At 37.7% G+C, this 461,373-nt stretch carries 486 protein-coding genes, 1 tRNA gene, 1 other RNA gene, 8 pseudogenes, 3 riboswitches and 3 other annotated features (2 of these 502 only partly in view); of the genes and pseudogenes, 402 read left to right on the top strand and 94 right to left on the bottom strand.

The genetic code is table 11. The features are described 5' to 3' along the window. From lepA to deoC, 10 genes are all read left to right on the top strand, one after another. Positions 1–52, top strand: the final stretch of a protein-coding gene (gene lepA, locus MKX65_RS16945) for a translation elongation factor 4 (protein WP_160547455.1). It extends 1,784 nt beyond the left edge of the window; only the last 52 of its 1,836 coding nucleotides appear in the window; the start codon falls outside the window, past its left edge; the stop codon is at positions 50–52. A 98-nt stretch (positions 53–150) separates the two neighbouring features. Then, positions 151–1,290, top strand: a complete 1,140-nt coding sequence (gene hemW / locus MKX65_RS16940; RefSeq protein ID WP_340904686.1) for a radical SAM family heme chaperone HemW — start codon at positions 151–153, stop codon at positions 1,288–1,290. An 85-nt stretch (positions 1,291–1,375) separates the two neighbouring features. Continuing rightward, positions 1,376–2,407: a heat-inducible transcriptional repressor HrcA gene (gene hrcA, locus MKX65_RS16935; RefSeq protein ID WP_160547453.1), complete on the top strand. Its 1,032-nt coding sequence runs from the start codon at positions 1,376–1,378 to the stop codon at positions 2,405–2,407. Positions 2,408–2,493: 86 nt separating this feature from the next. Next, positions 2,494–3,078: a nucleotide exchange factor GrpE gene (grpE, locus tag MKX65_RS16930; RefSeq protein ID WP_340904683.1), complete on the top strand. Its 585-nt coding sequence runs from the start codon at positions 2,494–2,496 to the stop codon at positions 3,076–3,078. A 34-nt stretch (positions 3,079–3,112) separates the two neighbouring features. Then, complete coding sequence (dnaK, locus tag MKX65_RS16925; protein ID WP_160547451.1) at positions 3,113–4,939, top strand: molecular chaperone DnaK; 1,827 nt, start codon at positions 3,113–3,115, stop codon at positions 4,937–4,939. A gap of 126 nt (positions 4,940–5,065) precedes the next feature. Continuing rightward, complete coding sequence (gene dnaJ / locus MKX65_RS16920; RefSeq protein WP_160547450.1) at positions 5,066–6,187, top strand: molecular chaperone DnaJ; 1,122 nt, start codon at positions 5,066–5,068, stop codon at positions 6,185–6,187. 20 nt (positions 6,188–6,207) lie between these two features. After that, positions 6,208–7,146 carry a 50S ribosomal protein L11 methyltransferase gene (prmA, locus tag MKX65_RS16915; protein ID WP_160547449.1) on the top strand — a complete coding sequence of 313 codons (939 nt, stop codon included), beginning with the start codon at positions 6,208–6,210 and terminating at the stop codon, positions 7,144–7,146. A 50-nt stretch (positions 7,147–7,196) separates the two neighbouring features. After that, entirely contained in the window at positions 7,197–7,943 is a 747-nt protein-coding gene (locus MKX65_RS16910) for a 16S rRNA (uracil(1498)-N(3))-methyltransferase (RefSeq protein WP_340904681.1), read from the top strand. Positions 7,944–7,948: 5 nt separating this feature from the next. After that, positions 7,949–9,298 (top strand): tRNA (N(6)-L-threonylcarbamoyladenosine(37)-C(2))-methylthiotransferase MtaB, encoded by a 1,350-nt coding sequence (gene mtaB, locus MKX65_RS16905; protein WP_160547448.1) that lies wholly within the window; start codon positions 7,949–7,951, stop codon positions 9,296–9,298. A 19-nt stretch (positions 9,299–9,317) separates the two neighbouring features. Beyond that, entirely contained in the window at positions 9,318–9,989 is a 672-nt protein-coding gene (gene deoC, locus MKX65_RS16900; RefSeq protein WP_160547447.1) for a deoxyribose-phosphate aldolase, read from the top strand. Between the two features lie 28 nt (positions 9,990–10,017). Here deoC and MKX65_RS16895 read toward each other — a convergent pair whose 3' ends face one another. Further along, on the bottom strand, positions 10,018–10,941 hold the full coding sequence (locus MKX65_RS16895; RefSeq protein ID WP_160547446.1) for a Na/Pi symporter: 924 nt from the start codon (positions 10,939–10,941) through the stop codon (positions 10,018–10,020). Between the two features lie 215 nt (positions 10,942–11,156). Between MKX65_RS16895 and rpsU the strand changes: the two genes are divergently transcribed. From rpsU to MKX65_RS16755, 28 genes are all read left to right on the top strand, one after another. Next, a complete protein-coding gene (gene rpsU / locus MKX65_RS16890) occupies positions 11,157–11,330 on the top strand; it encodes a 30S ribosomal protein S21 (protein ID WP_019154564.1) in 174 nt (57 codons plus the stop codon). Positions 11,331–11,344: 14 nt separating this feature from the next. Continuing rightward, positions 11,345–11,788, top strand: a complete 444-nt coding sequence (locus MKX65_RS16885; RefSeq protein WP_160547445.1) for a GatB/YqeY domain-containing protein — start codon at positions 11,345–11,347, stop codon at positions 11,786–11,788. Positions 11,789–11,969: 181 nt separating this feature from the next. After that, a complete protein-coding gene (locus tag MKX65_RS16880) occupies positions 11,970–13,271 on the top strand; it encodes an NfeD family protein (RefSeq protein WP_340906297.1) in 1,302 nt (433 codons plus the stop codon). Further along, the gene (gene floA / locus MKX65_RS16875; protein WP_160547444.1) at positions 13,268–14,257 is read left to right on the top strand and encodes a flotillin-like protein FloA; all 990 of its coding nucleotides are present in this window, start codon (positions 13,268–13,270) and stop codon (positions 14,255–14,257) included. The genes MKX65_RS16880 and floA overlap by 4 nt, the downstream gene beginning before the upstream one ends. Positions 14,258–14,293: 36 nt before the next feature. Continuing rightward, complete coding sequence (locus MKX65_RS16870; RefSeq protein WP_160547443.1) at positions 14,294–14,788, top strand: hypothetical protein; 495 nt, start codon at positions 14,294–14,296, stop codon at positions 14,786–14,788. 80 nt (positions 14,789–14,868) lie between these two features. Then, positions 14,869–15,153, top strand: a complete 285-nt coding sequence (gene yqfC, locus MKX65_RS16865; RefSeq protein ID WP_160547442.1) for a sporulation protein YqfC — start codon at positions 14,869–14,871, stop codon at positions 15,151–15,153. A 41-nt stretch (positions 15,154–15,194) separates the two neighbouring features. Continuing rightward, the gene (yqfD, locus tag MKX65_RS16860) at positions 15,195–16,388 is read left to right on the top strand and encodes a sporulation protein YqfD (protein WP_160547441.1); all 1,194 of its coding nucleotides are present in this window, start codon (positions 15,195–15,197) and stop codon (positions 16,386–16,388) included. Then, a complete protein-coding gene (locus MKX65_RS16855) occupies positions 16,385–17,350 on the top strand; it encodes a PhoH family protein (protein ID WP_340904666.1) in 966 nt (321 codons plus the stop codon). Before yqfD ends, MKX65_RS16855 begins: the two co-directional genes overlap by 4 nt. Positions 17,351–17,447: 97 nt before the next feature. Beyond that, positions 17,448–18,752, top strand: a complete 1,305-nt coding sequence (locus tag MKX65_RS16850) for an IS91 family transposase (protein WP_083967595.1) — start codon at positions 17,448–17,450, stop codon at positions 18,750–18,752. Positions 18,753–19,053: 301 nt separating this feature from the next. Then, positions 19,054–21,234, top strand: a complete 2,181-nt coding sequence (locus tag MKX65_RS16845; protein WP_340904665.1) for an HD family phosphohydrolase — start codon at positions 19,054–19,056, stop codon at positions 21,232–21,234. Beyond that, complete coding sequence (gene ybeY / locus MKX65_RS16840; RefSeq protein ID WP_160547439.1) at positions 21,231–21,704, top strand: rRNA maturation RNase YbeY; 474 nt, start codon at positions 21,231–21,233, stop codon at positions 21,702–21,704. Before MKX65_RS16845 ends, ybeY begins: the two co-directional genes overlap by 4 nt. Continuing rightward, entirely contained in the window at positions 21,682–22,065 is a 384-nt protein-coding gene (locus MKX65_RS16835) for a diacylglycerol kinase family protein (protein WP_340904664.1), read from the top strand. The genes ybeY and MKX65_RS16835 overlap by 23 nt, the downstream gene beginning before the upstream one ends. 201 nt (positions 22,066–22,266) lie before the next feature. Further along, positions 22,267–22,668 (top strand): cytidine deaminase, encoded by a 402-nt coding sequence (locus tag MKX65_RS16830; RefSeq protein WP_160547437.1) that lies wholly within the window; start codon positions 22,267–22,269, stop codon positions 22,666–22,668. Continuing rightward, positions 22,661–23,578 carry a GTPase Era gene (gene era, locus MKX65_RS16825; protein ID WP_340904662.1) on the top strand — a complete coding sequence of 306 codons (918 nt, stop codon included), beginning with the start codon at positions 22,661–22,663 and terminating at the stop codon, positions 23,576–23,578. Before MKX65_RS16830 ends, era begins: the two co-directional genes overlap by 8 nt. 153 nt (positions 23,579–23,731) lie before the next feature. Continuing rightward, entirely contained in the window at positions 23,732–23,875 is a 144-nt protein-coding gene (locus MKX65_RS16820; RefSeq protein WP_119709169.1) for a YqzL family protein, read from the top strand. A gap of 29 nt (positions 23,876–23,904) precedes the next feature. Further along, a complete protein-coding gene (recO, locus tag MKX65_RS16815; RefSeq protein ID WP_160547435.1) occupies positions 23,905–24,666 on the top strand; it encodes a DNA repair protein RecO in 762 nt (253 codons plus the stop codon). Between the two features lie 39 nt (positions 24,667–24,705). Then, positions 24,706–24,884 (top strand) — a binding site (T-box leader). A gap of 81 nt (positions 24,885–24,965) precedes the next feature. Next, complete coding sequence (gene glyQ / locus MKX65_RS16810; RefSeq protein WP_119709167.1) at positions 24,966–25,856, top strand: glycine--tRNA ligase subunit alpha; 891 nt, start codon at positions 24,966–24,968, stop codon at positions 25,854–25,856. Continuing rightward, complete coding sequence (glyS, locus tag MKX65_RS16805; protein ID WP_340904660.1) at positions 25,849–27,924, top strand: glycine--tRNA ligase subunit beta; 2,076 nt, start codon at positions 25,849–25,851, stop codon at positions 27,922–27,924. The genes glyQ and glyS overlap by 8 nt, the downstream gene beginning before the upstream one ends. A 130-nt stretch (positions 27,925–28,054) precedes the next feature. Beyond that, positions 28,055–28,687 (top strand): helix-turn-helix transcriptional regulator, encoded by a 633-nt coding sequence (locus tag MKX65_RS16800; RefSeq protein ID WP_162927788.1) that lies wholly within the window; start codon positions 28,055–28,057, stop codon positions 28,685–28,687. A gap of 66 nt (positions 28,688–28,753) precedes the next feature. After that, a complete protein-coding gene (locus MKX65_RS16795; RefSeq protein WP_119709164.1) occupies positions 28,754–29,563 on the top strand; it encodes a pyruvate, water dikinase regulatory protein in 810 nt (269 codons plus the stop codon). Positions 29,564–29,826: 263 nt separating this feature from the next. Next, entirely contained in the window at positions 29,827–30,297 is a 471-nt protein-coding gene (locus MKX65_RS16790; RefSeq protein ID WP_340906293.1) for a YaiI/YqxD family protein, read from the top strand. Between the two features lie 39 nt (positions 30,298–30,336). Further along, a complete protein-coding gene (gene dnaG, locus MKX65_RS16785; protein ID WP_160547433.1) occupies positions 30,337–32,151 on the top strand; it encodes a DNA primase in 1,815 nt (604 codons plus the stop codon). Positions 32,152–32,184: 33 nt separating this feature from the next. Then, positions 32,185–33,309 (top strand): RNA polymerase sigma factor RpoD, encoded by a 1,125-nt coding sequence (rpoD, locus tag MKX65_RS16780; RefSeq protein WP_160547432.1) that lies wholly within the window; start codon positions 32,185–32,187, stop codon positions 33,307–33,309. A 79-nt stretch (positions 33,310–33,388) separates the two neighbouring features. Continuing rightward, entirely contained in the window at positions 33,389–33,916 is a 528-nt protein-coding gene (locus MKX65_RS16775) for a hypothetical protein (protein WP_160547431.1), read from the top strand. A gap of 102 nt (positions 33,917–34,018) precedes the next feature. After that, positions 34,019–35,158, top strand: coding sequence for an acyl-CoA dehydrogenase family protein (locus MKX65_RS16770; RefSeq protein ID WP_340904659.1), 1,140 nt, complete (start codon positions 34,019–34,021; stop codon positions 35,156–35,158). 180 nt (positions 35,159–35,338) lie between these two features. Continuing rightward, entirely contained in the window at positions 35,339–35,704 is a 366-nt protein-coding gene (cccA, locus tag MKX65_RS16765; RefSeq protein WP_160547430.1) for a cytochrome c550, read from the top strand. An 80-nt stretch (positions 35,705–35,784) separates the two neighbouring features. Further along, positions 35,785–36,483, top strand: coding sequence for a tRNA (adenine(22)-N(1))-methyltransferase (locus MKX65_RS16760; RefSeq protein WP_160547429.1), 699 nt, complete (start codon positions 35,785–35,787; stop codon positions 36,481–36,483). Then, complete coding sequence (locus MKX65_RS16755; RefSeq protein WP_340904657.1) at positions 36,480–37,595, top strand: Nif3-like dinuclear metal center hexameric protein; 1,116 nt, start codon at positions 36,480–36,482, stop codon at positions 37,593–37,595. Before MKX65_RS16760 ends, MKX65_RS16755 begins: the two co-directional genes overlap by 4 nt. 481 nt (positions 37,596–38,076) lie before the next feature. Here MKX65_RS16755 and MKX65_RS16750 read toward each other — a convergent pair whose 3' ends face one another. Both MKX65_RS16750 and vrrA read right to left on the bottom strand, forming a co-directional pair. Continuing rightward, entirely contained in the window at positions 38,077–39,015 is a 939-nt protein-coding gene (locus tag MKX65_RS16750) for a 4-hydroxy-3-methylbut-2-enyl diphosphate reductase (protein ID WP_160547428.1), read from the bottom strand. A 102-nt stretch (positions 39,016–39,117) separates the two neighbouring features. After that, positions 39,118–39,759, bottom strand: a complete 642-nt coding sequence (gene vrrA, locus MKX65_RS16745) for a VrrA/YqfQ family protein (RefSeq protein WP_340904655.1) — start codon at positions 39,757–39,759, stop codon at positions 39,118–39,120. Positions 39,760–39,980: 221 nt separating this feature from the next. Here vrrA and MKX65_RS16740 point away from each other — a divergent pair, with 221 nt between their 5' ends. Then, complete coding sequence (locus MKX65_RS16740) at positions 39,981–41,291, top strand: DEAD/DEAH box helicase (RefSeq protein WP_160547427.1); 1,311 nt, start codon at positions 39,981–39,983, stop codon at positions 41,289–41,291. A gap of 19 nt (positions 41,292–41,310) precedes the next feature. Then, complete coding sequence (locus tag MKX65_RS16735; RefSeq protein WP_160547426.1) at positions 41,311–42,207, top strand: deoxyribonuclease IV; 897 nt, start codon at positions 41,311–41,313, stop codon at positions 42,205–42,207. Between the two features lie 38 nt (positions 42,208–42,245). Here MKX65_RS16735 and MKX65_RS16730 read toward each other — a convergent pair whose 3' ends face one another. Then, on the bottom strand, positions 42,246–42,500 hold the full coding sequence (locus MKX65_RS16730) for a DUF2624 domain-containing protein (RefSeq protein ID WP_340904652.1): 255 nt from the start codon (positions 42,498–42,500) through the stop codon (positions 42,246–42,248). Between the two features lie 149 nt (positions 42,501–42,649). Here MKX65_RS16730 and MKX65_RS16725 point away from each other — a divergent pair, with 149 nt between their 5' ends. The 3 genes from MKX65_RS16725 to MKX65_RS16715 are packed head-to-tail and all read left to right on the top strand — an operon-like array spanning position 42,650 to position 44,699. Beyond that, a complete protein-coding gene (locus MKX65_RS16725; RefSeq protein WP_160547425.1) occupies positions 42,650–43,438 on the top strand; it encodes a metal ABC transporter ATP-binding protein in 789 nt (262 codons plus the stop codon). Further along, complete coding sequence (locus tag MKX65_RS16720) at positions 43,435–44,286, top strand: metal ABC transporter permease (protein WP_340904649.1); 852 nt, start codon at positions 43,435–43,437, stop codon at positions 44,284–44,286. Before MKX65_RS16725 ends, MKX65_RS16720 begins: the two co-directional genes overlap by 4 nt. Continuing rightward, entirely contained in the window at positions 44,283–44,699 is a 417-nt protein-coding gene (locus MKX65_RS16715) for a Fur family transcriptional regulator (RefSeq protein ID WP_160547424.1), read from the top strand. Before MKX65_RS16720 ends, MKX65_RS16715 begins: the two co-directional genes overlap by 4 nt. 4 nt (positions 44,700–44,703) lie before the next feature. On the opposite strand, the gene MKX65_RS16710 is transcribed toward MKX65_RS16715, so the two are convergent. Then, on the bottom strand, positions 44,704–45,273 hold the full coding sequence (locus MKX65_RS16710) for a hypothetical protein (RefSeq protein WP_160547423.1): 570 nt from the start codon (positions 45,271–45,273) through the stop codon (positions 44,704–44,706). A 120-nt stretch (positions 45,274–45,393) separates the two neighbouring features. On the opposite strand from MKX65_RS16710, the gene MKX65_RS16705 reads away from it, so the two are divergent. Continuing rightward, positions 45,394–45,771, top strand: a complete 378-nt coding sequence (locus MKX65_RS16705) for a DUF4190 domain-containing protein (protein WP_160547422.1) — start codon at positions 45,394–45,396, stop codon at positions 45,769–45,771. A 57-nt stretch (positions 45,772–45,828) separates the two neighbouring features. Here the strand turns inward: MKX65_RS16705 and ispG are convergent, their stop codons facing one another. The 3 genes from ispG to MKX65_RS16690 all read right to left on the bottom strand — a co-directional run bounded on the left by ispG (position 45,829) and on the right by MKX65_RS16690 (position 48,275). Further along, positions 45,829–46,926 carry a flavodoxin-dependent (E)-4-hydroxy-3-methylbut-2-enyl-diphosphate synthase gene (ispG, locus tag MKX65_RS16700; protein WP_340906290.1) on the bottom strand — a complete coding sequence of 366 codons (1,098 nt, stop codon included), beginning with the start codon at positions 46,924–46,926 and terminating at the stop codon, positions 45,829–45,831. A 132-nt stretch (positions 46,927–47,058) separates the two neighbouring features. After that, positions 47,059–47,403, bottom strand: a complete 345-nt coding sequence (locus MKX65_RS16695; protein WP_160547421.1) for a hypothetical protein — start codon at positions 47,401–47,403, stop codon at positions 47,059–47,061. A gap of 101 nt (positions 47,404–47,504) precedes the next feature. Further along, entirely contained in the window at positions 47,505–48,275 is a 771-nt protein-coding gene (locus MKX65_RS16690) for a DUF1189 family protein (protein WP_160547420.1), read from the bottom strand. Positions 48,276–48,541: 266 nt separating this feature from the next. Here MKX65_RS16690 and MKX65_RS16685 point away from each other — a divergent pair, with 266 nt between their 5' ends. Continuing rightward, positions 48,542–50,155 carry a Na/Pi cotransporter family protein gene (locus MKX65_RS16685; RefSeq protein WP_160547475.1) on the top strand — a complete coding sequence of 538 codons (1,614 nt, stop codon included), beginning with the start codon at positions 48,542–48,544 and terminating at the stop codon, positions 50,153–50,155. 44 nt (positions 50,156–50,199) lie between these two features. Further along, complete coding sequence (locus tag MKX65_RS16680; protein WP_160547419.1) at positions 50,200–50,682, top strand: DUF456 domain-containing protein; 483 nt, start codon at positions 50,200–50,202, stop codon at positions 50,680–50,682. Positions 50,683–50,713: 31 nt separating this feature from the next. On the opposite strand, the gene MKX65_RS16675 is transcribed toward MKX65_RS16680, so the two are convergent. Continuing rightward, positions 50,714–51,409, bottom strand: a complete 696-nt coding sequence (locus tag MKX65_RS16675; RefSeq protein ID WP_160547418.1) for a cyclic nucleotide-binding domain-containing protein — start codon at positions 51,407–51,409, stop codon at positions 50,714–50,716. Between the two features lie 376 nt (positions 51,410–51,785). On the opposite strand from MKX65_RS16675, the gene MKX65_RS16670 reads away from it, so the two are divergent. From MKX65_RS16670 to phoU, 8 genes are all read left to right on the top strand, one after another. Then, positions 51,786–52,394 (top strand): superoxide dismutase, encoded by a 609-nt coding sequence (locus tag MKX65_RS16670; RefSeq protein WP_340904643.1) that lies wholly within the window; start codon positions 51,786–51,788, stop codon positions 52,392–52,394. Between the two features lie 109 nt (positions 52,395–52,503). Then, complete coding sequence (locus MKX65_RS16665; RefSeq protein ID WP_160547416.1) at positions 52,504–53,715, top strand: MFS transporter; 1,212 nt, start codon at positions 52,504–52,506, stop codon at positions 53,713–53,715. Positions 53,716–53,767: 52 nt separating this feature from the next. Continuing rightward, positions 53,768–55,852: a peptidoglycan D,D-transpeptidase FtsI family protein gene (locus MKX65_RS16660; RefSeq protein ID WP_340904642.1), complete on the top strand. Its 2,085-nt coding sequence runs from the start codon at positions 53,768–53,770 to the stop codon at positions 55,850–55,852. 151 nt (positions 55,853–56,003) lie between these two features. After that, positions 56,004–56,978 carry a PstS family phosphate ABC transporter substrate-binding protein gene (locus MKX65_RS16655; RefSeq protein ID WP_340904641.1) on the top strand — a complete coding sequence of 325 codons (975 nt, stop codon included), beginning with the start codon at positions 56,004–56,006 and terminating at the stop codon, positions 56,976–56,978. Positions 56,979–57,170: 192 nt separating this feature from the next. Further along, positions 57,171–58,076, top strand: coding sequence for a phosphate ABC transporter permease subunit PstC (gene pstC, locus MKX65_RS16650; protein WP_445677955.1), 906 nt, complete (start codon positions 57,171–57,173; stop codon positions 58,074–58,076). A 1-nt stretch (position 58,077) separates the two neighbouring features. Then, positions 58,078–58,962 (top strand): phosphate ABC transporter permease PstA, encoded by an 885-nt coding sequence (pstA, locus tag MKX65_RS16645; protein WP_160547412.1) that lies wholly within the window; start codon positions 58,078–58,080, stop codon positions 58,960–58,962. Between the two features lie 74 nt (positions 58,963–59,036). Beyond that, on the top strand, positions 59,037–59,816 hold the full coding sequence (gene pstB / locus MKX65_RS16640; protein ID WP_340906288.1) for a phosphate ABC transporter ATP-binding protein PstB: 780 nt from the start codon (positions 59,037–59,039) through the stop codon (positions 59,814–59,816). A 62-nt stretch (positions 59,817–59,878) separates the two neighbouring features. Next, positions 59,879–60,538: a phosphate signaling complex protein PhoU gene (gene phoU, locus MKX65_RS16635; protein ID WP_160547410.1), complete on the top strand. Its 660-nt coding sequence runs from the start codon at positions 59,879–59,881 to the stop codon at positions 60,536–60,538. A gap of 27 nt (positions 60,539–60,565) precedes the next feature. On the opposite strand, the gene MKX65_RS16630 is transcribed toward phoU, so the two are convergent. Next, positions 60,566–61,075, bottom strand: coding sequence for an endolytic transglycosylase MltG (locus tag MKX65_RS16630; RefSeq protein WP_160547409.1), 510 nt, complete (start codon positions 61,073–61,075; stop codon positions 60,566–60,568). Further along, a complete protein-coding gene (locus MKX65_RS16625; protein ID WP_160547408.1) occupies positions 61,068–61,436 on the bottom strand; it encodes a hypothetical protein in 369 nt (122 codons plus the stop codon). The genes MKX65_RS16630 and MKX65_RS16625 overlap by 8 nt, the downstream gene beginning before the upstream one ends. Before the next feature lie 315 nt (positions 61,437–61,751). Between MKX65_RS16625 and MKX65_RS16620 the strand changes: the two genes are divergently transcribed. The 16 genes from MKX65_RS16620 to MKX65_RS16545 all read left to right on the top strand — a co-directional run bounded on the left by MKX65_RS16620 (position 61,752) and on the right by MKX65_RS16545 (position 77,658). Beyond that, complete coding sequence (locus MKX65_RS16620; protein WP_160547407.1) at positions 61,752–62,240, top strand: DUF4912 domain-containing protein; 489 nt, start codon at positions 61,752–61,754, stop codon at positions 62,238–62,240. Continuing rightward, a complete protein-coding gene (locus MKX65_RS16615) occupies positions 62,230–63,411 on the top strand; it encodes a glycosyltransferase family 4 protein (RefSeq protein WP_340904636.1) in 1,182 nt (393 codons plus the stop codon). Before MKX65_RS16620 ends, MKX65_RS16615 begins: the two co-directional genes overlap by 11 nt. 40 nt (positions 63,412–63,451) lie before the next feature. After that, positions 63,452–64,894 (top strand): sugar phosphate nucleotidyltransferase, encoded by a 1,443-nt coding sequence (locus MKX65_RS16610; protein WP_160547406.1) that lies wholly within the window; start codon positions 63,452–63,454, stop codon positions 64,892–64,894. Between the two features lies 1 nt (position 64,895). After that, positions 64,896–65,525: a hypothetical protein gene (locus MKX65_RS16605; protein WP_160547405.1), complete on the top strand. Its 630-nt coding sequence runs from the start codon at positions 64,896–64,898 to the stop codon at positions 65,523–65,525. 74 nt (positions 65,526–65,599) lie between these two features. Further along, positions 65,600–65,749, top strand: coding sequence for a 50S ribosomal protein L33 (gene rpmG / locus MKX65_RS16600; protein ID WP_066049658.1), 150 nt, complete (start codon positions 65,600–65,602; stop codon positions 65,747–65,749). A gap of 73 nt (positions 65,750–65,822) precedes the next feature. Next, positions 65,823–66,389, top strand: coding sequence for a 5-formyltetrahydrofolate cyclo-ligase (locus MKX65_RS16595; protein WP_160547404.1), 567 nt, complete (start codon positions 65,823–65,825; stop codon positions 66,387–66,389). Further along, positions 66,382–67,158, top strand: a complete 777-nt coding sequence (locus MKX65_RS16590; protein WP_160547403.1) for a DUF92 domain-containing protein — start codon at positions 66,382–66,384, stop codon at positions 67,156–67,158. The genes MKX65_RS16595 and MKX65_RS16590 overlap by 8 nt, the downstream gene beginning before the upstream one ends. Positions 67,159–67,214: 56 nt before the next feature. Continuing rightward, the gene (locus MKX65_RS16585; protein WP_160547402.1) at positions 67,215–68,171 is read left to right on the top strand and encodes an L-lactate dehydrogenase; all 957 of its coding nucleotides are present in this window, start codon (positions 67,215–67,217) and stop codon (positions 68,169–68,171) included. A 62-nt stretch (positions 68,172–68,233) separates the two neighbouring features. Continuing rightward, a complete protein-coding gene (locus MKX65_RS16580; protein ID WP_160547401.1) occupies positions 68,234–68,425 on the top strand; it encodes a hypothetical protein in 192 nt (63 codons plus the stop codon). A 143-nt stretch (positions 68,426–68,568) separates the two neighbouring features. Next, complete coding sequence (locus MKX65_RS16575; protein ID WP_160547400.1) at positions 68,569–70,089, top strand: rhomboid family intramembrane serine protease; 1,521 nt, start codon at positions 68,569–68,571, stop codon at positions 70,087–70,089. Between the two features lie 137 nt (positions 70,090–70,226). After that, entirely contained in the window at positions 70,227–71,684 is a 1,458-nt protein-coding gene (locus MKX65_RS16570; protein ID WP_340904631.1) for a spore germination protein, read from the top strand. A 124-nt stretch (positions 71,685–71,808) separates the two neighbouring features. After that, positions 71,809–72,003, top strand: a complete 195-nt coding sequence (locus MKX65_RS16565; protein ID WP_160547398.1) for a YqgQ family protein — start codon at positions 71,809–71,811, stop codon at positions 72,001–72,003. A gap of 18 nt (positions 72,004–72,021) precedes the next feature. After that, positions 72,022–72,999, top strand: a complete 978-nt coding sequence (locus MKX65_RS16560) for an ROK family glucokinase (protein ID WP_160547397.1) — start codon at positions 72,022–72,024, stop codon at positions 72,997–72,999. A 259-nt stretch (positions 73,000–73,258) separates the two neighbouring features. After that, positions 73,259–75,139 (top strand): LTA synthase family protein, encoded by a 1,881-nt coding sequence (locus tag MKX65_RS16555; protein ID WP_340904628.1) that lies wholly within the window; start codon positions 73,259–73,261, stop codon positions 75,137–75,139. 113 nt (positions 75,140–75,252) lie between these two features. Next, positions 75,253–76,440 (top strand): M14 family metallopeptidase, encoded by a 1,188-nt coding sequence (locus MKX65_RS16550; protein ID WP_340904627.1) that lies wholly within the window; start codon positions 75,253–75,255, stop codon positions 76,438–76,440. 72 nt (positions 76,441–76,512) lie between these two features. Continuing rightward, positions 76,513–77,658 carry a YqgU-like beta propeller domain-containing protein gene (locus tag MKX65_RS16545; RefSeq protein WP_160546589.1) on the top strand — a complete coding sequence of 382 codons (1,146 nt, stop codon included), beginning with the start codon at positions 76,513–76,515 and terminating at the stop codon, positions 77,656–77,658. A 52-nt stretch (positions 77,659–77,710) separates the two neighbouring features. On the opposite strand, the gene MKX65_RS16540 is transcribed toward MKX65_RS16545, so the two are convergent. After that, the gene (locus MKX65_RS16540) at positions 77,711–77,884 is read right to left on the bottom strand and encodes a DUF2759 domain-containing protein (protein ID WP_340904624.1); all 174 of its coding nucleotides are present in this window, start codon (positions 77,882–77,884) and stop codon (positions 77,711–77,713) included. Positions 77,885–78,119: 235 nt separating this feature from the next. Between MKX65_RS16540 and MKX65_RS16535 the strand changes: the two genes are divergently transcribed. Both MKX65_RS16535 and MKX65_RS16530 read left to right on the top strand, forming a co-directional pair. Next, complete coding sequence (locus MKX65_RS16535) at positions 78,120–78,752, top strand: MBL fold metallo-hydrolase (protein ID WP_340904623.1); 633 nt, start codon at positions 78,120–78,122, stop codon at positions 78,750–78,752. Between the two features lie 204 nt (positions 78,753–78,956). Then, positions 78,957–80,039 carry a class I SAM-dependent methyltransferase gene (locus MKX65_RS16530; protein WP_340904622.1) on the top strand — a complete coding sequence of 361 codons (1,083 nt, stop codon included), beginning with the start codon at positions 78,957–78,959 and terminating at the stop codon, positions 80,037–80,039. 59 nt (positions 80,040–80,098) lie between these two features. On the opposite strand, the gene MKX65_RS16525 is transcribed toward MKX65_RS16530, so the two are convergent. Together MKX65_RS16525 and MKX65_RS16520 are read right to left on the bottom strand one after the other, a co-directional pair. Beyond that, a complete protein-coding gene (locus tag MKX65_RS16525) occupies positions 80,099–80,344 on the bottom strand; it encodes a DUF2626 domain-containing protein (RefSeq protein WP_160546586.1) in 246 nt (81 codons plus the stop codon). 85 nt (positions 80,345–80,429) lie between these two features. Next, positions 80,430–81,128 (bottom strand): helix-turn-helix transcriptional regulator, encoded by a 699-nt coding sequence (locus MKX65_RS16520; RefSeq protein ID WP_340904619.1) that lies wholly within the window; start codon positions 81,126–81,128, stop codon positions 80,430–80,432. Between the two features lie 200 nt (positions 81,129–81,328). On the opposite strand from MKX65_RS16520, the gene MKX65_RS16515 reads away from it, so the two are divergent. Then, positions 81,329–81,709: a Spx/MgsR family RNA polymerase-binding regulatory protein gene (locus tag MKX65_RS16515; protein ID WP_340904617.1), complete on the top strand. Its 381-nt coding sequence runs from the start codon at positions 81,329–81,331 to the stop codon at positions 81,707–81,709. 158 nt (positions 81,710–81,867) lie between these two features. Here the strand turns inward: MKX65_RS16515 and MKX65_RS16510 are convergent. Further along, positions 81,868–81,939 (bottom strand) — tRNA-Gln (locus MKX65_RS16510). Between the two features lie 147 nt (positions 81,940–82,086). Here MKX65_RS16510 and comGA point away from each other — a divergent pair. The 8 genes from comGA to MKX65_RS16470 all read left to right on the top strand — a co-directional run bounded on the left by comGA (position 82,087) and on the right by MKX65_RS16470 (position 86,311). Next, positions 82,087–83,157 carry a competence type IV pilus ATPase ComGA gene (gene comGA / locus MKX65_RS16505; protein WP_340906286.1) on the top strand — a complete coding sequence of 357 codons (1,071 nt, stop codon included), beginning with the start codon at positions 82,087–82,089 and terminating at the stop codon, positions 83,155–83,157. Continuing rightward, positions 83,144–84,175, top strand: coding sequence for a competence type IV pilus assembly protein ComGB (comGB, locus tag MKX65_RS16500; RefSeq protein WP_160546584.1), 1,032 nt, complete (start codon positions 83,144–83,146; stop codon positions 84,173–84,175). Before comGA ends, comGB begins: the two co-directional genes overlap by 14 nt. A 17-nt stretch (positions 84,176–84,192) precedes the next feature. Further along, the gene (gene comGC / locus MKX65_RS16495; protein WP_160546583.1) at positions 84,193–84,513 is read left to right on the top strand and encodes a competence type IV pilus major pilin ComGC; all 321 of its coding nucleotides are present in this window, start codon (positions 84,193–84,195) and stop codon (positions 84,511–84,513) included. After that, positions 84,506–84,940 (top strand): competence type IV pilus minor pilin ComGD, encoded by a 435-nt coding sequence (gene comGD, locus MKX65_RS16490; protein ID WP_160546582.1) that lies wholly within the window; start codon positions 84,506–84,508, stop codon positions 84,938–84,940. The genes comGC and comGD overlap by 8 nt, the downstream gene beginning before the upstream one ends. Then, positions 84,924–85,244: a competence type IV pilus minor pilin ComGE gene (gene comGE / locus MKX65_RS16485; RefSeq protein WP_160546581.1), complete on the top strand. Its 321-nt coding sequence runs from the start codon at positions 84,924–84,926 to the stop codon at positions 85,242–85,244. The genes comGD and comGE overlap by 17 nt, the downstream gene beginning before the upstream one ends. Next, positions 85,231–85,671: a competence type IV pilus minor pilin ComGF gene (gene comGF, locus MKX65_RS16480; RefSeq protein ID WP_340904612.1), complete on the top strand. Its 441-nt coding sequence runs from the start codon at positions 85,231–85,233 to the stop codon at positions 85,669–85,671. Before comGE ends, comGF begins: the two co-directional genes overlap by 14 nt. Next, a complete protein-coding gene (locus MKX65_RS16475; RefSeq protein ID WP_340904610.1) occupies positions 85,668–86,039 on the top strand; it encodes a hypothetical protein in 372 nt (123 codons plus the stop codon). The genes comGF and MKX65_RS16475 overlap by 4 nt, the downstream gene beginning before the upstream one ends. A gap of 65 nt (positions 86,040–86,104) precedes the next feature. Then, positions 86,105–86,311 (top strand): YqzE family protein, encoded by a 207-nt coding sequence (locus MKX65_RS16470; protein ID WP_160546578.1) that lies wholly within the window; start codon positions 86,105–86,107, stop codon positions 86,309–86,311. A gap of 11 nt (positions 86,312–86,322) precedes the next feature. On the opposite strand, the gene MKX65_RS16465 is transcribed toward MKX65_RS16470, so the two are convergent. Together MKX65_RS16465 and MKX65_RS16460 are read right to left on the bottom strand one after the other, a co-directional pair. Beyond that, the gene (locus tag MKX65_RS16465; protein ID WP_340906284.1) at positions 86,323–87,117 is read right to left on the bottom strand and encodes a YqhG family protein; all 795 of its coding nucleotides are present in this window, start codon (positions 87,115–87,117) and stop codon (positions 86,323–86,325) included. Further along, positions 87,095–88,783, bottom strand: coding sequence for a DEAD/DEAH box helicase (locus tag MKX65_RS16460; RefSeq protein ID WP_160546576.1), 1,689 nt, complete (start codon positions 88,781–88,783; stop codon positions 87,095–87,097). The genes MKX65_RS16465 and MKX65_RS16460 overlap by 23 nt, the downstream gene beginning before the upstream one ends. A gap of 168 nt (positions 88,784–88,951) precedes the next feature. Next, a riboswitch (glycine riboswitch) is annotated at positions 88,952–89,043 on the top strand. Between the two features lie 138 nt (positions 89,044–89,181). Here MKX65_RS16460 and gcvT point away from each other — a divergent pair. The 3 genes from gcvT to gcvPB are packed head-to-tail and all read left to right on the top strand — an operon-like array spanning position 89,182 to position 93,107. Then, positions 89,182–90,294, top strand: coding sequence for a glycine cleavage system aminomethyltransferase GcvT (gcvT, locus tag MKX65_RS16455; protein WP_160546575.1), 1,113 nt, complete (start codon positions 89,182–89,184; stop codon positions 90,292–90,294). Between the two features lie 16 nt (positions 90,295–90,310). Then, complete coding sequence (gene gcvPA / locus MKX65_RS16450) at positions 90,311–91,657, top strand: aminomethyl-transferring glycine dehydrogenase subunit GcvPA (protein WP_340904606.1); 1,347 nt, start codon at positions 90,311–90,313, stop codon at positions 91,655–91,657. Beyond that, positions 91,650–93,107: an aminomethyl-transferring glycine dehydrogenase subunit GcvPB gene (gene gcvPB, locus MKX65_RS16445; RefSeq protein ID WP_160546573.1), complete on the top strand. Its 1,458-nt coding sequence runs from the start codon at positions 91,650–91,652 to the stop codon at positions 93,105–93,107. The genes gcvPA and gcvPB overlap by 8 nt, the downstream gene beginning before the upstream one ends. A 94-nt stretch (positions 93,108–93,201) precedes the next feature. On the opposite strand, the gene MKX65_RS16440 is transcribed toward gcvPB, so the two are convergent. Continuing rightward, positions 93,202–93,582: a rhodanese-like domain-containing protein gene (locus MKX65_RS16440; RefSeq protein ID WP_119709106.1), complete on the bottom strand. Its 381-nt coding sequence runs from the start codon at positions 93,580–93,582 to the stop codon at positions 93,202–93,204. 174 nt (positions 93,583–93,756) lie between these two features. On the opposite strand from MKX65_RS16440, the gene MKX65_RS16435 reads away from it, so the two are divergent. The 6 genes and pseudogenes from MKX65_RS16435 (at position 93,757) to MKX65_RS16410 (ending at position 100,785) form a co-directional block, all read left to right on the top strand. Continuing rightward, positions 93,757–94,593, top strand: a complete 837-nt coding sequence (locus MKX65_RS16435; protein WP_160546572.1) for a lipoate--protein ligase family protein — start codon at positions 93,757–93,759, stop codon at positions 94,591–94,593. 388 nt (positions 94,594–94,981) lie between these two features. Next, positions 94,982–95,800, top strand: a pseudogene (locus tag MKX65_RS16430) (ribonucleotide reductase N-terminal alpha domain-containing protein); the annotation flags it as partial. Positions 95,801–95,869: 69 nt separating this feature from the next. Beyond that, entirely contained in the window at positions 95,870–96,652 is a 783-nt protein-coding gene (locus tag MKX65_RS16425; RefSeq protein ID WP_160546571.1) for an HNH endonuclease, read from the top strand. Positions 96,653–96,928: 276 nt separating this feature from the next. Next, positions 96,929–98,662 (top strand): annotated as a pseudogene (locus MKX65_RS16420) (vitamin B12-dependent ribonucleotide reductase); the annotation flags it as partial. A 106-nt stretch (positions 98,663–98,768) separates the two neighbouring features. After that, the gene (gene splB, locus MKX65_RS16415) at positions 98,769–99,794 is read left to right on the top strand and encodes a spore photoproduct lyase (protein WP_340904601.1); all 1,026 of its coding nucleotides are present in this window, start codon (positions 98,769–98,771) and stop codon (positions 99,792–99,794) included. 106 nt (positions 99,795–99,900) lie between these two features. Beyond that, on the top strand, positions 99,901–100,785 hold the full coding sequence (locus MKX65_RS16410; RefSeq protein WP_340904599.1) for a patatin-like phospholipase family protein: 885 nt from the start codon (positions 99,901–99,903) through the stop codon (positions 100,783–100,785). Positions 100,786–100,996: 211 nt separating this feature from the next. On the opposite strand, the gene MKX65_RS16405 is transcribed toward MKX65_RS16410, so the two are convergent. Further along, positions 100,997–101,371: an SA1362 family protein gene (locus tag MKX65_RS16405; protein WP_160546567.1), complete on the bottom strand. Its 375-nt coding sequence runs from the start codon at positions 101,369–101,371 to the stop codon at positions 100,997–100,999. 364 nt (positions 101,372–101,735) lie between these two features. Here MKX65_RS16405 and MKX65_RS16400 point away from each other — a divergent pair, with 364 nt between their 5' ends. From MKX65_RS16400 to efp, 3 genes are all read left to right on the top strand, one after another. Continuing rightward, on the top strand, positions 101,736–102,260 hold the full coding sequence (locus MKX65_RS16400; RefSeq protein ID WP_160546566.1) for a YqhR family membrane protein: 525 nt from the start codon (positions 101,736–101,738) through the stop codon (positions 102,258–102,260). A gap of 86 nt (positions 102,261–102,346) precedes the next feature. Further along, positions 102,347–103,408, top strand: coding sequence for a M24 family metallopeptidase (locus MKX65_RS16395; RefSeq protein ID WP_160546607.1), 1,062 nt, complete (start codon positions 102,347–102,349; stop codon positions 103,406–103,408). A 25-nt stretch (positions 103,409–103,433) separates the two neighbouring features. After that, positions 103,434–103,991: an elongation factor P gene (gene efp / locus MKX65_RS16390; protein WP_160546565.1), complete on the top strand. Its 558-nt coding sequence runs from the start codon at positions 103,434–103,436 to the stop codon at positions 103,989–103,991. A gap of 55 nt (positions 103,992–104,046) precedes the next feature. Here efp and MKX65_RS16385 read toward each other — a convergent pair whose 3' ends face one another. After that, positions 104,047–104,724, bottom strand: a complete 678-nt coding sequence (locus tag MKX65_RS16385; protein WP_160546564.1) for an SIMPL domain-containing protein — start codon at positions 104,722–104,724, stop codon at positions 104,047–104,049. Positions 104,725–104,881: 157 nt separating this feature from the next. Between MKX65_RS16385 and spoIIIAA the strand changes: the two genes are divergently transcribed. From spoIIIAA to MKX65_RS16345, 8 genes are read left to right on the top strand one after another with little or no spacing between them, the layout of a single operon-like run. Next, a complete protein-coding gene (gene spoIIIAA, locus MKX65_RS16380) occupies positions 104,882–105,799 on the top strand; it encodes a stage III sporulation protein AA (RefSeq protein ID WP_340904593.1) in 918 nt (305 codons plus the stop codon). Next, a complete protein-coding gene (spoIIIAB, locus tag MKX65_RS16375) occupies positions 105,800–106,315 on the top strand; it encodes a stage III sporulation protein SpoIIIAB (protein WP_160546562.1) in 516 nt (171 codons plus the stop codon). A 32-nt stretch (positions 106,316–106,347) separates the two neighbouring features. Next, a complete protein-coding gene (gene spoIIIAC, locus MKX65_RS16370) occupies positions 106,348–106,554 on the top strand; it encodes a stage III sporulation protein AC (RefSeq protein ID WP_077213937.1) in 207 nt (68 codons plus the stop codon). Positions 106,555–106,562: 8 nt separating this feature from the next. Continuing rightward, the gene (spoIIIAD, locus tag MKX65_RS16365; RefSeq protein ID WP_066047148.1) at positions 106,563–106,958 is read left to right on the top strand and encodes a stage III sporulation protein AD; all 396 of its coding nucleotides are present in this window, start codon (positions 106,563–106,565) and stop codon (positions 106,956–106,958) included. Positions 106,959–106,984: 26 nt separating this feature from the next. After that, positions 106,985–108,202 (top strand): stage III sporulation protein AE, encoded by a 1,218-nt coding sequence (gene spoIIIAE, locus MKX65_RS16360; protein WP_445677922.1) that lies wholly within the window; start codon positions 106,985–106,987, stop codon positions 108,200–108,202. Between the two features lie 10 nt (positions 108,203–108,212). After that, positions 108,213–108,827, top strand: a complete 615-nt coding sequence (gene spoIIIAF / locus MKX65_RS16355; protein WP_160546560.1) for a stage III sporulation protein AF — start codon at positions 108,213–108,215, stop codon at positions 108,825–108,827. Then, positions 108,828–109,502 (top strand): stage III sporulation protein AG, encoded by a 675-nt coding sequence (gene spoIIIAG, locus MKX65_RS16350; RefSeq protein WP_340904590.1) that lies wholly within the window; start codon positions 108,828–108,830, stop codon positions 109,500–109,502. Positions 109,503–109,517: 15 nt separating this feature from the next. Next, entirely contained in the window at positions 109,518–110,063 is a 546-nt protein-coding gene (locus tag MKX65_RS16345; RefSeq protein ID WP_160546559.1) for a SpoIIIAH-like family protein, read from the top strand. 34 nt (positions 110,064–110,097) lie between these two features. On the opposite strand, the gene MKX65_RS16340 is transcribed toward MKX65_RS16345, so the two are convergent. From MKX65_RS16340 to MKX65_RS16320, 5 genes are read right to left on the bottom strand one after another with little or no spacing between them, the layout of a single operon-like run. Then, positions 110,098–110,739, bottom strand: coding sequence for a response regulator (locus MKX65_RS16340; protein WP_160546558.1), 642 nt, complete (start codon positions 110,737–110,739; stop codon positions 110,098–110,100). Between the two features lie 12 nt (positions 110,740–110,751). Then, entirely contained in the window at positions 110,752–111,867 is a 1,116-nt protein-coding gene (locus MKX65_RS16335) for a GAF domain-containing sensor histidine kinase (RefSeq protein WP_340904587.1), read from the bottom strand. 42 nt (positions 111,868–111,909) lie between these two features. Then, complete coding sequence (locus tag MKX65_RS16330) at positions 111,910–112,260, bottom strand: VOC family protein (protein ID WP_340904586.1); 351 nt, start codon at positions 112,258–112,260, stop codon at positions 111,910–111,912. 12 nt (positions 112,261–112,272) lie between these two features. Next, on the bottom strand, positions 112,273–113,301 hold the full coding sequence (locus MKX65_RS16325) for an S-adenosylmethionine:tRNA ribosyltransferase-isomerase (RefSeq protein ID WP_340904585.1): 1,029 nt from the start codon (positions 113,299–113,301) through the stop codon (positions 112,273–112,275). After that, positions 113,298–114,023 carry an SDR family NAD(P)-dependent oxidoreductase gene (locus tag MKX65_RS16320; protein WP_160546554.1) on the bottom strand — a complete coding sequence of 242 codons (726 nt, stop codon included), beginning with the start codon at positions 114,021–114,023 and terminating at the stop codon, positions 113,298–113,300. The genes MKX65_RS16325 and MKX65_RS16320 overlap by 4 nt, the downstream gene beginning before the upstream one ends. A 271-nt stretch (positions 114,024–114,294) precedes the next feature. Here MKX65_RS16320 and accB point away from each other — a divergent pair, with 271 nt between their 5' ends. The 15 genes from accB (at position 114,295) to MKX65_RS16245 (ending at position 130,022) form a co-directional block, all read left to right on the top strand. Then, positions 114,295–114,804 (top strand): acetyl-CoA carboxylase biotin carboxyl carrier protein, encoded by a 510-nt coding sequence (gene accB / locus MKX65_RS16315; protein ID WP_340904582.1) that lies wholly within the window; start codon positions 114,295–114,297, stop codon positions 114,802–114,804. A 13-nt stretch (positions 114,805–114,817) separates the two neighbouring features. Further along, complete coding sequence (accC, locus tag MKX65_RS16310; protein ID WP_160546553.1) at positions 114,818–116,176, top strand: acetyl-CoA carboxylase biotin carboxylase subunit; 1,359 nt, start codon at positions 114,818–114,820, stop codon at positions 116,174–116,176. A 17-nt stretch (positions 116,177–116,193) separates the two neighbouring features. Next, complete coding sequence (locus MKX65_RS16305) at positions 116,194–116,601, top strand: Asp23/Gls24 family envelope stress response protein (protein WP_160546552.1); 408 nt, start codon at positions 116,194–116,196, stop codon at positions 116,599–116,601. Positions 116,602–116,741: 140 nt separating this feature from the next. Then, a complete protein-coding gene (gene nusB, locus MKX65_RS16300; protein WP_160546551.1) occupies positions 116,742–117,140 on the top strand; it encodes a transcription antitermination factor NusB in 399 nt (132 codons plus the stop codon). A gap of 142 nt (positions 117,141–117,282) precedes the next feature. Further along, positions 117,283–118,641, top strand: a complete 1,359-nt coding sequence (gene xseA / locus MKX65_RS16295) for an exodeoxyribonuclease VII large subunit (protein WP_340904580.1) — start codon at positions 117,283–117,285, stop codon at positions 118,639–118,641. Next, positions 118,634–118,867, top strand: a complete 234-nt coding sequence (locus MKX65_RS16290) for an exodeoxyribonuclease VII small subunit (protein ID WP_160546549.1) — start codon at positions 118,634–118,636, stop codon at positions 118,865–118,867. Before xseA ends, MKX65_RS16290 begins: the two co-directional genes overlap by 8 nt. A 2-nt stretch (positions 118,868–118,869) precedes the next feature. After that, positions 118,870–119,763 carry a polyprenyl synthetase family protein gene (locus MKX65_RS16285; RefSeq protein ID WP_340904579.1) on the top strand — a complete coding sequence of 298 codons (894 nt, stop codon included), beginning with the start codon at positions 118,870–118,872 and terminating at the stop codon, positions 119,761–119,763. A gap of 113 nt (positions 119,764–119,876) precedes the next feature. Next, complete coding sequence (gene dxs / locus MKX65_RS16280) at positions 119,877–121,781, top strand: 1-deoxy-D-xylulose-5-phosphate synthase (protein WP_340904577.1); 1,905 nt, start codon at positions 119,877–119,879, stop codon at positions 121,779–121,781. Next, on the top strand, positions 121,778–122,620 hold the full coding sequence (locus tag MKX65_RS16275) for a TlyA family rRNA (cytidine-2'-O)-methyltransferase (RefSeq protein WP_160546548.1): 843 nt from the start codon (positions 121,778–121,780) through the stop codon (positions 122,618–122,620). Before dxs ends, MKX65_RS16275 begins: the two co-directional genes overlap by 4 nt. A gap of 145 nt (positions 122,621–122,765) precedes the next feature. Further along, positions 122,766–123,215 carry a transcriptional regulator AhrC/ArgR gene (ahrC, locus tag MKX65_RS16270; protein ID WP_160546547.1) on the top strand — a complete coding sequence of 150 codons (450 nt, stop codon included), beginning with the start codon at positions 122,766–122,768 and terminating at the stop codon, positions 123,213–123,215. A gap of 16 nt (positions 123,216–123,231) precedes the next feature. After that, on the top strand, positions 123,232–124,920 hold the full coding sequence (recN, locus tag MKX65_RS16265; protein WP_160546546.1) for a DNA repair protein RecN: 1,689 nt from the start codon (positions 123,232–123,234) through the stop codon (positions 124,918–124,920). A 130-nt stretch (positions 124,921–125,050) separates the two neighbouring features. Continuing rightward, on the top strand, positions 125,051–126,340 hold the full coding sequence (gene spoIVB, locus MKX65_RS16260; RefSeq protein ID WP_377057641.1) for a SpoIVB peptidase: 1,290 nt from the start codon (positions 125,051–125,053) through the stop codon (positions 126,338–126,340). Between the two features lie 231 nt (positions 126,341–126,571). Beyond that, on the top strand, positions 126,572–127,375 hold the full coding sequence (spo0A, locus tag MKX65_RS16255) for a sporulation transcription factor Spo0A (RefSeq protein WP_340904575.1): 804 nt from the start codon (positions 126,572–126,574) through the stop codon (positions 127,373–127,375). A gap of 315 nt (positions 127,376–127,690) precedes the next feature. After that, entirely contained in the window at positions 127,691–129,265 is a 1,575-nt protein-coding gene (locus tag MKX65_RS16250) for a DUF342 domain-containing protein (RefSeq protein WP_340904574.1), read from the top strand. A 16-nt stretch (positions 129,266–129,281) separates the two neighbouring features. Continuing rightward, complete coding sequence (locus MKX65_RS16245) at positions 129,282–130,022, top strand: glycerophosphodiester phosphodiesterase family protein (RefSeq protein WP_160546544.1); 741 nt, start codon at positions 129,282–129,284, stop codon at positions 130,020–130,022. A gap of 8 nt (positions 130,023–130,030) precedes the next feature. On the opposite strand, the gene MKX65_RS16240 is transcribed toward MKX65_RS16245, so the two are convergent. After that, positions 130,031–130,282 carry a DUF2627 domain-containing protein gene (locus MKX65_RS16240; protein WP_119710658.1) on the bottom strand — a complete coding sequence of 84 codons (252 nt, stop codon included), beginning with the start codon at positions 130,280–130,282 and terminating at the stop codon, positions 130,031–130,033. Between the two features lie 135 nt (positions 130,283–130,417). Here MKX65_RS16240 and MKX65_RS16235 point away from each other — a divergent pair, with 135 nt between their 5' ends. The 14 genes from MKX65_RS16235 (at position 130,418) to MKX65_RS16170 (ending at position 148,106) form a co-directional block, all read left to right on the top strand. Further along, positions 130,418–132,478, top strand: a complete 2,061-nt coding sequence (locus MKX65_RS16235; protein ID WP_340904573.1) for a sigma-54-dependent Fis family transcriptional regulator — start codon at positions 130,418–130,420, stop codon at positions 132,476–132,478. A 136-nt stretch (positions 132,479–132,614) separates the two neighbouring features. Then, complete coding sequence (gene yqiS / locus MKX65_RS16230) at positions 132,615–133,520, top strand: phosphate butyryltransferase (protein WP_160546542.1); 906 nt, start codon at positions 132,615–132,617, stop codon at positions 133,518–133,520. Positions 133,521–133,552: 32 nt separating this feature from the next. After that, positions 133,553–134,647: a branched-chain amino acid dehydrogenase gene (bcd, locus tag MKX65_RS16225; RefSeq protein WP_160546541.1), complete on the top strand. Its 1,095-nt coding sequence runs from the start codon at positions 133,553–133,555 to the stop codon at positions 134,645–134,647. Between the two features lie 68 nt (positions 134,648–134,715). Continuing rightward, the gene (gene buk, locus MKX65_RS16220) at positions 134,716–135,840 is read left to right on the top strand and encodes a butyrate kinase (protein ID WP_340904572.1); all 1,125 of its coding nucleotides are present in this window, start codon (positions 134,716–134,718) and stop codon (positions 135,838–135,840) included. A 16-nt stretch (positions 135,841–135,856) separates the two neighbouring features. Continuing rightward, positions 135,857–137,278: a dihydrolipoyl dehydrogenase gene (gene lpdA, locus MKX65_RS16215; protein WP_160546539.1), complete on the top strand. Its 1,422-nt coding sequence runs from the start codon at positions 135,857–135,859 to the stop codon at positions 137,276–137,278. Between the two features lie 71 nt (positions 137,279–137,349). After that, positions 137,350–138,345 carry a thiamine pyrophosphate-dependent dehydrogenase E1 component subunit alpha gene (locus tag MKX65_RS16210; RefSeq protein ID WP_340904570.1) on the top strand — a complete coding sequence of 332 codons (996 nt, stop codon included), beginning with the start codon at positions 137,350–137,352 and terminating at the stop codon, positions 138,343–138,345. A gap of 14 nt (positions 138,346–138,359) precedes the next feature. Then, entirely contained in the window at positions 138,360–139,343 is a 984-nt protein-coding gene (locus MKX65_RS16205; RefSeq protein ID WP_160546537.1) for an alpha-ketoacid dehydrogenase subunit beta, read from the top strand. A 32-nt stretch (positions 139,344–139,375) separates the two neighbouring features. Next, complete coding sequence (locus MKX65_RS16200; protein WP_160546536.1) at positions 139,376–140,638, top strand: 2-oxo acid dehydrogenase subunit E2; 1,263 nt, start codon at positions 139,376–139,378, stop codon at positions 140,636–140,638. Between the two features lie 152 nt (positions 140,639–140,790). Further along, positions 140,791–142,629 carry a methylmalonyl-CoA mutase family protein gene (locus MKX65_RS16195; protein WP_340904569.1) on the top strand — a complete coding sequence of 613 codons (1,839 nt, stop codon included), beginning with the start codon at positions 140,791–140,793 and terminating at the stop codon, positions 142,627–142,629. Continuing rightward, complete coding sequence (gene scpA / locus MKX65_RS16190) at positions 142,622–144,802, top strand: methylmalonyl-CoA mutase (protein ID WP_340904568.1); 2,181 nt, start codon at positions 142,622–142,624, stop codon at positions 144,800–144,802. Before MKX65_RS16195 ends, scpA begins: the two co-directional genes overlap by 8 nt. After that, the gene (meaB, locus tag MKX65_RS16185) at positions 144,802–145,848 is read left to right on the top strand and encodes a methylmalonyl Co-A mutase-associated GTPase MeaB (protein ID WP_340904567.1); all 1,047 of its coding nucleotides are present in this window, start codon (positions 144,802–144,804) and stop codon (positions 145,846–145,848) included. The genes scpA and meaB overlap by 1 nt, the downstream gene beginning before the upstream one ends. Before the next feature lie 168 nt (positions 145,849–146,016). After that, positions 146,017–146,454 carry a BrxA/BrxB family bacilliredoxin gene (locus MKX65_RS16180; protein ID WP_340904565.1) on the top strand — a complete coding sequence of 146 codons (438 nt, stop codon included), beginning with the start codon at positions 146,017–146,019 and terminating at the stop codon, positions 146,452–146,454. Positions 146,455–146,569: 115 nt separating this feature from the next. Further along, a complete protein-coding gene (locus MKX65_RS16175; protein WP_340904563.1) occupies positions 146,570–147,574 on the top strand; it encodes an aromatic acid exporter family protein in 1,005 nt (334 codons plus the stop codon). 16 nt (positions 147,575–147,590) lie between these two features. Next, positions 147,591–148,106: a L,D-transpeptidase gene (locus MKX65_RS16170; protein WP_160546531.1), complete on the top strand. Its 516-nt coding sequence runs from the start codon at positions 147,591–147,593 to the stop codon at positions 148,104–148,106. Positions 148,107–148,145: 39 nt separating this feature from the next. Here MKX65_RS16170 and prli42 read toward each other — a convergent pair whose 3' ends face one another. Continuing rightward, positions 148,146–148,241: a stressosome-associated protein Prli42 gene (gene prli42 / locus MKX65_RS16165; protein WP_160546530.1), complete on the bottom strand. Its 96-nt coding sequence runs from the start codon at positions 148,239–148,241 to the stop codon at positions 148,146–148,148. A gap of 135 nt (positions 148,242–148,376) precedes the next feature. Between prli42 and mce the strand changes: the two genes are divergently transcribed. From mce to gndA, 6 genes are all read left to right on the top strand, one after another. Next, complete coding sequence (gene mce / locus MKX65_RS16160; RefSeq protein ID WP_340904560.1) at positions 148,377–148,814, top strand: methylmalonyl-CoA epimerase; 438 nt, start codon at positions 148,377–148,379, stop codon at positions 148,812–148,814. Further along, entirely contained in the window at positions 148,798–150,348 is a 1,551-nt protein-coding gene (locus MKX65_RS16155) for a carboxyl transferase domain-containing protein (RefSeq protein WP_160546528.1), read from the top strand. The genes mce and MKX65_RS16155 overlap by 17 nt, the downstream gene beginning before the upstream one ends. Before the next feature lie 75 nt (positions 150,349–150,423). Further along, a complete protein-coding gene (locus tag MKX65_RS16150; RefSeq protein ID WP_160546527.1) occupies positions 150,424–151,542 on the top strand; it encodes a M20/M25/M40 family metallo-hydrolase in 1,119 nt (372 codons plus the stop codon). A 124-nt stretch (positions 151,543–151,666) separates the two neighbouring features. Beyond that, the gene (locus MKX65_RS16145) at positions 151,667–152,140 is read left to right on the top strand and encodes a chemotaxis protein CheW (RefSeq protein WP_340904557.1); all 474 of its coding nucleotides are present in this window, start codon (positions 151,667–151,669) and stop codon (positions 152,138–152,140) included. Between the two features lie 79 nt (positions 152,141–152,219). Beyond that, a complete protein-coding gene (locus MKX65_RS16140) occupies positions 152,220–153,494 on the top strand; it encodes a DNA polymerase IV (RefSeq protein WP_160546600.1) in 1,275 nt (424 codons plus the stop codon). Positions 153,495–153,635: 141 nt separating this feature from the next. After that, a complete protein-coding gene (gene gndA / locus MKX65_RS16135; protein WP_160546525.1) occupies positions 153,636–155,042 on the top strand; it encodes an NADP-dependent phosphogluconate dehydrogenase in 1,407 nt (468 codons plus the stop codon). Positions 155,043–155,624: 582 nt separating this feature from the next. Here gndA and zwf read toward each other — a convergent pair. Then, entirely contained in the window at positions 155,625–157,094 is a 1,470-nt protein-coding gene (gene zwf / locus MKX65_RS16130) for a glucose-6-phosphate dehydrogenase (RefSeq protein WP_340906280.1), read from the bottom strand. Positions 157,095–157,427: 333 nt separating this feature from the next. On the opposite strand from zwf, the gene MKX65_RS16125 reads away from it, so the two are divergent. From MKX65_RS16125 to rnz, 4 genes are all read left to right on the top strand, one after another. Next, on the top strand, positions 157,428–158,312 hold the full coding sequence (locus tag MKX65_RS16125) for an ABC transporter ATP-binding protein (protein WP_340904554.1): 885 nt from the start codon (positions 157,428–157,430) through the stop codon (positions 158,310–158,312). 3 nt (positions 158,313–158,315) lie between these two features. Beyond that, positions 158,316–159,113 (top strand): ABC transporter permease subunit, encoded by a 798-nt coding sequence (locus MKX65_RS16120; RefSeq protein ID WP_340904551.1) that lies wholly within the window; start codon positions 158,316–158,318, stop codon positions 159,111–159,113. 16 nt (positions 159,114–159,129) lie between these two features. After that, positions 159,130–159,930 carry an ABC transporter permease gene (locus tag MKX65_RS16115; protein ID WP_340904550.1) on the top strand — a complete coding sequence of 267 codons (801 nt, stop codon included), beginning with the start codon at positions 159,130–159,132 and terminating at the stop codon, positions 159,928–159,930. Between the two features lie 296 nt (positions 159,931–160,226). After that, positions 160,227–161,153 (top strand): ribonuclease Z, encoded by a 927-nt coding sequence (gene rnz / locus MKX65_RS16110; RefSeq protein WP_340904549.1) that lies wholly within the window; start codon positions 160,227–160,229, stop codon positions 161,151–161,153. A 37-nt stretch (positions 161,154–161,190) separates the two neighbouring features. Here the strand turns inward: rnz and MKX65_RS16105 are convergent, their stop codons facing one another. Next, positions 161,191–162,348, bottom strand: coding sequence for a glycosyltransferase (locus MKX65_RS16105; protein WP_340904547.1), 1,158 nt, complete (start codon positions 162,346–162,348; stop codon positions 161,191–161,193). A gap of 156 nt (positions 162,349–162,504) precedes the next feature. Further along, on the bottom strand, positions 162,505–162,690 hold the full coding sequence (locus tag MKX65_RS16100) for a hypothetical protein (protein ID WP_160546521.1): 186 nt from the start codon (positions 162,688–162,690) through the stop codon (positions 162,505–162,507). A 626-nt stretch (positions 162,691–163,316) separates the two neighbouring features. Between MKX65_RS16100 and MKX65_RS16095 the strand changes: the two genes are divergently transcribed. Beyond that, complete coding sequence (locus tag MKX65_RS16095; protein WP_160546520.1) at positions 163,317–163,787, top strand: peptide-methionine (S)-S-oxide reductase; 471 nt, start codon at positions 163,317–163,319, stop codon at positions 163,785–163,787. A gap of 196 nt (positions 163,788–163,983) precedes the next feature. On the opposite strand, the gene proC is transcribed toward MKX65_RS16095, so the two are convergent. Continuing rightward, positions 163,984–164,829 (bottom strand): pyrroline-5-carboxylate reductase, encoded by an 846-nt coding sequence (gene proC, locus MKX65_RS16090; RefSeq protein ID WP_340904546.1) that lies wholly within the window; start codon positions 164,827–164,829, stop codon positions 163,984–163,986. Positions 164,830–165,291: 462 nt separating this feature from the next. Between proC and MKX65_RS16085 the strand changes: the two genes are divergently transcribed. Then, positions 165,292–166,260 carry an MBL fold metallo-hydrolase gene (locus MKX65_RS16085; RefSeq protein ID WP_160546519.1) on the top strand — a complete coding sequence of 323 codons (969 nt, stop codon included), beginning with the start codon at positions 165,292–165,294 and terminating at the stop codon, positions 166,258–166,260. Between the two features lie 41 nt (positions 166,261–166,301). On the opposite strand, the gene MKX65_RS16080 is transcribed toward MKX65_RS16085, so the two are convergent. Next, positions 166,302–167,213, bottom strand: coding sequence for an EamA family transporter (locus MKX65_RS16080; RefSeq protein ID WP_160546518.1), 912 nt, complete (start codon positions 167,211–167,213; stop codon positions 166,302–166,304). Between the two features lie 115 nt (positions 167,214–167,328). Here MKX65_RS16080 and MKX65_RS16075 point away from each other — a divergent pair, with 115 nt between their 5' ends. Beyond that, positions 167,329–168,726, top strand: a complete 1,398-nt coding sequence (locus tag MKX65_RS16075) for an aminotransferase class I/II-fold pyridoxal phosphate-dependent enzyme (RefSeq protein WP_160546517.1) — start codon at positions 167,329–167,331, stop codon at positions 168,724–168,726. 70 nt (positions 168,727–168,796) lie between these two features. Further along, positions 168,797–169,588 (top strand): SDR family NAD(P)-dependent oxidoreductase, encoded by a 792-nt coding sequence (locus MKX65_RS16070; protein WP_445677921.1) that lies wholly within the window; start codon positions 168,797–168,799, stop codon positions 169,586–169,588. Between the two features lie 23 nt (positions 169,589–169,611). Here the strand turns inward: MKX65_RS16070 and MKX65_RS16065 are convergent, their stop codons facing one another. Next, positions 169,612–169,788: a YqzH family protein gene (locus MKX65_RS16065; protein ID WP_160546515.1), complete on the bottom strand. Its 177-nt coding sequence runs from the start codon at positions 169,786–169,788 to the stop codon at positions 169,612–169,614. A gap of 161 nt (positions 169,789–169,949) precedes the next feature. Here MKX65_RS16065 and MKX65_RS16060 point away from each other — a divergent pair, with 161 nt between their 5' ends. Continuing rightward, complete coding sequence (locus tag MKX65_RS16060) at positions 169,950–171,209, top strand: Y-family DNA polymerase (protein WP_160546514.1); 1,260 nt, start codon at positions 169,950–169,952, stop codon at positions 171,207–171,209. A gap of 12 nt (positions 171,210–171,221) precedes the next feature. After that, entirely contained in the window at positions 171,222–171,554 is a 333-nt protein-coding gene (locus MKX65_RS16055; protein ID WP_160546513.1) for a YolD-like family protein, read from the top strand. 35 nt (positions 171,555–171,589) lie between these two features. Here the strand turns inward: MKX65_RS16055 and MKX65_RS16050 are convergent, their stop codons facing one another. Continuing rightward, positions 171,590–171,799, bottom strand: coding sequence for a CDGSH iron-sulfur domain-containing protein (locus tag MKX65_RS16050; protein WP_160546512.1), 210 nt, complete (start codon positions 171,797–171,799; stop codon positions 171,590–171,592). A gap of 146 nt (positions 171,800–171,945) precedes the next feature. Here MKX65_RS16050 and MKX65_RS16045 point away from each other — a divergent pair, with 146 nt between their 5' ends. Beyond that, complete coding sequence (locus MKX65_RS16045) at positions 171,946–172,275, top strand: iron-sulfur cluster biosynthesis family protein (RefSeq protein WP_160546511.1); 330 nt, start codon at positions 171,946–171,948, stop codon at positions 172,273–172,275. Between the two features lie 109 nt (positions 172,276–172,384). After that, positions 172,385–172,915 (top strand): hypothetical protein, encoded by a 531-nt coding sequence (locus tag MKX65_RS16040; protein ID WP_160546510.1) that lies wholly within the window; start codon positions 172,385–172,387, stop codon positions 172,913–172,915. A gap of 542 nt (positions 172,916–173,457) precedes the next feature. On the opposite strand, the gene MKX65_RS16035 is transcribed toward MKX65_RS16040, so the two are convergent. Both MKX65_RS16035 and MKX65_RS16030 read right to left on the bottom strand, forming a co-directional pair. Further along, positions 173,458–174,381, bottom strand: coding sequence for an alpha/beta hydrolase (locus MKX65_RS16035; protein WP_340906279.1), 924 nt, complete (start codon positions 174,379–174,381; stop codon positions 173,458–173,460). An 85-nt stretch (positions 174,382–174,466) separates the two neighbouring features. Beyond that, positions 174,467–175,369 carry a hydroxymethylglutaryl-CoA lyase gene (locus MKX65_RS16030; protein ID WP_160546509.1) on the bottom strand — a complete coding sequence of 301 codons (903 nt, stop codon included), beginning with the start codon at positions 175,367–175,369 and terminating at the stop codon, positions 174,467–174,469. A 145-nt stretch (positions 175,370–175,514) separates the two neighbouring features. Here MKX65_RS16030 and MKX65_RS16025 point away from each other — a divergent pair, with 145 nt between their 5' ends. The 3 genes from MKX65_RS16025 (at position 175,515) to MKX65_RS16015 (ending at position 177,196) form a co-directional block, all read left to right on the top strand. After that, positions 175,515–176,204, top strand: coding sequence for a CoA transferase subunit A (locus MKX65_RS16025; RefSeq protein ID WP_340904542.1), 690 nt, complete (start codon positions 175,515–175,517; stop codon positions 176,202–176,204). A 15-nt stretch (positions 176,205–176,219) separates the two neighbouring features. Continuing rightward, positions 176,220–176,876: a 3-oxoacid CoA-transferase subunit B gene (locus tag MKX65_RS16020; RefSeq protein WP_160546508.1), complete on the top strand. Its 657-nt coding sequence runs from the start codon at positions 176,220–176,222 to the stop codon at positions 176,874–176,876. A 68-nt stretch (positions 176,877–176,944) separates the two neighbouring features. Then, a complete protein-coding gene (locus tag MKX65_RS16015) occupies positions 176,945–177,196 on the top strand; it encodes a YqkE family protein (RefSeq protein ID WP_160546507.1) in 252 nt (83 codons plus the stop codon). Positions 177,197–177,260: 64 nt separating this feature from the next. Here the strand turns inward: MKX65_RS16015 and MKX65_RS16010 are convergent, their stop codons facing one another. Beyond that, positions 177,261–178,169 (bottom strand): aldo/keto reductase, encoded by a 909-nt coding sequence (locus tag MKX65_RS16010; protein WP_160546506.1) that lies wholly within the window; start codon positions 178,167–178,169, stop codon positions 177,261–177,263. Positions 178,170–178,254: 85 nt separating this feature from the next. After that, positions 178,255–178,389: a Z-ring formation inhibitor MciZ gene (gene mciZ / locus MKX65_RS16005; protein WP_160546505.1), complete on the bottom strand. Its 135-nt coding sequence runs from the start codon at positions 178,387–178,389 to the stop codon at positions 178,255–178,257. Positions 178,390–178,462: 73 nt separating this feature from the next. Between mciZ and MKX65_RS16000 the strand changes: the two genes are divergently transcribed. Then, entirely contained in the window at positions 178,463–179,017 is a 555-nt protein-coding gene (locus tag MKX65_RS16000) for an NUDIX domain-containing protein (protein ID WP_160546504.1), read from the top strand. After that, a complete protein-coding gene (locus MKX65_RS15995; protein WP_160546503.1) occupies positions 179,014–180,177 on the top strand; it encodes an endonuclease Q family protein in 1,164 nt (387 codons plus the stop codon). Before MKX65_RS16000 ends, MKX65_RS15995 begins: the two co-directional genes overlap by 4 nt. 23 nt (positions 180,178–180,200) lie before the next feature. Here the strand turns inward: MKX65_RS15995 and MKX65_RS15990 are convergent, their stop codons facing one another. Beyond that, positions 180,201–180,764: a GNAT family N-acetyltransferase gene (locus MKX65_RS15990; RefSeq protein WP_160546502.1), complete on the bottom strand. Its 564-nt coding sequence runs from the start codon at positions 180,762–180,764 to the stop codon at positions 180,201–180,203. A 146-nt stretch (positions 180,765–180,910) separates the two neighbouring features. Between MKX65_RS15990 and spoIIM the strand changes: the two genes are divergently transcribed. The 17 genes from spoIIM (at position 180,911) to MKX65_RS15905 (ending at position 195,328) form a co-directional block, all read left to right on the top strand. Further along, positions 180,911–181,555, top strand: coding sequence for a stage II sporulation protein M (gene spoIIM / locus MKX65_RS15985; RefSeq protein WP_160546501.1), 645 nt, complete (start codon positions 180,911–180,913; stop codon positions 181,553–181,555). 117 nt (positions 181,556–181,672) lie between these two features. Beyond that, positions 181,673–182,128 (top strand): ferric iron uptake transcriptional regulator, encoded by a 456-nt coding sequence (fur, locus tag MKX65_RS15980; RefSeq protein WP_160546500.1) that lies wholly within the window; start codon positions 181,673–181,675, stop codon positions 182,126–182,128. A 163-nt stretch (positions 182,129–182,291) separates the two neighbouring features. Further along, on the top strand, positions 182,292–182,519 hold the full coding sequence (locus MKX65_RS15975; protein WP_119709010.1) for a YqzK family protein: 228 nt from the start codon (positions 182,292–182,294) through the stop codon (positions 182,517–182,519). Positions 182,520–182,525: 6 nt separating this feature from the next. Further along, positions 182,526–183,416, top strand: a complete 891-nt coding sequence (xerD, locus tag MKX65_RS15970; RefSeq protein WP_160546499.1) for a site-specific tyrosine recombinase XerD — start codon at positions 182,526–182,528, stop codon at positions 183,414–183,416. A gap of 194 nt (positions 183,417–183,610) precedes the next feature. After that, complete coding sequence (deoB, locus tag MKX65_RS15965) at positions 183,611–184,792, top strand: phosphopentomutase (RefSeq protein ID WP_340904534.1); 1,182 nt, start codon at positions 183,611–183,613, stop codon at positions 184,790–184,792. Between the two features lie 22 nt (positions 184,793–184,814). Further along, entirely contained in the window at positions 184,815–185,636 is an 822-nt protein-coding gene (locus MKX65_RS15960; RefSeq protein WP_340904532.1) for a purine-nucleoside phosphorylase, read from the top strand. A 35-nt stretch (positions 185,637–185,671) separates the two neighbouring features. Further along, positions 185,672–186,976 (top strand): pyrimidine-nucleoside phosphorylase, encoded by a 1,305-nt coding sequence (locus tag MKX65_RS15955; protein WP_160546496.1) that lies wholly within the window; start codon positions 185,672–185,674, stop codon positions 186,974–186,976. A gap of 122 nt (positions 186,977–187,098) precedes the next feature. Further along, complete coding sequence (locus MKX65_RS15950; RefSeq protein ID WP_160546495.1) at positions 187,099–188,268, top strand: D-alanyl-D-alanine carboxypeptidase family protein; 1,170 nt, start codon at positions 187,099–187,101, stop codon at positions 188,266–188,268. 125 nt (positions 188,269–188,393) lie between these two features. Continuing rightward, complete coding sequence (gene spoIIAA, locus MKX65_RS15945) at positions 188,394–188,744, top strand: anti-sigma F factor antagonist (RefSeq protein WP_340904530.1); 351 nt, start codon at positions 188,394–188,396, stop codon at positions 188,742–188,744. A 3-nt stretch (positions 188,745–188,747) separates the two neighbouring features. Beyond that, on the top strand, positions 188,748–189,188 hold the full coding sequence (spoIIAB, locus tag MKX65_RS15940) for an anti-sigma F factor (RefSeq protein ID WP_160546494.1): 441 nt from the start codon (positions 188,748–188,750) through the stop codon (positions 189,186–189,188). A 13-nt stretch (positions 189,189–189,201) separates the two neighbouring features. Further along, positions 189,202–189,960: an RNA polymerase sporulation sigma factor SigF gene (sigF, locus tag MKX65_RS15935; protein ID WP_119709002.1), complete on the top strand. Its 759-nt coding sequence runs from the start codon at positions 189,202–189,204 to the stop codon at positions 189,958–189,960. A 121-nt stretch (positions 189,961–190,081) separates the two neighbouring features. Continuing rightward, positions 190,082–190,705, top strand: coding sequence for a stage V sporulation protein AA (locus MKX65_RS15930; RefSeq protein WP_340904526.1), 624 nt, complete (start codon positions 190,082–190,084; stop codon positions 190,703–190,705). Beyond that, entirely contained in the window at positions 190,695–191,117 is a 423-nt protein-coding gene (locus tag MKX65_RS15925; protein WP_160546493.1) for a stage V sporulation protein AB, read from the top strand. The genes MKX65_RS15930 and MKX65_RS15925 overlap by 11 nt, the downstream gene beginning before the upstream one ends. 25 nt (positions 191,118–191,142) lie before the next feature. Beyond that, a complete protein-coding gene (locus MKX65_RS15920; protein WP_160546592.1) occupies positions 191,143–191,712 on the top strand; it encodes a stage V sporulation protein AE in 570 nt (189 codons plus the stop codon). After that, positions 191,705–193,186, top strand: coding sequence for a spore germination protein (locus MKX65_RS15915; RefSeq protein WP_160546492.1), 1,482 nt, complete (start codon positions 191,705–191,707; stop codon positions 193,184–193,186). Before MKX65_RS15920 ends, MKX65_RS15915 begins: the two co-directional genes overlap by 8 nt. A 120-nt stretch (positions 193,187–193,306) precedes the next feature. After that, positions 193,307–194,626 (top strand): diaminopimelate decarboxylase, encoded by a 1,320-nt coding sequence (lysA, locus tag MKX65_RS15910; RefSeq protein WP_340904524.1) that lies wholly within the window; start codon positions 193,307–193,309, stop codon positions 194,624–194,626. A gap of 348 nt (positions 194,627–194,974) precedes the next feature. Continuing rightward, positions 194,975–195,328 carry a GNAT family N-acetyltransferase gene (locus tag MKX65_RS15905; RefSeq protein ID WP_340904522.1) on the top strand — a complete coding sequence of 118 codons (354 nt, stop codon included), beginning with the start codon at positions 194,975–194,977 and terminating at the stop codon, positions 195,326–195,328. Positions 195,329–195,349: 21 nt separating this feature from the next. Here the strand turns inward: MKX65_RS15905 and MKX65_RS15900 are convergent, their stop codons facing one another. Beyond that, positions 195,350–195,874 carry a DUF309 domain-containing protein gene (locus tag MKX65_RS15900; protein WP_160546489.1) on the bottom strand — a complete coding sequence of 175 codons (525 nt, stop codon included), beginning with the start codon at positions 195,872–195,874 and terminating at the stop codon, positions 195,350–195,352. Positions 195,875–196,051: 177 nt separating this feature from the next. Between MKX65_RS15900 and MKX65_RS15895 the strand changes: the two genes are divergently transcribed. From MKX65_RS15895 to MKX65_RS15810, 18 genes are all read left to right on the top strand, one after another. Beyond that, positions 196,052–196,795, top strand: a complete 744-nt coding sequence (locus MKX65_RS15895) for a segregation/condensation protein A (protein ID WP_160546488.1) — start codon at positions 196,052–196,054, stop codon at positions 196,793–196,795. Positions 196,796–196,803: 8 nt separating this feature from the next. After that, on the top strand, positions 196,804–197,391 hold the full coding sequence (scpB, locus tag MKX65_RS15890; protein ID WP_160546591.1) for an SMC-Scp complex subunit ScpB: 588 nt from the start codon (positions 196,804–196,806) through the stop codon (positions 197,389–197,391). 124 nt (positions 197,392–197,515) lie between these two features. Beyond that, entirely contained in the window at positions 197,516–197,938 is a 423-nt protein-coding gene (locus MKX65_RS15885) for a hypothetical protein (protein WP_160546487.1), read from the top strand. A gap of 59 nt (positions 197,939–197,997) precedes the next feature. Beyond that, complete coding sequence (locus MKX65_RS15880; protein WP_340904520.1) at positions 197,998–198,486, top strand: YpuI family protein; 489 nt, start codon at positions 197,998–198,000, stop codon at positions 198,484–198,486. Positions 198,487–198,591: 105 nt separating this feature from the next. After that, on the top strand, positions 198,592–199,488 hold the full coding sequence (locus MKX65_RS15875) for a Fe-Mn family superoxide dismutase (protein ID WP_160546486.1): 897 nt from the start codon (positions 198,592–198,594) through the stop codon (positions 199,486–199,488). A 100-nt stretch (positions 199,489–199,588) separates the two neighbouring features. Beyond that, positions 199,589–200,722, top strand: a complete 1,134-nt coding sequence (locus MKX65_RS15870; protein WP_340904519.1) for a D-alanyl-D-alanine carboxypeptidase family protein — start codon at positions 199,589–199,591, stop codon at positions 200,720–200,722. Further along, positions 200,715–201,302: a nucleoside recognition domain-containing protein gene (locus MKX65_RS15865; RefSeq protein WP_160546484.1), complete on the top strand. Its 588-nt coding sequence runs from the start codon at positions 200,715–200,717 to the stop codon at positions 201,300–201,302. The genes MKX65_RS15870 and MKX65_RS15865 overlap by 8 nt, the downstream gene beginning before the upstream one ends. A gap of 8 nt (positions 201,303–201,310) precedes the next feature. Next, complete coding sequence (locus MKX65_RS15860) at positions 201,311–201,844, top strand: nucleoside recognition domain-containing protein (protein ID WP_160546483.1); 534 nt, start codon at positions 201,311–201,313, stop codon at positions 201,842–201,844. 147 nt (positions 201,845–201,991) lie between these two features. Beyond that, the gene (gene rluB, locus MKX65_RS15855; RefSeq protein ID WP_160546482.1) at positions 201,992–202,714 is read left to right on the top strand and encodes a 23S rRNA pseudouridine(2605) synthase RluB; all 723 of its coding nucleotides are present in this window, start codon (positions 201,992–201,994) and stop codon (positions 202,712–202,714) included. A gap of 115 nt (positions 202,715–202,829) precedes the next feature. Then, on the top strand, positions 202,830–203,357 hold the full coding sequence (resA, locus tag MKX65_RS15850) for a thiol-disulfide oxidoreductase ResA (protein WP_340904518.1): 528 nt from the start codon (positions 202,830–202,832) through the stop codon (positions 203,355–203,357). 19 nt (positions 203,358–203,376) lie between these two features. Next, positions 203,377–205,023 (top strand): cytochrome c biogenesis protein ResB, encoded by a 1,647-nt coding sequence (gene resB, locus MKX65_RS15845; RefSeq protein ID WP_340904517.1) that lies wholly within the window; start codon positions 203,377–203,379, stop codon positions 205,021–205,023. Next, the gene (gene ccsB, locus MKX65_RS15840; protein WP_340904516.1) at positions 205,020–206,207 is read left to right on the top strand and encodes a c-type cytochrome biogenesis protein CcsB; all 1,188 of its coding nucleotides are present in this window, start codon (positions 205,020–205,022) and stop codon (positions 206,205–206,207) included. The genes resB and ccsB overlap by 4 nt, the downstream gene beginning before the upstream one ends. Positions 206,208–206,289: 82 nt before the next feature. Next, positions 206,290–207,006, top strand: coding sequence for a response regulator transcription factor (locus tag MKX65_RS15835; RefSeq protein WP_160546478.1), 717 nt, complete (start codon positions 206,290–206,292; stop codon positions 207,004–207,006). Next, positions 207,003–208,778: an ATP-binding protein gene (locus tag MKX65_RS15830; protein WP_340906277.1), complete on the top strand. Its 1,776-nt coding sequence runs from the start codon at positions 207,003–207,005 to the stop codon at positions 208,776–208,778. The genes MKX65_RS15835 and MKX65_RS15830 overlap by 4 nt, the downstream gene beginning before the upstream one ends. 179 nt (positions 208,779–208,957) lie before the next feature. Continuing rightward, positions 208,958–209,485 carry an RNA polymerase sigma factor SigX gene (gene sigX / locus MKX65_RS15825; RefSeq protein ID WP_340904515.1) on the top strand — a complete coding sequence of 176 codons (528 nt, stop codon included), beginning with the start codon at positions 208,958–208,960 and terminating at the stop codon, positions 209,483–209,485. Continuing rightward, positions 209,482–210,678: a hypothetical protein gene (locus tag MKX65_RS15820; protein WP_340904514.1), complete on the top strand. Its 1,197-nt coding sequence runs from the start codon at positions 209,482–209,484 to the stop codon at positions 210,676–210,678. The genes sigX and MKX65_RS15820 overlap by 4 nt, the downstream gene beginning before the upstream one ends. Before the next feature lie 230 nt (positions 210,679–210,908). After that, positions 210,909–211,850 carry a peptidoglycan DD-metalloendopeptidase family protein gene (locus MKX65_RS15815; protein WP_340904513.1) on the top strand — a complete coding sequence of 314 codons (942 nt, stop codon included), beginning with the start codon at positions 210,909–210,911 and terminating at the stop codon, positions 211,848–211,850. Positions 211,851–211,921: 71 nt separating this feature from the next. Next, positions 211,922–212,734 carry a histidinol-phosphatase HisJ family protein gene (locus MKX65_RS15810; RefSeq protein WP_160547107.1) on the top strand — a complete coding sequence of 271 codons (813 nt, stop codon included), beginning with the start codon at positions 211,922–211,924 and terminating at the stop codon, positions 212,732–212,734. 37 nt (positions 212,735–212,771) lie between these two features. On the opposite strand, the gene serA is transcribed toward MKX65_RS15810, so the two are convergent. Together serA and MKX65_RS15800 are read right to left on the bottom strand one after the other, a co-directional pair. After that, positions 212,772–214,346 (bottom strand): phosphoglycerate dehydrogenase, encoded by a 1,575-nt coding sequence (serA, locus tag MKX65_RS15805; protein ID WP_160547108.1) that lies wholly within the window; start codon positions 214,344–214,346, stop codon positions 212,772–212,774. Between the two features lie 174 nt (positions 214,347–214,520). Then, positions 214,521–215,456: a manganese-dependent inorganic pyrophosphatase gene (locus MKX65_RS15800; RefSeq protein ID WP_160547109.1), complete on the bottom strand. Its 936-nt coding sequence runs from the start codon at positions 215,454–215,456 to the stop codon at positions 214,521–214,523. Between the two features lie 156 nt (positions 215,457–215,612). After that, a riboswitch (FMN riboswitch) is annotated at positions 215,613–215,748 on the top strand. Positions 215,749–215,908: 160 nt separating this feature from the next. On the opposite strand from MKX65_RS15800, the gene MKX65_RS15795 reads away from it, so the two are divergent. After that, entirely contained in the window at positions 215,909–216,493 is a 585-nt protein-coding gene (locus tag MKX65_RS15795; protein ID WP_160547110.1) for an ECF transporter S component, read from the top strand. A 46-nt stretch (positions 216,494–216,539) separates the two neighbouring features. Here the strand turns inward: MKX65_RS15795 and MKX65_RS15790 are convergent, their stop codons facing one another. Then, complete coding sequence (locus MKX65_RS15790; RefSeq protein WP_066047499.1) at positions 216,540–216,788, bottom strand: ferredoxin; 249 nt, start codon at positions 216,786–216,788, stop codon at positions 216,540–216,542. Positions 216,789–217,033: 245 nt separating this feature from the next. On the opposite strand from MKX65_RS15790, the gene MKX65_RS15785 reads away from it, so the two are divergent. The 12 genes from MKX65_RS15785 to MKX65_RS15730 all read left to right on the top strand — a co-directional run bounded on the left by MKX65_RS15785 (position 217,034) and on the right by MKX65_RS15730 (position 227,338). After that, positions 217,034–218,083 carry a helix-turn-helix domain-containing protein gene (locus MKX65_RS15785; RefSeq protein ID WP_160547111.1) on the top strand — a complete coding sequence of 350 codons (1,050 nt, stop codon included), beginning with the start codon at positions 217,034–217,036 and terminating at the stop codon, positions 218,081–218,083. Beyond that, entirely contained in the window at positions 218,080–219,582 is a 1,503-nt protein-coding gene (locus tag MKX65_RS15780; protein WP_160547112.1) for a RecQ family ATP-dependent DNA helicase, read from the top strand. The genes MKX65_RS15785 and MKX65_RS15780 overlap by 4 nt, the downstream gene beginning before the upstream one ends. Then, a complete protein-coding gene (locus MKX65_RS15775; RefSeq protein WP_160547113.1) occupies positions 219,572–220,174 on the top strand; it encodes a CPBP family glutamic-type intramembrane protease in 603 nt (200 codons plus the stop codon). Before MKX65_RS15780 ends, MKX65_RS15775 begins: the two co-directional genes overlap by 11 nt. Continuing rightward, positions 220,167–220,865: a LysM peptidoglycan-binding domain-containing protein gene (locus tag MKX65_RS15770; RefSeq protein ID WP_160547205.1), complete on the top strand. Its 699-nt coding sequence runs from the start codon at positions 220,167–220,169 to the stop codon at positions 220,863–220,865. The genes MKX65_RS15775 and MKX65_RS15770 overlap by 8 nt, the downstream gene beginning before the upstream one ends. 97 nt (positions 220,866–220,962) lie before the next feature. Then, positions 220,963–221,421 (top strand): YpbF family protein, encoded by a 459-nt coding sequence (locus tag MKX65_RS15765; RefSeq protein WP_160547114.1) that lies wholly within the window; start codon positions 220,963–220,965, stop codon positions 221,419–221,421. A 79-nt stretch (positions 221,422–221,500) separates the two neighbouring features. After that, positions 221,501–221,836, top strand: a complete 336-nt coding sequence (locus tag MKX65_RS15760) for a CBS domain-containing protein (protein WP_340904511.1) — start codon at positions 221,501–221,503, stop codon at positions 221,834–221,836. Between the two features lie 62 nt (positions 221,837–221,898). After that, a complete protein-coding gene (locus MKX65_RS15755) occupies positions 221,899–222,291 on the top strand; it encodes a hypothetical protein (protein WP_160547116.1) in 393 nt (130 codons plus the stop codon). A 17-nt stretch (positions 222,292–222,308) separates the two neighbouring features. Then, the gene (locus MKX65_RS15750; RefSeq protein WP_160547117.1) at positions 222,309–223,091 is read left to right on the top strand and encodes a metallophosphoesterase; all 783 of its coding nucleotides are present in this window, start codon (positions 222,309–222,311) and stop codon (positions 223,089–223,091) included. A gap of 82 nt (positions 223,092–223,173) precedes the next feature. After that, positions 223,174–224,082 carry a MerR family transcriptional regulator gene (locus tag MKX65_RS15745; RefSeq protein WP_340904508.1) on the top strand — a complete coding sequence of 303 codons (909 nt, stop codon included), beginning with the start codon at positions 223,174–223,176 and terminating at the stop codon, positions 224,080–224,082. An 84-nt stretch (positions 224,083–224,166) separates the two neighbouring features. Next, positions 224,167–224,745 (top strand): genetic competence negative regulator, encoded by a 579-nt coding sequence (locus MKX65_RS15740; protein ID WP_160547119.1) that lies wholly within the window; start codon positions 224,167–224,169, stop codon positions 224,743–224,745. 274 nt (positions 224,746–225,019) lie between these two features. Beyond that, positions 225,020–226,297 (top strand): Glu/Leu/Phe/Val family dehydrogenase, encoded by a 1,278-nt coding sequence (locus tag MKX65_RS15735; protein ID WP_340906275.1) that lies wholly within the window; start codon positions 225,020–225,022, stop codon positions 226,295–226,297. 75 nt (positions 226,298–226,372) lie between these two features. After that, the gene (locus MKX65_RS15730; RefSeq protein ID WP_340904506.1) at positions 226,373–227,338 is read left to right on the top strand and encodes a YpdA family putative bacillithiol disulfide reductase; all 966 of its coding nucleotides are present in this window, start codon (positions 226,373–226,375) and stop codon (positions 227,336–227,338) included. Positions 227,339–227,367: 29 nt separating this feature from the next. Here the strand turns inward: MKX65_RS15730 and MKX65_RS15725 are convergent, their stop codons facing one another. Beyond that, positions 227,368–228,336 carry an asparaginase domain-containing protein gene (locus MKX65_RS15725; protein WP_160547121.1) on the bottom strand — a complete coding sequence of 323 codons (969 nt, stop codon included), beginning with the start codon at positions 228,334–228,336 and terminating at the stop codon, positions 227,368–227,370. A gap of 141 nt (positions 228,337–228,477) precedes the next feature. Here MKX65_RS15725 and prsW point away from each other — a divergent pair, with 141 nt between their 5' ends. From prsW to fni, 9 genes are all read left to right on the top strand, one after another. Then, positions 228,478–229,170, top strand: coding sequence for a glutamic-type intramembrane protease PrsW (gene prsW, locus MKX65_RS15720; RefSeq protein ID WP_160547122.1), 693 nt, complete (start codon positions 228,478–228,480; stop codon positions 229,168–229,170). 131 nt (positions 229,171–229,301) lie between these two features. Further along, positions 229,302–230,348 carry a spore cortex-lytic enzyme gene (gene sleB / locus MKX65_RS15715; RefSeq protein ID WP_160547123.1) on the top strand — a complete coding sequence of 349 codons (1,047 nt, stop codon included), beginning with the start codon at positions 229,302–229,304 and terminating at the stop codon, positions 230,346–230,348. Positions 230,349–230,361: 13 nt separating this feature from the next. Next, positions 230,362–231,714 (top strand): germination protein YpeB, encoded by a 1,353-nt coding sequence (gene ypeB / locus MKX65_RS15710; protein WP_160547124.1) that lies wholly within the window; start codon positions 230,362–230,364, stop codon positions 231,712–231,714. Between the two features lie 103 nt (positions 231,715–231,817). Further along, positions 231,818–232,480 (top strand): flagellar brake domain-containing protein, encoded by a 663-nt coding sequence (locus MKX65_RS15705; RefSeq protein WP_160547125.1) that lies wholly within the window; start codon positions 231,818–231,820, stop codon positions 232,478–232,480. Positions 232,481–232,534: 54 nt separating this feature from the next. Then, positions 232,535–232,717, top strand: a complete 183-nt coding sequence (locus MKX65_RS15700) for a YpfB family protein (protein ID WP_160547126.1) — start codon at positions 232,535–232,537, stop codon at positions 232,715–232,717. 151 nt (positions 232,718–232,868) lie between these two features. Continuing rightward, complete coding sequence (cmk, locus tag MKX65_RS15695) at positions 232,869–233,546, top strand: (d)CMP kinase (RefSeq protein ID WP_160547127.1); 678 nt, start codon at positions 232,869–232,871, stop codon at positions 233,544–233,546. Further along, positions 233,543–234,124, top strand: coding sequence for a 1-acyl-sn-glycerol-3-phosphate acyltransferase (locus tag MKX65_RS15690; RefSeq protein ID WP_160547128.1), 582 nt, complete (start codon positions 233,543–233,545; stop codon positions 234,122–234,124). Before cmk ends, MKX65_RS15690 begins: the two co-directional genes overlap by 4 nt. A 161-nt stretch (positions 234,125–234,285) precedes the next feature. Further along, entirely contained in the window at positions 234,286–235,422 is a 1,137-nt protein-coding gene (rpsA, locus tag MKX65_RS15685) for a 30S ribosomal protein S1 (protein ID WP_160547129.1), read from the top strand. A gap of 12 nt (positions 235,423–235,434) precedes the next feature. Continuing rightward, positions 235,435–236,484: a type 2 isopentenyl-diphosphate Delta-isomerase gene (gene fni / locus MKX65_RS15680; protein ID WP_160547130.1), complete on the top strand. Its 1,050-nt coding sequence runs from the start codon at positions 235,435–235,437 to the stop codon at positions 236,482–236,484. A 28-nt stretch (positions 236,485–236,512) separates the two neighbouring features. Here fni and MKX65_RS15675 read toward each other — a convergent pair whose 3' ends face one another. Then, on the bottom strand, positions 236,513–236,656 hold the full coding sequence (locus tag MKX65_RS15675) for a YpzI family protein (RefSeq protein ID WP_160547131.1): 144 nt from the start codon (positions 236,654–236,656) through the stop codon (positions 236,513–236,515). A 105-nt stretch (positions 236,657–236,761) separates the two neighbouring features. Between MKX65_RS15675 and MKX65_RS15670 the strand changes: the two genes are divergently transcribed. The 34 genes and pseudogenes from MKX65_RS15670 to MKX65_RS15505 all read left to right on the top strand — a co-directional run bounded on the left by MKX65_RS15670 (position 236,762) and on the right by MKX65_RS15505 (position 266,769). Continuing rightward, positions 236,762–237,370 (top strand): YphA family membrane protein, encoded by a 609-nt coding sequence (locus MKX65_RS15670; protein ID WP_160547132.1) that lies wholly within the window; start codon positions 236,762–236,764, stop codon positions 237,368–237,370. Next, entirely contained in the window at positions 237,367–238,254 is an 888-nt protein-coding gene (locus MKX65_RS15665) for a YIEGIA family protein (protein ID WP_340904500.1), read from the top strand. Before MKX65_RS15670 ends, MKX65_RS15665 begins: the two co-directional genes overlap by 4 nt. Position 238,255: 1 nt before the next feature. Continuing rightward, complete coding sequence (locus MKX65_RS15660; protein ID WP_160547133.1) at positions 238,256–238,441, top strand: capping complex subunit for YIEGIA; 186 nt, start codon at positions 238,256–238,258, stop codon at positions 238,439–238,441. 226 nt (positions 238,442–238,667) lie between these two features. After that, positions 238,668–239,978, top strand: a complete 1,311-nt coding sequence (gene der / locus MKX65_RS15655) for a ribosome biogenesis GTPase Der (RefSeq protein ID WP_340904497.1) — start codon at positions 238,668–238,670, stop codon at positions 239,976–239,978. Positions 239,979–239,996: 18 nt separating this feature from the next. Then, positions 239,997–241,049 carry an NAD(P)H-dependent glycerol-3-phosphate dehydrogenase gene (locus MKX65_RS15650; RefSeq protein ID WP_340904496.1) on the top strand — a complete coding sequence of 351 codons (1,053 nt, stop codon included), beginning with the start codon at positions 239,997–239,999 and terminating at the stop codon, positions 241,047–241,049. A 225-nt stretch (positions 241,050–241,274) separates the two neighbouring features. Continuing rightward, a complete protein-coding gene (locus tag MKX65_RS15645) occupies positions 241,275–241,475 on the top strand; it encodes a DUF2768 family protein (RefSeq protein WP_160547136.1) in 201 nt (66 codons plus the stop codon). A 37-nt stretch (positions 241,476–241,512) separates the two neighbouring features. After that, positions 241,513–242,220 (top strand): hypothetical protein, encoded by a 708-nt coding sequence (locus MKX65_RS15640; protein ID WP_340904493.1) that lies wholly within the window; start codon positions 241,513–241,515, stop codon positions 242,218–242,220. 188 nt (positions 242,221–242,408) lie between these two features. Beyond that, the gene (gene spoIVA, locus MKX65_RS15635) at positions 242,409–243,887 is read left to right on the top strand and encodes a stage IV sporulation protein A (RefSeq protein ID WP_160547138.1); all 1,479 of its coding nucleotides are present in this window, start codon (positions 242,409–242,411) and stop codon (positions 243,885–243,887) included. A gap of 343 nt (positions 243,888–244,230) precedes the next feature. After that, positions 244,231–244,383 (top strand): annotated as a pseudogene (locus MKX65_RS15630) (HU family DNA-binding protein); the annotation flags it as partial. Positions 244,384–245,163: 780 nt separating this feature from the next. Further along, on the top strand, positions 245,164–247,059 hold the full coding sequence (gene ltrA, locus MKX65_RS15625; protein ID WP_340904492.1) for a group II intron reverse transcriptase/maturase: 1,896 nt from the start codon (positions 245,164–245,166) through the stop codon (positions 247,057–247,059). A gap of 181 nt (positions 247,060–247,240) precedes the next feature. Continuing rightward, positions 247,241–247,357, top strand: a pseudogene (locus tag MKX65_RS15620) (HU family DNA-binding protein); the annotation flags it as partial. 201 nt (positions 247,358–247,558) lie between these two features. Beyond that, positions 247,559–248,125: a GTP cyclohydrolase I FolE gene (gene folE / locus MKX65_RS15615; protein ID WP_160547139.1), complete on the top strand. Its 567-nt coding sequence runs from the start codon at positions 247,559–247,561 to the stop codon at positions 248,123–248,125. 62 nt (positions 248,126–248,187) lie between these two features. Next, positions 248,188–248,427, top strand: a complete 240-nt coding sequence (gene mtrB / locus MKX65_RS15610; protein ID WP_160547140.1) for a trp RNA-binding attenuation protein MtrB — start codon at positions 248,188–248,190, stop codon at positions 248,425–248,427. 143 nt (positions 248,428–248,570) lie between these two features. Next, positions 248,571–249,398, top strand: a complete 828-nt coding sequence (locus MKX65_RS15605) for a heptaprenyl diphosphate synthase component 1 (RefSeq protein ID WP_340904489.1) — start codon at positions 248,571–248,573, stop codon at positions 249,396–249,398. A gap of 5 nt (positions 249,399–249,403) precedes the next feature. Continuing rightward, on the top strand, positions 249,404–250,105 hold the full coding sequence (locus MKX65_RS15600; RefSeq protein ID WP_160547142.1) for a demethylmenaquinone methyltransferase: 702 nt from the start codon (positions 249,404–249,406) through the stop codon (positions 250,103–250,105). A gap of 39 nt (positions 250,106–250,144) precedes the next feature. Beyond that, positions 250,145–251,107: a heptaprenyl diphosphate synthase component II gene (gene hepT, locus MKX65_RS15595; protein ID WP_160547143.1), complete on the top strand. Its 963-nt coding sequence runs from the start codon at positions 250,145–250,147 to the stop codon at positions 251,105–251,107. 92 nt (positions 251,108–251,199) lie between these two features. Further along, positions 251,200–251,646, top strand: a complete 447-nt coding sequence (gene ndk / locus MKX65_RS15590) for a nucleoside-diphosphate kinase (protein ID WP_160547144.1) — start codon at positions 251,200–251,202, stop codon at positions 251,644–251,646. Between the two features lie 167 nt (positions 251,647–251,813). Next, a complete protein-coding gene (locus MKX65_RS15585; protein ID WP_340904486.1) occupies positions 251,814–252,590 on the top strand; it encodes a CheR family methyltransferase in 777 nt (258 codons plus the stop codon). A 114-nt stretch (positions 252,591–252,704) separates the two neighbouring features. After that, positions 252,705–253,868, top strand: coding sequence for a chorismate synthase (gene aroC / locus MKX65_RS15580; RefSeq protein WP_160547145.1), 1,164 nt, complete (start codon positions 252,705–252,707; stop codon positions 253,866–253,868). Then, positions 253,868–254,956 carry a 3-dehydroquinate synthase gene (gene aroB, locus MKX65_RS15575; RefSeq protein ID WP_160547146.1) on the top strand — a complete coding sequence of 363 codons (1,089 nt, stop codon included), beginning with the start codon at positions 253,868–253,870 and terminating at the stop codon, positions 254,954–254,956. Before aroC ends, aroB begins: the two co-directional genes overlap by 1 nt. Next, positions 254,953–255,315 (top strand): chorismate mutase, encoded by a 363-nt coding sequence (aroH, locus tag MKX65_RS15570; protein ID WP_160547147.1) that lies wholly within the window; start codon positions 254,953–254,955, stop codon positions 255,313–255,315. The genes aroB and aroH overlap by 4 nt, the downstream gene beginning before the upstream one ends. Positions 255,316–255,344: 29 nt before the next feature. Then, entirely contained in the window at positions 255,345–256,439 is a 1,095-nt protein-coding gene (hisC, locus tag MKX65_RS15565) for a histidinol-phosphate transaminase (RefSeq protein WP_160547207.1), read from the top strand. Positions 256,440–256,460: 21 nt separating this feature from the next. Further along, positions 256,461–257,567, top strand: a complete 1,107-nt coding sequence (locus MKX65_RS15560) for a prephenate dehydrogenase (protein WP_160547148.1) — start codon at positions 256,461–256,463, stop codon at positions 257,565–257,567. Between the two features lie 28 nt (positions 257,568–257,595). Next, the gene (aroA, locus tag MKX65_RS15555; RefSeq protein ID WP_160547149.1) at positions 257,596–258,882 is read left to right on the top strand and encodes a 3-phosphoshikimate 1-carboxyvinyltransferase; all 1,287 of its coding nucleotides are present in this window, start codon (positions 257,596–257,598) and stop codon (positions 258,880–258,882) included. A gap of 113 nt (positions 258,883–258,995) precedes the next feature. Next, the gene (locus MKX65_RS15550) at positions 258,996–259,895 is read left to right on the top strand and encodes a hypothetical protein (protein ID WP_160547150.1); all 900 of its coding nucleotides are present in this window, start codon (positions 258,996–258,998) and stop codon (positions 259,893–259,895) included. Positions 259,896–259,918: 23 nt separating this feature from the next. Beyond that, complete coding sequence (locus MKX65_RS15545) at positions 259,919–261,181, top strand: tetratricopeptide repeat protein (RefSeq protein WP_160547151.1); 1,263 nt, start codon at positions 259,919–259,921, stop codon at positions 261,179–261,181. 56 nt (positions 261,182–261,237) lie between these two features. Beyond that, positions 261,238–261,786, top strand: a complete 549-nt coding sequence (locus tag MKX65_RS15540; protein WP_160547152.1) for a ReoY family proteolytic degradation factor — start codon at positions 261,238–261,240, stop codon at positions 261,784–261,786. Positions 261,787–261,876: 90 nt separating this feature from the next. Then, positions 261,877–262,341, top strand: coding sequence for a YpiF family protein (locus MKX65_RS15535; RefSeq protein WP_340904482.1), 465 nt, complete (start codon positions 261,877–261,879; stop codon positions 262,339–262,341). 150 nt (positions 262,342–262,491) lie between these two features. After that, entirely contained in the window at positions 262,492–262,998 is a 507-nt protein-coding gene (locus tag MKX65_RS15530) for a QcrA and Rieske domain-containing protein (RefSeq protein WP_160547153.1), read from the top strand. 3 nt (positions 262,999–263,001) lie between these two features. Then, entirely contained in the window at positions 263,002–263,676 is a 675-nt protein-coding gene (gene qcrB, locus MKX65_RS15525; RefSeq protein ID WP_160547154.1) for a menaquinol-cytochrome c reductase cytochrome b subunit, read from the top strand. Between the two features lie 53 nt (positions 263,677–263,729). After that, the gene (locus MKX65_RS15520; protein ID WP_160547155.1) at positions 263,730–264,497 is read left to right on the top strand and encodes a menaquinol-cytochrome c reductase cytochrome b/c subunit; all 768 of its coding nucleotides are present in this window, start codon (positions 263,730–263,732) and stop codon (positions 264,495–264,497) included. A gap of 60 nt (positions 264,498–264,557) precedes the next feature. Next, positions 264,558–265,154, top strand: a complete 597-nt coding sequence (locus MKX65_RS15515) for a DUF1405 domain-containing protein (RefSeq protein WP_340904480.1) — start codon at positions 264,558–264,560, stop codon at positions 265,152–265,154. A 79-nt stretch (positions 265,155–265,233) separates the two neighbouring features. After that, positions 265,234–266,028: a sporulation protein YpjB gene (ypjB, locus tag MKX65_RS15510; protein ID WP_160547156.1), complete on the top strand. Its 795-nt coding sequence runs from the start codon at positions 265,234–265,236 to the stop codon at positions 266,026–266,028. Positions 266,029–266,088: 60 nt separating this feature from the next. Beyond that, on the top strand, positions 266,089–266,769 hold the full coding sequence (locus tag MKX65_RS15505; protein WP_160547157.1) for a zinc metallopeptidase: 681 nt from the start codon (positions 266,089–266,091) through the stop codon (positions 266,767–266,769). A gap of 28 nt (positions 266,770–266,797) precedes the next feature. Here MKX65_RS15505 and MKX65_RS15500 read toward each other — a convergent pair whose 3' ends face one another. Continuing rightward, complete coding sequence (locus MKX65_RS15500; protein WP_160547158.1) at positions 266,798–267,670, bottom strand: YitT family protein; 873 nt, start codon at positions 267,668–267,670, stop codon at positions 266,798–266,800. Positions 267,671–267,934: 264 nt separating this feature from the next. On the opposite strand from MKX65_RS15500, the gene MKX65_RS15495 reads away from it, so the two are divergent. The 19 genes and pseudogenes from MKX65_RS15495 to MKX65_RS15405 all read left to right on the top strand — a co-directional run bounded on the left by MKX65_RS15495 (position 267,935) and on the right by MKX65_RS15405 (position 285,625). Further along, entirely contained in the window at positions 267,935–268,258 is a 324-nt protein-coding gene (locus tag MKX65_RS15495; protein ID WP_160547210.1) for a MazG nucleotide pyrophosphohydrolase domain-containing protein, read from the top strand. A gap of 2 nt (positions 268,259–268,260) precedes the next feature. After that, positions 268,261–269,058, top strand: a complete 798-nt coding sequence (gene dapB, locus MKX65_RS15490; protein ID WP_160547159.1) for a 4-hydroxy-tetrahydrodipicolinate reductase — start codon at positions 268,261–268,263, stop codon at positions 269,056–269,058. Between the two features lie 16 nt (positions 269,059–269,074). Next, positions 269,075–269,497: a methylglyoxal synthase gene (gene mgsA, locus MKX65_RS15485; RefSeq protein ID WP_160547160.1), complete on the top strand. Its 423-nt coding sequence runs from the start codon at positions 269,075–269,077 to the stop codon at positions 269,495–269,497. Continuing rightward, positions 269,487–270,194, top strand: coding sequence for a bacillithiol biosynthesis deacetylase BshB1 (bshB1, locus tag MKX65_RS15480; protein ID WP_160547161.1), 708 nt, complete (start codon positions 269,487–269,489; stop codon positions 270,192–270,194). The genes mgsA and bshB1 overlap by 11 nt, the downstream gene beginning before the upstream one ends. A gap of 5 nt (positions 270,195–270,199) precedes the next feature. After that, complete coding sequence (gene bshA, locus MKX65_RS15475) at positions 270,200–271,360, top strand: N-acetyl-alpha-D-glucosaminyl L-malate synthase BshA (RefSeq protein ID WP_160547162.1); 1,161 nt, start codon at positions 270,200–270,202, stop codon at positions 271,358–271,360. After that, positions 271,344–272,543: a CCA tRNA nucleotidyltransferase gene (locus MKX65_RS15470; RefSeq protein ID WP_340904476.1), complete on the top strand. Its 1,200-nt coding sequence runs from the start codon at positions 271,344–271,346 to the stop codon at positions 272,541–272,543. The genes bshA and MKX65_RS15470 overlap by 17 nt, the downstream gene beginning before the upstream one ends. After that, on the top strand, positions 272,528–273,508 hold the full coding sequence (locus tag MKX65_RS15465; protein WP_160547211.1) for a biotin--[acetyl-CoA-carboxylase] ligase: 981 nt from the start codon (positions 272,528–272,530) through the stop codon (positions 273,506–273,508). Before MKX65_RS15470 ends, MKX65_RS15465 begins: the two co-directional genes overlap by 16 nt. Positions 273,509–273,751: 243 nt before the next feature. Next, entirely contained in the window at positions 273,752–274,588 is an 837-nt protein-coding gene (panB, locus tag MKX65_RS15460; protein WP_160547164.1) for a 3-methyl-2-oxobutanoate hydroxymethyltransferase, read from the top strand. Continuing rightward, a complete protein-coding gene (gene panC, locus MKX65_RS15455) occupies positions 274,585–275,430 on the top strand; it encodes a pantoate--beta-alanine ligase (RefSeq protein WP_160547165.1) in 846 nt (281 codons plus the stop codon). The genes panB and panC overlap by 4 nt, the downstream gene beginning before the upstream one ends. 30 nt (positions 275,431–275,460) lie before the next feature. Continuing rightward, entirely contained in the window at positions 275,461–275,844 is a 384-nt protein-coding gene (panD, locus tag MKX65_RS15450; protein WP_119708924.1) for an aspartate 1-decarboxylase, read from the top strand. A gap of 118 nt (positions 275,845–275,962) precedes the next feature. Further along, positions 275,963–278,761: an ATP-dependent DNA helicase DinG gene (gene dinG, locus MKX65_RS15445; RefSeq protein WP_160547166.1), complete on the top strand. Its 2,799-nt coding sequence runs from the start codon at positions 275,963–275,965 to the stop codon at positions 278,759–278,761. A gap of 342 nt (positions 278,762–279,103) precedes the next feature. Then, positions 279,104–279,274 (top strand): YpmA family protein, encoded by a 171-nt coding sequence (locus MKX65_RS15440; RefSeq protein WP_340904474.1) that lies wholly within the window; start codon positions 279,104–279,106, stop codon positions 279,272–279,274. 15 nt (positions 279,275–279,289) lie between these two features. Then, positions 279,290–279,763 carry a cell wall elongation regulator TseB-like domain-containing protein gene (locus MKX65_RS15435; protein WP_340904472.1) on the top strand — a complete coding sequence of 158 codons (474 nt, stop codon included), beginning with the start codon at positions 279,290–279,292 and terminating at the stop codon, positions 279,761–279,763. 19 nt (positions 279,764–279,782) lie between these two features. Next, complete coding sequence (locus tag MKX65_RS15430; RefSeq protein WP_160547169.1) at positions 279,783–280,973, top strand: pyridoxal phosphate-dependent aminotransferase; 1,191 nt, start codon at positions 279,783–279,785, stop codon at positions 280,971–280,973. A 212-nt stretch (positions 280,974–281,185) separates the two neighbouring features. Further along, positions 281,186–282,481, top strand: a complete 1,296-nt coding sequence (asnS, locus tag MKX65_RS15425; protein ID WP_340904470.1) for an asparagine--tRNA ligase — start codon at positions 281,186–281,188, stop codon at positions 282,479–282,481. 120 nt (positions 282,482–282,601) lie between these two features. Beyond that, positions 282,602–283,309, top strand: a complete 708-nt coding sequence (locus MKX65_RS15420) for a DnaD domain-containing protein (protein ID WP_340904468.1) — start codon at positions 282,602–282,604, stop codon at positions 283,307–283,309. Between the two features lie 62 nt (positions 283,310–283,371). Beyond that, complete coding sequence (gene nth / locus MKX65_RS15415) at positions 283,372–284,040, top strand: endonuclease III (protein WP_160547172.1); 669 nt, start codon at positions 283,372–283,374, stop codon at positions 284,038–284,040. Continuing rightward, positions 284,027–284,365, top strand: a complete 339-nt coding sequence (locus tag MKX65_RS15410) for a YpoC family protein (RefSeq protein ID WP_340904466.1) — start codon at positions 284,027–284,029, stop codon at positions 284,363–284,365. The genes nth and MKX65_RS15410 overlap by 14 nt, the downstream gene beginning before the upstream one ends. Before the next feature lie 94 nt (positions 284,366–284,459). Next, positions 284,460–285,625, top strand: a pseudogene (locus MKX65_RS15405) (IS3 family transposase). Positions 285,626–285,907: 282 nt separating this feature from the next. Here the strand turns inward: MKX65_RS15405 and MKX65_RS15400 are convergent. Together MKX65_RS15400 and recU are read right to left on the bottom strand one after the other, a co-directional pair. Then, positions 285,908–288,238, bottom strand: a pseudogene (locus tag MKX65_RS15400) (PBP1A family penicillin-binding protein). A gap of 299 nt (positions 288,239–288,537) precedes the next feature. After that, on the bottom strand, positions 288,538–289,146 hold the full coding sequence (gene recU, locus MKX65_RS15395; protein WP_340904465.1) for a Holliday junction resolvase RecU: 609 nt from the start codon (positions 289,144–289,146) through the stop codon (positions 288,538–288,540). Between the two features lie 115 nt (positions 289,147–289,261). On the opposite strand from recU, the gene MKX65_RS15390 reads away from it, so the two are divergent. The 3 genes from MKX65_RS15390 (at position 289,262) to MKX65_RS15380 (ending at position 291,266) form a co-directional block, all read left to right on the top strand. Beyond that, positions 289,262–290,242, top strand: a complete 981-nt coding sequence (locus tag MKX65_RS15390; RefSeq protein ID WP_340906272.1) for a DUF2515 domain-containing protein — start codon at positions 289,262–289,264, stop codon at positions 290,240–290,242. A gap of 359 nt (positions 290,243–290,601) precedes the next feature. Next, positions 290,602–290,832 carry a hypothetical protein gene (locus MKX65_RS15385; protein WP_340904463.1) on the top strand — a complete coding sequence of 77 codons (231 nt, stop codon included), beginning with the start codon at positions 290,602–290,604 and terminating at the stop codon, positions 290,830–290,832. 62 nt (positions 290,833–290,894) lie between these two features. After that, complete coding sequence (locus MKX65_RS15380; protein ID WP_160547177.1) at positions 290,895–291,266, top strand: DUF1798 family protein; 372 nt, start codon at positions 290,895–290,897, stop codon at positions 291,264–291,266. Between the two features lie 60 nt (positions 291,267–291,326). Here the strand turns inward: MKX65_RS15380 and yppF are convergent, their stop codons facing one another. Beyond that, positions 291,327–291,518, bottom strand: coding sequence for a YppF family protein (gene yppF / locus MKX65_RS15375; RefSeq protein WP_340904462.1), 192 nt, complete (start codon positions 291,516–291,518; stop codon positions 291,327–291,329). A 203-nt stretch (positions 291,519–291,721) separates the two neighbouring features. Between yppF and MKX65_RS15370 the strand changes: the two genes are divergently transcribed. Continuing rightward, positions 291,722–292,321: a YppG family protein gene (locus tag MKX65_RS15370; RefSeq protein ID WP_340904461.1), complete on the top strand. Its 600-nt coding sequence runs from the start codon at positions 291,722–291,724 to the stop codon at positions 292,319–292,321. Between the two features lie 52 nt (positions 292,322–292,373). On the opposite strand, the gene MKX65_RS15365 is transcribed toward MKX65_RS15370, so the two are convergent. Together MKX65_RS15365 and MKX65_RS15360 are read right to left on the bottom strand one after the other, a co-directional pair. Continuing rightward, positions 292,374–292,844, bottom strand: coding sequence for an Hsp20 family protein (locus tag MKX65_RS15365; RefSeq protein ID WP_160547178.1), 471 nt, complete (start codon positions 292,842–292,844; stop codon positions 292,374–292,376). A gap of 130 nt (positions 292,845–292,974) precedes the next feature. Then, complete coding sequence (locus tag MKX65_RS15360) at positions 292,975–293,664, bottom strand: Crp/Fnr family transcriptional regulator (RefSeq protein ID WP_160547179.1); 690 nt, start codon at positions 293,662–293,664, stop codon at positions 292,975–292,977. A gap of 155 nt (positions 293,665–293,819) precedes the next feature. Here MKX65_RS15360 and MKX65_RS15355 point away from each other — a divergent pair, with 155 nt between their 5' ends. The 10 genes from MKX65_RS15355 to MKX65_RS15305 all read left to right on the top strand — a co-directional run bounded on the left by MKX65_RS15355 (position 293,820) and on the right by MKX65_RS15305 (position 305,422). Next, positions 293,820–296,111, top strand: coding sequence for a DEAD/DEAH box helicase (locus tag MKX65_RS15355; protein ID WP_160547180.1), 2,292 nt, complete (start codon positions 293,820–293,822; stop codon positions 296,109–296,111). Then, complete coding sequence (locus MKX65_RS15350; protein WP_160547181.1) at positions 296,108–297,370, top strand: ribonuclease H-like domain-containing protein; 1,263 nt, start codon at positions 296,108–296,110, stop codon at positions 297,368–297,370. Before MKX65_RS15355 ends, MKX65_RS15350 begins: the two co-directional genes overlap by 4 nt. Positions 297,371–297,694: 324 nt before the next feature. Continuing rightward, the gene (locus MKX65_RS15340) at positions 297,695–298,099 is read left to right on the top strand and encodes a CotD family spore coat protein (RefSeq protein ID WP_160547182.1); all 405 of its coding nucleotides are present in this window, start codon (positions 297,695–297,697) and stop codon (positions 298,097–298,099) included. 75 nt (positions 298,100–298,174) lie between these two features. Further along, the gene (locus MKX65_RS15335) at positions 298,175–298,738 is read left to right on the top strand and encodes a DUF1273 domain-containing protein (protein WP_340906271.1); all 564 of its coding nucleotides are present in this window, start codon (positions 298,175–298,177) and stop codon (positions 298,736–298,738) included. Between the two features lie 92 nt (positions 298,739–298,830). Next, positions 298,831–299,136, top strand: coding sequence for a cell division regulator GpsB (gene gpsB / locus MKX65_RS15330; RefSeq protein ID WP_160547184.1), 306 nt, complete (start codon positions 298,831–298,833; stop codon positions 299,134–299,136). A gap of 71 nt (positions 299,137–299,207) precedes the next feature. After that, positions 299,208–299,604, top strand: an RNA gene (rnpB, locus tag MKX65_RS15325) — RNase P RNA component class B. Between the two features lie 117 nt (positions 299,605–299,721). Beyond that, positions 299,722–300,864 (top strand): THUMP domain-containing class I SAM-dependent RNA methyltransferase, encoded by a 1,143-nt coding sequence (locus MKX65_RS15320; RefSeq protein ID WP_160547185.1) that lies wholly within the window; start codon positions 299,722–299,724, stop codon positions 300,862–300,864. Positions 300,865–300,935: 71 nt separating this feature from the next. Next, positions 300,936–302,846: an ATP-dependent DNA helicase gene (locus MKX65_RS15315; RefSeq protein ID WP_340904455.1), complete on the top strand. Its 1,911-nt coding sequence runs from the start codon at positions 300,936–300,938 to the stop codon at positions 302,844–302,846. Positions 302,847–302,943: 97 nt separating this feature from the next. Beyond that, the gene (locus MKX65_RS15310) at positions 302,944–304,467 is read left to right on the top strand and encodes a carboxypeptidase M32 (protein ID WP_340904453.1); all 1,524 of its coding nucleotides are present in this window, start codon (positions 302,944–302,946) and stop codon (positions 304,465–304,467) included. A 46-nt stretch (positions 304,468–304,513) separates the two neighbouring features. Next, on the top strand, positions 304,514–305,422 hold the full coding sequence (locus MKX65_RS15305; RefSeq protein WP_160547188.1) for a DMT family transporter: 909 nt from the start codon (positions 304,514–304,516) through the stop codon (positions 305,420–305,422). A gap of 16 nt (positions 305,423–305,438) precedes the next feature. Here MKX65_RS15305 and MKX65_RS15300 read toward each other — a convergent pair whose 3' ends face one another. From MKX65_RS15300 to MKX65_RS15285, 4 genes are all read right to left on the bottom strand, one after another. Continuing rightward, positions 305,439–307,088: a cbb3-type cytochrome c oxidase subunit I gene (locus tag MKX65_RS15300; protein ID WP_160547189.1), complete on the bottom strand. Its 1,650-nt coding sequence runs from the start codon at positions 307,086–307,088 to the stop codon at positions 305,439–305,441. Continuing rightward, a complete protein-coding gene (locus tag MKX65_RS15295) occupies positions 307,088–307,564 on the bottom strand; it encodes a cytochrome c oxidase subunit II (protein ID WP_160547190.1) in 477 nt (158 codons plus the stop codon). Before MKX65_RS15295 ends, MKX65_RS15300 begins: the two co-directional genes overlap by 1 nt. Positions 307,565–307,589: 25 nt before the next feature. Beyond that, on the bottom strand, positions 307,590–307,739 hold the full coding sequence (locus MKX65_RS15290; protein ID WP_119708897.1) for a cytochrome c oxidase subunit 2A: 150 nt from the start codon (positions 307,737–307,739) through the stop codon (positions 307,590–307,592). Positions 307,740–308,053: 314 nt separating this feature from the next. Next, on the bottom strand, positions 308,054–308,269 hold the full coding sequence (locus MKX65_RS15285; RefSeq protein WP_160547191.1) for a methionine aminopeptidase: 216 nt from the start codon (positions 308,267–308,269) through the stop codon (positions 308,054–308,056). A gap of 455 nt (positions 308,270–308,724) precedes the next feature. Between MKX65_RS15285 and MKX65_RS15280 the strand changes: the two genes are divergently transcribed. After that, entirely contained in the window at positions 308,725–309,498 is a 774-nt protein-coding gene (locus tag MKX65_RS15280; protein WP_340904450.1) for an SDR family NAD(P)-dependent oxidoreductase, read from the top strand. Between the two features lie 25 nt (positions 309,499–309,523). Here the strand turns inward: MKX65_RS15280 and MKX65_RS15275 are convergent, their stop codons facing one another. Beyond that, positions 309,524–309,979 (bottom strand): chemotaxis protein CheX, encoded by a 456-nt coding sequence (locus tag MKX65_RS15275; protein ID WP_251514798.1) that lies wholly within the window; start codon positions 309,977–309,979, stop codon positions 309,524–309,526. 301 nt (positions 309,980–310,280) lie between these two features. Between MKX65_RS15275 and MKX65_RS15270 the strand changes: the two genes are divergently transcribed. The 4 genes from MKX65_RS15270 to MKX65_RS15255 all read left to right on the top strand — a co-directional run bounded on the left by MKX65_RS15270 (position 310,281) and on the right by MKX65_RS15255 (position 317,062). Continuing rightward, on the top strand, positions 310,281–311,372 hold the full coding sequence (locus MKX65_RS15270) for a type III polyketide synthase (protein WP_340904442.1): 1,092 nt from the start codon (positions 310,281–310,283) through the stop codon (positions 311,370–311,372). Then, entirely contained in the window at positions 311,369–311,935 is a 567-nt protein-coding gene (locus MKX65_RS15265; protein WP_377059153.1) for an isoprenylcysteine carboxyl methyltransferase family protein, read from the top strand. Before MKX65_RS15270 ends, MKX65_RS15265 begins: the two co-directional genes overlap by 4 nt. A 300-nt stretch (positions 311,936–312,235) precedes the next feature. Continuing rightward, positions 312,236–315,889, top strand: a complete 3,654-nt coding sequence (locus MKX65_RS15260; protein ID WP_340904437.1) for a dynamin family protein — start codon at positions 312,236–312,238, stop codon at positions 315,887–315,889. 276 nt (positions 315,890–316,165) lie between these two features. Further along, positions 316,166–317,062, top strand: a complete 897-nt coding sequence (locus MKX65_RS15255; protein ID WP_340904434.1) for a 5'-3' exonuclease — start codon at positions 316,166–316,168, stop codon at positions 317,060–317,062. 46 nt (positions 317,063–317,108) lie between these two features. On the opposite strand, the gene sspL is transcribed toward MKX65_RS15255, so the two are convergent. Next, on the bottom strand, positions 317,109–317,258 hold the full coding sequence (gene sspL, locus MKX65_RS15250) for a small, acid-soluble spore protein L (protein WP_340904432.1): 150 nt from the start codon (positions 317,256–317,258) through the stop codon (positions 317,109–317,111). Between the two features lie 100 nt (positions 317,259–317,358). On the opposite strand from sspL, the gene MKX65_RS15245 reads away from it, so the two are divergent. Both MKX65_RS15245 and MKX65_RS15240 read left to right on the top strand, forming a co-directional pair. Then, positions 317,359–317,820, top strand: a complete 462-nt coding sequence (locus MKX65_RS15245) for a divergent PAP2 family protein (protein ID WP_340904428.1) — start codon at positions 317,359–317,361, stop codon at positions 317,818–317,820. Between the two features lie 65 nt (positions 317,821–317,885). Next, complete coding sequence (locus MKX65_RS15240) at positions 317,886–318,152, top strand: DUF6123 family protein (RefSeq protein WP_160547198.1); 267 nt, start codon at positions 317,886–317,888, stop codon at positions 318,150–318,152. Between the two features lie 29 nt (positions 318,153–318,181). Here MKX65_RS15240 and MKX65_RS15235 read toward each other — a convergent pair whose 3' ends face one another. Both MKX65_RS15235 and MKX65_RS15230 read right to left on the bottom strand, forming a co-directional pair. Further along, a complete protein-coding gene (locus MKX65_RS15235) occupies positions 318,182–319,102 on the bottom strand; it encodes a DMT family transporter (RefSeq protein ID WP_340904424.1) in 921 nt (306 codons plus the stop codon). Then, positions 319,099–319,512 carry a reverse transcriptase-like protein gene (locus MKX65_RS15230; RefSeq protein WP_340904422.1) on the bottom strand — a complete coding sequence of 138 codons (414 nt, stop codon included), beginning with the start codon at positions 319,510–319,512 and terminating at the stop codon, positions 319,099–319,101. The genes MKX65_RS15235 and MKX65_RS15230 overlap by 4 nt, the downstream gene beginning before the upstream one ends. Positions 319,513–319,699: 187 nt before the next feature. On the opposite strand from MKX65_RS15230, the gene MKX65_RS15225 reads away from it, so the two are divergent. Together MKX65_RS15225 and MKX65_RS15220 are read left to right on the top strand one after the other, a co-directional pair. After that, on the top strand, positions 319,700–320,359 hold the full coding sequence (locus MKX65_RS15225) for a reverse transcriptase-like protein (protein WP_340904420.1): 660 nt from the start codon (positions 319,700–319,702) through the stop codon (positions 320,357–320,359). Between the two features lie 15 nt (positions 320,360–320,374). Beyond that, entirely contained in the window at positions 320,375–320,554 is a 180-nt protein-coding gene (locus MKX65_RS15220; protein WP_377059135.1) for a zinc-finger domain-containing protein, read from the top strand. A gap of 238 nt (positions 320,555–320,792) precedes the next feature. On the opposite strand, the gene cspD is transcribed toward MKX65_RS15220, so the two are convergent. Next, the gene (gene cspD / locus MKX65_RS15215; protein ID WP_066047720.1) at positions 320,793–320,993 is read right to left on the bottom strand and encodes a cold-shock protein CspD; all 201 of its coding nucleotides are present in this window, start codon (positions 320,991–320,993) and stop codon (positions 320,793–320,795) included. 301 nt (positions 320,994–321,294) lie between these two features. Here cspD and MKX65_RS15210 point away from each other — a divergent pair, with 301 nt between their 5' ends. The 10 genes from MKX65_RS15210 to MKX65_RS15165 all read left to right on the top strand — a co-directional run bounded on the left by MKX65_RS15210 (position 321,295) and on the right by MKX65_RS15165 (position 330,115). Next, the gene (locus MKX65_RS15210; protein ID WP_340904416.1) at positions 321,295–322,248 is read left to right on the top strand and encodes an HD-GYP domain-containing protein; all 954 of its coding nucleotides are present in this window, start codon (positions 321,295–321,297) and stop codon (positions 322,246–322,248) included. A gap of 58 nt (positions 322,249–322,306) precedes the next feature. Then, positions 322,307–322,594 carry a hypothetical protein gene (locus MKX65_RS15205; RefSeq protein ID WP_119708881.1) on the top strand — a complete coding sequence of 96 codons (288 nt, stop codon included), beginning with the start codon at positions 322,307–322,309 and terminating at the stop codon, positions 322,592–322,594. 181 nt (positions 322,595–322,775) lie between these two features. After that, positions 322,776–323,960, top strand: coding sequence for an amidase (locus MKX65_RS15200; protein WP_340904413.1), 1,185 nt, complete (start codon positions 322,776–322,778; stop codon positions 323,958–323,960). Beyond that, complete coding sequence (gene ggt, locus MKX65_RS15195) at positions 323,960–325,615, top strand: gamma-glutamyltransferase (protein ID WP_340904412.1); 1,656 nt, start codon at positions 323,960–323,962, stop codon at positions 325,613–325,615. Before MKX65_RS15200 ends, ggt begins: the two co-directional genes overlap by 1 nt. A gap of 43 nt (positions 325,616–325,658) precedes the next feature. Next, positions 325,659–326,240, top strand: a complete 582-nt coding sequence (locus MKX65_RS15190; RefSeq protein WP_160548820.1) for a chromate transporter — start codon at positions 325,659–325,661, stop codon at positions 326,238–326,240. After that, a complete protein-coding gene (locus tag MKX65_RS15185; RefSeq protein ID WP_340904411.1) occupies positions 326,237–326,767 on the top strand; it encodes a chromate transporter in 531 nt (176 codons plus the stop codon). The genes MKX65_RS15190 and MKX65_RS15185 overlap by 4 nt, the downstream gene beginning before the upstream one ends. Positions 326,768–327,069: 302 nt before the next feature. Then, positions 327,070–327,852 (top strand): ABC transporter ATP-binding protein, encoded by a 783-nt coding sequence (locus tag MKX65_RS15180; RefSeq protein WP_340904410.1) that lies wholly within the window; start codon positions 327,070–327,072, stop codon positions 327,850–327,852. Between the two features lie 2 nt (positions 327,853–327,854). Next, complete coding sequence (locus tag MKX65_RS15175; RefSeq protein WP_340904408.1) at positions 327,855–328,715, top strand: ABC transporter permease; 861 nt, start codon at positions 327,855–327,857, stop codon at positions 328,713–328,715. Positions 328,716–328,742: 27 nt separating this feature from the next. Then, positions 328,743–329,753, top strand: coding sequence for an ABC transporter substrate-binding protein (locus MKX65_RS15170; protein WP_340904406.1), 1,011 nt, complete (start codon positions 328,743–328,745; stop codon positions 329,751–329,753). A 68-nt stretch (positions 329,754–329,821) separates the two neighbouring features. Continuing rightward, complete coding sequence (locus tag MKX65_RS15165) at positions 329,822–330,115, top strand: hypothetical protein (protein ID WP_340904404.1); 294 nt, start codon at positions 329,822–329,824, stop codon at positions 330,113–330,115. Positions 330,116–330,233: 118 nt separating this feature from the next. Here the strand turns inward: MKX65_RS15165 and uraH are convergent, their stop codons facing one another. The 4 genes from uraH to MKX65_RS15145 all read right to left on the bottom strand — a co-directional run bounded on the left by uraH (position 330,234) and on the right by MKX65_RS15145 (position 334,368). Next, complete coding sequence (gene uraH, locus MKX65_RS15160; RefSeq protein ID WP_340904401.1) at positions 330,234–330,593, bottom strand: hydroxyisourate hydrolase; 360 nt, start codon at positions 330,591–330,593, stop codon at positions 330,234–330,236. Beyond that, positions 330,590–332,056 carry an NAD(P)/FAD-dependent oxidoreductase gene (locus MKX65_RS15155; protein WP_340904399.1) on the bottom strand — a complete coding sequence of 489 codons (1,467 nt, stop codon included), beginning with the start codon at positions 332,054–332,056 and terminating at the stop codon, positions 330,590–330,592. The genes uraH and MKX65_RS15155 overlap by 4 nt, the downstream gene beginning before the upstream one ends. A gap of 14 nt (positions 332,057–332,070) precedes the next feature. Beyond that, positions 332,071–332,565: a 2-oxo-4-hydroxy-4-carboxy-5-ureidoimidazoline decarboxylase gene (uraD, locus tag MKX65_RS15150; protein ID WP_160548813.1), complete on the bottom strand. Its 495-nt coding sequence runs from the start codon at positions 332,563–332,565 to the stop codon at positions 332,071–332,073. Between the two features lie 192 nt (positions 332,566–332,757). After that, entirely contained in the window at positions 332,758–334,368 is a 1,611-nt protein-coding gene (locus tag MKX65_RS15145; RefSeq protein ID WP_445677920.1) for a PucR family transcriptional regulator, read from the bottom strand. Positions 334,369–334,561: 193 nt separating this feature from the next. Here MKX65_RS15145 and allC point away from each other — a divergent pair, with 193 nt between their 5' ends. From allC to mntR, 5 genes are all read left to right on the top strand, one after another. Beyond that, complete coding sequence (allC, locus tag MKX65_RS15140) at positions 334,562–335,809, top strand: allantoate deiminase (protein WP_340904394.1); 1,248 nt, start codon at positions 334,562–334,564, stop codon at positions 335,807–335,809. Between the two features lie 11 nt (positions 335,810–335,820). Next, positions 335,821–337,074, top strand: a complete 1,254-nt coding sequence (locus tag MKX65_RS15135) for a pyridoxal-phosphate-dependent aminotransferase family protein (RefSeq protein WP_340904392.1) — start codon at positions 335,821–335,823, stop codon at positions 337,072–337,074. Positions 337,075–337,090: 16 nt separating this feature from the next. Continuing rightward, positions 337,091–338,452, top strand: coding sequence for an allantoinase (locus MKX65_RS15130; protein ID WP_340904389.1), 1,362 nt, complete (start codon positions 337,091–337,093; stop codon positions 338,450–338,452). A 170-nt stretch (positions 338,453–338,622) separates the two neighbouring features. Continuing rightward, the gene (locus MKX65_RS15125; RefSeq protein WP_340904387.1) at positions 338,623–340,782 is read left to right on the top strand and encodes a type IA DNA topoisomerase; all 2,160 of its coding nucleotides are present in this window, start codon (positions 338,623–338,625) and stop codon (positions 340,780–340,782) included. 90 nt (positions 340,783–340,872) lie between these two features. After that, positions 340,873–341,295: a transcriptional regulator MntR gene (mntR, locus tag MKX65_RS15120; RefSeq protein ID WP_160548808.1), complete on the top strand. Its 423-nt coding sequence runs from the start codon at positions 340,873–340,875 to the stop codon at positions 341,293–341,295. A 26-nt stretch (positions 341,296–341,321) separates the two neighbouring features. Here the strand turns inward: mntR and metA are convergent, their stop codons facing one another. After that, entirely contained in the window at positions 341,322–342,230 is a 909-nt protein-coding gene (metA, locus tag MKX65_RS15115; RefSeq protein WP_160548807.1) for a homoserine O-acetyltransferase MetA, read from the bottom strand. A 163-nt stretch (positions 342,231–342,393) separates the two neighbouring features. Here metA and MKX65_RS15110 point away from each other — a divergent pair, with 163 nt between their 5' ends. The 10 genes from MKX65_RS15110 to MKX65_RS15065 all read left to right on the top strand — a co-directional run bounded on the left by MKX65_RS15110 (position 342,394) and on the right by MKX65_RS15065 (position 351,843). Then, positions 342,394–344,082 (top strand): formate--tetrahydrofolate ligase, encoded by a 1,689-nt coding sequence (locus tag MKX65_RS15110; protein ID WP_340904380.1) that lies wholly within the window; start codon positions 342,394–342,396, stop codon positions 344,080–344,082. A gap of 31 nt (positions 344,083–344,113) precedes the next feature. Then, on the top strand, positions 344,114–344,635 hold the full coding sequence (locus MKX65_RS15105) for a hypothetical protein (RefSeq protein ID WP_340904378.1): 522 nt from the start codon (positions 344,114–344,116) through the stop codon (positions 344,633–344,635). A gap of 13 nt (positions 344,636–344,648) precedes the next feature. Beyond that, a complete protein-coding gene (locus MKX65_RS15100) occupies positions 344,649–345,125 on the top strand; it encodes a glutathione peroxidase (protein ID WP_340904375.1) in 477 nt (158 codons plus the stop codon). 108 nt (positions 345,126–345,233) lie between these two features. Continuing rightward, a complete protein-coding gene (locus tag MKX65_RS15095) occupies positions 345,234–346,079 on the top strand; it encodes a DegV family protein (RefSeq protein ID WP_340904374.1) in 846 nt (281 codons plus the stop codon). Between the two features lie 88 nt (positions 346,080–346,167). After that, positions 346,168–346,815, top strand: a complete 648-nt coding sequence (locus MKX65_RS15090; protein ID WP_340904373.1) for an HD domain-containing protein — start codon at positions 346,168–346,170, stop codon at positions 346,813–346,815. Beyond that, complete coding sequence (locus MKX65_RS15085) at positions 346,812–348,686, top strand: ABC-F family ATP-binding cassette domain-containing protein (RefSeq protein ID WP_340904372.1); 1,875 nt, start codon at positions 346,812–346,814, stop codon at positions 348,684–348,686. The genes MKX65_RS15090 and MKX65_RS15085 overlap by 4 nt, the downstream gene beginning before the upstream one ends. 33 nt (positions 348,687–348,719) lie before the next feature. Then, the gene (locus tag MKX65_RS15080; RefSeq protein ID WP_340904370.1) at positions 348,720–349,847 is read left to right on the top strand and encodes a conserved virulence factor C family protein; all 1,128 of its coding nucleotides are present in this window, start codon (positions 348,720–348,722) and stop codon (positions 349,845–349,847) included. 65 nt (positions 349,848–349,912) lie between these two features. After that, complete coding sequence (locus tag MKX65_RS15075; protein WP_160548799.1) at positions 349,913–350,347, top strand: BrxA/BrxB family bacilliredoxin; 435 nt, start codon at positions 349,913–349,915, stop codon at positions 350,345–350,347. A 21-nt stretch (positions 350,348–350,368) separates the two neighbouring features. Beyond that, a complete protein-coding gene (locus MKX65_RS15070) occupies positions 350,369–351,142 on the top strand; it encodes a class I SAM-dependent methyltransferase (RefSeq protein ID WP_340904367.1) in 774 nt (257 codons plus the stop codon). Positions 351,143–351,252: 110 nt separating this feature from the next. Continuing rightward, positions 351,253–351,843 (top strand): YpjP family protein, encoded by a 591-nt coding sequence (locus tag MKX65_RS15065; RefSeq protein WP_340904365.1) that lies wholly within the window; start codon positions 351,253–351,255, stop codon positions 351,841–351,843. A 487-nt stretch (positions 351,844–352,330) separates the two neighbouring features. On the opposite strand, the gene MKX65_RS15060 is transcribed toward MKX65_RS15065, so the two are convergent. Continuing rightward, entirely contained in the window at positions 352,331–353,245 is a 915-nt protein-coding gene (locus MKX65_RS15060) for a nuclease-related domain-containing protein (RefSeq protein ID WP_340904363.1), read from the bottom strand. 169 nt (positions 353,246–353,414) lie between these two features. Here MKX65_RS15060 and MKX65_RS15055 point away from each other — a divergent pair, with 169 nt between their 5' ends. The 13 genes from MKX65_RS15055 (at position 353,415) to MKX65_RS15000 (ending at position 363,792) form a co-directional block, all read left to right on the top strand. Further along, positions 353,415–354,209, top strand: a complete 795-nt coding sequence (locus MKX65_RS15055; protein WP_340904361.1) for a thymidylate synthase — start codon at positions 353,415–353,417, stop codon at positions 354,207–354,209. Further along, positions 354,206–354,685, top strand: a complete 480-nt coding sequence (locus MKX65_RS15050; protein WP_340904359.1) for a dihydrofolate reductase — start codon at positions 354,206–354,208, stop codon at positions 354,683–354,685. Before MKX65_RS15055 ends, MKX65_RS15050 begins: the two co-directional genes overlap by 4 nt. A gap of 81 nt (positions 354,686–354,766) precedes the next feature. Continuing rightward, positions 354,767–355,498, top strand: a complete 732-nt coding sequence (locus MKX65_RS15045) for a lysophospholipid acyltransferase family protein (protein ID WP_340904357.1) — start codon at positions 354,767–354,769, stop codon at positions 355,496–355,498. 167 nt (positions 355,499–355,665) lie between these two features. After that, the gene (gene ilvA / locus MKX65_RS15040) at positions 355,666–356,934 is read left to right on the top strand and encodes a threonine ammonia-lyase IlvA (RefSeq protein ID WP_340904356.1); all 1,269 of its coding nucleotides are present in this window, start codon (positions 355,666–355,668) and stop codon (positions 356,932–356,934) included. A 143-nt stretch (positions 356,935–357,077) separates the two neighbouring features. Continuing rightward, positions 357,078–357,275 (top strand): twin-arginine translocase TatA/TatE family subunit, encoded by a 198-nt coding sequence (locus MKX65_RS15035; protein ID WP_119708849.1) that lies wholly within the window; start codon positions 357,078–357,080, stop codon positions 357,273–357,275. Positions 357,276–357,337: 62 nt separating this feature from the next. After that, entirely contained in the window at positions 357,338–358,093 is a 756-nt protein-coding gene (gene tatC, locus MKX65_RS15030; RefSeq protein WP_340904354.1) for a twin-arginine translocase subunit TatC, read from the top strand. Positions 358,094–358,201: 108 nt separating this feature from the next. Then, positions 358,202–358,540 carry a DUF5658 family protein gene (locus MKX65_RS27130; RefSeq protein WP_445677919.1) on the top strand — a complete coding sequence of 113 codons (339 nt, stop codon included), beginning with the start codon at positions 358,202–358,204 and terminating at the stop codon, positions 358,538–358,540. A 101-nt stretch (positions 358,541–358,641) separates the two neighbouring features. Further along, entirely contained in the window at positions 358,642–358,893 is a 252-nt protein-coding gene (locus MKX65_RS15025; protein WP_160548790.1) for a DUF2535 family protein, read from the top strand. A gap of 140 nt (positions 358,894–359,033) precedes the next feature. Next, complete coding sequence (locus tag MKX65_RS15020) at positions 359,034–359,876, top strand: DegV family protein (protein ID WP_340904351.1); 843 nt, start codon at positions 359,034–359,036, stop codon at positions 359,874–359,876. Positions 359,877–360,031: 155 nt separating this feature from the next. Further along, positions 360,032–361,645, top strand: coding sequence for a HAMP domain-containing sensor histidine kinase (locus tag MKX65_RS15015; RefSeq protein ID WP_340904348.1), 1,614 nt, complete (start codon positions 360,032–360,034; stop codon positions 361,643–361,645). 84 nt (positions 361,646–361,729) lie between these two features. Next, entirely contained in the window at positions 361,730–362,308 is a 579-nt protein-coding gene (locus tag MKX65_RS15010; protein ID WP_340904345.1) for an SCO family protein, read from the top strand. A gap of 82 nt (positions 362,309–362,390) precedes the next feature. Beyond that, entirely contained in the window at positions 362,391–363,224 is an 834-nt protein-coding gene (locus MKX65_RS15005) for an SGNH/GDSL hydrolase family protein (protein WP_340904342.1), read from the top strand. Continuing rightward, the gene (locus MKX65_RS15000; RefSeq protein WP_340904340.1) at positions 363,217–363,792 is read left to right on the top strand and encodes a YpmS family protein; all 576 of its coding nucleotides are present in this window, start codon (positions 363,217–363,219) and stop codon (positions 363,790–363,792) included. Before MKX65_RS15005 ends, MKX65_RS15000 begins: the two co-directional genes overlap by 8 nt. A 21-nt stretch (positions 363,793–363,813) precedes the next feature. Here MKX65_RS15000 and MKX65_RS14995 read toward each other — a convergent pair whose 3' ends face one another. Beyond that, positions 363,814–364,584: a DUF4397 domain-containing protein gene (locus tag MKX65_RS14995; RefSeq protein WP_340904339.1), complete on the bottom strand. Its 771-nt coding sequence runs from the start codon at positions 364,582–364,584 to the stop codon at positions 363,814–363,816. A gap of 296 nt (positions 364,585–364,880) precedes the next feature. On the opposite strand from MKX65_RS14995, the gene rsgA reads away from it, so the two are divergent. The 3 genes from rsgA (at position 364,881) to msrB (ending at position 367,008) form a co-directional block, all read left to right on the top strand. Continuing rightward, positions 364,881–365,936 carry a ribosome small subunit-dependent GTPase A gene (gene rsgA, locus MKX65_RS14990; RefSeq protein ID WP_340904336.1) on the top strand — a complete coding sequence of 352 codons (1,056 nt, stop codon included), beginning with the start codon at positions 364,881–364,883 and terminating at the stop codon, positions 365,934–365,936. 119 nt (positions 365,937–366,055) lie between these two features. Then, positions 366,056–366,583 (top strand): peptide-methionine (S)-S-oxide reductase MsrA, encoded by a 528-nt coding sequence (gene msrA, locus MKX65_RS14985; protein WP_340904335.1) that lies wholly within the window; start codon positions 366,056–366,058, stop codon positions 366,581–366,583. Next, positions 366,580–367,008 carry a peptide-methionine (R)-S-oxide reductase MsrB gene (gene msrB / locus MKX65_RS14980; protein WP_340904333.1) on the top strand — a complete coding sequence of 143 codons (429 nt, stop codon included), beginning with the start codon at positions 366,580–366,582 and terminating at the stop codon, positions 367,006–367,008. Before msrA ends, msrB begins: the two co-directional genes overlap by 4 nt. A 29-nt stretch (positions 367,009–367,037) precedes the next feature. Here msrB and MKX65_RS14975 read toward each other — a convergent pair whose 3' ends face one another. Continuing rightward, entirely contained in the window at positions 367,038–367,643 is a 606-nt protein-coding gene (locus MKX65_RS14975) for a DUF502 domain-containing protein (protein WP_340904332.1), read from the bottom strand. 179 nt (positions 367,644–367,822) lie between these two features. Between MKX65_RS14975 and MKX65_RS14970 the strand changes: the two genes are divergently transcribed. The 11 genes from MKX65_RS14970 (at position 367,823) to MKX65_RS14920 (ending at position 379,855) form a co-directional block, all read left to right on the top strand. Beyond that, positions 367,823–367,984 (top strand): YjcZ family sporulation protein, encoded by a 162-nt coding sequence (locus MKX65_RS14970; RefSeq protein ID WP_119708838.1) that lies wholly within the window; start codon positions 367,823–367,825, stop codon positions 367,982–367,984. 182 nt (positions 367,985–368,166) lie between these two features. Continuing rightward, the gene (locus tag MKX65_RS14965; RefSeq protein WP_340904328.1) at positions 368,167–369,633 is read left to right on the top strand and encodes an NAD(P)/FAD-dependent oxidoreductase; all 1,467 of its coding nucleotides are present in this window, start codon (positions 368,167–368,169) and stop codon (positions 369,631–369,633) included. A 72-nt stretch (positions 369,634–369,705) separates the two neighbouring features. Continuing rightward, complete coding sequence (locus MKX65_RS14960) at positions 369,706–370,683, top strand: S66 family peptidase (protein WP_340906270.1); 978 nt, start codon at positions 369,706–369,708, stop codon at positions 370,681–370,683. A 714-nt stretch (positions 370,684–371,397) separates the two neighbouring features. Continuing rightward, positions 371,398–372,750, top strand: a complete 1,353-nt coding sequence (locus MKX65_RS14955) for an aspartate aminotransferase family protein (protein WP_340904325.1) — start codon at positions 371,398–371,400, stop codon at positions 372,748–372,750. After that, positions 372,747–373,439 carry a CoA transferase subunit A gene (locus MKX65_RS14950; protein ID WP_340904322.1) on the top strand — a complete coding sequence of 231 codons (693 nt, stop codon included), beginning with the start codon at positions 372,747–372,749 and terminating at the stop codon, positions 373,437–373,439. Before MKX65_RS14955 ends, MKX65_RS14950 begins: the two co-directional genes overlap by 4 nt. Then, positions 373,424–374,065: a 3-oxoacid CoA-transferase subunit B gene (locus MKX65_RS14945; protein WP_340904319.1), complete on the top strand. Its 642-nt coding sequence runs from the start codon at positions 373,424–373,426 to the stop codon at positions 374,063–374,065. The genes MKX65_RS14950 and MKX65_RS14945 overlap by 16 nt, the downstream gene beginning before the upstream one ends. A 26-nt stretch (positions 374,066–374,091) precedes the next feature. Beyond that, positions 374,092–375,366 carry a peptidase gene (locus tag MKX65_RS14940; RefSeq protein ID WP_340904317.1) on the top strand — a complete coding sequence of 425 codons (1,275 nt, stop codon included), beginning with the start codon at positions 374,092–374,094 and terminating at the stop codon, positions 375,364–375,366. Between the two features lie 73 nt (positions 375,367–375,439). After that, a complete protein-coding gene (ablB, locus tag MKX65_RS14935; RefSeq protein ID WP_340904314.1) occupies positions 375,440–376,309 on the top strand; it encodes a putative beta-lysine N-acetyltransferase in 870 nt (289 codons plus the stop codon). Positions 376,310–376,367: 58 nt separating this feature from the next. Next, positions 376,368–377,768, top strand: a complete 1,401-nt coding sequence (locus MKX65_RS14930) for a sigma-54 interaction domain-containing protein (protein ID WP_340904312.1) — start codon at positions 376,368–376,370, stop codon at positions 377,766–377,768. Positions 377,769–378,137: 369 nt separating this feature from the next. After that, on the top strand, positions 378,138–379,565 hold the full coding sequence (ablA, locus tag MKX65_RS14925; protein ID WP_340904311.1) for a lysine 2,3-aminomutase: 1,428 nt from the start codon (positions 378,138–378,140) through the stop codon (positions 379,563–379,565). An 11-nt stretch (positions 379,566–379,576) separates the two neighbouring features. Next, positions 379,577–379,855 (top strand): YokU family protein, encoded by a 279-nt coding sequence (locus tag MKX65_RS14920; protein ID WP_445677918.1) that lies wholly within the window; start codon positions 379,577–379,579, stop codon positions 379,853–379,855. 305 nt (positions 379,856–380,160) lie between these two features. On the opposite strand, the gene MKX65_RS14915 is transcribed toward MKX65_RS14920, so the two are convergent. Continuing rightward, a complete protein-coding gene (locus MKX65_RS14915; RefSeq protein ID WP_340904310.1) occupies positions 380,161–382,494 on the bottom strand; it encodes a TOTE conflict system archaeo-eukaryotic primase domain-containing protein in 2,334 nt (777 codons plus the stop codon). A 178-nt stretch (positions 382,495–382,672) separates the two neighbouring features. Here MKX65_RS14915 and MKX65_RS14910 point away from each other — a divergent pair, with 178 nt between their 5' ends. The 4 genes from MKX65_RS14910 (at position 382,673) to MKX65_RS14895 (ending at position 384,357) form a co-directional block, all read left to right on the top strand. Then, a complete protein-coding gene (locus MKX65_RS14910; protein ID WP_340904309.1) occupies positions 382,673–382,924 on the top strand; it encodes a hypothetical protein in 252 nt (83 codons plus the stop codon). Then, positions 382,925–383,200 (top strand): type II toxin-antitoxin system RelE/ParE family toxin, encoded by a 276-nt coding sequence (locus MKX65_RS14905; RefSeq protein ID WP_340904308.1) that lies wholly within the window; start codon positions 382,925–382,927, stop codon positions 383,198–383,200. A gap of 122 nt (positions 383,201–383,322) precedes the next feature. After that, positions 383,323–383,538 carry a YozE family protein gene (locus tag MKX65_RS14900; RefSeq protein ID WP_160549051.1) on the top strand — a complete coding sequence of 72 codons (216 nt, stop codon included), beginning with the start codon at positions 383,323–383,325 and terminating at the stop codon, positions 383,536–383,538. Positions 383,539–383,661: 123 nt separating this feature from the next. Continuing rightward, positions 383,662–384,357, top strand: coding sequence for a hypothetical protein (locus MKX65_RS14895; RefSeq protein ID WP_340904305.1), 696 nt, complete (start codon positions 383,662–383,664; stop codon positions 384,355–384,357). On the opposite strand, the gene MKX65_RS14890 is transcribed toward MKX65_RS14895, so the two are convergent. Next, positions 384,358–384,522 (bottom strand): hypothetical protein, encoded by a 165-nt coding sequence (locus MKX65_RS14890; protein ID WP_340904303.1) that lies wholly within the window; start codon positions 384,520–384,522, stop codon positions 384,358–384,360. It abuts the gene before it with no gap. A gap of 170 nt (positions 384,523–384,692) precedes the next feature. Between MKX65_RS14890 and MKX65_RS14885 the strand changes: the two genes are divergently transcribed. Next, positions 384,693–384,866 (top strand): YozD family protein, encoded by a 174-nt coding sequence (locus MKX65_RS14885; RefSeq protein ID WP_084361903.1) that lies wholly within the window; start codon positions 384,693–384,695, stop codon positions 384,864–384,866. Between the two features lie 65 nt (positions 384,867–384,931). Here the strand turns inward: MKX65_RS14885 and MKX65_RS14880 are convergent. Then, a pseudogene (locus MKX65_RS14880) lies at positions 384,932–385,936 on the bottom strand (DUF2515 family protein). Positions 385,937–386,330: 394 nt separating this feature from the next. Between MKX65_RS14880 and MKX65_RS14875 the strand changes: the two are divergent. From MKX65_RS14875 to MKX65_RS14840, 8 genes are all read left to right on the top strand, one after another. Beyond that, on the top strand, positions 386,331–387,146 hold the full coding sequence (locus MKX65_RS14875; RefSeq protein ID WP_340904298.1) for a serine/threonine protein kinase: 816 nt from the start codon (positions 386,331–386,333) through the stop codon (positions 387,144–387,146). Next, complete coding sequence (locus MKX65_RS14870) at positions 387,133–387,903, top strand: sporulation protein (RefSeq protein ID WP_340904295.1); 771 nt, start codon at positions 387,133–387,135, stop codon at positions 387,901–387,903. The genes MKX65_RS14875 and MKX65_RS14870 overlap by 14 nt, the downstream gene beginning before the upstream one ends. 124 nt (positions 387,904–388,027) lie before the next feature. Continuing rightward, complete coding sequence (locus tag MKX65_RS14865) at positions 388,028–388,336, top strand: YodL domain-containing protein (protein WP_340904292.1); 309 nt, start codon at positions 388,028–388,030, stop codon at positions 388,334–388,336. Positions 388,337–388,443: 107 nt separating this feature from the next. After that, on the top strand, positions 388,444–389,145 hold the full coding sequence (deoD, locus tag MKX65_RS14860) for a purine-nucleoside phosphorylase (RefSeq protein ID WP_340904289.1): 702 nt from the start codon (positions 388,444–388,446) through the stop codon (positions 389,143–389,145). A 127-nt stretch (positions 389,146–389,272) separates the two neighbouring features. Beyond that, positions 389,273–390,142, top strand: coding sequence for a M15 family metallopeptidase (locus MKX65_RS14855; RefSeq protein ID WP_160549059.1), 870 nt, complete (start codon positions 389,273–389,275; stop codon positions 390,140–390,142). Positions 390,143–390,222: 80 nt separating this feature from the next. Continuing rightward, positions 390,223–391,707 (top strand): lmo1851 family serine protease, encoded by a 1,485-nt coding sequence (locus MKX65_RS14850; RefSeq protein WP_160549060.1) that lies wholly within the window; start codon positions 390,223–390,225, stop codon positions 391,705–391,707. 115 nt (positions 391,708–391,822) lie between these two features. Beyond that, positions 391,823–392,755, top strand: coding sequence for an LCP family protein (locus MKX65_RS14845; protein WP_340904284.1), 933 nt, complete (start codon positions 391,823–391,825; stop codon positions 392,753–392,755). Positions 392,756–392,822: 67 nt separating this feature from the next. After that, positions 392,823–393,746 (top strand): CobW family GTP-binding protein, encoded by a 924-nt coding sequence (locus MKX65_RS14840; protein WP_160549062.1) that lies wholly within the window; start codon positions 392,823–392,825, stop codon positions 393,744–393,746. Between the two features lie 37 nt (positions 393,747–393,783). Here the strand turns inward: MKX65_RS14840 and MKX65_RS14835 are convergent, their stop codons facing one another. Further along, positions 393,784–394,032, bottom strand: coding sequence for a DNA alkylation repair protein (locus tag MKX65_RS14835; RefSeq protein ID WP_160549063.1), 249 nt, complete (start codon positions 394,030–394,032; stop codon positions 393,784–393,786). 98 nt (positions 394,033–394,130) lie between these two features. Between MKX65_RS14835 and MKX65_RS14830 the strand changes: the two genes are divergently transcribed. Then, positions 394,131–394,400 (top strand): hypothetical protein, encoded by a 270-nt coding sequence (locus tag MKX65_RS14830; protein ID WP_340904278.1) that lies wholly within the window; start codon positions 394,131–394,133, stop codon positions 394,398–394,400. Between the two features lie 9 nt (positions 394,401–394,409). Here MKX65_RS14830 and trhA read toward each other — a convergent pair whose 3' ends face one another. Then, positions 394,410–395,048, bottom strand: a complete 639-nt coding sequence (gene trhA / locus MKX65_RS14825; protein ID WP_160549065.1) for a PAQR family membrane homeostasis protein TrhA — start codon at positions 395,046–395,048, stop codon at positions 394,410–394,412. Between the two features lie 154 nt (positions 395,049–395,202). Between trhA and MKX65_RS14820 the strand changes: the two genes are divergently transcribed. Genes MKX65_RS14820 through MKX65_RS14805 form a run of 4 tightly spaced genes read left to right on the top strand, consistent with a single transcriptional unit; the run spans position 395,203 to position 398,733 of the window. After that, positions 395,203–396,174 (top strand): YncE family protein, encoded by a 972-nt coding sequence (locus MKX65_RS14820; RefSeq protein ID WP_340904275.1) that lies wholly within the window; start codon positions 395,203–395,205, stop codon positions 396,172–396,174. Next, complete coding sequence (locus MKX65_RS14815; protein ID WP_340904274.1) at positions 396,174–396,869, top strand: response regulator transcription factor; 696 nt, start codon at positions 396,174–396,176, stop codon at positions 396,867–396,869. Before MKX65_RS14820 ends, MKX65_RS14815 begins: the two co-directional genes overlap by 1 nt. Next, complete coding sequence (locus tag MKX65_RS14810) at positions 396,853–398,247, top strand: sensor histidine kinase (RefSeq protein WP_340904273.1); 1,395 nt, start codon at positions 396,853–396,855, stop codon at positions 398,245–398,247. Before MKX65_RS14815 ends, MKX65_RS14810 begins: the two co-directional genes overlap by 17 nt. A gap of 36 nt (positions 398,248–398,283) precedes the next feature. Continuing rightward, on the top strand, positions 398,284–398,733 hold the full coding sequence (locus tag MKX65_RS14805) for a FixH family protein (RefSeq protein WP_340904271.1): 450 nt from the start codon (positions 398,284–398,286) through the stop codon (positions 398,731–398,733). On the opposite strand, the gene MKX65_RS14800 is transcribed toward MKX65_RS14805, so the two are convergent. Next, a complete protein-coding gene (locus tag MKX65_RS14800; protein WP_340904269.1) occupies positions 398,730–399,137 on the bottom strand; it encodes an Hsp20/alpha crystallin family protein in 408 nt (135 codons plus the stop codon). The two genes, MKX65_RS14805 and MKX65_RS14800, sit on opposite strands and share 4 nt — an antisense overlap. Positions 399,138–399,151: 14 nt before the next feature. Continuing rightward, entirely contained in the window at positions 399,152–399,628 is a 477-nt protein-coding gene (locus MKX65_RS14795) for an Hsp20/alpha crystallin family protein (protein WP_340904266.1), read from the bottom strand. 158 nt (positions 399,629–399,786) lie between these two features. On the opposite strand from MKX65_RS14795, the gene MKX65_RS14790 reads away from it, so the two are divergent. Further along, positions 399,787–400,563: an SDR family oxidoreductase gene (locus MKX65_RS14790; RefSeq protein WP_340904263.1), complete on the top strand. Its 777-nt coding sequence runs from the start codon at positions 399,787–399,789 to the stop codon at positions 400,561–400,563. A 17-nt stretch (positions 400,564–400,580) separates the two neighbouring features. Here the strand turns inward: MKX65_RS14790 and MKX65_RS14785 are convergent, their stop codons facing one another. Then, positions 400,581–401,945: an MATE family efflux transporter gene (locus tag MKX65_RS14785; protein ID WP_340904261.1), complete on the bottom strand. Its 1,365-nt coding sequence runs from the start codon at positions 401,943–401,945 to the stop codon at positions 400,581–400,583. Positions 401,946–402,148: 203 nt separating this feature from the next. Between MKX65_RS14785 and MKX65_RS14780 the strand changes: the two genes are divergently transcribed. Continuing rightward, complete coding sequence (locus tag MKX65_RS14780) at positions 402,149–402,298, top strand: hypothetical protein (RefSeq protein WP_340904259.1); 150 nt, start codon at positions 402,149–402,151, stop codon at positions 402,296–402,298. Positions 402,299–402,350: 52 nt separating this feature from the next. Here the strand turns inward: MKX65_RS14780 and MKX65_RS14775 are convergent, their stop codons facing one another. The 3 genes from MKX65_RS14775 to MKX65_RS14765 all read right to left on the bottom strand — a co-directional run bounded on the left by MKX65_RS14775 (position 402,351) and on the right by MKX65_RS14765 (position 405,225). Continuing rightward, a complete protein-coding gene (locus tag MKX65_RS14775; RefSeq protein ID WP_340904255.1) occupies positions 402,351–402,929 on the bottom strand; it encodes a GNAT family N-acetyltransferase in 579 nt (192 codons plus the stop codon). A gap of 300 nt (positions 402,930–403,229) precedes the next feature. Further along, positions 403,230–404,357: an amidohydrolase gene (locus tag MKX65_RS14770; protein ID WP_340904253.1), complete on the bottom strand. Its 1,128-nt coding sequence runs from the start codon at positions 404,355–404,357 to the stop codon at positions 403,230–403,232. 88 nt (positions 404,358–404,445) lie between these two features. After that, the gene (locus tag MKX65_RS14765) at positions 404,446–405,225 is read right to left on the bottom strand and encodes an undecaprenyl-diphosphate phosphatase (protein WP_340906267.1); all 780 of its coding nucleotides are present in this window, start codon (positions 405,223–405,225) and stop codon (positions 404,446–404,448) included. Positions 405,226–405,383: 158 nt separating this feature from the next. On the opposite strand from MKX65_RS14765, the gene MKX65_RS14760 reads away from it, so the two are divergent. From MKX65_RS14760 to dapF, 8 genes are all read left to right on the top strand, one after another. Then, entirely contained in the window at positions 405,384–405,707 is a 324-nt protein-coding gene (locus MKX65_RS14760; RefSeq protein WP_160549076.1) for a DUF4870 domain-containing protein, read from the top strand. Between the two features lie 82 nt (positions 405,708–405,789). Next, positions 405,790–406,659, top strand: a complete 870-nt coding sequence (locus tag MKX65_RS14755) for a patatin-like phospholipase family protein (RefSeq protein ID WP_340904250.1) — start codon at positions 405,790–405,792, stop codon at positions 406,657–406,659. Between the two features lie 82 nt (positions 406,660–406,741). Continuing rightward, a complete protein-coding gene (locus tag MKX65_RS14750; RefSeq protein WP_160549078.1) occupies positions 406,742–406,936 on the top strand; it encodes a hypothetical protein in 195 nt (64 codons plus the stop codon). Positions 406,937–407,008: 72 nt separating this feature from the next. Beyond that, entirely contained in the window at positions 407,009–407,791 is a 783-nt protein-coding gene (locus tag MKX65_RS14745; RefSeq protein WP_340904244.1) for a hypothetical protein, read from the top strand. A gap of 85 nt (positions 407,792–407,876) precedes the next feature. After that, positions 407,877–408,449 (top strand): TlpA disulfide reductase family protein, encoded by a 573-nt coding sequence (locus MKX65_RS14740; RefSeq protein ID WP_340904243.1) that lies wholly within the window; start codon positions 407,877–407,879, stop codon positions 408,447–408,449. A 115-nt stretch (positions 408,450–408,564) separates the two neighbouring features. Further along, entirely contained in the window at positions 408,565–409,860 is a 1,296-nt protein-coding gene (locus MKX65_RS14735; RefSeq protein WP_340906266.1) for an NCS2 family permease, read from the top strand. A 149-nt stretch (positions 409,861–410,009) separates the two neighbouring features. Further along, complete coding sequence (locus MKX65_RS14730; RefSeq protein WP_340904242.1) at positions 410,010–411,257, top strand: EAL and HDOD domain-containing protein; 1,248 nt, start codon at positions 410,010–410,012, stop codon at positions 411,255–411,257. Positions 411,258–411,343: 86 nt separating this feature from the next. Then, complete coding sequence (dapF, locus tag MKX65_RS14725; protein WP_340904240.1) at positions 411,344–412,318, top strand: diaminopimelate epimerase; 975 nt, start codon at positions 411,344–411,346, stop codon at positions 412,316–412,318. Between the two features lie 20 nt (positions 412,319–412,338). On the opposite strand, the gene MKX65_RS14720 is transcribed toward dapF, so the two are convergent. Beyond that, positions 412,339–414,168: a DNA ligase D gene (locus tag MKX65_RS14720; RefSeq protein WP_340904239.1), complete on the bottom strand. Its 1,830-nt coding sequence runs from the start codon at positions 414,166–414,168 to the stop codon at positions 412,339–412,341. Positions 414,169–414,300: 132 nt separating this feature from the next. On the opposite strand from MKX65_RS14720, the gene ku reads away from it, so the two are divergent. The 10 genes from ku (at position 414,301) to MKX65_RS14670 (ending at position 424,536) form a co-directional block, all read left to right on the top strand. Next, positions 414,301–415,140 carry a non-homologous end joining protein Ku gene (gene ku, locus MKX65_RS14715; protein WP_340904237.1) on the top strand — a complete coding sequence of 280 codons (840 nt, stop codon included), beginning with the start codon at positions 414,301–414,303 and terminating at the stop codon, positions 415,138–415,140. A 114-nt stretch (positions 415,141–415,254) separates the two neighbouring features. Further along, entirely contained in the window at positions 415,255–415,797 is a 543-nt protein-coding gene (locus MKX65_RS14710) for a glycerol-3-phosphate responsive antiterminator (protein ID WP_160549203.1), read from the top strand. A gap of 206 nt (positions 415,798–416,003) precedes the next feature. After that, the gene (locus tag MKX65_RS14705) at positions 416,004–416,825 is read left to right on the top strand and encodes an MIP/aquaporin family protein (protein ID WP_119708791.1); all 822 of its coding nucleotides are present in this window, start codon (positions 416,004–416,006) and stop codon (positions 416,823–416,825) included. 29 nt (positions 416,826–416,854) lie between these two features. Beyond that, positions 416,855–418,345, top strand: a complete 1,491-nt coding sequence (gene glpK / locus MKX65_RS14700) for a glycerol kinase GlpK (protein WP_340904235.1) — start codon at positions 416,855–416,857, stop codon at positions 418,343–418,345. A gap of 166 nt (positions 418,346–418,511) precedes the next feature. Continuing rightward, the gene (locus MKX65_RS14695) at positions 418,512–420,191 is read left to right on the top strand and encodes a glycerol-3-phosphate dehydrogenase/oxidase (RefSeq protein WP_340904233.1); all 1,680 of its coding nucleotides are present in this window, start codon (positions 418,512–418,514) and stop codon (positions 420,189–420,191) included. 532 nt (positions 420,192–420,723) lie between these two features. Beyond that, positions 420,724–420,807: riboswitch (ZMP/ZTP riboswitch) on the top strand. A 73-nt stretch (positions 420,808–420,880) separates the two neighbouring features. Beyond that, positions 420,881–421,690 carry a bifunctional 5,10-methylenetetrahydrofolate dehydrogenase/5,10-methenyltetrahydrofolate cyclohydrolase gene (locus MKX65_RS14690; RefSeq protein WP_445677954.1) on the top strand — a complete coding sequence of 270 codons (810 nt, stop codon included), beginning with the start codon at positions 420,881–420,883 and terminating at the stop codon, positions 421,688–421,690. Between the two features lie 228 nt (positions 421,691–421,918). Continuing rightward, the gene (locus MKX65_RS14685) at positions 421,919–422,119 is read left to right on the top strand and encodes a cold-shock protein (RefSeq protein ID WP_119708787.1); all 201 of its coding nucleotides are present in this window, start codon (positions 421,919–421,921) and stop codon (positions 422,117–422,119) included. Positions 422,120–422,316: 197 nt separating this feature from the next. Next, positions 422,317–423,765 (top strand): DEAD/DEAH box helicase, encoded by a 1,449-nt coding sequence (locus MKX65_RS14680; protein WP_340904230.1) that lies wholly within the window; start codon positions 422,317–422,319, stop codon positions 423,763–423,765. Positions 423,766–423,865: 100 nt separating this feature from the next. Beyond that, positions 423,866–424,066, top strand: a complete 201-nt coding sequence (locus MKX65_RS14675; protein WP_066047955.1) for a cold-shock protein — start codon at positions 423,866–423,868, stop codon at positions 424,064–424,066. A gap of 62 nt (positions 424,067–424,128) precedes the next feature. Then, the gene (locus MKX65_RS14670; protein WP_340904227.1) at positions 424,129–424,536 is read left to right on the top strand and encodes a cytosolic protein; all 408 of its coding nucleotides are present in this window, start codon (positions 424,129–424,131) and stop codon (positions 424,534–424,536) included. Positions 424,537–424,554: 18 nt separating this feature from the next. Here the strand turns inward: MKX65_RS14670 and MKX65_RS14665 are convergent, their stop codons facing one another. Beyond that, positions 424,555–424,851, bottom strand: a complete 297-nt coding sequence (locus tag MKX65_RS14665) for a DUF6509 family protein (RefSeq protein WP_160549207.1) — start codon at positions 424,849–424,851, stop codon at positions 424,555–424,557. 125 nt (positions 424,852–424,976) lie between these two features. Here MKX65_RS14665 and MKX65_RS14660 point away from each other — a divergent pair, with 125 nt between their 5' ends. After that, positions 424,977–426,212, top strand: a complete 1,236-nt coding sequence (locus MKX65_RS14660; RefSeq protein ID WP_340904225.1) for a two-component system sensor histidine kinase NtrB — start codon at positions 424,977–424,979, stop codon at positions 426,210–426,212. Positions 426,213–426,294: 82 nt separating this feature from the next. Then, positions 426,295–427,683, top strand: a complete 1,389-nt coding sequence (locus MKX65_RS14655) for an amino acid permease (protein WP_340904223.1) — start codon at positions 426,295–426,297, stop codon at positions 427,681–427,683. Positions 427,684–427,709: 26 nt separating this feature from the next. On the opposite strand, the gene MKX65_RS14650 is transcribed toward MKX65_RS14655, so the two are convergent. Beyond that, on the bottom strand, positions 427,710–428,336 hold the full coding sequence (locus MKX65_RS14650; protein ID WP_340904221.1) for a LysE family transporter: 627 nt from the start codon (positions 428,334–428,336) through the stop codon (positions 427,710–427,712). 133 nt (positions 428,337–428,469) lie between these two features. Then, a complete protein-coding gene (locus MKX65_RS14645; protein WP_340904219.1) occupies positions 428,470–428,631 on the bottom strand; it encodes a hypothetical protein in 162 nt (53 codons plus the stop codon). A gap of 221 nt (positions 428,632–428,852) precedes the next feature. Between MKX65_RS14645 and MKX65_RS14640 the strand changes: the two genes are divergently transcribed. Beyond that, positions 428,853–429,053: a cold-shock protein gene (locus MKX65_RS14640; RefSeq protein ID WP_160549211.1), complete on the top strand. Its 201-nt coding sequence runs from the start codon at positions 428,853–428,855 to the stop codon at positions 429,051–429,053. A 45-nt stretch (positions 429,054–429,098) separates the two neighbouring features. Here MKX65_RS14640 and MKX65_RS14635 read toward each other — a convergent pair whose 3' ends face one another. After that, complete coding sequence (locus MKX65_RS14635; protein ID WP_340904218.1) at positions 429,099–429,596, bottom strand: GNAT family N-acetyltransferase; 498 nt, start codon at positions 429,594–429,596, stop codon at positions 429,099–429,101. A gap of 105 nt (positions 429,597–429,701) precedes the next feature. Here MKX65_RS14635 and MKX65_RS14630 point away from each other — a divergent pair, with 105 nt between their 5' ends. From MKX65_RS14630 to MKX65_RS14620, 3 genes are all read left to right on the top strand, one after another. Then, positions 429,702–429,977 carry a hypothetical protein gene (locus tag MKX65_RS14630; RefSeq protein WP_340904217.1) on the top strand — a complete coding sequence of 92 codons (276 nt, stop codon included), beginning with the start codon at positions 429,702–429,704 and terminating at the stop codon, positions 429,975–429,977. Positions 429,978–430,027: 50 nt separating this feature from the next. Then, positions 430,028–430,249 (top strand): hypothetical protein, encoded by a 222-nt coding sequence (locus MKX65_RS14625; protein ID WP_340904215.1) that lies wholly within the window; start codon positions 430,028–430,030, stop codon positions 430,247–430,249. Between the two features lie 106 nt (positions 430,250–430,355). Beyond that, positions 430,356–430,586 (top strand): hypothetical protein, encoded by a 231-nt coding sequence (locus MKX65_RS14620; protein ID WP_340904213.1) that lies wholly within the window; start codon positions 430,356–430,358, stop codon positions 430,584–430,586. Positions 430,587–430,699: 113 nt separating this feature from the next. On the opposite strand, the gene MKX65_RS14615 is transcribed toward MKX65_RS14620, so the two are convergent. Then, positions 430,700–430,879: an H-type small acid-soluble spore protein gene (locus MKX65_RS14615; protein ID WP_119708775.1), complete on the bottom strand. Its 180-nt coding sequence runs from the start codon at positions 430,877–430,879 to the stop codon at positions 430,700–430,702. A 239-nt stretch (positions 430,880–431,118) separates the two neighbouring features. On the opposite strand from MKX65_RS14615, the gene MKX65_RS14610 reads away from it, so the two are divergent. Genes MKX65_RS14610 through MKX65_RS14600 form a run of 3 tightly spaced genes read left to right on the top strand, consistent with a single transcriptional unit; the run spans position 431,119 to position 434,669 of the window. After that, positions 431,119–431,868, top strand: a complete 750-nt coding sequence (locus tag MKX65_RS14610) for a DeoR/GlpR family DNA-binding transcription regulator (protein WP_340904209.1) — start codon at positions 431,119–431,121, stop codon at positions 431,866–431,868. Continuing rightward, the gene (pfkB, locus tag MKX65_RS14605) at positions 431,865–432,776 is read left to right on the top strand and encodes a 1-phosphofructokinase (protein WP_340904207.1); all 912 of its coding nucleotides are present in this window, start codon (positions 431,865–431,867) and stop codon (positions 432,774–432,776) included. Before MKX65_RS14610 ends, pfkB begins: the two co-directional genes overlap by 4 nt. 12 nt (positions 432,777–432,788) lie before the next feature. Continuing rightward, complete coding sequence (locus tag MKX65_RS14600) at positions 432,789–434,669, top strand: PTS fructose transporter subunit IIABC (RefSeq protein WP_340904206.1); 1,881 nt, start codon at positions 432,789–432,791, stop codon at positions 434,667–434,669. A 74-nt stretch (positions 434,670–434,743) separates the two neighbouring features. Here the strand turns inward: MKX65_RS14600 and MKX65_RS14595 are convergent, their stop codons facing one another. Beyond that, complete coding sequence (locus tag MKX65_RS14595; protein ID WP_340904205.1) at positions 434,744–436,009, bottom strand: MFS transporter; 1,266 nt, start codon at positions 436,007–436,009, stop codon at positions 434,744–434,746. Positions 436,010–436,196: 187 nt separating this feature from the next. On the opposite strand from MKX65_RS14595, the gene MKX65_RS14590 reads away from it, so the two are divergent. From MKX65_RS14590 to MKX65_RS14540, 11 genes are all read left to right on the top strand, one after another. Beyond that, complete coding sequence (locus MKX65_RS14590) at positions 436,197–436,838, top strand: MOSC domain-containing protein (protein ID WP_160549222.1); 642 nt, start codon at positions 436,197–436,199, stop codon at positions 436,836–436,838. 75 nt (positions 436,839–436,913) lie between these two features. After that, positions 436,914–437,168: a binding site (T-box leader), on the top strand. Positions 437,169–437,199: 31 nt separating this feature from the next. Continuing rightward, positions 437,200–437,410: a binding site (T-box leader), on the top strand. Positions 437,411–437,462: 52 nt separating this feature from the next. Next, the gene (gene trpE / locus MKX65_RS14585) at positions 437,463–438,851 is read left to right on the top strand and encodes an anthranilate synthase component I (RefSeq protein ID WP_160548615.1); all 1,389 of its coding nucleotides are present in this window, start codon (positions 437,463–437,465) and stop codon (positions 438,849–438,851) included. Next, on the top strand, positions 438,848–439,459 hold the full coding sequence (locus tag MKX65_RS14580; RefSeq protein ID WP_160548616.1) for a glutamine amidotransferase-related protein: 612 nt from the start codon (positions 438,848–438,850) through the stop codon (positions 439,457–439,459). Before trpE ends, MKX65_RS14580 begins: the two co-directional genes overlap by 4 nt. Further along, positions 439,431–440,459, top strand: coding sequence for an anthranilate phosphoribosyltransferase (gene trpD, locus MKX65_RS14575; protein WP_160548617.1), 1,029 nt, complete (start codon positions 439,431–439,433; stop codon positions 440,457–440,459). The genes MKX65_RS14580 and trpD overlap by 29 nt, the downstream gene beginning before the upstream one ends. A gap of 2 nt (positions 440,460–440,461) precedes the next feature. Next, positions 440,462–441,250 carry an indole-3-glycerol phosphate synthase TrpC gene (trpC, locus tag MKX65_RS14570; RefSeq protein WP_160548618.1) on the top strand — a complete coding sequence of 263 codons (789 nt, stop codon included), beginning with the start codon at positions 440,462–440,464 and terminating at the stop codon, positions 441,248–441,250. Next, positions 441,247–441,870, top strand: a complete 624-nt coding sequence (locus MKX65_RS14565; protein ID WP_160548619.1) for a phosphoribosylanthranilate isomerase — start codon at positions 441,247–441,249, stop codon at positions 441,868–441,870. Before trpC ends, MKX65_RS14565 begins: the two co-directional genes overlap by 4 nt. Then, positions 441,867–443,066 carry a tryptophan synthase subunit beta gene (trpB, locus tag MKX65_RS14560; RefSeq protein WP_340904200.1) on the top strand — a complete coding sequence of 400 codons (1,200 nt, stop codon included), beginning with the start codon at positions 441,867–441,869 and terminating at the stop codon, positions 443,064–443,066. Before MKX65_RS14565 ends, trpB begins: the two co-directional genes overlap by 4 nt. Before the next feature lie 2 nt (positions 443,067–443,068). Then, complete coding sequence (gene trpA, locus MKX65_RS14555; RefSeq protein WP_340904198.1) at positions 443,069–443,851, top strand: tryptophan synthase subunit alpha; 783 nt, start codon at positions 443,069–443,071, stop codon at positions 443,849–443,851. 70 nt (positions 443,852–443,921) lie between these two features. Then, complete coding sequence (locus tag MKX65_RS14550; RefSeq protein ID WP_340904195.1) at positions 443,922–444,713, top strand: MBL fold metallo-hydrolase; 792 nt, start codon at positions 443,922–443,924, stop codon at positions 444,711–444,713. 68 nt (positions 444,714–444,781) lie between these two features. After that, positions 444,782–445,378 (top strand): sporulation-specific diadenylate cyclase CdaS, encoded by a 597-nt coding sequence (cdaS, locus tag MKX65_RS14545; protein WP_340904193.1) that lies wholly within the window; start codon positions 444,782–444,784, stop codon positions 445,376–445,378. Positions 445,379–445,452: 74 nt separating this feature from the next. Continuing rightward, the gene (locus tag MKX65_RS14540; RefSeq protein WP_340904191.1) at positions 445,453–446,553 is read left to right on the top strand and encodes an AI-2E family transporter; all 1,101 of its coding nucleotides are present in this window, start codon (positions 445,453–445,455) and stop codon (positions 446,551–446,553) included. Positions 446,554–446,611: 58 nt separating this feature from the next. Here MKX65_RS14540 and MKX65_RS14535 read toward each other — a convergent pair whose 3' ends face one another. Continuing rightward, positions 446,612–446,716 (bottom strand): YjcZ family sporulation protein, encoded by a 105-nt coding sequence (locus MKX65_RS14535; RefSeq protein ID WP_160548624.1) that lies wholly within the window; start codon positions 446,714–446,716, stop codon positions 446,612–446,614. Positions 446,717–446,909: 193 nt separating this feature from the next. On the opposite strand from MKX65_RS14535, the gene MKX65_RS14530 reads away from it, so the two are divergent. Both MKX65_RS14530 and MKX65_RS14525 read left to right on the top strand, forming a co-directional pair. Then, entirely contained in the window at positions 446,910–448,838 is a 1,929-nt protein-coding gene (locus MKX65_RS14530; protein WP_340904189.1) for a beta-propeller domain-containing protein, read from the top strand. Between the two features lie 116 nt (positions 448,839–448,954). After that, on the top strand, positions 448,955–450,673 hold the full coding sequence (locus MKX65_RS14525) for an ABC transporter ATP-binding protein (protein WP_340904187.1): 1,719 nt from the start codon (positions 448,955–448,957) through the stop codon (positions 450,671–450,673). Between the two features lie 43 nt (positions 450,674–450,716). Here the strand turns inward: MKX65_RS14525 and MKX65_RS14520 are convergent, their stop codons facing one another. Further along, positions 450,717–450,953, bottom strand: a complete 237-nt coding sequence (locus tag MKX65_RS14520; protein WP_160548627.1) for a helix-turn-helix domain-containing protein — start codon at positions 450,951–450,953, stop codon at positions 450,717–450,719. Positions 450,954–451,173: 220 nt separating this feature from the next. Between MKX65_RS14520 and MKX65_RS14515 the strand changes: the two genes are divergently transcribed. Together MKX65_RS14515 and MKX65_RS14510 are read left to right on the top strand one after the other, a co-directional pair. After that, positions 451,174–452,031 carry a carbon-nitrogen hydrolase family protein gene (locus MKX65_RS14515; RefSeq protein WP_160548628.1) on the top strand — a complete coding sequence of 286 codons (858 nt, stop codon included), beginning with the start codon at positions 451,174–451,176 and terminating at the stop codon, positions 452,029–452,031. Between the two features lie 23 nt (positions 452,032–452,054). Beyond that, entirely contained in the window at positions 452,055–452,726 is a 672-nt protein-coding gene (locus MKX65_RS14510) for a GNAT family N-acetyltransferase (RefSeq protein ID WP_340904186.1), read from the top strand. 20 nt (positions 452,727–452,746) lie between these two features. Here the strand turns inward: MKX65_RS14510 and MKX65_RS14505 are convergent, their stop codons facing one another. Together MKX65_RS14505 and MKX65_RS14500 are read right to left on the bottom strand one after the other, a co-directional pair. After that, entirely contained in the window at positions 452,747–454,657 is a 1,911-nt protein-coding gene (locus tag MKX65_RS14505; protein WP_340904184.1) for a hypothetical protein, read from the bottom strand. Between the two features lie 54 nt (positions 454,658–454,711). Continuing rightward, positions 454,712–455,389: pseudogene (locus MKX65_RS14500) on the bottom strand (LysE family translocator). Between the two features lie 137 nt (positions 455,390–455,526). Between MKX65_RS14500 and MKX65_RS14495 the strand changes: the two are divergent. Then, entirely contained in the window at positions 455,527–455,739 is a 213-nt protein-coding gene (locus MKX65_RS14495) for a hypothetical protein (RefSeq protein ID WP_340904182.1), read from the top strand. A gap of 37 nt (positions 455,740–455,776) precedes the next feature. Here MKX65_RS14495 and qoxD read toward each other — a convergent pair whose 3' ends face one another. The 4 genes from qoxD to qoxA are packed head-to-tail and all read right to left on the bottom strand — an operon-like array spanning position 455,777 to position 459,609. Beyond that, complete coding sequence (gene qoxD, locus MKX65_RS14490) at positions 455,777–456,079, bottom strand: cytochrome aa3 quinol oxidase subunit IV (RefSeq protein ID WP_160548632.1); 303 nt, start codon at positions 456,077–456,079, stop codon at positions 455,777–455,779. Continuing rightward, a complete protein-coding gene (gene qoxC / locus MKX65_RS14485; RefSeq protein WP_160548633.1) occupies positions 456,080–456,685 on the bottom strand; it encodes a cytochrome aa3 quinol oxidase subunit III in 606 nt (201 codons plus the stop codon). It lies immediately after the preceding gene. After that, positions 456,675–458,651, bottom strand: a complete 1,977-nt coding sequence (gene qoxB / locus MKX65_RS14480) for a cytochrome aa3 quinol oxidase subunit I (RefSeq protein WP_340904179.1) — start codon at positions 458,649–458,651, stop codon at positions 456,675–456,677. Before qoxB ends, qoxC begins: the two co-directional genes overlap by 11 nt. Further along, positions 458,641–459,609, bottom strand: coding sequence for a cytochrome aa3 quinol oxidase subunit II (gene qoxA, locus MKX65_RS14475; protein WP_160548655.1), 969 nt, complete (start codon positions 459,607–459,609; stop codon positions 458,641–458,643). The genes qoxB and qoxA overlap by 11 nt, the downstream gene beginning before the upstream one ends. Before the next feature lie 677 nt (positions 459,610–460,286). Between qoxA and MKX65_RS14470 the strand changes: the two genes are divergently transcribed. Beyond that, a protein-coding gene (locus MKX65_RS14470; RefSeq protein WP_340903366.1) for a DDE-type integrase/transposase/recombinase crosses the window boundary here: on the top strand, positions 460,287–461,373 show its 5' portion. The gene runs 353 nt beyond the window's last position; the window shows 1,087 of its 1,440 coding nt (coding positions 1–1,087); its start codon is at positions 460,287–460,289; its stop codon lies beyond the right edge, outside the window.

Genomic DNA, 461,373 nt, shown 5'->3' with positions numbered 1-461,373 from the left:
AGAAGCATTCATGGCGGTCTTGAAAATGGATGACTCAAACTCAAAGAAGTAGATGATTTGATTTTAAAAGAAAGGTTAGATAAGCTTGATAAATCAAGTGATCTAACCTTTTTTGATTGCAAAAAAGTTATATTTTAAGGTTGTGTGAAAATGGTAAAAGCAGCATATATTCATATTCCGTTCTGTGAGCATATTTGTCACTATTGTGATTTTAATAAGGTTTTCTTAAAAGGTCAGCCTGTCGATGAATACCTAGACGCGCTTGAAGAGGAAATTCGATTAACACTAGAAAAGCACCCTGCAGAACCGCTACATTCCATATTTGTAGGAGGTGGGACTCCAACTTCATTAAGTGAAAAACAATTACAACGATTATTGTTTTCTATTAAGAAATATCTTCCATTAGAGCAGGATGCGGAGTTTACATTTGAAGCCAATCCTGGGGACTTGTCCGATGAAAAGTTCCGTGTGCTTTTTGGGGGTGGAGTCAATCGATTAAGCTTTGGTGTGCAAACCTTTGATAATCAGTTGCTAAAGGCAATCGGGAGAACACATAGAGCCAAGGATGTGTTAACCTCAATTGAAAAGGCAAAGAAAGTCGGTTTCGAAAATATTAGTGTAGATTTAATCTATAGCTTACCGAATCAAACGCTTGAGGGTTTTAAAGAAACATTACAAACCGCACTCTCCCTTGATATTCAACACTACTCTGGCTACTCCCTCATTATTGAACCCAAAACGGTGTTCTATAACCAAATGAGAAAAGGGAAGCTACCTGTTCCAGGAGAAGATGCTGAAGCAGAAATGTATTCGTTACTGATGGAGCAAATGCAGCTGGCGGGATTTCAGCAATACGAAATTTCCAACTTCGCAATTCCAGGGTATGAAAGCAAACATAATCTAACATATTGGAATAACGAGGAATACTATGGGTTTGGTGCTGGTTCTCATAGTTATGTGGCTGGAGAGAGGATTGCAAACCATGGTCCTTTAAAAAAATATATGGATCCCATCTGGAATGGCACCCTACCCTCTCATAATATTCACAAAGTGGAGAACAATGAAAAGTGGGAGGAAGAAATGTTTCTCGGTTTAAGGAAGATTGAGGGAATTAGCGTTGACCATTTCATTCAAAAATTTGGCGTAGATCCGCTATCCTTATTTAAGGAGGAGATAGATTCCTTACAAAGTCGTGATCTAATTATATTACAGGATGACAAAATTGCCTTAACAAAAAAAGGGCGGTTTTTAGGAAATGAAGTGTTTCAATCATTTATCGGCGTGATCTAAATGTTGACATATAGCCCCAACATTTGATAATTTATTATTAGATTTAGCACTCGTTAGAAGAGAGTGCTAACAGAGGTGATGAAACATGTTAACAGATCGTCAGTTATTAATTTTTCAGGTGATTGTTGATGATTTCATTCGTTCTGCTCAGCCTATAGGATCTAGAAGTTTGTCGAAAAAAGAGGATATTAGTTTCAGTTCTGCAACGATCCGTAATGATATGGCTGATTTAGAGGAGTTAGGCTTTCTTGAGAAGACTCATACTTCTTCAGGAAGAATTCCGTCCGAGAAAGGCTATCGTTTTTATGTAGATCATCTTCTTGCCCCAAAGAAGCTTGATCAGCATGATATGCAATCGGTTAAATCAATTTTTGCTGAAAGGCTTTATGAACTTGAAAAAATCGTACAAAAATCTGCAAAAATATTATCTGAGCTGACCAATTATACTTCTATAGTTCTTGGGCCAGCTGTCAGAGAGAATAAGCTAAAAAAGATTCAAATTGTTCCACTTAATAAGGAAACAGCTATTGCAATCATTGTGACTGATAAAGGACATGTAGACAATCGAATGTTTCATCTTCCTGTGGGATTAGATGCAAGCGATATTGAGAAAATGGTCAACATCCTTAATGAGCGTTTAACAGGTGTGCCGCTTGAAGATTTAAATGAGAAGATCTACAAAGAGGTTGCTACTTTACTCAGACAGCATATCCGTAATTATGATTCAATGCTTCATGCATTCGCTGATACGTTAAAAATTCCATCCAATGAAAAGGTGTTTTTTGGAGGAAGAACCAACATTCTTAGTCAACCGGAATTTCATGATATCGAAAAGGTAAAAAGCCTTTTAAACATGATTGAACATGAAAAAAGTATGTATGATTTGATTCGGAAAAATCCGACTGGAATTCACGTGAAAATTGGGAAAGAAAACAACAATTCAGCAATGGAAAATTGTAGTTTAATTACAGCTACGTATTCTGTAGGTGAGGAACAGCTTGGGACAATTGCTATTTTAGGACCTACTAGAATGGAATACTCTCGAGTGATCAGCTTATTACAAATGATTAGTCAAGATTTAACTTCTGTATTAACAAAACTGTATCAAAATAAATAACGGTGGTGATGATGTTAAGGGTTGTTACCTTAATATCGCCCACTACTTATATATAAGGAAGGACCATTTTAAGGGAGGTGAGTAATTTGACAAAAGAGAAAAGTACATTAAATGAAGAATTACAATCTTCTACTGAAACAGAAGCAAGCTCAGAAGGCATTGAAGAAGTTTTTGCTGAAGCTGAAGCGGTAACTGAGGAAAATGTTGAAACTAATCCTGAGGACTCTCGTATTCAAGAGTTGGAAATAAAACTTCAAGACGCTGAAAATCGTTACTTACGCTTGCAAGCTGATTTTGATAACTCTCGTCGTCGGGCCAGAATTGACCTTGAAGCGGCGCAAAAATATAGAGCTCAAAGTTTGATTACGAATTTATTACCAGCTCTAGATAATTTTGAAAGAGCACTTCAGGTTGAACCTGAAAATGAACAAACCAAATCGTTGCTACAGGGGATGGATATGGTTTATCGCAGTCTGACTGAAGCATTAAAAGGGGAAGGCCTTGAGGCGATTGAAGCTGTAGGTCATCCATTTGACCCGCATATGCATCAAGCGGTTATGCAAGTAGAGGATTCTAACTTTGAATCAAATGTGGTTGTAGAGGAATTTCAAAAGGGGTACAAGTTAAAGGATAAAGTCATCCGACCATCCATGGTTAAGGTGAATCAGTAATCCCTACATAATAGAATTTTGGGAGGTTATTTTTATGAGTAAAATCATTGGTATTGACTTAGGGACAACAAACTCATGTGTGTCTGTACTTGAAGGTGGAGAGCCAAAGGTCATTCCGAATGCAGAAGGAAACCGCACAACACCATCTGTTGTTGCTTTTAAAAATGGTGAGCGTCAAGTTGGGGAAGTAGCGAAGCGTCAAGCAATTACAAATCCAAATACAATCATGTCCATCAAGCGTCATATGGGTACTAGCCATAAAGAAGCGATTGAAGGAAAGGATTATACACCACAAGAAGTGTCTGCAATTATTCTTCAACATCTTAAAGCGTACGCAGAAGACTATCTTGGAGAGCCTGTTACAAAGGCTGTAATTACCGTTCCAGCTTATTTTAATGATGCTGAGCGTCAAGCGACAAAAGATGCTGGGAAAATTGCAGGTCTAGAAGTAGAGCGTATTATCAACGAGCCAACTGCGGCGGCACTTGCTTATGGTTTAGACAAAATGGACGACGATCAAACGATTCTTGTTTACGACCTTGGGGGCGGAACATTTGACGTGTCTATTTTGGAATTAGGCGATGGTGTTTTTGAAGTTAAGTCAACAGCAGGTGATAATCGTCTTGGTGGAGATGACTTTGACCAAGTGATTATCGATTATCTTGTTGAACAATTCAAAAAGGAAAATGGCATTGATCTTTCTAAAGATAAAATGGCCCTTCAACGCTTAAAGGATGCGGCTGAAAAGGCGAAAAAGGACCTTTCTGGTGTGACGACAACGCAAATTTCTCTTCCGTTTATTACAGCTGGCGAAGCTGGTCCACTTCACTTGGAAGTGACATTATCTAGAGCGAAATTTGAAGAGTTATCTGCAAACCTTGTAGAAAGAACAATGGGCCCGACTCGTCAAGCTTTAAGAGATGCTGGTTTAACACCTGCAGAACTTGATAAAGTTATTCTAGTTGGTGGATCCACTCGTATTCCTGCGGTACAAGAAGCGATTAAGCGTGAAACAGGAAAAGAGCCACATAAAGGCGTGAATCCAGATGAAGTAGTTGCAATGGGTGCGGCTATTCAAGGTGGAGTAATCTCTGGTGACGTAAAAGATGTTGTTCTTCTTGACGTAACACCATTATCACTTGGTATTGAAACAATGGGTGGCGTATTTACGAAGTTAATTGATCGCAATACGACGATTCCAACTTCAAAGTCACAGGTATTCTCAACTGCGGCAGATAGCCAAACAGCTGTTGATATCCATGTTCTTCAAGGGGAGCGTCCAATGGCTGCTGATAACAAAACACTAGGTCGTTTCCAATTAACGGACATTCCACCAGCACCACGTGGTATTCCGCAAATTGAAGTATCATTTGATATTGATAAGAATGGTATCGTAAATGTTCGTGCGAAGGACTTAGGAACAAACAAGGAACAGACAATTACGATTAAGTCTTCAACTGGTCTATCTGATGAAGAAATTCAAAAAATGGTTAGAGAAGCAGAAGAAAATGCAGATGCTGATAAAAAGCGTAAAGAAGAAGTAGAACTTCGCAATGAAGCAGATCAGCTTGTATTTACAACTGAAAAAACTCTTAAAGACCTTGAAGGAAAAGTAGACGCGTCTGAAGTAGCTACTGCAAATGAAGCAAAGGATGCACTAAAGGCTGCGATTGAGAAAAACGAATTAGAAGAAATTCGTGCGAAAAAGGATGCTCTTCAAGAAATCGTTCAAAACTTAACAGTGAAGTTATATGAAGAAGCAGCTAAGCAAGCTCAGGGAGCTGGAGGCCAAGCAGGCGAAAGTGGCAAGGATGACAATGTTGTTGATGCAGAATTTGAAGAAGTAAAAGACGATAAATAAGTTTAGGCTAACTAGCTTAGAAAAAGTCAAAGTCAAATCCATAAGACTTTGGCTTTTTCATTGATTTGGATTGAAAGGTAATGTTAAAATAACCTTTATGTGAAATGATTCGGGGAGTGGGCAATCATGAGTAAAAGGGACTACTATGAGGTACTTGGACTAAGTAAAAGTGCTTCAAAGGATGAGATAAAAAAGGCGTACCGTAAGCTATCGAAAAAGTACCATCCAGACATTAATAAGGAACCAGATGCGGATGAAAAGTTCAAAGAAGTAAAAGAAGCATATGAGGTCTTAAGTGACGATCAAAAGAAAGCACACTATGATCAATTTGGTCACACGGATCCTAACCAAGGTTTTGGTGGAGGAGACTTCGGTGGTTTTGGAGGTTTTGAGGACATATTCAGCACGTTTTTTGGTGGAGGAGGATCAAGAAGAAGAGATCCCAATGCACCAAGACAAGGAGCAGACCTTCAATATACGATGACCCTTTCTTTCGAGGAAGCGGTTTTCGGCAAGGAAACAGATTTAGAAATACCGAGAGAAGAAAATTGTGAAACATGTCACGGATCTGGAGCAAAACCAGGTACGAAGCCAGATACATGTAGTCACTGTCAGGGTACTGGTCAGTTAAATGTTGAGCAAAACACACCATTTGGTCGGATTGTGAATCGTCGAGTCTGCCATTACTGTAGCGGAACTGGAAAACAGATTAAAGACAAGTGTTCAACATGTGGTGGAGCAGGTAAAGTGAAGAAGCGTCGTAAGATCCATGTGAAAATTCCTGCAGGTATTGATGATGGTCAACAGCTTCGTGTTTCTGGACAAGGTGAACCAGGAGTGAATGGTGGACCGGCGGGAGATTTATATGTTGTATTCCATGTCCGTTCACATGAGTTCTTTGAACGCGATGGAGACGATATTTATTGTGAAATGCCGATTAATTTTGTCCAAGCCGCACTAGGTGATGAAGTGGAAGTACCAACATTACACGGAAAAGTAAAACTGAAAGTGCCAGCTGGGACGCAAACAGGAACCAAATTCCGTTTGAAAGGAAAAGGAGTTCCAAACGTAAGAGGTTATGGTACTGGTGATCAGCATATTATTATTCGAATCTTAACACCAACGAAATTAACTGAAAAGCAAAAGCAATTGCTGCATGAGTTTGCAGAGGTTAGTGGAAGTGTACCTCAAGGTGAGCATGAAGAAGGTTTTTTTTCAAAAGTAAAGAGAGCATTTAAAGGCGAATAAAAGGAATAGGAGTTGGTAGGATGAAATGGTCAGAACTTTGCATTCATACAACAAATGAGGCAATAGAACCGATTTCAAATATATTGCATGAGGCAGGCGCAAGTGGAGTGGTAATTGAGGATCCACTAGAGCTTGTAAAAGAAAGGGAAGACCAATTCGGTGAAATCTACCAACTCAATCCTAAAGATTATCCGGATGAAGGTGTAATGGTTAAAGCATATTTACCGGTTACAAGCTTCTTGGGAGAAACGGTTGATGCAATTAAGGAATCCATTAACAACCTAAGCATTCATAATATTGATATTGGAAGAAATACCGTAACGGTCAGTGAAGTGAATGAAGAGGAATGGGCAACTGCATGGAAGAAGTATTATCATCCAGTGAAAATTTCTGAACGGTTTACCATTGTACCTACGTGGGAAGAATATACTCCAGTTTCAAGTGATGAGTTAATTATTGAATTGGATCCGGGAATGGCATTCGGTACAGGGACGCATCCGACAACTGTTATGTGTATACAGGCATTAGAAAGAACAGTTAGAGACGGAGACCATGTTGTCGACGTTGGAACGGGAACAGGTGTATTAAGTATTGCATCAGCTATGTTAGGTGCAAGCTCAGTCCTCGCTCTAGATTTAGACGAAGTGGCTGTGAAATCAGCAAAGATTAATAGCAAGCTGAATAAAACACATGAAGTTGTAACCGTTATGCAAAATAATTTACTTGACGGTGTGGATCAATCGGCGGATGTGGTAGTTGCAAATATTTTAGCTGAAGTGATTGTTCGCTTTACTGATGATGTAGCAAGAGTTGTTAAAAAAGACGGTTATTTTATTTCTTCAGGTATCATTCTACAGAAAAAAGATGAAGTTAGGGCAGCTATAGAGGGCTCTGGATTTGAAATAGTTGAGACGATCCAAATGGAAGATTGGATTGCGATGATTGCGAAAAGGCAATAATGTGAAGGGGGGTATCCCCCTTTTATACATGTATAAAGAAGGTGTAGCGTGTGCAACGATATTTTGTTGATCAGACAACGGAAGGACGATTTGTCATAGAGGGTGACGATTTCAGGCACATTGTAAAAGTGATGAGATTAAAAATTAACGATCAAATCATTTGTACGACTTCCAAAGGAGAAGGGGCTATTTGCCAAATTGCAGAAATTACCGATGAACAAGTCGTTGCAGACGTTGTACAATGGGAGGTAGTGTCTTCTGAACTTCCCGTTCGGGTGACGATTGCAAGTGGTCTTCCTAAAGGTGACAAGCTTGAATGGATTATACAAAAAGGCACTGAATTAGGTGCCTATTCTTTCGTTCCAGTAGCAACCGCTAGATCGGTAGTGAAATGGGATGAAAAAAAGGCGGATAAAAAAGTAGACCGTTGGCAAAGGATCGCAAAGGAGGCGGCAGAGCAGTCGCATCGACGGATCGTGCCAACTGTGGTACCTCCTCTTAATTTAGCAAAACTTATTAGTCTTTCAAAAGACTATGCCTATAAATTAATTGCTTATGAGGAAGAAGCAAAGCAAGGGGAGCGCTCGACTCTCGCGCGCACTCTTCAAGAGATGAAGAATGATGAAAGTATCTTAATTGTGTTTGGTCCTGAAGGTGGACTAACAGAATCAGAAGTTGAGTTGCTTTCCCAAAAAGGGTTCCAGCCATGTGGGCTTGGTCCAAGAATTTTACGTACAGAGACAGCACCCTTATACGTGCTGTCAGCTATTTCTTATCAATTTGAACTATTGAGGTGAACAATATGCCATCAGTTGCATTTCATACATTAGGTTGTAAGGTAAATCATTACGAAACAGAAGCCATATGGCAGCTATTTCAAGAACAGGGATATGAGAGAGTAGACTATGAATCAACTTCAGATGTTTATGTCATCAATACTTGTACAGTAACAAACACAGGCGATAAAAAGAGTCGCCAAGTAATCAGACGCGCGATTCGTAAAAATCCGGATGCGGTTATTTGTGTGACAGGCTGTTATGCGCAAACATCACCGGCTGAAATTATGGCTATTCCTGGTGTAGATATTGTTGTTGGAACCCAGGACCGTGTGAAGATGCTTGAATATATCGAACGCTTTAAGGAAGAAAGACAACCAATAAATGCGGTTGGAAATATTATGAAAAATCGCGTTTACGAGGAATTAGATGTTCCAGCCTTTACGGACCGTACTCGTGCGTCTTTAAAGATTCAAGAGGGCTGCAATAATTTCTGTACGTTTTGTATTATTCCTTGGGCTCGTGGACTAATGAGATCACGTGATCCAAAGGAAGTGATCAGACAAGCACAGCAGCTCGTTGATGCTGGGTATAAGGAGATTGTATTAACGGGTATTCACACCGGTGGATACGGTGAAGATATGAAGGATTATAATCTTGCCATGTTATTAAAAGATATAGAAAAAGAAGTGATTGGGCTTGAGAGACTAAGAATCTCTTCTATTGAAGCAAGTCAAATTACCGATGAAGTTATTCAAGTAATGAATGACTCTAAAGTAATTGTAAGACATCTTCATATTCCATTGCAATCTGGTTCAAACACGGTGTTAAAAAGAATGCGCCGTAAGTATACGATGGAATTCTTTGGTGAGCGCTTAAACCGATTGAAGGAAGCTCTACCAGGTCTTGCGGTTACTTCTGATGTAATCGTTGGATTCCCTGGTGAATCAGAAGAAGAATTTCTGGAAACTTATCATTTCATCAAGGATCATAAATTTTCTGAACTGCATGTATTCCCTTATTCAAAACGTACGGGAACACCAGCTGCAAGAATGGATGATCAAGTGGATGAAGAAGTTAAGAATGAGCGTGTGCATCGATTAATTTCATTATCTGATCAATTAGCGAAAGAGTATGCTTCACAATTTGAAGGGGAAGTACTCGAAGTGATTCCTGAAGAACGTTCAAAAAACGGTGAAGGAATGTATGAAGGATATACAGATAATTATTTAAAGGTTATATTTAAAGGGACAGAGGACATGATTGGACAAATTGTAAAGGTGAAAATTACAAAAGCTGGTTACCCTTACAATGAAGGTCAGTTTGTCCGTGTGCTCGATGAGTTTGTTAGAACAGCAGAACAAGCAGCGATATAATTTTTTAATTGGAGTGAATATGATGAAAGAAATCGCCAAAATGATTGATCACACTTTGCTAAAAGCTGAAGCAACAAAAGACCAAATTGAACAATTATGTGCTGAAGCAAAGGAATATCAATTTGCATCTGTATGTGTGAACCCAACGTGGGTGGCTTATGCAAGTGAGTTATTAAAAGGAACGGGTGTGGATGTTTGTACGGTTATCGGCTTTCCATTGGGAGCCAATACACCTGAGACAAAAGCCTTTGAAACAACGAACGCCATTGAAAATGGTGCGACTGAGGTAGATATGGTTATCAACATCGGTGCCCTAAAAAATGGAGATGACTCACTGGTAGAAAAAGATATTCAAGCGGTTGTTAATGCTGCAAAAGGTAAAGCATTAACAAAGGTGATTATTGAAACATCTCTTTTAACAGAAGAGGAAAAAGTGCGTGCATGTAAGCTAGCTGTAAGTGCAGGTACGGATTTTGTCAAAACATCTACAGGCTTTTCAACTGGTGGAGCAACGGTTGATGATATTGCATTAATGCGTAAGACGGTTGGTCCTACAATTGGTGTAAAAGCTTCGGGTGGAGTAAGAAGCGCAGAAGATGCAAAAAATATGATAGATGCTGGTGCAACTCGAATTGGAGCTAGCTCAGGTATTGCTATTGTGAAAGGTTTAGTTTCCAATAGTGACTATTAAAAATAAAAACATGCCACCCGGCATGTTTTTATTTTTTACCATGAAATTTCGTAACAAATGTAGCAAAATGGCTGGCGAATGGAAGGACAAGTAGAGAAGAGATGACGTTAAACAGGACACTAATATGAGCTAGTTGTACATCGGGCTCTTTAGCTAGGCTATCTGCTATGCTTGCGAGATAGGCGATAAAAGGGAAAAAGGCAATCACGCCGATTACATTTAACCAGATATGTGAATACGCACATAGACGAGCCTCTTTTCCCCCACCTATACTAGCCACATACCCAGTTACACACGTTCCTATATTAGCCCCAAGCATGACGGCTATACCAGCGCCAATCGTAAGTAACTGACTTGATAGGAACCCCATAATAATGCCTGTCGTAGCAGAGCTTGAGTGAATAAGTGCTGTAATGACAGCCCCCACACCAACACTAAGTAAATTGCTTTCATTCATATCAATAATTAATTGTTGTATAATCGGTAAACTAGATAAGGGCTTTGCTAAATATTTAAAGCCACTCATCGCAGAAAAAACCGTTGCCATTCCCAAGAGTATTAAACCAAAGGCATTGGCATTTTTATTTTTCATAAAAATAAGTAAGGCACCTAAAATAGCGATCGGTACGAGAAAAGAGTCGATTTGAAATGTAATAAATTCTGTAGTAAAGGTTGTGCCTATATTAGTTCCAAGAATGATGCCAATTGATTGGCGAAACGTTAACAAACCAGCAGAAATCAACCCGATCGTCATGACCATGACAGCTGAGCTGCTTTGGAGAGCTCCTGTTATGATAATGGCTGCTAACAGTCCCTTCCATGTGCGATCGGTTAATTTTACAAGCCATTTTTTAAGTGAATCGGCAGATAAATTAAATAACCCTGTTCGTAAAATGGTCATACCAAAAATAAATAATGCAATAAAGATACAAAATAAAAGAACACTTACCATGCTTTTCCCTCCTTGTACATCTTTATTGCAAAAGGATGTGGGACATGCTAAGTATCCGAAAGAAAATAAGATATTTTAAAGTTTTATTCATAAATGGACAATAGCTAGTCGAATTACAGTTGACCTTGTTTCACTGTTATATTATAATTGCAAAGTACATGGAATTTCCATGTTGTTTGTTGTAAGTGTGTTGTGTTCGGAGGGAGGGAAAGAGAATGTCTAAAACCGTTGTTCGTAAAAACGAATCGCTTGAAGATGCTCTTCGTCGCTTCAAACGTACTGTATCTAAGTCAGGTACTATACAAGAAGCTAGAAAGCGCGAATTCTACGAAAAGCCTAGCGTTAAGCGTAAGAAAAAGTCTGAAGCTGCTAGAAAACGTAAGTGGTAAGAGAGGGTGTGTAAATGAGTCTTCTCGAGCGTTTAAATAATGATATGAAGCAAGCGATGAAAAACAAAGAAAAAGATAAACTTTCCGTTATTCGGATGGTCAAAGCTTCGTTGCAAAATGAAGCTATTAAAACTGGCCAGGAATTATCCGGAGACGAAGAGTTAACTGTCCTTTCTCGCGAAGTAAAGCAACGCAAGGATTCCCTCCATGAATTTGAAAAAGCAGGTCGTGATGACCTAGTTGAGAAACTACGTACTGAATTATCGTATATAGTCGAATATATGCCAAAGCAGCTAACGGAAGAGGAACTTTCCGATATAGTGAAATCGGCAATATTAGAAACAGGTGCTTCTACAAAGGCTGAGATGGGAAAAGTGATGGCAGTATTAATGCCTAAAGTAAAAGGTAAAGCTGATGGATCACTTGTTAATAAACTTGTACAACAACACCTTTCATAATAAACATGCTTTAAAGACTGCAGGACTTCTGCAGTCTTTTTACATATATACCATTGTACAAAGAAACTCACTAAGTTTTGAAACCTTTTTGTAGAATCATCCGTATACATACTATGCGTCAAGTGAGGAAGGAGGGAAATGGGTGAAGCTTTGTCGATGGATCATGGTCATTTCTTTTTTTATGGTTGGCATATTGTCGATCTTTCCGCTTAAAGGAGGAGCACAAGGCGAAGCTGTATACGTAGTACCTGTGGAAGAAACCGTTGAAAAAGGTCTTTACGCCTTCTTATCGCGAGCTGTACAAGAGGCTGAAGAAGAAAATGCAAAGGCAATCATTTTTACCATCAATACACCAGGAGGCGCTGTAGATGCGGCAGGGAAAATAGGCCAATTACTGTCGTCGACAAATATAAAAACCATTGCGTTTGTTGACAATCAAGCGCTTTCTGCAGGAGCGTATATTTCACTTAATATGGATGAGATATATATGGTGCCAAGTGGAACCATTGGTTCGGCTGCTGTCATTGACCAAGCAGGAAATGCAGCTGATGAAAAGGCACAATCTTACTGGTTAAGTGCTATGAAAGCTGCCGCAGAACAAAGTGGTCGGGATCCGATCTATGCACTAGCGATGGCTGATCGTGAAGTAGACTTACCAGAGTATGGGGCACCAACAGGTAAGTTGTTAACATTGACAGCAGATCAGGCAGAGGAAGTAGGATATTCAGAAGGGACAGTTACTAGCCTAGAAGATTTACTTTCAACACTTGATTTGTCTGGCGCCAAGCTCATAGATGTAGAAGAGAGCTTTGCAGAAAAAATCGCAAGGTTTATCACACATCCTGTTGTTGTTCCTATCTTGCTATCGATTGGCAGTCTTGGATTAATCCTCGAGTTATACTCACCAGGGTTTGGAATCCCAGGATTTATGGGACTTTCGTCGTTGCTACTATTCTTCTACGGACATTTAGTGGCAGGATTAGCTGGTTTTGAAACATTAATTCTATTTGTTATCGGAATTGGACTTTTATTGTTGGAGCTGTTTTTACCTGGTGGAATTGCAGGTATTTTCGGTCTAGCGGCCATATTAGCAAGTTTGTTTCTAGCCACCGATAATGTTGTTCATATGGGAATCTCGATTCTCATCGCATTAAGTATTTCCGTTATAGCATCGATCTTAATGGTAAAGGTGTTTGGTAAAAAGATGAAAATTTTTAGAAAAATAATCCTAACAGACTCCACCAAAAGCGAAGCCGGTTATGTTTCTAATAAGAATCGACCGGAGATCGTTGGGAAAGAGGGAATAACGCTTACAGCATTACGTCCAGCAGGCACCATTGTTTTAGATGATGAGCGCATAGATGTGGTTAGTGAGGGTAGTTTTATTGGAAAAGATAAAAGAGTAAAGATTGTAAAAACTGAAGGAGCTAGAATTGTTGTAAGAGAGATAACTGAACCATTGTCTAAGGAGGAAGAAGAATGATTTTAGGATCTGGAACGATATTTGTTCTTGTATTAGTTGTATTAGGAATTGTTTTATTATCTGTTTTGCTCACGTTTGTACCAGTTATGCTCTGGATTTCAGCGCTTGCTGCAGGAGTTAAAGTAAGCATTTTTACCCTAGTTGGAATGAGATTACGTCGAGTGATTCCAAGTAGAGTAATTAATCCATTAATTAAGGCACATAAAGCAGGCTTGGATGTTTCAACCAATCAGCTTGAAAGCCATTACTTAGCGGGTGGTAACGTAGATAGAGTGGTAAACGCATTGATTGCTGCACATCGTGCGAATATTGAATTATCATTTGAGCGTGCGGCTGCGATTGATTTAGCTGGTCGTGATGTATTAGAGGCTGTGCAGATGAGTGTCAATCCAAAGGTAATTGAAACTCCATTTATTGCTGGGGTTGCCATGGATGGAATTGAGGTAAAAGCAAAAGCGAGAATAACCGTGCGTGCAAATATTGACCGTTTAGTCGGTGGTGCTGGCGAAGAAACGATTGTTGCTCGTGTTGGGGAAGGGATTGTTTCAACAATTGGTTCCTCTGATAATCATAAAAAAGTGTTAGAAAATCCAGATATGATTTCACAAACTGTCTTGTCAAAAGGATTAGATGCAGGTACTGCTTTTGAAATTCTGTCGATTGATATTGCGGATGTGGATATTGGAAAGAATATTGGTGCTGAATTACAAACGGAACAAGCAGAAGCAGATAAAAAGATCGCTCAAGCAAAAGCTGAAGAACGTAGAGCAATGGCAGTAGCTCAGGAGCAGGAAATGAAGGCACGTGTTGAGGAAATGAGAGCAAAGGTTGTAGAAGCGGAAGCAAAGGTACCACTTGCCATGTCAGAGGCGTTAACTTCTGGGAAAATTGGTGTGATGGATTATTTAAATATCCAAAACATTGCGGCTGACACGAGTATGAGAGATTCTTTTGGTAAACCAGACGGAAATACGGATAAAAAATAATGCGATTACTGACGTAATGCAAGGAGGTGTCCATCTTTGCAATTTCTATTGGAAAATCCCTTTATCTTAGTTGTGTTGATCGGGATTATTTCCTCCTTCTACAAACAGATGAAGGGCACGGGGGAAGACGAACATCAAAAGCGTAAGCAGCCAAAGCCCTTTCTCCCTGGACAAACATCAGAGAAATCAAAACCTTTCATCGACTTTGATTTTGGAGAACTTCAACAAAAGTTTGAACGTCCACAAACAGAAAAGAAAGAGCCTGAAAAAACACAAAGCTTGAGCACCAATCGGGTGCAAGAAGTGAAAAACACGTATAGAGAACAAACGTATACTCCAAACAAGAAGGTGGACCGTCAAACAACGGGAAGGTTAAATCAGCAGCCGAGAGTGGAAGCGGCAGTTAAAACAGATCATGACCTCCATGTGTCAAAGCAGACATTACGCGATGCTGTTATTTGGTCAGAAATTTTGGGCCCACCTAAAGCAAAACAGGGTTATCATCGAAAAAGAACGAATTCACACTACTAAAACACGGCAGAATGCTTAAAAAGTAGTGCTAGAACCCCCAGTCATTTCATAAATATGAGATGAAAGGGGGTTCTTTTTTTATGGCTAAAAGGTGGGGGCAACGTGTAAGAAACTGGATGACCCAAACAATGGATCTTCCACAAGATGTCATGATGGATTTACCCCGCATCACTATGATTGGTCAAATCCACATCTATATTGAGAACCACCGTGGCTTACTCACTTTCTCAGAGAAAGAGCTTAGACTGCTTTTAAAGCAAGGGCAGTTGTTAATAAAGGGCAAGGCATTTGTCATTAAGACGATACTTCCAGAGGAGATTCTACTTGAAGGGAAAATTGAACAAGTTATTTATCTTGAAGAATAAGAGTTTTTATTGATTTCGTCTGAAAGGTAAGGAGGCAGAATATGAAGAACCAATGGATTTACTACTATTCGGGAATTGTATCTGTAAAGGTGACAGGAAAAGGCCTTGAAAGATTTATTAACACACTAACAAGAGAGCAGGTTTCAATCTGGAGAGTAAAGCGTCATGGCGTAAATGCCATGAGCTTTGAAATAAAAGTGGAGGATGCCCACAAAATTAGAAAGGTTGTTAGGAACTCAGGCTGTAAAATTGAGTTCCAACGCCGGACAGGCCTTCCATTTCTAATGAAAAGAGCCATTAAAAATATTGGTTTCTTTATTGGTGCAGTTCTTTTTTTAATGGTCATTACCTTGCTTTCCAACATGGTATGGGGTATTGAAATTAAAGGAGCAGACCCAGCAACGGAATATAAGATTCGAAAAACCCTTGATGAAATAGGTGTAAAAAAGGGGAAATTTCAGTGGTCCTTAGGTACCCCAGATGCGATTCAAAAGTCGATTACAGACAGTATGGATGAATTAACATGGATTGGAGTGGAGTTACAGGGGACAACCTACCACTTACAAGTGGTTGAAAAAAATGAACCTGAAAAACAGCAGGAATACGGCCCGCAAAATTTAGTTGCTAAAAAGAAAGCAACGGTTGTGGACTATTTTGTGGAAGAAGGTAAAACACTGGTTTCTCTCAATGAAGTCGTATCTCCAGGAAAGGTTTTAGTGTCAGGGACGATTGGAAGGGAAGGGGAGGAACAACTAGTTCCTGCGAGGGGAGAGGTATTAGGTGAAACTTGGTATTGGACAGAAGTGGAACTTCCTTTGTCAACGAATTTTCAAGTGTATACGGGAAATGAAGTAAGAAAACATGCAATATCAATAGGTAAATTCAACATTCCTGTTTGGGGGTTTGGAAAGGTCGAGTATAAACAATCGGTTACAGAGGAAAATACAAAGCCAATCAAATTCCTAAAATGGAATTTGCCGATTTCTTACCAACAATCCACAATTCGTGAAAGTGAAAATGAGACAAGGGTATATACGGAAAAACAAGCATATACTGTCGCAAGAGAAATGGCTAGAAAAGATATAAAAAGTCTCCTTCCTGAAGATGCTAAAATAAAAGGGGAAAAAGTTTTGCGCCAATTGGTCAAGAATGGTAAAGTTAACTTAATTGTTCATTTTCAAGTAATTGAAAATATCGCAGAACCTCAACCAATTACTCAAGGAGACTCGGAATGACAGAAGAACTAAAATCGATTAGTGTAAATCTCGAAAATCCAAATGAAGCCATCGCTCTATTAGGTAATGCTGATGCAAATATTAAAATGATTGAGCAGGAACTCGGTGTAACGATTGTAACTAGAGGGGAAACAGTTAGTGTATCTGGTTCACCTGAAAATGTTGAATTGGTGACGAGTATTATCAGCAATCTAGTCTACGTTATTAGAAAAGGCATTAATATTAGTGGGCGAGACGTCATGTATGCGATTCAAATGTCTAAAAAAGGTACATTAGAGTACTTTAAAGACATATATGAAGAAGAAATTACGAAAAATGCCAAAGGCAAGTCAATAAGAGTTAAAACTCTAGGTCAACAGCAGTATTTAACGGCGATGAAGAAGCATGATCTCGTTTTTGGCATTGGTCCCGCTGGTACGGGAAAAACGTATTTAGCAGTGGTTATGGCTGTGAATGCATTAAAAAATGGAAATGTAAAACGAATTATCCTAACGAGACCAGCAGTCGAAGCGGGAGAAAGTCTTGGATTTTTACCAGGGGACTTAAAAGAAAAGGTTGACCCGTATTTAAGGCCACTATATGATGCACTTCATGATATCTTAGGAACGGAACATACACAGCGTATGATCGAACGAGGGACGATAGAAATTGCTCCTCTAGCTTATATGAGGGGAAGAACCTTAGATGATGCCTTTGTGATTTTAGATGAAGCACAAAACACAACGCAGGCACAGATGAAAATGTTCTTAACCCGACTTGGATTCGGCTCTAAAATGGTCATTACCGGTGATCAAACACAAATTGACCTACCGAAAGGTGTGAAATCGGGATTGATTACCGCAGAGTCCATCCTAACGTCAGTAAAGGGAATTTCCATTATTCATTTAGAACAAAGTGATGTGGTTAGACACCCTCTAGTAGGGCGAATCATTCAAGCGTACGAAAAGCAATCCAATGAGTAAACCGTTCGAGTCAAAATCGAACGGTTTTTTTTCAAAGATAAGAAAGTATAAAAATTTGGGTCTACCACAGTCATTTAAGCTGTGGTATTTTCATTTTATGGAGACCAATATATTGAGAAGAATATTTTTTGATAAACACCAACATTGGGAAGCTTTCAAAAGAAAACACGGTGCTAAAATCCGCCCTATCGTAATTAAGGAGGTTGAGAAATTTCGAGATTGTGGGGATATCAAAAATGGATTTAAGTTATTTGTGTGTGAAGGTTGTCATGATGTGCGAAAGGTTCCTTACCGATGTAAAGGTCGATTTTGTACCACGTGCTCTGTTGGAGAAAGTGAAGAATGGAGTAGGTTACTTACTGAAGATGTTCTTCAGGTTAATCATCGGCACGTAATTTTTACGATTGATGAAGGACTAAGAGATGTATTTCTCCTTCACCGACATCTATTAAAAGATTTAATGGATGCTTCTGCAAGACTACTTACTGACTTTTTCAAAAAGAAAGCAAAGGTAACACCTGGGATTATTGCTGGACTCCACACTTTTGGTTCAAGGGTCAACTTCAATCCTCACGTACATATGTTAGTTACAATGGGTGGATTAACAGAAAAAGGAGAATGGAAGCAGTATGATTTCTTGCCATTTACGATGCTTCGTAAACAATGGCAAACGGTCGTATTAAAATTAATTAGAAACGGAGTTTCACCAAGAGAAAAGAAAAGAATCCAACCAAGACTTCAAAAGGCGTTCACCAATAATGGCGAAGGCTTCTATGTGTATGCACCTAAACAGAGGGGAAAAATAAAAGAACAACTTCGTTATATTGGCCGTTATATTCGTCGACCAGCGATTGGAATCAATCGGATTGAGGCATATGATGGGCAATTCGTTACGTTCAAATATAAGGATAAAACTGACGGAAAAGACAAATCCGAAACCGTAAGTGTCGAAGAATTTATTTCACGTTTAATTCGCCATATCCCAGACGAGCAATTTAAAACTATTCGGCATTACGGTATGTATTCTAGAAGATCAAAAAACTTGTGTAAAAAAGTGTTGAGTACTTGGCAACAAAAAGCAAGACGTTGGGTTGTAAAAGTTAAGAAAACCTTACGTCGCCAGACGTGGCGTGAAAGAATAGTAGCCAGTGGCAAGAAAGACCCTCTCGTTTGTCAGAGGTGTGAATGTTACTATGAATACAAGGGAGAAGTCTGCCTTGAAAATGGTAAATTAGAAATAAAGGTAGCCTTATGCAAAACTACAAGAGCTTATTTAGAAAGGATGATTAACGATCTCACCGGTATCAAAAACCCGCAAAAAGGGAAAGAAAAAGAAGAAAAACATAAGCCTAAACCAGTCCAAGCAACAGAGCGTCAACTATGTTTGTTTGGCGTGTCATGAGAAAGAAGAGATTCCTATTAACGTGGTAAGGGATTTCGATTTAATGGATGATGGAGATCCGACAACTCCTCCTATGTTTGCATGTGAAAAATGTGGGGGTGAAATGTATCCTGAGTATTATAAAGGGGTACATGGCATAGAGTACAAATTATCGGATATTCTCTAACCATGAAAAGGACCGGGCTATGCCCGGTTTTTCTTAGTGATTTTTGAAAAAGATGCATCTTCCTTGAAAAACTGTTATCATTTTACATATGTGGCATTTATTTTGTTTAAAGATAAGAATTGGAGGAGAGTCATAGTGGAAAAGATTCAACAACAGTTGATGAAAATTAGAGGCCTACTGGATCTACGAATATTTCGGGTCTTGTTATTCCTCGTCCTTGGCTTAATCCTTTATGCCTCCATGTTTACCAATGTTAAGCCAGAAAAAATGGATTTACGCTTGTTTTCCATTGCGAATCAAACCGTAAGATCTCCAGTAACGATCTCTGATAAAGAGAGTACAGAAAAGAAGAGAGAAGAAGCTGAAGACAGTGTTCAAGATGTCTATTATATGAAAAAGGAAACAAATGAGAATCGTGTCGATTTAATTACCTCAATCTTCGATGCAGCATCGGAAGTGAAGAAGGAACTGCAAGACCAAGTAAACGCTTCAACAGGAACTGCTCAGGGGCAAGAAGGTGGAAATGCAGGAAGTACTCCTTCAGACAAGGAAATAGTAGACAAGATGAAGGGCAAGCTAACAGAGGAAGTCACAAGAAGTATTTCCGATTCTGTCTTGCTAGCACTTGTCTCATCTTCAAAGGAAGAGTTATCCGTTGCTAAGGATGTAACCATAACCGCAATAAATATGGTTATGAATCGAAGAATCCCAGCAGATGAAGTGGAAAATAGTAAGAGGCTTGTAGAGGAAGAACTAAAACTAACTTCAATGAGCAGTCAATTAAAAGCAGCCGTAATTGAGTTAGGACGATATGCCGTTGTTCAAAATGAATTTTTTGATTTAGAGGCTACTCAGGAGCTGAGAGAACAGGCAAAGGAAAGTGTGGAGCCAGCAAAGATATTACAAGGGCAAATAATTGTTGAAGAAAATCAGCTGATTAGTAGAGAAGTCTTTCGTCAGCTCGAGCTCGTTGGTCTTACAGACAATCAGCAATCAACACTGCCTTTTATCGGATTAGCACTTCTTGTTATGGTCATGGTAATTGCTCTATACTATTACTTCCATGAACTCAAAGTGAGTGGAGATATGAAGCAAAATTACTTGCTTTTGTTTAGTATTATCTTTATTCTTTCAATCGTGATGTTGAAAGGAATTAGTCTTCTTCAACAATTTGAGTTTTCAGATTTAGGTTATTTATTTCCTGCTGCCATGGCAGCCATGTTAATAAAAATTTTGGTCGACGATCGACTTGCGATTTTAACAACCATTATTCTAGCTCTTTGCGGAACCATTTTGTTTAGTGAAAACATTACAAGCTCACTAAATGTTAATATTGGAATCTACATCATTTGTAGTGGCTTAGCAAGCATTATGTTCCTTAGTAAACAAAATCAGAGGATGAAAATTCTTCAGGCGGGTATGTTTGTTTCTTTGGTAAATATCATTATTATTTTTGCGTTGTTATTTATTAACAACGGTCACTATAATGCAAAAGAATATACGTTTTACTTTGGTGGTGCCTTTACATCGGGAATTATTGCTGCGATTCTAACCATCGGACTCCTCCCATTCTTCGAGGCCGGTTTTGGAATCCTTTCAACGATGAGATTGATCGAATTATCAAATCCAAATCATCCTCTTCTTAGAAAAATACTTACGGAGGCTCCTGGAACCTACCACCATTCCATAATGGTTGCAAATCTAGCGGAGTCAGCATGTGAGGCAATCGGTGCAAATGGCTTATTAGCCAGGGTAGGGTGTTATTATCATGATATTGGGAAGACCAAGAGACCACAATTTTTTATTGAGAATCAAATGAATATTGAAAATCCTCATGATCGCTTGCCGCCACAAACGAGCAAAAATATTATTGTAGCTCATGCCATAGATGGTGCTGAACTACTAAGACAGTACAAAATGCCAAAAGAAATTGTAGATATTGCAGAGCAACATCATGGCACTACTTTACTCAAGTTCTTTTACCACAAGGCAAAGCAAAATGGCAATGAGGTGCGAGAAGAGGACTATCGATATCCTGGACCAAAGGCTCAAAATAAGGAAATTGCAATTATCGGAATTGCCGATAGTGTGGAGGCTGCGGTTCGGTCTATGCAGCATCCTAACCCTGAACAAATAGAAAGCTTAGTTAAAAGTATAATTGCCGACCGACTACAGGATGGACAGCTGAATGAATGTGACTTAACACTCAAGGAAATGGAAATTATCTCAAACACACTATGTGAAACGTTAAAGGGAATTTTTCATTCTCGAATTGAATATCCAGAGATTACGAAACAGAAGGTGAAACAAGCATGAACTTACTAGACATCGATTTTTTAGATGAAACGAGTGCAATGAAGGAAGAAGCGGTGGAACAAATTGAAGGGTTATTAAATTTAGCTCAAAAAAAACTACAAATTACTGAACCATGTGAGTTATCCGTTACATTTGTTGATAATAACCGTATTCAGGATATTAACCGTGAATACAGGGGGAAGGATAAGCCAACAGATGTCATTTCTTTCGCATTAGAGGAGCTCGGAGAGGGAGAAATCCAAATAAGCGGCGCAAACATGCCAAGAGTACTCGGTGATATCATTATTTCGATTGATAAAGCCCGTGAACAGGCTACAGACTATGGGCATTCTGTGGAGCGTGAGTTAGGATTTTTGGCTGTCCATGGATTTCTACATCTGTTAGGTTATGATCATGAGACAGAAGAAGAGGAAAAGGAGATGTTTGATCTTCAACGGAGTATATTGGATGAGTATGGGCTCGAACGATAAAAGTAACTATAAAACGAGAAATGTCCTATATTCTTTCCGGCATGCCCTATCCGGGTTTAGTAAGGCAGTAAAAGAGGAGAGAAATATGAAAATTCATCTTCTCTTTACAATGGTAGTTATCTTACTTGGCCTTTTACTACAAGTTTCTCGAGTTGAATGGGTGTTTCTTCTCGTATTAATCGGAGGAGTAATTTCTTTAGAATTGATAAATTCGAGTATCGAAAACCTTGTAGATTTAGTGACAGAGGAGTATCATCCACTGGCAAAAAAAGCAAAGGATATGGCAGCGGCAGCAGTTTTTATCTTTTCCATTGTGAGTGTTATGATTGGTTTGATCATTTTCATACCAAGAATATGGTAATAGGGAACCGAACCTATTTTCGGTTCCATTTTTATTTGAAATCGCATTCAAGAAAGAGTAAAATAGGAAAACAAATTGATGGAATCCATTAATATTTAGAAAATTCAATCTTCTTTATTACAATTTTGCTACAATCGATGAAATGCAGAACAAAATGAGGTAAAATAGGAGTATGCAGTCTCCTTGAAAGGAAGTATTAATTTGAGCAAGAATGAAACATTAATTAAAGAAGCAAAAATTGCTAGAGAAAAAGCTTATGTACCATATTCAAAGTTCCAAGTGGGAGCTGCCCTCTTAACGACTGATGGAAAAATATATCATGGGTGTAATGTAGAAAATGCTGCTTTTAGCATGACCAATTGTGCGGAGAGAACCGCATTTTTCAGTGCTTATGCCCATGGAGATCGTCAGTTTGAGATGCTTGCCGTGGTTGCAGATACAGAAGGTCCTGTCTCTCCATGTGGAGCATGTCGTCAAGTGATTTCAGAGTTGTGTCCTAAAGACATGAAGGTTATTTTAACGAATTTAAATGGAGATACACAAGAATTAACCGTGGCAGAACTACTACCAGGAGCATTTTCACCGGAGGATTTAAATGAGTAATAAACAAAATCAAGAGCACAAATCAGGGTTTATCTCCATCATCGGTCGTCCAAATGTTGGAAAATCAACATTTCTCAATCGTGTAATCGGACAAAAAATCGCCATTATGAGTGATAAACCACAAACGACAAGAAACAAGGTACAAGGCGTACTAACAACAAATGATGCACAATTAGTATTTATTGATACACCTGGAATTCATAAGCCGAAGCATAAGCTTGGGGACTTTATGATGAAGGTTGCTCAAAACACATTAAAAGAAGTCGACATTGTTCTCTTTATGGTGAATGCGGAAGAAGGTTTTGGTCGTGGTGAAGAGTTTATTTTAGATAAATTCCAATCAATTAAAACACCTGTATTCCTCGTGATTAACAAAATTGATCTTGTTCATCCTGACCAACTTATGGAAATTATCGTGTCATATAAAGAAAGATATCCTTTTGCTGAAATCATTCCCATCTCTGCGCTTGAAGGAAATAACTTAGAGGTCTTGCTTGATGTGATAAAGAAATACATTCCTGAAGGACCACAGTATTATCCAGCAGACCAAGTAACAGATCACCCAGAAAGATTTATTGTGTCAGAGCTAATACGTGAGAAGGCATTGCATTTAACCAGGGAAGAGATTCCTCATTCATTAGCAGTTGTTATTGAAAAAATGGAACGTATTGAAGACAAAGATGTTGTACACGTTATGGCAACCATTATCGTAGAACGTGATTCCCAAAAAGGAATTGTGATTGGTAAACAAGGAAGCATGTTAAAGGAAATTGGTAAACGAGCAAGGCAGGATATTGAGAACTTATTGGGAACAAAAGTGTTTTTAGAATTATGGGTTAAAGTTCAGAAGGATTGGCGCAACAAAATGTCCCAACTGAGAGATTTTGGGTTCCGTGAGGACGAATATTGATTTACCATTTTTAGAATATTATTCATCTTTCTAGTTTATGCACCTTTTTTATTAACAATATTTTCGACTCATTATTTTTGGTAGACAAGGCTATGATAATGGTAACGATTTGGATTTATTGCTAGTCAACTATTTGAAAGGTGGGGGTTTTTGATGATGGATTTTACCTGGAAAGTATTTTCGCAAACAGGTAACATTGACACTTATCTGCTCTTTAAGGAGTTAGAGAAGGAGAATCAAGACATACCCGGGAATCAGGATGATGAGCTAGCAGAGGTTGAATTTCCATATCTCTAGGTTTGTCTCGTACTAGGATGGTGTTCTAGATGTTTCAAAAATGCGAAGGCATCGTCATTCGAACAAATCATTATGGTGAAACAAATAAAATTGTCACTCTATTCACACGTGAATGGGGGAAAATTGGGGTGATGGCACGTGGTGCAAAAAAGCCAAACAGTCGCTTAGCTGCCATCACTCAGCTTTTTACATACGGTCAATTCTTAGTGCAAACAAGCAGCGGTCTAGGGAGTTTGCAGCAAGGAGAAATGCTTTCCTCGATGCGCTCTATTAAGGAGGATATCTTCCTTACCGCTTATGCAAGTTACGTTATTGATCTAACAGATAAAAGTACTGACGAAAAAAAGGCAAATCCTTTTTTATTTGAGATGCTATATCAAACGCTAAATTATATTAACGAAGGCTATGACCCAGAAATTATTGTTCATATTTTTGAAGTGAAAATGTTGAATACATTAGGGTTGTATCCAATCCTTAATCAATGTACCGTTTGTGGAAGTACAGACGGTCATTTTTCATTTTCGATCCGAGAGGGCGGATTTATCTGTCATCGTTGTTTGGAAAAGGATCCATATCACTATAAAATCTCTCAGTCAACAGTAAAACTACTTCGTTTATTTTATTTCATTGATATGAGTAGGTTAGGGAATATATCTGTGAAGCAAGAAACGAAGGCTGAGTTAAAAAAGATTATTACTGCTTATTATGATGAATACTCTGGTTTACATTTAAAAACGAAAAAATTCCTAAATCAGATTAGTCAACTAGGAAGTATTGATTTTAAAAGTTGACAACAGACGTTGTTTCCGCTAAGATTCAAATTAAATTTAATATTTGCGTTGAAGGAAAGGAGTACTTAACTTTCTCTACTTTGAAGCGATCCTAGGACGGTGAAAGCTAGGAATAGAGTGTTAAGGAAGGGCGTTCCCGAGCAATTTCGGATTAAGGTGGCTGACATATATTATGGTCGGCAAATAGGGTGGAACCGCGGGTAACTCTCGTCCCTATGCTTAAAAAGGCATAGGAGACGGGAGTTTTTTTGTTTGCCCAAAAAAATCATCTCTTATGCGATAAATTTTGGAGGTGTACGATGAATATTCAAGACATGATTTTAACTTTGCAAAAGCATTGGTCTGATCAAGGATGTATTTTGATGCAAGCTTACGATGTGGAAAAGGGTGCTGGAACTATGAGCCCTTACACGTTCTTACGTGCCATTGGCCCTGAGCCTTGGAACGTGGCGTATGTGGAGCCATCCAGACGACCAGCCGACGGAAGATACGGTGAAAATCCTAATCGCTTGTACCAACATCACCAATTCCAAGTGATTATGAAGCCTTCTCCTGACAATATTCAAGAACTTTATCTTGACTCGTTGAAGGCGCTGGGAATCGATCCTCTTCAACACGATATTCGTTTTGTAGAGGATAATTGGGAAAACCCATCGCTTGGTTGTGCAGGGCTTGGTTGGGAAGTATGGTTAGACGGTATGGAAATCACGCAATTTACGTATTTCCAACAGGTAGGTGGACTTGAGTGTAAGCCTGTTTCAGTTGAAATCACTTATGGAATCGAGCGCCTTGCTTCGTATATTCAAGAAAAGGAAAATGTATTTGACCTAGAGTGGACGAATGGATTTACCGTTCGTGATATTTTCTTACAGCCTGAATATGAGCACTCAAAATATACTTTTGAAACATCAGATCCTGAGATGCTTTTTAATCTGTTTAACATTTATGAAAAAGAAGCACACCGTCAAATGAACGAAGGTCTTGTTCATCCTGCTTATGACTATGTCTTAAAATGCTCTCATGTATTCAATCTTCTAGATGCTAGAGGCGCTATTTCGGTTACTGAACGTACTGGTTTTATCGGGCGATGTAGAAACCTGGCAAGAAAGGTAGCTAAAACGTTCTATGAAGAGAGAGAAAAGTTAGGATTCCCGATTCTACAGCAAAAGGGGGAAGATACGCATGAATAAGCAAGATTTATTACTAGAAATCGGGCTTGAGGAGATGCCGGCTCGGTTTGTGACAGGGTCAATTGAACAGTTAACATCAAAAATTGAGAACTGGTTAAAAGAGAAAAAGATTTCGTTTGAGTCCATCACTCATTTTTCTACTCCAAGACGTCTAGCAGTTATTGCTTACGGTGTTAGTACTAGCCAAGAGGATGTAGAGGAAGAGGCAAAAGGACCTGCTAAAAAGATTGCAGTTGACCACGAAGGCAATTGGTCGAAAGCGGCTATAGGATTTACTAAAGGTCAAGGAATGTCTGTTGAGGACATCTATTTTAAAGAAATTAATGGGGTCGAGTACGCTCATGTTCGTAAGTTTACGAAAGGGCAAGCGACCAAAGAAATACTTCCTGAGATAGAACATATTATTACAGGACTTACATTCCCTAAGAATATGCGTTGGGCAAATGAAACACTAAAATATATTCGTCCGATCAAATGGTTACTGGCTATATATGGAAGTGAGACTATCCCTTTTGCAATCACGAATGTATCAACGAGCAATCGTACAATCGGGCATCGTTTCTTAGGAAAAGAAGTAGAAATCGGTACACCAGAAGAGTATGTAACTAAGCTTTTAGCTGAATTTGTAATGGTTAATTCTGAAGAAAGAAAAAATGCAATCCTCTCACAAATTTCTAAGTTAGAGGAAGAGCAAGGCTGGACAATTCCTGTCGATGAGGAGCTATTAGAGGAAGTAACGAATCTAGTGGAATATCCAACAGCTTTATTTGGTAGATTTGAGGAAGAATTTCTAGAGCTTCCAGAAGAAGTACTTATCACATCCATGAAAGAGCATCAGCGCTATTTCCCTGTTAAGAAAAAGGACGGTACACTACTGCCATACTTTGTAACAGTGAGAAATGGGGATCATATGCATCTTGAGACAGTAGCTAAAGGAAATGAGAAGGTACTCAGAGCAAGACTATCAGATGCAGCATTTTTCTATAGAGAAGATCAAAAAACGAGTATTTCTGATTCTCTAGCTAAGCTTGCTTCCATTGTCTATCATGAGGAAATTGGTACTCTTTCTGAAAAGGTTGCTCGGGTTCGTTCGATAACAAATCAGTTAGCAGAGTTATTAAGCTTTAACGAAGAAGATAAGAAGACAGTGGATCGTGCTGCTGAGATCAGTAAGTTTGATTTAGTCACTCATATGGTATATGAATTCCCGGAACTTCAAGGGTTCATGGGTGAGAAGTATGCTAGACAAAAAGGAGAATCTGAAGCAGTTGCAGTTGCAATTAATGAACACTATATGCCAAGAAACGCAGAAGACTCAACTCCTAAATCGAATAGTGGTGCCCTTCTCGCCTTAGCAGAGAAATTAGATACGATTGTCTCGTTTTTTGCAATCGGTAATATACCAAGTGGTTCACAGGATCCATATGCATTAAGAAGGCAAGCTTCAGGAATTGTTCAAATTCTAATCAATAAAGAATGGAATGTTTCATTAACTGATCTTCTCCGTCTATCTATTCGTTCTATAAAAGAAAAGGGAATCGGAGAAAAAGCTGAAGAGGAGTTACTGGTTGAGCTTCTTGCTTTCTTCAAGCTCCGCTTAAAGCATTATTTACAGGAACAAAGCATTCGTTATGACATTATTGATGCCGTATTAGAAAAAAATATTACAGCTTTACCTGCACTGGTTAAAAAGGCATCTGTTCTTCAAACGAAAAAAGATGCGAGCGGATTTAAAGAGACAGTTGAAGCTCTTAGCCGTGTACTAACCATTTCTAATAAAGCAGTGGAAAATGTGGCAATCAATGAGTCCCTGTTTGAAAACGATTATGAGACAGCACTATATAATCAATATCGTAGTGTGAAATTGGAATTAGAATCAAATGAAGTGAGTGAGGAAGAGTTTTTCGACAAACTTGCCTCTTTACAAGAGGCAATCAACGATTTCTTTGACCATACAATGGTTATGGCTGAGGATCAAGCGTTGAAAAACAACCGATTAGCAGTAATGTCAAAGTTGGCAGAGTTGATTATGAGCTTTGCGAATGTGAAGGAAATTGTAACAAAATAGACTTTATAAAAGAGGGCCTTCTGAATGGTGAAGGCTCTTTTTATCCTTATGTCTTTTCATTTATGAGAGATAGTATATAATAATTTTATATAAGTATGACATACATATGAGCCTAAAGGGCAATTAGGTGGTGAGTACAATCGAGCTAAATAAACGGCAAGAGCATATTTTGCAAATTGTGAAGGAAAATGGACCGATTACCGGAGAGCATATTGCAGAACGACTCAATCTAACTAGAGCTACACTTCGACCAGATCTAGCCATTCTAACCATGGCTGGATATTTGGATGCACGGCCAAGGGTAGGTTATTTTTACACAGGGAAATCAGGCACTCAATTATTAACGGAGAACTTAAAGAAACTGTATGTGAAGGATTATCAGTCGATTCCGGTAGTAGTGAACGAAAACGTTTCTGTTTACGATGCGATCTGTACCATGTTTCTCGAAGATGTTGGAACATTATTTGTTGTCGATCAATCTTCATTGCTCACGGGCGTATTGTCTAGAAAAGATCTGCTTCGAGCAAGTATTGGAAAGCAGGAACTAACCACATTACCGGTGCATATCATCATGACAAGGATGCCTAATGTTACCATGTGCGGAAAAGACGATCTACTCATTGATGTGGCACATAAATTAATTGATAAGCAAATTGATGCATTGCCTGTTGTTAGGGAATCGGAAAGAGGTTTCGAAGTACTTGGTAGGATCACCAAAACAAATCTAACAAAGGCGTTTGTAGCATTAGCAGAAGGAAATTAACACTTTCGAAAATGGAATTACTCGATTCGCATTACACTATTACAAAAGATGTAGGAGATGAGGAAGTTGGGGAAAATGCCAATCGTCTACGTGGTATCAGATTCTGTAGGAGAAACTGCAGAGCTCGTAACAAAAGCAGCGATAAGCCAATTTGATGGACAAGAAGTCACAATCAAGAGGTTTCCATATGTAGAGGATAAATCCAATATTGATGAAGTGATTTCACTTGTGAAATTAGACGGTGGGATGGTTGCCTATACACTTGTAAAGCCAGATATGCGCGAGTATATGAGAGATACAGCGAAGGCAGAAGGGATTTATGCATGTGATATTATTGGACCTTTAATTGACCAAATACAAGATATCTGTGGTAAACAGCCTTTATTTGAACCTGGTTTAGTTCGGAAGCTTGATGAGGACTATTTTAAAAAGGTGGAAGCAATTGAATTTGCAGTTAAGTATGATGATGGTCGCGATCCACGAGGAATATTAAAGGCTGATATCGTCTTAGTGGGTGTTTCGAGAACTTCAAAGACTCCATTATCACAGTATCTGGCTCATAAACGTATTAAAGTGGCTAATGTTCCGCTTGTCCCTGAGGTTGATCCGCCTGAGGAATTGTTTAAAGTGCCTTCAGAGAAATGCTTCGGATTAAAAATCAGCCCAGAAAAGCTGAATAATATTAGACGAGAAAGATTACTTTCTTTAGGTTTAAATGACCGAGCAAGCTATGCGAATATTGAACGAATTAAAGAGGAAATCGAGTATTTTGATAAAATTGTCTCAAGAATAGGATGTCATGTAATTGATGTAACCAACAAAGCTGTTGAGGAAACAGCAAATGTTATTTTAAACCGTTACTTAAAAAGAGGATAAATAAAAGAAATAGCGCATAAAATGATGTGCTATTTCTTTTTATTGTTTGGGGAGTAACACAAAAAAAGTAATGGAAAAATAGACTTTTTTATACTATAATAAAAAATTGTGATAAAAATGTATCAGATTAGGTTTAGACTTCACTATGAACGAATAAACTATTTATTGTCAGAAGTCAAGATACTCGTCCGAAAAAAATTCGACAAACGCTTTTCCACTAAGTTATTCCTTGAAATAAGGAGGAATATATGGAGTGATGTAGAATTAATAGTACATTAGGTTTACCAAAGGTTCTTGTTGATGCAGATTCCTGCCCAGTGAAGCAGGAAATTGTCGAAATCGCGTCGAATTTTTCATTAGAAGTTATTTTTGTTGCATCTTATAATCATATGAGTTCAACAGAAGCTACAGGAACATGGAAATATGTCGATACGGGCAAGGAGGAAGTTGACTTATATATCATGAACCATGTGGGTAAAGGAGACTTTGTAGTCACCCAAGACATCGGGTTAGCTTCGACTCTCGTGAATAAAGGTGTTTATGTACTTTCTCCAAGGGGGAATGTATACGAAGAGAAGGATATTAATCTTGCTCTTGATATGAGGTATCTTGCCGCGAAAGCTAGGCGACAAGGGATACACTCAAAAGGGCCCAAACGTTTTGGTCAAACTGACCGAGATGATTTTGCGAAAAATTTTTATAGCATTTTGTCGAAATTTGCAGGAAATCTATAATTTATCGCGAATTACTCACTAATACCTGGAGTTGTTTTCATGGCAGAACGTATCCCTGAGGATAAAATTAATGAAATTCGCCAGGCGGTTGATATAGTGGACGTGGTTAGCGACTATGTTCAGCTAAAAAAACAAGGTCGGAATTATTTTGGACTTTGTCCGTTTCATGGAGAAAACTCTCCGTCCTTCTCCGTTTCTCCGGATAAGCAAATATATCATTGTTTCGGATGTGGAGCAGGTGGAAATGCATTCTCATTCTTAATGGAACAAGAAGGTGTCTCATTTATAGAAGCGGCTGTTAAACTAGCTAAAAAAGGAAATGTTGAGCTACATATCGATTCGTCATCTCACACTAATACTAGGGCGATTCCGAATGATTTTCAGCAGATGATTGACGCTCACGATTTATTACGTAAATTCTATCATCATTTGCTAGTAAACACAAAAGACGGTCAACATGCACTTGAGTACCTTTTATCGAGAGGCTTTACAATCGAAGCGATAGAAAAATTTCAAATAGGCTATTCATTAAATTCGTGGGATTTTGTTTACAAATTTCTTACGAAACGTAATTTTCCTCCTGATGTAATGGAAAGAGCAGGGCTCGTTATAAAACGTGAACGTGATGGTACTTATTTTGATCGCTTCAGAGACCGCATTATGTTTCCTATATTAGACCACAAAGGCAATACAATTGCATTTTCAGGACGATCTTTAGGGTCGGATGAGCCAAAGTATTTAAACAGTCCTGAAACAGCAATTTTTAACAAAAGTAAAATTTTATATAATTTTCATCAAGCAAGGGCAAGTATTAAAAAAACGAATCAAATCGTATTATTTGAGGGGTTTGCTGATGTAATAGCTGCCGATCGATCAGGTGTACACAATGGTGTGGCAACTATGGGAACATCTTTGACAGACGATCATATCGTGTCGATCAGGCGGAGCGCTGAAGCAGTTACGATTTGTTACGATGGAGACAAAGCTGGAATTGAAGCCGCTTATCGGGCTAGTCAGCTTCTTCATTCCTCGGGAATTCAGGTTCGAGTGGCAATATTGCCAGATGGAATGGATCCTGATGACTATATTCGTCAAAATGGTGAAGAGAAATTTCAAAACGAAATTATCTCTGCTAGTGTAACATTAATGAATTTTAAACTTCGGTATTTAAGACGAGGAAAGGATTTAAATAATGAAGGAATTCGCCTCCAATATATCGAAGAAGTATTAAAGGAAATAAGCCAACTTGAGAAGGTAGTGGAACGAGATCACTACTTGAGACAGCTAGCAAGTGAGTTTTCACTTTCACTTGATGCATTAAAGCAACAACAAAAACAATTTTTCTTTGCGAACAAAAAAGGAAACCGTGAGCAATACGTTCAAAAAAGAAATCAAGATGTGGTTATCAAACAATCTTCCAACTTAAGGCCGGCTTATGAAACTGCAGAAAGACGTTTAATAGCTTATATGTTAAAGGATTATGACATAGCATATAAAGTGCAGGATTTGTTAAATGGTACTCCCTTAAATATTGATGAGCATCAAGCAATCATCACTTATTTGTATGGTTACTATGAAAAGGGACTCGAACCAAATCCTAGTGATTTCCTAACGTATATAAAAGATGAAAAGCTTAGACGTACGGTAGCAGATATTGGAATGATGTCTATAGGTGAGGAAATAAGCGACCAAGAACTTTCCGATTACATTAAGCAGGTGTTTAATTATCAAAAGATGTTAAAAATAAAAGAAAAAGAAGCAGAAGAGAAAGAAGCAGAGAGACAAAAGGATCATGGAAGGGCTGCTGCGATTGCGATGGAAATTATCCAATTGCGCAAAACATTAAAGATTTGAGTTTGTTGTTTGACTTTGGAAGGAGGGGTACATATGGCTGAAAAATCGGCCCGTTCAAAAGAGGTTGATTCAGATTTGACCCTAGAACAAGTAAAAGATCAGTTAACAGAGGTTGGAAAGAAAACAGGGGTTCTAGCCTATGACGATATTGCAGAAAAATTAGCTAATTTTGATGTGGACTCTGATCAAATGGATGAGTTTTATGAATTTTTAGGTGAGCAAGGTGTAGAATTAGTGGGTGACTCTGAAGATGGTGACCCAAATATTCAGGAGCTTGCTAAAGGTGAAGAAGAATTCGATTTAAATGATTTAAGCGTACCGCCAGGTGTTAAGATTAATGACCCAGTCCGAATGTATTTAAAGGAAATCGGTCGTGTGGACTTATTGTCTGCAGAAGAGGAAATTTCACTTGCTAATCGTATTGAACAAGGTGACGAAGAAGCAAAGCGCCGACTAGCAGAAGCAAACCTACGTCTTGTAGTTAGTATTGCAAAACGTTATGTTGGTCGCGGTATGTTGTTCCTTGATTTGATTCAAGAAGGAAATATGGGATTAATTAAAGCTGTTGAAAAGTTTGATTATCGCAAAGGGTTTAAATTTAGTACGTATGCTACTTGGTGGATTCGACAAGCAATTACTCGTGCGATTGCTGACCAAGCAAGAACCATCCGTATCCCCGTTCATATGGTGGAAACCATCAATAAATTAATTCGTGTTCAACGTCAGCTACTTCAGGATCTTGGACGTGAACCAACTCCAGAAGAAATTGGAGAAGATATGGATTTAACGCCTGACAAGGTTCGTGAAATCCTGAAAATTGCTCAAGAACCAGTTTCTTTAGAAACACCAATTGGTGAAGAAGATGACTCGCATTTAGGTGATTTCATTGAGGATCAGGATGCTACATCCCCTTCTGAGCATGCAGCTTATGAACTGTTAAAAGAACAGCTTGAAGATGTCCTTGATACATTAACCGACCGTGAAGAAAATGTTTTACGACTTCGTTTTGGACTTGATGATGGCCGCACGAGAACTTTAGAAGAAGTAGGAAAAGTGTTTGGTGTCACTAGAGAACGAATAAGACAAATTGAAGCAAAAGCGTTAAGAAAGTTAAGACACCCTAGCCGTAGCAAGCGTTTAAAGGATTTCTTAGAATAAAATGATTGTCTAAAAATAGTTTACTTCTTACAATAGAGGTAAACTATTTTTATGTGTATAGCAAGAGAAAGGACAAGGTATGAGTGATAATCGGAAAGAAATCATTGTTAAAGAAATTCAGTATTGGAAAGAAACGAAGCTGTTACCAGAACAATATTGCAATTTTTTATTAGCTTTATATACAGAAGGTGAACAAATTAACGGAAAGAAAGTTGGAAAAAGAAGCATCAAGAAGAAGTTTTTACTCGCTTATACTCCATTGCTACTGGTTCCATTTGGTATATTTATATATTTTACTGAATTATCTTTCTTTTTGCAAACGACTCTTTATGCTTTATTGCTATTATTTGGATTTGGTGCTAGTTTTTATTTTTTTAGAAAAGCGACTGACTTTATCATTCCAATGATTTCTACTGCCCTCATCGCTTTGTTATGCTCTGTAGATCTAGCCACATATTTTTTTCCTAATAATCATGTAAGCCTTTATGTAATCATTACTTTGAACTGTATCGTTTGGTTTATCATTGGCAAAAAGGCAAAGTTATTGTACTTTAGCATTTCTTCCATTTTAGGGCTGCTATTACTAATTGGATCTATATTTATATAATGATTATTTATTGTAAAATTTAAAATGTTAGGAAAATGATTTAACTCCTTATATAATAGTTATGAAAGCGATTTCATTATTAGGTATGAGGAGGAGAAAAACGTGAATTTTGATTTAACATCAGAACAAAGCATGATCCTTCGAACAATAAGAGAATTTGCTAATGAAGAGGTTGCACCTGGTGCGCTCGAAAGAGACATTCATAAGCAGTTCCCACATGAAGTGTTTCAAAAGCTAACTGAATTAGGCTTAATGGGGCTTCCATTTCCAGAAGAATACGGTGGTGGGGGAGCAGATACAATAAGCTTTGCCATAGTCACAGAGGAGCTAAGTAGAGCCTGTGCCTCTACAGGAATTACGTACTCAGCCCATATATCGCTAGGCGGTGTACCACTTCATTTGTTTGGTACGGAAGAACAAAAGAGAAAATATTTAATTCCGATTTGTACAGGTGAATCTTTTGGGGCCTTTGGACTTACCGAACCTAATGCAGGTTCCGATGCGGGTGGTACTAAGACGAGAGCGGTTGAAAAAGATGGGACGTTTGTTATAAATGGTAATAAATGTTATATTACAAATGCAAGCTACGCCAAGCATCTAGCTATTACCGCAGTTACTGGGGAACAAAATGGAAAAAAAGAAATTAGTGCTATTATGATTCCAACGAATTCCCCTGGTTTTCAAGTCATCAGTAATTATGAGAAAATGGGGCTTCATGCCTCCAATACAACCGAGTTAGTATTAGAAGATGTTCAAGTACCATCTGAGAATTTACTAGGAAAGCGTGGAGAGGGGTTTAAACAATTCTTAATCACTCTTGATGGGGGAAGAATTGGAATAGGTGCAATGGCAGTAGGCATTGCTCAGGCAGCTTACGAAAAGGCATTGAGCTATGCAAAGCAAAGGCAGCAATTTGGAAAATCGTTGTCCCATTTTCAGGCGATACAATTCAAGCTTGCAGACATGGCCATGAAGATTGAACTTGCAAGAAATATGGTTTATAAAGCGGCTTGGTTAAAAGATCAGGGGCGTTCCTTTACAAAAGAAGCTTCCATGTGTAAGCTTTACGCTTCAGAAATTTGTATGGAGGTTACTGATCAGGCAGTACAAATACACGGGGGTTACGGGTATATGAAGGATTATCATGTGGAACGATATATGCGTGATGGAAAGTTAACAGAAATTGGTGAAGGTACTTCAGAAATTCAACGCATGGTAATTGCAAGAGAAATAGGTTGTTAACTTTTCTTCGTTTATGACAGACCTCACAAAAACCTAGTGAGGTTTTGTCTAAAATGAGAACATAATGTGACAAAGTTTACTTTAGTACTTTTCCTTCTGCCCATTTTCAAGTAAAATAGATATTGTTTGCATTCTATATTTAAATAGTTTTTGATGTACTTACATAAGGGAGGGAAAAGCATGAATCGCAATCCGGTTATTCCATTCGTCTTAATCATGGTTCTTGGTATTGCTGCGATGTTCCTTTTTTCGTTTAAAGGCTTAGGTGACAGTAAGGAACTAGCTGCAGAACAAGAAGGCGGTGGTGAACAGGCAGAAGAGGTTTCAAACAATCCTGAAGATATTTATAAGTCTGCGGGCTGTATTGGATGTCACGGGGATTCATACCAAGGGGGCGTAGGTCCAGCTTTAACAGGTGTTGGTGACAAACTGTCTAAAGAAGAAATTGAAGACATTCTTGTAAACGGAAAAGGCTCAATGCCATCAGGACTCGTTACTGCTGAGAATGCAGGAGCAATGGCTGATTGGTTAATGGAGCTTAAATAAGTAAGCGTTTTAAGTCCTTTGCATATGTAAAGGACTTTTTTTATACTGTATGTAATCAAATAAAGAGTTGGTGTTTGTAAATGAATGTAGAAAGATTATCGAAAAGACTAAGCACTGTTGCTGATTTTATTCCAGAGGGTGCGAAACTAGCTGATATAGGTTCAGATCACGCTTATCTTCCTTGTCATGTGGTAAGAGCTGGAAAAGTACCTTTTGCAATAGCAGGTGAAGTGGTTGAAGGACCTTTTCAATCTGCGAGGAAACAAGTAGAAATGGAAGGATTAACGAAACAAATTGAGGTGCGAAAAGGAAATGGTCTTGAAGTTATAGGCAAAGGTGAAGTAGAGTGCATTACCATTGCCGGAATGGGTGGTGCCCTGATTGCTAGTATCCTTGAAGAAGGAAAGGAAAAGCTTGAGGGTGTGAAGCGGCTTGTTCTTCAACCGAATATTAGCGCTATTTCAATACGATTGTGGCTCTTAGAAAATGGGTGGAGTCTCATAAACGAAGCTATTTTAGAGGAGGATGGAAAGATTTATGAAATCTTAGTTGCAGAAAGAGGGAATTCCGAATCGGTTTATTCTGAGAACATCGAAAATCAATTGCTTTTTGGACCATTCTTAAGTAAAGAAAAGAACGAGGCTTTTATTCAAAAGTGGACGGCTGAATGGAACAATTGGGAACGTATTTTAAAACAGATGAGCCAGTCTAGCCAAATAGAAAAGAAAACGGAAATACAGAAGAAAATTTCAATGGTAAAGGAGGTTTTGGGTCAGTGAAAACCGTAAATGGACATGAAGTTATTAGTCTATTTGAACAATTTTCACCAAAGAACCTTGCATTAGAAGGAGATAAGATTGGTTTGCAAATTGGCAGACTAAACAAAAAAGTTTCAAATGTAATGATCGCACTCGATGTACTAGAAGAGGTAGTGGATGAAGCGATACATAATAATGTTGAATTGATCATTGCTCATCATCCACTCATTTATCGTCCTTTACAGAAGCTCGTGACAGATACAGCAACAGGTCGAATGATTGAAAAGTTAATCAAACATGATATCGCTGTATATGCAGCTCACACGAATCTGGACGTTGCAGAAGGCGGAGTAAATGATTTGCTGGCAGACGCCTTGAAATTATCAAACACAGAGGTTCTTGTTCCAACCTACGATTCTGAATTACTTAAACTCGTTGTCTATGTACCAATTGGGTATGAGGAAGCGATAAAAAATGCATTAGGCAATGCGGGGGCAGGTTCAATAGGCCAATATTCTCACTGTTCCTTTACATCTGAAGGAAAAGGAGAGTTTATCCCTTTAGAAGGGGCAAATCCTACTTATGGAGCGATAGGAAAAGTGGAGCAAGTGGAGGAAGCAAGAATAGAGACCGTGTTTCCTGCTCATTTAGAAAAGAAGGTACTATCGGCAATGATGAAAGCACATCCATACGAAGAAGTAGCGTATGATGTTTACCGACTAAAAAATCAAGCAAAGTCACTAGGTTTGGGTAAGATAGGGACCGTCCAAGAAACAACTCTCCGCGAATTCGCAAAATTTGTTAAAGTGGCCCTAGATGTGCCTGCCGTTCGAGTCGTTGGGGACTTAGATTCTAAGGTGAAAAAGGTTGCAGTGCTTGGTGGGGACGGGAATAAGTATATTCAAGCTGCCAGCTTCAAGGGGGCTGATGTATATATAACGGGTGATATGTATTATCACGTTGCACATGATGCTATGATGCTAGGATTAAATATTATAGACCCAGGTCACAATGTAGAAAAAGTGATGAAACAGGGAGTCGCAAACAAGCTTACGGAAATGTGTAAACAAAAAAAATATGAAGTAAATATTTTCGCTTCAACCATTCATACGGACCCTTTTCAATTTATATAAGCCACAAAAAAGCCACGACATCGGTTGGGGAGATCAGGTAGCACCCGAGCTGATAAATAGACGGAGAAATTCCGGTTAATTAGTAATTCTTTTAAAAAAAGGCATAAATAGGCGGAGAGATTCCGCCTATTGGCTTGAAAAATTCAAAAATAGGCGATTTTACTTTGCATAAGCGGAAAAACTCCACTTATTTCCCCAAAAACGAGGCTCCATTTTGCATCTAACCGGAATTCTCCGCTTATTCTCTTTTGCTAGTTACTCGATTAAGGACAAAACATCTTAGGTGTGAGTTTATCTCAAAAATCAAAGAAAACCTCATTTTGATGCATTACGGTGAACCGTATCACAGGTAATAAATAAACTCGCCAATTTTACTATGGCGAGTTTTACTTTTTTATAGGCTGTCATTTCGGTACGTATTTTAAGAAAAGCACTTCAAAACGGAACTCTTTAACATTTTTTCGTGGCTTTTTAGATGAAACTAATTTTTTACTTTAGGTAATATTTTGTGAAGTGGTACCTTTTTCTCTAAGGTCCATGTAGCTTCATCAATAGGATTAAATTGTTCGATAAAGGCAATGACTTCTTTTGTGATAGGAGTAGGGGTCGATGCACCAGAGGTTACCCCTACGGTGCGTGCATCTTTAATCCAATCGATGTTTAATTCTGATATATCACTAATCCGATAAGCCTTCGTACCTGCAATTTCTTCGGAAACTTGCGCCAAACGATTGGAGTTATTACTTTTTGGATCACCAACAACGATTACGACATCCGCTTCACCTGCTTGTTCGGCAACGGCTTCTTGTCGTACTTGGGTAGCCATACAGATTTCCTTATGAAATTCTGCATGTGGATATTTATTTTCAATTTTCTCCATAATATGGCCAACATCCCACTGACTCATTGTTGTTTGATTCGTGACAAGTATCTTGTCAGCATGAATGTCTAATGATTCAACATCTGCTTCTGTTTCTACAAGATGAACGATCTCAGGAGCCACTCCAATCGCTCCTTCAGGTTCTGGATGCCCTTTTTTACCAATATATATCACTTGGTAACCTTCATCCTTTTTGGCTTCAATCAGCTGATGGGTGCTTGTTACGTCTGGACAAGTAGCATCGATTGTAACAAGTCCTTTGTTCTTCGCTAACTCTCTCACTTCTGGAGAAATACCATGGGCAGTAAATATAACAGTCCCTTTATCTACTTGCTCTAATATTTGTTTTCGATTAGGGCCGTCTAGCGTAATAATCCCTTCTTCAGCAAAAGCATCCGTAACGTGTTTGTTGTGTACAATCATTCCTAATATATATATGGGCCGTGGCAGTGATTTATCAAGTGCTGCATTTCTTGCGATGACCATCGCATCAACAACACCGTAGCAATAGCCACGGGGCGATATTTTTATAACTTTCATTGAATTGGATCTCCCCTTTAAGCATGCTTATTCTATCATTATATATAAAGTGTGATGATTATACAAAGAAGAGAAAAAGGAATATGCTACGCGCATATTCCTTTAGACATATATTTTAGGTACTGATTTTCCTTGTAATCTTTTTGGTACGATCTCTTCAATCTCGACCGAATGTGTATCGTTTTCAGTACTCACTGGGTTCGTACGTTTTCGTTTTGTTTCCGGTTTTGGCTCAGTGACGGTGGACTCTACGCCTCCATCATCCTTATTAGTTTCCTCATCCGTACTTGCAGCATTTAAACCACGGTACAGTTTCCACATGGCTGGTAAGTTTTTAACAATGGGACCATATTGCTGTACCATCGGTCCGATTTGCTGTGCAGTGTTTAATACCCGTTGTGTATTATTCAAAAACCCTGTAATTGCTGTGGGGTCTGTTAGTGATTTTAATAGCCCTCCACCGGCAGCTGGTGCAGCAGAGCGAGAAGCATTGCCAAACATTTGCATACCGGCTTGGGAGCCTTGAGATTTTCCTTTACCAAGTAATTTAGCAAGTAAACCTCCGCCGCTATTTCTTGCACCCCCCCTCATTCCTCTTGGAGCATTTCCCCCCATAGGGACTCTGTTCATTCCCATATTGCCCATTCTTGCTGGGGGCATCATTGGTCTCATTTGATTTCGTCCAAATCCAAGCATAGGTTGAGGCATTCCTCCGCGCATAGGAAACGGTTGTCTTGGTGGCATACGAACACCCTCCTTTCATAATTTTCCCTCTTATACCCTATGCAACAGATGGATATTTGGTCTAGGTGAATGAAGATAAGTTATGAACTGGTTTGAAAATACTGTAATTCGTAAAACATAATCATATGGGAAGTGAACTGTAGGTGGCACTTTAGGAAGAACTTTATTATAATTACATGATGGGTATGGACATCCTTACCAAAACTGAAGGAGCTTTAATAATGACGAAAACAAAATTTTCAACGTATCAACTTAAACCATTTATAAACAAGGCGATCGAAGCCATTGGATTTTATGAACCAACTGAAATTCAGGAAAGATTGATTCCAACGGTATTAAAAGGTGACAGTGCAATTGGGCAATCTCAAACAGGGACTGGGAAAACACATTCTTATGTATTACCAGTACTTCATAAAATAAATCCTAATAAGCAAGAGGTACAAGCTGTAATCACGGCCCCAACAAGAGAGCTGGCCACACAAATACACCAAGAAGTATTAAAGGTAACTGAGCATGCGAATGAGGGTGAAGAAATCACTAGTCGTCTGTTTATCGGGGGCACAGATAAAGTTCGTGCCATTGAAAAATTAAAAACTCAACCACATATCGTAGTTGGGACTCCTGGACGAATCAATGATTTAGTAAAGGAACAAGCCCTGTTTGTACATACAGCAAGTATGTTTATAGTCGATGAAGCCGATTTAATGCTCGATATGGGCTTTTTAGAAGATGTTGACCAAATTGGTGCTAGAATGCCAGAAAAGCTTCAAATGCTTGTTTTTTCAGCCACCATTCCTGAAAAGCTAAAACCTTTTCTAAAGAAGTATATGGAAAACCCTAAGTATATTCATATTGAGCCAAAGCAGTTAACAGCAGCAAAGATTGAACATATTCTCCTTCCGTCAAGACATCGTGAAAAGTCAACACTTGTGTATGAGGCGTTAAAGCTGTATAACCCTTATTTAGCAATTGTCTTTACGAATACAAAGAAAAAAGCCGAGGAAGTTGCCACAGCACTTACTCATAGAGGATTAAAGGTTGGAAGAATTCATGGAGATTTAAGTCCGCGTGAACGGAAGCGGATGATGAAGCAAATTACGGATTTAGAATTTCAATATATTGTGGCTACTGATTTAGCTGCAAGAGGTATTGACATTCCTGGGATTAGTCATGTGATTAACTATGAACTTCCAACGGACTTAGATTTTTATGTACACCGCGTCGGTAGAACAGCAAGAGCAGGGAATTCAGGAATAGCACTCACTATTTATGAACCGTCTGATGAGGATGCATTAAATAGGCTGGAAAAACTGGGGATTGAATTTAAGCATATCGATATTAAAAAAGGTGAACTCTCGGAGCTTGAAGATCGTAACAGACGTAAAAAGAGAACAAAGCAGTCTGATGAGGTAGATAAGCTGGCGAAGTCCTTTGTTAAAAAACCAGCAAAGGTGAAGCCAGGCTATAAGAAGAAGATGCAGTTTGAAATGGATAAAATTAAGAAAAGACAGAACCGATTGAAAAAGAAATAACAGGTGGGAGAGTGTGAAAATGCTAAAATTAGGTTCACATGTTTCAATGAGTGGGAAAGGTATGTTGTTAGCATCTAGTGAAGAAGCGGTCTCATATGGTGCGAATACTTTCATGATCTACACAGGGGCTCCTCAAAATACTAGAAGAAAAAAAATTGAGGATTTAAATATTGAAGCTGGTCAAAAACATATGGAGTTAAATGGGATCAACTTAGAAGATATTGTTGTTCATGCTCCATATATTATTAATATTGGAAATACAACGAACCCAGATACCTTTGATCTAGGAGTACGATTTTTAAAATCAGAAATTGAACGGACAGAGGCAATCGGTGCAAGGCAAATTGTTCTGCATCCAGGAGCCCATGTAGGTGCAGGGGAAGAGGCGGGAATCAAAAAGATCATCGAGGGGCTTAATGAGGTTCTTACAGGAAATGAGCAGCTTCAGATTGCTTTAGAAACTATGGCTGGCAAAGGGTCTGAATGTGGAAAAAACTTCGAAGAATTGGCGATGATTATCGACGGTGTCAAACATAATGAAAAGCTTTCTATTTGTTTTGACACATGTCACATTCACGATTCGGGGTATAACATTGTTGAGGATTTTGATGGAGTTCTTAATGAGTTTGATAAAATCATTGGAATTGATCGGTTAAAGGTCCTTCATATTAACGATAGCAAAAATGATCGTGGGTCAAGAAAAGATAGACATGAAAATATTGGATATGGAAAGATTGGTTTTGATTCACTATCCTATATCGTGCATCATCCACAGCTAATGAGTATCCCAAAAATCCTTGAAACACCGTTTGTTGGGGAAGATAAGAATAATAAAAAAGCACCGTACAAACAAGAAATTGAAATGTTAACTTCAAAGACGTTTAACGGAAACTTACTCGAACATATTATGGCATAGAAATGAGAAGGCCCATTAATAAATGGGCCTCTGTTTCATTATTTTGTGAATTGTGTAACCAACTGACTTACGGCTTTTGCAGTCGCTGGGCTCGTTAATCTTTCAATTTCTTTTAACAGTTTTGCTCTTTCAGACTTATTAAAAATATCTACCTGTCGTCCCCTAAGATAAGATGAAATTTGTTTTGCCTCATTCACGCTAATGGCAACCCCAAATTGCTTGGCGTATTTTAGTAACTCTTCTGTCGTGATTGTGTTTATTTTTTGATTAACAATGGATTGAAATATACTCACGAATTCACCACTCCCTGATGTTAATCTATGTGGTTATTAAATAAAAGGTGTAAACAAAGGGGGAGAAGTACATTCTTTACATCATTTCATTTCTCATGTATACTTCTTTGTGTAAATCGGAATCATTCTGATAATAATAGGTGGTTAAAATGGAAGATATAATAAAGGTAAATAAATTGACATATAAGTACGAAAAGGAAAATGTCCTTGAAGATATTCATTTTTCGGTACCGCGTGGAGCATTTTTAGGACTTGTTGGGCCTAACGGATCAGGAAAGTCTACTTTACTTAAAATTATTTTAGGCTTATTAAAGCTTCAAAAGGGAGAAGTCGAGTTATTTGGAACAGCAATAGAGCAGTTTAAAGATTGGCATCGAATCGGCTTTGTTTCTCAGAAAGCAAATTCTTTTAACTCGGGATTCCCTGCAACAGTTTACGAAGTTGTATCAAGTGGTTTAACAAAAAAAGTGGGATTGTTTAAAAGGCATAAGGATGCGGATAAGGAGAAGATACGAGCAGCGATTGATTCTGTGGGATTAACTGAAAAAATAGGAAGCAATATCGGTGAGTTATCAGGTGGACAACAACAAAGAGTTTTTATCGCTCGAGCATTAGTAAGTGATCCAGACTTACTTATCTTAGATGAGCCAACAGTTGGTGTTGATGCAAAGAATGTCCAATCGTTCTATGAGATGCTTACAGAGCTTAATCAGGATCGAGGAATAACCTTAATTTTAGTCACTCATGATATCGGTACGATTACAGATAAAGTGACCCATGTTGCTTGTTTGAATAAGCATATGCACTTTCATGGAGACACGGAGGAGTTTGAGAAGCAAAATATGTCTGACCTGTATGGCCATGATGTTCAAGTTCTTATGCATCAACATGACCATCACCATCATCATGTTCATCATCACGGAGGGGAAAACCGGTGATTGAAGCAATATTTAAATACGAATTTTTACAAAATGCATTTCTCACAGGTGCGATCATTGGTATTATAGCACCTTTACTCGGAGTCTATATTGTTGTAAGAAGGCTCTCTTTAATAGCGGATGCTTTAAGTCATGTGACTTTAGCCGGAATTGCGGCAAGCTTGCTTCTTGAAAAAAGGCTTTTGCTCACTACGGGCTTAAATCCCATCTATTTAGGAATGACATTTTCTGTAGTAGGTTCTTTGTTTATTGAAAAGCTTAGATCTGTATATAAACATTATCAGGAGCTGGCTATTCCTATTATTTTATCTAGCGGTATTGGCTTAGGCGTTATTTTTATTTCATTAGCAGATGGATTTAATACTGATTTATATAGTTATTTATTCGGTAGCGTTAGTGCTGTAAGTCGAACAGATTTAATTATTATTATCATTATCAGTGTGATTGTTGTGGCATTTATTACGCTTTTATATAAGGAATTATTTCTTTTATCATTTGACGAAGAACACGCAAAAGCCTCAGGTATAGCTGTGAAATCCCTACATTTCTTTTTCATTGTTTTAGTTGCACTAGTGATTGCCGCTTCAATGAGAATTGTTGGAATTTTATTGGTATCTTCTCTCATGACACTCCCTGTTGCTGCAAGTATCCGGATTGCAAAAGGATTTAAACAAACAATCCTTCTTTCTACCATTTTCGGAGAAGTTTCTGTTCTTGGCGGGCTGACAATTTCCTACTATCTCAATTTGGCCCCAGGGGGAACCATTGTAGTTATTGCTGTATTGATACTCATTCTTGTTATATTATTAAAGAAAATGTTCCAATGGAAACATGAGGTGAGAGTATGAATGTCACGGAAGCTCTTGAGTTATTAAAAAATAAAGGCTATAAGCATACAGGGAAAAGAGAAGAAATGCTTGGTCTTTTTGCAAATAGCAATAAATACTTAACAGCTAAGGACGTGCTTGACCGGATGAAGGATCATTATCCAGGGTTAAGCTTTGATACAATTTATCGCAATCTTTCTTTATTCGTAGACCTGGGTATTTTTGAAATGACTGAATTATCAGGTGAAAAACACTTTCGTTATTCTTGTGAAAGTAAACACCATCACCATCATTTTATTTGTTTGGATTGTGGAAAAACAAAGGAAATTGATACTTGCCCCATGAATAATTTACAGGAAAGCCTAAAGGACTATGATATCTCTGGTCATAAATTTGAAATTTATGGTCGATGCCCAGAATGTACGGTTCATTGAAAACTTAACCATTGAACCATTTCTCAACCCAATGATTGGCTTCCTCCCAACTAAAAACTCTTTTTACCCCTTTGGGTAGGGAGCCTTGATTATAGGGTGTATCAAATAAAAGTACAGGAATTTTGCATTCTTGTGCAATTTCAATGGCATTTTCATACTTATCTTCAAAAAATATTTCCACCCCGTACTTTTTTGCTGTTTCTACTTTTTCATGGGATCCGATCAGTTCTAAATGATCATATCCAATCCCATGGTTAATAAACCATTCTTTTGTCACCTCTAACACATTTTCTCCACGTGCGCTGATAAAAATTAAGTCGTTATGTTTTCCCCATTTTAACAATACTTCCTTTGCACCCTTAGATAACGGGGACAAAGCGAAAATGTCCCCCTCTTTTTGTTCATACCAATCGGTAAATTCTTTTTCTGGAACATCCACTACTTTTAATAAATCATAGTCAGTTAGATCTTCGAGTGTTAGTTGTAGTTGAAAGGCTTCATTAATAAAAGGAACGATAGCTGCTGGACAGGTTATGGTGCCATCAATATCAAATCCTAATTTTCTTTTCTTCATGTAATACTTCCCCATTTCTTTATTTTCACTCAAATATAAACTAGAAATGATTAACAACATAATTGTTACGGTAATGCAAATAATAATACTGCTCCTATCAAAGGAAAGCGAGGGATCAATATGGCAGATCAAGAACGCAACAACGAAGGATCATTCGATTACCTTCGTACGAGCGAAAATGTTGGTGAAACAAATAAATACCAACCTGCAGATTATTTAGAAGAAACCTCAGCTGAAATTGCTGCGCCAACTACTTTTAATCGAGAAAGAACAAACAATCGTGTTGGTGAGACGATGAAAAGCGGTACAGGAATAGGGTTCGCTGCTTTAATCGTTTCTATCCTTTCATTGTTTGTTGCTCCAATCTTGTTTGGAGCAGTTGGGATTGTATTAGGGTTTATCGCCCGAAGACGTGGAGCAACTGGCCTTGGTAGCTGGGCTATCGGGATTGGAGCGATTTCAATCATTGTCGGTATGTTTATACTACCATTTTTTTAACCGCTACAGATAATAGAAGAGGCTCCGGCGATTACGCCAGAGCCTCTTCCCTTGATTTTAAGATTGCAGTGCTTCCTGATCACGTTTGGCTTGAAATTCTGCAGCAATTTGATCGATTTCCTTTTTAAGCTCTTCAACCATGGTGGCTTCAGGAACTTTCCGGACAATTTCCCCTTTACGGAATAAAAGACCTTCGCCTCTAGCGCCAGCTATTCCAATATCGGCTTCTCTTGCTTCACCAGGACCATTTACCGCACAGCCCAAGACGGCTACTTTAATCGGTACTTTAATTTGCTGAATGTACTCTTCAACCTCATTTGCAATGGAAATTAAATCAATTTCGATTCTTCCACAGGTCGGACAAGAAATAAGTGTTGCGGCATTTGAAGATAATCCAAATGATTTTAGTAATTCACGGGCAACTTTTACTTCTTCTACAGGGTCAGCACTAAGTGAAATTCGAACGGTGTTCCCAATACCCTTGCTTAAGATTGCTCCTAAACCAGCTGCGCTTTTTACAGTCCCTGCAAACAAGGTGCCTGATTCAGTAATCCCAAGGTGTAGAGGATAATCGAATGCTCTTGCTGCTTTATCATAAGCTTCAATAGCTAGGTTAACATCTGATGCCTTCATACTAACGATGATATCGTGAAAGTCGAGATCTTCTAAAATTTTGATATGGTGCAAGGCGCTTTCTACCATCCCATCAGCTGTTGGGTACCCATATTTTTCTAATATTCTTTTCTCTAACGAACCAGCATTGACTCCAATTCGGATTGGAATGCCCTTCTCCTTAGCTGCTTTAACAACTGCCTCCACTTTTTCACGGCGACCGATATTACCAGGATTAATACGGATTTTATCCGCACCTCCCTCAATCGCTTTTAGAGCTAGTTTGTAATCAAAGTGGATGTCTACCACTAGAGGAATATTAATTCTTTTTTTAATTTCAGAAATCGCGTTAGCTGCTCTTTCATCAGGACAAGCAACACGGACGATTTGACAACCGGCTTCTTCTAGCCTTTTTATTTCAGCAACCGTCGCCTCTACATCATGTGTTTTTGTGGTAGTCATGCTTTGAATAACAACTTCATTATTTCCACCAATGGTTAAAGGTCCGACTTTTATGGGACGAGTTTTTGTACGATGTATAATTTCACTCAACAGTGATTCTCTCCTTTTAAAAAAAAGATCTAAAGTAATCTTAGTACTTTCCTAATGAACATTGTAACAATGAACGTTAAACGTGACAAGAATCTTGACGCTGGGAAAAAGTCACCATTAATGTTAGTTGCTATCGGACTTACTGTAATCAGGAAATAGGTATAACTTTCCGGCTTGAATTTCCTCTGGTTTTTTGCCTTTATTTAATACGATAAAATCATTTACTATTTTTTCAATAGGAACGGGTAGGGCTCCTTCTAGTTGTGATTCTATGATCGACAGAACCGTATCTCCCTGCTCCACGGTTTTACTAAATGATGGAATAGCAGTCTCTTCGTTTGAATTCACTTCAGAATTTACTTCGACGGATTCTATTGTTTCATTGTGTGGTATAGTACCAATGCTTAAATCAACATATATGATATACAAAATTAGAGTAACAAGTAGAGAAACGAAGAGACGTTTCATGGGCGATTCTCCTTATTTAGTAGAGTTACTCTATTTATATGTAGTAGATAGATTAATAGTACAGATAAAAAAAGAAAAACGCGTTATATCGCGTTTTTCTTTTATTTCTTAGCTTTCTGAGGAATTTCTCGAACGGTTAAGTACAACATAATAATAGAAACAAACCAATTAATTAAGAAGCCGTTAGGAACGTTCGTTTGAAAAGCTTCCATAATCGTAAAGAAAATAGTAGGGAGAGTTACGCTATAAGCTGATAGTCTCCACAATTGTCGATAGGGTAGATTACGACTGGTAACATTCTTAATAAATAGTCCGAACAATGCAAGAATGGTAATCTCAATAAATTTTATCCCGCTTGAAAAAATATAAATGGTCAGTGCTAGGACGGGAATAATTACTGCTAATAAACCATCAACTGAATGGATCACTTCTAAGATACTGTCTTTTGTAATGGTTAGGTCTGTTAAAGTTGAATAGTCGTAGGTGTCGAGTGTTCCTCCTGCAATAAGAACAAACTCATTTTGTAGAAGGGCAAATGCATTCTGATAGCCTTCTAGATCCGTCTCACTAACTTCACCAGTAGAGTCAAAAATGATGGTGAAATCTGCATCCTCAATATAGATGGGTTCTTCTTGGTCTGCTGAGAGCTCGCCATTTTCTATTGAAAAATCAGGAAGTTCTTTATCTACTGTGTGGGCGGCTGTCTCAATTCCATTATTTATAGCTGAACTTACATAGCTAACGGTTGGAATAACAGAAACGAGAGTTAGTAAAAAGACATAAAGAATCGTTTTTCCAATACCTTGGAATCGTGTACTAGCAATGTCTTTAGGAGAGTAGAGGCTTTTAAATAATTGCTGAAATATGTTCATGAGCGTATGACACACACCTTTCTATGTAATCTTTCATATTTTATCGTGATATGGCTTTGTTGTCCAAATAAACACGATTCATTGAAAAATATGGATGTGCTTGTAACATAATTGTAACATTACTATCCTTTTGTTAAGGCATTGTAAATTTGAAGATAATTATATTTACTTTTTTCTTTACGTTACACATAATGATTAAGGGGTTTTTAAGAATAATGTCGAAAAAAGTGTAGGGGTTGAAATACTTGGAATTAAACATCCAGCAAATGATTTTTGAGTTTTTAGGTGGCCTTGGAATTTTCTTATTTGGTATCAAGTTTATGGGAGATGGCTTGCAAAAGTCGGCAGGAGATAAATTAAGAGATATTCTTGATCGATTTACAACCAATCCTTTCATGGGTGTGTTAGCGGGTATTATTGTTACAGTTCTTATCCAAAGTAGTTCTGGCACTACGGTCATTACCGTTGGATTAGTTAGTGCTGGTTTTATGACGTTGCGACAAGCAATTGGTGTCATCATGGGGGCAAACATTGGTACAACTGTTACCGCATTTATCATTGGTATTGATATCGGTGAATATGCGCTTCCAATTATTGCTCTTGGTTCAATCCTTATTTTCTTCTTTAAAAATAATAAAACAACTAGCATTGGACAAATTATTTTCGGTTTTGGTGCCTTGTTTTATGGATTAGAGTTAATGAGTGGTGGAATGAAGCCGCTAAGAAGTTTAGAGGCCTTTCACGAATTAACCGTTAATATGAGTTCTAATCCAATTTTGGGTGTTGTGATTGGAACGGTATTTACCGTTATTGTTCAAAGTTCTAGTGCAACGATTGGAATATTACAAGGCTTATATGCTGAAAATCTAATTAATATTGATGCTGCACTTCCTGTATTATTTGGTGACAATATTGGTACTACTATAACAGCAGTTTTAGCTTCTATTGGTGCATCGGTTGCCGCAAGAAGAGCAGCTGCTACACATGTGCTATTTAATCTCATCGGTACAGCCATCTTTATGGTTTTACTTGTTCCTTTTACAAAAATTATTATATCCCTTCAGGGTTCTTTAAACTTAAATGAAGAAATGACCATTGCTTTTGCCCATGGGATTTTTAATACAACTAATACGATCATTCAATTTCCCTTTATTGCTGTTCTAGCATTAATCGTGACAAAATTAATACCAGGGGACGATTCTTTAATAGATTATAAATCGAACCATTTAGATCCAAACTTTATTAAGCAATCCCCTTCCATTGCTCTCGGACAAGCAAAAGAAGAAGTACTACGAATGGGGCAGTTTGCTATTAAGGGTTTAGAAGAAACAAGCAGTTTTGTGCATTCAAAACAAACGAAACATGCAGATACTGCTTACCAATTAGAAAGTGCAATAAATAATTTAGATAGAAAGATTACTGACTATCTTGTATTACTGGCTACAAGCCCCCTATCAACAAATGATTCAGAAGAGCATACAACGCTTATGGATACGGTTCGTGATATTGAGAGAATAGGGGACCATTTCGAAAATATTGTGGAGCTTGTTGAATATCAAAATTCAAATAAAGTAAAAATTACGGACAGTGCAATGAAAGATTTAGAAGAAATGTTTGCTTTAACTATTTCTACTGTTCAAGAAGCTCTTCAATCTCTTGACCATAAAGATTTGGATGCGGCTCGTCATGTAGTTGAAAAAGAAAACCAAATTGATAAAATGGAAAGAACACTTCGTAAGCAGCATATACTTCGTTTGAATGAAGGAAAATGTTCCGGTTCTGCAGGGATTGTGTTTGTTGATATTATTAGCAATCTAGAGCGAATTGGTGACCATGCTGTAAATATTGCAGAAGCAGTTCTTGGAGTAAGACATTCTTAAAAAACAAGGGATCCTCCCTTGTTTTTTTGTACAGAGGTGACCAGATGGAACTAGTGTATTGGCTAATCATATTATTGTTTTTTCTAGTTTCTTTCGTAGGTTTGATTTATCCGATCATTCCAGGGGTATTATTTTTGGTTGGCGGTTTTATAGTTTACGGCTTATTATTCTCTTTTGAACCTTTTAATTGGTTATTTTGGAGCATTCAAAGCTTATTTGTCCTCTTATTATTTGGCGCCGATTATTTAGCAAATTTGTTTGGAGTGAAGAAATTCGGTGGCACAAAAGCAGGAATTTGGGGAAGCTCAATTGGGTTATTAGTAGGTCCCTTTATCATCCCAATACTAGGAATTATTGTGGGACCCTTTATTGGAGCGGTTATTGCAGAGCTTCTTATAAATAAAAGAGGCTTGAATGAGTCCTTAAAAGTTGGTGTCGGGTCAGTAGTTGGGTTTATTAGTAGCGTGATTACAAAAGGGCTTATTCAATTATTTATGATTGTATATTTTTTCTTAGTGGTTCTATAAAGAGAAAAGAGCTAATGAGCTCTTTTCTCTTCTAGTTTAACCCACATATTTCATGGGGGCAGTTCTGACAATCTACTTCTTGCTTTAAATAGGCTAAATTTTTTACCGTAAATTTCTGTTGATCATATGATATAACATCTAGTTCCCTAAGTTCCTTTAACATGCGCTGTATGACTTCTCTTGTTCCATACGTAAGACTTGCGAGTTCCTGGTGAGTGAGGGGTAAGTCAATTAATATTCCTTTTTCAGTCATGATTCCATAACTATTACAAAGGCGAATTAAAATACTATAAAGTCCACCTTTTTTCCCATGCATTATGAGATCCTGGCACTTCATTTGAGCTTTTAAATACCTAGTACTAAGCCAAGATGTCAATTCACTCATGACGCGAGGAGAACTCATCGCAAACTTTTCGAACTCTTCGCGTTTGATAATAAGAAATTCGCAATCTGAAATGGTCTTTGCAAAAAAGTGATAAATCGGATTTGCTTTAAATAATTGGTATTCAATAATTAATTCTTCTCCATTAAGAATTTTAATAATAAATTCTTTGCCTCTCATATGAACTCTCCCAAGAGAAAGGCTTCCCTGTAAAAGAATATAAATATGACTCACTGAATCTCTTTCATTAAATATCGTTGTACCTGCTTTAACTTTCTGTATATGTTCTTTATCTATAAATTCGTGTATGAGTAAGCTATATAATGAAACATTTATTTCAGTCATGTAATACCCGCCCTTTCCTCTCCTCTCTTTGATTTAATAAAAATACCTATAGAGTGTCAATAACGTAACGTCCTTTAAAAAGAACAACTAACAGCTGCTATGACTTAAATCATTGACATGACGCTAATATTTACATATTTGACAAATTATCGAAACATCAGAAATGGTATGATGAAAAGGAGGAATGAACATCTTGTATTGCGAATATTTCTTTCCAAAAAGGGTAATGTAAATCTGTTAGCTTAAGCTTATTATTTGAACAATGTTGCCAAGTTTGGTAATCTTAAGTTAATACCTTTAGGAATATCCAAACGTTAAAAAATGAAAGGATTTTTCTAAAGAATAAATCATTATACATATTTAGGAGGAGTTATTCATGGCATTCGAATTACCGCAATTACCTTATGCTTACGACGCTCTAGAACCACATATCGACAAGGAAACAATGAACATTCACCACTCAAAGCATCACAACACATACGTAACGAACTTAAATAATGCTTTAGCTGGAAATGAAGATTTGCTGTCAAAATCAGTTGAAGAAGTAATTGCTAATCTTGATGCAGTACCAGAAGCTGCTCGTACAGCAGTGCGTAACAATGGTGGTGGACACGCTAACCACACATTATTCTGGCAAATCTTATCTCCAAATGGTGGTGGGGAACCTACTGGTGACCTTCTAGCTGCTATCAATGCAAAGTTTGGAAATCTAGAAAGCCTTAAAGAAGAGTTCGCAAAAGCTGCTACCACTCGTTTTGGTTCTGGTTGGGCTTGGCTTTCTGTAAATAACGGAGAACTAGAAGTAACTAGCACACCAAATCAAGACTCTCCATTAATGGAAGGGAAAACACCAATCCTTGGTCTTGATGTGTGGGAGCACGCTTACTACCTAAAATTCCAAAACCGTCGTCCAGACTATATCAATACTTTCTGGAATGTTGTTAATTGGGATGAAGTTGCAAAGAGATACGCTGAAGCAAAATAAATAAACAAGTAACGACGTGGATGATTCCACGTCGTTTTTGTTTATTTTGTACATAATTAACTTGTTCTTGTTGAAAACTACCCTTAGATACGAAGGGGAGTTTCTATTCATGAGCAAAGTAAAAAAATTAATTGGTGACATCGATCTGACTAAGGATTTACTTTTACTTTTGTTAATCGGAGGTCTGTATTCCTTAAGCGTTGCTTTATCCAATACATTTGTAAATATTTATTTATGGAAACAATCCGGTGACTTTAAAGATTTAGCTATATATAACCTCTCAGTTGTTGTTCTCCAACCTTTAACATTTATCCTAGCAGGCAGATGGGCTAAAAAGATTGATCGAGTAATCGTGTTGCGTATTGGAGTCATTTTTTTAGCTGTTTTCTACTTAACCGTTTTAGCAATTGGTACCAATGCTTCTCAATTTTTAGTTGTGTTAGGAGGATTACTAGGAATTGGTTATGGTTTCTACTGGCTCGCCTTTAATGTGTTAACCTTTGAAATTACGGAGCCAGAAACAAGAGATTTCTTTAACGGCTTTTTAGGAATTCTGTCTTCTGTTGGAGGAATGATCGGTCCTATTGTGGCTGGAACAGTGATTTCCAAACTTGAGAAATTCACTGGGTATTCTGTTATCTTTGCTACATCCTTAGGGTTATTTTCCGTTGCGGTTATATTAAGTTTTTTCTTAAAGAGAAGGCCTGCGGATGGAAGATATATGTTTTTAAGGATTTTACAAGAGAGAAAAAACAATTTTAATTGGAAACAGATTACAAATGCGCATTTTGTCCAAGGAATGAGAGAAGGAACGTTTGTATTTGTCATTTCCGTATTTGTATTTATTACGACTGGAAGCGAAATGGCACTAGGAACGTTTGGATTGGTGAATTCAGGAATCGCCTTTATTGGGTACTATTTTGCATCACGCTGGATAAAAAAGCAGCATCGAAAAAAAGCCATTCTTCTCGGTGGTATCCTATTGTATTTAGCTATTTTGTTATTAGTATTTAACCTCACGTACACGAAGCTTTTAATTTACGCTTCGATTATTGCGATTGCTTATCCGATGTTATTGGTACCATATGTATCAATGACCTATGATGTAATCGGAAAAGGCTGGAATGCTGCAGAAATGAGAATTGAATATATAGTGGTCAGAGAAATCTTTCTGAATTCAGGAAGAATTGTCTCTATTCTTATCTTTTTATTGGCTGTATCGTTTTTTGATCCAAAGCAAAGTATCCCAATCCTTTTATTATTAATTGGTTCAGGGCATAGTCTCATTTATTTCTTTGTTAGAAAAATTGAATTTCATTAGTACCAACTGCCTCTCCTATTGGTTTGGAGGGGCTCTGAAATGAGGTGGAGAAATGAATCAGGAAAAGAAGAAAAAAAAGAAGAGAAAGCAGCTCCCTGTTCGGTTGAACATGCTGTTTTTTTTCGTGTTTTTACTCTTTTCCATTCTTGTACTTCGTCTTGGATTTATTCAAATTGTCTACGGAGAAGATTATCGTAGGGAGATAGAAAGAACAGAGGATGTTACCATCAATCATCCAGTACCAAGAGGTCGCATGTACGACAGGAATTTTCAAATGATTGTTGATAATGCCCCCGAAAAAGCAATCGCTTATATAAATCAAGGACACGGCCCAAAAGAAATGCTAAAGGTTGCAGAGAGATTAGCTTCAATTATTACGATGGATGTTAGTAGGATTTCCGATCGAGATAAAAGAGAGTACTGGATGATGCGTTTCCCTGCTGAGGCAGAAAATAAGGTGCAAGAAAAAGAAAGGAAAACTTTAAAGAAAGGCCTAACCACACAAGAGTGGAATAAAAAGGTTTATCAATTAACGCTAGATCGAATCACGCAACAGGATATCGAACCATTCAAAGATCATGATTTGGAGATTATATCCATATGGAAGGAATTAAGAAACAGTACGGAATTTACTCCGCAGGTGATAAAAAACAAAGATGTCTCAGATAAAGAGTTTGCAAAAGTTAGTGAAAGCTTGCAATCTCTACCGGGTATAGAAACCATTACTGATTGGGAAAGAGTATATAAGTTTAATAATACGTTGAAGACTGTCCTTGGAAAAGTGACTGACACAAAGGAAGGAATACCAAGAGATCATTTGGATTATTACGTTGCAAGAGAATATAACCGTAATGATCGTGTTGGGAAAAGTTATATTGAATATCAGTATGAGGACGTCCTTAGTGGACAAAAATCAAAAATTAAGAAGGTAACAAACAAATCTGGAGAAATAATTGAGTCAGAGACCATTTCTGAAGGTGAACAAGGCAATGACCTTATATTAAGTATTGATATGGAATTGCAACTAGCTGTCGAAAAAATAATTGAAGACGTGCTAATGAAAACGAAGAAAAACAAGGAAACCGAGTTTTTAGATCGAGCATTTGTTGTTTTAATGGATCCACGTACAGGTGAAGTTTTAACAATGGCTGGAAAGTTATTGAGTCAGACGGACGATGGAAACTTTAAAGCAGAAGACTTTTCATTAGGGAATATCACAACTTCTTACAATGTCGGTTCGACTGTAAAGGGTGCAACGATATTAACTGGTTTTCAACAGGGAGTAATTAAGCCTAGAACTGTACTAGTTGATGCGCCTATGAAAATAAAAGGAACGCCTGTGAAGAAATCTTGGCAGAATTTTGGTCCGATCGATGATGTTTATGCGTTAAGAAGATCCTCCAATGTGTATATGTTTCATACCGCAATAAAAATAGGAAATGGTCATTATGCATACGATAAACCATTAATCCTTGAACCCAATACCTTTAATATTGTTCGTGATTCGTTCGGTCAATTTGGTCTTGGAACTAGAACGGGAATTGATCTTCCTAATGAAACCATCGGTTATAAAGGAGCTAGCACAAAGCCTGGGTTTTTATTGGATTTAGTGATCGGGCAATATGATACATACACACCCATGCAGCTTGCCCAATATGTAAGTACAATCGCAAATGGGGGAAATCGGCTACAGCCAAGAATGGTAAAGGAGATAAGGCAAACGAATCTTCAAAATATATATGCTCCTGGGGCACTTGTGCGGGAACTAAAGCCAAAAATACTAAATCGAATTGATGTGAACGAGTCGAATATGAAGAGGGTACAAGAGGGCTTTCGTCAAGTCATGCAGCATCCATTAGGTACAGCATATAAAGAATTTAAGGGTGCTGCCTATTCGCCAGCTGGAAAAACGGGAACTGCACAGGCATTTTATGATGGCCCATCAAGGCATTTATATAAAGAGCCACCGGCTGTAATGAATTTGAGCCTTGTGGCGTATGCACCTTCTAACAATCCTGAGATATCGATGGCTGTTGTTGTTCCATGGGTATACACAGGGGAAAAAGGACCTTCACCAAATTTGGAAATAGGGAGAAAAGTGCTAGATACGTACTTTCATCTAAAGAAAACAAAATAATACTTTGCCCAAATTCCGACACGTTCACACACATTTCTACTTAATTTACAAAACCTTTACAAACGGTTAAAACCCCTTTAACAGTTCAGTATTATTGTATTACTTGTAGCACACAATAAAACAACCTTTATTTCTTAGGAGGAATTACCGAATGAAAAATCTCAAGAAACTCAGCCTACTTCTAATGCTTGCAGCTGTTATGTCTATTATTGCTGCTTGTGGTGGCGGAGAAGAAGCTACTGAAGAAGGTACAGAAGGTACTAACGAAACAGCTGAATTAGAAGGATCTGTAGTAATTGATGGTTCAGGTACAGTATATCCGTTCATGGTTGAAATGGCTGAACAATATATGACAAATGCTCAAGAAAATGTTTCAGTTGAAGTTGGACGTGCTGGTACTTCTGCTGGATTCAAGAAGTTCTTAGTTGAAGATGGAACAGATTTCAACGATGCTTCTCGTCAAATCAAGGAAGAAGAAACGGCGACTGCTGAAGAATTAGGAATTGAAGTTCAAGAAATGAAAGTTGCTTTAGACGGATTAACTTTTGTAATTAATAGCGACAATGACTGGGCTGAAGAGCTGACTCAAGATGAAGTAAAACAAATTTTCTTAGGTGAAAAGAAAAACTGGTCTGATATTCGCCCGGATTTCCCGAACGAGCCAATTGTAACAATGGGTCCTAACGAAAACCACGGTACTTATGAGTTTTTCTGGGAAAAAATTCTTGAAGAGCAAGATCTAGTAGAAGGTGTTAACCTTCAACAAGATTACTCTACACTTGTAGACTTGGTTTCTAAAGAAAAGAATGCTATTGCTTTCTTCGGTTATGGTTACTATGAAAACAACAAAGATAAATTAAAAGCTGTGAAAGTAGACTTTGGTAACGGTGGGGTTGAGCCTACTTTAGAAACAATCGGTGAAGGTGAAGAGTTTGCATATTCTCCATTCACACGTCCAGTTTTCACATATTTAAACGTAAATATGGCAAAAGAAAAGCCACAAGTATTAGATTATGCAATCTACACAATGGAAAATGCTCAAGAAGTTGCTAAAAATACTGGTTTCGCTCCTTTAACTGACGAGGAAGTGGAAGCAACAATCAGCACTCTTGAAGGCTTAAAATAATAAGAAGGTATTCAGAAACTAATCTGGAGTACTAAGAAGATGAGAGGGGTCATTCTCATCTTCTTAGCTGTTTAACATTAGAATAAAAAGAATCATTCATTGCATGATAAGGATGATAGGGTCTGGATGAAAGGGGTTTTATCCTTGGAAAAAGATGTATCAAGGGAATCGAATACATTAAGTGTTCGAGAGATGATTGAGAAAAACAAGCGTTCTGTTAGTACGGCTAGTGTTTTAGAGGGGTTAATGCCTAAAATACTACTTACCATTGCTATTATTTCTATTTTAACAACTATAGGTATTGTACTAACCTTATTAACAGAAACAATCGCGTTTTTTAGAGAGGTCTCCTTTGTGGAGTTTTTTACTGGCACAGTCTTAAAGCCACTTGGTGAAAGTGCACAATTTGGTGTTTTGCCATTACTAACTGCGACCATCATATCTTCTGCTATAGCTATGTTAGTAGCGATTCCTATTGGACTAATGACAGCTGTATATTTAAGTGAGTATGCGTCTGACAGAGTTAGAAAATTACTAAAACCAATGTTAGAAATACTTGCAGGTATTCCAACGATTGTATATGGTTTCTTTGCTTTTACATTTGTGACTCCCCTATTAACAAAGCTTATACCTACACTTGAGCCTACCAATATCCTCAGTCCGGGTATAGTTATGGGGATTATGATTATTCCAATGGTTGCTTCTCTTTCGGAAGACGCAATGAGCTCCGTACCTAATGCAATGAGAGAAGGAGCCTTAGGTTTAGGGTCGACAAAATTTGAAGTAACTTGGAAGGTAGTCGTTCCCGCTGCTATATCTGGAATTGTTGCTTCATTTGTTCTCGGAATTTCCCGCGCAATTGGTGAAACGATGATCGTAACTATAGCAAGTGGAAGTAACAAAGTCTTCACATTTGATATTACCCAATCCATGCAAACAATGACTGCATATATAGTAGAAGTTACAGGAGGAGATGCTCCTGCAGGTTCCACGCTTTATTACAGTCTTTATGCAGTGGCAATGACTTTATTTGTTTTTACACTAGTCATGAATTTAATTGCCCAGTATATCTCTCGTAAGTTTAGGGAGGAATATTAAGATGAAATACGTTGATACAAATCAAGTTCAAAAAAAGATGACATCTCGTCTCCTTACTAATCGTATAGCAAAAACCTTGTTTCTTTTAGCGACCTTATTTGGACTACTTGTTTTGGTCGTATTAATTTATCGAGTATTTGCACAGAGCCTTGGTTGGATTGATTTTGACTTCTTAAATAACAGACTTTCTACAAACGCAGAGAGAGCCGGTATTAAGGGAGCAATCATGGGTACCTTGTGGCTAATGCTAGTGGTCGCACCAGTAACATTAATCCTAGGAGTAGGTACTGCTATTTATTTAGAAGAATATGCAAAAAAGGGTCGATTACAAGCCTTTATACAAATGAATATATCTAATCTTGCTGGAGTTCCTTCCATCGTTTTTGGAATTTTGGGTTTAACAATCTTTGTAAGAGGATTAAATCTAGGAGCAGTAGTTTTAGCCGGAGGATTCACAATGGCTCTATTGGTTCTTCCTGTAGTAGTCGTTGCAAGTCAAGAAGCCATTCGTGCGGTTCCTCAGTTCTTAAGGGAAGCGTCTTATGGAATGGGTGCGACGAAATGGCAAACGATAAAAAACGTAGTTTTACCTGCTGCACTACCAGGGATTTTAACCGGAGTCATTTTAGCATTATCACGTGCAATTGGTGAAACAGCACCACTTGTAGTAATTGGTATTCCAGCATTTATTATTCCATTACCTGAAGGTCTTTTAGATAAATTTACGGTCATGCCGCTGCAAATTTATTACTGGACCATTGATTCAGCTTTAGTGGATGAATATGCAAACCTAGCGGCTGCAACCATTGTTGTTCTATTATTGGTTTTATTCATAATGAACTCAATAGCAGTGTTAATAAGAAATAAATTTCAAAGAAGATTTTAATTGGGTGGAGGGGTTTTACGATGGTCGTTTCAACATACAGTGAAAATAAAACTGCGGAAGAGTCTAGTGATCATATGAGTGCAAATAAGGGAAGTAAGAAGAGCCTTGCTTATCAAACGAAGGATTTGAACCTTTGGTATGGTACAGACCATGCATTAAAGAATATTAACCTTGATATAAATGAGAGGGAAGTAACAGCCATCATTGGTCCTTCAGGTTGTGGGAAGTCAACATTTATTAAAACGTTAAATCGAATGGTTGAACTGATTCCAGTGGTGAAAATTTCTGGAGATATTTTGTATCGTGAAAGAAGTATATTAGATAAATCATATAAAGTGGAAGATTTACGAACAAACGTAGGAATGGTTTTCCAAAAACCAAATCCATTTCCAAAATCCATTTATGAAAATATTGCATATGGACCTAAAATTCATGGAATTCGCAATAAAAAAGTTCTTGATGAGATTGTTGAAAAGAGTTTGCGCGGTGCGGCAATTTGGGATGAAGTAAAAGATCGTTTGAATGAAAATGCGTACGGTCTCTCCGGAGGTCAGCAACAACGTCTTTGTATTGCGCGCTGTTTAGCCATCGAGCCAGATGTTATCTTAATGGATGAACCTACGTCAGCCCTTGATCCTATTTCGACTCTTAAAGTAGAGCAATTGGTCCAAGAGCTTAAAAAGGAATATAGTATCATAATTGTTACACATAATATGCAGCAAGCTGCCCGTATTTCGGATAAAACGGCATTTTTCTTAAATGGAGAAGTAGTAGAATTTGACGATACAAACAAAATATTCTCGACTCCTTCTGATCAACGTACAGAAGACTATATTACTGGTCGCTTCGGATAATATACTCATAACAAACGATTTGATTGTTAACAATACCAATCGGACATGAAAGGAAGACAAATATGGTTGTACGTGAAAAATTTCATTTTGATCTTAAGGAACTTCAAAATAAGCTAGTTGAGCTAGGGAACTTTGCAGATGAAGCATTAAAAGAGTCAATCACTGCATTAGAGACAAAGAACGTGGAACTTGCGCTAGAAATCATGGAAAATGATACAAGAGCTGATGTGATGTATGAAGAAATTAACGACTTTGCTATTCTTTTAATTGCAAAGCAGCAACCTGTAGCTATAGACTTACGCCGAATCATTGTAGCTATTAAAATTGCTACCGATATCGAGCGCATTGCCGACTTTGCGGTCAATGTGGCGAAGTCAGCTATTCGAATCGGCAGTGAAGAACATGTAAAACCAATTGTTCATATTAAAGAAATGTATGAAATTACATCAAAAATGTTAAAGCTCTCCCTAGAGTCGTTTATTGAGGAGGATGTACAAAAGGCAAAACAGGTGGCAGATATGGATGATGATGTTGACAATTTGTATGGCGTAACCATACAAGAGCTTTTGAGAATCAATCAAGAAAAGCCAGAATTTCTGGCGCAAATTACACAACTATCTTTTACTTGCCGTTATCTAGAAAGAGCGGCGGATCATGTGACCAATATTGCTGAACACACGTTTTATCTTGTTAAAGGTAGGCACTATGACTTAAATGAATAATATAAAAAGCTGAAGAGAAATTCATCTTCAGCTTTTTGTTATGATCTTTGCAAGTTGTTCGAATGTCATATCGCTTTTTACGACAAACTCACCTAGTTGAACTTTCGTATGATAACCAGTATTGATTAAATATTGTTCGAATTCAAAAGCATCAGTGATGATTCCTGCGTCCTTTAAAAGTGTGGCAATCTCACTCGATTGCATCCCACTAATAATGTTAAGTTTGTACTCCTTAACTGCTTCCGCAGGCTGTTCTTCTTCTTTGGCTGTCTCTTCTTTCGTGGTATCCGTTTGTTCTGTCTCTTTTGTTTCTTCTTCAGGTGGTGTTGCCTCAGCATCCTTTGCCTTTGCTTCTAATTCTTCATATGCTTTTTCTTCAACTACTTTATATCCTTTATCTTCTACTTGGGCAATTAACTCTTCATTACTTAGCTTAGCTGCTGCTCCATTGTCTCCAGAAAAGTAATAATACGTCCCAAATATGCAAGTGGATAAGAGAAGACCAAAAGCGAATGCTCTTAGGTGAATCTTATTCATATGTTTCTCCTCTCATAGAAAACTCATTTAAAATAATCTCAACATCCTCAATAGGAAGAGAAGATTGCTTTGCAATTTGTTCAATGGAGAGACCTTGTTGAGATAGTGACCAAACTTGGTTCTTTAAAATAGCATGAACCTCTCTTTTTTGAGAAGCAGTACCAGAGAAATCTGAATCGGGTACTAAAAGTTCCTCCTCGAGAATCTTTATTTTTCTCTTCATTTGATATAGCTCTTGAATTTGGTTTAGGGATAACTGATCAATTTCATTCTTAAGCTCTTTCACCGGATCCTTAACAAAAAAAGATAGGACGAAGAGTAGTATAGATATAACCAATAAACTTAGTAACACATATTCCATTTCTTTCACCTCTTAAAAAATCAATAAAAACATTGTATCACTATACACGACAATTTTCGAATCAAAGTAAGAAGATAAGAGGGTTTTGTCGAGGTAAATGAGAAAAAAAGGTCGAAATGACTAGTTTTTCTTACAAGACCTGTAAATTTTAAAAATAATTCTTCCTATAAAAAAAGGTGTGACGGGGTTAGGCAGATTACGACAAAATGTGTTTATTGTGAGAGAAACCTATCAGTGCTACGATGAAACTAACAAATAGGTATTTTTAAAGACTGAAAACATATACTGTTAATTTCTAAATTCTTGAGGTGCATAATGACGATTGTTTCCGATACATTGGCTAAAACAAAAGAAAAGGATGGGATACACACTCAATTTATTGCTAAAGACAAGCTTTTCGTTTGTTGGTATACGTCACCACTAAAAATGGATGTTATACAACGCTTTTTTAAACAGTCTCTTGTAGGTCAGATTGTGAGAGTTTATGATGTGACCAAACAACTCGATAATAATGAGACAAAGTTTCCTTTCTTAGATATTAGTGTTCCTGTACAACAAAACTATTGGACATTAAAAGGTTTGAAGGATAACAAAGTATATTTACTGGAATTAGGGTTTTTCGTGGAGGAACAATACTTCCCAGTTCATCGTTCTGAGTTTATCCAAATAGAACAAACGGATTTCCTTGAAGAACAGAAGTCACTTCATGTCATTGTAAAAAATTCACGTGAATGGAATGAATATGTTAGCACATACAGCTTCTATGAAAATGTGAAGGAAAGTGAGTGGGAACGTGAACAATAAGAAAATTCTAATGCTCTCATGGGAATACCCTCCAAATGTTGTTGGAGGATTGTCTAGGCATGTGGAAGGATTAGCTAAAGCATTAACGATCATTGGCTATCAGATTCATATCATAACGACTTGGGTCGAGGCGCTTCCAATGTATGAAAGAATAGGTAATATAGAAATATTTAGGGTAGTTCCTTTGAATGAGGGAGACCCCAGCTTTATTCGTTGGGTCGGAGGCTTAAATTTATCAATTGTTCATCAAGCAATGGATCTGATGAAAGAACATGAATATGCTTTGATTCATGCTCACGATTGGCTTGTAGGTGCTGCTGCGGTGACATTGAAAGAGAAACGACAGTTACCTTTAGTTACAACGATACACGCTACTGAACATGGTAGGAATGAAGGAATATATACTGAAATGCAAAAAAAGATTTATGAACAAGAGAAAGAGCTCATTCATCATTCAGATAAAATCATTATTTGTAGCTCTTCTATGAAAGAAGAAGTACTTCACATTTTTAAAATAGAGCCCGAAAAAATTGTCATGATTCCTAATGGAATAGATACAAGCATTGCCAACATTACTTATAAAAAGGAAATCTTAGAAAAATTCCCCATTCATAAGAAGAAAAAAATGGTATTTTCAATTGGTCGGATGGTAAATGAAAAAGGTTTCCATACTCTTATTGAGGCAGCAAAAGAAATGGAAAGAAGTCGACCTGATGTTTACTTTATTATTGCTGGGAAAGGTCCAATGCTTCAAGAGTTTAGACACCGAGTGGAAGTCCTTGGGTTGAACAATATTCATTTCATTGGATTTGTTACAGATGACGAAAGAGAAGCTCTCTTTAAACAATGCTATTTAGCTGTTTTTCCAAGTTTGTATGAGCCGTTTGGGATCGTTGCGTTAGAAGCTATGGCCTACTCGAAACCAACGATTGTATCGAATGTTGGAGGTTTAAAGAGCATTATTAGTCATTTACACACGGGGTTATTAATGAGTAGCAATAATGCCAAGAGTTTTATTGAGCAGGCAATGATGCTTTTAGACAATGAAGAACTTGCCATACAATTAGGTGAGAGTGGAAAGAGAATGGTTGATACGATGTATAGCTGGAATAAAATTGCAGAGGATACACACCGAGTTTTTGAAGAAACGGTTATGCAGATTAGGTTGTAACTAAGTTCGCACAAACAAAGGATGTAGAGGAGAGATAAGAATGAAGGGCGTGATATTGGCTGGTGGGAAAGGGTCCCGGATGTCGCCACTTACATTATTAACTCCTAAACCTCTCGTACCAATTTTGAATACTCCTGTCATTGATCTTTGTATCTCATGGTTAAAGTCACAGGGAGTAACGGAAATAGCCATAACAATCCATCATCTAGCGACAAAAATACAAAAACATTGTGGTGACGGGAGCAAATATGGAGTTAAGCTTGTTTATTTATATGAGACAAACCCGATGGGTACAGCAGGTGGTCTTCAAGCTTTAAAGGAATTTATTGATGGAACATTTATTGTTATATCTTCAGATGTGGTTAATCAATTTAATCTTCAAAAGGCTGTTACATTCCATTTTGAATCAAGAAGTGAGCTTACGGTAATAACAACCTCGATAGCACAACCTGAACATTACGGGATAGTCATCAAAGATAAGAAAGGGAAAGTTCGTTGTTTTCTTGAAAAGCCGCCTCAGCACCTAATCTTTAGTGATCAAATCAATACAGGGATTTATATAATTGAACCATCCATATTAAACTATATTCCATGCGACTGTCCATTCGATTTTAGCCATGATTTATTTCCCTTATTACTGGAGAAGAATGTTGCTCTTTACAGCTTTAGTTTGGAGGGCTACTGGATGGACATAGGTCAAATTCATACATACCACCAAGTACATCGAGATTTCTTGTCACCCTTCTTGGGATGGAAAGAAAAAAGAGGGTACAAGGAGATTAAAAAAGATGTGTGGGTTGGCCCAAATTGTGAAATTGATCCTTTGTGTAGAATTGAAGGTCCCGTTCTAATTGGTGAAGGTTCAAAACTTGGTTCCAATACGATCATTGGAGCAAATACCGTCATTGGGAAAAATTGTGTAATAGAGGTGGACTGTTTTATAGAAGATTCCATTCTATGGGATGGAGTTCAAATAAAAAAGGACTCTCATATTGTAAATTGTGTCATCGCTTCATTTGTTGTGGTTGAAGAAGGAGCGAGTATGCTGGATAATATGGTGGTTTTTGAAAAGAAAGAGATTCAGAGTAAAATAAGTAGTAGTGCTGCTACCAAACCTGAAAATTTTTATGAAAATGGCCTTATTTATGAGCATGAGGATTATCAAGGTAGTGAATACAGCATGGAGAGTCTTGAAACAAAGCTCCCAATTGATGCAATAGTGACTATAACAAAAATACATTGTCCCTCACAATTAAAAAGTAAAATGGTTAGAATACTTATTGAGAGTATGCTTGAAAAAACAAGGGATATAAACATAAAAGAAGGAGTTCAGCTCCACTTAAGTGATAATCGTTGGATATATATTTTTCCGTTCGAAATGGAAGAATATATAACCATTTATACACATGCGGAGAGTATTGAAACTGCTAGAGCAATGGCCTATGAATGCCGTAATCAAATAACAATCTATCAAGGGGTGTAATATGATAACAAATACGTATCTGTCGATAGAAAAGGATCCAGTTGAGCACACTCCTTATATGAGAAAACAGTTTTCAACTATACCGGGTTTATGGATAGGTGGAAATATGCATTGGATCTCCAATGGGCATGAAAAAATAATCTCTTCAGAGTTGATTTCCATTCATGTTAAAGAAGAAAGTATCCATTCAAAAGTTCGATTGTTCCAAGTGTATGTCAGAAATCATAGTGCAGTGGAAAAGAACATGAAGCTAGTCTTTATGAGCCGTCATCACGAAGTGGCAACCGAACATCTCTCGTTTGTATCGCCACTTGAAAGAGTGATTTTTCATCTTTCAGGTGAAAAGATGTTTCTAGTAAATGGGCAATCCGAAGAAGGAGCGATTCAACAAACCGTACAGCCTCTTTGGAATATTCCAACAGAACAAATATGGGCCGATCAAACGAAAGGAATTTTGAAATATCAGCCGATGGGAAAGGGCGCTGCGGCAAGTATCTTTACACTCGACTTAACCGTACCAGCTCAAACTTCGAGAAAAGGCACCGCGTGGGTGGTTCAAGGAACGGAGAAGAATTTGCTTTTACATCTTAATGATACAATTTTAAAAAAACACACTAGCATTTCAAAATAAATAATGGTATTATAGAAAAGTCGTATGAACAAATAACGAACAAGTCTGAACAGATAGAGTTTGGAGGGATAAATATGCGTGTGAACATTACATTAGCTTGCACTGAAACTGGTGATCGTAACTATATCACTACAAAAAATAAGCGCAATAACCCAGATCGTATCGAGCTGAAAAAATATTGCCCAAGATTAAAGCGAGTTACTTTACACCGTGAAACAAAATAAGCAGTAGGGTCATTCCCACTGCTTTTTTTGTGTTTATATTCATACATACATTCAAATACCAGGGGGAATTTCATTGACCAGTAAAAGGTTCCTTCGTACCATCCTTCAACAAGACCTTCAGAAAAAGCCGCAACAACAATATGAAAATCAATCCACTCAGATTGCTACTCGTTTATTCCAAACGGAGGAGTGGAGGGACGCTACTACCATTGCAATTACCATTTCAAGAACACCAGAAGTAGATACATACCCGATCATTCGTGAGGCTTGGGAAGCAGGGAAAACGATTGTCGTTCCAAAGTGTCACAAAGAGACTCGTACAATGACTTTTCATAGAATTCAATCTTTTGAACAACTAGAAACCGTCTTTTTTGGCCTGCTAGAACCAATTGTCAGTCAAACGGTTGAAGTTCATAAAAGTAAAATAGATTTAGTTATTGTCCCAGGCTTAGGGTATACATCAAAAGGCTACCGTATTGGTTTCGGGGGTGGTTATTACGATCGTTTTCTAAGTGATTATGAAGGTAATACGATCTCATTAGCTTTTCCAGAACAAATCATCCCTTCGCTTCCATTAGAACCACATGATATTCCTGTGAAAAAGCTTATTACCTCAGAGGAGGTTATTGGTATTGATTGAATATATCCTAATATCGTCCTTTATCATTGTGGCATCTATTCTTGGGTATGCCTTGCGTTTTTTGACCAAGTCAGGGAGTGTATCAGCTGTATTTGTTGGGCTACTTATTTGCTTTGGCTTGGGGCTAAAAGGATTGATTTTATTAGGGATATTCTTTGTTTCTTCCAGTCTTTGGTCTGTATACAAAAGGAAGGAGAAAATGGTAGTCGAGGAGAAGCATGCGAAGGGTTCTAGACGTGATTATCAGCAAGTGTTGGCCAATGGTGGAATGGCGGCACTACTAAGCGTATTGTATGGATTCTTTCAAACTAATCATTTACTCTTAGCTTTTTGTGTTTTTATTGCTACATCTAACTCTGATACTTGGGCATCGGAAATTGGCACGTTAAGTAAAAGACGCCCTTACTCTGTTCGTACTTTTTCAGTTGTTGAAAGAGGAACGTCGGGAGCAGTCAGTTTATTAGGGACAATGGCAGCGGTAGCAGGAGCTATTTTGATTGCCTATTCATCTTATGTACTATTTAACTTACAAATATCTGAATTTTGGGTGATTTTTTTATTTGGATTTCTAGGTAATGTTATAGATACATTCCTCGGTGCATATGTACAAGCGTTGTATAGGTGTTCTCGATGTGGGGTAGAAACCGAGAAAATCATTCATTGTCAAAGAAGAACAGCGTTAATAAGAGGAAGAAAATTTTTAAATAATGATGTTGTAAACTTCATATCTGGCATTGCTCCTGCTATAGCGATATTGTTAATGTATTAGGTCATGAAAATAATGTAATGTGGAAACCATAAGTAATGAACGAAGGAGGGAATGGAATGAAAAATCATGTTAATCGTGTAGCTCTAATTGGAACGGGTGCTGTAGGTTCTAGTTATGCATTTGCACTGTTAAACCAAGGGGTAACGGAAGAACTAGTGCTAATTGATTTAAATAAAGAAAAATCAGAAGGAGATGCTATGGATTTAAACCATGGGATGCCTTTTGCTCCAAGCCCAACAAAGATATGGTTTGGTGATTATAGTGATTGTAAAGATGCTGATTTAGTGGTCATTTGTGCAGGGGCAAATCAAAAGCCAGGTGAAACTAGATTAGATCTAGTTGAAAAAAATACGCGTATTTTTAAAGGGATTGTTGAGCAAGTTATGGCAAATTCCTTTGATGGTATATTTTTAGTTGCTACAAATCCGGTAGACATTTTAACCTATGCTGTCTGGAAGTTTTCTGGCCTGCCTAAGGAAAGAGTCATTGGATCTGGTACGATTCTTGATACAGCAAGGTTCCGCTACCTGTTAGGAGATTATTTTAATGTAGATACAAGAAATATTCATGCCTACATTATCGGTGAGCATGGTGATACAGAGCTTCCTGTATGGAGTCGAGCTGATATTGCCGGCATTCCAATTTCACAATGGATTAAGAAAAATAGTGAGTATAAGCAAGAGGATTTAGAGGAGCTATTTCTTAATGTAAGAGATGCAGCTTATCACATTATTGAAAGAAAAGGTGCGACTTTTTATGGAATCGCCATGGGCTTAGTTCGTGTAACAAAAGCGATCTTGCAAAATGAAAATTCGGTTCTTACTGTTTCAGCCTACCTTGATGGGGAATACGATCAAAATGATGTATACATAGGCGTACCTGCAGTCGTAAATAGAAATGGAATTAGAGAAGTAGTTCATTTGGATCTAGATGAAACAGAGAAGGTAAAGTTTGCTCACTCTGTTAAAGTGCTAAAAAAGACAATGGAACCTGTCATGAAGATTGAAAAATGATTTTCATTTGTCATGGATAAAAATGAATTTGACGTTTCAAACTATAGGTAGGAGGGATGAAAATGTCACGTTTATTTTCTATGGTATTAGTTGGTATTGGTGGATATTATGCCTATAAGAATCGTTTTCGATTGGTTAATATCGTACTCGGTAGTCCAATGATAAGAAGAATGGTTGTAAGTTCCTTAATGAATGTACCGTATGTTAGAAATTTAATGACAAAAACGGTATTCTCAGGACGTCCTGCCTTTTAAGAAAAAGACCAAAGTTTTTGTAAACTTTGGTCTTTTTTATGCACATTTATCCATTGTAACAGAACTGAACTCAAAACTTTTTTATTAAGAATCAATCTCGTATATAATGTGAGTAAATCTTTGTAAAGGGAAGAGGGGGAAGCTTGAATAAATTAGAAGATTATTTATTTTGGAAGCTAGCACATTTTCTTATTCATAAAAAGGAGTATCGACTGTTAAGAACCTCTCCTTCGCAAGAGGAATTGTGGTTTGAAAGAGTAGAAAACAAAAAAGTACCAATTATTCGACTTAGACGGATCGACTTAGACTGGAGCAATTGGCTTGCTCGGGATATTGAGAACAGCGGGAATAATGGTGAAGCTATCCGACGTCAATTGGTTCGCGGCGAGGCTAACGTATTAAATTTATATGTGTCAGCCTATCCACCGGTTGATGACTATGATTTTCTGCTCTCGGAAAGTAAGTTTCTGAAGACAAATGTCACAACAAAGGTGATTACCCGGGATACTTATCATAAGGAAATCTCTGAATTGGAATATATATTTAGTGAGGAGATACGATTTGAGAAACAGGAGGAGTACTCTTCAAATGAAATCGAGGACTTAAAAAATGCTACTTTAGAAAAAGCTGTTGAGCGTATAAGAATGGAGAAGAGCATGTTTGAAAATGGAAAACCTCTTTTTACATATGTCTTTATGGCCCTTCAAATTATTGCTTACCTTTTTCTAGAGTGGAAAGGTGGAAGCACGAATACGGCCACGCTCATAAAGTATGGTGCGAAGTTCAATCCACTTATTTTAGAGGGACAATGGTGGAGGTTTTTTACCCCCATCTTACTTCATATCGGATTTATCCATTTATTTATGAATACACTGGCCTTGTACTATCTTGGGCCGACAATTGAAAAAATATATGGACGTATGAGATTTCTTTTAATATACTTGTTCGCCGGTTTTAGCGGATCAGTGGCAAGTTTTTTATTTACTACAAATCTTTCGGCTGGTGCAAGTGGAGCAATCTTCGGTTGCTTTGGAGCTCTTCTATACTTTGGACTTAACTATCGATCCCTCTTCCTTCGGACAATGGGCTTCAATGTTCTGGTTGTTATTGCCATCAACCTGTCTCTTGGTTTTACGATCCCAGGAATTGATAACGCTGGTCATCTAGGTGGTCTTGTAGGAGGATTTCTAGCTACGGCCGTTTTACATTTTCCAAAACAAAAAAAATGGTTACAGCAACTATTAGTATTATTCCTTACTGTAGGAGGAATGGGTAGTTTGTTATGGTATGGCTACGCAAATCCAGAAAAAATTACAGATGCACAATCGGTGATGGTCTTGTCTCAAGTGTATCTTCAGGACGAGAATTATGATGAAGCCTATCATTTATTGACTCATGCGATTCAAACTCATCATTCCTCTGCAGAATTATTTTTTCAGCTTTCTTATGTTGAGATCAAACAAAACGATCTCGCTTCAGCGGAGCTACATTTAAAAAGGGCAGTAGACCTTGATCAGTATTTTCATGAGGCATTCTATAATCTTTCCCTTGTTTCCTATGAATTAGGAAACAAAGAAGATTCCCTAACATATGCACAAAAAGCAGCTGAACTCGCTCCCGAGAGAGAGGAGTATCAAAGTTTTTTAAATAAAATACAAGAATAATACATGATTCCCAAGGTGATGTTTTTGCATCACCTTTTTCAATTGAGAGAGTATGTTTTTATGGGGGGATGTCTAAGATGTTGAAGTATACATGGAAATCTTTGGAGTAAGCTCTTCATTTGAACGAGGTGAACGCTATGGAAGCAGCAAAACATAAGGTGAGTTCAAAACTACATACCAACACAAGTTATTTAAGAGATGCTCTTGGTGTTGATAAAAGCTTTGATGTTATTCAACTAGATGTAGAATACGCAGAGAAAGAAATGGCGTTTTATTTTGTGGATGGCTTTGTTAAAGATGATATCCTGCATTATTTAATGAAACTATTAGCAGATTTAAAGAAGGAACAGCTTGAGCCTGATGCACTGAGTGCATTGTTAAAAACGTATATTCCTTATGTCGAAGTGGAAACTACAGACGATTTGGATAAGGTAGTTGACACCGTATTAGCAGGTCCTACGGCACTACTTGTAGATGGGATACCGACAGCCATTTTAATTGACGCCAGAACCTACCCAGTTCGTGGCCCTCAAGAGCCGGATATTGAAAGGGTGGTTAGAGGAGCAAGAGATGGCTTTGTCGAAACACTTGTTTTTAATACAGCTCTGACCCGAAGAAGAGTAAGAGATCGTACACTACGGATGGAATATATGCAGGTCGGAAGAAGATCAAAGACGGATATCGTTATTAGTTATATAGAAGATATTGCTGATCCTCATATGGTTAAACAGCTAAAAGAAGCTTTATCAAAAATTGATACAGATGGCTTACCGATGGCTGACAAAACAATTGAGGAGTACTTGTCAGGTAGACATTGGAATCCCTTCCCTGTGATTCGATATACCGAAAGGCCAGATACAGCGGCTACACATTTATATGAGGGACATGTTTGTATCATCGTAGATGGGTCACCAAGTGTGATTATTGCCCCGGTTACCTTTTGGCACCATCTACAGCATGCAGAGGAGTATCGAAACAAACCTATAGTTGGTGCGTATCTTAGATTAGTACGTTTTATTGCGGTTTGGTCTTCTATCTTTTTGTTGCCAATGTGGTATTTATTAGCAACGAATAAAGAATTGTTGCCAAATGCTCTTTCCTTTATAGGGCCCAATGAGATGGGACAAATACCACTTTTTCTACAGTTTCTTCTGATTGAGATTGGGCTCGACGTGCTAAGGATGGCAGCTATTCATACTCCATCAGCATTAGCAACTGCCCTTGGTCTTGTAGCAGCCTTGATGATTGGACAAGTTGCTGTCGAAGTAGGATTATTGAGTAACGAAGTCATTTTATACTTCTCTATTGCTGCGCTTGGAACGTTTGCAACCCCGAGCTATGAATTGAGCTTAGCCTCAAGATTAGTAAGGCTGTGCTTACTGATTTTCACAGCTCTATTTCAAACAATCGGGTTTGTGGTGGGGATCGTACTTTTAATCCTGTTGCTTTCAAATATGAAATCTTTTGGTGTCCCATATCTTTGGCCATTCATCCCCTTTGATATAAAAGCATTAAAAGATGTTCTTATTCGATCACCGATTCCTTTAAAAAGTAAGAGGCCAGAAATTTTAAATCCTCAAGATCCTGATAGATAATTCATGTCTTTCTTTTTAGAAAGGCATATTTTTTTTGTAGTATTGAGTAAACCGTGATTTTCGATTATACTTTTTATGAAAGCGTTTGTACAAGCTTTCACAATTAAGTACTTGAGGTAAATACATGAAGAATACATATGATATTCAACAATTTTTAAAAAAGTTTGGGACTATTATTTATGTTGGTGACCGCCTTGCTGATTTAGAATTAATGGAGGAAGAACTGAAGGAATTATATCAATCTCAGTTGATTGAAGAACAGGACTTTCAAACGGCATTATTTATTGTACGTCATGAAATTCAACAAATAAAAAAATAAAGAATAGTAGGTGCGAATATGACAGATAAGTGGTTGGTTGGGGTAGATTTAGGGGGAACAACAACAAAGCTTGCTTTTATTAATCAATATGGTGAAATCCTGAAAAAATGGGAAATTCCAACAGATAATAGCGATAAGGGGAAAAATATTACAATAAACATTGCCAAATCAATTGATCAGGCGCTTGAAGAGTTAGATCAGCCTAAAAGTAAGCTTTTAGGGATAGGAATGGGTGCACCTGGTCCAGTAGATTATACAACTGGAATTATTTACAATGTTGTAAATTTAGGCTGGGATGATAACTATCCTTTAAAGGATTTATTAGAAGTAGAAACCTCTCTACCTGCTATCATTGATAATGATGCAAACTGTGCGGCATTAGGTGAAATGTGGAAGGGTGCTGGAAATGGTGGGAAGGATATCGTTGCTGTCACGTTAGGAACAGGTGTTGGAGGTGGGGTGATCGCTAATGGGCATATTGTTCAAGGTGTAAGCGGAGCAGCCGGTGAGATTGGTCATATTACTTCCATCCCTGTCGGTGGAGCACCTTGTAACTGTGGAAAAACAGGTTGCTTGGAGACCATTGCTTCAGCAACAGGTATCGTTCGAATAGGAAAAGAAAAGCTTAAGAAGGCACAGGATTTAAGTGGAGAACTCGCATCGATTTATCGTGAAGAGGGCACCATCTCAGCCAAAAATATATTTGATAGCGCAAGAAATGGAGATGGACTTGCAAAAGAAGTAATTGAGGAAGTAAGTTTCCATCTTGGATTAGCATTAGCTAATATTGCAAACACACTTAACCCAGAGAAAATTGTTCTTGGGGGAGGGGTTTCAAAAGCGGGAGATATTTTACTTGACAGCGTTCGTCAAAACTTTGAGAAATACGCCTTCTCAAGAGTAAAGGAATCAACAAAAATCGCTGTTGCAACACTTGGAAATGACGCAGGTGTTATTGGTGCAGCTTGGTTAATAAGAGATTATGTTAGTAAATAATTTGGATGGAGCCTCTACGAATTTAGTGGAGGTTCCTTTTATTTTTGGTCAATTTTAAAAAAATAGGACAAAGTTGAAACTATTTTAAGTTTCAAACGTCTATTATTAGGGTAATATGGAGTTCAGTAATTTAACATTCTATAAAACAATTATTATGATGAGTTTGATTTTTTGTTAAAAACGTATTAAGATTATTTTTGGTTAACTATGATTATACCAAAATATACCATTGACCAAGAAACAGGAGGTACCAGGCTGCATGAACAAGTTGAAATGGTCAAAGTTTCCTTTGATTGCAATTGCAATCGTATTGCTTTGGATAAAAACATATATCGTCTATAAAACTAGCTTTGATATTAAAATTGAGAACTGGAGACAAGAGTTTATTTTATTTATAAACCCGTTAAGTTTCCTTATGTTTATCTTTGGTATTGGCTTGTTTTTAAAGGGAAAAAGCCAAAATCGATTCATAATTACAACAAGTTTTCTGATGTCGGCCGTTCTGTTTAGTAATGTTGTTTTTTATCGTTTCTTTAATGATTTCTTAACGATACCGGTCTTGTTTCAAACAAGTAATATGGCAGACTTAGGAAGCAGTGTGAATGAACTTCTAGAATGGAAGGATCTTTTGTATTTCACTGATTTCTTTCTTATCGTTGCTTTTGTGTTGCGAAGACCAATCTTAACAGAACAAAAAAATCGTAACAAAGTAGTAATAAGTGCGTATTATTTACTTACCGCTGCCATTGCATTTTTTAATTTAGGTTTGGCTGAAGCAGAAAGACCACAACTCCTTACTCGAACATTTGATAGAGAAATGCTTGTTAAAAATATTGGAACATACAATTACCACATTTACGATGCCTTTTTACAGTCTAAATCTTCCGCTCAAAGAGCATTAGCTGACGGCAGTGAATTGGTGGATATAGAAAACTATGTTCGAGCGAATTACAAGCGTCCTAGTGATGATATGTTTGGAATTGCTAAAGGGAAAAATGTCATCTTAATCTCAATGGAATCAACGCAAAGCTTTGTTATTAATCAGGAAGTCAATGGCCAAGAAATTACGCCCTTCCTAAATCAATTTATTAAGGAAAGTTATTATTTTGATAACTTCTATCACCAAACTGCACAAGGTAAAACGTCAGATTCTGAGTTTATCGTTGAAAATTCTTTATATGGCTTAAGCCGTGGGGCAGTCTTCTTTACTCATTCAGAAAATGAGTATCGGGCGACACCAGAAATTCTAAATGAAAATGGCTATTACACAGCTTCTCTCCATGCCAATAACAAGAGTTTTTGGAATCGTGATTTAATGTATGATTCATTAGGTTATACAAGATTTTATGCATTGGGCGATTATGACGTAGATGAGACAAACTCGATTGGTTGGGGGCTTAAGGATATTCCTTTCTTCGAACAATCAGTTGATCATTTATTAAATATGCCAAAACCGTTTTACTCGAAATTTATTACTCTAACCAATCACTTCCCATTTGAACTTGGCGAGGAAGATTTGTATATTCAACCTTATGATTCTACTAATAAAACAGTAAATAATTATTTCCCTACGGTCCGTTATCAAGATGAGGCATTAAAGCTTTTTATTGAAGAATTAAAGGAAAATGGATTGTACGAAGAGTCAATCATCATCTTATATGGTGATCATTATGGAATATCGGAAAATCATAATAAAACCATGGGTGAGTTTTTAGGTAAAGAAATCACACCGTTTGAAAGTACGCAGCTTCAAAGAGTACCTTTAATCATCCACATTCCTGGGCAAGAAGGAAAGGTTATTCACAATGTGTCAGGACAGGTTGATTTAAAGCCTACAATCCTTCACTTACTTGGAATTGATACGAAGCAAAATATTGATTTCGGATCGGATCTGTTTTCTAAAGACTATACAGAGTTTACTCTGCTTCGTGATGGAAGTTTTATCACGAAAGACTATGTTTACACCAAAGGCACATGTTATGACAAATCGACAGGGGAAGCTACTGATTCTGCTGATGCTTGCGAGCCATACATGGAAAAAGCGAAAAATGAGCTGGAGTACTCTGATAAAATTGTTTATGGAGATTTGCTTCGCTTTTACGAAAAATCTGGGAATATCAAAAAAGACACGAATGAGTGATCAAAGAGAAGCCTACTTTTTGTAGGCTCTTTTTGTTTTAGATTTCCCTACTCTTTCTAGGAATCTTTTTTCATCTTCTTCATATGAATCGATAAAGGAAGGAGATGATGGTCTTGAAAGTTAAGATTCGGTCTGGTGACTCATTGGAGTATTTTAGTCAATTATTTATGTTGCCCATGCATTTACTGCTAGACGCTAACAAAATGACAAATGATACAATCCTTGAAAAAGGGCAAACGATACAGATTCCAGGATTTGAGCTAGAAAATCGAATAATTGGACAGAATGATGCCTTTTGGAGACTAGCTCTTCACTATAATCTTTCCATCGATGCATTATTGTTAGTCAATCAGAAGCGTAATCCAAACAGTTTTGAGAAAGGCGAAACTGTTAATATACCAAAGCGAATGATTAAACCAATTATACATGGTCAAACATTTTATGATTCAGCTCTACTTGAAACAGATATTAGAAAACTTGTTGAAATGTATCCTTTTGTCTCAACAAGTACCATAGGGCAAAGTGTTCGTGGAAATCCGATTTATGAGCTTCGGTTCGGCAAAGGAGATTTAAAATTACACTATAATGCTTCTTTTCATGCGAATGAATGGATTACTACCCCGATACTCATGCAGTTAGTGAATACCTTTCTGTTGGCATTAACCAATCAGAGAACAATCAGAGGAATAGATATTCAGAGCCTATACAACCGTGTCGATGTATCTATCGTACCTATGGTGAATCCAGATGGAGTGGATTTGGTTTTACATGGTCCGTTAGAAAGTGAGAGGGCTCAACTAGTAACATACAACGGTGGCAGTAGTGATTTTGTAGGTTGGAAAGCAAATATTCGTGGAGTTGATCTTAATAATCAATTTCCGGCCAAATGGGAAATTGAAAAAGAGAGGAAAATACCGAAAGCACCATCAGCTAGAGATTTCCCTGGTAATGAACCTTTAACAGAACCTGAGGCAATTGCAATGGCTCAGCTGGCTAAAGAAAGGAATTTTCATCGATTATTGGCTTTTCATACACAAGGAGAAGAGTTTTATTGGGGATATGAAGGATTAGAACCTTCTGAGGCATATTCACTGGCAAACGAGTTTGAACGTGTCAGCGGATATCGTTCTGTACAATATATTGACAGCCATGCAGGCTATAAGGACTGGTTTATACAAGAGTTTAAACAAGCTGGGTTCACACTCGAACTTGGGAAAGGAATCAATCCGCTCCCGTTATCACAGTATAAAAAGATATATCATGAAATGCTTGGAATTTTCTTAGCTGCCATGTATGTTTAAGAAGATTTTACTTGTTCACCGCAATAGAGAAAGGTAAAATAAATATAATTGTCTTTAAGGAGGAAAAGATTAGTGTTTTCAGTAAAAAACAAACAGGCACTTTATCTCATTCTTTTCCTTCTTTGTAATATTCTATTATACGGATGTAGTAAGGAAAGTGTACCAAAAAGCTTGCCTCAATCATTACATAATAATGAGTTGAAAAAGAAGGAAATACCCCTATCGTTTATTGGTGGTAAGCTTATGCTGCCCATTAAAGAGATGAAGGGAAGCTTTTCTTCTGCTAGTGGTTGGTTAGATAATCAAACCATATTATATGTAACAGAAACTAGTGAGGGTTCCTCCATTTTTTCCTATGACTTAGTAGAGGGTCAGTCGACTCTTTTGTATTCGAGTGTTTATCCTATTGTATCGGTAACTATTAGTCCTAGTAGAAACAGCATACTTATTCATTCTTCACCTAATTCAAGTATGGGATTGGTAACAATTATCTCATCTAGTGGAAAAATCATCTTGTCATCAGAGATACCATCTAATGAATTGGCTATCGAATGGAACGAGTATAATGAAAATCTTTTGCTAATAACGAGTTTTACTGAAGATTGGCAATATCACACCTATACATTAGATATTAGTAAGAATACACTTGCTCAAATAACCATCCCTCAACCTTTTGCGTATTGGAGTAATGTTAACGAACTTCTATACCTCGATTGGCGTACGGATAGTCCATCGCTTTCTGCGCCGTTAAAAAAGTATAATATTAATAGTAAAGTAAGTAAGGATGTCTTGAAGGATGTTTATCAGGTAGATGTTTTTCCGAAACACACACTTACTATAACCATAGACCCTAGTGAAGAATCATCTGTAGGAAGCTACACATTTTTTGATCAAGACTTTCAAGTGAAGTCAAAATTGTTGTTGCCACAACTGTCGAATTTTTCAGGGTGGTCCGTACCTTTTTATGATTTCAACAAGGATTCTCATGAATTCTTTACATTTAAGCCACAATATAGTTCGGAGATTGACACTTACGAAGGAACGTTCGACCTTATAAAGTTTTCGGTTGAGTCTAATGAGGAGTTTGTAGTAATAGAAGATATAGTGAATGAACCCATCAGCTGCTCTCCAAACGGAACATTGTGTCTGTACGGATACAGTCTAGAGAAAATCCTCCTGCTTGGAGAGAAAAAGAAATTAGGGTTGATAGAAGAATAAAAAAGGACTGCGAATACTTTTCGCAGTCCTTTTTTATCGCAATGCTATTGTATTAGTGCGTTGCTGGATATCCATGGTGGATCACAGTCATAACTGTAAAGAAACCGAATATAGCTAAAGTTCCTACAGCAAAAAATAACCCAAGAAAATTTTTGTTTTTTAGTGAACTAAATGCTCCGTATGCTGATAGCAATGTAACTAAAGCAAATATAATGACCAATCCCACTTTGACAGCCCCCTTTATCAAATGTAAAGACAAATGCCTTTTATTTTTTGTGCATATTCAGTATCCTATGTAACGTAAGTGTTTACATTCGTATTTTATTTTAGCGGTTTTTATCCCATTTGTCGAGGTCTAAAAATGACACTTTCTTGACGTCAATTCTGTAGAGCAATGTTTCTCCTTTCCGTAAAACTAGTGTAAAATATCCTTAAGATCAAATGTTAGGGAGGAAAATCTTATGAAATGGGAACAAGTCCCCCTCGGTCCGTTACAAACCAACAGCTATATCGTAACCGAAGGAAATCATTGCCTCGTTATTGACCCGGGTGATGAAGGGAAAAAACTTATTCAATTACTAGAAAAAAGAAAAGTGGTACCACAAGCAATTCTTTTGACACATGCTCATTTTGACCATATTGGAGCAGTGGACATCATTAGAGATCATTATCAAGTACCCGTATATATACATAAGAAAGAAGAAAACTGGTTGGGAGATCCCTCTTTAAATGGGTCAAAATTCTTTATGATGCCAGTCTCTACATCCGTAAAGCCAGCAAATATGTTCTTTGAAAAGGAAGAAACAATAACTATCGGAGACTTTACTTTTTCTGTGTTTGAGACGCCTGGACACTCTCCAGGAAGTGTGTCGTTTTACTTTGAGGAAGCAGAATTTGTTATTTCAGGAGATGCGTTGTTTCAACAAAGCATCGGGAGAACAGACCTGCCTGGTGGAAATCATGGTCAGCTTCTTAAGAGTATTCATAGTAAATTACTTGCACTTCCCGAGCAAACTCTAGTGTTACCTGGACATGGATACACAACAACTATTGGAGACGAGATGGATTCCAATCCATTTTTAAATGGTTTTTAACAAAGGCTCTTTTCTTAACTTTGTAGCTTTTTAAAACATAATTTAATTGATTGTGCTAAGAAAACAGCTTTAACAAATGAAAAGACCCTTCTCAACGTGAGTAGGGTCTTTTATAGGGATACTTCCATTCCTTCTTTGGGAGGGATGGTGAATTACTATTACGATATTACAAAATAAATACTGTGTCAATAGAGGATAGTGGATATGATTGTGAAGGAAAAGATAATTGAAATGATCACTTCATCCAAAGAAAAGCAAATCTCTTATGCTGAATATATGGCATTAGCTTTATATGATAGGGAGTGTGGCTATTATATGAAAGCTGGGGAGAAGGTGGGTCGCCAAGGAGACTTTATTACAACTAGTAACATTGGAAATATTTATGGTCAGCTAATGGCAAGGTGGTACTATAAACAAGTATCGAAGGGAGTTATACCAGCTAATCTTTGTGAAATCGGAGCTGGGTCAGGAAGATTTGCTCAAAGTTTTTTGAAAGAATGGAGTGTATTAACGACCGAACCGATCACGTATTTCGTTTTAGAGGCAAGTCCTTTTCATCAGCAATTGATACAAAGAGGGGTAGAGGATGGGAAAATCATTATTATTGATAGCTTGAGTGCGCTAAAAGGCTTTCAGGGAATGGTTTTTTCAAATGAGTTATTTGATGCTCTCCCCGTACATGTTATTGAGAAGAAAAAAGGGCTCCTTCATGAAGTCATGATTAAGGTGGAGAATGAGGATTTAAAGGAATTATTAGTACCACTAACAAACACAAACGTTCAATCCTATGTGACAGAATATATGAGAGACCTACGAGAACATGAGCGAGCAGAAGTACCCATAGCAATGGTTGATTTTATTAAAGAGGCTTCAACTATTATTGACTCAGGAATATTGCTATCGGTTGATTACGGTTATACCGACTCAGAATGGGAAGAACCAGCACGATCAAAAGGGAGCTTAAGGGGATATTCGAAACATCAAATGAAAACAAACCTTCTTGAACACCCAGGAGAGATGGACATCACCTCACATGTTCAATGGGATCCTTTCATTCGTATTGGAAAAAAGTATGATCTTAACTTAGAACGATTTATAAGACAAGATGAATTCTTTTTAGAAGTTGGTATTTTGGAATTATTAAAAGATCATTATGATCCAAATCCTTTCTCGGAACAAAGTAAACGAAATCGTGCAATTCGCAGTTTAATCACTCCGGGTGGTATGAGTAGCCATTTTCAAGTAGTTTTGCAATCGAAAAATTTATCAAAGGAATTCTCGATATAATAAAAAGCGATGGATTAATTCCATCGCTTTTCTCCCTCTTTCATGGGGGTTCGTTCCTATTAATGCCCGCCAGCACCTGGTGTCATCATAAATGTTGACCAGTATGTAAAGCCAACGAAGAACACTGTTAAATAGGCACCAAAAATATAAATATACATACGTTCAGAAAGCTTTAGGTAGCTTAACAGAATGAAAAATCCCGTTTGACCAAAGAATAGCAATGACGTTTGTGGCATATGCCCTAAGTAGAACATAACGGCAAAAATACCTGTCCAAAACCCCAATACTCTAAACATACGATCCATATGATCCCTCCTTTTCACCCTACAAGTCCCTTACCTTACAATATTATAATGTAACCGCTATGAAAAAGTAAACAGGAGTTTGTTTTTAATTCGTTATTAATGCTTGATAAGCACAAGCCTCGCAACCTTTAATTATGTTTTGCTTTTCTAAAAGCTCAACGTCATTAAACAGAGATTCAAACATTCCTTTTAAAAATTCGTGATGTGTTTCACAAACAGCATCTGGATGTTCGGTCGCAATTTCTTTAAATGGACAGTTGAAAATTTGGAAATATATTCGAGTCTGGTCTTCACTCACTTCGAATTCTGGGTAAAAGCCAGCCATTGTTGCCGCGTTTTTTAATGTATTTAACTTTTTTTCAAAAGTAGGGAACTCTCCATTATGAGATCTGGTCATTTCTTGCTCAATCATTTCCTTACCAAATCTTTTCCCGGTCATACGTAACACTTTATGACCTTCTTCTCCAAGAGAGAGCATGGATTCCATAGTGATTTTAGCTAACATCTGATAGTCTCGGAACGGAAAATTCAACTGAATGAGGTCATCTGACAATCGGTATAACCTACTTGGTCTACCACCTTTGCCCGTTTTTTTTGTTTCCGAGATCAGCATGTTCACATCTTCAAGCTTAGAAAGATGTAATCTTGCTACGTTCGGATGAATATTAAAATTGTCTGCAATTTCTTGAACGGTAACTTCCTGATGTCTTTTGGTAATGTACTGATAAATGTAATAACGAGTTGGGTCCGATAATACATTTGTTATTTTCAATGTTTGTTCCATCTTAGCCACACCTCTCGGATCTCCTTAAATTTATTCCATTATAATACAGGCGGAGATAGTAAAAACTGTATTCACTATTAGTTTATAAAATGTTCACAACTTGTTGGCGAAATATTGAACAAATAACTATATAAAAGTTATACAAAAGATTAAAATATATTTAACAGAACAATGAAAACACCTTCAAAGGCGGGAAAAGGATGAATGATTTGATATTTTTCACTTATCCAAGTTGTACATCTTGTCGAAAAACGAAAAAGTGGCTGACAGCCAATGCGGTGGCATATGAGGAGAGGCATTTATTTAAAGAAACACCGACAAGTGAGGAATTAAAAGTATTACTTTCACTTACCACAGAGGGATTGGACGAATTACTTGCAACAAGAAGCCGAGTATTTAAAAGTCTTAATCAGGATATGAATGACCTTACTCTTTCACAGGTAATCAATATGCTCGTTGAAGAGCCTAGATTGTTAAAAAGGCCTATTGTTACTGATGGCAAAAAGTTAGTGGTCGGTTACAACCCAGACGCATTAAAGAGCATTTTGAACAGAAAAATGATTAAAAAAGTAGCTAGTTAAAAAAGGGAAGACCAAGGTCTTCCCCTTTTTTACTTTGTTGTCCAGCTACGAAAGCTAGCCCCTCGGGGTCATAAGCCAAATCTCTCCGGAAGGCGGGCCTTCCTGCAAGATTCGTCTTATGCCTGTCGGGGCTGAACAAGCTTTCTCCGCTTTTCTTACTGGGCTAGCTGGATTCGAACCAACGCATGACGGAGTCAAAGTCCGTTGCCTTACCGCTTGGCTATAGCCCATTTTTCGTATCAATTAGTGCTGTTACTAACTTGTTTGTACTAATTATTATGGTTGCTTTGTTGAAAAATATTCACACTTTTTCTCCCCTCATTTTCGATTGAAGTGATACGATAGGTTTATCCAAATGAAAAGGTGGTGTCTTATTGGTGACTTCGATTGAAGAATTAGCCGATCGAATGTTGAAGGATGCTGTTACAAAGCAAGCAACCGATATCCACATTATCCCACGCAAGCTTGACACTCTTGTTCAATTTAGAGTGGCACATCGCCTTGTTACTCGCTACTCTTTACCTATTGAAGAATGCGAAAGGTTAATCTCCCATTTTAAATTTAGTGCATCCATGGATATTGGGGAAAAAAGGCGACCTCAAAACGGTTCCTATTCGATAATGGTCGATCATCAGCAAATTGGTTTGCGCCTCTCTACTCTTCCAGGCAATAAGAAAGAAAGTTTAGTCATACGACTGCTCCCCGAACACCATACAATCCCTTCTTACCAAGTTTCCTTATTCCCTTATATGACCAATAAGCTTCTTGCCTTACTAAAGCATGCCCACGGATTAATCATCTTAACTGGTCCAACTGGCAGTGGAAAAACAACAACCTTATACACCTTGCTCGAAAAGAGTACGAATTTATTTGACCGAAATGTGATTGCTTTAGAAGATCCAATTGAAAAGGAAAGTGACGCTGTTTTACAGGTTCAAGTGAATGAAAAAGCTGGAATATCCTATGCGACAGGATTGAAAGCTATCCTTCGTCATGACCCAGATATAATAATGGTGGGTGAAATTCGAGACAGTGAGACAGCCAAAACGGCAGTGAGAGCAGCGTTAACAGGACATCTTGTGTTATCAACTATGCACACTCGCGATGCAAAAGGGGCGATTTATCGACTTCTTGAATTTGGTGTAGATTGGATTGAAATCGAACAAACTCTTGTTGCAGTTACGGCTCAAAGATTAGTAGAACTTAGTTGTACACTTTGTACAGCTGAATGTTCAAATGCTTGTTTTGGTTGTGAGCGTTCAAAGAAAGCGTGTGTGTTTGAACTATTAGCAGGTCAACCATTAAGTCATGTTATTCAGGAGGCAAGAGGGGAGAAAAGAGCGTATGACTATACGACCCTAAGGAAGGTCATATCAAAGGGGATTGCACTCGGTTTTATAAAAGAAACGGAGTATGATCGATGGGTGTTGGACAATGAAATCAAATAAGTGGTTATTAACGGAGCAATCCAACTTGCTAAAACATGTGGGTGAATTACTTGATAGAGGGTACTCCCTGGCCGAGGCGTTGGAATCCACTTCCTTACAGATGGGAGAAGGGAAGAAAATCCAACTGAGTAAAAGTATCAAATTACTAAGAGAGGGTTTCGCTTTTTCGTTCGTTATTCAAAAATTAGGATTCCACCAAACCTTAGTCAGCTATGTGTATTTTGCAGAGCAACATGGTGGTCAAGCTCATGCATATATGGAAGCAAGTAATTATATGATGAAGCAACAGAAAGATAAGAAAGAACTAATTAAAGTATTAACTTATCCCCTTATTCTTGTTTTTACTACTATCCTCCTTTTTGTATTTGTTGATCAATTCCTTTTACCAAAGTTTGTATCTCTCTTTCAATCCATGGGGTTGTCTTCCAACTTCTTTACAAGGGTTATTCTCCTTATTGGCTCTTCTTTCCCCTTCATTAGTGCTCTTTTAGTATTAACTCTACTTGTATGTGCTAGTTACTATCTTTTTGCCTTCAAGAATTATTCCGCCATGAAACAAAAAGAGATTTTAGTGTCCATTCCGTGGTGTGGTCCGTTTTTTCAATTATTAATTACTCACTATTTTTCTGTGCAAATGAGTTATTTGTTAGGAGGGGGGCTTTCGATTTTTGAGGCGGTTAGTCTTTTTGAAGGAAATAAGAAAAACAAGTTTGATCAAGAGCTAGGAGTTTATTTGAAGCAACATCTATTAAAAGGGACTAGTCTAGAGGAAATTATTAAAAAGCAGAAGATATTTGAGCGTGACTTATCAATTATTATCCAGCACGGCCAAAAAAATGGCCGGCTTGATCAAGAGTTTCATTTCTTTAGCAGCTATTGTATGAATAGATTTCAAGAAAAAGTGAATTACATAATGAAATTTATTCAACCGTCTATATACCTACTTGTAGGATTATTAGTGATTTCAATGTATCTATCCATCTTACTACCGATGTTCCATTTAATGGAGGGTATATGATCTTAAGGAGGAAAAAAATGAAAAAATTCATCCGAAATGAGAAGGCTTTTACACTTATAGAAATGATGATTGTTTTGCTTGTGATTTCAGTATTATTAATCATTGCAGTTCCAAACATCAGTAAGCATAATAGCAATATTAAAGAAAAAGGATGTGAGGCTTTTATAAAAATGGTAGAAGCCCAGGTTCAATCCTTTGAAATGGATAAAAATCGTTTGCCAACCGATTTGGCAGAATTACAAACAGAAGGGTATCTACAAGACAACCAATTAACCTGTCCAAATGGAGATATCGTGACGATCTCGTCTACGGGAGCTGTCTCAGCTAATAATGAATAACAATAATGGGTTTACATTAATAGAATCTATTTTTGTATTAAGTATGTTTGCTTTGGTAGTTTCATTTTCTTTTCTTTTTGTTCGTCCTCAAATGTTTTACCTCGATAAACAGCTCTTTTTTTCACAATTCAAAGATGATCTTTATTATATACAACAATATGCCATTTCAAATCATACTGTTGTCTCAGTAAATATCCTCCCACAAACTCATCGATATTACGCCAAGGATCAAAATGGGAATTATATTGTTGATCGGGTCTACTCAAACAAGGTGAACATTAGAGAGGGTTCACAGAAGTTGTATTTTCGTTATAACACATCTGGAAATATAAATACCTTTGGGACTTTGTTTATTGACATACAAGAAGAACGGTATAAATTAACGTTTAACATAGGGAAGGGAAGATTTTATGTTGTACAAAACTAATGGTTTTTTCCTTGTTGAACTATTGCTTTCTCTGTCCATTTGGTTGGTAATAACTTTATTTTTACTCCCGATGTTTATTCAGGTAAGTAAGCAGTCGCTTAACACTCAATATAGTCGAGAGGCTTCAAAGCTATTATATGATTCCTTACAGGAAGCAATGTTCACCGGATTATTCATAGACCAATTAACAGTAGAGAGAAAAGGGAAGTCATTTACTGTAACAAAGGAAGTGTCTAAAAATGAGGTGTGTGTAAAATATGAAAATGCTTTTAAAAAGGAAGTTCTCCTATGTGACAGTTTTTAATAATCACGGATTTACTTTAATTGAGATGTTGATAGCTTTCTCGATTTATTGTATGCTTGCCTCTTTTTTACCTTATATTTTTTCGATTATTTTGAACATGAACCATGTTACGAATCGAACACAACAATTAGAATTCGAGCTCTTTATTAGTCAGTTAAATACGGAACTTCAAGGTTGTGATTATGTTGAGGTAAAAAACGGAAAGCTTTATTTACAAAGTGTTGGGGAATTAGTCACGTATGAGAAATATGGGCCATACATCCGTCGATTGGTCCAATTTCAAGGTCATGAAATAGTTTTACAAAATATTAATAGTGTTGAGTTCAGACAAAATCAAAAAAGTATCTCAATTTCTGTTATTGGAAACAATAACGTCTTATATGAGGACCAACTGTTTCCTTTCCTTCAGGTGGTGGGAGGACCATGAATGAAAAGGGGTTTATGTATCCTATAAGTTTATGTATCTTTCTATTAGTCTCTCTATTTTTAACGATTGAGTTTAACCAGTACGTTTCCGAAAAAGGGATAGTGGCTTCAGTTAATCAACAAGAAAGACGACAGTACTTATTTTTGCTCACATCGAAGAAGATCTCTGAGGAAATGGAAGGAGCTGTGATTCCTGTAGATGGAATAGCATCATATTCAGACACCACTGTGACGTATACGGTAAAACAGATTACTAGCCAATATGTTGAAGTCACTTTTTTTATGACTCAGGGTACACTATCGATTAAAGCAATAGCTCAGTATGAGGTGGGAAGCGGAAAATTAGTAAAATGGTTGTTACCAGTGTAGCTCCCTATGGGTTTAGTTAAATTGTATTTGGTCATACTGTTAATGACTATAAGGGAGGCAAAAACATGAGCGCAGTAAATGATTATGTGAAATACATTACACAAACGATTACAAAATATATTGATCAACCAAAGGAAGAAAGAAAAAAGATGAGGAAGGAAAAAAAAGAAACAAGAGAAGCGTTTGCTTTTCGTTGGTTTGGTATTCTTCCATATGTCATTATGATGAACAAAGGAAAAAGAGAGAAATCATTAAAAGGGAATGACAAATGAGTCGTTCCCTTTTAAATTGCTTTTTCAGATAAGTAAAAAATACCGCCATTTATTATCGAAATCTGAACTTTTGGTTCGTATTGCTCCTGTAAGGCTCGTTTTTCATTTTCATAGCTTTCTCCTTTTTCCTCCGCTTCTTCATAAAAATGCTCCAGCAATTTCATGTCTTTTGACCAGCGTTCTCTAGCATCGTTTGCCCATGAATGATCTTCTTCAAGAATGTTTGAACGAATCATATTCTGAATTCGTGTTACCCCACTATTCGGCATAATAAGTGGTGATAAGGTAAAGGAGTAGTCAGGTATTTTGCGAGCTAATTGTAATTTTAACAGTTCATTGTGAAAGTTCTCGACTAGTTGACCATTAATTAATTGTAGACCTATCGACCGAAAGACGTCTCTTTTACGGTCACATTGATAGGAGATTTTTACGTTCATACCTAACCAAGGACGTAATGGTACTTGTTGACCCATGGTTGCTTGATGATCTTCATAAAGCCGAATATATCCAGCAAGGTTTTTAGTTGAATGAAATATTTGATGAAGTCTTGGCGAGCCAAAATGGATGACCTCGCCTTTAATATCTTCAGGTGTCTTTTTTTGATCCGTAATAAGCGTAAGTTTCATAGGGTTTGGAACTCCACCTGTTTTTTCTAAGTAATGCCAGTAAAACGGACGATTCATCAATTCCTTATCTAATTCAACTGTTAATTGTACGGTTATATATGAACCGGTATTTACGAGTATTTCACATTGGTTAGCAGTAAAATACTTCACCAAAAAATTATGAATTTCCTGTTGCTGCACGATAATCACCATCCTTTACTTCTTCAGCAAATTGAATCATGGAAGCTAGATTGTCCATTTTTATTCGCATTTCCCCTTCAGAGGTGGAGTTTCCGAATATATCTGATAGATGATCCTCAAAGCTACCAAACTCTAACCGAGTCAGAATATCATCGAGATCACCAATTACTTTTTCAAATAAATTAATTTTTTCATGTAGTAGCTTTAGAACATGTTCTTCCACAGTTCCTTTAGTTGCAAAATTATAAATCATTACGTCTTTTTCTTGACCTAGGCGATGAATTCTCCCGATACGTTGCTCTAATCTCATTGGATTCCAAGGTAGATCAAAATTAATGATATGATTACAGAACTGAAGATTAATTCCTTCTCCTCCTGCTTCGGTTGCAATAAGGACCTGTACATTGTTTTCAAAAAGCTGTCTCATCCAGTCTTTTTTGCCTCTTTTAAATCCACCACGGAAGGGTACGGAACTGATTCCATTTTGCTTTAGATACCATTGAAGATAGAGCTGAGTGGCTCGATATTCGGTAAAAATAATGACTTTATCATTTACTTGTTGAATCAATTCTAGAGCTTTGACGGCCTTCGAATTCGTATGAACGGCGTTTACCTTCTCGATTAAATATGTGATTTGATCCTGATATTCCTTCGAGGGGTTTTCTTTCTTTTCAAGCATATTCTTTAATGTGAAAAACACTGCCTCTCTACTACTGCATGCTTCTCTTTGAAGAGTCATGACTGAGAAAGCGGATGTCGTTGTCCAGTCTCCCTCTGATCGTAGTTCAGTAACAGAATCATACAAATCCTGCTCTTCCTTAGTAAGCTCAATAGGAATGGTTTCAACTTGTCTTTTCGTCCATTCAATACCTGTGTCTGCTCGACGATTTCTAATCATCACTTTATTTACAAGCTCTTTTAAATGTTCATTATCGTTAATATCGCGGGAATCCTTCTTATATTTTTCATTAAACACAGATTCATTTCCTAGATGACCAGGTTTTAAGAGAGAGACAAGGTTGAAAATCTCACCAACTCGATTTTGAATAGGGGTTGCTGTTAGAAGTAAACAGAATTTTTTCTTTAAGCTTTGTACAAATTCATAGTTTTTTGTTTTATTGTTTTTTAATTTATGTGCTTCATCAATAATAATCAGATCATAATCTTGAGAGAGAATGATTTCTCGATGTGGAGCACGTTTAGCTGTATCGATGGAAGATACAACTACATCACACTGTTCCCACACATAGCTTTTACGTTGTGCAACTGCCGGAATATAAAATTTACTTGTTAATTCATATGACCATTGGGTAACAAGGGAGGCGGGAACAAGAATGAGGACTTTTTTTACAAGACCTCTAATCATGTATTCTTTTAAAATAAGCCCTGCTTCGATCGTTTTCCCCAAACCTACTTCATCTGCAAGGATGGCTTTTCCGTTCATACTTTCAACAACTTGCTTGGCAACTTCTAGCTGATGAGGTAGCGGTGTTAAATTAGGGAGATGTTTGGGAGCTTGTAATCCCTCAAAATTATCAATAACCGTATGTTTTTCTACCTCTACCGCTAGCTTATATAACTCAAAGTTCCCCCAAGGGCCGTCATTTGTAATTTTCTCTACCAGTCCCTCCTGCCAAGAAGAATCAAACTCAATCTCTACCGTCATTAAAAACAACTCCCTTTTTTGATCGATAAATATATTGCCGTATGGGTTTCGAAATGGTAGGATGATAATATCTTAAAAGTTTTGAAATTTGTCACATTATAGTTTATTTTGACGAATGTTCTATAGTACAGCTTAGTATGATCCAAATTGGGAAATTTTATAATGCGAATGAGAACAAGGGGAGAGACTACTTCTAAGTAGCGCCGAAGGAGCAAACAAAAATTTGTGAATCTCTCAGGCAAAAGAACTCTTGTTTGACGCAGCTCTGGAGAGCGCTTCATCATTTGAAGCCACCAAAGGGGACAGCCAAACGGTAAACTTTCAGGTGCCAGGACAGAGACCTTTCTTAAGTAAAGAGGGGGGTCTCTGTCCTTTTTTTATGATTTGAAAAGGGGGAAATGATAGTGGCGCAACTAAAAAGAACACCGCTTTTTGACGTGTATCAACAATATGGTGGGAAAACCATTGACTTTGGAGGATGGGAACTGCCAGTTCAATTTTCAAGCATTAAAGAAGAGCATGAGGCTGTAAGAACGAAGGCAGGATTGTTCGATGTTTCTCATATGGGAGAAATTGAAGTGAAAGGGACAGACAGTTTGGCCTACCTCCAAAAAATGATGACGAATGATGTATCGAAGCTGCAAATAGGTGATGCACAATATACTGCTATGTGCTACGAGAATGGTGGTACGGTCGACGATCTTCTCATCTATAAACTGAATCACGACCATTATCTGCTTGTTGTAAATGCTTCAAATATTGAAAAAGATTTTACATGGTTAAACGATCGTGTTGAAGGGGATGTAACGCTTTTGAATCTTTCTGAACAAATGGGCCAGCTAGCTCTTCAAGGCCCGCTTGCCGAACAGGTTCTTCAGAAGCTAGTTGATACAGCTGACCTTTCGACAATTGGATATTTTAAATTTCAAGAGAAAGTATCCATCGGAGGAAAAGAGGCACTTGTTTCCAGAACAGGGTATACCGGAGAAGATGGCTTTGAGGTGTACTGTAAGAGTGAAGATGCGACTTTCCTATGGGAAACCATTCTTGAGGCAGGTAAAGAAGACGGCGTTCTTCCTTGTGGCTTAGGCGCTCGTGATACCCTTCGCTTCGAAGCTAATTTGGCCCTTTATGGTCAGGAGCTTTCTTCCACGATTTCTCCGTTAGAAGCTGGTATTGGTTTCGCTGTGAAAGTTAATAAGGAAGTAGATTTTATTGGAAAGCAAGCTTTAAAGCAGCAAAAGGAAGCTGGAATCCCTCGTAAACTAATAGGCATTGAAATGATTGACAGAGGCATACCAAGACATGGTTATCCGGTGTATGTGGGTGAACAACTCGTAGGAGAAGTAACAACTGGAACACAATCACCTACGTTGAAAAGAAACATTGGCTTAGCGTTAGTGGATTCAACAGTCGTATCTGCAGAGTCGGAGCTAACCATTGAGATTCGTGGGAAACGCTTGAAGGTGAAAGTGATACCAACACCATTTTATAAAAGGGAAAAGAAATAAGGGAGGAACAAACGTCATGAAGCATCGCTACTTACCAATGACAGAAACCGATAAAAAAGCCATGCTAGAAGAAATCGGAATTTCCGATGTTCAGGAGCTTTTTAACGATATTCCAGAAAGTGTACAGTTTAAGGGAGAATATAATATTAAAAAAGCTAAATCGGAGACAGCCTTATTAAAAGAATTAACTCTTTTGGCTTCTAAAAATGCCGACTTACGCTCACATACTTCCTTTTTAGGAGCTGGTGTGTATGATCATTACATGCCTGTCATTGTGGATCATGTTCTTTCACGTTCAGAATTTTACACAGCCTATACACCTTATCAACCAGAAATTTCACAAGGTGAGTTACAGGCGATCTTTGAATTTCAAACAATGATTTGTGAATTAACAGGTATGGACGTAGCTAACTCTTCGATGTATGACGGTGGTACCGCTTTGGCAGAAGCGGCGATGCTAAGCTCTGGTCATACGAAGCGTAAAAAGGTGCTTCTCTCTAGTACAGTACATCCGGAAACAAAGGATGTAGTCAAGACGTATGCAAAAGGACAATACGTAGAAGTCGTAGAGATTCCATACCAAGATGGTGTTACTGATTTAGAGGCGTTAAAGAGCGAAATGGGTGATGATATTGCAGCCGTTATCGTACAGTATCCAAACTTCTTTGGAAGAATCGAGCCGATGAAAGAACTCGAGGAAATCATTCACGCGAACAAAGCAATGTTTGTCGTATCAAGTAATCCTTTGTCCCTTGGTGCATTAACACCTCCGGGAGCCTTTGTTGCTGATATTGTAGCGGGAGATGCACAGCCGTTTGGAATTCCAACTTCATTTGGTGGACCACATTGCGGTTATTTTGCTGTAACGAATAAATTGGTTCGTAAAATTCCTGGTCGTCTTGTTGGTCAAACAAAAGATGATCAAGGAAGAAGAGGGTTTGTTTTAACGCTTCAAGCAAGAGAACAACATATCCGACGTGACAAGGCAACATCTAATATTTGCTCAAACCAAGCGTTGAATGCTTTAGCTGCTTCGGTAGCTATGACGGCTTTAGGGAAAAAAGGCGTCAAAGAGATGGCTGTGAGCAATATCCAAAGAGCTCACTATGCAAAGAAAGCATTTGAAAATAAAGGATTCACCATTGCCTTTAATGGACCATGTTTTAATGAATTTGTAGTTGTCTTAAATAAGCCTGTGAAAGAAGTAAACCAACAGCTATTAAAGGAAGGAATCATTGGAGGTTACGATCTCGGTCGTGATTATCCAGAGTTAAAGAATCACATGCTCGTGGCAGTGACTGAACTACGTACAAAAGAAGAAATAGATCTGTTTGTTGATAGAATGGGGGATTATCATGCATAAGGAAGACCAAGCGCTCATTTTTGAATTAAGTACCTCTGGCCGAGTAGGGTATAGTCTCCCGGAGATGGATATCCCTGAGGTAAACTTAGATGATTTGATTCCAGCTGAATATTTGCGAGCTGAAGAACCAAATTTACCTGAGGTTTCTGAGCTTGATATCATGCGTCATTACACCGCTCTTTCAAAAAGAAATCATGGAGTGGACTCTGGTTTTTATCCTCTTGGATCTTGTACGATGAAATACAATCCAAAGATCAACGAAAACGTCGCTCGTATCGCTGGCTTTGCTCATATTCACCCACTTCAAGATGAGAGCTCTGTTCAAGGTGCATTGGAGCTTATGTACGATCTTCAGGAGCATCTAATTGAAATTACGGGTATGGATGAAGTTACATTACAGCCTGCTGCAGGAGCACATGGTGAGTGGACGGGACTTATGCTCATTCGTGCCTTCCATGAAGCAAACGGGGACACGAAAAGAACAAAGGTGATTGTACCTGACTCCGCTCATGGAACAAATCCAGCTTCAGCAACCGTCGCAGGTTTTGAAACCATCACTGTAAAATCTGATGAAAATGGATTAGTGGATTTAAATGACCTAAGAAGTGTTGTTGGAGAAGACACTGCTGCCTTGATGCTAACCAATCCAAATACTCTAGGTTTATTTGAAGAAAATATCCTTGAAATGGCGCAGATTGTTCACGAAGCTGGCGGAAAGCTTTATTATGATGGAGCAAACTTAAATGCTGTCCTTTCTAAAGCTAGACCAGGAGATATGGGCTTTGATGTGGTTCATTTAAATCTTCATAAAACATTCACTGGTCCACATGGCGGTGGAGGTCCTGGGTCGGGTCCTGTTGGGGTGAAGAAAGATTTAATAGCATACTTACCAAAGCCAGTCGTTACAAAGAAGGATGGAGAATTTGTGTTAGATTACGATCGTCCACAGTCGATTGGGCGAGTAAAACCGTACTATGGTAACTTTGGGATTAATGTAAGAGCGTATACGTATATTCGTACAATGGGTCCTGATGGATTAAAAGCAGTGACGGAATACGCGGTATTAAATGCGAATTATATGATGAGACGTCTTGAACCATATTTTGATTTACCGTTTGATAGACATTGTAAACATGAGTTCGTACTAAGTGGTAGGAGACAAAAGAAACTTGGTGTTCGTACGCTAGATATCGCGAAGCGCCTGTTGGACTTCGGATATCACCCACCAACTATTTACTTCCCACTAAATGTAGAGGAATGCATCATGATTGAACCAACAGAGACAGAGTCGAAGGAAACTCTAGATGCATTTATCGAAGCAATGATTCAAATTGCAAAGGAAGCAGAAGAGAACCCTGAAATCGTTCAAGAAGCCCCACACACAACTGTGGTTGGAAGATTGGATGAAACGACAGCTGCGAGAAAGCCAATTTTAAGGTATCAAGCATAAAGAGGTATAGGAAACAAGCACGGCAGATGCCGTGCTTGTTTTTTTAGGAAAAACAAAAAGGACTCCGCTCGGGTAGAGCTGGAATCCTTTTGTATTACTTCACTTTAATTTTTCCAGACCATTTTTTGAATCCGCCTTCAAGGTGAGAAAGATCCTTATAGCCTTTACGATAAAGTGTTTGTGCAGCACGGCCACTTCTCATCCCACTTTGGCAATATAGATAAACCGGTTTGTCAGGACGAATCTCTTTCATACGCATTTTAAACTGCGAAAGAGGAATGTTTCTAGCTCCCAAGATATGTCCCGCTTCATACTCGTTCGGTTCACGCACATCAATTAGTTGAGCTTTTCGATAGCCTTCACGGAATTGTTGTTCATTCAGTGTTTTTACAATTTTACGTTGGTATAGCCAAGTAATCACAGAGTAAGCGATAATGGCAACTACTAGTATAAGGATAAAATAAAGAGTATCCATAAAGTTACATGTCTCCTTTCGAACAAGCATCACGCCAAGTTATATTATATCGGTGTTGTGACTTTGGGTAAAGAGGAACAACTTAATTTCCTGAGTACTTGTTACTTTCTTTCACTCGATTCATTTGTTAAGCTAATAGAGCTAGATTTCAACATTAGAAAAAGAGGTTTCATTATGAACAAAGAAATATGGGGTTTCATTGATTCAGGAGAAGGATCTCCTTCTTTTAATATGGCATTGGATGAAGCATTACTTGATTGGCATAGTAAAGGTGAGATTCCGCCAATTATACGTTTTTATGGCTGGAATCCGGCTACTCTTTCTATAGGATATTTCCAAAAGGTTGAGAAGGAAATAGATCTTGAAAAGGTAAAAGAACATCACCTCGGTTTCGTGCGTAGACCAACAGGTGGAAGAGGGGTACTTCATGACCAAGAGTTAACGTATAGTGTTATTGTGACAGAAGAACATCCCGATATGCCTAAAACGGTAACAGAAGCATACCGAGTGATTTCTGAAGGAATATTAAAAGGTTTTCAGTTACTAGGGTTAGATGCTTACTTTGCGGTTCCTAAAACAGCTGAGGAAAGAGATTCTCTAAAAAATCCTCGTTCAGCCGTTTGCTTTGATGCACCCAGCTGGTATGAGCTCGTTGTAGAGGGAAGAAAAGTGGCAGGAAGTGCGCAAACAAGACAAAAAGGTGTTATTTTGCAGCATGGTTCCATCCTACTAGATATAGATGAGGATAAGCTGTTTAGTCTTTTTAAATACCCAAACGAAAGAGTAAAAGAACGAATGCAGAAAGCCTTTAGTAACAAGGCTGTGGCCATTAATGACATTAGTTCAAGAAAAATAGAGGTAGAGGAAGCCAAACGTGCTTTTAAAGAGGGATTCGAGCAAGGGCTAAACATAGAGCTGAAACCATTTGTATTATCTGCAGAGCAGCTAGATTATGTTCATAAACTAGCGCGCGAACGTTATGAAAGTGATGAGTGGAATTTCAAAAGATAAGCGTCGAAATATGTCGCTTTTCTTTTTTTTGTAAAGTTATAGGAAAAAAGCCTATAGTACGTAGGTTTTGTCTCATTATTAGAAAAAGCAAGGAGCGAAATTTGTTAAAATTTATCGCTTTCGCTCGAAAATCTACAAAAATCATCTCTTTTCGCTAGATTCTTAATTTTTTTGAGTTTGACAAATTTGTAGGTGTTTGAACTAAACACAATATATAGTGGTTGTTTTGGAAAAATATATACTATATGTAGACAATATAGTTGATTTCACCATTGGACTGTGGTAATTTAAGAATATTCCTAGCTGCGCTAGATTCTGGATTTCTATTAGTAGTTTTTTACAGAGTAGATTAAAAGAAGCATTTGTATATTTTAAAGGAGTTGTGTGTATGTCTGTTGCGTTTGGAAGAAAAATGAATATTGATGTCGAGAGCTTAAACAAGGACATTAGCTTGTTTCCTCAGGTGCATCCAGTAACCCCGGATATGAAGATTACTCATAAAGGGGTATCAAGACTTGTTATGCTTGACCGTTATACATTTAAAGATACGGAAAAGCTAACATTATCGAACGGAGATTTTGTTGTTCTTACAATTAAAGAAGATCCAAAGTTTCCCGCGAGAGGTCTTGGGTTTATTCTTGAAATTGATTGGGACCAAAAGATGGCTAAAGTGCTTGTTGATGAGGAGTTTAGAGGAGTTCTAGATGACCCTGAAGAAGCTAGTACAGGAGTTATTAATCGTTCACTTGATGTCATTGAAAAGCCATTGGAAGTGTTCTATGAGCAAATTGCGAAACGCAACGCAACAGGCTTGGCTTCAGTAGAGAGAACAGAAGAAAAGAAGACTGAATGGTTCCAGAAGTTTTACCAGGAACTAGTTAACTTAAATTTCATTCCAGCAGGACGAGTTCTTTATGGAGCAGGTGCTGGTACAGAAGTAACATTCTTCAATTGTTATGTAATGCCATTTGTGCAAGATTCTCGTGAAGGAATCTCCGAGCATCGTAAGCAAGTAATGGAAATCATGAGCCGCGGTGGCGGTGTTGGAACGAACGGTTCAACCCTAAGACCAAGAAATACACTTGCTCGTGGAGTAAACGGTAAATCATCTGGTTCGGTTTCATGGTTGGATGATATTGCGAAGTTAACGCATTTGGTAGAGCAAGGTGGGTCAAGACGTGGAGCTCAAATGATAATGTTAGCGGATTGAAAAGATGAAATTGCGGTTCCTTTATGGTAAGATTACATTAGAACAAATGTTCGGTGGTGATGTTCAATGAATCCTACTAGGGAACAACTTTATCAAAAGTATATAACTGAAAACCAAACTGTTTCTAAGATTGCTGTTGACACAGGATTGAAAAGAACAACAATCAGAGGATTGCTTAGGAGATATGGAATTAGGAAGAGGAGTTTAAAGCTTGGGGACGAAATCTATGATGATAAAGAATGGTTATACCACGAGTATATGATTAAAAAGAAAGGGTATTCGGTAATAGCAAATGAGTTAAATGTTAGCTATACTACTATACTCGATCGTTTGTTGTATTTTGGATTTCCAGTTAGAGGGCACAATGAAATTGATAAAGGTGCTGGAAGACGTGGTAGGACTCATTCTGAATTTTCTAAGATAAAAATTAGGAAATCGAGGATAAAAAAGAGATCAACAATCCAATGTACTAATTGTTCCCAAGATTTTGAAAGACAGTTATCTTCTATTGCTAGAAGTAACAAACATTTTTGTTCTTGTAAATGTTATGCCCAATATCAAAAAGAAAATAGAATTCAGACAGAAGATATTACCGATTCTGCTCAATACAAAGAGTGGAGAAAACAGGTCTACATTAGAGATGTGTATCGGTGTAGAATGCCAGGGTGTAATTCTAATTCTAAAGATATTGCAGCACATCATATCTATCCTAAAAAGAAATATCCTGAGAAACAGTTTGAAATAAATAATGGCATAACTCTATGTAGAAGTTGCCATGAAACTACTTATGGTAAAGAAGAGCAATTTGTTGATGCCTTAGTCCGCGTCGTTCAGATGATGAACGACTAGAAAACTGGGTGAATTGCGGGGAACTCCTTAGAGGAAAGCAAGCCACAACGTGACTGGAAACGGTGAGCGTGAGGGCTATAAAAATTGTTTTCATTGGATAATCCGCAGCCAAGCGTCATTGGGCAAAGGTAATGGCGAAGGTTCAACGACTAGAGAGTGAGACCCAACAATAATCTCTCATTAGCGCCCAGCCCCTAAATTTGTTTTAAGGGTGATGATATAGTCTAGTCCGATTGCAAATGCAATGAAATTTCTCGAAAGAGACGGTATGTAACGTGGCATCCTGACATTATTGAATTTATTATCTCAAAAATGCAAAACCCAAGAATTCTTCGTTTCTTACTTGAGACAACAAAAGATGAAACGATTAAAAAATATGCTAAAGAAAAACTAAAGTTTTCTCCTCTTACAGAGAGTGAGCGTTCTATGTACCAAGGAATTGCAAATTACAAAACGATTCCAGGTCAAGGTGGTTTTTCTGAGAAAAATATTGCAGACGCTGAAGAAAAGCTTGCTACTGGAGGGAATTTCTCCGTTCATAACTCAGAATTCTTAACAGGTGCAAATATTTCTATCTGTTTAACAAAAGAGTTTATGGAAGCAGTTGAAAATGATTCTGTGTATGAGCTTCGATTCCCGGATGTGGAAAGCTATAATGCAGAAGAAATGAAAATTTACAACGAAGAGTGGCATAAATTCGGGGACGTACGTGAGTGGGAAAAACAAGGACATAAAGTACGAGTGTACAGAAAGATCCAAGCAAAAGAATTATGGAATCTTATCAATATCTGCGCGACATACTCTGCTGAGCCTGGAATTTTCTTCATCGACAACGCAAACGACATGACAAATGCAAAAGCATATGGTCAACAAGTTGTAGCTACAAATCCATGTGGAGAACAACCGCTAGCACCATATTCCGTGTGTAACCTTGCTGCTGTGAACTTAGCGGAAATGGCAGATAAAGAGACAAAAACAGTTAATTTTGAAAAGTTAAGACAAACGGTCGCTGTCGGCGTTCGTATGCAAGATAACGTGATTGATGCTACACCATACTTCCTTGAAGACAATAAGAACCAAGCATTAGGAGAAAGACGTGTAGGACTTGGGGTAATGGGCTTACATGATCTTCTGATCTATTGCGAAACAGAATACGGTTCTGAAGAAGGAAATGTTCTGATTGATAAAGTGTTTGAAACGATTGCAACGACAGCTTATGAAACATCTGTTGAATTAGCGAAGGAAAAAGGTAGCTTCCCGTTCCTTGTAGGCAATACAGATGTAGAAACAAATCGTCTTCGTCAAGCATTTACGCAAACGGGCTTTATGCAGAAAATGCCTGAGCATGTAAGAGAAGCGATCCTAGAAAATGGTATTCGTAATTCTCACTTGCTAACAGTAGCTCCTACAGGATCAACCGGAACTATGGTAGGTGTATCCACGGGTCTTGAGCCTTACTTCTCGTTCTCATATTTCCGCAGTGGACGTCTTGGGAAGTTTATTGAAGTAAAGGCAGATATTGTACAAGATTATCTTGACCGTCACCCAGAAGCGGATCCTGATCAGTTACCAAGCTGGTTTGTATCAGCGATGGAGCTTTCACCTGAAGCGCATGCTGACGTACAATGTGTCATCCAAAGATGGATTGATAGTTCAATCAGTAAAACGGTAAATGCACCAAAAGGATATAGCGTTGAGCAGGTAGAAAAGGTGTATGAGCGTCTCTACCGTGGAGGAGCAAAGGGTGGTACCGTTTATGTGGATGGATCACGTGATAGCCAGGTACTCACACTAAAAGCAGAAGAAAATACGGTTGATGAATTTGAGACAAATGTAGAAAAAGCACATGTGGTATTAGTTGATACCATTTCGGATTTACGTTCAACAGATGTGACGATCGGTTCTGAAGTTGGAAATACTTGTCCTGTATGTCGTAAAGGAAAAGTAAAAGAAATCGGTGGCTGTAACACATGTACAAACTGTAACGCACAGTTAAAGTGTGGTCTATAATTTGAGTCAAAGAGGATGGAAATAATTGTTCCATCCTCTTTTTTCATTTCTTTCTTTTTTTGTTCATACTACCAGTATAACTAGGTTGATGAAATGAGGGAAAAAAATGAAGCCGTTCGTACCACAGCTTGTATATATAGAACCAGGTGCACTAGAGTATGAGCTCGGTAAAGAATTGAAACAAAAGTTTGAAAATATGGGCCTTGAAATACGAGAAACGACTTCACATAACCAAATTCGTGGAATTCCTGGAGATAATGAGCTTCAGCAATACCGGAATGCAAAGTCGACTTTAGTTGTAGGTGTGAGAAGGACATTAAAGTTTGATACATCTAAGCCGTCAGCTGAATACGCCATTCCTTTAGCAACAGGATGCATGGGGCATTGTCATTACTGTTATTTACAAACCACATTAGGAAGTAAGCCATATATTCGCACATACGTAAATCTCGAGGATATTTTTAATCAAGCGCAAAAATATATGGATGAACGAGCACCTGAGATCACTCGATTCGAAGCCGCTTGTACCTCAGACATTGTAGGTTTAGATCATTTAACACATTCCCTAAAGAAAACGATCGAGTTTATCGGTCAAACAGAATATGGTCAACTTCGCTTTGTAACGAAATATCATCATGTCGACCATCTGCTTGATGCGAAACATAATGGGAAAACCCGTTTCCGTTTTAGTGTAAATTCGCGTTATGTAATAAAAAATTTCGAACCGGGCACATCAACCTTTGATGAACGCCTTGAAGCCGCTAAGAAGGTCGCGAACGCGGGATATCCACTTGGCTTTATCGTTGCACCTATTTACCTTCATGACGACTGGAAGGAAGGGTATCGTGAGTTATTTGAACGTCTGAGTCAGTCGTTACAAGGCATTGAGTTACCTGACTTAACCTTTGAATTAATTCAGCATCGTTTTACAAAGCCAGCCAAAAAGGTAATTGAAAAGCGCTATCCGAAAACAAAGCTCGAGATGGATGAAGAAAAAAGAAAATACAAATGGGGACGTTACGGAATAGGAAAGTACGTATATCAAACCGATGAAGCTGCCGATATGGAGCAAACGATCCGTGGGTATGTAAAAGAGTATTTTCCTAACGCAGAGGTCAGTTACTTTACGTAAAAGCCATTTTGATAAAAAATAAAATAATTTAGATTGTCCGCCGTACTATTTAATGAAGGTCCTGCTTAAAGATGTATCATATACGTGCATCTAAGGAGTGACTTCCATGTATATTGACGGCGTTTTTTCTGGGGGAGGCATTAAGGGAATAGCCTTAGTTGGTGCCTATGAAGCAATAGAGAATAGAGGATTCCGATTTAAACGAGTGGCAGGAACGAGTGCAGGTTCCATTATTGCGTCGTTAATTGCTGCAGGTTATACGAGCAAAGAGGTATATGAGCTTATAAATGAATTGGATTTAAAAACGTTTTTAGATACTCGTCCGTCGTATTTACCCTTTCGTGTGGCTAAATGGATTTTACTTTATTGGAGGCTTGGTATATATAAGGGCCAGAAACTTGAAGAGTGGCTTGCTGAAAAGCTTGCGCAACAAGGTGTTCGAACATTTGCCGACCTAGAGCCTCAAGCTTTAAGAGTTGTCGCTTCTGATTTATCAAATGGGAGATTAATTATCCTCCCAGATGATTTACCGTCCTATGGAATTAATCCGAATTCATTTTCAGTTGCAAAGGCGATTCGTATGAGCTGCAGCTTACCGTATTTCTTTGAACCCGTTAAGATAAAGCATGGACATACGACAAGCACCGTTGTTGATGGTGGAGTACTAAGTAATTTCCCTATGTGGCTATTTGATGGTGAGAATGTAAAGAAGGTCAGACCAGTATTAGGAATTAAACTGTCTCATAGTATTCAGGATCGACCGATTAAACCAATCACTAATGCAATTAAACTATACGAGGCGCTGTTTGAGACTATGAAGGATGCTCATGACTCAAGATATATCTCGAGGAAGCATGAAAAAAATATCATCTTTATCCCAACGGAAGGGGTATTAACAACGGAGTTTGAATTGACCGAGGAAAAAAAGCAAATCCTTTTCGATTTTGGGAAGGAAAGAGCATCCCAATTCTTTTCAAAATGGAGTTACTAAAAGGCTGTTTTCGTAAAGATTGTTGTTAAAATCTTAAAGCCGATTTTAACGTAGAAATAGCTATCTTGCGCTTAAGAATTTAGTTTGCATGCTCTTTTCTTATTAAATTCAACCCATTTTCTCCTAGATACTTAGCACAACCATTAAAATTTTGTTCCAATAACCTTCAAAGTTTAAGAAAAGAGCTTACTAAAAAGAAAAACCGAGCCTCTTAAAACGATGCTCGGTTTTTCTTTTTACCTTTTCGACCTTCAATGACCGTTAAATGTGTGGCTGATTTAGATTTATTCGCATGCTTTTTTAAAGAAGTGATAGAGCCACTTTTGGCTGAAGGTTTCCGACCTTCCCTTTGTATATACTTCTTTTTTGAACGCTTAGCAGCTTTGCGGAACGCATGCTGTTCTTTTTTGTCGGGACTTCCCTTATAAAAATGTCGAACCAAAAAGTACAGAATGACTCCGACAATTGCAAACACAAAAATACTTTTAAAAAATTCACTAGGATTGACCATGAGCCTAGATACTACTCCGATAGCAGCTAAAGTAACTAAACAAACGATGAATATAAGCGAAGTTCGATTTTTCATGAAAGCCACCTCCCTAAAAGCATGATTAGCATTTTTTTCCGCTTTTAAACTAGCTGCTCTGACAATTACACAATTTCCACCCATTGTTGGTTAAGATGGTGTGAATATTAGGCTTGCACATTTTAAATGGTGAGGTTGTTTTTGTTTCAAACGTTTTATTGGTATTAATTAATTTATGCTACATTCCACGATATTGGAACACCGTTTTTACATTTGTTTAATAAAATCTTATATTATATTTATTCTACTAGAAAAAGAAAAAAACCTCTATCATGTAGACTAAAATTGACAGAAATCAAATTATTTTTATTTATAAGTAAGGAAAGAAATGCTGTGGGACATAATACAAATGGAGGTGGTTTTAATGGCAGAAAAGAAGGAGAAATATGAGCAAGAACAGCATGAAAAACCATTATCATTTATGGCTATGGTCATTATCACAGGGTTTGTAGGAGGAATGCTGTGGAGTGGACTTGCATTTATTGCATGGTATTTTAACTTCACAGAGATTCATCCTAGGGTTATCCTAGAACCATGGGCGATCGGCGCATGGAAGAAACAATGGCTAGGTACATTGATTTCAATTGTTCTTCTCGGAGTTATCTCAATCGGGGTTGCCATTATGTATTACATATTACTCAGACGTTTTAGGAGTATATTTATTAGCATAGGCTTTGGACTTGCGTTATTGGCATTAGTATTGTTCGTGCTTAACCCAATCTTTCCTGGAATTCCTCCATTTAGAAAGATGGAGTTAAATACATTAATTACTACAGCTTGTTTTTATGTTTTATATGGAACGTTTATCGGCTATTCGATTTCCTATGAGGAACACGAAATGAAGAAAATAAAAAAAGCAAACCATGAGCCTCAGTTCTCTCCAGACTAGTGTAACGAAAAAAGGATGTGTTAGAATGTTCTTATTGAGCATTCTTTTTTCGTTTAAAAGAATAAGAATACGAAAGGGAGAGAATGATGGGAAAATTAAATAAATTAAGAGCCGAGTTAGAAAAGCTAAATGTGGATGGCATTCTTATAACAAGTAGTTTTAATCGTCGCTATATGTCTAACTTCACTGGGTCAGCAGGTGTTGTTCTAATTAGTAAAGATCGTGCACAATTTATTACTGATTTTCGTTATGTCGAGCAAGCAGAAAAGCAATGTGTAGGCTTTGAAATAGTAAAGCATAACGGCACCATACCTGAGGAAGTAGCAGCACAAGTTAAAGCGTTGGGGATCACAAGACTAGGCTTTGAACAAGAACATGTTACATACTCTTCTTATCAATCCTATAAAGAAGCCGTCCAATCAGAACTAGTACCATTATCAGGCGTTATTGAAAAGTTGCGCTTGATAAAGACTGACGCAGAGATTAAGATATTAAAGGAAGCAGCAAAGATTGCAGATGCTGCGTTTACACATATTCTAGGCTTTATTCGTCCTGGCGTAACAGAGTTAGAGGTTTCGAATGAGCTTGAGTTCTTTATGAGAAAAAGAGGTGCAACTTCATCATCTTTTGATATAATTGTTGCTTCAGGAATTCGATCTGCACTACCTCATGGAGTGGCTAGTGAAAAAGTGATTGAAGCAGGTGATTTTGTAACACTTGACTTTGGGGCATATTATAAAGGCTATGTATCCGACATTACAAGAACCGTATCAGTTGGAGAACCTGATGCTAAGCTAAAGGAAATTTACAATATTGTTTTACAAGCGCAATTACTCGGGATGGAAGGAATCAAACCAGGAATGACGGGAAAAGAAGCCGACGCATTAACAAGAAATCATATTTCTTCGCATGGGTATGGTGAGTATTTTGGTCATTCAACGGGACATGGTATTGGTCTAGAGGTGCATGAAGGACCTGCACTATCAGTAAGATCAAATCTTGTTCTTGAAGAAGGAATGATTGTAACTGTTGAACCTGGTATATATATTCCAGGGCTTGGCGGTGTTCGTATTGAAGATGATACGATTATTACGAAGGATGGAAATGAATCCCTCACATACTCTACAAAAGAACTTATTATTCTTTAATGCATCTTATTAGGAGGATTTATTAATGATTTCAGTAAACGATTTTCGTACAGGTTTAACAATTGAAGTAGATGGCGGCTTATGGCGTGTAATGGATTTCCAACACGTTAAGCCTGGTAAAGGTGCGGCTTTTGTTCGTTCAAAGCTTCGTAACCTGCGTACAGGAGCCGTTCAAGAGAAGACATTTCGTGCGGGTGAGAAGGTAGCGAAAGCGCAAATCGACAACCGTAAAATGCAATATTTATACGCAAACGGAGAGCAACATGTATTCATGGACGTGGAGTCATATGATCAAATCGAGCTTCCTGCAACAGCAATTGATTATGAACTAAAGTTTTTGAAAGAAAACATGGAAGTTCATATCATGATGTATCAAGGTGAAACACTAGGAGTGGAACTTCCTAATACGGTTGAGCTTGAAGTTGTTGAAACAGAGCCAGGAATCAAAGGTGACACAGCATCTGGTGGAACAAAACCTGCTATTTTAGAAACAGGTCTATCTGTTCAAGTACCTTTCTTTATTAACCAAGGTGATCGTCTAATCATTAACACAACAGAATCGTCATACGTTTCAAGAGCTTAATATTGCACGAGCAAACAAGAATGAAAAAGACACTCGATTGAGTGTCTTTTTTTTGTTACGAAGTAAATTGGAAGACAGCCGTAATGGTTGCCTTTACTTGTAGTAAACCAGGTTCTATCGTTGTACTTACCCCTTTTACCATCGGCATCGTAGAATAAAGTGGCTCAGGAATATTTACAGCACTGCCTCCTTCAATAATGAGGATAGGAGGATGATTGAGTTGAACACGTAGAGATTGAGCAATCGCTGCAGCCTTCTGTGTCGCATCATGAACGGCAAGAGTGAGTGCTTGTTGTTCCTGATTTAATACATTCTTTGCTGAAAAGTTAATCGCAAGTATACTGTTTGCTCCACTTTCTATCGCTTTATCAACGACCATGCCAATTTGATCCATATTGGATAATGTAACGGTTAAACGATGCTCAACTTTGTAATTTCGAAACGTTTGCACGCCATCAACAAAGTCGTATTGAGGAAAAATAGAATAGTCAGATGTTCTAATTTTTTCTCTCGGTATTTGTAGTGACAGCAAAGCATCCACAACAGCAGCACTTACTTGTGCATTTTCTCGTTGTGCGGGTACGAGTTCCTTGTTCTCTGTGATGATTCCAATAATAACATCGGCTTGGTCTGGTTGAATATCAACCGTTCCTTCCCCTATCACCCTAATTTCATTACTACTTGTTGCTCTAGAAGGATAATGGTTCCATGCTCTCGTGTAATTCTGATACATATCAACTCCCCCTTTTTCAATACTTCTCCTTTGTAAAATGTATGCAGTATAAGGAATAAGATTCTACTGTCAATTATAGAATTCAGGAGTCATAAAGTGGCCAAGCAGGCATACAAATGAATTAATGAGAAAGGTTCTGATGACAGGAGGAAAGGTTATGGAAGATGTTATGGGTATGTTACCTAAAGCGATTGCCAATCAAATGAATCAACTGTCTCCCTTTCAATTAAATGATATGGAAGAAATTCGAATTAGAATTGGTCGCCCATTGGAGATCACCTGTGGGGGAAAACCAATCTTCCTACCTTATACGGTAAAAGCAGAAGATGCAATACAACTGTTGAATAAGATCAGTCATTTTTCTATCTATACATTAGAGGAAGAATTAAAAAGAGGATATGTTACGGTGGCAGGTGGTCACCGGGTTGGCCTTGCCGGGAAAGTTATTTTGGAGGCGGGAAAGGTGAAAGCAATTACAGATGTATCCTCTTTTAACTTTCGAATAGCAAGAGAGAAAATCGGGATTTGTCATAGTCTTCTCCCATTTCTATATGAAGGAGATTGGTTGCATACCATGATTATTGGTCCACCACAGACAGGAAAGACCACGTTAATAAGAGATTTGGCTAGGGTGATATCAACAGGTACAAATACGATTCCAGCAGCCAAGGTAGGAATTGTCGATGAGCGATCTGAAATTGCTGGAAGTATAAATGGTATTCCACAGTTAACATTTGGACCTAGAGTAGATGTATTAGATTCTTGTCCAAAAGCTGAAGGGATGATGATGATGATTCGCTCCATGAGTCCTGATGTGTTAGTTGTAGATGAAATTGGCAGGGAAGAGGACGGCGAGGCTATTTTAGAAGCAGTTCATGCAGGGATCTCACTTGTAACAACGACACATGGTCATTCGTACGCAGATATTGTAAAAAGACCCACATTGACACCCATCATCAAGAGTGAAATTTTTCAGAGATTCATTGAATTAAGCCGAAAAGAAGGGCCGGGAACGATACTTTCTGTGAAGGATCAACATGGTAGAGAAATGGTCAGAAAAGTGAGTGTGACATAAATGTTAAAGATAATCGGAGCTGTTTTTATTATTGTTGCTACTACTTGGACGGGCTTTGAAGCCTCTAGGCACTTAACGGAAAGACCTCGCCAACTAAGACAGCTAAAATCAGCCTTACAATCACTTGAGGCTGAAATCATGTATGGTCATACCCCTCTTCATGAAGCAGCTAGAAGATTAGCATCGCAGCTTTCCAAGCCCATTTCTTGGTTTTTTGAATCCTTTTCGAAGAAACTAACCAATTCTGAAACAACGGTAAAGGATGCGTGGGAGGAAAGTCTTCAAGAGGTTTGGAAGCTTACAGCGTTAAAGCAAGGAGAATATGAGATTATGAAGCAATTTGGTGAGACGCTTGGAAGGCATGATCGTTTCTCTCAACAAAAACAAATTCGGTTAGCCTTAACCCATCTAGAGCGTGAAGAAGCGGATGCATATGACAAACAATTGAGATATGAAAAGATGATGAAAAGCTTAGGATTTCTATCAGGGTTACTACTAGTTATTCTACTGATGTAAAAAATCGAATGTGGTCTTAGGAGGAAAAGCAAATGGGCTTAGAAGTGGATATTATTTTTAAAATAGCTGGAGTAGGTATTGTAGTTGCGTTTTTACACACGATCCTCGATCAAGTCGGAAAAAAAGAGTACGCTCAGTGGGTAACTTTATTTGGCTTTATTTATATATTGTTTATGGTCGCTTCTATTGTGGATGAGTTATTTCAAAAAATCAAATCAGTGTTCCTATTCCAAGGATAAAGGAGGGTTTGACGATTGAAATTTTACAAATAGTTGGGTTTGCGCTTATTGCTACCTTTTTAGCTCTTGTAGTTAAAGAGCAAAAACCAAATTTCGCCTTTTTGCTAATCGTATTTGTTGGATGTTCCATCTTTCTCTTTTTAATCGATCAAATCTACGCGATTATCCATATGCTTGAAAAGATAGCGATAAATGCAAACGTAAATATTATTTACGTAGAAACCATCCTGAAAATTATCGGAATCGCTTATATTGCGGAGTTTGCATCTCAAATTACAAAGGATGCGGGACAAGCAGCAATTGCCTCGAAGATTGAGATGGCTGGGAAAATATTAATACTTGCTATGGCGATCCCCATTTTGACGGTATTGATAGAAACCATCATTGCATTAATCCCAAATTAATTGAACCACTGAACCGATAAAAGAAGGTGAAAAAGTTGAAGCAATTGATCTTCAAAACATTCTCTCTCATATTTCTCATTCTATTTGTGTCTGTCCCAATAAGTAAAGCGGAGACAAATGAAGAAACTCAATCTTCTTCACAGTCCGTCATAAATCCTGAACAAATGATGGAAGAACAGCTTGAAGCTTTAGATATGGATGAAATGAAGGTTTTTTGGGAAAAGATTACAACGGAATACGGAGGATTCCTTCCGGAAAGTCAGAAGGGAAGCCTTTACGATTTTATCAAGGGGGACAAGCAATTTTCCTTAAAAGAGTGGACAAATGGAATAATTAAATTCATTTTTCACGAATTTGTTGTTAATGGAAAGCTTCTTGGTACCCTAATATTGCTAACCGTGTTCTCCATGTTTTTGCAAACACTGCAAAACTCATTCGAAAAGAGCACAGTTAGTAAAGTAGCGTATGCAATTGTATTTATGGTGTTGATTATTATCGCACTAAACAGTTTTCATGTAGCCATCCAGTATACAAATGATACGATAACAACGATGATTTCCTTCATCTTGGCGCTCATTCCACTTCTTCTTGCATTAATCGCCTCGTCGGGGGGGCTCGTATCTGCTGCCTTTTTCCATCCAGTAATTTTATTCCTCATGAATAGCAGTGGAATGTTCATTCAATATGTTGTTTTACCACTTTTGTTTTTAGGAGCAGTATTAAGCATTGTAAGTATTTTATCAGAGCATCACAAAGTAACTCAATTAGGAAATCTGTTAAGAAATTGGAGCATTGGATTACTCGGAATCTTCCTCACGGTTTTCCTTGGTGTTCTTAGTGTTCAAGGAGCTTCAGCAGCTGTGACAGATGGAATTACGATTCGAACAGCAAAATTCATTACCGGTAATTTTATCCCTGTTATTGGACGAATGTTTACAGATGCCACTGATACAGTGATTAGTGCTTCGCTTTTACTGAAAAATACCGTTGGAATTGCAGGGGTAGCAATCTTGTTACTTATTGTTGCTTTTCCGGCGATTAAGATATTAATGATTGCCTTTATTTATAAATTTGCTGCTGCTGTCTTACAGCCTCTAGGTGGAGGACCGGTTATCGCTTGTTTAGAAATTATTAGTAAAAGCATTGTTTTCGTTTTTGCTGCTTTAGCTATCGTATCTATGATGTTTTTTCTAAGTTTAACTGTTGTCATAGCAGCAGGAAACCTTACGATGATGGTTCGTTAGGAGGGGTGGTATGGATTTCCTAAAAGACTGGATCACAAATATAATCCTTTTCGTCTTGCTAGCAACAGTTGTTGATATGCTGCTTCCGAATTCAAATATGCAAAAGTACACCAGGATGGTTACTGGATTATTACTAATAGCTATTATTCTTTCGCCCATACTGAAAATACTATCTAGTGATTTTGAAGCGAACCTCTCCGCCATCACCGAAGTAGACTCCTTTTCAGAAAAAAATATAGAAAATTCAATAGAAATGAAGAAAAAAGAAATACAAGCCTCTTTTGATGCATATGCTTTAGAAGAAGTGGCTGTCCAATTAAAAAAGGACGTTGAAGAGGAGTTGATGGAACAGTACGGTTTAGAGATTGCTAGTATCGATCTATCAGTGGATGAAACGAGCAGCGCAACCTTCCCAGACAATCTTCAAGAGATATCTGTTACATTACGTGAATCAACAACGGAGACTGTGGTAGAAGTCGTACAAATGGTTGATATTAATACGAACTCACCTCTACCATCTAATTCGGAAAGTGAACAAAACGAGGAACTGTCTTCACTTCTCTCTGAAAAATGGGATGTAAACAAAGGCGCTGTTGAAATCTTCATAGAAGGGGGGAACAAATAAGTGGAAAATGATACAGAAAAAGATAAAGAACCTAACAAAGATAAAGGGCCCATTACATTCCTAAAAAACCTATTTAGTAAAGAAAGCCCTCCTGAGAAAAAATCTAGTAAATATCAATACTTCTTAATCGTCTTGTTAATTGGAGCCGCCATTATGTTAGCAAGTAATTTGCTAATAAATCCAAGTCCTTCCGCTATTGAAACGGCAGCAAATGCTGAGAAATCAAGTGAGGATGTAGAAACATTTGGACAGAAAAAGATTGATGGAAATGAAATAATTGCTGCCTATGAAGATCATTATGAAAATCAATTAAAGGAAACACTTGAGGGAATTGTCGGCGTTGGCGAAGTGATTGTAGCTGTAAATGTCGACGCGACTGAGAAAAAGATACTTGAAAAAAATGTGGTTGTTCAGTCCCAAAAAACCGAAGAGGTTGACCGTGAGGGTGGGCAACGAACAGTCGAAGACCAATCAAAGGATGAACAGTTAGTGATTATCCGAGATGGGGAAAAAGAGGTTCCTATTGTAATAGAAACGAAGAAGCCTGCCATTCGTGGCGTCATCGTGATTGCAAAGGGAGCTGATAATATACAAGTAAAGAAATGGATACTTGAATCCGTTACTAAACTATTAGATGTACCGGTTCATCGAGTGTCTGTTATGCCTAAAAAATAAAAGGGGGATTTATAGATGTTATTGAAAAAACAAACAGTTTGGTTATTAACAATGCTTAGCTTAGTTGTTGTATTATCGGTATATTACATTACTTCTCCAGAACAGCAAATGAACAATATGGCTACAGTAGAAAAAGAATCAGAGGAAGATTCAACAGTAAGTGGAGAAAATACATCTGAATCTGGTGAATCTGTCATTTCTAGTACTGCTAGCGATGAAATGTTTGAAGCACTTCGCTTAGAGCTAGATGAAGAGAGAAGTAAATTAAAAGAAGAGCTAGAAACGACTGTTGCTTCTACGGATCTACCAACAGAAGATATTAATGCCGCTCTTGATAAAATTAAAGAATTAAATGATGTGACCCAAAAAGAAGCGTATCTTGAAACGATGATTGTAGCGATGGACTATGAAGATGCTTTAGTAAGAGTAAGCGATAACGAAGTTCGCGTCACTGTAAAAGCCAAAAGCCACTCTCCAGCAGCTGCAAATGAAATCTTAAAGTTAGTACGCTCTGAATTAAGCGGGCTGAAGCCAGTGGTACAATTTCAAATAAGTAAATAATAGAAAAACGGAAAGCCCGAGCGCTTTCCGTTTTTTATTCAACTAGCCGATTTTTAACTGCATAAAGGGCTGCTTGAGTACGATCGGCTAAACCAAGCTTTGAGAGAAGGTTAGAAACATGGGTTTTGACAGTCTTCTCTGTTATATATAGGCTAGTTGCAATTTCTTTGTTACTTTTTCCTTTGGCAATTTCTTTTAATACCTCCATTTCTCGTTTTGTTAACTCGTAAATGGAAGGGCGATTTTGGTTTCGATCGGTTGATAACTTCGCTAATAAATGACTTGTAGCCTTGGGGTGTAACTGGTTTGTTCCTAACATCACATTTCGGATCGACTGAACAAGTTCGTCTGGTTGAATATCCTTTAATTGATATCCAGAAGCACCCGCCTCGAGTGCAGGAATGACATGATCCTGCTCAGAAAAGCTTGTCAGAATAATGATTTTTATCGTAGGGTACAAGTTTTTAATCATTTTCGTAGCTTCGATGCCATCCATTTCCGGCATGGAAAGGTCCATTAATATTAGGTCGGGTTGATGTCTTTTCGTAAGCTCAATTGCTTCCACTCCGTTCCCCGCTTCACCTATAATTTCGATTTCTTTTTGGGTGCGAAGAAATAAGACGAGTCCCCTACGAACAACGTGATGATCATCGACCACCAGAATCTTCGTAGTCATTTAGCTCCCTCCTTAATTTGGTATTTTGATTTGAATAAGTGTTCCATTATCGGGGGAACTTTCTAGTGAAAACTCCCCCGCTTCGGTTCGAAGTCGCATACTTTGTAAACCAAGCGATGGTGTTTGAACTCCCTTTTGATATTGGAACCCAATGCCAAGATCTTTAATGGTTAGAATGGTTTTCTCTTTTGTTTTTTCTAAATCAATATATACAACCGTTGTACCAGCATGTTTTTTACAATTCGCAAGTGCCTCTTGCCCAATTCTCCACAGTGCTTCTTCGACCTGACTTGAAAAATGAGGAACACCCTTCAGGTTAATATGAACAGTTAGACCTAGTAACTGGCCGTATTTTTGAAAGGCACTTAGTAGTCCATCTTCTAACCCTTGAGGACGTAACTGCCAAATCAAAGATCTCATTTCCCCAAGTGCATCTTGAGCAAGCTCTTGTATATAGGTGAAGGTACTTTTCATTTCCTCAGGCTTAGTCATTTCTACACCTGCTCTTGCCGTGAGACTTAAAGAAAATAATAATTGATTCACAGAATCATGAAGATCTCGTGCAAGTCGATTTCGTTCATCTTTCAGGGCGGTTTTTTGCTCATGTTCCACAAGCTTCAGCCGCTTAATGGCCGTACCAATTTGAAATGCAACGGCTTCAAGCAGGGCTAACTCATCGTCCTTGAAGAAGGTTTTAAAGGGAGCCCCTACATTTAATAAACCAAATCTTTCCTCACCTGCACGGAGCGGCACGGTAGCATGATGTGTTAAGCCGTTATGGTCTCCGTTTTGGGTTTCTATGGCTTCCTCGATTCTTTGACACTCAATAATATTGGTTGCCTTTGTTATTTTCTGATGATGATAACGATTAACACACCAGCACGAACCCTTACACATTCTTATGTTTTGTTCATACGAAAGAGCAGGGGGAAGGGCTTCGTGTGCAACAAGTTGATGGGAGCCTTTTTCATCAATAAAGAAGATCCAACCTGTTTGGAGTCCTGTTAAATCCAAAAGCTTTTTTAGGACTTGAGATAGAACGTGATTCAGCTCAGTCCCCTCGTTTAACATTTCAGCAATTTCTTTTAGTATTTTCATTTCTCTAAATCTAGAACTCTCTCCCATCATGTCACCCTCAAACAATAGAAATTTATTATGTTCAAACTATTGTCAACTTCTTTGTAAAAATTCAATCGTTTCATTTGATGGACCTGTCACATATGCAGTGGTCCACCCGTTTTCCAACTCGTATGGACCTTCCACCATACAAAAATGGTATTCTTTACAACGAAGAATGATTTCTTGTAAAAAAGGAACTTCGAAGCAAATATGCGTATGTGAGACTTTATTTACATGATCACCTAGAAAAAGCTCCAAACGTATATCCTCTAAGCGTAAAAAAACAATATCCTCTTCCATAAATTTTACCTTTTCTTCTACTTGAAAATGAAGTACCTTTTCATAAAAAGATATGGATTTCTCCATATCTTTTACTTCAATCCCATAATGATGGACTCGCAAGATAACACCCTCCTAAAGAATGACATTAATATCTCCAAATTCATGCCATAAATATTGTTTATTTAGTGCTTCCTCATACGCAGGAAATAGCTTTTCTTTTGGTACAAAAGCTAAAAGCATATCCAAGTGGCTCGCTTTTGGTTCATGAAAGCCAGTAATGATTCCATCAACCAACTGTAGCCTTGACTCTTCCGTAATATACAAATTTGTCCATCCATTGAGACAGCTGGTCTTCGAAGCGGTTTCCAAGGCACGGACAACGGTCGTACCTACCGCAAGGACCTTTGAGCCGCGTTTCTTTGTATCTAGTACTTTATTCATGGTCTTTTCCGGAATCATATATTTCTCACTATTTTGTTCAGGACTTGGCAGCAAATTGTCATCCAAAAAATAACTGAGCCCTGTGTGTAATTGAAGAAAAGCAATCTGAATCCCTTTCTTTTGTAATCGAAATAGCAGTTCCCAGCTTATGGCTCTTCCGGCTGAAGGCATTTCCAACGATCCGGGTGTTGTTGCGAAAACGGTTTGATAATATTCAAGACTCCAAGGTTTATGAATATATTCATAACGGATAGGTTCACCGATCATATAGACATCTTCTAGTAGCTCAGTACCTCCTTTTGAAAATAGAATTCGAGAAAGGGGAGTAGGGCTTTTCTGATTTAACACCGTAGCTGACAAAGTAGGGGAGAAGTGTAAAACTTCTCCTTCTGAAACCTCATCACTTAAAATTAAAGCTTCCCATTCGAACTCATTTAATTTACGAGCAAGCTTTACTTCTATAATCGATGGTTCCTTCTGATGATTTGGATGAAACCTAGCTCTTAATAGTGCGGGGATGGTTCGGCTATTGTTAAGAACAAGCAGGTCACCTTCTTGAAGATAATGTTCAAGCTGACAGAATTCATCGTGGTATACTTGCCCACTTTGTTTATTAAGAACCATCATTTTCACTTGATCACGTCTAATCCCTCTTCGCTCAGGGGGGATTGACGCATTCAACTTTGTTGGAAGATGAAAATCAAAAGCTTGTGAAGTCATTTGCTTTCCTCCTTAAATACTTGAGCTTCAAACCGTTTCCCAGTAATATTATTTGAGTCGTCGGAAGCTAAATAAAGAAAAACATCAACCACATCATTAGGGTCTGCTAACGGGTAATCACAATCAGGAACGGCTAGTGTGTGCATTTCGGTATTCATTTCCCCAGGATCAACCATATTGATACGGATATTTGTATCACGTAGTTCATCAGCCCAAGTTTCTGTTAATCCTTCAATTGCAAACTTTGATACTCCGTAGGCACCCCAACCAGCATACCCAGTTGAGCCGGCTTCAGAGGTAATATTAATGACTGACCCCTTATTTTGTAAAAGCATGTGGATCAGCACTCTTTTTGTTAAAGAAAAAGGGCCAAGAACATTTACGCGTAATGTAGTAGAAAAGTCATCCTCAGGATAATCTAGTAATAGAGGCATTGGACTCAGTCCAAGGGTTGAGGCATTATTAATTAACACATCGATCTGTCCAAATCTTTCTACTGTTAAAGCTACAAATCTTTCAACGTCTCTTGGGAGAGAAATATCTGCCTTTATCGCAAACACTTCTGCTCCTAATTGTTCTGCTTCTTCCTTCACTTTAGATAATGCTTCCATATTTCTAGCGCAAATAGACAACCGTTTTCTTTGTTTGGCAAATGCTAATGTTAAAGCCTTTCCTAATCCTTTTGATGCTCCAGTTATCATAACTACATCGTTACTATTCATTACAAATCTCCTCCTGTATAAATGGTTCCTTGTAATTACAGAATAGAAAATATTTCAAACAATTCCCTCATGTAAAAGCTCGATATTTTCTACAACTTTAGTCGTAGGAGAAAATTTAACTAACAAAAATTTTAAAAAATCTTATATTTCAAAAATGAAAACGTGTTCTTTTGTCGAATATGTATATAGAGGAATAAAGGTTGAACTTCTATGAGGTCTTATCGTATGATATTAGTATCTAGTGCTAAAAAGTAAATTAGAGGTGAATATGATGTTAAAGGTTCAAGAAATTAGAGAATTAATAAAACTTGTAGATCATTCAAGTCTAGATGAATTTGTTTATGAATACGAAGGTGCTAAAATTAAAATGAAAAAGAATGCGGCTGTAGGAACAGTGACTGTAAAGGAACAAGTTACACCTGCGCCTGTAGTCGTTGCTGAAAAGACATCAGCACCAGTGGCTGCTGTAGAGGTAAAGCACGAGGAGCCAATCGCACCGCAAGCACAACCAGCACAAACACCTGCTGCTGATACTTCAAACTTACATAAAATCACTTCACCGATGGTTGGGACTTTCTATGCATCTCCATCACCTGATGCTGATGCGTATGTTAAGGTGGGCTCAAAAGTGTCTAGCGATTCAGTTGTTTGTATCGTAGAAGCAATGAAGTTATTTAATGAAATTGAAGCTGAAGTTAACGGAGAAATTGTAGAGATACTTGTAAAAGACGGACAGTTAGTGGAGTATGGTCAACCGTTATTTTTAGTGAAGCCAGAGTAAGGAGCTGTCTGCTATGATAAAAAAGTTATTAATTGCGAATCGAGGAGAAATAGCCGTTCGTATTATACGGGCTTGCCGTGAGCTTGGGATTGAGTCTGTTGCTGTATATTCTGAGGCGGATCGTGAATCCTTACATGTTCAGCTTGCTGACGAAGCATACTGTATTGGACCAACAGCTTCAAAGGATAGCTACTTAAATTTTACAAATATCATTAGTGTAGCTAAGCTGACGAGTTGTGACGCCATTCATCCTGGTTATGGATTTTTAGCTGAAAATGCTGACTTTGCAGATCTTTGTAGGGATGTGAATATCACATTTGTTGGACCATCTCCAGAAGCCATCTCTAAGATGGGAACAAAGGACGTGGCTCGTGAAACGATGAAACAAGCAGGGGTTCCGATTGTTCCAGGATCCCAAGGAATCATTAAAGACGATGAAGAAGCAATCGAATTGGCCAATAAAATTGGTTACCCTGTTATTATAAAAGCGACTGCTGGTGGGGGTGGAAAAGGAATTCGTGTGGCCCGAACGGAGACTGAGCTAATCAAAGGGATTAACATTACTCAACAAGAAGCATTAACGGCTTTTGGGAACCCTGGAGTATATATCGAAAAGTTTATTGAAGAGTTCCGACATGTTGAGATACAAGTTCTTGCAGATAATCATGGACATGCCATCCATTTAGGGGAAAGAGATTGCTCCATCCAAAGGAGACTTCAAAAGCTTCTTGAGGAAACGCCATCTCCAGCCTTAGACGGAGAAGTAAGACATGAGATGGGAAGTGCAGCCGTTAAGGCAGCATTAGCGGTTGATTATTCTGGTGCCGGGACAGTAGAATTTATTTATGATTATCAAAACCGTAAGTTTTATTTTATGGAAATGAACACTCGTATCCAAGTAGAACATCCGGTCACAGAGATGATAACTGGCGTTGACCTAATTAAGGAACAAATTAAAGTGGCATCTGGTGAAAAGCTTAGTTTAACCCAAGAAGAAGTTGTTTTTAATGGGTGGGCGATCGAATGCAGAATTAACGCAGAAAATCCAATGAAGAAATTCATGCCTTCACCTGGTAAAATAGAAATGTATCTTCCTCCTGGTGGTTTAGGAGTTCGTGTGGATTCAGCTGCATATCCTGGTTATACGATTCCACCCTATTATGACAGCATGATTGCGAAACTGATTACGTACGGAAGTACTAGAGAAGAAGCAATCGCACGCATGAAAAGAGCGTTAAGTGAATTTGTCATAGAAGGAATTCATACAACCATTCCATTCCACTTAAAACTTTTAAATCATGAAAAGTTTGTTGAAGGAGACTTTAACACGAAATTTCTTGAAATGTATGATTTAATGGAAACAGGAAAATAATGTTGGAGGTGCTTTGAATGAGCGAAAATAACATCTTGGAAATGAATCCAGGAAACTCTGGTCTTGGGAAAGTAGAGATTGCACCTGAAGTAATTGAAGTAATTGCTGGTATTGCTGCGTCTGAAGTTGACGGGGTTTCTCAAATGAGAGGAAACTTTGCGTTAGGGGTTGTTGAGCGATTAGGTAAGAAAAATCATGGCAAGGGCGTTAAGGTGGAGCTTGGAGAAGACGGAATTAAAGTGGATGTGTATTGCTTAATGAAGTTTGGGGTTTCCATTCCAACTGTCGCTCAGAAGGTTCAAGATAATATTCGACAAGCGCTTTTGAATATGACTGCACTTGATGCTAAGGAAGTAAACGTGCATATCGTTGGCATCCAGTTCGAAAGTACAAAGCAAGAAGTTGAACAAGAACAAGAGCTGTAATTTACTCACTCTAAAGAGTCAAGGACAACAAAAAAGTCTTTGGCTCTTTTTTCTTTCGAGTATTTCATGTATGATGAGTTATTATGCTATGATCATATTGATGATTAAGGTATCTCAATCAATAAAGGAGTTTAGGATAGATGAAAAGAAGAACGGCAAGAGAAAAAGCGTTACAAGCATTATTTCAAATTGACATAAGTGAAGCAGATCCAAAGGAAGCGATTCTTCATGTATTAGAAGAAGAGCGTGGAGATGACTACCTCTCTACTCTAGTAAGTGGGGTTGTGGAACACAAAAGTGAGATAGATGAAATGATTAAAGAGCATTTAGAGAAGTGGACAATTGAGCGAATTGCGCCAGTGGATCGGAACCTGTTAAGACTGGCTGTTTACGAACTTGTTTACATGAAGGAAGAAGTACCTGCAAACGTTGTTATCGATGAAGCGATTGAGATTGCAAAAGTTTTCGGAGATGAGCATGCTAGTCGATTTATAAATGGAGTTCTCTCTAAAATAAAGCAACAAACAGAACAACAGTAATTTCCGCTATAAAACAGCCCTTTTTTATATAGGTAATCCCTTTCGCACTATCAAGACGTGACTGAAAAGAGATTTATCCTTATAATTAGATAGGACTGTTTTTTTGCGTGATCCATACCTTTTCCGAAAAAAGGAGTACTGAATGGAAGAAAAGCAATATGTAACAATAACTGCCTTAACTAAATATATAAAAAGAAAGTTTGACGCCGATCCACATTTACAGGATATGTACGTAAAAGGGGAAATTTCAAACTTTAAACAGCACTCTAGTGGACATATGTACTTTACTTTAAAAGACGAAAAAGCAAGAATCCTGGCCGTCATGTTTTCAAGCTTTAATAAGTCCATCAAATTCAGACCAGAAAACGGGATGAAAGTGTTAGTGAAAGGCGATATCTCCGTATACGAACAAAGTGGTCAGTATCAAATGTACATAAAAGAATTGCAGCCTGATGGAATTGGTGATCTTTATCTAGCTTTTGAACAGCTAAAAGAAAAACTATTAAAACAAGGCCTATTTTCAAACGAATATAAAAAAGCTCTGCCAAAATATCCTCACACTGTTGGGGTAATTACCTCTCCTACGGGAGCAGCAATACGAGATATTCTAACAACTCTTAAAAGGAGATATCCGATTGCTAATATATTGGTCATTCCTGCCCTTGTTCAAGGAGAGCAAGGAGCTGCATCCATTGTAAAGGCAATCGAGCAAGCAAATCAGTCACATGATATTGATGTATTGATTGTTGGTCGCGGTGGGGGATCCATTGAGGAACTATGGTCATTTAATGAAGAAATTGTAGCAAGGGCCATTTTTGCATCTAGGATTCCGATTATCTCTGCTGTTGGTCATGAAACAGACACGACCATTGCTGATTATGTGGCGGACCTCCGAGCTCCGACTCCTACGGGAGCGGCAGAGCTTGCAGTGCCACATATTGATGAATTAATCGAAAGAGTATTAACTAGACAAACAAGGATTATACGAAAAATTAAAGAGAAGATAAGTGTACAAGCACAGCGATATGATCGTTTAAGTAAATCATACGCCTTTAAGTACCCGCAAAGATTGTATGAACAAAAGTTAGAGCAAGTTGATAAGACAACAGAATTATTAAAGAGGGCAGCTCAAGCTTTATTTGTAAATAAAAATGAAGAGTATATTCGTACCAGGCGGAGACTTGAAAGAAATAATTTGAATACACTCCTTCAAACAGCCGTTCAGCAGCAATCTAAGACGGAAAAGACATTAAATCGTGCTTTTACTAGCCTCCTTTTAGCAAAGAAAAAAGAACATCAAAGAGTGAATATGGCATTGGATGCATTAAGCCCTCTGAAAATTATGGATCGAGGATATAGCCTCGTCTACAATGAAGACGATCACTTAGTAAAAAGCACGGAACAAATTCGAATTAATGATAGTATTAAAATAAAACTTGTAGATGGTTCTATCACTTGTGAAGTGTTAGAGATCGAGGGGAAGGATCAAACAAATGAGTAAAGACACGAAAATAAGCTTTGAAGAAGCCATGCAGCAACTTGAAGATATCGTTGAACAACTAGAAGAAGGGGATGTACCTTTAGAAGAGGCGATTTCTATTTATAAAAAAGGAATGGAGCTTTCAAAGCTTTGTCACGATAAGCTTCGAAATGTTGAGGAGCAGCTAACAGAAATTCTTACGGAGAATGGGAAGAAGGAAACCTTCTCTATTCAAGAGGAGGAATAATAGTGAACAAAGTGGGTTTTACCACCTTTTCTAAAAAGTATAAAGAGCTAGTAGAAGCATACCTGAAGGAATCTGTTAGTCAATTATCTGCACCTACACAGATTAAGGAAGCGATGCTCTATTCGTTAGAAGCAGGCGGCAAACGTATTCGTCCGTTATTATTATTCGCTACATTAGAAGCGTTTGGGAAGAAAGGGGAATTAGGTATAGAAGCGGCTGCAGCGATAGAAATGATCCATACCTATTCGTTAATTCATGACGATCTTCCAAGCATGGATAACGACGACCTACGAAGAGGAAAGCCTACGAATCATAAGGTGTTCGGAGAAGCATATGCCATTCTTGCAGGTGACGCTCTTTTAACATATAGCTTTCAAGTGATTTCTAGTGCATCCTCCGAGGCTATTCCAACTGAAGTGAAAATCCAACTGATTACAGAACTAGCCAAAGCATCAGGTGCTGAAGGAATGGTAGGTGGACAAGTAGCTGATATGGATGGGGAAGGGAAAGACTTAAGCCTTGATGAACTTGAATACATTCACATCCATAAGACAGGAAAGTTACTTGCTTATAGTGTCGTTGCTGGAGCGATGATTGCCGGAGCAAATAATCAACAATTAGAAAAGTTTACTACCTTTGCTCACCATTTAGGTTTAGCCTTTCAAATTAGGGATGATATTCTAGACCTTGAAGGGGATCAAGAAATCATCGGGAAGAAAGTGGGCAGTGACGAACAAAACAATAAAAGCACATATCCATCATTGTTGACGATGGAGGGAGCAAGGCAATCATTATTAGAGCATATTACGCTCGCTAAGGATGCCTTAAATAGCATGGAACTTGAAACGGAAATTCTTAAAGAAATCACGGATTTAGTAGCTAATCGAAATCATTAAATAAGAGTGTGAACGTAAAACATTTGGAAAAATGTCTGTAATACGTTACTCTTTGTGTATACAGCTAACGAAAGATTAGCAACAATTAAGAGATGAAAGTGGTGGTCCTACTAGTGGATCTGTTATCAATTAAAGACCCTTCCTTCTTAAAAGGGCTTTCTCAACAACAACTACAAGAATTAAGTGAAGACATCAGACAATTTTTAATAGAAAAATTATCAGTTACAGGTGGCCATATTGGACCGAATTTAGGAGTGGTAGAGCTGACGATTGCTCTTCATACTTGTTTTACAAGCCCAAAAGATAAAATTTTATGGGATGTCGGTCACCAATCATATGTCCATAAAATTTTAACGGGTAGAGCAAGCGAATTTGACACGCTAAGACAATATAAAGGTTTATGTGGTTTTCCAAAGATGATTGAAAGTGAACATGATGTTTGGGAAACAGGGCATAGTTCGACTTCTTTATCCGCTGCTATGGGTATGGCAATTGCTAGAGATTTAAAAAAGGAGAAATCTTTTGTTGTTCCTGTAATTGGTGATGGTGCCTTAACGGGTGGAATGGCACTGGAAGCTTTAAATCACATCGGTCATGAAAAAAAGAACCTTATCGTTGTCTTAAATGACAATGAGATGAGTATTGCACCGAATGTTGGAGCTCTTCACAGTATATTAGGCCGTTTACGAACGGCTGGGAAATATCACTGGGCGAAAGATGAACTCGAGTATTTATTAAAGAAAATTCCTGCTGTCGGAGGAAAATTAGCAACGACGGCCGAGAGAATAAAAGATAGCCTGAAGTATTTGTTAGTGTCTGGTATGTTCTTTGAAGAGATGGGTTTTACGTATTTAGGACCAGTAGACGGTCATAATTATGACGAACTATTTGAAAATTTAGCATACGCAAAAAAGACAGAAGGACCCGTTCTTTTACATGTGATCACTAAAAAAGGAAAAGGATACCATCCTGCAGAAAGTGATGTTGTGGGTACATGGCATGGAACGGGACCGTATAAAATTGAAACAGGAGCATTTCCAAAACCGGTTGAAACGCCTCCGCCAGCATGGAGTAAACTGGTTAGCGAAACGGTTCGTAGGCTCGCGCGAGAAGATGAGAGAATCGTTGCAATCACCCCTGCGATGCCTGTTGGTTCCAAACTTGAGGGATTTGCAAGTGAATTCCCTGATCGAATGTTTGATGTAGGTATTGCTGAACAGCATGCAGCGACCGTAGCTGCAGGACTTGCCACCCAAAAGATGAAGCCATTTTTAGCCATTTATTCGACTTTCCTACAACGAGCCTATGACCAAGTGGTTCATGATATTTGCCGTCAAAACCTGAATGTATTTATAGGTATTGATCGTGCAGGGCTTGTAGGTGCTGATGGAGAAACTCATCAAGGTGTGTTCGATATCGCCTTTATGAGACATGTGCCAAACATGGTGCTGATGATGCCAAAAGATGAAAACGAAGGGCAACATATGGTCAATACAGCCTTAAAGTATGATGAGGGACCGATTGCCATGAGGTTCCCTCGAGGGAATGGAGTAGGAGTTCCATTGGATAAGGACCTTAAAACCATTCCGATTGGCACTTGGGAAGTAATAAAAGAAGGCGAAGATGTGGCTATATTAACATTTGGAACAACGATTCCAATGGCATTAGAGGCTGCAAAACATCTCGAACAGCAGGGGATCTCTGTGAAGGTCGTTAATGCTCGATTTATTAAACCGCTAGACCGTCAGATGCTCTCGGAGCTATTTGAACGAAAAATGCCAGTATTAACGATTGAAGAAGCCGTCCTTCAAGGTGGATTTGGAAGTTCTATTTTAGAGTTTGCCTTTGAAAATCGTTATTTTGATGCAGTGATTGATCGCATGGGAATTCCAGATCAATTTATTGAGCATGGAAGTGTTGATGAGTTATTGAAAGAAATCGATTTAACCGTGGATTCAACGATTCGAAAAGTAATCGAACTTACTCAGGTTAAAGGGAAAAAGGGTTCATTACTATGAAAAGTAAAAAAGAACGAATTGACGTCCTGCTAGTTGAACGCGGGTTAATAGAAACAAGAGAAAAAGCAAAACGAGCGATTATGGCAGGGCTCGTATATAGCAATGAAAACCGATTGGATAAACCTGGTGAGAAAATAAGCAGCGATCTGCCTTTAACGATAAAAGGGAATGTCATGCCATATGTAAGCAGGGGTGGCTTAAAGCTAGAAAAAGCCTTGAAGGAATTTGACGTGCATGTTGAAGGGAAGGTTTTGCTAGATATTGGTGCTTCGACCGGAGGGTTTACAGACTGTGCCTTACAAAATGGAGCAAAACAATCGTATGCCTTAGATGTCGGATATAATCAGTTAGCTTGGAAGTTAAGGCAGGATGAGCGAGTTATTGTCATGGAACGGACAAATTTTCGTTATGTGACCCCTGCTGACCTAACTGGTGAGATGCCAAATTTTGCTTCAATAGATGTTTCTTTTATATCATTAAAGCTTATTCTCCCTGTGTTAAAAACTCTTCTAGTGCCCAATAGTGATATTATTGCATTGGTGAAACCGCAATTTGAGGCCGGGAGAGAAGAAGTAGGGAAAAAAGGAATCGTAAGAGATCCAAAGGTTCATGAAGCGGTTTTAAATAAAATCATTGACCTTTCTTTAGCTCTTGGTTATGATGTCAAAAATCTATCCTTTTCTCCAATCACTGGTGGCGATGGCAATATTGAGTTTTTGCTGCATCTAGGGTGGAATGGCGAAAAGGAGCAAGGGATAAACCATCTTTCCAAAAAGCCAAACCAAATCGTTTTAGAAGCCCATGAAGTTTTAAAATCAAAGTCGAATGTAGAAGAATAAGCGTCCTGCTTGTTCTTCTTTTTTTGTAGGTATACTTTGACGTAATAAGCAAAAGGATGTATATTTATACATATATACATCTACAAAAATTGAAAAAATAAAACAAAATACTACAGAGTTTTTGAAAGCAATCAGGGGTGAAAACATGAATAAAGGTCAACGGCATATTAAAATTAGAGAAATTATTACGAGCAATGATATTGAAACACAAGATGAATTAGTTGATGAACTAAAGTTTGCCGGATTTAATGTAACACAAGCAACCATTTCTAGAGATATTAAAGAACTTCACTTAGTAAAAGTGCCACTTATGGATGGTAGATACAAATATAGTCTTCCAGCCGATCAACGTTTTAATCCACTTCAAAAATTAAAGAGAAATTTAATGGATGCCTTCGTTCGTATTGATAGTGCAGGTCACTTACTTGTGATGAAGACACTACCGGGTAATGCTATGGCCATTGGTGCCCTGATAGATAATTTAGATTGGGAAGAAATATTAGGAACCATTTGTGGAGATGATACGATCCTCATTATTTGTAGGAAAGAAGAAGAAACGATTACCATTACTAATCGATTCCTTGAAATGCTCTAAATAGAGGTGAAACCAGTTGTTAACCGAGTTGTCGATTAAAAATTTTGCAATTATTGAAAACTTAACTGTATCCTTTACAAAAGGATTAACCGTTTTGACAGGTGAAACAGGAGCGGGGAAATCAATTATCATTGATGCTGTTCATCTACTCGTTGGTGGAAGAGGTTCGTCAGAATTTGTTCGACATGGCGAAGAAAAAGCTGAAATTGAAGGGCTTTTTCAACTAGAGAGTTTGACACATCCGAGCTATCAAAAAGCCGAAGAATTTGGAATAGAGATTGAAGAGGGAATGCTCATATTGAGAAGAGATATTTCACAAACGGGTAAAAGTGTCTGTCGAATAAACGGCAAACTAGTGACCATATCTACCTTGCGTGAAATAGGGGGAACGTTAATTGATATTCATGGACAGCATGAGCATCAAGAATTAATGGAGGAATCTAAGCACCAAAAGCTTTTAGACCAATTTGGTGCAAAATCTATATCGAGCCAACTAAAGGAGTATGCAAATTTATATCAAAGCTATGAGCAAACTTCCAAGAGGCTAAAAAGTTTGAGTGAAAATGAACAGAAAATGGCGCATCGTCTAGATTTGATTCAATTTCAGTTTGATGAAATTCAAAAAGCACAGTTAGTGATTAATGAAGATGAACAACTAATTGAAGAAAAGAAACGATTGTCTAATTTTGAGAAGGTTTACGAAGGTCTTTCTAACAGCTATTCTGTGCTTCAAGGGGAACAAAAGGGGTTGGACTGGATTGGTCTTTTAATGAGTCATTTAGAAGATGTTTCTAGTGTTGATCAACAATATCAAGAGTTAGCTGAGACAGTGTCTACTAGTTACTATGCCTTAGAGGACGTGGCTAGAGAACTGAGAAGCAAGATGGATAGTCTTGAGTTCAACCCAGAACGTTTGCACGATATTGAAAGCAGACTAAACGAAATAAATCAGCTAAAGAGAAAATATGGAAAAACAATTGAAGAGATCATAGAATATGCGGCTAAAATAGAAGAAGAAATCGAAACACTTCAAAATAAAGAAACACATATCAATGCACTAAACAAAGAGCTTGCTGCCATAAAAAAGGATTTAGTTCTCGAAGCGAAAGAACTGACCTCCACAAGGTTACAGTTTGCAGAGAAACTAACAAAATCGATTCACCGTGAATTAAAAGAGCTTTATATGGACAAAACAGTATTTGAAGTGCGTTTTCACTCAGATTATGATGTGTTTACTCCTACAGGTTGTGATCAAATCGAATTTTTTATCTCTACAAATCCAGGAGAACCATTAAAGCCTCTATCTAAGGTAGCATCTGGTGGGGAGCTGTCGAGAATGATGCTAGCATTAAAAAGTATCTTCTCTAAACATCAAGGCGTTACTTCCATTATTTTTGATGAAGTGGATACTGGAGTGTCAGGACGTGTAGCACAAGCCATTGCAGAAAAGATTTACAAAGTAGCCGTTTCATCGCAGGTCCTTTGTATTTCCCATTTGCCTCAAGTGGCAGCTATGGCTGATACTCATCTCTATATTTCAAAGGTTACCCAAAAGGGTAGAACGAAAACTTCAGTACAATCATTATCAGAGCCCGATAAAGTAAAAGAAATTGGTCGAATGATATCTGGAGTAGAAATTACCGATTTAACCCGAGAGCATGCGAAAGAATTACTCCATTTAGCAAAGGAAATGAAGGTAACTTGAAAAGCTATCCATATTGGGTAGCTTTTTTATAACGGAAAAGGTTATAAATGCGACTTAAGCAGGCAAAATTAAAGATGTAGCCATAAAGCAGAAAAAAGTGTGTGTGGACTAGAAGCGAGGAGAGTGAAAGATGTTGAGGCATGAACTTCTTAGAAAAATAATTGGTGGAATTCTCCTTGTTTCATTAGTTGCCATAGGATTTTCAAAACCATTTCAAGATTACCTTAGTATCCCCAAAAGTGTTACCCTATTTGAGGGTGAAAACCTTATTTTACAGAAATCTACTCCTGTATCTGCTGCCGTCACAGCAAATTCAACTCTTTCTATTCAACAAGATGATCAAACCGTGTCTTTACAAGCAAAGAAATATGGGAAAGATGAAATGCTACTTGAACTAGCAGGTTTCCCTATTAAAAAGGTCGATGTAGACGTATTAAAGGATTTTAAAGTCATTCCAGGTGGACAATCTATCGGTGTGAAGCTTAATACGGTAGGAGTCCTTGTCGTTGGTCACCATCAAGTAAATACAGCAGAAGGAAAAAAATCTCCAGGTGAAATTGCAGGAATTAAAGTAGGCGACATTATTACAAAGATTAACGGTCAAAAAATTGAAAAAATGTCAGATGTAGCACCATTTGTTCAAACTGCAGGTCAAAAGGGTGAGCCACTGAATATTGAAGTGAGCAGAGAAGATGGCAAAATTGATACAAAACTTATGCCATTAAAAGAAGCTGGAGAAGAGAATTTTAAGCTCGGCCTATATATTCGTGACTCGGCGGCTGGTATTGGAACAATGACGTTTTATCATCCAGAATCGAAAAAGTATGGTGCTTTAGGACATGTTATTTCAGACATGGACACGAAAAAGCCTATTGTAGTTGAGGATGGTCAAATTGTTCGTTCAACAGTCACGTCTATTGAAAAAGGAAGCAATGGAGATCCAGGTGAAAAACTCGCCCGTTTCTCTTCCGATAAAGAGGTAATTGGTGACATTCAAAGAAATAGCCCTTTTGGAATATTTGGAAAGCTTTCAAAAGAAATTACGAATGGAATAATGGATAAGGCCCTTCCAATTGCTCTTTCCCATCAGGTAAAAGAGGGTCCGGCTAAGATACTAACGGTTGTAGATAATGATCAAGTAAAACTATTTGATATTGAAATTGTAAGCACGATTCCACAAAAGTTTCCAGCTACAAAAGGAATGGTTATTAAGGTAACTGACCCAGAATTACTTGAAAAAACGGGTGGGATTGTGCAAGGGATGAGTGGAAGTCCGATCATCCAGGATGATAAAGTGGTTGGAGCCGTAACGCATGTGTTCGTCAATGACCCTACTTCAGGCTATGGTGTTCACATCGAATGGATGCTAAATGAAGCGGGAATCGATATATACGAAAAACCAAGAGAAAAGGCGAGTTAAGGTGGAGGCTTTTACGCCTCCCTTTTTTTTATTCGAAAAATAAAGATTTTTCGACAAAAGTACAGAATAAGTCGAATACGGGCGAAAACCGAAGAAAAATAGAGATTTATACCATTTTTTTAGATTTTTTCAAAAAAGAAAAGGATTTACTGTTGCATTGTCGAATTGGTTAGTAGATTATATATATAGATAATTGTTCAGGTGAGAAAACTTTCGAGGAGGAAACATGTAGTGAAAAAGATAAAAGTATGTGTAGTTGATGATAATAGAGAGCTAGTTGGCTTACTTAAGGACTATTTAGTGTCCCAAGAAGATATGGAAGTCGTTGGTTCAGCTCATAATGGTCAAGAATGCCTCGATTTATTAGAAAAAGTGACTCCGGATGTTCTTGTTTTAGATATTATTATGCCACACTTAGATGGGCTAGCAGTTCTTGAAAAGTTACGCGATTCTCGAAAGTCTCCGATGCCGAACGTTATTATGCTTACAGCATTCGGCCAAGAGGATGTTACTAAGAAAGCGGTAGAACTTGGAGCTTCTTACTTTATCTTAAAACCATTTGATTTAGAAAATTTAGGAAACCATATTCGTCAAGTGAGTGGAAAAACAAGCGCTGTCATGAGATCAACCTCTCCTTTAACAACAAGTCCAATGTATCGTCAACAAATGGAAGCAAAACCGAAAAATCTTGATGCAAGCATTACTAGTATCATCCATGAAATTGGTGTACCGGCTCATATAAAGGGCTATTTATATTTACGTGAAGCTATTTCTATGGTTTACAACGATATTGAACTGCTTGGCTCTATTACGAAAGTACTGTATCCGGATATTGCTAAGAAATATAATACAACGGCTAGCCGAGTAGAACGTGCAATCCGTCATGCCATTGAGGTTGCTTGGAGCAGAGGAAATATCGACAGCATTTCGAGTCTTTTCGGATATACAGTGAGCATGTCAAAAGCAAAACCTACAAATTCTGAGTTTATCGCGATGGTTGCGGATAAGCTTCGTTTAGAACATAAGGCTTCTTGAAAGAGTTAGAAGGAAAGTAAAGCCATCATTCAGTACTATTAATTATAAGAATAGTGGGAACCCAATGACAAGTGTGGCATTGGGTTTTGTTGTACTGTCGAAAATTAATAATGGTGATCATCTTTATCCTCGTCGTGTTACTTGGTTGTATTCGGAAACAGTAATATAGTTACTTAATAATATGGTATGGCTTCAATAGTTATCACTTGTTAGGACAAAGTTTTGTTTTTATATGAAGAAGACTGATCACGTATATTCAAGTTACCATCTTTCATATATACTTAAAATACTATTATGATTAGGGTGGCAGCAATCATGGACCTTATAAACAATGAGTATATTCGACTGGAAGAGGAGAACGGATCGATCTTTATTACTGTTTTACAAAAAGGATATCCACTTAATCAATTGGATCAGCTTGTTCGAGAACATCCAAGAATTGCGATCACAAAATTTGTAGAATTGAAAGCGAGTTTAGAACAGGCAAAAATTGAGAAGATACATATCGGTGAATGGAAGCCTCTTATTTCTATTTCGATTAGTGAAGATAAGATGGTTGCTAAAATGCGCCTTCGCGTAACAGAAGCGGTACTACTTGGCGAACGTGAAAAACTCATGGCTGATATATCGGAAGCACTAGAAGTTCATGGAATTAAAAGTGGAATTTTGCAAACGGAAGTAAAGCAACCACTTGTTAATAAGGAATTTGTCATAGCAAAAGGAGAACCGGCCCTTACTGGAGCAGATGCAGTTGTACTGTATTTTCAATTATCAAATCGAAAACCGACGATTCGTGAAGACGGAAAAGCGGATTATTTTGATTTGAATTTTATTGATGAGGTGAAAGCTGGGGAATGGCTTGGTGAAAAGAAGTCAAGTACAGAAGGTGTTCCAGGAAGAAATGTACTTGGAGAGGTTTTGCTTCCGAAAAAAGGAAAGGATCAACCCTTGTTTTATGACCATAAGACAGTTGAGAAGATAGAAAACGATAATGTAACCACTCTGAAAGCGCTTGTAGATGGAGTAGTCCAATTCAAAGATGGTAAAATTTCTGTCGGGAATCATCTCATTATTAATGGAGATGTAGGAACGGGGACTGGGAACATTCAATTTGATGGAAGTGTTACTATTAACGGGATTGTTTCAGCAGGCTTTAGTGTCAAAGCTACTCAGGATATTTCAATTTTAGGAGAGCTTGGAATAAGTGGAGTGAAAGAAGTCGAATCCATAAGCGGTGATATTTTTATTAAAGGTGGAGTATTCGGGAATAACATAACCATTATTAAAGCAGCAAAAAATATATTCTTAAAACATGCCAATGAATGTATTTTAAAAGCTGGTGAGGATATTCATATTGGTTATTATTCGTTAGGCGCAAAAATTAAGGGGAGAAACATAATTGCTAACGAAGAAAAAGGTAAAATTATCGGAGGTACTATTGAGGCGAAGGGGAAGGTAAGTGCTGCTGTATTTGGCAATAGGCTTGAAAGGAAGACGTTTATTCAGGTCGAAGGATTTAATCGTTTTGAATTAGAACATGAGCTTTCAGAGTTGTTGTTGAGGTATAAAGAAAAAGTGTTCTATGTGGAAGGTCTTAAAAAGCAACTCGATTCTTTTGAAGACTTACAATCACATCTTAATGAAACCCAATTCAAGCAATTTCAACGTTTAAAGTCCATATATGAGGACGAAATGATTGAAGTCTCCTTTTTAGAGGCAAGAAGAAAGAACGTCATGAAGCTTCTTGAGACAAAGGGAGAAGGTCAAGTCAGTATACAAGTTGCCGCATACCCAGAAACGACATTACAGATCAAGAATCAGAAAAAGCATGTTCAATCTTTAATAAAAGGTACGATTTATTGCGATAGGAATACACTTTACTCTGAATAATGGAGGTACGAGCATTATGACGGAAGTGATTGCACATCGGGGCTATTCAGCTAAGTTTCCTGAAAATACGATGATCGCATTTCATGAAGCTGAATATGCAAATGCAGATGGAATAGAGCTAGATGTTCAGCTTTCAAAGGATGGTGAAGTAGTTGTCATTCATGATGAAAAGCTCAACAGAACAACAAGCGGAAAAGGATATGTGAAGGACTTTACACTTCAAGAGTTAAAAAAATTGGATGCGGGTGTATTGTTTCCAAATTTAAGTGAAAAACAAACGATTCCTACATTAGAGGAAGTATTTGCTTGGCTAGCGACAAATACATTAATCTGCAATGTTGAATTAAAAAATGGTGTGTTCCGTTACGAAGGAATGGAAGAAAAAGTGATAAAATTAATTCGTCAATATGATCTTTCCAAACGAACGATCATTTCTTCGTTCAACCATTACAGCATTGTTCATTGTTATAGACTTGCACCAGAAGTTGAGATTGCCCCATTACTATCAGAAGGTTTATATATGCCTTGGATATATGCGGCTTCTATCCGAGCGAAAGGGTTTCATCCTCGCTATTCAGCTGTGCCTAATGAGGTGATCAGTCTTTCCTTAGAGTCGGGAATTGCTGTGAGACCATATACTGTGAATAAAGAAGTGGAAATGGAGAGATTATTTCAAATCAACTGTACCGCGTTTATAACAGATGACCCAACTATAGCGGTTAAACTACGGGATAAATATAAAAAAGACAAAGCGTAGTCATATTATTACGCTTTGTCTTTTTTTTGTGTCTGAAAACGAGCTTGTACTTTATTTTTTTTGCGATCTCTATGAAAGATGAATCCTGCCACGAAAGATAAACCTGCCACAAACAGAAATAGACCAATCAGAAATTGAAGCCAAAGATATGGAAAGGGTGAAAGAAGTATCCCGAACAGCATATCCCGCATTAGTTTAATACCGTATGCAGCTAAAAAACCAGGTATTAATAAGATAAGTAACGCAAATATTCTAATCATAGGCAATCCCTTCAAAACAAAAGTGTGGTCTCCTCTGCCATCATAAATTATTCTCCCGATTTGTCAAGGTGAATCATTCACATTAAAATAGAGACATGCAATATTTTTCATTATACATTTAGAGTAGGTGATTTTTTGCAGACAGTCATGATTGTAGGGGCCGGTAAAGGTGGAACCTCTATATTAAAAATATTAAAAGAAACAGCTATGCTTGATGTCAAAGTAGTAATTGATCATGATTTAGAGGCGGAAGGTATGAAACATGCGAAAACGGAAGGAATCATTACAGATATTGATTGGCGTAAATATATTGAAACCGTTGATATTATTATTGAGGTAACTGGTGATGATAAGGTTTTCCGTGAATTAAGAGATGCTCGTTCTAAAAATACGGTTCTAATTCCAGGGAGTGTAGCCTTCCTGGTTACGATGTTAATGGAAGAGAAAGAAAAATTGCTTGATAAAGTGCAAAATGATGCATACAAGCATGACCTTATTTTTAATTCGACTGACGATGGGATGATCGTAGTCGATAAAAATGGAGTTGTCACCCTTTTTAATAGCAGCGCAGAGAGAATGACAGGAATAAGTCAGAAAGAGGCGATTGGAAAACCAATCCTTCAGGTTATTCCTTCAAGTCAGTTGCCGCGTATTTTAAAAACCAGGAAAATTGAAGCGAATCACGAATTGGTGCTAACAAATGGGATGCATGTAATTACCACCCGAATACCTATGATCGATGAAGATAATCACTTAATTGGTGCATTTTCAGTCTTTAAAGATAAAACAGAGTTAATGGACCTAGCGCTTGAAATAACAAATTTAAATGAGATTAAAATTATGCTTCAAGCGATTATTCAGTCAAGTGATGAAGCGATTTCTGTAGTGGACGAGAATGGAAAGGGGCTTATGATAAACCCTGCTTATTCTAGGCTAACGGGATTGACAGAGGAACAAGTCATTGGTCAACCAGCCAATGCTGATATATCAGAAGGTGAAAGTATGCATATGAAAGTGCTCCAAACGAGAAGACCTGTAAGAGGTGTAACGATGAGAGTTGGACCGAATAAAAAAGATGTCATTGTTAATGTTGCTCCAATAATCGTTGATGGGAAGTTAAAAGGTAGCGTCGGTGTCATACATGATATGTCCGAAATACAAAGCTTAAATAAAGAGTTGAGTAGAGCGAGACAAATTATTCGGACGCTTGAAGCGAAATACTCCTTTGATGATATTATTGGACATTCGGAGGAAATTCAGCTTTCAATTGAACAAGCAAGACTTGGTGCAAAAACTCCTGCAACGGTATTGCTTCGCGGTGAATCAGGAACTGGAAAGGAGCTTTTTGCGCACGCGATTCATAATGGAAGTGATCGGAAATATAACAAATTTATCCGTGTGAATTGTGCGGCGTTATCAGAAAGTCTACTAGAAAGTGAATTGTTTGGTTATGAGGAAGGAGCGTTTTCAGGTGCGAAGCGTGGGGGGAAAAGAGGATTATTTGAAGAAGCAAACAATGGAAGTATTTTCCTTGATGAGATCGGTGAGTTAACGGCTAATACACAAGCGAAGCTACTAAGAGTTCTACAGGAAAATGAAATTACAAGGGTTGGTGGGACCAAATCTATACCAATTAATGTGCGAGTAATTGCTGCTACGAATGTAAATATTGAGAAAGGCATTGCGAACGGTACTTTTCGGGAAGACTTATATTACCGGCTTAATCGAATGCCTATTCATATTCCTGCTTTGAGGTTCAGAAAAGAGGATATTCCGTTCCTTTGTGAAAGGCTCATTCATAAAATCAATCAGGATTATGGACGGAATGTAGAGGGGATCACCCCGCTCGCAATGAAGCAACTTATGCGTTACGATTGGCCAGGCAATGTGCGGGAATTAGAAAACATTCTTGGGCGGGCAATCATTTTTATGACCAACCATGAAACAGAAATTGATATTATGCACGTTCCTGCTTTAATTAAGGAGCAAGATCAGTTGCCAAAGATGACAGCTGAGGATGAAAAAGAAGAATCGCTTGCCGAACTGGTTGAAGAGTTTGAAGCGAAAATAATCGCTCAAACCTTAGCGGAGCTAAAAGGAAATAAAACAGCGGCTGCAAAGAAGTTAGGGTTATCGGTTCGAAATTTGTATTATAAGCTTGATAAATACAACCTTGCTAAAAATAGCATGCAATAAATTTCATGCTATGAAATAATTTGCAGGATAATTCATGCAAAATAAAACGTTTTCATATTTTATTTTTTGGCATGCTTCTTGCATAATGTTATACAGGAGTGATCGAACGCTTGGGTAAAAGAGGGGTTGAACTTACATGACATTGGATTGGCTAATCGAAAGAGCGACCCAATATGAAGAAAAGACTGTGGCAGTAGTTGCAGCAGATGATGTAGAAGTTATCGAAGCAGTCATTGAGGCTCTTAGGCTTAGAATAGCTAATTTCTTTCTATATGGAGATAAAGAGCAAATTTTGTCTATACTGAGAGAAAAGGCCCCGGAGCTAGTGAGAAGTGAAAAAATAAAGATTTTTCATACCAACTCAAGTGCTTCTGCTGCTGAACATGCAGTCAAAGCAATTAAATTAAATGAAGCAAATGTACTTATGAAGGGAAATGTTCCAACAGCCACCATCTTAAAGGCAGTACTTAATAAAGACTACGGATTACGAACCGGGAATGTGCTGTCGCATATCTCCGTTTTTGAAGTTGCTGGTTATGACCGTTTTACGATTGTAACCGATGCAGCTATGAATATAAATCCTGATTTAGAGACAAAAGTTCAAATTATAAATAATTCCGTAAAACTTGCGAAATCAATCGGGATTGAAACTCCGCGTGTTGCTGTCATTGCTGCAGTGGAGGTCGTAAATCCATCCATGCCAGCAACAATGGATGCAGCGATCTTAACTCAAATGAACCGGAGAGGCCAAATAAAGGATTGCCTCATAGACGGACCGTTTGGTCTTGATAATGCCATTTCTCTCGAAGCAGCTAAGCAGAAAAAGATTAACAGTGAGGTGGCTGGACGAGCTGATATTTTATTAGTGCCAACTATTGAAGTAGGAAATACACTATATAAATCACTCGTATATTTTGCTGGGGCAAGGGTTGGTGCGATCATCGCCGGAGCAAAAGTACCAATTGTTTTAACATCCAGAGCAGATTCAGCTGAAAGTAAAGTGTATTCCCTTGCTCTTGCTATTTGTTCTGTTTGTAAATAAAGAAAACTTGTTGGTTGAGGAGGAAGAGGTAAATGGAAATTTTTAAGTATATGGAAACTTACGATTACGAGCAGTTGGTGTTTTGCCAAGATAAACAATCCGGATTAAAGGCGATTATCGCTATACATGATACAACATTAGGTCCAGCCTTAGGTGGAACGCGGATGTGGACATACGAGTCAGAAGAAGCAGCGATTGAAGATGCTTTGCGTCTAGCAAAGGGAATGACGTACAAAAATGCAGCGGCAGGATTAAATCTTGGTGGTGGAAAAACAGTTATAATTGGTGATCCGCGTAAAGATAAAAATGAGGAAATGTTCCGTGCATTCGGTCGTTACATTCAAGGATTAAATGGGCGCTACATCACAGCGGAAGATGTAGGAACAACAGTAGCTGATATGGACATAATTCATGAAGAAACGGATTATGTCACGGGTATCTCACCGGCATTTGGTTCTTCTGGGAATCCATCACCAGTTACAGCATATGGTGTATATCGTGGGATGAAAGCTGCTGCAAAGGAAGCATTCGGCACAGATTCACTTGAAGGAAAAGTGGTTGCCGTACAAGGTGTAGGAAATGTAGCATATAGCTTGTGCCGTCATCTTCATGAAGAAGGTGCACAATTAATTGTAACGGATATTAATAAAGAAGCCGTACAAAGGGCTGTTGAAGAATTTGGTGCCAGAGCGGTAGAACCGAATGAAATTTATAGTGTGGATTGTGATATTTATGCACCATGTGCTCTTGGGGCAGTCATCAATGATCACACGATTCCGCAAATTAAAGCGAAAGTCATTGCAGGAGCGGCAAACAATCAGCTACGTGATCCACGCCACGGTGATATCATTCATGAAATGGGAATTGTTTATGCACCAGATTACGTAATCAATGCAGGTGGAGTAATTAACGTAGCAGATGAGCTATACGGCTATAATCATGAGAGAGCTATGAAAAAAGTAGAGACGATCTACTCAAATATTGAAAAAGTTATTGAAATTGCTAAACGGGATAGAATTCCGACATATAAAGCGGCTGATCGAATGGCAGAAGAGCGAATCGAAAGAATGCGTAATTCTAGAAGTCAATTCCTACAAAATGGACATCATATTTTAAGTCGACGTTAATGCACTGACAAGAATAGGCTGATGATTTCAGCCTCTTGTCTTTTACATACTAGTATAAAGCTTGAACAATGGAGGTTAACAAGTTGCACGAATTAATGAATCGAATTCTTGTAATCAATCCTGGTTCTACATCAACGAAAATCGGAGTATTCGATAATGACATATCAATTTTTGAAAAGACCATTCGACATGAATCAGACCAGATTAATTCGTTTGACAATATCATTGACCAATACGAATTCAGAAAACAGACGATACTTGAGACGCTTGATATAGAAGGCATAAATATATCGAAGCTGAGTGCGGTTTGTGGACGTGGTGGATTACTTCGCCCAATTGAAGGTGGTACGTATGAAGTAAATGATATAATGCTTCTAGACTTAAAGGCTGGTTATTCAGGGCAACACGCATCAAACCTGGGAGGAATTATTGCCTTTGAAATTGCATCGGGTTTAAATATCCCAGCATTTATTGTCGATCCCGTGGTTGTAGATGAACTTGATCCTATCGCGCGTATTTCTGGTTTTCCATTAATCGAACGAAAAAGTATTTTCCATGCACTTAATCAAAAAGCGGTTGCCAGGAGGGTGTCAAAGTCACTCGGAAAAAGGTATGAGGACCTGAACCTAATCGTGACTCATATGGGTGGAGGAATCACTGTAGGGGTTCATAAAAATGGTAGAGTGATTGATGTGAATAATGGATTGCATGGTGATGGGCCATTTAGTCCGGAGCGTGCTGGTACAGTACCAGCAGGTGATTTAATTTCCTTATGTTATTCAGGAGATTTTTATCGTGAGGAAGTGATGAAGAAACTAGTCGGTCAAGGCGGGCTTGTCGGGTATCTTGGTACGAATGATGCAATAAAGGTAGAAGAGATGATCGGTAAGGGTGATAAGCAGGCAAAGCTTATATACTCAGCGATGGCCTATCAAGTGGCAAAAGAGATTGGAGCAGCGAGTAGTGTTTTGGCAGGAAAAGTGGATGCGATTATCCTTACAGGTGGATTAGCGTACGGGAAAGATTTTGTAAAAGAAATCAGTGACCGAGTCAACTGGATAGCAGACGTCATGATTGAACCTGGTGAAAATGAGTTGCAGGCTCTTGTAGAAGGTGCGCTAAGAGTTTTAAGAGGAGAAGAAGAGGCGAAACAGTATCCAAATGGAGTAAAAGATACTGTTCATAGCAAGTAACGAGGAGGGTTTTGGTTTGGCAGAAGAGTATGATTTAGTCATTTTAGGTGGAGGTACAGGCGGTTATGTGGCAGCGATACGTGCGTCCCAGCTCGGCTTAAAAACGGCAATCGTTGAGAAAACAAAGTTAGGCGGGACTTGTTTACATAAAGGGTGTATTCCTAGTAAAGCATTACTTCGAAGTGCAGAGGTATATCGAACGACTATGAAAGCGCAAGATTTTGGTGTAATTGCCTCAAATATTTCATTAGATTTCGGTAAGGTTCAAGAAAGAAAGAATAAAATAGTTGAGGGTCTCCATAAGGGGGTTCAACACCTTATGAAACAAGGGAAGATCAGTGTATATGAAGGTACGGGTAGAATTCTAGGTCCTTCTATCTTTTCACCAATGCCAGGTACAGTTTCGGTAGAGATGAATAGCGGAGAAGACAATATGATGCTGATACCGAAAAATGTCATTGTTGCTACTGGTTCGCGTCCTCGTACGTTAGATGGTCTTGAAATCGATGGTTCACATGTACTTACCTCAGATGAAGCATTGCAGCTTACGTCTGTTCCGGATTCAATGATTATTGTTGGCGGCGGTGTGATTGGAATTGAGTGGGCATCGATGCTTTCAGATTTTGGAACGGAAGTAACCGTAATAGAGTATAGCGATCGTATCATTCCTACAGAAGATCGTGAAATTTCAAAGGAAATGCAGCGGTTAATGAAGAAAAAAGGAATTAAATTGGTTACTAGTGCAAAAGTGTTGCCAGAATCTTTAAAAAAGGAAAATGCTGTTTCGATTTCTGCTGATGTAAATGGAACGATTAAGGAATTTTCAGCTGAGAAGATTTTGGTTTCTGTAGGTCGCCAAGCGAATGTGGAAGGAATTGGCCTTGAAAATACGGATATAGAGATAGAAAGAGGGGTTATAAAAACCAACTCTTATTATCAAACAAAGGAATCCCATATTTATGCCATTGGTGATGTCATTGGCGGACTACAGTTGGCTCATGTTGCTTCGCATGAAGGAATTGTTGCGGTTGAGCATATTGCCCGGGAGAATCCTTCTCCAATAGATTATAGTCTCATTTCTAAGTGTATATACTCTAATCCTGAGGTAGCAAGTGTAGGATACACAGAGGAAGAAGCAACGGAGAAAGGATTTGAAGTAAAAGTAGGGAAATTCTCCTTCCGAGCCATCGGAAAAGCACTGGTGTACGGTGAATCAGATGGATTTGTAAAAATCATTGCTGATAAGAAAACGGATGATATTTTAGGTGTCCATATGATCGGACCGCATGTAACAGATATGATTTCAGAGGCAGGGTTGGCTAGAGTATTGGATGCAACACCGTGGGAAATCGCTCATACGATTCACCCTCATCCTTCGTTGTCTGAAGCAATCGGAGAAGCAGCCCTTGCCGTAGATGGAAAGGCGTTACACGGGTGATGGAGTGTCCGCTCCGTAAATACAAATGTCCACAAGTGGTGTCTGTCACCGTTAAATAGGAGGTTATGATAATGGGTGAAAATCGTCATCTTGCGTTAGGTTTGAGTGATGAAACTGTCTTAGAAATGTATGAAATGATGCTGCTTGCTCGTCGAATTGATGAGAGGATGTGGCTGTTAAATCGCGCGGGGAAAATTCCATTTGTTATTTCATGTCAAGGTCAAGAGGCAGCTCAAGTTGGTGCAGCATTTGCATTAGATCGTGAGAAGGATTATGTTCTTCCGTATTATCGAGATATGGGTGTAGTTTTAACGTTTGGTATGACTGCCAAAGATCTCATGCTGTCTGGTTTTGCTAAGGAAGAGGATCCAAATTCAGGTGGCCGTCAAATGCCAGGTCACTTTGGACAGAAGAAAAATCGGATTGTCACAGGTTCTTCCCCAGTAACTACACAAGTTCCTCATGCCGTTGGAATTGCTCTTGCTGGGAAAATGGAAAACAAAGATTTAGTAACATTCGTTACGTTTGGAGAAGGTTCTTCAAATCAAGGAGACTTCCATGAAGGCGCAAACTTTGCTGGAGTTCATAAGCTTCCAGTCATCTTTATGTGCGAAAACAACAAGTATGCGATTTCTGTTCCAATTGAAAAACAACTGGCATGTGAGAATGTTTCCGATCGAGCCATTGGTTATGGAATGCCGGGGGTAACGGTTGATGGAAACGATCCTCTTGAAGTATACAAGGCAGTGAAAGAAGCTGCGGATCGTGGTCGTCGCGGAGAAGGTCCAACATTGGTAGAAACCGTTTCATACCGATTAACTCCTCACTCCTCTGATGATGATGACCGAAGCTACCGTGGCCAGGAAGAGGTAGCAGAAGCAAAGGCGAAGGATCCAATTCTAACATTTGCTTCTTATCTAACAGAAGTTGGACTCTTAAATGATGATTTAGCAAAGGAAATTAATGATCGAATAATGAAACAAGTAAATGAAGCAACAGACTATGCAGAAAATGCACCATATGCAGCTGCTGAAAGTGCATTAAAGCATGTGTACGCTGAGAAGTAAGGGGGAAGAAATTAATGCCTGTAATCTCGTATATTGATGCGGTAACTATGGCGATTCGTGAGGAAATGGAACGCGATCCGAAAGTATTTGTCTTAGGAGAAGACGTTGGCAAAAAGGGCGGTGTGTTTAAAGCAACACAAGGTTTATATGATCAATTTGGTGAGGCGCGAGTAATTGACACTCCACTAGCAGAATCAGCCATTGCAGGAGTCGGAATTGGTGCCGCAATGTATGGCATGAGACCTATTGCCGAAATGCAGTTTGCTGATTTTATTATGCCCGCAGTGAACCAAATTATTTCCGAAGCAGCAAGAATCCGTTACCGTTCTAACAATGATTGGAATTGCCCTATTGTAGTGCGTGCTCCGTATGGTGGAGGCGTTCACGGTGCACTGTACCACTCTCAATCCGTTGAGGCGGTATTTGCCAATCAGCCAGGTCTGAAAATTGTGATGCCTTCGACTCCTTACGATGTAAAAGGTCTGTTAAAGGCTGCAATTCGTGATGATGATCCTGTACTGTTTTTTGAGCATAAGCGTGCCTACCGCTTAATCAAAGGGGAGGTTCCGGCTGATGATTATGTTCTTCCAATAGGTAAAGCAGATGTAAAACGAGAAGGAGAAGATATTACCGTCATCACATATGGTTTATGTGTTCACTTTGCTCTACAAGCCGCAGAAAAATTGGCCAGTGACGGGATTTCAGCCCATATTCTTGACCTACGTACCGTGTATCCTTTGGATAAAGAGGCAATTATTGAAGCGGCTTCTAAAACAGGAAAAGTCCTATTAGTAACGGAGGATAACAAGGAAGGCAGCATTATGAGCGAAGTAGCAGCGATCATCGCAGAGAACTGCTTGTTTGATTTGGATGCACCGATAAAGCGCTTAGCGGGCCCTGACGTACCAGCTATGCCATACGCACCAACGATGGAAAAATACTTTATGGTAAATCCAGATAAGGTCGAAAAAGCAATGCGTGAGCTTGCTGAATTTTAATAGGGATTAAAGGTTAACAAGGAGGTAACGAATTGGCTATTGAACAAATCAAAATGCCTCAGCTTGGGGAGAGTGTTACAGAAGGAACGATTAGCAAATGGCTCGTTTCAGTTGGAGACACGGTAAACAAATACGATCCTCTAGCAGAGGTAATGACGGATAAAGTAAATGCAGAAGTACCTTCATCCTTCTCTGGGAAAATTGTTGAACTCATCGCCAATGAAGGAGACACATTAGAGGTCGGCGCCATCATTTGTACAATCGAAGTCGAGGGCGACAATCGTAAACAAGAGGAATCGGTTGATTCTAAGCCATCTAATATGGAAGTTCTTAAGACTGAAGTAAGTGATGCGCCAAATAAAGCACGCTATTCACCTGCAGTCTTAAAGCTTTCTGCGGAGCATGGAATTGACTTAACTCAGGTGTCAGGTTCTGGAGCGGGTGGCAGAATTACGCGTAAAGATCTTCAAGCGATTATAGAATCCGGAGCCATTCCAACACCTCAAGAAAAAGCTGTAGCTGTTCCAACAGCTCCAGCACCAAAAGCGGTAGAAAAAGCACCGCCTGCTCCAATGGATGTTCCTGTAACAGCCGGAGATATAGAAATTCCAGTCACAGGTGTTAGAAAAGCGATAGCGGCCAATATGTTACGCTCCAAGCATGAGGCACCACATGCCTGGACAATGGTTGAAGTCGATGTGACAAATTTAGTTGCATACAGAAACTCCATCAAATCGGAGTTTAAGGCAAAAGAAGGATTTAACTTAACGTTCTTTGCATTCTTTGTAAAAGCAGTTGCTCAAGCTTTAAAGGAATTTCCACAAATGAACTCTATGTGGGCAGGAGATAAAATTATTCAGAAGAAGGATATTAATATTTCCATCGCAGTTGCAACGGAGGATGCTTTATATGTTCCAGTTATTAAACACGCGGATGAAAAGACCATTAAAGGGATTGCGAGAGAAATAACGGAATTAGCTTCTAAAGTAAGAGCTGGAAAATTAACAAGTACTGATATGCAAGGTGGAACATTCACTGTTAACAACACTGGTTCGTTCGGATCTGTACAATCTATGGGAATTATTAATTACCCTCAGGCAGCCATTCTACAGGTAGAGTCCATTGTTAAACGTCCGGTGGTAATGAATGGCGGAATGATTGCTGTAAGAGACATGGTTAATCTTTGTCTATCGCTTGATCACCGCGTTCTTGATGGTCTTGTGTGCGGAAGATTCTTAAAACGGGTGAAAGATATCCTTGAGGCTACCACAAAAGAAAATACATCAATCTACTAAGACAAAAGGCCGTTGTCAATTAGACAGCGGTTTTTCTTCTTTGCAATTATTCCCAAGTGTACTACAATAAGGGTAAGATCAATAATTTTGAATTTTACCTCAATTTATCTTTCGGAGGGAGGGAAGCCGTAGCAGATTTTGCACGGCATACAATGCAAATAAGAGATATGAAACATGCGTCATTCCCACTTTGGCAAGAAAAAGACTGGATCAAAAAAAGTGAACAGTCACTGAAAGGAAAAAAGGTAGAACAATTAATAAATCGTACATACGAACAGATAAAATTGAAACCGCTTTATTTTAAGAAAGAACAACATGTTTCTCAATTTCCAGGTGTCCCAGATTATCGGAGAGGAATTGATTCGTACGGTGATCAGAAACAACCATGGAGAATTGCTCAGACTATTCAAGCGTCGACTGCAAATGAACTAAAAGATAAGATAGAAGCTGCAATCAAAGGTGGACAGACCGCTGTTTCTTTCTCTGTTCAAGAAGATATCTCATATCAATCTATATTTGAAGAGTTTACCGACCGTTTCCCAATTTGTGTGCATGTAAAAAAAAGTCAGCAATCCAAACTCGTCTCAGAGCTCTGTAGCATCAAAGAGATAAGTGATGTACAAGGCTTTATTGCAACAGATCCGCTAGCCCAATTGGCTTCAGATGGCTATTTAAGAGAGCCAGTGAATGCTGTGTATGATGAACTAGCAACAAATATTCAAATTACCTCACAAAAATTCCCAGAATTAAAAACAATTCTTGTTGACACATCTCCCTATCATAATGGGGGAGCTAACGCAGTTCAAGAGATTGCGATTTCGCTTGCATCTGCTGTATTCCACCTAGAAGAACTCTCAAACCGAAACATACCGATTGAAACCATACTATCTAAATATATTTTTCACTTCTCAATAGGAGCTAATTTCTTTATGGAAATTGCTAAGTTAAGAGCAGCTCGCATGCTTTGGGGTGAAATCGTAAAAGCATACGGAGGAAGTAAAGAAAACCAAAAAATGGTCATATCAGCACGAACGTCTACCTTTACCAAAACAGTGTATGACCCATATGTGAATCTTCTTCGTTCTAGTAATGAAGCATTTGCTGCAGTTATCGGAGGGGTTCAATATTTGCATGTTAGTCCATATAATGAGCTCGAAGGGAACGGAGGAGAATTCTCAGAGCGAATGGCTCGAAATACGCAACTTATTCTAAAAGAAGAAGCGCTTATTTGTAAAACACATGATCCGGCTGGAGGTTCCTGGTATATAGAAGAACTAACTGACGAGATTGCCAATAAGGCATGGGAGTTGTTTATACAAATTGATGATTCTGGTGGAATGCTATCTTCTCTTGTTGATGGAGAGATTCAATCTCAACTCTCTAAAGTATTGGAAAATAGAAAGAATGATAGTTTCACAAGACAACAATCGATTATCGGTACCAATATATACGCAAATTTGCAAGATCAACCATTAAAATTAAGCGTCCAGCAAAAAGTTACACCTGAAGATGTAGCAATAAAGATACCTGAACTAAAGCAATCTAGACTTTCAGAACCCTATGAAAACCTTAGAAGAATGTCTGAAAAACTAGAACAGAAACCAGTCGTAGGGGTAATCTGTATCGGTGGAGTCAAACAGTTTAAACCACAAGCAGATTTTGTTGCAGGCTTTCTTGCACCAGGTGGAATTGTTACGGAAAAAAGTGAGGAAACGGACAGTTGGAAACAAATTAAGAAATATATTGATAGCAGCAACTATTCAACCTACTGTTTGTGTGGAGCATATGGAGAGTTTGAAGAATGGGGGCTATCCATCGTGAAAGAATTTCAGGCGATTTATCCAGAAAAAAGACTATATTTGGGTGGGCTTGCTGAACATAAGGATGTGTGGCTTCAAACAGGTGTAAGGGGCTTTTTTCATCGTAAAAGTAACTGCTATGATTCTCTATTGAGTCTCTTGACTGAAATGGAGGAAACTACACATGCTTAACAAACCCAATTTTCGTCAAATAAAGATATCGTCTTATAAGGAAGAAAAAAGTAGACGAGAAAAAGAAGAAATACTGGCTTCCATAGACGATTTATTTTACGAAACAAATGAACAAATCAGGATAAAGTCTCTTTATACAAGAGAGGACCGCGATCATTTAGCCCATCTTGGAGATTTACCTGGTTTGCCCCCCTTTACAAGGGGACCCTATCCAACGATGTATGTAAATAGACCTTGGACGGTAAGACAGTATGCAGGCTTTTCGACCGCAGAGGAAAGTAATGCATTTTATCGCAGGAATTTAGCAATGGGACAAAAAGGTTTGTCTGTAGCATTTGATTTAGCCACTCATCGAGGCTATGACTCTGATCATCCACGCGTCGAAGGTGACGTAGGTAAAGCCGGTGTGGCTATTGATTCAATCCTTGATATGAAAACTTTGTTTGATGGCATTCCTCTAGACCAGATGTCAGTCTCGATGACGATGAATGGAGCGGTTTTGCCGATCATGGCCTTTTACATTGTAACGGCTGAAGAGCAAGGGGTAAGTAAGGATCAGTTATCTGGGACGATACAAAATGATATTTTAAAAGAATATATGGTTCGTAATACATATATTTATCCACCAGAAATGTCGATGAAAATTATCTCTGATATTTTTTCGTATACTTCTAAGCATATGCCAAAATTCAATAGCATTAGTATTTCAGGATATCATATGCAAGAAGCAGGAGCACCAGCTGATATCGAGCTTGCTTATACACTAGCTGACGGACTCGAATATGTTCGAACAGGTCTAAAAGCGGGGATTGATATCGATTCCTTTGCTCCGAGATTATCATTTTTTTGGGCGATTGGTATGAATTATTTTATGGAAGTAGCTAAAATGAGGGCGGGACGTTATATTTGGGCAAAGATGATGAAGACGTTTTCTCCTCAAAGTGAAAAATCGCTTGTCTTGCGTACCCATTCCCAAACATCTGGGTGGAGCTTAACGGAACAGGATCCGTTTAATAATGTAACGCGCACCCTTATAGAAGCTCATGCGGCAGCGATGGGACATACTCAATCACTTCACACCAATGCTTTAGATGAGGCCATTGCACTTCCAACCGATTTTTCTGCTAGAATTGCTCGCAATACACAGTTGTTTCTTCAGGAAGAGACTGGTATCACGAATGTGATTGACCCTTGGGGTGGATCGTATTATGTGGAGGCTCTGACAGATGAGTTGATTAAACGTGCGTGGGAGCATATCGAAGAGATTGAAGAGCTAGGTGGAATGGCAAAAGCAATTGAAACGGGCTTGCCAAAAATGAAGATTGAAGAAGCGGCAGCTAAGCGCCAAGCCAAAATTGACTCAGGTGAGGAAACAATCATCGGTGTCAATCGATACCGAGTTGATAAAGAAGAAGATATTGAGATTTTAGACATAGATAATACAGCAGTCAGATTAAAACAAATTGAAAAACTGGCATACGTAAAAGCAAATAGAGACGAGAAAGAAGTAAAACGAACATTAGAAGCATTAACAAAAGGAGCACAGACAGGCGAAGGAAACCTCCTTGAACTTGCGGTTAGCGCAGCTAGAGCTCGTGCAACAATCGGGGAAATATCTGATGCGGTGGAAGTTGTTGCTGGAAGACACAAAGCCATTATCCGCTCAATTAGTGGAGTATATAGCTCTGCGTACTCGAATGAAGAAGAAATGAAAGAAGTTCAGCTCATGACAGAGGAATTTCTACAAAACGAAGGACGCCGGCCAAGAATTCTTATAGCCAAGATGGGACAGGACGGTCACGATAGGGGAGCAAAAGTGATATCAACAGCTTTTGCTGATTTAGGATTTGATGTGGATATTGGACCGTTATTCCAAACACCAAAGGAGACCGCTTTACAAGCGATTGAAAATGATGTTCACGTGATTGGCATAAGCTCACTTGCTGCCGGTCATAAAACACTGCTTCCAAAATTAATGAAAGAATTAAAGGACTTAGGTCGAAATGATATTTTAGTAGTAATCGGTGGCGTAATCCCTGCGCAAGATTATGATTATTTATATCGCCAAGGGGCTGCCGCAATTTTTGGACCAGGGACCGTCATTCCAGTAGCTGCTCAAAAGGTGGTAAGAGCGATCTACGAGCGATTAGGCTATGAGGAAGTGGAGAAGTAATGAATGATAATCATTTAGATAATAGCGTTTCTTCTGCAAAACGGTTTCACAAAAAAGTGAATAATGCTCCAACGGTCGAGGAGCTTTGTTCAGGACTTAGGAATGGAAATCGCTCGATGCTTGCTCAAGCGATCACTTTAATCGAAAGCAATGCTGACCACCATTTTAAAAAGGCGCAGGATCTCCTTCAACAAATTCTTCCCTTCTCAGGTAACTCGGTTCGAATTGGCATTACAGGTGTGCCAGGAGCGGGAAAAAGTACCTTTATTGACTCATTTGGGATGTACTTATGTGAGCAAGGCATTAAGGTAGCTGTTCTAGCTGTTGATCCGAGCTCTAAGCGGAGTGGAGGAAGTATTTTAGGGGACAAAACGAGAATGGAACATCTATCTAGGTCAAAGATGGCCTTTATTCGGCCGTCCCCTACGGGAGGAAAGCTAGGTGGCGTACACCGAAAAACAAAGGAGTCTATTGCTCTTTGTGAAGCCGCAGGTTACGAAGTGATTATTGTTGAGACCGTTGGGGTGGGACAAAGCGAAGTGATGGTAAGAGACATGGTAGACTTCTTTATGCTCCTAGTGCTAACAGGTGCTGGTGACGAGCTACAAGGGATGAAAAAGGGTATCATGGAGCTTGCCGACGCCATTGTCGTAAATAAAGCGGATGGTGATAATGAAGCTTTTGCACGAAAAACGAAGGATGAATATAATCGAATTCTGCATTTTCTACAACCCTCTACTACAGGGTGGGAAACGAGAGCCTATGTTTGCTCAAGTTTATATAATAAAGGAATCGAAGAAATTTGGAAGACGATGGAACGATTTATCCATGAAACGACACAAACAGGAGTGTTTGAAGAGCGAAGAAGAAAACAAACAAAGGATTGGATGCACGCCTTAATCACAGATCAACTTCAGTTACAGTTTTATGCTCATGAAAAAATAAAAGAATTACTTCCTCAGCTAGAAAAAGCTGTTGTTGAGGGTGATCAGCCGGTTACTTCTGCAGTAGACCTTCTCTTCAAAAATTTTTATGAAAAAAAATAAAAAAGGAAGGTCACACATACGGTGACCTTCAACTAAGGAGTAGGGGTATGATCTAGCTGTGCTTATATCATACCCTTTTTTCACTACCTTAAACCTTTCTGTTTGTATATTTGTATCTCATATTGGTATATTGAATATATAATAATGAAATAATGGAGGGAACTTTTCGTGAATATGGATTTTAATTTATTTATGAATGATGTAGTTCGACAAGCGCGACAAGAAATTGTTGCTGCTGGATATACAGAATTAAAGACGTCAGATGATGTGGATGCTGCCCTTTCCAAGTCAGGTACTACACTTGTAATGGTCAACTCAGTTTGTGGCTGTGCAGGTGGAATTGCTCGTCCAGCTGCTATGTATTCTGTTCACTACGATAAAAAGCCTGATCAATTAGTAACTGTTTTTGCTGGTCAAGATAAAGAAGCGACAGCAACAGCACGCTCTTATTTTACTGATTATCCACCATCTTCTCCTTCTTTTGCTTTATTAAAGGATGGGAAAATTTTAACCATGGTTGAACGCCATGAAATTGAAGGGCATGAACCAATGGCAGTTGTACAAAAGTTACAAGAAGCATTCGATAAATATTGTGAAGAAGTGTAACCTCAGGTCTCTGAGGTTTTTCTTTTTGGATCTTCATCGGTTAACAGTTGAATTGAAAGCGTCATCAAGGGTAAGGTAACTAATGGGAAATTAACATATAGGAGTAAAAGACAAAATGGAATTTAAAATTGGTTACCGAACTTTAAAAACCGCATTAGGAGCAGCAGCTTCTATTATGATTGCTCAGGCTTTTGGACTTTCAAGTTTTACATCTGCGGGTATCCTGACCATCCTTTGCATTCAAGTAACAAAGAAGAAAAGTGTACGTGCGTCCTGGGAACGGTTTTTAGCTTGCATAGTGGCAATGGTTTTTTCAATTGTTATTTTTGAAGGAATTGCTTTTCATCCCGTCATGATCGGACTTTTATTATTATTATTCATTCCAACAGCGGTAATGGTTGGAGCAAGCGATGGGATTGTGTCGAGCACAGTTATTATTCTCCATTTGTATTCAGCGGGACATATTACAAAGGGTTTATTATTGAATGAACTGGGCTTAATTATTATTGGAATTGGTGTGGCCTTAATTATGAACTTATATATGCCAAGTTTAGAAAATAAGCTGATTGATTACCAAATGGAAATAGAGGAAAAATTTAAAGCCATCTTTGATGAAATTATCTTATATTTAAAGAATAATAAAACCGATTGGGATGGTCATGAAATCCCAGAAACAGCGACGCTTATTGATGAGGCAAAAACTCTAGCTTTTCGTGATGTTGAAAACCATTTCCTTCGTAATGAGAACTTATATTATCATTATTTTAAAATGAGAGAGAAGCAATTTGAAATTATTGAAAGAGTTCTGCCTCTTGTAAGTTCCATTTCCCTTACCGTTGAACAGGGAGAGATGATTGCGGAATTCATTGAAGATCTCTCAAAAAATATCCACCCGGGGAACACAGCGGATATTTATATTGAAAAGTTAGAGAGAATGAGAGTGGAATTTCAAAAAATGGAGCTTCCTAGAACCCGTGAGGAATTTGAGACAAGGGCGGCTCTTTTGCATTTTACAAAGGAAATGGAGCAATATTTAACCATTAAAAAGGACTTTGTCGGTATGAAAAAACCAAAAGTGAATAAAAGGAAGAAGATGCTACAAACTACTAAAGAGAAATAATACGGAAGGTGAACATATGGTATCCTTTCTTCTAGCTTTATTTATAGCATTTACTTCAAGTCCGATTTGGCCATTAGGAGAAAATCCACTTCCGGGGGATCCTTTTTTAATTGTTAATAAAGCTACAAATGAAGTAGCTTTAATTAATGAGAATCGGGTTCAGACAGTGGTAAAAGCTGCAACAGGCAAGACAGAGGAGTTAACTCCAGAAGGATTATTCACGATAACGGTTAAGGCAAAAAATCCATATTATCGAAAAAACAATATTAATGGTGGAGATCCGGAAAATCCTTTAGGTACTAGATGGATCGGTTTTGATGCAAATGAAACTGATGGAAGAATCTATGGTCTTCATGGAACCAACACACCTAGCTCCATTGGTAAGTATGTTTCGCAGGGATGTGTGAGACTTCAAAATGAGGCCATCGAATCTCTCTTTGATTTCATTCCCATAGGCACAAAGGTATTAATCACAACTACAAATGAAAACTATGCAGAAATAGCAAAAGAATACGGTGCGATTTCAAAATAAAAAGTCACTTAGGGCAAACCCTTAAGTGACTTTTTGCTTTTATAAAAATGCAACGACTCCTGCTAGTATCGTAGAAGCTAACATAGCAAATAGCATTAAATAAACAACTAACTTTTGTGTTTTCTTATTTCCCATTTCGATCTCCTCCCAGGCAGAAACTTTTCTACGTTTATTTTACTAGGAAAAGATAAATTGAACAACCGCTCAGGTTTTGGAAGGGATTTTTTGTCCAAAAAGCGAATATTTATAATTATATTACTTCTGAGGGAGATGGAAAAAGTGATAAATAATGTCGATCACATTGGGATCGCAGTAAAATCCATTGATGCATGCTTGCCTTTTTATACAGAGACTCTTGGATTAAAGCTCGTCGGTATTGAAGAAGTCCCATCAGAACAAGTAAAAGTAGCCTTTATAGATACAGGGAACGTCATGTTAGAGTTATTAGAATCGACAAATTTTGAAAGCGCTATCTATAAGTTTGTCGAAAAGCGCGGAGAAGGAATCCATCACATTGCTCTAGGGGTAAATTCCATTGAATCTAGGATACAGGAGTTAAAAGACAAGGGAGTACAAATGATTCATGATAATCCAAAAGAAGGAGCACATCATGCAAGAGTGGCCTTTATGCATCCAAGATCTACTCATCATGTGCTTTTCGAAATGTGTCAAAGAGATGGGGGAGTCAAAAATGATCGACATCTATGAGAAAATCAATGATTTATATGACCGGAAAAGAGAAGTTGAGTTAGGTGGGGGAGATCAAAAAATTGAAAAGCAGCATGAAAAAGGAAAGCTGACAGCAAGGGAGAGAATCGAGCTTCTTGTTGACAAGGGAACCTTTATTGAGCTGAACCCTTTTATTGAACATAGATGCAAGGATTTTGGTTTGGAAAATCAAAAGGGGCCAGGAGACGGTGTCGTTACTGGTTACGGAAAGGTGAATGGGCGACCCATCTACTTGTTCTCCCAAGATTTTACGGTTTTTGGTGGAGCTTTGGGGGAGATGCATGCGAATAAAATAGCAAATGTCATGGATTTGGCAGCGAAAAATGGTGCACCTTTTGTTGGGATGAATGATTCGGGTGGAGCGAGAATTCAAGAAGGAGTCGTGTCACTCGATGGTTACGGAAAAATCTTTTATCGAAATGCTATATACTCGGGAGTCATTCCGCAAATCTCTGTGATTATGGGACCCTGTGCAGGTGGAGCGGTGTATTCCCCAGCCATCACTGATTTTGTGTTTATGGTTGATCAAACAAGTCAAATGTTTATAACCGGCCCTAAGGTAATAGAAACGGTTACAGGTGAGAAAATCAGTCCCGAGGATTTAGGAGGGGCAAAGGTACATAACTCCATCAGTGGAAATGCGCATTTCCGTGCATCAACGGAGGAAGAAGTACTTGCAGAGGTCCGACAGTTACTAAGCTATCTTCCACAAAATAATGAAGAAAAAGCACCGATTAGTAAGTACGAAGATAATTGGGATTACCGTCCTGATTTAACTGATGTGGTACCATTTGACGCGGTCCGTCCGTACGACGTAAGAAAGGTAATCGAGCAAGTAGTAGATGAAGATTCATTCATGGAGGTTCAAAAGGATTTCGCCAAAAATATCGTCATTGGATACGCTCGTGTGAAGGGTGAAGTTATTGGCTTAGTATGTAACCAACCAAAGTTTATGGCTGGTGGTTTGGATATAGATTCGTCAGATAAAGCCGCTAGATTTATTCGTTTCTGTGACTCGTTTAACATACCTATTATTACATTTGAGGATGTAACGGGCTTCTTTCCAGGTATAAAGCAGGAACATGGTGGGATCATCCGACATGGAGCAAAAATATTGTACGCCTATTCAGAAGCAACGGTTCCAAAATTAACGATTATCCTGCGAAAAGCATATGGCGGAGCCTATGTGGCATTAAATTCGAAGTCTATCGGTGCGGATCTTGTGTTTGCTTGGCCCAACGCTGAAATTGCAGTGATGGGACCGCAGGGGGCTGCGAATATTATTTTCGCAAGGGAGATTAATCAAAGTGAAGATCCTGAGGCAACAAGAGCACAAAAAATTAAAGAGTATCGTGAAAAATTTGCTAACCCCTATGTGGCCGCAAGTATGGGAATGGTAGATGACGTCATTGACCCACGTGAAACAAGAATAAAAATTATTCAATCTTTAGAGATGCTACGTAATAAAAAAGAAACTCGTCCGAATAAGAAACACGGAAATATTCCCCTTTAAACCCATTCATTTGCTGATTGTGATACGAAAAAGTTATACTACAAGAGTGAATGTATGATTGATGGAGGGGACAGGATGATTAACGAAGAAAGATTGTTAAAGGAATTTCTTGAGCTCGTTCAAGTGGACTCAGAAACGAAGAACGAAGCAGATATTGCAAAGGTCTTAACACAGAAATTTACAGAGCTTGGCGTTGACGTAGTGGAAGACGATACAACGGCAACTACTGGACATGGGGCAGGAAACTTAATTTGCACTCTTAAAGGCTCAAAGGAGGAAGTAGACACCATTTACTTTACCTCCCATATGGATACAGTTGTCCCTGGTAAAGGCATCAAACCAAGCATTAAGGATGGGTATGTAGTTACAGATGGTACAACCATTCTCGGAGCGGATGATAAAGCGGGACTTGCCGTTATGCTTGAAGTCGTCCGTGTATTAAAGGAACAATCAATATCACATGGAACGATTCAATTTATCATTACTGTTGGAGAAGAGTCTGGCTTAGTTGGTGCCAAAGTATTAGACCCAGCGTTACTTGTAGCAAAATATGGCTATGCTCTAGATAGTGATGGTCAAGTAGGTAATATTATTGTTGCTGCACCTACGCAGGCAAAAGTAAAGGCAACAATTTTTGGAAAGACCGCACATGCTGGTGTGGCACCTGAAAAAGGTGTATCGGCTATTACGATTGCAGCGAAAGCCATTTCAAGAATGCCTCTTGGCCGCATTGATGAGGAAACAACTGCAAATATCGGTCGTTTTGAAGGCGGTACACAAACCAATATCGTTTGTGACCACGTGGAGATTTTAGCAGAAGCACGCTCTTTGGTAAATGAGAAGATGGAAGAGCAAGTGCAAAAAATGAAAACTGCGTTTGAAGAAGTGGCCTCAGAAATGGGTGGCAGAGCAGAGGTTGATATTCAAGTAATGTACCCTGGCTTTAAATTTGGAGAAGGAGATCATGTGGTTCAAGTAGCGAAAAAAGCGGCTGCCAAAATTGGTCGCTCATCCGAGCTGTTAAGAAGCGGCGGGGGCAGTGATGCGAATGTAATCGCTGGATTTGGAATTCCGACCGTTAACCTAGCAGTTGGTTATGAAGAGATTCACACAACGAATGAAAGAATGCCTGTTGAAGAACTCAATAAGTTGGCAGAGTATGTGATTGCGATCATTGAGGAAGTTTCTGCTTAATAGACAAAGAGTGAGGAGATTCTTCACTCTTTTTTTGTTACTTTCGATAGACAAAATAGCAGAAATGTTAGTATGATACAGGTATAAAGTATGATGCCTTTGTGCTAGATTGGAGCCAGTACCCATGCTTACAACAACCAAAGTAGTCGTTTTTCAAGTAGGGAAGGAAGAATATGCGATCACTATTGAACATGTAATTTCAATAGAGAAGGTGGAAGGAATTACACCGATCCCTCATTTACCTGTGTACGTGAAAGGTATTGTGAAAGTGAGAGGTGAATTACTCCCTGTTCTTGATTTTGAAGAAATTTTATATCACCGAACCATTCAATACAATGACCAAACGAGGATGATTGTCGTAAAGACAGATGAACTATCCATAGGAGTCCTCGTTAACGATGCGAAAGAGATTATTGATATTGAAAAGGAACAGTTAAAGCAGTTAGGGTTAGTTGCATTTAATAAAACAAGTTACTTTTCTTCCATTGCCAACCTGGATCCGCGTTTAATTACAATCATTGATCCATCCAAGCTTGTTCAATCGCTAGAAGGAATAAAGGAAATTCAACAATATATGAAATCACATCAAGAGGAGTAGCCAGTGAGGCTGCTCTTTTTCGTCTCGTCATTCTTTTGGTAAAATACTAGTGGTGGAAGTGGTGAGGAGGTAGATGGCGCTGAAGGAAATGTACCCCAAAAATGGCCGTGTGATTCTACACGTGGATATGAATAGTTTCTATGCGTCCGTAGAAATGGCCTACGATCAAAATTTAAAGGGCAAGCCACTTGCGATTGCGGGCAATGTCGAGGAAAGACGCGGGATTATTATCACCTGTAGCTACGAAGCTAGAAAAGTAGGGGTTAGAACGACGATGCCGCTTTGGGAAGCTAGAAAACTGTGTCCTAATTTAATTGTAATGAAACCCAATTTTGAACGCTACCGGGCTGCCTCCGTCGCTATCTTTGACTTGTTAAGGCAGTTTTCAGATTTAGTAGAGCCAGTTTCAATTGATGAAGGATATGTAGATATTACTGAAGGCTATGAGTTTGGATCACCTCTTGAAATTGCAAAGACGATTCAAGAGCGAATGCTAGAACAATTTGATCTTCCTTGCAGTATCGGAATAGCTCCTAATAAATTTTTAGCAAAAACAGCATCAGATATGAAAAAACCTTTGGGGATAACCGTTCTTAGAAAGAGAGATATTAAACACGTTCTGTGGCCATTAAATGTGGGTGAAATGCATGGAGTTGGACAAAAGACAGCCGAAAAATTAAATCATATGGCCATACAAACGATTGGTGACTTAGCCAAAGGAAATGATATTCAGTTAAAATCTCTGCTTGGTATTAATGGAATAAGACTAAAGGAACGAGCGAATGGAATCGATCACCGTGAAGTGGATCCAAACTCTGTTTCTGATTTTAAAAGTGTTGGAAATTCAACAACACTTCCAAAGGATGTAACAAATGTTAAAGAGTTAAACACAGTGCTAGAGCAGTTGGCAGAGAAAGTATCTGTTAGATTAAAAGCAAAACAAGTGTTGGCAACGGGATTAAGTGTAACGATACGGTATAAGGACCGTAAGACATTTACTAGGAGTAAAAAACTAGACAATCCAGTTGAAAAGCAAGATGAAATTGCACAACTTGCCAAAAAAATATTTCATTCAAATTGGAATGGAAATGCCATCCGTCTTCTTGGGATCACCGGAACAGACTTGATTTCTGTGAATGAAGCGGTAAAACAGCTTGATCTTTTCTCATATGAACGCGATGCAAAAAAAGAGCCACTATTAAATGCTGTTTCAAAATTAAAAGAAAAATACGGCACGTCCATCATAAATCGAGCGGGAATGGTACGAAAAAACAAACCTTACCCGTCTATCGGTACAGATTCAAGTTTTAACAAAGATTTTTTACACATAACACATGAAAAGAAAGAAGAGTAAGCGTTATATATAAAATAATTCAGGAAAAAATATATTTGATTGAATATTTAATTAATCACCTTACTTGCGCTTTTTGCTTAATCTTGCTAAAGTAAAGTGGATTCTTATGTATATAGTACTTAGCTAGAAGGGAAGAAAAAAATGTCAAAACAACAATTTGGTGTTATTGGGTTAGCAGTAATGGGGAAAAACCTTGCTTGGAACATTGAAAGCCGCGGCTATACTGTCTCAGTTTATAACCGTTCAAGCGAGAAAACAGATGAAATGCTTGCAGAATCAAATGGAAAAAACATATTTGGTACATATAGCATGGAAGAGTTCGTTGAATCATTAGAAAAGCCTCGTAAAATCATGCTTATGGTTAAAGCTGGTGGGCCAACTGATGCGACAATTGAACAACTAAAACCATTGCTTGATAAAGGTGATATCGTTATCGACGGTGGAAACACATACTTTGTTGATACACAACGCCGTAATAAAGAACTTAGTGAATTAGGTATTCATTTTGTTGGAACAGGCGTATCAGGTGGAGAAGAAGGAGCTCTTAAAGGACCTTCAATTATGCCAGGTGGACAAAAAGAAGCATATGAATTAATTGCACCAATTTTTAAAGATATTTCTGCAAAGGTTGATGGTGAGCCTTGTACAACCTATATCGGTCCAGACGGAGCAGGTCACTATGTGAAAATGGTTCATAATGGAATCGAATATGGAGATATGCAGTTAATCTCTGAATCATACTTCCTATTAAAGCATGTACTTGGTCTGAGCGCAGACGAACTTCATGAAGTTTTTGCTGAGTGGAACAAAGGCGAGCTTGATAGCTACTTAATCGAAATTACAGCTGATATTTTTACGAAAAAAGACGAAGAAACAGGTAAACCACTTGTTGATGTAATTCTTGATACAGCAGGACAAAAGGGAACTGGTAAGTGGACAAGCCAAAGCTCTCTTGATCTTGGAGTACCACTACCAATTATTACGGAGTCCGTATTCGCTCGTTTCCTTTCAGCAATGAAGGAAGAACGTGTTCATGCTAGTAAAGTATTAGGTGGACCAACTGCGAAGGAATTCACTGGTGATAAGAAGGCATTTATCGAGTCAGTTCGTAAAGCTCTTTATATGAGTAAGATTTGTTCATACGCACAAGGCTTCGCACAAATGCGTTCAGCTTCAGAAGAATACAACTGGGATTTACAATACGGAGAAATTGCGATGATCTTCCGTGGAGGATGTATTATTCGTGCTCAATTCCTTCAAAAGATCAAAGAAGCGTATGATCGTGACGGACAGCTTAAAAACCTATTACTTGATCCATATTTCAAGGAAATTGTTGAAAGCTACCAGCATGCTCTTCGTGACATTATGGTTGTTGCCGTTCAAAACGGTATTCCTGTACCATGTTTCTCAGCTGCGCTTTCATACTACGACAGCTACCGTACAGAAACACTTCCAGCGAATCTGTTACAAGCTCAACGTGACTATTTCGGTGCACATACGTACCAACGTACAGATAAAGAAGGAACATTCCATACAAACTGGTTCTAAGCCTTCTGAAAGCAAAAATAGCCTACCCAATAGGGTAGGCTATTTTGTGTGCCATTGATAAGGGATGGGGCGTTAAAAAGCTCCTATGCTAAATGGTAAAGAGTTCCGTTTTGAAGTGCTTTTTTTAAAATACGTGCCGAAATGACAGTCGTATTGGCATCGTTATTGGTATATAAAAGTCCTTAATCGAGTAACTAGCAAAAGTATTAAGCGGAGAATTTCCGGTTAGATGCTGAATGGAGCCTCGTTTCGGGGTAAATAAGGGGAGGTTTTCCACTTTTTCAAAGAAAAATCGCTCCTTTTTGACTTTTTCGAGCCAATAGGCGGAATCTCTCCGTTTATTTAAGCCTTTTTTAATAAGAATTACTAATTAAGCAGAATTTCTCCGTCTATTTATCAGCTCGGGTGATTAAACCTGATCCCCAACCGATAAGTGCGGACCCTCTTGAACCTAGATGTGGGAATGAGCAGCTTAATAAATAAAGAAAAGACGTATGCCAATTCATACGTCTTTTCTGTGTATTTTAATTAAGAAGATACCCGAAAACAGAACCCATACCTAAATGGGAATGAGCATGTTTTTTAGCACTTATCAACATCAAAATTAGAGATCGGCCACCAATGGAAGCCATCTTTCTCAAGAAGCTCATCCGCCTCACGAGGACCCATCGTACCTGCGTTGTAGTTAGGGTAGTTCTCGGCCTTTTGATTTTCCCAAACATCAGAAATCTTATCAACAAAGCTCCAAGATAGAGCAACTTCATCCCAATGTGTAAAGTTGGTCGCATCACCGCGCATGCAATCGAATAGAAGCTTCTCGTACGCCTCTGGTGTATTTAACCCATCGATTCCGCGATTTGCATAGTTTAACTTAACAGGAGTGGCTGCGATGTTTTGACCCGCTTTTTTCGCATTTAGATGCAGTGTAATGCCTTCTTCAGGTTGAATATGAATCACAAGTAGGTTCGGATTCAATGTTTCTTCAGGGCTATAATATAGGTTCATAGGAATGTCTTTAAACTGGATAACAATTTTTGTAGATTTGGCATCCATTCTCTTTCCTGTCCGTATATAAATAGGAACCCCTGCCCAGCGGAAATTATCAATCATCAATTTTCCAGCTACATATGTTTCTGTGTTAGACTCTGGGTTAACCATTTGCTCTTCGCGGTATCCTAAAACCTGTGTACCTTCCACTGTGCCTTTGTCATATTGACCGCGAACGAAGTATTCTTTTATTTCTTCACCTTCAATTGGACGAAGAGCACGAAGGACTCTCACCTTTTCTGAGCGAATTTCTTCTGTGGTTAGCTTAATTGGTGGCTCCATCGCAAGTAATGCGACCATTTGGAGCATATGATTTTGAACCATATCTCTTAAAGCACCACTTTTTTCATAATAGCGTCCACGTTCTTCTACTCCAAGAACCTCACTAGAAGTTACTTGAATATTCGAAATATAACGGTTGTTCCAAAGCGGCTCGAAAATCGCATTAGCAAATCGAATAACTTCAATATTTTGAACCATTTCTTTTCCTAGGTAGTGGTCGATTCTGTACACTTCATCTTCAGAGAAGGCAGTTCTGATTTGATCATTTAACTCTTGTGCTGATTGAAGATCATGTCCAAATGGTTTTTCAATGACTAAGCGTTTAAACCCGCTCACATTGGTCAACCCATCTTCTTTTAAATGTAGTGCAATTGTTCCAAAGAACTCAGGTGCCATCGCTAAGTAGAAGATGCGATTTCCTTGTAAATCATAATTTGAGTCAAGTTGATTTGCTAGGTTGTTAAGCACTGCGTATGAATTTGAATCAGTTACATCATGAGAATGATAGTAAAAATGAGAAGCAAATTCATCGATTCGATCCTCTTTTTGAATTGAAGACTTTACCGATTTTTTGATATTCTCTTGGAATTCCTCATTCGTTAATGGTCTTCTTGCAACTCCGATGACAGCAAATTTGTCTGAAAGATTTCCTTTTTCAAACAGTTTATAGAGCGAAGGATACAGTTTTCTATTTGCTAAATCACCAGTTGCTCCAAATATCATGATTAATGCAGTCGGTTTCTCGTTTTGTGTCACGTTAAGAACCTCTCTTCCAGGGTATTTCCATGTTATATATGTATTTTTATAAAAAAAAATTGACCTATACAAGTACAGAATTTTATCGGTTTCTAGCCAAATAAGCAAATAATTCTTCACAAAATTACGTATTTATTTTTAACCAAATCGCTTGAACTATCCTTAATACAAATGAAAGCGTTATTAATTTATTTTATGAAATGTTTTAATAAAAATATTTCATAAAATAATTGTTGCCTTATTTTTCATGTAGTATGATGGTGTTAGAAAGTTTAACTGTCTAAAAAGGAGGCTTTCTTTATGAATGTGATAGAAAGCAATCAGTTAACGAAAATGTATGGAAAAGCAAGAGGGATTTCTAATGTCAGTTTCTCTGTAAAAGAAGGAGAGATTTTTGGATTCATTGGACCAAATGGAGCTGGGAAATCGACAACCATTCGAACATTGCTTGCACTTATTTATCCAACAAGTGGGAGTGCTACGATCTTTGGGAAGGATTGTATTAAATATGCCCCCGAGATTAAGAAGGAGATTGGGTACCTCCCCTCAGAGGTCTTTTATTATGAAAATATGAAAGTTATTGACTTGCTTAAGTATTCTGCAAGCTTTTATAAAAAGGATTGTACAAAGAGAATACATGAGCTTGCTGAAACGTTGAATCTAGATGTTTCTAAAAAGATTGACGATCTTTCACTTGGCAATAAAAAGAAGGTTGGAATCGTTCAAGGATTATTACACGAACCAAAGCTCATTATTCTTGATGAGCCGACAAGTGGCTTGGATCCATTAATGCAACAGAAATTTTTCGAATTATTAAGAGAAGAAAATAAAAAGGGAGCTACCATTCTTTTCTCCTCCCATATTTTAAGTGAGGTTCAAAAACTTTGTGATCGTGTGGCTATTATTAAAGAAGGCGAAATCGTGAAAGTCGAGACGATGAGCGCTTTAACAGAGAATAGTTATAAGAAATTTAGACTTGAAGCTGTTAATCACATAACTTCTGAAGTTTTTCAGTTAGAAGGTGTCACAGATATTATGGTGAAAGAAAAGACGGTGTCCTTTATCTACAAAGGGAATATGAATGCAATTATTAGAAAAATCGCAGAGATACCACTTCAGAATTTGTGGGTAGAAGAACCAACCCTTGAAGAGATTTTCATGCACTACTACGAAAAGGAGGAGTAGAAGGTGAATATCTTTCTTCATGAAATAAGAGCTTATGGAAAGTCGACGTTTGTTTGGACGGTTTCTCTTATTGCACTTGTGCTCTTTTTTATGTCACTTTTTCCCTCGTTTGCGAAAGATGCAGATCAAGTGAACGAGCTTTTACAAACTCTCCCGGAAGCATTGCGTAAAGCGGTTGGGATTGAAATTGGTCATTTTACTAGCATCCTTGGTTTTTATTCGTATGTTTTCATGTATATCTCGTTATGCGGTGCGATACAGGCGATGATGATAGGTGCATCTATCCTATCCAAGGAGGTACGGGAAAAGACAGTTGATTTTCTCCTTACCAAGCCTGTTTCAAGGACAACGATCATTGTATCAAAGCTTTCTGCGGCATTTGTGTCTATTGCAATTACTAGCCTATCCTTCATTCTTTGTGCTTATTTTATTGCTTCCTATGTAAAGACAGAGAATTTTAATGAACAAGCATTTTTTCTTCTTTCATTCACGCTCTTTTTCGTTCAAGTTATGTTTTTAGCCATTGGAGTGATTGCTTCCATGCTATTACCTAAGTTGAAATCGGTTCTCTCTTTATCACTAGGTGTCGTCTTTGCTTTCTTTTTTATAGGAATGTTTGGATCTACAGTGGGTGAAGCGTCCGTTCGATATATTACCCCCTTCAAGTATTTTGACTACATGTATATTATTAAATACAGTCAGTATGAATGGTCGTATGTGATAGTCGGTTTGGTGTGGATTATAGCAGCTTTTATTGCTAGCTTTTACATCTATACTAAAAGGGATATGAATGCGGTGTAAGGAAGGAGGGGGTAAGGTGAATATATTTATTAGAGAGTTAAAAGCACTAAGAAAGTCACTCGTTATTTGGTGTTTAGGAATTCTTGCTATGGTAGCTGGGGGGATGAGTAAGTACGTGGCAACAGAATCTTCCGGTCAGTCTATTAATGATCTCATGGCAAGTATGCCAAAAGCCATGCAGGCCATTATGGGAACAGGCTCGTTGGATTTAACGACTGTTAGCGGTTATTACGGCATTTTGTTTTTATATTTAATGGTTATGACTACGATTCATGCTGTGATGTTAGGAGCGAATATCATTTCTAAAGAGGAGAGAGATAAAACAGCAGAATTCTTATTAGTGAAGCCAATCTCTAGAAAACAGGTGATCTTTTCGAAATGGATGGCATCCTTGATCGCTATTTTTGTGCTAAATCTTGTCACTTTTTTGATTTCACATTTGATGGTGGATTATTATAATAAGACAGATGAGTCGTATGTGATCGAGATTGCTAAATTAATGGGTGGTATGTTTATCCTGCAGCTCCTGTTTTTATCCTTAGGAACATCCGTTGCTGCTAGCATTAAGCATCCTAAAAGAGCTGCAAGTATTTCTACTGCTGTGTTACTAATTGCCTTTTTCTTATCAATGGCGATTGACCTTAACGAGAATCTCGAGATTCTTTCTGTCTTTACTCCTTTCAAATATTTTGAGGCAAAGGACATCATTAGTGGAACCGGATATGAAGCCATATATATTACGGTAAGCGCCCTATTAGTTGTAGTCATGACGAGCTATACCTTTATCGCTTATGAAAAGAGAGATCTGCATATCTAGTAAGTATCTCGTGACAAATATGGTATAGTGATGGTAATAATGATAGTAATCCGATGTCTTTATTGACGTCGGTTTTTTACATGGCTGTTTTCGTAAAGTTTGTTGGTTTGGAAAAAACCTAGAAGCCGGATTTTTCCCCGTATAATGCTAAGTTTTATTGGTCTATTTTGAGAGTAGCTCTTTTCTAAGGTGATAAAATCCAGATTGGCTGTTGAACATATAGTTTATTTCCGAAAAAGTGTGTAGATAGCAACAATGTTTTAGAAAAGAGCCTTTTACATAAAGGAGCGTTTGAATTGGATATTTTATTTCTCGGTACGGGCGCAGGAGTTCCCGCAAAACATAGAAACGTAAGCTCTCTTGTACTGAAGCTGTTGGATGAGAGAGGGACCCTTTGGATGTTTGACTGTGGTGAGGCCACTCAGCATCAAATTTTACATACGTCTGTTAAGCCACGCCGCATTGAAAAGATATTTATTACTCATCTTCATGGCGACCATATCTATGGCTTGCCTGGTTTATTGTCCAGTCGTTCCTTCCAAGGCGGAGAGTCACTCGTAACGGTATATGGACCTAAGGGGATAAAAGATTATGTAGATATTTCTTTGCAAGTAAGCGGAACGTATTTAAAGTACCCTCTAAAGATCGTAGAAATTGAGGAGGGGATTGTTTTTGAAGATGAGCAGTTCAAAGTTGAAGCTCGTAAATTGGAGCATGGAATTCCATCATACGGATATCGAGTGGTGGAGAAGGACCGTCCAGGCTCTTTATTAGTAGAAAAGCTACAGGAAGCAAAAATCCCACCTGGTCCTCTATACAAAAAAATTAAGGCTGGAGAAAACGTTGTTTTAGAAGATGGAACTATCATTGATTCTTCCGAGTTTCGTGGTGAAGACATAAAGGGAAGGATCGTAACGATTTTAGGTGATACAAGACTATGTGACAACGCCAGTTTACTTGCAATAAACGCTGACCTTCTCATCCACGAGGCTACGTTTTCTAGGGGAGAGGAACAGCTTGCGTATGATTACTTTCATTCAACGACTACACAAGCCGCACAGGTCGCGCGAGACGCTGGTGTGAAACAACTGTGTCTTACTCATATTAGCTCAAGATACGACAAAAGAGCTTCGCAATTACATGTGGAGGAAGCGAGAGAAGTGTTTCCGAATACCGAAATCGCTGATGATTTTAAAGAAATTACGATTCCTGTACACAAATAAATCGGGTACAATAGGGTCCCGATTTATTTTAAGAGAATTACGTATTGTTGTTACGTAAATCTTTTAAGCGATATTTCGTCCCTCTCCAAATAATGCCCCCTCTTTTAAAGGTTAAGAAGCTAGCCCGAATGATGGAGTAAATAAACAACATGGAAGTAAATGGAAAGAGGAGAAACATCCATGGCGAATAGGTTGTCATTCTTTTAATAATCATGGCGTAAATCCATGCGAGCAAAAAAATATTCCCGATGCTCAAATACATTATGATAGGTTCCAAGGAAAATAGAGTAAAGAAGGGGAGTACCTGTGACACAAATACTCCGAAAATCGCAAACATCACCATGCTAATTCGGTAATGCAGTCCCGCAAACGTATTTTTCTCTAAGCCAATAAGTGCCTCTTTTAAAGTGGAGTACCATTCAACCTCAAGAAGTGTCAAAGCCGTTACCATTCGATGTCTGAATCCCATTTCCTTCATCTTTTTTCCAAGCATTAAATCATCATCCGGACGCATTTTAATGATTTCGTGAGTTCCTAACCTCTCATAAGCATCTTTCCTCACTAGATTAAATGCTCCAATTCCTATTCCCACCTTGGAACGAGGATGATTCGCAAGCCAAGGACGTTTAAAGTAGGAGAAACCAAACATAAAAAAGGCAATAAAGCTATTCAACCATAATCGCTGCCCTCGTAAATTAGGAGCAGCTGTTAAGTGATCTAGTTCATGTGTCATAAAATAATGAACGGCTTTTGCGATTGCATCTCTGTGATAGATCACGTCTGCATCTGTGAATAAGAGAAGTTCTCCTCTTGCTTGCTTTGCTCCAACATACATCGCGTGATTCTTCCCTAACCATCCTGGTGGAAGATCTGTGATGTGGATCACGTTTATATTTTTATTTTCAGACTGAATCTCGTTCATAATGTTAGGAGTGTGATCGGTTGATCGGTCGTTCACCAAAATCCATTCCAAACGATCATAACTCTGCGAAATTTGACTTTGTAGGCTTTCTTTTACTCCTTTTTCCTCATTACGTGCCGCAACAATAATAGACACTAGAGGACCGACCTTAGACGCTGGTTCGTTTTCGAGACGATCGATTCTCTGTAGTCCCATCTTTGCATCAATAAAGATCAGAAGCCAAACTACAATGCTGATAGCTAATAAGGAAGACACCATTAGAAATAAGGACATCAAAACACCCTTTTATTTGTAAGTAGTTATATTACAGTTTTGATTATACTTGTTCTATAGGAAAGAACCAATCAAATACTCTCTAATGGAATCCCCTAAGTTATAATAAAAAAGGAGTTCCGCAAATACAGAACTCCTACTAAGAGCAATTGCCCCCTATAACGCTTCTAGCATAATTCCGCAAGTTACAAGATAGGCCATACCACTAACAAGAAGTACCACCCCAGTAATAGCAAAAGCCAAATCACTACTCATCCGTTCCACTAGAACAGTATTAAGCACATTTAGGATAATTAAACCAACACAAAACGCTAATGTAATCCACAGTACGTTTACCCCCAAATATGCTCCCACCCTTAAAAAAATTAAATACTTAAAATTAGTTTTCTCTCTTACTAGCTTTCTATACACAGTGTTGGTAATACAACGAAAAAATTCAAGCTATAGGGTTTGAGTAATTCATATGCTAATTTTGGTTCTGTATTATGGTTCAAGTTAGTCTCTCAAAGAAGCCGCCTTTGTCTGTAAACCTCCAACGATTTCACTGTTACTTTTGTTCTTCTTACCTTTTAAACATCCAGACCTAAAACTCGATTCATTCTAAATCTCCTTTTCAAAACCTCAAATTACCAGTAACCTCAAATTCCTGATTTTAGGAGTTTTCGATATTCTTTTGGTTTATTATTATTGATCTTTTTAAAATGTTTATAAAAAGTTACCTTTCAAGCTGGTCTTGTATAATGCAGAGGGGATAAATTCTAAAAAAAGAGATTATTCTCTGATAGCCGTGTTAAGTAACGGGGTGCATTGATTCTAGAAGGATTAATGCCCTTTTTATTGAATACTATTATTTATCCGAAGGTGTTTAAAAAGTAATTTGAATAAGCGTATCATAGTAACAGCAGTTTTTTCCTTTTTTATTTCTTAGATTGAAAATTTTGGGTGTTTAAACAAAGGGGAGAGTCAATATGGAAATAGTATATTTTGCAGGTGGATGTTTATGGGGAGTACAAGCTTTTATAAAAACTTTACCTGGAGTTAAGTTTACAGAAGCGGGAAGAGCTAATGGAACAAGTCAAACACTTGATAGTGATTATGATGGTTACGCCGAATGTGTAAAAACAGGATTTGATCCGACGGTTGTATCGATCAAGGAATTAATGGGATATTTTTTTGAAATTATTGATCCGTACAGTTTGAATAAACAAGGACAGGATGTTGGTAAGAAATACAGAACAGGAGTGTATAGTGAAAAGCCTGAGCACTTAATAGAGGCGAGGGCGTTTCTTAGTGAGAGAAATGATTATGACCTTATAGTTGTTGAAGTATTACCTCTTTCAAACTATGTGAGAAGTGCAGAAGAACATCAAGATAGGTTAGCTAGATGTCCAAATGATTATTGTCATATTCCAGAAGAAATATTAAACAGATATAAGTAGACCCAATACCTATAAAAAACGCCTGGACCTCCTGAGATGTAAAGCGAGGCAGGTGTTTTTGGTGTTTTACTGCATTAAAATATTTGCTGTGGCGGTCCTTTTTTCTTCTTCCACAAAAGGGCAACATCCAAGTCATGTGGAGTGTGTAAACAATAAACAGATACCACCAACGAAGTGGTACCTGATTTTAAAAATCTCACAAACTCCTCTGAACACTTTCCATCTGCTCTGCAATCGCCTTCCCCATCCGTTTTGACTGAGCTGTCGCCTCTTTAATACATTCCACAAACGCTTCTTGAACCCCGTGAGCAGCAAGTACTTTTAAACCTGCTTCTGTTGTTCCTCCAGGACTTGTAACCGCATGGCGAAGCTCCTGTGGCGTTTTAGTCGTCTTGGCTACCATTTGTGCGGCACCAATTAAGGTTTGAACAATTAATTGTTGGGCCATTTCTCGCTCTAAGCCTATTTCGACGGCGCTTTTTTCCATCGCTTCGATCAAATAATAGATATATGCAGGGCCACTACCGGATAAGCCTGTGACGGCATCTAATTGGTGTTCCTCTACAAAAGCTGTCATTCCCACTGTACCAAAAAGCATTTGCACATTTCTTTTTTGATCGTCATCTACTTTATCATTGACAGCAATTGCTGTGGCAGATAGGCCTACTGTTGCTGATGTATTAGGCATCGCGCGAACGATTGCTAGCTGCTTTTGTGAGAGTAATTCAATCGAATCCATTGAGACACCTGCTAAAACAGAGACAATCAACATGTTTGACTTTAATAAATGCCGTACTTGTTCAATGGAGGCTGCAGCATCCTTTGGCTTCATCGCAAGTAGAACCATGTCTGCTCCTTCCAATAGTTCACGATGATCATACGTGGAGCTGACGCCGTATTGCTCGTGAAGTGTTGCCAGTCGATCTGCATTGCTGCGATTGGTCACCCATATTTTTTCTGGGCTAATTAATTGATTTTCCACAATCCCCGCAATTAATGCCTCTGACATTGATCCTGCTCCGATAATCGCTATTTTCTCCACGTTTCTTCCTCCTAAAAATCCATTTATAAAAACAAAAAAGACCCTTCATCCTAACAAGGACGAAAGGTCTTAGCTTCCGTGGTACCACCTTCATTTTCATTTTTACGCGTTCACGCATAAATGAAACTCAAATCCGTTAACGCCGGAGAACACGGTTAGGTTTACCTAACAGCTCATAAGGTAGGTTCGGTGGGTAAGGGACGGTAAAGCCTCTCAGCCGGTGAGCTTTACTCTCTTTCGTCTTTTGCCACGTACTGGTCTTATTCATTGCCACTTTAACGCTCTAAATGATTTATTAGTGATTATGCAAGATAACAAGCTCTTTTGTCAAGAGGAAATATCGCCCGATTTTTCAAATTTTTCAAAAAACAGTATATGAAAATAATGACATCCTTGATAACATTGGGTAAAATATAAATATGTACTATTGTTATATAACAATTATAATCAAGGGGTTTGAATATGACAGAATGGCGTGATGGAATTGCAAAGCTGGTTTTACCTACTCCTTTTCCAGTCGGCGATGTGAACGTGTATGTAATAAAGGGGGAACGCTTGACATTAGTAGACGTAGGTCCAAATACGGAGCAAGCATTTATATCGCTTCAAAATCAACTGGCTCAACTAGGTCTCCAGCTAACAGATATCGAACAAGTCATACTGACCCATGATCATCCGGATCATGCAGGCTTGCTCGATTGGTTTTCTCCTCATTTAGAGGTTTATGGACATGCTAACAATGAACGCTGGCTAAATCGAACCGAAGAGTTTTATCATGACTACGACTCTTTTTATCGGCAGCTGTTTGTGGAATGTGGCATTCCGGACAAGTATTATGATCCTTTTATCGGTGGAATGAAACAAATGCTTTTGTTTTCCTGCAACCGATCGTTAACAGGTACGCTTTCAGAGGGGGATGTTCCAATCGGATTATCTGAATGGACGGTCATTGAAACGCCTGGTCATGCCCAAAGTCAGATCGGTTTATTTCGTAAAAAGGATGGGGTGCTGATTGGGGGAGATCTTTTATTGGCGCATATTTCAGCGAATCCACTTCTCGAGCCTCCGCTCCCAGGAGAGAGAGAACGTCCAAAGCCACAGTTGCAAGTCAATGATTCCTTACAGAAGCTTCTTACCTTTCCTATTCGTCTTACTTATGCGGGACATGGTGAAGAGATAACAGATGTTCATGGTCTGGTTGAAAAGCGACTATCTCATCAAGTTTTACGCGCTGAGCAAGTGAAGGAATGGCTGGAGCGGGAATCTATGACCGCTTTTCAAATATGTGAACGTCTATTTCCTTCCGTCTACAAGAGACAGCTGGGGCTAACCATTTCTGAATCCATCGCACAGTTAGACTATTTATTAGATGGTAAGAAAATAAAAGCCACAAAGGTAAAGGACACCTTTATTTACAGTGCAATCTTATAATGATAATGAGGCTCCTTCCTATATAGGTAAGGAGCATCATTTTACCCTTTTTGGGAAAGAGTTTTTTTCCATAGTAGAGATTGTAAAGCAGAGTAGTTTACTAAAATCGTCCCTAATAAAATGGTAACGGCACCAATACCGGTATACCATGTCATTTCTTCATGGTAGAAGGTGACACCTAATCCCACTGCGATAAGCGGTGAAATATATAGCCATGTGGAAGGGAACACAGGATCCGTTTTTGTCACAAGCCAATAATAAAGGCTATGTCCAATCATAGATCCAATGATGATTAGATATATTAGGGAACCAATAGATGCCGTGTGAACCAAAGTTAAGGGTTGAACCTTCTCTGTTATCAAAGACAGTAGCAATAAAAGTAAACCACCGTACATCATTTGAACGGCGTTTAATACAAGGGGAGAAGCAATGATCTTCTCTTTCACCCGTTTGGTATAAATTGTACCTGAAGCATAAAAGACTTCACCTAAGACGATTGCTAGACATCCCATGATCCATAAGAAATGTACGTTTAAAGAAATGCTCGGTAAAATTAACACGATTACGCCAGCCAAACCAATTATACATCCTATCGTGGATGTATAAGATGTTTTCTGCTTTAGTAATATTGTGGATATGATTAAAATCATCATCGGTCCAGTTGCCGATAGAACCGCTGCTACCCCTGAAGAAACGTATTGTTCTGCCCAATATAATGTGGCGAAAGTTCCGAATGTTAACCCCACCCCTGTGAAAAAGAGTTCTTTTCTAAAAAGAATTTTTAAAGAAACCTTTTCCTTCCACCTCATAAATAGAAATAATAGAATCCCGGCACTGAAAAATCGAACACCAGCACCGAAAAACGGTGGTATTCCTGCATCGACCCCTATTTTAATCGCTAAAAAGGTGGTTCCAAAGATAAAGCACATGAGTAAATAAAATAAAATAATCATTTTCCATTCCTCCTTGCGACTAATCATACCGCTAGCAGAATAGAACAGTTATGGATGAACAGAACAGATGAAGGTAAATTATGTTACAATCAACAATCATAAGGGGGTGTCTTTAATGAATAAACAGCGAAAATACCTTTTTGAGGAAGTATATGAGTATTTATGGCAAAGAATAGAGCGTTCGGACTGGAAGACTGGTGACAAGCTTCCGTCGATTCGTGAATTGTCAATGGAAATGAACGTTCACCGGTTGACCGTTTACAAAGCCTATCAAATGCTGAAGCAACAAGGAAAGGTATTTGTAAAAGATAAATCTGGTTATTATGTTCAAGGAAGTTCTACATCCCCTATAGATGGTCACTCTTTGCTTCGAGCTAATGAGAAAACATATACTCTATCTGAGATACACCAACAAAGCGTTCAATATCAGTTTTCCCAAGCATTAATTGATCCTAATTTATTGCCTAATCATTTCCTATCAGATTATGTTAAAAAGGTTTTTGATTTGTATCCTAAGGTGCTTTCCACATATTCTACCGTACAAGGGGATATGGAGCTGCGTGATACCTTGGCGACCTATTTTATTACACGTTATAAAACGCATCTTTCCCATGATGATATCCTCATCACTTCAGGCTCTCAGCAAGCACTCCATCTGATCTCTCAATTATTTATCAAACCAAGAGATACGGTGCTGCTTGAGCGCCCAAGCTATAGCGCTGCAATTGATATTTTTAAAAGCCAGGATGCCCATTTGATAGCGATCGATATTCAGCCTTATGGTTATGATTTAGAGAAAGTAGAAATGCTTATGAAACAATATAAACCCAGATTGTTTTATGTGAATCCAACTTTTCATAATCCAACTGGGTATACGGTTCCAACGGCACAACGAAAGAAGTTAGTGGAACTAGCTGAACGATACAATTGTGTAATTGTTGAGGATGATGCGTATCACGATATTTATTTCGAAAAAGCACCACCACCGCCTCTTTATACATTTGATACAGCTGGTGTCGTCATCTATGTAAGAAGCTTTTGCAAATATGTTTCACCTGGACTACGTGTGGCAGCTTGTGTTGTTCCACCTGCCATGAAGGATGGATTGCTTACGGTTAAAGGGCTTGCCGATAATGGCTCACCATTACTTAATCAAAAAATCTTTCTTCACTATTTTTCCTCACCTCGGCTGCAGCAGCACCTAGAAAAACTTAGAATCGCTCTGCAAATTCGTAAGGAAATTATGGAGGAAGAATTACAGAAGACGAATTGGAGCTGGATAAGTCCCGATGGAGGCTTAAATTTATGGGTTCAGCTTCCTGACCCCCTTCCAACAGATCAGTTGCTGCAAAAAGCGATTGAGAATTCGGTTTCCTTTGTCCCTGGATTGATTTGTGACCCTTTACAACAAGGATTTTCCTCTTCGCTTCGTTTAAGTTATTCTTACGCCAATGAAGAACAGCTAAGGGTAGGAGTAAGAAGGCTAATCGAGGTAGTTAATACGTATGCATGATTTTTTAGCTTTTTTCAAAGGGTTTGTGGTAAGTTATATTTAATGCTACATAGATAAGATGGTGATTGTATTGGATAAATTAAAAGGGAAACATATTGTTATTACAGGAGCTTCGTCAGGGATTGGAGAAAAGGTAGCACTTATGGCGGCTGAGCGTGGAGCACGGCCTATTCTTGTAGCTCGCTCCATTGACAAGCTACAAATAATCAGTGAGGAAATTAGCCGAAAAACGGGTGCGAGTCCCTTGTTTTTTCAATTGGATGTAGGTGATATTGATCAGGTTCAACAGGTGTTTTCACAGATTAAACAAGAGGTTGGCCATATCGATATTCTCGTAAACAATGCTGGGTTTGGCGTGTTTGATTCCTTCCATGAGGCCGATTTTGCTGATATTGAAAAAATGTTTCAAGTGAACGTCCTCGGTTTAATGGCTTGTACGAAAGAGGTTCTTCCTGTAATGATAGCTCAACATTCAGGTCATATCATTAATATTGCCTCACAGGCGGGAAAGCTCGCCACTCCTAAGTCCAGTGGATACTCAGCTACGAAGCATGCAGTATTAGGATTTACAAATAGCTTACGATTAGAGCTTGCGAAATCAAATATACGTGTATCGGCGGTGAATCCTGGTCCGATTGAAACCAATTTCTTTTCCATTGCCGATAAATCAGGAAACTATGTAAAAAACGTGAATCGTTTCATGTTAAAATCTGATTATGTGGCTGAAAAAATTATTCAGTTGATGATCACGCCTAAGCGAGAATTAAATCTTCCAGGTTGGATGAATGTAGGTAGCACCATCTATAATCTCATCCCGGGTCTCGCTGAACGCTTTGTTGGCGGCTTTTTCGATAAAAAATAAAAATCACCTTGTGGGTGATTTTTTTAATTGGTTAGGTATTCGTATACGACATCATTAATGAGTTCATACAAAGCAACTTCAGCTTCTTCGGCCTCTTCAACAACCCGTTCGTACAATTTCTCATAGTCCTCTTCACTTGCCTCATGCTCGTACTGCTGAAAGCATTGCCTAATCATTTTATAAATAAGTTTCTTCTCCATTCCCGTACACCTCTTCTTTAGCCATTATAACTTATCAAAATGGACAAAAGGAAATTGAGAATAAAATTTCCATTGAAACCGAACGTATATTCGCTTAATATAAGAATATACTAAAAAGAGAACGAATGTTCCTATTTGATGTTTGGGAGAGAGAGAACACGATGATTAATTACAGTGAGTTGCCCCATCAAACGATTTTATGTGTGGACATGAAGAGTTTTTATGCTAGCTGTTCAGCCGTTATTGAAGGACTGGATCCACTTGAGTGTTATTTGGCGGTGATTGGTGATAAAGAGCGGGAGGGAAGCATTGTGCTGGCAGCCTCCCCGAAGATGAAGAAAGAGTTTGGCATTAAAACAGGATCAAGGAAGTTTGAAATTCCAAAGGATCCGAAGATTAAAGTAGTTGAACCGAAAATGGCTACTTATTTACGTATTTCCACCGAAATTACCAAGGTGTTTCATCGTTATGTTCCAAAAGAAGCTATTCATACGTATAGCGTTGATGAGAGCTTTCTAAAAATTGATGGAGCCCTTCATTTATGGGGAGATGCCTGGACGGTTGCACAGAAGATTCGTGATGATATTGAGCGAGAATTTCAGCTGCCCTGTGCAATTGGAATTGGTCCGAACATGCTATTATCGAAGCTTTGTCTTGATTTGGAAGCGAAAAAGAAGGGGATTGCTGAATGGACGTACGAGGATGTAAGAACAAAGCTTTGGAATGTTTCCCCTTTACGTGAGATGTGGGGAATCGGAAGAAGGGTAGAGAAAACATTAAATGGAATGGGAATCTTTACGGTCGGTCAGCTTGCTCGTTTCGATTTGCAAAAGCTTGAGAAAAAGTTTGGGATTATGGGAAATCAACTGTACCACCACGCATGGGGAGTGGATTTATCCGAAATTGGAGCACCTATTATGGAAGGGCAAATTAGCTTTGGAAAGAGTCAAATTTTGCTTCGTGATTATAAAGAAGAAATAGAAATTAAACGTGTAATTCTAGAAATGTGTGAAGAGGTTGCGAGAAGAGCAAGAACCCATAAGAAAGCAGGTCGAACAATCAGTTTCGGCATTGGTTATAGTCAGGACGAGTTCGGTGGCGGCTTTTACCGTTCGCGGTCGATTGAAGTACCAACGAACGTCACGATGGAGCTGTATGATGTTTGTCTACGTCTATTTGCTGAGCATTATGAAGGAAAAACGGTGCGGAAAATCTCCATCGCCCTTAGCAATATTTGTGATGATACAGACTATCAGTTAAATATTTTTGAACCGAATGGCTGGAAGGAACGAGAGCTCGGGTATGTTGTGGACCGCATCCGCAATCGGTATGGACATGGTGCTCTATTACGTGCGGTATCGTATACAGCAGCGGGAACAGCGAAGCATCGTGCCAAGCTAGTTGGCGGTCATAAGAGGTAAGGAGGAACAAGGATGATTCGAGATAGAGGAAGAATCAAGTGGACATCAATGATGCTTCCTGAGCATGTAAAGCTATTGCGTGATTGGGCGGAAGCGGATTCTTACGAGAAAGAAAAGGAGATGGATGAACAAAAGCTGGAGGAGATGAACCATTTGTTATTAACGGCAATGGAGGAGCATCAAGTGGTGATGGTCACTCATTATCGTTACCGGAAGCATGAATTAATTATCGGACAAATCCATTATTGGGATGAGTTTCAGCAAAGGCTTCATATTGTGGATCATTTTGGGGAGGTTCACCGAGTCCCCCTTTCGAGCATTGTAGATGTACAAATGAAAGAGTAAGAGCAGTCTCCAAAAAGGAAACCGCTGATTGAAGATTATTCAGGAGTTTTTACTGCGCGATCACGAGCCTGAAACTTTCCTTTATGCGATCCATCGCAAAAGGGGCGTTTAGATGAGAGACCACAACGGCATAAAGAGAACGTGGGTTTCGTTTCAAATACATTTCCGTCCATATCAATTAATTCAACCTCACCAGTGACACGTAAAGAACCGTTGTCCATTACTTTAATCTGAACCTTCGACAAACTGATCACTCCTACCAAAAAAATGTAATAATATCGTAAAGGATTCATTGCCGAAAAGCAAATCATAGGGCAATACAAAAACGCTATGTTACAATGATTATATGAAGTGGCGTAGGAAACATGATGAAAAGCTGGAGGAACAGACAATGAATATTACGATAACAGAAATAGCAGCACAAAAGATTACCGAGAAGATAAGTGGAAAGCAAGGCTTTTTGAAGCTAAAGTACGATATAGAAGGCTGTGGGTGTGTAGTAAGTGGTGTACCAACTCTATGGTTAGTGAATGAGCTGGATGAGGATGATGATACAGCCATTGAAACGAATGGGCAAACGGTTTATATCGAAAAATCAAAGGCGGTATTTCTTGATGAAGAACTAAAAATTGATTTCTCTAAAGGCTCAAATACATTCCAATTAAAAAGTGTAGGACAATACCTAAACCCAAGAATGGCCTTTGTTGATAAAACAAAATAGAACCATACAACGAGCAGATCTACTACAAAAAGTAGATCTGTTTTTCTTTTTAAAGAAAAATTAGCATTTTTTGGATGATTCTTACATTGACTGATAGTGGGGGGATGATATGCGGGATTGGCGAGGATTACTGCTAATTGGTATTGCTATTCTACTCACATCATGTCGGGCAGCAACTATAGAAGTGGCAGTGCCTTTTGAAGTAAAAGAAACCATTGTAGAAGAAAAGCTTACGGATGGTGCGATCATCATGTATACAACAACACAAGAGAATGGGGGAGAAGAATTTGACGCGTTAAGCATCGCGTACTTGGAGGGGGATGAAGAGAAGGGCTGGACGAATGAAGGCAGTAATCATTGGGAATATAAAGGGAATGCCCCACTAACCGTCTATTACAGAGACATATATGATTACAGCAGTCAGGGGAAAATTCTAAGTAAATTTCAGCTTACATATGGACAGGTTGAAAGTGCGGACATTGTATCTATTGAAGGATCAGAAACTGGCAATCAATACGTCAATTTAAAAATAATTGACATAGAAGGAAAGAGGTATTTTTTTGAAATGAAGAAGTACCCTTACATTCGAGCACTAAATAAGGAGAAGAACGTGATTGCAGAAGAGAAGCCGAGACGTTAGAAATTATAGGGTTCCGTTTTCAGGTGCTTTCTAATTAAAGGACACAATAATAGACGTATGAATTGGCATACGTCTATCCTTATTTATCAAGGTTTCCAGACGATAAATAGCTGCTGATTAACGCAACTCGGATCAAATGGGCCCGCGCTTTTCGGTTGGCGGATCAAGTTAAGCATCCGAGCTGAAAAATAGACGGAGGAATTCCGTCTAATTAGCAAATACGATAAAAAATAGCTTATTTAGACGGAGAAATTCCACCTATTGACTCAAAAAACGTGAAAAAGGGGAGATTTTTCTTGCTTAAACGGAAAATCTCCCCTTATTTACCCCGAAACGGGCTTCATTCTACATTTAACCGGAAAAACTCCGCTTATTTCTTACTTTTGCAGGTTACTCGAATAAGGACAAGACGTCTTATTTCAAAGGGAGCGAGTATTCCTTTTTTATACCAATGACGATGCCAATACGACTGTCATCTCGGCACGTATTTTAAGAAAAGCACCGGAAAACGGAACCCTATAGAAAGGTTCTTGGCTTTTTATTTATCGCTTAAAAATGGGGGAGAAAACAAAATCATGGAGAAACTCGTCAATGACTTGTTCGTAATCTTCCTTATTTTCGTTTAACGATTGAGCATGAACACCATTTTCAGCAAGATATAATTTTTTAGGTCCTTTCTTCTTTTCATACAACGCTTGCGTCATCGTTGGAAGAATAAAATCATCCTCTTTGCTGTGAATGAAAAGAATCGGTTTTTTAATCGAGTCAATAACGGTAATAGGAGCGATGCTTTGTAAGGAGTAGCGATCGCGAATTCGCAGGAACAAATCTGCGACAGGGAGAAACACCTTTCCAGGGAGTTTAAATTCTCGCTTTAAACGATAAGCAAGCTGCGCCTTAAAGTCAGAAAAGGGACAATCAGCGATGTAAAAATCTGCCCCATCCTCAAGCATTCCTGCATACAATAGCATAGTTGCTGCACCCATTGACTCTCCGTGAATACCAAGAAGGAGATGTGGACCTTGGTCCGCCTTTAACCAATCAACAATCGCTTTTAAATCAAATTTTTCATAGTGACCGTAGCTGGTGGTTTTTCCTCCAGATTCTCCGTGGCGACGATGGTCATAAATAACCGCGTTAAAACCTCTTTCGATAAACAAATTCATGTATTTAATGGAATTGAATTTGTTTTCGGTAACGCCATGACAAATAATCACGTACTTCTTTGTATGATGTGGCTCCAGCACAATGGCTTTTAATGGGTATCCAAATGGTGAGGTAATTAGTACTTCGCGTTTAGGGATTCGATCAAAATCATCAGGGTTGTAACGACCTGCTGTTTGTTCACGATCAACAACAAAAAGAGGATCCTTTGTTCTCATATACATAAGCCGATTGGTAAAGTACAAACCGAAAGTGATAAAAAAAAGAAAAAAGCCCAAAAGGAAACGGAGTGCTTTTCTCAGGCAAACATCCCTCCGATACAAAGTGTTTTACTTAATTTTACCATTCAACAGGAATTTAAAACAAAAAAAAGCTTAGAAAGCATCTCTAAGCTTTGGAATAAAGAGTATAAAAAGAGCTTGAAATGGGTTTTGGAAGATGTGGAGCGATAACATCTATTGCCTGAACAAGGAGGGGTAATTGTATACCCGTTTGAATGCCCATTCTTTCAAGCATAAAAACAACATCCTCAGTGGCTACATTTCCAGACGCCCCTGGAGCAAACGGACAACCACCAATTCCCCCAGCAGATGTATCAAAGCGGGAAACCCCTGCTTGTAGGGCAGCAAATATATTGGCAAGTGCCATCCCTCGGGTGTCGTGAAAATGGGCTGTAATAAGTGTAGTAGAAAAGAGAGTAGTAAGCTTTGAAAACAAAGAATACGATTCGTGCGGTGCAGCCATTCCGATGGTGTCTGCAACACTTAATTCATCCACCCCTGCATGAACGAATTGCTTGCATAATTGAATGGTTTCTTTTTCTTCGACTCGGCCTTCAAACGGGCAGTAAAAAGCGGTAGAAATGCATGCTCGTACAAAAACACCTTGCTCTTTTAGCTCTTTTATAAGTGGGAGAAGCTCTTCTGTCGCCTGAGCCGTTGTTCGATTAATATTCTTTTGGTTAAACGTGTTGCTTACTCCGACGAACAGAGCAATTTCTTGACAATTGGACAAGCGAGCTCGCTGAATACCCGAACGATTAGGAGTTAGGACAATAGTGCGGGTGTTAAGATCTAGGGAGTGCCAGACAATATCCTCGGCATCTTGCATTTGTGGAACCCACTTTGGTGAGACAAAGGAGGTGATCTCCATTTCTTTAATACCCGATTTCTTTAATTGGTCAATAAATTGAAGTTTTGCCTCCGTTGAGATAAAAACGCTTACATTTTGAAGCCCATCACGAGGTCCGACTTCAATAATTGTCACTTTGTTAGGTAAATCAATCGTCATGTTTTTTTCACCCCTTCATACGTTAATTGTAGAGTGATTGATTTTGAATATGCAAGAATAATAGAAATTTTCTTGGAATAAAAGAGTTTTTCTTTTTAGAAACAGAGAAGTGGTAGCGTTTACATAAAGAGAAGGGGTGAATGATGTGAAACCAATTTATACGTCTTATTTGGAGGCGGTAAAGGATATTCATGATGGTGCAACTCTTATGGTGGGTGGCTTTGGGCTTTGTGGCATTCCCGAAAATTTAATTTTAGCGCTCGTTGAAAAGAAAGTAACTGACTTGACGGTCATTTCTAATAATTGTGGAGTGGATGAATGGGGTCTAGGGCTATTACTAAAAAATAAGCAGATTAAAAAAATGATTGGGTCCTATGTGGGTGAAAATAAAGAGTTTGAGAGGCAAGTTTTGTCAGGAGAGCTTGAAGTGGAATTGACCCCACAAGGAACTCTCGCTGAGAAGATTCGAGCGGGTGGAGCTGGTATTCCGGCCTTTTATACACCGGCTGGAGTAGGTACTCCCATTGCAAATGGAAAAGAGACAAGAGCGTTTAATGGAAAAGAATATTTACTAGAGGAGGCGCTACAAGCTGATTTTAGCCTCATTCGAGCTTGGAAGGGAGATCAAATGGGAAATCTCATTTATCATAAGACGGCTCGAAACTTTAACCCCATGATGGCAGCTGCAGGGAAAGTAACCATTGCAGAGGTAGAATATTTATATGAAAAAGGAGAACTTAACCCGAATGAAATCCATACACCGAGCATTTATGTTCAGCGACTCATTGTTGGAAAACAGGAAAAAAGGATTGAAAGACTAACCGTTCAGGGCTAGAAAGGGAGTGGGGAAATGACAAATATTCGTGAAAGAATTGCAAAGAGAGCAGAAAAAGAAATTGAAAGCGGCTTTTACGTTAATTTAGGGATAGGAATGCCAACTCTTGTTGCGAATTTTATATCAAAGGATAAAGAGGTTGTTTTACAATCTGAAAATGGTCTGCTCGGGATAGGACCTTTTCCAAAGAAAGAGGAAGTGGACGCAGATTTAATTAATGCGGGGAAAGAGACCGTTACGGCTATACCAGGAGCTGCTTATTTTGATAGTGCAGAGTCATTTGCGATGATTCGAGGTGGGCATGTGGATATCGCCATCCTAGGAGGGATGGAAGTGTCCGAAAATGGAGATTTAGCGAACTGGATGATTCCAGGGAAAATGATTAAAGGCATGGGTGGAGCGATGGACCTGGTTCATGGGGCGAGAAAAATCATCGTCATTATGGAGCATACGAACAAAAGTGGTGATGCAAAAATCCTTAAAAATTGTAGTTTGCCTTTAACGGGTCAAGGTGTAGTGGACAGAATTATTACTGACAGAGCTGTCATTGATGTAACTTCTAATGGGTTAAAGTTGGTGGAAGTCGCAAAGGGCTACACGGTTAAAGAAGTGGTTGCATCCACTGAGCCTGAATTGTTAATTGATGAGAAGGTTCGATTAAATGCATTTTAGTGATGGATAGAACGATGACCGAACATTTGGTATAATATTCGTCATCAACATGTAGAGAGGGATTTTGAATGAAAAAGAAAAAACAAACTCGCCCGGCTCAAAAGAAAGTCGAAGACAAACCAGTCACACTCGGTGACCTATTGAATGTGGATCTAGTCAAACAATTAAAGAATACAAAAAATGAATTAGAGGAACAAGCTCAAGCGAAAAAGGAAGCGGAAGAGGAAAGAAAAAGAGAAGAACGCCGCCTAAAAGAAAAAAACAAAACGTTTGAAGAACTTCTAAATGAAAGTGAATTTGATTGGAAGAAATTTAAGTGATTGCATGTGTGGTCCTTCATCTTTGTGATGAAGGACCTTCCATTGTTAGACGGTCATTTTCGTATTACCGATGCTCACCATACATATTCGCTTTTGAAACTTTCTTAATAAAAGAAACCTCTTCTTCTGTTAAGGCTTGAGAGCGTACAGCCTTTGCATTGTTCTTCACTTGTTCCACCGTGCTTGCCCCAGCAACAACACTCGCAGTGGTAGGGTTATGAAGAACATATCGCAAAGCAACTTCAGTTAAAGACCGATCTCCAAAATGGTTTTTCAATTTTAATAAGAGCGAGCCTAACTCTTCCTCTGAATAATCCATAAAGCCCTTTTCCATAATTTTATTCACACCAACATCACTTAATAAACCCTTTGCAAGAGGTCCTCGTGCCACAACTGATATACCATTCTCACGAAGAACACTTAGAGCTTCCTCTTCCGGACGGCGATCAAGGATACTGTACTGCATCATTACGGATGAGATATTCGATTTACTAGCATATTCCCGAATCACATTTGGTCGGATCGAGGATATGCCATAGTATCTAACAATCCCCTCACTGCCAAGTTCTTCAAATGCCTCAATCGTTTCATCAATTGGATCATCCAAAGTTCCGCCATGAAGCTGATATAAATCAATATAATCCGTTCCAAGTCTAGTGAGACTGTCTTTAACTGCTTCCTTAATATACGTTTTACTCGGATCCCAGCTCCAACCAGCCTTATTGCTGTTCCACCGGTTTCCCACCTTAGTTGCAATAATTATCTTCTCTCGTACAGGTTTCAAAGCTCGTCCGACAACGGATTCATTTACTCCGAAGTCGTATAAGTCTGCCGTATCAAAATAATTGACTCCTTCTTCTAAGGAGGCATTGATGATTCGTTCTGCTGCAAGTGCATCTGTTCCAAGCGTCATACATCCAAGTCCTAGTTCTGTTACATACAAATCCGACTTTCCAAGACGTCTCTTTTCCATGGGATTAAGCACCTTCTTCTATAAAATAGATTACCTTCTGCTCATTATTTTACAGAAAATTTTCCATTGATGCGAAGAACAAGCCTTACTTTTTCTTTCTCTCGTCCTCGACCCAGTCTTTTACAAGAGTATAGTCTTTAGAATATTGGAGAAGTTTGTGTCGAATTTCCCATGCTTTCCCGACAAGAACGATTCCTTTTCCATGTAAGTATATTTTCATCACTTTCCTCCAAATTAAGGTATGATAAAATGTATGAGGAAACTAGCTGACTATAGAACAGGAGTGGAGACAAATGAGTTCATCCTTTGAAGAAAAAACAATAAAATCGGAAAAGATCTTCTCTGGGAAAATCATCTCGTTACAGGTAGACGATGTGGAGCTTCCGAATGGAAAATATTCAAAACGCGAGCTGATTAAACATCCCGGTGCAGTTGCGGTTATTGCGATAACGAATGACGGAAAAATCGTAATGGTTGAGCAATACAGAAAGGCTTTGGAAAGAGATGTAGTAGAAATTCCTGCAGGAAAGCTTGAAAAAGGAGAAGAACCATCTCTTTGTGCGAAGCGTGAGTTAGAAGAAGAGACAGGTTATGTATGTGAAAGCTTAGACTGGCTGATATCTTTTTACACATCACCTGGCTTCGCGGATGAACTTGTTCATTTATATGTGGCACGAGGACTAGAGAAAAAAGAAGACGCTGCACCACCAGATGAGGATGAATTTGTAACATTAGTAGAGCTAACGCTTGAAGAAGCACTAGAGTACATAGAAGAGAGAAAAATATATGATGCAAAAACAGCCTACGCTGTTCAATACTTACAACTTCAAGAGGCATTAAAGAAATGAACTCATACTTCGCCGACCTTCACATCCATATTGGGAGAACATGGAATGGGAAGGCAGTGAAAATTACGGGGTCAAAATCATTAACGTTTACAAATATTATTCAGCATGCGAGAACGATCAAAGGATTGGATATCATTGGAATCATCGATTGCCATTCACCTGAGGTCATACAAGAAATAGAAGCATTGATAAGTGGAGGGGAAGTAATAGAGGCCCCTAGAGGTGGTTTATTGTATGGAGACATGCTTATCCTTATGGGTTCTGAACTTGAAATCTATGACGATAACTGCATGGGACCTATTCATATACTAGCCTTTTTACCTGACATGGCTCGATTAAAGGAATTTTCTCAATGGCTTTCGAATCATTTGAAAAATATCAACCTAAGCTCACAGCGGATCTATGTTACAGGGCTCGAGTTGCAGAAAAAGGTGAAGGAGCTAGGAGGATTATTTATTCCAGCCCATGTATTTACTCCTTTTAAAAGCTTGTTTGGAAAAGGGGTAAAACAGACACTCACCGAGGTATTTGATCCGAACTTAATAGATGGCATAGAGCTTGGCTTAAGTGCTAATACGCAAATGGCAGACCAAATAGGTGAGCTTCACCGTTATTCGTATGTGACGAATTCAGATGCACACTCATTAGGAAAAATCGCTAGAGAGTATCAACAGATAAAAATGAAAGAGTTGTCTTTTACTAGCTTTCAGGAGGCTTTATACAACCAGGATGGTCAGTATGTGGAAGCAAACTATGGTCTTGATCCATTGCTTGGAAAGTATCACGAAACCGTATGTGCTCACTGCAATGAAAAAGTTCAGTTGTCCGATCAATCATGCGCAGCTTGTGGCCATTCAAAATTCATCAAAGGAGTTGCCACAAGAATACGAGAGCTTCAAACCTCTAAAGAGGGAAGGCAGGGGCGTCCTCCATATATTCATCAAGTTCCTTTAGACTTTATTCCAGGGCTCGGACCAAAGCTTTTTCAAAAATTACTAGATCATTTTGGAACGGAAATGGCCATTCTCCATCACGTGCCGGAAGAAGCTTTATATGAGGTTGTTCCAAAACGCGTGGCAGAATTAATTGTTGCAGCTAGAAACGGAGACCTTCATTTCCATGCGGGCGGTGGAGGAAGATATGGGAAGATCATTGAATAGAAGAGACAAAGATACTGTCTCTTCTATTTTTTTAGCTTTGAAAAAACACAAGTATCCCTAAGTGTTTTTCCATCTGCGCTTTTACTATTGTTTTTTAAGGTCGCTTCTAGTGTAAATCCGAGTTTTTCTGGAATGCTGCGACTGACGATATTATCCGGATCACAACGGATTTCGACGCGATTCGCTTGCAAATCTTTAAATACAGTTTTTATTAAAGAAGTTGTTGATTCAGTAATATACCCCTTTTTTGTAAAACGGCTATCACACCAATATCCGATCTCAAAGCAACCTGCCTCCCAATTGATTCGGTGCAGCCCAGTTGAACCAATAAATTGGTGATCCTCTTTTCTAAAAATATGAAGACGAATATCCTCTTTTAATATAAATTGTGCATACGATTTTCTAACCCCTTCTTCTACCTCTTCAAGCGTTTGACTATGATGAGCGAATGGGAGCCACTGCTGTAACTCATTAAGGGAGGCTTGAATGGCTTCATATACAAGATGACCGTCTCCAGGCATACAAGGACGAATATAGAGCCGCTCTGATTCTATTTTTTCTGGAAAATCTATTAATATAGGTTTCATTATCTTTTCCCTCCAAAAAATGAGATTTCGAGTATTATAACTGGAAAGTTATGGTTAAGGCAAGAGATTTTAGAATCTATCTAGTCATACCATTACTAGAGTTTGCATACATTTTACTAACTGAGTTGTAAGGGGAGGAAAAGCAATTGAAGAAAAGAAAATACCAGAACGTCGTAGCCATGCATTTCCGCGAGCACTCCTCGATTTATTTATTTGTCGTGGTGTTATTTCTGATGGGGGTCATCTTTGGAGCGATTATCGTCAATAGTTTAAGCTTTACCCAGAAGGAAGACTTGTTTTATTATTTGTCACAGTTTTTCGGACAAGTATCAGACGGAAAAGTAGCGGCATCAAAAGATTTGTTTTATCAAAGTTTCTTTCATAACAGTAAGTTTGTAGGGCTCATGTGGGTTTTAGGTGTATCAATTATCGGCTTGCCGATCACACTCATACTTTTGTTTATGAAAGGAATGGTTGTTGGGTTTACGGTTGGTTTTTTAGTGAATCAAATGGGCTGGGAAGGTTTTGTTTTATCATTTGTATCTGTACTTCCGCAAAATCTATTAGTTATTCCCGTTTTTATTATCGGTGCGACCCTGTCAGTAGCATTCTCACTAAAGATGATTCGAAGACAATTTATGAAAAAACAGGGCCAGCCAATCATGCCGTTGCTAGGTGGATACGTTGCAGCCTTTTTAGCCGCTCTTGTATTCATTGCGATAGCAGCTGCCATTGAGGCATATATATCTCCTTTATTAATGAAAACAATTGTTGAATCGGTACATTCTTAATAATAATTATTTTTATATGATAATATTTATTTTCGCTTATTTGTAATTATTTTATTTTGAAAGTCTATTACCATCTGTTATAATGGGTATTGACAGTGGCGAGGGAGGACTTTCGTGATGGAAAATCGAATTGATAGAATAAAAAAACAGTTACATTCGTCCAGTTACAAGTTAACACCTCAGCGCGAAGCAACCGTTCGAGTGTTATTAGAGCATGAAGAGGATCATTTAAGTGCGGAAGATGTATACCTCCTTGTAAAAGAAAAATCGCCTGAGATTGGATTGGCAACTGTTTATCGAACTTTGGAATTACTTACTGAATTGAAAATTGTTGATAAAATAAACTTTGGAGATGGAGTTTCAAGGTACGACTTGAGACAAGAAGGTGCAGCACACTTCCATCACCATTTAGTATGTATTGAATGTGGAGCAGTTGACGAAATACAAGAAGATCTACTTGAAGATGTGGAAGAAACGGTAGAGCGCCGCTGGAACTTTAAGATTAAGGACCACCGTTTAACCTTTCATGGTATTTGCCACCGCTGCCATGACAAAGTAGAGGATGAAGAATAAATCAGCAAAACCTTTTCAAATGGAAAGGTTTTTTATTTTTGTTCTTTTTTAAACAGATACTGCCCTTTAGGTATAATTCTTGTCCAAACTGGCATACCCTTTACTAGTAGGTTCTTTAAGAGAAAGAACCAATACTTTATTTTGGACTTGGGGGACACCAGAAATGAAAACGTGGTTCCAGCTCGTTTTTCAAACCTTGAAGGTATTTATCCTTTTTACCGGATGCACAATCCTCTTTTATTATGGTATTATGTGGGTAAATGAAGAGTATCAAGATTATCATCGATACGATGAACCAAACGGGACAGCGGTAAAAGTGTCAGCGAATGTAGATACTGAAAAATCTACTTGGTTTGATCGCATCGTTCTTTTTTACTTAAATGGGGAGTAATGTTAGATGGAAGATGAGTTAAAGGACTTTATGCACTTTCTAATAGTTGAAAAAGCATTAGCTAAAAATACGATTGTATCGTACGAACGAGATTTAAAAGCGTATGTAAAATATATAAAGACAGTAGAAAATGTTCAATCCATTGACGGGATCGGCCGGATTCAGATTGTACACTTTTTAGGTCATTTAAAAGAACAAGGAAAATCCTCAAGAACGATCGCCAGAAATATAGCCTCTATACGTGCTTTTCATCAGTTCTTATTACGTGAAAAAGTAGCTGAGCAGGATCCTTCTGTACATATTGAAACACCTCAGCTAGAACGAACACTTCCAAAGGTGTTGAATCTGCAAGAGGTAGAAAGATTGTTAGAGGCACCGAAGCTTACCACCCACTATGGCCTGCGAGATAAAGCAATGCTGGAGCTTTTATATGCAACAGGAATTCGTGTGAGTGAACTAATAGGATTGAATCTTGATGATGCCCATTTAACGATGGGATTTGTTCGTTGTATCGGTAAGGGAAATAAAGAACGAATAATTCCATTAGGCCGAACAGCCGCAACAGCGATTCAAGAGTATTTAAACAAGGGGCGCCCGCAATTCATTAAGAACCAACGGGAAGAATCGTTGTTCGTCAACCATCATGGAAGAAGATTAACCAGACAGGGATTCTGGAAGATTTTAAAGGGGTTAACGAAGGAAGCAGGCATTGAAAAGGATCTAACTCCTCATACACTTAGACATTCCTTTGCGACCCATCTTCTCGAGAACGGAGCAGATTTAAGAGCCGTTCAAGAAATGCTAGGACATTCGGATATATCGACTACGCAAATATACACACATGTAACGAAAACACGTTTAAAGGACGTGTATAGTCAATTCCACCCAAGAGCCTGATAGATTAAGAGAGAGTACGAATGTTCAAAAAGCTGCCATGAAAGATAGCAGCTTTTCGTTGTGTTTTATACAAAACTTCTTGTACAATGGAGATGTCAGACTTCTGACGTTGTAAGATATTGAACTGTTAGATGAATAATGGGGAAAGCTATTTGAAGAGAGTTGTAAACGGTTAATTTTAAGGAGGAAATTGAATGCCTTATCAATATAAACGGATTTTTTTAGTTGTGATGGATTCAGTTGGGATCGGAGAAGCAAAAGATGCTGAGAGATTTGGAGATAAAGGTTCAAATACATTAGGTCATATTGCAGAAAGAATGAATGGTTTACATATGCCAAATATGGCGAAGCTTGGCCTGAGTAATATTGAATCAATAGGTGGAATTGAAAAAGCAGATTCCCCGCTAGCTTACTATACAAAAATGCAAGAAGCCTCAAATGGAAAAGATACGATGACAGGTCATTGGGAGATTATGGGACTCAATATAAAAACCCCGTTTAAAGTGTTTCCGGATGGTTTCCCGGATGAATTATTAGCTGAACTAGAAGAAAAGACAGGTAGAAAAATTATTGGAAATAAGCCTGCCAGTGGAACGGAAATACTCGATGAACTGGGCGAAGAACATATGAAGACAGGTGCGTTAATTGTCTATACATCTGCTGATTCCGTTTTACAAATTGCGGCACATGAAGATATTGTTCCAATTGAAGAGCAATATAAAATTTGTAAAATAGCTAGAGAGCTAACCTTGGATGAAAAATACATGGTCGGTAGAATTATTGCCAGACCATTTGTAGGAGAACCAGGGAATTTTAAGAGAACAGCGAACCGCCATGATTATGCATTAAAACCATTTGACAGAACAGTGATGAATGAATTAAAGGATAGTAAGTTTGACGTAATTGCGATAGGGAAGATATCAGATATTTACGACGGTGAAGGAGTAACAGAGTCTTTACGTACGGTGTCGAATATGGATGGAATGGATAAGCTTGTTCAAACGCTTGATATGGATTTTACAGGCTTGAGCTTTTTAAATCTAGTTGATTTTGATGCGTTATATGGACATCGTAGAGATCCAATTGGCTACGGAAAAGCTCTAGAAGAATATGACGCTCGTTTACCTGAAGTATTTGAAAAATTAAAAGACGACGATTTGTTAATCATTACGGCTGATCACGGAAATGATCCGGTTCACCCTGGAACAGACCATACACGTGAATATGTTCCTTTATTGGTGTATTCACCTATCATGAAGGGTGGAAAAAAACTGCCGATTCGTGAGACGTTTGCAGATATTGGAGCAACCGTAGCAGAGAATTTCCAAGTGAAACTGCCAAAGTACGGTAAAAGCTTTTTAAACGAATTAAATTAAATTCTTAAAGGGGTTTTGTAAGATGAACGTGTTAAACATAAATAATTCAGCTTCTTTTTTAAAAGGTAAATACAAAAAAACACCAAAAATTGGACTGATCCTTGGTTCGGGGCTGGGTGTGCTTGCGGATGAGATTGTTGAGCCAACAAAAATTCCATACAATGAAATTCCAGATTTCCCCGTTTCAACAGTAGAAGGACATGCTGGACAGCTTGTATTCGGGACGTTAGAAGGTGTTGAGGTCGTCGCCATGCAAGGGAGATTTCATTACTACGAGGGTTATAGCTTTGATAAAGTAACATTTCCTGTTCGTGTAATGAAAGAACTTGGTGTAGAGCTACTAATTGTCACAAATGCAGCGGGCGGTGTTAATGAGTCCTTTAATCCAGGTGATTTAATGTTAATTACCGATCATATCAATAATATGGGATCGAATCCGTTAATCGGACCAAATGATTCAAGATTAGGGGTACGCTTCCCTGATATGTCTGAGGCCTATTCAAGAGATTTACGTGAGAAAGCAAAGCAGGTAGCGAATGGATTAGGTCTTACACTTCAAGAGGGAGTGTACGTTGGAAACACGGGACCTACATATGAGACACCAGCTGAAGTTCGTATGTTACGTGTGATGGGTGGCGACGCAGTGGGAATGTCAACTGTTCCGGAGGTTATTGTAGCAAGACATGCCAACTTAAAGGTTCTAGGCATCTCTTGTATTTCCAATATGGCAGCAGGAATATTAGACCAGCCATTAAATCACGAAGAAGTAATAGAAACAACTGAAAAAGTAAAGCATGACTTTTTAAGATTAGTTAAAGCAGTGGTTAAGGAAATAGGAGCATAAAAGAAAACAATATTCCTTATGAAGCGGTGAGAAAAATGAGAATGGTTGATATTATTGAGAAAAAACGTGATGGCAAAGAATTAACAACAGAAGAAATTCAATTTTGTATAAAAGGCTACACCGATGGAAGCATTCCTGATTATCAAATGAGTGCTCTTACAATGGCAATCGTGTTTCAAGGGATGTCAGAGGCCGAAAGAGCAACTCTAACGATGGCTATGGTTGAGTCAGGGGATCAAATCGATCTATCTGCGATACATGGAATCAAGGTGGATAAACACTCGACAGGAGGAGTGGGAGATACAACCACTCTCGTATTAGGACCATTGGTCGCTTCTGTAGGCGTTCCTGTTGCCAAAATGTCCGGAAGAGGGCTCGGACATACAGGTGGAACCATTGATAAGCTTGAATCTGTTGAAGGTTTTCATGTGGAATTAGAAAATGAAGAGTTTGTCCGTCTAGTGAACCAAAATAAACTAGCGGTTATTGGTCAAAGTGGGAACTTAACACCAGCTGATAAAAAGCTTTATGCCTTAAGAGATGTAACAGGTACAGTAGAAAGTATTCCATTAATCGCTAGCTCCATAATGAGTAAAAAAATTGCAGCGGGCGCCGATGCGATTGTGTTAGATGTAAAAACTGGTGCTGGAGCGTTTATGAAAACGCTTGAGGATTCTCGTGAACTTGCAAAAGCAATGGTACGAATCGGTAACAATGTTGGCCGGAGAACGATGGCTGTCATCTCTGACATGAGTCAGCCTTTAGGGTTTGCTATTGGAAATGCTTTAGAAGTAAAGGAAGCCATTGATACGTTAAAAGGGGAAGGACCAGAGGACTTAACAGAACTTTGTTTAACCCTTGGTAGCCACATGGTCTTGTTAGCAGAAAAAGCTACAAATGTAGAAGAGGCACGTCAAATGCTAAAGAATGCTATAAAGGATGGTTCAGCTCTTGAAACATTGAAAGTCTTCCTTCGATCTCAAGGAGGAGATGATTCTGTTGTTGACGATCCAGCAAGACTCCCTCAAGCAAGCTTTAAGATAGAAGTAGAAGCGAAGGAAGAAGGCTATTTAGCAGAAATTATTGCAGATGAAATGGGAACAGCAGCCATGCTTTTAGGAGCTGGTAGAGCGACGAAGGAATCAGAGATTGATTTAGCCGTTGGACTTTTATTGAAAAAGAAAATTGGAGATCAAGTTCAAGTAGGAGAATCCATTGTCACCATTTATAGTAATTTTGAGGATGTTCAAGAAGTAAAAGAAAAGATTTATAACAGCATTACAATCACGAAAGAAAAAGTCTCTGCTCCAATACTCGTTCATGAAGAAATAACGGAATAGTAAGTGTAAAACCTTCCCAATATTAGGAAGGTTTTTTATTTTTTTCTTTGATTGGTTCTTTTTGTATATTTTCTCATTTCTTGGTGAAAAATGGATGTATAAAGAATGGAGGGCTATGTGCTATGAAGAAGATTCTATCATTATTAATGGCTTTTACTTTTTTAACATCTATTGCAACCCCAACTTTTGCTGAAGAGAAAACAACGGGTGTTGAGCTTGTTGATAATGCAAAGTCAGCCGTATTAATTGAAAGAGATACAGGAACAATTCTTTATAACAAAAACAGTGATGAAATGCTTCCACCTGCAAGTATGACAAAAATCATGACGATGCTGTTAATTATGGAGGCTATCGACCTAGGGAAAATAAAATGGGACGAAAAAATTCGAACAAGTGAATATGCAGCCTCGATGGGAGGTTCTCAAATTTTCCTAGAGCCTGGCGAAGAAATGACGACTGAAGAAATGCTCAAAGGGATAGCGATCGGTTCTGCAAATGACGCTTCCGTTGCGATGGCGGAAAGAATTGCAGGTTCAGAAGAAGCTTTTGTCGAGATGATGAATACAAAGGTAAAAGATCTAGGCTTGAAAAATACGGTCTTTAAAAATGTTACCGGTTTACCGGAGGATGGACATTATAGTACAGCTCATGACATGGCAGTAATGGCAAAAGAGCTATTAAAATATGAAGGAATAACAAAGTTTACAGGTACATACGAAGCCTACCTACGTGAACAAAGCGATAAAAAGTTTTGGCTTGTTAATACAAATCGTCTTGTTCGTTTTTATCCTGGAGTAGATGGGTTAAAAACCGGATTTACGAATGAGGCAAAATACTGCTTAACGGCAACCGCTGAGAAAGATGGAATGCGTGTGATTGCAGTTGTTTTTGGTGCTCCAACCTCTAAAGAACGAAATGCTCAAATTTCAAAGATGCTGGACTATGCTTTTGCACAGTATCAAACTCATCCAATGTATGAAAGAAGTTTTTCAGTAGGTGAAGTAAAGGTGAGTAAGGGAAGTGAGAGCAAGGTCGAGGCTCTTACGAGTGAACCGATTTCCCTGTTAACGAAAAAAGGTGAAAAAGTAGATGATGTTAAGAAGGAAATCACTTATGAAAAAGATGTAAAAGCACCAATTGAAAAAGGGCAAACCATTGGTACATTAAAGCTCGTGAGAAATGGAGAAACGCTTGTTTCAAGTCCACTAGTAGCTAAAGAATCTATTAACGAAGCAAATTGGTGGACGCTTTATAAACGAGCGTTTGGAATGTTCACTAAAACGACCAAATAAATATGTCGAATGTTTTTTTATTCATACTTTTTTTAGCGAAAGAACACTAGTTTTGTCTGTAAGAAGGAAATCATCAACCCAATATCGAAAAAGACTCCTTATACCACATAAGGAGGCTATGGATAGTGAGTCTACACATTGATATGGAAACAAAGAACGATGTCCTATTGTTACGACTTAGCGGCGAATTGGACCACCATTCTGCAGATGTACTTCGTGCAGAAGCAACCAAAGCCATTGAAACAAATGATATACGTCATATTATTCTTAACCTAGAGCAGTTAGATTTTATGGATAGTTCAGGTTTAGGTGTGATTCTTGGGAGATACAAGCAAATTAAGCAGCAGCATGGTGAAATGGTTGTTTGTGCAATTTCGCCTCCTATTCAAAGACTTTTTGATATGTCAGGCTTATTTAAAATTATCCGTTTGGAGCCGACAGAAGAATTTGCTCTTCGAGTATTGGGGGTAGCGTAAACAATGAAAAATGAAATGCAGCTTCAATTTACAGCTTTAAGTCAAAATGAATCTTTCGCACGTGTCACGGTAGCAGCCTTTGTGGCACAGCTAGACCCAAATATGGATGAATTGACGGAAATTAAAACTGTCGTTTCTGAGGCAGTGACAAATGCCATTATTCACGGGTACAACAACGATCCTTCAGGTACGGTCTTTATCTCAGTAAAGATTGAGGATAGTTTTATTGAGTTAGAGATAAAAGACGAGGGCTCTGGAATTTTGGATATTGAGGAAGCAAGACAGCCTTTATTTACAACCAAGCCAGAGTTAGAAAGATCAGGAATGGGCTTTACGATTATGGAAAATTTTATGGATGAAATCGACGTTCATTCAGAGCTAGGAATAGGTACCACAATTCGATTAAGAAAGCATTTAGCAAAGAGCCAAATGCTATGCAATTAAGGGAGTATTGCTTATGGATGTGGAGGTAAAGACTGATAGCAAACAAACGTATTTAAAGGATCATGAAGTGAAGGATCTAATCAAGAGAAGTCAAGATGGAGATCAAGAAGCTCGAGATACAATTGTGCAAAAAAATATGCGTCTTGTTTGGTCAGTTGTTCAACGCTTTCTCAATCGAGGCTATGAACCAGATGACTTATTCCAAATTGGATGCATAGGCTTATTGAAATCTGTCGATAAATTTGATTTATCTTATGATGTGAAATTTTCAACCTACGCAGTACCAATGATCATTGGAGAAATCCAACGCTTCATCCGAGATGACGGATCTGTCAAAGTGAGCCGTTCCTTAAAAGAAATGGGCAATAAAATAAGAAGAGCAAAGGACGAATTGTCCAAAAACCTAGGAAGAATACCAACTGTTTCCGAAATAGCAGAACATTTGAATCTGACCCCAGAAGATATCATTTTAGCTCAAGAAGCAAGTCGGCAACCATCTTCTATCCATGAAACTGTGTATGAAAATGATGGTGATCCTATCACCTTACTTGATCAAATTGATGATGGGAATGAAGGAAAATGGTTTGATAAAATTGCATTAAAAGAAGCAATTCGAGAGCTGGATGAACGCGAGAGACTGATTGTATATTTGCGTTATTATAAGGACCAAACGCAATCAGAGGTAGCAGAACGGCTAGGAATATCGCAAGTTCAAGTATCAAGACTGGAAAAAAAGATATTACAACAAATGAAAGATCGAATGGATTTATAATCCGTTCGATCTTTTTTTATTGGTTATTTGATCCAGCCTAACCACTTATTGGTGAACATGAAGGGAAACAATCCAAAGCATACTATTTATACGAGGAAATCACTGTGTGGGAGTGAACGTTGTGGAAAATACGATTTACATCCGAATGCGACATCGCCTCCAAGTTCGACCTCATGATTCCATAAAACTTCAGGATGTTGCGCAAATAATCGCTGAAGATTCACTATTAGAAAAGGTAAAGGAATGTATTGTTTATACTGTGTCAGAGAAAGACCAAAATATTATTATTTTGGATGTGATGAAAGTAATACCAATCTTAACAAATGTGGTTGAGCAAATAAATATTGAGATTATTGGTCAAACACAAACGATTGTTGAAGTGGTATATAAAAAAATCGGGGTATCTATTCCTCTTTTTATTCTTATTTGGCTTCTATTGTTTTTTGGTGCAGCACTCGCCATTATGAATTTCCATGAAGATGTTAGTATGCAAGCGGTCCATCAGCGGATTTATAAAATTATTACGGGTAAGGAAAATATAAAACCACTTATATTTCAGATCCCTTATTCAATTGGACTAGGGTTAGGTATGATCTTATTTTTTAACCATGTATTTAAAAAACGTTTAAATGAAGAACCTAGTCCGCTTGAAGTGGAAATGTTCAACTATCAGCAAGACCTGGACCGCTATGTAATCATTAATGAAAATGAAGAAAGTATGAAACGAAATCATCATGATCATTAATATCGTATTCATCATTTTTATCGGTCTTGCGGGAGGAATTGCAGTTGGTTCGGGATTTGTCGCTTTCCTAACCGTTTTAGGAGTTATTCCAAGACTTACACAATTATCTAAAACCATGAAGATGATTCACTGGTACGAAGGGTCTGTTGTTTTCGGTGCAGTTGCTGGGACAATTGCCTCTTTAAGAGATCCTGCTCTTTTTTTACCTTCTATAATACTCATTCCTTTAGGACTTGCTGGAGGAGTATTTGTTGGTTTACTTGCAGCAGCCTTAACAGAAGTTTTAAATGTTTTTCCTATCCTAGCAAAAAGAGTAAGAATTGAAGACAAAATCATGATCTTGATGATGGCCTTTGTGTTTGGTAAGATATTCGGTTCCCTGTTTCATTGGATGTACTTCGTAAATGAGTAAAAAAGTAAAGAAAGGAACATTTCCTATGGATAGACGGCGCCGCGTAATTCTTGTAACAGATGGAGATGAATACGCAAGAAAAGCAGTCGAACATGTTGCGAAGGAAATTGGTGGAAGATGTATCTCTATGTCGTATGGAAACCCGACGACGAAATCAGGGGAGGAAATGGTCAAGCTCATAAAAAAGGCACCCAATGATCCGGTTCTTGTCATGTTTGATGATAGTGGATACGTAGGAGAAGGTGCAGGAGAACAGGCAATGAGGTATGTAGCAACACATAAAGATATAGAAGTTCTTGGTGTATTAGCGGTAGCAGCAAAAACAAGGAAAGCCGAATGGACTAAAATTGATGTTTGTGTGGACCGTTACGGTGAACTCACTCCTTATGGGGTAGATAAATTTGGAGAACCTGATTTAGAACTTGGAAGAATGAATGGAGACACCGTCTATTGTGTAGATGAGCTTCATGCACCTGTAGTAGTTGGTATAGGCGACATAGGTAAAATGGCTAGAAATGACGATGTTAAAATAGGAGCCCCCATCACACACAAAGCGGTACAAATCATCCTAGAAAGGAGTGGGTTCTATGACTAAGAAACCAATCAATCCTCTACCAATACCTTCTCTTGACGAACTTGAAAATTATATGAAGGAACATGTTGGTTTAGAGGAAACGTTTGATATTGGAGTCAGAAAGTTTAAGGTGTTGAAAAAGGATGTACATGTGTATTATTTAAATGGTCTCGTGGACACAAACGTTGTTATTCAAAACACGGAGGAAATCGTAAGAATCAATGACCATGAGAAAACCACTTCCGATTATTTAGCCTTAATAGAAAATCGATTAGTTCATCAATCTGTTTCTAAAATTAAGACAATAGGTGAAATCGTCGACCAAGTTCTAACAGGAACACTTGTCATAGTTATCGAAGGATATTCAGAAGCTTTAGTAATAGATGTTAGAGCATATCCAGGTAGAACACCTCAAGAACCTGATACTGAAAAGGTAATAAGGGGCTCTCGTGACGGCTTTGTAGAGAATTTCATCGTGAATACTGCGTTAACAAGAAGAAGAATAAAAGATGGAAGATTACGATTCGAAAAGTTAACGGTTGGTGAGAGATCAAAGACAGACATTGTAATTGGTTACCTAAAGGATGTTGCCAATCCTGATCTTGTGAATATTATAAGAAAAGAACTCGAAGCTATTGAGATTGATGGATTAACAATGGCAGATAAAGCTGTAGAAGAATTCCTCGTGAAACAAGGCTATAACCCGTATCCTTTGGTAAGGTATACGGAGAGAGCCGATATTGCAGCAACACATATTTTAGAAGGACATGTCTTAATTTATGTGGATACATCACCAAGTGTTATTATCACGCCTACTACATATTTTCATCATTTACATCATGCCGAAGAGTATCGTGAATCAGCACTTGTTGGTACAGTCGTACGTTGGACGCGCTTGCTTGGTGTATTAGCATCCTTGTTCGTACTTCCTTTATGGTTTTTATTTGTTTTAGAGCCTGAATTATTACCCAAGGCTCTTAAATTTATTGGTCCTAACAAAACCACAAATATTCCAACAGTCGTTCAATTGTTTTTGGCCGATTTCGGTATCTTGTTTTTACGACTGGCTGCTATTCATACCCCAACTCCGTTGGCAACTTCAATGGGCTTAGTGGCCGCCGTGCTCATTGGTGAAATTGCCATTAATGTGGGCTTATTTGTCCCAGAAGTGATATTGTACGTAGCGGTATCGGCAGTTGGAACTTTTACCACTCCAAGTTATGAACTTGGAATTGCAAATAACCTTATGAAGCTTTTCTTGTTAATTGTTGTAGCGATATTTAAACTACCAGGTTTTGTAATAGGAGTAACAGCCTATATTCTATATTTAACTAGTATTCGATCCTTGAACAGTCCCTATATGTGGCCGTTCATGCCGTTCCATCCTAAAGCCTTTCTTGAAGTACTTTTCCGTAGATCGGTTCCGGGGACAAAACTTAGACCAAGCATTGTGCAGCCTAGAGATCGTTACAGACAAAAAACAAAAGGGAGTTAAATGGGAATATTGCGAATTTACTATATCTATGGTAAAGTAATGTTTAATTTCAAACTGGTTTAATTAACAAATAGACAGCCTGGCTGTCTATTTGTGTATCCATAGAAGTGAGGGGAAGAAATGTTTTTTCATGGTTCATCAAAGATAAATGAAAGAGGCCACTTAGAAATTGGTGGAGTCGATACGACAGACCTTGTAAAAGAGTTCGGAACACCATTGTATGTTTATGATGTATCATTAATTCGTGAGCGGGCGAGAGGTTTTAAACAAACCTTTGACCAACTGGGTATTAAAGCTCAAGTTGCTTACGCTAGCAAAGCATTTTCCACGATTGCAATGATTCAACTTGCTGAAGAAGAGGGGCTTTCTTTGGACGTTGTTTCTGGGGGAGAGCTTTATACGGCAATAGCTGCTGAATTCCCAGTGGAGCGAATTCATTTTCATGGAAACAACAAAAGTCGTGAAGAACTTGAAATGGCATTAAACTATCAAATCGGCTGTATTGTTGTTGATAACTTTTATGAACTAGAATTATTAGATACGATCTGTGCGGAGAGAAATCAATCCGTCTCTATTTTGCTTCGAGTCACACCAGGGATTGAAGCACATACACATGACTATATTCTTACGGGCCAAGAAGACTCGAAATTTGGTTTTGATCTGCAAAATGGACAAGCGGCAGAGGCACTACAAAAGGCTATGAATTCAGAGTCCTTAGACCTGCTTGGTGTACACTGTCATATCGGTTCACAAATATTTGAAACAACTGGATTTTTGTTAGCAGCTAGAAAAATATTTTCTAAGCTTCATGAGTGGAAAGAAACGTATTCTTTTGAATCAAAGGTATTAAATTTAGGTGGCGGATTCGGCATTCGTTATACGAGTGAAGACGAGCCCATTCCTGCCTCCCAATACGTAAAAGAAATTATCGAAGAAGTAAAGAAACAGGCCTCGGCGTTCTCTATGTCTATGCCAGAAATTTGGATTGAACCAGGTCGTTCCCTTGTAGGTGATGCGGGGACTACTCTTTATAAAATTGGTTCAAAAAAGGATGTTCCCAATGTTCGTAAATATATAGCCGTAGATGGTGGGATGAGTGATAATATTCGTCCAGCATTGTATGAAGCAAAATATGAAGCGATCCTTGCGAACAAACCACTTCAGCCAATCGAAGAGACGGTTTCTATTGCAGGAAAATGCTGTGAATCAGGAGATATGCTTATTTGGGATTTACCGTTACAGAAGACGGACAGTGACGATATTCTAGCCGTTTTCTGTACCGGTGCTTACGGTTATTCGATGGCAAACAACTACAATCGTATTCCAAGGCCACCAGTGGTCTTTGTTGAAAATGGGAAAGCGGTATTAGTGGTTCGTCGGGAGACGTTTGAAGACATTGTTAAACAAGATTTGCCATTTGTTCAGCGAGTAAAAAGCTAATCTAGAGAGCTGTCGCGATTGTGACAGCTTTTTACATTACATAGATCTTTTGGAGGTATTTGTGAAAAAGAATAATGCGCTTTTATTTATTTTCATTTTACTTATTTCGCTCATATGGGGCGCGTATTATTGGTTATTCTTATCACCAGGGCTGTAAAGAAAAAAGCTTATATTATGATACAAAAGTTGTTGAATCTGAAAATACATTGAAGAAATGTAGAGAATCTTGTATGATAATATCGTATTGAGGAATATACATTGAAACAAAAAGAAATAATTGACATATAATACAAATGTATTTAAAGGAAATTTAACTCCTTAAAAGCTCAGGATATTGAGGGATCACTTATGTTAATTCGCTACAAAAAAGCTTTTGAAAAAATTGCGATGGGCTTGCTGTCATTTATGCCTAACGAAAAAGACCTGAAAAAGCTACAGCAAACAATGAAACAGTATGACCAATCCGAGGACTGGCAATTGTTTCTTTGGAAAGAAGAAGATATTATTGGTTTAGTTGGGGTAACGAAAGTGTCAGAGGACATGCTAGAAATTCAACATATTTCAGTGAATCCTTCGCATCGGCATCAAGGAATTGGAAAAACGATGATAAAGGCATTAAAAGAGTTTTTCCCTGGAAAAGAGATACGAGCGAATGAAGAAACATCAGCTTTCTTTGAAAAATGCGACTCTCTTTTATCATAAATAGAAAAAGGAAACAGTGATTTAGTCACTGCTTCCTTTTTTTTGTTTTAATGCGTGTAATCTGTTCTGGATAACCTCTGAACGATCTCTCATCGAGTGTCGATGAATAATTTCACTTTTTGTTAGATTGCTATCCACACCCCATATGAGACCAGCTTTTTCGGCTTGACGTTTGCACGCACTTAATAAGGAGGCATCATTTATAGGGAGATTCATGCTTTTGTATGGAAGTGTATGCTCAATCTCTTCTTTTTTTCTTAAGATGGCTCCAATTAATTTATCCTCATCAATACCATATTCTTTGATGGACTGTTTATGGATGGTTAGTAACCATAATGCTTTTTGTATCGTACGCAAAGCTCCAGCGAAATTTCCACGACGGTGATGATATTGACTGACAGCCAGCTGAATCCAGCCAACTAAAATGGATTCCTTATTACCCGCATCTACATTCTTCCAGTGTTCCTCAAGAATTTCGTGACATTCAAAATAATCTCTGTCACTATGAAAATGCACTAAGTAATCAATGAAATCTGTTGTAAACATAGATACGCTCCTTTCTTACTTAATTTTACCATGATTTCTATCTATACGCTTTTTACGTTGTTTCATACATGAAGAAATAGGCACAAACTTTCAGAAAGAATCTTGGATTAACGCAATCTTTCCTCTATACTAAGTATAGTTATTTTAAGAAATTAAGAAAGAAATTTTGGTGGGAATATGCACTATAATGTGAAGATCGATGCATTTGAGGGACCGTTAGATTTATTACTACACCTCATTAATCGACTAGAAATTGATATTTATGATATACCGGTAGCACAAATTACAGAGCAATATTTACTATATATCCACACTATGAAGGAGCTACAGCTAGATGTAGCAAGTGAATATTTGGTCATGGCAGCCACTTTGCTAGCCATTAAAAGTAAGATGTTACTTCCAAAACATGAAGAAGAGCTTGAAGATGATATGGAATTTGGTTACGAAGAAGACCCGAGAGAAGAATTAATTGAAAAACTAATGGAATATAAAAAATATAAAGAAGCAGCTGACGATTTAAAGGCTTTAGAGCAGGAAAGAGGGCTAATGTTCACGAAGCCCCCTAGCGATCTTTCGGATTATTCGAAAGAGGAGGAAGTAGATAGACGACATCTAGACGTGTCGTTGTACGATATGCTGGGTGCTTTTCAGAAGCTGTTGAGAAGAAAAAGGCTACAAAAGCCGTTGTCTACAAAGATTGCAAGACAAGAAATTCCTATAGAAAAACGAATGGATGAAATCATGGGGAAGCTACGAAAGGTGAAAGGAAGAATTAGCTTTTATGATTTATTCCCCATCCAGGAGAAGGATCATATTGTCGTAACTTTTCTTTCCATTCTAGAGCTAATGAAAAGGAAAGAAATATTTGTAGAGCAAGAAAGCAATTTCTCTGAGATTTTTGTCATTGCGAAGGGAGTATAACATTGTCATTGGATATTATTAATTGGAATGGAATTGTGGAAAGTCTTCTGTTTGCAGCAGGGGATGAGGGCTTAACCATTAAGCAAATTGCAACGGTTCTTGAAATCGAAGAGGTCGAAGCAGAGCGAATTGTTAGGGAGTTAATGAACGAGCTTTCAAAAAATGAAAACCGAGGAATAGCCGTCGTTCAACTGGCTGGTACCTATCAGCTCGCAACAAAGAAAGAGAATTCTATTTACTTAAAGAAGCTGGTTGAATCACCAAATACATCAACACTCTCACAGGCTGCGTTAGAGACGCTAGCTATTATCGCTTATAAACAGCCGATCACTCGAGCAGAAATAGAAGAAATTAGAGGGGTAAAGACCGAGCGGCCATTACAAACATTGGTTGGAAAAGTGTTGGTAAAAGAAGTTGGGCGAGCGGAAGGAACTGGCAGGGCCATCCTTTATGGTACCACAAAAGAATTCTTAGATTATTTTGGTCTCAGGAGTTTAGAGGAACTGCCTCCATTGCCGGAGAAAGTGGATGATGAGTTTGTTCAAGAAGAAGCAGACTTGTTTTTTGAAAAGTTTCAAGAAAATCTGGAATCATAAGTTTTCTTACGCATATATTCATTATTTGTGATAAAATATAATTAATTTTCAGGGAAATGCTTCTATTTAGGGGCATTTTTAACACAATTTGCACCTGCCTCATCCGGAGGTAAGAAAGGGATGTATGAACGTGTTAATTAAAAGCTGTGTAGGGTATGAGCTGGAAAAAGAAAAATCTAACACTTCGGAGGATTTTTTCAACCGAAGCGAAGTAACTTTTATAGAAGAGAATACGGAGAAAACGCTAGCTGTTCTTTATGTTCGATTTTTTGAGGAGAAGTTGAATGAGTTCACTCCATTTTCAGCCAATCCAATCTTTCAAGAGGCTGGGCTAGAAGTTCATTTAATGGATATAGTTGCTCTAGTATTATTAATTAAAAATCCAGGTTTTAGACATCGAAAAAGAGTGTATATCAATAACCAGAATGAATTTGCTGCTTATTTTCAAGACATTGATTTTGAAAAGATTATTAAAGTTGTTAAAAAGGTAAAAAGTAATCAGGCTTGCCAGCTTGACTCTCTGTTGGAATTTACGGTGCAAGCATAAAATTAGTTATCCAATAAACCAAACATTCAGAGTTATTACAAAGGGCAGGGGTGTAGACAGTGGGTAATTCAATGGTGAAAGTTCAAATAATGGACGTAAAGTCTTTTTTAACAAATACAGTATCTGGATTAGAGTCTTTCTTAAACAGTACAACAATTGATGGATTATTGTCAGAAAAACAAGGTGACAAAGAATACTATAAACGAATCTTAGGTAATTTAAGAAAGCTGCTTGTATATTGTGAAGAGGGATTGGATGCTTGTTCTGTGATTTTACAGTCAGAATCTTTTCCAAAAGGAGCAGCAGAAAAGACGCTTTATGGTATTTATCATAAATGTATTGAAGAATTTTTTTCACCAAAAAATGATGTATGGTATGAAGATAGCCGATCCGCTTATACGGGTAAAAACTCAATAAAATTTCAAGAGGACGTTCCTGAAAGTGTTCTTCAACTGCTAAAAGGTTTTGAAGGAGATTTCCAGAAGATCCGTGAAGAGCTGGAGTACTACGAAACAGATTATCGAACAAAAATGGCACAATCGAAATAACGACCAATCGGTCGTTATTTTTTTGTGCTTTTATTCTTTATGGTGTCAACCAGGCCTCTCCCTCATATGCTTTAAGGTAAACCCATTTGTTCTGAGGTGATGATAATGAATCGATTTGAACAGTATGTTAAGGAAGTTATAAGCTACAACGAAGAGCTTAAACGTTTCTTAGAGCAGGAACATGTCCCAGAAGAAGATGGATTATGGAGTAAGTTGGATCATTTTAGTGAGATTATGAATCATATTTCAAGGAGTGGAGACTTAACTCAGGAAGAATTTACGACTGTCCAAGAAAAGGTAGAAGAATTACATGACGAAATGGAGGCATATTTTTCAAAGAGGCAACAGATAGGGTCCATTTATATACAGGAGCCTGCTGTAAAAGCAGGGGAGCATGTTTTGCCCAAACTACCTTACAGTTATGATGCATTAGAACCTTATATTTCTGAGAAAATTATGGAATTACATCATAGTAAGCATCATCAATCCTATGTTGATGGATTGAATAATGCGGAGATCAAACTTAAGGAAGCACGAGAAAAGGGTGATTATTCGTTAGTAAAACATTGGTCAAGAGAGCTGGCTTTCCATGGATCAGGACATTACTTACACTCTCTCTTTTGGGAAACGATGAAGCCGAATGGTGGGGGGCAGCCGACAGGAAAACTGCTTGAGGAGATCAACAAATATTTTGGCCATTTTAATGCTTTTAAAAAGCATTTTACTGAAGCTGCAAAAGCAGTAGAAGGAAGCGGATGGGCTATTTTAGTTTGGTCACCAAGATCACGTCATCTAGAAATTCTTCAATCAGAAAAACATATGAATTTGACGCAATGGGATACGATTCCACTTTTGCCGTTAGATGTATGGGAACATGCCTATTATTTACAATATAACAATAATCGCGCGGATTACGTCTCTAATTGGTGGAACGTAGTGAATTGGAGAAAAGTCGAGGAAAGACTTTCACAAGCATCACAAATAAAATGGAAACTATTGTAAACGGAAGAGTCCACCGCTTTGCTTGTGGACTCTTTTTGGCATATTCATTTTTATCAAGCATAAACTTGTACAAACATAATTAGGAGACGAGGGTTGAAGAATGGCTAGAAGTAAAAAGGTATTTGTGTTAATAATAATCACCTTTTTGATTCTTTTTCATATTCCAGTGAGTGCTAACACCAATATCAATGTTAGCTCACAATATGCAGTTTTGATTGAACAAAGCTCAGGAAGAGTATTATTTGAAAAAGGTGCACATGAAAAAAGGCGAATCGCAAGTATCACTAAGATTATGACGGCTGTCCTTGCCATCGAGTCAGGAAAACTAAATGAGATGGTAAAAGTCAGTAAAAATGCGACTAGAGCAGAAGGATCTTCCTTATATCTAAAGGAAAACGAAGAAATCAAGCTAGAAGATTTAGTGTACGGCTTAATGCTTCGTTCTGGCAATGACGCGGCGGTTGCGATTGCTGAGTATATCGGAGGCAGTGTAGAGGGGTTTGCGTTCTTAATGAATCAAAAGGCAGATGAGATCGGAATGTTACATTCTCATTTTACCAATCCACATGGCTTAGATGATTCAAATAATCATTATTCCACAGCATATGACATGGCTGTATTAACAAGATATGCAATGATGAACGATACTTATAAGTTGATTGCAGGAACAGAAGTACACAGAGCCCCAAACCCTACAGAAAGCTGGGACAGGATATGGCGGAACAAAAATCGATTGCTAACAGAGTTATATGAATATAGTACAGGTGGGAAAACGGGCTTTACAAAGCTAGCAAAACGAACATTAGTATCCACTGCTACGAAAGATGGAATGGACTTAATTGCGGTCACATTGAACGGACCAGACGATTGGAATGATCATATTAATATGTTCGAAACCGCTTTTAAGACGTATGAAATGGTACAAGTTGTTGAACAAGGCTTCATCTCTGGAATTGAATCTGACAAGTATAAGAATAAGGCTTTGGTCAAACACGACTTTATGTACCCCATATTAGAAACAGAAAAAGATAAATTTGAGGTTGAGTACAAATTAAAACAATTAAAGGGAGAAAGAAATATTCCTGAAGTAATAGGGGAAGTAATCATTACCTTTGATGATAAGCCAATCAAAACGCTGCCAATTTATTATAACAATGAAAAAGATGAAACGAGTTTTTTCGAGTCTTTTAAGAAAGTATTTACTACAATGATAGGCGTGAAAGCGAATGGTTAATATTATATGGGTTTGTTTAACCGTAATTGGAATTGTATTTGCAATGGTTAATGGAACAATGTCTGAGGTAAACGAGGCTATATTTAGTGGAGCCAAGGAAGCAGTTACACTTTGTATTGGTCTCATTAGTATTCTTGTGTTCTGGCTTGGCATGATGAGGATAGCGGAAGATGCGGGGTTGTTAAATAAATTATCAAATTTATTTAGACCGATAGTGACGAGATTATTCCCAGAAATCCCTCATAATCATCCAGCAATGGGATATATCCTTTCAAATATGATGGCAAATATGTTTGGACTAGGAAATGCGGCTACTCCTCTTGGGATAAAAGCAATGGAGGAAATGAAAAAAATTAATGGTGGTAAAAATGAAGCCAGCCGCTCCATGATTACATTTCTGGCCATTAATACTTCAAGTATCACGCTCATTCCAACGACGGTAATCGCGATTCGGATGAATTATAATTCAGCCTCCCCTACGGATATAGTTGGTCCAACCTTGATTGCAACTATCTGTTCCTCCATAGGTGCAATCCTCATCGATCGTTTTTATTACTACCGAAGAAGCCGTAAAGGATGATGTAGAAAATGGGTATTGTTACAGCTATTTCATTATGGTTTATCCCCGTATTGATTGCTGTTATTCTCTTATATGGAACGTATAAACAAGTTCCAACATATGAAAGCTTTGTTGAAGGCGGGAAAGAAGGAATAAAAATAGCCGTCTCAATCATTCCCTTTTTAGTCGGAATGCTTGTGGCTATTTCCGTTTTTCGAGCGTCAGGTGCGTTGGAGTATTTCATGGGTTTTCTAAAACCAGCCCTTGAAGCAATCGGTGTACCTCCGGAAATAGCTCCACTAGCCATTATTCGACCAATCTCCGGAACAGCCGCATTAGGGATGACGAGCGATTTGATGGCACAGCATGGTCCAGATTCGTATATTGGTAGATTAGCAGCTACTTTACAAGGAAGTACGGATACTACTTTCTATGTGTTAACCGTCTATTTTGGTGCTGTAGGAATAAAAAAGATGGGGGATGCCTTAAAAGTCGGGCTTCTAGCTGATTTGGTAGGAATTATCGCTGCCATTGTTGTAGTGACCATTGTATTTGGATATTAATTTATCTAAGATACTCTTCACATTATGTGGAGAGTATCTTTTTTTACAATGGTTAATTCGTAAAGGTTACTTTGAAATCATGAAAATATATGTCATAATGCTAGAGGAGTAAACACTACAGGAAACACAAACAATGAGGTGACATAGATGGAAAGATTACAAAAAGTAATTGCACACGCAGGGATTGCGTCAAGAAGAAAAGCAGAACAATTAATTGAAGAAGGACATGTTCGAGTAAATGGGAAGGTTGTAAAGGAGCTAGGAATAAAGGTTTCTTCCTCAGATAAAGTCGAAGTGGATGGAATTCCTCTTGAAAGGGAAGAACCGATCTACTTTATGCTTTATAAGCCTAGGGGAGTTATCTCAAGTGTAAACGATGATAAAGGAAGAAAAGTAGTAACTGATTTCTTCCCAATGATTGAACAACGAATATATCCAGTTGGAAGGTTAGATTATGATACATCTGGTCTACTAATATTAACAAATGACGGCGAATTTGCTAATACACTTATGCATCCAAGTAATCAAATCGATAAAGTGTATGTGGCAAAGGTAAAGGGGATTCCTACAAAGGAAGCGTTGAAGGCGCTTGAAAGAGGGGTTCGTCTAGAGGATGGAAAAACCGCTCCAGCAAAAGTGAAAATGCATACTGTAGATAAGAAAAAACAAACAGCCATCGTTGAAATTATCATCCATGAAGGAAGAAACAGACAGGTAAGAAGAATGTTTGAAGCTGTAGGTAATCCTGTTCTTAAATTAAAAAGAGAGCGTTATGGTTTTCTGACCCTTCAAGGATTAAAAGTGGGCGATGCTCGTGAGCTTTCCCCTCATGAAGTAAAACAATTACGTGCACTTGCACTAAAAAAATAGAAAAAGTTCATAGAAGTGTCACAGTCTTTTGTTAGCGATAACAATATGAATATGTTGAAAAATGATATAATAAAGCAAATTGTGCCATTTTTGACTGTGATGGGGGAGGAACCATATGAAAAAGCAGAGGCTATTAATTCGAACGGTTATTTTACTGTTTCTTGGCGCTGCCGTTGCCTATACACTGTACGCCAATTTTACTAAGGATGAGGTTCGAAAGGTGGAGGTAGGGAAAAAAGCACCTGACTTTGTTCTAACCGATCTCGATGGGGAAAAACATCAGCTTTCCGATTATGAAGGAGAGGGTGTTCTGTTAAACTTTTGGGCAACATGGTGTAAACCTTGTGAAAAAGAAATGCCGTTTTTAAATAACCAATATCAAGAGTATAAAGATCAAGGGGTACATGTAATTGCAGTAAATGTTGGGGAATCAAATGTTGCTGTTTCTGATTTTTCAAAGCGCTATGATTTGCAATTTCCAATTGTTACAGACAAAGACAGTCAAGTAATGACAGCTTACGGAGTAGACCCCCTTCCCATCACATTTTTAATTGATAAACAAGGAAATGTGGTAGAAATACATACGGGGCAGATCATTGCGGAGGCTGATGTTAAAGAGATGATGGAGAAGATAAAACCATAGGGTATGAGGAGATTTTGCAATGAATCAAGTTAAATGCGATTGTGGTCATGTTAATCCACATGGCACGATCCTCTGTGAGGCATGTGGGAAAATCATAGAGGATGGAACTCAAATTACAGCAGAACCGGTAATAGACATGCGGTACGAAGGAAGTGCAAGAAGGTCTCAAACATATAATAAATCAATGATTGATAAGGTTTGGAACTTTTTCTCATCGGTAAAAGTAGGAGTATGGCTGATTATTGTTACACTTATTGCCTCTTCGTTAGGAACCATTTTACCTCAAGAGATGTATATTCCAAATATTATGCCTGTCGCTGATTATTATGAGGACCAATACGGTTGGTTTGGTAGATTGTATTATGATCTTGGATTTCATAATTTATATAGCTCATGGTGGTATCTATTATTAATTGCAGCGATCGGGGTTTCACTGGTTATTTGTAGTCTTGATCGCGTGGTGCCCTTATATAGAGCATTAAAGAAACAAAGAGTCATTCGACATGAGAGCTTTTTGCAAAGACAAAGAATTTTTGGAACGACCAGCATGGCAGTAAGTAAAGATTCCTATGAATTAGTGAAAGAACAATTAAAAAAGAAACACTATAACATCCGTGAAGATGAAGGGAATATTTTAGCTGAAAAAGGCCGTTTCTCTAGATGGGGTCCTTATGTGAATCATGTAGGCTTAATCATCTTTCTCATTGGTAGTATGCTCCGGTTTGTTCCAGGAATGTACATTGATGAAATTCTTTGGCTCCGAGAAGGCGAAACAAAAGTGATTCCCGAGACAGGTGGACAATATTACCTAAAGAATGTGGATTTTAAGTTAGAGGTGTATGATAAGGAAACGGATAATGAAGCATTCAGTGATGCTCTAGATAGTGCAGGAATGGTTGCAAAAAACTATCAATCTGATGTCATATTATATAAGACAAAGGGAAATACGGTAGCAGGTGAGGAACCTGAACTAGAGGAAGTGGAATCTAGTAGTATTCGAGTGAATGAACCGCTAAAGTTTGAAAAGTTTGCTCTTTATCAGGTCAACTATAAACTCGATGAATTGTCTAAGATGTCATTTTTACTAACAAATAAAACTTCAGGGGAAACCTTTGGTGATATTACTATTAATTTGAACGACCCGGAAAAAATGTATGAACTTGATAACGGTTACTCAGTTGAACTAATGAGTTACTTCCCAGACTTTGAATTTGGTGAAGATGGGAATCCTACAACAAAGTCAAGAGTTCCAAATAATCCAGCTTTCGTATTTAAGATGTATTCACCAGAAAAACCTGAAGGAGAAGTTAGTTTCGTTGCCATCCAGCAAACGATTGAACCTTTAGGGGATAATGAATACAAGATGGCCTTCAATGGAATTGAGACAAAGGATGTGACTGGTCTCACCGTTCGTAAAGACTTAACTCTATGGATTATCGGACTGGGCGGGTTGATCTTCATGATTGGTGTGATTCAAGGTGCTTATTGGAACCATCGTCGTATATGGATTCAGCGTAAAGGTGACGAGGTTTGGGTAGCAGCACATACGAATAAAAACTGGTTTGGACTGAAAAGAGAAATACAGTTGGTTCTTACAGGGACAGAAATAAAAGAACCAATGGACCAATTGAAGGACAACCAGGTCGACGAGGGGGAAACAGATTGATCACTCTAAGTGAGAATCTATTATATATTGCGTTTATACTTTACTTACTTTCTATTCCGTTTTTTGGAGGAGCAATAAAGCAAAAGAAAAACTTAGATCATCAACAAAATAGTGGCAAGTGGGCCACTTTTGGGATCGTTATTTCCATTATTGGATTTGCTGCACAGCTCGGTTTCTTTTTTACAAGATGGTCAATTGCCGGACATGCTCCAGTGAGTAATCTATTTGAATTTACGACTTTTTTTGGAATGTGTTTAGTTGGTGCTTTTATCATTATCTATTTTATCTATAAGACACCTTTATTAGGATTATTTACAATGCCAATTGCCTTATTGGTGATTGCTTTTGCTAGTATGTTCCCAACAGATATTTCTCCACTAATTCCGGCTTTACAGAGTGATTGGCTTCATATACATGTAACAACTGTAGCATTAGGTGAAGCTATTCTAGCCGTTAGCTTTGGAGCGGCATTAATATATTTAGTAAAAGTGATTGATCAAACAAAAAAGAGTAAAAGTACTACCTGGTTAGAGGTTGTTATGTATGGATTAATCGCTACATTGGGATTTGTCATCGTGGTATCAGCATTTTCCTTTGCTGATTATAAAGCAGAATTTAATTGGGTTGATAAAAATGACAATGAAGCAAAAGTTGAGTACCATTTGCCAGCTCTAGTTGGTCCAAATCAAGGAGAACTTCTAACCGACGGGAAAATGGAACCACTTGTTTCAGTACCTGGTATTATCAATGCGAAAAAACTAAATACGGTTATTTGGTCATTTGGTGCGGGTATCCTCCTATATGGTCTTTTTCGCTTAGTCTTAAGAAAAAGAATTGGGGCAGCATTGAAACCATTTACAAAAAATATTAATCTAGACTTAGTAGATGAAATCAGCTACCGTTCAGTGTTAATCGGTTTTCCAGTGTTTACATTAGGTGGACTTATTTTTGCAATGATCTGGGCACAAATCGCTTGGACCCGTTTTTGGGGCTGGGATCCTAAAGAGGTTTGGGCACTTATTACTTGGCTTTTTTATGCAGCATTTTTACATCTTCGCCTCTCTAAAGGATGGCATGGGGAAAGATCTGCGTGGTTAGCTGTTATTGGCTTTATTATTATTATGTTTAATTTAGTTGCTGTCAACCTTGTGATTGCAGGGCTTCATTCTTACGCAGGATCCTAAAAGAAAGATTTCGAATAGCCCTTACTTTCCGTGAGGGCTGTTTTCTAAACACATACGTAATTAATAGTTAGGGGGATTGTCAATGGAAAAGGAAGTTAAGATTCTAGTTGTAGATGATGAGGAAAGAATTCGCCGTTTATTGAAAATGTATTTAGAGCGTGAAAATTATATGATTGATGAAGCGGAAGATGGAAATGAAGCATTGACGAAGGCGGTAAGCAATGACTATGATGTGATTCTTTTAGACTTAATGATGCCTGGTAAGGATGGAATTGAGGTTTGTCGTGAACTTCGTGAAAAAAAGGCAACACCTGTTATTATGCTTACAGCTAAAGGAGAAGAAGTAAACCGCGTTCAGGGATTTGAAGTAGGAACAGACGATTATATTGTCAAGCCGTTTAGCCCAAGAGAAGTGGTATTACGTGTAAAAGCACTACTCCGTCGTTCTTCAAGCACGAGTTATTTACACACAGAAACAACGGCTAAAGATGTGATTGTTTTCCCTCATTTGACCATTGATAATGATGCACACCGTGTTTTAGCAGATGGAAAAGAAGTGAGCCTTACACCAAAAGAGTATGAGTTATTATATTTCTTAGCTAAATCTCCAGATAAGGTGTTTGACCGAGAACAATTGCTGAAAGAGGTTTGGCATTATGAGTTTTTCGGAGACTTACGAACTGTTGACACCCATGTAAAACGTTTGCGAGAGAAGTTAAACAAAGTATCTGAGCAAGCGGCTAGAATGATTGTTACTGTATGGGGTGTTGGCTATAAGTTCGAAGTAGTCAATGAATAATGTTTTGGCGTAGTGTTGTTGGGAAGCTATGGTTCACTATACTCCTACTCGTATCATTTGTGCTTTTAATTTTAACGGTATTGTTACTAGAGTTTTTTGAGAATTATCATATAAATGAAACTGAGGGCAATTTGACCAATCTTGCTTCTAATATGGCTCATTTTGTAGAGGATCAGGAATTAGAGATTGGATTGCAAATTTCATGGGAGCTACTTGACGACGTTACAGGGGCAATGGTGATAAGAAGTGAAGATGAATTCTTCTATTCTCCGGATATCCCCGAATCCTTAGAGCTGCCGGTAAGTTTCTTTCAAAAAGATACAGAATTATCAAAAGTATTAGAACAGCAGAAAATGGCAAAAAAAATAGTTGAGATTCCTTCTTCTGAAACACAAGGAGACTCAAGTATTTTAATTATTGGAGTACCGATTTCAAATCTTGACGGAGAAGACGGGGCTGTTTATATTTTTCAATCATTACAAGCCCTTCATGAAACAACTGAATCAACAACAAAGTTTATCCTCTTAGCTGCTGGCATTGCGATCATCCTAACCACTATCTTTGCTTTCTTCTTATTAACTCGTATCACAGCCCCACTACGTAAAATGAGGGAGGCTGTTGTGGAGGCGGCAAGAGGAAAGTTCGATACGAAGGTTCCTATTCTTACCAGGGATGAAATTGGAGAGCTGGCAACTGCTTTCAACCAGATGGGAAGGCAATTAAAGTTTAATATGAATGCCTTAAGTCAGGAAAAAGAACAACTGTCCAGCATATTAAGTAGTATGGCAGATGGAGTTATTACGTTTAATAGGGATGGAACAATTTTAATCACAAACCCCCCTGCTGAGCGCTTTTTGCAACACTGGTATTTTACACAAGAAGGAAAACCAGTTCAGGCAGAAGCGGTTCCACATGATGTCATGGAGCTTTTCCAATGGGCAGTTGACATGGAGCAGGAACAAGTAGGGGAATTTTCCGTTCAAGGTCGTCATTGGGTGGTCATTGTTAGTCCACTTTATAACAATACATTCATACGTGGTGCAGTGGCTGTTGTTCGTGATATGACAGAAGAGAGACAGCTTGACAAGCTAAGGAAAGATTTTATTGCGAATGTATCTCATGAGTTACGAACGCCTATTTCTATGCTTCAGGGTTATAGCGAGGCAATCGTAGATGATATTGCTGAGACAACAGAGGAAAAGAAAGAAATGGCACGAGTGATTTACGATGAATCACTAAGGATGGGTCGTCTTGTGAACGAACTGTTAGATCTTGCCCATATGGAGGCTGGACATATCCAATTAACCAATGAACCCGTTGAAATTCACTCGTATATTCAAAGGATTATACGTAAGTTTCAAGGGCTGGCAAAGGAAAAAGAAATTGAGGTACTTTACGAGCATGATCTAAAATTCTCCACTACTGTATTTGATCCAGACCGTATTGAGCAGGTTCTAACGAATCTGATTGATAATGCAATTCGACATACACCAGAAGGTGGAGCGGTTAAGGTAATAGCAAAAATCGATGATCAAAATTTCCATGTGGAAGTAAGTGACTCAGGTTCTGGAATTTCCGAAGAAGATCTCCCATTTGTGTTCGAGCGTTTTTATAAAGCAGATAAAGCAAGAACAAGAGGCAGATCTGGTACCGGTTTAGGATTGGCGATTGCAAGGAATATTATTCAAGCTCATAAAGGTGATATAACGGTACAAAGCAAACTTAACCATGGTACGACATTTAGCTTTCAAATTCCTCGAATAACTGGATAATTTGCTAAAGAATGCCGAATATTCTTGATTCACGGGAAACATGTCTTATTGAATATTGTGTATGATGGGAAGGATTTATGTAATAAATCCTTCCTTTTTATTTAGATAGATAATATATTTAAAGTGTAACTTTTTATACATAAAGATCGACTAATTAGATGAACGGGGAGGGGAACCCGGTGAACTCGATTTTTGACGAGTTGTACGAGAAATATCATCAAGACGTATTTCAGTTCTTGTTTTATATGGTGAAGAATCGAGAGCAAGCTGAAGATCTTGCTCAAGAGGTATATATAAGAGTTTTGAAGGCATATAAAAACTTTGAAGGAAAAAGTAGTGAAAAGACATGGCTTTTCTCTATCGCTAGAAATGTAGCGATTGATTCATTCAGGAAGCAAAAAGGATGGAAGCAACGAATCATGGAGAAATTTGATTGGTCAACTCAGCAAGTGAAGGATATGAATCCCATTCCGGAAGAGATTGCGATGGAAAGGGAAGAATATCAGTATATTTACCAATGCTTAGATCATTGTACAATTGACCAGCGTATCGTAATTATTATGAGGTATATTCAAGAGCTTTCAATCGCCGAAACCGCAGAAGCTTTAAACTGGACTGAAAGTAAAGTGAAAACTACTCAACACCGTGCGTTAAAAGTTCTGAAAAAGGAAATGCAACAACTTTTAGAAAAGGAGGGGAATCGATGAAAAAGATAAGTGATGAACAACTAGAAGAATGGTTACGAGAAATGCCAAAGCTTAAAGATCATCGTGATCCTCATGACATATACGAGAATATTTCAAAAAAGCTAGAAGAACGGCCGAGGAAAACGTGGATTATTCCCTCATTTGCAACCGCAGCAGCAGTATTTTTAATGGCCATTCTTTCCTTTAATTTATTTGATGGAGCAAGTATCAATCATTCAGCAGATAAAAGCACACAAGAGGAAGCGGCAACTGAACAAAATACTTCGTTAAAAAAGGAAGAATCAACTGTCGAAAATGAAGCAAGAATGGACGTTGGTAACGAAGAAAACTCGACTGAAATGAATGATATTACATTCCAAGCGACCGAAGACCCAACAACTGCCATATATGCTGAGGATTTAGGAGCAATGCAGGTTTTTACCTTAGCTATCCCAGACAGCCAAGTTCAAAATATTATTCCTGTTAGCTTCTTGATTGAACCTTCAGGCCAAGCAGATCAACTGGCTCATATAGAAGAGGTAATGGCTAGCATTGACGAACAAGAGTGGGGACTAGATGATTTTTATCCGTTAGAGGCCGACTTTGCGATAGATACGAATCACAGCACATTGAATGTCAATGTTGCGGCTGACCATCCGTATCAAAATGGAACAGCTAGTATACCATTTTTAAATGCCATTCAGCATTTACTACTCAACCTCAATCTAGAAAAAGCGATTTTTACAACGAATGAAACAGAAAAAGGAATGTCAACTGGTCACGATTTTATCACTGAAAAAATGGTAGAAAAGAAATCAAATCTCGCATTTTATTTATTTTATCCAAGTCATGAAGCAATAAAACCTTACCTTGTTCCATTTACAGAATCATATTCTACAATTGAAGAAGCCTTTAACGCAATGAAAACAAATGTAGATACACATAATCTAATAGCACCATTATTGGTTGAGCACATCAGCTCAGTTGCTATAGATGAAACCAATAAAAGAGTAAACATCACGTTAAACCAAGGGATAAACATAGAGGATACTCCTGAAACCACACAATCAATTGAAGCCATCCTTTTAACGGCGCAGAGCTTTGGATTTGAAAAAGTGAAATTTATTAATGCACCGATTGATACTCTTGGAAGATTTTCATTACAAGAAGATATCCAAGTACCAATCGCAGCAAATAAAAAATCTATCGACTAAAATCAGAGGAGATCAGCAAAGTTGCTGATCTTTTTTCTATATTTCATGAATAAAAGAAAACACTTCGTCCAAATAATAACAAATGTGTTTTTATTAATCGCTCACTTTTTAATTGTGAGGATATATAAAAGGAGGCTGCTTCCTTTAGTTGTACTTTTTAGATAGAGGTCTTTTTTTAGACAGGCTGTCATAGAGTGAGAAAGGAGAGTACAATAACAAGGAGGAAAAAAATGCGAGACTACATAAAACGTTTTTTGATTGCGGGTTTAATGGCATTATGTGTCACATTGCTATTTCTCGGAGGAAAACACTCTCAAGCAAGTATGAATATTAGTCAGGAGACCGCTGACTGGATTTGGCCGGCTGATGGAATGATCACCGATACATATGGAACAAGAAAAGGGAGCCACAAAGGAATCGACATAGCATCTTCGCTAGGAACACCCATCTACTCCGTTGACGCCGGAGTTGTAACTAAATCTTACTATTCGGGTTCATATGGACATGTAATATTCGTGAAACATCAAAATAATATTGAAACGGTTTATGCTCATTTAAAAGCAAGGTTCGTAAATGCTGGAGATACGGTAACAGCAGGTCAACAGCTTGGTGAAATGGGAAGCACCGGTGACTCTTCTGGTGTTCACTTGCACTTTGAAGTTCATCTTAACGAGTGGACGGTTGATAAGAGAAATGCTGTTAATCCAGTGCTAGCATTAGGTGATATAAAAGTGGGACAAGAAGTAGTGGTACAAAAAAGGGAAGATGACTCTAGTGTATTAGAGACAGTTGCAAAAACGAGACTCTATGAAGGACACGGAAAAACTTATGTTGCCAAAGAAGAATCGGAGAGCGTTGTGTTGTCTGCGGAAAAAGTAGAATCAAACATCACTCATACAGTAAAAATGGGGGAAACACTATCGGCTATTGCAGAAAAATACAATATAAGTATTCATGCGATTAAGTCTGCCAACCATCTTACTAGCGATACGATAGTTGCGAATCAAACGCTAACAATTGACGAATCATATACAAATAAATATGTTGTTCAAGAAGGAGATACACTTGAACACATTGCTCATAAAACAGGTAAGTCTGTGCAGCAGCTAAAACAGGTGAATCAGTTACAAAATGATATAATCATACCAAGACAAGTATTGCAATTAGAATAATATGAATTGTCATTGCGGCAGCCTTCGAATCGGTATATAATAGAAAGAAAATTCTAAAAGAGGCTGGTTGGATGTTAACAGATTATCATAATCATTTGGAGACAGGGACATTAACGTTAGATTATTTAAAGAAATTTACAGATGAGGCAAAGGCCAAGGGAATCGGGCAATTTGGGATTTCTGAGCATGCTTATCATTTCTATCAAACAGCAGATATTCTTCAAAATCCATGGGTAAATGAACGTAGATACTATGACATGAAAGACTATGTGAATTTATTTCATGAGGCATGGAGTCATGAGATCGATGTAAAAATGTCGATTGAAATGGACTATACTCCTGGAAAACATGCGGAGATGGAAGCTTTTATTAAAAGCTATGATTTCGATTACGTAATTGGTTCGATTCATTGGGTAGATGACTTTGGAATTGATTTAAAGGAATATATTCATGAATGGGAAAAGCGTGATCTGCATGAAGTCTATCGAAATTACTTTCAACAGGTCGTAACATTAGCGGAGTCAAATTTATTTGATATTGTCGGTCATTTGGATTTAGTGAAAATTTTTAAATATATACCGAAGGAAGAAGAGTTTTTATTAGAGCAATATGATAAGGCGACAACAGCACTAGCGAACTCGAAAACATGTGTAGAAATTAGTACAGCTGGTTTACGTAAGCCTATCGGTGAATTGTATCCTGACAAACGATTATTGCAGATGTGCTTCGATAAAAAGATACCAATCGTATTATCATCTGATGCCCATTTTCCAGAGCATGTTGGTGCTGACTATGATCAGGCATTGGTGCTTGCAAAAGAGGTAGGATATAAAGAAATTATGACGTTCTCAAAAGGAGAGCGTAAAATACTTCCACTAGGATAAGAAAAAGATCGGAGGAAAACCCTCCGATCTCTTTTTTTTATAGATTGATTCGATTAATCGATACTATATCTTCAAGAGCTGCTAGAGTTGCCATCTGTTTGTCATCTAGTGGTTTATCAAATGATAGAACCATGATAGCTTCTCCACCTGCTTGCTTTCTTCCCACTTGCATGGTTGCTATATTTACCTCTTGATCTCCAAGGATTTTACCCACTCTACCAACGACACCTGGGCGGTCCATATGTTGAATATAAACCATATTTCCTTCAGGTAAAAAGTCGATTACAAAGTCATTTAAGTAGACAATTCTTGGCCCATAATGGTCAATAAAGGTACCTCTTACCGTAAACTGATGGTTTTCTGCCTTAGCTGTGACTGTGATGCTATTTGCATAACCAAAAGTATTCGTTGATATTTTTTCACCAACGGTAATGCCTCTTTCTTTGGCAGCTAGTAAGGCATTTACTTCATTGACGTTCACATCTATTCTATTTTTAAAGAATCCAGAAAGAACGGCTTTTGTTAAGTAAGATGTTTCAAGATCTGTTACGGTGCCAGAGTAAGTAATAGAGATTTCATTTACTCCTTGTTTCATGCACTGTGATAAAATGGATCCGATTTGCTTAGATAACTGATGGAATGGTTTGATCTTTTCAAAAATATCTTTAGACATTGCTGGTAGGTTAATAGAGTTTTGGACTGGCTTGCCTTCAAAATACATACGAACTTCTTTAGCTACCTGTGTAGCAACATTAAGCTGGGCTTCCTTTGTGGACGCACCTAAGTGTGGTGTGACGATTACATTATCATATTTAAATAACGGATGTTCTCCAGGTGGTTCTACTTCAAATACATCGATAGCAGCTCCGGCTACATGCCCATTGCCAACGAACTTCGCTAGAGCGAGTTCATCGATAATTCCCCCGCGGGCACAGTTAAGAAAGTATACACCTTTTTTCGTTTGACTTAATGTTTCTTCGTTAATAAGTCCTTTAGTTTCTGGTGTTAATGGTGTGTGTACTGTGATAATATCTGCTTCTGCTAATACTTCTTCCAAACTACCATGAGAAACACCTAGCTTTAATGCACGCTCCTTGGTTAAGAAAGGATCGTATACTTTTACATTCATGCCGAACACTTTTGCTCTTTTAGCTAATTCAGAACCAATACGACCCATACCAACGATTCCGAGAGTCTTTCCATAAAGTTCAGTTCCGATAAAGGCATTTCGTTTCCACTCAAGATTTTTAACCGACTGATGGGCTTGTGGAATATTTCTCATTAAGGATGCCATCATGGCAAAAGTATGCTCAGCTGTAGAAATCGTATTACCATCTGGAGCATTGACGACAATGATTCCTCGTTTCGTAGCCGCATTTACGTCGATGTTGTCGACACCAACACCAGCACGTGCGATAATTTTCAATTGAGGCATTTTTTCGAGCAGATCTTCAGTAACAGTTGTAGCGCTTCGAACTAAAAGCGCATCAATTTTTTCTAATTCTACTTCTGGATCATTAATTTTTTTTTGAATTAATGTGCCTTCGTTAAAATCTAATAAGGGAGAAAGACCTTCCTCATTTATTGCATCGGCTACTAAAATTTGAAACATTCAAAACACCTACCCAATTATCAATTTTCTGATTATTTTACAAAACGAACATTTATCTGTCAATGGACTAAAACGTTCAGAACAAATAATGTAAACGCTTTAATGCTTTAAAGTCACGATTTTGTTAAATTTTTTAACAAAAAGCGCAAACTTTCAAAGTTTGCGCTAAAAATACTACATTTTTGAATTGAATAGATCTGTAAGGACTGGTACGATTTGTTTTTTACGTGAAACTACACCTTTTAACACGGCTTTGTTATTCTCTAAGGTTACACCGTATGCTTCTTCTACAGCTGAACGGGCATTTCCTAATGCAAGAGCTGTTGAATCGTTTGTTAAGATATCTGTTACAACAAATAAGAACAGGTCTAGACCTTTTTCTGAAATGATGTTTGATAATGTTTCTTCTAATTCAGCTTGTCTTGAATATACATCGTTAATATCTACTGCATTCACTTGTGCAATTTCTACTTTACTAGCTCCCATTTGGAATTCCTTTGCGTCAAGGGATACCAATTGCTGAATGGATTTGTCGCTTAAATCTGCGCCAGCCTTTAGCATGTCCAATCCATAACTTTCTGCATCTACACTAGCAATTTCAGCTAATTCTTTTGCTGCTGCTACATCTTCAGCTGTACATGTAGGGGACTTGAATAATAATGAATCAGAGATAATGGCAGAAAGCATGAGACCAGCAATCTCTGGGCGAATTTGAACATCATTTTCTTTATAAAGCTTGTTTAGAATAGTTGCCGTACAACCAACAGGCTCACAGCGGTAGTATAGTGGGTCACTCGTTTCAAAATTTGCAATACGGTGATGGTCAATGACTTCTATAACACGAACTTGATCAATATCACTTACACTTTGTTGTCTTTCGTTGTGGTCAACTAAGATAACGCTGTTGACTTCACCAGCAACTGTTTCAACGAGTCTTGGAGCTTCTGCTTTGAATGTATCAAGAGCAAATTGTGTTTCACCGCTCACTTCTCCTAATCGAACGGCTTCCACATCCATACCAAGAGCTTTTTTTAATTCTGCATAAGCGATCGCTGAGCAAATTGTGTCAGTATCAGGATTTTTATGACCAAAAATAAGAACTTTTTCCATGATTATCTCCTTTAAAATTAATCAATTTCGTATGTATATATACTTTAATAATTTAACACAAATACAAAAGAAGGACAAAAAATAATTCACTCAGAATGCAAACTTCTTCACAAAAAATACGAACTAAGCTATAATGATGTGGAAAATATAATATTGGTCTATCTTCGGGGCAGGGTGTGATTCCCGACCGGCGGTAATGAGTGTAACACTCTAAGCCCGCGAGCCTGGTTTTTGGGCAGGATTTGGTGCGATTCCAAAGCCGACAGTAAAGTCTGGATGGGAGAAGATGGAGGTTCTGCAGACGTTCAAAAAGGAGAGTTTTGAACGTTTATTAAGCGTGACTTCTAATCAAACTCCCTCAAGCGAATCGCTTGGGGTTTTTTTAATGAGGTACGTGATGCTGAACCTTTCTTCTTTAGGTGAGATGGATCCTAAAAAAAGGAGAGAGGGAAATGAAAAGTTTTAACGTAAGAACACTTGTATTGATTGGAATGTTAAGTAGCATCTCGTATGTATTAATGCTTCTTAATTTTCCACTTCCACCTTTTCCGCAGTTTTTAATGGTGGATTTTAGTGATGTCCCAGCTTTAATTGGTGCTTTAATACTCGGACCTGTAGCTGGAATATTAATTGAACTTCTAAAAAACGTACTTGATTATTTTTTAACTGGAAGTGCAACAGGAGTTCCTGTTGGCCACGTGGCAAATTTTGTTGCGGGTATCCTATTTATATTGCCAACATACTACATTTATCAGAAAGTGAAATCCTCAAAAGGTATGACATTTGGCTTAGTTGTGGGTACAATATCTATGGCAGTTCTAATGAGTGTGCTTAACTATTACATTATTTTGCCTGCTTATACATTCTTCTTAAATACACCTGCTATGTCAGGAGAAGAAACAAGGCAAATGATTGTTACGGCAATACTTCCTTTTAACCTTGTTAAGGGGATTTTAATATCAGTTATTTTTATGCTTTTATTTGCAAGAATGGGAACATGGATGAACAAACAAAAAGTGCAAAGTAGAGCTGTATAGTCACACAAAAAAAAGCAACGGCGAAGCCGTTGCTTTTACTTATTTACTATTCGAACTTAAGTGCGTCTCCATCAAATGCTTCATCAGCCACTTTAATAGAATCTGTTGGGCAACCTTCGAAAGCATCCATCATATCGTCTAATAGTACGTCTGGAATTTCAACGATACCTTGGTTATCGTCAAGAGTAACGAATGCAATGCCTTCATCATCGTAATCGTAAATGTCAGGTGCAGCTGCTCCGCAAGCACCACATGCAATGCAAGTTTCTTTGTCTACAATTGTGTATTTTGCCATGTAAAATACCTCCCAAAAAATTAAACAAGTATTCTTTATCATTCCCAAATTCACTAGGAATGCATCCCTCATATCTTATTGTAAAACTGAATGGTCAACATTTCAATAGAAAAAGTATTGAGAATGCTTATCATATAAGGGTTTGGACATTAATGGCATTTTTTATTCATTAAATGCGACTCATTTCATGCTACAATAATAGACATAAAAATACAAAAAAACCTAAGTATCGAAGGTGAGGTAAATTGATAAATATTCTTGAACACGTCGTTCTATATTGTTTATCAAAACTTGGTAAAGAACGAAGCAGCTCAAGCGTGTTTCACTTATTAAATGGGAAAAAATCATCTCAAACCATACAGGACTCACATCTTTTTCAATTGGATTCCTTTTTTCATACAGCACATCATTTAACAAGAGAGCAATATGAGAGCATTATAAGCAAACTAATAAAACATGAATTTATATATATTTCTGGCGATCAGCAGGTTGGCATTAGCGAAAGTGGACAACTTTTGATTCATGAATTGTATTCAATGTACCCATTCTTGAAAAACTTGCAAGGAGGAAGGTATCACAATTGTCTACAATTTTGGGAAAGATTATCTTTACTTATTCAAGTATGCTCTAATCAAATCAATAATCAAACAAGCTATATACCTGTTCAGAAAAATAAAGATACTCAAAATTGGATTAAGCATTTGTTCGCAACATCGGAAGGAAACAGCAAGAACTTTCCTCATGAGTTGTTAAGGGAATTACAGGCTTTATTGGAGTCTTCAGAACTGAAGATTGACCCAAGCGTATTAGTTGCAAGATTGTCCGGGTTTGAGTCAATTGGTTTAACGGAAATGCAAACCATCGAAATGCTTGGTATCGAAGAGAATAACTATCGATTTCAATTTCAAGCATTGCTTCATTTTTTAATGAGTTCAATCGAAGAAAATCCTTCTGCCTATCCATTATTAGCTAGAATGGCAGTGACTGATGAGTTTCAGCAGTTAACAGCTTCTGCCAAAAAAACATTCGAATTAATAAAGAAAGGAAAAGGGATTGTAGAAATCGGCCGAATAAGAAAATTAAAAGAAAGTACAATTCAAGATCATATCGTTGAGATTGCCCTTTTCGTGAACGGATTTAATATTGACCGATTTGTTGAAGTGCCACTTCAGGAAAGGATAAAAGAGGCGATTCAAAAAGCCTCATCCAAGCAGTTGAGGAAAATCCGAGAAATAATAGATGTAGATTATTTTCAAATTCGATTAGTGATTGCGAAATTTGGTGACCTATTATGATGCTAGAATATGAATTAAAGACCCATTTTGGCTACAACCAATTTAAAATGGGCCAAAAAGAGATTGTCGAAGCATTGTTAAATGGAAAGAATGTCCTTGCAATGCTCCCAACTGGAACAGGTAAATCACTTTGTTATCAACTACCAGCTTATCTAATGGAAGGTGTAGTGGTAGTAGTTACTCCATTGCTTTCATTGATGCAGGACCAAGTTGAACAGATGATGTCACGAGGTGAAAAACGGGTAGTAGCAATAAATTCTTTTCTAGACCGTGAGACAAGAGGCCGTGTGTTTGGTCGATTGCATACGTATAAGTTTATTTATATTTCACCTGAAATGCTAATGAATGAGTTCGTAGTTACAAAGCTAAAAAAGCTAGTCATCAGCTTATTTGTGGTAGATGAGGCACATTGTATTTCGCAGTGGGGCTATGATTTTAGGCCTGATTATTTAAAGCTAGGTGACGTTCGAGAATCTCTTGGTAGTCCGCAAACGATTGCTTTGACAGCCACAGCAGATCAAGAGGTTCGGTCCGATATTGTCCGAACATTAAAGTTAGACAAGTGGGAGGAGTTTGTGTCCTCCGTAGACCGTCCCAACATTAAAATGGTCGTAGACTATGTCTACGATACAAAAGAAAAGCTTGATAGGCTGTTGGAATGGGTATCTTTTTTACAAGGTCCAGGAATTATCTATTTTTCTAGTAAAAAATTAGCTGAAGAAGTAGCCGTTATTCTTCGGGACAGTGGGGTTCCAAGAGCAATGGCATACCACGGTGGGCTTGACCAGGAAAGTAGAATACTGATTCAACAGCAATTTATTAAAGGGCAGCTTGATGTGATTTGTGCAACTAGCGCTTTTGGAATGGGAATCAATAAAGAAAATGTGAGATTTGTAATCCATTTTCATATGCCCTTGCAGTTAGAGTCTTACTTACAGGAAATCGGAAGAGCTGGAAGGGATGGGGAGAATAGTATATCTATTCTTTTGTATTCTCCCCATGATGAGCAGCTTCCTTACCAGTTAGCAGAAGGAGAGCTTCCTACAGAATATCAAATAAGTTGGTTGTTTCGACATTTTGGAGATCAGCTGCTTTATGAGTGGGAAGAAATGGAGGAATCCATTCAACAGATGGGGGGATTTACAGAAACATCTTGGAGATTAACAAGGGATTTTCTCCGTAGTCTAACGAACAGTATGGATTTAATAATAGAGAAAGAACGGTTTATAGAGTATGTTAACACTAGAAAAAAGCATAAAAGAAAAAAGATAGTGGAGATGTTGAACTGGATTCAGTCGAAGGAGTGTAAACGTAAAGGGGTTCTTTCTTACTTTGGAGAAGTTTCCCACGGCACCGTAGACGATTGTTGTCATGTGTGTGGAATTGTTTACGATCGATACAAAACCAAGTGTTCAGATGAAGTAGAGTTTACGCCTTTTCAGTGGAAGGAATATTTGAGGGGCTTACTTACGAAGAGTGGGACTAGTTATGAAAAGTAAATATGAAGAATTGATTGATGAATTATCAGATAAGGAATTGTTAAAACACCTCTACTTGACACAAGTCATACTCGTGGTTCTTTCCGTAATTATTGGGAGTTTATTATTTGACAGTCTGAAGTCCTTTCTCGAACTCTTTGACTGGAACGACCCTTTTATCTGGTGGGTAGGGGTTCCTGCAGGATTACTTATCGTTTGTATAGATGCAATGTTTATGAAATTTCTTCCTTCCTCTTATTATGACGATGGAGGGTTGAATGAAAAATTGTTTTCGAAGAGAAAATGGTGGGAAATTCTCTTTATTGCAGCAATTGTAGCTACTTGTGAAGAAATTCTATTTCGAGGGGTCATACAAACTCATTTTGGATTGATTGTATCTAGCGTTATTTTTGCTTTAATCCATTATCGTTATCTATTTAATTGGTTTCTCTTTTTGAATATCACTCTCCTCAGTTTCTTAATTGGGGTTATATACGAGTGGACAGGAAATCTCCTGGTGACTATTGCGATGCATTTTGTTATTGATACGTTATTGGGATTTATTATCAAAAGAAAAGAGAGGATAAGAGAGGAACGTGAAAGAAATGAATAAAGAAGAGCCTATTAGAGATCAAGCAGAAAAACTTCGTAAAAGGATGAAGGATGTTGATCAAAAAGTAGATTCGCCAAAGGATGGAAATACTACCCTTTCAAATGAAAAGCTTCCACCAAGGAGTCGAGTTCATAAACAGAAACAATTGAAAAAAAAGACAAAAATAAAAGTAAAGTATCCCCTTATTCGCTTGCTAGGTATGTTTTTTATCTTACTTCCAATCGTGATTTTTAGTATTTACACATATAACGAGTCACAGAAATCATCGGTTAGTTCGACGGTTGAAGAAAGTAAGGGAGCAGAAGCTGTTTATTATACGGATGCAGAAGAGGATATTGCCGAAGAGGTAGAGGAAGAAAATACGGTAACAGAAGAAGCAGTGGCGGACGAGAATGGAGGAGCAGAAGCAAGTGCTGTTGAAGAATCTGCAAATGCGGAACGGGCCAATAGTATCGAAACTGTCCAAGAAACAACGATTACTCCAGAAAGCTCAACTAATTCAAACACAAAAGCAGAGCCTGTAGATCAAACAGTTGTTTACCATAAAGTTCAGCGAGGAGAAACCATATTTAGACTGGCTATGAAGTACTATAAATCACAGTCTGGTATTGATATTATTAAGAAGGCAAATTCATTACCATCAAACGAAATAACAGTTGGACAAACCTTAACCATACCGCTAAGTAAGTAACCTGAGCTGGGCCATACAAATGGCTTAGCTCTTTTTTTTGAATCATCATAAAACGTCGGACAAGTTCATATTTATTTGATAGGGGGAGGGTAGAATAATGGAATCGGAAATCTTATTATTGGACGATCGAACGGACCAAGCAACTAGGCAAATGTTACAAAAAGTAATAGATAAAAAAAGGAAGTTTGATAAATTAAAGCTTCGCCATTTACTTGTGATGTGGACGACCATTTTTCTCTGTTTTTTTTATTTTTACTATCTTTATAAAGTAGTACTGACTCCGTACTCGTATTCTTTTGCATCCATGTTTTCACAATTTGTTAATCAATCAAGTAATCTTTATGTCCTTGTCATCATTGTTGGATTATATGGATTTATGAATTTACTTCGAGAAAAGCGTGAGAAAGCCGAAAAGGAATATCATGCACTTCGATGTGAAATCATTGACAAAAGTAAGGACCTTTGGAAAAAAGAAGATGAGTGGAAAAACCGTCACAAAGTATTTGAAATGATGAAGAAAAACTTTGACATAAACCTTTATCATGAAAGTAAATAGGATTTGATGAAAAAGGATTTTTTACCCTTAATGACGAATAAAATATGGAAGACATTTACTCTTTCCTGAGGTGATTGACATGTTCGTAAAAAGTATTATGATTCCAAAGCATCAGTGTCATGTTGTTTCTCATCAAGACACTTTGTTAAGTGCGCTTACTAAACTTGAGGAAGAACAAATTGATGGGTTGCCCGTGTTAGATGGACCAACTTATGTAGGAACAGTTACAAGATACAGCATTTATGAAAATTATTTTAAAAGCCAGCAAACAAAGGATGAGTATTTAACAAATACTACTGTCTCACAAATTGCAACACATCAAGATCGCTTTCTGGAAGGAAATGAAATCTTTGAGAATTTATTGTTAGATCTAAAGGATTTTGGTTTTCGGATTCTACACATACATGAAGACTAATTATTAGATAAATGTGTAACAAGATTGATTCCTCTCATACATTGTTTATGGGAGGGATTTTTGTGTATGTGAAAAAACTGTTGAAACTTTTCTTCGGATATATATGTGGATTATTATTTATTGTATGGATACCTATCCATTTTCCAAATAACTTATCAGATATTATTGTAGAGGTGGTATTAAGTCCTGTTCCTTTTCTTGCTTCTATTTTAGCGTTTTTTATTGGGTTTTTAATAAATGCTGACTTAATTAAGAACGGCGTTGAAATGATGGTTGTAAGCAGGTTGAGGGGAAAGCTATTAAAACTTGAGTTTCTTTTATTATTTTTGGTGTGTTTAAGTTTTTATTTACTAGCAATGGTCTCTCTATGGCCAGCTGTTGCTTTTTTTAGTTTCTCATTGCTTTATGGTATGATTTCATTAGATTACGAGCTTCTTCGAGAAAGTAAAGAATAAAATAAAGAGGAGGATATATGGAGTTCTTATTTTATGCGTTAGTTATAGTGGCATTCTCGCTCCTTATTTTTATGTACAAAGAGGCATTTCGAAATAAAGTTCAAACCCATCATTTTACTTTTTCAGAGTTTCCTAAGAGCTTTGGTGAACTAAAGCTCTTTTTTATATCGGATATTCATAAGCGCCAAGTCTCTGACAAAATAATACAGGATGTAAAAGCAAAAGGACAGGTAGACTTAGTAATCATTGGTGGTGACCTTCTTGAAAAAGGAGTCGATTTTCAAAAGGTTAGACACAATCTTACCCTTCTCAAGCAGTTGGGACCATTGTATTTTGTTTGGGGAAATAATGATTATGAGGTCGATTATCATGAGCTGGATGCTTTGCTTCTTGATAACGGAGTGAAGATTTTAGATAATACAGCGGTTTCCTTTGAATCAGAAGCAGGAGAAATGATGGTCCTACTTGGAGTTGATGATCTTCAATTAAAGAGAGATCGGTTGGACTTAGCACTTCAGGATGCCCAAGAGGAGGGTTTTCGTATACTCGTCAGCCATAATCCTAGAATTACGGAAAAGATACAGGCACAAGACCGAATTTCGTTAGTGTTGAGTGGTCATACTCATGGAGGACAAATTAGAATATTTGGATTCGGACCGTATGAGGTAGGGGGATTTCAACAGTTAGAAAACACCTCACTTCTTGTAAGTAATGGCTATGGAACGACTGCTATGCCACTAAGGCTAGGCGCAAGAGCTGAAACGCACTTCATTTCCATTTCTAATAAAGATCAAGTGTAAGTATCAGCCTATACAAAGTTTACACATTTTTTATATGAACTGTATAATGTGAGTATGCTACGAGTTATACGGAGGAAAGACAATGGAGACAGAAGATGGAAAATATAATATAAAAGCGGTCTCAAAAATGTTAGGAATTCAAGCAGGAACGCTACGAGCATGGGAAAGGCGTTATCAGATGGTAGCCCCAAAAAGAAACGAATCGGGACATCGTCTTTACACGGAAGAACATGTAAGAATATTAAGATGGCTTCAAGATAAAGTGAATAAAGGATTTACGATAAGTCAAGCTGTTACGTTACTTGAAAATAATGAACTTGAAGAAAAAGAAGGTCTCTTACTTGTTCAAACAGGTGTTGACCAATCAATTGCTATGGCGGACAAGTTACTTCAATCACTACTTGTCTTTGACGAAAAAACAGCACATGACATCATTAATCAAGCATTTAGCTTTTTTACAGTGGATAAGGTATTAGTAGATATTTTGGGTACATTACTTGTAAAAATTGGTGATTTATGGGAAAATTCTAAAATCACCACTGCACATGAACACTTTGCCTCTTCTATTCTCCGATCAAGAATAGGGATGATTTTGCACTCCTTTCCGCAAAATCCAATGATGCCAAAGGCGATTGCAGTTTGTGGACCAGGAGAGTGGCATGAGCTTGGCCTGCTAATTTTTACGTTATTCTTAAGACGTAGAGGATTTGAGGTCATTTATTTGGGGGCAAGTATAGCTGAAAAAGATATAGATGAGGTTATTAAGATTGTGAAGCCAAAATTTATCTTCTTTTCCTGTACAATGAAGGATAATGTTAGCGCAACACTTCAACTCACAGAGAACTTGGTGAAGAGCTATGAGTACATACATATTGGATTAGGCGGCTTTGCGTTTGATACCATTTCTGAAAAAGAAAAACTCAAATATCATGAACACATTTTAGGTACCTCACGAAATGAGTGGGAAAGTTGGTTAAAAACTAGAATGTAAGAAGGAATATCAATTAGACAATTCACCTTCCTGCAAGAATATCATACACTAAACAAACAGTTGTTCACAGCAGGGGGCTTTATAATGCGCTTAGAACGATTAACGTATAATAAAATAAAAATTTTTTTAACTATTGATGATTTATCTGAAAGAGGATTAACAAAAGAGGATATATGGAAAGATTCATTAAAATGGCATCAATTGTTCCATGAAATGCTTGAAGAAGCAAGTGAACAATTTGATGTGGATATACAAGGAACGGTTGCGGTAGAAATCTTTACGATGCATACTCAGGGAATGGTCATGATTGTCACGATGGATGAGGAAGAAGAAGACAGCTCCTTAATGGATTCCTTCTATGATTTACAGGTAAGTGTTAAGGAAAAGCAGGACCTCATTTATGAATTTACCAATTTTGAATATGTCATTCAAGTGTCCCATCAGCTCAAAGTACTCGGCTTTACTGGGGGAAGCTTATATGTAATGGAGGACAGGTATTATTTTTGTATAGAAAATGTAGAAGACTGTAACTTAATGTTAGTGGCAGTTGTTCTATCTGAATACTCAAACCCTACTCTTGAAAGTATTCATCGTATAAAAGAGTATGGGAAAACAGTGATTGATCAGAAAGCGGTTGAGACAATTGTCCATTACTTTAAGTAATGGACTGTCTTTGCCGTTTTTTTCTAAAAGAATATCTTACGGCGAACAACAGACACTACTAAATAGTATTCAAATAAAAGGAGAAAGCCCTTTGAAAGGCAAGTAAGGGAAAGATGAAAAATACAGAAAATTCCCTAAATAACAACAATGACAGCGTTTTCAATAAATATCGTAAAAATGTCAAAAAATTTTCATTTATTATTGCATAAATTACCCAAAAGTGTATACTATGTCATGAATGGGACAACATTGTTAGTGATTTTAGGAGGGTAAAATAGTGGCCGAAAAAGGGACTACAAACATAAACGATGAAGAAAAGCTTGATGTGCTAAGATCGACTCAAACTGTTATTCACAGTGCATTAGAAAAGCTTGGCTACCCTGAAGAAGTATATGAACTATTAAAAGAACCAATGAGAATGTTAACAGTAAAAATCCCAGTAAGGATGGACGATGGGTCAGTAAAGATATTTACAGGGTATCGTGCACAACACAATGATGCTGTTGGACCTACAAAAGGAGGAATTCGTTTCCATCCTGGTGTAACAGAAAAGGAAGTAAAGGCGCTTTCTATTTGGATGAGCTTAAAATGTGGAATCGTTGACTTACCATATGGTGGAGGTAAGGGGGGCATTGTGTGTGACCCTCGTGATATGTCATTTCGTGAACTTGAACGATTAAGTCGTGGTTACGTTAGAGCAATAAGTCAAATTGTTGGACCAACCAAAGATATTCCGGCGCCAGATGTGTTTACAAATTCACAAATTATGGCTTGGATGATGGATGAATATAGTCGAATAGATGAATTTAATTCTCCAGGGTTTATAACTGGAAAACCACTCGTATTAGGTGGTTCACATGGCAGGGAGTCGGCAACAGCAAAAGGTGTAACCATTTGTATAAGAGAAGCAGCTGCGAAGAAGGGTATTAATATTGAAGGTGCGCGCGTGGTTGTCCAAGGGTTTGGAAACGCGGGCAGTTATCTATCAAAGTTTATGCATGACGCAGGTGCAAAAGTAGTGGGTATCTCTGATGCTTATGGAGCATTACATGATCCAAATGGATTGGATATAGATTATTTGTTGGATAGACGTGATAGCTTTGGAACAGTTACGAAGCTTTTTAATAATACAATCTCTAATAAAGAGTTGCTTGAATTAGAATGTGACATCTTGGTTCCTGCAGCAATTGAGAATCAAATCACTGAAGATAACGCCCATAATATTCGCGCAAAGATTGTTGTTGAAGCAGCAAATGGTCCAACGACCCTCGAAGCAACTAAGATTTTAACGGACCGAGGGATTTTACTTGTACCTGATGTGCTTGCCTCTGCGGGTGGAGTTACCGTTTCTTATTTTGAGTGGGTCCAAAATAATCAAGGGTATTACTGGACGGAAGAAGAAGTGGAAGAAAAATTAGAAAAGGTTATGTGTAAATCCTTTAATAATATATATGATACTGCACAAACCAGACGAGTAGATATGCGCTTAGCAGCATATATGGTCGGTGTAAGGAAAATGGCCGAAGCATCAAGATTTAGAGGTTGGATTTAATGATTTATATTTGAAAAGCAAGAAAAAATCTCCTATCATATAATGATGGAGATTTTTTGTTTAGGAGAGAGAGCGATGCAAATAGAAGATGCAATTATTATTGGTGGAGGGCCGTGTGGCTTATCAGCGGCCATCGCATTGAAAAAAATTGGAATAAATCCCCTGGTTATTGAAAAAGGAAATATAGTGAATGCAATTTATCATTATCCTACACACCAAACTTTTTTTAGTACGAGTGAGAAATTAGAAATTGGTGAAGTTCCTTTTTTAACAGAAGAATACAAACCAAGAAGGAATCAAGCATTGGTTTATTACCGCGAAGTAGTAAAAAGAAAAGGATTACGGGTTCAACCTTTTGAAAAAGTAACAAGTGTGAAAAAAGAAGCGAATGAGTTTATCGTTCGCACACATATAAAGGAGTACACTACAAAGTATGTGATTGTAGCAACCGGTTATTATGATCATCCAAATATAATGGGAATTCCAGGTGAGGATTTACCAAAGGTATCTCATTATTTTAAGGAAGCTCATCCTTATTTCGATCAGGATATTGTTGTCGTCGGAGGGAAGAACTCAAGCGTTGACGCTACGATTGAGCTTGTAAAAGCAGGTGCAAGAGTAACTGTCATTTACCGTGGGAAAGAATATTCTCCTTCTATTAAACCGTGGATTCTTCCTGAATTTGATTCGCTCGTTCGAAATGGTGTCGTAAAGATGGAATTTGAAGCAGAATTAAAGGAAATCGAAGCTGACAAAGTAACTTATGTCAAACATGGCAAAGAGTTTAGTATAAAAAACGACTTTGTTTTTGCTATGACTGGTTATCATCCAGATCATGGCTTTCTTGCTCAGATGGGTATAGAAATTGACAGAGAGACTGGAAGACCAAGGTATGATGGAGAGACGATGGAAAGCAATATTGACGGCATTTATATTGCAGGTGTATTGGCGGCTGGAAACAATGCGAATGAAATTTTTATTGAAAACGGCCGCTTTCATGGAGAGCAAATCGCTCAATCGATAGCTAATAAAAAATCGTAAGAAATACCGGGCATTTAAGCCCGGTATTTTTATTGAAACATGCGATCCAATTTGGTTATATGACTAGTTGATTCTAGAGCAATCATCAATTTTATTCTAGCCTTCTGCCCATTCAGACCCTTAGAGAAAATAACGCCTAAATCCTTAAACTGTTTCCCACCGCCTTCATAGCTATACACATCTTCCGCTAGGCCATTAAAGCATCTTGATACAAAAACAACGGGTATTTTGTTTTCGAGTAAAAGCTTAATACCAGGAATAGAAGCTGGAGGTAGGTTTCCTTGTCCTAATGCTTCAATGACAACTCCGTCAAAATGTAAATCGTTTATCGCATAAAGCAGGGAGGAATCCATTCCGGCATGGGCTTTAATTAGTACCACCCGTTTGGAAATTTTATCTATATGATATATTTCTTTTTTTCTTGGTGAGTGGTGAAAGAAAACTCCTCTTTTTGTCACTGTCCCTATCGGTCCATACTGCGGACTTTGAAAGGTAGATACATTGCTTGTATGTGTCTTCGTTACATTTACTGCTGTATGTATTTCATCATTTAACACAACTAGAACGCCATTTCCAACGGCTTCATCACTGTTTGCTACTTTTAAAGCAGAAAGTAAATTATAAAGACCGTCTGAACCAATTTCATTACTTGATCTCATTGCCCCTGTCAGTACAATCGGTATGCTTGACCGAATCGTTAAATCTAAGAAATAGGCAGTTTCCTCCAATGTATCTGTACCATGTGTAATCACAACTCCGTTTATTTTATCTTCCTTTAAATAAGATTCAATAATATCTTTTAGTTGCAGCATTTCTTTTGCTGTAATATGGGGTGAGGGCAGCTGGAAAGGCTCCTCAATGATTAAATTCGCAACGGACAAAAGCTCCTTTGTTTTATCGACAATTGGATTTTTTTCGCCCGGTTTTACCGCTCCCGTTTCCGTATCTTCACTCATGGCAATCGTCCCACCTGTATGGATTACAAGTAGATTTTTCATAAGAACCTCCTGTTATGTCATCCACTTAAAATCATACCTATTTGAAAGCTACTTCGTCTACACGTAACGTTAAAAATATAGATTTTCTTTCTTAAGAACTCATGGTACGATGGAATAAACGAATGGAAAAGAGGATAGCAAATGCTAGGGATTTTTTCTGCTGGGATAGCTCCTGGCTTAGCTCTTCTTAGTTATTTTTACTTAAGAGATGAGTACGGGTCAGAACCAATCTCAGTGGTTTTTCGCACATTTATATATGGTGCACTGCTTGTATTTCCAATTATGTTTATTCAATATGTGATTGAAGTAGAGCATTTGGTTGTTTCTGATTTTTTAAACGCCTTCTTTACAACGGGTTTTTTGGAAGAATTTTTTAAGTGGTTCATACTTTTTTATGCCATTTATCAACATGTTGAATTTGACGAGCCATACGATGGAATTGTGTATGGTACCTCAGTAGCACTAGGGTTCGCAACAAGTGAAAATATATTATATTTGGTGGCAAATGGGGTTGAGCATGCTATAGGTCGAGCGCTATTACCTGTTTCAAGTCATGCGCTTTTTGGTGTATTAATGGGTTACTATTTAGGAAAAGGAAAATTCACGAAAGATAAAAAAGGAAAATGGCTCCTTTTTTCACTGCTTCTTCCAGTATTTTTTCATGGTATTTACGATTATATACTAATGTCATTTGAGTATTGGTTGCTTTTTATTTTACCATTTATGATTTTTTTATGGTGGCTGGCTCTCCGTAAAGTGAAGAGTGCGAGGCACTTGAGCGGAATAAAGGCATCGAATGATGATATACAAATTCAGAACCCCCTTCAATTTTAAAATTGAAAGGGGTTTTGTTTTGTCCTAAATTCTTGTTAAAGAAGTTTCTGCTAGCTTTTTTGCATAAAAAACCAACCTCTACAAAAAATAGGATTAATGTTAATAAGATTTACATCTGGGGGTTGCAAACGATGAACAAAAAAATTTTATTAATGAAAGTAGCTACAATCTTATTTTTAACTCAAGTGATTATCCCCTTTACCACAAAGGTGGATCAGGTTGACGCCTTCACCAATCAAGTAATTCAACAAGGGGCAGTAGGTGAAGATGTTATCGAACTTCAATCACGTCTTCAGTATATCGGATATTATAATGGAAAAATTGACGGTGTATTTGGATGGAAGACGTATTGGGCTCTAAGAAACTTTCAGTACGAATTTGGATTGCCAATCGATGGACTTGCTGGACCAACAACAAAGCAGAAATTAGCAAAGGCAACAAAGTACAATGAGCAATTTGTAAAGGAACAAATTAATAAGGGAAACAAATTTACTCATTATGGTGGAGTAGATTTAGCAAAGCAAAAGAAGCCAGACCCAAAAGTAAATAAGGCACAGCCGAATAACAATCAAGGAACGGCAACAGCAAAAAAACCAACTGCAAAAACTCAAGAACAAAAACCAACGGCAAAAACTCAAGCGAAAAAACCAACTGCACAACAACCGAAACAGAATACAACAGCTGCAAAGAAGCCTCAAAATAATAATACGACAGCAAAAAAACCTGCGGCACCACAAGCGAATGCTGGGAATCAAACTGGCCCGAAAGCAACAGCTGCAACTCCACCAAAAAAACCTACAGCAGCTAATGTACCAAGTGGGTTTTCACAGAATGATATTCAGCTAATGGCAAACGCTGTGTATGGAGAAGCGAGAGGTGAACCTTATATTGGTCAAGTGGCGGTGGCAGCTGTCATATTAAACAGGGTACAAAGTGCTACATTTCCAAATACGGTTTCAGGGGTTATTTTTGAGCCAAGAGCGTTTACTGCCGTTGCGGATGGCCAGATTTGGTTAACCCCAAATGAGAACGCAAAGAAAGCTGTTCTAGACGCAATGAATGGTTGGGACCCAACTGGTAATGCCATCTATTATTTTAACCCTGACACGGCGACAAGTGGATGGATTTGGTCTAGGCCACAAATTAAGCGCATCGGAAAGCATATATTCTGTAAATAGGGGTGAGGTCGAATTGATTAGAACAATCTTAATAGGTGTTTTGGTGCTCGGGGTAGCAGGAACGGCTTTTTGGGGCTATCAAGAGCATCGTGAAAAAAATGCCGTACTCATTAATGCAGAGAACAACTATCAAAGAGCGTTTCATGATCTAAGCTATCAGGTAGATTTACTGAATAATAAAATAGGAACAACATTAGCGATGAATTCAAGGGAATCATTATCGCCTTCTTTAGCAGAGGTTTGGAAAATAACATCTGATGCTCATAGTGATGTTGGGCAACTTCCATTAACACTTCTACCTTTCAACAAGACGGAGGAGTTTCTCGCGAAAATAGGTGATTTTAGTTATCGTACCGCCATTAGAGATTTAGAGAAAGAGCCACTAACCGATAAAGAGTACCAATCGTTACAGGACCTGTATAAGCAGTCTGCAGAAATTCAGGGAGAATTACGAAAGGTACAGCATATGGTTTTAGAAAATAACTTACGCTGGATGGATGTGGAGTTGGCTCTAGCATCATCAGAAGAGCCTTTAGATAATACAATTATTGATGGTTTTAAGACCGTTGAGAAAACAGTAGAAGGATATGGAGACACAGATTTTGGACCTGCCTTTGTGTCTTTAAGTCAAAAAGAAGACAACGAGTTTAAATTCTTGCAAGGCAAACAAGTAAAAGAAGAAGAGGCGGTCCAAATCGCAAAAAAATATGCAGCCTTTGGAAATGATGTGGCTGTTAAGGTTACAGAAAGTGGAAAAGGGGCAAGTACTGGTTTTTATAGCGTTTCTGTACAAAAGAAGGGAACCAATGAAGAAGCAAGTATGGATGTCACGAAAAAAGGTGGTTATCCCATTTGGTTTATCTACTCTCGTGATGTGAAAGAACAAAAACTAAGTCTAAATGATGCAAGTACGAAAGCGATTCAATTCTTAAAAGATACGGGTTTCGAAAATTTAGATCTGTTTGAAAGCACGCAGTACGATAATATTGGAGTATTTACCTTTGTTACAAACGAAAATGATGTTAGAGTGTATCCTGATGCAATTAATGTAAAAGTAGCTTTGGATAATGGAAATATTTTAGGTTTTTCTGCTGATGATTATCTACGCTCTCACCATGTTAGAGACATTCCAAAGCCAACTCTATCAGTGGAAGACGCACAAAAGAAAATTAACCCAAGTGTTAAGGTAATGGAAAATAGACAATCGATCATTATAAATGATATGAACGAAGAAGTACTGTGTTATGAATTCATGGGAACTCTTGGTGATGATACGTATCGTATTTTCATAAATGCAAATAGTGGCATTGAAGAAAAGGTTTATAAACTAGAAAACGCCGAGGAAATATATGAGGACGTTGTATAAGGAAAAGCACCCGCTTTTCCTTTTTTTTAGATTCATATTGCGTCAATGATTAAGTTCATGTCATAATTTGTAGTGACAAGTTTTGACAGGATGTGTGATTCTTATGTTTAAAATAGGCAATGTAATTATGCTCGAGTTAAAGTATGGAGATAAATTAGATAAGTTTAAGTGTAAAGTAGTAGAACAAAAAGAAAATCAAATCTATATTGATTATCCAATCAATACGGCAACTGAACGAACAGTCTTTTTAATTGATGGGACACAGTTAAAAGGTTCCTTTGTTTCTCAGGATAATAACTCAGTCTTTTTGTTTGAATCTGAGGTATTAGGAAGAACCAAGCAGAATATTCCTATGCTTATTTTATCTTATCCTGGTGACGAACACTTAGTTAAAATCCAGAGACGTCAATATGTAAGGGTCGAAACAACTGCAGACGTGGCAGTGCATTCAACCAATGCAGAGTTTAAACCATTCACAACAGTTACAGATGATATTAGTGCAGGCGGTGCAGCAATCCTAATCAACGATAAACATGGAGTCCGTGCTGGTCATACTATTCAATTATGGTTAGTACTTCCTATGCAAAGCGGTGAAATTCATTATTTACAAGTTAAGAGTAAGGTAGTAAGACTTATTCCATTAGATGACAGTCGTATGAAGGCATCTTTACAATTTGTCGATATGAACTCACAGGACCGTCAGCTTTTGCTTCGTTTTAGCTTTGATCGCCAGTTGCTTATGAAGAAGAAGGGTCTAGAATCTTGAATAAAAAATCCATAAATTCCCTATAATAGTACGGATATTATGGGAGGAAGTGAAATGGTGAAGACGTTTGAGCGTATTATAGTTAAGATCATTGTCATTCAGTTTCTTTTCCTTATCGGTACACAGCTTTTCTTTCATCAGTTAAGTATTTTTCCTGAGTTGAAAATTATTACAAAATATGAGGGTGTAAACAAAAATAATTTTGCGGATTTCTTAGAAACCTTTAATGGGAAATGAAAAGCAGGGAGCTCCTGCTTTTTTTCTTTTTTAAAATATTATTAACAAGCAACGAACAAGTATATGCTAAAATATATAAGGAATCAGTCATTAACGATTCAAATTGAACACACTAATATAAATAGTGGAGTTCAAACAACTAGGAGGACATATGAGTAAAATATCTATCGCAATTGACGGTCCTGCTGCGGCAGGAAAAAGTACTGTTGCCAAAATAATCGCTGAGAAACTCTCATATATTTATATTGATACAGGTGCTATGTATCGTGCAATTACATATAAAGCTTTACAAGTAAATTGTGAGCTTACTGATGAGAGCGCACTTAATGACCTTTTAGCACAAACAAAAATTGACTTGTTGCCAGGTGAAAAAGGACAACTTGTTTTCCTTGACGGACAAGAAGTTACAAACGAAATTCGTTCTGCCGAAGTGACAAATCAAGTTTCCATCGTAGCAAAACACCGTTTAATACGTGAAGAAATGGTTAAAAGACAACAGCAATTCGGGGCGAATGGGGGAGTGGTCATGGATGGCCGAGACATTGGCACACATGTCCTTCCTCACGCAGAAATAAAAGTATTTCTTCTGGCAAGCGTTCAGGAAAGGGCGGAAAGAAGATATCAAGAAAACCTTGAAAAAGGCTTTCCAGCCGACTTAGAAATGCTTATAAAGGAAATTGCGGCTAGAGATAAACTAGATTCTGAACGAGAAGTAGCACCTCTGAAAAAAGCGGAGGATGCAGTAGAGATAGATACCACTTCCTTATCCATTCAAGAAGTGGTTGAGAAAATCCTAGTTTTAGTAGAGGAAAGGATAGGATCCTATTGACGATGTATTCTTTTGCACGCTCGGTTGTAAACATGATCTATAAGCCTTTGTATCGAATAGAGACAATTGGCCAAGAAAATATTCCTAAAGAAGGATCGGTTTTGCTTTGTTCCAATCATATTTCAAATTTTGATCCAATTGTCGTAGGTATTACAACTCCTAGGCCTGTTCATTTTATGGCAAAAGAGGAATTGTTCCAAGTTCCATTATTGGGAAAGCTTGTCCCTTATTTGAATGCATTTCCAGTTAAAAGGGGCATGAGTGATCGTGAGGCGCTTAGGAAGGGGCTTGGGATTCTTAAAGAAAATAGGGTTCTTGGTTTATTCCCAGAAGGAACTCGTAGTAAGACGGGTGAGCTTGGTGAAGGGTTAGCAGGTGCTGGCTTCTTTGCAACAAGATCCGAAGCATTAATCGTCCCTTGTGCAGTAATTGGTCCATATAAGGCACTTAATAAGCTAAAGGTGGTTTATGGAAAGCCGGTTGATTTTACAGAATATCGAAAAAATAAGATATCCGCTGATGAGGCTACAAAAATCATTATGGAAGAAATCAGAAAACTGATTATTGCGAACAAATAGGGAGTATCTCGCTTGACAAAAGAAGTCATTTATAAGAAGTTTAATTAAAGAGATTTTTTAGATTATTCTCTAAGTATGGTCAGGTACCATTGTTTCAAACGGTGATGAAAACATCACCTTTTATAAAAATGGAGCAGTCAAAGGATTAAGGAGGAGTACATATGTCTGAAGAAATGAATCAAGTGGAAGTTATGGATTTTCAAGTGGGTGACAAAGTAAGCGGACAAGTAACAAAGGTGGAAGAAAAACAGGTTATTATCACAATCCCAAACAGCAAGCTTGATGGAATTATTCCCATAAGTGAGTTATCAAGTCTTCACATCGAAAAAGCAAGTGATGCGGTGAATGAAGGTGATCAGCTAGAATTAGAAGTATTAAAGGTAGAAGAAGATGCCTTGATCCTTTCAAAGCGTAAGGTGGATGCTGAAAATGCATGGCAAGAGCTTGAGCAAAAGTTTGAATCTGGTGATGTCTTTGATGCTGAAATTAAAGATGTGGTAAAAGGCGGTCTTGTAGTTGATCTGGGAGTAAGAGGTTTTGTTCCTGCTTCTTTAGTGGAAGCACACTTTGTTGAAGACTTCTCTGATTATAAGGGTAAAACGATGGCATTTAAAATTGTTGAACTTGACAAGGAGAAGAACCGTCTGATCCTTTCTCATCGTGCTGTTATTGAGCTTGAGAAAGGAAAGCAAAAGAAAAATATATTAGATTCATTAGCTTCTGGTCAGGTTCTTTCAGGTACCGTACAAAGAATTACTGATTTTGGTGCATTTGTCGATATTGGTGGGATTGATGGATTGGTCCACATTTCACAGCTGTCACATGAGCATGTAGTTAAACCGACGGATGTTGTTCAAGAGGGACAGCAAGTTCAAGTAAAAGTGCTAAGTGTTGACCGTGATAATGAGCGAATTTCTTTATCGATTAAAGAAACATTACCTGGACCATGGGCTAATATTTCCGAAAAAGCAGCAAAAGGAACTACTTTAGAAGGTGTAGTAAAACGCCTTGTTTCTTATGGAGCTTTTGTTGAAGTGTTCCCAGGTGTAGAAGGGTTAGTTCATATTTCACAAATCTCCCACAAGCATATTGCTACTCCGCATGAGGTTTTAAAGGAAAATGAAACGGTGAAAGTTAAGGTTCTTGAAGTAAATGAGCAAGAGCAAAGACTTTCTCTAAGTATGAAAGAACTTGCTGAAAAGGAAGAAGAAGTGAAGGATTACGAACTTCCTGAAGAGTCAAAAGGATTTCAATTAGGTGAAATGATTGGAGATCAACTGAAGAATTTAAAGAGATAATGGTGATGATCATTGACTAGATCGAAACGAAAATGGGATCATATACAATATGCCCTTACAACAGGACAATCTAGAGATACTGGTTTTGATGATATAACGTTTATTCACCAAAGCTTGCCTGACTCCTCAATAGAGCAGGTGAGTCTTAAGACTATGGTTGGCGAACTTTCTTTGAGTTCGCCTCTTTTTATCAATGCCATGACTGGCGGTGGTGGAGAACGAACAGAAGAAATAAATAGGCAACTAGCTATTATTGCTAGTGAAACAAGAGTTGCGATGGCTGTTGGCTCCCAGATGTCATCCATAAAAAACTCTAGTGAGATAAGCACTTACAAAATTGTAAGAAAAGAAAATCCGAATGGTTTAATATTTGCCAATTTAGGGAGTGAAGCATCAGTGGATCAGGCGCTTCAAGCAGTCGATATGCTCGAAGCAAATGCGCTCCAAATCCACTTAAACACCATTCAAGAACTAACTATGCCAGAGGGAGATCGTGATTTTACGGGTGCTCTAAGGCGTATGGAGGATATAGTTAAAAAATTACCTGTGCCTGTGATAGTCAAAGAAGTTGGTTTTGGCATGAGTCGTGAAACAGCAAAGAAGCTCACCCAAATCGGAATTTCTATTGTAGATGTCGGTGGTTTTGGTGGTACAAACTTTGCCAAAATCGAAAATGAAAGACGAAATCGATTGCTGTCGTTTTTTAACTCATGGGGTATTCCTACAGTTGTTTCCATTGCAGAAGTGAAATACAGTTTCCCTGATCTAACGGTATTAGGTTCAGGTGGGGTTCAATGTAGCTTAGACGTTGTTAAGGCATTGTCTCTAGGTGCATCCGCTGTTGGCTTGGCGGGTTATATATTGAAAATCCTTCTAGAAGAAGGAATAGAGGAAAGTATGACAGAAATTGAAGAAATCAAAAAGGAAATTGGGTATGTAATGACCGCTCTTGGTTCGACAACTATTAAGGATCTTCAGAAGGCACCTTTGATTATCGAGGGAAAAACTCATCATTGGCTTAATGAACGAGGAATAAACACAAAAATATATAGCAATAGATAAAAGCTCCCGGATTGGGAGCTTTTTTTCATTAGTATCTTTTATTATCATTTAGCTCTCTAGCCTCTTCTGGACTGGAAAGTTTGGTTGCTCCTTTTTTCTCCAACTCTTGGTCTCGATCAGACTCGACGCGACCACTTGCTTTTAATTTGCTTTGTTGACGATCTTTACCCATGATCCCACCTCCTCCTAATTAAGATGAATCATTTTTGAAAGTTTATACATCATACGGTTAAAGTACATACTGAAAAGCCATAATGGAGATGATAGGAGGGGTGACATGGAAGGAATAATCTTTTATTGGACATTTTGGGTTCTATGGATTTGTACGACCTTTTTTATGAGCAAAACGAATCCGAGGCGTGTAAAGTATACGGTCATCATATTATTTTCGATTATACTGTCTTCCCATTCCATCCATTTTTTTGGGCTGGAAGTGTCCGTTGTTTCCATTTTCCTTTTATTCCTAGCCTACTTTGAGGTCGGGAAAATGAAAGGAAGATCAATGGCCTACTTTCTAATCACATCATTTATTCTTATGCTTGCCTATGGGAGTTTTCAATTATTTGAGCTTTTTGACCCTGTTTGGTTAATCCTTGATAGAGATTGGATGTTTGCTGTTGTATTAACTTATATGACCATTATGATGCATAAAGAGGTTTTTAAAAGAGTGATTGCACTTATTTTTGGTAGTATCCATGGAGAAATTGTTTATTCTCTTGTGTTGGATGTATACTCAATGGAAATTCCAATTGGGTCACTTCAATTTTTAGATGTTATTTCTATATCTGTTTGTCTCATTTTGGCCTGGAGCGGTTTTGAGAAGCTTACTAGCCTTTTTGAAGGACATGTTTATCAACTAGAAAAGGGGAGGGGAAGACAATCGTGAGTGAGTACACTTATCCTATATTATTTGGAGTGATTGTTGGAACAGCAACAAGAATTTATATGCTACGAACGGATTATCGACAGTACCCCACTTATCTGCACGGGAAAATCATCCATGTGGCATTAGGGTTTATTGCTGCAGGGCTTGGTACTGTGGCCATACCTTCTATACTTGAGGAAGAGTTTACAGCCATCACCTTTTTAACTTTGGCAGCCTCACAATTTAGAGATGTCAGAAATATGGAGAGAAACACATTAAATGAACTGGATAATTATGAATTAGTACCAAGAGGTAAAACGTATATTGAAGGAATTGCAATAGCTTTTGAAAGTAGAAATTATTTGGTAATCTTCACCTCCTTTCTAAGTACACTTGGGTATCTCCTTTTTAATATTTGGGGTGGACTAATTGTAGCAGTGATTGCGATATTAATTTCTACCAAACTAATGTCTGGGGGTAGGCTTGGTGATATTGTAGAAGTTGAGTACATTGAACCTCGGTTTGACGGTCCTGGCTTGTATGTGGACAATATTTATATAATGAACATTGGACTCCCGGAAAGACAAAAGGAAGTACTACGCTATGGGATGGGGTTTATCCTTAAGCCGAAAAATTTTGACGCAAGAGCGACAATTGCGAATCTAGGGCAGCGTCAAGCTATTCTACATGATGTATCCAACTCTCTAGGTGTGTATCGAGATTCTGGTACACCAGCTCTCGTTCCCTTGGCGAAAAGAGACCTAGATGATGGAAGGGTCGGGGTATTTATTCTACCGCAAGAAAATGATATTGAGAAGGCGATGAAAATCATTGAAAAGGTTCCAACTTTAGAAAATGCCATTCGAATGCCTAAAGAGAGAGAGAAAAAACTAGAGGAGAGATAAAATGGATATTGAAAAATTTATCCTGGCTGCCATTACGACGAATCCTAAAAAAGTCCCATGTGGTGTAGCAGTTTTTCATTGTGATGATAAAGAGGAGATGGAAAAAATCACGAGGAATCTAGAAGCAATTTTGGATGGGATTGCACATTCTCTTACGGAGGATTTGTACGTCATTGTCAAACATTAAAGTGGTTTCTTCTAATTTTGTTTGCTAGTACATGACCACTTTGATAATATAATAAAGTTAGACCCTTCTGTTTGTAGAAGGGTTTCTTTACTAAATGCTGATTTACACCATAATGAAATGAGATGTTTGTAATTTCAACGGTTCTTGCACGGATACATAACTTTGCTTATACATTGTCTGAAATATTGTTGATATCTCTTTTATTATTTTAGAAAGGATGAAAAAAATGGTAAAACCTGTAATAGCGATTGTGGGTCGTCCAAATGTTGGAAAGTCTACAATCTTTAATAGAATAGTTGGTGAGCGGATTTCGATAGTTGAAGATATACCTGGGGTTACTCGAGATCGAATTTATAGTTCAGCTGAGTGGCTTAGTCATGATTTCAATATTATCGATACCGGTGGAATTGATATTGGAGACGAACCATTCTTAGAACAAATTCGTCAACAAGCAGAAATTGCGATCAGGGAAGCAGACGTCATTATTTTCTTAACAAATGGTAGAGAGGGAGTTACCTCTGCAGATGAAGAAGTAGCAAAGATTCTTTATCGCGCTAAAAAGCCAGTGGTTCTTGCTGTAAATAAAATTGATAACCCAGAAATGAGAGATCTCATTTACGATTTTTATGCCTTAGGCTTTGGGGAGCCTTATCCAATTTCGGGTTCACATGGTTTAGGTCTTGGCGATCTTTTAGATGCTGCAGCACAGCATTTTCCAAGCAAGGACGAGAATGACTATGATGATGACGTTATTAAGTTTTCTCTAATTGGTCGACCAAATGTAGGGAAATCATCACTTGTCAATGCGATGCTTGGAGAAGAGCGAGTAATCGTTAGTGATATCGCTGGTACAACCAGAGATGCGATAGACTCAATGGTAACTGTTAATGGCGAACGCTACGTCATTATCGATACGGCAGGAATGAGAAAAAGAGGAAAAGTGTACGAAACAACAGAAAAGTATAGTGTGCTTCGTGCGTTACGTGCAATTGAACGGTCCGACGTCGTTTTAGTCGTTATTAACGCAGAGGAAGGAATCATCGAACAGGATAAAAAGATAGCTGGGTATGCCCATGAAGCAGGACGAGCTATTGTGATAGTCGTGAATAAATGGGATGCAGTGGAAAAAGATGAAAAGACGATGAAAGAATTCGAGGAAAAAATACGTGCGCATTTCTTATTCCTAGACTATGCTCCAATTGTTTTCTTATCTGCTAAAACAAAAAAGAGAATTCATACATTGATTCCAATGATAAACAAAGCGAGTGAAAATCATTCGATGCGAGTGGAAACAAGTGTATTAAATGATATTGTTATGGACGCTGTAGCGATGAACCCTACGCCAACAGACAACGGAAAGCGTCTTAAAATTTATTATACGACTCAAGTTTCAGTCAAGCCACCTACCTTTGTTGTCTTTGTCAATGATCCAGAGCTTATGCATTTCTCATATCAGCGATTTATAGAAAATCGTATTAGAGAAGCTTTCGGATTTGAAGGAACTCCTATCAAAATCTTTGCTAGAGAAAGAAAATAAGTTAAAGGTTGTGATGCTATGCAAATCCAAAAAGAAAAAATTGCTGTAATTGGAGCGGGAAGCTGGGGAACTGCCTTGTCTTTAGTGTTAGCGGACAATGATCATGAAGTGAGATTATGGGGACATAATCGGGCCCAAATCAGCGAGATAAATGCCACTCACATGAATAAGAAGTATTTACCAGAAATCATACTTCCTGAAACAATTGTTGGTTACGACTCTCTTGAAGAAGTTTTAAAAGAAGTAAACACCATCATATTAGCTGTACCAACTAAGGCGATTCGTGAAGTGATTAAAAAGATGATTCCATTCCTTGAAAATCCACTAACAATAGTTCATGTTAGTAAAGGGATTGAGCCGGATACACTTATGCGCATTTCAGAAATGATTGAAGATGAAATGCCAGAGAGTCTTTTACAAGATGTGGTTGTATTATCTGGGCCGAGTCATGCTGAAGAGGTAAGTCTTCGTCAACCAACAACGGTGACGGTCTCATCCAAGAGCATGGAAGCAGCTGAACGTGTGCAGGACTTATTTATTAATCAGCATTTCCGGGTATATACAAATCCTGATATTATAGGTGTAGAAGTGGGTGGCGCATTAAAGAATATTATTGCGTTAGCTGCCGGGATCACGGATGGATTAGGATATGGGGATAATGCAAAGGCTGCCTTAATAACTAGGGGGCTTGCAGAAATAGCTCGGTTAGGTACAAAAATGGGGGCAAGTCCGCTAACATTCTCAGGCTTAACTGGTATAGGGGACTTAATCGTTACTTCTACAAGTGTTCACTCAAGAAACTGGAGAGCTGGGAATTTGCTTGGCAAAGGCCAGAATTTAGATGAGGTGCTTGAAAATATGGGCATGGTAGTAGAGGGTGTAAGAACCACAAAAGCCGCTTACCAACTAGCAGAAAAGTACGGTGTGAAGATGCCAATTACAACGGCTTTATATAATGTTCTATTTAACCATGCAAAACCGAAGGATGAAGTGGATTTACTCATGACACGTGTAAAAACTCATGAGATGGAAGATCTTGCAAATGTACTAGTTGAAAAGGGATTGGAATAAATATTTTCAAAATTGGGCTTTTCAATGATGCGTTTACATAGAGAAATGCATACAATGCAACGAAGCAAACCTGGTGAAATGAACAGGGAGTATGTATATTTAGTCTTACGAGCTGAAGTAAAGAGCTGCCCCTCCTTTGCTTCAGCTTTTTTTGATCTTAAATGAGTAAGGCAAGCATTGGAGCATTTATGATATAATATTTTAGGCAAAGGGAGGGAGTTATTTATGTCAACGTCACTAATGAAAATGTGGATCTCCTTGGCGGGGATGGGCTTTATGTTTATTTCCATTATTTTAATTTACTTAAGCAGATTTAAATTTTCTAACAAAGTTTTAAAAGCAATAACGGCTATTATTGCTTATTCTTTAATGGTTATTTCTGGAATAATCATTTTTTTTGTCGTGCTATCGGGACCAACAAGTTAAGTGTATTGGAAATACATAGGTTAAAAGGGTTGAGTGTATGAAGAACCAAGTAGTATTGTTATTGTCTATTGTTTTAATATTATTGACGGGCTGCATGTATCCTCAAGATGAGTTAGCTCAAAACCAAATACCGTACGAAGATCAAGTTCAAGCAGTTCAAACAGCGGTTAAGCAATTTCAAGAGGACAATGGTGGCATCTTACCTATAAAGACAAAGGAAATGGATACTCCTATTTACGAAAAGTATCCGATTGATTTTAACCGAATCAGTCCAAAGTATTTAGCAGAACCACCTGGAAACGCTTATGAATCCGGAGGTATATTTCAATACGTACTAGTTGACGTAGAGGAGAATCCAACGGTAAAGATCTTTGATTTGCGAATGGCGGAAAAAATTAAAGATATAAATCTTTTAATTAGTTTACAAAAATACCCTCCATACAAAGAAGAAATAACAAAAGGTGTATACACAATGGATTTCAAGAAAATAGGTTATAAGGAAGAACCATTTGTTGTTAGTCCTTATACGAACCAAAACCTTTCTTTTGTTATTACTGGAAGTGGTGAAGTATTTATAGATTACAGAAGTGATTTATATCAAGCGATGCAAAGTGGAAGTTGTAAGAAGACAGCAGGAGAGGATATTCGCGACTGCTTATTGCAATATTCATTGTTTGTGCCTGCCTTTTCACTACCTTATACAATGGATGAAAAGACGAAAGAACCTATCTTTTTAGTGGATTAGTCATAACCCCTCTCCTACAGAAATAGAATGTAGGAGAGGGGCTTTTTATATTTGTATGGACTATAACAGTTAGGCAAAAAAAATTATAAAAACTGTCATAACGTTGTAGGACAACGTCATACACATATATTGTCTATACATTAGGGTTATTTTATCCCACTATCTCATAGATTTCAGGAGGGGATCACTTGGAAAAGGTAGATATTTTTAAAGATATTGCCGAAAGAACGGGCGGCGATATATATTTAGGAGTTGTAGGAGCTGTAAGAACAGGAAAATCAACCTTTATTAAGAAATTTATGGAGCTAGTTGTTATTCCAAACATGGCAAATGAATCAGATCGAGCTCGCACCCAAGATGAATTGCCTCAAAGTGCTGCTGGAAAAACGATTATGACAACTGAACCAAAATTTGTTCCAAATCAGGCTGCAAGCATTCATGTTGACGATGGGTTGGATGTGAATATCCGCTTAGTTGACTGTGTGGGCTATACGGTCCCAGGTGCAAAGGGTTATGAAGACGAAAATGGACCAAGAATGATTAATACGCCTTGGTATGAGGAGCCTATTCCATTCCACGAAGCAGCTGAAATTGGAACAAGGAAGGTTATACAAGAGCACTCAACGATTGGTGTGGTTATTACTACAGATGGTACCATCGGAGAAATTCCACGTTCTGCATACTTAGAAGCCGAGGAAAGAGTAATCAATGAATTAAAAGAGGTTGGCAAACCGTTCATTATGGTCATTAACAGCGTACAACCATATCATCCAAATACGGAAAAATTACGTTCAGAGCTTTCAGAGAAATACGATATTCCTGTATTAGCTATGAGTGTAGAGGGAATGCGCGAAGGTGATGTCATGAACGTGATGCGTGAAGCGCTTTATGAATTCCCTGTGCTCGAAGTAAACGTGAATCTTCCTAGCTGGGTTATGGTACTTAGAGAAGATCACTGGTTAAGGGAAAGCTATCAGGAAGCAGTGAAAGACACAGTTAAAGATATTAAGAGATTAAGAGATGTTGACAGAGTCGTAAGTCAATTTAGTGATTATGAATTTATTGATCGTGCAGGTCTTGCTGGAATTGAGATGGGGCAAGGAATTGCAGAGATCGACCTATATGCTCCAGATGATTTATACGATGACATTTTAAAAGAAATTGTCGGAGTAGAAATAAGAGGAAAAGATCATTTGTTAGAGCTAATGCAAGACTTTGCACATGCTAAGCAAGAATATGATCAAATCTCTGATGCGCTTAAGATGGTGAAACAAACAGGTTATGGAATTGCTGCACCATCACTTGCGGATATGAGCCTCGATGAGCCTGAGATCATCCGTCAAGGACCACGCTTTGGTGTACGCTTAAAAGCGGTAGCTCCATCCATTCATATGATTAAAGTGGATGTAGAGTCTGAATTTGCTCCAATTATCGGTACAGAGAAGCAAAGTGAGGAATTGGTTCGTTACTTAATGCAGGATTTTGAGGACGATCCACTTTCTATCTGGAACTCTGATATTTTTGGAAGAAGCCTAAGTTCAATTGTTCGTGAAGGGATTCAAGCAAAATTATCATTAATGCCTGAAAACGCAAGGTATAAACTAAAAGAAACACTAGAAAGAATCATCAATGAAGGTTCTGGTGGATTAATTGCTATAATCTTATAATGTATCGACTCCTATCTAGGAGTCTTTTTTTGATTGATTTTAATAAAACTACGACAAAATTAATCAAAAACCACGAAAATACTACCATAAATTAGCGAAAATTCTTGATAACCCCAATTTATTATGATAATCTTTTAACAGAATTACTACGATATGCCGTCAAACCCTTATAAATAAAGGTTTTTCGTAAAAAAACGTTGAAAAATTAGTTTTCATCATTTAATATAAGGCATGTCAGAGAAAACAGCTTCAATTACGTATAGAATTCAACTAAATTGTTTACTAATGAAGATAAGAACGTTTTCACTTACTGAATATACCATTTTGGGAGGAGGTGAAAGGCATGAACAAGACAGAACTAATCAACGCAGTTGCTGAAGCGAGTGAACTTTCTAAAAAGGACGCTACTAAAGCAGTTGACGCAGTTTTCGATTCAATTCTTGAAGCCCTTAAAAACGGTGATAAAGTTCAATTAATCGGATTTGGGAACTTCGAAGGTGCGGGCTGTTGCTCCATAACTAACGTAGCATAACGCTATAGGATGCAAATCCAAAGTTAGGAAATGAGCGGACTCCGTTGGAGTCTAACTACACGCACCTGATGGGCGTATGAAAAATCGCCCCATATCTAATATCACATTTGGATATGAGTCTGAGACTCCTACGTGCAACGAGGTGATAGCACACCAGATTGTACGAAGCTAGGTAAAGTCGTAATCTACGTTGCGAGTGACTCTCTTCTATATGAAGAATCTCTACTTCGGTTGAGAACGTAACAATGATGCGGGACTCCAAAACTGAATATGGCTAGGTGACTAACCCTTGTGTGAAGCGTCGATATTGCCGCCTCCCCTTGTCACTAAGGGGACACAGAGTAGGTGTGATGGGATTTTCTTCGATGGTTCCATCATCTAATACACTAAATAGTATTGGAAATAGAGAACAATTTGTGATATTAAACTCTATTCAGGCCTAACGGCGTAAAGAGGGAGCCTAAGTTCAGTTTAAAGGAAAGGTCGTGTGGAACAGTCGAGAGCGAGTAATCACAGGAGGTATGCTATTACCTAAGAGCGTGATGAAAGCAGTCAGCGTCCCATAGTAGTGATGACGAGATGCCGTTATTAGTATAGGAGTAATTCTATATGAAGGATATAAACATCTCTGAGCGAAGGGGACTAGTCGGTAGAGAAGATAGTGAAAATCGACGTACGACAATACAAGGCAAGTCCGAGTTAAACAGCTAACCTATCAGTCACTACTACAAAAGGAGTGATGATATGGGGTTCAAAGGTCGTACAATCGCAGGAGAAAGAGACTTAATAGGATTCCAAGATAAGTTATATCAAGTGGCTCTAGAGGGAAAACCTCTATACAATTTACTTGAGTTTATGAAATCCGAACCAGTAATTGATAAAGCCATACACAACATAAAATCCAATCGGGGTTCCCAAACTGCGGGAGTCGATGGTGCAACCATCAACGACTATCTACAAATGGATAGATTGGAACTTATCGAACTTATTAAATCTCAAATTGACAACTATAACCCAAAGATGGTTAGAAGAACCTATATTCCTAAAGGGAAAAATACAGGCAAATTCAGACCACTTGGCATACCCGTAATAGTTGACCGAATTATTCAGGAAATAGCAAGGATGGCTATCGAACCCTATTGTGAAGCAAAATTCTACCCTCATAGTTATGGTTTTAGACCATACAGGAGTACAGAACACGCCATCGCAAGGGTTGTACAAAACATCAATGCGAAAGCCTATATTGCCATCGAAGGCGATATTAAAGGGTACTTCGACAACATCAACCACAACAAGCTACTAGCAATGTTATGGGAAATGGGAATCAAGGATAAACAATTCCTTGCTCTCATCAAAAAGATGCTGAAATCGAAGATACTAGATGACGGTGAGATAATCGACTCTGATATGGGTACACCGCAAGGTGGTATTATCAGCCCCCTTCTAGCAAATATATACCTGAACAACTTCGATTGGATGGTTAGCGACTTATGGGAATCACACCCAGCGGTAGTGACTTATACCACTACTAGAAAAGGAAAAACTGTCGAAGAAAAGACTTACCAATCCTTACGGAATAAGACGGTTGCGAAACACCACAAGGTAAACCTTGTGAGATATGCAGATGACTGGATAATCCTCACGGAATCCAAGGAATACGCCCAAACGCTTCTCACTAAGCTAAGGAAGTATATGAAGCATAAACTCTCACTTGAATTATCCGAGGAGAAAACGGTCATTACAGACTGTCGAGAAGAACCATTACACTTTCTCGGTTTCTTAATCAAAGCCGAACCTAAACGTCTGGATGGTAAGATAGTTGGGAAAGTCTATCCTGATTGGAAGAAGCTCTTGCCTAAGATTAATGAAATTAGTCAGGATATTAACCAATTACGTAGACTAAAACACGCTAAAGACAGAGTAGCACGGATTGAACTTATCAATTCAAAAATCATTGGTATAGCCAACTATTATAAAATCGGCATAGCAAAGAAAACCTTTTCGAAAATCGATAATTTATTATTCAGAGTAACGTTGGGTAGTTTTAGGAAGCTCTATGGTGGAAATCATACCAAACATATCTATAAGGTATGCGAGCTTTCTAACAGGGTTGTAAGGCACGAAGGGTATAACTTCAAGACATACGCAGAAGTATATCAAGACAGTATCGTGGGGATAACTATTACTGCAATCACTAAGATTGAGTATGCAAAGTTATTCAATCCTGCTTGGATTCCTTACACCCCTGCGGGGCGAGACAAATGGCACGAATCGACTCAAAAGAATCGTAAGCTACATCTCGAAGACATATGGACTAATTACGATAAATTAGGAATATATGCGAACCTAAATAACCATAAACACAACTTTGAATATTATATGAATCGACCATACGCTATTAAACGTGATAAAGCCAAATGCTCAGTTTGCAAAGATTTTGTATACCCACATTCAGTGGAGGTACATCATCGCAAACCTGAATTGTCCCTTGATAAAGTGAATAAAGTCTCTAACTTGACGACATTGTGTGTTCAGTGCCATAAATATGTCCATAATGATGTACAGGTTATGGAAGGCTTAAAGCCTAATCAGCAGAAGAAAATTCTTAAGTTAAGAAAAGAATTAACTATGACTGAATAGGTATAGTTGTTAAACGAGCGACGAGAATTAACTAGAATGCCCATACGGAGGCGACGATGTACTGGGTAAACCATTAGGTATCTGTATCGATGGAACGCCGTATGCGGGGAAACTCGCACGTACGGTGTGGAGTGGGGGAAAACGTGGAGTTGCATAAACAAAACGTTACCTATCACTATTTCGTGAGCGTGCAGCTCGTAAAGGACGTAACCCACAAACTGGTGAAGAGATCGAAATCTCTGCTAGCAAGGTTCCTGCTTTCAAACCAGGAAAAGCGCTTAAAGACGCTGTAAAATAATACATAAATTGATATATGTTTATGTTATAGAAAAGGATCTCGTTTATACGTGATCCTTTTTCTATTTTTTCTGCTCTTTTGTGGCACATTAAAAGAACCTTCTACTTTGCTAGAAAGAATTTGGTTGTGCTAATATGTATAAGTATAGTTGGCATGATATGAAAAAACAGAGGGAACTCATTGCAGTAGGAGGAATTTAGTATGTCAGAAGTTAATCGTACCCAAATAGAGGAAGCGGTGCGTCTTATATTAGAAGCCGTAGGAGAAGATCCAAATCGTGAGGGTGTGTTAGATACGCCAAAACGAGTAGCGAAAATGTATGAGGAAGTATTCTCGGGATTGAAACAAGATCCAAAAGAATATTTCGAAACAGTATTTAGTGAGGACCATGAAGAGATTGTCCTTGTAAAAGATATTCCGTTTTACTCCATGTGTGAACATCATCTTGTACCTTTTTATGGTGTCGCTCATGTAGCTTATATACCAAGAAATGGTCGTGTCACGGGTTTGAGTAAGTTAGCTAGAGCTGTTGAAGCAGTAGCTAAACGTCCTCAGTTGCAAGAAAGAATTACTTCCACAGTGGTTGACGCGATTATGGAGAAACTGGAGCCTTATGGTGCAATGGTCGTTGTTGAAGCAGAGCATATGTGTATGACTATGCGTGGAGTTAAAAAGCCTGGTGCTAAGACCGTAACTCAAGCAGTCCGAGGCTCACTTGCGGAGGACGCAACAGCAAGAGCTGAGGTGCTTTCCTTAATTAAATACTAAACATTATAGAGGGGGCTACATAACGGTTAGCCCTTTCAATCAAAATGAGGGAGCGAGAAATAATGGACCCAAAAACTTCGCTAACAAGTGATTATATTGTTATTAAAGCAATAGAAGATGGTGTCAATGTAATCGGTTTAACAAGAGGGACCGATACCAAGTTTCATCACTCAGAGAAACTAGATAAAGGCGAAGTAATGATTGCTCAGTTTACTGAACACACATCAGCGATAAAAATTCGCGGAAATGCAAAAATTATCACTTCTTATGGAGAGGTTGAGAGCGAAACAAAAGGGAAATAAATGCTAAACATGACCATTTGTTAAGCATTTGTGTTATAATTGTCTCTGCCTTTAGTGGAGTAATAAATCGTACATATGCAGTAAACTTTATGAATTATAATAAGGGTAATCACATTACATATACAGAATTTGGGGATACAAGGGTGATAATTGTGGGAGACTTTCAAAGAAAAATAGCCGATGTGAAGGAAAAAGTAGAGGAAAGGCTCCTTCACCCCTATATGTTCCAATATATTAATAAACCAGTGTTAGACGAAGATAAGCTTTTATTGTTAATTTCGATTTTGGATCAGTGTAAGTTATCTGATAAAGAGTTGGAGAATTATACTATAACGACCATGTTGCTTCAAGTAGCCCTTGATACTCATGAACAAGTGACCAACACAAATACGAATAATGAAATCTTAAAGCAGAGGCAATTAACTGTATTAGCTGGCGTTTATTATAGTGGGTTATATTATAAACTACTAGCAGAGTGTAATGATGTTCACGCTATCCGGATGCTAGCTCAAGGAATAAAAAAAATTAATGATAAAAAAATAATTGTATATCAAAAAGGTAGTTCTGAAATTGATACGTTGATGAATAATGTCAAGTTGATCGAATCATCTCTTATTGATCAATTTACTGATTATTTTCGTTTAGATGGATGGGATAGCATTGTTGAAAATTTTTTGTTAATAAAGCGGCTTAGTAAGGAAAAGGATAATTTTGTACAAAGAAAATCCTCGATTGTATTTGACGCTCTTCATACTCTTGTTTTTCCAAAACATAACGGTTCACTTAAAGACCTGTCTCTTGAGCAACAAAACTACTTAATATTGATTTGTGACCGATATATAGAGTTCTCTAAACAATTATTAGAAAAGGCTAAAAAAGAGCTTCCTCGAATAAATGAGCTGTTAGATTCTCGAATCACATCCATTATAAACCAAAAAACGATGGCAAAAACATTTGTGGAAGAAGGGTAACAAGTATGAATCAATCGAAAGAAGAACGAGTTCATAACGTTTTTGAAAAGATCTCAGATAACTACGACAAAATGAATTCTGTTATTAGCTTTAAACTCCATACTAAATGGAGAGAAGATACGATGAAAAGAATGAAAGTACAAAAAGGGAAAAAGGCACTAGATGTTTGTTGTGGAACAGCCGATTGGACCATTGCACTTGCAGATGCTGTAGGCCATACTGGTGAAGTGGTAGGACTTGACTTTAGCCAAAATATGCTTAATGTGGGTAAACAAAAGATTACTGAGGCCAATCTCAATCAAGTGACGCTCATCCATGGAAATGCCATGGAGCTTCCATTTCCTGACCATTCATTTGATTATGTTACGATTGGATTTGGATTAAGAAATGTACCCGATTATCTTCAAGTATTGAAAGAGATGAATCGTGTATTAAAGCCGGGCGGAATTGCAGTATGTCTTGAAACATCACAACCAACAATAATAGGCTATCGACAGCTCTTCTATTTTTATTTTCGATTTATTATGCCGTTGTTTGGTAGGATGTTTGCAAAAAGTTATAGTGAATATTCCTGGCTGCAAGAATCAGCTAGAGATTTTCCAGGGGTAAAAGAACTCGCTGAATTATTCAAACAAGCTGGTTTTAAGGACGTCACTTATAAGCCATACAGTGGCGGGGCAGCTGCTGTTCATTTTGGTCATAAATAAAATAATCTTCATGTACAGGTTAGGCTAGGTGATTCACGAATGAAGCTGAAAATGATGTATTCATTTTTAAACTCAGATATTAATATAATTGAGAAAACACTAGAAGATACGGTGGAGGCTGAGTCACCTCTTCTTCGTCAAGCATCTCTACACTTGTTGCAAGCAGGGGGGAAGAGAATTCGCCCTGTTTTTGTTTTGCTGTCAGGAAAGTTTGGCGACTATGATATACATGGAATGAAGAACGTGGCAGTAGCGCTAGAACTTATCCATATGGCTTCACTTGTTCATGACGATGTCATTGACGATGCAGAACTTAGACGCGGCCAGCCAACCATTAAAGCCAAATGGGATAATCGGATTGCGATGTATACAGGCGACTATATTTTTGCCAGATCGCTAGAATTAATGACAAATATTAAAAACCCACTTGCTCACCAAATTCTCTCTGAAACGATTGTTCAGTTATGTGTTGGGGAAATTGAGCAAATAAAATTTAAATATGATTACAATCAAACACTACGTGACTATCTGCTGCGTATTAAGCGAAAAACAGCTTTATTGATTGCAGCTAGCTGTCAACTCGGGGCGGTGGCAGCAAACGTGGATGAAGAGATTCACAAGAAGCTGTATCAGTTTGGATATTATGTAGGTATGTCTTTTCAAATCACGGATGATGTTCTGGACTTTACGGGTACGGAAGAGCAATTAGGTAAACCAGCTGGAGGAGACTTATTACAAGGGAATATTACCCTACCAGTATTGTTTGCAATGGAAGATAATTCTTTACGTAAAAAAATTACTGCTGTTCATGAACATACTTCATCCGCAGAAATTGAAGAGATTATCCGTGCAATAAAGAATTCTGATGCGATTGAGCGATCACTTTCTATAAGTGATCGGTACTTACACAAGGCGATTGATGTATTAAATCAATTACCAAATAACCGTGCCAAAAAGACGTTAAGAGATATAGCTGTGTACATAGGTAAACGAAAATTTTAAATGTTGCGAAATCAGTTATAACTATGTTACGATTTTCGTGGATTGTTTATTGGCAATCATATACATATACGAATCATAGAGGAGTGTAACTGATGGAGAAAACATTTTTAATGGTTAAACCAGATGGGGTCCAACGCAATTTGATTGGTGAAATAGTTGGACGTTTTGAGAGAAAGGGCTTTCAATTAGTGGGTGCAAAGTTAATGCTGATTTCTAATGAGTTAGCTGAACAGCATTACGGTGAACATAAAGAACGCCCTTTCTTCGGTGAGTTGGTTGACTTTATCACTTCAGGTCCTGTTTTCGCAATGGTTTGGGAAGGGGAAAATGTAATTGCTGCTGCACGCCAAATGATGGGTGCAACAAATCCAAAGGATTCTCAACCGGGAACCATCCGTGGGGACTTTGCTGTGATTGTTGGGAAAAATATTATCCATGGATCAGATTCAGCTGCAAGTGCTGAAAGAGAAATCGCTTTATTCTTTAAAGAAGAGGAACTTCTTTCATATAACAAGCTTATAAACAATTGGGCTTATTAATACTAAAAGAGACTTGTTTTTTACAAGTCTCTTTTTTGTAACCGTATTCAAAACATAGGAGTAAAAAATACCCAAGGCTTTTCTCACATAATTTTTCTCCTTTTTTATTGAATTTCGCTATAATAATACATACAGATAGAAAAGTTCAAGTTCAGGGGAGAAAAAGTATGCTGGGAAATGATTATGAACAATTTATTATAAATATAAAGAAAAAGACTGGGATTGATTTGTCGTTATACAAAGAAGCACAAATGAAAAGGCGCTTAATTTCTCTATATGAAAAAAAAGGGTTTCGCTCATTTCAGGACTATTACTTAGCAATTAGTCAGGACAAGCTATTATTAAATGAGTTTCTTGATCGTATGACGATCAATGTGTCGGAATTTTATCGAAATGGGAAACGATGGGAAGTATTAGAAACGAAAATTCTTCCTAAACTAATAGAGAAGAATAAGCGTCTGAAGGTGTGGAGTGCTGCTTGTTCAACAGGTGAGGAACCGTATACAATTGCCATGATCCTTTCAAACTTTATGCCACTTTCACAGATTCAAGTTTTGGCTACTGATATCGATGATAATGTAATAGAAAGAGCAAAGATCGGCATGTATCCAGAACGTTCTTTGAATGAAGTACCTTCCGAAATGAAAAAGAAATTTTTCACACAGGATGGAAGTTTCTTTAAGATTTCTGACGATATCAAAAAGACGGTAACATTTAAGAAGCAGAATTTACTTGCTGATCCTTTTGGAGGGCCTTTTGACTTGATTGTGTGTCGAAACGTATTAATTTATTTTACGGAAGAAGCGAAAGATGTATTATACTATAAATTCAGTGAGGCATTGAGACAGGAAGGGATTTTCTTTGTCGGTAGTACCGAGCAAATCTTTAATCCATCTGTATATGGACTTGAAACAGAAGACACTTTTTTTTATCGTAGAAGATAGGGGCCAAAAATTTGGCTTCTTTTTTTGTAAATTCACAAATTTCTGCTATGTTTATTTAAGGACATATGTTATATTGAGAAATAATCCTTTAATGAGTTGAAGGGGGAAAGAGAAATGAGATATTTAACAGCAGGAGAGTCACACGGTCCACAATTAACAACAATTATTGAAGGTTTACCAGCAGGAATGCCGCTTCTTGCAGAGGACATTGACAAAGAATTAGCAAGAAGACAAAAAGGGCATGGTCGCGGTAGAAGAATGCAAATTGAAAAGGATACTGTACATATTACAAGCGGTGTCAGACATGGATTAACACTTGCATCACCTGTAGCACTCGTTGTACAAAACGACGACTGGAAGCATTGGACAAAGATTATGGGTGCAGAACCTACCGATGATGAAGAAGTTAAGCGTGTTATTACTCGTCCACGTCCAGGACATGCCGATCTAAACGGCGCACTTAAATATGGACATCGAGATATGCGTAATGTTCTTGAAAGATCCTCTGCTAGAGAAACAACGGTAAGAGTGGCTGCTGGAGCAGTTGCAAAAAAACTTTTATCATTACTAGGAATTAAGGTTGCTTCTCATGTGGTTGAGATTGGTGGGATTAAATCAGAGGTACATGCATATGACTCCATGGAGAGTTTGGCGGAAATTACCGAGAATTCACCAGTAAGATGTCTAGATCCTGTGGCTGAAAAGAAAATGATGCAGGCCATCGATGATGCAAAAGCGAATGGTGACTCTATCGGAGGAATCGTCGAAGTAGTTGTTGAGGGAATGCCTCCTGGTGTAGGAAGCTATGTTCACTATGACAGAAAGCTCGATTCTAAGTTAGCTGCTGCTATCGTAAGTATTAATGCCTTTAAGGGTGTTGAATTTGGGATAGGGTTTGAAGCAGCTAGGAAGCCTGGTAGCGAAGTTCATGATGAAATTGAGTGGAGTGAAGGAGAAGGTTTCCATCGCAGCACAAATCGTCTAGGTGGACTTGAAGGTGGAATGTCGACGGGCATGCCAATCGTTATTCGTGGAGTAATGAAGCCTATTCCAACACTTTATAAGCCATTACAAAGTGTGGATATCGATTCTAAAGAATCTTTTACTGCAAGTATTGAGAGATCAGATAGCTGTGCAGTACCTGCTGCCGCAGTCGTTGCTGAAAATGTGATTGCTTGGGAGCTTGCTACAGCAATAACTGGACAATTCTATGCAGATCGTCTAGATACATTAATTAAATCGATTGAAGATCAAAGAGCATATGCGAGGGAGTTTTAATGGAGACGATTCAAATCGATACCACTTCTAAGGAGTATCCTGTAATTTTAGGGGCTGAGGCATTAACAGCTTTAGCCCCTTTTTTAAAAGAACATCTATCAAACGTGACCAAAATCATGATTATAACGGACAGTAATGTTGGTGATAGGTATTTAAATCAAGTAAAACTTCAATTAGGTGAATACGAAGTTGTCACACATCTTGTTCCTAATGGAGAAAAAGCTAAGACGTTTGACGTTTTTTATGATTGTCTAACGGCTGCTTTACAGGAGAAACTCGACCGTAAATCATTGTTTATCGCACTTGGTGGAGGGGCGATTGGTGATTTATGTGGGTTTGTTGCTGCCTCTTTTATGAGAGGCGTTCCTTTTATTCAGTTGCCTACTACCATTCTGGCACACGATAGTGCAGTTGGTGGAAAGGTGGCAATCAATCATCCTCTTGGTAAAAACATGATAGGTGCATTCTATCAACCTGAAGCTGTTATATACGATGTTGATTTTCTACAAAGCCTTCCAGCGATGGAACGTCGTTCAGGCTTTGCAGAAGTCATGAAGCATGCTCTAATAGATGACCTTCATTTTTATCAATGGCTTTTAACAGATATTGATAATCTTCAAACGATAACAACCGAGCAATTACAGGAGTGTTTATCAAAGGGAATAAAAGTAAAAGAATCTGTTGTTTCAAAAGATGAAAAAGAGCTTGGTATACGAGCATTTTTGAATTTTGGACATACACTTGGTCATGCTATTGAAGCGGAGGCTGGGTATGGCTCCATAACACATGGGGAAGCAGTTGTAATCGGCATGGTATTCGCATTACGGTTAAGTAAAAAACTTTTACATTTACAGTTTGAACAACAAGAATTTCTCGAATGGCTACATAAACTCGGTTACTCAACAAAAGTTCCTTCTGGCCTTTATGAAGAAAAGTTAATCGATCGTATGAAGCAGGATAAAAAGACCATTGGACAAGTAATACAATTCGTTTTATTAGAGGAAGTTGGGAAACCGGTCCTTTATAAAATTGACGAAAATGTCCTCTTAGAAGAACTGAAACAATTTATGAAGGAGGAGAGCCGATGATTAGAGGAGTTAGAGGTGCTATTACGATCCAAGAAAATAAAGAGGAAGAAATTATAGCATCCACCAAGAGACTGCTCAATGAAATGATTCAAGCTAATCGAATCTCTCCAGAGTCAGTCGCATCGGTATTTATTTCTGTAACCGATGATGTTACAGCTGCATTTCCAGCTAAAGCTATGCGTGAAATAGAGGGTTGGACTTATGTTCCTGTCATGTGTATGAAGGAAATCACTGTTTCGACTGGTATCAAATTATGTATTAGGGTCATGATGCATGTAAATACTGAAGTAGCACAAACCGAAATCGAACATGTTTATTTGGAAGAAGCCGTTCTTTTACGACCGGATTTAAAGAAATAGGAATATTTATACGTAAGAGGTGATGGATGATGAGATGGAAGGATCAAATAAAGTCGTTAGCACCTTATCAGCCGGGGAAATCAAAGGATGAAGTAAAAAGGCAATATGGGTTGGAAGAAATCATAAAATTAGCTTCTAATGAAAATCCTTTTGGTTGTTCAAAAAAAGTGAGTGAAGTTATGTCTAAAGAGACAGGCTATTTCGCACTTTATCCAGATGGCTATGCCACTAACTTACGCGAGTGTGTAGCAGAGCATGTGGGAGTGACAAAAGATCAATTGATCTTTGGAAACGGTTCAGATGAACTGATTCTAATTATTGCCCGTGCCCTTTTACGACCAGGTTTTAATACGGTAATGGCTACGCCAACTTTCCCACAGTATAAGCACAATGCGATTATTGAAGGTGCAGAAATTCGTGAAATTCCTCTGGTAGATGGTCACCATGATTTAGATCAAATGCTTGCGGCCATTGATGAGAAAACAAATGTTGTTTGGGTATGTAGTCCGAATAATCCAACTGGTACATATATTCCAAAAGAAAAGTTGGAAAGTTTTCTTGCTAGAGTTCCAAAAGAAACACTTGTGGTATTGGATGAAGCTTACTTCGAGTATGTAGTAGCGGATGATTACTATAATTCTGTGGAACTAGTAGAGCAGTATTCAAATTTGATTGTTCTTAGAACCTTCTCGAAAATTTATGGTCTAGCTAGCTTGCGTGTGGGATATGGATTTGCTTCCAAAGAAATCATTCGAGCGCTGGAACCGGTGAGAGAGCCATTTAACGTGAATAGCTTTGCACAATTAGCGGCTATTGAAGCTTTAGGTGATCAAGAGTATGTGGAAAACTGTCGTACCTTAAACCATCAAGGATTAGAACAGTTTTACAATTTCTGTAAGGAGCACAATCTGTCTTATATGCCTTCCCAAGGGAATTTTATCTTAATAGATTTTAAGACTGATGGCAATGAAGTATTTCAGTTCTTATTAGAGAGAGGCTATATCGTTCGGTCAGGAAATGCGCTTGGTTTTCCAACATCCGTCCGAGTTACGGTTGGCTCGAAAGAACAAAATGCTGGCATTATTGAAAAAATGTCACAATACATGCAAGTGAAAGCACATTAAGTAACTTTAGGCGGTGATTTCTTGAAAGGGCGTGTGCTAGTCATTGGACTAGGGCTAATTGGGGGGTCATTAGCTCTTTGCATTAAGAAAAGACACCCAGAATCAACACTAATAGGTTTCGACATAAATATTGAACAATGCCGTCTTGGAAAGATGCTTGGTGTAATTGATGAGATTTGTTTCAATTTAGAAGAAGAAGCAGTGAACGCAGATGTCATTCTTATTTCAACGCCTGTTATCGAAACTGAAAAAATGATTGAGAGACTTTGTGAGCTTCCGCTAAAGCAAGATGTGATCATAAGTGATGCTGGAAGTACCAAAGAAGCAATTGTTTTAAAAGCAAGGTGTTTAAAGGAGAAAAACATTACGTTTATTGGTGGGCATCCGATGGCTGGCTCACACAAAAGTGGGGTTGCAGCAGCTAAGGAAATTCTATTTGAAAATGCATTTTATTTATTTACACCGGAGCCACATATCCAAGATGATAAAGTGCATTTATTAAAGCGTTGGCTTGAAGGAACTAGAGCGAAATTTATAACTATTTCACCTGAAGAACATGATTACTTAACAGGTGTTATAAGCCATTTTCCACATGTGATTGCGGCCTCTCTCGTACATCAAGCTGAGCAAACAAGTAGAGATCATCAGCTTATAACAAGGTTGGCTGCCGGTGGTTTTAGAGATATTACTAGAATTGCCTCTAGCAGTCCAGCCATGTGGAAGGATATTTCCCTTCATAACAGGAAGGTACTTCTTTCTTTGTTAGATCGTTGGAAGGATGAAATGGATAAATTCTCGAAAATATTATCTGATAACAATGAGGACCAGCTATTCGATTATTTTGCTGAAGCCAAAAATTTTAGAGATGATCTACCTAGTAAGGAAAAGGGAGCAATCCCTGCATTTTACGATCTATTTGTGGATGTTCCGGATTATCCAGGTGTTATCTCGGAAATCACAGGTTATTTAGCCAAAGAGCGTATATCCATTACAAATATCCGTATTTTAGAAACTAGAGAAGATATAAACGGTGTACTTGTTATCAGTTTTCAAACAGAGACCGATATGGCCAAAGCAGAGGAATGCATACAGCGTTATACCAATTATGGTACCTCAACCGGCCTATAGGGGTTACACGAAAGGAAGGATACAATCAATGACAACGGTGTTAACGTCACAAGTAAAGAGACTGGTAGGTGAACTCTCTATACCAGGAGATAAGTCTATTTCTCATCGTTCTGTTATGTTTGGAGCGATTGCTCATGGGAAGACAACAGTATCTAATTTTCTTACAGGTGAAGACTGTCTTAGTACGATTGCTTGCTTTCGAAAATTAGGGGTAACGATTCACCAGCACGAAGATAAGGTTGAAATCATTGGGAAGGGCTTTGACGGCCTAGTAGAACCTACTGAACGACTTGATGTGGGGAACTCGGGAACAACGATACGATTAATGCTTGGCATTTTATCAGGCAGACCTTTTTATGCTGCATTGGAAGGAGATTCTTCAATCGCCAAACGTCCAATGACAAGGGTTACGAATCCGTTGAGCCAAATGGGAGCAGTAATTGACGGCAGAGAAAATGGGAAGTTCACTCCTATTTCTATTAGAGGTGGAAATTTAGAAGGATTTACGTACGAGCTACCAATGGCAAGTGCGCAAGTAAAATCAGCCATTATCCTAGCAGGCTTACAAGCAAATGGTACGACAACGGTTATTGAGCCATCAAAAACAAGAGACCATACAGAAAGAATGATTCGCCAATTCGGTGGGGAAGTGTCTGTTGATGGTTTAAAGGTCTCCGTAACTGGTGGACAAACACTCAAGGCAACTCATGTTCATGTACCGGGTGATATCTCTTCTGCTGCCTTTTTTTTAGTTGCAGGAGCGATTGTACCTAATAGTGAAGTAACATTGCGCAATGTGGGTATTAACCCTTCTAGAACAGGGATTATTGATGTGATGCTTCAAATGGGTGCCTCTCTTCATGTTTCTGAAGAAGGTAAAGATGCGGCAGAGCCTGTAGCAGACTTAACGATTACAACCTCAAGTCTTAAGGGAATAACGATTGAGGGAGATATGATTCCGCGCTTAATCGATGAAATTCCTATCATAGCCTTATTAGCTACACAGGCAAACGGAACAACGGTTATTAAGGACGCTGAGGAATTAAAGGTAAAAGAAACAAACCGAATTGATACAGTTGTAAATGAGTTAAAGAAATTAGGAGCATCGATTGAAGCAACGAACGATGGTATGATTATTCACGGTGGTAGCAAACTTCATGGGGGCCAAGTGAATAGCTATGGAGATCATCGAATCGGAATGATGCTTGCCATTGCAAGTTTAATTAGCAGTGAGGAAGTAACCTTAGAAAATGAAGAAGCAATTTCTGTGTCATATCCAATGTTCTTCTCACACTTAAATAAATTAATTAATTAACAAAAGAAACTGGCCCGTATTTAATACGTGTCAGTTTTATATTTTCTATAAATATGTATGAATGTCCATTTTGTTTCATAGTTTGTCATAAGACCCTAAAAAGAGGTGGTTTTATGGCGTATATTATAGAGAATATGAACCTTTTAAAGAAGGACAAGCTAGAGAAAATATCTATTCTTGTGAAAAATGAGCGTATTTCCACAATTACAAATGAAATGAAAAACTATTCTTATGTAAAAATGAATGCCAGCGGCTATATAACGACAAATCCTCATATCATTTTTGACCCGAAAATACCAACTCTCACATCCTTTTCAGACATGAAGTCATATATGACGGAGAGGTTTCTTAAAAGGGGCTGTACCACATTTTTAACATATGTTTCAGTATCTCAAGAAAAGAAATTAAAAACGAGCTTAAAACAGGCGAAAATGGGGTTATTAAGCAGTCCAATTGACTATGTTATTGGAGTGAAGATTCCTTTATCTGCGTTGACACCATCCTTTATACGAACGACTAAACGAGAAAAGGTTCCTGTTTTTATAGAGTTTTCTTCAGTAGATGAACTAAAAGAGAAACCATGGGGATGGATCAGGGAAGCTATGTTTCCATATAACAGTCCTTTAATTCCATGTTTTCAAATGGACGGAGAACGCGAGAAGAAGCGTGCTAAACAAGTATGGAATGAAATCATGGCTAAACATAACATCGCTAATATAAGAGAAGAGTTGATGCAAGGGGAACCCCTCACACAGGAGGCCCTGCATAAGATCGGAATCTTACCGCTTAAATCGCATTTACATCCAGGAAGTGAAGTGAGCTATAATTTCTATAGGAAATCATCTGAAATCATAAATATTGATGAAAAGAGCCTATTTTTATATCATAGTGATAGACTCCTAGTAACCGTCCATAAAGGCGAAGTAATTCGTGCAGGCGATAAGGTATGGTTTCGATCAGGCTATGGAGAACATGTCATCATAAACACTCCTAGTTTTTTTACAGGGGAATAGTTTAAAGTAAGAAGGGATACAAGATGGATAAAGTAGAAAAGATCCTTTCTCTATTAGAAAGTGGTCAACATGAAGAAGCAATAAAAAGTTATAAAGATATTTTATTAAATGGATCAAATGAAGAAAGATTTGTTCTTGGTGAGGAACTTCTTCAGCTAGGCTTCCTTGAAGAAGCAAAAGAACTTTTTGAAACGTTATTAATTGCGTACCCGGAAGAAGGAGAATTACTGGTGTTATTAGCAGAGGCCTGTATTGAGCTTGGTAATGAGGAGGAAGCAATGCTAGCTTTAGAAAAAATACACTCTTCTGATCAAAGCTATCCTCAGGCCTTGCTTCTTGCAGCTGATTTATACCAAATGCAGGGTTTATTTGAGGTAAGTGAACAGAAGCTTCTAAAAGCTAAAAAAGTTCTTCCTGATGAAGTTCTGATTGACTTTGCTTTGGCAGAGCTTTATATGGAACAAGGAAGATTTACAAATGCGATTCGATTGTATGAGGATATACTTAAAAAGGAAAAAGAGATTGCTGGCACAAGTATTCACCAACGATTAGCAGAGGCGTACAGTGCGGGAGGTGCGTTTGAGGAGGCATTACCACATTACGAACAAGCACTAGAAGACCGATTTGAAGTGAATACATTGTTCGGGTATGGTTTTACAGCCCTTCATGCGGGATACTATCAAACGGCGATCGAGAAACTTACAGAATTGAAGAATATAGACCGTGAGTACAACTCTCTCTACTTATATTTAGCTAAAGCGTATGAGCATGAAGAAGAATTAACGAAAAGCCTCGAGGTTATTAAAGAAGGCATTCAATATGACGAGTTTAATAAAGACCTCTTCTTTTATGGTGGGAAAATTGCATTAAAATTAAATCTTGAGGATGAAGCAGAGAGGCTTATCAGGGAGGCGTTAGCACTTGATCCGGAGTTCGTTGAAGCCGCACTTACATTAAATAAGCTGTTTTTTCACCAAGAAAAATATGATGATGTGTTAGAAATTATTGATATTATGAATGAGCAAGGAGTAGAAGAACCGCAGTTATTGTGGGATGAAGCGAATGCTTTGGCGAATGTTGAAAGATATTCAGAGGCATTAAACAAATATCAACTTGCATATAATTTCTTTAAGAATCAACAAGAATTTTTATCAGACTACGGTTATTTTTTAATTGAAGAAGGAAAAACGAATGACGCTGCAGAAATTTTTAGTATACTTCTTCAAATGGATCCAAGTAATGAAGAGTTTGCAGAATTGGTGCACAGATTTTCTGAAGACGTGTAAGTGAAAAAAACAGGTGTTTAATCGAAATTAGTTGTATGCAGAGGAGGGAAGCAACGATGACGACCCCTGTATCTGTCAACGAGAAAAAAGATTTTATTCGCTGGTTTTTAAATCATTATCAACTTAAAAGACGAGAATGTGTATGGATATTAAATTACTTAATGAGCCATGATCAATTAATGGAGAAAGTACATTTTGTTGATCAAGCGCAATATTGCCCACGTGGTCTTGTTATGTCAACACATTGCGTCGATGAAGTACCATTTCGTTTTTATAAGGAAAATGTGATGACAACGGATGCTGAAAAATCATTCCATGACATTCGCCTAAACCGAGATGAAGAGATTTATATTCAATTGAATTTTCACGCATCAAATCAAGCGCATCAATATGTGATTGTGTTAGAGGATAATCCATTTATGCCAAACAGTCTGCAAATTAATGAGAAGGATCGTATCCTTGCTGAAAGATTTTTAACAACTAGTTTATCAAAATTCCAGCGTGATAAGCTTCTTACGTTGATTGATGATGCGCTTGACAGACAGGATCAGGAAGCCTTTCAGGAACTAACAGGACAGCTAAAACGGCTCGGAAACAGTGAATAAAGAAAAATCCTGCTAGTACATAGCAGGTTTTTTTTGTTTCTAATAAATGGTATGATAGGAATGATTTAATAGATAAATGGAGTGGTTCTCGTGAAATGGGTTTCTCAGGATATGGACATGTTTTTAGGGGCAAGAGAGTATGTAGATACTGCTGTGTTGCCTTTATATCCAGTTTCATTTGGAAATGATATTAAACAATCAGTTGCGATGACGGAATTTATCCAACTGCTTACAATTCCCCTAGAAAGGCAGTTTAAGGGAAGAATGATCATGCTTCCCGGACATAGTTATTTAAAAAATAAGAGCAAAGAGAAGTTAATTGAAGAAGCTGCTGTTTGGGAGAAAGAGCTTTTTGATAATGGATTTAAACATGTTTTCTTTGTCACATCAGATAGTGTTTGGAAATCATTGGAAGGGGAATTAAAAGCAGGTCTAATTTGGCTACCCTCCATACCATTAGCTGCTATGGATGAGGGAGCTAGAAACAATATTTTAGAGGACCAAGTAAAACAACTCTTACAATTGTTCATGCAAAAATGGCAAGAAGATGTATAAAATGAGATATTAGTCACACAGTTGACAACGTTTGGTCAAAGTATTATATTGACCTCGCTTACATCTTGATATATCATGGTTATGTCCTAGTTTTATAATGTGTTGAATTATGTCCGTTGGACTCAACTTCATAATAGAGGGGGGAAAAGTATGAGCAAACATCGTGTATCTAGACGTCAATTCTTAAACTACACTCTCACTGGTGTAGGCGGTTTCATGGCTGCTGGAATGCTTATGCCAATGGTTCGCTTTGCTGTAGATCCAGTATTGAAAGCGAGTGCAAGTGGGGATTTTATTCCTACTCCGCAGAAAATCAGTGAAATTACTGAAGAACCAACTCGAGTTGACTTTTCATTTGAGCAAAAAGATGCTTGGTACACTTCAGAAGTAACAAATACGGCATGGGTATACAAGGATGAAAATGGGGAGATCGTCGCTTTATCACCTGTGTGTAAGCATTTAGGCTGTGTGGTTGACTGGAACACTGACAAAGCAAACCAAAATCGTTTTTATTGCCCTTGTCATGGTGGATTGTATGAAAAGGACGGGACGAACGTACCTGGTACACCACCGATTGCAAAACTTGATGTATATCCAACGCAAGAAAAAGACGGCTTTCTACTTTTAGGAAAAGCCAAGCCAAGAGAGGAGGCGTAATAGATGTTAAACAAAATTTATGATTGGGTAGATGAACGTTTAGATATTACGCCTATGTGGCGCGATATTGCTGATCATGAAGTACCTGAGCACGTAAACCCTGCTCATCACTTTTCAGCATTCGTGTACTGTTTTGGTGGTTTAACGTTCTTTGTTACTGTAATTCAAATTTTATCCGGTATGTTTTTAACAATGTATTATGTACCAGATATTAAAAACGCTTGGGAATCTGTTTATTACCTTCAAAATGAAGTGGCATTTGGACAAATTGTTCGTGGCATGCATCACTGGGGTGCTAGTCTTGTTATCGTTATGATGTTCTTACATACATTGCGAGTATTTTTCCAAGGTGCTTATAAAAAGCCTCGTGAATTGAACTGGGTTGTCGGAGTATTAATTTTCTTCGTTATGCTAGGTTTAGGATTCACTGGATATTTATTACCATGGGATATGAAAGCTCTATTTGCTACACAGGTAGGGATAAAAATTGCTGAGTCAACACCATTGATCGGGGAACAAGTGAAGATCTTACTTGCTGGACACTCTGATATTGTTGGTGCTCAAACATTAACTCGTTTCTTTGCAATTCATGTATTCTTCTTACCTGGTGCTCTATTAGGATTAATGGGAGCTCACTTCTTAATGATTCGTAAGCAAGGTATCTCTGGTCCATTGTAAAATCTAATGTAATCTATTGAAAGAGATTGATAAAAAAGGAGGGGGATTGTTGTATGCATCGTGGAAAAGGTATGAAGTTCGTAGGTGATTCTCGTGTACCTGCTGAACGCAAACCGAATATTCCGAAAGACTACTCGGAATTTCCTGGCAAAACGGAAGCATTCTGGCCTAACTTCCTTCTCAAAGAATGGATGGTAGGAGCAGTTTTCCTTATTGGATACTTATGTTTAACTATTGCTCATCCATCTCCTCTAGAGAAAATGGCTGATCCAACAGATACGGCATATATTCCACTGCCAGACTGGTATTTCTTATTCTTATACCAATTGTTAAAGTATAGCTATGCTTCAGGACCATACAATGCGATTGGGGCATTTATTATTCCTGGTTTAGCATTTGGTGGATTATTGTTAGCACCATTTATCGACCGTGGACCTGAACGTCGTCCTTCTAAACGTCCATTAGCAACTGGTTTTATGTTATTAGCTCTTGCAGCGATCACATTCTTAACTTGGGAATCTGTTGCAACACATGACTGGGAAGCTGCTAAAGCTCAAGGTCAAATCGTTGCTGAGGTCGAGTTTGATCAAGAGTCTGACGGCTATAAGCTTCTCGATCAAAATGGCTGCTTAGCATGTCATGGTGGCGATCTCCAAGGGGGAGGCCCAAATCCAGCTTTAGTTGGTAATGAATTAACTGCTGATGATGTTAAGGATATTGCTAAAAATGGTAGAGGCTCTATGCCTGCTGGAATGTTTAAAGGAACTGATGAAGAGTTAGAAGTTCTTGCAGAGTTTGTCTCTTCTCTTAAAAGTGAATAATAACCTGAGAGCTGGCATAGTATATGCCAGCTTTTTTCAAATGATAGCGAGGTGTGCATGATGAAGTGGATTTACTATTTTTTAACCCATCGAACGATTCTTTGGTTCTTACTTGTAGTTAATATTCTAGGGACCATCTACGCCTATTATTGGTACCGGTATCAGCTAGCTGAAACACCACCGATTTTTTTAATTTTTGTTCCAGACAGCCCAACAGCATGTTTATTTTTTGTATTTGTATTAATTGCTTTTATACTAGGGAAAAACTGGCCTTTATTTGAGGCTTTAGCTATGGTGACCTTGTTTAAGTATGGTATTTGGGCAGTCGTTATGAACTACCTTGTTTTAGTTGTGTCTGGTGAATTAGATATAATCGGTTATATGCTTATGCTATCGCATGGTGCAATGGCCTTACAGGGGTTATTGTATGCACCTTTTTACCGTTTTAAGGCGTGGCATTTAATTGTAACGGGTATTTGGACACTACATAATGACGTGATAGATTATGTGTTTAAAATGCTGCCTAGATATCATATGCTAGATGACTATATACCTCAAATTGGTTATTTTACATTTTGGTTAAGTATAGTATCTTTAGCGCTTGCCTATTGGTTTGTGGTAAGAGGAAACAGCAAGAAAATGGAACTAACAATTTGAGTTTACCTAGTTGATATTTTATGGTCTAACCTTGTCCTCCCATACATAACATTTAATAGTATAAAGAGGGGGGACAAGTATGAAAGCAAGAGTTGTTATATTTATATGTATATTGATTCTACTATTTCCTATAACGATACATGCAGATGAGACGTCGCCTATCGATAAGTTAAACTCAATCTCAGATGAAGCCCTACAAATGGTGAGATCATCGCGATACGATGATGCTCATAAGCTTCTTTTGTATTTTTCTGAAGAATTCATTAGCATGGACCAAAGACCATTTTCGATGGATGAACTACGGATTGTAACGGTCGCACATAATGAAGCGTTAGAGGCAACAGCTAATGATTCACTGGAACATTCAGAGATTGTAAATAAAGTAACAAAGTTTCGTCTAGTTATGGACGCCATTAATACAGGGGGGCAACCTCTTTGGACCGAGATGGAAGGTCAAGTACTTATGGTATTTGGTGGTGTTAAGGAAGCGGTCAAAAGTGGACATTCAGAGAGGTTTCATGAGCAATTAAATTCTTTCCTGTCATTATATCAAATGATTTATCCTAGTTTAAAACTCGATATTAGATCCGAAAAAGTCCAAAGACTTGATACAAAAATCAATTATATCGATCATTATCGGCCGAAAATACTTTCCGAGGAAAGTAGTATGAAGGATTTAGATTCAATAGAAAGTGATTTAAAGAGTATTTTTGAAGGAATGACGGAAGATGAAGCGGATCCTTCCCTTTGGTGGGTTATCTTTACAACTGGTAGTATTATTGTCGCAACTTTATCTTATGTAGGATTTAGAAAGTATGCCGGAGAAAAAAATCAAAGGCGGGAGAAAAACCGCTCAAGAGAGCTAAAAGATTGACATCATTTATGGTCAATAATAAAATTGGGGTAACAACTAGTTTTGAATTGGAGGAACATAATGACAACCCTTATTTACTTTGCTTTGATTATTTTGGTTCCACTTTGGGCTCAATTTAAAGTGAAGAGAGCTTACGCAAAATATTCAAAAGTAGCTGCTTCTTCCCATATGCCTGGTGCAGAGGTAGCTCGGAAAATTTTGGATTCCAACGGTCTATATCATGTCGGTGTGGAAGAGACTCGAGGACATTTAACAGATCATTATGATCCAAGAGTAAAAACAGTAAGACTTTCTTCAGAGAATTATCACGGTCACTCTGTTGCAGCAGCTGCGATCGCTGCACACGAGGTTGGACACGCGATTCAAGACGACCAGAATTATGCGTTCTTACGCTTTAGACATGCATTAGTTCCTGTTGCGAATTTAGGTTCAAACCTTTCTTGGATATTAATTATGGTTGGTATTTTTGCTCAAATTAGTGGGTTACTTTTATTAGGAATTGTTTTCATGGCAGCAGCTGTTGTTTTTCAGGTTGTAACTCTGCCAGTAGAATTCAATGCTTCCAATCGTGCGATGGACCAAGTGGTTTCAATGGGAATCATTCGTAATGATGAAGAAAGAGAAACAAAGCGCGTGCTTGATGCAGCAGCATTAACATATGTTGCAGCAGCAGCAGTAGCTGTTCTTGAGCTAGTACGTTTAGTATTGATCTATACTGGTATGGCAAGAAGTGAAGATTAAACAAAAAAACAGCCACTTGGCTGTTTTTTTAATGCTCAATGGGGCGTTTGTTTTCATCTAATGTAAATCCCTCTCCTAATACATCATGCACCATTGTAACAGAAACAAATGCGTGAGGATCCACTGAAGTGATGACCCGTTTTAATAGAACGATCTCGTTTCGACCAACAACGCAGTAAAGAACTTCCTTTTCTTGCTTAGAGTAAGAACCGTGGCCTTTAAGAACGGTAACACCTCGTTCCATTTCGGTCATAATTTTGTCTGCAATTTCTTGGTTCTTCTCAGAAATAATGATGGCCCCTCTTGCAGAATAAGCTCCCTCTTGCATGAAATCAATGACTCTAGCACCCACAAATACGGCGACAAGGGTGTACATCGCTTCTTGGTAGGTTAAGTAGAAAATTAGGGATAGTGTAATAACTACCACATCAAATAAAAACATTGTCTTCCCCATACTCCAGCCTATGTATTTATGTACGAGTCGAGCAATTATATCAACACCACCAGTAGTTCCTCCAAAACGGAAAATAATTCCTAGGCCGACACCGATAAATACACCCGCAAAAAGAGCCGCAAGAGTTAGATCGTCTTTAAGTGGCATATTGATTTGATATCGCTGAAAAATCCATAAAAACACGGATACAGCTACCGTACCAATAAGTGTATATAAAAAGACATTTTTGCCCAATAACCTCCACCCAATGAAAAATAGGGGGATATTTAGAAGCAGATTTACATAGGATGGATCCCAGTTAAATAGAAAATAAAGCAAAAGAGTGATGCCAGTAAACCCACCTTCGGCTAAATTGTTTTGCATATTAAAATGGACAATTCCAAAAGAAAAGATGGCTGAACCTAATAGGATGAAGAATATATTCTTTATCTTTAGAGAAAAAAGCATTGTATTTACCTCACTTTAAAAATGGAAAATTTTAAGCTTGTACACAGGCCGTATTAATTATAAGTGAAATGGAAGTTTAAACGCAATAATCCTCTAAAGAGAATCACTCGTTCCAGCTATTTTGATTAATAAGCCTTTTCCCCTAATTTAAAATATTTGTAAATAGTGGACCTTTTAGCTAACATTGTAATATTAGGTGTAGAGAAAAATGGCTGCACACGATATGATATGAGGTGAATACCTTTGGAAAACAGTAAGAAGACAATGACGCAACTGCAAGAAGAGGTAAATACATACATAAGCCAGTTTAAGGAAGGGTATTTTAGTCCACTTGCAATGCTTGCAAGAATGACTGAGGAACTTGGTGAACTAGCTAGAGAAGTAAATCATTATTACGGTGAGAAACCAAAAAAAGCATCGGAGAAAGAAAATACGATTGAAGAAGAACTTGGAGATATGTTATTTGTTCTCATTTGCTTTGCAAACTCACTGAATATTGATTTAGAAGAATCCCATAACCGTGTAATCGAGAAGTTTAATACACGAGATAAAAATCGATGGACAAGAATTGAAACGGAAGGGGAATAATTATGGAAAAGATTAAAGTAGTAGTCGCAGGACCTCGTGGAAGAATGGGTACTGAAGCAGTAAAGCTTGTTATGAATACGGAGGAATATGAACTTGTTGGAGCAATAGATTATAAGAATAATGGATTGAAGCTTAGTGATGTAGGGTTTCACTCGGCAGATGCACCTATTTTTACGGATATTGAAGAATGTTTCAATACAGTTAAACCTGATGTATTAGTTGACTTAACAACACCTGAATTTGGAATGTACCATGCAAAAACCGCTCTACTACATGGCGTTAGACCGGTTGTTGGTACGACCGGTTTTTCTGATGATCAATTAAAAGAGCTAGAACGTCTTTGTGATGACCAAAAAAGAGGCTGTATTATTGCCCCTAACTTCGCTCTTGGGGCAGTATTAATGATGAAATTTGCGCGACTTGCAGGTAGATACTTCCAAGATATTGAGATTATTGAGTTACACCATGATCAAAAACTAGATGCACCATCGGGAACGGCCTTGAAAACGGCCCAGATGATTGCAGAAGAAAGGGATTATAAAGAGCAAGGGCATCCAAACGAAAAAGAAACGTTGTCTGGAGCAAGAGGAGCAAATTATGAGGGAATGCATATTCATTCCGTTCGTCTACCTGGGTTAATTGCCCATCAACAGGTCATGTTTGGTTCATCAGGTCAAACCCTTTCCATTCGCCATGACTCCTATAATCGTGAGTCGTTTATGTCAGGTGTGAAGCTGGCAGTTGACTCAGTGATGAAGCTAAATGTGTTTGTTTATGGTTTAGAAAATATTATTGAATAACTAGGGGGGAATTATTTTGAACATTGCCTTAATTGCTCATGATAATAAGAAGGATGAGTTAGTACGTTTTGCAATTGCCTATAAAGAAATTATAGAAGAGCATACCTTGTTTGCAACGGGAACAACTGGCCTAAGAATTATGGAAGCAACGGGATTGTCGATTCAGCGATTCCAGTCAGGACCACTTGGCGGGGACCAAGAGATTGGGGCAATGATCGCTAAAAATACAATGGATATGGTGTTCTTCTTTAGAGATCCTCTTACGGCGCAACCGCATGAACCAGACGTGACCGCGTTAGTACGCCTTTGTGATGTGTATTCCATACCGTTAGCAACTAATATTGGAACGGCGGAAGTTCTAATAAAAGGACTCGAGCGTGGTGACCTTGCTTGGAGAGACATCATCCATCAAGAACAAGGTGAGGGCAATGACAAATAATATACATATCCTAGCCTTTGGAGCACATGCAGATGATGTGGAAATTGGCATGGCTGGAACTGTCGCAAAATACACTTCGGAAGGGAAAACAGTCGTAATTTGTGATTTAACAAAAGCTGAGCTTTCAAGTAACGGAACAGTAGAACTTCGCCAACAAGAAGCAATGAAAGCGGCAGATATTCTCGGTGTAAAAGAACGAATTACATTAAATCTTCCAGATCGAGGTTTATTATTAACTGAGGAAGCGATTCGTCAAGTCGTTCATATCATTCGGAAGTTTCGACCGGAGATTGTTTTTGTTCCCTATGGAAAAGATCGTCACCCTGATCATGGAAACTGTGCAAGAATCGTGGAAGAAGCCTTTTTTTCTGCGGGCATTCAAAAGTTTCAGACAGGGTTTGATGATAGCGCCTATCGACCTAAGCAGCTTTACTACTATATGATTAACGGATTTTCTACTCCTGATTTCGTCATCGATGTGTCGAACACCTATGAAAAGAAGAAAGAAAGTCTAGAGGCATATAAGAGTCAGTTTACAAAGCAAGCGGATAGCGTAGACACACCGCTTACGAATAATTATATTCCAGCTTTGGAGGCAAGGGAGCGTTTATATGGTAAAGAAGTTGGAACTCTTTACGCAGAAGGGTTTAAAGTAAGAGCTCCAATTTTACTCAATCGTGATTTACTAGGAGAATAACAACCATGAATAAAAAAATGAAAATAGGTATCACCTGTTATCCAACAGTAGGGGGCTCGGGAGTTATTGCTACAGAACTTGGGAAGATGTTGGCAGAAAATGGGCACGAGATTCATTTCATTTCTTCGAGTCTCCCATTTCGGTTGAATAGGATGTACCATAATGTGTACTACCACCAAGTAGAGGTAAACCAATACTCGGTTTTTCAATACCCACCATACGATATTGCTTTAGCTAGCAAAATGGCGGAGGTGATCAACCGTGAAGAGTTGGACCTTCTTCATGTGCATTATGCAATTCCGCACGCTGTTTGTGCCATTTTAGCAAAGCAAATGAGTGGAAGGGATGTAAAGATTGTCACTACACTACACGGTACGGATATTACTGTATTGGGGTATGATCCTTCATTAACGGATGCTATTCGATTTGGAATTGAGAAATCAGATATCGTTACAGCAGTGTCTAGATCTTTGATTAGTCAAACATACGATCTAATAAATCCTGATAAAAAAATCGACACGGTTTATAACTTTATTGATGAACGGGTCTATAAACGATCAGAGTCCTCTCATCTTAAAGAAGAGTATGGAATACTTCCGGAAGAAAAGATCATCATTCATGTGTCTAATTTTCGACCAGTGAAAAGGGTACAGGATGTTGTTCGTACATTTGAGAAGATTACAAAAAGAATTCCTGCAAAGTTACTACTTGTAGGCGATGGCCCAGAAATGATGGTCGTTTGTAAACTAGTTAAAAAGCTAAATATTGCAGATAAAGTATTGTTTCTAGGGAAACAAGACAGTGTAGAGGAGCTTTACTCTATTAGTGACCTCATGCTTTTATTATCTGAAAAAGAAAGCTTTGGATTAGTTGCATTAGAGGCGATGGCGTGTGGTGTCCCATGTATCGGAACTAATGTAGGAGGTATACCTGAAGTAATCGACCATGGACAAAGTGGGTATATTTGTGAACTTGGTGATATAGAGGATATGTCTGAAAAGGCCATTGATCTTCTACAACATCCACAGAAGCATCAACAGTTTTCAGAAGCCTCTGTTAAGCTTGTAAGAGGGAAATTTCAAGCGACGACGATCGTGAAGCAATACGAAGACTTATATAAAAGTTTATTGCAAAGTGGTGAACAACCATATGAAAGAACCGTTTAAGTCAGCGATTCCAGTCCTTGAGTTAATCGAAAGATATGGGTTTAAAGCATACTTTGTGGGAGGCTCTGTGCGTGATTATATACTAGGTCTTCCAATCAATGATATTGATATTGCTTCTTCTGCGACACCTAGTGAAATTAAAGAGATATTTCCAAAAACAATTGACCTGGGTATTGAACATGGTACGGTCATGGTTCTGCACAATAACCATTCGTATGAAATTACAACCTTTCGCTCTGAGTCAGATTATGTGGATTTTCGGAGACCAACTTCCGTAACATTTATTCGATCCATTGAAGAAGACTTAGCTAGGCGTGATTTTACCATGAATGCGGTGGGAATGAATCGTTTTGGGGAGATACTTGATCCCTTTGAAGGAATAGTAGATATCGAAGCTAAAACCATTCGTACCGTAGGAATGGCCAGTGAGCGATTTTCAGAGGATGCGCTTCGTATGCTAAGAGGAATCAGGTTTGTTAGCAAGCTGGGTTTTGTATTAGAATCGGATACATACCAAGGGATAAAGGACAATAAACACCTACTTACACATATTGCGGTTGAAAGAATTGCAGCTGAATTAGACAAACTGCTCAGTGGATATCATACGTCTCAAGGCATTCAATTGCTGATAGACACGGAAATATATAAATACATACCGGGATTACCTGATAAAAAAGCAGCCTTGTTGGAACTTTCCCAATTGCAAATACATTCATTATTCATTGATGAAAAATGGGCTTTATTTTCACATCTTATACAAAAAGGTGAAAAAGAGATTAAACAATTCCTTAGCTCATTTAGATTCTCGAATAAAAGAGTTCAACAGATTTCCTATATGTCGAAATGGTTAAGTGAACGCTTTAGAAATAGCTGGTCAATTGATTCCGTATATGCTTGTGGAAAAGAGACGGCGCTTCAAGTGGAGAAGATTTACCAAGCTTACCAAAGTAAGGTTGATTCCTTTGCAGTAGACAGACTTCAAGTAATCATTGACGCACTGCCTATTCATTCTTTAGCGGATATAAAAGTATCAGGCTCAGACCTAATTGAATGGAAACAGAAAAAAGCAGGGCCGTGGGTGAAGGATGTACTTAAGGAAATTGAAACAGAAATTCTAAATGGTAGGCTTGAGAATGACAATGAGGTTATTAAAGAATGGGTGACAAAATGCAGTCTGAATTAAGGAAAAAGCTTCTTGAGGCATTTACGAACTCCGAGCAAGAGTATGTGTCTGGACAGTATTTAGCAGATGTAATGGGTTGTTCTAGAACCGCTGTATGGAAGCATATCGAGGATTTAAGAAAAGAAGGATTTGAATTAGAGGCCGTTAGGAAAAAAGGATATAAAATCTTAAACTTGCCAAAAAGTATTTCAGCTGATCGCGTACAATTGGGGTTGAAGACAGAGTTCATAGGTAAAGTTATTCATTATGAAGAAACGGTTGATTCTACTCAAAAGATCGCCCATTTGTTATCGCATGAAGGGGCGGTAGAAGGGACCGTTGTGATTGCCGAGGAACAAACAGGTGGAAGAGGCAGAATGGATCGTGCTTGGCATTCTCCAAAATCTACGGGAATTTGGATGAGCCTTATTTTAAGACCGAAAATACCCATTCAAAGAGCACCACAGCTTACTTTACTTACTGCTGTTGCAATTGTACAAGCAATTGAAGAAACAACTACATTAACTCCGCAAATTAAATGGCCGAATGATATTCTGGTTGAGCAACAAAAAGTGACAGGGATATTAACGGAACTTCAGGCAGATGCGGACCGAATTATTTCGGTGATCATCGGGATGGGTTTGAATATTAATCAAACAGAAGATGATTTTCCCCCTGAACTGCGTCAAATTGCTACTTCCTTACGTGCGAAGGAAGGGAAGGAACTTGACAGAGCTGAAATAATAAAAGTCATATTCCAAAAGTTTGAAACCTTATACATGCTTTTTTTAGAAAAAGGGTTTTATCCTATTAAGTTATTATGGGAAAGCTATGCAATAAGTGTCGGAAAAGAAATCACAGCAAGAACCTTGAATGGTTCTATTAGTGGAAAAGCTCTTGGAATTACCGATGAGGGTGTGCTGAATGTAGAAGATGCATTAGGTGAAATACATCAAATTTATTCCGCAGACATAGAACTTCACTAATTTGTGAATAGATAATCTAAAAGGTTTTTGCTATAATTTGAAGCGTCGGGCAGTATCCACGGTGAACTGCACCATTTGTGTAAATACAAAATTTTATAAGTAGTCTGCCTAGATCCAAAGATGGACCGGGACAGAGGGATAAACAAAACAACAAATTTTTCAGGAATCCTTCTGTGTATTTTTAGGATTCCTTTTTATATTGTATACAAATGTTTTGTTCCTCTCCGGGAAAGGAGAATGTATATGAAACAGTTGAATGATTTTAGAAGTATGAAAAAAAATGGTGAGAAAATCGTTATGTTAACCGCGTACGATTATCCTTCGGCAAAACATGCAGAAGGTTGTGAAGTAGACATGATCCTTGTAGGTGATTCATTAGGAATGGTTGTGTTAGGGTATGATTCCACCATTCCAGTAACAACAGCTGATATGATTCACCACAGTAAAGCAGTAAGACGTGGAGCTTCCAATACTTTTACAGTTGTCGATATGCCTTTTATGAGCTATCATTTATCCGTCCGTGATACATTAATCACTGGCGCAAAGATGATTCAAGAAACCGGAGCACAGGCTCTAAAGCTTGAAGGTGCAGATGGAGTACTTGAACATATCCAAGCTTTAACTAATGCAGGAATTCCTGTTTGTGCACATTTGGGTCTAACCCCTCAGTCAGTAGCTGTGTTAGGTGGTTACAAGGTTCAAGGCAAGGATGCTCAAGCGGCACAAAAAATAATACATGACGCGAAGCTTTGTGAAGAAGCAGGCGCATTTATGCTTGTTTTAGAATGTGTACCAAAGCAACTAGCAAGGGAAATCACGAAGCAATTATCTATTCCCGTCATCGGGATTGGTGCAGGTGTGGAGGTAGATGGTCAAGTTCTTGTCTATCATGATGTAATTACTTACGGTGTCAATAGAGTTCCAAAATTTGTGAAGACATATGGAAATGTAGATGAGGTAGCTACTAAAGGAATTTCAGCTTATGTATCTGAGGTGAAGAGCTGTCAATTTCCTTCAGATGATCAAAGCTTTTCCATGAAAGAAGAAGAGTTAATAGTTCTGTATGGAGGAGAAAGATGAAAGTAATTACCTCAATTTCACAAATGCAACAGGAAGTTCAAGCGCTAAAAAATGACAAGCTTTCAATCGGTTATATCCCAACTATGGGCTACCTTCATGAGGGGCATGTCCGTTTAGTAAATAAAGCAAGAGAAGAAAATGATATTGTAATTATGAGTATATTTGTCAATCCATTACAGTTTGGACCGAATGAGGACCTTGATGCTTATCCGCGTGATTTTGAGCGAGATCGTGAAATAGCTAAAAATGAAAAGGTAGATTATATTTTTTATCCATCTGTTGAAGAGATGTATCCATCGAAGCCTTCTGTTACACTTGTTGTTCAAAAGAGGGTTGATGTCCTTTGCGGAAGCACAAGGCCAGGCCATTTTGATGGCGTTGCTACTGTATTAGCGAAGCTTTTTCATATTATACAGCCAACTCGTGCGTATTTTGGTATGAAGGATGCGCAGCAGGTAGCGGTCGTGGATGGGTTGATTACTGATCTCCATTTTCCAATTGAATTAATTCCTGTAGAAACGGTAAGGGAAGAGGATGGATTAGCAAAGAGCTCCCGCAATGTAAGATTAACGTCTAAAGAGCGAGAGGAAGCATCTGTTCTTTATAAAAGTTTAAAAGAAGCTGAAAAACAAATCTTTGCAGGTGAAAGAGATATTGAAGTAATCATCTCCAACATGAAAAATACAATAAGTAAGAACTCATCAGGAGCGGTTGATTATATAGAAATCTACTCTTATCCAGAACTGGAAAACCTAGAGATTCTAGAGGGGAAATTCATCATCGCTCTTGCAGTGAAGTTTTCAAATGCTCGCTTAATAGATAATCTGGTAATCACGCTATAGATAAATAGTAGACGGAGAGGAGAAATGACTATGTTTCGTACGATGATGAACGGAAAAATCCATCGCGCAAGAGTTACGGAAGCGAATTTAAATTATGTTGGAAGCATTACCATTGATACAGATATTTTAGATGCAGTAGGTATGGTTGCTAATGAAAAAGTACAAATTGTGAATAATAATAATGGAGCAAGATTTGAAACATATATTATCCCTGGAACAAGAGGTAGTGGTGTGGTTTGCTTAAATGGAGCAGCAGCACGATTAGTCCAAGAAGGCGACGTAGTGATCATCATCTCATACGCATTAGTTGCTGAAGATAAGGTTGCCTCCCACGAACCGAAAGTAGCCATTATGAATGAGCAAAATCAAATTGTAGAATTACTTCATGCGGAACCAGAAAGAACGATACGATAATTCCCCCTTCCACAGGGGGTTTTTTCATAGCCATATTCAATTCAATCAATGGCTTCTACTTTTTCTTTTGGCAAATTTGTGTTACCGTTTGATTGAATGAATGTTCGAGGTGTGACGAATGACAAATCGTTTTGTAGTAGTAGATTTAGAAACCACAGGAAATTCACCGAAAAAAGGGGATAAAATTATTCAATTTGCCGCTGTAGTGGTTGAAAACGGTGAAATTAAAGAAACGTTTTCTTCTTTGGTAAGTTCACATAAACCTATCCCTCTCTTTATCGAGGAGTTGACGGGTCTTAATAATGACATGTTAAAGGACGCGCCAACCTTCTCTGAGATAGCACCGAAAATTTTACAATTACTAGATGGTGCTTTTTTTGTCGCTCATAATGTTTTATTTGACCTTTCATTTCTTCAGGAAGAGTTAATTGATTCAGGGTATGAAGGATTTTTTGGACCTGTTATTGATACAGTTGAGCTTTCAAGAATAGTCTTTCCTACGGCTGATAGTTTTAAATTAACCGACCTTTCGATTCAAGAGGGACTGGCACATGATCGTCCACATCAGGCGGATAGTGATGCATATGTAACAGCTGAGTTATTCCTTATTTTAATTAATTTGTTAAAGGGTCTTCCTGAAGTCACTTTAAGGCAGCTCTTAAAGCTCTCTGGGGGCTTAAAAAGTGACATCGCCTTGTTGCTAGATGAGTATGTACTAGGTAAGTCTAGCGCAAGAGACGTGATGCCTGAAGGACTGGAAATATTTCAAGGTCTTGTTTTGAGGAAGAAAGAAGAATTAGAGGAGATAGATCATCCTTCAGAGGGAATCTATCCAAGCACGACCGAAGAAAAAGAAGCAATGTTTCAAAAGGCATTTAAGGATTATGAGAAGCGAGATGGGCAGGTTCAAATGCTCGACCATGTGTATTCAGCTTTTCAAGAGGAGCGTCATGCTCTGATCGAAGCTGGAACAGGGGTCGGTAAATCATTGGCTTATTTGTTACCAGCAGCGATATTTGCTAATAACACAAATCATAAGATTGTGGTAAGTACGTACACGACACAACTTCAAGAACAGCTGCTATCAAAAGATATTCCTTTGTTAAAAAAAATGGTGGATTTCCCTCTAGAAGTAGTACTCATAAAGGGGAGACACCATTATATAAGTCTCGAAAAGTTTCACCAATCTTTATACGAAGAGGAAGATAATTACGACACAAGCTTAACTAAGATGCAAATCTTAGTATGGCTAACACAAACAATAACAGGTGATTACGAGGAGCTGAACTTATCAAGCGGTGGCCTTCTTTACTGGAATCGAATAAAAAATGATAGTTCTTCCTTCGTGAATGATCGATCATGGCTATCTCACGATTTCTATTTTCTCATTAGACAACGGGTAAATGATGCACAGATTATTATTACAAATCACTCATTGTTAATGGTTGATTTGAATGCAGAGAATAGTATCCTTCCTCCTTTTGAATATGTCATTATAGATGAAGCTCATCATTTCGAAAAAGCTGTGGGCAAGAGTTTTAATCAATCTATTGATTATTTATCGTTAAGAATGCTTTTAAGTCAGTTTGGTAGTACCGATCAAAGGCAAACCTTCTTTGAATTTGAGCAAATCTTAAAGAAATTAACTATTGAAGACGACGAGCAACTTTTACATTCTTTTCAAATGAATCAAATGATTGCTGAACTTCAGTTTGAATTAGACGACTTATTTAGAGCAATTGCATTATTTGTTAAAAAGAACGCTAAAAAAGGAAACCAAAGATTAATAAAAAGAGTGACCCATGATGAATCAGCTAAAGACTGGAACTCGGCGGTTGCTTCTGCAGAGCGATGTCAGTTTTTATTGAAGGATTTACATGAGAGTTTATGTAAATGGGTTGATTTTGTAAAAAGCCAACAATTTACGCTTGATGAACATCAAAAAATAACAATGAATGAGGTAATTTCGTTCTTAGATGAGATTGAACAGATTCGTACCCAAATGAAGAATCTTATTATTCAGCCTTTGCCTTCACATGTGACCTGGATTGAAATGGATGGAAGAGCAACGCAAAATTTAACGACTATCTATTCTCAACCAGTAATTATTTCTGAATTTTTAAAGGAATATTTTTTTGAGAAGAAAAAAAGTGCGGTACTTACTTCTGCTACTATGACAGTAAATCAATCATTTGATTATGTTTTGGATTCATTAGGACTAGGGAAAAAGGATTGTAGTACCCTGCATATCCCTTCTCCTTTTGCCTATAAAGAGCAGGTCCAAGTTTTAATTCCTGAAGATTTACCGGAAATAAATAAGGTACCTATATCAGATTATGTGGCAGCCATTACAGAACATATTATCTCTATTGCAGAAGTCACAAAAGGTAGAATGCTTATACTCTTTACTTCGTATGATATGTTAAAGAAAACACATGATCTGATAAAAGAAAGTGGTCTGTTAGATGACTATGTTCTATTTGCTCAAGGAATTACAAGCGGAAGTAGATCGAGACTAACTAGAAATTTTCAGCGGTTTGAAAAATCAATCTTATTAGGAACAAGCAGTTTCTGGGAAGGGATTGATATACCAGGGGAAGCTCTAAGTTGCCTAATTATCGTTCGATTGCCTTTCACACCTCCTGACGACCCAATTGCGGAAGCAAAAGGAGAATTAATACAAGCAAATGGTCAAAATCCTTTTTCAAAGCATTCATTGCCTGAAGCTGTATTACGATTTAAACAAGGTTTTGGAAGGTTAATCAGAAAGAACACGGATAGAGGGTTTGTTATTATATTTGATCGAAGAATTGTGACAACCACGTATGGGAAAGCCTTTTTAAAATCGATTCCTTCCGTTCCAGTAAAAACTCTAGATATTAATGAAATGTTAACCATAATAGAAGAATGGCTTTAATTTTACTCTCTGCATGATCTTAGCCAATTGGTATTATATACCTGCTGAAGTAGAAAGCATTGACTTGAACTTAAGAGAAGATGAATTAAATGCACGGAATTCTAACAATTAAATTCACGCCTACAAATTATGAAATCATTTCTATTTCCAAGTCAGAGGAATAAAAAAATCCGCGCCTATAAAGCGCGGGAAAATTGTGTGTGAACTAGAAAAAAATTTAATATCATTCGCTCAAAAGCTGTTATAATGTTTGATAAGAAATAAGCAGTTGCTTAAATATATTGTAACCTTTTGTGAAAAAGCTATTGCTAACAAATATTAGAGAATGGAGTGAAATCAGTAGTGGAAAGTAAAATAGAGGTATTGTCAACTGTAAAGGTTGAGTATACATCAGACCTTTATAAGGTAGTCGATGCCTTAAACAGGACGTTAAAAAGAGAGAATTTAATGTTCGGCCTAGCTCTCGATCAACAAGACAAATCAAAAGCTGTATTTACAATTTATCGTACATAAAGTGGTGCTAAATTCATGAAGAAGTGGTTTTGGATTGCAATCATTGGTGTAATTATCCTTATAGGAATTACAGTTAAAATATATTTAAACGCAACTGAGCCAGTTGCTGACGCGGAAAGTCGAGCTACAGCAATCGCTAAGGAAGAAACAGAAATAACTGATATTACTGAATTTTCGCTTTACCATGGTTCTAATGCGTATTATGTTGTGCAAGGTAGTAATAAAAAAGGGGAAAAGCTGATCGCTTGGATTCCTGAAAAAGGTGGGAAAATAGTGGTCTTACCTGCAGATGATGGAATCACAAAGTCTGAAGCAATTAATACTTTATCTAATGAAGTTTCTCCAGATCAAATTATAGATGTACGCTTGGGTATGGAAAAAAACAACCCACTATGGGAAATTTACTATCGTTCAAACAACGATAAGATTAACTACTTCTACATTGATTTTGAAACAGGGGAAGAAGTTAGAGAAATAAAGAATTTATAACTTTTTGGAGGCAAGGAAAATGGGATTTGCATTAGCGAAAAGAGTAAAGGCATTAACACCATCAACAACATTAGCAATTACTGCAAAGGCAAAAGCACTGAAGGAAGAAGGCCATGATGTAATTGGTTTAGGGGCTGGTGAGCCAGATTTTAATACGCCACAGCATATCATTGATGCGGCGGTTACATCAATGAATGAGGGGCACACAAAGTATACACCTTCTGCAGGATTGCCAAAGCTATTAGCTGCGATTGTGGAAAAGTTTAAAGAAGATCAAGGCATTGATTATACAGCAAAAGAAATCATTGTTACAAACGGAGCCAAACACGCTCTCTATACACTTTTTCAAGTAATATTAGATGAGGGTGATGAAGTCATCATCCCAACTCCATACTGGGTAAGTTACCCTGAACAAGTAAAGTTAGCTGGAGGACAACCAGTTTATATCGATGGACTGGAAGAAAATGAATTTAAAATTACACCTGCTCAATTGTCTGAGGCTATCACAGAAAAGACAAAGGCGGTAATTATCAATTCTCCAAGTAATCCAACGGGAATGTTGTATTCAGAGAAGGAGTTATTCGAGCTAGGTCAAATTTGTTTACAAAAAAATGTATTAATTGTTTCCGACGAAATTTATGAAAAGCTTGTTTATGGAGAAAATAAACATGTTTCTATTGCTCAACTATCTCCTGAATTAAAAGAACAAACGATCATTATTAATGGTGTGTCAAAGTCACATTCCATGACTGGATGGAGAATTGGATATGCAGCAGGAAATCGTGAAGTGATTGCAGCTATGACCAATCTTGCTAGTCATAGCACATCAAACCCAACGACAACTGCTCAATTTGGCGCAATTGCGGCTTATAACGGTTCACAGGAACCTGTTACTGAAATGAAAAAGGCTTTTGAAGAGCGCTTAAACATTATTTTTGAACAGTTATTACAAATCCCTGGCTTTACATGTGTGAAGCCACAAGGTGCATTTTATCTATACCCAAATGCAAGCAAAGCGGCTCAAGCCTGTGGGTATGATTCAGTTGATGGATTTGTGGAAGGCTTACTGGAAGAGGCAAAGGTTGCTGTTGTACCAGGTTCTGGATTTGGAACACCTGATAACATTCGCCTCTCGTATGCGACGTCATTAAACCAGTTAGAAGAAGCTATTAAACGTATAAAAACTTTCGTAGAAAATAAAATGGCTTAACATAAATATAACAGGGTGCCTAGGCGGCATTCTGTTTTTTATTTGATATAAACTTGATAGTCTATATTTCGAATTGTATAATGAGATGGGACTTTACGCATTCAAACGAAGTTTAAACTGTTAAAGAGAAGTTGATACTTACTTATAGGTGTTATAAACAAATATTTTATACATACTCTTAGCTTCTTTTTAGATTTTTGGAGGGAATTGTCGTGAATAAAACAACTATTTCACAAGTTCACAAATATGTTGGTGAAGATGTTAAAATTGGTGCCTGGATAGCAAATAAGCGTTCTAGCGGAAAAATAGCTTTCCTTCAGCTTCGCGATGGGACAGGCTTTATTCAAGGTGTTGTTGTAAAAGCAGAAGTGTCTGAAGAAGTATTTCAGCAAGCAAAAGGAATCACGCAAGAATCTTCTGTTTATGTAACAGGAACAGTCCAAAAAGATGAGCGTTCTCCATTCGGCTACGAGCTGCAAGTTAAAGGAATTGATGTGATTCATCAATCGGTTGACTATCCAATTACACCAAAGGAACATGGAACAGAATTCTTAATGGATAATAGACATCTTTGGTTACGTTCTAAACGTCAGCATGCGGTAATGAAGGTTCGTAATGAGATAATCCGAGCTACGTATGAGTTTTTTAATGAACAAGGATTTACAAAGGTGGATCCTCCGATTTTAACAGGTAGTGCGCCTGAAGGAACAACGGAATTGTTTGCAACAAAGTATTTTGACGAGGATGCATATCTTTCACAAAGTGGACAGCTATATATGGAAGCAGCAGCGATGGCATTAGGAAAGGTATTTTCATTTGGGCCGACTTTCCGAGCAGAAAAATCCAAAACGCGCCGACATTTAATTGAGTTTTGGATGATAGAACCTGAAATGGCATTTGTGGAGTTTGAAGAAAACTTAGAAGTTCAAGAACAGTACGTGTCACATATTGTTCAATCTGTCCTGAAAAATTGCTCACTAGAATTGAAAATATTAGGTAGAGATACGGAGAAACTTGAGAAAATTCAAGCACCTTTCCCTAGAATCAGTTATGATGATGCCATTAAATTTTTACACGAGAAGGGCTTTACTGATATTTCTTGGGGTGATGATTTTGGTGCTCCTCATGAAACGGCGATTGCAGAAAGCTATGACAAGCCTGTCTTTATTACCCATTACCCTACCACATTGAAGCCATTTTATATGCAGCCACATCCTAACCGTGAGGATGTTGTATTATGTGCTGATTTGATTGCTCCAGAAGGATATGGGGAAATTATCGGCGGTTCAGAGCGTATTCATGATTATGAGCTGTTAAAGCAACGCTTAACGGATCATGGATTAGCTTTAGAAGCATATGAATGGTATTTACAATTAAGAGAATTTGGCTCTGTTCCGCATTCAGGATTTGGTCTTGGTTTAGAAAGAACAGTAGCGTGGATAAGTGGTGTCGAGCATGTTAGAGAAACCATTCCATTCCCACGTTTATTAAACCGCTTATATCCTTAATCAAAGAAGAAGCTCGCTTATGCGAGCTTTTTATTATGGGTCTAGTATATATTTGGCAATCACTGAAAGGTCCTTACTGATCATCATACTTCATGTTATACTAAAGGGGAGGTGTCTTGTATGAAAGAAAATATGCTTGAATGGATGAAACTAGGGAATACTACGCTTCCTAATGCTCTGTTAACTTCTTATAAACTTCTTAATATTGATGAAACGGAATTATTATTATTAATTCATGTATATAGTTTTACTGAGAGAGGCAATAGTTTTCCAACCCCGAATGAGATTTCTTCTCTAATGACAATTAACAGTACTCAGTGCTCTGATATGCTTCGCCGACTTATCCAAAAAGGGTTAATTGAAATTCAAGATGGGCATTCAAGTGATGGAATACGATTTGAAAAGTACTCACTGGACCCACTATGGGACAAATTATTGGATGTTTTTTTACAACAGAAAAAAGCCAAAGATGTGATGAATCAACAAACAATAGAAACGGACGTGTACACTTGCTTTGAACAGGAATATGGTAGACCATTATCCCCATTTGAGTGCGAGACCCTTGCTCTTTGGATGGACGATGATCGGCATGATCCAGTGATTATTAAAGCTGCATTAAAGGAAGCTGTTATTTCAGGTAAGTTAAATTTCAGATATATTGATCGCATCCTTTTTGAGTGGAAAAAGAACGGAATCAAAACGGTTGAGCAGGCAAAAAACTATGGAAAAAGATTTAGACCGCATCAACAACAAACGAAAAATAAACAGATTGAGCGACCAGAAAATAAAACCGAGCCTATTCCATTTTATAATTGGCTCGAACAATAAATCGTGCACGAGAGCAGAGTCTCTCCTTTTTTTTACATTTTTTTGAAAGTTGAGTGGATGAAATGCTGAATAAAGAACAAATAAGAGTTTGTTTAGATACAATGGGGGAGATGTTTCCTGAAGCGCATTGTGAATTAAATCATTCAAATCCTTTTGAACTTGTGGTAGCAGTGGCGTTATCTGCCCAATGTACCGATGTACTTGTTAACAAGGTAACAAAAACATTGTTTGAAAAATATAAAACTCCTGAAGATTATTTGAACGTTTCACTTGAAGAGTTGCAAAACGACATTCGATCCATTGGTCTCTTTCGAAACAAGGCAAAAAATATTCAAAAGCTTTCTCAGCTTCTGATAGATGAATACAATGGGGAAGTACCTATGGATCGCGATGAGTTAACCAAGCTTCCTGGTGTTGGTAGAAAAACTGCCAACGTAGTCGTATCTGTGGCTTTTGGTATACCAGCTATTGCAGTTGATACTCATGTTGAGAGAGTGAGTAAAAGACTGGCCATATGTCGTTGGAAGGATTCTGTATTAGAAGTTGAGAAAACACTAATGAAAAAAGTACCGAGGGATGAGTGGTCAGTAACCCACCACCGAATGATCTTCTTTGGCCGATATCATTGCAAAGCACAAAATCCTCAGTGTCCAACCTGTCCATTATTGGACTTATGTCGAGAAGGAAAAAAGAGAATGAAAGGGCAATTGGTTGTTCATGAGAAAAAATGATATTCAAAATGGATTTCTAGAATGGAAAACTATAGAGGGACGACTTGGGGAGCTTATTAGGATTAGAGAAAAACAAGAAACTGCTTTGCTAATGGATAAAGGCTTATCTTTATTTTATAAACAGCTATTGTTAGTAAATAATATGGAACCGAACCTTGAAAATATAGCCTTAAAAGAATTAAAAATTAAGCCCATTAATGTCGAGGAAAGATTGAGTTTTATCCAGGGTAGACAGGGCTCTTTCCATTCTTTTAAGCAATTAGTAGAGCTCTTTAAGGAACTGGAAAAGCAATACGCAAAAAAGGCATCTTTAGAAAAATTCTAAATGGACTAACCTAAAATAGTGAGACAATATAAAACACCTCCAAAATGGCAATACTTGAGATAAGTATTGTGACATTATTCGGAGGTGTTTTTGCGTGGGCAAAAAAACTGTATATACAAAAGAGATTAAATGGGCGGTAGTAAGAGATAAGCTTGAAGGAAAATTAACAACACGGGAAATTATGAACAAATACAAAATCAAAAATAAAACTCAAATTGAAACTTGGATGAGATGGTACAAGAATGGAGAAATGTATCGGTTTGATCAGCCAATTGGTAAACAATATACATTTGGGCATGGGCCCGATTCTTTAAGTAAGGACGAGCGAATAAGTAATCAACTAACTCACCTAAAAATGGAGAATGAAATTCTAAAAAAGTATATGGCGATGAGAAAGGAGTCGATAAAGGGCTAGTAGTACAATTGGTTGAATAATTTCGTGAAAAATATACCGTTACTTCCATTTTAAAAGTTTTAGGGATTCCACGTGCTAGCTATTATCGTTGGACTAAAGGGTTTGGTGAATATCGGAATGAACATGAAGATTTAATTATTGAAATCTGTAAGGCTACTAAATATAGAAATGGTCATAGGAAAATTAGAGCTATTCTAAAGCGAGAACATCATATTCATCTTAATAGGAACACAGTTCAAAACATTATGCAGAAGCATCATTTGCAGTGTAAGGTGAAACCAAAACGCAAGTGGAAATCGCAGGGAGAAAGTGAAGTCATTGTACCTAATATTCTTAATCGTGATTTTAGTGCAAGTAAACCAAATGAGAAGTGGGTAACGGACATTACGTATATCCAGTATGGCAGCGAAACATTATATCTGTCTACGATTATGGATTTGTATAATAATGAAATTGTAGCTTATAAGATTTATAATCATCAACAAACGACATTAGTAATTGATACACTGCAGGATGCTTTGGATAAACGCAATCAGCCAGAAGGAGTTATTATACACTCCGATCAGGGGAGTGTGTATACTTCGTATACTTTTCAAAATTATTTGAAGGAACATCATTTAGTAGGTAGTATGTCCAGACGAGGGAACTGTTGGGACAATGCGGTGATTGAATCATTTCATTCAAATTTAAAGACAGAGGAATTCCAATATTGTAAGTTTAATACCCTATCTAATTTAGAAGTTATTTCTAGAATAGATGGGTACATTCATCATTACAACGAGGGTAGGATTCAAGCAAAATTAGGCTACTTAACTCCAATAGAATTTGGATTAAAGGCAGCTTAAAGGATTCGGGGTTATCCACTTTGCATGTAGAAAAGACGTGCACTTTATTTGGAGATGCGGGCATGATAGCCTATTATGGCTAAGCCAGATTTTTCTTTGAGATATCTGGCTTCCTGGCTAAAGAATCTATGCCCGCAGAGGCTCCAAGTAAAGTGACAAAGTGCCTGAACTATTTCCAGTAAAGAACCAATATCAAATTAATGAAAAAGTGTTAAATTTAATATGGATAGGTGTTTTATATATGTCTCATTTGGCTAGGTCAGTTCAAAAGATGCCTTTTTATTAATTATTACCTGATCCTTGATTGCTAGTATTACCAGTATTTCCTGTACCAGTACCAGTATTTCCGTTACCAGTTCCGGTACCAGTATTTCCATTATTGGAATTACCGCCTGTTTCTCCCGTTTCGGTGGTTTCCTCGTCGGTTCCTTCCTCATTTTCGGTTTCTTCCTCTTCCACCTCTTGCTCTTCTTCCTCTTGAGGAATCAATACCTCAATGGTTGTAGTAACTGCTTCACTTAGCTGAGTGTCACGAACGGCAATTACCTTGAAGGTATAGTAGCCTGGTGTTTCAGCTTTTAAGCGAACCTGCTTTTCTGTAGTGGTTTTTAGAAGTTGTTCGCCACCATCATTTAAGGATCCATATAATTGGAATTGTACGCCTTCCGCATTGTCACCGCTGTATTCCCAAGTAACAAGAAGTTCCTTCGTCGCTTCATCAAGAGTTACTTTTAAATTACTAGGTGCTGCAGGCTTATCATATTTGTTCGATACTTGTTTTGGTGCACTTCCTTTAACTGCATACTCAATGATTACTTGATCGTTAGGAGTATATTCACTTGCTAGCTTAGCAGGGAACGTACCTTTTTCGATTCGAACTTTTTCTACACTGCTAGGTACTGCAAAGTCAGCCGTTTCTTTTCCTTGAGAAACATGGGTCATAAGATTTTTAAAGATATATTGTGAGATTTTCTGTTCATCACTTGTTAGCCAATTTTGCGTACGATCATCATATCCTGTCCAGACCGCTGCTGTGTAGTTGGTTGTGTAACCAACAAACCAAGAATCAGGAACAGCACCCTTAGGGATTCCATATTTATCTCGTTCAGCAGTAGGGTAGTTCGTCGTACCCGTTTTACCAGCGACAGCAAGGCCGTCTACTCTTGCACGAGAACCCGTACCGTATGTTAAAACATCCTTTAACATATCTGTGATCATAAAAGCTGTATAATCTTTCATAACCACTTCAGTTTCTGGTTTTAAGTCAAGCTTTGTTCCATCACGAAGTTCGATTGTAACAACGGAATATGGTTCTGTATAAAACCCGTTATTACCGAATGCGCTATATGCACCTGCCATCTGGAGGGAGGAAACTCCTTTATCGGCTCCACCTAATCCACCAATGGAATAGGATTCCGTTAACTCACTAACAGGGATTCCAAGTTTCGCGCCGAATTCTTTTGATTTATCAAGCCCAACCTCTTGCATCGCTTTTAATGCAGGTATGTTACGTGAAAGAGCAAGAGCTGTTCTCATCGTCATCGAGCCCATATGCTTGTTATCTCAGTTATTAATTTCTTGCCCACTTGAATACGTATATGGTTCATCCACTAATGTCTGATACGTTCCCCAGTTCAAGTATTCAATGGCAGGACCGTAGTCTAAAACTGGTTTTATAGTCGATCCAGGCTGACGTCTTGGGTCAGTCGCATAGTTAAATCCGAATGTTTGTGTTTGGTTTCTTCCACCACCGAGCGCACGAATGGCGCCAGTTTTTGTATCTAATAAGGTAATTCCAGCTTGAAATTTTTCATCAGGAAATTCAACTATTTCATTGCCATCTAGAATTTGTTCTACATAGTCTTGAGCACTTGTATCTAATGTTGTGTAAATTTTTAATCCTTCAGAGAAAGGATCAAGATCCGGATACTTTTCTTCAATTTCTTTAATAACCTGTCCTACAAAGGAATCATAGGCAATTTCTCCATTGGTCTCACGTTGGTCTTCTGGGACAAGTGCAGCAGACACATCAACCGATTGAGCATCAACCTTTTCTTCCTCTGAAATATAGCCGTGTTGATTCATTAATGAGAGAACAATATCCCTTCGTTTTTTTGCATTTTCAGGATATTTGAAAGGGTCATAATTTGCTGGACTCTGTGGCAAACCAGCTAATAATGCTGCTTCATCTAATGTAAGTTGATCTAAGCTTTTACCGTAATATGTTTTCGCAGCTGTAGCGACACCGTGTCCACCACTACCCATCCAGTTTTTATTCACGTAAATTTCAAAGATTTCTTCCTTTGTATACTTTTGTTCTAGCTGAAAAGAAAGCCATGCTTCTTGTGCTTTACGTGAAAGAGTTTTTTCATGAGTTAAGAATGAATTTTTTACAACCTGCTGTGTAATCGTACTAGCTCCTTCAGAGCCGAAGCCGTCGGTAACGTTCGCGATGACCGCGCCACCTAAACGAATCAAGTCAATTCCATTATGTTCAAAAAAGCGAGAGTCTTCCGTTGCAATGAAGGCGTCTCTGACCGTTTCCGGAATATCTTCGTAATTTACATAGTCCCTTTTCACAGACCCTATTTCCGTGAAAGGTTCCCCGTTCATATCAAACACTTGGGAGGAGATCGGATCCTTTAAAAGCGTTTCATCAAGCTCTGGAGTGTCTTTAATCATATATGCAAATGTAGCAGCACCGACAACAATCCCTGTAATTCCAAGTGCGACAAGGATAAGAAAAATCTTCATGAACAATCCTTTTGCAGGCTTTTTGCCTTTTTTCTTATTAGATTGTTTCTGCTTTTCTAACTGTTTGCGGCGCTCCTCTCTAGATTGATATTGCTCTGCCATATTGTTTCCTTCCTTTCTTACTAAAAAGCTTACTTCGCCTTTAGAAAAAGATAAAATTAGAGATTATATAAACAATCTATTTTCTTAATATAGTCAATTCTAGGGCGAAAACCAAGTGAAATAGGATGTGCTGTCGAGAGAAGTTCTTCTTTTGTAATAGACTTTCGACCTCCTACTTTCATACGCTCCCAATACGATAACAATTGCTTTGCTTCTAACAGAAACACTTCTTCTGTACTTGAAAAACGAAGAATAACAAAGCAAATTCCATCTTGTTGAATGACTTTTTCCATGTGCTGAATTTGGTGCTCATGAAAATTTTGTAGGGGGAAAGAAGTTGAATTTTTTGTTTCCTTTGCTTCAAAATCAATGTATTTGCCCTTATATACGCCGTTGTAATCTGTTGTGGAGGCTTGCTTGAAATAGGCTTCTTTTATTACAGCAGCACTTCTTTTTGGATAATTTACTTCAACAATTTGAACCGGTGTCGGTTTTTTGTGAATAACGGCAATATTATTTAATAAGTAAAATTCATTTGTTTCGTTTAGATCCTCCTCTAATGTCATTCCTCGGTTGCTATAGGTTGGGTCCTTACGTGCTTTCACTGTTTGACTGGTGCTTAACTGATTCATAAACTTTCTTCCATTAGGATAATGAATATTCATTTCTTACACCTCTTTAACTACACTATCATACCAAAATTGCTCCCAGATAGGGTGAATAAAAACTACCGATTAACGAATTATAACGTAAGATAGCATTGGAAGGGAGTAAAAAGATATCAAAAATACTATTAATCATTTAGATGAGAATCAAATTATTACAGTAATTAAGCAAAAAGTTGAGTCGGGTAATTTAGACAATATTTCAAGAACCGATGCTTATTTTACGTATTTTTTAAATCATTCGGATATTCTTTGGTCTTTTTTGGCTAGTATGGTGTCAAGAAATGCTGGCTGGAATATGTGTGAATTAGAGGGAAAGTGGTTTCCTCAAGCTTTAGAACCAGAAACTAGAAAACAATTGTTTTTAACTTATGAGCGAGCCAATTGGTTAATCTTTCAGGATGCCTACCCCCAATTGTTGCTGTATGATTATTCGACGAAACTAAATACTCCAATGTTTCACTTATTACGATATTTTCAGGTCTCGTCTTTTATGATTAATGAATGGGCGAATTATTGGAGGGAGAAAGATAAAAGAAGACTGATGACCGCACTCATTATCAATGAGCAAAATATCATTCAAAAACCAGTAATTGAGCATCCAATCTATTATAAAAAAGTGTTTCACTCACTTCTCTTTGCCTTTCAGGATTATCTTCATTTTAGTGCTGTTTTATTTCCTACTCATCATGGAGAGCTTTATGGAGCAAGTGTATATGGCTTTCAAGATGTGGATAACCGGATTGATTTAGGTAGAAGATTGGCTGATATTCTGTTTAATCCCGATGTATTTAGTAAGGTCTTTCATTTTGCAAAAACAACCGCACACACTGGCTCAAGGTATGATTATGAACAATTTATGAAAAACAAGGAAGAAACTACTCCTTTCTTAAAAGAAACGTACCCAGTTATAAAACACCATATTCATCTTCCAAATGAGTGGACAAAACACCCTTCCGTGAAAAATAAATGGTTCAGAACGGAGATTATTCACCGACACCCATGGGAAATGACTCATTGGTACTCCAATAAACAGAAGCAAATTCGTTTTTTTATTATGTGTTATAACTTACTTCAAATGAAGAATCGTATATAAAAAGCAAGAATCTTCATAGATTCTTGCTTTTTATATCTCTTTATGTTGAAGGGCGATCAATACCTTCAAGCTTTTTATCTCCGTACCCAGGTTTTGTTTCTTCCAGCTTTTTTGGTTGAGTATTTTCTTTTTCATTGTTTTGATTTCTCTTTTTCATTCTTTACCACCTCCGAGATTAGTTTGTTTCATCCTCCATTTTTTCATTCATGTCGAAACCTAGTTAGGAGAACAAAAATTTTACACTTCTTTTGGCGAATTGCTTCTAGTTTTGTCATAAGGGAAGGAGCTTAGAGGAAAACAAAGAATTAAGTACAAAAGAGATTTAAATAGAGCTGAAATTATTCTTGGAGGGATGTTCGATGATTCTAAAATCAGATATTTTACAAATGCTTTCTGAAATCCACAATGATCTTGAGGAACTAGAGAAATCCATCGATTTTAAACTGCCTGATGTAGAAGCAGATATGTTAAAGCAACAACAAAAAAGCTTATGGAAAACGGAAAATCGATATTATATACTAGAAGGGAAATTCAATTTAGCCCAAAATAAGTCTACAAATGATAGAGAACATAAGAGAACGACAGCTTAAATTTTTAATATTCTCGTTTATCCTTTATAGTAGGGGTATATGTGATAAAGGAGCATGGCAACTTGGATAATCAATCAATGTTAAGTGAATTAAATGAACGTTTGTACGAATATACAAAAGAAATTGATGATACATTTCTTTCTGTGAAGATGTCAGGTGAGAAGGGTGATTTTTTTTCACAGGTAAAACCATTTGCTGATGAAGTAAAAGAAGTGGTAGATCACTGGAAAGTGGAAGCGGCGTCTTGGATAAAGAGGAATCGACCGAAAAACCTTCATACTAGTCAAATTGAATCAGCAGCCGAACAATTGGAAATGATCTCTGTACAAGCTTTTTTTCCTGAAACTAGTCGAACAAGATTCATAAACTACCTTCAGTCTGTAAGATATGTTTTAACTGTATTACGAGAAAATATAAATAAATATGAAACATAAAAAGTAGCACACTCGCCATTTAGGAGAGGTGCTACTTTTTTCTGTTTATAAGAATGTATATTACATAGATGATTCAAGTTCAGGGGTTTTTGCACCTAGTATCTCAAGTTCATATACAAGATTTCGATAGTCACAAGTGGTTATTTCATTGTAAATATAACATTTCTTAACAAAATCCAATAACTCGTTTACCTCTTGTGCTTCGTATTTTTTAATTAGTTGGAAATGATTTTTTAATTCTTGAATATTCACCTAAATTCCCCCCTATATAGGTTGTTTCTTCTCTATCATCGTATCATGTGGATGCACAAATCGATGTTTTTTTAAATATTAAGACTTCCGACACCGTTAGACAAAATTGGTGATTAATAGCAGTTATTTTATTCTTTATTCACCATCTAGGCGGATGAAACATAAATTATAGCAGTGAATATAAGAAAGGAGGTTGTGTGCCCTTGTTCGGTCAAAGATATAAACGATCAAGATATTATCGTCCACAACAACAACCGGTAATGAATGAAACCTATCCTTATATTTGGGGAAATGAAGCAGTCCATACTCGGCCAGAGGCATACGCCAACTACTTTGAACAACCTATGAATGTTCCTATGTACAATATGAATTACGCTGGACCATTACAAACCTATAATTATTTACCTAATGAATCCTTATATGGCCCAGCCTATCCGTACGGAGGGGGAGGGTTTCCGGGACAGGGTTATGATTATCCCTATCAGGGAAATCCACTTTACCAACCAGATAAGAAGCATAAGATTTCGGAAGCCGTTCTTCATAATCCTCTTCAACAACCTGAAGTATCTTATCATAATCAATTTGCATATGGTCAATATAACCAACCATTTTCTCACCCCTATCCTAAGCAATCTGCTATACCGCGACCGCCAACTGGTATGAAATCAATCATGAACTCTTTTAAAACACAGGATGGAACATTTGACGTTAACAAAATGGTTGATACAGCTGGACAGATGATGAATGCAGTCACACAAGTGTCTTCGATGGTGAAGGGGCTAGGAGGAATGTTTAAGGTATAGGCTAGCCCTATACCTTTTTACATGGTAAAAAAATAAGCAGAAAAAAGTCTGCTTAATCATTTATAATATGAATTTTCTTTCCAGGAAGCTTCGGCACAATAATCGTTAGTAAGCCATCATGGTAAGAGGCCTTTACCTTTTTTTCGTTTATAGCCTGAGGTAGAGTAATAGTTCTGCTCATGTGCTGCATTTTATTTTTTCTCCTATACGCTTTATGAACATCATCTTCTTCTATAATCACTTCACCGTGTTTCACTGTGATCGTCAGAGTATTGTTAAGGACATCGATACTAATTTGTTCCTTTCTAATTCCTGGAAGTTCTGCAACGATATGATGCTCCCTGTCGTAACTTTTTACAGAAACGGGAAAGGTGGCAAACGGAAGGTTGAAGAACTCATCTATGCTTTGTAAAAAACCTTTGACTGGTCTTTCTTGAAAAAAGTCATTCATCGCTTTGGCAATCTCACCGAATGGTTCAGGACGATTGTTGCGATTTGGTTTGTCTGGAAGATTATTAGACATGATCCTACCCCTCTCTTTATGATTTCTCCCTTACAGATTATGCATTTTGTACATAGGCGGTTCATCCTTTTGTAACAGCTAAGAAAATAGAAAAAATGGACGCATACCAACATGTATGCGTCCATTTTTATTAAATTAATTCTTCAAGTAGATCATCGAGGACAAAAGTCATCGTACCGTTGCTATCGACTTCAATAAGCTCCTCTTTTTTCATTTTGGTGAGAGTACGGCTGACGGTTTCACGTGTTGTTCCAATCATATTGGCTAAGTCTTTATTAGTAAATTCACCATTTAACGTGAAGATTCCATTTGTTTCTTTACCATGTAATTTTGCTAAGCGAATCAGCAGCTTGATAATTTGTTCATATGTATTATTAAGGATTTGTGCTTCTAAGCGGTCTTGCAGATCAACAATTTTCTCACTTAATACGTTAAATACTTTAATACAAAGCGTAGGATTCTCAATAAGGACCTTTTCAAATGGTAAGATAGGTACCACTACTAAGGTTGTAGCCTCCAATACTTCTGCATAAGCAGGGTATCCTCCTTTTCGAAAGAAACCAACATGTGGGAACATTTCCCCTTTTTTTAAGATCGCAACGATTTGTTCTTTCCCGTTTATATCACTTTTATATATCTTTACTTTACCAGAATGGATAAAATATACGTTTTCAAGTGGATCATCCTGCATAAAAACATGACTTCCACGGTTCCAATCTCTTGAGATAGATATATCAACAATTTTTTGAAGCTCATCTTCATCTAAGCTTCGAAACAAGGAGAACTCCGCTAATACATTTTTTATTTCAGGACTCTTCATTTCTACTCACCTCTATTTTTGCAATAACCTAGTATCTATTTTACCAAACATCCAAACCTGAAAGAATAGGTTTGTGGGAAACATTGTTATTTTTAAACAAGTCTTTAATTACGAACGTTTATTCGATATGATAGAGTTATAGAGGTGATCTGTACATGAAGGTAAGAAAAAATTTACAGGAACTTATTGTAGAAATGAAGAAAAATGATGAATTTAAAGACCAAATTGTGCATTGGCATACAATAGAAGAAAAAGAAGCTAAAACGTCAGAATTGCCAAATGACCTTCATGCCAATTTACAAAGGGCATTGCAGGAGAGAGGGATTGGAAGGCTGTATACACATCAGAAATCATCTTATGAAGCGATTAGACAGGGTGAAAGTGTTGTTGCAGTAACTCCTACGGCTTCTGGCAAGACGCTTTGTTACAATCTACCTGTTATCCAAACGATCATTGAATCGATGGATTCAAGAGCTTTGTATATCTTTCCGACTAAAGCGCTAGCACAGGACCAAAAAAGTGAGCTTAATGAGCTAATACAAGCGACAGAGCTCCAAATTAATAGCTACACTTATGATGGAGATACTCCAGCGAATATAAGAGAAAAAGTACGAAAGGCCGGGCATGTTGTCATCACAAACCCAGATATGCTTCATTCGGCCATTCTCCCTCATCATACAAAGTGGGTGTCGTTATTTGAAAATCTAAAGTTTGTTGTTATTGACGAGCTACATATCTATCGTGGTGTTTTTGGGAGTCATGTCGCAAATGTGATAAGACGCTTGAAAAGAATCTGTGAATTTTATGGAAGTAACCCTATTTTTATCTGTACTTCTGCAACGATTGCTAATCCACTTGAGTTAGCCGAACATTTAACAGAAACAAACATGAGATTAATTAATAATAACGGTGCACCAAGTGGCAGAAAGCATTTTCTTTTTTATAACCCGCCAATTGTAAACAAGCCTTTAAATATTCGAAGAAGCGCAACGCTTGAGGTTAGAAAGATCGCACGTACATTATTAAAAAATAAAATTCAAACGATCGTTTTTGCAAAAAGCAGAGTGAGGGTCGAAATTTTATTAACGTATCTCCAAGATCTTGTAAAGTATCAGCTTGGGCCAAAAGCAATAAGAGGATACCGAGGAGGATATCTGCCCTCGGAGAGACGAGAGATTGAAAAAGGACTAAGGAACGGAGACATTTATGGTGTCGTTAGTACAAACGCTTTGGAATTAGGAGTGGATATTGGTCAGCTGCAGGTATGTATTATGACCGGTTATCCAGGTTCCATCGCAAGTTCATGGCAACAAGCGGGAAGAGCCGGGAGAAGGCATGGGGAATCGTTAGTCATCCTTGTTGCGAGCTCTAGTCCCCTGGATCAATACATTATTCAGCATCCTGATTATTTTTTTACAAGCAGCCCAGAAACAGCGAGAATAAACAAAGATAACTTGATTATACTTATTGATCATTTGAAGTGTGCAGCCTATGAGTTACCGTTTAAGAAAGGTGACTATTTTGGAGAAATGGAAATCGAAGAACTTCTAGAATACTTAGTAGAAGAGCGCGTGCTTTTTGAAAATGGGGAGAAATACTACTGGATGAATGATTCATTCCCTGCACACAACATTAGCTTGCGTTCAGCCTCACAAGATAATGTGGTTATAATCGATCAATCTGATGTATCCAAAGCCCGTGTGATTGGTGAAATGGATCTTTTCTCAAGTATGACCTTGCTTCATGAAGAGGCTATTTATTTGCATCAAGGAACACAATTTCAAGTAGAAAAGCTTGATTGGGAGGAAAAGAAGGCATTCGTTCGCGAGGTAGCCGTCGATTATTTTACGGACGCCAATTTAGCGGTTGAATTAAAGGTATTAGAAATTGATAAAGATAGGGAAAATTCTATGGTGGAAATTGCTTATGGGGATGTTAGCGTATTGGCCAAAGCAACCATCTTTAAAAAAATCAAATTTGAGACACATGAAAATATAGGTTCGGGACCGATTCATTTACCGGAAGTTGAGCTTCATACGAGCTCTGCGTGGATTTCTATTGATAAAGACTCCAGTGAATTACCAGATGAACGTTTGGATCAGGGCTTAATTGGTATTTCCCACGCGTTTAAACATATAGCTCCTTTATTTGTCATGTGTGACCCACAGGATATTCATGTCGTTCCACAAGTGAAAGCAGTGCATAATGAAAAGCCAACGTTATTTTTCTATGACCGCTACCCTGGAGGAATTGGACTTAGCGAAAAGATCTATGAGGGAATGGAAATAATTATTAAAGAGGCGACAGAGATGATTACCCGGTGTAATTGTCATCACGGTTGTCCATCTTGTATAGGCACAGATCCTATGGAGGAAACAGCAAAAATTGACTGCTTGAAAATATTAAATATGTTTCTATATGAAGTGGGAAAGGGTAGAGTCAGTTGAGCTTAAAAAATAAACTAAATCGGTTAAAACCTCATCTATCCATTCCAGAGAGCTCGAAACAAAGTTCGAGCTCTCTACCTGTAAAGACGAATAAGGAGATTCCTTTTATTGATGTGTGGAGGGAAAATGGAGTTTCTCCATTCTTTTTAGAAGACGACTATTGCCTGGTAAGGGAAGTGAAATATCCTTTAGATTACCAACACGGTAGATATAAGCTAGGTGAATTTATTGACGCAGTGAAGGCTTGGAATAACTCGAATATCTCACATCCCCTGTCAGCAAAAGGGTTTTTACCAGAGCAATTATTTTTTTTCGATACAGAGACAACAGGACTTGGAGGGGGGGTAGGAAATACGATTTTTCTTCTTGGACATGCCACGTTGGAAGATAATCATTTTATTGTTAGACAGCATATTCTTCCACGGCCTGGAAGTGAAATTCCTCTGTATACTAGTTTTCTTGAAAAGGTTGATTATACGACGCTAGTGACGTATAACGGAAAAGCTTTTGATTGGCCACAAGTTAAAACAAGGCATACACTTGTAAAAGCTCATGTTCCAATGTTGCCTTCATTTGGTCATTTCGATCTATTTCATGCCTCTCGAAGATTATGGAAGCATAAGCTAGAACGTTTAAAGCTCTCGATTGTTGAGAAGGAAATCCTTGAAATTCAAAGAGTCGATGACGTTCCAGGATTTTTAGCCCCAATGATTTATTTTGACTACGTTGAAACGCAAAAACCAGAAGGAATGCTTGGAATTATCAAACATAACGAGATAGATATTCTATCTCTGATTAGTTTGTATACTCATTTAACATTTCAGATCTTAAGAATGGACCAAAACCAAACGGAGAAAGAAGCTTTTGAGGTAGGCCGATGGTTTACATACCTTGGCCAAAATTTGGCTGCTGAAAATACTTTTATCGAATTAGCTTCAGGGGAGAGTATGGAAGCCTATCAATCTCAATGGCAACTATCTTTGCAATTAAAAAAGAAGAAAGATTATGAAGCAGCTAGTGGAATTTGGTTAAATTTGTCGAAAATATCTGATGATGTCATTGCATTTGAATCCTCACTTGAACTTTCCAAGTGGTATGAACATAAAAAAAAGGATTACAAGAAGGCACTTCTTTTTGGTCAGAAAGCAAAGTTATTACTTGAGAAACGTAGTGATCGTAAGGTTGACCAGGAAATGGATCTTGCGAAACGGTTGGAACGAATTACAAGAAAATCTTGTAACAAAAATGTAAAAAAATAATCGACAAAATACGCCTTTTTGGTGTTGTCTCCCCTTAAAATAGAGAGTAAAATGTATCATTGAGTGATAGAAAGATAGAATAAAAAGTGGAGATGGATGAATTCGATGTATAAAGCAATTTTGTTTATGTTTTTTCTTGTTGTCTGTTTAACTGCCATTATTTTTACGAACTTAAAAGAAAGTTTTTATACATTAATGTAAACCTTGGAGCTACTAAAAAGAAATCAGCGAAAATAGGTATTTGTATTAGTACAAGATGGACTCCTTTATCATAGGCTGTTATTGTAAAACACAAAAACACTATTCGAAAGGAGAAGCTCAAATATGTTTAAAAAACATTGCGGACCTACTAATGTATTACCTGCTGTTGTTCACCCAACGAAATGCTGTGTAAATCATACTTTCTCAAATAATGTGGTGCCACATATTCACCCTCAGCATACAACAACTGTAAATCACATCAATTATGATCACCAACACTTCTTCCCACAAACACAGTCTGTTGTTAATGAAGTGACTCATACTCAAAGCTTTGCACCACCACGTCCTGTACCTGGACCATTTCCAGCGCCAGGATTCGGAGCAGGCCCAGGATGCGGAGCAGGCCCAGGATTTGGAGCAGGCCCAGGATTCGGAGCAGGCCCAGGATTCGGAGCAGGCCCAGGATTCGGAGCAGGACCTGGAGCGCCAGGCTTTGGAGCAGGACCTGGACCATCTTTTGGAAGATAATACTTCTAACAAGGGCTTATTGATAAGCCCTTGTTTATTCATATATAAGACCTTGAGAGAGGGAGCAAATTATTGATTAAAGTGGTATATATATCGGGTTATAAGGCCAGTGAACTAGGGATATTTAAAGAAAATGATCCTGGCGTCGTGTACATAAAACTGGCAATAAAAAAAGCGCTTCTACAGCTGTTAGACCAGGGGCTTGAATGGGTAATGGTATCAGGTCAGCTTGGAGTAGAAATGTGGGCGGCAGAAGTTGTCATTGAACTGCGTAAAAAGGACTATCCGGACATAAAACTAGCAATAATTACCCCATTTCTAGAGCAAGAAGGAAATTGGAGCGATAAAAATAAGGAGTGGTATCACTCGATTATCCAAACGGCCAACTATGTAGACTCAGTCACAAAAAGGAAGTACGATAGTCCAGCCCAATTTCGACTAAAAAATCAATTTGCCATTCAAAAAACGGATGCTTTACTTCTTATATATGACGAAGAAAGAGACGGAAGCCCGAAATACTTACTACAAACCGCCAAACAATATCAAGAGAACCATCCATATCCTATTACACAAATAACCTTTTACGATCTTCAATTATTAGTCGAAGAAGAACAGCAAAAGCAAAATGATTTTTATTAATAGTTACCCAGATAAAAGAAAAATTGACAAAAGTGCATATTTTTGAAAAAATATAGATAATGTTTCTTTGAGTGACCGAGGTGAAAAAATAAATGCAAATAGATAAAGTGAAGCTAACTGCGAAAGACATATTGGAAAAAGAATTTAAAACAGCCATGAGAGGCTACAAACCAGAGGATGTTGACAAATTTCTTGATGTAGTAATTAAAGATTATGAGATTCTACAGCAAGAAATTGAAGAACTACAACAGGAGAACGCACGTTTGAAGAAACAATTAGAAGAAGCCGTGCGAAGACCTTCCGTTCAGCAACCATCTGCTGGAACAACAAATTTTGATATTCTTAAAAGATTATCAAATCTAGAAAAGCATGTTTTCGGTAGCAAATTATACGATTAACAGAAATTACCATGTAAGAAGGCATTGATATTTCATTCACAATTACATATAATATGTATTGTTCGTTAATAACGTTCGGGTAATCGCTGCAAGGATCGTAAGTGAATTGTAGAGGAAAGTCCATGCTCGCACGGTCTGAGATGTCCGTAGTGTTCGTGCCTAGCCAATTCATAAGCTAGGGCAGCTAGGTTTTTACTTGGCTGACGGCAGGGAAAATGCCTAAGTCGACTTCGATATGGCATGAATACCTTGAAAGTGCCACAGTGACGGAGCCCATTTAGAAATGAATGGGGTGGAACGAGGTAAACCCCACGAGCGAGAAACCCAAATTATGGTAGGGGCACCTTCTCTTAGGAAATGAACGAGGAGAAGGACAGGTTCAGCTGAATCTGTAGATAGATGATTGCCACCTGAGTACGAGACGATCAGTCGATGGTAGTACAAAGGAACAAAACATGGCTTATAGAACGTTATTAATGGAATTGTATGAGTGTTTTCTAATGATAGCTCTCCTCTGTTGGAGAGCTTTTCTTGTATTATACATATAATAAAAAAGGCAAGTTACATTCTGTCTGAGGTGAAACGATGACGAAATTTGAATTAATAGCTACCGCAGCGATGGGGCTTGAAGCGGTAGTTGCGAAGGAAGTAAGAGATTTAGGGTATGAGTGTACTGTTGAGAATGGCCGTGTTCGTTTTCAAGGAGACGAGCTTGCTATTTGTAAGAGCAATTTATGGTTACGTACAGCCGATCGAGTGAAAATTAAAGTTGGAGAATTTAAAGCCAAAACGTTCGATGAATTGTTTGAAAAAACAAAGGCATTACCTTGGGAAAAATACCTGCCAGAAAATGCTGAGTTTCCTGTGTCTGGGAAGTCTGTAAAATCAACTTTATTCAGTGTTTCTGATTGCCAAGCGATCGTCAAAAAAGCGATTGTAAATCGTTTAAGTACCCATTATCGTCGAACAGGCTGGTTTGAAGAAAATGGTCCTCTGTTTAAAATTGAAGTATCCCTCTTAAAGGATACGGCCATCCTAACCATTGATACTAGTGGTGCAGGATTACACAAAAGAGGATACCGTGTGGAACAAGGGGAAGCACCTATTAAAGAAACGTTAGCAGCTGCATTAGTGCTATTAACAAATTGGACACCAGACCGCCCGTTTGTTGATCCTTTTTGTGGTTCAGGAACGATTCCGATAGAGGCTGCTTTGATAGGGCAAAATATTGCACCAGGCTTTAATCGAGAGTTTGTTTCCGAAGGATGGAATTGGATTCCTGATAAGCTATGGGAAGATGCGAGAAATGAAGCAGAAGATCTTGCGAGGTATGACCAAGAAATAGATATCTTTGGTTCAGATGTTGACCATAAAATGGTGAATATTGCTAAGGCTAATGCATTTGAAGCTGGTTTAGGAGATTTAATTCAATTCAAACAAATGCAAGTCAAAGATTTTACGACCACAAAGGAATATGGCGTAATTGTTGGGAACCCCCCATACGGAGAGAGGCTAGGGGATAAACCAACGGTAGAAAAAATGTACACAGACATGGGACAAGCTTTCTCTCCCCACGAAACATGGTCGGTATACATGCTAACGTCAAATGAACGATTTGAAGAGTGTTACGGAAAACCAGCAACTAAAAAACGAAAATTATTTAATGGGTTTATCCAAACGAATTATTATCAATACTGGGGTAAGAGACCACCTAGAGAAATAAAATGATTTAAAACTGACTCGCTTACGAGTCAGTTTTTTATCGCTTAGTTCTAAAATAAAGTACTGGAGGGGTTATTTTGCAAAATCAGCTACCATTCACCCTATCTAAATCTGAATCCTTCTTTGAGAAATTAGGGGATTGGATCGGGGATGTGTTCTACGATTTACTGCCAGAAGAGGGCTTTGAAGTTCGTGACGAACAGATCTATATGGCATTTCAACTTGAAAAAGCCTTTCAAGAAAATAAAGTGATGTTTGCAGAAGCTGGTGTAGGAACGGGAAAGACGATTGTTTACCTCTTATATGCGATCTGTTATGCTCGTTACAAAAACAGACCGGCAATCATTGCTTGTGCAGATGAAACACTTATTGAACAGCTTGTCAAAAAAGAAGGAGATATCGCCAAGCTTGAAAAAGCGTTACAACTCAATATTGACGTTCGTTTAGCTAAATCAAGAGATCAGTATTTGTGCTTGAATAAATTAGATCAATCCGTTGCATCTTCGGATGTACATATGGACGTGTTCCATCAATTGCCTGACTTCGTGCATACAGGAATTTCTATGCAATCCTTCGAACGATACGGAGATCGAAAGGATTTTCCGCAGTTGTCTAACGATCAGTGGAATGAAATAGCATGGGATAGTTTACAGGACTGCTTTTCTTGTGATCAGCGACATAGATGTGGACAAACACTACATCGTGATTATTACAGAAGCTCACAGGACTTAATTATTTGTTCTCATGATTTTTATATGGAGCATATTTGGACTAAGGAAGCAAGAAAACGTGAAGGTCAGCTTCCATTACTACCTGAGAGCTCATGTGTCGTATTTGATGAGGGGCATCTTTTAGAATATGCCAGTCAAAAGGCTTTAACGTATAAATTAACAGAACAAACACTTGAAACATTATTAGAGCGGTTAACCGCTAATGATGTTAGGGATAAGACCCTTAACCTAATAGACGAATCCATTATAGCTAGTGAGCAATTTTTTGAAGTATTACATGACGCATCTGAAAAAACAGTAGGTTCTGATAAACAGATGATTAAAAAAACACCTGATGTGCTAGCGAAGGGGAAAAAGCTTGCCTCTTTATTATCCGATCTGGAAGAAGAACTTGTCTTTGAAAGTGAATTATATGTCATAAATGAATATGACCTTAAGATTGTTGAAGGCTATTTAGAGCAGATAACGTACTCATTAAGCTTATTTTTAAAGGAGCTCAAAGGAATTATTTGGTTTGAAGAATATGAGGGGAAACGCACGCTTGTGATTATGCCAAGAATGGTGGAAGATATCATGCGTGAAGAGGTATTTTCACAGAAAAAACCATTCATTTTTTCTTCAGCAACTTTATCCGAAAATGGCTCATTTTCATATATTGCAAAAAGTCTTGGAATAGATGAATTTTTATCTTTCCGTGTAAATTCACCTTTTAATTATGATGAAGCTATGAAAATACAGATTCCTTCCTTTCCGTCTGTTGAGGAAAAATGTATGTATACTGTTACACAATTAATGGAAGCTGGTGGAAGAGGTCTAGTCCTGTTTTCCAATGAAGAAGAACAACAGCAGTTTAAACGCCATATTCGTGAAGAACTTCCTTTCCCTATCTATTTTGAGGGAGATGCAGAAATAAGTACACTAGTTTCGAAATTTCAACAGGAAGAGAGTGCTGTACTTTGCTCCACTCATTTATGGGAAGGGCTTGATATTCCAGGTTCTTCATTAGAGAATGTATTCATCTTTTCTCTTCCATTTCCACCTCATGACCCCGTATTTACTGCGAAAAGGGAGAGTACAGAAAACTCCTTTGAAGAAGTCGATATCCCGTATATGCTTCTCCGACTTCGCCAAGGAATCGGTCGTTTAATACGTACACATGAAGACAAAGGAAAAGTGCATATTTTAATGAATCAAAACGAGCCTCAAAAAATAATTGATCTCGTACATTCCGTCCTACCTGTATCGGTAACAAAGTAAGCTTGGAGCAGATAATCGTCTGCTCCTTTTTTTTCAAGATTTTTCCTGAAAATTATGATAAAATTTCTTGCATAAGGGAATCAAAGGAGGGGACTAGATGGTTACTGCCATAAAGCAGATGGAACAAGAGTTTTTAGATTATGTTAAAAAGATGGGTGCGTATAAAGAAGCACTTGGACTTATATATTGGGATCTTCGAACAGGAGCACCGAAAAAAGGGATGGAGCAGCGTTCAGAAGTCATTGGTCTCCTATCTAGTGAAGTGTTTAAAATGTCAACATCTGAGGAAATGGCTGCATACATAGCAAATTTAACTAGTGTGGAACATGATCTTGAACTGAGTGAGATAACCAAAAAAACGGTCGCTGAGTGTAAAAAGGAATACGATCGAAACAAAAAAATTCCAGCTGAAGAATATAAAGAATTTGTTATCCTTCAGTCGAAATCAGAGGCAGTATGGGAAGAGTCAAAGGATGCTTCAGACTTTTCCATGTTCCAACCATACCTTGAGAAGATTGTTGAAATGACAAAAAAATTTATAACATATTGGGGCTACACGGAAAATAAATATAATACTCTCCTAGACATGTATGAGCCTGGTATTACAGTAGACATTCTTGATCAAGTATTTTGTGAGCTTCAAGAAAAAATCGTTCCTCTCGTTCAAAGAATAAAGGAATCAGAAAATAAGCCAAATACACAATTCTTGTATCAATATTTTCCTAAGGAAAAACAGCGAGAATTTAGCTTGGAAATACTAAAGAATCTTGGCTATGATTTTGACTCTGGTAGATTAGATGAAACGGTACATCCATTTGCGACTGGATTAAATCCTGGAGATGTTCGTGTAACAACGAAGTATGATGAAAATGACTTCCGTACAGCCATATTCGGTACGATACACGAAGCAGGTCATGCTTTATATGAACAGAATATTTCTTCTGCTTTAATTGGAACTCCATTGTGTACAGGAACATCCATGGGGCTTCATGAGTCACAGTCTCTATTTTATGAAAATTTCATTGGAAGAAATCTTTCTTTTTGGAAAGGAAATTTTGGCTTACTAAAAGAATACGCTCCTACTCAGTTTCAAGATGTTACGATAGAACAATTTTACCGAGCAATCAATGAATCGAAGCCATCGCTTATTCGCATAGAAGCGGATGAGCTAACTTATGCATTGCATATTATGATCAGGTACGAAATTGAAAAAGGGATTTTTAATGATGAGATTGAAGTAAAAGACTTGCCTAAAGTTTGGAATGAAAAGTATGAACAATACCTAGGGATTACTCCACATAATGATGCAAATGGAGTCCTTCAAGACGTTCATTGGTCTGATGGAAGCTTTGGGTACTTCCCTTCCTATGCGCTTGGTTATATTTATGCTGCTCAACTAAAACATGCTATGCTGAGTGATATTCCCCATTATGAACAGTTACTTGAGGTGGGGAATCTTCTACCAATTAAAGAGTGGTTAACCAAAAACATTCATCAGCACGGAAAAATGAAGCTACCTCTTGAATTGATTAAAGATATTACTGGTGAAGGATTGAATGCTTCCTACTTAATTGACTATCTTTATGATAAATATGAGAGAATTTATGAAATGAAAAAATAGAAAAGGGGATGACAATTTTTGTCGTCCTTTTTTCAAGGAGGAAACCATGCATTTAGCTTCAAATTTTTCTATTGGTCTAGCTGCATTCTTATGGGGACTAATAGCTCTGTTCGTTAGAGAATTAAAAGCAGTTGGCTTTTCAGCTATGGAGATCGTTACGATACGAGTAGGGGTAGCGTTCTTGATTCTTTTTGTTATTGGAGTAGCGAAAAAAAGGGAACAGTTAAAAATTCAATTTAAAGATACCTATCTATTTATTGGAACCGGAGTATTAAGCATAGTTTTTTTTAATTGGTGCTATTTTACAACAATAAATGAAATGAATGTCTCTCTAGCAGTTATACTGCTGTATACGTCACCTGCTTTTGTATCGATTTTATCTTTTGTTTTTTTAAAGGAGAAGCTTGGTAGAAAAAAGATTTTAGCCGTACTTGGTACGATCATTGGGTGTGTTCTTATTGCAGGTCTCAGAATGGAAGAAACAGCACAGATTTCAACGATTGGGTTGTTTATCGGATTAGGCTCAGGGTTAGGTTATGCGCTATACAGTATATTCGGGAAGCTGGCACTTCAAAGATATGCCCCTTTTACTGTTACGTTTTATACATTTTTGATTGCTTCTTTATCCTTAGTGCCATCTACAACTCTTTGGACAAAGTCAAGTATCCTATTTAAGCCATCAATCATTTGGTATAGTATTGGGCTTGCTTTAATAACGACTGTAACAGCTTACTTTTTATACACTTGGGGACTGAAGAAAACAGAGAGTAGTAAGGCGTCCATTATTGCTACGATCGAACCGGTTGTAGCAACATTATTGGGGTTGTACTATTACAATGAAACATTAACAATAATACAACTCATTGGTGGAATGTTTATACTTGCTTCAGTCATTTTAGTGAGTTACGAAAAGAAAAATAAAATATCTGTAGAAACCACAAACAGCGCCCATTAATAGGCGCTGTTTGTTATTACCATAATTTATAACCTTTTGATCCGATTGGAGCATTTTGAATCATATCAATAAATGGTATGGTGTACGCGAACAAGATTAGTAACGCAGTAATACCTAACCAAAGCTTCCAGTTCTCAAATACCATTGGTGTTTTTTCAGCTTTATCGCTCACTTCACCAATTGGAAATTCTTCTTCTCCCTTTGGAGCAAAAAATGCTAAATTCACAAAAATATAAAGCATAAGAATTATCGCTATGAAAAGGATGGTGCCACCAACCGCTTGAGCGATTTGATAAGGAATCCATTCAGAAGCTTGAGCAGCTCCTCCATACTCTGAAAAAGAAGAACGACGTGGTGCTCCTAATAAACCAGCTGCGTGCATTGCACCAGACATAAAGGTCATGCCAATTGCCCAAAGGACGCCTTGGTAAATCGCAAGTTTATTCATCGCCTTTGTTAATATTCGGCCTGTTACATGAGGAACCAGCCAGTATGTAATACCAAAGAAAGTTAGAACAACTGCGGTTGCAAGGGTTAAATGGAAGTGTCCAGTAACCCAAATCGTATTATGAATCACCTGGTTCAACTGATGAGAAGCATTCACCAGTCCACCGGCACCTGCAGGAATGAATGAAAGCATCCCGATAAAAGGTACCGTAAATCTTGCATCTCCCCAAGGCAGCTTTTTAAACCATCCGAAAAGTCCGGTAGCTCCTTTAGAGCGGCCATAGCTTTCGAAAGTAGCAAAGAGGGAGAAAGCAGTCATTAATGATGGTATGACAACTAAAAACGTTAAGATAACCTGTAAGAACTTCCAAGCAGGATCAATTCCTGGCTCCATTAACTGATGGTGAAAACCAACAGGGATAGAGAATAGTAAAAATAGGATAAAGGACAAACGAGCAAGCGAATCAGAGAAGATTTTTGCACCAATGACTTTTGGAATGACTACATACCATGCCATATAGGCAGGTAATAACCAAAAATAAACAAGTGGATGTCCAAAATACCAGAACAGTGTACGGCTAACTAAAACGTCCACTCGATCAACAATTCCAAGTGACCATGGAAGTAATTGGAATAGTACGGTTGAAGCAACACCAATAGTTGCGACAATCCATAACATCGTATTGACAACCGCCATAAACGTAATTAACGGGCTTGGCTGACCAGGATTTTGCTTTCTCCAGCTAATATATTTACCTAATACAGCAGCTCCATCTACCCAACTACCTACCACAACAAGTGTTAGACCAAGATAGTAAATAAAATGTGCTTGTAAAGGTGCATAAAAGGTATATAATACAGAAGCTTTATTTAGTAATATCATTGTGGCTGTCATTAGCGTACCTGCAGTCATTAACCAAAAGCCAATCCAACCTAATTTTCTTTGAAGATTGGATAATGTACCTGATGTACGACTTGTAGCAGCAATTTGAAAGCCCATAATGAAGAATGTTGTTAATACAAGCCCGAGCACGACACCGTGAACCGTTAAGATTTGATAATAGCCAATTCCTGCAGGTAACACAAATTTTCCAGAACGTACTAACGTTTGAAGGAGTCCTGCCAGCCCACCGACAGCTAAAGCGATGAAAGCTACATAAAAATGAGCCATAACTAATTTTCCATCACGAGGATCGATTTTTACATTTAATGTATTCATTATTCCACCACCTTGATTTTAGACGTCATCATGTGGTGTCCAGAACCACAATATTCATTACATAAAATTAAGTATTCTCCTACTTTGTCAAAGGTTGTGACATACTCGCTTATATAACCAGGCTCTAACATCATGTTAATATTTGTTCCAGCAACTTGAAATCCGTGAATGACGTCTTTTGTTGTTGCAATTACCTTAACTTTTGCTCCAAGTGGAACTTCAATTTCTCCAGGAGTATAAGCAAAAGCTTGAGCTACGTATACTAATTCATAGTCCCAGTCTTTGCCTTCAACTTTTTTTAGGCCTGGCTCATTGAATGGTGCAGTTGTATCAACTTTTTCAGGATTGATTGTGGCTAAACAGCTGGGTGGTTGGTTTCCGAGATAAAAGGCACTAACACCTAAAACGGTTAGGAAAACTAGAAGAGTCCCAATCCCAAATATCAGCCAAATCTTTTCGAATTTATGCATATGCATAATACATATATCCCCCTTTCTCTCTTTAAAAACGGTCTAAAAATAAGAAGTACACGCTTACCCATGTCACTATTAGAAAGAATCCTAATAGGAAAACGGAAGCTAATGTCCCCTTTAAAGAAGAGCTATCCTCAATTTCCGTCTTTGTTTTTCGATTGAGTTCCATTTTCGCCATAACCCTCACTTCCTCTCCAAGGTTTCACAATAAATTAATGATTACAACTTCATAATACAAGACAATTGTTTCAATTCCATTAGCTTTCATTGATTTCACAAATTGTTCAATTGTTATGTATTTACTATGATAGTAGTGAAAAGTTATCGTGACAGTGATTTAAATCACATACAGTTGTCTTGAAATGTGAAAAATTTGTGAAAAAGATAAAATTTGAATATATATGATAACGGTTACGAATGTCGACATAAAAGCATTTGTAGGTGAGTGATATTTATTACACAATAAAACACACCCTAGAAGCCTAGAGTGTGTTACACGATTGTGCTATCCCACTTTGAATAAGAGCCTGAGCCTTCGCAGCCTGCGCAATCAAAAATATGATTATATGGGATAAACTCTCCTACAGGAGGATACACATGGTACCCTTTTCCATGACATTGAGGGCACTTATCATCCTCATACATTGCTTCTAAATGCTCCTGATATTTTCCTTCTCGCCAATTGAAGAAGGCTTGAAGGATTCCCAAGATTATTCACCACCTAGTTCCTATTATTGCTAAAGGGATTTCCTCTATACATATTATTAAGGTAGAGGTGTTAGGGTGATGTTAATAATTGGTATTTGAATATGGTTATGTTCATCAGAGATTTTTCATATTTATTATTATTCCTCAAGCTTTTAGACTGCTAGAAGGAACCTCTTATACTTGCAATAAATATACTGATAGTAATATTGGTCAGTAAGAAATAGTGAGGGATAATATATGGTGAAATACTATTGTGAACACTGCCGAACTCTTTACGATGGGAAGGTAGTATGTCAGGTGTGCGGTGAACTGGTGTGCAAAGAGATTTATATAGAGGTGCAAAGACAACAGGATAAGAAGTAATAAGGTGACAGGAAAAAGAAACCCTTTTTCCTTTTCTTTTTGACTACTGTTTGATATGTTGATTCATATATGAATGAAAAAGGGGGATCGTTGTGTACTTACCATCATTTCGATTAGATAACAAACATGCGATAGTTACAGGTGCCGGCAGGGGAATTGGAAAAGCACTAGCCATTGGGTTAGCGGAAGCAGGGGCAGATGTTGCACTACTTTCCCGAACCGAAGGAGATTTAAGGGAAACGGCTGAAATTATTCATTCTCTTGGCAGAAGGGTGCTCGTTATACCTGCGAATGTCACCTCAACAGAGGAAATATCAAGGGCTGTGTCTACCGTGGAGGATGAGTGGGGAGAAATACATATTCTTATCAATAATGCAGGAATGAATATTCGTTCTAAAGCAATAGAGGTTACGGAAGAAGAGTGGCAGACGATTATGGATACCAATTTAAAGTCAGCCTTTATGATGTCTCAACAAGTTGGTAAAGTGATGCAGAAGCACGGAACGGCGGGTAGAATCATATCGATCTCATCTGTTGCCGGGCATGTTGCTTTGCGGACAGGTGTCGTTTATGCGGCAACAAAAGCGGCTATGATTCAAATGACCAAAGTGCTTGCATTAGAATGGGGTCCTCATAATATTAATGTAAATAGCATTGGCCCATGGTATTTCAAAACACCTTTAACAGAAACCTTACTTTCTAACAAAGAGTATGTAAAAGATATTTTAGCCGTCACTCCTTTAAATCGTGTCGGTGAATTACCAGAACTAGTAGGTCCTGTTGTCATGCTAGCTTCCGAAGCAGGAAATTATATCAGTGGTCAAACCATATTTGTTGACGGTGGGATGACGATCCACGGATTTTAAAAAAAGGTAGAGAGGGTAACCCTCTCTACTTATTTTCTACCATAATAATAAGTTCAATCGTTCCTAAGTCTTGAATATTGATCGGTAAACGGAATGCTTTATCAAATCCGTAGACCTTTGTTTCTCCAACCAAAACCGTGGGGGGAGTAATATCCGTTTCGTGGCCTTTTTGTGAAATCGTTGTAGATAAATTCCCTGCAATCATATTTCCTAACTCTCCAGCGAAAGACTCTAGCATTTCCCCTTCTAAAGCCATACCGAACATTCCTTCTCCAATCTTACCAAACACCTGTTCATTTCCATCAATAATAATTCGACCTCTTACATCTCCGGTCATTCCAATTAGCACACCAATTGAATGTTGTGTAAATGGCTGTGTAAATAGAGATGGTTTTTCAACGGCTAGGTCAAATGGAAGAACTGATTTAACTGAATCAATAGTCCCGTTTAAAATATCTGTCACTTGCTTAGATAAAGTCATTGATATTCCTCCAACTAGTCGAATATCATTATATTATCATAGATTTAGTGAAAAATAACATGGTTTTCTCATTTTCAATAGTAAAAAATAATGGGAATGGAATGGTCCTTTTGGTTCATTTCTATGGTAAAAATTATCTAGTGATTTGTAACGAAAATCAACATATAATGAAGAGGCACAGCAACTCCTTCAAGACATGGATGACTCTCTACTTACTAAAGTAGGGAGTCTTTTTCATGAATAAATCTTCTGTTTTTGGAAAAAATATCCTTGTATTGGTCATCATGGAAGGAGCAATGCAATGCCAGCAATTCTATCAGTAGGTGAAGCACCCCCACAATATGAAATAACACAAACTGAAGTGATGGATTTTTCTCGAAAGCTTTTTACAGATTCATTTCATGATATTGAAAGATTGCTTAAGGCGTTCCAGCACGGACAAATCATCAAACGACATTTTGCTAGAAGTATAGACTGGTTTGCAAAAGAAAGGTCTTTTAAGGAAAAAAATGATGCTTATATAGAAACAGCCATCCAGTTAGGTACAAAAGCAATAGAAAATTGTCTGAAAAATAAGGACTTTTTGAAGGAACCAATAGATTATGAAGAGATAGACGCAATTTTTACTATCTCAAGTACAGGTATAGCAACACCTAGTATAGAAGCAAGGATTATGAATATCCTTCCATTTTCGATACATACGAAACGAATTCCTATCTGGGGTCTTGGCTGTGCGGGTGGTGCTTCTGGGTTATCAAGAGCATACGAATACTGCCTCGCTTTTCCTAAAGCCAAAGTACTTGTACTTACAATTGAATTATGCAGTTTAACATTCCAGAAAAACGATTTGTCCAAAAGTAACTTAATTGGATCTTCCCTATTTGCTGATGGAGTGGCATGTGCTTTAGTTGTAGGCGATCAAGTTCAAAAGGAAAGCATCAGTCAATTAACCTCTTATCCAACTATATTAGCTACAAAGTCAACTACCATGAAGGACTCACTTGATGTGATGGGGTGGGAAGTAAAAGAGAATGGCCTTTATGTTGTTTTTTCTAAGGATATTCCTTCCATTATTGAAAAATGGTTAAAGCCCAATGTAAATACTTTTCTTACTGAGAATGGTTGTCAACTGGAAGAGCTTCAGCATTTTATTGCCCATCCAGGAGGAAAGAAGGTTCTGGATGCATATGTAAAATCATTACAGTTACCAGCAGAAATGTTAGACATATCTTCAAATGTGCTAAAGAATTTCGGAAATATGTCATCAACAACCATATTATATGTTTTAAATCAAACCATGAAAGTGGCTAAAAAGCAGGATTTGGGTCTTGCAACGGCATTGGGTCCTGGTTTTAGCTCAGAATTACTGCTCTTACAATGGAGGGAAACATAATGTTTTTTTTATTTCTGGCATTTGTGATTTTTCAACGAGTTTGTGAATTAGCCATTGCTAAAAGAAATGAGAAATGGATGAAAGAGCAGGGTGGAGTAGAGTTTGGCAAAACGCATTACATTTTTATTGTGATTGTACATGTATTATTTTTTATATCCCTTTGTCTAGAGGTGTTGGTACAAGGAAAAGAAATCTCCTCATATTGGCCAGCGCTTGTCAGTTTGTTTTTGGTCACACAAATAGGAAGAATTTGGGCGCTTTCGTCTTTAGGAAAGTATTGGAATACGAAAATAATCGTAGTACCACAAGCTGCTGTTATTAAAAAAGGTCCTTATAAGTTTCTAAAGCACCCAAACTATTTAATCGTGACCCTAGAATTTCTTGTGATCCCACTTCTTTTTCAAGCATACGGAACACTTATTGCCTTTTCACTCCTTAACGCACTTATATTAATGATCCGAATTCCTGCGGAGGAAAGAGCTCTTTGTAACCATACAAAATACAATGAGGTATTCCATAAAACAAGCAGATTTCTCCCGTTGCCGTTTATGAAAAAAATGTGAATGATCAGAAAGTTTATTGATAGTGATTATCATTCGTGGTATAGTGTTCATATGAAAATAATTATCACTCTCATTAAAGAGGACGGTGTTTGTAAATGGTAACGATTTTTATTGGCGCAACAGTTGTCGTTTATGGATTATTAATGAAGCATGTGTTAAAGAATGTAAGCAAACCACAAGCTATTCAATTAAATAAATAAAAAAAATCGGGTGAATGTAAACCTGATTTTTTTTTGTTTGGGAAATGTGTGAAAAATCAGTTAAAATAAAGAGGTAAAAGTACAAACAAGGGGTAGAACCATGTCAAATACAATCTTTCAACATGATACACAGATCACACTATCACGTCTTGCCAATCTACATACATATTTTCTTTCAAGGGGAAATGAAGAAACGGCACAAAAAGCAAAGCAATTGGCTATAAAACTTCAAGAGAGAGAATATGCAATTGCTTTTTGTGGTCATTTTTCAGCGGGAAAATCCACCATGATTAATACCTTAATTGGTGAAAATATTCTTCCTTCCAGCCCTATTCCAACAAGTGCGAATTTAGTGAAAGTGAAAGCAGGGGAGGACTATGCGAAGGTCTATTTTAACGAAGGAAGACCTCTATACTACAAGGCTCCCTACGACTATAGCATGGTCAAAACATACTGCAAAAATGGAGACGAGATTACGTCCATAGAGATTAGCAAGAGTAACACGAAGCTAACAGCTGGTACAGCGATATTAGATACACCAGGAATTGATTCAACAGATGATGCTCATCGAATCGCTACAGAGTCTGCTTTACACCTAGCGGATCTCGTGTTTTATTGCATGGATTATAATCATGTCCAATCTGAGGTTAACTTTATGTTTACTAAGGAACTAACCGAGGAAGGAAAGGAAGTTTTCTTAGTTGTAAATCAAATCGATAAGCATCGTGAGGAAGAGCTAAGCTTTCTTCAGTTTCAAGAAAGTGTAAAAGAATCCTTTGCTTCATGGGGAGTGAAACCAGGTCGTATATTTTATACAACGCTAAAGGAACCAACCCATCCTCACAATGAGTTAAAAGATCTACAAACGTTTATTGCTGAAAAAGTCGTTATGAAGGATCAGTTGTTAGAGCTCTCAGTTTCAAATTCTCTTAAAAAGCTTATTCAAGAACAAATGGTATTCGAAACAAATCAGAATAAAGATACCATTGAAAAACTTGAACAAAAATTAAGCGCCCTACCTGAAGATGAAAGGAATAGCTTACAAGGTAAGATAGTGGAGTTACAACAGCAGTTAGACTTACAAATGGAAACTCTAAACCAACAAAAGAGAAAGTTAGAGCTTGTGATTAATGATATTTTAAAAAATGCTTACTTGATGCCCTTTCAAACAAGAGAACTTGCGGAAAAATTTCTTGAGTCAAGACAGCGAGAGTTTAAAGTAGGATTATTGTTTTCTAAAAATAAGACAAAGCAAGAACGCCAAGCGAGATTACAGACATTTTCTTCTGATATGCAGGAAAAGGTAAAATCTCAACTTGAATGGCACTTGAAAGATGCGATTACTCGCTTTATAAAGCAAGAAGACATCAATAGTGCTGATTTACTAACGAAAATCCAGGAATATTCTGTACCTTTTACTTCAGAGCTTCTGTTAAAAGCGGAAAAGAAGGATGCGCGTTTATCTGGTGAGTACGTTTTGAACTATACAAATGATGTAGCGGAAAGCTTAAAAACTCTTGCTAGAAGAGAACTCGAGCCATTTATGGAAGATTTTCTAAAAATTCAAGGTGCTAAGATAAGCAGGAAGACTTCAAAATGGGAAGAAGAGTTAAAAGTCATAAAAGATTTTGATCATACATGGTCAGAGTTAAAAACGATAACGGATAGTCAAGAAAAGTCCAAATATAAAATGGAACAAATTTTAACTGAAAATATCAAGAGCGATGAAATAAAGGAACGTGAGATAGAAAAACTTCTTACTGTAAATGAAGAATTTGAGATCATGTCATCTAGAGAAAATGTAGCTGTAAATTCAACGAAAAAAGTAGAGAAGACTATAGAAACACCTATAGAAACACCAACACATGCAGGACTTCAAGTGAAAGATGTAGTAAAAAAGCTAAAGACAGCAGCGAACTTGTTAAACGCTGTACCAGGATTTAAAACGTCTTCAGAGGAACTGACATTAACATCCGATAGACTGACTAATAGAGGATTTACAATCGCACTTTTCGGTGCATTTAGTGCAGGCAAATCCTCCTTTGCAAATGCATTAATAGGGCAGAAGCTTCTGCCGGTTTCACCTAACCCAACTACGGCAGCGATAAATAAAATCATGCCTGTTACTGAAGAAAATAAGCATGGTTTAGTGAAAGTGAAATTTAAAAGTGAAGAGAATTTACTTGAGGAAGTAAAAAGATCCTTACATTTGTTCGAGCTTTCAGCGGAGTCATTAGACCATGCGGTTCATGTGATCGAATCAATAGATCCTGATGATTCGTTGTTTGATGTCCAAGGAAAAGTTCATTATTCTTTTTTAACAGCATTTTTACGGGGATACGATTTTGCGAAAAATCACTTAGGAGATACTCTTCAAACAAAGTTAGAAGAATTTGCTGATTACGTTGCGAAGGAAGAAAAATCGTGCTTTGTAGAGAGTATTGAGTTGTATTATGATTGTGAACTAACTCGTCATGGAATCACGCTTGTCGATACACCAGGCGCCGATTCTATTAATGCACGACATACAGGTGTTGCTTTTGACTATATTAAAAATTCAGATGCGATACTCTTTGTGACCTATTATAATCACGCCTTTTCTAAAGCGGACCGCGAGTTTTTAATACAGCTTGGTCGCGTAAAGGACACCTTTTCAATGGATAAAATGTTCTTTCTTGTAAATGCAATTGACTTGGCACGTGATGAAGAAGAGGTACAAGAAGTTCTTGGGTATGTAACAGATCAATTAATTCAGTATGGAATCCGTATGCCTCATGTTTATCCCGTTTCAAGCATGTTAGGTTTAAAAGAAAAAGAAGAAGCGATAAATGAAGGCTCTCGTTTGGATCAATTCGAAGAAAGGTTCTACTCGTTTATTGAAAACGACTTAACGGAGATCGCCCTAACATCAGCTATGTCAGAACTAAACCGAGTGAAACATGTACTAAAAGCTTTTATCCATCATGCGAAGCAGAATCGAGAAAAAAAGGAATCATACTTACTAACTCTACGGGATCAAGAGGAAGCTATTGGAAATCTGCTTCGTATAGATGATCAAGAACAAAATCTTCAAAAAAGATTAAATTTAGAAACCGATGAGTTAGCCTTTTATATTAAGCAAAGAGTGTTTTATCGATTTAATGATTTCTTTAAAGAGGCCTTTAATCCGTCTCTATTAAAGGATGATGGAAGAAGTATGAAACAGGCGTTACAAAGAGGACTTGAAGAATTTTTAACAAGTATTGGATATGATTTTGCTCAAGAATTAAGAGCGACTTCACTTAGGGTTGAGTCATTCATAGAAAAGTTACTGTTAGAAGTTGAACAGCTACTTGAAGGCTCAATTGCAGATATCAATAAAGATATATCCTTTCATTCGTATGAGAAACGTGCGTGGAAAAGTATAGAGTTTGCAAATGCCTTCGAGAATTTAGAGGCTCACTTATTTAAAAAAGCATTGGGCTATTTTAAAAATCCAAAATCGTTTTTTGAACGAAATGAAAAACGACTTATGATGGAGGAGCTAGAAGTCATTTTATCCCCACTAGCGAACAGTTATGTGGAGGAAGGAAGTCAACGATTAAAAGAGCATTATCAAGAAGTGATGAATGCTGAGATTCAGACATTGAAAGAACAAATGGCAAGAGAGTGCCTAGACTATTATGAAGGGTTACGGGCTGCTCTCAGTGATGAAACCTCTATCAGTAATCTTGAGGAAACAGAACGGAAGCTAGAGGAACTATTAAGTAAATAACTATTTCCATAAATCCCTTTGAAAAGGGATTTATTTTTTTTCGTCGAATCGTTAACAGAATAATGAGTAGCGGAACACTGACACTTACTTTTTCAAACGATAAAAGCTATACCTTATTGTTAAATGAAAATGTAAGGAAAGCAAAAATGGCTATGTACTATGAATTAGAAAAGCAGGGAATTGAAGTTAAGAGAACGCAATAAAGAAAACAATACCATCTTTGATCATTAATTTTCATGTTATAATGGGAATTATGCTCTAAGAGGAGGACCATGAATGACAAACGAATCTAAAGATCGTTCCCTATTACTTGTTGATGGGATGGCACTGTTATTTCGTGCGTTTTTTGCAACAAGTGTATCGGGTCAATTTATGATAAATTCTAAAGGAATACCAACAAATGGTGTTCATGGTTTTGTGAAACATTTTTTAACGGCGATATCAACCTTTAAGCCAAGCCACGTAGCTGTTTGCTGGGATATGGGAAGCAAAACATTCCGAAATGAAATGTTTACAGAATATAAAGCTAATCGTTCAGATGCACCCGTTGAATTGATTCCACAGTTTGATTTAGTCAAGGAAGTAGTTAGTGCATTTGACATTCCTAATATTGGGTTAGAAGGGTACGAGGCAGACGATTGTATTGGTACGATAGCCAAGGCTTCTATGAACGATTTTGAGGTTAGCATATTAACGGGAGATCGTGATATTCTTCAATTGTTAGATGAACGAATTAAGGTCATATTACTTCAAAAAGGGTTCGGAAATTATGCCGTTCATACCCCTGATTCTTTCTATACAGACAAGGGGATTCTTCCAAAGCAAATGATTGATGTAAAAGCGTTAATGGGAGATCCTAGTGATAATTATCCAGGTGTAAAAGGAATTGGAGAAAAAACAGCTCTTAAATTGGTTCAACAATTTGAGCATGTGGAAGGCATTATTTCGAATTTACAATTGCTTACTAAAGCGCAAAAAACAAAAATAGAGCAAGATTTGGACATGCTTTATTTAAGCAGAAAGCTTGCTGAAATCAAATGTGATGTTCCGATATCCTTCACACACGAAGAATCAGTATTCCAATTCAACCAGGAGAAAGTTCTCACAAAGTTTAAAGAGGTTGAGTTTAGAGGGCTGGATCGGTTATTGCCAGACCAGCAAATACTAGCGTAATCGAAAGCTGCCCCATAAATTAGGGCAGCTTTTTTCTAATTAAATTTTAGTTTTTAGTATTGCTTTTCTTAGCTCTATCTTCTAATTTACTTTTCGGATTCGGTGTAAATTCAGCATCCTGTGCATATCCTTGAGGATTCACACCAGGAGCTTTTGTACCACGGTTTGTATGTGAGTTTTTTCCTCCCATTTTCATTCCTCCTAATATAAGGTTGTTACTGCCTTAACGATAATATTATTACCTAATTGCATAATCTCACTCTTCTTTCTTCACAATAAAAAGGAGGTGAGAGATTGTGAATAAAGGTGTCTATATAGCACTTTCAAGTATAGCTTTAGCACAGGGATTGAAAATCCCTATTCATTATTGGAAGAAAAAGGAGTTTAGACCAGATTTATTTTTTCAAACGGGTGGGATGCCTAGCTCTCATTCCGCTGGTGTCGCATCTTTAACCACATATATTGCCTTAAATCGTGGTTTACCGACCATAGATTTTGCTCTGTCTCTTGTTTATGGATTAATTGTTATGTATGATGCGCAGGGGATAAGAAGGCAAACGGGTGAGCTTACATTAAAAGTGAATGACTTGGATGATTTACTTGATAAAGTGAATCATGAAAAACCCGTACATTTTGAAGAAAAGGCCCCAGATAAATTGAAGGAAATGCTTGGTCATAAGCCAGAAGAAGTAGTGGGTGGAGCGCTTCTTGGGGTGTTAACTGGGACTTTAGGCTATTTAATGGATAGAAAAAGATAGAAAAATGTCGATTGATGAGATAAAATCAAGAAGATGTGAAGCGATCATAGGGAGTGTAGAGAACCTTGAGTACGGAAGAGTACGTAAGTCATTTATTAGACAAAGGATTCCTTCTAAAGGATGATGCGATTGGCTTTATTTATTTTGGGAAAAATTATACCGGTGCTTCTGATGAACTAGCAAATGTAGCAATTGAAGTCACACTAAAGGCTCAAAAAAGCTTTGATGGTAGCTTTTATGTGTCTCTTCTTGAATGGCTATTGTCTAATCAAATTAAAACGAAAAAAGAGGCTTATCAATTTATAAGAGAAGCCGAGCTGCTGACGATATAGAAAAAGCGTGTGAGGTTCACACGCTTTTTTTATATCGCTTGCTTTTTTTCGGTATATATGGAATGCTTTTTTTTCACTGGCAGTTCAGCAAAGATCATCCCGGCAAAGATACATAAACAGCCAAGTAACGCATGGGATGTTAGTCTTTCATCGGCCCAAACATAAGCAGTAATCGCAGCGAACACAGGCTCCATGGCAAAAATTAAGGCAACTCTTGTTGGAGTCGTATATTTTTGAAAGCTTGTTTGAGCAAAAAAGGCTATAGCTGTTGCGAATATAGAAGTAATAAGTAAAGCAATGAGTACATCTTGTTGTCCGAGAATATCTAGACGAAAGGCTAAAGAATAATCTTCAGTAAATAACGCTAGCAAACCTGACAAAACAGATACTGTGAAGATTTGAATAACTGTCAGCAACAAAGTCGGGAATTTTTCACTGTACCTACCTGTAAAGATAATATGCATGGCAAAACCAATGGCACAAGCGAGGACAAATGCATCTCCTCGATTTAAGGCTGTTATATCTGTTAAAGTTAGAAGATATAATCCGATCGTTGCAATTCCTACTCCGATCAAAGCATTTCTTGTGGGTCTTTGTTTTAGTAAAAATAGAGAAAATAGCGGAACGAGTACAACGCTTAGTCCGGTGATGAAACCAGCTTTAGAGGATGACGTATAAAGTAATCCGACAGTTTGAAAAGCATATCCAGCAAATAGCCATCCTCCGAGTAAAATGCCAGACGTAAGAATGGATCGATTGAGTTGTACTAGCTGTTTTCGTTCAAATATCAATAGCCATCCGCCAAGAATTAGTGCAGCGATAAAAAAACGAATGGAGTTAAACGCGTTTGGTGGCAAGGATGCAATTGCATTTTGAACGAGCACAAAAGTTGAACCCCACACAAGGGCAACCAGAAGTAAACTAATGTCTGCAAATAATGACTTTTTCATTTGTCCTCGTTCTCCTTGATCTCTTCATTTTTTCGAATAGCCGCTCGGGCAAGTTCATCTGCTGATTTATTTTCTGAGCTGGGTATCCATTTCATAAAGAATAAATCAAATTCTTTAGAAAGGGTTAAAGCTTCTTCAAGTAAAGGAGCAAATTGCTTGTTTTTCACAAATTCCTTTTCAACTGCTCGATTTACCAGTGCGGAATCGGTCCGAAAGGAGACTACTTGATATCCATTCTTTCTACATATTTTTAATGCTTCAATAAAAGCATAATATTCAGCTTCATGGTTGCTCATGACACCTAAGGGAATAGAATAGCGTTCAACTTTGCCATTCGCTTTAATAAAAATACCAGCTCCACTAGGTCCTGGATTGCCAGCACTAGCACCATCAATGTATACTTCAATCATTGATTTCCTCCAATAAAAGACATTTTTACATAGTATAAGCTAGTTTAACATATTTTTTGATTAAGCGTATGAATGGTCAGAAAAAAGCTCTTGATTCAAAATACCAATCTTTTGTAATTTTTTTATTAAAAAGGAAAAGATAAAAACATCGTAAAAAGCAGCTATTCATAATGAGAGGATGAAATGTATGAAATATAAATTAGAGTATAAATATAAAATAAAAAATATTGATCCGGTGGCTTTAACTTCTAATAATTTTTTGTCAGCTGAGGATGCAATAATTGCTGGTGAAGAGCTTGAGAAAACTGGAAAAGTACTGGATTTAGAATTTCATGATGAAATGGGCTCCACGTGGACCCTTAAGGAATTGAAAAAGCTATCGGAAGAAATTGAGGAGGAACCACATGATGTTCTTGTCTACTTTGACGGTGGACATGACATTAACAACAATCGGGCAGGTATAGGTGCGGTTATTTATTATAAACAAGGTAAAAAGAAATTTCGTCTTCGTGCAAATGAAGTAATTGATGAAATGGAGACAAACAATGAAGCGGAATATGCAGCTTTGTACTTTGCTCTTGATCTGCTAGAAGAGCTTGGGGTAACTAAGCTTCCTTGTGATATTAAGGGAGATTCACAGGTGGTTCTGAAACAATTAGAAGGAGAATGGCCATGTTATGAGGAAAATTTAAATCGCTGGCTTGACCGGATAGAAGAAAAAATAAAAAAATTAGGCTTACTTCCTCGTTATGAAGCGATCTCTAGAAAAGATAATAAAGAAAGTGATAAGTTGGCGACGCAAGCTCTAGAAGGCAAGTCTATTCATAGTAAAATGCAGGTGATTTAATAAAAGGTGGGGATTATGCTGAGTAGGCAACAAATATTACGAGAAGTAGAAGAATTAATGGGACGTTATTGTAAGGAATGTTTCCTACATAAGCATCACAAAGATGAAAAGGGGAGAAGATACGCACATCGATTTTGTATTACTAATTGTACGGTCGGGGAGAAAATAAAAGAGATGGGAAAAAGACTTACATGAATAATAAAGGCTCTTTTCTTAAACTTTTTTGCTTTTTAGAACATGATTTTAATGATTGTGCTAAGTTTAAGCAGAAAATCGCTTTAATTTTAGAAAAGAGCTTGCAAACTAAATTATTAAGCGTAAAATAGCTATTTCCACGTTAAAATCGGCTTTAAGATTTTAACAACATTCTTTACGAAAACAGCCATAATAAATAAAGGCTGGCAAGATGCCAGCCTACTAGTAATATATTGGATTATAGCTTAACTACGTTAGAAGCTTGTGGTCCACGGTTTCCTTCAACGATTTCAAAAGAAACTTCTTGACCTTCTTCTAATGACTTAAAGCCTTCACCTTGGATTGCTGAGAAGTGTACGAATACATCGTCTCCACCTTCAACTTCGATGAATCCAAAGCCTTTTTCATTGTTAAACCATTTTACTTTTCCATTTTGCATATAAACTTTTCCTCCTAAGCCTTTCAAGACACATAAGGTCCCCAAGTATATATTACCATCAAGCCGAACATATTTAACTGTATATAACAAGTAAGGAAATATATTCTGATTAATGATGCTTCTAATATACACGAAATATATGTGAATAGTCAATAAGTTATCGCTAGAATTTCACTCAATTTGAAAGACTTTCCACCTATGAAAATCATCTTTTGAAATGGAAAAAATACCTATTCTACTAAAAAGGAATTTGGTATGATTTAAATAGAATCATATCCTTAATAGAAGAAGAGGGATAGCAATGAAGAAAGAGCATTTAACAGTTCAAGAGATTGATGATATTCTTGAAAAATTAGGAAATGAAGATAGTGGTCAAATAAAATATGGCTATTCAAATAAAAAGGCAATAAAAAACATTACCGCAAAAATTAATCAAGCAGCAAGGCAAGTACAATTGATTTTTTCTGATATAATGCTGGGTGAAGAACTCAATATCAATATGTTAGAGAAAGAAATCCTTCCTGTAATATCTCAAGCTTCAGAAATCCCTCATATCTATCACTTATTTTATGAATTAAACAAAACCGAAGAATATACATACAAGCATCCCATTGGTGTAGGAATAATCTCCTTGATGATTGGTAAGTGGTTAAAGCTTTCAGAAGGAGAACTGAGAGAATTAGCAATCGGAGCGACTTTGCATGATATTGGTAAAACAAGGATTAATCCATTTATTTTAAATAAAAAAGGAAAGCTTACAAAGGAAGAATACGAGGAAGTGCAGCTTCATACTAGCTATGGATATGAAATTCTTCGTAAGATTGATCAGTTAAGTGACCGAGTGGCTCTCGTGGCTCTTCATCATCATGAACGGGAGGACGGAAGGGGATATCCTAAGGGGCTTGAAGGCAATCAAATTGATGTGTATTCCAAAATTGTCGCGATAGCTGATATGTTTCATGCGATGTTATCTAGACGTGCTTATCAAGAGCCGCTGCCATATTATACGGCATTAAGACAGCTTCAAGATCATGCATTCGGAAAATTGGATGCTAATATTACACTGTTGTTTCTGTATAAATTAATGGACAGTATTATCGGTCGATCCGTTATGCTCAGTGACGGAAGGATTGGGAAAATCCTAATGGTTGACCAATACGATCCTCTCAGGATTCTTTTGCAAGTAAATGATCAAATCATCGACCTCAAAATGAATCGTGAGTTATATATTGAGAAAGTCGTAAACGATGAATAAGGTGTAAGCTCTAGCATATATTTTTTTAAGGAAAATTTGAAATGATAAGGGTGAGGACATGTACCGATTTTCCATTGACAAAGAGGATTGGATTTTACGATTCTCTCCCAATATCCAAGTTCCGAAAGACGTTCAGTTAACAATAGTGAATTGGATTATTCAGCTAGGAAATCTTCTCCCATCTTATGCGCATGGCCAGTCCTTTCTTATTAAAAGTGAAGAAGAAGGAATTATTGTTTTTAATGTTGAGAAAGTACCATCACTTATCCTTACCGTATCTAATATTATACCTAAAGAAAAATGTTTTCATCAAAAGGGAAAACTTATTAATCACTGGAAATGGTAAACGGCCACATATGGCCGTTTTTTTCATTTAATTAGATTCCTTAGTTAATTGGTTATTTTGACTAAAAGTGAGTTGAAATTTAGTTAAAGTGCCAATGACTTGTTAGAATAATCAAACTATAATAAAAGGAGATGTGATTAAAGCTGACATGGAAAGGTGCATTTTGAAGGGGGAAAGAGAAATGGATGACAAATGGAATGCTTTTATGAACGACCACCTAAATATCCAACAAACGGAGTCGGGACCATTAAAAGGGCTTTCCTTCGGTGTAAAGGATGTATTTGAGATAAAGGATTATCGAAGCAGTGCGGGAAATCCAGATTGGTTTCAGTCTCATCAAGCTTCTAAGCGACACGCACCTGTTATTAATCAACTGTTAGAGAGAGGCGCTTGTCTGAAAGGTACGACCCATACGGATGAATTAATGTATAGTTTGAATGGTGAAAACTTTCATTATGGGACACCGGTTAATCCTAGGGCATCAGACCGTATACCTGGTGGATCTTCAAGTGGGTCAGCTGTGGCGGTTTCTGCTGGGGTAGTGGATTTTGCACTTGGGACTGATACAGGAGGATCGATTCGTGTTCCTTCATCCTATTGTGGGATATATGGGTTTAGACCTACACATGGACTAGTTGATAGTACGGGTGTAATCCCACTTGCTAAAAGCTTTGATACGGTTGGTTGGATGACAAGAGATCCGAACTTATTGCTTGCAGTGGGCGAGGTTCTTATAGATAAAGGGCCGAATGATATGGAAGGGTTTTCCACATTGTTTTTTGAAAATGAAGCTTGGTCATATTTAGATAACCAAACAAAAGGTAGTTATTTAAGAAAGATTGAAGTGTTAAAAGAAAACTATAGTGCTCAATATGTGAACATCGCAAAGGGTGGACTTTCAAAGTGGGCAGAATTATTCAGGAATAATCAAGGCATTGAGATTTGGGATGAACATGGAGATTGGATAAAACGTGTGAATCCTGTCTTTGGTCCAGGCATTGCTGAACGATTTCAATGGGCAAGTACGTTAAATAGAGAGCACTTAAGTGAATATGAGGAGGAAAGGGAGCTAATAAAGGATCAACTGTCTGAATTATTAAATAAAAATGGTCTGTTAGTATTACCTACTACCCCAGGGGAAGCACCAAAGCGAAATTTATCAGTAGAAAAAATGGAACAATATCGTTCGAAGACGATGAAGCTGACTTGTATAGCGGGCCTTTCGGGGTTTCCGCAAGTGACAATTCCTTTAATAAAAGAGAATGGAATTCCGATTGGATTATCTTTCATCGCCAATCATCATTCTGATTTGAAATTATTGCGTTTGGTCCAGCAATTAACAAATTTGTATGGAGGGGTTTTCTGATGTATCGATCTTTACCTTTTGCCTATCGACCTACCACTATGGCAACGAATGGTATGATTACCACTCCTCACTATTTAGCCTCACAAGCAGGTATGAAAGTGCTGCAGGAGGGAGGGAATGCGATAGAAGCCGCCATTGCAGCAGCGTCCACCATTGGAGTTGTATATCCGCATATGAATGGAATAGGTGGTGATAATTTTTGGTTAATATATAATTCCCATAACAAGGAACTGAGAGCGTTAAATAGCAGTGGTCGGTCTGGTGAACTTGCAACGATTGATTTTTACAAGAAGCAAGGATTAGAAAAAATTCCACCCAGGGGGGCTCTAGCTGCCAATACGATTCCGGGTGCAATTGCAGGCTGGGAAAAGGCTTTTCGATATTCCGCGGAAAATATGAGGGGCTATTTTCGATGGGAAGAGTTGCTTCAATCTGCTATTGGCTATGCAAAAGACGGGTATCCGGTTACTCCTAGTCAGGAATATTGGACCCGTGTGAATCTGGACGAAACCGACAATCAGTTTAGGTGTTTGCAGAAATACTCTGAGTTTAAAAAAATATTTACAACATCAAGTGGCCTTTCTTATTCCGTGGGTGAATTAATGAAACAACCTGATTTAGCAATTACATTAGAGGGAATAGCTAAAGAAGGCAGCGACTTGTTTTATAAAGGGATGTTGGCGAAGAGTATTACGGAAGATCTTAATGCATATGGGGGAATATTAACTCCCGAGGACTTTGCTTCTCATCATTCCGATTGGGTTGAACCAATTTCGGTGGATTATCGCGGACACACGGTGTATAATCTGCCTCCTAATACACAAGGTTTTGCATCGTTGTCCATATTAAATATATTGAATCAATTTGACGTGCCATCTTTGACAGAAGGTTCCGCCGATTATTATCACTTGCTAATTGAAGCTACTAAACTAGCTTTTGAGGATCGTGATCGTTATCTAACAGATCCTGACTTTTCCTATATCCCGCTAGAGAAGCTTCTTTCCTCGAAACGAGGAGAAGAGTTGGCTCGTAAAATTAAATTTAATAAAAGTAACCAATTAGAGAAGAGGTTGGATCCAAAGGGAGATACAGTTTGGCTTGGTGTGGTTGACCGGTACGGAAATTCTGTGTCACTTATACAAAGCATTTATCATGAGTACGGTTCTGGTTTTATCCCTAAAAATACAGGGATAGTCCTACAAAATCGAGGCAGCTTCTTTTCTTTAAATGAGAATGATGTCAATTGTCTTCAACCAAAAAAGCGAACCTATCATACTCTCAATCCTGCGATGCTGTTTAAAGGAGGGGAGCCCTACTTGGTATATGGGACGATGGGAGGAGAAGGACAACCACAAACCCAAGCTGCCTTAGTAACAAGGATCATTGATTATCACTATTCTGTTCAAGCTGCGATTGAAGCACCAAGATGGTTATACGGACGTACGTGGGGAGCTGAATCCAACAGCGTAAAAGTAGAAGGAAGAATCTCTAGTGATATCTGTAGAGAGCTAAAAGAAATAGGTCATGAGATTGAGAGGGTATCAGATTTTAGTGATATTATGGGTCATGCAGGTGCGATATTAATTAACCCGGAGAGCAAAATCAAGTATGGTGGTGCGGATCCACGTGGAGATGGTGCGGCACTTGGTTACTAGCGTACAAATATGGACCAAATATAGAAAGTGGGTGTTCTTTTAGATGAGACTGCAATGGGATATTTTTGTCGCATTTTTTAGGTCCGGAATGTTAGGGTTTGGTGGTGGTCCCTCGACGATTCCTCTTGTACATAAAGAAGTGGTAGGGACGTTTAAATGGATGAATGATCAGGAGTTTAGTGATGTGTTGGCATTAGGAAATACTCTCCCGGGGCCGATAGCGACGAAGATGGCGGGATATATTGGTTACCGAGTGGGAGGGATCAGGGGTATGCTCAATGCTGTAATTGCTACTGTCCTTCCAACTATTCTATTAATGTTACTTTTGTTAACATCATTTAATAAAGTAAAGGATCATCCTAGGGTTGAAGGAATGACTAATGGAGTCGTCCCAATTGTTGGAGTCATGATGGCTACACTAACTTGGGATTTTATCAAAAAAACAAGACAAGGCTTTGGTTGGAAAAAGGGAGTCTTTCTTCTATTGGGCAGCTTTATTGTGATGGAAATTCTAAATGTGCATCCAGGGATTGTTATTGGAGGGTTGTTAGTTATAGCAGTTACCATGTCTGATAAGAAGGAAAAAATAGAAATACAAGTAAAGGGAAATAGTGAGAGCCTATGATCTATATACAGATTTTCATTGCATTTTTCATTCCTGGTATTATCGGATATGGAGGTGGACCAGCATCCATTCCTTTAATTGAACATGAAGTGGTTAGTCGTTATGGTTGGATGACTACGAGTGAATTTAGTGAAGTATTGGCGCTTGGGAATGCGTTACCGGGACCGATAGCTACCAAAATGGCTGGTTATATTGGCTTTGAGGTAGGTGGAGCACTTGGTGCGGTCACAGGTGTGCTCGCTACGGTTGCGCCTTCGTTATTTATCATGATTGTCTTACTAAGGCTGCTATCCAAATACAAAGAGTCGCCTAAAGTGAAAAGATTATCGATGATTGTCCTGCCTGCAGTAGCTGTTTTGATGGCCGGCCTTACTTTTGATTTTTTTCAAACCTCCTATTTTTCAAATGGTTTATGGTCAACTTTTGTGATCGCTATGGTGAGTCTATTGCTCATCGAAAGGTGGAAGGTGCATCCTGCCTTTGTCATATTTGGAGGGTTAGTAGTCGGTGCGATTTTCCTAAGTTAATAGATAAAAGCAAATAAGCCAAGCTCAGTGTGTTCACACTGGGCTTGGCTTATTGTCATTTAATCTCCCGTGGCTTTTAACTTTGAATGTAAGATTTGGTTAAAGTAACTAAAAAGAAATGATAAGTTTGTAAATGTTAGCTAATGTCAAATTAATCTGAAAATTATATAATAAGTTTATGTTACATTGTATGTTATATTTTGTGACATTTTGAGGTGCGAATGAGTGAGTTATCAAAAATTGTTAAATAGTGTTACATATTCAAATACGTTGAGTTTTGGAAAGTAAAAGGGGGAGTTGTGATGGGGGCCATACAAAAAGAGGTAGTATCTTTTAAAGGTGTGGATAAAATCTATAACACAGGTACGGTTGCGTTAAGTCAATTGGACTTGTCTATTCAAGAGGGAGAGTTTATTAGTTTCCTAGGCCCTTCAGGTTGCGGGAAGTCAACAGCTTTGAGAATGGTTGCAGGTTTAGGTGAAGCGACAAAAGGTAAGGTAGAGGTGTTCGGACAAAACCCGAAGGATTTGATTCGTAATTCAAATGATATTGCATATGTATTCCAGGATTCGAATTTATTACCGTGGAGAACAGTCCTTGATAACGTGGTGCTCCCTCTAGAGTTAAGAGGATCGAATAAAAATACAAGAAAAGAAATAGCTATGAGAGTTCTAGAAATGGTTGGTTTGAAAGATTATTTAAAGTCCTATCCAAGACAGCTTTCGGGTGGGATGAAAATGAGAGTTTCAATCGCGCGTGCTCTAGCTGCTAAACCGAAGTTGCTTTTAATGGATGAACCGTTTGCTGCATTGGATGAAATGACAAGGCAATCCCTGCAAATGGATTTATTAGACATATGGAAAAAAGAACATACGACTATATTATTTGTTACTCATAATGTATACGAAGCGGTATATCTATCTTCTAAAATTGCAGTTATGTCAGCGCGTCCTGGAAGATTGGCTTCCCTGATAGATGTTGATCTTTCTTATCCAAGAGACAGGGTAAATAGTGCGTTTACGGAATATGTGGATTTAGCTTCTCAAAGTCTTGAGCATAGCTTGAATGGAAAGGAGTTGGTGTAAGAATGACCAGTCAAACAGCAACAACGAATCGTAGTAAATTGGTAGTTGAGTCGAGCATAACGGATAAAAAGAAGGCACGGGGAAAGGTGAAAGGGACGATCATTGGGCCCGTTATTGCTTTGGTGATCTTTCTGTCTTTATGGCAGTCTATTCCAATTGTCTTTGATATCAAACCATTTATTCTCCCGAAACCGACAGATGTTTTACAAGCGGCTATGGATGACTGGCATCTTCTGTGGCCGGCTATTCAGATAACAGTTACAGAATCGATCATTGGGTTCGTCATTAGTGCGATCGTAGGAATTGGAATCTCGATTTTGTTAGCGAGTTCTAGAATATTAGAGGTAAGCCTTTATCCATATGCGGTTATATTACAGACAATCCCGGTTGTGGCGATTGCTCCGATCATTGTTATTTGGTTTGGATCTGGATTTAATTCAATCGTGATTATTTCATTTTTAATTGGATTTTTCCCAGTTGTATCGAACACATTGATGGGTTTGAATTCAGTTGATAAAAATATGGGTGATTTATTTACACTATATAATGCTTCAAAATGGCAAACCATGTGGAAACTTCGGATTCCGGCGGCGATGCCATATATGATGTCTGGATTGAAAATTTCGTGTACGTTGGCGATTGTTGGTGCGATAACAGGGGAGTTTATTGCTGGAATTGGTGGAGGTAGAGGTGGCTTAGGTTATGCCATCACTGTAGCTGCTGTTCAATTAAAAACACCTTATTTATTTGCATGTGCCATTTCTGGTGCGATATTTGGAATTGGTTTTTACCTTCTAGTTAGCTCGATTTCAAGGTTCATGCTTAAATCATGGCACGAGTCTGCGATGAAGGTTGAAAAATAAAGAAAAAGAGAAAAGGGGAGAAGTTGAATGGAAGTGTTAATGAGAGTGAAGTATCTTTTAGTGGGAATGGTCTTAGTTTTAGTATTAGCTGCTTGTGGTAAAACGGAATCTAGTAGCTCTACGACTGAGGGAAGTGAGTCTTCTGAAGAGGAAGTAAAAGATGTTAAGGTGGTACTCAACTGGTTTGCGAAAGCTCAGCACGGAGGAGTGTACGCTGCTCGAGAGAATGGCTTGTTTGAAGAGAATGGACTAAATGTGACGATTGAGCCTGGTGGACCTCAGGTTTCTTCTATTAATATGGTCGCTTCAGGAAAAGCTGAATTTGGTTTAGCTCATGCGGATCAAATAGTAAATGCAAGAAATGAAGGAATTGAACTAGTTGCTCTAGCATCTGCTATGCAAGGGAGCCCGCAAGCATTTATGTTTCACAAAGGAAAGGGAATTGAAGATTTTGATGAATTAAATGGAAGAAAAGTATTTGTGCAGCCTGGGATTGTTTACTGGGAGTATTTAAAGACGCAGTACGACTTGAGTAAGGTGGAAGAATTAGCGCATACAGGTCAACATGGTAATTTTATAGCTGATGAGAATTCTGTAACCCAAGCATTTGTAACGTCTGAACCCTACTTTATGGAGTTAGATGGTGTAGAAGTAGAAACGAAGCTAATTTCTGATGCTGGTTATGACCCTTACAATATTGTGTTATATGTAACAAGGGATTATTTAGAGGAAAATAAAGAAACGGTAAAAGCATTTACGACTGCGTTTGTTGAGGGGTGGAATCTTTACAAAGATTCTTATGAGGATATTAACAAAGTCATTCAAGAAGATAACCCAGATATTGAGTTGGAATCATTGAAGTTTGAAGCAGAGGCTCAAAGCGAGTTTGTTTATGGCGGGGACGCGGCAGAACATGGAGTAGGTTATATGACAGAAGAGCGTTGGGCGACATTGATTGATCAGTTAAACGAATTAAAAATTTTGGAAGAGACATTTGATGCGAAGGACATTTTTACAACTGAGTTTTTAACTGAGTAAAAATATAAGGGAGAGGGTATATGTGACTCTTGTTGTAGAAGGTAGATTACAAGATTCGGTGTTGGAAAATGAATGGCACGGGACAAACTCTTTGGATTTTGCTTACGGTACTACCGTTAAGTGAAAAAGAGTGCAAGGTTTATATGGTGGTATCCAGAAACTACGGCTTTGAAGTATCAGATGAAGACTTTATAAAATTCCAGGACACTGTATTTCAACAGGATGCTTGGATCATCGAAACGCAAAAACCAGAATTACTACCGCTAGATTTACAAGCAGAACTGAACCACAAAGTTGACATCCTATCTGTAGCCTACCGGAGATGGTTAAAGGAACTAGGAGTTACAATAGGTACGGTATAAATAAATAGAAATAAAGTCCCTGAGTAGTAAAACTACTCGGGGATATTTATTTAAGTGAAAATCTATCCTTTTTTACAAAAAGAAATCACCTGCTTTAATAGTAGGTGATTAGTGGTATTTAACTTCCTCTATAAACTTGGTAACCCCAGGGGGAAACTAGTAGTGGAATATGATAATGTGTGGTTGTGTCAACGATGTTGAAGCGAACAGGTATCTTATCTAAGAATGGTGGACTGGGTAAATCAATGTTCATGTTGCGAAAATAACTACCGATGTGAAAAACTAACTCATAACAACCGTTTTTTAATTCTTCCTTAGTTAAAAAGGGAGAATCAAGTCTCCCATCATCATTTGTTACAGCGGTCTTTAGAAGGGTCCATTCTGTTGAATTTTCTTTTTGAAAATACAGTTCAATAGTTACTTCGTTGGCTGGTTGGCCGTGAGATAAATCTAAAATATGTGTAGTTAGACCTGTCATTGTTTCTCCTTTTCTGTTTCGATGTGTTTTGTTGTTCCTACTAATTCTCTTTCTTTGTCCCATTCTCCAGTGAATTCTACTTCTTTATAGTTAAAGAACTGAGTGAGTATTTCTTCCTGATCGTCTAAAAAAAGTTGGTCTGCGACAGCTGAAACGAGTTTGGGAATTCCGAATTTCATTCCGGAAAGTGCAGAAGCGGAAATTCCACAACTAATTAATGCGGAATAATTAAAAGCGAATATACCATGTAGTAATTTTTTTCCTTTTTCGTCACGGCTTAAAAATGCGAAACCAGGACTTAAATAAGGGTGTGCGTCGAGTATTGGGTTTGCTTCCGCCTCTGTAGGTTGATAGCGATCTTCCCATCTGGCAATATGCTTTTCAACCAGCTTTAATTCTGGGCGAAAAGCAGGGTCGGTTAGTAGACCTGTGCTGATAATTAGAAAATCAAAATAGAATATTCCTTTTGGGGTGGTAATTTTTGCTCCACCGTTGCTTGGTTCGACATGAAGCCATGGAGAGCCAAGGTGGAGATGAAAGCCAGGCCAGGATGAGGCGCGAGCAAATGTATCGTTCGTTGGTGGTTGGTTATGTTTAAAAAAGTGAGAAATGATTTTATATTTATTTGAATCTGTTAAAGAGTGGAAGCGTTCAATCATGCCTGATGTTTCCATTTGACGAATCGGGTTAATTCTCGGAAGTTCCTTTCTCCGAACGAAAACATGTGCTTCGGCTACGCCTTCTGTAAGAGCGAAGTTAGCATTATCAAAGGCTGAGGCGCCGCCACCTAAAATGGCAACTTTCTTCCCTTTTAATTCTTCGAAATCGATAGGCTCTGATGTATGCGCGAAAAGATGCTTAGGTAGATTTTCAGAAATCATGGGTGGAACATGCCACTCTCCGCCGCCTTGTATCCCTGTGGCGAGTATCACTTTTCGAGTGAATATTTTGGTCGTAGACACCCCTTTTCCTTCGATATGAAGCTGATGTATTCCTTTTTGTGAAGGTTCAATTAATGTAAGTTTAACTTCGTTGATGACAGGCAGTTGAAGTACTTGACGGTACCATCGTAAATAATTCATCCAATCTCTTCTAGGGATTTTGTCAATATTGTCCCAGCTTTTTGCTCCGAATTGTGCTTCCCACCAAGAGCGGAATGTGAGGGAGGGAATACCTAGGTCAACAGAAGTTAATTGTTTGGGAGTTCTTAGTGTTACCATGCGAGCATACGTTTCCCATGGACCTTCGAAGCCTTCAGGATTTTCGTCTAAAACAAGTATATTAGATATCCGCTCTTTTAATAATGCAAAGGCGGCGCCTAAACCGCTTTGGCCGCCGCCTACAATGACGACATCGTAAACGTGTCCATCGGGATGACAGTGAGGGCGAACCCAATTAGTGCCGCCGAAATTGAGATAAGAGAGATCTTTTTTTACCTGTAGATTTAAAGCTTCTAAACTCATAAAATATCATCCTTTCATTTAATGATTTCTTCTAAACGAAGAAGGGCAATTTTGTATATTTCAGTCAAAGCTGTTTCAAACTCAATCTCTTTGCTAGAAGAAATTCGTGTTTTCATCGATTCGTATATTTCGTGTTTGTTCTTTCCACGAACGGCTAAAATGAATGGGAATCCAAATTTATCCATATACTCTTGATTGGTTTTGATGAATTGTTCGTACTCATCATTGGAGAGATTCTGTAACCCAGCCCCTTTTTGTTCTTCGGTAGAATGATCTGTCATTGCGATCCGTTCTCCTAAATTCGGGTGGGCTTTGATTAGTGTTAATTGCTGCTCAGGGGAAGCGTGTTTGACTACGTCTACCATACATCGGTGTAAATGATGTAAGGAAGGAAAAGGTTTTTCGTTGAAAGCTATACGGGCAATCCAAGGGGAATGTTCAAAAATTCCATTCATTATGTTCATAAATTCATCCATGTTTGTATTGTTTACTTGGCTAATTGTGTACATTGGTTCCCTTCCCTTCACATGATAAATAATTATGTTATATAATATAACATTTAATGTAATGTATAATTCCATATTAATCAATGTTTTCCTAACTGTCATTGTTTAAAATGACTAAAAATTCAGTTAAACTCTATTCAATTTATATAAAAATAAAAACTCAAGCCTTTGCTTGAGTTTCTTTATGTAGAAGTTTTAGTTTTGTAACAAGGCTCTAATCCGCAAAGCAAGCCTTATTTGTAGGGTTGTTTCTGAATCCTTTAAGCTTTTTCCTAAAATTTCTTCGCATTTTTCAATACGGTAAACCACCGTATTTCTATGGATAAATAATCTTTTCGCGGTTTCAGAAATTTGGCAGTGTGTTTCTAAGTATACAGACAATGTATCTAGTAAAGTTTGTTCTTCTTCTATTTTAATATCTGTAAATTTACTTAAAGCGAAAGAATAAAAGTTTCTTAAATCTTCTTGTGGTACCATGCGTAACAATTCAGAGATGTCTTTTGCTTGAAACGTTTGGATATATCCAATTTGCTTTGAAAATTTTCCTTGTGATAGTGCGTCTAGGGCATCTTTGTGGGCGTTTTTGACATCCATAAAAGTATGGCATAAATTGCTGATTCCGAATGAGATGGTATTTTCATAGTATTTAAATATTCTTTCCTGAAGTTGAACCAAAATAGACTCGCAGTACATACTAGGGTGCAACACATTTTCTTCTGATTCAAATAAGAGAATACAAGACTCACCCTTTGTGAAAAAATGAATTTTTGGGGTCATTGCAGACACTTCTCCTTCTATAAAATCATAAATGACGTCTGCTTTTTCGTGACGCTCGGCATAGGAAGGTTGAAATTTATCTCCATCGATTTTACCTACTACACAGATATACTTTTGATCATTTCTTAATGAGAATTCAGCTGCTCTTCCGATAATCTCTTCCTGAGATGAAAAAGTTCCGTCAATAAAGTGAAGGAAAAAATCGTTGCGAATGCTCCGACCTTGTTGTCTTAGTGCACTTTCTTTCATAAGAGAAAATGAAATCACATTTGTTGCTTGTTCAATTGTTAATGAAGTTAACTGATCTGTTTTTTTTACCTCTCCGTTAATCATCAGAAATCCTTTTTTTCTTTCGCTAATATGGATGGGGAATAAAGTATACGTCTCTCTTGTGTCAGAAATAGAAAAAGAAATCGGTGAGATTGGAGACTTTGGAAGTGTAATCTCTTCTGAAAATATAGGGTATGTGCCTTCTGGTGTTTGTTGGAAAATGGGCTTAAAATACTGATCAATCAATCGGACAGGTCGCTGGATCATCTGTGATAAATCTTGAAGTAACAGTCCAATTCCTTTGCCTTCCATAATGATTTTTGTGAACTGCTTATGTGTTTCGAGTGCAAATGTTAATTCTGATGCGCGTTGATCGAGAATGGCGCGTAAAGAATGGTTCACGATTTCACCTAAAGATAAATGTAAAGGAAGTTCAATAACAGGTAATGAAAGTTCGTTTGCTAGTTCAATTACTTCATCTGGAATTTTATTTAAAAATCGTTTGGTTTTAATTCCTAATCCGGCACACCCTTGTGTTGCCATGGCTTCAACTAAATTGGTCAGTGTTTGAGGATGATCTTTAAAATGGTAGGCGGTTGTGACAAGAAATTCATTTTTGTTTAAGTAATGGATGATATCAGGAGCATCCATCATGTTAACAGACTTTACTTCGCGTTCCATTCCTGATTGTCCGGCAATCATATTCATTCCTTCTAAATCCGGTACATTTAAGAGTTGATTTACTTTCAATAGGAACATTCCTTTCGATTATTATGCAGAAAATTTAGTATTTTTTGTTTAATATTATCATGATTTGGTCAATTTGCATAAAAAACTATCGAATATTTTACATAAACGCTAATGAAGTTCACTGGGAAAATAGGTAAACTAATAATATAACGTGATGATGTTAAGAAAAATAACATGGATTTATTTATAGGGAGTGAAGGGGATGGCCATTCAAATTAATAAACAATTAATTGAAGAAGGACAAGTGGGAGCAGTGATTGAATGGCTTGCTTCTATAGGAGAAACAGAAAGTGGGGGTGTAACAAGACTTCTGTATTCACCAGCCTGGCTAGAGGCACAGGTAGCATTAAAAAATATGATGGATCAAACGAATTTATATACGTATTTTGATAGCGTGGGAAATTTATTTGGTAGATTACCAGGTACAAATGAAAATGATAAAACGATTCTGACAGGCTCTCATATTGATACGGTAGTGGACGGTGGGAAGTACGATGGTGCATACGGTATTATTGCAAGCTTATTAGCTACGGTAAGGCTTTTTCATAGATATGGATACCCGAAAAAAACGATAGAAGTGGTTTCTTTATGTGAAGAAGAGGGAAGTCGTTTTCCATTAACCTTTTGGGGGTCAAGGAATATTAGTGGTGTTTACAACCTTTCTCGAGTGGAAAATGTAAGGGATGGAGAGGGTATTTCGTTTTTCGAAGCAATGAAGCAAGTGGGCTTTGATCCAAAGTCATACGGTTCACCGGTTCGTACAGATATAGAGAGATTTGTAGAAATTCATATTGAACAAGGAATGATACTTGAACGAAATAAAAACCAAATCGGTATTGTTACTCATATCGTAGGCCAGCGCCGTTATACCATTCGTATCAAGGGTGAAAGTAATCATGCAGGAACAACCCCAATGCAGTTTCGAAAAGATGCTGTAAGCACTGCTTCCCATCTAATCTCTTTCTTAACTGATAAAGCAAAGAATACAGATCCTATGTTAGTTGCTACAGTTGGAAGATTAAACGTAAAGCCGAATGTACCCAATGTAGTAGCTGGCGAGGTAGAATTTTCTTTAGATATTCGGCATCATCAGGAAGAAATTATTGAAGAATATTGTCAAAATATTTTTACAGAGTTTAAGCGTTTTTCTGATGTATCAAATATAGAAGTGGAAATCGTGCAATGGATGGACGTAAAGCCTGTGAAGATGGATGAAGAAATGTGTGAATGGGCAGGTGAAATTGCAGAAAGAAACCGATACCGCTATCAAAAAATGATTAGTGGGGCTGGGCATGATGCTCAAGTATTTGGTGGAATTTGTCCGACTTCCTTGTTGTTTGTCCCTAGCCGTGGTGGAATTAGTCATTCACCACAGGAATTTACGAATTTAGAAGAATTAGAGACAGGTATTGAGTTATTAACAGAAGTTTTATATAAATTAGCTTATTAAAGGAGTGAAACATGGTGGTTTTTTCAGAATTGCATACACCATTGCGTACAATAATGACACCAGGACCGGTTGAAGTTGATCCTCGTGTGTTACGTGCGATGAGCACACCTATTTTAGGGCAGTTTGATCCCGCTTTTACAACTATTATGAATGAAGTTATGACAATGCTTCGTCAAGTTTTTCAAACAAAGAACACATGGGCATTTCCTATTGATGGTACCTCAAGATCGGGAAATGAGGCCATTCTTTGTAGCATCATTGAACCTGGTGATCGCGTATTAGTTCCGATATACGGGAGATTCGGACATTTGTTAGTAGAAATTTGTGAACGGTATGGCGCAGATGTGTACTCCATAGAGTGCCCATGGGGTGATGTATTTGATCCTAAAGTGGTCATTGAAGAAATTGAAAAGGTGTCACCTAAAATTGTAGCTATAGTACATGGAGAAACATCGACCGGTAGATTGCAACCGCTTGAAGAAATTGGAAGAGCTTGTCGAGAAAGAGATGTGCTTCTCGTGGTGGATGCTGTTGCATCTATCGGAGGGGTTGAGGTAAAAACCGATGAATGGTTTATTGATGGAATGATAGGTGGTACTCAAAAATGCTTATCAGTTCCATCTGGGCTGGCGCCCATTACGTATAACGAACGGATTGAAAATATATTATACGCTCGAAAAAAGGTGGAGCGAGGAATTGCAACTGAGCAGGATTTGAATTATAAGAGAAGTAATCATTTCATTGCCAGTAATTATTTTGATTTAAGTATGCTCCAGGATTATTGGGGTCCGCGAAGACTCAATCATCATACAGAGGCAACCTCAATGATCTATGCTTTGCACGAAGGTTTAAGACTTGTTTTATTAGAAGGTCTAGAAGAGCGCTTTAATCGACATCAGTACCATGAAAGGGCGTTAATAGCAGGGATTGAAGCGATGGGATTAAAGCTTTTTGGTGATTCAAGGAATAAGCTGCCTTGTGTTACTTGTATAGAAATTCCAAAGGGGATAGACGGGGAATCAGTTAGGAAAATGTTACTTGAAGCATTTAGTATTGAAATTGCTTCTTCATTCGGTCCTTTACATGGGAAGATTTGGAGAATTGGTACGATGGGCTACAGCTGTCGAAAAGAAAATGTTCTAGCCGTACTTGGAGCATTAGAAGCCGTTTTAATTCGACATGGAGTGAATGTTCATCGAGGAGATGCGATTCAGGCGAGTTTAGATGTTTATATGAGTGAGAATCAAAGTTTGCTAAAGTTATAGTAGAGGTGAAGCTGGTATGGCTAATTATGATCTTTTAATACGTAATGGTTTGGTCGTATTTTCAGATGAAGTGATTCAAACAGATATAGCAGTAAAGAAAGGTGTCATTGTAAAACTGGAGGCTGAAATCGACGGAACTGCACTAGAGGAACGCGATGCAACCGGTTTGTATATTTTTCCTGGTGTGATTGATGTACATGTTCATTTTAGTGAACCTGGACGAGAACAGTGGGAAGGGTTTGAGACAGGCTCTAAAATGATGGCTGCAGGAGGGTGTACCACCTTTTTTGACATGCCTTTAAATGGAATACCGTCAACCATTAATGACAGAGCGTTACTTGGAAAAGCGGAAATTGGAAAAAAGAAGTCTGTTGTTGATTTTGCCTTGTGGGGTGGGTTAGTCCCTAATCATGAAAAAGATATAAAAGGACTAGCGGAAAATGGAGCTATAGGCTTTAAAGCCTTTCTATCAGAAACGGGAAATGATGAATTTGAGCGGGCCGATGATGATACATTATTAAATGGGATGAAAGAAATTGCTTCACTTGGTAAGATTTTGGCGTTACATGCTGAAAGTGCTCCGATTACTAACTGGCTGCAGAAGGAAAAACAGCAAAAAGGTTTAGTAAGCGCAGACGATTACCTGGAATCACGTCCAATCATTGCAGAAGCAGAGGCAGTTGATAGAGCCCTAACCTATGCAAAGCTGACTGGATGTGCCTTGCATTTTGTTCATATTAGTAGTGAAGCTGCGATCAAAAAGATTGAAGCAGCTAAACTAGAGGGGATGGATGTAACGGTAGAGACATGTCCCCACTATTTACTATTTTCACACCAGGATCTTGTGGAGAAGGGCCCAATTGCTAAATGTGCTCCACCATTAAGGGAGAAAAAAGAACAAGAAAGACTTCTTCAATTATTAATAGATGGAAAGTTTGATATGATCTCTTCTGACCATTCCCCTTGTCCTTATTCTATGAAAGACCCCTCTGTGTATAATTTGTTTGAAGCATGGGGTGGCATTAGCGGTGGGCAATTTACATTATTATCAATGATTGAGTTAGCACTCAATCATAATATTCCTTTTACACGGGTCGCAGAATGGACATCAGAAGCACCTGCCAAACGATTTCACCTTCAATCAAAAGGGAGTATCCAAGTAGGAATGGATGCCGACTTTGCAATTGTATCAATGAAAGAATTTAGAGTAACAGAGGATAATTTCTTCGCCAAGCATAAACAAAGTGTGTACTTAGATCATACCTTTCCATGTCAGGTAACATCAACATACAATAGAGGGAAGTTAATTTATGATAATGGGGATATTATTGAGTCTGTCAGCTTTGGAAAGTGGCTGCATGAAAGAGATATTAGTTAGTAAAATTATTTTACAAAAAAGCAAAGGAGAATATCCTTTGCTTTTTTTGTTCAACAAATCTTAAACCTTACAATCAAATATTGTGGTAAAATAGTATACTGTTCTAGTTTTAGAAAAGTGAAATCACATATATGTTAGGTTGATTTCTTCTTATTAAAGTAGGTGAAATAGTGAGTAAAGTAATTATCGCTGAAAAGCCATCTGTTGCTAAAAATATTGCAGATGCATTAAAAATTAAAGGCAGACAAGATGGATATTACGAAGGTAATGGATATATTATTACATGGGCATTTGGACACCTTATGCAACTTTACGATGCAAAAGATTACGATGAGAAGATGGCTAGATGGAATATGGAGAACTTCCCTTTTATTCCTCCTAACTTTCGGTACAAAGTAAAAAGTGATCCAAGGAATAAAGAGAAGGAAGATTTGGGTGCAAGAAAGCAACTAAAAATAATCTACAATTTAATCAAACGAAATGACGTGGAAATGGTCATATCTGCTTGCGACTATGACCGAGAAGGTCAAATTATCGGGGATACGATCATATATAACCTAAAAACCCAAAAGCAAGTGTACAGATTGTTACTAAATGAATGGACACCTGATGAGGTGTTAAAAGGACTTCAACAAATGAAGCCTAATACGGAGATGAGACCCCTTCAAGATGCTGGAATTGGTCGTCAATGGGCTGATTGGGTGATCGGAATTAATCTGACTTCCGTTGCGACATTAAAGTACCAAAAGGGGAAGGGAAAGGCACTTAATATAGGTAGAGTTCTTTTGCCAACCTTAAAAATTATTTATGATCGGGATCGAGAAATAGAAAACTTTAAACCGGAAGAATACTTCAAATTGGCTGCTACTTTCAAAACACAAGATGGTGAGGCGTATGAAGGAACTTATGTTGAAAACGAGGAAGACAAGTTTTCTAATAAGGAGCACTTAGAAAAAATTCAAGAAGCTATGAAGGATCCCTCAGCAATCATTGCAGATAAACAAGTGGAACGGAAGAAAGAGTATCCTCCCTATTTATTCAATCTGTCAAATTTACAGGGATTTATTACTAGTAAATTTAAAGGCTGGACTTCAGATAAGGTTTTAAAAGTAGCTCAATCACTGTATGAGAAGAAGTATATTACGTATCCAAGAACGGCTAGCGTTGTGTTAGAGGAAAGTCTTGTTGGAAAAACAGCAAAGGTTTTAGAAAATATAACTCGAGGACTTCCATATGAAAATGAAGTGAAATTTTCGAAGCTAAAGAGAGTGTTCGATAATTCAAAGGTTGAAAGCCACAGTGCAATTATTCCAACCTATTTACTACCCAAATCGTTAACTAAAGATGAAGAAATTGTGTACCATGCAATAAAAAATCGATTGATCATGCAGTTTATGCCGATTGCTGAACATGAAGAAACCAAGATTATGACAAAAATGAGTAACCTCGACACCAAAGGTGTATTTGTATCTAAGGGACGGGTACAGCTTGTTGAAGGGTGGAGAAAGGTGGAAAAAATTGAATCAAAAGATAATGTTTTGCCACTTGTAAAAGTTCATGATCTGGTAGAGATGGTTGATCACAAGCTTACTTCACATGCTACGAAACCACCAAAGCATCATACGGAAAAGACATTGCTTAGAGTAATGGAGACTTGTGGAAAAGGTCAGGGCGATGAAGAAAGTGAAGAAATGATGGCTGCAATCTTAAGTGGTTATAGCATTGGTACTCCAGCTACAAGGGCAGAAACCATTAAAAAGTTAAAAGATATTGGATATATTGAAACCAAAAATAAGAGTTTGATTTGTACCGAACTTGGTAAAAATCTAGTAGAGACTTTTCCTGTGAAAGAATTGTTTGACCTAGAATTTACAGGCCGTTTAGAAAAAACTTTATCAGATATAGAAAAACAAAAGTTTACGAAAGAAAGCTTTCTGAATTTAATATTTGATTTTACCGCAAGTGCTGTAAACACCATAAAACATGAAAAAGATATTATTATTAATGAAGTAACTTATGAAAAGAAATCAATTGACGCATTAGGAAAATGCCCTGCCTGTAGTCAGGGGAGTATTATTGAGGGGCAAAAAGGTTATGGCTGTAACAACTGGAAAAATGGCTGTAAATTTGTCATTTGGAAAAATGATAAATTTTTGGCTGCCTTAAAGAAAAAGCCTTCAAAAACAATGGTGAAAATGCTTTTGAAGAATGGGACAGCCACTGTAAAAGGTTTAACGAGTAAAAAAGGAAATAAATTTGATGCAAATCTACGATATGAAAAAAATCCTGACAATGAGTATTATAGCTGGAAGATGGAATTTTTGAATTAAGAGTGGTTGATTGGAAGCGAATTCCCTTGTCTCCAATTTTTAACTATAGTAAACTTTTATTATTGATGATGCACGCAGGAGGGTCAACGGATGCCAACACCGAGTATGGAAGATTATATTGAACAGATATACAATCTAATTGAAGAAAAAGGCTATGCAAGAGTTTCGGACATTGCGGAAGGTTTATCTGTTCATCCCTCTTCGGTTACGAAAATGGTTCAAAAGCTAGATCGAGATGAGTATTTAGTGTACGAAAAATATAGAGGGCTTGTACTAACTCCAAAGGGAAAAAAAATTGGTAAAAGGCTCGTTTATCGTCATGAGCTACTGGAACAGCTTCTTCGAACGATTGGTGTAAAAGAAGAAAATATATATGATGACGTGGAAGGAATTGAGCATCATTTAAGCTGGGATGCAATTGATCGGATAGGTGACCTCGTCCAATTTTTCGAAGAGGACGAAAATCGAATAGAAGCGTTAAGAGAAATTCAAAAGAAAAATGAAGAGAATTAAAAAGAGAGCGATATCGCTCTCTTTTTTTATTCCCATACATACGGAGTTTGTTGATACACAAAGTAGTTAAGCCAGTTTGAAAATAATAAATGTGCGTGGGAACGCCAACGATTTGCTGGATTTTGATTGGGATCATTGTTAGGAAAATAATTTTCCGGAACATGGATATCCAAGCCCTTTTTTTGATCTCTTGAGTACTCTTCAGATAGGGTTGTCGATTCATATTCTAAATGTCCCGTAATCATGATTTGTTTGCCCTCATCGGCACTAATGATAAATGGGCCTGCTACCTCTGAACTTGATAACAATCTTAGAGAAGGGTGGTTCATGATTTCCTCGACTGCCACATCTGTGTATCTGGAGTGAGGGGCGAGATACTCATCATCAAATCCTCTTAATAATAGATCGACAGGATCATGTACGCGGTGAGTAAAGATGCCGGAACATTTTCTTGATAGTTCATACTTTCCAATACCAAAATGGTGATACAATGCCGCTTGTGCCCCCCAACAAATATGTAAAGTTGAAGTGACATTCGTTTTTGACCAGTCCATGATCATTTTTAACTCTTCCCAATAATCAACTTCTTCAAAGGATAATAGTTCTACTGGTGCTCCAGTGATAATAAGTCCATCATACTTGCGGTGCTTTATTTCAGAGAATGACGTGTAGAACTGGTCAAGATGCAATTGGCTTGTATTTTTTGCTTGATGAGTAATGGTTTGTAAGAATGAAATATTAACTTGTAGAGGGGTATTCCCTAACAGTCTAAGTAACTGAGCCTCTGTTTTTTGCTTTTCTGGCATTAGATTCAGGATGAGAATATTTAACGGACGAATGTCCTGATGGTTCGCTCTCTCGTCGTCCATAATAAAGATATTTTCAGATTCCAGTATTTCTCGAGCTGGCAAGAGCTTCGGAATTTTGATTGGCAATGAATTTCAACCCCTTTATTCAATATTCAGGCTATTTATATTATATACTGGATTTTTTTAGGATCAAGAATAATGATCAAATAACTTAAAAAAAGAATGGATACAGGAACATTCGCAAATGGTACAATATACATTGAAAAATACGGGCATGGAGGTAACATCATTGAACATCAAGGTTAGCGTAAAAAGTGATATTGAAATTGCACAATCTGCAGAAATGAAACCGATCATTCAAATTGCTGAAAAAATTGGATTAACAGATGATGACCTCGAGTTATATGGAAAGTATAAAGCTAAAATTTCATCTGACACTTTAAGTAAAATCCAAGGAAATCCAAATGGCAAAATCATTCTTGTAACAGCAATTAACCCGACTCCAGCAGGAGAAGGGAAGTCTACTGTAACAGTTGGATTAGGCGATGCTTTTTCTCAACTTGGAAAAAAGGTAATGATTGCAATGAGAGAACCATCTTTAGGGCCAACGATGGGAGTTAAGGGTGGAGCTGCAGGTGGTGGATATTCTCAAGTACTACCGATGGACGAAATCAACTTACATTTTACAGGCGACCTACACGCGATTACGACAGCAAATAATGCATTGGCCGCATTAATTGATAATCATATCCAACAAGGAAACGAACTCCAGATCGACCAACGTAGAATTGTTTGGAAGAGAGCACTTGATTTAAATGATCGTGCTTTAAGAAATGTAATTATTGGGTTAGGCGGTCCGATGCAGGGTGTTCCTCGTGAGGATGGGTTTGATATTACCGTTGCATCCGAAATTATGGCTGTACTATGCTTAGCGAAAGATTTAAAGGATTTAAAGAGAAGGCTGTCTGAGATGGTAGTAGCTTACAATATGGAGAAACAGCCGGTAACTGTTTCACAACTTGGTGTAGAGGGTGCTCTAGCGCTCATTTTAAAAGATGCGGTCAAACCAAATCTTGTACAAACGATTGAGCATACTCCAGCGCTAGTTCATGGTGGACCGTTCGCTAATATTGCACATGGCTGTAACTCTGTTATTGCTACAACAGCCGCATCTAAGCTTGCTGATTTCGTAATTACAGAAGCTGGGTTTGGTGCAGACTTAGGAGCAGAAAAGTTTTTACATATTAAGGCTAGAAACGGGGATGTATTACCGGAGGCGGTTGTTGTCGTTGCAACAATTAGAGCTCTGAAGATGCATGGCGGTGTTGGAAAGCAGGATCTTAATAACGAAAATGTTGAAGCGCTAATTGCTGGCTTCGATAACTTGAAAAAACATGTACAAACGATCAGAAGCTTCGGATTACCTGTCGTTGTAGCAATAAATAAATTTATATCAGATACCAATCTTGAAGTGGACACCTTATTGGAATTGTGTGAAAAGGAAGGTGTACAAGTTGCCTTAACCGAAGTATGGGAAAAGGGTGGAAAGGGTGGTATTGCCCTAGCAGAAAAACTGTTAAAAGCAATTGAAAGTCATACTGAGGAATATGCACCTTTATACAATGTAAGTGATTCAATTGAAGAAAAGATCCGTTCTATTGTTCAAAAGGTTTATGGAGGGAAGGATGTTGAGTTCTCAACAAAGGCCAAAAAACAAATGAAGGACTTGGAGCAATATGGATGGGACGGCCTTCCGATTTGTATGGCTAAAACACAATATTCCCTTTCAGATGACCCAAGTAAACTTGGTAGACCAACCGATTTTACGGTTTCGGTAAGAGAATTAAAGCCTTCGATCGGTGCTGGGTTCCTCGTTGCTTTAACTGGCGACGTGATGACAATGCCAGGTTTACCAAAGCAACCTGCCGCGCTTAAAATGGATGTTGATGAAAAAGGCAATGCAGTAGGCTTATTCTAATTGATGATGATTATGGATGAGGTATGCTTGTATGTTTGATCCTACAGCTTTTGATAATATAAAAGTAGTTTTTGAGGGTGCCGTTTATGACCTAGATTTAGCGGGTCAACTATGCGTCATTGATCGGAACGACATATTAAACGTAGCAAAACTTTCGCGACAGATAGAAATGACCGTAAAGAAGAATAGGGATAGTAAGATTAGCTGTACCGTCGTTTTATGTGCAGATATTTCGAATTTAGCTGCAGAGTTACACCCAAAGTTTCAATCACCAAAGGATGCTGGCTGCCATTTTAAAATGGTTTTCTCTAGTCTAGAGCAACGTTCTTTTGATATAAGAATTTTGGAGGTCCTCCAATCCATTTGGGGGAAGGATAGAGAGTATCATTGTAAGATCATCTCTGACCCTCTCCAAAGTCAGTCTGGTAATAAAATAGAGATAGAAGTGAATTTTAAAAGGCTCATTTATGAAGAGCAAATGGAAGACTTAACGGAGCTTGCCGATTTTATATTACAATCCTTAGATAAACTTGAACTAGATGTAAAACATTAGGAGGAGTTAAGGGATGACGGTGTATCAGTTTGAGGCAAAGAAAATTAATGGTGAAACCATATCTCTTTCGGAATTTAAGGGCGAGGTTCTGTTAATTGTAAACACAGCTAGTAATTGTGGGTTTACTCCTCAATATAAAGAGCTTCAAGAGCTCTATGAACAATATAAAGAAAAAGGATTCACTGTATTAGGCTTTCCGTGTAATCAATTTATGAATCAAGAACCAGGTACCGAGTCTGATATCCAGTCATTTTGCGAAATGAATTTTGGAGTAACTTTTCCATTGTTTTCAAAGGTGGATGTAAATGGAAAAAATGCTCACCCACTTTTTCAGTATCTAACAGAAGAGGCACCTGGAGTACTAGGGATGAAAGCTGTTAAATGGAATTTCACTAAGTTTTTAGTGAATCGTTCCGGTGAAGTAGTGGAAAGGTATGCACCAAATACGAACCCAAAAGAAATATCACAAGATATTGAAAAGTTGATTTGAAATGAAACCCTTGCTGATAGCAAGGGTTCTTAATTAGCTGTAATTTTCTGAATTATCTTTACATAGTTAATAATTATTAATACTATAAAATAAAAGGGGGGAATTAGAATGAAAAAAATTGCCTGGGTTACGGACAGTACCGCTTGCTTAGATGAAGAATTAACCAATCATCCAGACGTTTTCACTGTCCCAATGACAATCGTATTAGACGAAAAGGAATATAAGGATGGAATAGACTTGACAGCAGAAGAGCTTTATGCAAAATTAAAGCATCTTCAAGTTCCGCCAAAAACGTCTCAACCATCTGTAGGTGAGTTTGTATCATTGTTTGAGAAGTTAGAAGGACAATATGATCACGTATTCTCCGTTCTCGTTTCAGCTAAGTTAAGCGGTACGGTCTCTTCGAGTGTTCAGGCTTCCAGCATGGTGAATGTATCGGTCACTACAATCGATTCAAAGATCCTCTCTTATCCCCTTTCTCGGATGATTAAGAAAGGAATGGAATGGGTTGAGGCTGGTGAGTCCATTGAGGAAGTGGAACAAAAGTTAAGTGATCTCGCAAACACGAACCAGACATTAGTTTTAATCGGTAGTTTGGAACAATTACACAGAAGTGGGCGGATGAACGGATTATCCTTTTTCCTAGGCAGCATGTTAAATATTAAGCCGATCATTTCCATTGAGGACGGCGTATTACAGGCAAAAGAGAAAATTAGAAGTGAAAGTAAAGGAATGGAGAAAATCATAACTTATCTTCGAACTGCAATTGAAGAGTATGATATAAAAGAAGCCTATATTTTATACGGTCTTCATGATACGGAAGCGAGAAAATGGCATAATGAATTGTGTAAACGGTTCCCTGATGTTTCATTCGATATTTACCCTTTAGGCGCAACGATCGGAGTGCACGCAGGAGAAAACACAATCGGAATCAGCTGGTTTAATAGCCTGTAGAGGGAGTGCGCTAATGGTGCACTTCCTTTTCTTTTTCGAAAAAAAGCAGTTCATGGTAGAATATGAGTGGAAAGAATGAGGTGGTGTAATGGAGCAAGTTATAGCCAAGACAGAAGAGTTTGTCAAACGTGAAATGTCGGCAGATTCAACTGGACATGATTGGTTTCATATTGATAGAGTACGGAATATTGCATTGAAAATTCATGAAAAGGAAAAGATAGGAGATCCTTTCCTTATTGAGTTAGCTGCTCTACTACATGATATTTCTGACGAAAAATTACATAGCTCGAAGGAAGAAGGAGAAAAGAAGCTTACTTCCTTTCTAAGTCTGTTACCATTAAATGAATTGAAGAAAAATCAGATTAAAGAAATCATTGAAACCATATCATTTAAAGGTGGAAATAATCGAAACATCACAACAGCTGAAGCAGCCATCGTCCAAGATGCCGACCGCTTAGATGCGATAGGAGCGATTGGGATAGCAAGGGCATTTGCGTATGGAGGGAAAAAAGGTCAACCGATCTATGACCCTAACATAAATGTCCGAACAAGCATGACAAACGAAGAGTATCGAAAAGGCCATTCGTCCTCTATTAATCATTTTTATGAAAAGCTACTAAAGCTAAAAGAGAAAATGAATACAAAAACGGGTAGAGAAATAGCTGAAAGACGGCATCTGTATATGGAAGAGTTCTTACTTGAATTTTACAATGATTGGAATGGAAAACATCAATGATTAGTATCGATAACGTGACAAAAACATATGGAGAAAAGGAATTATTTAATGAAATCTCATTCACAATAAGCGCGAAAGAAAGAGTTGGACTTATTGGTGTAAATGGGACCGGAAAGTCCTCATTATTAAAAATTGTAGCAGGTGTTGATTTTCCAGATTCAGGAGAAGTAACGGCTCCGAAAGATTATCGAATTGCGTATTCTGAGCAAAATCCGGACCTTAATCCAGAATTAACAATCCTTGATCAGGTTTTTGCCGGTGAGGCACCTGTTTTAAAGCTTCTAAAAGAGTACGAAGAAACTCTTTTAGAGCTTAATAGAGTCCCGGATGATACTAAAATTCAGGAAAAGCTTTTTGATTTACAAAAGAAAATGGATGCTTTAGATGGATGGGATGCAAGTACGAACGCAAAAACAATTTTAAATAAGCTTGGAATTGAAGAGTATGAAAAAAAGATTGGAGAATTATCTGGTGGCCAGAAAAAGCGAGTAGCTCTTGCTCAAGTGTTAATTCAATCCCCAGATTTATTGATTCTAGATGAGCCTACCAATCATTTAGATTTCGAGTCAGTGAAATGGCTTGAAGATTATTTAAGTCGTTATACAGGTGCCTTATTGCTTGTGACGCATGATCGATATTTCTTAGACCGTGTCACAAACCGAGTGTTTGAACTAGAAGGTGGAAAACTCTACAGCTACAAAGGAAACTATGCAGATTTTCTGGAAGCTAAGGCCATTCGTGAAGAAAATGAAGCAGCTACTCTTGAAAAGCAAAAAAATCTATTCAGACGAGAGCTTGAGTGGATTAGACGAGGGGCAAAGGCACGAACAACAAAGCAGAAAGCAAGAATTCAACGTTTTGAAAAGCTTGATGAGAATTTAAGCTCCGTAAAAACTACGGAAAAGCTAGATTTATCTTTATCCGGCAGCCGCTTAGGTAAGCAAGTATTCGAATTGAAAGACGCAACAAAAACATATGATTCGAAAGTGATCCTTAAGTCTTACGATCTACTAGTGAAACCTCATGACAGAATCGGAATTATAGGGAAAAATGGTACTGGTAAATCAACCTTATTAAATATTCTAGCTGGAAACATTCCTCTGGATTCAGGTGAACGAATCATCGGCCAAACAGTGAAGGTTGCTTTTTATACTCAAGAAAATGAAGACATGGACCTTTCAAAACGGATGATTGAATACATCAAAGAAACGGCGCAGGTGATTCATACGTCTGATGGTAAAACTATTTCAGCAACTCAAATGCTAGAAAGATTTCTTTTTCCATCATACACTCACGGCACCCCGATCAGAAAGTTATCAGGGGGAGAAAGACGTCGATTATATTTACTAAAGCTATTAATGACTGAACCGAATGTTTTGTTATTAGACGAACCAACGAATGATCTAGATACTCAAACTCTGACTGTCTTAGAGGACTATTTAGAAGAGTTTCCGGGAGTGGTCATTACTGTTTCCCACGACCGCTATTTCTTAGATAAAGTGGCGGAACAATTGCTCGTGCTTGAAGGGAATGGAGTGATTGAATCTTATTATGGAAATTACAGTGAATTCCTTGAAAAACAAGTAGAAAAGCCGGTAGTTCGAGTAAGTGCATCAGCAGAGAAACCTGTGGAAGAGGAAAAACCGAAGAAGAAAAGAATGAGCTATAAGGAAAAGCTTGAATGGGAATCCATCGATTCTGACATTGAACATGCGGAAAAAAGACTTGAAGAAATAGCTGTAGAGATGGGGAAAACAGGCAGTGATTTTGAAAAGGCTCAAGCTTTAATGGAAGAGGAAAATTCTTTAAACGAAAAACTTGAGTACTTGATTGAGCGTTGGAGCTATTTATCAGAAATTGCAGAGAATTAATTAAATCTAAGAACAAGGGAAGGATGAAGTGACTTGAAGATACGATCCATTGAACCCACTCCTAGTCCGAATACGATGAAGGTTATTTTAAATGAAGAGCTTCCAATGGGAAAAAGTAATAACTATAAAAAAGAGACAAGTGCTGGTGCTCCAAAGGTCATTCAGGATATTTTGACCATAGAAGGTGTGAAAGGGGTATATCACGTAGCTGATTTTCTAGCAGTGGAAAGAAATGCGAAATACGATTGGAAAGAAATCTTACCGAAAGTAAGGCTTGCATTTGGCGAAGAAGCGGAATTAGTGGAGCCAGAAGAAACAATTAATGAGCATTACGGAGAAATACAGGTGCTTGTTCAGATGTATAAAGGAATTCCGATGCAAATAAAGCTAACGGATGGAACAGAAGAAAGACGATATGGATTACCAGAACAGTATAAAGAGGCTGTTTCAAAGGCGCAGGATCCAGAAGATAACGTTGTAATGGTTCGAAGGTGGAAAGAGTTTGGTGTAAGGTATGGAGATTTCGATCAAATCGGCCAGGATATATTAGAAGAATTAATGGCTGCTTATACAACAGACCGACTAGATGAACTCATTCAAGATGCAACGAATAAGGAGACCACGAAGATTGTTAGGCGCCAGAAACAAAAGCTTGATGTCCACTCATTAAATGATCCCGATTGGCGAAAAAGATATCAGCTTCTTGAACAAATGGACGATCCAGAAGTTGAAGATCTTCCAGTGTTAGAAAAAGCGTTAAACGACGAAAAGGCATCTATTCGGAGATTAGCTACTGTCTATTTAGGGATGATTGAAGACAAAAAAGTATTACCTCTCCTATATAAAGCATTAAAGGATAAAACAGTAACCGTCAGACGTACGGCTGGAGACTGCTTATCTGACTTAGGGTTTGAAGAGGCAATAGAAGAAATGATGAAGGCATTAAGTGATGAAAGTAAATTAGTGCGCTGGAGAGCGGCAATGTTTTTATATGAATTGGGTGATGACCGTGCACTTCCTGCCCTGAAGGCAGCAGAAGAAGATCCGGAATTTGAAGTAAGCTTACAAATTAAACTTGCTATCGAAAGAATTGAATTGGGTGAGGATGCAAAAGGATCAGTTTGGAAACAAATGACAGAAGCAAGAAAACAAAACGAATAAAATTGCATCATTTGAAATAAATATAGTATGCTAACAATGGATATAGTTAGTAGGAGGGATTTTTAATGTCAATGGCATATGAGGAATATATGAGACAAATGGTAAAGCCAATGCGTGAAGAACTAGTTCATGCGGGCTTTGAAGAGTTACAAACAGAAGAAGAAGTAGAAAATTTTATGGATCAAAATGAAGACACTGCGTTAATCTTTGTTAACTCTGTATGTGGTTGTGCGGCAGGTTTAGCACGTCCTGCAGCAACTCAAGCAGTTGTTAGAACGGACAAAAAACCTGCCAAGCTTGTTACTGTTTTTGCAGGTCAAGATAAAGAGGCAACGGCAAAAATGCGTGAGTATTTCGAAGGGTTCCCACCGTCATCACCTTCTATGGTTCTTGTAAAAGGGAAGCAAGTGGTTCACTTTATCCATCGCCACGATATCGAAGACCACACAATGGAAGAAATCATGGAGAACCTCCAATCAGCATTTGAACAAAATTGTTAAAGAAAAAAGGAAAGAATCTATATGTTTGTCACAACAGCAGGACGAACCAATCCAGACATGATTGAAGAAGCAAAACAGATAGCGTTGGCCCTCGAATGTCCCTATCAGGAAAGAAGGAAAAAATCGGTTCAGACACTTCAATCCTTGTATAAGGATGACTGTATTGTCGTTGGAAAAGAGAGACTAGAGTTATTTTTAATGAACGGAGAAGAGCCGTTTTTCTTCCATCCCAATTCCTCCATGTTCAGAATCAAAAGGCTGCTAAAAAACGAACACGATCCTTTTATTGATGCAACGGGTCTGGCGAAAGGAATGAGTCTACTTGATTGTACATTAGGACTAGCCTCTGACAGTATTGTTGCAAGCTTTGTCGTTGGAGCTTCTGGAAAAGTGGTCGGGACAGAAGAAAATAAATATCTCTCTTATCTTGTCGGTCGAGGATTAAAAAGCTGGCAGTCCGGTTTGGCAGGAATGGATGAAGCTATGCGCACAATTTCGGTACAACATTCAGATGCACTATCATTTTTAAAGGAAGTCCCAAGCAATGAGTTTGATTGCGTATATATTGACCCAATGTTTGAAGAAACCATCTTAGAATCAGACGGAATTCGTGCGCTAGCTCATTTAGCGGTATATACAGAAATAAGGGAAGAGTTCATTTCAGAAGCAAAAAGAGTGGCGAGGAGACGGCTCGTGCTAAAGGATCATTTTCGTAGCGATCGCTTCGAGCAGTTTGGATTCTCAGTTATGAAAAGACCGTCTGCTAAATTCCATTTCGGAATTATTACAAAATGATGATATTTGCTATTTAATCTCCCACTTTCAACTATAAAAAGAGTATAATATGAGAAAAGAGCCATTATTTTCTAAATACTCTTAAAGACTAGTAGAAAGGATTGGAGATCATGCCAAAATGGTTGCAAAAATCCTTCGTCGTGTTGGTTACAATTTTAACATTTGGTTTGGTAACACCATCTCAAACCTTTCTATATAATCAAGCATCAGCGGAGAAACCAACACGGGAAGATGCAGTTAAATCGGAAACTACATATAATCAGCTTGAGGACACAACGGAAGAAGATTCAGACAGTAGCGGCCAGATCATTCAAAGTTGGTTAAATGAAGCAGAAGAGTTATCATACCAAAAATTTGGAAGTAGAATCAAGCCTGTGATAGAAGACGAATTCAAACAGGTCATTCTACCAAATATTCATAAAGCAATTGAAGAAGTAGCCGTGCAGTACCCGGAAGAAAAACTAGCATACCTAGAATTAAGCGAAGTCCCAACTGGAGGCAACGCTGAAAAAATATTTCACCTGTATAGCAAAGAAAGCAACAAAGACATCATCCGCTTCCACGTAAGAAAAGACCACCCACCCCAAAGTGGCTATTGGTTTAACTTTCATTACCACACAAGCGAAGACAACTTCGAAGCCCACCACGAACTAGGATCGATCTATTGGGACACGAACACACCACCTAAGTGGATGAGCTAATAAGAAACCCCCTTCGACTAGAATTGGTCGGAGGGGGTTTTTGTGTGTCTGATAAGGAGGGAATAGAGGTTTGTGCGAATTAGGGAATGAGTTTTGAACTTAAGACATGTGATTTCCAGTAATTGGTATAATAGATGAACTAAGATGGGTTTTAGGACATGTGATTTCCAGAAACTAGTGGAATGAGTGAACTAAGTTGGGATATAGGACATGTGATTACCAGAAACTAGTGGAATGAGTGAACTAAGTTGGGATATAGGACATGTGATTTCCAGTAATTAGTAGAATGTGTGGACTAAGATAGGTTTTAGGACATGTGATTTCCAGAAACTGGTGGAATGAGTGAACTAAGTTGGGATATAGGACATATGATTTCCATAATTAAGTAGAATAGGTGAACTAAGTTGATCATTAGGACATGGAATTTACAAAAAACTAGTAGAATTAATGAACGAAAACCAACTTTAGGATACTTGTATTTCTATTTTTATGGGAATTCATAATATGTTGACCTCCCATTTCCCCTAGCGTTCAAATATCGATTTAATAATAAACGTACCAACCTTATTGATGGAATAATTCTGCACCAATCATAAATTTCATTTGTTGTTATCTTCCTCTCAGCAAAGAGTATTTTAAACTCTTTTACAGTGCGAACAAAAGCAGCTTCCACCGATTCAAAATCACCGCAATTTTTACAATGTAATAGAACCTCCCCCCATTGCTTATAAAACTCACCACACCCCCTACACTCTAACCCTTTCCTCAAGGATTCATAATTATACCTAGGTACTCTCAGGAATGGAGTAGTAACCATATGATCATCGTACAATTGTTTCGCTAGTTTGGTATGTTGGGTTGTAAGTGTTCCTCTTTTAGATTTGAGTGTACTTTGAAGATGTTGAAGTTGCGTAGGGAAGACAACAGGTAAATCGATAGGTGCTTGGTAAAGGGTGAAGGTGGGATTTACAAATACAATTTTAGATTCAATGGGGATAGAAAAGCGGTGGGCCTGAAAGTATTTACGGAGCAAAGTCTCACTTCTATCAAGTTGGAGAATAGGGTTATTAATCTCTTTCCGACTAGGCAATGTATACCACTTGTTTGATTGAAAATAAAAATTATCTTCATAGTTTTTGACTTCAAAGACACATAACATATCCTTAAAAATAAGCAAGCTATCAATTTGGAAAATATTATTAGTTATCTCTAGTGTGAGATCCTTTATTATTAAACAATCATCCACTAAATTTTTAGTCAACTCATCAAATTTTAGTTCTCCTGAATATCCTTTTTCTAAATTGATATAGTACGTTTTTTCTTTTTCAGTGAACACCATTCGATTTTTCAAACATCTAAACACCTGCAACTCCATAGAAATTCCGCGCTCTTTTACAATCAAAATTAGACATCCTCTCTTAAAAACAATAAATATGAATAGCAACGACTATCGCTTGTACCAAAACTCAAATAACTCCAAAATTTTCACCTCCTAATTGACCTAGCCTCCAAAACATTATACCCTTGTAAAAGACTAGTATTTCGTAAAATTTGTGACAGTAGGTGGAAGAATGAAACAATATTTAGAGCTATGTAAGCATGTGTTAGAAAATGGAGTAAAAAAACAAGATCGTACAGGAACGGGGACCATTAGTACATTTGGTTATCAAATGCGTTTTGATTTACAAGAAGGATTTCCTCTTATTACAACCAAAAAGTTACATTTGAAATCAATCATTCATGAATTGCTTTGGTTCCTTCAAGGCGATACAAATATAAAGTATCTTCAAGAAAATGGTGTTCGGATTTGGAATGAATGGGCAGATGAAAATGGGAATTTGGGTCCTGTGTATGGCCATCAGTGGAGATCATGGACAACTTCGACAGGAGAAACAGTGGATCAAATTTCTGACCTGGTTAATCAAATTAAAACAAACCCTGATTCCAGGCGTTTAATTGTAAATGCATGGAATGTTGGAGATATTGATAAAATGGCATTGCCACCTTGTCACTGTCTGTTTCAATTTCATGTGGCTGATGGAAAGCTAAGCTGTCAGTTATATCAACGTTCGGCTGATGTGTTTTTAGGTGTACCATTTAATATAGCATCTTATGCGCTATTAACATTGATGGTTGCGCAGGTATGTGACCTTGAACCTGGTGAATTTATTCATACGTTTGGGGATGCGCATATTTACTTAAATCATGTAGAGCAAGTGGAATTACAGCTTACTAGACAGCCACATCCATTACCTACATTAAAAATAAACCCAGAGAAAAGAGACTTGTTTGGCTTTACCTTTGATGATTTTGAGTTAGTTAACTACGAGGCACATCCTCATATTAAAGGGGCTGTAAGTGTATGATTTCCCTTCTTTGGGCAATGGATGAGAAGCGGGCAATAGGTCGTAACAATCAACTTCCTTGGCATCTTCCTGAGGATTTGAAGTATTTTAAAAGAGTAACAATGGGAAAGCCCATTGCGATGGGCAGAAAAACATATGATTCCATTGGACGGCCACTACCTGGTCGAGAAAATATCGTTATTACACGTAGTCAAGGAATAACTATTGAAGGCTGTACAGTTATTCATGATGTAAAAGGTTTATTAAAGCGTAACGACGAGGAGCTATTTGTAATTGGTGGAGCTGAAATTTTTAAAGAGATTCTTCCTTTCGCAGATCGCCTTTATGTCACGGAAATTCGTGAAGAGTTCGAGGCAGATACGTTTTTCCCGGAATACAATTTATCCGACTGGGAGCTTATCGAATCCATTCCAGGTGTGAAAGACGAAAAAAATCCTTACGACTATGAATTTCTTGTGTACCAACGTAAGCAGTGAATAATCACTGCTTATTTTTTATGTTTAAAAAGAATACAATCAAGTATAATTAGTGTGGTTACATAATGGAGGGTGAACAAGATGATCAGGTTAATGGCAGTTTTTTTGTACATGAGTGGTTATTTGGTTTATAGCATACCTAAATTGAAAAGAATGAAAAAATTAGACAAACGTTTATCGGTTTCAGAGAGAGATCAGCTAATTCATGCGATTCCAAACAAATGGTCAAAAACAATTATGAAACTGACTGGATCTAAGGTGAAGGTAGAGGGGATGGAGAATCTTCCTGAAGGTGCGGTTGTCATGATTAGCAATCATGAAGGAGACTTTGATATTCCTACATTGCTAGCTAGTATTGAAAAGCCGTTTGGGTTTATATCCAAAGTAGAAGTGAAAAAAGTTCCAATCCTTTCCACTTGGATGGAAATCATGAATTGCGTGTTTATTGATCGAAGCGATCGTAGGAAATCTGTTCAGTCGATACGGGAAGCGGTTAAGTTATTAAAAGAGGGTCACTCGATTGCTATTTTCCCTGAAGGAACGAGAAGTAAAGGTGGACCGGTCGGGGAGTTTAAATCTGGTGGATTCCGACTGGCAAAGGATGCGATGGTACCGATTGTGCCAATTAGTATTTCTGGTACATCTGATGTATTTGAAAAAAATGGACGATTAGTGAAACCAGCTTCCATCCAGGTGAAGATATTACCTTGTATTCCTTCTTCAATTTTCGATCAAAAGGATATGAAGGAAGTTTCAAATTATGTTCGAGAGGTAATTGTTCATTCTCTAAAGGATGAAAAAATCGCATCATGACAAGCTAGGCTTATTGAGTCTAGCCTTTTTCTTTTTCTGAGAAAATCCTGAGCGAAGAATACCCAGTTCTATAAATTGAAAAATACAAAATTTTTTGATAATACGCTTGAAATGGTGGGTGAGAGTGGTATAATGTACTGATTATAACGGGAAAATGGAGGATGGATATGGAACAGAAAGTGATGAAAAAAAGATGGGTGCAGGTTGAAGATATTTTAATAGCGCACCACCAACTCAAAGACATCGTTGCCCATACACCGTTACAGAAAAACGAGCGTTTATCAGAAAAATATGATTGTAATGTGTATTTAAAAAGGGAAGATTTGCAGCACGTTCGCTCTTTTAAATTAAGAGGTGCTTTTTATAAGATGAAAGCGCTTGGTAAGGACAATCTTTCTAATGGGGTTGTTTGTGCAAGTGCAGGGAATCATGCTCAAGGTGTAGCATATGCGTGTCGTCATCTTGGTGTACAAGGGAAAATTTATATGCCAACGACAACACCTAAGCAAAAAGTTGGGCAAGTAGAGTTATTTGGTAGAGGATTTATTGATATTATTCTTGTTGGGGATACGTTCGATGATTCTTATGCTAAAGCAGTTGAGTGTGCAGAAAAAGAAGGAAGGACCTTCATTCATCCATTTGATGACGAGCTTGTAATCGCAGGTCAAGGAACGGTAGCTGTAGAAATACTGCAGGATTGTGAAGAAACCGTAGATTTTGTGTTTGCCAGTATTGGTGGTGGAGGACTTATGGCTGGTGTGAGCACGTATGTGAAAAGCGTCTCTCCCCAAACCAAGCTAATTGGTGTGGAGCCTTATGGGGCCCCAGCTATGAAGACTTCTTTCCATAACCAAATTGTGACTCCTCTAGATGACATTGATAAGTTCGTTGACGGAGCTGCTGTGAAAAGTGTGGGTAGTAAAACATTTGACACTTGCTACGAGCTGTTGGATGACATCCTATTGGTTCCAGAAGGGAAAGTTTGCACTAGTATTTTAGAATTATACAATGAGCATGCCATTGTTGCTGAGCCTGCCGGTGCTTTACCAATTGCGGCTCTTGATCTTTATAAGGATGAAATTAAAGGGAAAAATATTGTCGTTATTATAAGTGGTGGAAATAACGATATCGGTCGTATGCAGGAAATTAAAGAGCGTTCATTGTTGTATGAGGGGTTGCTTTATTATTTCATTGTTAACTTCCCACAACGTGCGGGTGCACTTCGTGAGTTTTTAGATGAAGTATTGTCACCAACGGATGATATTACACAATTTGAATATACTAAGAAAAATAATAAAGAAAATGGACCAGCATTAGTAGGGATCGAAATACAGAAAAAGGAAGACTACAAAGGATTAATTGAAAGATTAAACAAAAAAGGTTTTGCTTTTACAGAAGTAAATAAAGATAGTAACTTATTTAATTTGCTCATTTAATGTATAATGATAAGAGAAAAATGACATCTATTTAATTTATGAATTTCTTATGACAATGTGCTCATTTTGACTCATTCCGTTATAAAAAGTACTATAATGATAGTAGATTAGTTATTCTAATTAACCAAAGGGGATGTTCTACAGTGTTTTCAAACATCGGAGTTCCTGGATTGATCCTTATCCTTGTACTTGCTTTAATTATTTTCGGACCTAAAAAGCTCCCTGAGATTGGTCGTGCATTTGGTCAAACTCTTCGTGAATTTAAAAAATCTACCCGCGAGCTAACAAGTGATGTAATGGAAGAGCTCGATGAGGATAAAAAGAAGAATGCTACGAAATAAGGTGTAAGATATTTCTTACACTTTTTTTCTCGATTACATTTTGTTTATGGTAGGGGACTTACATGGAGGATAAAGAATTACAGCTTGTTGATCATCTAGACGAATTAAGAAAAAGACTTATTGTCTCTATTGTAGCTTTTTTTGGCTTCTTTATAGTTGGTTTTATTTACGTTGAGGAGATCTATCAATGGTTTGTTCGAGACTTAGAAGTTAAGTTGATTGCGTTAGGACCAAGTGATATCGTGTGGGTTTATTTCATGTTAGCAGGTTTAATTGCGATTGCAGGTACCATTCCTGTTCTTGCGTTGCAGATTTGGTTGTTTGTCAGACCAGCATTAAAACCTATCGAAAGAAAAATTACTTTGAGTTATATCCCTGCTTTGTTCATCTTATTTATTGTCGGCTTATGCTTTGGATATTTTGTGATTTTTCCGACCGTTATGGGTTTTTTGATCGATTTAAGTGGCGATATACTTGTTGCTAACTTTACAGCGGACAAGTACTTTCGTTTTATCATGAATATGTCGCTTCCATTTGGATTTTTGTTTGAACTACCTGTTGTCGTAATGTTTTTAACATCTTTAGGTATTGTAAATCCGTATGTACTTCAAAAAATACGGAAATATGCATATTTTGTCCTGGTTGTAATTTCTGTAATCATCTCACCCCCGGATTTTATGAGTGATATTTTAGTGACCATTCCACTTCTATTTTTATACGAGATCAGTATCAATCTTTCGAAAATTGTTTATAAAAGAAAGTTGAAAAAAGCGAAAGAGTGGGGTTTAGATGAGGATGAAAGAATAGACTTAGGATAGAAGATCAAACTCACTTTTTAATAGTGAGTTTTTTGTTATTCATAGACCATCTTTTGTATTATAATAATCTTAATTGTTCTTAATTAAGAACGGTAAGTGAAAATATAAATGAGGGTTAGTATGAATCGGAAATTAATTGGTTTTTTATTTATTTATCTCGCTCTTCTTAACGTATTTGACGCTTTTGCTACTGCACATGGATTATCACTCAATAAGATAAGGGAAATGAACCCCTACATGAATGAGATTTATCACATTCATCCACTCTTGTTTATAACGTTAAAAATTTCCTTATCCATACTTCTCATATGTATGGGAGTTATTTGGGGGAGTATGATACGAAAAAAAAGATTCATATCGTCCCTTATTATTCTAGCCTCTATCATATATACTCCAGTTTGTTTGACGCATATTTATTGGCTGACACAGCACTACTTTTCATATTGAAAAAAATTTAAATTTTTTCACAACTAGTGTATATTCAGACACACTTCGACAAATAAATATTGTATAATATATACAAACGGGTGAAAAAGAGGATTGATATTTTGCTATTCAAAAGCCTAGAGTTCAGAAATGTTGTTGGACAGAAGGTAAAAGTCATGGAAATTCCAGTATTGGAGGAAGATAGCCCTTATTATTTTTTAATCCAAGTCCGTTTGCAATCATTTATTACGTCTCTATACCGGGACAAACAGCCGAAGAAATGCTATTCTTTTAGAGACTATTTGAAAAAAGCGTTGAAGTGGCCAGTGTACCAGGATGTATTCCAAGTGCCAGAGCTAAAGAATAACGCGTAATTGATGTGTTTGTTTTATTTTGACAGGATTGTCTTTACATGAAGAGTATCGGTACATGCCGATACTCTTTCTTTTTTCGACATTAAGCTAGAATTCTGTATAATAGGTAGTGAGATTTTAGCATTAGGATGTGAAGGAATTTGAATAAAATTAAAATAGTGACTGATTCAACGGTAGACATATCCGATGAATTAGTAAGGAAGTATGATATTGAGGTTGTTCCATTATCTATTCAAATTGGAGGAGAGACGTACCTTGATCGGGTTGATTTAACCCCAAAGGATTTTTTGAATAAGATGAAGGCAGCTGAGGAGCTACCTAAAAGTTCACAACCATCTGTTGGTGTATTTGCTGAACTGTATGATCGATTAGGTTCGGAAGGGTATGATGTTCTTTCAATACATATGACTGGAGGAATGAGTGGTACAGTTCAGTCAGCCGAGACGGCAGCATCTATGTCAAAGGCAAATGTAAAGGTAGTTGATTCTCGTTTTATATCGAAAGCCCTTTCATTTCAAGTGATAGAAGCTTCTCTAATGGCCAAAGAAGGAAGAAGTATGGATGAGATATTAACTAGACTTGATCAAATTCGATCAAATACAAGATTGTTTGTCGTGGTAGATACTCTTGAAAATCTCGTGAAGGGTGGCAGAATTGGCAAAGGAAAGGCAATGATTGGTTCACTTTTGAATATCAAACCAATTGCCTCTCTAGAAGGTGGAGTATATACACCTGTTTCGAAAGCTCGAAGCTATAGTCAAGTAGCTAACTACCTTGCAAAACAATTCGCGGAAGACACAGCTGGTCATCAGATCAAAGGTGTGGGGCTCGTTCATGCAGAGGCTCCAGAGTTAAATCAAAAGCTAATCTCTGCCTTAAAAAATATAGCTGGTTTTGATTTAACAGATATTGAATATACCACTCCTATCGTTAGTACACATACTGGGCCAGGTGCCATTGGTTTTATGTACTATTTTGAGTAAATTGCCTGAACAACACCTGTTCAGGTTTTTTTTGCTCGACAAACTTCAAACACTGTTTAAAGAATTTATAAAAATATGGAGGAAAGACAAGGATTTTGGGTAGTGATGTCGAATAAAAAGGGAGTGAGACCCATTAAAAAGGGAACGGTGTATGCATGAAAAAATGGATCAGGCAACTTTCTTTATATAGGCAAGTTTTATTTTTTTCATTTTTTATTACGTTTGTTGTGATTTTCATGATTTCGAGTTTCAGTTATGCTCTACAGACAAAAAAGGAAATAGAGCAGTTAACAGATCGTGTTGAGGGCCTATCAACGCTGTGGACAGCCGTTGTGTCTCCTGAGGATGTAGAGAAAGTGATCATGACAAAGGATCCCAATGATCCTGCCGCAAAGAGACTACAACAACAGGTGAATTTAATAAATGAGAGAAACTCTTCTTATTTTCATAGTGGTATTGTAGCTACTTCTATAAATGAGGATAAAGAAGTATATGCCACAGTTGTATCGAATAGTTACGAGGGACTGAAGCCTTTTTCTTTTTATAAGTCGGTTGATATTCATAACATAGCTCTTTTGGAAGCTATTGAAGAAAAAAAAGTGGTTAGTACAAAGGTTTATACAGATGATCTAGGTACGTGGTTATCTTCGTTTGCTCCGATACAGAATGAAGAAGGAAAAGTAGTGGGCGTATTAGTCATTGATGCAGAAGCATCATTTATTAAGCATTCGCAGTTAGAAACGATCTTGTATTTAACCGTTGTTTTTGTCGTCACGATTGTTATCGTGTTTTTCACATTAAAATATGTATTAAACAATGTGATGGAGCCCGTTGATGAAATCTTATATGGTTTACACGAGGTAAGCGTCGGAAACTTCAATATACATCTAAGTGGTAAGAAAAATTCAAATCTTGACCCCTTATATGAACGGTTTAACTTTATGACGCAACAGTTAGCCATATTGTTTGATAGATTATCCATTTCAAGTCCATTAAATGGCAAGCAAGCCGTATCGGATGAACAATTACATACCTTTGAAGTGGCAATTGGGAAAATGGATACAATCATTAAAGAAACAAAATTACTTAAAGAGCTTCAGCGAGCAGAGAAAATGAATGCGATAGGTCAGTTAGCTGCTTCTGTAGCTCACGAAATTCGGAATCCAATGACGGTAGTAAAAGGATTTTTACAAATCTTTTTAGCAAAAGATGGTTTGAGTGAAGAAGAGCATATGTACGTAAAACTAATGCTTGAAGAAATGAATCGTGCCGAGAAGATTATTAATGAATATTTATCTTTAGCGAAGCCAGACCTGGAGTTCTCAGAAAAGGTAAATGCCGGGGATCTTGCACACAAAGTGATGGATTTAATGAACTCGTATGCACTTATGTCAAAAAGCATTGGGATGCAAACGAAGGTGTCAGGCGATGTTTTTATTAAAGGAAATGTTAGTGAGTTAAAGCAGGTACTAATTAATATATTGAAAAATGGGATAGAAGCGATGAAGGACGGTGGCACTCTCAGTTTGTCTGTACGAGAAGAAGGGCACTTTGGTATTTTTGAAATCTTTGATACAGGCATTGGGATGAGTGAGGATGAACTTCAAAGATTAGGGACGGCTTTTTATTCCTTGAAGGAAAAGGGCACTGGTATGGGGCTAATGGTTTGTTATCAAATCATTGAAAGAATGCGAGGGTCTATTGAAGTAGAAAGTCAAAAAGGTGTAGGAACAACTTTTCGAATTATTCTTCCGTTACATAGAGAATAGAGGAAGTTTAGTTCTTTTCCCTTTCATCTTATGATCTGGTTTGCTAGAATAAACTAGAATAGAATGATGAATGCAGGTGGATACATGAAGGTCAAGATGTTTAAATTGGTTAGTGTTCTAATGGTATTTGTTCTTGCAGCATGTGGGAATAATGGGATACCAGATGCGAAAAATTGGCCAGTTGCTGATTTCTCGTATACAAATCAGGAAGGCAAGCCCTTTAGTTTAAAAGATTTAGAAGGGAAAATTTGGGTAGCTGACTTTATTTTTACTAACTGTGAGGACGTGTGTCTTCCGATGACGTATAATATGGAAAAGCTTCAACAGATGGTCAAAGATGAAGGAATTGAAAATGTAGAGTTTGTTTCCTTCTCCGTAGATCCTAGTGTAGACACACCAGAAGTGTTAAAAGAATTTGGCGAGTATTTCAAGGTCGATTTTTCTAACTGGAATTTTCTAACTGGTTATGAGCAAACACATATAGAAGAGTTTGCAATGGATTCATTTAAGACAATAGTTAAAAAACCAACAGATCAGGACCAAGTTATTCACGGAACTGACTTTTATTTGGTTAATCAAGATGGAAAAATTATGAAATATTATACTGGTCTTAATGAAATACCATATGAGGAAATTATTAATGATATGAAAGCCCTTCAATAGACCTTTTAAAAGGTCTATTTTAGTTTATTTGACAAGCAGGTCACCATAGACTATACAAAAACTATAAAGGCAGGTGTTTTTCGTGAGGTGGGCCTTTATTCTCGTTTTTACTGTTGTACTTTCTTCTTGCAGTCAAACACAAAATCAAAAGTCAGATCAAATTCAGCTTAGGGAAACAACGGTTGAAAAAAAAGCATCTATTCCTATCGATTTTATTTCTCAACCTTTTCAAATTGTTTCCGTAGGAGATTCCTTAACTCGGGGTGTAGGAGACAGTACAAACCGTGGGGGCTATGTGCCATATCTCAAGGAGTATTTAGAAAAAGAGAAAGGGATCGCCGCGGCAGAAATCGTTAACTTTGGTGTAAGAGGCAATCGAACATCTCAGCTTATTAGTAAGCTAAAGACAGATGAAGTGAAGGATTCATTAACAACAGCTGATTTGGTCCTTATTACTATTGGTGGAAATGATGTAATGAAAGTAGTAAGAGAAAATTTTTCAACTCTAGACTTGGAGTTGTTTGAAACAGAAAAAAAGCAATTCGAAAAAAATCTTCGAACCATAATTGAGTTAATTCGTGAAATAAATCCTTCAGGTACGGTTGTCTTGATAGGATTGTATAATCCTTTTTACGAGTGGTTTCCTGATGTAGAAGAGATGGATCTCATAATGCAGGATTGGAATATGACGAGTCGGACGATATTAACCGACTATGAACGGGCTTATTTTGTAGATATAGCTGATATTTTTCATGAAAGTGAGGAGAATCTGTTATATACAGATTACTTTCATCCTAATGATTTAGGTTACGAAAAAATTGCTGTGCGAATTTACGAAACACTTTCATTAGGAATACTTACGGAACGATATGAGTTGAAATCGACTGTCAGAAATGAGGCAAGCACTGATGAATAGTTGGAAAAAACTTTTTATAGCTTTGATCATTTTTAATAGCATTGTTGTAGTTGGTGTGATTTTTTTGATTTTCCTACCTACAAAGGATGAAGAGATTGCTCTAAAGGACATCAATCAGGATGATTATGTACAATTTCATGTTCAATCAAACAAAGCCGATTTAAACCGATTGATCAATCATTATATTGAAGAGCAAGGGCTTAATGAGAGAATCAAGTACAATGTCACACTTACTGACCAGGTTGACTTGTATGGGACAATGAAGGTATTTACTCAAGATGTGGAATTAAAACTAACCTTTGAAGCAGCGTCTTTAGATAATGGTGATTTGATACTCAGACAGAAGACCATCTCGATCGGGCATCTAGAATTGCCTGTTCCAGTCGTATTAAAATTCATTCGAGATAGTTATGATCTTCCTTCTTGGATTACGATTCGGCCGAATGATGAAGAGGTGTACGTAAACCTTCATGATCTAAAACTAAAGAGCGATACAAAGGTAAGAGTAAATACATTTGATTTAAAACGAGATAATATTGTGTTTACTCTTCTTGTTCCAATAAAATAGGCGGCATAATGGCCACCTATTTTATTCTCTTTCCGTTAAAATGATGGGTTCAATGGATGGTTCCCCATGACTTAGCCCTACGGCTACAAGTGTGTACACTTGATTTCTTTGGAATGAAAGAGCTGGCAACGGCAGAAGGACATCCTTTGTACCTGTAGCTCTTACCTCAAGATCGACGGTTAATGGAGATAGGGCTAAATAATCGCTTGAGCGTCTGAACCCAATATTACGGAAAACAACATCGCCATTTTTTACGGCTATATCAACAGGTTGAGTATCAGGTGAGAGATGTACAAATCGAACTTTCGTTTCACCGGACGGGATACTCGGATTATCCTCAAGCTCTACTAGCTTTAACTTTTCAACCATATCAGTAGCTGCAAGTGTATATTGCTTCCCTGCCTCCACGGTTACCTTTCTACTTAGAACGGTTGATACCATGTCTCCTGCAGGATATATATCTACTTGATATTTTCCAGCTGGTAACGATAAATAATTGCTCGTTTCTTTAAATGGAAAATCGCGTAAAATTCGATTTCCATTGATATATACATCAACTTTCGGTGCATCAGGTGAAGCATGTAGTACACGAATTCTAGCTGGTGAATTGCTCTGATAGTAGTTTGCAACTGATTGAGCTCTTAAGGAACTCATTGCTTTGGTCATGTACCTAATGTGTTTTTGGTAATAGTGAATATGCATGGATGGATCTAAGTATTTATAATATTGTGCTAATAAATCGTACCTAGCTGCTTTATGCAAATAGTCATCATGGTTTCTATAATCAGACAAACCCCTCACTCCTTAAAGGATATTCAGTGTAACATATGCTTTGAAGGTAGGAGAGGTGCCTATGTTTGCTTTTTTGGTTTACAGATTCCTGAATATGGGTTATAATACAAATATTATATAAAAGGTGGTGTTGTGTGATGATGAAATTAAGCATTGTTTATAGTGTTTCTAGTCAATTTCACACAGCCCAATCAGTTACTAGATAATGGTCGTTTATCTATTCCTTTTCGTACGGTAAAAACCATGGGCTGTGTATGCCTATGGTTTTTTTAGTATGTACTTTAGGAGGATAAAACGTGAATTTACAAACATTGGGATATAATCGATTTTTTGAACAGGAATTTTCTACTTTTAATGATAACCAAGTGATTGTAGGGAGAATTGCATTAGAACATAAGCATTTGTATCGTGTGTTAACAGAACATGGAGAATTACTTTGTGAGATTTCAGGTAAATTTGTTTTTCAAGCTGAAAAAAGAGAGGATTATCCAGCAGTCGGTGACTGGGTGGTTATTAAGCCTAGTCTAGATGAAGGAAAGGGGATGATCCTAGCTATACTTCCGAGACAAAGCAAATTTTCTCGAAAGACAGCAGGAAATGTAACGGAAGAACAAATTGTTGCCACGAATGTGGATACTGTTTTCTTGGTGAACTCACTAAATGACGATTTGAACTTACGGCGAATGGAAAGATACTTGCTATTAGCATGGGAAAGTGGTGCTAATCCGGTCATTGTTCTAACGAAAGCAGACTTATGCTCCGACGTTCAAATGAAGGTAAAGTTAGTGGAGAGTGTGGCACTAGGTGTACCAATTGTTGTGATTAGTGCAGTGGCAGGTAGCGGTTTTGAAGAACTGGCGATCCACTTGCTGCCCGGTAAAACGGTGGCTCTTTTAGGTTCGTCAGGAGTCGGTAAGTCCACACTTACCAACTACTTACTTGGGGTAGAAAAGCAAAAAATTCAAAGTATAAGAGATGCTGATGATAAAGGACGTCATACAACAACCCATAGAGAACTTGTTGTTTTACCGAACGGGTCTTTATTAATTGATACGCCAGGTATGAGAGAGATCCAGCTTTGGGAAGGCGGAACTGGTATGGCTGAGAGCTTCTCTGATATTCAAGAGCTTAGTAGTCATTGTAGATATAGAGACTGCAAGCATGAGGATGAGCCTGGTTGTGCAGTTACCGCTGCTATTGAAGAAGGGGTAATGGATCTAGGTCGCTTACAAAGCTACAAGAAGTTGGAAAAAGAACTGGCCTATCTGGATCGTAAGCTTGATAAAAGAGCTCAATCAGAAGAAAAGAAAAAATGGAAAAAGATTAATAAACAAATAAAACAAAAACGGTGATTCTTACAAAAACCTCTTTTTTAAAGGGGTTTTTTAACTATATGGATGCTCCTTGTTTGCATTGAAAGTCTTAATGAAATACTCTATATATGTAGGAGTCATTTGAAAAGAGGTGCCTTATGGAGAAACTTGCGACATTTGCTGGTGGATGCTTTTGGTGTATGGTAAAACCGTTTGATGAACAGCCTGGAATTATTTCTGTCATCAGTGGCTATACAGGGGGACATAAGGAAAACCCTACTTATGAAGAGGTATGCCGAGAAACAACTGGGCATTACGAGGCTGTACAAATTACGTATGATCCTGAAATATTTTCTTATGAAAAGCTATTAACTGTATACTGGCAACAAATTGATCCAACTGATCCTGGTGGACAGTTCTATGATCGGGGCCAATCGTATGAAACGGCAATCTTTTATCATGACGAAGAACAACGGGTATTAGCTGAACAATCTAAGCTAGAATTAGCGCAAAGTGGTCGTTTTTCAAAGCCTATCGCGACAAAAATTTTACCGGCAAAAGAATTTTATGCCGCTGAAGATTATCATCAGCAATTTTATAAAAAGAACCCCGTACGATATGGAAGATATTCTGAGGGGTCTGGGCGCAATGCCTTTATTAAGAAAGCTTGGGGGAATGACCAATGAAAAAAGAAGGAGATTTGAAAGAAAGTTTAACTCCTATGCAATATGAAGTGACTCAAAGAAATGGAACGGAGCCGCCGTTTCGAAATGAATATTGGGATCAATTTGGTGACGGTATTTATGTAGATATTGTTTCAGGAAAACCGCTCTTTAGTTCGAAGGATAAATATGATGCGGGATGTGGGTGGCCAAGCTTTACAAAGCCAATTGATGAGGAAGAGATTATTGAAAAAATAGATCGCAGTCACTTTATGGTTCGTACAGAAGTCCGTAGTAAATCTGCTGATTCTCATCTTGGTCATGTGTTTGATGATGGACCAGGGCCGACGAAGCTAAGGTATTGTATCAACTCTGCAGCACTGGAATTTATTCCCGTTGATGAACTGGATGAAAAAGGGTACGGTAAGTATAAAATTTTATTTTCATAAATCAAAAGGTAAAAGCCATAATGCGGCTTTTACCTTTCTTTTTGAGCTTCTATCAAGGTTGTTTTTTTTGAAGTCATGCCCCCAGATAGGATAAATTTCATTGCATCCTCTGGTTTAACATCAATAAATTCAACATCCTCTTTTTTGATTAAAAAAGTGAATCCAGCAACTTGGAAGGTTTGAGGGACATACACAGCGATATAATCGCTTAACGGCTCGTAAAATACGTCAAGATCCTCTGCTGTAACAAATCCAAGGCTTTTCATATTTGTGCCAGGAACGGTTACAAGTGCAACTTTTGAGAAGGATTTTTTTTCACCTAAGAAGGAATGGACGGTATCTTTGATAACCGAATAAACAGTTTTAACGAAAGGAATTTTCTCTAATAACCTGTCAATGATTCGGAAGATGGTACCTGTCACGAACTTCGTAGATAAAAAACCTAAAATGGTAATTAACACTAACGTTGCTAAAATTCCGATACCTGGAACATACGACTCTTTAAAGTACTGCTTTAAGAACCCACCTAGAAGTCCGTCTAAAAACATGAAGGTTTTATATGTTACGTAAATCACGAGTATGATTGGTACAATCGTTAAAATACCATTTACAAAGCTCTTTAAAATACTTTTCATTTTATATAACTCCTAACCTCTTAATATAAAAACATTACAATGTTTATCCGTTTTTGACAAGGAAAACACGGGCCGCCTAAACTTTTTCGGGAAAAATGGGCATATACACATGCGGGACAAGGACCTACTACATATTGTAAATATTGTAAAAGGAAAGCTTAATTAGGAGGTATAAACATATGCATTACGGACATGGATGTGACCCTTGTTACCCTGGTTACGGGTACCCTACAGCAGTTTCGCCAGTTGGATGTGGATATGGTGGCGGTTTTGCATTAATCGTTGTCCTTTTCATTCTACTCATCATCATCGGTGCTAGTTTCTACGGAAAAGGATGCTAATATAAACAAAAGCTCGAGCATAGTGCTCGAGTTTTTGTTTGTTTATTTTAAAAAAATACGAACGTTATTTTAGTAGTTATAAAAAATGTTCGTATTTTTATTGACTGAATAATCTATATTTGGTATATTTACACATGGTTAAAGGAAATACGAATATAGATAGTAGCCTCGGAGGGAATACCTTGAAAACAAATTATGATGTTATCGTTGTTGGAGCAGGTCCTGCTGGAATTTTTACATGTTATGAACTTACATTAAAAATGCCAGAAGCATCCATATTATTGATTGATAAAGGTCACGACATATATAAAAGAAACTGTCCCATTTTACAAAAAAAAATCGATAAATGTCCACCAGCAGCTGGTAGGAAGGAATTTGCAGGTTGTCTACCTGCGTGTTCTATTACCAATGGATTTGGAGGAGCAGGTGCATACTCGGATGGAAAGTTTAATATCACCAGTGAGTTTGGAGGCTGGATGACGGATTATTTACCAGATTCACAGGTTGTTGATTTAATAAATTATGTGGACCGAATCAACCTTGACCACGGAGCGACTGAAAGCATCACTGACCCTTTAACAGATAAAGTTAGAGATATCGAAAGACGTGGATATGCAGCAGGTTTAAAGCTTCTACGTGCTCAAGTAAGACACTTAGGAACAGAACAAAATCTACAAATCCTTCAAAGCATTTACGAATACTTAAAAACAAAGATTGATATGGTCTACAAGGCGGAAGTTGAGGACTTAATCACAGAAAAAACGCCAGATGGTCATAAGGTAACTGGAATTAAATTAAAGGCTGGAGAGAGCTTATCTGCTGAAAAAGTGGTGGTAGCTCCAGGGCGTGACGGTTCGGTATGGCTGGCTAAGCTATTAAAATCAAGACGTTTAAAAATGATTAATAATCAAGTCGATATTGGTGTTCGTGTAGAAACATCGAATATTGTTATGGAAGAAATTAATGAGCATCTGTATGAAGGGAAATTTACGTTTAATACATCGGTTGGTACCCGCGTAAGAACCTTCTGTAGTAATCCTTCAGGACATGTCGTTGTAGAGAATCACTCTGGAATTATGTTAGCGAACGGTCATGCTTACAAGGATCCTAAATTAGGTAGCCCAAATACGAACTTTGCCTTATTAGTATCTCACACCTTCTCAGATCCTTTTGATAAGCCAAATGAGTACGCACATGAAATTTCTAGGCTAGCGAATAGTTTATCTAACGGTGGACTAATTGTTCAAAAGTACGGTGATATTTTAAAAGGTCGCCGTTCCACTGAAAAGCGTATTAAAGAGGGCTTTTTAGAGCCGACACTTAAAGAAGCAGTACCGGGAGATTTGGGGTTAGTGCTTCCATATAATACACTGAAGAGCTTAGTTGAAATGACAGAAGCGTTAAATCATGTATCGCCAGGTCTTGCCTCTGAGCACACATTATTCTACGGTGTGGAAGCGAAGTTTTACTCTGCACGACCAAAGCTAAATGATCGTTTTGAAACAGAAATTAGCGGGCTTTATGTTGGTGGAGATGGAGCAGGGGTTACTCGCGGGCTGGCTCAAGCAAGTGCCTGTGGCGTTTGGATCGCTAGAGATATCGTTGAGAAATCAACTAAAAGAACAAACACTGAACCCGTTTTGGTATAATATGATGGACCTGTCAAAAGATGACAGGTCCTATTTATCTATTATTTATAAAGGGGATGGATTGTGGTGGGAATGGTTCCAAGGCGTTTACAACCGGGTGATGAGGTTAGGGTCATATCACCTTCAAGAAGTATGGCCATATTAAAAGAAAAACAGGTCGATATTGCAAGAAACCGATTAGAAGCATTAGGCTTTCATGTAACGTTTGGAAAACATGTACATACACACGATGAGTTTTTTAGTACCAGCATTGAGGAGCGGATAGAAGATTTGCATACCGCCTTTCTTGATCAAAATGTAAAAGGAATTTTTACAGCCATTGGCGGCTATAATGTGAATCAACTGCTTAAATATATAGATTTTAACATCATAAAAAATAATCCAAAGGTGATTATCGGTTATAGTGATATTACCGCTTTAAGTGTATCCATCTATCAAAAGACAGGGTTGGTTACCTACTCAGGTCCACATTTTTCCTCCTTTGGAATGAAGCATGGTTTTGAGTATACCATGGATTCCTTTATCCAAGCGGTTACAAACGATGCACCTTATGAAGTAACTCCATCTGAGCTTTGGAGTGATGATCCCTGGTATTTAGACCAAGAGGATCGCCATTTTCATGAGCAAAAGGAATATCTAGTTCTCCAAGAAGGGAACGCAGAAGGTACATTGATTGGAGGGAATCTCTGTACCTTGAATCTGCTTCACGGGACCGAATTTATGCCTTCCCTCAAAGGCAGTATCTTGTTTATTGAAGATGATCACGAATCGCATGCCCTTACCTTTGACCGAGATTTGCAATCGGTGTTGCACTTACCTGGTGCCGAAGACATCCAAGCGATACTAATTGGTAGATTTCAAAAGGATTCACAGGTGACAGAAGAAGCATTACGGAAAATCATTTCCTCAAAGAGGGAGATCTCTTACATCCCGGTTATAGCAAATGTGAACTTTGGACATGTCAGTCCGATTGCGACCATTCCAGTTGGAGGAAAGGCAACCATTGAAGCGAAGCAAGAAAGCTGCTTTATACAGATCGAACAATCATAAAAATTTGGCTAATGGTCTTTATATGCGAGATGAAGACCGTTAGCCTTTAAGTAACCAGAGGAAACGTCCTTCATAAGGCTAATGAAGACCGTTAGCCCTTAAAAAATCAGAGGAAACGTCCTTCATAAGCGAGATGAAGACCGTTAGCCCTTAAAAAACCAGAGGAAACGTCCTTCATAAGCGAGATGAAGACCGTTAGCCCTAAAGTAATAGAGGAAACGTCCTTCATAAGCGAGATGAAGACCGTTAGCCCTTAAAAAGTCAGAGGAAACGTCCTTCATAAGCGAGATGAAGACCGTTAGCCCTAAAGTAATAGAGGAAACGTCCTTCATAAGCGAGATGAAGACCGTTAGCCCTAAAGTAACCAGAGGAAACGTCCTTCATAAGGCTAATGAAGACCGTTAGCCCTTAAATAACCAGAAGAAACGTCCTTCATAAGGCTAATGAAGACCGTTAGCCCTTAAAAAACCAGAGGAAACGTCCTTCATAAGCGAGATGAAGACCGTTAGCCCTTAAGTAACCAGAAGAAACGTCCTTCATAAGCCCCTTTTTATGAAAAAGCCAACAGAACTTTATCAAGGAGTCTTTTTCAGCCCCTAACATTTCATTAGAATTCCATAAAATTTTGAAAAGCAATAAAAAGAAAGATTTCCTCTTCTTACTCATACAATCTTATAAGGCGTCGCTTACGCTTGTATGGAACGGGGGAGTCAAATGGAGCATTCATATTTAATTAAACCGCTGCTTGATGCGGTATATCCAACAATAGATTATGGGAAAGGCATTTATTTATATGACAAGGAAGGGAAGAGGTATGTTGATGCTTCATCCGGTGCGGTAACTGCCAATATTGGTCATGGAGTATCGGAAATTATCGATGCGATGGTTCAACAAGCAAAACGGGTGTCCTTTGTCTACCGATCGCAGTTTACTAGTGAAGCAGCAGAAGCACTTGCTGGAAAAATAGCTGAACAATGTATTGGGTCTTTGAACTGGAGTTTTTTTGTAAATAGTGGCTCTGAAGCAACAGAGACGGCTATGAAAATAGCGATTCAGCATTGGCAGGAAAAAGGGGTTAAAACGAAAAATAAAATCCTTTCTCGGTGGGTTAGCTATCATGGTATCACGCTAGGGGCATTATCGATGTCAGGTCATACGTTGAGGAGAGCAAGATTCCTCCCTCTTCTTGAGGACTTTCCCTCTATACAACCTCCTTATTGTTACCGTTGTCCATATAACCTAGAACCCAACTCGTGTAAGTTTGCCTGTGCAACTGAACTGGAAAAAGTGATTGAAAAAATAGGCGCAGACCAAATTGCTGCTTTTATAGCAGAGCCGGTGATTGGGGCTGCAGGTGGGGCTATCTCACCTCCGGAAGGTTATTACAAAGTAATAAAAGAAATATGTGACCATCATCAAATTCTATTTATCGCAGATGAAGTAATGACTGGATTTGGTCGGACAGGAAAAATGCTAGCTTGTGAACATTGGGGTGTGGAGCCAGATATAGTTGCACTCGGCAAAGGGATGGGAGCAGGTTATGCACCTATAGCTGCAGCTTTAGTGAGTGACAAAGTGATGGAGCCAATCTTGGCTGGAACAAAAAGTATCATGAGTGGTCACACCCTAAGTGCGAACCCACAATCATGTGCTGTTTCACTAGCGGTCATGGAATATTTACAAAATAATAGAATTATAGAGCAGGTTGAATTGAAGGGATTTTATTTATTTTATCATTTGCAAGAACTAAAAGAAGAATTTTCATTTATTGGGGATATTCGGGGGAAAGGATTGTTAATCGGGATTGAATTTGTTCAATCGGTAGAAAATAAAGAACCTTTTCCAAGAGAAGATCTAGTTACAAATAAAATGATTCAGCTTGGGGCTAATAATGGCATACTGCTTTACCCTTCAGCTGCTGGACTTGATGGAATTCATGGTGATGCTATCATCCTTGCTCCTCCCCTGACGATTTCTAAGGACGAAATTGATGAATTAATCATTCTTCTACGTAAAACATTCGTAGACTTTTCCAATGAAATTTTAGAGGGGGGAGGTAAGTCATGAAAAATCGCTTCAATAAGATTACGACAGTAGAAAAAGCATTAAATTTATTTCATGACGGTGGAACGATTATGTTTGGTGGGTTTGGAGGGGTTGGCTCTCCACCATCTATTATTGATGGGCTACTCAATAAAGGGGTTAAGGATTTAACACTTATTGGAAACGACACTGGATTTCCACATATAGGGATAGGGAGGCTTGTAGCAAACGGACGAGTAAAAAAAGTGATTGCTTCTCATATTGGTTCCAATCCTGTTGCAGGACAGCTAATGACTGAGGGAACTCTTGAAGTTGAATTTTCACCTCAAGGAACGTTAGTTGAGCGAATTAGAGCGGGTGGTGTAGGTATTCCAGCTTTTCTAACAGATATTGGAATGGACAGTGACTTTGTGTCAACCAATAAAGAGAAAGTTGTATTAGAGGGAAGAAGTTATTTACTAGAGACAGCATTAAGTGCGCCAATATCCATTGTCTATGCCAAGAAGGCAGATGAATACGGCAATCTTATTTATGATAAAAGTGCTAGAAATACGAATCCTTTGGTCGCGATGGCTGGAGATATTACCATCGCAGAGGTGGAGGAAATCGTTGAGGTGGGTGAACTTCATCCCGATGAAATCGTCACGCCCGGAGTGTTTGTCAATTATATTGTACCGACGGAAGGGGTGAACTGGAAATGGGTATGGGAATAGGGATCCGTGATCAAATGGCCAAAAGAGCTGCAGCAGAAATCAAAGAAGGCATGGTGGTCAATTTAGGGATTGGCATTCCTTCGCTTGTTCCGAATCATCTTCCCTCAGAAATAAATGTGATGTTTCATGCGGAAAATGGAATTGTTGGGATGGGGCCTTCTCCTAAACAAGGGGAAGAGGATGAAAACCTATGTAATGCTGGAGGATATCCGGTTAGTTTAGTGAGTGGTGGTTCTTACTGTGATAGTGTCATTGCCTTTGGAATGATCCGTAGGGGAATCGTGGATATCACCATTTTAGGGGCATTGCAAGTAAGTGAAAAAGGAGATTTAGCAAACTGGATTGTTCCGGGTAAAAAAATACCTGGTATGGGCGGTGCAATGGAGCTTGCACAGAAAGCGCAAAAGGTAATCGTATTAATGAACCATACGGATAAAGCGGGAAATAGCAAAATTGTAAAAGAATGCTCGTTTCCATTAACCTCTCGGGCATGTGTGGATATGATTATCACAGATATGGCTGTCTTTCATGTGACGGATAAAGGTTTAGTTTTAAGTAAGGTTTTTCAACCTTATACATTGGATCAAGTTCGAGAGTCTACCGCTTGTTCATTTTTTTGTAAGTAACACAATAGATAAAGGGGCGAAGAGGGATGGAAGAGGAGCTTCGCAAAGTTAGAAAATGGATGAAAAGGAATCGCGTGCATGCAACTAGACTTCTTCAAAAGCTTGTACAAGAGGGAAGTGTAAGGGGGAAGGAAGCGGCTGCCCAAGCAATTATTATTGAGAAGTGCAGGGAACTAGGTCTACAGTTAGACATTTGGGAAATTGGCGATAAGACTCTTATGAACCATCCTGCTTACTGCTCGGACCGAAAGGATTATACGGGGAATCCGAATGTTGTTGGAGTTTTGAAGGGGACTGGAGATGGCAAATCATTAATTCTGAACGGTCATATTGATGTGGTTCCAGAAAATAACTTGGCTGAGTGGAAAAATGACCCATTTAGTGGTTTCATCGAAGAGGGAAGGTTATATGGTCGTGGTTCCACAGACATGAAGGGAGGAACGGTGGCCCTTCTTTTAGCGATGGAAGCGATCATCGCAACAGAGATTCAGCTGAAAGGTGATGTCATCTTCCAGAGCGTGATAGAAGAAGAAAGTGGAGGTGCGGGAACCTTGGCTGCCGTGCTAAGGGGATACCGGGCGGATGGAGCGATTATTCCTGAGCCTACCAATCTGAAAATTTTTCCAAAGCAGCAAGGCTCTATGTGGTTTCGTGTAACTGTTAAAGGACGCTCAGCACATGGAGGTACTAGGTACGAAGGAGTAAATGCAATTGAAAAAGGAATATTGGTAATCAATCAGTTGAATGAGCTAGAAAAGGTTAGAAATAGTAGAATTGTAGATCCATTGTATAAAAATATACCCATTCCCATCCCGATAAATATCGGTAAGATTCATAGTGGGGATTGGCCATCCTCCGTTCCAGATATTTGTATTATTGAGGGGAGAATGGGCGTAGCTCCAGATGAAAAAATGTCTGCCGTGCAGGCTGAACTAGAACATTCATTGCTGGAGCTGGAAAAGAAGGACATCTGGTTTAAAGACTATCCAACCACGGTTGAGTGGTTTGGTGGAAGGTGGATCCCAGGTGATTTGGAAATAGACCATCCGTTACTTACTACTCTCGAATCATCCTACCTGGAAGTGATGGGTTCTTCTCCAGTTATTGAAGCTTCACCATGGGGGACAGACGGAGGAGTACTATCAAAAGTTGGAGATATACCAGTGGTTATTTTCGGTCCAGGTGTAACAGAGGTCGCTCATGATGCGAACGAATACATTGTTTTAGAAGATTTATTTACCAGTGCGGATATTATCGCTTCGACCATCCTGAGATGGTGTGAAGTAAGTAGAAGTGATTAGCTAGATTGTATAGAACTAATGAAGAAAGTCTGACCAAGTATTTGGTCGGGCTTTCCCTCTAGGAGGAGATACGATGAATCAGTTGCCAGCTTTTCGTACCGTAGAGGAAAGAGGGATACGATGTGAAGTTTATATGGACGCTTTTAATAAGCGTGTACGAGTGGATCATTATGTGGGGGATCCCTATCTCGTCATCCAAACTACCGAAGAGCTTGCAAAACAGGAGAAAAGTGAAAAAATAATTATAAAAGGGAAATTTGAGGACTACAAAATATTTTTAGAAAAGGGATATCGGAATGAAGCCATTATAGATGGGTATTTTTTAGGATCGGATGGATATTTTTTTTGTAAATACCTTGAGCCGGATAGAGCTTGTACCGCTCATCTTCAAGTGGAAGAAGATATCCTTACTTCTGTCCAGCATCTAAAAAGATCTTCACAAGTGATTATGCCACCAGCAGAATACAAGATTATGAAAGTGGGTGAGAAGGAAGCGGAAATGCTTTCGGATTTGTATCGAGAGGTTTTTCAAATTTATCCCACACCCCTGCATGATCCTGAATATGTGAAAAAGACCATGAAAGAAGGAACCATCTACTATGCCTTTATGTATCATCATGAAATGATTAGTGCCGCATCTGCTGAAGTGAATTATATGTTTCGTAACGCAGAATTAACGGATTGTGCGACGAAGAAGGAACACCGTAAATTTGGATTAATGAAGATCCTTTTGAAAAAGCTTGAAGAAGACTTATTTCAACAACAAATCCATTGTTCGTACTCTATTGCAAGGTCGCTTTCCTTTGGCATGAATGCCGTTCTCCACCAATTAGGCTATCAATATCGAGGACGGTTAGTGAACAATTGTTATATTTTTGATAAGCTCGAAGACATGAATGTTTGGGTGAAAAATTTATCCACTTACCAAGCTGCCGAAAATTAATATAAAGTGACAGTTTTTCGGCACTTAGGCATATATATGCTTTAGGTGGGTGATGAGGATGTTTGAAACAAGCAGTATATCCATTGAAGTCGTGACGGAAATCTTAAAGGGCGTTGATGAGGGGATTCATGTTGTGGATCTAAATGGCAAGACGATTTTTTATAACGAAGTGGCTGCCCAACACGATGGATTAACGGCGGGAGAAGTAATAGGGAAGCCTTTGTTGGAAGTGTTTCCATCGCTAACAGAAGAGACGAGCACGTTATTAAGAGTACTGAAGTCTAGAAAAGAGATTGTGAATGTGGCTCAATCTTATTCTAATATTCATGGGAAAAAGATTGAAACGATTAATTCAACCATTCCTATTTGTGTACATGGCGATTTTTTTGGCGCGATGGAAATTGCGAAGGATTATTCCAGTATTAAAAGATTGTCTGAACAATTATTGGATTTACAAAAAGAAAAACAAAAGATTAATCCTAAGAAAAAAAGCAATAGCGCCGTTAAGTATACATTGGATGATTTACTTACAGAAAATAATGAGTTTCTTCAAATAAAACGAGAAGCTTATAAGCTAGCAAAATCGCAATCATCGATATTAGTTTATGGCGAAAGTGGAACGGGGAAAGAATTATTTGTTCAAGGGATACACGACGCCTCTGTTCGAAGAAATGCCCCATTTATTGTTCAAAATTGCGCTGCCATTCCAGAAACTTTACTCGAGAGCATTCTCTTTGGTACAGCAAAAGGGAGTTATACAGGAGCCGTTGACCGACCTGGATTGTTTGAGCTTGCGGATGGAGGGACATTGTTTTTAGATGAGCTTCATGCCATGCCGATTGACTTACAGGGAAAGTTATTACGTGTTCTTGAAGATGGAATGATTCGGCGTATTGGCTCTTCGAAAAGTGTACAGGTAGACGTTCGGGTGATCGCTGCAATGAATGTTCATCCGAGAAAAGCACTAGAAGAAAAGCTGATACGAACGGATATCTTTTACCGGTTAAATGTATTAACGTTTGAACTATTGCCGCTCCGAAAAAGACCAGAAGACATTAAATTTTTATCAATAAAATTTCTTGATCATTATAATGGGGTTCTCCATAAAAGTATACAAGGTGTGTCTACTGAAGTGATGAACATTTTTCAATCCTACGATTGGCCAGGAAATGTTCGGGAACTCAAGCATACCATCGAATATATGATGAATGTTTGTGAAGAAACCAGTTTGGGTATGGAACATCTACCTGCCATGCTGAAAGGAAATACCTCTGCTTCTAGGAAAGTCATCAAAGGTTATTCTCTAAAGGGACAAATCGAGGAGTTTGAAAAAAATATGATTTGTGAAGCTCTCGAGCAAACGAGTGGAAACATCAAGCAAGCTGCAAAACTGCTGCAAATTCCAAGACAAACCCTTCAATACAAAATTCAAAAGTATGAGCTGCAAGGTGCCGAGTAATTGGCATCTTTTTGTATGGAAATTAAGATGTTGATGCCCCGAGAGAGAGAAAAAAGAGGTTGAATGGTAAATGAACAGGAGTTTCAGTGCCCGTAGAAGAGAAAAATAAAGCTTTGCGGTAACTGAATTGGAGTTTCAGTGCCCGTAGAAGAGAAAAAAATAGCTTTGCGGTAACTGAACTGGGGTTACAGTGCCCGTAGAAGAGAAAAATAAAGCTTAGTGGTAACTGAACTGGTGTTTCAATGCCTGAGAACTATTAAAAAGCATCCCAATGGTAACTGAGGCTCCTTCAAAACAGCGCCTCCGGTTATTAAGTTTTGGCACAAAACTTGCATGGTTTATGTAAAGCATGTTTGGGAGGAATGAAGTATGAAACATTCATTATATAAACCAGATCGTCATTGGTCTTCGATAGAGCTTTGGAAGGATGTTACGGAGGAACAGTGGAATGATTGGATTTGGCAACTCACCAATACGATCCGAACTTTGGATGATTTACGAAAAGTGATTAACTTAACCCCTGAAGAGGAAGAAGGAGTTAAGATCTCAACAAAGACGATTCCACTGAATATTACGCCATATTATGCATCATTAATGAATCCAGATGATCCAAGATGTCCAATTAGAATGCAATCGGTTCCTATTTCACAAGAGATTGTTAAAACAAGATACGATTTAGAGGATCCTCTCCACGAAGATGAAGATTCCCCAACTCCAGGATTAACACACCGTTATCCAGATCGAGTGTTGTTCCTCGTAACAAACCAGTGTTCCATGTATTGTCGCTACTGTACGAGACGCCGCTTTTCTGGTCAAATCGGGATGGGAGTTCCGAAAAAGCAATTAGACGGGGCAATCAGTTATATAAGAAATACCCCTCAAATAAGAGATGTTCTCATTTCTGGTGGAGATGGACTATTAATCAATGATAATGTACTTGAATATATCTTAAAAAATTTAAGAGAAATTGATCACGTTGAAATCATAAGAATCGGTACTAGAGCACCAGTTGTATTTCCACAGCGAATCACAGAAAATTTGTGTAATATTTTAAAGAAATACCACCCAGTTTGGTTAAATACTCATTTTAATACGTCAATTGAAATTACAGAGGAATCTAAAAAGGCTTGCGAAATGCTAGCGAACGCAGGAGTACCAGTCGGAAATCAATCGGTGATTCTTGCAGGAATTAACGATTCTGTCCCAATCATGAAAAAACTCATGCATGATTTAGTAAAGATAAGAGTTCGCCCGTATTATATTTACCAATGTGACCTTTCAGAAGGCATCGGCCATTTCCGAGCACCTGTTTCAAAAGGGTTAGAAATCATTGAAGGATTACGCGGTCACACATCTGGATATGCCGTCCCAACCTTTGTGGTCGACGCACCGGGTGGTGGAGGGAAGATTGCGTTACAACCGAACTACTTGATTTCACAGAGTGTGGATAAAGTGGTCCTACGCAACTTTGAAGGTGTTATCACTTCTTATCCAGAGCCACAGAACTATGTACCTGGTAGAGCGGAGGGTTATTTCAAAAGTGTATATTCGGATTATGAAAAGTACAAATCTGAAGTCGGAATTTCGGCCATTATGAACGACAGCAAATTCAACCTCGTCCCGGAAGATCTTCAACGGCTAGACAGAAGAGAAAAATATCAGGAAGACCAAAATCACTCTTCGTTAAAAGATAAACGTGAAAAGCGGGATGAACTAAAAGAGAAGAAGTTTAAGGCACAGCAACAAAAATCAACCAAACAGTCTGAGCAAGAAACAGACAAAACGGTTAATGAGTAGGTGATTTGATTTTGGATATGAGATGCGAGTGGTGTGAAGGGAAGGCACGTACAGGTGAAAGCTCTGTATATTGGGAGTTACCAGATGGATCACGGGCAATTGAAATATCATTAACACCAGCCATCGTCTGCATGGAATGTGAAATGGTGTATCAGGAAGAAAAGGTGATTAAGGAAATAGAAGATCAGCTGTTTTTGGTTGATACAAGACAAATCGGAAATACAATTAGCTTTAAGGATCTAATGGAACTACCAAGGTTGCTGAAGAGAAATTATTTTGATTTTAGTTAGTAGTAGTAAGATTGTATCATCATATTAATGTGCTTACTGACTGTCGACATATTATAAGGTCGACAGTCTTTTTGAATGGCTATTACATTAAATTGTTTAAGTAATATATAATCCGGGTACTTAAATGCCAGCAGGTGTGTACTAAAGAAGGTGTATTACAAATCGATAATTCAAGAACTAGCTTAAGGGTTATTTTGTTAATTTTTCTAGTGAAGTTCATGCATTAGAGCTAATTTGATTAAATGAACATTATACCTGTATGTAGGGGGCTACAATCCCCCCTACATGCAGGTATTACCATGTAATTAAAATAACTTCATTTGATCTGAGGTTAAATCAAGATTAACTTTGTATCCAAGAGATTTATAGCCTTCTTTTCTCTTGTCAAACATCCTTTTTAACATAGACTCATCTGAATCAACATAATCATACACCTGAACAACCTGTTTATTTTCGTAAGATCGATGCAACCTGCCAATATATTGCTGTAATGTTCCTTTCCAGGAAATTGGCATTACTAAAAACAATGTATCAAGTCGTGCATCATCAAAACCTTCTCCTATATATTTTCCTGTAGCAATAATAAGCCTCTCTTCATCATCAGGAACTTCTTTCAACATTTTTAATCTTTGATTTTCTTCCTTATTTTTTAACCCTCCAGTTAACACAATCAAATTTTTAGCAAAACCTTTTAGTCTATTTTCTAATTGGTTAACGTGTTCTTGTCTTTCTGTAAGGATTATAGGATTTCTACCATCATCTAAAGCTTTTAATACATCATCAAAAATAAGTTCATTGCGCTTCTCATTTCTGGCTAATTCACCATATAGGTTTTGGATGGATTTATTTTCTTCATCAAATCCACTTTTAAACTTGGTGTAACGTGGTATTAATTGGTGATCAAACGTGTGTACCTTTGCTTGATTTTTTGCACTTACTTTATATCTAATTGGTCCACATTGCATTGTCATTATAGGGTGTAACCCATCTTTTCTTGTAGGTGTCGCGGTTAATCCATGTACGTATTTTGCTGTAGATCCCTTTAAGACATTTTCAAAAGTGAAAGCGGATATATGGTGACATTCATCGACTATAATTTGACCGTATTTTTTAAGGAATTCTCTGTTTTCATCTTTTGAAGATAATGTTTGAATAGTAGCAATATCTACACATCCACTTGCTTTATTTTTCCCACCACCAATTAAACCCACTGTTTGCTCCCCTAAATTAAGGAATGAAGTTAAAGAATATTTCCATTGTTCCATTAGTTGTTTACGGTGAACAATCACCAGAGTATTTACATTCCTCTTAGCAATTAAAGCAGCTCCTATAATTGTTTTTCCAAAACCGGTTGTTGCGGATAATACTCCTGTATCATGTTCATTTAATTTATCAATCACTTCTTTTTGCTCAGGATAAAGTTTGCCTTTAAATTCTACTTTTATTGTGTTTCCTATTTGTCGATTATCTAAAAAGTTGATTTGAATACCATGGTTATTTAATATGTTTTGTACATCTTCATAACATCCTCTAGGAAAAATAAGTTGTGTTTCGTTTTCATCGAAACAATTTATCAATCGTGGGATTCCTTGAGTAGATAAACGACGAGATTGAGCTTTATAAAACTCTGGGTTGCTGAAACTTGTTAAGTCAATTAATTCTTTAGCAATGGAAGAAGGAAGATCTGACTTTTGAATCTTTATCCCATTGTTTAATTCAAGCGTGATCTGCTTAGGGAAATTGATGTCTATTGTAGGTAAGGGACTTGTAGACTTTAATAGTTTAGTTAGTATTTGTTCCACATTTGTTATTTTCAATTTCTGTACCTTTGCTAAATAAGCCCATTGGTCCTTAATTGGTTCAAAATCTACATTAACAAATATGCTATTGCCGTTTTGCCTAGGTGTCCTTTGTAAAGGTAAGGCAATCAAATTTCCAAAACCACCATCTGGAAGTATATCTTGATTAGGAAACATTCGATCATAAGAATCCAAACCAATTTCATACCTAAGTTCAAGTGTTTTAGAAAGTAAGCTATTTCCAAGTTTTCTTGCTTTGGCTGCAGGTATTGGTTCTTCGAAGAAAATCCATATATGACACCCGTTTCCAGAACGCGATTTTTCTGTAAATGAAGGTACGTTATACTCTTTGCAAGTTTTTAAAAAGGCAGAAGCATCATCTCTCCAACTGCTTTTATCAAAATCAATTGCTAAAAAATAGCAAGTATCATCCTTTAATAATGGATATATTCCAATGGTTTTTTTACCACTTAAATGCTCATATATCACTTTATCAGTTAACTCTAAATATTTTTTATTAGTACATGAGCTACATTTGATATTAGGTTTATCGCAAATATTTGGTACCCACTCATTTTCGCATGCTGGCACATAACCAGAACGACCACTTTTCGATTCCCATCGAACAGAATAAACATCTGTTCTGCCTTTGAAAAGTCTTTTAAAAATATTAATACGTTGTTTAATAATTTCAGATTTCAACAGTGGGTTATTGGGTTTCATTGGCTCAAAATGAATATTATGCTGGATTAGTAACTTTTTTAGATTCTCATTTTCATCTTTATATTTTTCAAGTTCTTCTAATGCTTTTTTAAGTTTAAGTTCTAACTTTTCGTTCATATTAAGACCTCAACAAATATTAAGTATTTTTTAAACCTATTATACAAGAAGGAAGTCATTGAAATAAACTATTTGTAGGGTGAGGGATATGGAATCTCAAAAGTATAATATTTCAACATATATTCTAAATATTGTATAATCGAATGCAAATGGGTAACCCCAAAATGGAGGTGGTTGTATGATAAAACTTGATGGATATGCTGCTGAATTAATCAAAGGTATTATTCATGAGGGAGAATCTGTTATCGAAGTGGATGGTAAAAAATACTATTTAACTTTAATTGAAGAACCTGAGACCACAGTTGAAGAAGACGTTGGAAAAGACCCTAAATTAAAGAAAAAATTACTTCAGGCAAAAGAAGATATATTGGACGGCAGAGTGTATTCTACTGAAGACGTATTAGAGATGATTGATCAAGGTGAACTGTAAATGCAAATAAAATGGACTAATGCTGCATTGGAAGGGTTTAGAAATATTCAAAGCCAGCATTTTACTTCATTTGAGACAAAAGAATATAAAAAAAGTCTTGTTAAAAGAATAGAACAAAAAATTGCTTTACTTGGAAGCACTTTCCCAACCGATAAACCAGGTTGGGAGGGTACCTATAAAATTATTATTGATAAGTTTATTGTTTACTACTCTTTTTCAAGTGATAAAAAAACGTGCTATATAGAATTTTTTAAGCATTCCAGACAAGTACGATAGCCTAGGACAGTAAAGATGAACTACTTTGACTTTACAAGTTAAGCATGTAAAAGACTTGCCTTTTCCAAAATACCTATAGTAAGGTTACAGGGAAACCATTTGTGAAAGGCGTGTCCTAAATTTTGAGAAAATCGTTCTATCACTTCTTAATGAAATATAGGCATCCAGCACCAAAGGATGCCATTAGTCGATTTGCTAATGATGCCTACGTAGATCATAGCTTTCCGAAGACATCAACTGACTACACTGAATTATCCTCCTATTTGGAGTTAAATGGCCCTTACTTAGAGAGCATGGCTATATTTGATGATGCATGGGAATTATATGTGAATGACTAGGTCATACACACATTAGAATAAAAACGGTTGACAACGTCTCTTCTATGAAGAGACGTTTTTTTATTGTTTGCATATACTATTGTAATCAGTAACTACGACAAACATTTGAGGTGAACCATTGACATGAGTGACAGAAAAAAACCAAAGTATAAAATCGGTGATACTGTCGTGGTCACCATGTATGGTACGGTGGGCAAAGTAACTAATCTAAAGTGGCTTGATGGTATGTATGTATATGAAATAAATAAGAGTGAAGGATTATACATGGAATCAAGTCTCCAAATGCTTTCCGATTATGAAGGTGATCCGATCGAAAGAGAAGAGATTGATATAGAATACAAGTTTTTTATTGGTGATCTTGTCCAAGTGAAAGGTTATGGGGCGGATTTGTTTAAGGTGGTTGGTTTTCGAACAGAAATCTGGCGTTATAAGGAGGATGCATGGGAGGACGTGATTTATGAGCTCTCACGTATCAGTGATGGGGAATGGCTAGAAGTGAATGAAGATGAGTTAACGCTGATTGCCGATGCCGATAGCGCAGATACATTTATTCAAAAGCTTGGACTTCTATATTCACTAGATAAGAAGAAAAAAACTCTTAAACTACCTGAACCGAAAAATGTCTATAGAAAAGCAGAAAGAGAAATTCTAAATGAAAAAAAACAATCAGGTGAAATGATTGATGCCTTATTAGACTTGTATAATGACTATCGTATCCTATATGAAATGTTTCATGATGAAGAATATGTAAAAGTCATGAAGCTAGTATTAAAAAAACTTCAGCAGTTAAAAACGAACGATGGAAAAAGCAATGTGTAATTAATTTAAATAAGAGAATATGAAATAAATAAAAAGCGGAATTCCTGTCCAAATCGCTCCTTGAAAAAAGAAAGATGTCATCTTCTCAAATGAATTCATTAGTGAGCTTTCTTCACTATTTATATCCTCGCTAAATGATTGAAACAGCTTTGAAAAGGTTGTCATACGAACTCCTCCTAAAATCTTTGTTTGTATTTCATCTTTATGCTTGTCCAACTAAAAACATTCCAAACATATGAAAAGAAAAAATTTGAACAAAGGTGCTGTATTTTTAAGGGAATTAGCATGAAAAGGCTTTATGCATCATACATTTTGAACAAAAGGGGGGCGAGTCAATGAAGGAGATTGAGGTATTCATCGACACAGATGAAATAGCAGAGTTTTTCTTTCAAGAGCTGATGAAAAGGGGCTATGTACCCTCAGAAGGCGAAGTGGAAGAACTCGCTGATATTACTTTCGAATACTTAATCGAAAAATGCATTATAGATGAAGAAATCGAAGATGAATAGCTTATGAAAATCATTGTATAACCCCAATAGAAAGGACGAAGCGTTCAATTAGCTTCGTCCTTTCATTATGATTCAGTAATATGGTCGAGGGCAGTATACAAAAGATAATGACTGAAAGCTACTGCTGTTAAATCATAGTTAGTCACCTCTGGAAGTTCATTGAAAAACGATAAAACATCCATGTCTTTTTGTTGAAACCAGTCAACTTTATTTGTATATTGATGCGTCACATCTTCCCAAACACTTTCAAGGGCTGGACTAAGCAGTTTTTCATTGGCGTTCTCCAGTTTCGTAAAAAGAAAATCCCAGTAGTCGCTTCTAGAACCCGTATGCGGTTGATTGTGAGAAAATTTAATTGTTTCTGATATATATCGTTCTTCGAATAAAATTTGATAAAGCTCCTTCCCTAGTTCAACCCGCTTTTTCACATGTTCAAATTCATTAACCGTCTTTCCACTCAGACGATACCGGTATTTCTTTGAAAGTTTGTATGGAATAAAGATCGTAGTAAATCCAAGATTTTCTGGTAATTTATAGGGGAGCTCTTGAAGTAGAGAGGTTGAATGGTATATTCCTTTGATTACTCGTTCTTCTAACATATATTGCTCATTAATAATCATGGCTACAGTTATTCCCTTTGAATTCTTTTTTACATAAAATTCGTTCCAAAAAGGTTGCATAAATGATGATACATGAAACGCAGATAGCAGATGGAAGAGCGGTTTTCCTATGCTCTTGCTATATTCATAAAGAAGCAATTGTGGAAAGGCATCTTGAAAAATGAATGCATTTTATCGTTCAAGGAATAAAAAGTAGCGATTTATTTGAGGTTCAGACAAAAAGTCTTTTAAATAAGAGCTCTTTAAGTCGGTCATGTAATATCCCCCATTACGGGACACGATATGCGCCAGGAAGGACCAATGAACCTCTTGATTTCTGATGAAGAACTCATAATAGGCTTGGGTTCTCGTGATGTTATTTCTGTTATATGCATGAGTTTTATTTGTAATTTGAGCGACTATGTTTTTTTCTTTTTGATTTGCATAAAGAATTGGAGAAGGGGAAAACATGTTTAATTGTTCGCTAAACATAGATTTTTCCTTTAAACTATATATCTCTTTGGAAGCGTCCATTGGGAAATCTTTTCTTGAAGAAGACCCAAAAAAGGAATAGAAGAAAAATTCATTTTTTGCCACCTTTCTATGAAACCTTCCATCTGAAATAACGTATATATTTATATCAACCATTAGGAGGACTGAATGATGTTAAAAAAAATCCTGAAGTCAATATTGGGAAGTTCTCATCACCGAAAGTATAGTTCAAGTGATTATTACAAGCGTCGGAATATGCATAAACATAGCCATTACGGTCATGCACACTACAAAAGAAAACATAAAAGTAGCTTTTTTAGCTCGAAAAGCTTTTTTAGCAGTTAGTATCATATATGAAAAAAGGTTGTAAAACATGATGATTTTTAAGCCTATTGTCTTGGCCTTCTCTTCACTAATGGATAAGGAATTAGCTGTGGGAGAGAAAATCAATGAGCGATATATAATAGAAAAGTTTTTAGGTATGGGCAGCTATGGCCATAGTTATCTTGTTTATGATTCCCACTTAGAAAAAAAGGTTGTTTTAAAGCTAGTTCGATTTCATAAAAGAATCACTAAAAAGGGAATACGAATACATCAGTATGAAATTGAGATCCTTAAAAGCTTACAGCATTCTTCCTTTCCTACCGTTTTTGATGAAGGAATGTGGGGAAGGATTCCTTTTTTTACAATGGAGTTTATACACGGGAAAACATTTGAGCAGCTTATCTTTACCGAAGGACAGAGGTTTACTGAAGAAGAGTCTTTGTTATATGGATTAAAGCTTCTAGAACGAATAGAGTACCTTCATCAAAGAGGGATTGTCCATAGAGATTTAAGAATTCCAAATCTAATGCTTGAGGGAGAGGACTTAAAAGTAATTGATTTTGGATTGGCGAAATGGTTATCACATACTGACAATAAAAAGAGGGATTTAAAAAGCGAGATATCTCCTCAGGCTGATTACTTTCAGCTAGGCCACTTTCTCCTGTTTTTACTATATTCGAATTATGAAACAACTGGTAGTGAAAAGGAACGACCATGGGACGAAGAGTTATCATTATCAACAGAGACCAATCAATTAATCAAAAGATTACTTCAAGTTGAAAAGCCTTTTGAAACGATAAATGAACTCAAAGCTTGTTTTTTATTTGCAGTGAATAAAGGGAGGAATAAACATGTCACTTTTTAATAAAGTATTTGCAAGTATCGGGATTGGATCGGCAACGGTAGATACGAAGCTTGAAAAAGATGTCTTCGTTCCAGGTGAGGAAATAAGAGGAATTGTACAGATAAAGGGTGGAAAGATTGAACAGCTAATAGACGATATTTATCTGAATCTACATACCAACTATTTAAAAGAGTCAGATGATAAAAAGCATATTGTCAAAGGCGATATTGAAAGATTCCGCTTAATTCAAGCAGTTACAATTGGTGCAAACGAGACAAAAGAAATTCCATTTGTTATTAGGGTGCCGTTTGATACTCCGATCAGCATTGGACGAACAAAAGTATGGGTAGAAACGGGATTAGACATTAAAAATGCTGTTGACCCTACAGACAAAGATTATATTAAGGTAGTCCCTAATCAGTTAATGAAAGGTGTATTAGATACAGTTGCTGAACTAGGTTTTCGATTGAGAGAGGCAGATTGTGAAGAGCTTCCATACCGCAAAAGAAGACGATTACCCTTTGCACAGGAATTTGAATTCGCTGCAGTTTCGGGATCCTTTAGAGGCAAACTAGATGAGCTTGAAGTGATATTTTTTCCGCAATCAGATGAGCAAATGGATCTTGCTTTGCAAATTGACCGGAAAGCAAGAGGATTAGGTGGATTTTTAGCAGAAGCTCTTGAAATGGATGAAACAAATATTAGTGTTAGTATCCATAGTAGAGACCTTCCAACTTTAAAATCAAAGCTGGAGTCCCTTATTAGACAATATTCTTAACTTTATTACCACACTTTTTTTGTCAAAGAGGTATCTCGACAAAAAAAGTGTTTTTTTGATGAAGGATTCGACAGTGCCAAAGTCTAATCAAAAAGGGTGTGGATAAAAAAAGGGGGGCTTGAGGTTGTTAAAGGAACGGAGCAGGCTATTAAAAAAAACGTATGAAGTAATGATCTTTCAAACACCCAAATTCAGGCAGACTAAAGGGTATAAACAAGTATATCGTATGAATGTAACGGGCGGTTCACATCTGCAAGTTTTAGAAGAAGTATTTCGTATATTTAATGTAAAAGACAGCATTCCAAATGATTATCAAGGTCGATATATGGGAACAGGTGATATTATTTATATTGACGAGGGGAGACAGGGTACTAGTTACTACCAACTTCAGCCAGGAGGTTGGAAAAAAATAAGTCGAATTCATGTACTTTAACAAGGCTGTGGAGACATCCTCCGCAGTTTTTTATTTTTAGAGTAAATATGGTATAGTTTTATTTGGTGAATATTATATCTGTAAACTAAAACGGGAGTGAAAACCAGATGAGTGTACATATCGGCGCAAAAGATAACGAAATAGCGGAAACAGTTCTTCTTCCAGGAGATCCTTTACGAGCAAAATATATCGCAGAAACCTTTTTAGAAGGTGCTACTTGTTATAATGAAGTTAGAGGAATGTTAGGATTTACAGGAACATATAAAGGGAAACGAGTATCTGTACAAGGAACAGGTATGGGTGTTCCATCAATCTCTATTTACATAAACGAATTAATGAATAGTTATAATGTTCAAAACCTCATTCGAGTGGGTACATGTGGGGCAATTCAAAAGGATGTTAAAGTAAGAGACGTAATCTTAGCAATGAGTGCTTCAACAGATTCCCAAATGAATCGACTAACTTTTGGTGGCGTAGACTATGCTCCTACTGCGAACTTTGATTTATTAAAGCGTGCATACGATGTAGGTGTTGAGAAAGGTTTGAACTTAAAGGTTGGAAACGTTTTTACTGCGGACATGTTCTATAACGATAATAGCGAACTTGAAAAATGGGCGAAATACCAAATTTTAGCGATTGAAATGGAAACAGCTGCTCTATATACATTAGCTTCCAAATTTGATCGTAATGCTTTATCTGTTCTAACGGTAAGCGATCATATTCTTACTGGGGAAGAAACGACAGCGGAAGAAAGACAAACCACTTTTAATGACATGATTGTTGTTGCATTGGATGCAGCCATTCAATAAATAATGAAGCAGCTTCTAAAATTAGAAGCTGCTTTTTCTATTCTCTTTTATTCAAAAAGGATGCTGCATTTTTTTATTGATGATAAAATAGAAATATTGTATTAGAAAATGAAGATAGGTGGAAATAATGCGTAAATATTTATTATCGATTGCAGGGATTACCCTCTTATTGTCCGGGTGCGATTTTAGTAAAATCCCATACTTAAATAACAATCAGAAGGAAGAAACAACACAGACGGACGAACAGAAGGATAACGAACCTATCGTTGACCAGGAAAATAACGGTCAAAATGATTCAACTGAAGGTGCTGCAGGAGATTCTACTCAAGATCAGGATAGTCTACCTGAAGGACCAACTCTAGAGGCCATTTTTTTTAACGATGTGAAAGAAGTTGATGGAAAACAAGTGATTCAAAACCCACTGAATGTACTTGCTCTTGTAAATAAAATGTTTGCTTTGCCAGAGAGTTATAATCCTACTGATCTTGTGAAGCCGAATGTTTCATTTTCCTTCGGAGATCAAACAATAGAAAAAAGCTTAATGAGGCAAGAGGCGGCAGTTGCACTAGAGAATATGTTTGCCGAAGCCAAAACAAGTGGAATCGAACTATATGCTGTATCTGGATATCGGTCATACGAAAGACAACGAATAATATTTGATGCAGAAGTAAAGAAGAGTGGAGAAGAAAAGGCAATGCAAGTGGTTGCCGTACCCGGAAATAGTGAGCACCAAAGTGGACTTGCTATGGATATATCAGCAAAAAGTGCAAATTTAAGTTTAACTGAGAGTTTCGGTGAGACAAATGAAGGGAAATGGTTGGCAGCAAATGCACATAAGTACGGGTTTATTCTGCGATATCCAAAGGGAAAAGAAACCATTACAGGATATCAATACGAGCCTTGGCATTTTCGGTATGTAGGTGTCGACGCTGCACAAACCATCTTCGAAAAAAATATTACGCTTGAAGAGTACTTTGATATCGTTGAAAAAATATAATAAACAACTTTAATATAGTAAAATCTTTGTTAAAACAAATGCAAAGATGTTATTCTAAACAGTAAGAACAAGCCTATGGAATGAAAGTGGTGAAGCATTTGGAAAATGAACAACGACCTGAAGAACAACAATCAGGTTCTGGTAAATCAGCCTATATACAAATAAAGAAATTTCATTTCGTTATGTTGTTGTTTTTAGTGGTATTTTTAGCAGCTGGTATTACTACATTTGCTCTTGCATTTGGGGATGAAAAGGTAGTAACCGCTGGCACGGAGAGAAAAGAATTTGAGAAGCTATACAATGCTTTTGATACAATCCAAGATAATTACTTTAAAGAAGTCGATGAAAAAAAATTAGTAAATGGGGCAATTGATGGAATGCTCCAATCACTAGATGATCCTTATTCTGACTATATGAATGAAGAAGAAGCTTCAAGCTTCCATGAGAGTATATCTTCTTCATTTGAAGGGATAGGGGCTGAAATTCAGGAGAAGGATGGCTATATTATCATCGTGTCTCCTTTAAAGGGATCACCTGCTGAAAAGGCTGGTTTAAAGCCGAACGATAAAGTAGTATCTGTAGATGGAAAAAACATTCAAGGAATGGGATCCACAGAGGCAGTATTACTCATTCGTGGAGAAAAAGGGACAACTGTTAAGCTAGTCGTACAACGCCCTGGTGTGTCAGAACCTCTAAACTTTTCAATTGTAAGAGATACAATTCCGATTGAAACAGTCTATGGTGAGATGGTAACTGATACGATTGCGAAAGTTCAAATTACGACTTTTTCCGAGAATACCTCAACGGAGTTAATTACGATCTTAAATGATCTGCAATCTAAAGGAATGAAAGGTCTAATTCTAGATTTAAGGCAAAATCCAGGGGGGCTTTTAAACCAAGCGGTTGCTATTTCGAGCTTGTTTGTCCCAGAAGGAAAAGTGCTGTTTAAGGTTGAGGACCGGGATGGGAATATTGAAGAGGTTAAATCAGAGCAAAAGGAAAACCCAGATATCCCATTAGTTGTGATTATTGATAAAGGAAGTGCTTCCGCTTCGGAAATACTGGCAGGAGCGGTGAGTGAATCAGCAGATGTCCCATTGGTTGGAGAGAAATCCTTTGGTAAAGGGACGGTACAAAGAGCTCAAGATTTTTCTGATGGTTCGAATATGAAGTATACGACAGAAAAATGGTTAACCCCAGAAGGAAATTGGATTCATGAAAAAGGAATTGTTCCTGATTTTGAAGTAGCAATGCCAGAATACGCAAATATAGCTTATGTAGATCCAGAGCAGGAGTTAAAACTTTCGGTTGCTTCCACTCAGGTAAAGGCTGCCCAGCAAATGTTAAAGGCTCTTGGTATTGACTCAGGTCGAGAAGATGGATACTTTGATGAAGCCACTCAAAAAGCTGTTATTGAATTCCAGAAACAGCAAAATATTGAACAAACGGGTATTCTAAAAGGGGAGTCAACCATTTTATTAATGGAGAAATTAAGAGATCTTATTAAAGAAAATGACCCACAGCTTCAAAAAGCAGTAGAACTTCTTCAACAAGAAGTAAAGTAATTAGTTAGAGCTTTCCCATTATTCGGGAGAGCTTTTTTTATGTAAAAATGGACAAAACGACAAACACTAATCTCTAAGTTGATAAGAGAATTTAGTTCCAGACGAGGTGAAAACAATGAAACATATGATGGCCGTGTTCCTGGTTATTTTATTAGCAGGCTGTGGTTATTACTCCTCGAAAGAGAACGGTGAGAATAATCAACCCAAAATTTATAATAAAACTGTTGAAAAAACAAGTGAAGAGATCCCAGTGGAACGTTTCCGTCCATTTCAATCATATAAAAAGGACATTAATGTCTTATTACTAGGAGTTGATAGTAGAGGGGGAGCATCCTCAAGATCAGACACCATTATGCTCACAAAATACGAGCCATTAAACAAACAGGTAAAGCTGATTTCCTTAATGCGAGATAGTTATGTAACAATACCAGGATATAATAAAAGTAAGTTGAATCACGCATATTTTTATGGTGGGGACAAGTTATTAAAGGAAACGGTTGAAAAAAATTTCAACGTAAAAATAGATCATGTAGCACTGATTGATTTTCAAGGGTTTATTAATGTGGTTGATATACTTGCTCCAAAAGGGATAAAAGTAGATGTATCAAAACCCATGATGAAGGATTTACGTATTTCAGGTGAACCGGGAATACATGTACTTAAAGGCCAACAGCTTTTGGATTATGTAAGATTCAGGCATGATGCAAGGAGTGATTTTGGAAGAGTTGCGAGGCAGCAGGAGGTCATTATCTCGTTAAAGGATGAAGCGGTTGAAACACTTGGATCATTTGAGGGAATTGTAAAATTGCCAGATATTTTAACAGAGGTTGCTAACCATGTGGACACCGACATTGCTCTTAAGGATTACTTGACACTTGGAGCCACTTTTATTCTAAATCCTGTTTCAAATGTTGAAACCTTACAAGTACCAGTTGAAAATAGCTACACAAATAAATATACTAAGCATGCAGGAGAAGTATTAAATATGGATATGCAGAGAAATAAGGACGCAATTTCTGAATTCTTATCAAAAGAGGTAAGTGAATAGGGAAGTTGTTCATACATCTTCTCTATTTCCTGTAAAATGTAATTATGGTAATGGGGGAAACTAGGCGATGAAACAAACGGAAGTTTATATATTATCGGGGTTTTTAGGAAGCGGTAAGACGACTTTACTAAAGAAACTTTTAAAAGCGGAGAAGGAGAGCGGCAGAAAGGTTGCCGTATTGATGAATGAACTTGGAAAAGTATCCATTGATTCCGACGAAGTTAATGACGATGTACCACTAAAAGAGTTACTAGGTGGGTGCATTTGTTGTACGATTCAAGATAAACTTGAAGCTCAACTTCAAGAGTTATTAATTACTCATCAACCAGATTGTATATACATCGAAACAACAGGAGCAGCTCATCCAGTCGAAACTTTAGATGCTGTGCTGTCCCCACTATTTGCTACCCAGCTGCATGTGAAAGGAATTCTTACCGTTGTTGACGGTAGACTTTGGTTAGAACGCCGAACCTACTCTCCTCAAATTCAGCAGTTGATTTCAGAACAAATTAGACATGCGGATTTAATTGTCATTAATAAAAGTGATGAATTAAGTGAAGGTGAAAAAATACTCATTACGACCGGCATTCAATCACTTAATGAAAAGGCAATTGTCATTTTAACTACATACTCTAATGTTTCAATAAAGCAAATCCAATCTCTTTCCTATGAGAAAAAGCCACATTTGAATAAAAGTCATGTTGAAAATGATTTGAAATTAAGTACTTTTGTTTACTCATTTTCAAAGGCAGTTGATTTGGATGCGTTTGAGAACTTCCTACAAGCATTGCCCGATACGATTTATCGAATCAAGGGTTATGTGAAATTTTCATCTACGTCATTTCCCTATTTATTTCAGTTTTCGTATGGAATGCCGATTTACATAAAAGAAGAAATGAATATGCCGTTAAATCTAGTATTTATTGGGGAAAACATTCTGTGGGATGAAATTTCAAGCAAGCTTGAAGAGTTGGAAAAAAAGCAAGTCTAGTGTGGGGGATATGAAAGCTTGAACAAACGCCCAAGCTTTAATTGTTTTGGTTTTCGCCAAATTTAACAAAAGTTCTTTCGTCTTCAATGAGTCCACAAGCTGCACATTGAACTTTATAAGAAGGACCTTTGTAAGCCATATGAAATGGAGAAAGCTGCTCTTGTGAGTACTCCTCCATCACGTCACCGGTTTGAGGATCTAACTTTACTGATTGTGGTTGTTGCTTAATAAGATTAAAACGACTTCGATTCGTTTTGCAATTTGGACAACGATAAGGCTCAGCCATTTGTGATTCTCCTTCCGCTTCTTTTATGATGTATATTCTTTCCTTTTTTTTATGGAATATGTATTTGAATACTAACAAATAGAAGGGTTGTAATTTAAATGAAGAAAGTGATAGAAGCATATCGATCTCTATGGAATAATCGTCTACTTAATGAGGGAGATGATGAGGACGTTCTTAGAGAGGCGATATCACGCGAACTTAAGGATGAGTTTTCCCATCCTCGCGTTCGAAAACAGCCCCATGAAAAATATTATTTAGCAACAAAAAGGGTGATTGAATCTGACATCGAATCTGACATGAAACTTTCACTTCTTGTCATCCATTTGGAAGAAATGGAGAAGATATTGTCCGTAACAAGGAAGCTGTAGCTTCTTTTGTTACGGAAGTAAGGTAAGGACTGAAAAGAAATGAAGAATGGTCCCAGCAATAACAAACAGATGCCAAATGGCGTGGTGGAATTTAAATCCTCTCCATACATAAAAAATGGAACCAAAGGTATATAACAATCCACCGATAACGAGTAAATACCACCCAGTTGGCTCCAAGCCTGAAGAGATCGGCTTATAGGCAAAAACGATTAACCAACCCATCACTACATATAAAGCAGTGGAGATGAATAGAAATTTCTTCACATAAAAGGTTTTAAATACAGTTCCTCCAATCGCTAATCCCCAAACAATTCCAAACAAAGTCCAGCCTAGTGCACCTTTGACTAGTAAAAATAAAAATGGAGTATAGGTCCCAGCGATAAAAAAATAGATGGATGAGTGGTCGAAGATTTCAAATAAATCCTTTACCCTTCCTTGTGGAAAACTATGAACCAATGTTGAAGAAATATATAAAAGGACCATTGTTGAGCCATATAATGTAAAGCTAACAATATGCCATACGTTTCCGTAAAGAGATGAAAAGACAATAAGAAGAACGAGAGCAGTGATGCTAAGTAGGGCTCCAATTCCATGAGTAATTGAATTTGCGATTTCTTCTCCTTTTGTAAAAACATGAGTTTCAGCCAAGATCATCACTCCATTGCGTTTATAATCATGTTCTTACTTTACTAAAGATTGACCAACAAATAAAACATTTTAATATATTTTTGTATTTCACACTTATTTCACACGCAAGTCGTATAATATGCGGTATTCGAACTGTATGAGGAGTATTATGAAAATGAAGGTAAAACATGTATGGCTAACTACTATTTGGGCACTTCTCTGGATCGTTTCGGGGTGTTCGAACGATCAACCAATCATTCCAGACAATAAATCGCTAGCAATTACAGTCAACATAAAAGATATGTCGCTTTCTTTTGTTGATCTTGAAGAAGCAAAAGTAATCGAAACATGGACAATGAATAAGCCCTATACCGGGGGTGTTTTATTACCAGATAATGATTCACTTCTTTTGTACGGAAAGCAGGTCGAAACAGTTGATATTTACTCTTTACGAACAGGAAAACGTGTTACAAGCTGGGAAACAGGTAAAGGAATCGTCGAAGGGGTTTTGCTGCCCGGAAGTGAGGAAATTGCCTTCTCTGATCAAGAAAGGCAGTCAGTAAGATTCTTTCTTTTCGATGGGAAGGAAATCAAAGAAGTGGTAAAGACCGGAAATCCACTAGCGTTAATACCTAATCACTCTCAATTATTTGTAGTAAGCTATAATTCAAAAAAACTAACCAAAGTTGATCTCGAAAGCAAAGAAATAACGAGTCAATTTTCGATTCATTCAGCGGCAACTGGAGCGATTATTCAGGAAGATAAGAATGAAATATGGATTGGTGGCCATGGACTAGGCTCTGAGATCGAAAGTTATATCCATGTTTATGATAGTGAGTCAGGTGAGTTAAAACGGAAAATTTCAGCTCCTATTATGCCCATTAACTTATTACATAATAATGACGGCACATTTGCTTTAAGCCATGGTTCAAATAGTCTTTATAAAATATCAGATGAAGGAGTAATTCAAGAGAAGATTACTGTGGGAGCGAATCCTTTTGAAATGACAGATTATAAAGATCAGCTAATTGTTGCGGGCTACGATAGTAATGATATTCATTTCGTTACGAAAAAAGATTTAAGCATAGGAAAGACAGTCAAGGTCGGCAAAGGACCCTTTCAAATAATCATTAGGGAGATTGACTAATGGAAAAGCAAATTCAAGTACTCATCGTGGATGATGAGGAGGATATGAGACAGTTACTGAAGATGTATCTTGAGAATGAAGGTATGATTTGTTCACTTGCAGCAAATGGTGAGGAGACGTATAAATACGTTTCTACGAATCGTTTTGACATTATTTTACTGGACATTATGATGCCAGGGGATGATGGGTTTGTTGTTTGTGAAAACCTTCGCCTTGTATCAAACACGCCTATTATTTTCCTATCGGCAAAAGGAGAAGAATGGGATAAAGTGAAGGGACTCAAAACTGGGGCAGACGATTATATTGTGAAACCGTTTAGTCCTGGAGAACTTGTTGCTAGAATTCAAGCGGTCCTTAGAAGAAGTCATACATTTAAAAATGATAATGAAATGGTTAAGGCAGGTATTATTTTTATTGATAAGAATGCTCGAAAGGTAATGATCCAACATAAACATATTGTTCTGACATTAAAGGAATATGAAGTACTACTTTTCTTTATCGAGCACCAAGGTCAAGCACTGAGTAGAGAACAACTTCTTGAACATGTTTGGGGCTTAGGTTATAACGGAAGTCTTCGTACGGTTGATACACATATAAAAACTTTACGTATGAAGCTTGGAAAGGCTGATTATATAGAAACGGTCTGGGGAATTGGTTATAAGTTTGAGGTGCCTGCTAATGGAATTTCTTCCTAATACCCTTTCAAAGAAACTTTGGGTGTTTGTTACAACAACGATTATAATAACCATTGGTTTTTCGTTTTTATTATCCCATTATTTCTATGAAAAAATATACGTTGAAAATGTAAGAAGAGGGTTATTGGAAGAAGGAACAAAGCTCTCTACTGAATACGAAGGTGGACCTTTATCGAGTGAATTAATTGAAAAAGTAGAGTGGTACAATACAAAGAACGAATCAGAGGTTTTTATAGTTAGTAACCCAAGAGAGTTAAGCGCTTGCTTACCTTTTGAAATCGATTATGATTCAATTATTGGTCCGGAAGAAAGAGATCAGTTACTTAATGGTCAATCAGTCGAAAAAATGGGATATGAAGAACGTTTTGATCGAGACGTGATGGCTGTAATTGTCCCTTTAATTGATTCGAATCGACTTGAGGGGATCATTTATTTATATGTACCTTTAGCAAAAATCTCAGAGCTTACAAACGATTTTTCATTAATTGGTCTGGTGGTCGGGGTACTTTTTGTCATTCTGGCTGTTTACGTAGGGACCATTTTTGTAAAGAAAATGACTAAACCCTTGGAAATAATGAAACAGGCTGCTGAAAAAGTAACAGCTGGGGATTATTCGGCAAGAGTACCCGTCTTTTCTAAAGATGAAATCGGTCAATTAGGAACCGCTTTTAACCTCATGTCGGTATCTATACAAAAAGAAGATGAAAGAAAAAAAGAATTTTTAGAAGATGTATCTCATGAGTTACGTACCCCAATTAGTTATGTGAAGGGGTACAGTGAGGCATTAAAAGCTGGTCTAGCTAAGACGTCCCAAGATCAAGAGCGTTATTTAGCATTAATACATAGAGAAGCAAAACGAATGGAAAGACTTGTTGGAGATTTACTAGATTTATCGAGATTGGACGCAGAAGATTTTCGTTTAGAAATGTGTCCGCTACCATTAGCACAGCTTGTTGAGGATTGTTTGGAAAAATACCGTCCGTCTTTGCAACAGAAGGGATTGCTTCTAAACACAGAATTAGATCCTGATATTATCGTAAATGCTGATGAGGGGAGAATTGAGCAGGTAATTCAGAATATAGTAGATAATGCAATTAATTATACGGAGCGAGGTCGTATCACCGTTCTGTTATCAAAACATGAAAAAGGTTGTATACTCTCCATAAAGGATACGGGTATTGGTATTCCTAGGGAAGATATTCAAAGAGTCACTCAGAGATTTTTCCGTGTGAACAAAGCCCGAACTAGAAGTGATGGTGGCACGGGCCTTGGGTTGGCTATATCTAACAAATTAATTAAACTACATGGAGGCGAGCTTGAAATCAAGAGTAACCTTGGAAAAGGAACGTGTATCTCCATCATACTTCCCGTGATATAAAAAATGAGTTGAAAAATCTGAAAGGAGTAATAGAAAATGAAAAAAGGATTAATTTTTTTTATGTTCACATTGTTAATTTTGAGCCTAACGGCTTGTGTTCAAGAAGAGGATGAGATTCCTCAGTTTTTAGATGTACAGTTGACGATTACTCCTGAACATGCCGAAAAAGGACAGAAGGTATTATTTGAAGCAAAAGTAACCTACGGTGAAGAAGAGGTTACAGATGCGGATGAAGTTGCCTTTGAAATATGGCGTGCAAATGACGAAAATCATGAAAAAGTTGAAGTACAGCATAATGCTAACGGAGTATACTCCCTAGAAAGAACGTTTGATACGGATGGAACGTATTATGTATACGCCCATGTTACGGCAAGAAGCATGCACAATATGCCTAAAAAAGAGTTCGTTGTGGGTACAGCCAGTGAAAAAGAAGAGGATTCATCTTCCTCAATGATGGATGAAGAAGAGGACCATAGTGGTCATTAATCCTCTCTTTGAATAAATAAGACGACCTCTTCGTTTTCTACTGGTAGTTTAATGGTTAATATCCCATCTGTAAGAGAATAACGTATTCCTTCTTTGTTTATATGAGAAGGAAGCGTTATTTTTTTTTCAAATCTAAGATGTGGTCTTTCTTTCAAGTGGTACCGCATGCCATCTTTCATCGTTCGACATGTACCGGTTAGTATGCAAACATCTTTCTCTAATCTAACATGTATATCACTTATTTTTATGCCAGGTATTTCTGCTTCTAGAATAAAGCCCTCATCAACTTCATATAAATCACAGCGAGGAAAGTTTTTTTGCTGGAGCTCCATCGTCCACTTCATTGTGGACTCCACTTCTTTTCTCCAGGAAGATTCTAGGTTACAGTTATCATTAAAAAACATCACATGGTCACCCTTTAAAAAATTTCTTTCACATCAATTTCTGAGTACTGAAAATCTGTGCTTTTTGGAATTTTCACTTCAAGAACGTCATCTTTGTAAGTTGCTACTCCCCCTTTTTTCTTGACTGTTGCTGGTAAGGTGTAAACTTGTTTTTCCGATTCATTTGGAAAATTTTCAATGATAAGCTGGTTTGAAGTATGACAGACTTTAATATTCCTAAGACAGTCTTCATTCTTAATGGGAATCATAGCAAAAACGAAGTCATGTGTTTCAAAGATATGAGCAGAATATGTGTCCTTTTTTAAAGAGGTCGGATTCTGGTTGCTGTGTGAAGTTGTAGCAAAATCAGGTGAAAATCCGGCTCCATTCATTCCTTGGCTAAACACTTTGCTCATGGTCTCCTGAACGTATTTCTCGATATCCTGAGGTTTCATTCCTTGAAAACTACCCTTCATATCTTTTCCGAAAGGGAACATATTCCATGGAAACATTTGTACCACCCCTAATTTAAAAAATCTCCACTACATCTTATGCAGTAACTTAGGTATGGTTAAATTCGATTCAGACACTTTATATTTGCATTCAAGCGAACTTCTTTTTAGTATATTTATTAGAGAATACAAAATTTATTTATTGTGAGGTTATTGATTTGAATTTAAAAACAGCTTTGATTACAGGGGGAGCGACGGGTATTGGGAAGAAAATCGCGGAGGAGCTTGCTCAAAGTGGAATAAATCTCGTTGTTAACTATCGAAGCAGTGAAAATGAAGCGATAACCCTTGCAGAAGGATTAATCGCCAAATATGGAATCAGAATGGAACTTATTCAGGGTGATGTTTCGAGTCAAGAGGATTGTATAAAAATTTGTGAACAAATCAAACAAAAAAATATTACGATAGACATACTCATACATAACGCAGGGCCTTATATTCATGAAAGGAAAAGACTAACGGATTACTCGTTTGATGAATGGAATTATTTAATTAATGGTAACTTGAACGCGGTATTTTATTTAACGAAAGAATTAATTCCTAAGATGAGAGAGAAGAAGTGGGGAAGAGTCATAACCATTGGATTTGATCGGGTTGAAACAGCGCCAGGCTGGGTTTATCGTTCAGCTTTCGCTGCTGCAAAAACGGGTCTAGCGAGCTTAACAAGAACCCTTTCTCTTGAGGAGGCTGAAAACGGTATTACAGCAAATATGGTGTGTCCGGGGGACATTACAGGCCTTTGGAAAGAGATGAATATATTAGAGGCTACACCGCAAGTTTTAACAAGTACACCAGTTGGTAGACCAGGGACGGGAGAAGATATCTCAAGGGTTGTTGCATTTCTAATTGATAACCAGTCGAGCTTTATAACTGGTAGTATTATCCCTGTAACAGGAGGGGTGGATGTTCTCGGGAAAGTTCATAATAAATCATAAGAAAAGAGGCAAGCACGTTAGTTAGAGCTTGCCTCCTTTTTATATATTTTTCTTTGTAGATAAATCAGACGACTTGATAAACATATGGCGCCAACGGCTAATCCTGAAATGAGTCCAATCCAGTAGCCAAAAGCTCCCCAATTGGTGTAATTAGCCAAGTAGTAACCAAATGGAAGGCCAACTACCCAATAAGATACAAGGGACATAATAAATGTGATGTTTACATCCTTGTAGCCACGTAAGGCACCTTGAACAGGAGCTTGGATGGCATCTGAAAGCTGAAAAAATAATGCATACAATAAGAAATGTGCCGTTAATTGTAAAACTTCATAATCACTTGTATAAATAGATGCTATTTCTGTTCGCAGTAAAGCTAAAATGATCCCGCATACAAGAGCCAGACTAACAGCCATCGTTAATCCAATCCAGCTATAGACTTGTGCATCACGGTACCTTTTTGCCCCCACTTCAAACCCAACAACTATTGTCAGCGCCATTGAAATACTGAGAGGAATCATGTACAAAAAAGATGCAAAGTTGAGAGCCGCTTGATGAGAAGCAATTGTAACGGTATTAAAGGTACTCATCAAAAGGGTAACTGCAGCAAAAATACTCGTTTCAAAAAATATTGCTAAGCCAATCGGAATTCCAATTATAAGGATTTCCTTCCAAGCTTTTAGTGCTAATGGATACACCTTACTGAATACATGGAAGGTTGAGAAAGACTCTTTAGAATGTATAATCCAAACCGCAATCCCAGTAACAATCCAATATGTTATAGCTGTGGCATACCCTGCACCTACTCCTCCGAGCTCTGGAAACCCATATTTCCCATATATAAGTAGATAGTTAAAGGTAATGTTAATTGGAAGGGAGGAAAGTGAAATAAGCATGGTGACTCTAGTTTTTCCAAGTGCATCAATAAAGGAGCGCAATACTTGATAGACAAAGAGGGGGATAATCCCGAAACTAAGTGCTACTAAGTAATCATGCGCAATTTGTTCAACAGCTGGTTCAAGACTCATAGACTGAAGAATATAGTTTAAAGTAAATGCACCTATGATAAGAACAACGATTGCTAGAGTAATGGATAGATAAACTCCTTGAATGACCTGATAGGGTATGTCCTTACGTTTCTTTGCTCCAATTAATTGTGATACAACTGGGGTGATTGCAAGTAATATTCCACTTAAGCCTGTAAACACAGGTGTCCAAATACTCGAACCAATGGCGACACCAGCTAAATCAATCGGACTGTAGTGACCTGACATGGTGGTATCAAAAAAATTCATTGAAAATAAAGCGAGTTGGGTAACAAGAATGGGTAAAAGAATGTATAAAAGCTGTTTGATTTTCTCTTTCTTTGTGTGTGTTTGATTCATTATGTTTTTTCCTCAGTTTCTATTCAGTTAATGTTTGAAATTATAACACAATTACTTCTGTTACCGAACAAATTTTTGACATATACCTGTCACGAACATGTCATAATATTTTTTAAATTTTATGAACAGTTTGATAGGGATGAATGAAATATAATTCTTTTGTAAAAAATGAAGACAATATCTTTTGAAAGGAAGCGATCTGCATGAATTTCAATTTAAATCGTATTAATCCCAATCAAACTCAGGTAATATACATGGATGGACGTTTTGAAACACTTACGAATGAAGAGCTAAGTGAGCTAATCGGTACGGATGAATTGTATCAGGAGGAAGTTCCTCAGCAACCACAATAAAAGAAACGCTCCTTTAAGAAAGAGCGTTTCTTCTTATTATATGAAATTTCGTTTATGCTTCTAATAAATGTGTTGATTCTTGATGTAATGGTTGTAGTGATTGATGCTGACTTTCACGCTTAACATGCAATGTGTATAAATCTTTTGGTATTTCATATAAGTTATAAAGATCTTCATCTTTATTTAATTGGTCAAGCAAAGCTTTTCTCGTTTCATTAGCATAAACAACATAAGGTAATTTCTCTGCTGCTTTTTGCGAGCGGACGTTAACCTTTCTTATACGCATATAGATGGTCTCTATGCCTAACTCATAAAATAGCTCTTCAAAAAAAGCTTCTTTGGCAATCTTATTGTATCCTTTTCCATGATATGGTTTTCCTAGCCAAGTGCCAAGAAAGCCTGCATTGTCCTCAATATCAAACAAATTAATTGTTCCTATTGGAGAACCCCATTCATCAAGGATCGTACGAGAGATCATTTCTCCACGTTCTTCTGCTTCTATTGTTTGTTTTGTAATAAATAGGTATTCGTCATAACAACGTGTCTTTTGACGTACAAAAGGAAAGACTTCTGGATGCGTCATTAAATCGTAAAGTGCATGGCAGTCGTGAAGCTCGCGCTTCTTGATCATGTGTATCCCTCCAATATGAGGACAGTCCGACTCCATGACAAATAGAGTCTCCGATCCTACCCTCGAAATTTTTTGTAGTGCTAAAAAATTTCGGGGTGGGAATCGAACCCACTAGAACCAGATACCTGGTGGCGCACCATTTGCCTTCCCTAGTCTTGCCTATATTTTATTCTAATAAAATAAATTACTATTTACTCACTAAAGTATCATACTAAAATTTATTACGGAATGGAATAGGAAAATGCATAGAAATTGATCTATTTTTATCGTCAATTTTTGACAGACAAAATCCTACAAAAATCACGCTTGACTATATACAATAGTGCCTTTTATCATTGTCCATTTCGGTTTTGATAAAAAATGGAATGGGTGATGACTCCAAAGAACAAGGTCGGCCTCTTTACCAATTTCAATGCTTCCGATTTTATTATCGATGCGTAAATTTCGCGCTGGTAATATAGTAATTCCTTCTAATGCCTTTTGCTCTGATAATCCTTCTCGAGTAGCAATCGCTGCACATACATTTAAGTATTGAATAGGGGTATATGGATGATCCGTTGTAATGGAGACTTCTACTCCATGGTCAGTTAATTCCTGATACGTTTTCCAACTTTTGTTCTTTAGTTCGACTTTTGAACGCCTCGTTAAGGTTGGACCGACGCTTACCTTAAGACCCATCCCTTGCAATTCATCTGCAACAAGATGACCTTCTGTACAATGCTCTATTCGTAAGTCAAGGTTAAATTCCTCTGCAAATCGAACCGCCGAAATGATATCGTCTGCCCGATGAGCATGTATACGAACAGGTATTTCCCGTTTTAATGCCATAACAATCGGAGCAATTCGTAATAAATCTGGATTGTCACAATACTGAGCTTCTCTAAACTTTTCACGAAGCATTCCCATGATTCCCATTCTAGTGATCGAATCGTTATTTCCTTGACTATGAATTCTTTTAGGATTTTCCCCTAATGCAATTTTTAGACCGGCTGTTTCTTGCGCAATCATCTTTTCAATGTTTTTTCCAAATGTCTTAATCACAGAGGTCGTCCCGCCAATTACGTTTGCGCTTCCTGGCATAACATGAGCAGTGGTGATTCCATGCTTGATAGCATCTGAAAAGGCTGGGTCAAGTGGATATACACCATCTATGGCACGAACATGAGGACTCATTGGATCGATGGTTTCGTTCGCATCATTACCCGCCCATCCTGTCCCTTCATCGTAAAGACCTAAATGAGTATGTGTATCAATAAAACCAGGTAGTAAAAAATAACCGTTGCAATCAATGATTTTTGTTGTACTGTCTGAAGCAATTTTAGAATGTATTTTATTTATTTTTCCATCTAGGATTAGAATATCGCCACAATGAATGGGTTTTGAGGTAATGGGATAAATATGAGCATTCTTTAAGAGTATTTTGTTCATCTTTTCAACCTAACTTTCATTCATAATCTTTTATTCTTCAATCTCCCATACTAAAAGAATGGAAAAAACCCACCAAAGGGTGAGTGTATTAAAAAATTCCCGTCAACTGTAGTATGATGATTAATAGTCCTAATATCCAAACATACACAGCAAAAAATCGTAATGAGTGCTTCTTTAAAAAATTTACCATCCAAACAATGGCAAAATATCCAAATAAAGCTGAAGCAATGGTTGCAACAAGAAGACTGCTAAAGCTGATATTCTCAACCTGTCCAGATGCTAATTCTCCAAATTGTAAAACCACTCCACCAGCAATCGCGGGAATAGAAAGTAGAAATGAGAAGTAGGCAGCAGTTTCTCGATCAAGCTTTCGGAACAGTCCTGCTGCAATAGTTAACCCTGAACGTGAAACAGCAGGGAAGATAGCTGCAGCTTGGAAAGTTCCGATGAATAAAGCGTCTCCGTATGTGATAGAATGTAGCGTTTTGTCACCGCGACGTACACCTTCTGCGATCCATAAAATCATTCCTGTAAAAATAAATTCCCAGCCAATTGTTATACCTGTCTTTGAAATGGAATCAAATAAATCACTTAATAAGAGCCCAACTACAACTGCTGGGATCGTACCAATGATAACAAGTTTCGAAAGTTTTCCAAATGGGTTCTTTATTATTGTTATGATTTCATTTTTATAAATGACTAAAACGGCTAATAGCGTACCGATATGTAGCATCGTATCTAAGAAAATACCTGCTTCATCAAGTCCAAATAAATGCCTTCCTAAATACAAGTGACCCGTACTAGAGATGGGAATGAATTCAGTTAAACCCTGAATAATCCCAAGTACAAATGCTTCTAATTTTGACATCATCAGCTGCTTCACCTCTCTATAAGTTGACTACTATAAATGTATGGCAGCATGTCCAGAACAAGAACTCTCTTAGCCGGAATTATTTGTATAATCATTTGAAACCTTTCATAATTTCAACCGTAAATAATACTATAGGATAAAAAGGAGTGAATAAAATGCCAACAAATGAGGAAAGAACCTTGGCTGCTGCCATTTATGTAATTAGTTTTTTTACCGTATTTATCGGTCCCTTGCTAATTTGGCTTATTAAAAAAGATTCGTCATCATACATTGATTACCATGGAAAAGAGTACATGAACTTTTTTATCTCTTACTCCATCTACACGTTTGTTAGCCTTATTTTAATGATTGTCTTAATTGGTTTTCTAACCATTTGGGTAGTTGGATTGGCTGGATTTATCTTTACAATTATTGGGGCAATTAAAGCGTACGAGGGTACTTCGTATCGAATTCCGTTTATTTTCCGTCTCATCCGATAATATTTCTCATAAAGCCTGGAAGACTCTGGGCTTTTTTGTATGTAAGAAAATAAAAATTTGTTATAATATGTAAATGAAGGATGTGCAGAAAGGAAGTAATGATGTGTTTTTAGATGGAATCGGTCTTGTACTAGAGGGCGGCGGAATGCGCGGAGTTTATACGGCAGGTGTGTTAGAGAGCTTCTTAGAGAACGGATTATCTTTTCCTTATGTTATTGGAGTATCTGCTGGTGCGTGTAATGCTGCCTCTTATATATCACAGCAGAAAGGGAGAAATAAAAGGGTGAATCTAGAATATATATCGGATTCACGTTATCTCTCTTTGAAAAATTATATAAAAAACCGGGAGTTATTTGGAATGGATTTTATCTTCAATGAAATTCCATCAAGACTAATACCTTTTGACTTTGAATCCTTTTATCAAAATCAAACAGAATTTGTCATTGGAACAACTGACTGTAAAACGGGTGACCCTTTGTATTTTAAAAAAAGTGATTATGGTCAAGAGATGTTGACCGTATTGAAAGCGTCGAGCTCTCTTCCGTTTGTTTCACAAGAAATCTTTTTTAAAAGTAGATACTTACTAGATGGGGGAATTAGTGATTCGATTCCTTTAAAAAAGGCGAAGAGTGATGGTTATAAAAAGAATGTAGTAGTATTAACTAGAAACGAAGGGTACACAAAAAAACCTTCCCGATTTAGTTTTCTTGTAAAAAAGAGGTATCCTCAGTATCCTGGTCTACAACGAGCGTTAACGCGTCGGTATCAAATGTATAATGACACAATAAATGAGATTATTCAGGAAGAAAAGAAGGGGAATATAATCGTTATTCGACCAACAAAGCCAATTAAGGTTGGCCGATTGGAGAGAAATACGACGAGACTAGAAGACTTATATCAACAAGGTTATGAGGATGGGCTTGCAAGTATTGAGGCTATTATGCACTTTTAAAATTGAATACCTAAAATAGGAGTTTCATAGATTGGTTTTGTTTTGAATACACTGTAACACATTTAGCAGGGAGGAGATTTAAATGACGGTATGGGTCTTACTTGCGCTTGCACCTTTTATTACTCTCTTGTTTCTTGAAGAGGTTATTCAATTCTTTTATCAGCGTTACGTGTATGGAGCTGGAAAGGTCGAAAAAAAACTATTCTTTTTAATTGGAACTTGTTTGAAAAAAGTAAAGAATGTTGTTCAACGAACAAAAGTAAGGGTGCAAGGATAAGAAGAAGTATCATGAATAGAGAAACAGTTTCATAGAATGTATTAGGGAAATTTTTTCTAAGGAGACTGTTTTATGAAAATCCATAACTATTATCACTACGCAGCCATGACGAGTTTACATGCTAGTATTGTTGCACTTATCCCACCATTTTTCTTATTATGTATCGGAGTTACTCTGAAACAACATCATAGTGTTCTCCTATTAACTTTGCCTTTTATGGTGTACAGTTTCATAGCTTATCAAATTTATCTAGTTAATAAACATAGAATGGAAGTTTTGGATGAGACAGTTGATGAGACGATAGAGGAGTCTGTTGTTGGATCTTCAATGGCAGTTCAGTTTCTTCCTGCTCCATCTTTAAGGATGCTTCTATTTAACAAAAACGGTCAACTTAGTGTGGAAATAAAGGATGTTTATCAATACAAATTTAGATGGTTTATTCCTTATTTTATAGATCAATTCTTCCCGAAAACGTATACCTTTTCAAAATCTGATGGAGGAGAGTTATTCACATTTATTCTCAAAGGAAAGAACATTTTAATCATGAATCATGTGGATGGTCAATGTGTCGGGAGGGTTCAAAGGAAGCCTTTTAAAAGGTATGTGGTAGAAACAGATCATTCAACAAAAGAAGTATTCCTGCAATCCTCTTCCCTTTTTACGGACATCAAACTATGCAACTCTCAAGGAGAAATATTGGCTAGACTGAGACGAGGTTTTCTGCCGCGTATTTGGGACAGGCATATTAAAGATGAGAATACACCCATACTTACATTTAGTGATGAGGTAACCGATCTCGATAAGGTCATGCTCCTTTCTATTCTGACCAAGATCTATCGCTATAGAAATCATTGAGCAGTGAGATAGAATAATTGAAATAGTTATAGTATGATGAAACCAACTTCAACTTAGGGTTGGTTTTTATTGTGGAGGATTTACCATGAGAAAATTTATGATCATCATTACGTTGATTGTCTTATTACTGTTTGTCGTTGACAAGTTTTTATTAAAAGAAAAGGGGTTAATTAGCAAAGTAGACGGAAATAAATTCGAACTCATTCAAGATGCTGATAGTCTTCCGGTAGGAATAAAAATGGAGAATCAGGCACCAAACATTCAAGTAATGGATTTAAACGGGAACCAAGTAAGTCTAGCTGATTATCGTGGAAAAAAGGTTCTATTAAACTTTTGGGCAAGTTGGTGTCCACCTTGTAAGGCTGAAATGCCACATATGGAGGAGTTGTATAAAGAACACAAGGATGATGGATTTGTTGTTCTTGCGTTGAACATGACAAACACGGAAGATAGCCTTGAGGACGTAACAGCCTTCGTCGAGGACCAAAAGCTGACATTTCCTATTTTATTAGACGAAAAGGGAGAAGTCTCTGCTAAATATGAAATTTTAGCATATCCAACAAGTTATTTTATTGATTCAACTGGAGTTATAAGAAATAAAGTGACAGGTGCTCTTGATAAAGAAAATATGTATCAAGAATTGATGCGGCTACCTTAACAAGGAATTGGCAGTAAGTGCAAAATGTGATAAAATGTATGTTTGTGGCTGACTCATATTTACTGAGTGAAAGCGGGTAGGGAGAGGGCTAATTAAATAGATTGGAATCTATATGATAAGTGCATGGTTACATCGTTTTTTTAGGATTGAAGCGCATGAATCATCCATTCAAAAGGAGATAGTTGCAGGAACGATCGGCTTTTTCACGATTGTTTATATTGTTGCTGTCAATTCGCTTATCTTATCCGAAGCAGGTATTCCGCTTGAAGGAGCAATAATCGCGACTATTCTTACATCAGTTGTCGGTTGTCTTCTTATGGGCTTGTGGGCGAATGCACCGATTATTCTCGTTCCAGGAATGGGAATTAACGCACTTTTTTCTTATACTCTAGTGCAAACAATGGGTCTTAGCTGGCAGGAAGCGTTAGCGGTTGTATTTGTATCAGGAATTATGTTTATGATTGTTGCTTTTACTAGCTTGTCTATTAAGCTTAGTCAGGCAATTCCACAGTCGTTAAAGGAAGCGATAACCGTTGGTTTAGGGCTATTCCTCATGTTTATTGGTCTGGAAAAAGCCGGCTTAGTTGTAAAAGGAACCAATAGTATAATAGCACTTGGTGCATTAAACGAACCTAGTGTATTAGCTTCTATCATCACCTTTGTGATTGCGGTTATTTTGTTTTTAAGAGGAGTTCCAGGGAATTTTCTGCTAACAATAGTGTTTGGAACACTGATTGCTTGGTCTTTCGGGATAATCGATGTTGCGGAGGAAAGTCAGGTAAGTTTCAACATTAGCGAGTACTTTGAAGTGTTTGGGGCTATGTCGTTTGCTAAACTGTTTACTTTTTCTTTTTGGGTTGCGGTATTCTCATTATCGATGGTACTAATATTTGAAAACATCGGATTGGTTCATGGTCACGCGCAATTTATTAAACGTCCAGAAAAGTTTTCCAAAGGTTTACAAGCGAATTCTATTTCTGCCTTTGTTTCAGCAATTTTCGGAACAAGTCCAACGGTCTCGACAGTGGAGAGTATATCCAGTATGGCTGCAGGTGGGAAAACAGGATTAACAGCTGTAACAACAGGACTTTTATTTGCAGCTTCCGCATTTTTTATCCCGGTTTTTAAGTGGATACCAAACTCGGCAATCGCACCTATTCTCATTATCATTGGTGGATTAATGCTTCAGAATATCCGAAACATTGACATGAAGGATTTAGGCGAGAGCTTTCCTGCGTTGATTATGATTGTAATGATCCCATTCACGTATAGCATTGCTGACGGAATTGCGATCGGATTTATCCTATATCCGCTAGTGAAAATTTCAATAGGAAAAGCGAAAGAAGTTTCTGTACCTCTTTATATTATTGCTTTTTTATTCCTAGTAAATTTCTTTACACATTATATATGATTGTTAAGGAGTATCTCTTTTTAGGAGATGCTCCTTATTTTTTAAGAAGAATAAAAATTTTCTTTCCTACAAACTTCGACAGTATCTATGTTTTACCTCCGATAAAATATAAATATTCGCCAAAGAGCAATGGTCGGAGGGAGTAAAAAATGGAAGTTTTTGTTGCAAGGCAGCCGATATTTAATCAAGAAGAAGGGATAGTTGCTTACGAGCTGCTTTACCGAAATAATCATATTAATGAATTTCCAAACATAGATGGGGACCGAGCTACTACTGAGTTGATCATTAATAGCTTTCTAAATATAGGGATAGATGCTCTTTCTGAAGGAAGGCCGTGTTTCATTAACTTTACAGAAAAATTATTAGATATGAGGTTACCTTCCTATGTTTGTTCTAAGAAAATAGTCATTGAGTTAGTTGAAACTACACGCCCAAGTAGAAATCTATTAGAAATTATAAAAGAAATGAAGAAAAGTCAATATAGAATTTCCATTAATTCTAGCATGTTAGATGAACTGAACCCCTATTCAAAAGACATTTTAGAACAGACAGATTATGTAAAGGTAGATTTTCAAAAAACAGATAAGAACGTACGCAAGCACATAAATAAAAAGGCATTGGCAACTGATACGATCTTAATTGCTGAAAAAATAGAAACCAGTGAAGAATATTTGGAAGCAAAATCAAATGGTTATAGTCTGTTTCAGGGCTATTACTTTTCTAAGCCTGCCATTTTCTCAACTTTTGATATTCCAGCTTATTTTACCTCTTATGTTGAAATGAGAGCATTTATTTCAAAGGAAAAAACATCTGTAAATGATATAGTTGAATTTATTGAAAGAGATCCTTCATTATCATACAAAATTTTAAAACTAATCAATTCACCGGCAAATAAATTAAAAGAAAAAATCTATCATATTCGCCAAGCAGTTAAACAGTTTGGACCTTTTGAAATAGAAAACTGGATCTATGTTTTGGCAGCAAGAGAAGAATTAACGCAAACGTCGAATGTCTCCATAGACGTGGCAAAACTATGTTTAACTAGAGGAAAACTTTGCGAAAAAATTGGAAGATTACGGAATGATCAATCCGAAAAAATACCCGGATATTTTATGACCGGTATTTTTTCATTTATGAATGGGCTCAAAGCATTTCCGATAGAGAAAATGACTGATTCACTTCCACTAAACGAGGAAATGATTCAGGCGTTAATGGGGGTCCAGAATGAGTATAAAGATGTGTTGGACCTTGCTGTTGCTGTTGAAAAAGCACAATGGAAAATAATCGGAGATATTTGTAAAAAGCTTGAAATCATGGAAACAGATTTATTTAAACTATATGCTGAAGCAATCAATTGGTCTAATCGAATGGTTGTAGAAGATATTTGCTATCTTTAAAATACAAATCATGTTCTACTTAAGTACTTTATTGTACAATAGAGGAAATGTAGATTATTAATATGTATGTTTACGGAGGTTTAAATGTGATTTTAGAAATTTTAAAATGTCATGGGTCAAATAATGACTTCCTCATCATTGATGAAATGACAAAACCTTTATTTACTGAGCAACAGCGTTCCGAGATTGCGCTACTTCTTTGTAATAGAGAAAATGGCGTAGGTGCTGATGGGATTTTATTCGTACTAGGCAGTGAGAATTTTGATGCCAAAATGAGAGTATTTAATGCAGATGGATCTGAGGCGTCAATGTGTGGAAATGGATTACGCTGTGTGGCCCGTTATGTTTGTGAAAAACTTTCCATCCAAAGTGCGGTCGTAGAAACGATGAAAGCAAATTTGGTAGTGAATGAGCGCGAAAGCATTCTTGGAGAAATCCCAACTTATCAGGTAGAAATCTCTCCTGTTTCTTTTGAACTTAATGATCTTCCATTAACTTTAAATCAACAAACATTAATAGATGAACCCATACAAGAGCTTTCAGAAATTAAGTTCACTGCTGTAGCAGTACCTAACCCTCATCTGATTGGAATAGTGACAAAAGATCAAATACAATCAAATGTACAAAAAGAATTGAGTGAAAAGGTAAATAGTCCAAACAAGTTATTTCCAGATGGAGTAAACGTGAGTTTCGTAAAGCCACTTCAGAAAGGAAGTATCTTTGTGCGTACATTTGAAAGAGGCGTTGGCTTTACGAATGCTTGCGGAACAGCAATGTCCGCTTCTACACTTGTTTCTTGTTTACTTGGCCTAAATGAGTTTGAACAACCGGTTGATGTGTATAATCCAGGTGGCAAGGTACGCTGTGTCGCACATAAAGTTGATAATTCCTTCAAAATTGATTTAATCGGAAATGCAACCTTTACGCATCGTTTCCAGATAGAAATTCAGTTGGAACAACAAGTTTTTTCTTATTTGAAAAAGGAAGAAATTACAAAAGAAATTAGTCAATATAAGAGCTTGGAAGAACATTCAAAACAAGTGTTAAATGAATGGATGTAAGGAAAGCCGGGTTATCCCGGCTATTTTTTTTGTTTTAAAAACTCAAGTATGGGTGAAAAGTTTTGTTTTTGTTTCGTCTCAAAATAGGATTGAAAAGGGTTGCCCTTTTCGTTTATACGCTTCATCATGTTTAAAATAGTAAAATCCTCCATACGTAGTTCGTCAGTTACTTCTTCCCAAAATAAGGGAGTGGCCAGAGCAGCCGTGTCATTTCCCCTAGCAGAATAAGGTGCTATAATGGTTTTCCCTTCTGCATGTTGAATATAGTCGATATACAATTTATTTTGCCGGTTTTTCTTTAAGCGCTCAATTGTAAATGAATCAGGTGCTTTCGAGATCAAATATTCTGCTATGAACTCAGTAAACAGCCTTGTATCTTCGTAAGTAAATTCATTTTCAGGAAGTGGGATATAAATCTGTAGCCCTTTATTTCCTGATGTTTTTACAAACCCAATAAGATTTAATTGATCGAGGACTTCTTTGATCATTTGAGCAGCTTTAATTGCTAGTTTAAACTCCTTGTTAGAAGGAGGATCCAAATCTAACACAATTTCACTTGGTCCGTTACTTGATAGAGTTTGAAAAGGAATATGGAACTCAAATGCCAGCTGGTTACCTAACCATATTAGGGTTTTTAAATTATTACAGACAATATAGTTTATTCCTTCATGCATGAAAGTTTGTACAAAATCTGGTGCATATTCAGGGCAGTTTTTCTGATAAAAGGCTTCCCCGAACATTCCGTGCGGATATCGTATCACCGTTAGTAACCGGTTTTGTAAATATGGTAAAAAGTATGGTGAAATTTCCTGTAAATAATGAATAAAGTCGATTTTTTTTACAGAAGGTGATTCCCATAAAGGTTTGTCCGGATGGGAAATTTCAATGTCATTAGGCATGTTTTTTTGTTGGTGTACAAATTTATCATATGTACAATCCTTAGGTGTAAGGTCAAATCGGAATCGTTCAAAATGTGGTTCCCGCATTTGCTCATCATATAATTCCAAGTATTTGATTTCCAAACAAATGGCAGGTTGGACGTAGATGAACCGGTCATCTTCACTTGATTTATTATCCTTGATAATTTGGAATAGTGCTTGTTTTTCCTCAGGCTTGATGCCGAATAAAAATTGGCCAATTTGATAAATTTTGGTATCTCTAAAAACGCCAACATAAAAATAGCCATTTGATTTTTCGTATGCGGTTACAAAGCAGGATACATATTTAAAGTTTTTAAATTTTAGCCAAAGAGTGGTTCGTTTGCCTTCCTCCCACTGGTTTGAATCTTGTTTGGCCACAATTCCTTCACCATCATGTAAAACGACTTGTTCCCAAACGGCTTGATAATCTTTATAAGCGGGAATTAACTGAATCAAATCTGTACTTAAAGGATTGGGAGTTGTGGGCAATTGAGAATCTTTAAAAAGCTTTAAAAGTGATTTTTTACGATCAACATATTTCCTATCACTGCATAAGTTTCCGTTAATCGATAATAAGTCGAATACAAGGAAACGACATGGATTATGTAATGCTTTTTCGAGTATTTTTTTTTTACTGCGCATTCTGCCGCGAACTTGAATACTGCTAAAATCGGCTTTATATTCATTTTCAAGATCCACTAACTCCCCATCAAGCACCAGGGGGAGGAATGTTTTAAACACTTCATAATTTTTTTCTAGGTAAATTTTTATTTCCGGAAAAATTTCGAGTAAGGAGTTTCCGTTTCTACTTATTAATTTTATTTCCTTGTCCCAAAATAAAAGGGCACGAAAGCCATCGTATTTTACTTCGTAGTTCCAATTATCACCCTGTGGTACTTCGAATGTTAAAGTTGGTAGCATTGGTTTCAAACGAATCACTCTCCTTACTTTTTAGTTTTCCAATATCATCAGATACTTACTCTTTTTCCAAATTGTAAGTAGGATAATGTGTTTTATTAAACAAAAAATAATAAAAATGGAAAATAGGAATGGAGAATACACATGCATACAATATGGAAAGGGAGTATCAGCTTTGGACTCGTGAATATCCCAATCAAGCTTCATTCTGCAACAGAAGATAAGGATATCAAGCTTCGGACATTACACAAGAAATGTCACTCTCCGATAAAATATGAAAAAACTTGTCCTGTTTGCGATGAAGAAGTGAAGCAGGAGGAAATTGTTCGAGCATATGAATACACAAAAGGGAAATTCGTTATTCTTGAAGACGAGGATTTGAATAAATTAAAAAAAGAAAATGAAGAAAAGGCAGTTGAGATTATAGATTTCGTAAAAATGGAGGAAATTGATCCAATCTATTATGATCGAAGCTATTTCATGTCCCCAAGTGATGGGGGTGGAAAAGCATACTCCTTATTAAGAAAGGCGCTGCAAGAATCAGAAAAGGTTGGTCTAGCCAAAATAATCATTCGTTCAAAAGAACAAATGGCTGTCATACGAGTGTTTGAAAACTCATTGGTAATGGAAACCATTCATTTTCCTGATGAGGTAAGATCTGCTGCTGATGTTCCTAATGTTCCCGCAGAAGACAAAGTATCCGAAAAAGAACTTGATACCGCGATCATGTTGATTGATCAATTAACCACAACATTTAATCCGGAAAAATACACGGATGATTATCGAAACGCTTTAATTGAATTGATTGAATCTAAGCGTTCTGGTAAAGAAATAGTTACGCCAGTTGAAAAAGAACAAAAATCCAATGTCACAGATTTAATGGCTGCACTACAAGCATCAATTGATAAAACAAAGCCGAAACAAACATCGACAGAAGCTCCAAAGAAAAAACGAACAACAGTCAAAACAAAAAAGCAGGCTTAAGAAAAAAGTCAACCATTTAGGGTTGACTTTTTTGTTTGAGTTCATGCAAGTCTTTAAAAAGTCCTTGAGAATTATTTGTATACAAAATAAGATTATAGATAAGGATGTGAGAGAATGGATCAAAAAATATTACCAGCATCATCAAATTTAAAGGATTTTGAGTTGTTTTTAAAAAGCCCGTATCGAGTAGGGGTATTCCTTGAAACGCATATCGCTCAGTTGAAAAATATTAATCAATTAGCAAAGGCGCATGGGAAGGATATGATCTACCATGTTGATATGATTCATGGGCTGAAAAATGATGATTATGGTACCGAATATATTTGCCAGGAAATTAAGCCATATGGAATCATCTCTACAAAATCAAGTGTCATATTAAAAGCAAAACAAAAAGGGGTAATCGCAGTTCAAAGAATCTTTTTAATAGATTCCCATGCACTAGAAAAGAGCTATAAGCTAGTGAATAAAACGAGACCAGATTATATTGAAGTACTTCCTGGGGCTATGCCATGGATGATAAATGAAGTGAAAAATAGACTTGATACCCCAATTTTTGCTGGAGGACTAATTCGAACGCGAGATGAAGTTAATAATGCATTAAAGGCAGGGGCTACGTCTATAACCACTTCGAAAAAGGAACTATGGGATTTATTTTAATCTACTAACTTAAAAATATAGCAAATTTTTAATATAATTATTGACAGCGTTTTCAAATATTAATATACTGTAAATACAAGTTAATCATTTGTGACGGAGAAGAGGAGACTCACGCAGATTACCTAAATGGTGTATTCTGTCGTGGGTCTTTTTTTGATGTTCCAAAGTGATGGCTTGAAATTTTAAAATAAGAAAGGGGTATGTGTATGTCGCCGTTTTTAGGTGAAGTGATTGGAACCATGATTTTGATTGTGTTTGGAGCGGGAATTGGAGCGGGTTCTTCTCTGAAGGGGAGTTACTCAAACAATCCTGGTTGGATTGTGATTACTCTAGCGTGGGGTTTAGCAGTAACAATGGCTGTTTTTGCAGTAGGCTCTATTAGTGGGGCTCATTTAAATCCTGCTGTAACGGTTGCGCTTGCGGTGAATGGAAGTTTTCCTTGGGCAGATGTACCGAGTTACATAATTGCTCAATTGCTTGGTGCTATAATAGGAGCTACTTTAGTATTTTTACATTATTTTCCTCATTGGAAAGGTACAGAAGACCCTGGCACGAAGCTAGGTGTGTTTGCAACTGGTCCTGCTATTCCACATACGTTCTCAAACGTATTTAGTGAGATGTTCGGTACTTTTATTTTAGTATTAGGATTATTATTTATCGGAGCAAATAATTTCACAGAAGGACTTAATCCGATTGCAGTGGGGCTTTTAATTGTGGTTATTGGTATGTCACTTGGAGGAACTACCGGGTATGCGATTAACCCCGCTCGTGATCTAGGTCCAAGAATTGCGCATTTTCTACTTCCCATCCCAGGAAAGGGTGGTTCGAACTGGGCCTATTCCTGGATTCCAGTTGTTGGCCCAATTCTTGGTGGTGCATTAGGAGCAGTTTTCTACAAAACAGTCTTTCTAGGAGAAGCAGGTTCCTACACTTGGCCGGTAGTAGGCGCTTCAATAGTGGTTCTTTCATTATCATATGTTTTTGGTAAAAAACAATCAAGTAATACGACTGCCTCACAAGCAGCATAAATTTAATCTATTATTAGGGGGAACTTTTAATGGAAAAGTACATCTTATCTTTGGATCAAGGTACAACAAGCTCGAGAGCGATTTTGTTTAACAAAGAGGGAGAAATCGTCCACGTAGCTCAGAAGGAATTTACTCAAATTTTTCCAAAGCCAGGTTGGGTTGAACATAATGCAAGTGAAATTTGGGGGTCCATATTAGCTGTTATTGCGAGTGTCATGTCAGAATCGAATGTGAAACCAGAGCAAATTGCTGGAGTAGGAATAACAAACCAACGTGAGACGGCTGTAGTCTGGGATAAGGAAACAGGACTTCCGATCTATAATGCGATTGTATGGCAATCGAGACAAACAAGTGGAATATGTGATGAATTAAGAGCGAAAGGATATAATGAATTATTCAGAGATAAAACAGGACTTCTTATCGATGCATATTTTTCAGGAACAAAGGTTAAATGGATTCTCGACAATGTAGAAGGTGCTCGAGAAAAGGCAGATCAAGGAAAACTCCTTTTTGGAACAATTGATACCTGGCTCGTATGGAAGCTATCTGGTGGGCAGGCTCATGTAACCGATTATTCAAATGCATCTCGTACATTAATGTATAATATTTACGATTTAAAATGGGATGAGGAGCTTCTTGAAATCTTATCAGTTCCAAAATCCATGCTTCCTGAAGTCCGTCCTTCCTCAGAAGTGTATGCACATACGATTGATTATCATTTCTTTGGCCAAGAGGTTCCGATTGCGGGAATTGCTGGAGACCAACAGGCTGCCTTGTTTGGTCAGGCTTGCTTTAGTGAAGGGATGGCTAAAAATACGTATGGAACAGGATGCTTTATGCTCATGAACACGGGTGAGAAAGCAGTGAAATCCGACAATGGCTTACTAACTACGTTAGCATGGGGGGTAGACGGAAAAGTCGAGTATGCACTAGAAGGAAGTATATTCGTAGCTGGCTCTGCCATTCAATGGCTTCGTGATGGACTCAGAATGTTAAAGAATGCTGCGGATAGTGAAAGCTACGCGTCGAAAGTAGATTCAACAGAAGGGGTATATGTTGTTCCTGCCTTCGTTGGATTGGGTACACCTTATTGGGATAGTGATGTTCGTGGTGCAGTGTTTGGGTTAACAAGAGGAACTTCGAAAGAACATTTTGTTCGCGCTACTCTAGAATCATTGGCTTATCAAACAAGGGACGTACTTTCTGCAATGGAAGCGGATTCCGGTATTGAATTAAAAGCATTAAGAGTAGATGGAGGGGCTGTTAAGAATGACTTCTTAATGAGCTTTCAATCTGATATTTTGAACGTACCAGTGGAAAGACCTAAAGTAAATGAAACAACCGCGCTAGGCGCTGCATATTTAGCTGGTTTAGCGGTTGGATATTGGGAAAGTAGAGAAGATATTGCTAAGCAATGGGCAGTTGATCGGGCTTTTGAACCGAAAATGGATTCTGATAAAAGAGAAGAGCTTTATTCTGGATGGAAAAGAGCTGTTCATGCAACAATGGCATTTAAGTAATATAAATATAGTTTAAATGTTTACCAGTGACAGTCATTTTGGTATAATAAAGATAAGTTAATAATTCAGGTTGGAGAATTGGAGAGACCACAAAATCATTATCTTAATGGATAGTGCATTTTGTGGTCTTTTTTATTCACTCTAATTAGAAATAGGGGGAAAAGGGATGAGTTTTTCAAATAAACAAAGAAAACCTCTAGTAAGTGAACTTTCAACAAAACATTATGATGTCTTAGTTATTGGCGGTGGAATTACTGGTGCAGGTATTGCGCTTGATGCCACCCTTCGTGGAATGAAAACGGCAGTTGTAGATATGCAAGATTTTTCTGCTGGAACTTCCAGTCGATCAACAAAGCTTGTTCATGGTGGATTGCGCTATTTAAAACAATTTCATGTGAAAATGGTGGCGGAGGTTGGTAAGGAAAGAGCCATTGTTTATGAGAATGGTCCACATGTAACTACCCCAGAATGGATGCTGCTCCCTTTTCACCAAGGAGGGACATTTGGGAAGTTTAGTACCTCAGTAGGATTACGTGTTTATGACTTTTTAGCAGGAGTTAAAAAGTTAGAAAGAAGAGTGATGTTTTCTGCAAATGAGACCCTTACTAAGGAACCGCTAGTGAAGCAGGAGGGGTTAAAGGGTGGTGGTTACTACGTTGAATATCGTACGGATGATGCAAGGCTCACAATAGAAGTAATGAAGGCAGCAGTTGATAAGGGCGCATGTGCGATCAATTATACAAAGGTAGAAAAACTACTTTATGAGCATGGAAAAATTGTCGGTGCGAAGGTAAGTGATTTAATTAGCGGAGAATCCTATGAAATACGGGCCAAGAAAGTGATTAATGCAGCTGGTCCATGGGTAGATAGTATTCGGGAACTTGATCGATCTAAATCTGGGAAGGTCCTAAAGCTTTCCAAAGGTGTTCATATTGTTATTAATCAAGAAAGGTTTCCGCTCAAACAGGCGATTTACTTTGATACACCTGACGGTAGAATGGTTTTCGCCATTCCAAGGAATGGCAAAACTTATGTAGGTACGACAGATACTTTCTATGACGAGTCCATTGCCGAACCTAGGATGACAGCGAGCGACCGAGATTATATTATCTCTAGTATCAACTATATGTTTCCAACGGTTCATATTACTGCTGAAGATATTGAATCGAATTGGGCTGGAGTTAGACCATTAATTTGGGAGGAAGGAAAAAATCCTTCTGAAATTTCAAGAAAAGACGAGATTTGGGAATCGAAATCAGGTTTAATTACAATCGCGGGTGGAAAATTAACAGGCTATAGAAAAATGGCAGAGACAGTGGTTGACTTATTAGCGAAAAAATATAAGGAAGAATTAGGAGAGAAATTCTCAGGTTGTCGCACAAAGGATTATCCTATTTCTGGAGGCGATGTTGGGGGAAGTAAAGGATTTAATATGTATATTTCTTATCAAGTCAAAAAGGGAGTTGAAGTAGGATTATCACCCGAAGAGGCAACGAAATTGATTAAAATGTATGGCTCCAACGTGCCTATCTTACTGGAGATTATCCAAAAAAATAAGGAGGAAGCAAGAAAATATCAAATCCCTGTAACTTTATTTGTACAATTAAAATACGCAATCGATCATGAAATGGCGTATACACCCATTGACTTCTTCAATCGGAGAACTGGAACCCTTCTTTTTGACATAATTACTGTAAAAACATATAAAAACCAAGTGATTGATTTTATGGCAGAAGAATTTGATTGGAACAAAGAAACCAAACAGAAGTATCAGAATGAACTGGAAATGGAAGTGTTATATGCATCTGTTCCGATTGATGATCAAAATAATGTAAAGTTAGCATAGCTCTCCTTATGGGGAGTTTTTTTGACAAAAGTAAAAAAATGTTATAAAATGAATTCTGTTGCTCTTTTGAGGTGGATTGTTATTTATACAATTAATAATAAACTTCAACAAGAAAAATGTTTGTAATACAATTGATACTCTTCAGAATGGTATTCCATGATACCATTAGAAAATTACATTAGACGGTTTCCCCAACATTCCTTCTTTTTTTTCGTATTTTCACACTTTATTTACTCATTTCCAAACAAATGATTTAGAGTTAAGTTTACAAGAGTGTCATACCCTGATGAATTACAGGGCCTGATTCACACTGGCGCGGTCTAGGAACCGTAAGGATGGAAGAGAGGTAGGGCTTCCATTGTTTTAGGTAAATTACTACAGCCAATCATATCTTAAAAGAGTTTTCATAACGGACAACAATAGTTGTCCGTTTTCTATATATAAGATTCGATAAATCCGAACGTTGTAATAATATTTAGTTGAAATATATGTGTTTTAAGAATATAATAAGCATGAATTAACAAAGATTTTTTGAAATCGCAGTAACTGACGACGAATGTGGAAGCAACCACAAGGGAGCTGCGTCGCTGTTAAGCCGGTCGTCTGGGCAGAGAGAAGGCGAATGTCTGTCTCTTTTTCTAATATATGGAGGGGTTAACGTGACGAAACCTGTTATTTTGGATGGTCAGATGGTAGCAAACAAAGTTAAAAATTCTCTTAAGGAAAGAGTGGAAAAGCTCAAGGAAGCGGGAGTTACTCCTTGTTTGGCAACCATTCTAGTTGGCGATGATCCTTCTTCTGCAACATATGTGAAGATGAAGGGAAATGCATGTGAGAAGTTAGGGATTGTTTCAAAAAGAATTCATTTACCAGCTACCACAACTACTGAGGAGCTTTTGGCCACAATTACCGAGTTAAATAACGATGAGAATGTAAATGGTATTCTCCTTCAGCACCCAGTGCCTGAGCATGTTGATGAAAGAAAGGCGTTCGATACAATCAGCATTGAAAAGGACGTTGATGGTGTAACTAGCTTTGGTTATGGACAAACAGCATTAGGATTTGGTGTATTTCCTTCTTGTACGCCAGCTGCCATTTTAACAATTATTAAAGAATACGGAATTCCTGTACAAGGAAAGCATGCCGTAGTTGTTGGGAGAAGTCCAATTCTTGGTAAGCCAGTTTCGGCTTTATTATTAAATGAAAATGCTACGGTAACTACATGCCATTCATATACAAACAACTTACCAGACATTGTGAAACAAGCTGATATTGTTGTTGCTGCAGTAGGTAAGCCTAACTTTATTAAGGGTGATTGGGTGAAGGAAGGATCAGTGATTTTAGATGCTGGTTATAACCCAGGAAACATTGGAGATGTAGAATACGATTCATGTTTTGAGAAAGCATCGGCTATTACCCCAGTGCCTGGTGGTGTTGGTCCAGTAACAATTGCTATGCTTTTAAAGCATACAGTTGATTCAGCGGAGCGCACGTTGTAGTCAAAAGCAGAAAATGAAGTAGTTCAATCCAATTAATCTTCTTGACTTATTCGGCATATTGGATTAATATGAGTTTAACGCTATAAAGTTCGGTATATATTTTTGGTTAAGTGGTCGTAACTGCAGGATGTGGTCGATTTTCTTCCCTTCCTTGCTAGTTACGGCTTTTTACGATTTTGATCTATATATTTAGTACTTATGGTGAACAATTTTTTGGAGGTTTTACACATGAACACAGGTAAAGTAAAATGGTTTAATGCAGAAAAAGGTTTCGGATTCATCGAATCAGCTGAAGGTCAAGATGTATTCGTACACTTCTCAGCAATCCAATCAGAAGGCTTCAAAACTTTAGAAGAAGGCCAAGAAGTTACTTTCGAAATCGTTGAAGGAAACCGTGGACCACAAGCTTCTAACGTTCAAAAAGCTTAATATATTGAGTCATTTAAGGTGATGCATTGATATAAGCATCACCTTTTTCTTTGGAATGAAACCATGATAATTAACTCCGTTTTATTCTCTCGCGATCATTCCTTCACTCAAAAAAAATTACAAAAAAAAACTTTAAAATATAATTCTAAGTACAAAATAATGATATATGTGTTTAAAATTAAGGAGGAAAAAAAACTTTGACAACATTTTCAGATTTTGGTCTAAGTAGTGAATTACAAAAAGCAGTATCCAATATGGGGTTTGAAGAACCAACACCGATACAAGCACAAGCGATTCCGATCGCTCTTCAAGGAAGAGACATGATTGGACAAGCGCAAACAGGAACAGGAAAAACAACAGCGTTTGGTGTTCCATTACTAGAAAAGATGGATTTACAAGAGGGTATTCAAGGCCTTGTATTAGCTCCTACACGTGAACTAGCCGTTCAGGTGGCTGAAGAATTAAACCGAATTGGGCAAGTAAAAGGAATTCGTACACTTCCGATTTATGGTGGTCAAGATATTAATCGCCAAATTCGATCATTAAAAAACCGACCACAAATCATTGCTGCAACACCTGGACGACTAATTGACCATTTAGACAGAAGAACAATTCGTCTAAATAATATTAAAATGGTTGTCCTAGATGAAGCAGATGAAATGCTAAACATGGGCTTCATCGAAGATATCGAGAGAATTTTAAGTGATATTCCTGAAGAACGCCAAACTTTACTTTTCTCAGCTACAATGCCTAAGAGAATTCAAACTCTTGCAGAAAAATTCATGAAAAATCCTGAGCTTGTAAAAGTGAAAGCAAAGGAAATGACAGTTACAAATATTGAGCAATTCTATCTTGAAACACATGAAAAACAAAAGTTTGATGTGTTAACAAGTTTACTCGACATTGAATCTCCAGAACTTGCGATTGTATTTGGTCGAACAAAGAAGCGTGTAGATGAAGTGGTTGAAGGGTTAATCAAGCGCGGTTACTCAGCTGAAGGAATCCATGGTGATATTCCACAATCCAAGCGTGACCAAGTTATTCGTCGATTTAAGGATGGAACAATTGAAATCATGGTAGCAACTGATGTAGCTGCTCGTGGCCTAGATATTAGTGGGGTTTCACACGTGTACAATTTTGATATTCCACAGGATCCAGAGAGCTATGTACACCGAATTGGTCGTACCGGACGTGCTGGGAAGAAGGGTCTAGCTTATACATTTGTTTCCCCGCGTGAACTTGATCATTTGAAAATTATTGAGCAAGTAACAAAGAAAAAGATGGTTAAAAAGCCAATTCCTTCTTATAAGGATGTAATCGCTGGAAACCAAGAAGCTACCATTAACAAAATTATGAAGGTTATTGAAAATAACGATTACTCTGATTACAAACGTGCTGCTGAGTCGTTATTAGAAGATATTGACTCTGTAACGGTACTAGCTGCAACATTAAAGCTTTTGACTAAGGAACCTGATGTTACTCCAATTAAGCTAACAGCGGTAGAACCAATTCGTTCACGTAAACCAAAGTCTGGTTTTAGAGACCGTCCACGCTCAAATGACCGTGGAAGAAGCAAGGATTTCCGAGGGAAAGACCGCAGAGATGATAGAGGATCTCGTAACAGAAAACCAGCAAAACAAAAATAATTTCTATTTTTATGATTGAAATTCAAAAAAATAGGCAATATATAAATGTGATACAAGGTATCATTAATAAGAGCTTTTAAATTTTAGGAGGATTTTTTACATGGCAACTGGTAAAGTAAAATGGTTTAACTCAGAAAAAGGTTTTGGATTTATTGAGGTTGAAGGTGGAGAGGATGTATTCGTACATTACTCAGCAATTCAAAGCGAAGGCTTCAAGTCTCTTGATGAAGGTCAAGAAGTTAGCTTTGATATCGAACAAGGACAGCGTGGACCACAAGCTGTTAATGTTAATAAAATCTAATGGATCCAATAGAGCTCTTTTTAGAGCTCTTTTTTGTGTCTGAAACAAATAGGAGGTTTAAAATGAAATCATTCACAGTAAATTTCCATAAAGAAGATCAAGTGGATAAGATGGTAGTTAATAAACTGAATGAAGAAGATTTTCACCTGGCAACAGAAGGTGGCACGCGTCATTTATTTGAATTAGATACAAATATCGGTTTTTTTGTTTATTTTGATGCAGTTGATAAAGAAGGGAAAGAATCATATCTGGTTCTTTACTATGAAGAAGAAAGTGAAGAGCCTAGTGGTTGCTATGCGTTCGAACTTAAGGATTTTTATCAGTTTGCAGCACTTCATTTAAATGATTTAGAGTACAACGAAGAGAATGGTGAGGGGGAAGACGCTGAAGAAGAGTATGGGCCCATTCACCATTTAGCGCATTTAATGTATCATATTGTTGAAGATGGTAAAAAAGTAGAAGAGGAGTAAAGAGAGCGATTGCTCTTTTTACTCCTCTTCAGCTTCTAGGTAATGCTCTTTACAAAATGATTGAAGCAGTTTTATCTCTTCATCTTCTAAGTCAAATTCCAGCACCTTTTCTGTGTCTGATTCTAGTATGTGATAATGTGAAACACGTGGACCATTGTCGTCAACAATATATAGGACCTTTAACTTAAGCCCCTGTTCTCGGTACAATTCATCCTCTTCTTCCACAGTAAAATCGATCAAGAATTCATATCGATTTCCTGTTAGTATGTTGAATGGGTCTTCAACTTTTTCAACTGTATATTCTGTGAATTTCATCTTTTACCTCCTGATTGTAACTTGTATTAGTATACCCTTATTTTGTTGGATGGAAAAGCAGTTTTCATAAGTAGGTACTAAGCGTATAATAATAGGAAGAACATTACATGCTAGGAGAGTTTCATTTGATAATTAATCATAACATAAAAGAAATGGAACAATTAAAGCAAGAATTGTCTTTTTACAAAAGGTTTGTGTCTTTACTGCCTTTTTCTTTTACATATAGTGACCCGGAATTAAGAATGAAGCTTACTAAGGATGAAAACGTAAATTTAATAAAAAATTCAACAGCAAATAATAGAGAGCTAAAGATCACCTCTACTCATAGGGTTCCTTTTGAAGAAATTGAGATATTTCTAAATGAAATATTAGATGTAGTACCGCATCATATTGTATTTATTAATTCAGAAGGAATAGTCACTCTTTGCAATGCTCAGGCCGCAATCGATTTACATGTTGATCGTGAAAATGTAGTTGGCAAGCATTTACGAGAACTACTCCAGATTCCGGATGAACAAATCAAAATGCTTGAGACGTTACGAACGGGTATGCCAATTATTAATCAAGAAATATTAGATAAAAATTACGGCATTATTAATACAAGACTAATTAAGAACTATGAAGGAAAGATTGAACGCGTCGTTGGTGTATTTCGATTCTTAAATCATATTAAGGAAGCAGAAAAACAAACTTTAGCAAGTAGAATAGCAGCGGGAATCGCTCATGAAATTCGAAATCCTTTAACGACTGTAAGAGGTTTTTTACAATTGTTACAGGGGAGAGTGGATGAGGAGACTGCGGAGATGTTTCAGTCACTTCTTATTCCAGAGATTGATCGCGCAAACAAAATAATAACCGACTTTCTGCGTATTTCGAAGCCTGGTACGGTTAAGAGAGAAATTTTGGAGGTGAAAGATTTCTTTATCGATTACCTTGGTCATTTTCTTAACAGTGATGCTCTGCTTCATAATGTGAATATTACATATAAAATTAGTGAGGAATCTGCAGGTAGTTTCTTTGTAGGTGATCGAGAAGAGTTATTCCAAGTTTTCTCTAATTTATATAGAAATTCCTTGCAAGCCAAGGATGATAGTACAATGGAAATCATGATTTCAACCGAATTGATAGGATCAAAAATATTCATTGAATTCGTTGATAATGGTCTTGGGATTGAGCCTAACCTACTCCAACATGTATTTGATCCTTTCTTCACAACAAAGGATGAGGGAACTGGATTAGGTCTCTCTGTCTCAAAGAAAATCATTGAAAACTATCATGGAACGATGAATGTTCAAAGCAGTCCTTTAGGAACCCGCTTTCTTATTTATTTGCCTGTTTATACAGGAAATCTACCTCTTTAATCATACATAAAAACATTTTGTTCTATAGATACATAACTCTTTCCTGTTCATCGAACAATAGGTAATTAAAGGGGAGAATTATGTGGATAAAAAGACAAAAGGAAACGAAGAGGGACTTTCCTGGTATGCGTTAGCCTTAATTGGAGTCGGGTGTATTATCGGAACTGGCTTCTTTTTAGGTTCAAGTATCGGAATTCAAATGGCTGGTCCAGCTGTCCTATTGGCTTTTTTAATAGCAGGGACAGGAACTTATATTGTTTATGACTCTCTCGGACGAATGTCCGCTCAGGACCCTCAAAAAGGATCATTTCGGGCATATGCGAAAAAGGCATTTGGTCCATGGGCTGGATTTACAAGTGGATGGGTATATTGGATGTCAGAAATGCTGATAACTGGAAGTCAGCTTACAGCTCTTTCGATCTTTGCTAAATTTTGGTTTCCAAATTTCCCTTTATGGGTCTTTTCCGCTTTTTTTGCTGCTCTAGGTATTATTGTTGTTCTTCTAGGTAATAAAGGGTTCGAGAAGATAGAAAATCTCCTCGGTGTGATAAAGATTTCCGCTATTTTAATGTTTATAATTATAGCAATTCTTGCTTTAACTGGAGTGATTGACGGTCAGAAGGGATTTGATCATTTCCCTAATGCCAAAAATGAAATATTGCCAAATGGATTAAAAGGTTTATGGTCTGCACTAATTTTTGGATTTTACGCTTTTGGCGGAATAGAAATTATGGGGATTATGGCCACGCGTTTGAAAAACAAAGATGATGCCCCTAAAGCAGGGAAAATCATGCTCATCGTCTTAACAACCATTTACCTTATATCAATATTTCTAGCTGTCACAATGATACCATGGCAAGAACATTCCGATAAAAAAAGTCCCTTTGTTAGTGCTCTTCACGAATATGCCAACTTAGGGTTTGTTCCACATGTGTTTAATGGGGCTCTTATCATTGCAGGATTCTCCACCATGTCAGCATCGTTATTCGCTATAACTACGATGTTAGTAACAATGGCAGACGACCATGATGCTCCAAAATTATTAGCGAAGCAAGGGAAATTAAAAGTACCACCAATAGCTTTACTGGTCACCATATCAGGTTTGGTTGCCTCCATCGTCACTGCGCGGTTGATGCCGGACTCCATTTATGAATATATTACAACAGCAGCCGGATTAATGCTTTTATACAATTGGATCCTGGTTTTATTTTCCGCTCCTCGTCTCATTACTTTTTCTCGCTGGGACCATATTAAGAGATTTATTGGGCTGGGACTTATCCTTTTAGCTATTTCAGGTACGTTATTACATGCTTCTTCTCGACCTGGATTGTTTGTCAGTCTTTTAATAGTGCTTATTATAGTTTTGGCTGACATCATCTCTCATTTTGTCAAAGGCCGAGCTAAAAAGAAAAAAATAAACACACACAATGGTAAGATAAAAAGCCATCGACACTATCGTAAACGGCAATAAGCCCCTAATTTTTAGGGGCATTTATTTTAGTTCATAAAGATTTTAACCGCTTCAAACCCGAAATATAAGCCGAAACCAATTAAGGATATAGAAGAAATAATCGTGATTATTGTTAGCAATTTTGTTGTAAGTAATTTCCTAAAGCTGCTTGCAACTGCTGCCATACACACGTCCCATATGACAAGTCCTAAAATGATGGCACTGCTAAAGTATAATAGCTCTGTATGTTCATACATGGTTGTGGTTTTTGCTAATACTGACCCATATATACCTAACCAAAATAAAATAGTTAGAGGATTAGAAATAGACATGAAAAATCCAGTGAAGAAAGATTTAGATAAAGAAGCATCCCTATTTCCATTGCTAAGGACAATTTTTCCAGCACCTATTAACCCTTCCACACCAGTGTAGACCAATACAAAAAATCCAAATAACCATAAAAACATTTTTACAATAGGAATTTCAATGAACTGAGAAAATCCTAAAAAAACTAGTAGCATATAAATAATGTCTGCTATCACAGACCCTAGGCCTAACACCCACGCGTTCAAAAAGCCATGTTTAATGCTTTTATCCATTTGTGCAGCATTAATGGGACCAATTGGAGCAGCAAGTGATAAACCTAGTAGCACATAACTGAAAAATACACCCAAAGCAATTTCCCTCCAATCAAATACAACTGCTCGTACACATTGTATTCATGAAGGATTGCTTGTACGACAAAAAAATTAATGTGAATTCAGATTAAAATTCCCTTTAACATAATTATGTTAAAGGGAACAAGGGTTAGTCGTTCTCTTGGTATTCTGAATCAATTCGTTCATTTAAGTAAGTATTAAGAGTTGTGGCAAATTGAATAGATTGAAGACTCATCTCCTCTTCAATTCCGTAACTAGTTGTTTGTTTTTTATAAGGAACCTGGAAGTTATTCTGCTTTCTATAATCCATTGGTAGTCTCCTTTCGTATACAATGTAATGTTAGTATATGCACTTTCGTAGTATTTATTGGGAAAATGTTTTCTATACAAATTTTCACAACAGTGGTATAATATTATTAATGGATAAAAAGCGGAATAGAAAATCCAATTATTATAAAAAGGGTGATAGATTGGTCTTCTTTTTTATAATAGCTGGATTTTTTATTATTTAGCTACTTTAGGAGGGGAAATATGGGATTCGGAAGAAAAAATCAAGAAGAAGTTGTGAAAGAAGAAACAAAGGTGTGGATCTGCTCATCAGAAAGCTGTAAGTGTTGGATTCGTGACAATTTTAAAAGCACCGAAAGCCCAAGCTGCCCCTTATGTCATAGTGAAATGAAGCAATCAACGAAAATCATCGAAGTGTTAAACAATCCAAGTAAGTCATACTAATATGAAAGAGAAAGGCTAATCCTAGCCTTTCTCAAAGTTTTTCTTCTACTCTGTTGGAAGGATGAGTTGATAGAAAAGTACATCCTGCCAAGCATCAAATTTATACCCAACCTCTTTAAAATGTCCTGCTAATGTAAATCCAAACTTCTTATGTAAGGCTATACTTCCTTCGTTTCCGGCTGTTATCCCACCGATCATTGTATGGAATCCTTGTTCTTTTGCTCTTTTAATTAACTCAGACATTAATGCTGTGCCAATCCCTAAGCCTCTCGCCGCTGAAGAAATGTAAATTGATAATTCAGTGGTTGAATTGAATGCCGCTTTTTCACGGAACGAACTTAAGCTCCCATAACCAACCACTTCACCATTCCATTCAGAAACAATTAATGGATATTTATCACCGTATTTGGCAAACCAAATTTTTCTCTTTTCTAATGATTCTGGTTCTAGATCAAAGGTGGCGGTTGTATTTACGATTGCCTCATTATATATTGATAAAAGGATAGGTAAATCATTAATTTGTGCTTCGCGAATGTTCAACATGGTAAATCCTCCAATAAGATAAAATATGTGTACTATTTTACCTTTTCAATGGGTAAATGAAAACACAAATGTAATAATTAGAAACAAAAAAGGAGAACATTCCTTGTGATTATGACTCAGCGATATTTTACTGTAACTAGAAAAATTGTAGATGGTACACAGGTAGTATTACATCAAGAGCAATTAATAAAAATGTTTAAAGATAAGATTACTACAAGTGCTTCTACTTTTTCACTTTCCAATGTTCATGATATTTCTTTTAGAAAATTGACAGAAGAGTTAGGAATTCTATATTTACATACGAATCAAGGATTGTTTCCTTATAAGGTGAGAGAAGAACCACACGGCTTTATTGCAATGTTCTATAAGCTAAAAAATTAGCATTAAAGTCACCGTGGTGGCTTTTTTATTTTGCCCGATATCTCAAAAAGTTGAATACCTTATATTGGAGCACGGGTAACCGTGGTAATGGGATCTTTAATAACGATGATAACGGTATTTTTGATAATGATCGAAATGGTCGAAATAACGATATCTTTGACAATGATAACGATGACAACGACTTGGATCTAGATCTTAATGATGATGATAACAATAATGATCGTAATGGCCTTGGTGGAAATAATGGAAATATGACAGGTAGAAACCGTTAAGAAATCTGGTTGGGCATAGAATTATGCCCAACCTTTTAAATTTGAACTTTTTGTGACAGTTTGTTATAATTATTGTAAAATTCAGTATAGATCGTGGAGGTATCATATGCTTCGAACAATTATTGCTGGAATTGGTGGTTTTTTTCTCGTATTCATTGAGTTATTTTTAGTCATGAAGTTAAAAGGTTGGCACTCAATTGAAATTGGAGGTATTGCACCTTTTGTAAGTGTATGGTCAATGAATTTCTTTCTATTATTTACAATGTTCTCTCATGCGCATTTATGGTATGAAAAGGTCCAAGATAAGCGCAATCAAGCTCAGCCTGAAGGGAAATAAACAGAAGTGTCCACATATTGTATGGATGCTTTTTTTGACCAAATTAAAATTAAATCCTTAAAATAAAACAACCAAAAAGCTTCATAATTGGAAGTCCTTTTGGTTGTTTTTTATTATACTTCTTCGAGTTCTGAAATATCTACCGTTGATCTTTCTTCCAATGGGCCCCTCAAATGAACAGTTGCTGTCTTTCCATCTTCATGAAGCTCGTCGATCCACACTGAAGCACCGTTATACTCCACGTGAATATCCGCTGATGATGATAAAATTTGCTTTACTCTTCTAGAATCCATTATTATCGCCTCCTTATCTAATTCATTTACTACTTTCCCCAAACAGATAGTAAATCATGTGAATGTTTTTAAGTGAATCTTTTCATACTCTCATAGGAAAAAGGTGAATTTTGTCGAATTTTTGATAGTTTTTGATAATTTAAGAAAGATCTTGATAGAAAGTGATTGATTTTCTAAAGGGGTTGCAGTACACTTGATTCAAGAATTAAAAAAAGAAAGCGTTTTAATGGGGTGATACATTGTTAACACCAGAGCGCCATCGGTTGATTTTGCAGCAATTAAAAGAAAAAGGTGTTGTGAAAATACAAGACCTTGTTGATTTAACAAGTTCATCAGAGTCAACGATTAGAAGGGACTTAACACAACTAGAAGATGATAAGTTCTTAAAAAGGATACATGGTGGTGCCGCTCGATTACAGGGTAAGCTACAAGAACCGAGCATGGTCGAAAAAGCGACCAAAAACCTTCAACCAAAGAAGAGAATTGCCAAGTATGCCTCTAGCTTAGTGGAAGAAGGAGATTGTATTTTTCTTGATGCAGGATCAACAGTTTTGGAAATGATTCCTTACTTACCAACAAACATCGTGGTCGTGACCAATGGACTTATGCATGTAAAGCCTTTACTAGATAGAAACATCCCAATGTATCTAATCGGTGGTTATGCAAAACCTAAGACGAATGCCATTATTGGTCGAGGAGCACTAACGAGTTTAGAACTATACCGTTTTGATAAATGTTTTATGGGAGTAAATGGAATCCATACTCAGTTCGGGTACACAACACCTGATCAAGAAGAAGCAATGATAAAGCAATCAGCAATTTCTCTCTCAAGAGAAGTTTTTGTGTTAAGTGATGAATCGAAGTTTTCAGAAATAGCATTCGCTAAGATTGCTGACTTACATGAAGCGTCAATCATTACAGATGACTTGAACAGCGAGTTCCAAGATCAATACATGAGCAAAACGACAATAAAGGTTGTGAAAGAATGATTTACACCGTAACACTTAATCCTTCTCTTGATTACATAGTCGAGGTAGAGGATTTAACACTAGGAGATCTGAATCGTACAAAGAATGAGTCGAAATTTCCTGGTGGAAAAGGAATAAATGTTTCAAGATTACTTAAAAGAATGGGTGTTCCTAGTAAGGCTTTGGGTTTTGTTGGTGGATTTACAGGATTATATATCAAGAATTATTTACAAATGGAAAACATTGAAACAAAATTTGTAGAAGTTCATGAAGATACGAGAATTAATGTGAAGTTAAAATCTACTAGCGAAACAGAAGTTAATGCAAAGGGACCAAACATTACAGAAGCAGATTTTAAAAAGCTTCAGGATCAGATATCACAATTAACTTCAGAAGATACATTAGTATTAGCAGGGAGCATTCCATCAAGTATGGAGTCAAGTACGTATGAGAAACTGGTGTCTATATGTAATCTAAATCAAACAAAGTTTGTTGTTGATGCTGAAGGAGAATTATTAAAGAAAGTTCTACCATATAAACCTTTTCTTATAAAGCCAAATCACCACGAACTTGGTGAATTATTTGATACTAGTTTTACCACTGCAGAACAAGTAGTGCCTTATGCTCGTAAGCTTGTTGAAATGGGAGCAGAAAACGTCATTGTATCCTTGGCAGGAGAAGGAGCCGTGTTAGTAAATTCTGAAGTTGCCTTCCTTTCAAATGTACCAAAAGGGGAAGTGAAAAGTTCAGTTGGAGCTGGAGATTCAATGGTGGCTGGATTTTTAGCGAGATATGAAGAAACAAAAGAAATTGATGAAGCGTTTCGTTACAGTGTTGCATCTGGAAGTGCAACTGCCTTTTCAATTGGGTTAGCAACGAAAGAAAAGATAGAAACACTATATACAAATGTTAACATTACAAAGTTCTAAGGAGAAATAGAGATGAAAATTACCGAAATTTTAACAAAAGAAACCATTCATCTAAACCTTTCAGGCTCAACAAAGCCTGAAGCGATTGATCAGCTCGTTGCTGTATTAGATCGCGCTGGAAAGCTAGAGGATGCAAAGGAATTTAAGGCGGGTATTTTAAAGCGTGAAGAGCAAAGTACCACAGGAATTGGAGAAGGAATCGCCATTCCTCATGCAAAAACGAAGGCAGTTAAAACAGCTTCAATTGCATTTGGTAAGTCGGTAAATGGAATTGACTACGATTCACTGGATGGTCAACCGGCCCATTTATTCTTTATGATTGCAGCTCCAGAAGGGGCGAATAATACACATTTGGAAGCGCTCGCAAGACTTTCATCCATCTTAATGAAAAGTGAAGTAAGAGAAGCGTTATTAAACGCAAATACAGAAAGAGATGTTTTGAACATTATCGATCAGTATGACCAGGTAGAGGAAGAGGAAGGGGACGAGGAAACGATGTCTGGGGAAAAGAAATTTATCGTTGCAGTCACTGCTTGTCCAACTGGAATTGCTCATACGTATATGGCTGCGGATTCTCTAAAGGCTAAGGCCGCTGAACTAGGTGTAGACATTAAAGTTGAAACAAGAGGTTCTGGCGGAGCAAAGAATGTCTTAACACCTGCTGAAATTGAAAGAGCAGTTGCTGTCATTGTTGCAGCCGATACAAATGTTGAAACCGATCGTTTTAATGGTAAGCATGTTATTGAAACAAAAGTAGCAGACGGAATTCGTAAACCGAAGGAACTTATTGAAAGAGCTTTAAAACAAGATGCCCCAATCTTAAAGGGTAGTGGAAATGCATCTTCTTCTTCTGAGCAAAAAGGTCAAGGTGTAGGTGCTACCATTTATAAACATCTAATGAGTGGTGTGTCTAATATGCTTCCATTTGTTGTAGGTGGAGGAATTTTAATAGCTATCTCTTTCATGTTTGGTTACAACGCTTTTAATCCAGAAGATCCTTCGTATCACCCTATTGCAGAAGCATTAATGACAATCGGTGGTGGTAGTGGTGCATTTGGTTTTATCGTTCCTATTTTAGCAGCGTTTATTGCCATGAGTATCGCTGACCGTCCTGGCTTTGCAGCTGGTGCAGTTGGAGGATTATTAGCTAATAGTGGTGGTGCAGGGTTCCTAGGTGGAATTATTGCAGGTTTCTTAGCAGGTTATATTGTTGTTGGTTTGAAAAAGGTGCTAACTAGTTTACCATCATCACTTGAAGGTATTAAAACGATTCTTTTATATCCTTTACTAGGTATTGCTATTACAGGTTTTGCAATGATCTATATTGTAAATGGTCCAGTTGGAGCGCTTAATACAGGAATTACTAATTGGTTATCAGGTTTAGGTACAGGAAATGCCGTATTACTGGGATTAGTACTTGGTTTAATGATGGCATTTGATATGGGTGGACCGATTAACAAAGCTGCGTACGTATTTGGAACTGGGTTGTTAGCAAATGGAGTTTATGAGCCAATGGCTGCAGTAATGGCAGCAGGTATGGTTCCTCCGCTGGGAATTGCGATTGCTACTACTTTCTTTGGTAAAAAGTTCACAAAGCAAGATAGAGAAGCAGGAAAAGTTAACTATATTATGGGATTATCTTTTATTACAGAAGGAGCTATTCCTTTTGCGGCGGCTGATCCGCTTCGTGTCATTCCTTCACTGATGGCTGGTTCAGCGGTTGCTGGTGCATTAACAATGATGTTTGGAATTGGATTACGCGCACCACACGGTGGATTATTCGTAGTTCCATTAGTTGAGGGTGGATGGTTTATGTATTTAATCGCTATCGTTGCTGGAGCGATTGTATCAGGAGTTATACTAGGTCTAGTAAAGAAACCTGTTCAAGAATAAAACAACGTCAAGGTCAGTGGATATCACTTGAAAAATTTAAAAGTAAAGTCGTACTGCTAGCAGTACGACTTTTTTTAAGCACTTTTTTTCTCGGGTTTTATACCAAATAAGATTACAAGTAAACCAACAGCACTTATGCAAGCTAGTATATAAAATAGGGAGGCTTGGAGATGTTTTTGTAGAATCGCCATGATAGGTGGACCCGCTGCTACACCAATAAACCTCATCGAGCTGTAGATGGAGGAAATGGTGCCTCTCTCCTCCATCTCGATTCCTTCAGTTATGAACGCATCTAAACAAGGAAGTCCCACGCCTATTCCAATGCCACCAATGGTAAACATAGATATCATAAACCATAAATGATCTGAAAAGCTTAGAGTTGCTGTACTAATCGATAGTAAAACGATTCCAACAAACGTAATCCATTTCATCAAAACTTTATTTTCCTTAATCATTTTACCTGTTATATATGAAGCAAGGCATAGTGCTCCGAGTGGAATTGTTAAAAACAATCCTTTCTTCACATCTTTAATGTTATACTGTTTCTCCAATATATCTGAGAGGTAAAATAGGATTCCAAATAAAACAAACATGAGAATAACTCCAACAATAAATACAGTGTAGAGCCAAAGGCCATCTTTAATAAAGATTTTCTTTACGTTTTGGAAAAACTTCTTAAATGGAATTGGTTCTGTTCTCTTCTTAGGATTTTGAACGAGAAAGAGAGTTAAAATGATAGATATGATACAAAACGCAGGGATAGCCCAGAATGGTAGATGCCAGAAATAACTTGCTAAAAAAGCACCAAGAATTGGACTTAATACTTTTCCCAAAGTGTTTGATGTCTCAATCACTCCAAGAGAGCTGCTAACGTCTTCTTCGCTTTTAAACATATCTCCGATCAAGGGCATAACTATTGGGAAGGCACCTGCTGCACCAACACCTTGTAAAGCCCTTCCGGTTAAAATAATCCAGTAAGGATCAGCGATTTTCCAAGAAGCCCATCCAGAAATAAGACCTCCAATTCCTGCAATGAATAGACTTGGGACTATCACTTTTTTTCTCCCAATATGGTCAGAAACATAACCGGCAATTGGGATCAATAAGATCGCAACAATTGAATAAACCGTAATAATCATACTTGTTTGGAAGGGAGAAATATTAATTTTCTTTTCCATAACGGGAAGTACCGGTATTAGCATCGAGTTACCAAGTGTCATCACAAGAGGAATAGATGATAAGGAAAGCACCGCCCACCTTTGATTATGGTGTTTACCATCACCTTTCTTTTTGTTTTCCTTATATTTTTTCCCGTTTCTAGATTTGTAAGAATTCGACATTTCGACCCGCCTTCATTCATTTTTTATAAGAAAGGGACCTATTCACCAAATTAGTGATTACTCGCATACCTATAATATGGATCTAAGCATCCAAACTCATGAGTCTTTTTAATATTACATAAAAATGGATTTTCCAAACATTGTAGGCTAAAATATGTATCATCATGTGAAGGTATGGGGTGACAAGATGGGAGAGATAATTGCGCTAAGTGTTGGTAAGCCGAAATCATTTTTGTGGAAAGGGAAAAACGAAAGCTCAGGAATTGGAAAAGGAAAGGTATCTATAGCCGAGTTAACAAAGAATGGATTTGTTGGTGATGGTGTAGCGAATTTAGAACACCATGGGGGGCCAGAGCGAGCGGTATGTGTCTACTCTTTTGAACATTATAAGCAATGGGAAAAGGAGTTTAATGTAAAGCTTTCCCTACCAGCTTTAGGAGAAAACCTTTGTGTATCAGGTATGCTTGAAAAGGATGTTTACATAGGTGATGTATATTCGCTAGGTAATGCAGTTGTTCAAGTTACACAAGGTCGTGTTCCTTGCTCTACCATTTCAAAATTTAATGATATAGACGTATTTTTAAAAAGAATTGTTGAGACCAACTATACTGGTTATTTCTTTAAAGTACTGCAGGAAGGAACGGTACAGGCTGACGGGAAGCTCGAATTGATAGAAAGAACCCAAGATAAAGTATCTATCCTATACGCCAATCAGATCTTCCTTCATGATAAGAAAAATAAAGCCGGTTTAAAAGACTTATTAGAAGTAAATGAATTGGCATATGTGTGGAGACAAAAAATAGAAAAACTGTTAGTGAAAAATATTTAATTTAACTTTTAAAAAATTTCTGTTATTAACATTGACTTTTATATATATATCTTATATGATAATAAGCAATTAAAGACTACGGCATTGATGAAGAGTAGTACCTTTTACAGAAACTATAGAGAGCTGATGGTTGGTGCAAATCAGTGTGGAAGTATTAGGGAATGGACTTCGGAGCCTCCAAACCGAACCGTTTAAAGTAGTAGGCCTTGGCGAAAGTCTCATCGTTACAAGAGACAGATATTTGTTGCTTCATGGAAAGCAAAGATATCTGTAAAGTGAGCTAATACATTTAGCTAATAAAGGTGGCACCACGGGTTTCTCGTCCTTTTTCAGGAGAGAAGCCCTTTTTGTATTTCATAAAAGAAAATCGTCGATTAAGAGTAGTAAGCCGAGTTTGTTTGACACAGAGAGTCGGGATTGCTGAGAACCGATCAAACCCTTGGCTGAATGGACTTATGAGAGTGGTCTTGAACTTGCAGTAGGGACCAACGGAATTCCACCGTTATAAGGAATTAAAGGGAGCATGTATGCTCTGAACCTGAGGTGGCACCACGATGATCATCGTCCTCTATACGTAGTTTTCTACGTATAGAGGACTTTTTTTATTTATAAGGAGGGAAAAACATGAACGCCAATGTTCAAAACATTATTATTGAAGAAATTCTTGGTGATACGTTAACACCCATTTCTATATTTCAACGACTTAAAGGTGTAAAGAAATGTTTATTAGAAAGCTCGTTAAAGCACGAGCACTCAGGGAGATATTCCTTCATTGCAGCTAATCCTGCTGTGGAACTAAAGGGCAGCGGAAATAACACGATACTTATTAAAAAACAAAGCAGTGAAACCCTCTTAGCTAACCCGCTTGAGCTGCTGAAAAAGATTGTACCTAATATTGAGAATGATTTCATGAAAGAAATTCCTTTTATCGGAGGAGCTGCAGGTTTTGTAAGCTATGACATTGTTCGTTATTACGAGGAAATCGGTGAAATACCGAGAGACGAAATGATTGTCCCAGAAGTTCATTTTCTGTTATTCGAAACCATCGTTGTTTTTGACCATTTAACTCAAAAGGTGTTCATTGTTGGAATTCCGATCAATGATCAATCGTCTTTGGAGGATATAAAAGGTTTGGTAGAAGAAACAAAGAATCAGATTTTGAACGAGAGAGAAGATGCGCCATCACCAGTTTCTATTTCTTCCTATGAAGCGTCAATCTCAAAAGAAGAGTTTATTGAAAGAGTGAAAAAGGCAAAGGAGTACATTGTAGAAGGTGATATATTCCAAGTCGTCCTTTCCCAAAGGATGAAAGCAACTATTCAGGGTGATCCATTTTCTTTTTATCGTAAACTTAGAGTTCAAAATCCTTCGCCTTATATGTATTATTTCGATTTTGAAGAGTATGTAGTCGTAGGGGCATCACCGGAAAGCTTGATGAAAGCAGTCGGGGAAACCGTCTACACGAACCCCATTGCAGGAACGAGGCCAAGAGGGAACACTCAGGAGGAAGATGAGCAACTGAGTGTGGAATTGATTCAAGATGAAAAAGAGCTAGCTGAGCATCGAATGCTCGTTGACCTTGGACGAAATGATCTAGGTAGGGTTTGTGAATTTGGTAGTGTACAGATCAGCAAGTACATGGATATCGAGAAATACAAGCATGTCATGCATATTGTGTCAGAAGTAAAAGGAACGTTGAAGAGTAGTTATCATCCAATCGATGCATTGATTGCATGCCTACCGGCTGGTACCGTTTCTGGAGCACCAAAAATTCGAGCGATGGAAATCATAAATGAACTTGAGGATGTCAAGAGGGGCATTTACTCAGGGGCAGTCGGTTATTACTCTGCTAACGGAAATATCGACTTTGCTCTTGCCATTCGAACTATGGTGGTTAAGGATTCCAAAGCATATATTCAAGCTGGTGCAGGAATAGTGTACGATTCAATTCCAGAAAAAGAATACGAAGAAACGATCCACAAAATGAAAGCTTTCTTGGAGGTTGAAAAATGATTTTACTAATTGATAATTATGATTCCTTTACCTTCAATCTATATCAATATTTAGGCGAACTGGGAGAACAAATAGTCGTAAAAAGAAATGATAGTCTCACAGTTGAAGACATTATTGAGCTATCTCCAAAAGCTATTGTGATTTCTCCAGGTCCAGGACGCCCAGAACAAGCTGGAATATGTATTGAAGTTATTCAACAGCTACACAGAAAGATACCTATCCTGGGAATATGTCTAGGACATCAGGCAATTGGTCATGCCTTTGGTGCGACGGTATCAAAAGCGAAAAAAATCATGCACGGTAAAATTTCTAAGGTTTCTCATGAGAAGACAGAGCTGTTTAAAGAATTTGAAGCACCTTTGGAAGTAATGAGATATCATTCCCTTGTTATTGAAAAAGGGACATTGCCAAATTCGTTACAAGTACTTGCTACGTCCATTGATGATGGCGAGATTATGGCAATCAAACATAAAGAGGCACCTTTATACGGGTTTCAATTTCATCCCGAATCAGTAGGGACAGAAAGCGGGAAAAAACTAATTCAAGCATTTCTAACAGCAATTGGAGAGGAGCTTCTAAATGAGAGAGTATCTACAAAAACTGTCTGAAAACAAGTCATTATCACAAGTAGAGATGAAAGATGCAGTAAGAAAACTTTTTTCCGAAGAAGTGACTGATAGTGAAATTGCTGCATTTCTCATCGGGTTGAAGACAAAAGGTGAGACGGTAGAGGAAATTGTTGGATTGGTTCAGGCAGTTCGTGAAAAATCACTCACCTTTAGTAAAAAAGTAGCGAATGTAATGGATAATTGTGGTACTGGTGGAGATGGTTCGAAAAGCTTCAATGTAAGCACTACCTCTGCATTTGTTATTGCTGGCGCTGGTATTCCAGTTGCAAAGCATGGAAACAGAAGTATTTCTAGTAAAACAGGAAGTGCTGATGTTCTAGAGTATTTAGGAATTAATTTAACCTTAAGCCCTGAAGAAGCTGAAGAATGTTTGGATGAAGTTGGGATTAGCTTTTTATTTGCTCCACATGTACATCCGAAAATAAAAAACATTATGAAAGTGAGAAGAGAGTTAAAAATTCCTACGATATTTAACTTAATTGGACCTTTAACAAATCCAATGGAACTTGACTATCAATTATTAGGAATATATAGAAGAGATTTGCTTCCGACCTTTGGGGAGGTGCTTCATAACTTAGGAAGAAAAAGGGCCGTTGTAATCAATGGTGCAGGATTTATGGATGAAGCATCGTTACAAGGGGAAAATCATTTAATCATTGTTGATAACGGTTCGATTTCAGAACAAATACTTACCCCTGAAAATGTTGGGCTTTCTTCATACCCTAACGAAGCAATTATCGGTGGCGATGCTATGAGAAATGGAGAAATCTTATTATCTGTTTTGAATGGAGAAAAAGGAGCCTGCCGTGATACCGTGTTGTTCAATGCTGGGATAGGGATTTATGCAGGTGGAAAAGCGGATTCGATTGTAGAGGGGATTGCTAAAGCAAAAGAAAGTATTGATAGCGGTTCGGCGAAACAGAAGCTTGAAAGTCTAATTACTATAGGGGAAAAATTCAAAAAGGAAGGAGTCGTGTAAGTATGGAGACGATTCTTGACAGGATTATTGCTGAGAAACAGAAGGAAGTACTTATATTAAAAGACCTCCCGGTGTTAAAGGAAGTTGACAGGAAGCATGTGTCTTTTATTCAAAAGTTACAACAAGCGGAAGAAGTAAAGATTATTGCCGAGTTTAAAAGAGCATCTCCTTCCAAAGGAGCCATTAATTTGGATTGTGATCCGTCTGAACAGACTCTACAGTATGTCCAGGCAGGTGCTGATGCGGTAAGTGTATTGACAGATCGTACTTTTTTCAAAGGAGATTTCCGAGACTTGGAAGAAGTGAGAAAGGCGATCACAGCACCTATTCTTTGCAAAGATTTTATTATTGATCCTATTCAAATTGATTACGCAAAGCATGCGGGCGCAAATCTTATTTTGTTAATAGCTGCTGCGTTAGATCTAGAGACTCTACATTCGCTATATCATTACGCCACTAGTAAAGGTCTTGAGGTACTTATGGAGGTACACAATGAGGCGGAATTAGAAAAAGTGTTAACTACTGATAATGTCTTAATTGGTGTAAATAATCGGAACTTAAAAACATTTGAGGTTGATTTAGCGACAACAGAAAGATTAGCTTCTAAAATTGTTGAGTCCAATAGATACTTAATAAGTGAAAGTGGTATTGCTACTACAGAGGATGTCAGAAGAGTGGTAGCGGCTGGTGCGTCAGGTATTTTAGTAGGTGAAACGTTTATGAGGCACGAAAAGCCGGAAGAAGCATTACGGGCAATGAAGCTTCCGTTAAGAAGGGTGGCTTCAAATTGAAAGTGAAAATATGTGGAATTACTGATATCCATGCAGCAAAGGTTGCCGTGGAAGCTGGAGCAGATGCAATTGGTTTTGTTTTTGCAGAAAGCAAACGAAAGATAACGGTTGAACAGGCAAAAATCATTATTGACACCATCCCAGCTCATGTCTTAAAAGTCGGTGTGTTTGTAAATGAAGATATAAATACCATCCAAGATATAGTTGAAAAGACAGGATTAACAATGGTTCAACTTCATGGTGATGAAAATCCTGATATTTGTAATAATTTTTCAGTACCAGTCATCAAGGCATTAGGTGTATCATCAAAGAAGGATTGTGAGAAAATTCAGGAATATCCATGTGAATATATTCTTTTAGATAGTCCTAAAGGAAAATATCGAGGTGGAAACGGGGAGACGTTTCCATGGGAGATCGTTGACCCAATAGCTATCAAGGGGAAAAAGCTTATTGTAGCAGGTGGACTAAATATCGATAATGTCTCCTTAGCTATTCAGTCACTACAGCCATATATGGTTGATGTTAGTAGTGGAGTAGAGACGAATGGAAAAAAGGACGATGAGAAAATCATTCATTTTCTTAAGAAAGCGAAAATGGGAACAGGGGAGATTTGTAAATGACGACATATGTAATGCCGGATGAAAAGGGCCATTTTGGTATATACGGGGGCCGATTTGTACCAGAAACATTAATGCAAGCAGTTTTAGAGCTAGGCAAGGCCTATGAGGAAGCCAAAAATGATGAAAGCTTCCAACAGGATCTAGCTTACTTATTAAAAGAGTATGTAGGAAGAGAAACACCTTTATATTTTGCTGAAAATTTATCAAAGCATGCAAAAGGTGCAAAAATCTATTTAAAGAGAGAGGATTTAAACCATACAGGCGCACATAAAATTAATAATACAGTCGGTCAAGCGCTGTTAGCGGTAAGAATGGGAAAAAAGAAGATTGTTGCTGAAACTGGTGCAGGGCAGCATGGGGTGGCTACTGCAACGGTTTGTGCACTATTAAATCTGGAATGCGTTATATTTATGGGAGAGGAAGATATTAAAAGACAGCAACTGAATGTGTTTAGAATGGAGTTGCTAGGTGCAAAGGTTGTATCTGTCACTTCTGGAAGCAGAACGCTAAAGGATGCATGTAACGAAGCACTGCGCTATTGGGTTTCAAATGTGACAGATACTCACTACATTTTAGGATCTGTGATGGGACCACATCCGTTTCCAATGATGGTAAGAGATTTTCAAAGTGTGATTGGAAAGGAAACCAAGCAACAGTATAATGAAAAATTTGGTAAAAACCCTGAAGCAATTGTAGCTTGTATTGGCGGTGGGAGCAACTCGATGGGGATGTTTTATCCATTTATTGAGGACAGCGAGGTACAATTAATAGGTGTAGAAGCCGCTGGTCATGGGATTGATACAGAACAGCATGCAGCTTCACTAACAAAAGGAAAGCCAGGAGTATTACACGGTGCTCTTATGTATTTGTTACAAGATCATGCTGGTCAAATCCAAGAGGCCCATTCTATTTCTGCTGGTTTAGATTATCCTGGAGTGGGGCCAGAACATAGTTACTTAAAAGATATCGGAAGAGTACAGTACGAAAGCATTACAGATCAGGAAGCGTTAGAAGCATTAAAATTGTTGTGTAGGCTTGAAGGGATTATTCCTGCTCTTGAAAGTGCACATGCAGTAGCATATGCCTTAAAACATGCTCAAACAATGTCAGAAAATGAGTCAATTGTGGTCTGTCTTTCAGGTCGTGGAGATAAAGATGTACAAACTATTCAAGCAAATATGAAGGAGGCATTGTAATAATGAATCGCATTGAAAAGGCGTTCCATAGCCTAAAAGAGAACAATAGGAAGGCATTTGTGCCGTATCTGATGGCAGGGGACGGAGGATTAGATCAGTTAATGGATCAGTTGATCTTTTTAGAGAATTGCGGAGCAACGGCAATAGAAATTGGCATCCCCTTTTCAGATCCGGTAGCAGATGGTCCAGCTATTCAAGAAGCTGGGATACGTGCATTACAATCGGGTACAACCTTAAAGGAAGTATTGTCAGCGATTCAAACGATTCGTCCGATTGTTTCTACTCCACTTATTTTAATGACTTATATGAACCCGATTTATGCTTACGGAATTGGTTCGTTCATTCATGACGCGGTTAAAGCTGGTATAGACGGATGTATTATTCCTGACTTGCCTATTGAAGAGGAAGAATTAATTACTCCTCACTTACAAGACGCAAATATTGAGTTAATACGTTTAGTTACCTTAACAAGCCCACTTGAAAGAATAGAAGAAATCGCTAAAAAAGGTCGAGGTTTCTTATATGCGGTCACAGTAACAGGAATAACAGGTGCTCGTACAGAATTTAATGATAGTGTTTCCAAATACTTAAAGGATATAAAGAGCGTAAGTCCTATCCCGGTGCTTGCTGGATTTGGGATATCCACTCCTGAACAGGTGGTAGAATTAGGTTCTTACTGCGATGGAGTAGTTGTTGGCAGTAAAATTGTCCAATACTTTCATGAAAAGAAATTATCTGAAATTGAACATTTAGTTCAAGCATCTAAAACTGCAGATGTGTCATAAAACATTGTAATCAATCTCCTAACATGAATATGGTTAAACGAGCACATCCTATTCATAGGAGGTGAATACCTTGGATGCAAGTAAAAATAAGATAACGAAAGATATTTACGGATATCGTACAGCAATTGCAAATATAGCACTAGTGGGTGGATGTGGAACCGAGGGGAACGATTGGGTATTAATTGATGCGGGCGTTCCTTTCTCAGGGAGTTATATAAAGAATTTTACTCAACATGTATTAGGTGGTGGAAAGAAACCAATTGCTATTGTCTTAACACATGCTCATTTTGACCATGTTGGTGGACTTACTCCTTTGTTAAATGATTGGCAGGTTCCTGTGTATATTCATGACCAGGAACAAGAGTATGTAACTGGTAAAAAAGATTATCCACCACCACATCCGTTTATAGAAAAAGGGCTAATGGCATGGTTATCTCCTCTTTATCCAAGGAAAGCGATAAATATTCATTCATATTTACGGTTGCTACCAACAGATGGTTCCATTCCTGAAATGCCTGGTTGGAACTGGATTCATACTCCTGGACACACGGAAGGGCATATTTCCTTGTTTCGTGAATATGACCGTGTTGTTATCGCTGGTGACGCACTCATTACGGTGAAGCAAGAGTCGGCATTAGCTGTTTTAACCCAAAAGAAAGAAATTCATGCACCACCAGCATATTTTACTCAAGATTGGGATCAGTCTTTTGATTCGATAAAGAAAATACAGAACCTTAACCCAAACTTCATTTATACTGGCCACGGAAAGCCAATGGAGGGGATGGAACTCAAAAAAGGTCTGGATTTACTAATACGACGTTTCGAAAGAGAAATGGTAGGGAATGAAAAATATGTGCATTAAAGGATTGCCTTAGTAATATTTACTAGGGCGTCTCTTGTTTCACAAGTATGTTGTTGGAGGTGGGGAAATTGTATGAACAAAAAAGATTTCAACAGGATGTAAAGCTTATGTTGTCAACGATACAGGAGAAAACAAAATCCATTCAAGACACGATTTCTGAAAAAGATTGTTGTATCCTTTCTGAGTTTGATCTTTTACTTAAGCTGGTTTCTGACGCTCAAAGTCTTGCATCCTCATATTATTTAGAGTCATACTTATCACCATATACAACAGAATATAATCAAATTGCAAAGGCTGCAGCCACACTTTCAGAAAAGAGACACGGTGCATTAATTGTGGTTGAAAGAAAGCAGCCATTAACAGAAATTCTACACAATGGTGTCATAATAGGTGCGAAATTCAGTCAAACACTTCTTGAAACCATATTTTATCCTGGGAACCCTTTGCATGATGGGGCAGTTTTAATACAGAATGATTTTATTCACTCAGCGGGAAATATCTTACCTGTAAGTAGTCAAACGTTTCAAAGTAAAAAGCTCGGTACTAGGCATAGAGCCGCATTGGGATTATCTGAGGTGACTGATGCAATAATGATTGTAGTCTCAGAGGAAACGGGTCGCATCACATTTGCCATTAATGGGGATTTACATGTAGTAAAAACATAAGGTAGAAAAGTTTGGCATTTATTTCATTTCCTGTTATCATCAAATATATATCTAGTATTATGAGGAAGTGTAAAATGTCATTAACAAATAAAAAATGGTTTCAGGCAATGATCGCTATTATCTTTATACTAATTATTTCTTTATTAGTTAGGGAAAATGCTTTTTTATTTCAACCTCTCATCGTATTGCTGCAGACGATATTTTTGCCATTTGTAGTTGCAGGAATATTTTTTTACCTATGTAGGCCTCTAATATTTTGGTTAGTGAAGAAAAAGGTTCCAAAATGGATGGCCATTCTTTCTGCGTATTTAGCTATTACACTAGTCTTTTATGGCTTCATCCGGTTGATTGGACCAATAATATCTGATCAATTAGACCTTTTTATTAACAATGTTCCAAGCATGGTTACTTCGGTTGTTGACGGAATTAAATATATACAAGAAAACCGTGATACGTTTCCTGAATTTATTCAAAAGGCTATAATTGATGGTAGCAATCAGCTGGAGACACAAATTAAAAACAACACCGGTAATATTGCCAATGGAATTTTTTCTATCTTTGGATTTATTGGAGGATTTATTAATACCATCTTCTACTTAGTGCTAGTTCCATTTATCCTGTTTTATATGTTAAAAGATAGCAACAATTTTGCACCAAGAGTGGCAAGCTTCTTTAAAAAGGATTTACAAAAAGATGTATTACAAATTCTAAAAGAAACAGATAGAACCATCTCTACATATATTCAAGGACAATTAATTGTAAGCTTATGTGTTGGGATCTTACTATATATTGGATATTTAATAATTGGACTTGATTATTCATTAGTTTTAGCTTTGTTTGCAATGTTAATGAATGTTATACCTTTTTTAGGTCCATTTTTAGCCGTAGTTCCTGCCCTTTTTGTTGCGTTATTTCAAGATCCCATCATGCTCGTCTATGTTGCCATCATAACGGTGATTGCTCAACAAGTTGAAGGGAATGTGATCTCGCCACAAGTAATGGGGAAAAGTTTGAATATTCATCCGTTAACGATCATCGTACTGATTTTGACCGCAGGTAATTTAATGGGATTGTTGGGGATTATTTTTGTTATCCCGGTGTACTCAATAGTTAAAGTACTCGTTACACATATATTCAAAATTTATAGATTAAATAACAAAGACCTAGCTTCTTAAAGAGAAGCTAGGTCTTTTGTTAGAAGCAAACCTGTTAAGCAAAGGTATTATTAGTTAATTAATAGTTGTTAAAAAAAGAAGCACCGACAATGATCAACAAGATAAACAATACAACAAGTAGAGCAAATCCGTTGTTAAAACCTCCGTTGTAGCTTTCGCCCATTCTTTTCACCTCCACTTAAAAAGTGAACAGCTTGTATTACTGTCTATCTATCCTATGTAGAAAAGGCTATAGTGGTTGGACAAGTAAACTAGATCATACGCCCTTTTTTACTTCGAATTTTTGAGTTTGTAACCTTTTTGTAATCATAGGAGTCCAATCCTATAAAGAATCGTTTTTCAGAAAGGTGGTTGCTATGAACAGAAAATGGGTTATTGGACTTTCTATTCTTGTTGCTTTGGTTATTGCTTCAATTGTCATGTACACAAAAGAAACGCGTCTTACAGCACAATATGGATCTGGAAATGAACTTGAGGGTGAAATGGTTAACGGTGCTCTACCTGTTATTAAAGATAAAGCACAGTTAAACCAATATTTTTATCAAATTATTAAAGAAGAAAAACAGAATCAAAAGTTTTTTACTTTTACGAAAGAAGATAAAGCTTCCGAGGAATCCTCTATGGATAATGCTGCTTCGGATTCAAGTTCAAAAGCAAGTGGTCAAGAGGTCTCGAGTACAAATGTTCAAGTTCAAGGAATTGATGAAGCTGATATTGTAAAAACGGATGGAGAATATATATTCCAAGTAGTAGATGGTAAAGTAAACATTATTTCTACTAAGATTGCTGAGAAAATGGAACATGTGGCGTCCATTCAATTTCAACAAACATTTTCACCTTCGCAATTGTTCTTGGATAAAGGCCGACTATTAATTATCGGTTATAGCTATAGTTATGAGGATTCTGCTGGTCGAAAGAAAATAGCGGCAGAAAGTTTGTATGCACCTATGAATGAAATGGCAAGGGCTCTTGTTTACGATGTAAAGGATCCATCAAAACCAACCTTAGAAAGAGAAATATCGCTAGAAGGGTATCTTTCGAGTGCTAGAAAGATAGGGAGTAAGGTTTATTTAATTGCAAATCACTTTCCTCAATATTGGTTACTGGAAGAGGGAGATGGAGTTGACTTACGTCCAAGAATCTCAGACTCTGTAAATAAAGAGGAAGCAACCTCTGTTTCTTATGATGAAATTCAATATATTCCTGGATCAAAGGAAGCAAACTATACCACAATTGCGGCTTTTGACCTTGCTGAACCTTCCCAAGAAGCGAAAATTACTACTTATTTGGGGAGTGGAGGTCAGCTGTATATGTCTAAAGAGAACCTCTACTTAGCCCTTACAAACTGGAAATCAGAAGCAGAGCGTGAGGAAGTGTTCACACCAAATACGATGATATATAAATTTGGGATTAATCAGTTAGATGTTACTTTTCAAGGCAATGCAGAGGTAGTCGGTACTGTTCTGAATCAATTCTCAATGGATGAACATAATGGTTATTTCCGGATAGCAACAACCGAAGGAGATAGATGGGATGAAAGCAAGCCTTCCAAAAACCACTTGATCGTATTTGATAAAGAATTAAAACAGGTTGGTGCACTAACTGATCTTGCAAAAGGAGAAAGAATCTATTCAGCGAGGTTTATGGGTGATCGCATATATATAGTTACCTTTAAAGAAACGGATCCTTTATTCGTCATTGATGCGTCAGAGCCAAGTTCTCCAACCATCCTTGGAGAACTTAAGATTCCAGGATTCAGTAATTATCTGCACCCTTACGACGAGAATCATATTATTGGTTTTGGTTATGATACTAAGCTAGTTACTCTGGAGGGAGATAAGGAGCCCAGAGTTTTAACAGAGGGTGTAAAAATTTCCTTATTTGATATAACAGATGTTAGCAATCCAAAAGAAAAGTTTACAGAGATTATAGGGGGAAGAGGAACGTACTCACCTTTAAACTACGATCATAAAGCATTGCTATATAATGGGGAAAATGGTCTTTTTGCTTTTCCCATCAATGTGTATGAAAGTGTGAAAGGAAATGACTATGAGCAAAAATTTATTTTTCAAGGTGCTTATGTTTATAATGTAAGCCTTGATAAGGGTTTCTCCTTGAAGTCAAAAATCTCTCATATGGAGGGGAAAGAACTGTATGAAGAATGGGACAATGAAATTCAACGCTTGGTATATATAGATGAACAGCTTTATGCCTTATCTCATTCGAAAATAAGTTCATACAGTTTAGAAAACTATCAGTTCATTTCGGAATTAAAATTAAAGTAAAGCTGAAGGGAGCTATTTTGCTCTCTTTTTTTTTCGTTGCTATGTGGATAGTCATATTCTATAATAATTCGTATCTAGAAATAATAGCCAAAAGATTTTGTATAAGGAGACGATCTATGATTCGCCGATTTTTTACTTATTATGGGCCGCATAAAAAACTGTTTACGATTGACTTTACTGCGGCTGTAATTGTTGCATTATTAGAGCTAGCTTTTCCTCTCGCAGTTCAATGGTTTATTGATTCCCTTTTGCCTAGTGGAAACTGGTCAATGATTCTTTCTGTTAGTTTAGGATTGTTAGCGTTTTATATTATCTCGACTTTTTTACAGTACATCGTCAATTATTTAGGTCATATGCTAGGAATCAATATTGAGACTGATATGAGACAGCAGCTTTTTACTCATGTTCAGAGACAGTCGTTTCGATTCTTCGATAATACTAAAACAGGTCATATCATGAGTAGAATTACAAACGATTTATTCGACCTTGGGGAACTGGCTCATCATGGGCCTGAGGATATCTTTATTGCATGTATGACATTTATTGGCGCGTTCTGGATCATGCTAACTATAAATGTTAAGCTGGCGCTGATCGCTGTGTTTATGGTACCTCTATTAATCTGGTTAATTACATTCTGTAATCTTCGTATGAATAAAGCATGGAGTAATATGTATAGTGATATTGCTGATGTTAACTCAAGGGTAGAGGATAGTGTTTCAGGAGCTAGGGTTGTACAATCATTTACTAATGAAGCTTTTGAAATTAATCGATTTAAATCAAATAATGAACGCTTTCGTTTGTCAAAACTATCTGCCTATAAAGTGATGTCTTTTAGTTTATCAGGCATTTATATGATGACTCGTTTCTTTGTCCTTATTGTGTTAGTTTATGGAGCGTGGTTGAGCTTTTCTGGGGAACTAACGTATGGAGAGCTTGTAGGTTTTATTTTGTATGTGAATGTTCTATTTAAGCCCATTGATAAAATCAGTGCCATTATGGAGCTTTATCCAAAAGGAATGGCAGGGTTCAAACGCTTTTTGGAATTGATTGACACAACTCCAGATGTTTTGGATCAAGATGAGGCAATTGAGATGGCCACATTAAAGGGGAATATTCGCTTTAAGGATGTTAATTTTCATTACGACAGTTCAAAATCCATTCTAGAAGGCATCAATTTGCAAATAAATCAAGGAGAAACGGTAGCATTCGTTGGTCCATCAGGAGCAGGGAAAACAACGATTTGCTCACTTATTCCTCGTTTTTATGATGTAACGAGTGGGGCTATCTCCATAGATGGCATTGATATTCGATCTATGACGAAAAAGTCTCTTCGATCTAATATCGGTATTGTTCAACAAGACGTGTTTCTTTTCACAGGGACGATACGGGAAAATATTTCTTATGGAAAAATACATGCTAGTCAGGAAGAAATTGAGGATGCAGCGAGACGAGCTCATCTTCAAGACTTTATTGCTTCTTTGCCAAATGGATACGAGACACAGATTGGGGAAAGAGGCTTGAAGCTTTCTGGAGGACAAAAGCAGCGACTAGCGATTGCTAGAATGTTCTTAAAGAATCCTCCTATCTTAATTTTAGATGAAGCTACATCAGCACTTGATACGGAAACGGAAATGATCATTCAAATAGCCCTATCTGAGCTTGCTAAAAATCGAACGACATTGATCATTGCCCACCGACTAGCAACGATCAGAAATGCTAATCGAATAGTCGTGGTTACTGAAGACGGAATTGCTGAGCAAGGCACTCATGATGAATTAATTGAAAAAGGTGGGATTTTTGCTAATCTCCATCAAGTACAATTTCAACAACAATAAAAACAGTGGCTTCTTTTTTGGAAGCCACTGTTTATTTTGTGTATTACATAAATGGAGGAAGACCGTTACCCATTTCTTTTACAATTAGTGATATGGATTCAATTTGCTTTTGATCGAGATCAAGTGCCTCTGCAATCTTTTTTTCGAGATTTTTTGTAACATTGCGTTTTCCTAGTTCAACTAAGGCGATAAGTGAGTAGCTACAGTTAACAAGTTTTGCAAAGTCTCGTTGGGTCATGCTGTAGCTTTCCCTAATAAAACGAATGATTTGGCTGTCCATAGATTCACCTCTTCTTCTTTACGAAACTCCTAATCACCTATGTTTTTCTTGTATACACTGTCTTTATAAAACTATTAATAAATTAGCACTTAAATGAAGGTCTGTAAAGATGCTTTTTACAATTAATAAATAATAACAATATATAGAGCATGAAAGTTGTGATTTTCTAAAATATCGTCCATACTAATTGTTAGAAAATCAGTAAAGGAGCTGCTGCCTTTTGAAATATAGGGTATCTGCTGTTCAATATCACCTACATACGATTTCATCATTTGATGATTTTGCTGCTCAGTGTGAGCACTACATAAAAACAGCTCAGGAATTTGGTTCAGACTTTATACTCTTTCCTGAATTTTTTACAACCCAACTATTATCTATCGGTGATGAGAGTGGGAAAGCTTTATCCATAAATGACTTGCCAAAGTTTACAGAAAAATATCTAGAATTATTCAAGAATTTTGCCTCAGAGACCAGAATGCATATAATCGGGGGAACACATGTATTAGAAAGGCAAGGTAAGCTCTATAATGTTGCTCACTTGTTTTACCCTGATGGTCGAGTAGAAGAACAGGCAAAGCTTCATATTACACCTACTGAAGTGGAAGAATGGAATATGTCTGCAGGGGATGGACTTCGTGTATTTGATACAGACAAAGGTAGAATTGCGATGCTTACTTGCTATGACATTGAGTTTCCTGAGATCGTTCGAATGGCAAAAGCTAAAGGGGCTGATGTAATTTTCTGCCCGTCATGTACAGACGACCGTCACGGTTTTCATCGTGTACGCTATACGAGCCATGCAAGAGCCATTGAAAATCAAATCTATGTTGTCCTAACTGGAACAGTTGGATCCTTGCCGACAGTTGACTTTATGCGTGGCAATTTTGGTCAAGCAGTTGTTATCACACCGAATGATGTTCCATTTCCACCACAAGGCATAATGGTTCAGGGAGAAATAAATGATGACATGATCGTTACCGCTGACCTTGATTTAGACCTTCTATATGAAGTGAGGGAAAAGGGTTCAGTGACGACATGGCGTGATCGTAGAATAGATCTTTATACTGACTGGAAATAAATTTTTTACAAGGAGTGACAGTAATGGATTACATTCGTATTACGAGCATTGAAGATCCTTTATTTGTTAAAATGCATGAGTTAATGAAGGAGGTTTTCCCACCTGAAGAGGTTTTAGAGTTTGAATTATGGAAAGAGCCACTAGAAGATCCGAGTATTCGTGTGTTTGTTGCCGTACATAACGGTGATGTGGTGGGCTCAACAGAATATCGTTACTATCCGAACTGGAACATTGCTATGACAGACTTTACAATTATTGGTCGCCAAGGTCTTAGCTTAGGACGCTTTCTTGCTCAAAACCGTTTAAAGGACTTAACTGAATTAGCGAAAGAAAATGGAAAAGAACTTTTCGGAATGTTTGCAGAGATCTATGATCCTTATCAGCGTGGTGATTTCGAATTTGGCGGAGTAAAAGCAATGGATCCGTTTGTTAGAAGGGAAGTACTTTCCCATCTTGGATACAAAAAATTAGACTTTACTTATGTACACCCATCGTGGAAAAATGATGGAGAAGCGGTAGCCGGTCTTGATTTATGCTTTATGCCAATAGATGATCAACTCGAAGAAATTTCTTCAGAGTTAGTGGTTGATTTTATTACGACTTATTACAGTGTCTTATCAAATAAGCCTATTCAGTGGGTCCAAATGGTAGAAGATCTGAAGAAAAGAGAAATGATTGAGTTACTTCCTCTATAGTCCAAAAAAGGATGAAGCGTTTATGCTTCATCCTTTTTTGTTAAAAGTTGGTGATAGGTTTGCCCTGTTGAAAAAGATACTAAGCCTAGATTATTGGATAACTCTATAATACTATTTTTATTTACATATTGGTAATGGATACTTTCAGCTAACGTCACTGCATGGGTTTTAGCAATTGTGTTGTAATGGAAATTTTGCTTTTCGTCACAAATACGGATAATTCGGTCTTCTGTTTGAAAAATGGTATAAAGAACAATGGCAGCTTTTAGTGATAATCCAGAAACGCCTCTAAAGGTTTCATTTTTTAATGGGCTGCTTGTAAGTTGCAGTAGTTTGATTTTCTCTTGTTTACCGCCGAATTGTGTCCATACTTCTATCGCAGATGCCATATGAGCATCTCCTGATAGAATGGTTATTTCACATGGACTCAATTTCATAAGTACTTCATAAAAATGATACACGCCTTTCCCATTCATTCTCCATGCCTCTAAATCAAAGGAAGTAGTCACAGGTATCCCTCTATTTCTTAACGGAGAAATAAACTTTTCAAGGAAAGATTCGATTACTTCAATTCCATACAGAGGAGCAGGAGAAACGATGACTAATGGATCGTTCTTCTGCCAACCACTTTTAAATAATTTGTTTGTAGCAAAAGTCCAACCCTTTTCATTGACTAGTTCAGGTCCTGATGTAGAAGGAGGTATCCAGCTACTTGACTGATTCTTACTATAACTCCATTCCCGGCTTGTGCGCGTGTCTAGACATAACACTTTTGGTTTAGTAGGTGCTATGTATGTCCAAGGTCCAAAACCAAACATGGAGTTGATCCAACTTTTATAAGTGTGTTTGTTTGAGGGGTAAGTATTTACATATTCTGTTAAAGAATGGAGGAATTCACTTGAAAAACGTGAGGGGTCATTTCCCCAGCCTTGGAAGGCGAAGTAGGCTGTAAATGCATTGGCAAGGACATGTTTTCCAAGTGGTGAGTTCTCCACATTTTCTTTCCATTTTTTCGTTATATTCCAATCATCGGTAATATCGTGGTCATCAAATATCATATACGTTGGTATATTTGCTAGCAGTCTTTGAGTTGAGAATGTAGAGTTTGCAAAATTTATAATGTCTGTATGACCGGAGTTGTTACTTAATTGAGGCAAAATGTCCTTCCAGAGTGCCGGCCCGAAGCTTAACAAATACATGGTTGCATATTCTCCAAAGGTAAATAAGTGATTATTAGATTTTCTTGACGTGAATTTACATAAATATTTAGAAATCTGTTTTCTATCCTTGTATTTTGTTATTCGCACATCAATAGAAGATAAGTCTTCCTCATATCCAAACAGTGCCTCTGCGGTTTTACGTATAAATGGGAAGATGAGTTCTGAAACATCATCTGCATAAATTTGGTCACCCAATAAAAATAGTGCTGAGGGTCGTTTCGTATGATCTAACTGGTGTTTTTCCAGTAGTTGATCTCCGAATTGAAGGCAGTCATCACCCTTGCCATGTATTTTTCTGCATGAGCCATACAAGAAGGAGGAGGATTTCGTACTTGATATATAAAAGGAAGGGTATTTCAAAGACGAATAAACGATTCTAGAAATACTATTATGATCAAGATATCCTAGCTGTTGTAAGTCAAATGAATGGTTCCCCGTTGAAAACAATAAATTATAGCTTAATAATTGATCGGTGGGGAAGACCTTCTTCAATGGATTGATGGTTATTAAGTGTATATAAAGTTGTTTTCCTAAGGGTAGTTTGTGGTTCTTTACTGAAATGGGAAGGATTTTATGATTTTGATCAGTGATATAAAGGCTTGCCGTAATGTCATAGTTTTTAGAAGTTGCTACCCATACGGTAATTTGAAATTCATCCACTCTTCTCAAAATGGGACCGGATAAAATAGGAGGAAAATTCAAATGATTCACCACCATTTCTTCTGGTTATCTTCCTTTGAGTCCTCATTATGAAATCATATGAAGTTACCCCTGAAAAAATAATACCTTTATTCCTTGGAACGCAAAATAAAGACCGAAACCTAATAATGATACGCCTGAGAGGATTGAGGTAAGAATGATGTACTTCAAACTAAGCCACTTCCGAAAAAGGCTAGTAAGACCAGCAACAAATACATCCCATAGAGCAAGTCCGAGAAATATCATGGAACTATACAGAAGTAAATCAGTTGTCCCGAAGCTTGATGCTGTTTTTGCCAGGACCGATCCGTAAATACCAAGCCAAAACAAAATAGAGAGAGGGCTTGATATAGACATGATAAACCCTATCAAAAAGCAACGAACAATGGATTCGTTTTTGCGCTGATAGTCAAAGGTGAACTTGTTAGCAGTCACAATACTTTCAATTCCACTGTAAATTAGAATAAATCCTCCAAAAAGCCATAAAAAAATCTGGATTAATGGATTGTCAAGAAAATGTACAATCCCCATATAGACGGTTAACATAAATATTCCATCTGCAATCATCGATCCAGCTCCAACAGCCCATGAATGCCAAAATCCATTTTTTAAACCTTAATCTAATCTTGCTGCATTTACTGGCCCAATTGGGGCAGCCAGTGTTAAGCCAAGAACGATATAACTTATATAAATCACATAATCACTCCACTCACTAGAATTGTCCCAAGGGGATAACTTGTACATCTTATGCGAGTGGAGGGTAAAAACATTCAAAATAATAAAATTTTAAGTAAGACAAGCCGGAAATGTGTCTAATTTTCAAAAAATATTTGACAAATTTGTGAACTTTATTAAAATATAAATAAAGGGGATGAAATAATATGAATGAGATGCAACGTAGAGCGTTAGGTCCAATTAGTACAATTGCTAAATTTGGTTTAGTAATGGGGGCATTATTGTTTTTATACAGCTTTTTTGAAAGCGGTATCACAATGAGTTATACACTATCTATTAGCATTAGTATTATGGCTTCATCCATGTTGGTGTTCGGTTTTGGTTTATTTATTTCCTTGATGGGGGAAGTACGCAAATAAAAAAATCCGGCTTAAATGCCGGATTTTTTTATTTTTATTAATGAGCAGCATGCCCTGATGTTAATACCCAGATTGAACCAACGACAATAACAACAGCACAGAATACCATAAAAGCAATATTAATGATATTTACTTTGCCATCTTCTCCTTCAGTCATATGCATAAACATGAACAATTGAAGACCAGCTTGAATGACAGCCAGTGTTCCAATAATCCACATGACAATCGTAAAGGACAAGTTCATCTCTAGTGCGACCCAGGCAGCAACGAATGTGAGTACTAGTGACATTACGAATCCAAAGACGTGAGCTAGCGGAAAACGTTCTGTACTTTTTTCCATCTATAACACCATCCCTTTTAAATAAACAAACGTGAAGATAAAGATCCAAACAACATCAAGGAAGTGCCAGTAAAGACCAATGATAAACGTCTTTCTAGCAGTAACAGGTGTTAATCCACGCTTGGCAATTTGAATGATAACCATCGTTGCCCAGAAAATCCCGAAGGTAACGTGAGCACCATGTGTTCCTAAAAGAACAAACAAGCTAGAAAGAAAGGCACTTGTTTGCATCGTTGCACCTTCATGAACATAGTGAATAAACTCATTAATCTCCATGAATAGGAATCCTGCGCCTAATAGTAGGGTTAAAATAAACCAACCAATTAATCCCTTCTTATTGTTGCGGCGCATTTCCCAAATAGCAACACCCATCGTAAAACTACTTGTTAAAAGAAGAACCGTCTGAATCATTACTTCTTTCATCATAAAAATATCTTGATGAGTTGGGCCACCTGCGTAATTCTTGTAAAGCACACCGTAAACACTAAAAAGTGTAGCAAATAGTACAATCTCGGCCCCGAGGAATATCCAGAACCCCAAAATATTCATACGGCTTTGTTCTGTTTGATATTCTAATGGGAGGGAAGTGTTCACATTAGCTGACATGATTATTCACCTTACCTTCCATTTTTCTCCAAGCACTTTCTGTCTTTTTAATTTCGTCTTTATGGATGTGATAACCATCATTGTAATCGAATGAACGATAAATCAACCCAGCAATAATCAGTACAGCAGAAATTGCAGCTAATAGATGCCATTCGAATATGAGGAAGAATCCAACAATTCCGAAAGCAACGCACATTAAGAAAGGTAGACCAGAGTTACTTGGCATATGAATTTCTTCTATTTCTTCGTCTTTTAATGTAAGACCTTCATTGTTCTTTTTCATATACCAGAATACATCTAAAGATTTTACTTCTGGTAGTTTAGCAAAGTTATAGTGTTGAACAGGTGAAGCTGTTGCCCATTCGAGTGTTCTAGCATCCCATGGGTCACTTGAAATGTTACGATCGGCATAACGAATGCTCCAATAAATATTGTAGCAGAACACTGCGAAACCTGCTGCTAAGATAACTGATCCAATTGCAGATAATAAGAATAGAGGTGCAAATCCTGACTCAGCAGAGAAGGTATAAGCACGTCTAACAGCTCCATTTAGACCTAGGAAGAACATAGGCATGAACGTTACGTTAAATCCGATTACAAATAACCAGAAATGCCATTTTCCTAATTTTTCGTTTAACATGAAACCAAACATTTTTGGCCACCAGTAGTAAAGTCCAGCAAATACCGCAAAAACAACACCTGGAATTAATACATAGTGGAAGTGAGCAACTAAGAATAAAGTATTATGGTACTGATAATCAGCAGCACCCATCGCAAGCATTACACCTGTTACTCCACCAATAACAAAGTTTGGAACAAAGGCTAAGGACCAAAGCATAGCCGTAGTCATCTTAATTCGACCTTTACGCATTGTAAACAACCAGTTAAACATTTTAACACCCGTCGGAACGGCAATCATCATTGTTGTAATAGAGAAGAATGAGTTGACTAAAGCGCCAGAACCCATTGTGTAGAAATGGTGAACCCATACAAGCATACTTAGCACAGCGATGGCAACGATTGAAACAACCATCGATTTGTAACCGTAAAGCTGTTTGCGAGAAAATGTCGAAATAATCTCAGAAAACATCCCGAAAGCAGGGAGGATAACAATATATACTTCAGGGTGTCCCCATAGCCAGAACAAGTTAGCCCAAAGCATGTCAGATCCACCAGCAGCTACTGTAAAGAAGTGTGTACCGTACAAGCGGTCAAATGTCATTAACGCAAGTGCAACCGTAAAAATTGGGAATGCGGCTACGATAATAACGGAAGTGATTAGCGTTGTCCATGTGAACATAGGCATTCTCATTAATGTCATGCCTTTTGTACGCATTTTTAAAATCGTTACGATAAAGTTAATACCAGTCATCAAAGTTCCTAGACCAGCAATCTGCAATGATATAGCATAGTAGTTATTCCCGATTCCTGGGCTGAATTCTTTACCTGCAAGAGGGAAGTAAGAAGTCCATCCTGCATCTGGGGCACCACCAACAACGAATGCGATATTAAACAGCATCGCACCGCTGAAAAATAACCAGAAACTTAATGCATTCAGTTGAGGGAACGCTACGTCTCTTGCTCCTATTTGAAGCGGAATAACAACGTTCATTAAACCGATTAAGAATGGCATAGCCATAAATAAAATCATGATAACACCATGAGCAGTAAATACTTCATTATAATGCTGTGCGTCTAGAAAGCTCATTTCTGGACGAGATGTTTGAGCTTTCATCATTAGTCCATCCATACCGCCACGGAAGAACATAAGTACAGCGGCTACGATATACATGATTCCAATACGTTTATGGTCAACGGTAGTAATCCATTCACGCCATAGCCAGTTCCATTTTTTTAGATACGTAATACCACCAATAATTCCTAGAGAAGTTAATAAAATAGCAATCTGTGAACCTAGGATAATTGGATCTCCCGTAATCAGAATTTCATCCCACTTAATGCCCACTATGGTCACCTCCATGGTCTTCTTTATTATTTTCTACATCAGTAGTCTCTTTTTCATTAGAATTTTCTTCTTCCTGGTCAAAAATCTTTCCTTGATACCCATGGTAACGATAGTCTTCAGGGTCAGTCACCAGCTCAGAATCGTGATCCGCGTGGTTAATCCAAGCTAAGTGCGTGTTGGAATAAGTTAAACGACCAAGATGTGTTGGTTTCAGTAGTTCCATGTACTTCTCTTCTGTAAGCTCAGGAGCTGTTTCTTTAACTTCTTTTACCCATGCATCATACTCTTCATCGGTCTGAGAAAGTACTTCAAATTCCATTTGAGCGTATCCGCGTCCGTTGAAGTTTGTGTTTCTACCCATATATGAACCAGGATTGTCAGCAACTAAATAAAGTTCCGTTTCCATTTTATTCATTGAGTATTTTTGTCCACCTAAAGCTGGCACCCAGAAAGATTGCATTGTTCCTGCCGATGTTAATTTAAACAATATAGGAGTATCTTCTGGAATGTTCACGTAGTTAATTGTTTCAATTCCTTCTTCTGGATATGAGAATATCCATTTCCAGTCTGCAGACGTGACGTGAATAACGATCGGTTCTTTCTCCTCATATCCTGCAGGAACATCTTCTAAGTCATACAATGTTGTAACCGTTGGAATCGTTAAAGCGATAACGATTAAAATAGGTATAGCTGTCCAGACGATTTCTAATACGGTACTACCGTGTTCTTCTGGGGGCTCATAACCCATGTTTTCTGGCTTTTCTCTATATTTCCAAACAATATAGCCAAATAAACCAAATACGACAACTACGACTAAAAGCATCCACATTAAAGACCAATTAATTAACTCCATGATACTTCTAGCTACTGGTCCTTGAGGCTGAAATACAACCATTTCACAACCGCTTAAAAATAATAATGGTACGGCTGTTACAAGGGATAGAAATAGCATTTTCAACTTCAATTGTTTCATCTCCTTCTTATATAACATCAGGTTTGTGTTTTGTTTCACAAGGAAAATTAGAGTTTACCACAAAAAGATATTTTTGTATAACAAAATGTTCGTTTTTTCACAATTGGCATTTTGTCTATAATTCTTAAGGTGAAAATCTATACTACTTCCTAATTACCACTATGTAGATGATAATAACATGTTAAAGAAGATTGATTTGTGACAAAAATAGTAAGGAAAATAATGTTAGGGTGGAAAAGTGAGGAGAAATGTTGATATATCAAGGGTTTTTTAATATATCTTTATCCGTTGTAAATTTCGACAATTTTGTGACATGGTGTCATAATTCATTCATATTTAGAGGAAAACGATTACATAAAATAGGGGGTGAACAAAATAAAAACCAGGCTCCTTTAGCCTGATTTATTGATACGGTAAGATAAAGAGTTCCTGATTTTTTTTCCACTCAGAATATAAAACCTCGTCATAAGTATGAAAGTTTTGTTTAGATAATTCATTTTTCAACCACTGTTCACTTAGTCGTATTGTCAAAACTTTTATAGTAAATAGGTTATTAAATCCTATCTAAGAGGGCTTTATAAGCAAAAAAATTGCCACCCCCTGAATTCTAAGGATAATTGAGGTTACGACACTCTCAACAACCTAGAAAAGGAAGTGACAATTTGTACCCTCAAATTATAACCTATTTATTAACTTTTATAAACTATCAAGAACAACTCATTCGAACATTGCTTACTTTATTGATTGGTAAGAGTATGTTTGATAAGCCTACTGAACAGCCCGTAAATAAACCATATCGAAAACTTCAAGTGGACGACCTTCCGGTCATTGAAGTTCTGGAACAGCTTGATTATCGAGTTCTTCTTAGTGAATATCTAGAGAAGAACGGGAAACCACTTAAACCTGTTCAAAGGCGTAAGAATGCAAAAGTTTCCGTACCTAAAGCCATGAACTGTCCAAAGTGTGGTGCTCCATCGGATTATCTTTATGCCAACAATGGAGATAAAGGTCAGTATCAATGCAAGGTGTGTACAGAACTTTTCAGTGAAAAGAACCGTTACTCTAAGGAGGCCATCCTGAAGTGTCCTCATTGTTCCAAGACTCTCGAGAAAATAAAAGAAAGAAAAGATTTTCACGTGTTTAAGTGCAAGAACAATGACTGTTTTTATTATCAAAAGAAGCTCAATGGGATGACTTCAAAAGAAAAGAAAAGGTTCAAAAAGGACCCTCAAGCATTTAAATTGAGATACATTTTCCGTCAGTTTTATATCGATTTCCAGCCGTTATCCAAGGAATCACCAGAACTGCCGGCCGTGGACTTATCAAAGATTTATGCATCCCCACATACATTAGGATTGATCCTAACCTATCATGTAAACTATGGCCTTTCGGCCCGTAAAACAGCTGCGATTATGCAGGACGTACACGGAGTGATGATTTCACATCAGACTGTATTGAACTACGAAAATAGCGTAGCTTTATTACTTAAACCTTATGTGGATCACTATCCCTATGAACTTTCAGACCAATTCTGCGGTGATGAAACGTATATCAGAGTAAACGGTCGATGGCATTATTTATTTTTCTTTTTTGACGCCGTGAAAAAGATTATTCTTTCGTATCCGGTGTCGCCTAATCGAGACACAGCAACAGCCATTCGAGCAATTGATGAGGTCTTAATCAAGATGAAAGAGATTCCAGAAAATCTGACCTTTGTGGTAGACGGGAATCCAATCTATCTTTTAGCCC

Origin of the sequence: Robertmurraya sp. FSL R5-0851 (genome assembly GCF_038002965.1) — a bacterium.
Taxonomy (GTDB): Bacteria; Bacillota; Bacilli; order Bacillales; family Cytobacillaceae; genus Robertmurraya_A; species Robertmurraya_A beringensis.
Note: the sequence above shows the minus strand (reverse complement) of the source record. Positions and strands in the feature narration are given on the sequence as shown.

Excerpts from the sequence above, each read along its gene's own strand:
- hemW (WP_340904686.1), top strand. The coding sequence starts at position 151 with ATGGTAAAAGCAGCATATATTCATATTCCGTTCTGTGAGCATATTTGT.
- hrcA (WP_160547453.1), top strand. The coding sequence starts at position 1,376 with ATGTTAACAGATCGTCAGTTATTAATTTTTCAGGTGATTGTTGATGAT.
- dnaK (WP_160547451.1), top strand. The coding sequence starts at position 3,113 with ATGAGTAAAATCATTGGTATTGACTTAGGGACAACAAACTCATGTGTG.
- dnaJ (WP_160547450.1), top strand. The coding sequence starts at position 5,066 with ATGAGTAAAAGGGACTACTATGAGGTACTTGGACTAAGTAAAAGTGCT.
- prmA (WP_160547449.1), top strand. The coding sequence starts at position 6,208 with ATGAAATGGTCAGAACTTTGCATTCATACAACAAATGAGGCAATAGAA.
- mtaB (WP_160547448.1), top strand. The coding sequence starts at position 7,949 with ATGCCATCAGTTGCATTTCATACATTAGGTTGTAAGGTAAATCATTAC.
- deoC (WP_160547447.1), top strand. The coding sequence starts at position 9,318 with ATGATGAAAGAAATCGCCAAAATGATTGATCACACTTTGCTAAAAGCT.
- MKX65_RS16895 (WP_160547446.1), bottom strand. The coding sequence starts at position 10,941 with ATGGTAAGTGTTCTTTTATTTTGTATCTTTATTGCATTATTTATTTTT.
- rpsU (WP_019154564.1), top strand. The coding sequence starts at position 11,157 with ATGTCTAAAACCGTTGTTCGTAAAAACGAATCGCTTGAAGATGCTCTT.
- MKX65_RS16885 (WP_160547445.1), top strand. The coding sequence starts at position 11,345 with ATGAGTCTTCTCGAGCGTTTAAATAATGATATGAAGCAAGCGATGAAA.
- MKX65_RS16880 (WP_340906297.1), top strand. The coding sequence starts at position 11,970 with ATGGTTGGCATATTGTCGATCTTTCCGCTTAAAGGAGGAGCACAAGGC.
- floA (WP_160547444.1), top strand. The coding sequence starts at position 13,268 with ATGATTTTAGGATCTGGAACGATATTTGTTCTTGTATTAGTTGTATTA.
- yqfC (WP_160547442.1), top strand. The coding sequence starts at position 14,869 with ATGGCTAAAAGGTGGGGGCAACGTGTAAGAAACTGGATGACCCAAACA.
- yqfD (WP_160547441.1), top strand. The coding sequence starts at position 15,195 with ATGAAGAACCAATGGATTTACTACTATTCGGGAATTGTATCTGTAAAG.
- MKX65_RS16855 (WP_340904666.1), top strand. The coding sequence starts at position 16,385 with ATGACAGAAGAACTAAAATCGATTAGTGTAAATCTCGAAAATCCAAAT.
- MKX65_RS16850 (WP_083967595.1), top strand. The coding sequence starts at position 17,448 with ATGGAGACCAATATATTGAGAAGAATATTTTTTGATAAACACCAACAT.
- ybeY (WP_160547439.1), top strand. The coding sequence starts at position 21,231 with ATGAACTTACTAGACATCGATTTTTTAGATGAAACGAGTGCAATGAAG.
- MKX65_RS16835 (WP_340904664.1), top strand. The coding sequence starts at position 21,682 with ATGAGTATGGGCTCGAACGATAAAAGTAACTATAAAACGAGAAATGTC.
- era (WP_340904662.1), top strand. The coding sequence starts at position 22,661 with ATGAGTAATAAACAAAATCAAGAGCACAAATCAGGGTTTATCTCCATC.
- MKX65_RS16820 (WP_119709169.1), top strand. The coding sequence starts at position 23,732 with ATGATGGATTTTACCTGGAAAGTATTTTCGCAAACAGGTAACATTGAC.
- recO (WP_160547435.1), top strand. The coding sequence starts at position 23,905 with ATGTTTCAAAAATGCGAAGGCATCGTCATTCGAACAAATCATTATGGT.
- glyQ (WP_119709167.1), top strand. The coding sequence starts at position 24,966 with ATGAATATTCAAGACATGATTTTAACTTTGCAAAAGCATTGGTCTGAT.
- glyS (WP_340904660.1), top strand. The coding sequence starts at position 25,849 with ATGAATAAGCAAGATTTATTACTAGAAATCGGGCTTGAGGAGATGCCG.
- dnaG (WP_160547433.1), top strand. The coding sequence starts at position 30,337 with ATGGCAGAACGTATCCCTGAGGATAAAATTAATGAAATTCGCCAGGCG.
- rpoD (WP_160547432.1), top strand. The coding sequence starts at position 32,185 with ATGGCTGAAAAATCGGCCCGTTCAAAAGAGGTTGATTCAGATTTGACC.
- MKX65_RS16775 (WP_160547431.1), top strand. The coding sequence starts at position 33,389 with ATGAGTGATAATCGGAAAGAAATCATTGTTAAAGAAATTCAGTATTGG.
- cccA (WP_160547430.1), top strand. The coding sequence starts at position 35,339 with ATGAATCGCAATCCGGTTATTCCATTCGTCTTAATCATGGTTCTTGGT.
- MKX65_RS16760 (WP_160547429.1), top strand. The coding sequence starts at position 35,785 with ATGAATGTAGAAAGATTATCGAAAAGACTAAGCACTGTTGCTGATTTT.
- MKX65_RS16750 (WP_160547428.1), bottom strand. The coding sequence starts at position 39,015 with ATGAAAGTTATAAAAATATCGCCCCGTGGCTATTGCTACGGTGTTGTT.
- vrrA (WP_340904655.1), bottom strand. The coding sequence starts at position 39,759 with ATGCCACCAAGACAACCGTTTCCTATGCGCGGAGGAATGCCTCAACCT.
- MKX65_RS16740 (WP_160547427.1), top strand. The coding sequence starts at position 39,981 with ATGACGAAAACAAAATTTTCAACGTATCAACTTAAACCATTTATAAAC.
- MKX65_RS16735 (WP_160547426.1), top strand. The coding sequence starts at position 41,311 with ATGCTAAAATTAGGTTCACATGTTTCAATGAGTGGGAAAGGTATGTTG.
- MKX65_RS16725 (WP_160547425.1), top strand. The coding sequence starts at position 42,650 with ATGGAAGATATAATAAAGGTAAATAAATTGACATATAAGTACGAAAAG.
- MKX65_RS16715 (WP_160547424.1), top strand. The coding sequence starts at position 44,283 with ATGAATGTCACGGAAGCTCTTGAGTTATTAAAAAATAAAGGCTATAAG.
- MKX65_RS16710 (WP_160547423.1), bottom strand. The coding sequence starts at position 45,273 with ATGAAGAAAAGAAAATTAGGATTTGATATTGATGGCACCATAACCTGT.
- MKX65_RS16705 (WP_160547422.1), top strand. The coding sequence starts at position 45,394 with ATGGCAGATCAAGAACGCAACAACGAAGGATCATTCGATTACCTTCGT.
- MKX65_RS16695 (WP_160547421.1), bottom strand. The coding sequence starts at position 47,403 with ATGAAACGTCTCTTCGTTTCTCTACTTGTTACTCTAATTTTGTATATC.
- MKX65_RS16690 (WP_160547420.1), bottom strand. The coding sequence starts at position 48,275 with ATGAACATATTTCAGCAATTATTTAAAAGCCTCTACTCTCCTAAAGAC.
- MKX65_RS16685 (WP_160547475.1), top strand. The coding sequence starts at position 48,542 with ATGATTTTTGAGTTTTTAGGTGGCCTTGGAATTTTCTTATTTGGTATC.
- MKX65_RS16680 (WP_160547419.1), top strand. The coding sequence starts at position 50,200 with ATGGAACTAGTGTATTGGCTAATCATATTATTGTTTTTTCTAGTTTCT.
- MKX65_RS16675 (WP_160547418.1), bottom strand. The coding sequence starts at position 51,409 with ATGACTGAAATAAATGTTTCATTATATAGCTTACTCATACACGAATTT.
- MKX65_RS16670 (WP_340904643.1), top strand. The coding sequence starts at position 51,786 with ATGGCATTCGAATTACCGCAATTACCTTATGCTTACGACGCTCTAGAA.
- MKX65_RS16665 (WP_160547416.1), top strand. The coding sequence starts at position 52,504 with ATGAGCAAAGTAAAAAAATTAATTGGTGACATCGATCTGACTAAGGAT.
- MKX65_RS16660 (WP_340904642.1), top strand. The coding sequence starts at position 53,768 with ATGAATCAGGAAAAGAAGAAAAAAAAGAAGAGAAAGCAGCTCCCTGTT.
- MKX65_RS16655 (WP_340904641.1), top strand. The coding sequence starts at position 56,004 with ATGAAAAATCTCAAGAAACTCAGCCTACTTCTAATGCTTGCAGCTGTT.
- pstC (WP_445677955.1), top strand. The coding sequence starts at position 57,171 with ATGATTGAGAAAAACAAGCGTTCTGTTAGTACGGCTAGTGTTTTAGAG.
- pstA (WP_160547412.1), top strand. The coding sequence starts at position 58,078 with ATGAAATACGTTGATACAAATCAAGTTCAAAAAAAGATGACATCTCGT.
- pstB (WP_340906288.1), top strand. The coding sequence starts at position 59,037 with ATGAGTGCAAATAAGGGAAGTAAGAAGAGCCTTGCTTATCAAACGAAG.
- phoU (WP_160547410.1), top strand. The coding sequence starts at position 59,879 with ATGGTTGTACGTGAAAAATTTCATTTTGATCTTAAGGAACTTCAAAAT.
- MKX65_RS16630 (WP_160547409.1), bottom strand. The coding sequence starts at position 61,075 with ATGAATAAGATTCACCTAAGAGCATTCGCTTTTGGTCTTCTCTTATCC.
- MKX65_RS16625 (WP_160547408.1), bottom strand. The coding sequence starts at position 61,436 with ATGGAATATGTGTTACTAAGTTTATTGGTTATATCTATACTACTCTTC.
- MKX65_RS16620 (WP_160547407.1), top strand. The coding sequence starts at position 61,752 with ATGACGATTGTTTCCGATACATTGGCTAAAACAAAAGAAAAGGATGGG.
- MKX65_RS16610 (WP_160547406.1), top strand. The coding sequence starts at position 63,452 with ATGAAGGGCGTGATATTGGCTGGTGGGAAAGGGTCCCGGATGTCGCCA.
- MKX65_RS16605 (WP_160547405.1), top strand. The coding sequence starts at position 64,896 with ATGATAACAAATACGTATCTGTCGATAGAAAAGGATCCAGTTGAGCAC.
- rpmG (WP_066049658.1), top strand. The coding sequence starts at position 65,600 with ATGCGTGTGAACATTACATTAGCTTGCACTGAAACTGGTGATCGTAAC.
- MKX65_RS16585 (WP_160547402.1), top strand. The coding sequence starts at position 67,215 with ATGAAAAATCATGTTAATCGTGTAGCTCTAATTGGAACGGGTGCTGTA.
- MKX65_RS16580 (WP_160547401.1), top strand. The coding sequence starts at position 68,234 with ATGTCACGTTTATTTTCTATGGTATTAGTTGGTATTGGTGGATATTAT.
- MKX65_RS16570 (WP_340904631.1), top strand. The coding sequence starts at position 70,227 with ATGGAAGCAGCAAAACATAAGGTGAGTTCAAAACTACATACCAACACA.
- MKX65_RS16565 (WP_160547398.1), top strand. The coding sequence starts at position 71,809 with ATGAAGAATACATATGATATTCAACAATTTTTAAAAAAGTTTGGGACT.
- MKX65_RS16560 (WP_160547397.1), top strand. The coding sequence starts at position 72,022 with ATGACAGATAAGTGGTTGGTTGGGGTAGATTTAGGGGGAACAACAACA.
- MKX65_RS16555 (WP_340904628.1), top strand. The coding sequence starts at position 73,259 with ATGAACAAGTTGAAATGGTCAAAGTTTCCTTTGATTGCAATTGCAATC.
- MKX65_RS16535 (WP_340904623.1), top strand. The coding sequence starts at position 78,120 with ATGAAATGGGAACAAGTCCCCCTCGGTCCGTTACAAACCAACAGCTAT.
- MKX65_RS16530 (WP_340904622.1), top strand. The coding sequence starts at position 78,957 with ATGATTGTGAAGGAAAAGATAATTGAAATGATCACTTCATCCAAAGAA.
- MKX65_RS16525 (WP_160546586.1), bottom strand. The coding sequence starts at position 80,344 with ATGGATCGTATGTTTAGAGTATTGGGGTTTTGGACAGGTATTTTTGCC.
- MKX65_RS16520 (WP_340904619.1), bottom strand. The coding sequence starts at position 81,128 with ATGGAACAAACATTGAAAATAACAAATGTATTATCGGACCCAACTCGT.
- MKX65_RS16515 (WP_340904617.1), top strand. The coding sequence starts at position 81,329 with ATGAATGATTTGATATTTTTCACTTATCCAAGTTGTACATCTTGTCGA.
- comGB (WP_160546584.1), top strand. The coding sequence starts at position 83,144 with ATGAAATCAAATAAGTGGTTATTAACGGAGCAATCCAACTTGCTAAAA.
- comGC (WP_160546583.1), top strand. The coding sequence starts at position 84,193 with ATGAAAAAATTCATCCGAAATGAGAAGGCTTTTACACTTATAGAAATG.
- comGD (WP_160546582.1), top strand. The coding sequence starts at position 84,506 with ATGAATAACAATAATGGGTTTACATTAATAGAATCTATTTTTGTATTA.
- comGE (WP_160546581.1), top strand. The coding sequence starts at position 84,924 with ATGTTGTACAAAACTAATGGTTTTTTCCTTGTTGAACTATTGCTTTCT.
- MKX65_RS16475 (WP_340904610.1), top strand. The coding sequence starts at position 85,668 with ATGAATGAAAAGGGGTTTATGTATCCTATAAGTTTATGTATCTTTCTA.
- MKX65_RS16470 (WP_160546578.1), top strand. The coding sequence starts at position 86,105 with ATGAGCGCAGTAAATGATTATGTGAAATACATTACACAAACGATTACA.
- MKX65_RS16460 (WP_160546576.1), bottom strand. The coding sequence starts at position 88,783 with ATGACGGTAGAGATTGAGTTTGATTCTTCTTGGCAGGAGGGACTGGTA.
- gcvT (WP_160546575.1), top strand. The coding sequence starts at position 89,182 with ATGATAGTGGCGCAACTAAAAAGAACACCGCTTTTTGACGTGTATCAA.
- gcvPA (WP_340904606.1), top strand. The coding sequence starts at position 90,311 with ATGAAGCATCGCTACTTACCAATGACAGAAACCGATAAAAAAGCCATG.
- gcvPB (WP_160546573.1), top strand. The coding sequence starts at position 91,650 with ATGCATAAGGAAGACCAAGCGCTCATTTTTGAATTAAGTACCTCTGGC.
- MKX65_RS16440 (WP_119709106.1), bottom strand. The coding sequence starts at position 93,582 with ATGGATACTCTTTATTTTATCCTTATACTAGTAGTTGCCATTATCGCT.
- MKX65_RS16435 (WP_160546572.1), top strand. The coding sequence starts at position 93,757 with ATGAACAAAGAAATATGGGGTTTCATTGATTCAGGAGAAGGATCTCCT.
- MKX65_RS16425 (WP_160546571.1), top strand. The coding sequence starts at position 95,870 with ATGAATCCTACTAGGGAACAACTTTATCAAAAGTATATAACTGAAAAC.
- splB (WP_340904601.1), top strand. The coding sequence starts at position 98,769 with ATGAAGCCGTTCGTACCACAGCTTGTATATATAGAACCAGGTGCACTA.
- MKX65_RS16410 (WP_340904599.1), top strand. The coding sequence starts at position 99,901 with ATGTATATTGACGGCGTTTTTTCTGGGGGAGGCATTAAGGGAATAGCC.
- MKX65_RS16405 (WP_160546567.1), bottom strand. The coding sequence starts at position 101,371 with ATGAAAAATCGAACTTCGCTTATATTCATCGTTTGTTTAGTTACTTTA.
- MKX65_RS16400 (WP_160546566.1), top strand. The coding sequence starts at position 101,736 with ATGGCAGAAAAGAAGGAGAAATATGAGCAAGAACAGCATGAAAAACCA.
- MKX65_RS16395 (WP_160546607.1), top strand. The coding sequence starts at position 102,347 with ATGGGAAAATTAAATAAATTAAGAGCCGAGTTAGAAAAGCTAAATGTG.
- efp (WP_160546565.1), top strand. The coding sequence starts at position 103,434 with ATGATTTCAGTAAACGATTTTCGTACAGGTTTAACAATTGAAGTAGAT.
- MKX65_RS16385 (WP_160546564.1), bottom strand. The coding sequence starts at position 104,724 with ATGTATCAGAATTACACGAGAGCATGGAACCATTATCCTTCTAGAGCA.
- spoIIIAA (WP_340904593.1), top strand. The coding sequence starts at position 104,882 with ATGGAAGATGTTATGGGTATGTTACCTAAAGCGATTGCCAATCAAATG.
- spoIIIAB (WP_160546562.1), top strand. The coding sequence starts at position 105,800 with ATGTTAAAGATAATCGGAGCTGTTTTTATTATTGTTGCTACTACTTGG.
- spoIIIAC (WP_077213937.1), top strand. The coding sequence starts at position 106,348 with ATGGGCTTAGAAGTGGATATTATTTTTAAAATAGCTGGAGTAGGTATT.
- spoIIIAF (WP_160546560.1), top strand. The coding sequence starts at position 108,213 with ATGGATTTCCTAAAAGACTGGATCACAAATATAATCCTTTTCGTCTTG.
- MKX65_RS16345 (WP_160546559.1), top strand. The coding sequence starts at position 109,518 with ATGTTATTGAAAAAACAAACAGTTTGGTTATTAACAATGCTTAGCTTA.
- MKX65_RS16340 (WP_160546558.1), bottom strand. The coding sequence starts at position 110,739 with ATGACTACGAAGATTCTGGTGGTCGATGATCATCACGTTGTTCGTAGG.
- MKX65_RS16335 (WP_340904587.1), bottom strand. The coding sequence starts at position 111,867 with ATGATGGGAGAGAGTTCTAGATTTAGAGAAATGAAAATACTAAAAGAA.
- MKX65_RS16325 (WP_340904585.1), bottom strand. The coding sequence starts at position 113,301 with ATGACTTCACAAGCTTTTGATTTTCATCTTCCAACAAAGTTGAATGCG.
- MKX65_RS16320 (WP_160546554.1), bottom strand. The coding sequence starts at position 114,023 with ATGAATAGTAACGATGTAGTTATGATAACTGGAGCATCAAAAGGATTA.
- accB (WP_340904582.1), top strand. The coding sequence starts at position 114,295 with ATGTTAAAGGTTCAAGAAATTAGAGAATTAATAAAACTTGTAGATCAT.
- accC (WP_160546553.1), top strand. The coding sequence starts at position 114,818 with ATGATAAAAAAGTTATTAATTGCGAATCGAGGAGAAATAGCCGTTCGT.
- MKX65_RS16305 (WP_160546552.1), top strand. The coding sequence starts at position 116,194 with ATGAGCGAAAATAACATCTTGGAAATGAATCCAGGAAACTCTGGTCTT.
- nusB (WP_160546551.1), top strand. The coding sequence starts at position 116,742 with ATGAAAAGAAGAACGGCAAGAGAAAAAGCGTTACAAGCATTATTTCAA.
- xseA (WP_340904580.1), top strand. The coding sequence starts at position 117,283 with ATGGAAGAAAAGCAATATGTAACAATAACTGCCTTAACTAAATATATA.
- MKX65_RS16290 (WP_160546549.1), top strand. The coding sequence starts at position 118,634 with ATGAGTAAAGACACGAAAATAAGCTTTGAAGAAGCCATGCAGCAACTT.
- MKX65_RS16275 (WP_160546548.1), top strand. The coding sequence starts at position 121,778 with ATGAAAAGTAAAAAAGAACGAATTGACGTCCTGCTAGTTGAACGCGGG.
- ahrC (WP_160546547.1), top strand. The coding sequence starts at position 122,766 with ATGAATAAAGGTCAACGGCATATTAAAATTAGAGAAATTATTACGAGC.
- spoIVB (WP_377057641.1), top strand. The coding sequence starts at position 125,051 with ATGTTGAGGCATGAACTTCTTAGAAAAATAATTGGTGGAATTCTCCTT.
- MKX65_RS16250 (WP_340904574.1), top strand. The coding sequence starts at position 127,691 with ATGGACCTTATAAACAATGAGTATATTCGACTGGAAGAGGAGAACGGA.
- MKX65_RS16245 (WP_160546544.1), top strand. The coding sequence starts at position 129,282 with ATGACGGAAGTGATTGCACATCGGGGCTATTCAGCTAAGTTTCCTGAA.
- MKX65_RS16240 (WP_119710658.1), bottom strand. The coding sequence starts at position 130,282 with ATGATTAGAATATTTGCGTTACTTATCTTATTAATACCTGGTTTTTTA.
- yqiS (WP_160546542.1), top strand. The coding sequence starts at position 132,615 with ATGACATTGGATTGGCTAATCGAAAGAGCGACCCAATATGAAGAAAAG.
- bcd (WP_160546541.1), top strand. The coding sequence starts at position 133,553 with ATGGAAATTTTTAAGTATATGGAAACTTACGATTACGAGCAGTTGGTG.
- buk (WP_340904572.1), top strand. The coding sequence starts at position 134,716 with ATGGAGGTTAACAAGTTGCACGAATTAATGAATCGAATTCTTGTAATC.
- MKX65_RS16210 (WP_340904570.1), top strand. The coding sequence starts at position 137,350 with ATGGGTGAAAATCGTCATCTTGCGTTAGGTTTGAGTGATGAAACTGTC.
- MKX65_RS16205 (WP_160546537.1), top strand. The coding sequence starts at position 138,360 with ATGCCTGTAATCTCGTATATTGATGCGGTAACTATGGCGATTCGTGAG.
- MKX65_RS16195 (WP_340904569.1), top strand. The coding sequence starts at position 140,791 with ATGCAAATAAGAGATATGAAACATGCGTCATTCCCACTTTGGCAAGAA.
- scpA (WP_340904568.1), top strand. The coding sequence starts at position 142,622 with ATGCTTAACAAACCCAATTTTCGTCAAATAAAGATATCGTCTTATAAG.
- meaB (WP_340904567.1), top strand. The coding sequence starts at position 144,802 with ATGAATGATAATCATTTAGATAATAGCGTTTCTTCTGCAAAACGGTTT.
- MKX65_RS16175 (WP_340904563.1), top strand. The coding sequence starts at position 146,570 with ATGGAATTTAAAATTGGTTACCGAACTTTAAAAACCGCATTAGGAGCA.
- MKX65_RS16170 (WP_160546531.1), top strand. The coding sequence starts at position 147,591 with ATGGTATCCTTTCTTCTAGCTTTATTTATAGCATTTACTTCAAGTCCG.
- prli42 (WP_160546530.1), bottom strand. The coding sequence starts at position 148,241 with ATGGGAAATAAGAAAACACAAAAGTTAGTTGTTTATTTAATGCTATTT.
- mce (WP_340904560.1), top strand. The coding sequence starts at position 148,377 with ATGGAAAAAGTGATAAATAATGTCGATCACATTGGGATCGCAGTAAAA.
- MKX65_RS16155 (WP_160546528.1), top strand. The coding sequence starts at position 148,798 with ATGATCGACATCTATGAGAAAATCAATGATTTATATGACCGGAAAAGA.
- MKX65_RS16150 (WP_160546527.1), top strand. The coding sequence starts at position 150,424 with ATGATTAACGAAGAAAGATTGTTAAAGGAATTTCTTGAGCTCGTTCAA.
- MKX65_RS16145 (WP_340904557.1), top strand. The coding sequence starts at position 151,667 with ATGCTTACAACAACCAAAGTAGTCGTTTTTCAAGTAGGGAAGGAAGAA.
- gndA (WP_160546525.1), top strand. The coding sequence starts at position 153,636 with ATGTCAAAACAACAATTTGGTGTTATTGGGTTAGCAGTAATGGGGAAA.
- zwf (WP_340906280.1), bottom strand. The coding sequence starts at position 157,094 with ATGATATTTGGAGCAACTGGTGATTTAGCAAATAGAAAACTGTATCCT.
- MKX65_RS16125 (WP_340904554.1), top strand. The coding sequence starts at position 157,428 with ATGAATGTGATAGAAAGCAATCAGTTAACGAAAATGTATGGAAAAGCA.
- MKX65_RS16105 (WP_340904547.1), bottom strand. The coding sequence starts at position 162,348 with ATGTCCTTATTTCTAATGGTGTCTTCCTTATTAGCTATCAGCATTGTA.
- MKX65_RS16095 (WP_160546520.1), top strand. The coding sequence starts at position 163,317 with ATGGAAATAGTATATTTTGCAGGTGGATGTTTATGGGGAGTACAAGCT.
- MKX65_RS16085 (WP_160546519.1), top strand. The coding sequence starts at position 165,292 with ATGACAGAATGGCGTGATGGAATTGCAAAGCTGGTTTTACCTACTCCT.
- MKX65_RS16080 (WP_160546518.1), bottom strand. The coding sequence starts at position 167,213 with ATGATTATTTTATTTTATTTACTCATGTGCTTTATCTTTGGAACCACC.
- MKX65_RS16075 (WP_160546517.1), top strand. The coding sequence starts at position 167,329 with ATGAATAAACAGCGAAAATACCTTTTTGAGGAAGTATATGAGTATTTA.
- MKX65_RS16065 (WP_160546515.1), bottom strand. The coding sequence starts at position 169,788 with ATGGAGAAGAAACTTATTTATAAAATGATTAGGCAATGCTTTCAGCAG.
- MKX65_RS16060 (WP_160546514.1), top strand. The coding sequence starts at position 169,950 with ATGATTAATTACAGTGAGTTGCCCCATCAAACGATTTTATGTGTGGAC.
- MKX65_RS16055 (WP_160546513.1), top strand. The coding sequence starts at position 171,222 with ATGATTCGAGATAGAGGAAGAATCAAGTGGACATCAATGATGCTTCCT.
- MKX65_RS16045 (WP_160546511.1), top strand. The coding sequence starts at position 171,946 with ATGAATATTACGATAACAGAAATAGCAGCACAAAAGATTACCGAGAAG.
- MKX65_RS16040 (WP_160546510.1), top strand. The coding sequence starts at position 172,385 with ATGCGGGATTGGCGAGGATTACTGCTAATTGGTATTGCTATTCTACTC.
- MKX65_RS16030 (WP_160546509.1), bottom strand. The coding sequence starts at position 175,369 with ATGACGATTGATTTACCTAACAAAGTGACAATTATTGAAGTCGGACCT.
- MKX65_RS16020 (WP_160546508.1), top strand. The coding sequence starts at position 176,220 with ATGACAAATATTCGTGAAAGAATTGCAAAGAGAGCAGAAAAAGAAATT.
- MKX65_RS16015 (WP_160546507.1), top strand. The coding sequence starts at position 176,945 with ATGAAAAAGAAAAAACAAACTCGCCCGGCTCAAAAGAAAGTCGAAGAC.
- MKX65_RS16010 (WP_160546506.1), bottom strand. The coding sequence starts at position 178,169 with ATGGAAAAGAGACGTCTTGGAAAGTCGGATTTGTATGTAACAGAACTA.
- mciZ (WP_160546505.1), bottom strand. The coding sequence starts at position 178,389 with ATGAAAATATACTTACATGGAAAAGGAATCGTTCTTGTCGGGAAAGCA.
- MKX65_RS16000 (WP_160546504.1), top strand. The coding sequence starts at position 178,463 with ATGAGTTCATCCTTTGAAGAAAAAACAATAAAATCGGAAAAGATCTTC.
- MKX65_RS15995 (WP_160546503.1), top strand. The coding sequence starts at position 179,014 with ATGAACTCATACTTCGCCGACCTTCACATCCATATTGGGAGAACATGG.
- MKX65_RS15990 (WP_160546502.1), bottom strand. The coding sequence starts at position 180,764 with ATGAAACCTATATTAATAGATTTTCCAGAAAAAATAGAATCAGAGCGG.
- fur (WP_160546500.1), top strand. The coding sequence starts at position 181,673 with ATGGAAAATCGAATTGATAGAATAAAAAAACAGTTACATTCGTCCAGT.
- MKX65_RS15975 (WP_119709010.1), top strand. The coding sequence starts at position 182,292 with ATGAAAACGTGGTTCCAGCTCGTTTTTCAAACCTTGAAGGTATTTATC.
- xerD (WP_160546499.1), top strand. The coding sequence starts at position 182,526 with ATGGAAGATGAGTTAAAGGACTTTATGCACTTTCTAATAGTTGAAAAA.
- deoB (WP_340904534.1), top strand. The coding sequence starts at position 183,611 with ATGCCTTATCAATATAAACGGATTTTTTTAGTTGTGATGGATTCAGTT.
- MKX65_RS15960 (WP_340904532.1), top strand. The coding sequence starts at position 184,815 with ATGAACGTGTTAAACATAAATAATTCAGCTTCTTTTTTAAAAGGTAAA.
- MKX65_RS15955 (WP_160546496.1), top strand. The coding sequence starts at position 185,672 with ATGAGAATGGTTGATATTATTGAGAAAAAACGTGATGGCAAAGAATTA.
- MKX65_RS15950 (WP_160546495.1), top strand. The coding sequence starts at position 187,099 with ATGAAGAAGATTCTATCATTATTAATGGCTTTTACTTTTTTAACATCT.
- spoIIAB (WP_160546494.1), top strand. The coding sequence starts at position 188,748 with ATGAAAAATGAAATGCAGCTTCAATTTACAGCTTTAAGTCAAAATGAA.
- sigF (WP_119709002.1), top strand. The coding sequence starts at position 189,202 with ATGGATGTGGAGGTAAAGACTGATAGCAAACAAACGTATTTAAAGGAT.
- MKX65_RS15925 (WP_160546493.1), top strand. The coding sequence starts at position 190,695 with ATGATCATTAATATCGTATTCATCATTTTTATCGGTCTTGCGGGAGGA.
- MKX65_RS15920 (WP_160546592.1), top strand. The coding sequence starts at position 191,143 with ATGGATAGACGGCGCCGCGTAATTCTTGTAACAGATGGAGATGAATAC.
- MKX65_RS15915 (WP_160546492.1), top strand. The coding sequence starts at position 191,705 with ATGACTAAGAAACCAATCAATCCTCTACCAATACCTTCTCTTGACGAA.
- lysA (WP_340904524.1), top strand. The coding sequence starts at position 193,307 with ATGTTTTTTCATGGTTCATCAAAGATAAATGAAAGAGGCCACTTAGAA.
- MKX65_RS15905 (WP_340904522.1), top strand. The coding sequence starts at position 194,975 with ATGTTAATTCGCTACAAAAAAGCTTTTGAAAAAATTGCGATGGGCTTG.
- MKX65_RS15900 (WP_160546489.1), bottom strand. The coding sequence starts at position 195,874 with ATGTTTACAACAGATTTCATTGATTACTTAGTGCATTTTCATAGTGAC.
- MKX65_RS15895 (WP_160546488.1), top strand. The coding sequence starts at position 196,052 with ATGCACTATAATGTGAAGATCGATGCATTTGAGGGACCGTTAGATTTA.
- MKX65_RS15885 (WP_160546487.1), top strand. The coding sequence starts at position 197,516 with ATGAACGTGTTAATTAAAAGCTGTGTAGGGTATGAGCTGGAAAAAGAA.
- MKX65_RS15875 (WP_160546486.1), top strand. The coding sequence starts at position 198,592 with ATGAATCGATTTGAACAGTATGTTAAGGAAGTTATAAGCTACAACGAA.
- MKX65_RS15870 (WP_340904519.1), top strand. The coding sequence starts at position 199,589 with ATGGCTAGAAGTAAAAAGGTATTTGTGTTAATAATAATCACCTTTTTG.
- MKX65_RS15865 (WP_160546484.1), top strand. The coding sequence starts at position 200,715 with ATGGTTAATATTATATGGGTTTGTTTAACCGTAATTGGAATTGTATTT.
- MKX65_RS15860 (WP_160546483.1), top strand. The coding sequence starts at position 201,311 with ATGGGTATTGTTACAGCTATTTCATTATGGTTTATCCCCGTATTGATT.
- rluB (WP_160546482.1), top strand. The coding sequence starts at position 201,992 with ATGGAAAGATTACAAAAAGTAATTGCACACGCAGGGATTGCGTCAAGA.
- resA (WP_340904518.1), top strand. The coding sequence starts at position 202,830 with ATGAAAAAGCAGAGGCTATTAATTCGAACGGTTATTTTACTGTTTCTT.
- resB (WP_340904517.1), top strand. The coding sequence starts at position 203,377 with ATGAATCAAGTTAAATGCGATTGTGGTCATGTTAATCCACATGGCACG.
- MKX65_RS15835 (WP_160546478.1), top strand. The coding sequence starts at position 206,290 with ATGGAAAAGGAAGTTAAGATTCTAGTTGTAGATGATGAGGAAAGAATT.
- MKX65_RS15820 (WP_340904514.1), top strand. The coding sequence starts at position 209,482 with ATGAAAAAGATAAGTGATGAACAACTAGAAGAATGGTTACGAGAAATG.
- MKX65_RS15815 (WP_340904513.1), top strand. The coding sequence starts at position 210,909 with ATGCGAGACTACATAAAACGTTTTTTGATTGCGGGTTTAATGGCATTA.
- MKX65_RS15810 (WP_160547107.1), top strand. The coding sequence starts at position 211,922 with ATGTTAACAGATTATCATAATCATTTGGAGACAGGGACATTAACGTTA.
- serA (WP_160547108.1), bottom strand. The coding sequence starts at position 214,346 with ATGTTTCAAATTTTAGTAGCCGATGCAATAAATGAGGAAGGTCTTTCT.
- MKX65_RS15800 (WP_160547109.1), bottom strand. The coding sequence starts at position 215,456 with ATGGAAAAAGTTCTTATTTTTGGTCATAAAAATCCTGATACTGACACA.
- MKX65_RS15795 (WP_160547110.1), top strand. The coding sequence starts at position 215,909 with ATGAAAAGTTTTAACGTAAGAACACTTGTATTGATTGGAATGTTAAGT.
- MKX65_RS15790 (WP_066047499.1), bottom strand. The coding sequence starts at position 216,788 with ATGGCAAAATACACAATTGTAGACAAAGAAACTTGCATTGCATGTGGT.
- MKX65_RS15780 (WP_160547112.1), top strand. The coding sequence starts at position 218,080 with ATGATGCTAGAATATGAATTAAAGACCCATTTTGGCTACAACCAATTT.
- MKX65_RS15775 (WP_160547113.1), top strand. The coding sequence starts at position 219,572 with ATGAAAAGTAAATATGAAGAATTGATTGATGAATTATCAGATAAGGAA.
- MKX65_RS15770 (WP_160547205.1), top strand. The coding sequence starts at position 220,167 with ATGAATAAAGAAGAGCCTATTAGAGATCAAGCAGAAAAACTTCGTAAA.
- MKX65_RS15765 (WP_160547114.1), top strand. The coding sequence starts at position 220,963 with ATGGAATCGGAAATCTTATTATTGGACGATCGAACGGACCAAGCAACT.
- MKX65_RS15760 (WP_340904511.1), top strand. The coding sequence starts at position 221,501 with ATGTTCGTAAAAAGTATTATGATTCCAAAGCATCAGTGTCATGTTGTT.
- MKX65_RS15750 (WP_160547117.1), top strand. The coding sequence starts at position 222,309 with ATGGAGTTCTTATTTTATGCGTTAGTTATAGTGGCATTCTCGCTCCTT.
- MKX65_RS15745 (WP_340904508.1), top strand. The coding sequence starts at position 223,174 with ATGGAGACAGAAGATGGAAAATATAATATAAAAGCGGTCTCAAAAATG.
- MKX65_RS15740 (WP_160547119.1), top strand. The coding sequence starts at position 224,167 with ATGCGCTTAGAACGATTAACGTATAATAAAATAAAAATTTTTTTAACT.
- MKX65_RS15730 (WP_340904506.1), top strand. The coding sequence starts at position 226,373 with ATGCAAATAGAAGATGCAATTATTATTGGTGGAGGGCCGTGTGGCTTA.
- MKX65_RS15725 (WP_160547121.1), bottom strand. The coding sequence starts at position 228,336 with ATGAAAAATCTACTTGTAATCCATACAGGTGGGACGATTGCCATGAGT.
- prsW (WP_160547122.1), top strand. The coding sequence starts at position 228,478 with ATGCTAGGGATTTTTTCTGCTGGGATAGCTCCTGGCTTAGCTCTTCTT.
- sleB (WP_160547123.1), top strand. The coding sequence starts at position 229,302 with ATGAACAAAAAAATTTTATTAATGAAAGTAGCTACAATCTTATTTTTA.
- MKX65_RS15705 (WP_160547125.1), top strand. The coding sequence starts at position 231,818 with ATGTTTAAAATAGGCAATGTAATTATGCTCGAGTTAAAGTATGGAGAT.
- MKX65_RS15700 (WP_160547126.1), top strand. The coding sequence starts at position 232,535 with ATGGTGAAGACGTTTGAGCGTATTATAGTTAAGATCATTGTCATTCAG.
- cmk (WP_160547127.1), top strand. The coding sequence starts at position 232,869 with ATGAGTAAAATATCTATCGCAATTGACGGTCCTGCTGCGGCAGGAAAA.
- rpsA (WP_160547129.1), top strand. The coding sequence starts at position 234,286 with ATGTCTGAAGAAATGAATCAAGTGGAAGTTATGGATTTTCAAGTGGGT.
- MKX65_RS15675 (WP_160547131.1), bottom strand. The coding sequence starts at position 236,656 with ATGGGTAAAGATCGTCAACAAAGCAAATTAAAAGCAAGTGGTCGCGTC.
- MKX65_RS15670 (WP_160547132.1), top strand. The coding sequence starts at position 236,762 with ATGGAAGGAATAATCTTTTATTGGACATTTTGGGTTCTATGGATTTGT.
- MKX65_RS15660 (WP_160547133.1), top strand. The coding sequence starts at position 238,256 with ATGGATATTGAAAAATTTATCCTGGCTGCCATTACGACGAATCCTAAA.
- der (WP_340904497.1), top strand. The coding sequence starts at position 238,668 with ATGGTAAAACCTGTAATAGCGATTGTGGGTCGTCCAAATGTTGGAAAG.
- MKX65_RS15650 (WP_340904496.1), top strand. The coding sequence starts at position 239,997 with ATGCAAATCCAAAAAGAAAAAATTGCTGTAATTGGAGCGGGAAGCTGG.
- MKX65_RS15645 (WP_160547136.1), top strand. The coding sequence starts at position 241,275 with ATGTCAACGTCACTAATGAAAATGTGGATCTCCTTGGCGGGGATGGGC.
- MKX65_RS15640 (WP_340904493.1), top strand. The coding sequence starts at position 241,513 with ATGAAGAACCAAGTAGTATTGTTATTGTCTATTGTTTTAATATTATTG.
- ltrA (WP_340904492.1), top strand. The coding sequence starts at position 245,164 with ATGGGGTTCAAAGGTCGTACAATCGCAGGAGAAAGAGACTTAATAGGA.
- folE (WP_160547139.1), top strand. The coding sequence starts at position 247,559 with ATGTCAGAAGTTAATCGTACCCAAATAGAGGAAGCGGTGCGTCTTATA.
- mtrB (WP_160547140.1), top strand. The coding sequence starts at position 248,188 with ATGGACCCAAAAACTTCGCTAACAAGTGATTATATTGTTATTAAAGCA.
- MKX65_RS15600 (WP_160547142.1), top strand. The coding sequence starts at position 249,404 with ATGAATCAATCGAAAGAAGAACGAGTTCATAACGTTTTTGAAAAGATC.
- hepT (WP_160547143.1), top strand. The coding sequence starts at position 250,145 with ATGAAGCTGAAAATGATGTATTCATTTTTAAACTCAGATATTAATATA.
- ndk (WP_160547144.1), top strand. The coding sequence starts at position 251,200 with ATGGAGAAAACATTTTTAATGGTTAAACCAGATGGGGTCCAACGCAAT.
- MKX65_RS15585 (WP_340904486.1), top strand. The coding sequence starts at position 251,814 with ATGCTGGGAAATGATTATGAACAATTTATTATAAATATAAAGAAAAAG.
- aroC (WP_160547145.1), top strand. The coding sequence starts at position 252,705 with ATGAGATATTTAACAGCAGGAGAGTCACACGGTCCACAATTAACAACA.
- aroB (WP_160547146.1), top strand. The coding sequence starts at position 253,868 with ATGGAGACGATTCAAATCGATACCACTTCTAAGGAGTATCCTGTAATT.
- aroH (WP_160547147.1), top strand. The coding sequence starts at position 254,953 with ATGATTAGAGGAGTTAGAGGTGCTATTACGATCCAAGAAAATAAAGAG.
- hisC (WP_160547207.1), top strand. The coding sequence starts at position 255,345 with ATGAGATGGAAGGATCAAATAAAGTCGTTAGCACCTTATCAGCCGGGG.
- aroA (WP_160547149.1), top strand. The coding sequence starts at position 257,596 with ATGACAACGGTGTTAACGTCACAAGTAAAGAGACTGGTAGGTGAACTC.
- MKX65_RS15550 (WP_160547150.1), top strand. The coding sequence starts at position 258,996 with ATGGCGTATATTATAGAGAATATGAACCTTTTAAAGAAGGACAAGCTA.
- MKX65_RS15545 (WP_160547151.1), top strand. The coding sequence starts at position 259,919 with ATGGATAAAGTAGAAAAGATCCTTTCTCTATTAGAAAGTGGTCAACAT.
- MKX65_RS15540 (WP_160547152.1), top strand. The coding sequence starts at position 261,238 with ATGACGACCCCTGTATCTGTCAACGAGAAAAAAGATTTTATTCGCTGG.
- MKX65_RS15530 (WP_160547153.1), top strand. The coding sequence starts at position 262,492 with ATGAGCAAACATCGTGTATCTAGACGTCAATTCTTAAACTACACTCTC.
- qcrB (WP_160547154.1), top strand. The coding sequence starts at position 263,002 with ATGTTAAACAAAATTTATGATTGGGTAGATGAACGTTTAGATATTACG.
- MKX65_RS15520 (WP_160547155.1), top strand. The coding sequence starts at position 263,730 with ATGCATCGTGGAAAAGGTATGAAGTTCGTAGGTGATTCTCGTGTACCT.
- MKX65_RS15515 (WP_340904480.1), top strand. The coding sequence starts at position 264,558 with ATGAAGTGGATTTACTATTTTTTAACCCATCGAACGATTCTTTGGTTC.
- ypjB (WP_160547156.1), top strand. The coding sequence starts at position 265,234 with ATGAAAGCAAGAGTTGTTATATTTATATGTATATTGATTCTACTATTT.
- MKX65_RS15505 (WP_160547157.1), top strand. The coding sequence starts at position 266,089 with ATGACAACCCTTATTTACTTTGCTTTGATTATTTTGGTTCCACTTTGG.
- MKX65_RS15500 (WP_160547158.1), bottom strand. The coding sequence starts at position 267,670 with ATGCTTTTTTCTCTAAAGATAAAGAATATATTCTTCATCCTATTAGGT.
- MKX65_RS15495 (WP_160547210.1), top strand. The coding sequence starts at position 267,935 with ATGACGCAACTGCAAGAAGAGGTAAATACATACATAAGCCAGTTTAAG.
- dapB (WP_160547159.1), top strand. The coding sequence starts at position 268,261 with ATGGAAAAGATTAAAGTAGTAGTCGCAGGACCTCGTGGAAGAATGGGT.
- bshB1 (WP_160547161.1), top strand. The coding sequence starts at position 269,487 with ATGACAAATAATATACATATCCTAGCCTTTGGAGCACATGCAGATGAT.
- bshA (WP_160547162.1), top strand. The coding sequence starts at position 270,200 with ATGAATAAAAAAATGAAAATAGGTATCACCTGTTATCCAACAGTAGGG.
- MKX65_RS15470 (WP_340904476.1), top strand. The coding sequence starts at position 271,344 with ATGAAAGAACCGTTTAAGTCAGCGATTCCAGTCCTTGAGTTAATCGAA.
- MKX65_RS15465 (WP_160547211.1), top strand. The coding sequence starts at position 272,528 with ATGCAGTCTGAATTAAGGAAAAAGCTTCTTGAGGCATTTACGAACTCC.
- panB (WP_160547164.1), top strand. The coding sequence starts at position 273,752 with ATGAAACAGTTGAATGATTTTAGAAGTATGAAAAAAAATGGTGAGAAA.
- panC (WP_160547165.1), top strand. The coding sequence starts at position 274,585 with ATGAAAGTAATTACCTCAATTTCACAAATGCAACAGGAAGTTCAAGCG.
- panD (WP_119708924.1), top strand. The coding sequence starts at position 275,461 with ATGTTTCGTACGATGATGAACGGAAAAATCCATCGCGCAAGAGTTACG.
- dinG (WP_160547166.1), top strand. The coding sequence starts at position 275,963 with ATGACAAATCGTTTTGTAGTAGTAGATTTAGAAACCACAGGAAATTCA.
- MKX65_RS15435 (WP_340904472.1), top strand. The coding sequence starts at position 279,290 with ATGAAGAAGTGGTTTTGGATTGCAATCATTGGTGTAATTATCCTTATA.
- MKX65_RS15430 (WP_160547169.1), top strand. The coding sequence starts at position 279,783 with ATGGGATTTGCATTAGCGAAAAGAGTAAAGGCATTAACACCATCAACA.
- MKX65_RS15420 (WP_340904468.1), top strand. The coding sequence starts at position 282,602 with ATGAAAGAAAATATGCTTGAATGGATGAAACTAGGGAATACTACGCTT.
- nth (WP_160547172.1), top strand. The coding sequence starts at position 283,372 with ATGCTGAATAAAGAACAAATAAGAGTTTGTTTAGATACAATGGGGGAG.
- MKX65_RS15410 (WP_340904466.1), top strand. The coding sequence starts at position 284,027 with ATGAGAAAAAATGATATTCAAAATGGATTTCTAGAATGGAAAACTATA.
- recU (WP_340904465.1), bottom strand. The coding sequence starts at position 289,146 with ATGAATATTCATTATCCTAATGGAAGAAAGTTTATGAATCAGTTAAGC.
- MKX65_RS15385 (WP_340904463.1), top strand. The coding sequence starts at position 290,602 with ATGATTCTAAAATCAGATATTTTACAAATGCTTTCTGAAATCCACAAT.
- MKX65_RS15365 (WP_160547178.1), bottom strand. The coding sequence starts at position 292,844 with ATGTCTAATAATCTTCCAGACAAACCAAATCGCAACAATCGTCCTGAA.
- MKX65_RS15360 (WP_160547179.1), bottom strand. The coding sequence starts at position 293,664 with ATGAAGAGTCCTGAAATAAAAAATGTATTAGCGGAGTTCTCCTTGTTT.
- MKX65_RS15355 (WP_160547180.1), top strand. The coding sequence starts at position 293,820 with ATGAAGGTAAGAAAAAATTTACAGGAACTTATTGTAGAAATGAAGAAA.
- MKX65_RS15340 (WP_160547182.1), top strand. The coding sequence starts at position 297,695 with ATGTTTAAAAAACATTGCGGACCTACTAATGTATTACCTGCTGTTGTT.
- gpsB (WP_160547184.1), top strand. The coding sequence starts at position 298,831 with ATGCAAATAGATAAAGTGAAGCTAACTGCGAAAGACATATTGGAAAAA.
- MKX65_RS15320 (WP_160547185.1), top strand. The coding sequence starts at position 299,722 with ATGACGAAATTTGAATTAATAGCTACCGCAGCGATGGGGCTTGAAGCG.
- MKX65_RS15310 (WP_340904453.1), top strand. The coding sequence starts at position 302,944 with ATGGTTACTGCCATAAAGCAGATGGAACAAGAGTTTTTAGATTATGTT.
- MKX65_RS15305 (WP_160547188.1), top strand. The coding sequence starts at position 304,514 with ATGCATTTAGCTTCAAATTTTTCTATTGGTCTAGCTGCATTCTTATGG.
- MKX65_RS15300 (WP_160547189.1), bottom strand. The coding sequence starts at position 307,088 with ATGAATACATTAAATGTAAAAATCGATCCTCGTGATGGAAAATTAGTT.
- MKX65_RS15295 (WP_160547190.1), bottom strand. The coding sequence starts at position 307,564 with ATGCATATGCATAAATTCGAAAAGATTTGGCTGATATTTGGGATTGGG.
- MKX65_RS15290 (WP_119708897.1), bottom strand. The coding sequence starts at position 307,739 with ATGGCGAAAATGGAACTCAATCGAAAAACAAAGACGGAAATTGAGGAT.
- MKX65_RS15275 (WP_251514798.1), bottom strand. The coding sequence starts at position 309,979 with ATGACTTTATCTAAGCAAGTGACAGATATTTTAAACGGGACTATTGAT.
- MKX65_RS15270 (WP_340904442.1), top strand. The coding sequence starts at position 310,281 with ATGCCAGCAATTCTATCAGTAGGTGAAGCACCCCCACAATATGAAATA.
- MKX65_RS15260 (WP_340904437.1), top strand. The coding sequence starts at position 312,236 with ATGTCAAATACAATCTTTCAACATGATACACAGATCACACTATCACGT.
- MKX65_RS15255 (WP_340904434.1), top strand. The coding sequence starts at position 316,166 with ATGACAAACGAATCTAAAGATCGTTCCCTATTACTTGTTGATGGGATG.
- sspL (WP_340904432.1), bottom strand. The coding sequence starts at position 317,258 with ATGAAAATGGGAGGAAAAAACTCACATACAAACCGTGGTACAAAAGCT.
- MKX65_RS15235 (WP_340904424.1), bottom strand. The coding sequence starts at position 319,102 with ATGAAAAAGTCATTATTTGCAGACATTAGTTTACTTCTGGTTGCCCTT.
- MKX65_RS15230 (WP_340904422.1), bottom strand. The coding sequence starts at position 319,512 with ATGATTGAAGTATACATTGATGGTGCTAGTGCTGGCAATCCAGGACCT.
- MKX65_RS15225 (WP_340904420.1), top strand. The coding sequence starts at position 319,700 with ATGAAATATAAATTAGAGTATAAATATAAAATAAAAAATATTGATCCG.
- MKX65_RS15220 (WP_377059135.1), top strand. The coding sequence starts at position 320,375 with ATGCTGAGTAGGCAACAAATATTACGAGAAGTAGAAGAATTAATGGGA.
- cspD (WP_066047720.1), bottom strand. The coding sequence starts at position 320,993 with ATGCAAAATGGAAAAGTAAAATGGTTTAACAATGAAAAAGGCTTTGGA.
- MKX65_RS15210 (WP_340904416.1), top strand. The coding sequence starts at position 321,295 with ATGAAGAAAGAGCATTTAACAGTTCAAGAGATTGATGATATTCTTGAA.
- MKX65_RS15205 (WP_119708881.1), top strand. The coding sequence starts at position 322,307 with ATGTACCGATTTTCCATTGACAAAGAGGATTGGATTTTACGATTCTCT.
- MKX65_RS15200 (WP_340904413.1), top strand. The coding sequence starts at position 322,776 with ATGGATGACAAATGGAATGCTTTTATGAACGACCACCTAAATATCCAA.
- ggt (WP_340904412.1), top strand. The coding sequence starts at position 323,960 with ATGTATCGATCTTTACCTTTTGCCTATCGACCTACCACTATGGCAACG.
- MKX65_RS15190 (WP_160548820.1), top strand. The coding sequence starts at position 325,659 with ATGAGACTGCAATGGGATATTTTTGTCGCATTTTTTAGGTCCGGAATG.
- MKX65_RS15185 (WP_340904411.1), top strand. The coding sequence starts at position 326,237 with ATGATCTATATACAGATTTTCATTGCATTTTTCATTCCTGGTATTATC.
- MKX65_RS15180 (WP_340904410.1), top strand. The coding sequence starts at position 327,070 with ATGGGGGCCATACAAAAAGAGGTAGTATCTTTTAAAGGTGTGGATAAA.
- MKX65_RS15175 (WP_340904408.1), top strand. The coding sequence starts at position 327,855 with ATGACCAGTCAAACAGCAACAACGAATCGTAGTAAATTGGTAGTTGAG.
- MKX65_RS15170 (WP_340904406.1), top strand. The coding sequence starts at position 328,743 with ATGGAAGTGTTAATGAGAGTGAAGTATCTTTTAGTGGGAATGGTCTTA.
- MKX65_RS15165 (WP_340904404.1), top strand. The coding sequence starts at position 329,822 with ATGAATGGCACGGGACAAACTCTTTGGATTTTGCTTACGGTACTACCG.
- uraH (WP_340904401.1), bottom strand. The coding sequence starts at position 330,593 with ATGACAGGTCTAACTACACATATTTTAGATTTATCTCACGGCCAACCA.
- MKX65_RS15155 (WP_340904399.1), bottom strand. The coding sequence starts at position 332,056 with ATGAGTTTAGAAGCTTTAAATCTACAGGTAAAAAAAGATCTCTCTTAT.
- uraD (WP_160548813.1), bottom strand. The coding sequence starts at position 332,565 with ATGTACACAATTAGCCAAGTAAACAATACAAACATGGATGAATTTATG.
- MKX65_RS15145 (WP_445677920.1), bottom strand. The coding sequence starts at position 334,368 with ATGTTCCTATTGAAAGTAAATCAACTCTTAAATGTACCGGATTTAGAA.
- allC (WP_340904394.1), top strand. The coding sequence starts at position 334,562 with ATGGCCATTCAAATTAATAAACAATTAATTGAAGAAGGACAAGTGGGA.
- MKX65_RS15135 (WP_340904392.1), top strand. The coding sequence starts at position 335,821 with ATGGTGGTTTTTTCAGAATTGCATACACCATTGCGTACAATAATGACA.
- MKX65_RS15130 (WP_340904389.1), top strand. The coding sequence starts at position 337,091 with ATGGCTAATTATGATCTTTTAATACGTAATGGTTTGGTCGTATTTTCA.
- mntR (WP_160548808.1), top strand. The coding sequence starts at position 340,873 with ATGCCAACACCGAGTATGGAAGATTATATTGAACAGATATACAATCTA.
- MKX65_RS15105 (WP_340904378.1), top strand. The coding sequence starts at position 344,114 with ATGTTTGATCCTACAGCTTTTGATAATATAAAAGTAGTTTTTGAGGGT.
- MKX65_RS15100 (WP_340904375.1), top strand. The coding sequence starts at position 344,649 with ATGACGGTGTATCAGTTTGAGGCAAAGAAAATTAATGGTGAAACCATA.
- MKX65_RS15095 (WP_340904374.1), top strand. The coding sequence starts at position 345,234 with ATGAAAAAAATTGCCTGGGTTACGGACAGTACCGCTTGCTTAGATGAA.
- MKX65_RS15090 (WP_340904373.1), top strand. The coding sequence starts at position 346,168 with ATGGAGCAAGTTATAGCCAAGACAGAAGAGTTTGTCAAACGTGAAATG.
- MKX65_RS15085 (WP_340904372.1), top strand. The coding sequence starts at position 346,812 with ATGATTAGTATCGATAACGTGACAAAAACATATGGAGAAAAGGAATTA.
- MKX65_RS15075 (WP_160548799.1), top strand. The coding sequence starts at position 349,913 with ATGTCAATGGCATATGAGGAATATATGAGACAAATGGTAAAGCCAATG.
- MKX65_RS15070 (WP_340904367.1), top strand. The coding sequence starts at position 350,369 with ATGTTTGTCACAACAGCAGGACGAACCAATCCAGACATGATTGAAGAA.
- MKX65_RS15065 (WP_340904365.1), top strand. The coding sequence starts at position 351,253 with ATGCCAAAATGGTTGCAAAAATCCTTCGTCGTGTTGGTTACAATTTTA.
- MKX65_RS15055 (WP_340904361.1), top strand. The coding sequence starts at position 353,415 with ATGAAACAATATTTAGAGCTATGTAAGCATGTGTTAGAAAATGGAGTA.
- MKX65_RS15050 (WP_340904359.1), top strand. The coding sequence starts at position 354,206 with ATGATTTCCCTTCTTTGGGCAATGGATGAGAAGCGGGCAATAGGTCGT.
- MKX65_RS15045 (WP_340904357.1), top strand. The coding sequence starts at position 354,767 with ATGATCAGGTTAATGGCAGTTTTTTTGTACATGAGTGGTTATTTGGTT.
- ilvA (WP_340904356.1), top strand. The coding sequence starts at position 355,666 with ATGGAACAGAAAGTGATGAAAAAAAGATGGGTGCAGGTTGAAGATATT.
- tatC (WP_340904354.1), top strand. The coding sequence starts at position 357,338 with ATGGAGGATAAAGAATTACAGCTTGTTGATCATCTAGACGAATTAAGA.
- MKX65_RS27130 (WP_445677919.1), top strand. The coding sequence starts at position 358,202 with ATGAGGGTTAGTATGAATCGGAAATTAATTGGTTTTTTATTTATTTAT.
- MKX65_RS15015 (WP_340904348.1), top strand. The coding sequence starts at position 360,032 with ATGAAAAAATGGATCAGGCAACTTTCTTTATATAGGCAAGTTTTATTT.
- MKX65_RS15010 (WP_340904345.1), top strand. The coding sequence starts at position 361,730 with ATGAAGGTCAAGATGTTTAAATTGGTTAGTGTTCTAATGGTATTTGTT.
- MKX65_RS15000 (WP_340904340.1), top strand. The coding sequence starts at position 363,217 with ATGAATAGTTGGAAAAAACTTTTTATAGCTTTGATCATTTTTAATAGC.
- msrA (WP_340904335.1), top strand. The coding sequence starts at position 366,056 with ATGGAGAAACTTGCGACATTTGCTGGTGGATGCTTTTGGTGTATGGTA.
- msrB (WP_340904333.1), top strand. The coding sequence starts at position 366,580 with ATGAAAAAAGAAGGAGATTTGAAAGAAAGTTTAACTCCTATGCAATAT.
- MKX65_RS14975 (WP_340904332.1), bottom strand. The coding sequence starts at position 367,643 with ATGAAAAGTATTTTAAAGAGCTTTGTAAATGGTATTTTAACGATTGTA.
- MKX65_RS14970 (WP_119708838.1), top strand. The coding sequence starts at position 367,823 with ATGCATTACGGACATGGATGTGACCCTTGTTACCCTGGTTACGGGTAC.
- MKX65_RS14960 (WP_340906270.1), top strand. The coding sequence starts at position 369,706 with ATGGTTCCAAGGCGTTTACAACCGGGTGATGAGGTTAGGGTCATATCA.
- MKX65_RS14955 (WP_340904325.1), top strand. The coding sequence starts at position 371,398 with ATGGAGCATTCATATTTAATTAAACCGCTGCTTGATGCGGTATATCCA.
- MKX65_RS14950 (WP_340904322.1), top strand. The coding sequence starts at position 372,747 with ATGAAAAATCGCTTCAATAAGATTACGACAGTAGAAAAAGCATTAAAT.
- MKX65_RS14945 (WP_340904319.1), top strand. The coding sequence starts at position 373,424 with ATGGGTATGGGAATAGGGATCCGTGATCAAATGGCCAAAAGAGCTGCA.
- MKX65_RS14940 (WP_340904317.1), top strand. The coding sequence starts at position 374,092 with ATGGAAGAGGAGCTTCGCAAAGTTAGAAAATGGATGAAAAGGAATCGC.
- ablB (WP_340904314.1), top strand. The coding sequence starts at position 375,440 with ATGAATCAGTTGCCAGCTTTTCGTACCGTAGAGGAAAGAGGGATACGA.
- MKX65_RS14930 (WP_340904312.1), top strand. The coding sequence starts at position 376,368 with ATGTTTGAAACAAGCAGTATATCCATTGAAGTCGTGACGGAAATCTTA.
- ablA (WP_340904311.1), top strand. The coding sequence starts at position 378,138 with ATGAAACATTCATTATATAAACCAGATCGTCATTGGTCTTCGATAGAG.
- MKX65_RS14915 (WP_340904310.1), bottom strand. The coding sequence starts at position 382,494 with ATGAACGAAAAGTTAGAACTTAAACTTAAAAAAGCATTAGAAGAACTT.
- MKX65_RS14910 (WP_340904309.1), top strand. The coding sequence starts at position 382,673 with ATGATAAAACTTGATGGATATGCTGCTGAATTAATCAAAGGTATTATT.
- MKX65_RS14905 (WP_340904308.1), top strand. The coding sequence starts at position 382,925 with ATGCAAATAAAATGGACTAATGCTGCATTGGAAGGGTTTAGAAATATT.
- MKX65_RS14895 (WP_340904305.1), top strand. The coding sequence starts at position 383,662 with ATGAGTGACAGAAAAAAACCAAAGTATAAAATCGGTGATACTGTCGTG.
- MKX65_RS14890 (WP_340904303.1), bottom strand. The coding sequence starts at position 384,522 with ATGACAACCTTTTCAAAGCTGTTTCAATCATTTAGCGAGGATATAAAT.
- MKX65_RS14885 (WP_084361903.1), top strand. The coding sequence starts at position 384,693 with ATGAAGGAGATTGAGGTATTCATCGACACAGATGAAATAGCAGAGTTT.
- MKX65_RS14875 (WP_340904298.1), top strand. The coding sequence starts at position 386,331 with ATGATGATTTTTAAGCCTATTGTCTTGGCCTTCTCTTCACTAATGGAT.
- MKX65_RS14870 (WP_340904295.1), top strand. The coding sequence starts at position 387,133 with ATGTCACTTTTTAATAAAGTATTTGCAAGTATCGGGATTGGATCGGCA.
- deoD (WP_340904289.1), top strand. The coding sequence starts at position 388,444 with ATGAGTGTACATATCGGCGCAAAAGATAACGAAATAGCGGAAACAGTT.
- MKX65_RS14855 (WP_160549059.1), top strand. The coding sequence starts at position 389,273 with ATGCGTAAATATTTATTATCGATTGCAGGGATTACCCTCTTATTGTCC.
- MKX65_RS14850 (WP_160549060.1), top strand. The coding sequence starts at position 390,223 with ATGAAAGTGGTGAAGCATTTGGAAAATGAACAACGACCTGAAGAACAA.
- MKX65_RS14845 (WP_340904284.1), top strand. The coding sequence starts at position 391,823 with ATGAAACATATGATGGCCGTGTTCCTGGTTATTTTATTAGCAGGCTGT.
- MKX65_RS14840 (WP_160549062.1), top strand. The coding sequence starts at position 392,823 with ATGAAACAAACGGAAGTTTATATATTATCGGGGTTTTTAGGAAGCGGT.
- MKX65_RS14835 (WP_160549063.1), bottom strand. The coding sequence starts at position 394,032 with ATGGCTGAGCCTTATCGTTGTCCAAATTGCAAAACGAATCGAAGTCGT.
- MKX65_RS14830 (WP_340904278.1), top strand. The coding sequence starts at position 394,131 with ATGAAGAAAGTGATAGAAGCATATCGATCTCTATGGAATAATCGTCTA.
- MKX65_RS14820 (WP_340904275.1), top strand. The coding sequence starts at position 395,203 with ATGAAGGTAAAACATGTATGGCTAACTACTATTTGGGCACTTCTCTGG.
- MKX65_RS14815 (WP_340904274.1), top strand. The coding sequence starts at position 396,174 with ATGGAAAAGCAAATTCAAGTACTCATCGTGGATGATGAGGAGGATATG.
- MKX65_RS14810 (WP_340904273.1), top strand. The coding sequence starts at position 396,853 with ATGGAATTTCTTCCTAATACCCTTTCAAAGAAACTTTGGGTGTTTGTT.
- MKX65_RS14805 (WP_340904271.1), top strand. The coding sequence starts at position 398,284 with ATGAAAAAAGGATTAATTTTTTTTATGTTCACATTGTTAATTTTGAGC.
- MKX65_RS14800 (WP_340904269.1), bottom strand. The coding sequence starts at position 399,137 with ATGTTTTTTAATGATAACTGTAACCTAGAATCTTCCTGGAGAAAAGAA.
- MKX65_RS14795 (WP_340904266.1), bottom strand. The coding sequence starts at position 399,628 with ATGTTTCCATGGAATATGTTCCCTTTCGGAAAAGATATGAAGGGTAGT.
- MKX65_RS14785 (WP_340904261.1), bottom strand. The coding sequence starts at position 401,945 with ATGAATCAAACACACACAAAGAAAGAGAAAATCAAACAGCTTTTATAC.
- MKX65_RS14780 (WP_340904259.1), top strand. The coding sequence starts at position 402,149 with ATGAATTTCAATTTAAATCGTATTAATCCCAATCAAACTCAGGTAATA.
- MKX65_RS14775 (WP_340904255.1), bottom strand. The coding sequence starts at position 402,929 with ATGATCAAGAAGCGCGAGCTTCACGACTGCCATGCACTTTACGATTTA.
- MKX65_RS14770 (WP_340904253.1), bottom strand. The coding sequence starts at position 404,357 with ATGAACAAAATACTCTTAAAGAATGCTCATATTTATCCCATTACCTCA.
- MKX65_RS14765 (WP_340906267.1), bottom strand. The coding sequence starts at position 405,225 with ATGTCAAAATTAGAAGCATTTGTACTTGGGATTATTCAGGGTTTAACT.
- MKX65_RS14760 (WP_160549076.1), top strand. The coding sequence starts at position 405,384 with ATGCCAACAAATGAGGAAAGAACCTTGGCTGCTGCCATTTATGTAATT.
- MKX65_RS14750 (WP_160549078.1), top strand. The coding sequence starts at position 406,742 with ATGACGGTATGGGTCTTACTTGCGCTTGCACCTTTTATTACTCTCTTG.
- MKX65_RS14745 (WP_340904244.1), top strand. The coding sequence starts at position 407,009 with ATGAAAATCCATAACTATTATCACTACGCAGCCATGACGAGTTTACAT.
- MKX65_RS14740 (WP_340904243.1), top strand. The coding sequence starts at position 407,877 with ATGAGAAAATTTATGATCATCATTACGTTGATTGTCTTATTACTGTTT.
- MKX65_RS14730 (WP_340904242.1), top strand. The coding sequence starts at position 410,010 with ATGGAAGTTTTTGTTGCAAGGCAGCCGATATTTAATCAAGAAGAAGGG.
- ku (WP_340904237.1), top strand. The coding sequence starts at position 414,301 with ATGCATACAATATGGAAAGGGAGTATCAGCTTTGGACTCGTGAATATC.
- MKX65_RS14710 (WP_160549203.1), top strand. The coding sequence starts at position 415,255 with ATGGATCAAAAAATATTACCAGCATCATCAAATTTAAAGGATTTTGAG.
- MKX65_RS14705 (WP_119708791.1), top strand. The coding sequence starts at position 416,004 with ATGTCGCCGTTTTTAGGTGAAGTGATTGGAACCATGATTTTGATTGTG.
- glpK (WP_340904235.1), top strand. The coding sequence starts at position 416,855 with ATGGAAAAGTACATCTTATCTTTGGATCAAGGTACAACAAGCTCGAGA.
- MKX65_RS14695 (WP_340904233.1), top strand. The coding sequence starts at position 418,512 with ATGAGTTTTTCAAATAAACAAAGAAAACCTCTAGTAAGTGAACTTTCA.
- MKX65_RS14690 (WP_445677954.1), top strand. The coding sequence starts at position 420,881 with ATGGTAGCAAACAAAGTTAAAAATTCTCTTAAGGAAAGAGTGGAAAAG.
- MKX65_RS14685 (WP_119708787.1), top strand. The coding sequence starts at position 421,919 with ATGAACACAGGTAAAGTAAAATGGTTTAATGCAGAAAAAGGTTTCGGA.
- MKX65_RS14675 (WP_066047955.1), top strand. The coding sequence starts at position 423,866 with ATGGCAACTGGTAAAGTAAAATGGTTTAACTCAGAAAAAGGTTTTGGA.
- MKX65_RS14670 (WP_340904227.1), top strand. The coding sequence starts at position 424,129 with ATGAAATCATTCACAGTAAATTTCCATAAAGAAGATCAAGTGGATAAG.
- MKX65_RS14665 (WP_160549207.1), bottom strand. The coding sequence starts at position 424,851 with ATGAAATTCACAGAATATACAGTTGAAAAAGTTGAAGACCCATTCAAC.
- MKX65_RS14645 (WP_340904219.1), bottom strand. The coding sequence starts at position 428,631 with ATGGATTATAGAAAGCAGAATAACTTCCAGGTTCCTTATAAAAAACAA.
- MKX65_RS14640 (WP_160549211.1), top strand. The coding sequence starts at position 428,853 with ATGGGATTCGGAAGAAAAAATCAAGAAGAAGTTGTGAAAGAAGAAACA.
- MKX65_RS14635 (WP_340904218.1), bottom strand. The coding sequence starts at position 429,596 with ATGTTGAACATTCGCGAAGCACAAATTAATGATTTACCTATCCTTTTA.
- MKX65_RS14620 (WP_340904213.1), top strand. The coding sequence starts at position 430,356 with ATGCTTCGAACAATTATTGCTGGAATTGGTGGTTTTTTTCTCGTATTC.
- MKX65_RS14615 (WP_119708775.1), bottom strand. The coding sequence starts at position 430,879 with ATGGATTCTAGAAGAGTAAAGCAAATTTTATCATCATCAGCGGATATT.
- pfkB (WP_340904207.1), top strand. The coding sequence starts at position 431,865 with ATGATTTACACCGTAACACTTAATCCTTCTCTTGATTACATAGTCGAG.
- MKX65_RS14600 (WP_340904206.1), top strand. The coding sequence starts at position 432,789 with ATGAAAATTACCGAAATTTTAACAAAAGAAACCATTCATCTAAACCTT.
- MKX65_RS14595 (WP_340904205.1), bottom strand. The coding sequence starts at position 436,009 with ATGTCGAATTCTTACAAATCTAGAAACGGGAAAAAATATAAGGAAAAC.
- MKX65_RS14590 (WP_160549222.1), top strand. The coding sequence starts at position 436,197 with ATGGGAGAGATAATTGCGCTAAGTGTTGGTAAGCCGAAATCATTTTTG.
- trpE (WP_160548615.1), top strand. The coding sequence starts at position 437,463 with ATGAACGCCAATGTTCAAAACATTATTATTGAAGAAATTCTTGGTGAT.
- MKX65_RS14580 (WP_160548616.1), top strand. The coding sequence starts at position 438,848 with ATGATTTTACTAATTGATAATTATGATTCCTTTACCTTCAATCTATAT.
- trpD (WP_160548617.1), top strand. The coding sequence starts at position 439,431 with ATGAGAGAGTATCTACAAAAACTGTCTGAAAACAAGTCATTATCACAA.
- trpC (WP_160548618.1), top strand. The coding sequence starts at position 440,462 with ATGGAGACGATTCTTGACAGGATTATTGCTGAGAAACAGAAGGAAGTA.
- trpB (WP_340904200.1), top strand. The coding sequence starts at position 441,867 with ATGACGACATATGTAATGCCGGATGAAAAGGGCCATTTTGGTATATAC.
- trpA (WP_340904198.1), top strand. The coding sequence starts at position 443,069 with ATGAATCGCATTGAAAAGGCGTTCCATAGCCTAAAAGAGAACAATAGG.
- MKX65_RS14540 (WP_340904191.1), top strand. The coding sequence starts at position 445,453 with ATGTCATTAACAAATAAAAAATGGTTTCAGGCAATGATCGCTATTATC.
- MKX65_RS14535 (WP_160548624.1), bottom strand. The coding sequence starts at position 446,716 with ATGGGCGAAAGCTACAACGGAGGTTTTAACAACGGATTTGCTCTACTT.
- MKX65_RS14530 (WP_340904189.1), top strand. The coding sequence starts at position 446,910 with ATGAACAGAAAATGGGTTATTGGACTTTCTATTCTTGTTGCTTTGGTT.
- MKX65_RS14525 (WP_340904187.1), top strand. The coding sequence starts at position 448,955 with ATGATTCGCCGATTTTTTACTTATTATGGGCCGCATAAAAAACTGTTT.
- MKX65_RS14520 (WP_160548627.1), bottom strand. The coding sequence starts at position 450,953 with ATGGACAGCCAAATCATTCGTTTTATTAGGGAAAGCTACAGCATGACC.
- MKX65_RS14510 (WP_340904186.1), top strand. The coding sequence starts at position 452,055 with ATGGATTACATTCGTATTACGAGCATTGAAGATCCTTTATTTGTTAAA.
- MKX65_RS14495 (WP_340904182.1), top strand. The coding sequence starts at position 455,527 with ATGAATGAGATGCAACGTAGAGCGTTAGGTCCAATTAGTACAATTGCT.
- qoxD (WP_160548632.1), bottom strand. The coding sequence starts at position 456,079 with ATGGAAAAAAGTACAGAACGTTTTCCGCTAGCTCACGTCTTTGGATTC.
- qoxC (WP_160548633.1), bottom strand. The coding sequence starts at position 456,685 with ATGTCAGCTAATGTGAACACTTCCCTCCCATTAGAATATCAAACAGAA.